General features: G+C 39.7%; 456 protein-coding genes, 3 tRNA genes, 5 pseudogenes, 2 riboswitches and 1 other annotated feature (1 of these 467 only partly in view). Of the genes and pseudogenes, 383 read left to right on the forward strand and 81 right to left on the reverse strand.

Annotated features, from left to right (window positions below; genetic code table 11):
• Positions 1 to 103: 103 nt before the first annotated feature.
• Positions 104 to 1,306: a coiled-coil domain-containing protein gene (locus AA980_RS01575; RefSeq protein ID WP_024031100.1), complete on the forward strand. Its 1,203-nt coding sequence runs from the start codon at positions 104 to 106 to the stop codon at positions 1,304 to 1,306.
• A gap of 36 nt (positions 1,307 to 1,342) precedes the next feature.
• On the opposite strand, the gene AA980_RS01580 is transcribed toward AA980_RS01575, so the two are convergent.
• From AA980_RS01580 to AA980_RS01590, 3 genes are read right to left on the reverse strand one after another with little or no spacing between them, the layout of a single operon-like run.
• Positions 1,343 to 1,906 (reverse strand): hypothetical protein, encoded by a 564-nt coding sequence (locus AA980_RS01580; protein ID WP_024031101.1) that lies wholly within the window; start codon positions 1,904 to 1,906, stop codon positions 1,343 to 1,345.
• A gap of 36 nt (positions 1,907 to 1,942) precedes the next feature.
• Complete coding sequence (locus AA980_RS01585) at positions 1,943 to 2,392, reverse strand: DUF6114 domain-containing protein (RefSeq protein ID WP_328586724.1); 450 nt, start codon at positions 2,390 to 2,392, stop codon at positions 1,943 to 1,945.
• 40 nt (positions 2,393 to 2,432) lie between these two features.
• A complete protein-coding gene (locus AA980_RS01590; protein ID WP_024031103.1) occupies positions 2,433 to 3,023 on the reverse strand; it encodes a DUF6230 family protein in 591 nt (196 codons plus the stop codon).
• Positions 3,024 to 3,305: 282 nt separating this feature from the next.
• Here AA980_RS01590 and AA980_RS01595 point away from each other — a divergent pair, with 282 nt between their 5' ends.
• The 3 genes and pseudogenes from AA980_RS01595 to AA980_RS27650 form a co-directional block, all read left to right on the forward strand.
• On the forward strand, positions 3,306 to 4,496 hold the full coding sequence (locus tag AA980_RS01595) for a response regulator transcription factor (RefSeq protein ID WP_407937447.1): 1,191 nt from the start codon (positions 3,306 to 3,308) through the stop codon (positions 4,494 to 4,496).
• 169 nt (positions 4,497 to 4,665) lie between these two features.
• A complete protein-coding gene (locus tag AA980_RS01600) occupies positions 4,666 to 4,761 on the forward strand; it encodes a YjcZ family sporulation protein (protein WP_034725290.1) in 96 nt (31 codons plus the stop codon).
• A gap of 99 nt (positions 4,762 to 4,860) precedes the next feature.
• Positions 4,861 to 4,944: pseudogene (locus AA980_RS27650) on the forward strand (YjcZ family sporulation protein); the annotation flags it as partial.
• A 39-nt stretch (positions 4,945 to 4,983) separates the two neighbouring features.
• Here AA980_RS27650 and AA980_RS01605 read toward each other — a convergent pair.
• The 3 genes from AA980_RS01605 to AA980_RS01615 form a co-directional block, all read right to left on the reverse strand.
• Positions 4,984 to 5,385, reverse strand: a complete 402-nt coding sequence (locus AA980_RS01605; protein WP_024031106.1) for a YkvA family protein — start codon at positions 5,383 to 5,385, stop codon at positions 4,984 to 4,986.
• A gap of 107 nt (positions 5,386 to 5,492) precedes the next feature.
• The gene (locus tag AA980_RS01610; RefSeq protein WP_024031107.1) at positions 5,493 to 7,232 is read right to left on the reverse strand and encodes an AAA family ATPase; all 1,740 of its coding nucleotides are present in this window, start codon (positions 7,230 to 7,232) and stop codon (positions 5,493 to 5,495) included.
• 146 nt (positions 7,233 to 7,378) lie between these two features.
• Complete coding sequence (locus AA980_RS01615; protein ID WP_024031108.1) at positions 7,379 to 7,639, reverse strand: hypothetical protein; 261 nt, start codon at positions 7,637 to 7,639, stop codon at positions 7,379 to 7,381.
• Between the two features lie 170 nt (positions 7,640 to 7,809).
• Between AA980_RS01615 and AA980_RS01620 the strand changes: the two genes are divergently transcribed.
• The 4 genes from AA980_RS01620 (at position 7,810) to AA980_RS01635 (ending at position 12,199) form a co-directional block, all read left to right on the forward strand.
• Positions 7,810 to 9,390 (forward strand): peptide chain release factor 3, encoded by a 1,581-nt coding sequence (locus tag AA980_RS01620; RefSeq protein ID WP_024031109.1) that lies wholly within the window; start codon positions 7,810 to 7,812, stop codon positions 9,388 to 9,390.
• 175 nt (positions 9,391 to 9,565) lie between these two features.
• Complete coding sequence (locus AA980_RS01625) at positions 9,566 to 10,033, forward strand: hypothetical protein (protein ID WP_024031110.1); 468 nt, start codon at positions 9,566 to 9,568, stop codon at positions 10,031 to 10,033.
• A 304-nt stretch (positions 10,034 to 10,337) separates the two neighbouring features.
• Positions 10,338 to 11,084: an RNA polymerase sigma factor SigI gene (sigI, locus tag AA980_RS01630; RefSeq protein ID WP_024030520.1), complete on the forward strand. Its 747-nt coding sequence runs from the start codon at positions 10,338 to 10,340 to the stop codon at positions 11,082 to 11,084.
• Positions 11,081 to 12,199 (forward strand): anti-sigma factor domain-containing protein, encoded by a 1,119-nt coding sequence (locus AA980_RS01635; RefSeq protein WP_024030519.1) that lies wholly within the window; start codon positions 11,081 to 11,083, stop codon positions 12,197 to 12,199. Before sigI ends, AA980_RS01635 begins: the two co-directional genes overlap by 4 nt.
• A 41-nt stretch (positions 12,200 to 12,240) precedes the next feature.
• On the opposite strand, the gene AA980_RS01640 is transcribed toward AA980_RS01635, so the two are convergent.
• The gene (locus AA980_RS01640) at positions 12,241 to 12,444 is read right to left on the reverse strand and encodes an alpha/beta-type small acid-soluble spore protein (protein WP_024030518.1); all 204 of its coding nucleotides are present in this window, start codon (positions 12,442 to 12,444) and stop codon (positions 12,241 to 12,243) included.
• Between the two features lie 259 nt (positions 12,445 to 12,703).
• The gene (locus AA980_RS01645) at positions 12,704 to 13,057 is read right to left on the reverse strand and encodes a DUF3905 domain-containing protein (RefSeq protein ID WP_024031166.1); all 354 of its coding nucleotides are present in this window, start codon (positions 13,055 to 13,057) and stop codon (positions 12,704 to 12,706) included.
• A gap of 133 nt (positions 13,058 to 13,190) precedes the next feature.
• Between AA980_RS01645 and AA980_RS27445 the strand changes: the two genes are divergently transcribed.
• Positions 13,191 to 13,352: a hypothetical protein gene (locus AA980_RS27445; RefSeq protein WP_024031165.1), complete on the forward strand. Its 162-nt coding sequence runs from the start codon at positions 13,191 to 13,193 to the stop codon at positions 13,350 to 13,352.
• A gap of 22 nt (positions 13,353 to 13,374) precedes the next feature.
• On the opposite strand, the gene AA980_RS01650 is transcribed toward AA980_RS27445, so the two are convergent.
• A complete protein-coding gene (locus AA980_RS01650) occupies positions 13,375 to 15,123 on the reverse strand; it encodes a B12-binding domain-containing radical SAM protein (RefSeq protein WP_024031164.1) in 1,749 nt (582 codons plus the stop codon).
• Between the two features lie 385 nt (positions 15,124 to 15,508).
• On the opposite strand from AA980_RS01650, the gene AA980_RS01655 reads away from it, so the two are divergent.
• From AA980_RS01655 to AA980_RS27660, 4 genes are all read left to right on the forward strand, one after another.
• Positions 15,509 to 16,522: a 2-oxoacid:acceptor oxidoreductase family protein gene (locus AA980_RS01655; protein WP_024027613.1), complete on the forward strand. Its 1,014-nt coding sequence runs from the start codon at positions 15,509 to 15,511 to the stop codon at positions 16,520 to 16,522.
• Entirely contained in the window at positions 16,522 to 18,816 is a 2,295-nt protein-coding gene (locus AA980_RS01660; RefSeq protein ID WP_024027614.1) for a thiamine pyrophosphate-dependent enzyme, read from the forward strand. The genes AA980_RS01655 and AA980_RS01660 overlap by 1 nt, the downstream gene beginning before the upstream one ends.
• A gap of 165 nt (positions 18,817 to 18,981) precedes the next feature.
• Positions 18,982 to 19,596 (forward strand): PAS domain-containing protein, encoded by a 615-nt coding sequence (locus tag AA980_RS27655; protein WP_024027615.1) that lies wholly within the window; start codon positions 18,982 to 18,984, stop codon positions 19,594 to 19,596.
• A 76-nt stretch (positions 19,597 to 19,672) separates the two neighbouring features.
• The gene (locus tag AA980_RS27660) at positions 19,673 to 20,110 is read left to right on the forward strand and encodes an ATP-binding protein (protein WP_235815125.1); all 438 of its coding nucleotides are present in this window, start codon (positions 19,673 to 19,675) and stop codon (positions 20,108 to 20,110) included.
• A gap of 36 nt (positions 20,111 to 20,146) precedes the next feature.
• Here AA980_RS27660 and mtnK read toward each other — a convergent pair whose 3' ends face one another.
• Positions 20,147 to 21,331, reverse strand: a complete 1,185-nt coding sequence (gene mtnK / locus AA980_RS01670) for an S-methyl-5-thioribose kinase (RefSeq protein ID WP_024027617.1) — start codon at positions 21,329 to 21,331, stop codon at positions 20,147 to 20,149.
• A gap of 105 nt (positions 21,332 to 21,436) precedes the next feature.
• Positions 21,437 to 21,592, reverse strand: a riboswitch (SAM riboswitch).
• Between the two features lie 239 nt (positions 21,593 to 21,831).
• Between mtnK and AA980_RS01680 the strand changes: the two genes are divergently transcribed.
• The 10 genes from AA980_RS01680 to AA980_RS26025 all read left to right on the forward strand — a co-directional run bounded on the left by AA980_RS01680 (position 21,832) and on the right by AA980_RS26025 (position 30,984).
• Positions 21,832 to 23,010 (forward strand): pyridoxal phosphate-dependent aminotransferase, encoded by a 1,179-nt coding sequence (locus tag AA980_RS01680; protein ID WP_024027619.1) that lies wholly within the window; start codon positions 21,832 to 21,834, stop codon positions 23,008 to 23,010.
• A gap of 77 nt (positions 23,011 to 23,087) precedes the next feature.
• A riboswitch (SAM riboswitch) is annotated at positions 23,088 to 23,195 on the forward strand.
• 77 nt (positions 23,196 to 23,272) lie between these two features.
• A complete protein-coding gene (gene mtnW, locus AA980_RS01685; protein ID WP_024027620.1) occupies positions 23,273 to 24,484 on the forward strand; it encodes a 2,3-diketo-5-methylthiopentyl-1-phosphate enolase in 1,212 nt (403 codons plus the stop codon).
• Complete coding sequence (locus AA980_RS01690) at positions 24,485 to 25,159, forward strand: 2-hydroxy-3-keto-5-methylthiopentenyl-1-phosphate phosphatase (protein ID WP_024027621.1); 675 nt, start codon at positions 24,485 to 24,487, stop codon at positions 25,157 to 25,159. It abuts the gene before it with no gap.
• A complete protein-coding gene (locus tag AA980_RS01695; RefSeq protein ID WP_024027622.1) occupies positions 25,153 to 25,782 on the forward strand; it encodes a methylthioribulose 1-phosphate dehydratase in 630 nt (209 codons plus the stop codon). The genes AA980_RS01690 and AA980_RS01695 overlap by 7 nt, the downstream gene beginning before the upstream one ends.
• Before the next feature lie 23 nt (positions 25,783 to 25,805).
• Positions 25,806 to 26,339, forward strand: coding sequence for a 1,2-dihydroxy-3-keto-5-methylthiopentene dioxygenase (locus AA980_RS01700; RefSeq protein ID WP_024027623.1), 534 nt, complete (start codon positions 25,806 to 25,808; stop codon positions 26,337 to 26,339).
• A 238-nt stretch (positions 26,340 to 26,577) separates the two neighbouring features.
• Positions 26,578 to 26,820, forward strand: coding sequence for an aspartyl-phosphate phosphatase Spo0E family protein (locus AA980_RS01705; RefSeq protein ID WP_024027624.1), 243 nt, complete (start codon positions 26,578 to 26,580; stop codon positions 26,818 to 26,820).
• A gap of 700 nt (positions 26,821 to 27,520) precedes the next feature.
• On the forward strand, positions 27,521 to 28,345 hold the full coding sequence (locus tag AA980_RS01710) for an electron transfer flavoprotein subunit beta/FixA family protein (protein WP_024030706.1): 825 nt from the start codon (positions 27,521 to 27,523) through the stop codon (positions 28,343 to 28,345).
• Between the two features lie 35 nt (positions 28,346 to 28,380).
• Positions 28,381 to 29,412: an electron transfer flavoprotein subunit alpha/FixB family protein gene (locus tag AA980_RS01715; protein WP_024030707.1), complete on the forward strand. Its 1,032-nt coding sequence runs from the start codon at positions 28,381 to 28,383 to the stop codon at positions 29,410 to 29,412.
• Positions 29,405 to 30,700 carry an FAD-dependent oxidoreductase gene (locus tag AA980_RS01720; RefSeq protein ID WP_024030708.1) on the forward strand — a complete coding sequence of 432 codons (1,296 nt, stop codon included), beginning with the start codon at positions 29,405 to 29,407 and terminating at the stop codon, positions 30,698 to 30,700. The genes AA980_RS01715 and AA980_RS01720 overlap by 8 nt, the downstream gene beginning before the upstream one ends.
• On the forward strand, positions 30,700 to 30,984 hold the full coding sequence (locus tag AA980_RS26025) for a ferredoxin family protein (RefSeq protein WP_040204690.1): 285 nt from the start codon (positions 30,700 to 30,702) through the stop codon (positions 30,982 to 30,984). Before AA980_RS01720 ends, AA980_RS26025 begins: the two co-directional genes overlap by 1 nt.
• A 129-nt stretch (positions 30,985 to 31,113) precedes the next feature.
• Here AA980_RS26025 and AA980_RS01730 read toward each other — a convergent pair whose 3' ends face one another.
• Complete coding sequence (locus AA980_RS01730) at positions 31,114 to 31,461, reverse strand: hypothetical protein (protein ID WP_024030710.1); 348 nt, start codon at positions 31,459 to 31,461, stop codon at positions 31,114 to 31,116.
• A 215-nt stretch (positions 31,462 to 31,676) separates the two neighbouring features.
• Here AA980_RS01730 and AA980_RS01735 point away from each other — a divergent pair, with 215 nt between their 5' ends.
• On the forward strand, positions 31,677 to 32,207 hold the full coding sequence (locus AA980_RS01735; protein ID WP_407937448.1) for a hemerythrin domain-containing protein: 531 nt from the start codon (positions 31,677 to 31,679) through the stop codon (positions 32,205 to 32,207).
• A gap of 24 nt (positions 32,208 to 32,231) precedes the next feature.
• Here AA980_RS01735 and AA980_RS01740 read toward each other — a convergent pair whose 3' ends face one another.
• A complete protein-coding gene (locus tag AA980_RS01740) occupies positions 32,232 to 33,470 on the reverse strand; it encodes an MFS transporter (protein WP_024030712.1) in 1,239 nt (412 codons plus the stop codon).
• 268 nt (positions 33,471 to 33,738) lie between these two features.
• Between AA980_RS01740 and AA980_RS01745 the strand changes: the two genes are divergently transcribed.
• Positions 33,739 to 34,179, forward strand: coding sequence for a MarR family winged helix-turn-helix transcriptional regulator (locus tag AA980_RS01745; protein ID WP_024030713.1), 441 nt, complete (start codon positions 33,739 to 33,741; stop codon positions 34,177 to 34,179).
• Positions 34,180 to 34,283: 104 nt separating this feature from the next.
• Entirely contained in the window at positions 34,284 to 35,978 is a 1,695-nt protein-coding gene (locus AA980_RS01750; protein ID WP_024030714.1) for a M3 family oligoendopeptidase, read from the forward strand.
• Positions 35,979 to 36,209: 231 nt separating this feature from the next.
• Here AA980_RS01750 and AA980_RS01755 read toward each other — a convergent pair whose 3' ends face one another.
• The gene (locus AA980_RS01755) at positions 36,210 to 38,369 is read right to left on the reverse strand and encodes an ATP-dependent Clp protease ATP-binding subunit (RefSeq protein WP_024031180.1); all 2,160 of its coding nucleotides are present in this window, start codon (positions 38,367 to 38,369) and stop codon (positions 36,210 to 36,212) included.
• Positions 38,370 to 38,734: 365 nt separating this feature from the next.
• On the opposite strand from AA980_RS01755, the gene AA980_RS01760 reads away from it, so the two are divergent.
• Positions 38,735 to 39,784 carry a YkvI family membrane protein gene (locus AA980_RS01760; RefSeq protein WP_024029031.1) on the forward strand — a complete coding sequence of 350 codons (1,050 nt, stop codon included), beginning with the start codon at positions 38,735 to 38,737 and terminating at the stop codon, positions 39,782 to 39,784.
• 32 nt (positions 39,785 to 39,816) lie between these two features.
• Here AA980_RS01760 and AA980_RS01765 read toward each other — a convergent pair whose 3' ends face one another.
• Entirely contained in the window at positions 39,817 to 40,428 is a 612-nt protein-coding gene (locus AA980_RS01765; protein ID WP_024029032.1) for a CPBP family intramembrane glutamic endopeptidase, read from the reverse strand.
• 164 nt (positions 40,429 to 40,592) lie between these two features.
• Here AA980_RS01765 and AA980_RS27665 point away from each other — a divergent pair, with 164 nt between their 5' ends.
• Complete coding sequence (locus tag AA980_RS27665; protein WP_024029033.1) at positions 40,593 to 40,712, forward strand: DUF6254 family protein; 120 nt, start codon at positions 40,593 to 40,595, stop codon at positions 40,710 to 40,712.
• A 39-nt stretch (positions 40,713 to 40,751) separates the two neighbouring features.
• On the opposite strand, the gene AA980_RS01770 is transcribed toward AA980_RS27665, so the two are convergent.
• Positions 40,752 to 40,940, reverse strand: a complete 189-nt coding sequence (locus AA980_RS01770; protein WP_024029034.1) for a YkvS family protein — start codon at positions 40,938 to 40,940, stop codon at positions 40,752 to 40,754.
• A gap of 234 nt (positions 40,941 to 41,174) precedes the next feature.
• Between AA980_RS01770 and AA980_RS01775 the strand changes: the two genes are divergently transcribed.
• The 10 genes from AA980_RS01775 (at position 41,175) to AA980_RS01820 (ending at position 50,999) form a co-directional block, all read left to right on the forward strand.
• Positions 41,175 to 41,366, forward strand: a complete 192-nt coding sequence (locus AA980_RS01775; RefSeq protein WP_024029035.1) for a hypothetical protein — start codon at positions 41,175 to 41,177, stop codon at positions 41,364 to 41,366.
• Between the two features lie 138 nt (positions 41,367 to 41,504).
• A complete protein-coding gene (locus tag AA980_RS01780) occupies positions 41,505 to 42,455 on the forward strand; it encodes an AAA family ATPase (protein WP_024029036.1) in 951 nt (316 codons plus the stop codon).
• A complete protein-coding gene (locus AA980_RS01785; RefSeq protein WP_024029037.1) occupies positions 42,452 to 43,651 on the forward strand; it encodes a DUF58 domain-containing protein in 1,200 nt (399 codons plus the stop codon). Before AA980_RS01780 ends, AA980_RS01785 begins: the two co-directional genes overlap by 4 nt.
• Positions 43,648 to 44,874: a hypothetical protein gene (locus tag AA980_RS01790; protein WP_055725961.1), complete on the forward strand. Its 1,227-nt coding sequence runs from the start codon at positions 43,648 to 43,650 to the stop codon at positions 44,872 to 44,874. The genes AA980_RS01785 and AA980_RS01790 overlap by 4 nt, the downstream gene beginning before the upstream one ends.
• Positions 44,875 to 45,014: 140 nt before the next feature.
• Positions 45,015 to 46,688 carry a glycerol-3-phosphate dehydrogenase/oxidase gene (locus AA980_RS01795; RefSeq protein ID WP_024029039.1) on the forward strand — a complete coding sequence of 558 codons (1,674 nt, stop codon included), beginning with the start codon at positions 45,015 to 45,017 and terminating at the stop codon, positions 46,686 to 46,688.
• A gap of 265 nt (positions 46,689 to 46,953) precedes the next feature.
• Positions 46,954 to 47,220, forward strand: coding sequence for a phosphocarrier protein HPr (locus AA980_RS01800; RefSeq protein ID WP_024029040.1), 267 nt, complete (start codon positions 46,954 to 46,956; stop codon positions 47,218 to 47,220).
• The gene (gene ptsP, locus AA980_RS01805) at positions 47,220 to 48,935 is read left to right on the forward strand and encodes a phosphoenolpyruvate--protein phosphotransferase (RefSeq protein WP_024029041.1); all 1,716 of its coding nucleotides are present in this window, start codon (positions 47,220 to 47,222) and stop codon (positions 48,933 to 48,935) included. The genes AA980_RS01800 and ptsP overlap by 1 nt, the downstream gene beginning before the upstream one ends.
• A gap of 298 nt (positions 48,936 to 49,233) precedes the next feature.
• Positions 49,234 to 49,707 (forward strand): hypothetical protein, encoded by a 474-nt coding sequence (locus tag AA980_RS01810; RefSeq protein WP_024029042.1) that lies wholly within the window; start codon positions 49,234 to 49,236, stop codon positions 49,705 to 49,707.
• Between the two features lie 162 nt (positions 49,708 to 49,869).
• On the forward strand, positions 49,870 to 50,748 hold the full coding sequence (locus AA980_RS01815; RefSeq protein ID WP_024029043.1) for an NAD(P)-dependent oxidoreductase: 879 nt from the start codon (positions 49,870 to 49,872) through the stop codon (positions 50,746 to 50,748).
• Between the two features lie 71 nt (positions 50,749 to 50,819).
• Positions 50,820 to 50,999: a hypothetical protein gene (locus tag AA980_RS01820; protein ID WP_024029044.1), complete on the forward strand. Its 180-nt coding sequence runs from the start codon at positions 50,820 to 50,822 to the stop codon at positions 50,997 to 50,999.
• A gap of 16 nt (positions 51,000 to 51,015) precedes the next feature.
• On the opposite strand, the gene AA980_RS01825 is transcribed toward AA980_RS01820, so the two are convergent.
• Positions 51,016 to 52,185 (reverse strand): aminotransferase A, encoded by a 1,170-nt coding sequence (locus AA980_RS01825; RefSeq protein WP_024029045.1) that lies wholly within the window; start codon positions 52,183 to 52,185, stop codon positions 51,016 to 51,018.
• Between the two features lie 206 nt (positions 52,186 to 52,391).
• Between AA980_RS01825 and AA980_RS01830 the strand changes: the two genes are divergently transcribed.
• Complete coding sequence (locus tag AA980_RS01830; RefSeq protein ID WP_024029046.1) at positions 52,392 to 52,904, forward strand: RDD family protein; 513 nt, start codon at positions 52,392 to 52,394, stop codon at positions 52,902 to 52,904.
• Positions 52,905 to 52,948: 44 nt separating this feature from the next.
• On the opposite strand, the gene AA980_RS01835 is transcribed toward AA980_RS01830, so the two are convergent.
• Complete coding sequence (locus AA980_RS01835) at positions 52,949 to 53,428, reverse strand: YkyB family protein (protein ID WP_024029047.1); 480 nt, start codon at positions 53,426 to 53,428, stop codon at positions 52,949 to 52,951.
• A 303-nt stretch (positions 53,429 to 53,731) separates the two neighbouring features.
• On the opposite strand from AA980_RS01835, the gene AA980_RS01840 reads away from it, so the two are divergent.
• Positions 53,732 to 55,852 carry a sensor domain-containing protein gene (locus tag AA980_RS01840; protein ID WP_024029048.1) on the forward strand — a complete coding sequence of 707 codons (2,121 nt, stop codon included), beginning with the start codon at positions 53,732 to 53,734 and terminating at the stop codon, positions 55,850 to 55,852.
• A 41-nt stretch (positions 55,853 to 55,893) separates the two neighbouring features.
• Here the strand turns inward: AA980_RS01840 and AA980_RS01845 are convergent, their stop codons facing one another.
• The gene (locus AA980_RS01845) at positions 55,894 to 56,763 is read right to left on the reverse strand and encodes a metallophosphoesterase (RefSeq protein ID WP_024029049.1); all 870 of its coding nucleotides are present in this window, start codon (positions 56,761 to 56,763) and stop codon (positions 55,894 to 55,896) included.
• Between the two features lie 281 nt (positions 56,764 to 57,044).
• Between AA980_RS01845 and AA980_RS01850 the strand changes: the two genes are divergently transcribed.
• From AA980_RS01850 to AA980_RS01895, 10 genes are all read left to right on the forward strand, one after another.
• Positions 57,045 to 58,256, forward strand: coding sequence for an EAL domain-containing protein (locus AA980_RS01850; RefSeq protein ID WP_024029050.1), 1,212 nt, complete (start codon positions 57,045 to 57,047; stop codon positions 58,254 to 58,256).
• A 260-nt stretch (positions 58,257 to 58,516) separates the two neighbouring features.
• Positions 58,517 to 58,753 (forward strand): YkuJ family protein, encoded by a 237-nt coding sequence (locus AA980_RS01855; protein WP_024029051.1) that lies wholly within the window; start codon positions 58,517 to 58,519, stop codon positions 58,751 to 58,753.
• A 115-nt stretch (positions 58,754 to 58,868) separates the two neighbouring features.
• On the forward strand, positions 58,869 to 59,312 hold the full coding sequence (gene cbpB / locus AA980_RS01860) for a cyclic-di-AMP-binding protein CbpB (protein ID WP_047771208.1): 444 nt from the start codon (positions 58,869 to 58,871) through the stop codon (positions 59,310 to 59,312).
• Positions 59,313 to 59,389: 77 nt separating this feature from the next.
• Positions 59,390 to 60,277 carry a LysR family transcriptional regulator gene (locus AA980_RS01865; RefSeq protein ID WP_024029053.1) on the forward strand — a complete coding sequence of 296 codons (888 nt, stop codon included), beginning with the start codon at positions 59,390 to 59,392 and terminating at the stop codon, positions 60,275 to 60,277.
• A 73-nt stretch (positions 60,278 to 60,350) separates the two neighbouring features.
• The gene (dapD, locus tag AA980_RS01870) at positions 60,351 to 61,061 is read left to right on the forward strand and encodes a 2,3,4,5-tetrahydropyridine-2,6-dicarboxylate N-acetyltransferase (RefSeq protein ID WP_024029054.1); all 711 of its coding nucleotides are present in this window, start codon (positions 60,351 to 60,353) and stop codon (positions 61,059 to 61,061) included.
• 255 nt (positions 61,062 to 61,316) lie between these two features.
• Positions 61,317 to 62,441 carry an N-acetyldiaminopimelate deacetylase gene (locus tag AA980_RS01875; protein ID WP_024031125.1) on the forward strand — a complete coding sequence of 375 codons (1,125 nt, stop codon included), beginning with the start codon at positions 61,317 to 61,319 and terminating at the stop codon, positions 62,439 to 62,441.
• Positions 62,442 to 62,604: 163 nt separating this feature from the next.
• Positions 62,605 to 63,153, forward strand: coding sequence for a peroxiredoxin (locus tag AA980_RS01880; RefSeq protein ID WP_024031124.1), 549 nt, complete (start codon positions 62,605 to 62,607; stop codon positions 63,151 to 63,153).
• A 64-nt stretch (positions 63,154 to 63,217) separates the two neighbouring features.
• The gene (locus AA980_RS01885; protein ID WP_024031123.1) at positions 63,218 to 63,673 is read left to right on the forward strand and encodes a TlpA family protein disulfide reductase; all 456 of its coding nucleotides are present in this window, start codon (positions 63,218 to 63,220) and stop codon (positions 63,671 to 63,673) included.
• Positions 63,674 to 63,829: 156 nt separating this feature from the next.
• On the forward strand, positions 63,830 to 64,738 hold the full coding sequence (locus AA980_RS01890; RefSeq protein WP_024031122.1) for a DUF4349 domain-containing protein: 909 nt from the start codon (positions 63,830 to 63,832) through the stop codon (positions 64,736 to 64,738).
• Positions 64,739 to 64,825: 87 nt separating this feature from the next.
• Complete coding sequence (locus AA980_RS01895; protein WP_024031121.1) at positions 64,826 to 65,485, forward strand: potassium channel family protein; 660 nt, start codon at positions 64,826 to 64,828, stop codon at positions 65,483 to 65,485.
• A gap of 36 nt (positions 65,486 to 65,521) precedes the next feature.
• Here AA980_RS01895 and rnjA read toward each other — a convergent pair whose 3' ends face one another.
• Both rnjA and AA980_RS01905 read right to left on the reverse strand, forming a co-directional pair.
• Positions 65,522 to 67,189: a ribonuclease J1 gene (gene rnjA, locus AA980_RS01900; protein ID WP_024031120.1), complete on the reverse strand. Its 1,668-nt coding sequence runs from the start codon at positions 67,187 to 67,189 to the stop codon at positions 65,522 to 65,524.
• Between the two features lie 6 nt (positions 67,190 to 67,195).
• The gene (locus AA980_RS01905; RefSeq protein WP_024031119.1) at positions 67,196 to 67,405 is read right to left on the reverse strand and encodes a DNA-dependent RNA polymerase subunit epsilon; all 210 of its coding nucleotides are present in this window, start codon (positions 67,403 to 67,405) and stop codon (positions 67,196 to 67,198) included.
• A 506-nt stretch (positions 67,406 to 67,911) separates the two neighbouring features.
• Here AA980_RS01905 and AA980_RS01910 point away from each other — a divergent pair.
• On the forward strand, positions 67,912 to 68,682 hold the full coding sequence (locus AA980_RS01910; protein ID WP_024031118.1) for a Cof-type HAD-IIB family hydrolase: 771 nt from the start codon (positions 67,912 to 67,914) through the stop codon (positions 68,680 to 68,682).
• Between the two features lie 31 nt (positions 68,683 to 68,713).
• Here AA980_RS01910 and def (AA980_RS01915) read toward each other — a convergent pair whose 3' ends face one another.
• The gene (gene def, locus AA980_RS01915) at positions 68,714 to 69,268 is read right to left on the reverse strand and encodes a peptide deformylase (protein ID WP_024031117.1); all 555 of its coding nucleotides are present in this window, start codon (positions 69,266 to 69,268) and stop codon (positions 68,714 to 68,716) included.
• A gap of 175 nt (positions 69,269 to 69,443) precedes the next feature.
• On the opposite strand from def (AA980_RS01915), the gene AA980_RS01920 reads away from it, so the two are divergent.
• From AA980_RS01920 to AA980_RS01945, 6 genes are all read left to right on the forward strand, one after another.
• Positions 69,444 to 70,106, forward strand: coding sequence for a YkyA family protein (locus AA980_RS01920; RefSeq protein ID WP_024031116.1), 663 nt, complete (start codon positions 69,444 to 69,446; stop codon positions 70,104 to 70,106).
• Between the two features lie 435 nt (positions 70,107 to 70,541).
• Positions 70,542 to 71,657 carry a pyruvate dehydrogenase (acetyl-transferring) E1 component subunit alpha gene (gene pdhA / locus AA980_RS01925; protein ID WP_024031115.1) on the forward strand — a complete coding sequence of 372 codons (1,116 nt, stop codon included), beginning with the start codon at positions 70,542 to 70,544 and terminating at the stop codon, positions 71,655 to 71,657.
• 3 nt (positions 71,658 to 71,660) lie between these two features.
• A complete protein-coding gene (locus AA980_RS01930; protein ID WP_024031114.1) occupies positions 71,661 to 72,638 on the forward strand; it encodes an alpha-ketoacid dehydrogenase subunit beta in 978 nt (325 codons plus the stop codon).
• 117 nt (positions 72,639 to 72,755) lie between these two features.
• Positions 72,756 to 74,078: a dihydrolipoamide acetyltransferase family protein gene (locus AA980_RS01935; protein ID WP_024031113.1), complete on the forward strand. Its 1,323-nt coding sequence runs from the start codon at positions 72,756 to 72,758 to the stop codon at positions 74,076 to 74,078.
• 4 nt (positions 74,079 to 74,082) lie between these two features.
• On the forward strand, positions 74,083 to 75,498 hold the full coding sequence (gene lpdA, locus AA980_RS01940; protein ID WP_024031112.1) for a dihydrolipoyl dehydrogenase: 1,416 nt from the start codon (positions 74,083 to 74,085) through the stop codon (positions 75,496 to 75,498).
• A 365-nt stretch (positions 75,499 to 75,863) separates the two neighbouring features.
• Entirely contained in the window at positions 75,864 to 76,106 is a 243-nt protein-coding gene (locus AA980_RS01945) for a hypothetical protein (protein WP_024031211.1), read from the forward strand.
• A gap of 22 nt (positions 76,107 to 76,128) precedes the next feature.
• Here the strand turns inward: AA980_RS01945 and AA980_RS01950 are convergent, their stop codons facing one another.
• Positions 76,129 to 76,563, reverse strand: coding sequence for a DUF1885 family protein (locus tag AA980_RS01950; RefSeq protein WP_024031212.1), 435 nt, complete (start codon positions 76,561 to 76,563; stop codon positions 76,129 to 76,131).
• A 161-nt stretch (positions 76,564 to 76,724) separates the two neighbouring features.
• Between AA980_RS01950 and AA980_RS01955 the strand changes: the two genes are divergently transcribed.
• Together AA980_RS01955 and AA980_RS26030 are read left to right on the forward strand one after the other, a co-directional pair.
• Positions 76,725 to 77,024 carry a DUF3055 domain-containing protein gene (locus AA980_RS01955; RefSeq protein WP_024031213.1) on the forward strand — a complete coding sequence of 100 codons (300 nt, stop codon included), beginning with the start codon at positions 76,725 to 76,727 and terminating at the stop codon, positions 77,022 to 77,024.
• A gap of 164 nt (positions 77,025 to 77,188) precedes the next feature.
• Positions 77,189 to 77,311: a GapA-binding peptide SR1P gene (locus AA980_RS26030; RefSeq protein ID WP_082195592.1), complete on the forward strand. Its 123-nt coding sequence runs from the start codon at positions 77,189 to 77,191 to the stop codon at positions 77,309 to 77,311.
• Between the two features lie 249 nt (positions 77,312 to 77,560).
• Here the strand turns inward: AA980_RS26030 and AA980_RS01960 are convergent, their stop codons facing one another.
• On the reverse strand, positions 77,561 to 79,033 hold the full coding sequence (locus AA980_RS01960) for an aminotransferase class I/II-fold pyridoxal phosphate-dependent enzyme (RefSeq protein ID WP_024031198.1): 1,473 nt from the start codon (positions 79,031 to 79,033) through the stop codon (positions 77,561 to 77,563).
• Positions 79,034 to 79,420: 387 nt separating this feature from the next.
• Here AA980_RS01960 and AA980_RS01965 point away from each other — a divergent pair, with 387 nt between their 5' ends.
• Positions 79,421 to 80,380 carry an NAD(P)H-dependent flavin oxidoreductase gene (locus tag AA980_RS01965; protein WP_024030973.1) on the forward strand — a complete coding sequence of 320 codons (960 nt, stop codon included), beginning with the start codon at positions 79,421 to 79,423 and terminating at the stop codon, positions 80,378 to 80,380.
• A gap of 41 nt (positions 80,381 to 80,421) precedes the next feature.
• The gene (locus AA980_RS01970; protein ID WP_024030972.1) at positions 80,422 to 80,694 is read left to right on the forward strand and encodes a UPF0223 family protein; all 273 of its coding nucleotides are present in this window, start codon (positions 80,422 to 80,424) and stop codon (positions 80,692 to 80,694) included.
• Between the two features lie 38 nt (positions 80,695 to 80,732).
• Here the strand turns inward: AA980_RS01970 and AA980_RS01975 are convergent, their stop codons facing one another.
• Positions 80,733 to 81,365 (reverse strand): YktB family protein, encoded by a 633-nt coding sequence (locus tag AA980_RS01975; protein ID WP_024030971.1) that lies wholly within the window; start codon positions 81,363 to 81,365, stop codon positions 80,733 to 80,735.
• Between the two features lie 184 nt (positions 81,366 to 81,549).
• On the opposite strand from AA980_RS01975, the gene AA980_RS01980 reads away from it, so the two are divergent.
• Positions 81,550 to 81,744: a hypothetical protein gene (locus AA980_RS01980; RefSeq protein ID WP_024030970.1), complete on the forward strand. Its 195-nt coding sequence runs from the start codon at positions 81,550 to 81,552 to the stop codon at positions 81,742 to 81,744.
• A 246-nt stretch (positions 81,745 to 81,990) separates the two neighbouring features.
• Positions 81,991 to 82,788, forward strand: a complete 798-nt coding sequence (locus AA980_RS01985) for an inositol monophosphatase family protein (protein ID WP_024030969.1) — start codon at positions 81,991 to 81,993, stop codon at positions 82,786 to 82,788.
• A gap of 26 nt (positions 82,789 to 82,814) precedes the next feature.
• Here AA980_RS01985 and AA980_RS01990 read toward each other — a convergent pair whose 3' ends face one another.
• Positions 82,815 to 83,000, reverse strand: a complete 186-nt coding sequence (locus tag AA980_RS01990) for a DUF5325 family protein (protein WP_024030968.1) — start codon at positions 82,998 to 83,000, stop codon at positions 82,815 to 82,817.
• Between the two features lie 146 nt (positions 83,001 to 83,146).
• Here AA980_RS01990 and typA point away from each other — a divergent pair, with 146 nt between their 5' ends.
• Genes typA through AA980_RS02005 form a run of 3 tightly spaced genes read left to right on the forward strand, consistent with a single transcriptional unit; the run spans position 83,147 to position 85,619 of the window.
• Positions 83,147 to 84,985 (forward strand): translational GTPase TypA, encoded by a 1,839-nt coding sequence (gene typA, locus AA980_RS01995; protein ID WP_024030967.1) that lies wholly within the window; start codon positions 83,147 to 83,149, stop codon positions 84,983 to 84,985.
• Positions 84,986 to 85,008: 23 nt separating this feature from the next.
• Positions 85,009 to 85,314, forward strand: coding sequence for a YlaH-like family protein (locus AA980_RS02000; RefSeq protein ID WP_024030966.1), 306 nt, complete (start codon positions 85,009 to 85,011; stop codon positions 85,312 to 85,314).
• A 14-nt stretch (positions 85,315 to 85,328) separates the two neighbouring features.
• Positions 85,329 to 85,619, forward strand: a complete 291-nt coding sequence (locus AA980_RS02005; RefSeq protein WP_024030965.1) for a hypothetical protein — start codon at positions 85,329 to 85,331, stop codon at positions 85,617 to 85,619.
• A gap of 51 nt (positions 85,620 to 85,670) precedes the next feature.
• On the opposite strand, the gene AA980_RS02010 is transcribed toward AA980_RS02005, so the two are convergent.
• Complete coding sequence (locus tag AA980_RS02010; RefSeq protein WP_024030964.1) at positions 85,671 to 85,871, reverse strand: YlaI family protein; 201 nt, start codon at positions 85,869 to 85,871, stop codon at positions 85,671 to 85,673.
• A gap of 166 nt (positions 85,872 to 86,037) precedes the next feature.
• Between AA980_RS02010 and AA980_RS02015 the strand changes: the two genes are divergently transcribed.
• Positions 86,038 to 86,493: a pyridoxamine 5'-phosphate oxidase family protein gene (locus AA980_RS02015; RefSeq protein ID WP_024030963.1), complete on the forward strand. Its 456-nt coding sequence runs from the start codon at positions 86,038 to 86,040 to the stop codon at positions 86,491 to 86,493.
• Between the two features lie 122 nt (positions 86,494 to 86,615).
• Here the strand turns inward: AA980_RS02015 and AA980_RS02020 are convergent, their stop codons facing one another.
• A complete protein-coding gene (locus AA980_RS02020) occupies positions 86,616 to 87,206 on the reverse strand; it encodes a YhcN/YlaJ family sporulation lipoprotein (RefSeq protein WP_024029146.1) in 591 nt (196 codons plus the stop codon).
• Positions 87,207 to 87,415: 209 nt separating this feature from the next.
• On the opposite strand from AA980_RS02020, the gene AA980_RS02025 reads away from it, so the two are divergent.
• Entirely contained in the window at positions 87,416 to 88,744 is a 1,329-nt protein-coding gene (locus AA980_RS02025; RefSeq protein WP_024029147.1) for a PhoH family protein, read from the forward strand.
• Between the two features lie 27 nt (positions 88,745 to 88,771).
• Here AA980_RS02025 and AA980_RS02030 read toward each other — a convergent pair whose 3' ends face one another.
• Positions 88,772 to 89,269 carry a molybdopterin-binding protein gene (locus tag AA980_RS02030; protein ID WP_024029148.1) on the reverse strand — a complete coding sequence of 166 codons (498 nt, stop codon included), beginning with the start codon at positions 89,267 to 89,269 and terminating at the stop codon, positions 88,772 to 88,774.
• 170 nt (positions 89,270 to 89,439) lie between these two features.
• Here AA980_RS02030 and AA980_RS02035 point away from each other — a divergent pair, with 170 nt between their 5' ends.
• Complete coding sequence (locus AA980_RS02035; RefSeq protein WP_024029149.1) at positions 89,440 to 89,721, forward strand: YlaN family protein; 282 nt, start codon at positions 89,440 to 89,442, stop codon at positions 89,719 to 89,721.
• A 176-nt stretch (positions 89,722 to 89,897) separates the two neighbouring features.
• Entirely contained in the window at positions 89,898 to 91,106 is a 1,209-nt protein-coding gene (locus AA980_RS02040; RefSeq protein ID WP_024029150.1) for an FtsW/RodA/SpoVE family cell cycle protein, read from the forward strand.
• Between the two features lie 57 nt (positions 91,107 to 91,163).
• Here the strand turns inward: AA980_RS02040 and AA980_RS02045 are convergent, their stop codons facing one another.
• Positions 91,164 to 92,072 (reverse strand): COX15/CtaA family protein, encoded by a 909-nt coding sequence (locus tag AA980_RS02045; RefSeq protein ID WP_024029151.1) that lies wholly within the window; start codon positions 92,070 to 92,072, stop codon positions 91,164 to 91,166.
• Positions 92,073 to 92,615: 543 nt separating this feature from the next.
• On the opposite strand from AA980_RS02045, the gene cyoE reads away from it, so the two are divergent.
• From cyoE to AA980_RS02080, 7 genes are all read left to right on the forward strand, one after another.
• Positions 92,616 to 93,554 carry a heme o synthase gene (gene cyoE / locus AA980_RS02050; RefSeq protein ID WP_024029152.1) on the forward strand — a complete coding sequence of 313 codons (939 nt, stop codon included), beginning with the start codon at positions 92,616 to 92,618 and terminating at the stop codon, positions 93,552 to 93,554.
• Positions 93,555 to 93,662: 108 nt separating this feature from the next.
• Positions 93,663 to 94,733 (forward strand): cytochrome c oxidase subunit II, encoded by a 1,071-nt coding sequence (coxB, locus tag AA980_RS02055; RefSeq protein WP_047771214.1) that lies wholly within the window; start codon positions 93,663 to 93,665, stop codon positions 94,731 to 94,733.
• Positions 94,734 to 94,764: 31 nt separating this feature from the next.
• Positions 94,765 to 96,633: a cytochrome c oxidase subunit I gene (gene ctaD / locus AA980_RS02060; protein WP_024029154.1), complete on the forward strand. Its 1,869-nt coding sequence runs from the start codon at positions 94,765 to 94,767 to the stop codon at positions 96,631 to 96,633.
• Entirely contained in the window at positions 96,633 to 97,262 is a 630-nt protein-coding gene (locus AA980_RS02065) for a cytochrome c oxidase subunit 3 (RefSeq protein ID WP_024029155.1), read from the forward strand. The genes ctaD and AA980_RS02065 overlap by 1 nt, the downstream gene beginning before the upstream one ends.
• A gap of 4 nt (positions 97,263 to 97,266) precedes the next feature.
• Positions 97,267 to 97,602 (forward strand): cytochrome c oxidase subunit IVB, encoded by a 336-nt coding sequence (gene ctaF / locus AA980_RS02070; protein WP_024029156.1) that lies wholly within the window; start codon positions 97,267 to 97,269, stop codon positions 97,600 to 97,602.
• A 131-nt stretch (positions 97,603 to 97,733) separates the two neighbouring features.
• Positions 97,734 to 98,642: a cytochrome c oxidase assembly factor CtaG gene (gene ctaG, locus AA980_RS02075; protein ID WP_024029157.1), complete on the forward strand. Its 909-nt coding sequence runs from the start codon at positions 97,734 to 97,736 to the stop codon at positions 98,640 to 98,642.
• A 108-nt stretch (positions 98,643 to 98,750) separates the two neighbouring features.
• Entirely contained in the window at positions 98,751 to 99,215 is a 465-nt protein-coding gene (locus AA980_RS02080) for a DUF420 domain-containing protein (protein ID WP_024029158.1), read from the forward strand.
• A 40-nt stretch (positions 99,216 to 99,255) separates the two neighbouring features.
• On the opposite strand, the gene AA980_RS02085 is transcribed toward AA980_RS02080, so the two are convergent.
• On the reverse strand, positions 99,256 to 99,615 hold the full coding sequence (locus AA980_RS02085; protein ID WP_024029159.1) for a YugN family protein: 360 nt from the start codon (positions 99,613 to 99,615) through the stop codon (positions 99,256 to 99,258).
• Positions 99,616 to 99,802: 187 nt separating this feature from the next.
• Between AA980_RS02085 and AA980_RS02090 the strand changes: the two genes are divergently transcribed.
• Both AA980_RS02090 and AA980_RS02095 read left to right on the forward strand, forming a co-directional pair.
• A complete protein-coding gene (locus AA980_RS02090; RefSeq protein ID WP_024029160.1) occupies positions 99,803 to 100,237 on the forward strand; it encodes a CBS domain-containing protein in 435 nt (144 codons plus the stop codon).
• Positions 100,238 to 100,599: 362 nt separating this feature from the next.
• Positions 100,600 to 101,550, forward strand: coding sequence for a CAP domain-containing protein (locus AA980_RS02095; RefSeq protein WP_162837335.1), 951 nt, complete (start codon positions 100,600 to 100,602; stop codon positions 101,548 to 101,550).
• A 17-nt stretch (positions 101,551 to 101,567) separates the two neighbouring features.
• Here AA980_RS02095 and AA980_RS02100 read toward each other — a convergent pair whose 3' ends face one another.
• On the reverse strand, positions 101,568 to 101,927 hold the full coding sequence (locus tag AA980_RS02100) for a hypothetical protein (protein WP_024029162.1): 360 nt from the start codon (positions 101,925 to 101,927) through the stop codon (positions 101,568 to 101,570).
• A gap of 20 nt (positions 101,928 to 101,947) precedes the next feature.
• Positions 101,948 to 102,430 carry a PaaI family thioesterase gene (locus AA980_RS02105; protein ID WP_024029163.1) on the reverse strand — a complete coding sequence of 161 codons (483 nt, stop codon included), beginning with the start codon at positions 102,428 to 102,430 and terminating at the stop codon, positions 101,948 to 101,950.
• A gap of 149 nt (positions 102,431 to 102,579) precedes the next feature.
• On the opposite strand from AA980_RS02105, the gene AA980_RS02110 reads away from it, so the two are divergent.
• The 7 genes from AA980_RS02110 (at position 102,580) to coaD (ending at position 106,323) form a co-directional block, all read left to right on the forward strand.
• Positions 102,580 to 102,996: a YlbD family protein gene (locus tag AA980_RS02110; protein ID WP_024029164.1), complete on the forward strand. Its 417-nt coding sequence runs from the start codon at positions 102,580 to 102,582 to the stop codon at positions 102,994 to 102,996.
• Positions 102,997 to 103,015: 19 nt separating this feature from the next.
• The gene (locus AA980_RS02115; RefSeq protein ID WP_024029165.1) at positions 103,016 to 103,255 is read left to right on the forward strand and encodes a YlbE-like family protein; all 240 of its coding nucleotides are present in this window, start codon (positions 103,016 to 103,018) and stop codon (positions 103,253 to 103,255) included.
• Between the two features lie 294 nt (positions 103,256 to 103,549).
• Complete coding sequence (locus AA980_RS02120; protein ID WP_024029166.1) at positions 103,550 to 103,996, forward strand: hypothetical protein; 447 nt, start codon at positions 103,550 to 103,552, stop codon at positions 103,994 to 103,996.
• A gap of 59 nt (positions 103,997 to 104,055) precedes the next feature.
• A complete protein-coding gene (locus AA980_RS02125; protein ID WP_024029167.1) occupies positions 104,056 to 104,499 on the forward strand; it encodes a YlbF family regulator in 444 nt (147 codons plus the stop codon).
• Positions 104,500 to 104,601: 102 nt separating this feature from the next.
• Positions 104,602 to 104,877, forward strand: coding sequence for a YlbG family protein (locus tag AA980_RS02130; RefSeq protein ID WP_024029168.1), 276 nt, complete (start codon positions 104,602 to 104,604; stop codon positions 104,875 to 104,877).
• Positions 104,878 to 105,264: 387 nt separating this feature from the next.
• Positions 105,265 to 105,825, forward strand: coding sequence for a 16S rRNA (guanine(966)-N(2))-methyltransferase RsmD (gene rsmD, locus AA980_RS02135; RefSeq protein ID WP_034724340.1), 561 nt, complete (start codon positions 105,265 to 105,267; stop codon positions 105,823 to 105,825).
• Positions 105,826 to 105,837: 12 nt separating this feature from the next.
• A complete protein-coding gene (coaD, locus tag AA980_RS02140; RefSeq protein WP_024029170.1) occupies positions 105,838 to 106,323 on the forward strand; it encodes a pantetheine-phosphate adenylyltransferase in 486 nt (161 codons plus the stop codon).
• A gap of 29 nt (positions 106,324 to 106,352) precedes the next feature.
• Here coaD and ylbJ read toward each other — a convergent pair whose 3' ends face one another.
• Positions 106,353 to 107,567, reverse strand: a complete 1,215-nt coding sequence (gene ylbJ / locus AA980_RS02145) for a sporulation integral membrane protein YlbJ (protein ID WP_024029171.1) — start codon at positions 107,565 to 107,567, stop codon at positions 106,353 to 106,355.
• Positions 107,568 to 107,813: 246 nt separating this feature from the next.
• Here ylbJ and AA980_RS02150 point away from each other — a divergent pair, with 246 nt between their 5' ends.
• Positions 107,814 to 108,593, forward strand: coding sequence for a patatin-like phospholipase family protein (locus AA980_RS02150; RefSeq protein ID WP_024029172.1), 780 nt, complete (start codon positions 107,814 to 107,816; stop codon positions 108,591 to 108,593).
• A 7-nt stretch (positions 108,594 to 108,600) separates the two neighbouring features.
• The gene (locus AA980_RS02155; protein ID WP_024029173.1) at positions 108,601 to 109,620 is read left to right on the forward strand and encodes a SepM family pheromone-processing serine protease; all 1,020 of its coding nucleotides are present in this window, start codon (positions 108,601 to 108,603) and stop codon (positions 109,618 to 109,620) included.
• Positions 109,621 to 109,641: 21 nt separating this feature from the next.
• On the opposite strand, the gene AA980_RS02160 is transcribed toward AA980_RS02155, so the two are convergent.
• Positions 109,642 to 110,865, reverse strand: coding sequence for a nucleotidyltransferase (locus AA980_RS02160; RefSeq protein ID WP_024029174.1), 1,224 nt, complete (start codon positions 110,863 to 110,865; stop codon positions 109,642 to 109,644).
• A 236-nt stretch (positions 110,866 to 111,101) separates the two neighbouring features.
• Here AA980_RS02160 and AA980_RS02165 point away from each other — a divergent pair, with 236 nt between their 5' ends.
• The 4 genes from AA980_RS02165 (at position 111,102) to AA980_RS02180 (ending at position 113,481) form a co-directional block, all read left to right on the forward strand.
• Positions 111,102 to 111,623, forward strand: a complete 522-nt coding sequence (locus tag AA980_RS02165) for a YceD family protein (RefSeq protein ID WP_024029175.1) — start codon at positions 111,102 to 111,104, stop codon at positions 111,621 to 111,623.
• Positions 111,624 to 111,713: 90 nt separating this feature from the next.
• A complete protein-coding gene (gene rpmF, locus AA980_RS02170) occupies positions 111,714 to 111,887 on the forward strand; it encodes a 50S ribosomal protein L32 (protein WP_024029176.1) in 174 nt (57 codons plus the stop codon).
• 112 nt (positions 111,888 to 111,999) lie between these two features.
• On the forward strand, positions 112,000 to 112,764 hold the full coding sequence (locus AA980_RS02175; RefSeq protein ID WP_034724343.1) for an enoyl-CoA hydratase/isomerase family protein: 765 nt from the start codon (positions 112,000 to 112,002) through the stop codon (positions 112,762 to 112,764).
• Between the two features lie 87 nt (positions 112,765 to 112,851).
• Positions 112,852 to 113,481 carry an RsfA family transcriptional regulator gene (locus AA980_RS02180; RefSeq protein ID WP_024029178.1) on the forward strand — a complete coding sequence of 210 codons (630 nt, stop codon included), beginning with the start codon at positions 112,852 to 112,854 and terminating at the stop codon, positions 113,479 to 113,481.
• Positions 113,482 to 113,527: 46 nt separating this feature from the next.
• On the opposite strand, the gene AA980_RS02185 is transcribed toward AA980_RS02180, so the two are convergent.
• A complete protein-coding gene (locus tag AA980_RS02185; RefSeq protein ID WP_024029179.1) occupies positions 113,528 to 114,001 on the reverse strand; it encodes an N-acetyltransferase in 474 nt (157 codons plus the stop codon).
• A gap of 232 nt (positions 114,002 to 114,233) precedes the next feature.
• Here AA980_RS02185 and AA980_RS02190 point away from each other — a divergent pair, with 232 nt between their 5' ends.
• The 48 genes from AA980_RS02190 to pyrE all read left to right on the forward strand — a co-directional run bounded on the left by AA980_RS02190 (position 114,234) and on the right by pyrE (position 165,778).
• Positions 114,234 to 115,571 (forward strand): acetyl-CoA carboxylase biotin carboxylase subunit, encoded by a 1,338-nt coding sequence (locus AA980_RS02190; RefSeq protein WP_024029180.1) that lies wholly within the window; start codon positions 114,234 to 114,236, stop codon positions 115,569 to 115,571.
• A 14-nt stretch (positions 115,572 to 115,585) separates the two neighbouring features.
• Positions 115,586 to 115,798 carry a biotin/lipoyl-containing protein gene (locus AA980_RS02195; protein ID WP_024029181.1) on the forward strand — a complete coding sequence of 71 codons (213 nt, stop codon included), beginning with the start codon at positions 115,586 to 115,588 and terminating at the stop codon, positions 115,796 to 115,798.
• Positions 115,799 to 115,820: 22 nt separating this feature from the next.
• Entirely contained in the window at positions 115,821 to 117,362 is a 1,542-nt protein-coding gene (locus AA980_RS02200) for an acyl-CoA carboxylase subunit beta (RefSeq protein WP_024029182.1), read from the forward strand.
• Between the two features lie 115 nt (positions 117,363 to 117,477).
• Positions 117,478 to 118,380 carry a 2-dehydropantoate 2-reductase gene (locus tag AA980_RS02205; protein ID WP_024029183.1) on the forward strand — a complete coding sequence of 301 codons (903 nt, stop codon included), beginning with the start codon at positions 117,478 to 117,480 and terminating at the stop codon, positions 118,378 to 118,380.
• On the forward strand, positions 118,377 to 118,772 hold the full coding sequence (locus AA980_RS02210; RefSeq protein WP_024029184.1) for a DUF3397 domain-containing protein: 396 nt from the start codon (positions 118,377 to 118,379) through the stop codon (positions 118,770 to 118,772). Before AA980_RS02205 ends, AA980_RS02210 begins: the two co-directional genes overlap by 4 nt.
• Positions 118,773 to 118,852: 80 nt before the next feature.
• The gene (gene bshC, locus AA980_RS02215) at positions 118,853 to 120,487 is read left to right on the forward strand and encodes a bacillithiol biosynthesis cysteine-adding enzyme BshC (protein ID WP_024029185.1); all 1,635 of its coding nucleotides are present in this window, start codon (positions 118,853 to 118,855) and stop codon (positions 120,485 to 120,487) included.
• A gap of 134 nt (positions 120,488 to 120,621) precedes the next feature.
• Positions 120,622 to 121,053 carry a division/cell wall cluster transcriptional repressor MraZ gene (gene mraZ / locus AA980_RS02220; protein ID WP_024029186.1) on the forward strand — a complete coding sequence of 144 codons (432 nt, stop codon included), beginning with the start codon at positions 120,622 to 120,624 and terminating at the stop codon, positions 121,051 to 121,053.
• Between the two features lie 64 nt (positions 121,054 to 121,117).
• Positions 121,118 to 122,053: a 16S rRNA (cytosine(1402)-N(4))-methyltransferase RsmH gene (gene rsmH / locus AA980_RS02225; protein WP_024029187.1), complete on the forward strand. Its 936-nt coding sequence runs from the start codon at positions 121,118 to 121,120 to the stop codon at positions 122,051 to 122,053.
• Positions 122,054 to 122,072: 19 nt separating this feature from the next.
• Positions 122,073 to 122,432 carry a cell division protein FtsL gene (gene ftsL, locus AA980_RS02230; RefSeq protein ID WP_024029188.1) on the forward strand — a complete coding sequence of 120 codons (360 nt, stop codon included), beginning with the start codon at positions 122,073 to 122,075 and terminating at the stop codon, positions 122,430 to 122,432.
• The gene (locus tag AA980_RS02235) at positions 122,429 to 124,672 is read left to right on the forward strand and encodes a penicillin-binding protein (RefSeq protein ID WP_024029189.1); all 2,244 of its coding nucleotides are present in this window, start codon (positions 122,429 to 122,431) and stop codon (positions 124,670 to 124,672) included. Before ftsL ends, AA980_RS02235 begins: the two co-directional genes overlap by 4 nt.
• Positions 124,673 to 125,536: 864 nt before the next feature.
• The gene (locus tag AA980_RS02240; RefSeq protein WP_024029190.1) at positions 125,537 to 127,456 is read left to right on the forward strand and encodes a stage V sporulation protein D; all 1,920 of its coding nucleotides are present in this window, start codon (positions 125,537 to 125,539) and stop codon (positions 127,454 to 127,456) included.
• 192 nt (positions 127,457 to 127,648) lie between these two features.
• Entirely contained in the window at positions 127,649 to 129,109 is a 1,461-nt protein-coding gene (locus AA980_RS02245; protein WP_024029191.1) for a UDP-N-acetylmuramoyl-L-alanyl-D-glutamate--2,6-diaminopimelate ligase, read from the forward strand.
• A gap of 2 nt (positions 129,110 to 129,111) precedes the next feature.
• Entirely contained in the window at positions 129,112 to 129,561 is a 450-nt protein-coding gene (locus AA980_RS02250; protein WP_024029192.1) for a hypothetical protein, read from the forward strand.
• 1 nt (position 129,562) lies between these two features.
• Complete coding sequence (gene mraY, locus AA980_RS02255; protein WP_024029193.1) at positions 129,563 to 130,540, forward strand: phospho-N-acetylmuramoyl-pentapeptide-transferase; 978 nt, start codon at positions 129,563 to 129,565, stop codon at positions 130,538 to 130,540.
• The gene (gene murD / locus AA980_RS02260) at positions 130,541 to 131,893 is read left to right on the forward strand and encodes a UDP-N-acetylmuramoyl-L-alanine--D-glutamate ligase (protein ID WP_024029194.1); all 1,353 of its coding nucleotides are present in this window, start codon (positions 130,541 to 130,543) and stop codon (positions 131,891 to 131,893) included. It begins immediately after the preceding gene.
• Between the two features lie 95 nt (positions 131,894 to 131,988).
• Positions 131,989 to 133,089: a stage V sporulation protein E gene (gene spoVE, locus AA980_RS02265; RefSeq protein WP_024029195.1), complete on the forward strand. Its 1,101-nt coding sequence runs from the start codon at positions 131,989 to 131,991 to the stop codon at positions 133,087 to 133,089.
• A 144-nt stretch (positions 133,090 to 133,233) separates the two neighbouring features.
• Entirely contained in the window at positions 133,234 to 134,337 is a 1,104-nt protein-coding gene (gene murG / locus AA980_RS02270; RefSeq protein ID WP_024029196.1) for an undecaprenyldiphospho-muramoylpentapeptide beta-N-acetylglucosaminyltransferase, read from the forward strand.
• Between the two features lie 61 nt (positions 134,338 to 134,398).
• Complete coding sequence (murB, locus tag AA980_RS02275) at positions 134,399 to 135,307, forward strand: UDP-N-acetylmuramate dehydrogenase (protein WP_024029197.1); 909 nt, start codon at positions 134,399 to 134,401, stop codon at positions 135,305 to 135,307.
• A 342-nt stretch (positions 135,308 to 135,649) separates the two neighbouring features.
• Positions 135,650 to 136,441, forward strand: coding sequence for a cell division protein FtsQ/DivIB (locus AA980_RS02280; protein WP_024030071.1), 792 nt, complete (start codon positions 135,650 to 135,652; stop codon positions 136,439 to 136,441).
• On the forward strand, positions 136,416 to 137,126 hold the full coding sequence (locus tag AA980_RS02285) for a DUF881 domain-containing protein (RefSeq protein WP_024030070.1): 711 nt from the start codon (positions 136,416 to 136,418) through the stop codon (positions 137,124 to 137,126). The genes AA980_RS02280 and AA980_RS02285 overlap by 26 nt, the downstream gene beginning before the upstream one ends.
• A 42-nt stretch (positions 137,127 to 137,168) precedes the next feature.
• Positions 137,169 to 137,900, forward strand: a complete 732-nt coding sequence (locus tag AA980_RS02290) for a DUF881 domain-containing protein (protein WP_024030069.1) — start codon at positions 137,169 to 137,171, stop codon at positions 137,898 to 137,900.
• The gene (locus AA980_RS02295) at positions 137,900 to 138,262 is read left to right on the forward strand and encodes a small basic family protein (RefSeq protein WP_024030068.1); all 363 of its coding nucleotides are present in this window, start codon (positions 137,900 to 137,902) and stop codon (positions 138,260 to 138,262) included. Before AA980_RS02290 ends, AA980_RS02295 begins: the two co-directional genes overlap by 1 nt.
• Before the next feature lie 123 nt (positions 138,263 to 138,385).
• Positions 138,386 to 139,681: a cell division protein FtsA gene (gene ftsA, locus AA980_RS02300; RefSeq protein ID WP_024030067.1), complete on the forward strand. Its 1,296-nt coding sequence runs from the start codon at positions 138,386 to 138,388 to the stop codon at positions 139,679 to 139,681.
• 40 nt (positions 139,682 to 139,721) lie between these two features.
• Positions 139,722 to 140,855, forward strand: coding sequence for a cell division protein FtsZ (gene ftsZ / locus AA980_RS02305; protein ID WP_024030066.1), 1,134 nt, complete (start codon positions 139,722 to 139,724; stop codon positions 140,853 to 140,855).
• 177 nt (positions 140,856 to 141,032) lie between these two features.
• Positions 141,033 to 141,959, forward strand: a complete 927-nt coding sequence (gene spoIIGA / locus AA980_RS02310) for a sigma-E processing peptidase SpoIIGA (protein WP_024030065.1) — start codon at positions 141,033 to 141,035, stop codon at positions 141,957 to 141,959.
• A gap of 45 nt (positions 141,960 to 142,004) precedes the next feature.
• Positions 142,005 to 142,724, forward strand: coding sequence for an RNA polymerase sporulation sigma factor SigE (sigE, locus tag AA980_RS02315; protein WP_024030064.1), 720 nt, complete (start codon positions 142,005 to 142,007; stop codon positions 142,722 to 142,724).
• A gap of 160 nt (positions 142,725 to 142,884) precedes the next feature.
• A complete protein-coding gene (gene sigG / locus AA980_RS02320; protein ID WP_024030063.1) occupies positions 142,885 to 143,664 on the forward strand; it encodes an RNA polymerase sporulation sigma factor SigG in 780 nt (259 codons plus the stop codon).
• Between the two features lie 827 nt (positions 143,665 to 144,491).
• On the forward strand, positions 144,492 to 144,761 hold the full coding sequence (locus tag AA980_RS02325; protein WP_024026908.1) for a YlmC/YmxH family sporulation protein: 270 nt from the start codon (positions 144,492 to 144,494) through the stop codon (positions 144,759 to 144,761).
• A 70-nt stretch (positions 144,762 to 144,831) separates the two neighbouring features.
• Positions 144,832 to 145,662 (forward strand): peptidoglycan editing factor PgeF, encoded by an 831-nt coding sequence (pgeF, locus tag AA980_RS02330; RefSeq protein WP_047771225.1) that lies wholly within the window; start codon positions 144,832 to 144,834, stop codon positions 145,660 to 145,662.
• Entirely contained in the window at positions 145,659 to 146,336 is a 678-nt protein-coding gene (locus AA980_RS02335; RefSeq protein WP_024026910.1) for a YggS family pyridoxal phosphate-dependent enzyme, read from the forward strand. The genes pgeF and AA980_RS02335 overlap by 4 nt, the downstream gene beginning before the upstream one ends.
• An 11-nt stretch (positions 146,337 to 146,347) precedes the next feature.
• Positions 146,348 to 146,818 carry a cell division protein SepF gene (locus AA980_RS02340; protein WP_024026911.1) on the forward strand — a complete coding sequence of 157 codons (471 nt, stop codon included), beginning with the start codon at positions 146,348 to 146,350 and terminating at the stop codon, positions 146,816 to 146,818.
• Positions 146,819 to 146,823: 5 nt separating this feature from the next.
• The gene (locus AA980_RS02345) at positions 146,824 to 147,096 is read left to right on the forward strand and encodes a YggT family protein (RefSeq protein ID WP_024026912.1); all 273 of its coding nucleotides are present in this window, start codon (positions 146,824 to 146,826) and stop codon (positions 147,094 to 147,096) included.
• 21 nt (positions 147,097 to 147,117) lie between these two features.
• The gene (locus AA980_RS02350) at positions 147,118 to 147,891 is read left to right on the forward strand and encodes a YlmH family RNA-binding protein (protein ID WP_024026913.1); all 774 of its coding nucleotides are present in this window, start codon (positions 147,118 to 147,120) and stop codon (positions 147,889 to 147,891) included.
• Positions 147,892 to 147,975: 84 nt separating this feature from the next.
• Positions 147,976 to 148,491, forward strand: a complete 516-nt coding sequence (locus AA980_RS02355) for a DivIVA domain-containing protein (protein ID WP_024026914.1) — start codon at positions 147,976 to 147,978, stop codon at positions 148,489 to 148,491.
• 49 nt (positions 148,492 to 148,540) lie between these two features.
• Positions 148,541 to 148,784, forward strand: a binding site (T-box leader).
• Between the two features lie 73 nt (positions 148,785 to 148,857).
• Positions 148,858 to 151,629: an isoleucine--tRNA ligase gene (gene ileS, locus AA980_RS02360; protein WP_024026915.1), complete on the forward strand. Its 2,772-nt coding sequence runs from the start codon at positions 148,858 to 148,860 to the stop codon at positions 151,627 to 151,629.
• A 239-nt stretch (positions 151,630 to 151,868) separates the two neighbouring features.
• Positions 151,869 to 152,153, forward strand: coding sequence for a hypothetical protein (locus AA980_RS02365; protein WP_024030990.1), 285 nt, complete (start codon positions 151,869 to 151,871; stop codon positions 152,151 to 152,153).
• 196 nt (positions 152,154 to 152,349) lie between these two features.
• A complete protein-coding gene (gene lspA, locus AA980_RS02370; RefSeq protein WP_034725227.1) occupies positions 152,350 to 152,862 on the forward strand; it encodes a signal peptidase II in 513 nt (170 codons plus the stop codon).
• Positions 152,834 to 153,745 carry an RluA family pseudouridine synthase gene (locus tag AA980_RS02375; RefSeq protein ID WP_024030988.1) on the forward strand — a complete coding sequence of 304 codons (912 nt, stop codon included), beginning with the start codon at positions 152,834 to 152,836 and terminating at the stop codon, positions 153,743 to 153,745. The genes lspA and AA980_RS02375 overlap by 29 nt, the downstream gene beginning before the upstream one ends.
• A gap of 363 nt (positions 153,746 to 154,108) precedes the next feature.
• Entirely contained in the window at positions 154,109 to 154,648 is a 540-nt protein-coding gene (gene pyrR / locus AA980_RS02380; protein WP_034724803.1) for a bifunctional pyr operon transcriptional regulator/uracil phosphoribosyltransferase PyrR, read from the forward strand.
• A 154-nt stretch (positions 154,649 to 154,802) separates the two neighbouring features.
• Positions 154,803 to 156,113 carry a solute carrier family 23 protein gene (locus tag AA980_RS02385; protein ID WP_024030174.1) on the forward strand — a complete coding sequence of 437 codons (1,311 nt, stop codon included), beginning with the start codon at positions 154,803 to 154,805 and terminating at the stop codon, positions 156,111 to 156,113.
• A gap of 150 nt (positions 156,114 to 156,263) precedes the next feature.
• Positions 156,264 to 157,208 (forward strand): aspartate carbamoyltransferase catalytic subunit, encoded by a 945-nt coding sequence (locus AA980_RS02390; RefSeq protein ID WP_024030175.1) that lies wholly within the window; start codon positions 156,264 to 156,266, stop codon positions 157,206 to 157,208.
• On the forward strand, positions 157,168 to 158,445 hold the full coding sequence (locus AA980_RS02395; RefSeq protein WP_024030176.1) for a dihydroorotase: 1,278 nt from the start codon (positions 157,168 to 157,170) through the stop codon (positions 158,443 to 158,445). The genes AA980_RS02390 and AA980_RS02395 overlap by 41 nt, the downstream gene beginning before the upstream one ends.
• A gap of 4 nt (positions 158,446 to 158,449) precedes the next feature.
• Positions 158,450 to 159,556: a carbamoyl phosphate synthase small subunit gene (locus AA980_RS02400; RefSeq protein ID WP_024030177.1), complete on the forward strand. Its 1,107-nt coding sequence runs from the start codon at positions 158,450 to 158,452 to the stop codon at positions 159,554 to 159,556.
• Positions 159,535 to 162,741, forward strand: a complete 3,207-nt coding sequence (gene carB / locus AA980_RS02405; RefSeq protein ID WP_024030178.1) for a carbamoyl-phosphate synthase large subunit — start codon at positions 159,535 to 159,537, stop codon at positions 162,739 to 162,741. Before AA980_RS02400 ends, carB begins: the two co-directional genes overlap by 22 nt.
• Positions 162,741 to 163,511 (forward strand): dihydroorotate dehydrogenase electron transfer subunit, encoded by a 771-nt coding sequence (locus AA980_RS02410; RefSeq protein WP_328586717.1) that lies wholly within the window; start codon positions 162,741 to 162,743, stop codon positions 163,509 to 163,511. The genes carB and AA980_RS02410 overlap by 1 nt, the downstream gene beginning before the upstream one ends.
• Positions 163,508 to 164,449 carry a dihydroorotate dehydrogenase gene (locus AA980_RS02415; protein WP_024030180.1) on the forward strand — a complete coding sequence of 314 codons (942 nt, stop codon included), beginning with the start codon at positions 163,508 to 163,510 and terminating at the stop codon, positions 164,447 to 164,449. The genes AA980_RS02410 and AA980_RS02415 overlap by 4 nt, the downstream gene beginning before the upstream one ends.
• Positions 164,421 to 165,137, forward strand: coding sequence for an orotidine-5'-phosphate decarboxylase (gene pyrF / locus AA980_RS02420; RefSeq protein WP_024030181.1), 717 nt, complete (start codon positions 164,421 to 164,423; stop codon positions 165,135 to 165,137). The genes AA980_RS02415 and pyrF overlap by 29 nt, the downstream gene beginning before the upstream one ends.
• The gene (gene pyrE / locus AA980_RS02425; protein ID WP_024030182.1) at positions 165,134 to 165,778 is read left to right on the forward strand and encodes an orotate phosphoribosyltransferase; all 645 of its coding nucleotides are present in this window, start codon (positions 165,134 to 165,136) and stop codon (positions 165,776 to 165,778) included. Before pyrF ends, pyrE begins: the two co-directional genes overlap by 4 nt.
• Before the next feature lie 67 nt (positions 165,779 to 165,845).
• On the opposite strand, the gene AA980_RS02430 is transcribed toward pyrE, so the two are convergent.
• Complete coding sequence (locus tag AA980_RS02430) at positions 165,846 to 167,555, reverse strand: Rqc2 family fibronectin-binding protein (RefSeq protein ID WP_024030183.1); 1,710 nt, start codon at positions 167,553 to 167,555, stop codon at positions 165,846 to 165,848.
• Positions 167,556 to 167,726: 171 nt separating this feature from the next.
• Here AA980_RS02430 and AA980_RS02435 point away from each other — a divergent pair, with 171 nt between their 5' ends.
• The 17 genes from AA980_RS02435 to spoVM all read left to right on the forward strand — a co-directional run bounded on the left by AA980_RS02435 (position 167,727) and on the right by spoVM (position 185,517).
• On the forward strand, positions 167,727 to 170,405 hold the full coding sequence (locus AA980_RS02435) for a calcium-translocating P-type ATPase, SERCA-type (RefSeq protein WP_024030184.1): 2,679 nt from the start codon (positions 167,727 to 167,729) through the stop codon (positions 170,403 to 170,405).
• 103 nt (positions 170,406 to 170,508) lie between these two features.
• Positions 170,509 to 171,384, forward strand: a complete 876-nt coding sequence (locus tag AA980_RS02440; protein ID WP_024030185.1) for a YicC/YloC family endoribonuclease — start codon at positions 170,509 to 170,511, stop codon at positions 171,382 to 171,384.
• Positions 171,385 to 171,444: 60 nt separating this feature from the next.
• Complete coding sequence (gene remA, locus AA980_RS02445; protein WP_024030186.1) at positions 171,445 to 171,708, forward strand: extracellular matrix/biofilm regulator RemA; 264 nt, start codon at positions 171,445 to 171,447, stop codon at positions 171,706 to 171,708.
• A gap of 11 nt (positions 171,709 to 171,719) precedes the next feature.
• The gene (gmk, locus tag AA980_RS02450) at positions 171,720 to 172,334 is read left to right on the forward strand and encodes a guanylate kinase (protein ID WP_024030187.1); all 615 of its coding nucleotides are present in this window, start codon (positions 171,720 to 171,722) and stop codon (positions 172,332 to 172,334) included.
• A 1-nt stretch (position 172,335) separates the two neighbouring features.
• Positions 172,336 to 172,554, forward strand: coding sequence for a DNA-directed RNA polymerase subunit omega (gene rpoZ / locus AA980_RS02455; protein ID WP_024030188.1), 219 nt, complete (start codon positions 172,336 to 172,338; stop codon positions 172,552 to 172,554).
• A 177-nt stretch (positions 172,555 to 172,731) separates the two neighbouring features.
• On the forward strand, positions 172,732 to 173,955 hold the full coding sequence (coaBC, locus tag AA980_RS02460) for a bifunctional phosphopantothenoylcysteine decarboxylase/phosphopantothenate--cysteine ligase CoaBC (RefSeq protein WP_024030189.1): 1,224 nt from the start codon (positions 172,732 to 172,734) through the stop codon (positions 173,953 to 173,955).
• Positions 173,942 to 176,353 (forward strand): primosomal protein N', encoded by a 2,412-nt coding sequence (gene priA / locus AA980_RS02465; protein ID WP_024030190.1) that lies wholly within the window; start codon positions 173,942 to 173,944, stop codon positions 176,351 to 176,353. Before coaBC ends, priA begins: the two co-directional genes overlap by 14 nt.
• 70 nt (positions 176,354 to 176,423) lie before the next feature.
• Complete coding sequence (gene def / locus AA980_RS02470) at positions 176,424 to 176,909, forward strand: peptide deformylase (protein WP_024030191.1); 486 nt, start codon at positions 176,424 to 176,426, stop codon at positions 176,907 to 176,909.
• A complete protein-coding gene (gene fmt, locus AA980_RS02475) occupies positions 176,906 to 177,850 on the forward strand; it encodes a methionyl-tRNA formyltransferase (protein ID WP_024030192.1) in 945 nt (314 codons plus the stop codon). Before def (AA980_RS02470) ends, fmt begins: the two co-directional genes overlap by 4 nt.
• Before the next feature lies 1 nt (position 177,851).
• On the forward strand, positions 177,852 to 179,201 hold the full coding sequence (gene rsmB / locus AA980_RS02480) for a 16S rRNA (cytosine(967)-C(5))-methyltransferase RsmB (RefSeq protein WP_024030193.1): 1,350 nt from the start codon (positions 177,852 to 177,854) through the stop codon (positions 179,199 to 179,201).
• Between the two features lie 3 nt (positions 179,202 to 179,204).
• A complete protein-coding gene (gene rlmN, locus AA980_RS02485) occupies positions 179,205 to 180,296 on the forward strand; it encodes a 23S rRNA (adenine(2503)-C(2))-methyltransferase RlmN (protein ID WP_024030194.1) in 1,092 nt (363 codons plus the stop codon).
• Between the two features lie 6 nt (positions 180,297 to 180,302).
• Positions 180,303 to 181,052: a Stp1/IreP family PP2C-type Ser/Thr phosphatase gene (locus AA980_RS02490; protein WP_024030195.1), complete on the forward strand. Its 750-nt coding sequence runs from the start codon at positions 180,303 to 180,305 to the stop codon at positions 181,050 to 181,052.
• Positions 181,053 to 181,058: 6 nt separating this feature from the next.
• Positions 181,059 to 183,032 carry a Stk1 family PASTA domain-containing Ser/Thr kinase gene (gene pknB / locus AA980_RS02495; protein WP_024030196.1) on the forward strand — a complete coding sequence of 658 codons (1,974 nt, stop codon included), beginning with the start codon at positions 181,059 to 181,061 and terminating at the stop codon, positions 183,030 to 183,032.
• Positions 183,033 to 183,115: 83 nt separating this feature from the next.
• Entirely contained in the window at positions 183,116 to 183,997 is an 882-nt protein-coding gene (rsgA, locus tag AA980_RS02500) for a ribosome small subunit-dependent GTPase A (RefSeq protein ID WP_024030197.1), read from the forward strand.
• A 2-nt stretch (positions 183,998 to 183,999) separates the two neighbouring features.
• Positions 184,000 to 184,644 (forward strand): ribulose-phosphate 3-epimerase, encoded by a 645-nt coding sequence (gene rpe / locus AA980_RS02505; RefSeq protein ID WP_024030198.1) that lies wholly within the window; start codon positions 184,000 to 184,002, stop codon positions 184,642 to 184,644.
• Between the two features lie 49 nt (positions 184,645 to 184,693).
• Complete coding sequence (locus AA980_RS02510) at positions 184,694 to 185,341, forward strand: thiamine diphosphokinase (protein ID WP_024030199.1); 648 nt, start codon at positions 184,694 to 184,696, stop codon at positions 185,339 to 185,341.
• A 92-nt stretch (positions 185,342 to 185,433) separates the two neighbouring features.
• A complete protein-coding gene (gene spoVM / locus AA980_RS02515; RefSeq protein WP_024030200.1) occupies positions 185,434 to 185,517 on the forward strand; it encodes a stage V sporulation protein SpoVM in 84 nt (27 codons plus the stop codon).
• A gap of 134 nt (positions 185,518 to 185,651) precedes the next feature.
• Here the strand turns inward: spoVM and rpmB are convergent, their stop codons facing one another.
• Positions 185,652 to 185,840, reverse strand: a complete 189-nt coding sequence (gene rpmB, locus AA980_RS02520) for a 50S ribosomal protein L28 (RefSeq protein WP_024030201.1) — start codon at positions 185,838 to 185,840, stop codon at positions 185,652 to 185,654.
• 349 nt (positions 185,841 to 186,189) lie between these two features.
• Here rpmB and AA980_RS02525 point away from each other — a divergent pair, with 349 nt between their 5' ends.
• The 95 genes from AA980_RS02525 (at position 186,190) to AA980_RS02995 (ending at position 292,666) form a co-directional block, all read left to right on the forward strand.
• Complete coding sequence (locus tag AA980_RS02525) at positions 186,190 to 186,552, forward strand: Asp23/Gls24 family envelope stress response protein (protein WP_024030202.1); 363 nt, start codon at positions 186,190 to 186,192, stop codon at positions 186,550 to 186,552.
• Between the two features lie 15 nt (positions 186,553 to 186,567).
• A complete protein-coding gene (locus AA980_RS02530; RefSeq protein ID WP_024030203.1) occupies positions 186,568 to 188,250 on the forward strand; it encodes a DAK2 domain-containing protein in 1,683 nt (560 codons plus the stop codon).
• A gap of 108 nt (positions 188,251 to 188,358) precedes the next feature.
• A complete protein-coding gene (gene recG, locus AA980_RS02535; protein WP_024030204.1) occupies positions 188,359 to 190,407 on the forward strand; it encodes an ATP-dependent DNA helicase RecG in 2,049 nt (682 codons plus the stop codon).
• Between the two features lie 105 nt (positions 190,408 to 190,512).
• A complete protein-coding gene (gene fapR / locus AA980_RS02540) occupies positions 190,513 to 191,079 on the forward strand; it encodes a transcription factor FapR (RefSeq protein ID WP_024030205.1) in 567 nt (188 codons plus the stop codon).
• 13 nt (positions 191,080 to 191,092) lie between these two features.
• Complete coding sequence (gene plsX / locus AA980_RS02545) at positions 191,093 to 192,088, forward strand: phosphate acyltransferase PlsX (protein ID WP_024030206.1); 996 nt, start codon at positions 191,093 to 191,095, stop codon at positions 192,086 to 192,088.
• A 19-nt stretch (positions 192,089 to 192,107) separates the two neighbouring features.
• Positions 192,108 to 193,055 carry an ACP S-malonyltransferase gene (gene fabD, locus AA980_RS02550; protein ID WP_024030207.1) on the forward strand — a complete coding sequence of 316 codons (948 nt, stop codon included), beginning with the start codon at positions 192,108 to 192,110 and terminating at the stop codon, positions 193,053 to 193,055.
• Positions 193,052 to 193,795 (forward strand): 3-oxoacyl-[acyl-carrier-protein] reductase, encoded by a 744-nt coding sequence (fabG, locus tag AA980_RS02555; protein ID WP_024030208.1) that lies wholly within the window; start codon positions 193,052 to 193,054, stop codon positions 193,793 to 193,795. Before fabD ends, fabG begins: the two co-directional genes overlap by 4 nt.
• A 69-nt stretch (positions 193,796 to 193,864) precedes the next feature.
• Entirely contained in the window at positions 193,865 to 194,098 is a 234-nt protein-coding gene (gene acpP / locus AA980_RS02560) for an acyl carrier protein (RefSeq protein WP_024030209.1), read from the forward strand.
• Between the two features lie 162 nt (positions 194,099 to 194,260).
• Positions 194,261 to 195,001 carry a ribonuclease III gene (gene rnc / locus AA980_RS02565; RefSeq protein WP_024030210.1) on the forward strand — a complete coding sequence of 247 codons (741 nt, stop codon included), beginning with the start codon at positions 194,261 to 194,263 and terminating at the stop codon, positions 194,999 to 195,001.
• Between the two features lie 54 nt (positions 195,002 to 195,055).
• Positions 195,056 to 198,622 carry a chromosome segregation protein SMC gene (smc, locus tag AA980_RS02570; RefSeq protein ID WP_024030211.1) on the forward strand — a complete coding sequence of 1,189 codons (3,567 nt, stop codon included), beginning with the start codon at positions 195,056 to 195,058 and terminating at the stop codon, positions 198,620 to 198,622.
• A gap of 17 nt (positions 198,623 to 198,639) precedes the next feature.
• Positions 198,640 to 199,626, forward strand: coding sequence for a signal recognition particle-docking protein FtsY (gene ftsY, locus AA980_RS02575; protein WP_024030212.1), 987 nt, complete (start codon positions 198,640 to 198,642; stop codon positions 199,624 to 199,626).
• Between the two features lie 213 nt (positions 199,627 to 199,839).
• On the forward strand, positions 199,840 to 202,209 hold the full coding sequence (locus AA980_RS02580; protein ID WP_024030213.1) for a hypothetical protein: 2,370 nt from the start codon (positions 199,840 to 199,842) through the stop codon (positions 202,207 to 202,209).
• Positions 202,206 to 203,141 (forward strand): ABC transporter ATP-binding protein, encoded by a 936-nt coding sequence (locus tag AA980_RS02585; RefSeq protein WP_047771232.1) that lies wholly within the window; start codon positions 202,206 to 202,208, stop codon positions 203,139 to 203,141. The genes AA980_RS02580 and AA980_RS02585 overlap by 4 nt, the downstream gene beginning before the upstream one ends.
• Positions 203,138 to 203,986, forward strand: coding sequence for an ABC transporter permease (locus AA980_RS02590; protein ID WP_024030215.1), 849 nt, complete (start codon positions 203,138 to 203,140; stop codon positions 203,984 to 203,986). The genes AA980_RS02585 and AA980_RS02590 overlap by 4 nt, the downstream gene beginning before the upstream one ends.
• Positions 203,987 to 203,996: 10 nt before the next feature.
• Positions 203,997 to 205,547, forward strand: coding sequence for a hypothetical protein (locus AA980_RS02595; RefSeq protein ID WP_024030216.1), 1,551 nt, complete (start codon positions 203,997 to 203,999; stop codon positions 205,545 to 205,547).
• Between the two features lie 5 nt (positions 205,548 to 205,552).
• The gene (locus tag AA980_RS02600) at positions 205,553 to 206,560 is read left to right on the forward strand and encodes an AAA family ATPase (protein WP_024030217.1); all 1,008 of its coding nucleotides are present in this window, start codon (positions 205,553 to 205,555) and stop codon (positions 206,558 to 206,560) included.
• On the forward strand, positions 206,557 to 207,426 hold the full coding sequence (locus AA980_RS02605) for a DUF58 domain-containing protein (protein WP_024030218.1): 870 nt from the start codon (positions 206,557 to 206,559) through the stop codon (positions 207,424 to 207,426). Before AA980_RS02600 ends, AA980_RS02605 begins: the two co-directional genes overlap by 4 nt.
• 15 nt (positions 207,427 to 207,441) lie before the next feature.
• Entirely contained in the window at positions 207,442 to 209,217 is a 1,776-nt protein-coding gene (locus AA980_RS02610) for a vWA domain-containing protein (RefSeq protein WP_024030219.1), read from the forward strand.
• Positions 209,208 to 212,003 (forward strand): VWA domain-containing protein, encoded by a 2,796-nt coding sequence (locus tag AA980_RS02615; RefSeq protein WP_024030220.1) that lies wholly within the window; start codon positions 209,208 to 209,210, stop codon positions 212,001 to 212,003. The genes AA980_RS02610 and AA980_RS02615 overlap by 10 nt, the downstream gene beginning before the upstream one ends.
• A gap of 143 nt (positions 212,004 to 212,146) precedes the next feature.
• Entirely contained in the window at positions 212,147 to 212,479 is a 333-nt protein-coding gene (locus AA980_RS02620; protein WP_024030221.1) for a putative DNA-binding protein, read from the forward strand.
• 12 nt (positions 212,480 to 212,491) lie between these two features.
• A complete protein-coding gene (gene ffh / locus AA980_RS02625; RefSeq protein WP_024030222.1) occupies positions 212,492 to 213,844 on the forward strand; it encodes a signal recognition particle protein in 1,353 nt (450 codons plus the stop codon).
• Between the two features lie 266 nt (positions 213,845 to 214,110).
• Positions 214,111 to 214,383 carry a 30S ribosomal protein S16 gene (gene rpsP / locus AA980_RS02630; RefSeq protein WP_024030223.1) on the forward strand — a complete coding sequence of 91 codons (273 nt, stop codon included), beginning with the start codon at positions 214,111 to 214,113 and terminating at the stop codon, positions 214,381 to 214,383.
• A gap of 12 nt (positions 214,384 to 214,395) precedes the next feature.
• Entirely contained in the window at positions 214,396 to 214,626 is a 231-nt protein-coding gene (locus AA980_RS02635; protein ID WP_024030224.1) for a KH domain-containing protein, read from the forward strand.
• A 77-nt stretch (positions 214,627 to 214,703) separates the two neighbouring features.
• A complete protein-coding gene (locus tag AA980_RS02640) occupies positions 214,704 to 215,090 on the forward strand; it encodes a YlqD family protein (RefSeq protein ID WP_024030225.1) in 387 nt (128 codons plus the stop codon).
• Positions 215,091 to 215,103: 13 nt separating this feature from the next.
• The gene (rimM, locus tag AA980_RS02645) at positions 215,104 to 215,622 is read left to right on the forward strand and encodes a ribosome maturation factor RimM (RefSeq protein ID WP_024030226.1); all 519 of its coding nucleotides are present in this window, start codon (positions 215,104 to 215,106) and stop codon (positions 215,620 to 215,622) included.
• Positions 215,619 to 216,362 (forward strand): tRNA (guanosine(37)-N1)-methyltransferase TrmD, encoded by a 744-nt coding sequence (trmD, locus tag AA980_RS02650; RefSeq protein WP_034724802.1) that lies wholly within the window; start codon positions 215,619 to 215,621, stop codon positions 216,360 to 216,362. Before rimM ends, trmD begins: the two co-directional genes overlap by 4 nt.
• 143 nt (positions 216,363 to 216,505) lie before the next feature.
• Complete coding sequence (rplS, locus tag AA980_RS02655; RefSeq protein ID WP_024030228.1) at positions 216,506 to 216,850, forward strand: 50S ribosomal protein L19; 345 nt, start codon at positions 216,506 to 216,508, stop codon at positions 216,848 to 216,850.
• A gap of 225 nt (positions 216,851 to 217,075) precedes the next feature.
• Positions 217,076 to 217,633, forward strand: a complete 558-nt coding sequence (gene lepB / locus AA980_RS02660) for a signal peptidase I (RefSeq protein ID WP_024030229.1) — start codon at positions 217,076 to 217,078, stop codon at positions 217,631 to 217,633.
• A 147-nt stretch (positions 217,634 to 217,780) separates the two neighbouring features.
• On the forward strand, positions 217,781 to 218,641 hold the full coding sequence (ylqF, locus tag AA980_RS02665) for a ribosome biogenesis GTPase YlqF (RefSeq protein WP_024030230.1): 861 nt from the start codon (positions 217,781 to 217,783) through the stop codon (positions 218,639 to 218,641).
• A gap of 179 nt (positions 218,642 to 218,820) precedes the next feature.
• Positions 218,821 to 219,483 (forward strand): L-serine ammonia-lyase, iron-sulfur-dependent subunit beta, encoded by a 663-nt coding sequence (sdaAB, locus tag AA980_RS02670; protein WP_024030231.1) that lies wholly within the window; start codon positions 218,821 to 218,823, stop codon positions 219,481 to 219,483.
• A 26-nt stretch (positions 219,484 to 219,509) separates the two neighbouring features.
• Positions 219,510 to 220,415: an L-serine ammonia-lyase, iron-sulfur-dependent, subunit alpha gene (gene sdaAA, locus AA980_RS02675; protein ID WP_024030232.1), complete on the forward strand. Its 906-nt coding sequence runs from the start codon at positions 219,510 to 219,512 to the stop codon at positions 220,413 to 220,415.
• 97 nt (positions 220,416 to 220,512) lie between these two features.
• The gene (locus tag AA980_RS02680) at positions 220,513 to 221,286 is read left to right on the forward strand and encodes a ribonuclease HII (protein ID WP_024030233.1); all 774 of its coding nucleotides are present in this window, start codon (positions 220,513 to 220,515) and stop codon (positions 221,284 to 221,286) included.
• 92 nt (positions 221,287 to 221,378) lie between these two features.
• The gene (gene sucC, locus AA980_RS02685) at positions 221,379 to 222,539 is read left to right on the forward strand and encodes an ADP-forming succinate--CoA ligase subunit beta (RefSeq protein ID WP_024030234.1); all 1,161 of its coding nucleotides are present in this window, start codon (positions 221,379 to 221,381) and stop codon (positions 222,537 to 222,539) included.
• A gap of 23 nt (positions 222,540 to 222,562) precedes the next feature.
• Complete coding sequence (gene sucD / locus AA980_RS02690) at positions 222,563 to 223,465, forward strand: succinate--CoA ligase subunit alpha (protein WP_024030235.1); 903 nt, start codon at positions 222,563 to 222,565, stop codon at positions 223,463 to 223,465.
• 341 nt (positions 223,466 to 223,806) lie between these two features.
• Positions 223,807 to 224,694, forward strand: coding sequence for a DNA-processing protein DprA (gene dprA, locus AA980_RS02695; RefSeq protein WP_024026823.1), 888 nt, complete (start codon positions 223,807 to 223,809; stop codon positions 224,692 to 224,694).
• 338 nt (positions 224,695 to 225,032) lie between these two features.
• The gene (topA, locus tag AA980_RS02700) at positions 225,033 to 227,111 is read left to right on the forward strand and encodes a type I DNA topoisomerase (protein ID WP_024026822.1); all 2,079 of its coding nucleotides are present in this window, start codon (positions 225,033 to 225,035) and stop codon (positions 227,109 to 227,111) included.
• Positions 227,112 to 227,285: 174 nt separating this feature from the next.
• The gene (trmFO, locus tag AA980_RS02705) at positions 227,286 to 228,587 is read left to right on the forward strand and encodes an FADH(2)-oxidizing methylenetetrahydrofolate--tRNA-(uracil(54)-C(5))-methyltransferase TrmFO (protein ID WP_024026821.1); all 1,302 of its coding nucleotides are present in this window, start codon (positions 227,286 to 227,288) and stop codon (positions 228,585 to 228,587) included.
• Positions 228,588 to 228,923: 336 nt separating this feature from the next.
• Complete coding sequence (gene hslV / locus AA980_RS02710) at positions 228,924 to 229,466, forward strand: ATP-dependent protease subunit HslV (RefSeq protein WP_024026820.1); 543 nt, start codon at positions 228,924 to 228,926, stop codon at positions 229,464 to 229,466.
• Positions 229,467 to 229,486: 20 nt separating this feature from the next.
• The gene (gene hslU / locus AA980_RS02715; RefSeq protein ID WP_024026819.1) at positions 229,487 to 230,890 is read left to right on the forward strand and encodes an HslU--HslV peptidase ATPase subunit; all 1,404 of its coding nucleotides are present in this window, start codon (positions 229,487 to 229,489) and stop codon (positions 230,888 to 230,890) included.
• A 114-nt stretch (positions 230,891 to 231,004) separates the two neighbouring features.
• Positions 231,005 to 231,784 carry a GTP-sensing pleiotropic transcriptional regulator CodY gene (gene codY, locus AA980_RS02720; RefSeq protein ID WP_024026818.1) on the forward strand — a complete coding sequence of 260 codons (780 nt, stop codon included), beginning with the start codon at positions 231,005 to 231,007 and terminating at the stop codon, positions 231,782 to 231,784.
• A gap of 194 nt (positions 231,785 to 231,978) precedes the next feature.
• Complete coding sequence (gene rpsB / locus AA980_RS02725) at positions 231,979 to 232,677, forward strand: 30S ribosomal protein S2 (protein WP_024026817.1); 699 nt, start codon at positions 231,979 to 231,981, stop codon at positions 232,675 to 232,677.
• A gap of 247 nt (positions 232,678 to 232,924) precedes the next feature.
• Entirely contained in the window at positions 232,925 to 233,809 is an 885-nt protein-coding gene (gene tsf / locus AA980_RS02730; RefSeq protein WP_024026816.1) for a translation elongation factor Ts, read from the forward strand.
• A 166-nt stretch (positions 233,810 to 233,975) separates the two neighbouring features.
• Complete coding sequence (gene pyrH / locus AA980_RS02735) at positions 233,976 to 234,701, forward strand: UMP kinase (protein WP_024026815.1); 726 nt, start codon at positions 233,976 to 233,978, stop codon at positions 234,699 to 234,701.
• The gene (frr, locus tag AA980_RS02740) at positions 234,701 to 235,258 is read left to right on the forward strand and encodes a ribosome recycling factor (RefSeq protein WP_024026814.1); all 558 of its coding nucleotides are present in this window, start codon (positions 234,701 to 234,703) and stop codon (positions 235,256 to 235,258) included. Before pyrH ends, frr begins: the two co-directional genes overlap by 1 nt.
• Positions 235,259 to 235,540: 282 nt before the next feature.
• On the forward strand, positions 235,541 to 236,317 hold the full coding sequence (locus AA980_RS02745; RefSeq protein ID WP_024026813.1) for an isoprenyl transferase: 777 nt from the start codon (positions 235,541 to 235,543) through the stop codon (positions 236,315 to 236,317).
• 26 nt (positions 236,318 to 236,343) lie between these two features.
• Positions 236,344 to 237,126 (forward strand): phosphatidate cytidylyltransferase, encoded by a 783-nt coding sequence (locus tag AA980_RS02750; RefSeq protein WP_024026812.1) that lies wholly within the window; start codon positions 236,344 to 236,346, stop codon positions 237,124 to 237,126.
• A gap of 37 nt (positions 237,127 to 237,163) precedes the next feature.
• Positions 237,164 to 238,306, forward strand: a complete 1,143-nt coding sequence (dxr, locus tag AA980_RS02755) for a 1-deoxy-D-xylulose-5-phosphate reductoisomerase (protein WP_024026811.1) — start codon at positions 237,164 to 237,166, stop codon at positions 238,304 to 238,306.
• Between the two features lie 17 nt (positions 238,307 to 238,323).
• Positions 238,324 to 239,583, forward strand: coding sequence for an RIP metalloprotease RseP (gene rseP / locus AA980_RS02760; RefSeq protein ID WP_024026810.1), 1,260 nt, complete (start codon positions 238,324 to 238,326; stop codon positions 239,581 to 239,583).
• A 152-nt stretch (positions 239,584 to 239,735) separates the two neighbouring features.
• On the forward strand, positions 239,736 to 244,076 hold the full coding sequence (locus tag AA980_RS02765; RefSeq protein ID WP_034723170.1) for a PolC-type DNA polymerase III: 4,341 nt from the start codon (positions 239,736 to 239,738) through the stop codon (positions 244,074 to 244,076).
• A gap of 231 nt (positions 244,077 to 244,307) precedes the next feature.
• Complete coding sequence (gene rimP, locus AA980_RS02770; protein ID WP_024026808.1) at positions 244,308 to 244,778, forward strand: ribosome maturation factor RimP; 471 nt, start codon at positions 244,308 to 244,310, stop codon at positions 244,776 to 244,778.
• Between the two features lie 35 nt (positions 244,779 to 244,813).
• The gene (gene nusA / locus AA980_RS02775) at positions 244,814 to 245,935 is read left to right on the forward strand and encodes a transcription termination factor NusA (RefSeq protein WP_024026807.1); all 1,122 of its coding nucleotides are present in this window, start codon (positions 244,814 to 244,816) and stop codon (positions 245,933 to 245,935) included.
• Positions 245,936 to 245,951: 16 nt separating this feature from the next.
• Positions 245,952 to 246,224: an RNase P modulator RnpM gene (gene rnpM, locus AA980_RS02780; RefSeq protein ID WP_024026806.1), complete on the forward strand. Its 273-nt coding sequence runs from the start codon at positions 245,952 to 245,954 to the stop codon at positions 246,222 to 246,224.
• Between the two features lie 8 nt (positions 246,225 to 246,232).
• Positions 246,233 to 246,535 carry a YlxQ family RNA-binding protein gene (locus AA980_RS02785; protein ID WP_024026805.1) on the forward strand — a complete coding sequence of 101 codons (303 nt, stop codon included), beginning with the start codon at positions 246,233 to 246,235 and terminating at the stop codon, positions 246,533 to 246,535.
• Between the two features lie 19 nt (positions 246,536 to 246,554).
• Positions 246,555 to 248,933 (forward strand): translation initiation factor IF-2, encoded by a 2,379-nt coding sequence (infB, locus tag AA980_RS02790; protein WP_024026804.1) that lies wholly within the window; start codon positions 246,555 to 246,557, stop codon positions 248,931 to 248,933.
• On the forward strand, positions 248,930 to 249,211 hold the full coding sequence (locus tag AA980_RS02795; protein ID WP_024026803.1) for a DUF503 domain-containing protein: 282 nt from the start codon (positions 248,930 to 248,932) through the stop codon (positions 249,209 to 249,211). The genes infB and AA980_RS02795 overlap by 4 nt, the downstream gene beginning before the upstream one ends.
• A 17-nt stretch (positions 249,212 to 249,228) precedes the next feature.
• Positions 249,229 to 249,603, forward strand: a complete 375-nt coding sequence (gene rbfA, locus AA980_RS02800; RefSeq protein ID WP_024026802.1) for a 30S ribosome-binding factor RbfA — start codon at positions 249,229 to 249,231, stop codon at positions 249,601 to 249,603.
• A gap of 71 nt (positions 249,604 to 249,674) precedes the next feature.
• Positions 249,675 to 250,595, forward strand: coding sequence for a tRNA pseudouridine(55) synthase TruB (gene truB / locus AA980_RS02805; RefSeq protein ID WP_024026801.1), 921 nt, complete (start codon positions 249,675 to 249,677; stop codon positions 250,593 to 250,595).
• A 32-nt stretch (positions 250,596 to 250,627) separates the two neighbouring features.
• Positions 250,628 to 251,578 (forward strand): bifunctional riboflavin kinase/FAD synthetase, encoded by a 951-nt coding sequence (gene ribF, locus AA980_RS02810; protein WP_024026800.1) that lies wholly within the window; start codon positions 250,628 to 250,630, stop codon positions 251,576 to 251,578.
• Positions 251,579 to 251,748: 170 nt separating this feature from the next.
• Positions 251,749 to 252,018: a 30S ribosomal protein S15 gene (gene rpsO / locus AA980_RS02815; protein WP_024026799.1), complete on the forward strand. Its 270-nt coding sequence runs from the start codon at positions 251,749 to 251,751 to the stop codon at positions 252,016 to 252,018.
• A gap of 346 nt (positions 252,019 to 252,364) precedes the next feature.
• Entirely contained in the window at positions 252,365 to 254,482 is a 2,118-nt protein-coding gene (gene pnp, locus AA980_RS02820; RefSeq protein WP_024026798.1) for a polyribonucleotide nucleotidyltransferase, read from the forward strand.
• Between the two features lie 112 nt (positions 254,483 to 254,594).
• Positions 254,595 to 255,542, forward strand: a complete 948-nt coding sequence (locus tag AA980_RS02825; RefSeq protein WP_024026797.1) for a polysaccharide deacetylase family protein — start codon at positions 254,595 to 254,597, stop codon at positions 255,540 to 255,542.
• Positions 255,543 to 255,644: 102 nt separating this feature from the next.
• Positions 255,645 to 256,883 (forward strand): M16 family metallopeptidase, encoded by a 1,239-nt coding sequence (locus AA980_RS02830; RefSeq protein WP_024026796.1) that lies wholly within the window; start codon positions 255,645 to 255,647, stop codon positions 256,881 to 256,883.
• A 99-nt stretch (positions 256,884 to 256,982) separates the two neighbouring features.
• Positions 256,983 to 257,225: a YlmC/YmxH family sporulation protein gene (locus tag AA980_RS02835; protein ID WP_024026795.1), complete on the forward strand. Its 243-nt coding sequence runs from the start codon at positions 256,983 to 256,985 to the stop codon at positions 257,223 to 257,225.
• A gap of 187 nt (positions 257,226 to 257,412) precedes the next feature.
• On the forward strand, positions 257,413 to 258,315 hold the full coding sequence (dpaA, locus tag AA980_RS02840; RefSeq protein ID WP_024026794.1) for a dipicolinic acid synthetase subunit A: 903 nt from the start codon (positions 257,413 to 257,415) through the stop codon (positions 258,313 to 258,315).
• The gene (dpaB, locus tag AA980_RS02845; protein ID WP_024026793.1) at positions 258,312 to 258,911 is read left to right on the forward strand and encodes a dipicolinate synthase subunit B; all 600 of its coding nucleotides are present in this window, start codon (positions 258,312 to 258,314) and stop codon (positions 258,909 to 258,911) included. Before dpaA ends, dpaB begins: the two co-directional genes overlap by 4 nt.
• Positions 258,912 to 259,109: 198 nt before the next feature.
• Positions 259,110 to 260,159, forward strand: coding sequence for an aspartate-semialdehyde dehydrogenase (gene asd, locus AA980_RS02850; RefSeq protein WP_024026792.1), 1,050 nt, complete (start codon positions 259,110 to 259,112; stop codon positions 260,157 to 260,159).
• Between the two features lie 35 nt (positions 260,160 to 260,194).
• Complete coding sequence (dapG, locus tag AA980_RS02855; protein WP_024026791.1) at positions 260,195 to 261,439, forward strand: aspartate kinase; 1,245 nt, start codon at positions 260,195 to 260,197, stop codon at positions 261,437 to 261,439.
• A 92-nt stretch (positions 261,440 to 261,531) separates the two neighbouring features.
• A complete protein-coding gene (dapA, locus tag AA980_RS02860) occupies positions 261,532 to 262,404 on the forward strand; it encodes a 4-hydroxy-tetrahydrodipicolinate synthase (protein ID WP_024026790.1) in 873 nt (290 codons plus the stop codon).
• Positions 262,405 to 262,706: 302 nt separating this feature from the next.
• A complete protein-coding gene (locus AA980_RS02865) occupies positions 262,707 to 264,374 on the forward strand; it encodes a ribonuclease J (protein ID WP_024030616.1) in 1,668 nt (555 codons plus the stop codon).
• A 188-nt stretch (positions 264,375 to 264,562) separates the two neighbouring features.
• On the forward strand, positions 264,563 to 265,234 hold the full coding sequence (locus AA980_RS02870) for a ClpP family protease (RefSeq protein WP_235815188.1): 672 nt from the start codon (positions 264,563 to 264,565) through the stop codon (positions 265,232 to 265,234).
• On the forward strand, positions 265,231 to 265,464 hold the full coding sequence (locus AA980_RS02875; protein ID WP_024030618.1) for a YlzJ-like family protein: 234 nt from the start codon (positions 265,231 to 265,233) through the stop codon (positions 265,462 to 265,464). Before AA980_RS02870 ends, AA980_RS02875 begins: the two co-directional genes overlap by 4 nt.
• A 112-nt stretch (positions 265,465 to 265,576) precedes the next feature.
• Positions 265,577 to 267,925 (forward strand): DNA translocase FtsK, encoded by a 2,349-nt coding sequence (locus tag AA980_RS02880; protein WP_024030619.1) that lies wholly within the window; start codon positions 265,577 to 265,579, stop codon positions 267,923 to 267,925.
• A 324-nt stretch (positions 267,926 to 268,249) separates the two neighbouring features.
• Positions 268,250 to 268,975, forward strand: a complete 726-nt coding sequence (locus AA980_RS02885) for a GntR family transcriptional regulator (protein ID WP_024030620.1) — start codon at positions 268,250 to 268,252, stop codon at positions 268,973 to 268,975.
• 85 nt (positions 268,976 to 269,060) lie between these two features.
• The gene (locus tag AA980_RS02890; RefSeq protein WP_024030621.1) at positions 269,061 to 270,143 is read left to right on the forward strand and encodes a BMP family lipoprotein; all 1,083 of its coding nucleotides are present in this window, start codon (positions 269,061 to 269,063) and stop codon (positions 270,141 to 270,143) included.
• A 206-nt stretch (positions 270,144 to 270,349) separates the two neighbouring features.
• Entirely contained in the window at positions 270,350 to 271,885 is a 1,536-nt protein-coding gene (locus AA980_RS02895) for an ABC transporter ATP-binding protein (protein ID WP_024030622.1), read from the forward strand.
• Positions 271,878 to 272,921, forward strand: a complete 1,044-nt coding sequence (locus AA980_RS02900) for an ABC transporter permease (RefSeq protein WP_024030623.1) — start codon at positions 271,878 to 271,880, stop codon at positions 272,919 to 272,921. The genes AA980_RS02895 and AA980_RS02900 overlap by 8 nt, the downstream gene beginning before the upstream one ends.
• A 76-nt stretch (positions 272,922 to 272,997) precedes the next feature.
• Positions 272,998 to 273,948 carry an ABC transporter permease gene (locus tag AA980_RS02905; RefSeq protein ID WP_034724966.1) on the forward strand — a complete coding sequence of 317 codons (951 nt, stop codon included), beginning with the start codon at positions 272,998 to 273,000 and terminating at the stop codon, positions 273,946 to 273,948.
• A 178-nt stretch (positions 273,949 to 274,126) separates the two neighbouring features.
• Positions 274,127 to 275,407, forward strand: a complete 1,281-nt coding sequence (yfmF, locus tag AA980_RS02910; RefSeq protein ID WP_024030625.1) for an EF-P 5-aminopentanol modification-associated protein YfmF — start codon at positions 274,127 to 274,129, stop codon at positions 275,405 to 275,407.
• Positions 275,407 to 276,696 carry an EF-P 5-aminopentanol modification-associated protein YfmH gene (yfmH, locus tag AA980_RS02915; protein ID WP_024030626.1) on the forward strand — a complete coding sequence of 430 codons (1,290 nt, stop codon included), beginning with the start codon at positions 275,407 to 275,409 and terminating at the stop codon, positions 276,694 to 276,696. Before yfmF ends, yfmH begins: the two co-directional genes overlap by 1 nt.
• 244 nt (positions 276,697 to 276,940) lie before the next feature.
• Complete coding sequence (gene ymfI, locus AA980_RS02920) at positions 276,941 to 277,663, forward strand: elongation factor P 5-aminopentanone reductase (protein WP_034723956.1); 723 nt, start codon at positions 276,941 to 276,943, stop codon at positions 277,661 to 277,663.
• Positions 277,664 to 277,742: 79 nt separating this feature from the next.
• Positions 277,743 to 277,988 (forward strand): DUF3243 domain-containing protein, encoded by a 246-nt coding sequence (locus AA980_RS02925; RefSeq protein WP_024028269.1) that lies wholly within the window; start codon positions 277,743 to 277,745, stop codon positions 277,986 to 277,988.
• Positions 277,989 to 278,171: 183 nt separating this feature from the next.
• Positions 278,172 to 278,963, forward strand: coding sequence for a DUF3388 domain-containing protein (locus tag AA980_RS02930; RefSeq protein WP_034723958.1), 792 nt, complete (start codon positions 278,172 to 278,174; stop codon positions 278,961 to 278,963).
• A gap of 21 nt (positions 278,964 to 278,984) precedes the next feature.
• Positions 278,985 to 279,905, forward strand: a complete 921-nt coding sequence (locus AA980_RS02935; protein WP_024028271.1) for a helix-turn-helix domain-containing protein — start codon at positions 278,985 to 278,987, stop codon at positions 279,903 to 279,905.
• A 51-nt stretch (positions 279,906 to 279,956) separates the two neighbouring features.
• Positions 279,957 to 280,541 carry a CDP-diacylglycerol--glycerol-3-phosphate 3-phosphatidyltransferase gene (gene pgsA / locus AA980_RS02940; protein WP_024028272.1) on the forward strand — a complete coding sequence of 195 codons (585 nt, stop codon included), beginning with the start codon at positions 279,957 to 279,959 and terminating at the stop codon, positions 280,539 to 280,541.
• A gap of 22 nt (positions 280,542 to 280,563) precedes the next feature.
• Positions 280,564 to 281,817, forward strand: a complete 1,254-nt coding sequence (locus AA980_RS02945) for a competence/damage-inducible protein A (protein ID WP_024028273.1) — start codon at positions 280,564 to 280,566, stop codon at positions 281,815 to 281,817.
• A gap of 262 nt (positions 281,818 to 282,079) precedes the next feature.
• Positions 282,080 to 283,120 carry a recombinase RecA gene (recA, locus tag AA980_RS02950; RefSeq protein ID WP_024028274.1) on the forward strand — a complete coding sequence of 347 codons (1,041 nt, stop codon included), beginning with the start codon at positions 282,080 to 282,082 and terminating at the stop codon, positions 283,118 to 283,120.
• Positions 283,121 to 283,439: 319 nt separating this feature from the next.
• Positions 283,440 to 285,002, forward strand: coding sequence for a ribonuclease Y (gene rny / locus AA980_RS02955; RefSeq protein ID WP_024028275.1), 1,563 nt, complete (start codon positions 283,440 to 283,442; stop codon positions 285,000 to 285,002).
• Positions 285,003 to 285,111: 109 nt separating this feature from the next.
• The gene (locus AA980_RS02960) at positions 285,112 to 285,909 is read left to right on the forward strand and encodes a TIGR00282 family metallophosphoesterase (RefSeq protein ID WP_024028276.1); all 798 of its coding nucleotides are present in this window, start codon (positions 285,112 to 285,114) and stop codon (positions 285,907 to 285,909) included.
• Between the two features lie 157 nt (positions 285,910 to 286,066).
• Positions 286,067 to 286,327, forward strand: coding sequence for a stage V sporulation protein SpoVS (spoVS, locus tag AA980_RS02965; protein ID WP_003211281.1), 261 nt, complete (start codon positions 286,067 to 286,069; stop codon positions 286,325 to 286,327).
• A 446-nt stretch (positions 286,328 to 286,773) separates the two neighbouring features.
• On the forward strand, positions 286,774 to 288,510 hold the full coding sequence (locus tag AA980_RS02970; RefSeq protein WP_024028277.1) for a 2-oxoacid:acceptor oxidoreductase subunit alpha: 1,737 nt from the start codon (positions 286,774 to 286,776) through the stop codon (positions 288,508 to 288,510).
• Positions 288,511 to 289,377 (forward strand): 2-oxoacid:ferredoxin oxidoreductase subunit beta, encoded by an 867-nt coding sequence (locus AA980_RS02975; protein WP_024028278.1) that lies wholly within the window; start codon positions 288,511 to 288,513, stop codon positions 289,375 to 289,377.
• Between the two features lie 189 nt (positions 289,378 to 289,566).
• Positions 289,567 to 291,111, forward strand: coding sequence for a tRNA (N6-isopentenyl adenosine(37)-C2)-methylthiotransferase MiaB (gene miaB / locus AA980_RS02980; RefSeq protein WP_024028279.1), 1,545 nt, complete (start codon positions 289,567 to 289,569; stop codon positions 291,109 to 291,111).
• A 1-nt stretch (position 291,112) separates the two neighbouring features.
• A complete protein-coding gene (locus tag AA980_RS02985; RefSeq protein ID WP_024028280.1) occupies positions 291,113 to 291,568 on the forward strand; it encodes a RicAFT regulatory complex protein RicA family protein in 456 nt (151 codons plus the stop codon).
• 255 nt (positions 291,569 to 291,823) lie between these two features.
• A complete protein-coding gene (locus AA980_RS02990) occupies positions 291,824 to 292,369 on the forward strand; it encodes an outer spore coat protein CotE (RefSeq protein ID WP_024028281.1) in 546 nt (181 codons plus the stop codon).
• Positions 292,370 to 292,465: 96 nt separating this feature from the next.
• Positions 292,466 to 292,666, forward strand: a complete 201-nt coding sequence (locus tag AA980_RS02995) for a hypothetical protein (RefSeq protein ID WP_024028282.1) — start codon at positions 292,466 to 292,468, stop codon at positions 292,664 to 292,666.
• 12 nt (positions 292,667 to 292,678) lie between these two features.
• On the opposite strand, the gene AA980_RS03000 is transcribed toward AA980_RS02995, so the two are convergent.
• Complete coding sequence (locus AA980_RS03000) at positions 292,679 to 293,233, reverse strand: GNAT family N-acetyltransferase (protein WP_024028283.1); 555 nt, start codon at positions 293,231 to 293,233, stop codon at positions 292,679 to 292,681.
• Between the two features lie 183 nt (positions 293,234 to 293,416).
• Here AA980_RS03000 and AA980_RS03005 point away from each other — a divergent pair, with 183 nt between their 5' ends.
• From AA980_RS03005 to AA980_RS03130, 25 genes are all read left to right on the forward strand, one after another.
• Complete coding sequence (locus AA980_RS03005; RefSeq protein ID WP_024028284.1) at positions 293,417 to 294,160, forward strand: prolipoprotein diacylglyceryl transferase; 744 nt, start codon at positions 293,417 to 293,419, stop codon at positions 294,158 to 294,160.
• Complete coding sequence (locus AA980_RS03010) at positions 294,153 to 295,574, forward strand: radical SAM protein (protein ID WP_024028285.1); 1,422 nt, start codon at positions 294,153 to 294,155, stop codon at positions 295,572 to 295,574. Before AA980_RS03005 ends, AA980_RS03010 begins: the two co-directional genes overlap by 8 nt.
• Positions 295,575 to 295,760: 186 nt before the next feature.
• A complete protein-coding gene (locus AA980_RS03015; protein WP_024028286.1) occupies positions 295,761 to 296,051 on the forward strand; it encodes a hypothetical protein in 291 nt (96 codons plus the stop codon).
• 16 nt (positions 296,052 to 296,067) lie between these two features.
• Positions 296,068 to 296,532 (forward strand): flavin reductase family protein, encoded by a 465-nt coding sequence (locus AA980_RS03020; protein WP_193392245.1) that lies wholly within the window; start codon positions 296,068 to 296,070, stop codon positions 296,530 to 296,532.
• A 461-nt stretch (positions 296,533 to 296,993) separates the two neighbouring features.
• Positions 296,994 to 298,190, forward strand: a complete 1,197-nt coding sequence (locus AA980_RS03030) for an MFS transporter (RefSeq protein ID WP_024028289.1) — start codon at positions 296,994 to 296,996, stop codon at positions 298,188 to 298,190.
• A gap of 241 nt (positions 298,191 to 298,431) precedes the next feature.
• A complete protein-coding gene (locus AA980_RS03035) occupies positions 298,432 to 299,277 on the forward strand; it encodes an alpha/beta fold hydrolase (protein WP_024028290.1) in 846 nt (281 codons plus the stop codon).
• Between the two features lie 157 nt (positions 299,278 to 299,434).
• Positions 299,435 to 300,088 carry a GntR family transcriptional regulator gene (locus AA980_RS03040; RefSeq protein ID WP_024028291.1) on the forward strand — a complete coding sequence of 218 codons (654 nt, stop codon included), beginning with the start codon at positions 299,435 to 299,437 and terminating at the stop codon, positions 300,086 to 300,088.
• A 54-nt stretch (positions 300,089 to 300,142) separates the two neighbouring features.
• Positions 300,143 to 301,336, forward strand: a complete 1,194-nt coding sequence (locus AA980_RS03045) for an acyl-CoA dehydrogenase family protein (protein WP_024028292.1) — start codon at positions 300,143 to 300,145, stop codon at positions 301,334 to 301,336.
• A gap of 67 nt (positions 301,337 to 301,403) precedes the next feature.
• Entirely contained in the window at positions 301,404 to 302,357 is a 954-nt protein-coding gene (locus AA980_RS03050; RefSeq protein WP_024028293.1) for a VOC family protein, read from the forward strand.
• A gap of 59 nt (positions 302,358 to 302,416) precedes the next feature.
• A complete protein-coding gene (locus AA980_RS03055; RefSeq protein ID WP_024028294.1) occupies positions 302,417 to 302,896 on the forward strand; it encodes a flavin reductase family protein in 480 nt (159 codons plus the stop codon).
• Positions 302,897 to 302,985: 89 nt separating this feature from the next.
• The gene (locus AA980_RS03060; RefSeq protein ID WP_024028295.1) at positions 302,986 to 303,975 is read left to right on the forward strand and encodes a fumarylacetoacetate hydrolase family protein; all 990 of its coding nucleotides are present in this window, start codon (positions 302,986 to 302,988) and stop codon (positions 303,973 to 303,975) included.
• A 41-nt stretch (positions 303,976 to 304,016) separates the two neighbouring features.
• Positions 304,017 to 305,873 (forward strand): XylR N-terminal domain-containing protein, encoded by a 1,857-nt coding sequence (locus AA980_RS03065; protein ID WP_160310238.1) that lies wholly within the window; start codon positions 304,017 to 304,019, stop codon positions 305,871 to 305,873.
• A 206-nt stretch (positions 305,874 to 306,079) separates the two neighbouring features.
• A complete protein-coding gene (locus AA980_RS03070) occupies positions 306,080 to 306,919 on the forward strand; it encodes an alpha/beta fold hydrolase (RefSeq protein ID WP_024028297.1) in 840 nt (279 codons plus the stop codon).
• Between the two features lie 11 nt (positions 306,920 to 306,930).
• Positions 306,931 to 307,884 (forward strand): VOC family protein, encoded by a 954-nt coding sequence (locus AA980_RS03075; RefSeq protein WP_024028298.1) that lies wholly within the window; start codon positions 306,931 to 306,933, stop codon positions 307,882 to 307,884.
• 64 nt (positions 307,885 to 307,948) lie between these two features.
• Positions 307,949 to 309,454, forward strand: a complete 1,506-nt coding sequence (gene tcuA, locus AA980_RS03080; protein WP_024028299.1) for an FAD-dependent tricarballylate dehydrogenase TcuA — start codon at positions 307,949 to 307,951, stop codon at positions 309,452 to 309,454.
• A 14-nt stretch (positions 309,455 to 309,468) separates the two neighbouring features.
• Complete coding sequence (locus AA980_RS03085; RefSeq protein ID WP_024028300.1) at positions 309,469 to 310,638, forward strand: acyl-CoA dehydrogenase family protein; 1,170 nt, start codon at positions 309,469 to 309,471, stop codon at positions 310,636 to 310,638.
• Positions 310,639 to 310,700: 62 nt separating this feature from the next.
• Positions 310,701 to 311,561 carry an FAD synthetase family protein gene (locus tag AA980_RS03090; RefSeq protein ID WP_024028301.1) on the forward strand — a complete coding sequence of 287 codons (861 nt, stop codon included), beginning with the start codon at positions 310,701 to 310,703 and terminating at the stop codon, positions 311,559 to 311,561.
• Positions 311,562 to 311,619: 58 nt separating this feature from the next.
• On the forward strand, positions 311,620 to 312,507 hold the full coding sequence (locus AA980_RS03095) for an isocitrate lyase/PEP mutase family protein (RefSeq protein WP_024028302.1): 888 nt from the start codon (positions 311,620 to 311,622) through the stop codon (positions 312,505 to 312,507).
• Positions 312,508 to 312,531: 24 nt separating this feature from the next.
• Positions 312,532 to 313,953, forward strand: a complete 1,422-nt coding sequence (locus tag AA980_RS03100) for an FAD-binding protein (RefSeq protein ID WP_024028303.1) — start codon at positions 312,532 to 312,534, stop codon at positions 313,951 to 313,953.
• Positions 313,954 to 313,981: 28 nt separating this feature from the next.
• Positions 313,982 to 314,719: an SDR family NAD(P)-dependent oxidoreductase gene (locus AA980_RS03105; RefSeq protein WP_235815145.1), complete on the forward strand. Its 738-nt coding sequence runs from the start codon at positions 313,982 to 313,984 to the stop codon at positions 314,717 to 314,719.
• A gap of 23 nt (positions 314,720 to 314,742) precedes the next feature.
• Positions 314,743 to 315,180 (forward strand): GlcG/HbpS family heme-binding protein, encoded by a 438-nt coding sequence (locus AA980_RS03110; protein ID WP_024028305.1) that lies wholly within the window; start codon positions 314,743 to 314,745, stop codon positions 315,178 to 315,180.
• Between the two features lie 14 nt (positions 315,181 to 315,194).
• On the forward strand, positions 315,195 to 316,568 hold the full coding sequence (locus AA980_RS03115) for an FAD-dependent oxidoreductase (protein ID WP_024028306.1): 1,374 nt from the start codon (positions 315,195 to 315,197) through the stop codon (positions 316,566 to 316,568).
• Between the two features lie 35 nt (positions 316,569 to 316,603).
• Positions 316,604 to 317,449 (forward strand): aspartate/glutamate racemase family protein, encoded by an 846-nt coding sequence (locus AA980_RS03120; RefSeq protein WP_024028307.1) that lies wholly within the window; start codon positions 316,604 to 316,606, stop codon positions 317,447 to 317,449.
• 129 nt (positions 317,450 to 317,578) lie between these two features.
• Complete coding sequence (locus AA980_RS03125; RefSeq protein WP_160310239.1) at positions 317,579 to 318,301, forward strand: electron transfer flavoprotein subunit beta/FixA family protein; 723 nt, start codon at positions 317,579 to 317,581, stop codon at positions 318,299 to 318,301.
• Between the two features lie 11 nt (positions 318,302 to 318,312).
• A complete protein-coding gene (locus AA980_RS03130; RefSeq protein ID WP_024028309.1) occupies positions 318,313 to 319,293 on the forward strand; it encodes an electron transfer flavoprotein subunit alpha/FixB family protein in 981 nt (326 codons plus the stop codon).
• Positions 319,294 to 319,423: 130 nt separating this feature from the next.
• Here the strand turns inward: AA980_RS03130 and hpaB are convergent, their stop codons facing one another.
• A complete protein-coding gene (gene hpaB, locus AA980_RS03135) occupies positions 319,424 to 320,884 on the reverse strand; it encodes a 4-hydroxyphenylacetate 3-monooxygenase, oxygenase component (RefSeq protein WP_047771242.1) in 1,461 nt (486 codons plus the stop codon).
• A gap of 330 nt (positions 320,885 to 321,214) precedes the next feature.
• Here hpaB and AA980_RS03140 point away from each other — a divergent pair, with 330 nt between their 5' ends.
• Together AA980_RS03140 and AA980_RS03145 are read left to right on the forward strand one after the other, a co-directional pair.
• On the forward strand, positions 321,215 to 321,637 hold the full coding sequence (locus AA980_RS03140; protein ID WP_024028310.1) for a MaoC family dehydratase: 423 nt from the start codon (positions 321,215 to 321,217) through the stop codon (positions 321,635 to 321,637).
• Positions 321,638 to 321,659: 22 nt separating this feature from the next.
• The gene (locus tag AA980_RS03145) at positions 321,660 to 322,448 is read left to right on the forward strand and encodes an enoyl-CoA hydratase/isomerase family protein (RefSeq protein WP_024028311.1); all 789 of its coding nucleotides are present in this window, start codon (positions 321,660 to 321,662) and stop codon (positions 322,446 to 322,448) included.
• A gap of 44 nt (positions 322,449 to 322,492) precedes the next feature.
• Here AA980_RS03145 and AA980_RS03150 read toward each other — a convergent pair whose 3' ends face one another.
• Positions 322,493 to 324,229 (reverse strand): sigma-54-dependent Fis family transcriptional regulator, encoded by a 1,737-nt coding sequence (locus AA980_RS03150; protein WP_024028312.1) that lies wholly within the window; start codon positions 324,227 to 324,229, stop codon positions 322,493 to 322,495.
• A 203-nt stretch (positions 324,230 to 324,432) separates the two neighbouring features.
• On the opposite strand from AA980_RS03150, the gene AA980_RS03155 reads away from it, so the two are divergent.
• From AA980_RS03155 to AA980_RS03185, 7 genes are all read left to right on the forward strand, one after another.
• On the forward strand, positions 324,433 to 325,593 hold the full coding sequence (locus AA980_RS03155; protein ID WP_024028313.1) for an acyl-CoA dehydrogenase family protein: 1,161 nt from the start codon (positions 324,433 to 324,435) through the stop codon (positions 325,591 to 325,593).
• Positions 325,594 to 325,608: 15 nt separating this feature from the next.
• The gene (locus AA980_RS03160; RefSeq protein WP_024028314.1) at positions 325,609 to 326,805 is read left to right on the forward strand and encodes a CaiB/BaiF CoA transferase family protein; all 1,197 of its coding nucleotides are present in this window, start codon (positions 325,609 to 325,611) and stop codon (positions 326,803 to 326,805) included.
• Between the two features lie 14 nt (positions 326,806 to 326,819).
• Positions 326,820 to 327,590 carry a 3-hydroxyacyl-CoA dehydrogenase gene (locus AA980_RS03165; RefSeq protein ID WP_024028315.1) on the forward strand — a complete coding sequence of 257 codons (771 nt, stop codon included), beginning with the start codon at positions 326,820 to 326,822 and terminating at the stop codon, positions 327,588 to 327,590.
• Between the two features lie 65 nt (positions 327,591 to 327,655).
• Positions 327,656 to 328,837: a lipid-transfer protein gene (locus tag AA980_RS03170; RefSeq protein WP_024028316.1), complete on the forward strand. Its 1,182-nt coding sequence runs from the start codon at positions 327,656 to 327,658 to the stop codon at positions 328,835 to 328,837.
• Between the two features lie 136 nt (positions 328,838 to 328,973).
• Positions 328,974 to 329,753: an enoyl-CoA hydratase/isomerase family protein gene (locus AA980_RS03175; protein WP_024028317.1), complete on the forward strand. Its 780-nt coding sequence runs from the start codon at positions 328,974 to 328,976 to the stop codon at positions 329,751 to 329,753.
• 70 nt (positions 329,754 to 329,823) lie between these two features.
• Positions 329,824 to 331,404 (forward strand): class I adenylate-forming enzyme family protein, encoded by a 1,581-nt coding sequence (locus AA980_RS03180; RefSeq protein ID WP_024028318.1) that lies wholly within the window; start codon positions 329,824 to 329,826, stop codon positions 331,402 to 331,404.
• 137 nt (positions 331,405 to 331,541) lie between these two features.
• Complete coding sequence (locus tag AA980_RS03185; RefSeq protein ID WP_024028319.1) at positions 331,542 to 332,546, forward strand: quinone oxidoreductase family protein; 1,005 nt, start codon at positions 331,542 to 331,544, stop codon at positions 332,544 to 332,546.
• 154 nt (positions 332,547 to 332,700) lie between these two features.
• On the opposite strand, the gene AA980_RS03190 is transcribed toward AA980_RS03185, so the two are convergent.
• From AA980_RS03190 to AA980_RS26045, 4 genes are all read right to left on the reverse strand, one after another.
• On the reverse strand, positions 332,701 to 333,687 hold the full coding sequence (locus tag AA980_RS03190) for an NADPH:quinone reductase (protein ID WP_024028320.1): 987 nt from the start codon (positions 333,685 to 333,687) through the stop codon (positions 332,701 to 332,703).
• Between the two features lie 147 nt (positions 333,688 to 333,834).
• Complete coding sequence (locus AA980_RS03195; RefSeq protein WP_024028321.1) at positions 333,835 to 334,038, reverse strand: spore germination protein GerPB; 204 nt, start codon at positions 334,036 to 334,038, stop codon at positions 333,835 to 333,837.
• Positions 334,039 to 334,679: 641 nt separating this feature from the next.
• The gene (locus AA980_RS26040) at positions 334,680 to 334,826 is read right to left on the reverse strand and encodes a YjcZ family sporulation protein (protein ID WP_024028322.1); all 147 of its coding nucleotides are present in this window, start codon (positions 334,824 to 334,826) and stop codon (positions 334,680 to 334,682) included.
• Positions 334,827 to 334,864: 38 nt separating this feature from the next.
• On the reverse strand, positions 334,865 to 334,978 hold the full coding sequence (locus AA980_RS26045) for a YjcZ family sporulation protein (protein WP_024028323.1): 114 nt from the start codon (positions 334,976 to 334,978) through the stop codon (positions 334,865 to 334,867).
• A gap of 150 nt (positions 334,979 to 335,128) precedes the next feature.
• Between AA980_RS26045 and AA980_RS28210 the strand changes: the two are divergent.
• From AA980_RS28210 to AA980_RS03225, 8 genes and pseudogenes are all read left to right on the forward strand, one after another.
• Positions 335,129 to 335,261, forward strand: a pseudogene (locus AA980_RS28210) (hypothetical protein); the annotation flags it as partial.
• Between the two features lie 160 nt (positions 335,262 to 335,421).
• Complete coding sequence (locus AA980_RS03200; protein ID WP_024028324.1) at positions 335,422 to 336,084, forward strand: DJ-1/PfpI family protein; 663 nt, start codon at positions 335,422 to 335,424, stop codon at positions 336,082 to 336,084.
• A 225-nt stretch (positions 336,085 to 336,309) separates the two neighbouring features.
• On the forward strand, positions 336,310 to 337,788 hold the full coding sequence (locus AA980_RS03205; RefSeq protein WP_024028325.1) for a PAS domain-containing sensor histidine kinase: 1,479 nt from the start codon (positions 336,310 to 336,312) through the stop codon (positions 337,786 to 337,788).
• A 324-nt stretch (positions 337,789 to 338,112) separates the two neighbouring features.
• Entirely contained in the window at positions 338,113 to 339,537 is a 1,425-nt protein-coding gene (locus tag AA980_RS03210) for a PAS domain-containing sensor histidine kinase (protein WP_024028326.1), read from the forward strand.
• Entirely contained in the window at positions 339,537 to 340,187 is a 651-nt protein-coding gene (locus AA980_RS03215) for a response regulator transcription factor (protein ID WP_024028327.1), read from the forward strand. Before AA980_RS03210 ends, AA980_RS03215 begins: the two co-directional genes overlap by 1 nt.
• A gap of 278 nt (positions 340,188 to 340,465) precedes the next feature.
• Positions 340,466 to 340,609: a YrzI family small protein gene (locus AA980_RS26050; protein WP_024028328.1), complete on the forward strand. Its 144-nt coding sequence runs from the start codon at positions 340,466 to 340,468 to the stop codon at positions 340,607 to 340,609.
• 318 nt (positions 340,610 to 340,927) lie between these two features.
• Complete coding sequence (locus AA980_RS03220; protein WP_024028329.1) at positions 340,928 to 341,644, forward strand: ABC transporter ATP-binding protein; 717 nt, start codon at positions 340,928 to 340,930, stop codon at positions 341,642 to 341,644.
• Positions 341,616 to 344,102 carry an FtsX-like permease family protein gene (locus AA980_RS03225; RefSeq protein WP_024028330.1) on the forward strand — a complete coding sequence of 829 codons (2,487 nt, stop codon included), beginning with the start codon at positions 341,616 to 341,618 and terminating at the stop codon, positions 344,100 to 344,102. The genes AA980_RS03220 and AA980_RS03225 overlap by 29 nt, the downstream gene beginning before the upstream one ends.
• Before the next feature lie 149 nt (positions 344,103 to 344,251).
• On the opposite strand, the gene AA980_RS26055 is transcribed toward AA980_RS03225, so the two are convergent.
• Complete coding sequence (locus AA980_RS26055) at positions 344,252 to 344,335, reverse strand: YjcZ family sporulation protein (protein ID WP_235815147.1); 84 nt, start codon at positions 344,333 to 344,335, stop codon at positions 344,252 to 344,254.
• A 57-nt stretch (positions 344,336 to 344,392) separates the two neighbouring features.
• Entirely contained in the window at positions 344,393 to 344,590 is a 198-nt protein-coding gene (locus AA980_RS03230) for a hypothetical protein (RefSeq protein ID WP_024028331.1), read from the reverse strand.
• A gap of 358 nt (positions 344,591 to 344,948) precedes the next feature.
• On the opposite strand from AA980_RS03230, the gene AA980_RS03235 reads away from it, so the two are divergent.
• Complete coding sequence (locus AA980_RS03235; RefSeq protein ID WP_024028332.1) at positions 344,949 to 345,335, forward strand: VOC family protein; 387 nt, start codon at positions 344,949 to 344,951, stop codon at positions 345,333 to 345,335.
• A gap of 87 nt (positions 345,336 to 345,422) precedes the next feature.
• Here the strand turns inward: AA980_RS03235 and AA980_RS03240 are convergent.
• Positions 345,423 to 346,708 (reverse strand): annotated as a pseudogene (locus AA980_RS03240) (DHA2 family efflux MFS transporter permease subunit); the annotation flags it as partial.
• A gap of 273 nt (positions 346,709 to 346,981) precedes the next feature.
• On the opposite strand from AA980_RS03240, the gene AA980_RS03245 reads away from it, so the two are divergent.
• From AA980_RS03245 to AA980_RS03255, 3 genes are all read left to right on the forward strand, one after another.
• A complete protein-coding gene (locus tag AA980_RS03245; protein ID WP_024028335.1) occupies positions 346,982 to 347,374 on the forward strand; it encodes a YidH family protein in 393 nt (130 codons plus the stop codon).
• 150 nt (positions 347,375 to 347,524) lie between these two features.
• Positions 347,525 to 347,788 carry a metal-sensitive transcriptional regulator gene (locus AA980_RS03250; RefSeq protein WP_024028336.1) on the forward strand — a complete coding sequence of 88 codons (264 nt, stop codon included), beginning with the start codon at positions 347,525 to 347,527 and terminating at the stop codon, positions 347,786 to 347,788.
• 138 nt (positions 347,789 to 347,926) lie between these two features.
• Positions 347,927 to 348,781 (forward strand): peroxiredoxin family protein, encoded by an 855-nt coding sequence (locus tag AA980_RS03255; RefSeq protein ID WP_024028337.1) that lies wholly within the window; start codon positions 347,927 to 347,929, stop codon positions 348,779 to 348,781.
• Between the two features lie 730 nt (positions 348,782 to 349,511).
• On the opposite strand, the gene AA980_RS03260 is transcribed toward AA980_RS03255, so the two are convergent.
• From AA980_RS03260 to spoIIP, 4 genes are all read right to left on the reverse strand, one after another.
• Positions 349,512 to 349,585: transfer RNA gene (locus AA980_RS03260), tRNA-Arg, on the reverse strand.
• Between the two features lie 130 nt (positions 349,586 to 349,715).
• On the reverse strand, positions 349,716 to 350,456 hold the full coding sequence (locus tag AA980_RS03265; protein ID WP_024028338.1) for a YwaF family protein: 741 nt from the start codon (positions 350,454 to 350,456) through the stop codon (positions 349,716 to 349,718).
• Positions 350,457 to 350,771: 315 nt separating this feature from the next.
• On the reverse strand, positions 350,772 to 350,927 hold the full coding sequence (locus AA980_RS27670) for a hypothetical protein (protein WP_156351181.1): 156 nt from the start codon (positions 350,925 to 350,927) through the stop codon (positions 350,772 to 350,774).
• Positions 350,920 to 352,074 carry a stage II sporulation protein P gene (spoIIP, locus tag AA980_RS03270; protein WP_024028339.1) on the reverse strand — a complete coding sequence of 385 codons (1,155 nt, stop codon included), beginning with the start codon at positions 352,072 to 352,074 and terminating at the stop codon, positions 350,920 to 350,922. The genes AA980_RS27670 and spoIIP overlap by 8 nt, the downstream gene beginning before the upstream one ends.
• Before the next feature lie 158 nt (positions 352,075 to 352,232).
• Here spoIIP and mutS point away from each other — a divergent pair, with 158 nt between their 5' ends.
• The 3 genes from mutS to AA980_RS03285 all read left to right on the forward strand — a co-directional run bounded on the left by mutS (position 352,233) and on the right by AA980_RS03285 (position 357,436).
• Positions 352,233 to 354,821 (forward strand): DNA mismatch repair protein MutS, encoded by a 2,589-nt coding sequence (mutS, locus tag AA980_RS03275; RefSeq protein WP_024028340.1) that lies wholly within the window; start codon positions 352,233 to 352,235, stop codon positions 354,819 to 354,821.
• Between the two features lie 13 nt (positions 354,822 to 354,834).
• The gene (mutL, locus tag AA980_RS03280; RefSeq protein WP_047771245.1) at positions 354,835 to 356,844 is read left to right on the forward strand and encodes a DNA mismatch repair endonuclease MutL; all 2,010 of its coding nucleotides are present in this window, start codon (positions 354,835 to 354,837) and stop codon (positions 356,842 to 356,844) included.
• Between the two features lie 145 nt (positions 356,845 to 356,989).
• Complete coding sequence (locus AA980_RS03285) at positions 356,990 to 357,436, forward strand: hypothetical protein (RefSeq protein ID WP_024028342.1); 447 nt, start codon at positions 356,990 to 356,992, stop codon at positions 357,434 to 357,436.
• A 68-nt stretch (positions 357,437 to 357,504) separates the two neighbouring features.
• Here AA980_RS03285 and mreBH read toward each other — a convergent pair whose 3' ends face one another.
• Positions 357,505 to 358,512 carry a rod-share determining protein MreBH gene (mreBH, locus tag AA980_RS03290; protein ID WP_024028343.1) on the reverse strand — a complete coding sequence of 336 codons (1,008 nt, stop codon included), beginning with the start codon at positions 358,510 to 358,512 and terminating at the stop codon, positions 357,505 to 357,507.
• Positions 358,513 to 358,794: 282 nt separating this feature from the next.
• Between mreBH and miaA the strand changes: the two genes are divergently transcribed.
• The 3 genes from miaA (at position 358,795) to spoVK (ending at position 361,176) form a co-directional block, all read left to right on the forward strand.
• On the forward strand, positions 358,795 to 359,751 hold the full coding sequence (gene miaA, locus AA980_RS03295) for a tRNA (adenosine(37)-N6)-dimethylallyltransferase MiaA (RefSeq protein WP_024028344.1): 957 nt from the start codon (positions 358,795 to 358,797) through the stop codon (positions 359,749 to 359,751).
• Between the two features lie 26 nt (positions 359,752 to 359,777).
• A complete protein-coding gene (gene hfq, locus AA980_RS03300) occupies positions 359,778 to 360,008 on the forward strand; it encodes an RNA chaperone Hfq (protein ID WP_024028345.1) in 231 nt (76 codons plus the stop codon).
• A 220-nt stretch (positions 360,009 to 360,228) separates the two neighbouring features.
• Complete coding sequence (spoVK, locus tag AA980_RS03305; RefSeq protein ID WP_024028346.1) at positions 360,229 to 361,176, forward strand: stage V sporulation protein K; 948 nt, start codon at positions 360,229 to 360,231, stop codon at positions 361,174 to 361,176.
• A gap of 44 nt (positions 361,177 to 361,220) precedes the next feature.
• Here spoVK and AA980_RS03310 read toward each other — a convergent pair whose 3' ends face one another.
• Complete coding sequence (locus tag AA980_RS03310; protein ID WP_024028347.1) at positions 361,221 to 361,826, reverse strand: trimeric intracellular cation channel family protein; 606 nt, start codon at positions 361,824 to 361,826, stop codon at positions 361,221 to 361,223.
• A 210-nt stretch (positions 361,827 to 362,036) separates the two neighbouring features.
• On the opposite strand from AA980_RS03310, the gene hflX reads away from it, so the two are divergent.
• From hflX to glnA, 4 genes are all read left to right on the forward strand, one after another.
• Positions 362,037 to 363,296 (forward strand): GTPase HflX, encoded by a 1,260-nt coding sequence (gene hflX / locus AA980_RS03315; protein ID WP_024028348.1) that lies wholly within the window; start codon positions 362,037 to 362,039, stop codon positions 363,294 to 363,296.
• Between the two features lie 14 nt (positions 363,297 to 363,310).
• Positions 363,311 to 364,582, forward strand: a complete 1,272-nt coding sequence (locus AA980_RS03320) for a methionine gamma-lyase family protein (RefSeq protein WP_024028349.1) — start codon at positions 363,311 to 363,313, stop codon at positions 364,580 to 364,582.
• Positions 364,583 to 364,755: 173 nt separating this feature from the next.
• Complete coding sequence (locus tag AA980_RS03325; RefSeq protein ID WP_193392248.1) at positions 364,756 to 365,130, forward strand: MerR family transcriptional regulator; 375 nt, start codon at positions 364,756 to 364,758, stop codon at positions 365,128 to 365,130.
• Positions 365,131 to 365,164: 34 nt separating this feature from the next.
• The gene (glnA, locus tag AA980_RS03330) at positions 365,165 to 366,499 is read left to right on the forward strand and encodes a type I glutamate--ammonia ligase (protein WP_024028351.1); all 1,335 of its coding nucleotides are present in this window, start codon (positions 365,165 to 365,167) and stop codon (positions 366,497 to 366,499) included.
• A gap of 213 nt (positions 366,500 to 366,712) precedes the next feature.
• Here the strand turns inward: glnA and AA980_RS03335 are convergent, their stop codons facing one another.
• Both AA980_RS03335 and lexA read right to left on the reverse strand, forming a co-directional pair.
• Positions 366,713 to 366,997 carry a DUF4257 domain-containing protein gene (locus tag AA980_RS03335; RefSeq protein WP_024029524.1) on the reverse strand — a complete coding sequence of 95 codons (285 nt, stop codon included), beginning with the start codon at positions 366,995 to 366,997 and terminating at the stop codon, positions 366,713 to 366,715.
• 190 nt (positions 366,998 to 367,187) lie between these two features.
• Positions 367,188 to 367,811, reverse strand: a complete 624-nt coding sequence (lexA, locus tag AA980_RS03340) for a transcriptional repressor LexA (RefSeq protein WP_024029523.1) — start codon at positions 367,809 to 367,811, stop codon at positions 367,188 to 367,190.
• A 159-nt stretch (positions 367,812 to 367,970) separates the two neighbouring features.
• Here lexA and yneA point away from each other — a divergent pair, with 159 nt between their 5' ends.
• The 8 genes from yneA to AA980_RS03380 all read left to right on the forward strand — a co-directional run bounded on the left by yneA (position 367,971) and on the right by AA980_RS03380 (position 376,152).
• Positions 367,971 to 368,297, forward strand: coding sequence for a cell division suppressor protein YneA (gene yneA / locus AA980_RS03345; protein WP_024029522.1), 327 nt, complete (start codon positions 367,971 to 367,973; stop codon positions 368,295 to 368,297).
• A gap of 13 nt (positions 368,298 to 368,310) precedes the next feature.
• Positions 368,311 to 368,958 carry a YneB family resolvase-like protein gene (locus tag AA980_RS03350; RefSeq protein ID WP_024029521.1) on the forward strand — a complete coding sequence of 216 codons (648 nt, stop codon included), beginning with the start codon at positions 368,311 to 368,313 and terminating at the stop codon, positions 368,956 to 368,958.
• Between the two features lie 81 nt (positions 368,959 to 369,039).
• Complete coding sequence (locus AA980_RS03355) at positions 369,040 to 369,270, forward strand: DUF896 domain-containing protein (RefSeq protein ID WP_024029520.1); 231 nt, start codon at positions 369,040 to 369,042, stop codon at positions 369,268 to 369,270.
• 180 nt (positions 369,271 to 369,450) lie between these two features.
• On the forward strand, positions 369,451 to 371,457 hold the full coding sequence (gene tkt / locus AA980_RS03360; protein ID WP_024029519.1) for a transketolase: 2,007 nt from the start codon (positions 369,451 to 369,453) through the stop codon (positions 371,455 to 371,457).
• Positions 371,458 to 371,675: 218 nt separating this feature from the next.
• On the forward strand, positions 371,676 to 372,119 hold the full coding sequence (gene sirA / locus AA980_RS03365) for a sporulation inhibitor of replication protein SirA (RefSeq protein ID WP_024029518.1): 444 nt from the start codon (positions 371,676 to 371,678) through the stop codon (positions 372,117 to 372,119).
• Positions 372,120 to 372,192: 73 nt separating this feature from the next.
• Positions 372,193 to 372,417: a YneF family protein gene (locus AA980_RS03370; RefSeq protein ID WP_024029517.1), complete on the forward strand. Its 225-nt coding sequence runs from the start codon at positions 372,193 to 372,195 to the stop codon at positions 372,415 to 372,417.
• Between the two features lie 185 nt (positions 372,418 to 372,602).
• A complete protein-coding gene (locus AA980_RS03375; RefSeq protein WP_024029516.1) occupies positions 372,603 to 374,354 on the forward strand; it encodes an ABC transporter transmembrane domain-containing protein in 1,752 nt (583 codons plus the stop codon).
• 1 nt (position 374,355) lies between these two features.
• Complete coding sequence (locus AA980_RS03380) at positions 374,356 to 376,152, forward strand: ABC transporter ATP-binding protein (RefSeq protein WP_024029515.1); 1,797 nt, start codon at positions 374,356 to 374,358, stop codon at positions 376,150 to 376,152.
• Positions 376,153 to 376,414: 262 nt separating this feature from the next.
• On the opposite strand, the gene AA980_RS03385 is transcribed toward AA980_RS03380, so the two are convergent.
• Positions 376,415 to 376,591: an aspartyl-phosphate phosphatase Spo0E family protein gene (locus tag AA980_RS03385; RefSeq protein ID WP_024029855.1), complete on the reverse strand. Its 177-nt coding sequence runs from the start codon at positions 376,589 to 376,591 to the stop codon at positions 376,415 to 376,417.
• Between the two features lie 273 nt (positions 376,592 to 376,864).
• Here AA980_RS03385 and AA980_RS03390 point away from each other — a divergent pair, with 273 nt between their 5' ends.
• The gene (locus tag AA980_RS03390; RefSeq protein WP_024029856.1) at positions 376,865 to 377,578 is read left to right on the forward strand and encodes a cytochrome c biogenesis CcdA family protein; all 714 of its coding nucleotides are present in this window, start codon (positions 376,865 to 376,867) and stop codon (positions 377,576 to 377,578) included.
• 178 nt (positions 377,579 to 377,756) lie between these two features.
• Entirely contained in the window at positions 377,757 to 378,236 is a 480-nt protein-coding gene (locus AA980_RS03395; protein WP_024029857.1) for a CcdC family protein, read from the forward strand.
• A gap of 79 nt (positions 378,237 to 378,315) precedes the next feature.
• On the opposite strand, the gene AA980_RS03400 is transcribed toward AA980_RS03395, so the two are convergent.
• Positions 378,316 to 378,744 (reverse strand): DUF2621 domain-containing protein, encoded by a 429-nt coding sequence (locus tag AA980_RS03400; protein WP_024029858.1) that lies wholly within the window; start codon positions 378,742 to 378,744, stop codon positions 378,316 to 378,318.
• Positions 378,745 to 379,054: 310 nt separating this feature from the next.
• Here AA980_RS03400 and AA980_RS26765 point away from each other — a divergent pair.
• From AA980_RS26765 to AA980_RS03410, 3 genes are all read left to right on the forward strand, one after another.
• Positions 379,055 to 379,151: transfer RNA gene (locus AA980_RS26765), tRNA-Sec, on the forward strand.
• A 145-nt stretch (positions 379,152 to 379,296) separates the two neighbouring features.
• Entirely contained in the window at positions 379,297 to 380,268 is a 972-nt protein-coding gene (locus AA980_RS03405) for a tyrosine-type recombinase/integrase (protein ID WP_024029859.1), read from the forward strand.
• Positions 380,269 to 380,388: 120 nt separating this feature from the next.
• Entirely contained in the window at positions 380,389 to 380,757 is a 369-nt protein-coding gene (locus AA980_RS03410; RefSeq protein ID WP_024029860.1) for a hypothetical protein, read from the forward strand.
• A gap of 230 nt (positions 380,758 to 380,987) precedes the next feature.
• On the opposite strand, the gene AA980_RS27110 is transcribed toward AA980_RS03410, so the two are convergent.
• Positions 380,988 to 381,152: a hypothetical protein gene (locus tag AA980_RS27110; RefSeq protein WP_156351206.1), complete on the reverse strand. Its 165-nt coding sequence runs from the start codon at positions 381,150 to 381,152 to the stop codon at positions 380,988 to 380,990.
• Between the two features lie 141 nt (positions 381,153 to 381,293).
• On the opposite strand from AA980_RS27110, the gene AA980_RS03415 reads away from it, so the two are divergent.
• The 4 genes from AA980_RS03415 to AA980_RS03430 all read left to right on the forward strand — a co-directional run bounded on the left by AA980_RS03415 (position 381,294) and on the right by AA980_RS03430 (position 384,152).
• A complete protein-coding gene (locus tag AA980_RS03415) occupies positions 381,294 to 381,941 on the forward strand; it encodes a helix-turn-helix domain-containing protein (protein WP_024029861.1) in 648 nt (215 codons plus the stop codon).
• A gap of 24 nt (positions 381,942 to 381,965) precedes the next feature.
• Positions 381,966 to 382,184: a hypothetical protein gene (locus tag AA980_RS03420; protein ID WP_024029862.1), complete on the forward strand. Its 219-nt coding sequence runs from the start codon at positions 381,966 to 381,968 to the stop codon at positions 382,182 to 382,184.
• A gap of 122 nt (positions 382,185 to 382,306) precedes the next feature.
• Complete coding sequence (locus AA980_RS03425) at positions 382,307 to 382,912, forward strand: GIY-YIG nuclease family protein (RefSeq protein ID WP_024029863.1); 606 nt, start codon at positions 382,307 to 382,309, stop codon at positions 382,910 to 382,912.
• Between the two features lie 295 nt (positions 382,913 to 383,207).
• Positions 383,208 to 384,152, forward strand: coding sequence for a hypothetical protein (locus tag AA980_RS03430; RefSeq protein WP_024029864.1), 945 nt, complete (start codon positions 383,208 to 383,210; stop codon positions 384,150 to 384,152).
• Positions 384,153 to 384,277: 125 nt separating this feature from the next.
• Here AA980_RS03430 and AA980_RS03435 read toward each other — a convergent pair whose 3' ends face one another.
• Both AA980_RS03435 and AA980_RS03440 read right to left on the reverse strand, forming a co-directional pair.
• Complete coding sequence (locus AA980_RS03435; RefSeq protein ID WP_024029865.1) at positions 384,278 to 384,898, reverse strand: hypothetical protein; 621 nt, start codon at positions 384,896 to 384,898, stop codon at positions 384,278 to 384,280.
• 112 nt (positions 384,899 to 385,010) lie between these two features.
• Positions 385,011 to 385,223 (reverse strand): hypothetical protein, encoded by a 213-nt coding sequence (locus AA980_RS03440; RefSeq protein WP_024029866.1) that lies wholly within the window; start codon positions 385,221 to 385,223, stop codon positions 385,011 to 385,013.
• 697 nt (positions 385,224 to 385,920) lie between these two features.
• Here AA980_RS03440 and AA980_RS03445 point away from each other — a divergent pair.
• From AA980_RS03445 to AA980_RS03470, 6 genes and pseudogenes are all read left to right on the forward strand, one after another.
• Complete coding sequence (locus AA980_RS03445) at positions 385,921 to 386,685, forward strand: hypothetical protein (RefSeq protein ID WP_024029867.1); 765 nt, start codon at positions 385,921 to 385,923, stop codon at positions 386,683 to 386,685.
• A gap of 45 nt (positions 386,686 to 386,730) precedes the next feature.
• Positions 386,731 to 388,872, forward strand: a complete 2,142-nt coding sequence (locus AA980_RS03450) for a DUF5906 domain-containing protein (RefSeq protein ID WP_024029868.1) — start codon at positions 386,731 to 386,733, stop codon at positions 388,870 to 388,872.
• Between the two features lie 306 nt (positions 388,873 to 389,178).
• Entirely contained in the window at positions 389,179 to 389,544 is a 366-nt protein-coding gene (locus tag AA980_RS03455; protein ID WP_024029869.1) for a hypothetical protein, read from the forward strand.
• Positions 389,545 to 389,978: 434 nt separating this feature from the next.
• Positions 389,979 to 390,320: a nucleoside triphosphate pyrophosphohydrolase family protein gene (locus AA980_RS03460; RefSeq protein WP_024029870.1), complete on the forward strand. Its 342-nt coding sequence runs from the start codon at positions 389,979 to 389,981 to the stop codon at positions 390,318 to 390,320.
• 225 nt (positions 390,321 to 390,545) lie between these two features.
• Positions 390,546 to 391,099: pseudogene (locus tag AA980_RS03465) on the forward strand (recombinase family protein).
• A gap of 61 nt (positions 391,100 to 391,160) precedes the next feature.
• Complete coding sequence (locus AA980_RS03470) at positions 391,161 to 392,486, forward strand: DNA cytosine methyltransferase (RefSeq protein ID WP_024029873.1); 1,326 nt, start codon at positions 391,161 to 391,163, stop codon at positions 392,484 to 392,486.
• 47 nt (positions 392,487 to 392,533) lie between these two features.
• On the opposite strand, the gene AA980_RS03475 is transcribed toward AA980_RS03470, so the two are convergent.
• Positions 392,534 to 393,553 carry a helix-turn-helix domain-containing protein gene (locus AA980_RS03475; protein WP_024029874.1) on the reverse strand — a complete coding sequence of 340 codons (1,020 nt, stop codon included), beginning with the start codon at positions 393,551 to 393,553 and terminating at the stop codon, positions 392,534 to 392,536.
• Between the two features lie 472 nt (positions 393,554 to 394,025).
• On the opposite strand from AA980_RS03475, the gene AA980_RS03485 reads away from it, so the two are divergent.
• From AA980_RS03485 to AA980_RS26770, 3 genes are all read left to right on the forward strand, one after another.
• Positions 394,026 to 394,340, forward strand: coding sequence for a hypothetical protein (locus tag AA980_RS03485; RefSeq protein WP_024029875.1), 315 nt, complete (start codon positions 394,026 to 394,028; stop codon positions 394,338 to 394,340).
• A gap of 4 nt (positions 394,341 to 394,344) precedes the next feature.
• Positions 394,345 to 395,217, forward strand: coding sequence for a RipA family octameric membrane protein (locus tag AA980_RS25620; RefSeq protein ID WP_024029876.1), 873 nt, complete (start codon positions 394,345 to 394,347; stop codon positions 395,215 to 395,217).
• 189 nt (positions 395,218 to 395,406) lie between these two features.
• Positions 395,407 to 395,503 (forward strand) — tRNA-Sec (locus AA980_RS26770).
• A gap of 174 nt (positions 395,504 to 395,677) precedes the next feature.
• On the opposite strand, the gene AA980_RS03495 is transcribed toward AA980_RS26770, so the two are convergent.
• From AA980_RS03495 to AA980_RS03515, 7 genes are all read right to left on the reverse strand, one after another.
• Entirely contained in the window at positions 395,678 to 396,577 is a 900-nt protein-coding gene (locus tag AA980_RS03495; RefSeq protein WP_235815176.1) for a tyrosine-type recombinase/integrase, read from the reverse strand.
• A gap of 132 nt (positions 396,578 to 396,709) precedes the next feature.
• Complete coding sequence (locus tag AA980_RS26065; RefSeq protein ID WP_407937450.1) at positions 396,710 to 396,829, reverse strand: YjcZ family sporulation protein; 120 nt, start codon at positions 396,827 to 396,829, stop codon at positions 396,710 to 396,712.
• A gap of 55 nt (positions 396,830 to 396,884) precedes the next feature.
• The gene (locus AA980_RS26070; protein WP_082195599.1) at positions 396,885 to 397,007 is read right to left on the reverse strand and encodes a YjcZ family sporulation protein; all 123 of its coding nucleotides are present in this window, start codon (positions 397,005 to 397,007) and stop codon (positions 396,885 to 396,887) included.
• Between the two features lie 283 nt (positions 397,008 to 397,290).
• Positions 397,291 to 397,725 (reverse strand): DnaB-like helicase C-terminal domain-containing protein, encoded by a 435-nt coding sequence (locus AA980_RS27675; RefSeq protein WP_330217794.1) that lies wholly within the window; start codon positions 397,723 to 397,725, stop codon positions 397,291 to 397,293.
• A gap of 22 nt (positions 397,726 to 397,747) precedes the next feature.
• Positions 397,748 to 398,167, reverse strand: coding sequence for a DnaB-like helicase N-terminal domain-containing protein (locus AA980_RS27680; RefSeq protein WP_235815121.1), 420 nt, complete (start codon positions 398,165 to 398,167; stop codon positions 397,748 to 397,750).
• On the reverse strand, positions 398,088 to 398,426 hold the full coding sequence (locus tag AA980_RS25625) for a replicative helicase loader/inhibitor (RefSeq protein ID WP_024027418.1): 339 nt from the start codon (positions 398,424 to 398,426) through the stop codon (positions 398,088 to 398,090). The genes AA980_RS27680 and AA980_RS25625 overlap by 80 nt, the downstream gene beginning before the upstream one ends.
• Entirely contained in the window at positions 398,423 to 399,337 is a 915-nt protein-coding gene (locus tag AA980_RS03515; protein WP_024027417.1) for a hypothetical protein, read from the reverse strand. Before AA980_RS03515 ends, AA980_RS25625 begins: the two co-directional genes overlap by 4 nt.
• Positions 399,338 to 399,671: 334 nt before the next feature.
• Between AA980_RS03515 and AA980_RS03520 the strand changes: the two genes are divergently transcribed.
• Positions 399,672 to 400,745, forward strand: a complete 1,074-nt coding sequence (locus AA980_RS03520) for a cytochrome-c peroxidase (RefSeq protein ID WP_024027416.1) — start codon at positions 399,672 to 399,674, stop codon at positions 400,743 to 400,745.
• A 115-nt stretch (positions 400,746 to 400,860) separates the two neighbouring features.
• Here the strand turns inward: AA980_RS03520 and AA980_RS03525 are convergent, their stop codons facing one another.
• Positions 400,861 to 401,493, reverse strand: a complete 633-nt coding sequence (locus tag AA980_RS03525) for a LysE family transporter (protein ID WP_024027415.1) — start codon at positions 401,491 to 401,493, stop codon at positions 400,861 to 400,863.
• A gap of 374 nt (positions 401,494 to 401,867) precedes the next feature.
• Between AA980_RS03525 and AA980_RS03530 the strand changes: the two genes are divergently transcribed.
• The 4 genes from AA980_RS03530 (at position 401,868) to AA980_RS03545 (ending at position 406,955) form a co-directional block, all read left to right on the forward strand.
• Entirely contained in the window at positions 401,868 to 403,232 is a 1,365-nt protein-coding gene (locus tag AA980_RS03530) for an amino acid permease (protein ID WP_024027414.1), read from the forward strand.
• Between the two features lie 124 nt (positions 403,233 to 403,356).
• Positions 403,357 to 403,950, forward strand: a complete 594-nt coding sequence (locus tag AA980_RS03535; protein ID WP_024027413.1) for a YdeI/OmpD-associated family protein — start codon at positions 403,357 to 403,359, stop codon at positions 403,948 to 403,950.
• A gap of 353 nt (positions 403,951 to 404,303) precedes the next feature.
• Positions 404,304 to 406,295, forward strand: coding sequence for an oxidoreductase (locus AA980_RS03540; protein ID WP_024027412.1), 1,992 nt, complete (start codon positions 404,304 to 404,306; stop codon positions 406,293 to 406,295).
• Between the two features lie 108 nt (positions 406,296 to 406,403).
• On the forward strand, positions 406,404 to 406,955 hold the full coding sequence (locus AA980_RS03545) for a YybS family protein (protein ID WP_024027411.1): 552 nt from the start codon (positions 406,404 to 406,406) through the stop codon (positions 406,953 to 406,955).
• Between the two features lie 164 nt (positions 406,956 to 407,119).
• Here the strand turns inward: AA980_RS03545 and AA980_RS03550 are convergent, their stop codons facing one another.
• Both AA980_RS03550 and AA980_RS03555 read right to left on the reverse strand, forming a co-directional pair.
• Complete coding sequence (locus AA980_RS03550) at positions 407,120 to 407,635, reverse strand: hypothetical protein (protein ID WP_024027410.1); 516 nt, start codon at positions 407,633 to 407,635, stop codon at positions 407,120 to 407,122.
• Between the two features lie 27 nt (positions 407,636 to 407,662).
• On the reverse strand, positions 407,663 to 408,169 hold the full coding sequence (locus tag AA980_RS03555; RefSeq protein ID WP_024027409.1) for a hypothetical protein: 507 nt from the start codon (positions 408,167 to 408,169) through the stop codon (positions 407,663 to 407,665).
• A gap of 243 nt (positions 408,170 to 408,412) precedes the next feature.
• Between AA980_RS03555 and AA980_RS03560 the strand changes: the two genes are divergently transcribed.
• The 6 genes from AA980_RS03560 to AA980_RS26080 all read left to right on the forward strand — a co-directional run bounded on the left by AA980_RS03560 (position 408,413) and on the right by AA980_RS26080 (position 413,690).
• Positions 408,413 to 409,597, forward strand: coding sequence for a branched-chain amino acid ABC transporter substrate-binding protein (locus tag AA980_RS03560; protein ID WP_024027408.1), 1,185 nt, complete (start codon positions 408,413 to 408,415; stop codon positions 409,595 to 409,597).
• An 86-nt stretch (positions 409,598 to 409,683) separates the two neighbouring features.
• Positions 409,684 to 410,670, forward strand: a complete 987-nt coding sequence (locus AA980_RS03565; RefSeq protein ID WP_024027407.1) for a branched-chain amino acid ABC transporter permease — start codon at positions 409,684 to 409,686, stop codon at positions 410,668 to 410,670.
• Positions 410,671 to 410,679: 9 nt separating this feature from the next.
• Positions 410,680 to 411,984, forward strand: a complete 1,305-nt coding sequence (locus AA980_RS03570) for a branched-chain amino acid ABC transporter permease (RefSeq protein ID WP_024027406.1) — start codon at positions 410,680 to 410,682, stop codon at positions 411,982 to 411,984.
• 4 nt (positions 411,985 to 411,988) lie between these two features.
• Complete coding sequence (locus AA980_RS03575; protein ID WP_024027405.1) at positions 411,989 to 412,765, forward strand: ABC transporter ATP-binding protein; 777 nt, start codon at positions 411,989 to 411,991, stop codon at positions 412,763 to 412,765.
• Between the two features lie 13 nt (positions 412,766 to 412,778).
• Positions 412,779 to 413,480 (forward strand): ABC transporter ATP-binding protein, encoded by a 702-nt coding sequence (locus tag AA980_RS03580; protein ID WP_024027404.1) that lies wholly within the window; start codon positions 412,779 to 412,781, stop codon positions 413,478 to 413,480.
• A gap of 99 nt (positions 413,481 to 413,579) precedes the next feature.
• Positions 413,580 to 413,690 (forward strand): YjcZ family sporulation protein, encoded by a 111-nt coding sequence (locus AA980_RS26080; RefSeq protein ID WP_082195600.1) that lies wholly within the window; start codon positions 413,580 to 413,582, stop codon positions 413,688 to 413,690.
• Positions 413,691 to 413,879: 189 nt separating this feature from the next.
• Here AA980_RS26080 and AA980_RS03585 read toward each other — a convergent pair whose 3' ends face one another.
• The gene (locus AA980_RS03585; RefSeq protein WP_024027403.1) at positions 413,880 to 414,218 is read right to left on the reverse strand and encodes a hypothetical protein; all 339 of its coding nucleotides are present in this window, start codon (positions 414,216 to 414,218) and stop codon (positions 413,880 to 413,882) included.
• A gap of 270 nt (positions 414,219 to 414,488) precedes the next feature.
• Between AA980_RS03585 and AA980_RS03590 the strand changes: the two genes are divergently transcribed.
• From AA980_RS03590 to AA980_RS03610, 5 genes are all read left to right on the forward strand, one after another.
• Complete coding sequence (locus AA980_RS03590) at positions 414,489 to 414,884, forward strand: PepSY domain-containing protein (protein ID WP_024027402.1); 396 nt, start codon at positions 414,489 to 414,491, stop codon at positions 414,882 to 414,884.
• 70 nt (positions 414,885 to 414,954) lie between these two features.
• Positions 414,955 to 415,413: a hypothetical protein gene (locus AA980_RS03595; protein ID WP_024027401.1), complete on the forward strand. Its 459-nt coding sequence runs from the start codon at positions 414,955 to 414,957 to the stop codon at positions 415,411 to 415,413.
• Between the two features lie 78 nt (positions 415,414 to 415,491).
• Positions 415,492 to 415,869 carry a fluoride efflux transporter CrcB gene (gene crcB / locus AA980_RS03600; protein ID WP_024027400.1) on the forward strand — a complete coding sequence of 126 codons (378 nt, stop codon included), beginning with the start codon at positions 415,492 to 415,494 and terminating at the stop codon, positions 415,867 to 415,869.
• A 5-nt stretch (positions 415,870 to 415,874) separates the two neighbouring features.
• On the forward strand, positions 415,875 to 416,234 hold the full coding sequence (gene crcB / locus AA980_RS03605; RefSeq protein WP_024027399.1) for a fluoride efflux transporter CrcB: 360 nt from the start codon (positions 415,875 to 415,877) through the stop codon (positions 416,232 to 416,234).
• A gap of 281 nt (positions 416,235 to 416,515) precedes the next feature.
• Entirely contained in the window at positions 416,516 to 416,815 is a 300-nt protein-coding gene (locus tag AA980_RS03610) for a hypothetical protein (RefSeq protein ID WP_024030001.1), read from the forward strand.
• Positions 416,816 to 416,929: 114 nt separating this feature from the next.
• On the opposite strand, the gene AA980_RS03615 is transcribed toward AA980_RS03610, so the two are convergent.
• Positions 416,930 to 417,787 carry an MBL fold metallo-hydrolase gene (locus tag AA980_RS03615; protein ID WP_024030002.1) on the reverse strand — a complete coding sequence of 286 codons (858 nt, stop codon included), beginning with the start codon at positions 417,785 to 417,787 and terminating at the stop codon, positions 416,930 to 416,932.
• Between the two features lie 96 nt (positions 417,788 to 417,883).
• On the opposite strand from AA980_RS03615, the gene AA980_RS03620 reads away from it, so the two are divergent.
• Positions 417,884 to 419,500 (forward strand): ABC1 kinase family protein, encoded by a 1,617-nt coding sequence (locus AA980_RS03620; protein WP_024030003.1) that lies wholly within the window; start codon positions 417,884 to 417,886, stop codon positions 419,498 to 419,500.
• Between the two features lie 133 nt (positions 419,501 to 419,633).
• Here the strand turns inward: AA980_RS03620 and AA980_RS03625 are convergent, their stop codons facing one another.
• A complete protein-coding gene (locus AA980_RS03625; protein WP_024030004.1) occupies positions 419,634 to 420,764 on the reverse strand; it encodes a polysaccharide deacetylase family protein in 1,131 nt (376 codons plus the stop codon).
• A 312-nt stretch (positions 420,765 to 421,076) separates the two neighbouring features.
• Here AA980_RS03625 and aspA point away from each other — a divergent pair, with 312 nt between their 5' ends.
• Positions 421,077 to 422,501, forward strand: coding sequence for an aspartate ammonia-lyase (gene aspA, locus AA980_RS03630; RefSeq protein WP_024030005.1), 1,425 nt, complete (start codon positions 421,077 to 421,079; stop codon positions 422,499 to 422,501).
• Positions 422,502 to 422,567: 66 nt separating this feature from the next.
• Here the strand turns inward: aspA and AA980_RS03635 are convergent, their stop codons facing one another.
• Positions 422,568 to 422,873 (reverse strand): hypothetical protein, encoded by a 306-nt coding sequence (locus tag AA980_RS03635; RefSeq protein WP_024030006.1) that lies wholly within the window; start codon positions 422,871 to 422,873, stop codon positions 422,568 to 422,570.
• A gap of 282 nt (positions 422,874 to 423,155) precedes the next feature.
• Between AA980_RS03635 and AA980_RS03640 the strand changes: the two genes are divergently transcribed.
• The 15 genes from AA980_RS03640 (at position 423,156) to AA980_RS03710 (ending at position 441,329) form a co-directional block, all read left to right on the forward strand.
• Positions 423,156 to 424,148 carry a VanW family protein gene (locus AA980_RS03640; RefSeq protein WP_034724742.1) on the forward strand — a complete coding sequence of 331 codons (993 nt, stop codon included), beginning with the start codon at positions 423,156 to 423,158 and terminating at the stop codon, positions 424,146 to 424,148.
• 505 nt (positions 424,149 to 424,653) lie between these two features.
• On the forward strand, positions 424,654 to 424,827 hold the full coding sequence (locus AA980_RS27450) for a hypothetical protein (RefSeq protein ID WP_162837336.1): 174 nt from the start codon (positions 424,654 to 424,656) through the stop codon (positions 424,825 to 424,827).
• 116 nt (positions 424,828 to 424,943) lie between these two features.
• A complete protein-coding gene (locus tag AA980_RS03650; RefSeq protein ID WP_024030009.1) occupies positions 424,944 to 425,291 on the forward strand; it encodes a PadR family transcriptional regulator in 348 nt (115 codons plus the stop codon).
• Positions 425,272 to 425,910, forward strand: coding sequence for an HAAS signaling domain-containing protein (locus AA980_RS03655; protein ID WP_024030010.1), 639 nt, complete (start codon positions 425,272 to 425,274; stop codon positions 425,908 to 425,910). The genes AA980_RS03650 and AA980_RS03655 overlap by 20 nt, the downstream gene beginning before the upstream one ends.
• Positions 425,911 to 425,978: 68 nt before the next feature.
• Positions 425,979 to 427,439: a DUF4153 domain-containing protein gene (locus AA980_RS03660; RefSeq protein ID WP_024030011.1), complete on the forward strand. Its 1,461-nt coding sequence runs from the start codon at positions 425,979 to 425,981 to the stop codon at positions 427,437 to 427,439.
• Between the two features lie 211 nt (positions 427,440 to 427,650).
• On the forward strand, positions 427,651 to 428,526 hold the full coding sequence (locus AA980_RS03665; RefSeq protein ID WP_024030012.1) for an ABC transporter permease subunit: 876 nt from the start codon (positions 427,651 to 427,653) through the stop codon (positions 428,524 to 428,526).
• Positions 428,523 to 429,524 (forward strand): peptide ABC transporter permease, encoded by a 1,002-nt coding sequence (locus AA980_RS03670; RefSeq protein WP_024030013.1) that lies wholly within the window; start codon positions 428,523 to 428,525, stop codon positions 429,522 to 429,524. The genes AA980_RS03665 and AA980_RS03670 overlap by 4 nt, the downstream gene beginning before the upstream one ends.
• A 155-nt stretch (positions 429,525 to 429,679) precedes the next feature.
• Positions 429,680 to 430,555 carry an ABC transporter permease subunit gene (locus AA980_RS03675; protein WP_024030014.1) on the forward strand — a complete coding sequence of 292 codons (876 nt, stop codon included), beginning with the start codon at positions 429,680 to 429,682 and terminating at the stop codon, positions 430,553 to 430,555.
• The gene (locus tag AA980_RS03680) at positions 430,552 to 431,553 is read left to right on the forward strand and encodes an ABC transporter permease subunit (RefSeq protein ID WP_024030015.1); all 1,002 of its coding nucleotides are present in this window, start codon (positions 430,552 to 430,554) and stop codon (positions 431,551 to 431,553) included. The genes AA980_RS03675 and AA980_RS03680 overlap by 4 nt, the downstream gene beginning before the upstream one ends.
• A 327-nt stretch (positions 431,554 to 431,880) precedes the next feature.
• On the forward strand, positions 431,881 to 433,629 hold the full coding sequence (locus AA980_RS03685; RefSeq protein ID WP_024030016.1) for a SulP family inorganic anion transporter: 1,749 nt from the start codon (positions 431,881 to 431,883) through the stop codon (positions 433,627 to 433,629).
• Between the two features lie 152 nt (positions 433,630 to 433,781).
• Positions 433,782 to 434,135 carry an ArsR/SmtB family transcription factor gene (locus AA980_RS03690; protein WP_024030017.1) on the forward strand — a complete coding sequence of 118 codons (354 nt, stop codon included), beginning with the start codon at positions 433,782 to 433,784 and terminating at the stop codon, positions 434,133 to 434,135.
• 157 nt (positions 434,136 to 434,292) lie between these two features.
• A complete protein-coding gene (locus AA980_RS03695; RefSeq protein ID WP_024030018.1) occupies positions 434,293 to 436,104 on the forward strand; it encodes a TIGR04190 family B12-binding domain/radical SAM domain protein in 1,812 nt (603 codons plus the stop codon).
• 361 nt (positions 436,105 to 436,465) lie between these two features.
• Positions 436,466 to 436,666: a cold-shock protein gene (locus AA980_RS03700; RefSeq protein ID WP_007083969.1), complete on the forward strand. Its 201-nt coding sequence runs from the start codon at positions 436,466 to 436,468 to the stop codon at positions 436,664 to 436,666.
• A gap of 383 nt (positions 436,667 to 437,049) precedes the next feature.
• A complete protein-coding gene (locus AA980_RS03705; protein WP_024030019.1) occupies positions 437,050 to 438,195 on the forward strand; it encodes an exonuclease SbcCD subunit D in 1,146 nt (381 codons plus the stop codon).
• Positions 438,192 to 441,329 (forward strand): AAA family ATPase, encoded by a 3,138-nt coding sequence (locus AA980_RS03710; protein WP_024030020.1) that lies wholly within the window; start codon positions 438,192 to 438,194, stop codon positions 441,327 to 441,329. Before AA980_RS03705 ends, AA980_RS03710 begins: the two co-directional genes overlap by 4 nt.
• Positions 441,330 to 441,837: 508 nt before the next feature.
• On the opposite strand, the gene AA980_RS03715 is transcribed toward AA980_RS03710, so the two are convergent.
• Positions 441,838 to 442,878: a serine hydrolase domain-containing protein gene (locus tag AA980_RS03715; RefSeq protein WP_024030021.1), complete on the reverse strand. Its 1,041-nt coding sequence runs from the start codon at positions 442,876 to 442,878 to the stop codon at positions 441,838 to 441,840.
• A 77-nt stretch (positions 442,879 to 442,955) separates the two neighbouring features.
• Positions 442,956 to 444,611 (reverse strand): FAD-binding dehydrogenase, encoded by a 1,656-nt coding sequence (locus AA980_RS03720; protein WP_024030022.1) that lies wholly within the window; start codon positions 444,609 to 444,611, stop codon positions 442,956 to 442,958.
• A gap of 278 nt (positions 444,612 to 444,889) precedes the next feature.
• On the opposite strand from AA980_RS03720, the gene AA980_RS03725 reads away from it, so the two are divergent.
• The 3 genes from AA980_RS03725 (at position 444,890) to AA980_RS03735 (ending at position 447,117) form a co-directional block, all read left to right on the forward strand.
• Positions 444,890 to 445,183 carry a PadR family transcriptional regulator gene (locus tag AA980_RS03725; protein ID WP_047771323.1) on the forward strand — a complete coding sequence of 98 codons (294 nt, stop codon included), beginning with the start codon at positions 444,890 to 444,892 and terminating at the stop codon, positions 445,181 to 445,183.
• Positions 445,180 to 446,376 carry a DUF2812 domain-containing protein gene (locus tag AA980_RS03730; protein WP_024030024.1) on the forward strand — a complete coding sequence of 399 codons (1,197 nt, stop codon included), beginning with the start codon at positions 445,180 to 445,182 and terminating at the stop codon, positions 446,374 to 446,376. The genes AA980_RS03725 and AA980_RS03730 overlap by 4 nt, the downstream gene beginning before the upstream one ends.
• 192 nt (positions 446,377 to 446,568) lie before the next feature.
• Positions 446,569 to 447,117 carry a hypothetical protein gene (locus AA980_RS03735; protein WP_024030025.1) on the forward strand — a complete coding sequence of 183 codons (549 nt, stop codon included), beginning with the start codon at positions 446,569 to 446,571 and terminating at the stop codon, positions 447,115 to 447,117.
• Positions 447,118 to 447,289: 172 nt separating this feature from the next.
• Here the strand turns inward: AA980_RS03735 and AA980_RS03740 are convergent, their stop codons facing one another.
• Positions 447,290 to 447,652, reverse strand: a complete 363-nt coding sequence (locus AA980_RS03740; protein WP_024030026.1) for a VOC family protein — start codon at positions 447,650 to 447,652, stop codon at positions 447,290 to 447,292.
• Between the two features lie 42 nt (positions 447,653 to 447,694).
• On the opposite strand from AA980_RS03740, the pseudogene AA980_RS26085 reads away from it, so the two are divergent.
• The 3 genes and pseudogenes from AA980_RS26085 to AA980_RS03750 form a co-directional block, all read left to right on the forward strand.
• Positions 447,695 to 447,877, forward strand: a pseudogene (locus tag AA980_RS26085) (DapH/DapD/GlmU-related protein); the annotation flags it as partial.
• A gap of 109 nt (positions 447,878 to 447,986) precedes the next feature.
• The gene (locus AA980_RS03745) at positions 447,987 to 448,505 is read left to right on the forward strand and encodes a hypothetical protein (RefSeq protein ID WP_024030027.1); all 519 of its coding nucleotides are present in this window, start codon (positions 447,987 to 447,989) and stop codon (positions 448,503 to 448,505) included.
• Positions 448,506 to 448,618: 113 nt separating this feature from the next.
• Positions 448,619 to 448,807, forward strand: a complete 189-nt coding sequence (locus AA980_RS03750) for a uracil-DNA glycosylase family protein (RefSeq protein ID WP_024030028.1) — start codon at positions 448,619 to 448,621, stop codon at positions 448,805 to 448,807.
• Positions 448,808 to 448,987: 180 nt separating this feature from the next.
• Here the strand turns inward: AA980_RS03750 and AA980_RS03755 are convergent, their stop codons facing one another.
• Positions 448,988 to 449,227 (reverse strand): hypothetical protein, encoded by a 240-nt coding sequence (locus tag AA980_RS03755; RefSeq protein ID WP_024030029.1) that lies wholly within the window; start codon positions 449,225 to 449,227, stop codon positions 448,988 to 448,990.
• Between the two features lie 144 nt (positions 449,228 to 449,371).
• Between AA980_RS03755 and AA980_RS03760 the strand changes: the two genes are divergently transcribed.
• The 3 genes from AA980_RS03760 (at position 449,372) to AA980_RS03770 (ending at position 451,102) form a co-directional block, all read left to right on the forward strand.
• Positions 449,372 to 450,037 (forward strand): HAD family hydrolase, encoded by a 666-nt coding sequence (locus AA980_RS03760; protein WP_024030030.1) that lies wholly within the window; start codon positions 449,372 to 449,374, stop codon positions 450,035 to 450,037.
• Between the two features lie 157 nt (positions 450,038 to 450,194).
• Positions 450,195 to 450,659, forward strand: coding sequence for a GNAT family N-acetyltransferase (locus AA980_RS03765; protein WP_024030031.1), 465 nt, complete (start codon positions 450,195 to 450,197; stop codon positions 450,657 to 450,659).
• Positions 450,656 to 451,102: a hypothetical protein gene (locus tag AA980_RS03770; protein ID WP_024030032.1), complete on the forward strand. Its 447-nt coding sequence runs from the start codon at positions 450,656 to 450,658 to the stop codon at positions 451,100 to 451,102. Before AA980_RS03765 ends, AA980_RS03770 begins: the two co-directional genes overlap by 4 nt.
• A gap of 39 nt (positions 451,103 to 451,141) precedes the next feature.
• Here the strand turns inward: AA980_RS03770 and AA980_RS03775 are convergent, their stop codons facing one another.
• The gene (locus AA980_RS03775; protein WP_024030033.1) at positions 451,142 to 451,624 is read right to left on the reverse strand and encodes a GNAT family N-acetyltransferase; all 483 of its coding nucleotides are present in this window, start codon (positions 451,622 to 451,624) and stop codon (positions 451,142 to 451,144) included.
• A 118-nt stretch (positions 451,625 to 451,742) separates the two neighbouring features.
• On the opposite strand from AA980_RS03775, the gene AA980_RS03780 reads away from it, so the two are divergent.
• A complete protein-coding gene (locus tag AA980_RS03780) occupies positions 451,743 to 452,726 on the forward strand; it encodes a hypothetical protein (protein WP_024030034.1) in 984 nt (327 codons plus the stop codon).
• Positions 452,727 to 452,835: 109 nt separating this feature from the next.
• Positions 452,836 to 454,719 (forward strand): selenocysteine-specific translation elongation factor, encoded by a 1,884-nt coding sequence (selB, locus tag AA980_RS03785; protein ID WP_024030035.1) that lies wholly within the window; start codon positions 452,836 to 452,838, stop codon positions 454,717 to 454,719.
• 42 nt (positions 454,720 to 454,761) lie between these two features.
• Here selB and AA980_RS03790 read toward each other — a convergent pair whose 3' ends face one another.
• Entirely contained in the window at positions 454,762 to 456,279 is a 1,518-nt protein-coding gene (locus AA980_RS03790) for a TerD family protein (RefSeq protein WP_024030036.1), read from the reverse strand.
• 276 nt (positions 456,280 to 456,555) lie between these two features.
• Here AA980_RS03790 and AA980_RS03795 point away from each other — a divergent pair, with 276 nt between their 5' ends.
• The 5 genes in view from AA980_RS03795 to AA980_RS03815 are tightly spaced (at most 28 nt apart) and all read left to right on the forward strand, a layout consistent with a single transcriptional unit that may run on beyond the window.
• Complete coding sequence (locus AA980_RS03795) at positions 456,556 to 457,380, forward strand: M55 family metallopeptidase (protein WP_024030037.1); 825 nt, start codon at positions 456,556 to 456,558, stop codon at positions 457,378 to 457,380.
• A 13-nt stretch (positions 457,381 to 457,393) separates the two neighbouring features.
• On the forward strand, positions 457,394 to 458,326 hold the full coding sequence (locus tag AA980_RS03800; RefSeq protein ID WP_024030038.1) for an ABC transporter permease: 933 nt from the start codon (positions 457,394 to 457,396) through the stop codon (positions 458,324 to 458,326).
• Positions 458,326 to 459,279: an ABC transporter permease gene (locus tag AA980_RS03805; protein ID WP_024030039.1), complete on the forward strand. Its 954-nt coding sequence runs from the start codon at positions 458,326 to 458,328 to the stop codon at positions 459,277 to 459,279. Before AA980_RS03800 ends, AA980_RS03805 begins: the two co-directional genes overlap by 1 nt.
• A gap of 4 nt (positions 459,280 to 459,283) precedes the next feature.
• Complete coding sequence (locus AA980_RS03810; RefSeq protein WP_024030040.1) at positions 459,284 to 460,282, forward strand: ABC transporter ATP-binding protein; 999 nt, start codon at positions 459,284 to 459,286, stop codon at positions 460,280 to 460,282.
• Positions 460,283 to 460,310: 28 nt separating this feature from the next.
• Positions 460,311 to 461,373, forward strand: the 5' portion of a protein-coding gene (locus AA980_RS03815) for a peptide ABC transporter substrate-binding protein (RefSeq protein WP_024030041.1). It continues 578 nt past the right edge of the window; the window shows 1,063 of its 1,641 coding nt (coding positions 1-1,063); its start codon is at positions 460,311 to 460,313; the stop codon falls past the right edge of the window.

A 461,373-nucleotide genomic window follows, 5' to 3' on the forward strand; every position in this document is an offset into this window, starting at 1 on the left:
ATATTTTTACTTTTAGAAATTACATCCATTTTTCACTAGTCTTCAATGCGTGTTTTCTATAACAATAGATAAATTTGATATTGATGAAAGCAGGGGAGCTAAAATGAAGAGGAAGCTTACCGCACTTAGTTCGACTATTATCTTAGGAATAAGCAGTGCATTTTCATTTCCTGCTATAAAGGCAGAGGCTACAAGCATCAAAAGCGTTCAGGAGCAGCGATTAGGTATTCAATCAGAGATTTCAATAGCGAATCAGGAAATTTCTCAGGTCCAGAATGAATTAGCTAAAATAATAGAACAGATTAATAGAGTTGAACAGGCTATTAACGATAATAATAACATGATTGTTCAGACTGAAGAAAAAGTGAAAGCTTCTCAGGAAGAAGTGGCAGGGCTCCAGCAAGAAGTGACTAAGATTAAAGAAAGAATTGATAAACGAAATGAAATACTAAAAAAACGAGCATTGGCAATCCAAGAAAGGGGCGGAAATGTTAGCTATATCGATGTTCTCATTGGAGCTTCGAGCTTTAGTGATTTTGTAGATAGACTCGGAGCTGTAGCAGCAATGGTAGAAGCGGATCAAGATTTAGTGAAGCAGCATCAAGAAGATCAGCAAACAGTCGAACAGAAACAAACTAGAGTTGAAAAAAAGCTGGAAAATTTAAATGAACTGAAGACGGAGCTTGAAGGAATGCAGTCTCAGATTTTAGAACAAAAACAACAAAATGAGGCATTAAAAGAAGAGCTTATGTCGAAAGAACAGGAGAAAATTTCTAATAAGACTGATTTACAACAGCAAGATAGTACACTGGCATTAAAGGAAGCAGAGCTTATAACAGAGGCTCATATTTCTGATGGCTCGAATATAGCTGATCTGAATGTTTCGACACCAACTACAGCAAATGAAGCTATAAACATTGTAATCCATGCTGGAGATAGGTATATTGGAAACTCCGTTTATGTATTTGGCGGAGGTAGAAATGCCTACGATGTTGCCAATGGCAGATTTGACTGCTCCGGATTTGTTGCCTGGGCCTTCGCGCAGGCAGGCATAAAAGTCGGAGCACATACGGATATCTTGAAAAATACTGGAACGAGAGTAACAATGAACGAAGCACGCCCAGGTGACCTAGTATTCTTTGATACTTATAAAATTGACGGTCATGTGGGAATTTATCTCGGGGGCGGAAAATTCATTGGGTCACAAAGTTCAACTGGAATTGCCATTGCAGATATGACGTCACGGTACTACTCAGAACATTTTAACGGACGTGTTATGAGAATTATTAACGATAAAGAAAACTAGTAAAAAGAAGCGATGCTTCATTGGCATCGCTTCTTTTTATTGTTGAAGATTGCTATTAATTAACTTTTCTAGGACTGCTTTCATATAAAGTAATTCTTCCTCACTTTTCGGTTCCATTTCGACCTTACCACCCTCATTAAGAATTAAATTGAATTGAGGGAGACTTAAGTTATCAGCTGTTACTCGGTGGGTCAATAGTTTAACATTTTTAAGACCGATATTGCCAGCAGAGGGTAAATAATGTTCGCTAAATTCAGCATTGGTTACGTGTAAGCTTAAGTTATTAAAAAGTGCAGAATCCTTATGGGTTATTTCAATCGTAATTAGGCCCTTTGGAGTTTCGACTAATTTCTTAATAATTAAGTCCTTAGCTGAAAGATTATCAAACATTAACTCCAGCATCGGCCGATCTTTTTGTTCTGCCGTATCACCTGTAATCATAACAGGATTTTTCATCGTACCTTCCATTTGTTTAGCCTCAATAATAAATCCAATGATTGTCGGATTACTAGCAAAACTATCCTTGGTAAGAAAAAACACCCCGCTAAATGTAAGAACCAATACAATAATTAACTTAAAAGTATTATTTCTGTGTATCAATACAATCACCATTTCTATGAATGCTATAGGTACTGATTATTCCGGTAAAGCTTCCTTCCCTGAAGCAATTTCTTTTTCAGCAATAATATCGCTATTTGACTGTTTCATTGAATCAGGAGCAGCAAGCTCTGGTTTCCAGGCAATTAGCATTGAACCTCCAACAATTCCAAGAAGTGTGCCGATCAGGAAACCGCCTAATGCTCCCATAATCGATAAAACAGATGAGAAAATTCCTAGAACACCAAACAGGGTAGAAAGCTTAGGCATGATATATCCTAGGACGCCCATTATTAATGTAAGACCTCCTAATAGGAAACCAACAACAATGATGCTTCCGGGGGCAGCTGCAATTTCATAAAGTTGTGCAGGAACAATTAAAATGATTAATCCTGATAAAATAGACAAGGTCGCCCCCCAAAAAGGGCGCCTTGCTCTCCAATTCTTAAACCTTTTACGTTTTGAATCATTAGAGCTCATTTTTATCATCCTTACTTGTTAGTCTTCTGATGTTTAGATTATTTTAGTGTTATTGTTTTTCAAAAGAAACTTTCATGCCATTCAGAGATACTGTTTTTTGGAAAAGGTACACTGTTTCAAGTACACCCTTCTTGATGGTAATGGTATTTGCTGTTTGCGTAAAATGTTCGGCTGCTGCCCCGGCAAGTATCTTAGGGTCGCTAAGGTCTCTATCCCCAACATATTTCTCTGCCATGGTTAGTTCATTAAACGTAGCATCACCTGTTACTAGTGTTGCTTTCTGTTGTAGTCCAGTAATTGTAACTGGTTTTTCAGCAGTAATAACAGCATTAATTCCTAGAAATGGTATAGGTTTAGAAATTTTCAAATTTTTTATTGTTGCACTATCAATTTCGTTAACAGCAACAGGATTGTTTTGTGTCATGGCACTATCAGCAAGGCTGCCATATAGTTTAAATCCTGTACCTGTCATTTCATCGAAGCTGACAGTAAACCCGCCAACTAATGGTATAGCTGCGGCCATGCCGGTTAGTCCAAAGGTACCTAGAAGTGCGCCTAAAAATAAAAACCCTCCTACTAATGCAATGATGAGTTTCTTCTTGACTGTTTGCCCTCCGATAATAATTGTTTCAGCTGTCATACACTCTTTCCTCCCTTTTTGTTTTAAAAAAGTGAAAGCGCTTAAATAATGATTAATCGCTTACACTATTCGTCACAATTTTATGACAAATTAATAAATTTAGAAATCCCTACATTTGTAGGAAGTTTTTCCTATATTTGAACAAGGAACGACAAGTTACTACCAAATACCAAAAAGATTGATAAAAAGGAGGAATTTTGACCGGTTTAGCTGAATTATCTATAGAAATAAACGAATTGATTAATACGATAAACAACAGCTTAGATTCTTCCTTGAAGGAGGGTGAAGAAATTGTCGAAGTCATTAAATCACCATTTGGATCACCTTTTAAATGATGCTGTTAAAATGTTATCTGCTTATCAAGAGGACCTATTACAAGAATGGGGATTCATGCTCCAATCTCTTAAAAATACGAATAAAAAATCAGTGGTAGTTTTTGAATTTATAAGCGAATTTCTAGAAAGGTTTTTACGGTCAGTAAATGAAGGTACTATTGATATTTATCGGATGCTGCATGAACTTCAGGAGGATTGGTTTGCCTATTTCCAAAGACATCCGGAACCGGAGGCGCTTATCTTTCATATAAATCTATTGGAAAATGCTGCACATAAGGTTCTGAAATCGAGAATTGCCTATTCCTCGAAATTACATCCTTCCGTCCACTACTTATTTTCGAAAATTAGTGAAGTCCTGCTTTTTCAATCGGAGAAAGAGAATCATAGTATTTGGAAGGATGCTGTTATCTTATTTAATGAGTGGATTATTCGCTCGCAGAATTTTCAGGAGTCTATAGAAAATATTTGCTATGGGTTTGGCTATTTTCTTCCCTTTGATCGATGTGCCCTTTTTAAGTTTACCAATAAGGAAAGTGTGGGGGTTGGCTTATTCGGACATCACTTAAACAATGAAGAGGTCCAAGCGATAGCCGAAAAAATCGCCAATATCCCAGTGCTCAATCAAAGTCTCGTGAAGTTAAAATCACAGGGACACGAGATGAAAAATTTCCAGCCTATTTACATTCCTTCGGCGGCGCATGACCTTCCAGAAAAGTATGTAGAAAAGTTTGAACTTTCTTCCTTAGTTATTGTTCCGATTTATGTTCCAGAGGAAGGGAAAATAATAGGCGGGGTTGTTTTGGACCAAGGTCCGGGAAAGCACTTTACTGTCGACACAAGTCTTTTTCCTGCATTGATGAAGTTTGGTCAAAGTTCCGGGGAATTATTGTCGAAGTTTATTGAAGCAGACATTAAAAAGAACAACCTGCCCAAAAAGGATTCCATCTCCTTATCCCCAAGGGAAACAGAAATTATTAAGCTGCTTGCGGACGGTGCTTCAACAGCTGAGGCAGCATTAAAGCTGTATTTAAGCGAATTTACGGTTAGAGATTACATATCAAATATTATGAAAAGACTGAACGCGCATAACAGGACAGAAGTTGCGGTTAAAGCCATTCGAATGGGAATAATCGATTGAAAAATAGAGAGCAGATAAAAATGCGGCTGATTTTTTAGGCTGTATTTTTTTATTTGTATAGATTGGGCTTGGTGTTTTTTTGTAAACTTCCCAACATGGATATGTGTCTATCGCACATTTTTATCTAGGTGAATAGGATATAAAGAAATCAATAAAGGAGGTAATGTAAATGTCTGGTGTAGCAGCTGGCTATGGCGGCGGATTTGCCCTACTAGTCGTTTTGTTTATTTTATTAATTATTATCGGGGCAGCTTGGGTTTGGTGAGCCCAATATAGATATAAGGAGGTAATAAATATGTATGGATATGGTGGCTTTGGCGGATGTGGGTACGGCGGTGGCTACGGTTATGGAGGCTGTGGATACGGCGGCTTTGGTGGAGGCTTTGCTTTAATCGTAGTGCTGTTTATTCTTCTAATTATAGTAGGTGCAGCCTGCTTTAGATTTTAATCCATGAACCCGCTTGAAAGCTCAAGCGGGTTTTCCATATTAAAAATTCCGGGATTTTTTCCATTCACTAAATAAGTCAATTTCCGTTGATATCTTTTTAAGAGTATATCCAATCATGGCTGCGTCATCAATGAAACCAAAACCGATGATAAAGTCAGGGATTAAATCAAGTGGTGAAACGAAATACAGAAGGGCAACTATGACGGTAATAATGGTCTTGGTGGAGACATTTCGATATTCACCTTTTGAATATGCTTTTACTAGATCAATAAATAATTGCAGTTTATTCCAAGCTTCCCCTAAGTTTCCCTTTTTTCGCTGTGCTTTTTTCCGAGCTTTATTTAGCAGCTGTTGCGTTTTTTGCTGATTGCCAAGATAAACCTTCGCTTCATCATCATATTTACACTGCTCTTTTTCAAAGATAATATTTTTCCTAAACAAACTGCTCACTTCCTTTTTTTTAGTTTGCCACGAAGTCGTAAATCCATTAGATTTTTGAATAATTTATACGAAAAATCCAGATGCTGATTGAGCACCTGGATTTCATATTACACAAGGACAAGATCATCGACAGTCAGATTGGATTTTTCCGAGACAATTTCTTCGATTTCAGATCCTTCTAATGTTTCTTTCTTTAATAAAGCCTTGACTAATTGTTGATACTGAGATTGATGGCTTTTTATTAGAACTTCTGCTTTCTCAATCCCTTTTGCAAAGAGTTCTTGCATTTTCGTCTCTTGATCTTGTTTATTAAAAGTTAACGTAAAACCATCTTGAAGCATTCCGGTATCCACCATTTGCTCAATAATGTGCTTTGCCTGCTGTACATCGCCGCTAACACCAATACTGTGTTCACCGAGAAACATTCTTTCCGCTACACCACCGGCAAGCACCATAGCTACCCGGTCTAATAGGTCACTGGTAGTTGACAAATGGAGTTCTTTTGGGATTGGAGCTACATAACCGAGTGCTTCGCCCCGTGGGATAATGGTTGCCTTTCGAACCGAACCAGGCTTGGTTAGCGATGCGACAATCGCATGACCGGCTTCATGAATAGCCACCCTGTGCTTTGTGTCATAATCCTGCAAGGAACGGGAAGTGCTTCCAAGGATTGTTCGATCAAGGGCATAATCAAGGTCATGCTTTTGAATCATGTCCTGACCGCATTGAACGGCACGCCTACTTGCTGTTTCAAACAAGGAACGAAGCTCGGCACCTGAGAATCCTGATGTGCTTTCAGCGAGCTCATCTAATGAAGTATAGACTTCTTTGGCGAGTGACTTTCCTTTTGAATGAATCTCAATGATTTCTCTTCTTCCTTTCGTATCAGGAAGTGGTACAAGGAAGGAGAAGTCGATTCTTCCTGGACGGAGGAAGGCTTCATCAAGCATGTCTTTTCTATTTGTTGCGGCGATAAATAAAATTCCATCATTGGAATGACCGCCATCAAGCTGAACAAGTAGTTCAGTCAGGGTTTTTTCTGCTTCCTCGCCGCCATGTGCCTTTCGTTTTCCAGCTAAGGCATCGACTTCATCTATGAAAATAACCGCTGGGCCATGCTTTCTTGCTGATTGGAATAATGAACGGACACGACTTGCACCAACACCTACAAATAGTTCATTAAATGCGGATCCGCTCGCAGAGAAAAAGGCAGCATTTAATTCCCGTGCGATTGCCTGTGCCAACAAAGTTTTACCTGTTCCAGGAGGTCCGAATAACAGAATTCCTTTTGGCGGTTTAATACCTAATTTTGCCGCACGTTCTGGTTCTTTTAAGGTAGAGAGTGTCTGCAGGATTTCTTCTTTCATTTCTTCCCCGAGTCCGCCCACATCCTTTAAGCTGATGGAAGGCAGCGGGCGCGGCTTGGCAATGCTGTTTTTCATCGAATTAGGAAGCCCGAATCCGCCTTTCTTTTTTTGGAGGACAAATCCAGCAGCAAGGAGCAACAGAATCACTCCTCCCATAATCCATTTACCGTAACGGCTGCTGGTGGAATAGGAATAGTTGATATTATATTTTTCTACCAATTTGTCAACCATTTGACTGTTTGGTGGAACATGAGAAATGAATTCTGATTTTCCTGCTTTCAGATAAATACTGCCATCAGCTTCTTCCGTAAGTTTAACTGGGTTCCCATTTTGCTCTTGAATGGTTTTTTCGACAGAAGAAAAAGGGATAACGATCTGATTATTCATAGTTTGGATCATCCAAATGGTACCGGCAATAACAAATAGTATCGCTGTAAAAAGCGGAATAAACTTAGAAACTACTTTTTTACTTTGATTCATTCTGTTCATCTCCTTAAATAAGGTCATAATCTATTATACTGACATTTCCAGAAAAATGGCTGTGGGAATCAGTGGAAGTAAGTAAAACGAAGGTACATGTAAAAAGACACACCAGCCTTTCCAATGGCAGGTGCGCCGTTGGAAATTTATGATAATAATCGAAGGTGCGGGATGATTGGCATTAAGACACTTTGTGCCAGAACACCAAAACTTACTCCGACACTTGATGCTTTACTCCATTTGAAAACATGAATTTTTTCGTCACGATCTTCATACAAAAATAATAGCTGTTCTCCTTCTTCGGCAATCCCAATTTTATTAAAAGTAACGTTATTTTGTTTAAGGACTATTTCGAACGCTTTATGCAATAATGCAAGTGTGGGTTGATCAAAATTCTTAATTTCCATATATCCTCCTAGGGAATGCGTATTGTATATTTTCATTATATTATTTTAACATAGGGGATAAAAGAATAAATTGTTGTTAATCAATTGAACTATTGCAATGTTATTGTTTGCTCTGATATGATTGAAGGTATGGTAAAAATTTATTCGTTGTCAAAAGAGAGGAAGACATGATGGGTAAGAATTTTAAAGAAGAAGTATTATCACGTCGTACATTTGCAATAATTTCCCATCCGGATGCCGGGAAAACCACGCTGACGGAAAAATTATTATTATTTGGCGGAGCAATTCGCGATGCTGGTACGGTAAAAGCAAAAAAAACAGGAAAATTTGCTACGAGTGACTGGATGGAAATTGAAAAACAACGGGGAATCTCTGTAACTTCAAGTGTGATGCAGTTTGATTATGATGGATTCCGAGTTAATATTTTGGATACTCCTGGACATCAGGATTTCAGTGAAGATACGTACAGAACCTTAATGGCTGTAGATAGTGCGGTAATGATAATTGATTCGGCTAAAGGAATTGAGGAACAAACACTCAAACTTTTTAAAGTGTGCCGGATGCGGGGTATACCGATTTTTACGTTTATTAATAAGCTGGACCGACAAGGAAAATCACCGCTTGAGCTTTTAGCTGAATTAGAAGAAGTTTTGGGGATCGAATCGTATCCAATGAACTGGCCGATTGGGATGGGGAAAGAATTTCTTGGCATCTATGATCGTTTTAATAAGCGTGTGGAACAATTTCGTGTAAGCGACGAAGATCGCTTTATACCAATATCAAATGAGGGCGAAATCCCAGATGGGCATCCGTTAACATCCTCTGGGCTTTATGAGCAAACGTTGGATGAAATTTTGCTCCTAAATGAAGCGGGGAACGAGTTTTCTGTTGAAAAAGTGGCAGCGGGTTCCTTGACTCCTGTTTTCTTTGGAAGTGCATTAACAAACTTCGGAGTTCAGACATTTCTTGAGTCTTATCTGAAATTTGCACCGGCACCAATAGCACGCAATTCTTCGATTGGAGAAATTGATCCATTAGGTGATCAATTTTCAGGTTTTGTCTTTAAAATTCAGGCAAATATGAACCCGGCACACCGTGACCGGATTGCCTTTGTACGGATATGTTCGGGGAAATTTGAACGAGGAATGACAGTTAATGTTCCGCGGTTGGCCAAACAAATAAAGCTTTCACAATCGACCTCATTTATGGCTGAAGAAAGGAATACAGTGGATGAGGCCGTCAGTGGAGACATAATTGGACTTTATGATACGGGCACCTATCAAATAGGTGATACACTGACAACAGGAAAAGATAATTTCCAATTTGAAAAATTGCCGCAGTTTACTCCGGAATTATATGTCAGGGTATCCGCGAAAAACGTTATGAAACAAAAATCCTTTTATAAAGGAATTCAGCAGCTTGTTCAAGAAGGAGCAATCCAGCTTTACAAAACGATAAAAACTGATGATTATTTATTGGGTGCCGTTGGGCAGCTGCAATTTGAAGTATTTGAGCATCGAATGAGAAATGAGTATAATTCAGAGGTATTAATGGAGCGGATGGGCTCTAAGATCGCACGTTGGATTGAAGGAGATACAATTGACGAGAATCTTTCTAGTTCCCGAAGCCTGCTCGTAAAGGATCGTTATGGTCATTATGTGTTTTTGTTTGAGAACGACTTTGCCCTTAGATGGTTCCAAGAAAAAAATCCAAACGTTAAACTGTATAATCCAATGGATCAGCACCAATGATATAAATTTTAATATTATTTAAAGCAGCGGGAATGAATCCCGCTGCTTTTTTATGCAAAGTAGGTTGGGAAAATAATTGGTGAAGCTTTCGTTAATTTGGTAAAAAACTGGATAAACTATAGCGAGAGACTTTAGCTATAGTTAAAAAATTGCCAAATAGAAACGGGACAGTACTATGAAAAAGATGAGCAGATTGGAAGCAGTACTATGGAATATTGCCTTTCCTGGTTTCAGTCAGTTGTTAACAGGGCATTATCTCAAAGGTGTATTGTTAGTAGTCTTAGAGTTCCTTATGAATGTTAATAGCAATTTTAACCAAGCAATCATGTATAGTTTCCTAGGCGAAATAGAAAAGGCTGAAGCTGTTTTAAACTATCAGTGGCTCATGTTTTATCCATGTGTTTATCTTTTTTCCTTGTGGGATGGTTATCGAATGGCGATGCCAAAAGAAGAAAAATACTCCTTTTTGCCGTTTGTTTTTGGTGCATATTTTGTCACAGTCGGTTTAATGGTATCTCCGAAAGTTACCATTTTCCAGACTCACCCTGGTCCAGTATTTTTGCCAATGATGTTTTTAATTCCTGGGTTACTAATTGGTTTTGTAATCAAATATTCATTGTCTCGGAAAATTCAAAATGAATAATTCCCAAAATGCTTCAATCTAGGTTATTGGATTGAAGTTTTTTTTGTTGTCCAGCTCCAGCGCCTAGCCCCTCGAGGTCACAAGCCAATCCGGCCAAAAGGTTAAAAAGCAACCTTTCGTCCGGCTCGTCTTGTGCTTGTCGGGGCTGAGCAAGGCGCTTCCGCTTTTCTTGTTGGGAAAATATTTTTTCTTAACCCCCACAAATTGTTTTAGTGTAAACGTAACTATGTAGTGAAAAAGTAACACCCTCTTAAAGTCCAAAATATCAATCATATGGTATAATGGGTCGAACAGAGGTGAGAAAATGCTGAGTTTATTGTTTATGGCTAAGCGGAAAAAAAGAACTTTAGAAGAAACGGTTCTGTTAATTCAAGAAGGGAACCGCAATTTACTTGATGAAATAATCGAGGCATATAAACCTTTTATCGCAAAAACTGTGTCATCTGTATGCAAACGGTACATTTATGAAACTGATGATGAATTTAGCATTGGTCTCATCGCATTTAATGAAGCGATTGAAAAATATTCTCCAGAGCGTGGAAGTTCGTTGTTGAGCTTTGCTGAAGTCATTATTAAAAGAAGAGTGATCGACTATATCCGTAAACAGACTAAAAATCAACATATTAGTATTGATTTGACCAATGCGTCGTCGGAAGAAGAATCAGCGGGGACGGTCATCGTAAATGAACTATCACTTGATGATTATCAGAAAAAAAAGGACGAACAATTAAGAAAAGATGAAATTTATCACTTTCAGGCATTATTAACAACCTTTGATTTATCGTTTAGCGACTTAATTGAGAATTCGCCTAAGCATGCTGACGCAAGGAAAAATGCCATTATATCTGCAAAGATGTTAGTTGAAGACGAAGAGTTGAAAAGGTTATTATTCGAGAAAAAACGACTTCCCATTAAGCAATTAGAAAAAATGGTAAGTGTAAGTCGAAAGACAATTGAACGGAACCGAAAATATATTATTGCAATTGCGCTTATTTTATCGGGTGATTATGTATATATGAAGGATTATATAAAGGGTGTGCTAGACACGTGAAAAAGGGAATAATAATGGAAATTGATGATGCTTTTCTAACGCTTTTGACCCCCGAAGGTGAATTTTTGCGTGCAAACAAACAAGACCACTTCTATGCAATCGGTGAAGAAATTCACTTTTTTCCGATTGAAAGCGTAAATCCTTATCGACCAAACCGTTTTTTTACTATTTTTAAGCGTAAAACCGTTTGGGCTGTTATGGCTGCTCTAATGATTTTTCTTGGCTCTTATATTCCGATGTATCAAAATAATAAAGCCTATGCCTATATGTCGATTGATGTAAACCCAAGTATAGAGCTGGGTGTAAATAAAAAAATGCAGGTGGTCGAGTTAATTGGGTATAATCAATCCGGTAAGATGATCATTTCACAATTAATTAATTGGAAAAATAAGGACGTATCTGAATTAACCGCGACTATTTTAACAGAAATGAAAAATGCAGGATTTATAAACGATAACAAACAAGTGATTATTTCTACTGTCAGGACCAAACAACCAGACGAAAATGTAGAAAAAGAGTTGCAAAAAAATATGGATAAGATTAAAGCAGCGGTAAACAATCAGCATTTAGAACTGACAGTTGTAACTGCTACAGAAAAAGACTTAGATAAAGCACATGAACTAGGAATTACTGCAGGAAGGTATCAAGAAAGCAAAATAATTGAGTCAGCTAATAACGGGAAAAACAAAAAGAAGGAGATACAGAAATCTATTGAAACAAAGCAGGAAAATAATGCTGTTTCATCCGAGCCTAGTAAAACAGTTCCACCAGGGCAATTAAAAAAACAGGTAGAACCTGATAACGGCGTCCATCAAAACGAAAAAAATAAATCGCCTAGAGAACCCCATCAATGGGGCGGAAAGTCAATGCCCCCAGGGCAGTTGAAGAAAATGGAAGAAGAGCCATTGAAACAAAACAATGGCCAGCAAAAAAAACAATATTACCAAAAGGAAAAATCTAACGAGAATCAAAAATCCAAAAATTATGGAAAAGATAACGGGAATCACTACGGAAAAAATAAAGAAAATACTAACGGCAGGAACAACGGAAAAAATAACGGTAAACATAATGAAAAACATAACGAAAAACATAATGAAAAACATAAAAATAAGTAAAAGTCCGGCTAAATACCGGACTTTTTTCCATGTATATTTAATTATTGTTTGTTAAATTGTCCAGACATTTGGGCTTGAGCTTGCTGTACGAGTCTTTTGGTAATTTCCCCGCCTACAGATCCGTTCGCTCTAGAAACTGTATCTGAACCTAAGTGGACACCAAATTCTTGGGCAATTTCGTATTTTACTTGATCTAAATATTGTTCAATTCCTGGTACTAGTAGTTTGTTGCTGCTATTAGCCATTATGTTCCACTCCTAATAATTATTACAACGGTTTTTTAACCGCTGTATAAATATTATTTAGTTGCAAACCGTTTTTCATAAGTGGTAATGTTTTTCGGAATTGGATACTGTCTAGCTCCAGCGCCCTAGCGGCTAGTGTCCTTCGCGCTCCGCCCTACGATAAGTCAACATCGATTCACTCTGCTCACCGTGTTTCCTTTATCTCGGTTGGAGTGCTCCAGGCCATACGCCGCTGACCAGGGCGCTTGCACTTTTCTTATCAATCTGTCCCTTTTCCTGCATCTTTTGTTGGGTGCATAAAGGGGGATGCTTGTGGTTTCCGCTTGCTTTCAAGCAGCTCCCGGTTTTCGGTTGTGTTCCAGCCAATATCATTAGTAGGATGAACCCAATCATCGCCGGCCATAATCTCTGGGGCAGTATCCACAGACCAGTTTTCTAAAGGGGAATTGTCAGAGGCATATAAACTGTCTCCGATAGTCACTCCATATTTATTGACAAATGGGTCCTTCATTTTGATGTCGGTACCCTTAAAGCTTGGAGCATTCATTTGATGTGGCATTGTTTCCTCAATAGTTACCTGCTCAATAGACCCATGCTTTGATTTTTTAGTCATGCTGCTCACACCTCTTTTTTCTTTATTTTCTACGTCAAGGGTAATTTTATTTATGAAAAATAAGGAAAGGAATGATTGCAGGCAATATGATGAAAACTATCTATGTACGATTACATTTTAGGAGGATTACTTTATGGCGAAGAGGAAAGCTGAATTTGATGCAGTAGAAAAATATACGAAAACACCTCACAAAAATATTCAGGAAAGTGAATTCTCAGCAGAATTTACCGATAATAACAATGCCATTAGGTTTGCAAACCGCAATTCAAAATTAGGAAAAAAAGGAAGAGGTTAAAAAATAAGCCGGAATTTCCGGCTTATTTCAATTCATTAAATGGAAAAATAAGTGTCCGATCGTTTATCGGGTCAAAATAGGCTAATAAATAGGCAGGCTGCTGATCAATTTCTCCAGTTGCTAAATACTTTGTTAAATCAAAGGAAAGTTCTTCAAGCATTGTATGCTTATATAATTCCTTTTCATCGAGTTTAAGCTCAAAGAATTCTTGCCCGAGAAGTTGTCGATTCTCAAGGATTTGTTTATAAAGCTGTGAGCGCTGACCTTTATCGAGTGTTGGGCCCCACCAAGGCTTTCTCGGTTTGTATTTATGATTTTTTAAATAATCATACTTCATGAGTCCGTTAATGACTTCAAGATTTCCTGCCGATTTCTGTTCAAGGAAAGAATTTAAGCGCAGGAATAAGTCCTCAAGCTGATGACCGATTCTTGACCAGCCCTGCATGTCCCAATAAGAACCAAATTCTTGAAAGAAATCAAATGGGGAAGGAAAAATACTCGTTACCAAGTATTCAACGGCAGTATCCATTCTATGATCATTCCAATATTTTTCTAACACGTCTTCTACTTGTTTAATTCTAACAATATCATCGAAAGATAGAACATTATTAGACAGGATTTCATATGGTGAATGATCCATAAAGACATATTGATGCTGCTCAGCTCGGAGTCGTAGACCTGTTCCTCGGAGCATTTTCAGAAACCCCAATTGCAATTCTTCAGGCCGCATTTCAAACACATCATTGAAAGTTTTACGAAATGATGAATAATCTTCTTCTGGAAGACCAGCAATCAAATCAAGATGCTGATCAATTTTTCTTCCTTCTTTTACCATTGTGACAGTTCTAGTCAACTTTGAAAAATTTTGCTTGCGCATTACGAGCTCATTTGTATAATCATTGGTTGACTGAACACCTATTTCAAAGCGGAAGAGCCCTCTTGGCGCCTCTTGATTAAGAAATTCAATTACCTCTGGACGCATGATATCAGCGGTAATTTCAAATTGAAATACGGTGCCGGGAAGATGTTCATCAATAAGAAAGCGGAACATTTCCATTGCATAGCTTCGGCTAATATTAAATGTCCTGTCCACAAACTTAATTGTCTTGGCTCCATTGGCCATCAAATAGCGAATATCTTCCTTAATATTTTCTCGATCAAAATAACGAACTCCGACTTCTATCGATGAGAGGCAGAATTGACAGCTAAACGGACAGCCTCGGCTTGTTTCGATATATGTGACACGTTTCCCAAGACTCCCTATGTCCTCAGGAAAGCGGTATGGTGACGGAAGTTCTTTAAGATCGAGCTTATTCATTTGTAACGTTTTCTTGATTTGACCTTTTTCCCGATAAGCAATCCCAGGAACCTTCTGATAATTTTTGTCCGTTTCTATTTCGGTGAGCAGTTGTTTAAACGTTTGTTCACCCTCGCCGATACCAATAAAATCAATATAAGGGTGATTTTCCATCCACTCAGTCGTATCATATGTTACTTCAGGGCCTCCTAAGACAATTAAGATAGAAGGATTGATTTTTTTAAGCATATTTACGACTTTAAGGGTTTCTTCGATATTCCAGATATAGCAGCTAAATCCAATCACGGTTGGATTCGCTTGATATAGGTCGGAAACGATGTTCATAATTGGATCCTTAATAGTGTACTCTTTTATTTGTATGTCAAAATCCGGAGCGGCGTAAGCTTTTAAATAACGAATTGCCAGGTTTGTATGGATATATTTGGCGTTCAAGGTAGAACAGATGACATTCATAAAAAAACTCCTTTTTAAAAATAAACAATGAATAATTATAACTTATTTTAGTCTAAAAAGATAGAAGCCGAATAGTGTCTAAAAGGATTGTCATATAGGATCTATTATTAAATAAAAAGCCAAGACCTGCCACTGCGCTTCGATAGTGGCGGGTCTTTTTGTTCTGTTATACTACAAGAAATGTTCTGTTATATAATTGAATGTGTGCTATAAATCCATCTAAATTGGCGTTTTTAGTGTCCGGAAATAATGTGTTATAGAATTTCTTTCGTAATGTATAACATTTGTCACAGCGTAAACAGATGTATAGTCCTACAATTGCTATGGGGAAGTTAATTTTTTTGTTTTCGCATGAACTCTTGAACGAAAAAGTGGGAGGGACACTATGTCTATATTACCGAAAAAAAATGAATTGGGATTCTTTGAAATCCGCTTAGAATCTATCGGAGGGCTGGGAGCAAACCTAGCTGGAAAAATGTTGGCTGAAGCCGGTGTTTTTAGCCTTGGTTTAAAGGGGTCAAACTTTTCATCCTATGGATCCGAGAAAAAAGGATCACCTGTAAAAAGCTTCGTCCGTTTTTGTGACCCAGATGTGGAAATTAGGGATCATAGCCCAATTGAACAGCCGCATATTGTTGGTGTTTTTCATGAAGCGCTTTATAAGACAGTAAATGTTGTCAGCGGCCTTAATGCTGATGGGATTGTTTTGGTGAATACAGCAAGAGATTTTGATGATGTTAGACATGATTTACAGTTAGAATATGGCACTCTTGCGATTGTCGATGCCTTAACGATTGCTGTAGAAGAAAAAACAAAAGTAAATACCGCTATGCTTGGTGCTTTATATCGTATCTGTGATTTCTTAGATCCGGAATCAATGAGAGATGTGATTCGTAAGACCTTTACAAAGAAATATCCACACTTGGTTGAACCGAATATTCGGACCTTTGATCGCGGTTATAATGAGGTTCAATTTAAAACATATGACGTGCCAGAAAGTGCTGAAGGGAAAAAATTCACCAGGGCACTTCCACAGCTTGGCTATATGACTCAAGAAATTGGCGGGGTTATTGTTTCCCAGGCGAATAGTATTTTTAAAGATTTAGGTGGTTCTCGCCAAGGATTCCTGCCAGAGTTTCAACAAGATAAATGTATTCATTGTGCAGCATGTGATAATGTTTGTCCGGATTTTTGTTTTGTTTGGGAAGACGGAGAAGATAAGCGCGGCCGAAAACAAATGTTCCTCCAAGGAATTGATTACCAATTTTGCAAAGGCTGCCTCAAATGTGTAGAAGCATGTCCTACCGATGCACTTGGCAATCTTCGTGAACTGATCGGTTATGCAGATGAACATCGCGTGAAGCAAAACTTTCCTTATGTGTCAGGAGGCAGTTACTAATGGCAATGTTAGAAGATAAATTAACAACTCAAGGTATCGCTGAACAAGTATCTACCTTTGAGTCAGGAAATGAAATGGCTGCAATGGCAGCTGCACAAATCAATTATCATATTATGGGCTATTTCCCAATTACTCCATCTACAGAAGTAGCACAATTTTTAGATCAAATGAAAACCCGCGGTGAACACGATATTAAACTGATCCCGGCAGACGGCGAACATGGTTCAGCAGGTATTTGTTATGGTGCCGCTGCGACAGGGGCACGGGTGATTAATGCCACAAGTGCAAATGGGTTCTTATATATGATAGAACAGATGCCAGTACAATCGGGAACTCGTTTTCCTATGGTCATGAACCTTGTAACTCGTTCAGTTAGCGGACCGCTTGATATTAGGGGTGATCACTCCGACCTTTATTATGCCTTGAATACAGGATGGGTTATTTTAACAGCAAAGACGCCGCAAGCCGTTTACGATTTGAACGTCATGGCATTGAAAATTGCCGAGCATTCTAAAGTAAGACTGCCAGTTATTGTGGCCTATGATGGTTTCTTTACCTCTCACCAAAAGAGGCGGGTGGAATACTTTAATGATCGAAGAGTGGTACAGCAATTTGTTGGCGAGTGCCCAACTGATTACAATTTTATCAGAGATCCGCAAAAACCAGTCACGATTGGCGCCCATATGAGTGGCGATGATTTCATCAACAATCATTTCCAACAGTCGGAAGCAATCTATAATGCCGGTGAGGTATTTAGAGAAGTTGCTGCCGAATACGCCAAGCTTTCCGGCCGTGAATATCCTGTTCTTGATTTATATAAAATGGAAGATGCTGATGTCGCTTTATTCTTATTAAACTCTGCCGCCGAATCGGCCAAGGATGTTGTTGATCAGCTTCGTGCAAAAGGGATTAAAGCAGGCGTTATTAGTCCGAATATCATCCGTCCATTCCCGGCGAAGGAAATCCGCGAGGCCCTAAAAAATGTGAAAGCATTATTAGTGGGTGAACGTGCTGATTCATACGGTGCTAATGGTCCAAACTTAACCCATGAAGTGAAGTCAGCTCTTCAAGATGATAAAGGAAATCAAACCATTGTCTTAAGTCGTGTCTTTGGACTAGGCGGTAAGGATTTTTATGCAACTGATGCGCAAGCTTTCTTTGATATGGTCATTGACGCTATGAATAAAGGAAGAGCTGAAAAGCCGTTTGATTACTATGGCCATGTTCCTGGTGATCCGGAGAAAATTCTGAAGCCAGTCATTTTACCACAACATGGGGAAGCATTCAAAACTGGCTTAATTGATGTGAAAATGGATGAAGAAACGAATAAATTAAAGGTGAAAATACCACCGCTCCGTGCGCTTACAGGGAAACCGAAACGAATTGCCTCAGGTCACGGCGCATGTCCTGGGTGTGGAATATTCGCTGGCCTGGAATTATTCTTTAAAGGCATCGAAGGCGATGTCGTTACCTTATTCCAAACAGGCTGTGCCTATGTTACAACAACTGGCTATCCAAACACTTCACATAAGCAGACAATGATTCACAATTTGTTCCAAAATGGTGCTGCCACATTATCCGGTACGCTTGAAGCCTTTATGGAACTAAAGCGACGCGGTGAAATCGAGGTAGATGACGATGCTACATTTGTAATGATTACTGGTGATGGCGGAATGGATATCGGAATGGGTTCGGCAATTGGTACGGCACTTCGCGGACATAAATTAATTATGCTAGAATATGATAACGAAGGCTATATGAATACTGGTTCACAAATGTCCTATTCGACGCCACTTGGGCATATGACCAGTACTTCTGGTGTTGGAAGAACACAGCGCGGTAAAGCCTTCCACCATAAGGATACAGCGCAAATCATGGCTGCTACCAATATACCGTATGTATTTACTGGTTCAGAAGCCTTCCCGCAAGACTTGGTGAAAAAGGGTGCAAAAGCACAGTGGTATGCACAAAATGTAGGACCTGTGTACGGGAAACTCTTAATCGCGTGTCCTTTAAACTGGAAATCGGACGACCGATTCGGTACAACAATTGTTGAAGCTGCAGTAAATTCCTGCTTCTTCCCACTTTATGAAGTAGAACAAGGGGAAACAACGATTACTTACAATCCAGAGGATAAGAAAAAACGGATTCCACTTTCTAATTGGTTAAAATATATGGGTAAAACAAAACATCTATTAAAAGATGAAAACAAACCTATTTTAGAAGAGTTTGAAGCAGAAGTAGAAAAAAGATGGCAGCGTTTAAAAGCGAAGCATGAAAACCCTATGTTGTAGGTAATGAAAAAACGCAAAGCACACAAGTGCTTTGCGTTTTTTTTACGATAATGGTCATTAAAAATTTGCTTAACATGCGAAAAGGATTTTTCTTGTTGGATGTAGAATATATGACTTATAATACTATTTATTGGACGATTATTTATGTTCGCGGGGTGGCTATAAGTGGAGAAGCAGATTAAACAGGAAAACACTTTACCTCTTAAAATTAGTGAAATGCTGAAGATGGAAACTGATTTGCAGAAGAGCGAACAAAGGTACAGACGGATTTTTGAAGATTCCATCGATGGCCTTATTTTATGGGATAATCAGCATCATATCGTTGATATTAATTTGGCTGGTGAAAAAATGCTTAGCCTCCCAAAGGAAAGATTAATCGGACTGCGGTTATACGACTTATATACCCATCATGAAAGCAATATACAGGAAATAATCAAACATTTTGAACAGGTTCTCAATGATGGGCATAGTACCTCTATAATCATGGTAGAAAAAGAAGATGAAAAAAAAAGGTACTTTGAATATTCCTCAAAAGCGGAAATCGTTGAGGGATTGAATTTTACCGTTTTTAAGGATATATCGGAAAAGATAGAAATGCAGGAGCATCTGCGAAAATCAGATACCTTGAATGTAATTGGCGAATTAGCGGCAGGAATTGCCCATGAAATTCGCAATCCGATGACAGCGTTAAAAGGTTTCATCCAATTACTTGAAGGCAGTATCATGAAAGAGCATTCGATGTATTATCAGGTTATTACCTCGGAGCTTTCAGCGAATTGATTCGATTATCAATGAATTTCTGATTCTTGCTAAACCGCAGGCAACTAGGTATGAAGAGAAGGAAATAACTCAAATCATGAAGGAGACTGTCGACTTGCTCACTGCACAAGCGGTCCTTCACAATGTTCAATTTGTTACGAACTATAATGAACAGCTTCCACCTATTTTTTGCGAACCAAATCAGTTGAAAAAAGTCTTTATTAATTTAATTAAAAATGCCATTGAGGTAATGCCAGAAGGCGGGAATATTACCATTACTATTAAGAAACTAGCGGATCGAATGAGTATCTCGATTGAGGATGAAGGATGCGGAATACCGAAAGAAATCATAAATAAGCTTGGTGAACCATTTTATACAACTAAGGACTCAGGTACTGGCCTTGGATTAATGGTAAGCTTTCGGATTATTGCAGAACATAAAGGAACCATTATCGTTGAAAGTGAAGAAGGGAAAGGGACGATTTTTCGGATCACCCTTCCAATAAACGATAACAATGTTGCGATACCAAAGTAGTAAAGCAATCCGAATAACATCGGATTGCTTTTTCGATTAAAGGACTCCTTTAACCGTACCAATGAAAGCTCCAAGATTCTTGATTTCTTTCCTCTGTTTGATTAGGATTCCTCCAAGTTCCAACGTTTTACGTTTGGCTGCTAATCTAGTTTTCTCCTCTTCAATGCTATCTAAATCGGCAACATGGGCAAGCCCAATTGTTCTTCTGATTAACTCACAGCCAGTAAAACCAAGAGCATCCTCGAAAAACTTAGCTAAAATGTAGTTTAAGAATGTGGAGGTTTGCGCTAGATTTTCCTTATTTTCAGTATTCCAAAGGTGCTTGTATTGTTCTTCAAATACATTCCACACTGTTTCAAGATGATTAATAAAGAGAACATGGTTTTGCTCGTTCACGATGACTTGGAAAAGGAGATTCGCAAATACCTGGCCAATATCAAATCCAGCGGGGCCATAAAACGCGAATTCAGGGTCAATAACTTTTGTTTCCGAATCATTGGCAAAAATACTTCCAGTATGCAAATCTCCATGAAGGAGAACTTCTGCTTCTGTTAAAAAGCTTTTTTTCAATACGTTCACATGAAATTTCAGTTCATCATCTTTCCAAAGGGCTTCGACTGTAGTACGTAAGCCAGCCTCGAATTCGTTGGTCTCTGCATCAAAGAATGGATCGTTGAAAATTAAATCTTCGGTGATTTTGCAAAGCTCTGGATTGATAAACTTTTGAACCTGTTCTTTTTTTATAGACGGACCTAATCCATAATCCGATGTAAAAAATAGTGTTTTCGACAGATATTCACCCAGATGTTGGGATAGAAGCGGGTAGGTTTCGCCTTTTATGAAGCCCTTTCTCGCAATTAAAAGATGGGAGAGGTCTTCCATGACGGTCACAGCCAGCACATCATTCGTATAGTAAACCTCTGGAACATACTTTGGAGCAATAGAACCAAAAGTTAACAGGGCATCTGCTTCAATCTTTGCCCTTTTAAGTGTCAATGGCCAGCTTTCACCCACAACTTTGGCATATGGAAGAGCTTGTTTGATGATTACACCTTTTCTGTTCTTATCGTCGACAATATGAAAAACTAAATTAAGATTCCCATCACCAATCTCCTTACAGGAAAGCTCAGGGTTATCAGAAAAAAGGTTTAATGCTAATGCCAACTCAGTGGCAGAAGTTTCGGTTAATGGCTGATAAGTTGTTTGCTTTAATAGACTCATTTCTAAATTTCCTCCTATTTAGTGGAGGCTTATTCGTGCTTATTTCGGCACTAAAAAAGCCTCTTTCTCATCTGAAAGAGGCTAGAAGACGGTTATTCTTCGCACCTCTTATCTCTCAGAAAGACAAACCTTCTGTTGGAATTAGCACCGTGCCTGTTAGGGGATTATCCCCGGCGCGAATAGGCGCCCCATTTCATAATGGTTTTCCGGTCGGTTGCTGGGCTTCAAAGGGCCAATCCCTCAGCCAGCTCATGATAAGAGTAAATAAAGTTTTCAGTTTTTTCAATCTGATAAAAACTATAACAAGTTTAAGTAATGGGTGTCAATATTTTTTATTTTATCGCCAAGCCAATCCATCCGAAAGGTAACGATAAGAAAACTTTAATTTTATGAATCTTCACCGCTTTTGAAATTTTCCCTTTACAAGCTAATCTAAAAGTTATAACATTTGTCACTAGAAATTCAACAATTATTTGAAAATAAAAAAGCAGGTGAGATCGATGAAGCAGTTTCCGCCATCGGAACTTTTGAATAGTCTACCAAAACAATTTTTTGCCGGTCTTGTTAAAAAAGTTGGCGAATATATAGCCGCGGGCCATGATGTAATTAACTTAGGACAAGGCAATCCAGATCAACCGACACCACCGCATATTGTCGCAAAGCTTCAGGAAGCAGCGGCCAATCCGCTCAACCATAAATATTCGCCTTTTCAAGGATTTAGTTACTTAAAACAAGCGGCAGCAGATTTTTATCAAAGAGAATATGGTGTGACCATTGATCCCGACAAAGAGGTGGCAATATTATTTGGCGGTAAAGCGGGTCTGGTTGAGATTCCTCAGTGTTTATTAAACTCTGGCGATACCATCCTCGTTCCCGACCCTGGTTATCCTGATTATTGGTCGGGTGTTGCCCTTGCAAAGGCGGAAATGGTTACCATGCCATTACGAGAAGAAAATGGTTTCTTACCGGATTATCAAGAACTAGATTCAACTGTTTTATCAAAAGCAAAATTAATGTTTCTCAATTACCCGAATAATCCTACCGGTGCGACCGCGAGTGAGGAGTTCTTTGTAGAAACTATCAATTTGGCCCGTGAAAATGATATTTGCATCGTTCATGATTTTGCTTATGGTGCGATTGGCTTTGACGGCGTTAAACCAATTAGTTTTTTACAAGCAGACGGTGCGAAAGAAGTGGGAATTGAAATCTACACGCTATCGAAAACCTATAATATGGCGGGTTGGCGAGTTGGATTTGCAGTGGGCAATGAGAGTGTCATTTCCGCGATTGAACTTTTGCAGGACCATCTATATGTCAGTTTATTTGGCGCGGTACAAGAGGCGGCTGCCGTTGCATTGACGGGTCCTCAGGATTGTGTGAACGAACTAAATGAACTGTACGAACGAAGGCGCAACGTTTTAATTACTGGCCTTCATTCGCTTGGTTGGAATGTCACCGCCCCAAAAGGCTCATTTTTTGCCTGGCTTAAGGTTCCGGAAGGATATTCATCTGAGGAATTTTCAACCATTCTTCTTGAAAAAGCACATATCATGGTAGCACCGGGGATAGGCTTTGGAGAATTTGGCGAGGGCTATGTCCGTGTTGGTTTATTATCATCAGAGGACCGGTTAGCGGAAGCAGTCAGAAGAATAAGTCGTTTAGAAATTTTCGAAAAATAGATTGACATTTTATCTTTTTCTTGGGATAATCCAAAATAAGTTAAGCAACGTTAAAAAGTAAATAATTACGAATCGTTTTCTTATCAAGAGCAGGCGGAGGGAAAAGCCCGATGAAGCCCGGCAACCGACTTAACCAAAGTTAAGCACGGTGCTAAATCTTGCAGCGACAAGCTGAAAGATGAGAAGATGTTAGTTTGTCATGCTAACCTCTTCTTTTTTGAAGAGGTTTTTTTATGTTTTATCGAAAGGAAGTTTGAAAAAAATGTCTGAATTAATTGCAACCTATCTCTTACATGATGAAAAAAATCCAGAAAAAAAAGCCGAGGAAATTGCACTTGGTTTAACGGTTGGTTCCTGGACCAATTTGCCTGAGTTAGAGCAAAATCAGCTCCGCAAGCATAAAGGCAGAGTTGTTTCGATTGAGGGATTACCTTCTAACTATGTTGATCAATCCCTTATTCGGATTGCCTATCCAACGATTAATTTTTCCAACGATCTTCCTGCTATCTTAACAACTGTCTTCGGAAAGCTTTCTTTGGATGGAAAAATCAAACTGCTGGATTTGCAATTTGATGACGGATTAAAGAGTTTTTTCCCGGGTCCAAGGTTTGGTATCAAAGGCATTCGTGAAAAAATAAAAGTGTTTGACCGCCCGCTATTAATGAGCATTTTTAAAGGTGTGCTAGGAAAAGACATTACCTTCTTGGCGCGTCAGCTCCAACAGCAAGCACTTGGGGGAGTTGACTTAGTAAAGGATGATGAAATCCTTTTTGAAAATGAGCTGACGCCATTTGAAAAAAGAATTACTGCCGGGAAACAAGCGCTGCGAGAAGTACAAGAACAAACTGGACATCGCACTCTATACGCAGTGAACCTAACCGGCAGAACAACACAGTTAAGGGAAAAAGCAAGAAAGGCTGCAGAACATGGTGCCGACCTCCTACTATTTAATGTGTTTGCCTACGGTCTCGATGTTCTGCAAGAATTAAGAGAGGACGATGAAATTGCTTTACCGCTGATGGCACATCCTGCAGTAAGCGGTGCATTCACTTCCGCTCGCGAATATGGATTGGCACACTCCTTGCTCCTTGGCAAGCTCCTCCGTTATGCAGGAGCAGATTTATCATTGTTCCCATCGCCGTATGGAACAGTAGCCCTAGAGCAAGAATCGGCACTTTCGATTGCGAGTGAGTTGACGAAGGAAGACGTATTTAAAAAGTCATTTCCTGTTCCTTCAGCTGGCATTCATCCGGGATTAGTACCATTGTTAATCCGTGATTTCGGAATCGATTCTGTGATTAACGCAGGTGGAGGAGTTCATGGCCATCCAGACGGGGCTCGCGGCGGCGGCATAGCATTCCGGCAGGCTATTGAGACCAATCTCCAAGGAAAACTCCTAGTTGAGGGAGCTGAACAGTACGTTGAGCTAAAAAAGGCGCTCCAGCTCTGGGGAAATGCTGAGGTGACTGCCTAAATGACAAATCCGGTAATTTATTGTGATTTTGATGGAACCGTAACCGAAAGTGATAACATCATTGCCATAATGAGAAAATTTGCCCCTCCAGAATGGGTGGCGATTAAAGATCAAATCCTTTCCCGCCAGATGTCGATTAATGAGGGCGTAGGAAAATTATTTTCGCTTTTACCAAGTACCTTGAAGGAAGAAATTACTGCGTTTGTGATTGAAAATGCCAGGATTCGTCCAGGATTCAAAGAGTTTGTTGAATTTGCACAGCAGGAAGGGATCCCTTTAAATATTGTCAGCGGCGGTATCGACTTTTTTCTTCAGCCGATTTTAGCAGATTATTCACCGTTTGCTGGGATTTACTGTAATGAATCTGATTTTTCGGGAGAGACAATTAAGATTCTTTGGCCTAATGAATGCGATTCATTGTGTAAAAATGATTGCGGCTGCTGCAAGCCAAGTATCATTCGAAAACTAAATCATAGTGAAGACAGCTTCAAAATCGTCATTGGCGATTCAGTAACCGATCTTGAGGCCGCTAAACATGCTGATTTTGTGCTGGCCCGTGATTTACTGTTGGAAAAATGCGGGGAATGGGGGATTAACCATCAAGGGTTTACTACTTTCTTTGATTGTATCAATGAAATCAAAAAAAGAATTGGGGTAGGTGAGCTGACATGCTAGAGGAAAGATGGACTGAATTAGCTGATGTAAAGGATGAGCTGGCAAAGCGGGACTGGTTTATGGGAACAAGCGGCAACCTTGCGATTAAAGTAAGTGATCATCCACTTAGATTTTTGGTGACGGCAAGTGGCAAGGACAAACGCAAGCGTACAGCCGAGGATTTCCTCCTTGTGGACGAATTCGGTCATGCCGTTGAAGAAACGCATTTAAAGCCATCTGCTGAAACACTTCTTCATGTTGAGATTTACCGCAAGACGAATGCCTGCTGCAGTCTCCATGTCCATACGATTGATAATAACGTCATTTCGGAAGTGTATGGAGACAATGGTGAAGTTACCTTTAAAGGGCAAGAGCTGATTAAGGCTTTTGATAAGTGGGAAGAAGAGGCTGTCCTCAAAATCCCAATCATTCGCAACTATGCCCATATTCCGACACTTGCGCATGCCTTTTCTGAACATGTTTCTGGAGATACTGGAGCCGTTTTAATTAGAAACCATGGCATTACAGTGTGGGGAAGAAATGCTTTCGAGGCGAAAAAAATCCTTGAAGCATCAGAATTTTTATTCCGCTACCAATTACGTTTGCTAGAGCATAAACCATATCAATTATTTAAGGTTGTATAATTAAAAAGGGAGAGTTGATAAACATGGCATATATTACATTTCATAGCAATGAAGACCAAATCCACGGACAAGAGGAGGTAGCAAGCTTCCTAGAATCACAGGAAGTTATTTATGAAAATTGGGATATTAGCAAACTTCCGGCATCGCTCGTTGAAAAGTATCTTTTGAGTGAGGAGGAAAAGGAAGAAATTCTTAGTACCTTTGCGGAAGAAATTGCTGATGTTTCCGCTAGAAGAGGCTATAAAGCTCAAGATGTCATCTCATTATCTGATAATACACCCAATCTAGACGTCTTGCTTACCAACTTTAAAAATGAACATCATCACACTGATGATGAAGTCCGCTTTATTGTGAGCGGGCACGGTGTATTTGTTATCCAGGGGAAAGATGGCGAGTTTTTCGAAGTCCATCTTAATCCGGGAGATTTGATTTCAGTTCCCGAAAATACTAGACATTACTTCACACTTGAAGAAGACAGGAAAGTGGTCGCCGTTAGAATTTTTGTCACGACTGAAGGCTGGGTGCCGATTTACGAAAAGGAAGAAATATCTAAATAAGAAAAAACTGGCTGCAGCTTCCGCGGCCAGTTTTTTAGTTATCAATAAATAATCCGTATGAAATTTGTCGTAAATACAAGAAAAAACAAAAGGAATTTGTCGAAAAACGAAAGAAATAGAATGTTTTGTCTACTTTTGCGAAAGTGTTTACTTTTAGATAAATTCTTGGCATAATTTTTCAAGTAGTCTACTTTTCTTAATGGTGAATAGTAAGAGTGTAATGAGTAGGGGGATCACATTGTATACGTATAGTAACAGTCAATCTGAAATGATTGAAGAGATAAAAGTCAAAAGAGAATTAATGATTAATAGCGCAACTACATTTGGCTATACGAGTGAAGAAACGATAAAATACAGCCAAGAACTAGACGAATTAATAAATGAGTACCAAAGGTTTATGGGACAAGCTTCAAAACCCAATGAAGAAGTCAAAATTGCCTTTAAACAGATGATGATGGTGTGGCCTAAGCTATTAGTCTAATAATAATGAAAATGGTTTAACAATTGTAAATGTCCCTGTTAAAGCGGCGATAATGAAGGCCTTATATTCTACTAATGCCGGAATAATATTATACTGTTAGAAAGGCCTTCCGGCACCTTTTGAAAACAAAATATTCACTTTCAAACTCCTCAGAGGCGACGCAAACGCCAACTTCTTTTCCCGCAGCTAATCATTAATTCCTACAATAATTGACATACTGTGATTTTTATCATTGTTTATATCTCAATATTTCTTATAGTTATATTAGTACTATTTTCCTTGATTTTAACATTGCGATAAACATTAGATTTATTCACTTCAACGAATCATTGCATTAACTTCATTTATTTAATTTAACCACTACATAGAAACGGCACAGAGTTTATTAAGTTGATTTAAGTTTTCCTAGATTTATTTACAAGAAAAGCTGTGGTAAAGAACATTGTTGATTTTAAGCACAATGTTGATTGGAGTGGAAGGCGCGAGACTCCTGCGGGAGCAGCGGGACAGGTGAGACCCCGCAGGCGNCCTGGAACGGAACATTCTCTTTAACTTAGCCAAAAGAAAAAAAGAAAACAACATTGTTTGGTACTATGCTTGTGTTGCGATTCATATATCGTTACTAAAAGCATTTTTTATAACCAAAGGAAGCAAACGCTTTCAACAATCTAGAGATTAAATGGAGGAGGGAAAATCCTACATGCACATTGTCGTATGTGTCAAACAAGTACCCGATACAAAAATCATTAAAATTAATCCAAAAACTAACACACTCGACCGCCGAAGTGCGCCAGCTATCTTGAACCCTTACGATGCCCATGCTGTTCAAGAGGCCGTAAAAATCAAGGAAAAGACAGACGGTACGATTTCGGTTTTGTCGATGGGGCCGCCGCAAGCAACAGCTGTTATTAAAAAGAGCATTGAAATAGGTGCAGATAGAGGTTATTTAATTTCTGACCGTGCTTTTGCTGGCGCAGATACACTTGCAACGAGTTATGCCCTATCTAAAGCACTCGAGAGAATTAGTAAAGACCTTCCCGTGGACATGGTTATTTGCGGGAAACATGCCATTGATGGGGATACCGGACAGGTTGGACCAGGTATCGCAAGAAGAATGGATATTCCCCCGGTTACCAATGTAATCGAAGTTTCGGAAGTCAATCAGCAGGAAAAAACCGTTTTAATAAAGCGGAAATTAACGAGCGGCTATGAATTAATTCAGTCTGAACTGCCTTGTTTATTAACTGTTGAAAAAGAAATTAATGATATCGAATATTCACCAATGCCAAACATGATTAAAGCAGCAAGATATGAGCCGGTAATCTGGGCAGTAAGTGATCTTGAAAATGTAGAACGCACACAGCTCGGACTAAAAGGTTCACCAACTATCGTTGGTAAAATGTTCACACCTCCACGGCCAGAAGGCGGCATACGGCTTGAGGGTTCTTCTGATGAGCAGGTTAGCCAGCTTATGGAAGTCCTGATGGAGAAAAAGGACCTGTTAACAATCCAGTCATCTAAATAATAAAGATTAATCTTGTCTCGCAGGGAGGGGTTTACATGAATCTAGACGATTTTCGTGGAGTCTGGATATTCATCGAACAAAACGATGGGAAAATCGAAGGTGTTTCCCTAGAATTGCTTGGAGCTGGCAGGAAGCTGGCTGATAAATTACAAGTTCCGCTATCGGGATTCTTATTAGGCAGTGAAATTAAATCATTAGCCAATCAAGTGATTGCTTATGGTGCTGATCAAGTTTACATGGTTGACCATCCAGTATTAAAGAATTATCGGACAGAGTCCTATATGAAAGGCGTAATGCTCCTGGCGGAAAAATACAAACCAGAAATTATCCTTTACGGGGCGACACCAAACGGGAAAGACCTAGCAAGTGCCGTCGCTACAGATTTAAATACTGGTTTAACAGCAGATACAACGATGTTGGACGTGGATGTAGACAATAGATTACTAGAGGCCAGCCGCCCAGCCTTTGGCGGTAATATTATGGCAACCATTCTTTGTAAGAAGCATCGTCCGCAAATGGCCACTGTCAGACCAAAGGTCATGAAGGCATTAGAACCGGATACTTCAAGACTAGGCAAAATTATTGAAGAGAGCATATCATTGCAAGAAGAAGATATGCGCACAAAAGTGCTCCGAATTGTGAATGATGTAACAAAAAAAGCCAATTTGGCTGATGCCCATGTGATTGTCTGTGGGGGTAAGGGAATGGGAGATTTGCAAAACTTCCAGCTAATTCATGAATTGGCAGATACGATTGGAGCAAGTGTCGGCGGTACACGTGACGTTGTCGAAGCTGGCTGGCTGCCGCATGAGCAGCAAGTTGGTCAAACCGGGGAAACGGTAACACCAAAAATCTATTTTGCGATTGGAATATCAGGTGCAATTCAGCATGTCGTCGGAATGAAAAACTCAGAGTTTATCATCGCCATCAATAAAGATCCGAACGCACCTATCTTTGATGTCGCCACATATGGAATAGTGGGAGACGCAATGGAAATCGTCCCAAAACTAATCGAGCAGTTTAAGCAGCTAAGGACCGAAAAAGGCGGTGAAATAAGCTATGCCTGAAAAATTTGATGTTATTGTGGTCGGGGCAGGACCAGCGGGTACATCTTGCGCCTTAACTTGTGCGAAGAGCGGCCTGAACGTATTGCTTATTGAAAGAGGGGAATACCCTGGGGCTAAAAACGTAATGGGCGGGGTATTATACCGTAAGCAAATGGAAGAGTTGGTCCCTGAGTTTTGGAAGGAAGCTCCACTTGAGAGACCCGTCATTGAACAGCGTTTCTGGATGATGGATAAAGAATCTGTCGTACAATTTGGCTACAAAGGTCTGGAATGGGCCACGGAGCCATATAATAACTTTACCGTATTACGGGCGCAGTTTGACCAATGGTTTGCGAAAAAGGCAGTCGATGCTGGAGCCCTTTTGATCAACGAAACGGTTGTCACGGAATGTATTGTGGAAAACGGAAAGGTAGTGGGTGTCCGTACAGACCGCCCGGACGGAGAGGTGTTTGCCGATGTTGTGGTCCTTGCCGACGGAGTTAACTCGCTCCTCTCGAAACAATTAGGCTTCCATAAAGAATTCCGTCCAGATGAAGTAGCCTTAACGGTAATGGAAGTTATTAATCTGCCAAAAGAAAAAATTAATGACCGCTTTAACGTAGAAGATAACCAAGGCTGTACGATTGAGATTTTTGGTGATTCAACAAAAGGAAATCTTGGTACCGCCTTCCTATATACGAATAAAGAAAGCTTGAATATCGGGGTGGGAACAACCCTTTCAAGTATGATCAAAGCGAAATTGAAGCCATATGAGCTCCTAGATTACTTGAAAAATCATCCTATGGTTAAACCATTGATTGCGGGTGGAGAATCAGCTGAATATCTTGCCCACTTGATACCAGAAGGCGGTTACCGTTCGGTCCCGAAGGTGGCTGGCAATGGCGTTATTATAATTGGCGATGCGGCCCAGCTTGTTAATGCCATCCATCGTGAAGGTTCGAACATGGCGATGCATTCAGGCCTTTTAGCTGCAGAATCAATCCTTGAGGCTAAACATCGGGAAGACTTTAGTGAATCAAGTTTAAATATCTATCGTGAGAAGCTTTTTGATAGCTTTATTATTAAAGACTTAGAGAAGTATAAAGATGCGGCCCATACGTTTGAAAAGTATCCACAATACTTTAACGATTATGTGCCGATGATGAATAAAGCAATGAGTAAATTCTTTACCGTTGATGGAACGCCAAAACGCGAAAAGCAAAAACAAATCATGAAGAGTGTAACAGCAGAAAAAGGAACGCTTCGAGTGTTGCAAGATTTATATCGTGCTTGGAAGGCGGTGAAATAATGTCAACGAAGAATATCGAGGAAAAACAATATCTGCTTAGGTTTAAGTGTGATACCAAGTCCCATTTGACCGTGCTTGACCATGATGTTTGCATGACACAATGTCCCGATAAAATTTGTACAGTATTTTGCCCGGCTGAGGTTTATAAGTGGGAAGGAACCCGGATGCAGGTAGGCTACGAAGGCTGCCACGAATGCGGCAGCTGCCGCATCGGGTGCCCATACCAAAACATCAAGTGGGAATATCCAAAAGGCGGACATGGAATTGTCTTCCGGTTAGCTTAACTTAAAAAAATGCTGCTTGCCATACGCGAGCAGCATTTTTTTATAATAGAATAATATTCACTATATGTAGGTTTTTTCACAAGAGAGGATAAAAAGAAGGTGGAGCAGAAGGTAAGTATTTTTTGGAGTTTAGCTTATTTTCTCTAATAGGGCTGCCGTGGTAAGTTCATCTTTTATGCTTGATGCTGTCAATGAAGAAGCAAGTGCGATAGCATGATCGATTAATTTCATCGGTGCGGAACAATAAAATGGCTTTTGCCAATTAAAATCGCCTTCACTGTTAGCGGGATAAACACTCACTTTCCAATGATAATAAATTTTGGACTGCGGGAGTTGTACCCCTTCTACAGCAATGAGCCAATGGGTAGAAGGTGAACTTGGATTGTACGTATCGGATTCTTTTAATGTTATTAAATCATTTGCACCAATTGCTATTAATTCCTTTGGATAAAAGTCATGGTAATTTGGGGTTTTCATGTTTTTGCCCTCCCTTAAATGGTTTATCTATATTATATGAAACTTTTAAACATTTTTGAGTGATAAATGTTAAAAGTTTTCAAAAAATTAAACGCTTTCATAAAAAAGACATATTTGAAGCAAGCTTTTAACAATTAACGATGAATGTGACCTATGTCACTTCATTAAATGATGGTTCCTTTTATACTTGAGGCATTAAATGAGGTATGAGGTGAATGATAATGAGTGGCTGCATGAGTGGTTTTGGGGGCATGCCCCAAGCTGAATTATGTGAAGGGCTAAAACAATTAAAAAGTGAACATCCTCCATTATTAGGACAATTGGAAGAATTATATGGCTTAACACAACAAATTGATCAAGAAATCGATGTAGAAAATAATTTTAACGAATTAATTGTGAAGGTAAAGGCATTTAAGGCGGCTCTTGACCCGCATTCAGAAAGAGAAGAGGGTGTTCTTTTCCCGATGATGGGTGTCTATATCGGCACAACTTCTGGACCGATTGCGGTGATGGAATATGAACATGATCAAGCGAAAGCAAATATTGGTGCTTTTTTATCAGCAGCGGAGGTTGGCCAAGGGTATACTGATGAAAAAAAGAAATTAGCTGAATTAATTCAAAATGCCTACTTTATCTTAACCGAGCATTTCTCTAAAGAGGAAAATGTGTTATTCCCAATGGCAGAAAGAATGCTTACAGATGAAGAAAAGGCGGAATTATTCCGTAAAATCCAAGAAATAAAATAAGGATGGACCCCCCGGGGGCCATCCTTATTTTATTTGATTCCACTCCCAAACCTTGTGATCAGAAGGAAGAAGGAAGGCGATTAGACCGAGCAGCGGCAGCACCCCGAGCCAGGTGATCATCGACTGTAAACCAATCCAGTCGGCAATATACCCGAGACCGACTGAGCCAATTGCTCCCATGCCAAACGCAAGCCCGACAGTCAAACCGGACATTGTTCCAATTTTCCCTGGCACTAATTCCTGGGCATACACAACCGTAACAGAAAAACTGGTCATTAAAATAAACCCGGAAAGAATAAGGAAGATAAAGGCTATCGTTGGCGGGACATAAGGAATTAGTATCGAAAAAGGAACGGTCGCCAACATCGAAAAGGAAATGATGTTTTTCTTACCAAATCGATCTGCCAGTGGACCTCCGAAAAATGTCCCGATGGCCCCGGATACCAAAAATGCGAACAAAAAGACCTGAGATTCTTTAATCGAAAGTGCATATTCTTTAATCGCATAAAAAGTGTAAAAGTTGGTAATTCCCGAAGTGTACCAAGTTCTTGCAAAAATTAATAATAAAATCAGGGCTAATGTATTTTTTACCTCTTTAGACAAACCAATCTTCTTTTCAACTCCAACTTTCTTTTTCTTTGATAAGTTTGGAGAAGTTATTAATCTCTGATTATACCAATTGGCGATATAAATTAATAAAATCACGGCGAGGGCGGCGATAATCGTAAACCAGGATGCGCCAATTTGGCCAAGAGGAACCAATATCAGGGCAGTAATCACTGGGGCTAACGCCTGGCCTGTATTCCCCCCAACTTGGTAAATAGATTGAGCGAGTCCTCTTCGCTTCCCGGCAGCCATATAAGCCACCCTTGAGCCTTCAGGGTGAAAGACAGCGGAACCAAGGCCAATAAATAGAACTGACAAGACAATCATCCCAAAGCTTGAAGCAAAGCCTAATACAAGAATTCCGACTAAGGTAAACGAAAGACCGACCGGAAGTGCATAGGGCATTGGCTTTTTGTCAGTAAAGAATCCGACCATTGGCTGCATGACAGATGAGACCATATTTAACGAGAAAGCAATAATGCCGAGCTGGGTGAAGCTTAGACCCATTGACTTAGCTAAAATAGGAAACATCGCCGGCACAACAGCCTGAATAGCATCATTCAATAAATGGCACAGACCAATAATAAAAAGAATTTTATATATGGTCGATTCGGAGGTCTGGGGTTTATTCGCAGACAATATTGCTTGTTGACTCATGGTATCCCTTCTTTATTATAGTATCTAAATATTTCTTTCCTATTTTACTACTTAATGGCTAGAATAAGAAATATTTGTTTCTAATTTCGAAATATTTAAATTATAACGGATTGAAATTTATATCATCTAGGCAGTATGTTATTGAAATATTCCTTTTATTTCAAGATAAATTGACAAGAGTAGATATTTTTTTTATAATAATTTTGAAATCGAGATAATTTAGCGTAATCTAGATTATGATTATTTAAACCTAAAGGATGAGAATTGTATGGAAAATGATTCAATTACTAAATCATTAAAGTTGTTTATTGTCCTTTCAAGAGCTTTTAAAGCGATTAATGAACACGTGAATAAGATTATTCAGGCTAATGGGTTAAATCCAACTGAATTTGCTGTTTTAGAACTGCTTTATCATAAAGGCGATCAGCCGATGCAGCAAATTGGCGGGAAGATACTGCTTGCGAGCGGAAGCATTACTTACGTGGTCGATAAGCTCGAACAAAAAGGATTGCTGAAAAGAGTCGCCTGTCCAAGCGACCGAAGGGTAACCTACGCGCAAATTACAGACGAGGGGAAAAAGTTTATTCAGGATATTTTTCCGGAGCATGCAGCTCAAATCGATAGGTTAATGTCGAGCCTCACAGATTCTGAAAAAACTGAAGCGATTGACCTATTGAAAAAACTAGGTCTGCCTGCGGGGAAATTTTAATACGGCCATTGGTCGTATTTTTTTTATTGTAAAGAATAGTAGTGGTTAGTGTATAATAAAAGGGGTTGGAATATTAAAAAAATTTTAACATAGGAGAGAGATAAATGACCTTTGAAAATTATACATATGAACGTCCTAATCTTAATGACATAACAACTAAGTTTAACGCCGCAATTGAAGAATTCAAAAATGCTGCTTCCGTTGAGGAACAAAGTAAGGCAATGAATTTAATAAATGAGCTTAGGAATGACCTTGGCACGATGTTTAACCTTTGTTATACCCGTCATTCGATTGATACGAATGACGAGTTTTATAAAGCAGAACAAGATTACATGGATGAACTTCAACCAGAGGTCGAAGGGTTAGTGACCAACTATTATCAAGCCCTGGTTAATTCACAATTCCGCAATGAGTTAGAAGAAAAGTGGGGCAAACAGCTTTTCGCACTAGCTGAAGGACAGCTTAAGACGTTTAAACCGGAAATCGTTCCCTTATTACAAAAGGAAAATCGGTTATCAACAGAATATACGAAGTTGGTTGCATCGGCAAAAATTGATTTTGAAGGCGAAGAACGGACACTTGCCCAAATCGACCCGTTTATCGAATCAACAGATAGAGAAATACGCAAGCTGGCAAGTGAGGCAAAATTTGGTTTCTTCGCTGAGCATGAAGCAGAATTTGACCGAATTTATGATGAACTTGTTAAAGTAAGAACTGAAATAGCTACAAATCTAGGGTTTAAAAATTTTGTTGAACTTGGTTATTACCGAATGATGCGAACCGATTACAATGCTGAAATGGTTGCTAATTTCCGCCAGCAGGTGAAGGATTTTATTGTACCCATTGCGACAAAGCTTAAAGAGCGTCAGCGTGAACGATTAGGCCTTGACCAATTAAACTATTATGATGAAGGCTTCGTTTTTCAGACTGGAAATGCGACTCCAAAGGGAAGTCCGGAATGGATTATTGAAAACGGACAAAAAATGTATGAAGACTTATCAAAGGAAACGGGAGACTTTTTCCGGTTTATGCAGGAAAATAACCTTATGGACCTCGTTGCCAAGAAAGGGAAAGCAGGCGGCGGATATTGTACGTATATTGAAAATTATAAAGCGCCGTTTATCTTTTCCAATTTCAATGGAACATCAGGGGATATCGATGTCTTGACCCATGAAGCAGGCCATGCCTTCCAGGTTTATTCCAGCCGTCAGTTTGAAATTCCGGAATATTACTGGCCAACCTACGAAGCATGTGAAATCCATTCCATGAGTATGGAGTTTTTTACGTGGCCGTGGATGGAGCTTTTCTTCCAAGAGGATACAGATAAATATAAGTTTTCACACTTAAGTGACGCGCTTCTTTTCTTGCCATATGGGGTTTCAGTTGATGAATTCCAGCATTGGGTATATGAAAATCCAACAGCTTCTCCGCAAGAGCGCAAGCTTCAATGGCGAGAAATCGAGAAAAAATATATGCCGCATAAAGATTATGATGGCAATGAATATTTAGAAAAGGGCGGCTTCTGGCAGCGCCAAGGGCATATATATAATTCGCCGTTTTATTATATTGATTACACACTCGCTCAAATTTGCGCCTTCCAATTCTGGAAACGTTCAAGAGAGAACCAAGAAGAAGCTTGGGCAGATTACGTCAAGCTGTGTAAGCTTGGCGGCAGCATGTCGTTCATCAAACTTGCCGAAGCGGCAAATTTAATTTCACCATTTGAAGATGGCTGTGTCGAATCAGTTGTCGGTGAAATTGAGAATTGGCTAAATTCTGTTGATGATAAAAAGCTTTAAGAAAAGCGGAAGCGCCCTGTTCAGCGGCGTATGGCCTGGAGCGCTCCAACTGAGATAAAGGAAACACGAAGAGCGAAAGCGATTCGATGTTGACTTATCGTAGGGCGGAGAGCGAAGGACAGTAGCCGCTAGGGCGCTGGAGCTGGACAATTCTTGAAGTCGAAAAGATATAAATTCTTATATAATAAAAAATAAAAGCGAAGCCGCTTCTTTAGCGGCTTCGCTTTGTTATCACTTAACAGTTGCTGCAATGTCTGAAACAACTTTTATTTCCCCGTCTTCTACGACTGCGGCTAACTTTGTTACTTCCGGCTGGTCTAAGATAAAGTCAGCAATTCTGTCTTCAAGCTGTTCTTGAATCACTCTGCGAAGGGGGCGTGCGCCAAAAGCAGGGTGGTAACCAAGCTCAGCTAGTTTTTCTTTTGCATCCGCTGTGATTGTTAATTCAATGTTTTGTTCTGCCAATGTTTCCTTCAAATCTGCAAACATTAAATCGACAATATATAAAATATGTTCTTTAGCGAGTGCGTTAAATTCGATAATACTGTCAAAACGATTTAAAAATTCTGGCTTAAAGAAGCTGCCGAGCGAATCGAGAATATTTGCTTCCTCAACTGCTTCACTTATGCCAAAGCCAACATGAACTGGTTTGTGGGCAATACCGGCATTGCTGGTCATAATGATGACCGTATCCTTAAAGCTTACAATTCTTCCCTGGCTATCCGTGAGACGGCCGTCTTCGAGAATTTGCAGGAACATATGCTGGACGTCAGGATGCGCCTTTTCAATTTCGTCTAGTAAAATAATGCTATAGGGGTTCCGACGAACTTTTTCAGTAAGTTGACCTGCCTCATCATGACCTATATAGCCGGGAGGCGAACCAATTAATTTAGCGACACTGTGTTTTTCCATGTATTCACTCATATCAAGGCGAATCATCGAATCCTTTGTCCCAAATAATTCTTCCGCAAGTGTTTTCGATAACTCGGTTTTTCCGACACCTGTCGGACCGACAAATAAGAATGAGCCGATTGGACGGTTCTTCGCTTTTAAGCCGGCACGGCTGCGGCGGATTGCTTTTGCCGTTTTTTGAACAGCTTTTTCTTGGCCGATGACCTTTTTGTTTAGGTTTTCTTCTAAATGTTTCATTCTATCTTGTTCTTCTTGCTGTAATTTGCCAACCGGTATTCCGGTTTTTTGTTCAATGATTTCTTGAATATGGCTAACCGTTACAATTGGTCTCTCTGAACTTGGAAGATGATTTAAAGCTTTTTCGAGTTTTGCTTCTTCATCACGAAGCTTTGCTGCCTTTTCATATTCTTCATTTTTTAGGACTTCTTCCTTAGCAGCAGCAATTTCCTTTAGGCGTGCTTCAATCTGTTCATTAGTTTTGTTATCAGCAGTAAGATTCAATTTTGAACCGGCTTCATCAAGTAAGTCAATCGCTTTGTCCGGCAGGAAGCGGTCTTGAATATAGCGCTGCGACAGGTTTACACAAGCCCGGATTGCTTCATCTGTATAAATGACATCATGATAATCCTCGTATTTCTTCTGAATACCTTCTAAGATTTCAATCGCTGCCTCGGCAGTCGGTTCTTGGACATGTACTGGCTGGAAGCGGCGTTCTAGAGCGGCATCCTTTTCGATGTGCCGGTATTCCTTTAAGGTTGTGGCACCGACTAACTGCAATTCACCACGGGCCAGGGCAGGCTTTAATATATTTCCGGCATCCATGGAACCTTCTGCGGAACCTGCTCCAACTAGCAGATGAATTTCATCAATGAACAAAATCACATTCTTGCGCTCCTGAACCTCCGTGATTAATTGTTTCATGCGTTCCTCAAATTGCCCGCGAATGCCGGTATTGGCAACAAGTGAAGCAACATCTAATAAATAAACTTCTTTATTTCGCAGTTTGCCAGGGACATCTCCTTCAGCAATTTTTTGGGCAAGCGCTTCGGCAATGGCTGTTTTCCCAACACCTGGTTCACCGATTAGTACTGGATTATTTTTGTTGCGTCGATTTAGGATTTCAATGACACGATTGACTTCCTCGTCACGTCCAATTACCGGATCAATTAAGCCTGTATTTGCTAGTTGGGTTAAGTTCCGGCCGAATTGATCAATAAAGCCGCCATGTGTGGTTTTACGTTCATTTTGCGGAGCAAAATGATTATTCATGTTTTGATCCGCAGAAGAGTTTTTATTCATGAAGAAATCTTCAAGTGGGAATCCTTGGAATGGGTTTATTTTCATTCCAAAGCCTGCACCTAATGCTTGCTTTTCTTTTGTATAACAGTTATGGCAAAGTTTCATATCATTCCGCTGCCCGTTCACATTCACAGTTAATTGAACTTGAGCTTGATTTTGATTGCATCGTTGACAAAGCATCATAAAATAACCTCCTAGTTGTTGTGGTTTGACTTTGACTATATTTGACCTTATGTCCATAGTATACTCTGACCTTTTTTGACTTTCAAGGATTTTGTTTGAAGTAATAGTTGGAAATACGAAAAGCGCAAGCGCCCTGGTCAGCGGCGTATGGCCTGGAGCGCTCCAACCGAGATAAAGGAAACACGGTGAGCTTCGCTGCCCGATGTTGACTTATCGTAGGGCGGAGAGCGAAGGACATTAGCCGCTAGGGCGCTGGAGCTAGACACTTCTCAAAGTCAAAAGTTTATACTTCTTATCTTAAGAAAAAAGCTCGTCTTTGTTTGTCCTCTTATTCATATATTTGATGATAAGGGGGAGATGATGTGAAAAGGAATTGGAATCAAGCCTTTCAAATTGCAGCAGTTTATGTAGGAACTGTTGTTGGAGCAGGATTCGCCACAGGAAAAGAAATCGTTGAATTTTTTTCTCGATTTGGTTTCTTTGGCTTTATTAGTATATTAATGAGTGGTTATCTCTTTGTCATGATTGGGTCGAAGATGATGAGGATGGCCGCCCAAATCGAGGCAAAATCGTATCAAGAATTTAATGAGTACCTGTTTGGAAAATGGGCAGGCAGTGTCATTAATTTATTTATGCTTTTGATGCTTCTCGGGGTTAGCGCAGTGATGCTCGCCGGTGCGGGTGCGGTTTTTGAGGAACAGTTAGGACTGCCAAGAAATATCGGCGTTTTTTTAACGATATTTCTTTCCTACCTTGTGATGCTTGTCGGAACAAAAGGTCTGTTTGCTGTTAATACATTTGTTGTTCCATTGATGATTACCTTCAGCTTAATTTTAATGTGTTTATCCGTGCAAATGCCGAACTTTTTAGAACAGTTTTTGTATATTCCCCATGCTGCGGATGGCTGGAAGAGTGTGATTGCTCCTTTTTCTTATGCAGCATTGAATCTGGGCTTAGCTCAGGCAGTACTAGTCCCGGTTGCCACAGAGGTTAAGGATGACTGGACAATTAAATGGGGGGGAATCTTGGGCGGACTGGCATTAACATTGATTTTAATCGGGAGTCATTTTACGCTAATTATGCTTCCAAATTTAGAATTGTATGATATTCCAATGGCAATTATTATGAAAAATCTAGCCCCATTTTTTTATTGGATTTTTGTCCTTGTTATTTATGGGGAGATTTTTACTTCTGTGATCGGAAATGTCTTTGGACTTGATCGGCAGCTGAAGCAGTTCATACCGGTTTCGACAATGGTGTCGGTTACTGCTATCTTTGCCGTCTCTTACCTGATAAGCCTAGTGAATTATAGTACGCTCCTTTCCTATCTATATCCATTGTTCGGCTATATTTGTATGTCGTTTTTTATTTTATTGTGGATGAAACCATTTTCACCAAGTAAGCGAAAGTAAGAAAGCAGTTGAAGAATTATCAGCTGCTCTCCTTATTTTAACGGTAGGATGATAAAAATCATTAGATCAAAGATGATGTGTGAAACAATGACGAGCGGCATACTCTTTTTCCAATAATAAAGTAAACCCCAGAAAAAACCAGAAATTAAGGCAGCAAAGACTAGTATAAATGAGCCTGAATAAATATGAACTGAGGCGAATAACAACGCGGCTATTCCAATGCTGACAATCGGTTTAAAGTTAGCTAATAGACTTTTTTGGATAAAGCCCCGCCAAAAAATTTCTTCTCCAGGCGCAGCAACCAAAACTAGTGCAATATACTGCCAAAACAGTTTTGGTGCATACCAGCGATACAGTTTTTTTATGTCTTTTTCAAACGGAAGATGAAGATGTTGAATGGTTTGAAATCCCAGCCAAAAGACAAAATATAACAAGAGTCCGCTGATAGCCCCCAGGAAAATATATTGGAAAAAGGGGGCCTCATCATCAACATCACCTTGAAACATCGCGTACGCTATTAGCACAAGCAATGATCCAGAAAAGATATACCAAAAGATTGCTTTATCGTGAAAGGAAAAAAATACCAGTCCGTGTGCAATAATCAATCCGGCGATAAAACGGATGTTTAGGAATTGTTTTTTCATTTTCGTGAACCCCTTTAATAATCAATACAGTATACTTTAACAAAAAACTATCATTAGTTTCAACTCACAACCGATTCATGGAAATGATTACAAAACATTTTACCCCATTAAATTGATTAGATTATCAAAAGAAGAAAAGAATAATTGAGAAAGGAGTGAAAGATATGAGTAAATCGCAGAGTCAGCAAGAACGGGAATGGACTGTCAGGAAACAGGATCAAAATCCCCATGGTAAGGTAAAATCTTTAAAGCAGATTGCGAAAGAAACGGGTCAAGGAAAGTAAACTAGAAAAGGCAGCAGGGCTGCCTTTTCTAGCATACTATTAATAAGCGCTTTCTTTTACGACCTTATAGTTTTTGTGGTTGACGACTGTACGCTGATCCAATTCTAAATCGCGGTAATTATCCATAAATGTTAGGTCGACTATGACAGAATTTTCATTTACCTTTTCTACAACTCCTTGCAAGCCGTCGCGGAATTCGATGATATTACCTACTTCTGCTTTTTTCATTTAGTCTCTCTCCCTACTATAAAATCCATTTAAATAACAGTTTGCACTACTTTCTTGAATTCGTAAAGCCTTTTATTTTACAATTTTGTTAATTTCTCATGAATAATTGATTATATGTTACGAAATCTAGAAAAAGAATAGAAAACGCTTACAAAAGTAGAGTGTGAGAATATCAAAGTTGACTTAGAGAAAGGTCTATACGGTAAAATAAAGATGGTAAAGGTGGTGCAGAAATTGAAGGAAGAAATAACAGAAATTTTGGATCGGCTTATGACAGGGGAGCTTTCAGAGTATTATGTCAAAAATGAAGATTTTATGGAATTTCGCGAGGTTCTCGTAAAGAGAAACGATTTTAAGCATTTTCGCGGCATTGGTCAGCGGGGCGGAGATGTTTTGTATCAATACCTGAAAGAACCTAGAAGCTAATAGTAGTTGAAGAGGAGATCTCATAAATTTGGATTCTCCTCTTTTTTCTTAGATTCGTTAAAAGTTTGGAAAAGTATAAAAATTTGCTAAAATATAAAAGGACCTATACATACAAATAGAGATTAAGGGGATGAATGAATGGGATTTACAGAGAAAATCGGCCAATTAAAGCAGGAGATAGGCAAGGTAATCGTCGGTAAGGATTTAGAAGTGGAATTAATGGCCATTTCCGTCTTATTTAATGGACATATATTATTAGAAAGTGTTCCTGGAACAGGAAAAACAATGCTTGCAAAAAGCTTTGCAGCCGCAATCGGCGGGGAGTTTTCGAGGATTCAGTTTACCCCGGATGTGCTCCCTAGTGATGTAACCGGGATTCAGTTTTTTAACCCTAAGGTGCAGGAATTTGTGCTCAGGCCGGGGCCGATCATGGCAAATATCGTTCTAGCGGATGAAATTAACCGGGCAACACCTAGAACCCAGTCAAGTTTATTGGAGGTAATGGAAGAAAGGCAAGTAACCGTCGATGGAATTACCGTACCGTTGGAAGAGCCCTTTATGGTGATTGCTACACAAAATCCCGTGGAATCCCAGCAAGGGACCTTTTCACTGCCTATTGCCCAAATGGACCGATTTTTTATCAAAATGAAAGTCGGTTATCCTGATTACGAGGATGAAAAGAAAATCATGCAAATTCATCGCGGCGATAAAAAAATAGAGGCTATTGCCCAAATATTTTCCATTCAAGAAATAGAACAATTAAAGGCTGCAATAAACGGCACGCAAATTTCAGCAGATATCGAAGACTACCTCTTAACCATAGTAAGAAAGACCCGCGAGCACAATAGCATCGAACTAGGTGTCAGCCCGAGAGGAACATTGGCGCTTATGAAAGCAGCGCAAGGAAAAGCCTTTTTGAATGGACGGACATATGTTACGCCAGATGATGTGAAAACAGTAGCCCCATTTGTGCTGGGACATAGAATTTTTCTATCGATTGAAGGATCACTGACGAAAACAGCAGAAACCATTATCGAAGAAATTCTTGATTCAATACCTGTCCCGGTAGAATCAGGTGCAAATGGATGAGTTGGAAAAAATATTCGCTAGAAGATCGGAAAATTCCGGGTATTAGCGGCTTTGCCATCATCCTTATTATTGTAAGTCTATATATTCAATCAAAATTAGTGCTGTTTCTTGCTGTTTTTTTTCTTATTGTCATATTCTGTAATCAACTTTATTTAAAAAGGACTGGCGAAAAGCTATATTTTGAAAATCTGAATGTAAAAAATTACTTTTTTATTGGCGATAAGGGCGAATGGTTCTTAACGTTTCGGAATGAAGGGTTTCCGATTTTAAAAGCTGAGTTGAGGATTTATTTTGATTTTTTTGTGTCGCCAGATGAAGACCTACAGGAAACAAGTCTTTCTTCCATGTATGAGATGTCGATTCCCTTTTCGTTATTCACCAATCAAGCAAAACAGATAAAAATTCCTTTTACAGCGAAACAGCGGGGCATTGCCAAAATTCGCTCCATCGAGTTTCGCGTTCCCAGCCTGTTAGGTTTTGGGGAAACCGTCTTAGAATCCAAATATTTCGTGAAACAACAAGCAGTGGTCTATCCGCTGCCCATCCCTGTAAAAGGATTAAAGGAACAAATCTCTGTCCTTCAAGGGATTCATATTGTCCCGATTTCTGTTTATGAGGAATTGCTTGGTCCTGTTGGAACAAGAGACTATGTTCCCTCCGACAGCTTCAATCGAATTCATTGGAAAGCCAGTGCCAGAAAACAGGAGCTCCAAACAAAAGTGTATGAAAGAATCTCGGAAAAGGGCTGGAATATTGCGCTTAATGTTTCTGATGGACATTCGATTACAGGGAAGCTTGAAAAATTACTTAGCAGCATCACGGAATTTGCCTACTATGCTTTCCATAAGCAAATTCCCTACTCGCTTTGCATTAACGTTCGTACGGCTGGGAGCACTCCATTTCTTTATCTTCCAATCGGAGAAGGGAAAGAGCATTTACAAAAGGTATTAGAGACACTCGCTTCGGTTAGTACGCAAAATACAAGTCTGCCGTATGATTATATGCTCTCCTTTTATAACAGTCATTTAACCGCCCAGCCCTATTTTATCCATGCCGGGATTAAGACAGACGACACCAAGAGAATGCTGCTAGGGATATCGAAAAAAGGGGCAAAATTATTTGAATTGAAAATTGAACAGGAGTTTGGCTTATTAAGTGAACTGGCCATACACCAGGAAAGAAGGATGCTGCTATGATGAACCGTGTGGCGGCTGTTACCTATCAATTTATTTTAGAACTAATTTTAGGGATGCTTTGTCTATTTTTCGTCTATATCAATAAAAACGAGTTTCCACCTCTCCTTTTATTAGCAGTTTTGTGTATCAGCAGTATCATTCCTTTTTCACTGCTCCTTGCAAAATTTCACAATAACGGGAAATGGCTGTATCTTGTAACTATATTACCAGTAATGTTATTAATCGGGTTTCAAACCGGGCTGCCACTTTTTTGCGGATTAGGACTAGGCTTGCTTGTTTATTGGCGGGGTATTTCCTTGTTTAATGATGTTTCAGAACGTCCTGAAGCCCTCTTGCTGCTGCTTTCATTCATAATTGGTTTGGTTGCGATCATTTATTCAGCCATGAGCAAGTATCCTTTCCAAAGTGAAATCGTCATATTGCTTTTAACACAGCTAGTAATAGTTCTTCTTGGCGGGTTTTTAAGAAAATGGAATTCGATTCAAACAGATAAAGCCAAGTTTGCCGTTTACTTTTTAAAAGTGATTGCAGCGGTTATGGCGATTGGTGTAATACCGACTGTTTTACTAAAATACATTCAAATGATTTTATTTGCCGTTTTACATTTCTTTGTCATCCTTTTATCGACAGTGTCGGAACCTCTATTTGGGTTTCTGGAATATCTGTTACGTTTAAACGGGAATGAGGGACGAAAAGCAAATATAAAAACCGGCACCGGCTTGCCTGATGAGTACCAACCGCCAGCGTACGAAAAGACAGAAACTACTTTGTATATTCTATTAATCGTGGTGGCAGTTGCATTTATCATCTTTCTGTATAAAAAGAAATTCACAAAGCATGATTTTTCTGTCGCTAATTCAGCAGTTGTTTCTGTTTCAGAAGGTGCGTATGGATCAACTAAATCAAACCTTTTCCGACGCAGGATGAAGCCGCCGGAGGATATCATCAGGCGAGAAATATTTGAATTAGAAAAATATGCCGGCAAATTAAAATTAGGTCGGCTTCCGTTCGAAACGCTAGAAGAATGGTGGCAGCGCATTGGTTTATCAGGATCGTCTGAAGCAACCGCCATCTATGAAAAGGTCCGGTACGGCGAAGGAACATCATCAATTGAGGAACAAACCATGATGAAAACAGAAATTGTCCAGGTAAAACAGCAATTAAGAGAAATATATAAAACAATGAAGGAAAAATCGAAATTTAAAGGCAGCGGCGGTATTTAAATAATATTCATTCATTTAATAAAAGCAGAAACCACAAAGACATGATTGGAATTCAGGTGTTTTGTGGTCTTTTTTTTATTTCCGATTCATTAATCTACGCATATTAAATATAAGGGCTTCATAATCGGGAGGAAATCACCTTGAATTTTTCAAATTTAAACCGAAAAGAAATTGTTAATAAATTGAAATGTGAAACATATGACGTACTGGTGATTGGCGGTGGGATTACCGGGGGTGGCATTGCCCTGGATGCCCAGTCTAGAGGAATGAGCACTGCACTTGTTGAGATGCAGGATTTTGCCGCCGGAACGTCTAGCAGATCAACGAAACTTGTCCATGGCGGGCTTCGTTATTTAAAACAAATGGAAGTGAAAATGGTTGCGGAGGTCGGGAAGGAAAGAGCAATTGTCTACGAAAACGGTCCGCATGTGACCACACCAGAATGGATGCTGCTTCCATTGCACAAGGGAGGGGCCTTCGGTAAATTCAGTACTTCAATTGGTTTACTCGTTTATGATTTCCTAGCCGGAGTAAAAAAAACCGAACGGCGGACGATGTTATCGATTGAAGAAACTTTGGCGAAAGAACCGCTTGTAAAAAGGGCTGGCTTAAAGGGCGGAGGCTATTATGTTGAATATCGAACAGATGACGCGAGGCTGACGATTGAAGTGATCAAGGCTGCGGTTGAAAAAGGAACAACTGCTAGTAATTATACAAAAGTATTGGAGCTCATCTACGAAAATACAAAAGTGGCTGGTGTTCTTATCGAAGATCAGTTGACCGGTGAAAGATATGAAATACATGCGAAAAAGGTAGTCAACGCTGCAGGGCCCTGGGTTGATTCAATTCGAGAACTAGATCAATCAAAGCAAGGGAAAACAATTCAATTATCTAAAGGTGTTCATCTTGTCATTGACCAGTCCCGTTTTCCCTTAAAACAAGCGATTTATTTTGATACACCAGACGGCAGAATGGTCTTTGCAATCCCTAGAGATGGAAAGGCATACGTAGGAACAACTGACACATTTTATAATGAAGATGCACTAAATCCAAGGATGACGATAAGTGACCGAAGCTATATAATCAATGCCATCAATTACATGTTCCCTGAAGTGAAAATCAGCGAAAAAGATATAGAATCAGGCTGGGCTGGGGTGCGTCCGCTTATTTATGTGGAAGGGAAAAAGGCATCTGAAATTTCACGGAAGGATGAAATTTGGGAGTCCAAATCGGGGTTAATAACAATAGCAGGCGGCAAATTAACCGGTTATCGAAAAATGGCTGAAACGATCGTAAATTTAGTAGCTGCCAAACTTCAGGCAGAGGAAGCAAGAAGCTTCTCACCATGCCAAACCAAGCATTTGCCGATTTCAGGCGGCAATGTTGGTGGATCAGCAAATTTCCATGCTTTTGTTGCCGAACAAATTAATAAAGGTACAGCTGCAGGATTAAATAAAGCAGAGGCTAAACGGTTAGCTGCCATCTATGGCTCAAATGTTGAGATTGTTTACGACCTCGTTAAGCAAAATAAAGATGCTGCTGCTAAATCCAAGTTACCGCTCGATTTATTTGCACAGTTAATTTATGGAATCGAGCACGAGATGATTGCAACTCCAATTGACTTCTTCAATCGAAGAACTGGTGATATTTTGTTTCATATTCATTTAGTTAAAAAGTGGAAGAACCAAGTGATTGCATACATGGCGGAAAGACTGGATTGGGCCGAACAAGAAAAGAAAAGATATATTATATCTTTAGAAGAAGCCATTCTCGCTACAATTATTCCTGTGGATGAAAAAAATGAATATTTTTGACGGTTTTGTGAACATTTGCGAATCATGAGTATTTCAGTTGTTTGAAAATCATGAAAATGCTATTCTAGCATTTGTATATAAGATAAACATAATCATAGGGTGAAAAAACAATACATGATTGGTTTCCTTTTGGTAAAAATACGAAATGGATTCCCCTTTTATTTCTTTACCCTACTATTGATTTAGTTGACTAAATGAGAAGAAATGTTTATTTTTAATGGAGAAAGTAAAATTTTTAGATAAATATTAAAGGAGTTTGATTAACATGGCAGAAAAGCAATTTAAAGTAATCGCAGATACCGGAATTCATGCAAGACCAGCAACTTTATTGGTACAAACAGCAAGTAAATTTGATTCAGAAATTACCTTAGAATATAAAGGGAAAAAAGTGAATTTAAAATCAATTATGGGTGTTATGTCACTTGGGATTGGCCAGGGAGCAGACATTAAGATTGCTGCTGAAGGCAGCGATGCTGAACATGCACTAAGCAGCCTTGAAGAAACATTGAAAAAAGAAAGTTTGGCTGAATAATGACTTTTTTATCTGGAATAGCCGCTTCAAATGGGATTGCGATTGCGAAAGCATACCGTTTAGTTGAACCGGATCTCTCTTTTGAACAAACAAAAATTGATGATGCTGCCCAAGAGGTTGATCGTTTCCGTCAAGCAATGAACAAATCCAAAGCGGAACTAGAAGTCATTCGTGACCGGGCTAAGATCGACCTTGGAGAGGACAAGGCTGCCATTTTTGAAGCACATCTACTTGTACTTAGTGATCCGGAATTAAACACACCGATTGAAGATAAGATAACTTCTGATCATGTGAATGCAGAATCAGCCCTAAAAGAAACGGCTGACATGTTTGTAATGATGTTTGAACAAATGGATAATGAATATATGAAAGAACGAGCAGCTGATATCCGTGATGTGACAAAGCGGGTTCTTTCTCATTTATTAGGAGTTCAAGTAGTGAATCCAAGTATGATTGCCGAAGAAGTGATAATTGTGGCGGAAGATTTAACCCCTTCTGATACAGCACAATTGAACCGGCAATTTGTTAAAGGTTTCACGACGAACATCGGCGGACGGACATCCCATTCAGCGATTATGGCACGTTCATTGGAAATTCCTGCTGTTGTTGGTACGAAAACAGCAACAGAAGCCATTAACAATGGAGATTTAGTGATTGTCGATGGGCTGAAGGGTGAAGTTCATATTAATCCAACACCTGAACTAGTAAATCAATATCGAAAAATTCACGATGAATATGAAGTTCAGAAAGCGGAATGGGCAAAGTTAGTCAATGAACCATCTGTATCTTCTGATAACCACCATGTTGAATTGGTTGCCAATATCGGTACTCCCAATGACTTAAAAGGAGTTGTCGCTAACGGCGGGGAAGGTGTCGGACTTTATAGGACCGAATTCCTTTACATGGGACGCGATCAGCTTCCAACCGAGGATGAACAGTTTGAAGCTTACAAAGCAGTCCTTGAAGGAATGGCAGGCAAACCAGTTGTTGTTCGGACCTTGGATATTGGCGGCGATAAAGAGCTGCCCTACCTGGAATTGCCAAAGGAAATGAATCCTTTTCTTGGCTTCCGCGCTATTCGCTTGTGTTTAGAAGAGCAAGGGATATTCCGTACCCAGCTTCGCGCTTTATTACGGGCAAGCACCTATGGAAATCTCAAAATCATGTTCCCGATGATTGCAACGCTGGATGAATTCCGAGCTGCTAAAGCGATTCTTGAGGAAGAAAAGCAAAAGCTTCTTTCTGAAGGGCAAAAGGTTGCCGATTCAATTGAACTTGGAATCATGGTGGAAATTCCATCAACCGCTGTTTTAGCTGACCAATTTGCAAAAGAGGTTGACTTCTTTAGCATCGGAACAAATGATTTAATTCAATATACGATGGCAGCAGACCGGATGAATCAGCGTGTCTCTTATCTATATCAGCCATATAGCCCATCTATTTTACGCTTAGTAAAAATGGTCATTGACGCATCACATGCAGAAGGAAAATGGACAGGTATGTGCGGCGAAATGGCCGGTGATGAAACTGCGATTCCGATTCTTCTTGGCCTTGGCCTTGATGAGTTTTCTATGAGTGCCACTTCGATTCTAAAGGCCCGCTCCTTAATTAGGAACTTGAAAAAGTCTGACATGGAGAAACTCGCACAAGAGGTCCTAAATATGCAGACAACTTCACAGGTTATCGAAGCAGTTAATTTTGCAACGAAAAAATAAATTATTAAAAGGATCAACAATGTCAAAAATGTTGGTCCTTTTTTTATGCCTTTTCCAAGTGTTTCCTTTCATTATCTTGTATAATTAAGGTAAGGACCAATAAGGAGGAAAAAGAAACTATGGATTTGAAATTAACTGGTAAAATTGCACTTGTTGTTGCTTCTAGCCGCGGGTTAATGTTTGCTATGTCTGGATGATTAAAACCATTTAACTATCTATATTTTTCCTTAATTAACCTTTCTTTACGTTTATCACCAATGTATTTTGGCCATGGTAAAAATATAAGGGAGTGTTATAAATGCGAAGTAATATTCGAGTCGTAAAGGTTTTAGTTTTAGGTATTTTTTGTTTCTTCTTTCTGAGCGGATGTGGAATGCTATTTTCCAATGAGTTGATTGTAAATCGATATGCAGATGCCCTGCTCACAAAAAATAATGAGCTCCAATTCCGCTTTCGTATTAACAATGAGATCCTTGATGGGGATCAATTATATAAAGTGAAAGTAAGCATCCACGATGAAAGGCTTGCTGCGGCAATTGGTAAACGGGAAATTGTCTATGGCGAGGACCAAGTATTGGACGGTGAATATTTAGAAGTTAAAGGAAAACGCGAGAAATATATTTTTATGGACCCAATTCCATTAAAGAAAGATTTACATATTGATGAGCTCAGAAACATGATTGAGCAGGACCAGGCCGTTTCTATCGAAGTGTTTAATAATGAAGAGGTATTTGGCCGTGTCTTCTTAACAAACTTTTCTTCCGAACTATAAAAGCGGTTTATTTTTGATTATTTTGGGTACCATTAATATGTGCATAAATTTGGAGATGGAGCACGAAAGCCGGGACGACTGGGACGTTCCGGCTTTTTTTATTCCTAAAAAAAAATGATAGTGCTAAAATAAAAGAAAATACCTATGAGGGGATAGATTCATTTGTTTACTCCAAAAAATACGGTTATTGGTTTTATTGGAATCGGTGTGATGGGGAAAAGTATGGCGGGGCATTTGCTAAATGCCGGCTATCCTTTAGTTGTTTATTCACGAACAAAAGAAAAAGTGGCAGAATTGTTGGAGAAAGGGGCCGAGTGGGTCGAAACGCCAAAGGAAGTGGCGGAAAAGGCTTCCGTTATTTTTACAATGGTCGGTTACCCGAAGGATGTAGAAGAAATCTATTTAGGTGAAAATGGGTTAATTCAAAATGCGAGAGAGGGGGATTATTTAATTGATATGACAACCTCTGCACCATCACTCGCTGTGAAAATCTACGAACAGGCGAAAAAGAGTGGGATTCAGGTAATTGATGCACCAGTTTCTGGCGGGGATGTGGGGGCAAGGGAAGCAAAGCTCTCCATTATGGTTGGCGGCGAAGAAGCTGCTTTTGCGGCAGTTCATCCTCTACTTGAGCTGCTAGGAACGAATATCGTTTACCAAGGAGAGCCGGGAGCAGGGCAGCATACGAAAATGTCTAATCAAATCGCGATTGCTTCCAATATGATTGGTGTCTGTGAAGCCATCATTTATGCCGAAAAAGCTGGTCTTAATCCGGAAAATGTCTTGAAAAGTATTACAACGGGGGCCGCCGGAAGCTGGTCATTAAACAATCTCGCCCCAAGGATGCTCCAGGGGAATTTTGAACCGGGCTTCTACATAAAGCATTTTATTAAAGATATGAAAATTGCCTTAGACGAGGCTGAACAAATGGATATGGAGGTACCTGGGTTAGCATTGGCGAAGTCGCTTTATGATCAATTAGTAGAACGAGGGGAAGAAAACAGCGGCACCCAGGCCCTTTATAAATATTGGAATTACTAAATTGGCAATGAATAATTTCCACCTGCCTTCAAGAAACTATGATGGAAGCTTGAAGATAGGAGGAGTTTTAAATGGCAAAACGGACAAAGAAGAATGATGCTAAACAAAAGAATAAAAAGGGCTTTGATTCTGCTGTTTTAAATGAAGAGTTTGCCCATGAAATGGGTTCGGCCGCTGCCAATCAAATTCATAAGGACAAGGCTAAAAAGGAAAAGGCATCAAAGAATAATGGGAAATATAAGGGACAATAAAGATAACCCTCACTTTTTAAGTGAGGGTTATCTTTTTCTCATTGCTCAAAAACTGCTCCATTCGATCTAGGCCTTGCTTTAAAGTTTCCATGGAACAGGCAAAGGATAACCGGAAATAGCCTTCGCCATAATCGGAAAATGCACTGCCTGGAACAACCGCTACCTTTGCTTTCTGAACGAGGGTAAGGGCGAAGTCGAAGCTGTTTAACGGGACACTGGAGGGGATTTTGACAAAGAAATAAAACGCCCCATCTGGTTTGACGACTGCAAGTCCCATTGAAATTAACCGTTGATAAACATATTCTCGTCTGGCCAGATATTCCTTTTTCATGGTAATAGCGTCATCCATTCCTGCAGTTAGAGCCTCATACGCTGCCTTTTGGGCAATGGAATTGGCACAGGATACATTGTATTGGTGAACCTTTAAAATGTGCTTAGCAATGTTTTCGGGAGCAAATAAAAAACCAATTCTCCAGCCCGTCATGGAATGGGACTTGGATAACCCGTTAATTACAATCGTTTTTTCTTTTAAAAAGCTGGCGATTGATTTATGAGGCTTGTCAAAGGTAAGCTCACTATAGATTTCGTCTGCTAAGATAAAAATATCTTTATCCCTAAAAAACGCGGCCATTTCTCTCAGTTCTACTTCTGAAAGGCTTACTCCGGTCGGATTCGATGGGTATGGAAGGACAATACACCGGGTTTTTTCTGTGATATATGGTTTTATTAACTCTAAAGTAAAGCGAAAATGATTTGCGCGAATATCAACATGTACGGGGATGGCGCCCATCATCCGGATAATCGGTTCATATCCGGGATAAATCGGTCCGGGCAGGATGACTTCTGCCCCCTCTGTTAAAATCGTACGAAAGGCAATATCAATTGCTTCGCTTGCCCCCATGGTCACAATCACTTCTGATTCAGGTTTATAGTGTAAATCATATTTTTTTTCAACAAAATCACATGCTGCCTTTCTTAATTCAATTGTACCGGCATTATGGGTATAGGAAGTAAAATCCTCCTTTATTGCCTCGATACCCGCCAATTTTACATGCTCTGGGGTAGGGAAATCAGGCTGCCCAATTGTAAATGAAATCAAGTCCTCCATATGGGAAACTAGATTAAAAAACTTCCGAATTCCAGAAATTTCGATGTTTTTTACGCGCTGATTAATCAAATGTTCCAATATTGTTCATCCTTCCGTATCAGGAATAATCTAGATTTAGAATATATTGATTATAGACTATTTTCCACTCAAGGTTCTACATTTCTAGTAAAGGCTTAACAGAAATTATTGGATCATTTATTAAAATATTTTAAAAAAAGAATAAATGAACTGCTTCTAATGATATACTTAAATTGAAATTTTCAATTTTATTTTGGAGGAATTAAATGGAACCCTATTCTTTAGAAAAACAGCCAGTAAAGCAAGTAAAGTTCGCTGGATTTTGGATTCGTTTTGCCGCCTATTTGCTAGACTCAATCATTATCTCAATCCCTCTAACAATCATTATGATTGTGATTATGGTTTTTGGGTTCGGCACAATGGATGTATTTGCAGATCCGGCAGCCTTGGAAAACGAGGTTATTACAGACCAGCAAGCAATCTCGTTACTGTTTTTGTCCCTGCTGATGATACTAATAGGTTTGATTGGCAGCACTGCTTATTATGCGGGCATGCACGCATCAAAATGGCAGGCAACTGTTGGGAAAAAACTGTTGAAGCTGAAAGTAACGGACCTGCAAGGGAACCGAATTTCTTTTTGGCGCGCATTTGGACGGTTACTGGCAATGAGTTTTTTATCGGGAATATTTTATATTGGCTATATCATGGCAGCTTTTACCGAAAAGAAACAATCATTACATGATCTAATTGCCGGAACAGTCGTTGTTGAAGATAATTAATAAACAAAAAAGCCAGATCAGCATCCTGGCTTTTTTTGCATTTATTAAGTATATCTTTCGCCTAATTTTTTAAAAATCGGTTTTTGGTATGTCCGCTGGTTTTTTCGTGGATTGGAAGGCGGCTGATCAAAATCTGAGATACCAGTATAGGTTTGTAATAATGCTTTTGCTGTATTTAGTGAAAGAGTTGCTTTTGGGTTTCTAACATGTCCATCCAATTTACCAAGATGTGGGAGATCGTGGAAGTCCGTTTTAGTTGGAGGAATATGAAAGGTATATTTTCCACATTCAACGAGTACATCAGATTGCTGTTGACTATTTCTTGGATTTTCAGAAAAATGAAGACCTACCTTTTTAGCTTTACCTTCTTCGATTAACTTTTTTAATGATTCTTGTTTTAATTTGTATAAAAATTTGGGGTTCGGTGCTGTTTTCGCATGGCGATTCACAATGAAAACTGCTTGAGCGAGGTTTTCGATGGTTAGGTTTACACTTTTAAGGGGGTATTTCTGATCGGCTTTCAAAATATGTTCTCCTTTCTATCTTTTACAACAAGTACATTATACCTTTATTTCAGGAAAATAGAAATACAACAAAGGATTTTATTGTCTGAAAAGACTTGCAGATTTTTTGGGATTGAAAATAATCAATGTAGTATTAGGTTACTAAATTCATTCCATCCAATGAAAGGATAAAAAACTTTAGTGAAATAATCACTATTTTCAATAAATTACTTTCTTTCAATTAATTTCATTGTAAAATAGAAATACAAGAATGTAAAAACATTATTGTGAAAACAGGGAACTTTTTCTTTTGAGGATGATAATATGGAATATTTAAATAGATTATTAGCTAATGAATTAGAATTAGAAAATACAAGTAACCTCATTCAGAAAATCATGTTTGATATTATTTTTCAACATGTTCAAGACATGGTTTTTGTTATGAAGGTGGAAAATGGACCGAAATTTCGGTATTTGTTTGTCAATGAATCAGGGATGAAGAAAGCAAAACTTTCAATTGAAGCTCTTGGAAAGACCCTTCAAGAAGTTCTTCCTGTGGAAAATGCTAAATCTTTACAACAGAACTATGAGAAATTATTAAGAAAAAAAGAAATAGTCATGTTTGAAGATAAATTCTTCTTTGAGGGCGGGAGAAAAATTTATGGGGAAACTATTTTAACCCCTGTATATAACGATGAAAAATCAATTAGTTACATCGTTGCCGTAACGAGGGATATTACCAAATGGTCTATTGAAAAAAATAAAATCATTGAAAGCGAGCAAAAATATCGTTCCATTGTAAATAACAACTTAGACGCGATTTTTATGATAAGCCCAGAAGGTAAAATTCTTGAAGCTAATCCTGCAGCAGCACTAATGACGGGATATTCGGAAAAACAAATGACCAATAGAAACATATATGATTTGATCATAGGCAAAGATTTAGAGAAATTTAAAACGTTATTAGAAAAGACTTGTTCAGGATATGCTCTTGAGTCACTGGATTGCAAAATAATGCATCGCAAAGGAAATCAGCTGATCGTCCAGATAAAGACGGTTCCCATCGTGGTCCATGAACAAATAAACGGGCTTTATGTCATGTTAAAGGATTTGTCAGACCAGGCTAAAAATATGGAAATGATTAGATTTATGGCTTTTCATGACCAGCTAACGGGATTACTTAATAGAAAAGCACTGCATGAACATTTGAATGAACATATCTTTTCGCCGTCCTACAAAACAAACGAGTTTGCATTAATCACCATCGATTTGGATCGGTTTAAATTTTTAAATGATACACTTGGTCATTTAGCAGGCGACCAAATATTAAGAAGGGTTTCGGAACGATTATTGCGGTTTCAAAATGAACATTGTTTTGTTTATCGCGTTGGTGGGGACGAGTTCAATATTTTACTTTTGAATAGCGGAAGCAAGAAGGCCAATATATTTGTACGAAAGGTGTTTTCGGCCTTTTCACAATCCTTTTATTTAAATTCCCAAGAATATTTTATTTCGCCAAGTATCGGGATCAGTATGTATCCAAACGATGGCAAAGATGCTGAAATGCTAATTAAGAATGCGGACGAGGCACTTTATCGTGTGAAGGAAAGAGGGAAGGCGCATTATCAATTTTATCGGACAGAAATGAATTCTTCTGTCTTTACTAATGTAGTTACCCTAGAGACACATTTACGAAAGGCAATTGATAAAGCTGAACTTAGCTTATATTATCAGCCTCAAGTAAACACGGAAACTGGAGAGGTGAAAAACTTTGAAGCCCTCCTTCGCTGGAAGGACAGGGAGTTCGGTCACATATCACCAAGTATTTTCATTCCATTGGCTGAAGATACAGGACTGATTATTTCAATTGGGTATTGGGTTATCGAAAATGCATGCAGGCAAATAAAATCCTGGAATGACAACGGTTACGATGATATCCATGTGGCTATTAACATTTCACCAAAGCAATTCCAGCACCCAAACCTTGTTCAGTTTATCCAGTCAATGATTAAAAAATATGATATTCAAGCCTCGTCTTTAGGAATTGAAATTACAGAAGGTGCCATGAATGATACCAAGGAAACGATTCCTATTCTAAAGAAAGTGAAAGAACTGGGTATTTCTATTTCTGTAGACGATTTTGGGACGGGGTACTCATCCTTAAATTATATTAAGCAGTTTCCGATTGACGTCTTAAAAATTGATCAGTCCTTTATTAGGGATATCCTGTTGGATGAAAAGGATGCAGCGATTACATCCACGATCATCCACTTAGGAAAAAGTCTCGGGCTTGAAGTAGTTGCCGAAGGAGTCGAGAATCAAAAACAAGTAGAGTTCCTTTCGAATGCGGAGTGTTATAAAATTCAAGGCTTTTATTATTCAAAACCGCTTCCCGGTGATGAAATTGAGAAACGATTTTTAGTGAATAATAAGCTAAAGCAATAATCACAAAGCAAAAATCCTTATCAACTGTGATAAGGATTTTTTTAACCAGAATTTAAGGTGAAGATGGTTAATTCCGGTACTGCCATAAAGCGAAACGGAAGCCGGGTTGTGCCAATTCCTCTGTTTACATAGAGGGTTAACGGGTCGTCATCTCCAATTGTATAAAGCCCTTCAGGATAATTTCTTGCAAATGGCGGCTTGACAAGCGCTCCAATAAAGGGAATCTTTACCTGTCCGCCGTGACTATGTCCACTAATTTGCCAGTGGATTGGATAATTAGCGGCATCATCAGCAAGATCAGGGGCATGTGATAATAAAATGGTAAATCGATGATCAGGCACATTTTTCAGAGCCAAAGGCAAATCAGGTTTCCCTAACATCGCATCATCAATTCCAAGCAGATAGATGCTGCCGCCGTCTTTTCGTTTTATTGCTGTCGATTCATTGAGAAGAACGGTGAAATTCGTGCTTTCCATAATATTTCGGTAAATTTCGGAACCATAGCCACCGTGGTCATGGTTGCCAAAAATGCAGAATTTCCCGAATGGGGCGTGTAACTGTTCCAACATAGGTACTAGTTGATTCATTTCCCTATATTTGTTCGGCTCGTCCATTAAATCACCGGTAAATAAAATAATATCAGGCTGAAGTTTATTGATTTTATTAATTAACTTTTTAAATTGGGTAAGATTGTAATGAAACCCCAGATGGGTATCGCTAAATTGAACTATTTTCATTCCATCAAAGCTTTTAGGGATTAATGGATGTTTGATTTGCTGCTTCTTAATATCGAGTAGTGTAGGCTCAATTCGATTGGCATAAAAGTAGCCTCCCGAGCTCAACCCGAAAACAGTAAGAATGGATCCAAATGCTCGTTTCAGGAACCTTCTCCTCGTCAGTTTATCTGCCATTTTTTCCCCCAGCCTTATCTTTTTTCTATCTATAAAATAAATGAGTCCATAAGTATTTTCGTTAAAAACAGCCTATATTGCAAGAGAAAAGTTCATTAATAGTTTATTATTCGAAAAAAGAAAAAATGCTAAAAAACCAGCCCATAATATAAGGGCTCAGCCTTCAATTATGTGTGGATGTGATTGTATCCTTCAAGCTATAATGGTATCCTTTAGGAAAAGAACGAGAAGCTTGAGTGAAGCGTATCCTATAATGAGAAAAAATTTTTGGAGGTACTTGGATGGATGCATTGGAAATCCTATCGGATCTTGAAAATTGTTTTCCGTATTTTCAACCGATTTTTAGTGCCGATGAACAACGTGTAATTGCCTATGAGGTACTGGGAAGGTATCAATCGAAGGGCGATATTATAAGCTTAGGTCCCTTTTTTCAGGATGACCAAATTCCTGATGAATACAAATTTGAAGTGGATTTGCTGTTAGTAAATATGGCTCTAGAAAAAGCACTTGAGCTGAATGAGGACGTTAATATTTTTTTAAATCGTAATGCAGAGCTATTAATGTATCGGAACGGCGAACCATTTTTACAGGAGCTTTTAGCATTTGAAGCAAGAGGATTAAGTTTAAAGCGGATTGTTCTTGAAATATCCGACCGGAACTACCACGGTGATTTGGATCAATTCGATCATCTGCTGCAATATTACCGGACATATGGTATAAAGATTGCCATAGCCGGTATTGATAATGAAAGTCTTTATTTTGAACGAATCGGGCAGCTCGAACCGGATATTTTGAAAATTAATCTTCAGGCATTGAAATCCACGGCAACGGCGGTAAATTTTAATGATGTTTTATTTTCTTTGTCACTTTTGGCAAGGAAAATCGGGGCGGCGCTTTTGTTTGAAAATATTGAAATGAGTTATCAGCTTCAGTTTGCATGGAAAAACGGCGGCCGCTATTATCAGGGGTATTATTTACATCCTCCTTCTAGCGAGTTCGTTGAACGGGATCTGTTAAGACAGCGCTTAAAAGAAAAATTTCATGACTTTATTTCCTATGAAAAGAGAAAATTAGAAGCTGTTTTTACTACAACAGAATATTTTCATGCTAAGGTTCAGGAATTGGTTTTCAAAAATAAAAAAGGCGGCTACGAAGAATTATTTCAGGTGTTAATAAGGGAAATGGACCAAATTGCTTTCCGCATGTATGTTTGCGACGGGGATGGATTTCAAAAGTCAGCCAATATCTTTAAGGGTCAGAACGGCTGGATAACACAATCTGAATATCTGAATAAAAATTGGAGCTGGCGTCCTTATTTTTTGGAAAATATCATCAAAATGCGTCACGAACAAAAGGGAATCCTTTCTGATTTGTATTGTGATATTGAAACGGGAGAGACAATCCGAACTTTTTCATTTCCAATGAACGGTAATGAATATTTATTTATCGATTTAAGCTATCAGTATTTATTCGAACACGACCAATTACTTTAAGTATGCACCAGCATAGAAAGATTCACTATATTATTGCAGGTCTCATGCCGATGGGACCTTTTTTATATACAAAATAGAAAAAAATAGCTAATTTTTTCATTTTTACTTGGACAAATGGGGAGCGTTATTTTATTCTTTTAATATTGGCATAAAAAATTCTAATGAAAAATTTAAAAAAAGAATCACATTAGGATAGAAATATGACAAATGAGAAACATAAATGTAGATAGTTTGTTTGTGTTTAAAAGGAGGATAAACCTATGTCACAGCTTCAAGGCATATTAACAAGATTAAAAAACCTGCAGGAACAATCAAATAGTGGTGAGCCAGCCCAACGCTATTTCGAGGTAAATGGAGAAAGAAAGTGTCAAGTAACATTTCATCCGAAAACCGAAACATTTGAATTAGAAATATACAACGAGAAGGAAAAACCTAAAAAATATCAATTTGATAATATTGATATGATTACCATCGAAATTTTTGATTTGATTCAATAGGGACCTTATGGGTTCCTTTCTTTTTACCTAAAGAGGTGTGAAAAGTTAACCCAGACTCCCGAAAACTATGATAGAATATGTCTGAAGGAAAACAAATATTAGGGAGTTTTCGGCGATGATCAGTCTTCCCAGTGGAGAGTTTTTGGAATTAACGATAAAAGAATTAATGATATCATCAGAGCGGGTTGCACATGTGCAAATTGGAAACAATCTTGAGCATGCCTTATTGGTGCTGACGAAAAGTGGATATACAGCTATACCTGTCTTAGATCCAGATTACAAGCTCCATGGGTTAATTAGTACACCCATTATTATGGATTCTATACTAGGTCTTGAGAGAATTGAATTTGAACAACTTGAAAACAAACGTGTTGAAGAGGTCATGAAAAGCTCGATTCCACGTATTAAAATTTCAGCGTCAATTATTACCTGCCTTGAATTACTTGTTAGCCATCCGTTTCTTTGTGTTGAAACAGAAGATGGATTTTTTGCAGGAATTTTGCCGAGGAGCACAGTATTAAATCAAGTAAATAAAATTGTTAAAAGGTTTAAAAAATAGAAAATAACTTTAGCTCCCGAAAAGGGAGCTGTATTTTTTAATAAGAAAAGAAACGGTTTTTTTGAAGGAGGTTTCTCTTGTCCTCATTATCAGAATTTCAATTATTATCCGTTTTAGCCCAGGAAATGAATATGCGCAAAGCCTCGGAACGGCTATTTGTCTCACAGCCAGCCCTGTCACAGCGTTTACAGACGATTGAAAAAGACTGGGGTACAAAGCTATTTATCCGCTCGCAAAAAGGTCTGGCACTAACTCCTGCAGGTGAACATGTAATTGATTTTGTAAACGACGTGATCAAAAAACAGGAGAAGGTTCGTGAAACCATTTATTCTCTGCAATCCGGGGTGTCAGGCACCTTAAAAATCGCGGTAGCTTCAATTGTCGGCCAGAATTGGCTTCCACAGGTTCTCAAGCAGTTTATTGATAAGTATCCGCAGGCGAAAATTTCTCTGGTGACGGGGTGGAGCAGCGAAATCCTTAAATGCTTATACGATGACCAGGTCCATATCGGAATTATTCGTGGAACCCCTGACTGGAAAGGCGTAAAGGTACATCTCTTTAACGACCCGCTTTATTTAGTCGATAGGGAAATCACTAAGCCTGAAGAGGTTTTAAATACCGACCGCCCGTTTATTCAATTTAAAAGTGATTCGAATTATTACCAGGAGATTCAAGATTGGTGGATGCGGAACTTTAAAACATCACCGAAGAGAACGGTTGTTGTCGATCAAATTGAGACGTGTAAACAGATGGCCTTTAATGGAATAGGCTACGCTATTTTACCCGCGATAACGTTAACCAAAACGGAACGGGATATTTTTAAAATACCGCTTGTTGATGAGAATAACGAACCGCTAAAACGTGACACATGGCTGCTTGGTTATGAATCTGCCTTTCAATTAAAGCAAGTTCAGGCATTTGTGGAATTAATCAAAGAATATATCGCTGAATCTTCTGAAGAGTAAGGTTGATTTTTCTTGTTTTCAGTTCTTTTGTTTGTTAAAGTATTTTCTAGTACATATTTAGGGGGTTTATCATATGAAAATGATGGATGCAAATGAAATTATATCTTTTATTCAAAATAGTAAAAAGTCAACGCCGGTTAAGGTTTATGTTAAAGGTGAATTAGCAGGAATTGACTTCGGAAGCAATGCAAAAACGTTTATTAATGGAAATACAGGTGTTGTTTTTGGTGAATGGTCTGAAATCAATGCTGTCTTAGAAGCAAATAACGAAAAAGTGGAAGATTTTGTAGTGGAAAACGACCGCCGTAATTCAGCGATTCCATTATTAGATACTAAACATACTAATGCCCGGATTGAGCCAGGTGTGATTATTCGTGATCAAGTTGAAATTGGCGACAATGCCGTCATTATGATGGGCGCTGTGATCAATATTGGCGCTGTGATCGGTGAGAAAACAATGATTGATATGGGCGCTGTCCTTGGCGGCAGAGCAACAGTCGGTAAGAACTGCCATATCGGTGCAGGAACCGTTTTAGCAGGCGTAATTGAACCGCCATCTGCACAGCCGGTAATCATTGAAGATGACGTGCTAATTGGTGCCAACGCAGTTGTTCTTGAAGGAGTAAGGGTAGGAACCGGTTCTGTTGTTGCTGCTGGGGCGGTTGTAACAAAAGACGTAGAGCCATTTACAGTCGTTGCGGGAACTCCTGCTAAAAAAATCAAAGATATTGACGAAAAGACAAAGTCAAAAACAGAAATCATGCAAGAACTTAGACAATTATAAGCAGTAAGCAAAAGCGTGGATCATTTCCACGCTTCTTTTATAGAAAAAGCCGTGTTAAAGAACATTGTTGATTTTGAGCACAATGTTGATTGTAGTGGAAGGCGCGAGACTCCTGCGGGAGCAGCGGGACAGGTGAGACCCCGCAGGCGCGCAATTCGCCGAGGAGGCTCACCGCCCGCCCCGCGGAAAGCGAAGCGCCTGGAACGGAGATCAACATTCACTTTTAACATAACCTATAAATAAGGAGGAGTATAGATGAACCCTTTGGTCAAAATTCGCCGTGACCTCCATCAAATTCCCGAAATCGGCTTTCAAGAATTTAAGACACAAGCCTACATATTTTCTTACCTAGAGTCATTAACTCAAGAGCGGATTACAATTAAAAAATGGAAGACAGGCTTGCTGGTTAAGGTTCATGGTTTAAATCCAAGAAAAACAATTGGGTATAGGACAGATATAGATGGTCTCCCCATTAGTGAACAAACAGGCTTGCCTTTTTCGTCTATACATGAGGCAAGGATGCATGCCTGCGGGCATGATTTTCACATGAGCATTGCTCTCGGGGTCTTAACCTATTTTGTAGATAATCCTATTATCGACGATATAATCTTTGTTTTCCAGCCTGCTGAAGAAGGGCCAGGCGGTGCAGAAGCCATGCTGAAATCGTCTGAAATGCGGGAATGGATGCCCGATATGATTTTCGCTCTTCATATTGCCCCGGAATATCCTGTAGGAACTATTGCTGTGAAAGAAGGCTTATTATTTGCCAACACCTCTGAATTGTTCATTGATTTAAAAGGCAAGGGAGGGCACGCAGCTTACCCGCACCAAACGAACGATATGGTGATTGCTGCCTGCACGCTCGTTAATCAGCTCCAAACGATTATTTCTAGGAATGTCGATCCATTAGATAGTGCGGTAATTACCATCGGGAAAATTACCGGGGGTACAGTCCAAAATATTATCGCAGAGAAAGCAAGACTGGAAGGAACAATTCGGACATTATCACCAGAATCAATGGGTAAGGTCAAGCACCGGATTGAAGCATTAGTGAAAGGAATCGAGACTGGCTATGAATGTAATGCGGTCATCGACTACGGTTCAATGTACCACCAAGTATATAATACAAAGTCAATTACAAAAGACTTTATAAATTATATACAGCAGGAGTTAGATGTAAAGGTAATAGAATGCAGGGAAGCGATGACGGGAGAAGATTTTGGATATATGCTCAAGGAAATTCCAGGACTGATGTTTTGGCTTGGTGTCGAATCACCCTTCGGACTTCATCATGCTAAATTATCTCCAAATGAAGCCGCAATTGACGTTGCTGTAAATGTAATGACCAGCTATATTTCCTTTAAAGGGAATGAAGAGTAAGGAAGCTATTTTATTTGGTTCCTCTGGTTAATTATGCTAAAATGAGAGAGAATTAACGGAAGATTGTTACATATTGTCGTTTATTCTTATGTGAAATAGGTAAAACTTATGTAGGGGCAAATGAGAATGGCTATTTAAATTAATTATCATGGAGGGATTTGTAATGCCAGAACGTATGGTGGGTAAACAAGCACCACGATTTGAAATGGATGCCGTTATGCCAAACAAAGAATTCAAAAAAGTTAGTCTTGAAGAAAACATGAAAAATGACAAATGGACAGTATTGTTCTTCTATCCGATGGACTTTACATTTGTATGTCCAACTGAAATTACTGCGATGTCTGACCGTTTTGAAGAATTTGACGATTTAGATGCAGTTGTAATTGGTGCGTCAACTGATACGATCCACACACATCTTGCTTGGATTAAAACGGACCGGAAAGAAAACGGACTTGGTGATTTAAACTACCCATTAGCAGCTGACACGAACCATGTTGTCGCACGCGATTACGGTGTGCTGATTGAAGAAGAAGGTGTTGCACTGCGCGGCCTATTCATCATCAGCCCAGAAGGTGAAATGATGTATTCTGTTGTTAACCACAATAATATTGGCCGTGACGTTGATGAAACATTACGTGTGCTTCAAGCATTACAAACTGGCGGTCTTTGCCCTGCAAACTGGAAGCCTGGACAAGCAACATTAAACGTGTAATATCAACAAAGTGATAGACCTAACCTTTTTAGCGTTAGGTCTTTTTTAAAGAGGGGGTTTTAGAATGAAATTACGTGAACCAATGCCGGAGTTAACCGGTGCAACGGAATGGCTGAACGGCGAAGTGACAAGAGAGGAGTTAATCGGCGACAAACCAACCCTAATTCATTTTTGGTCGATTAGCTGTCATTTATGTAAAGAGGCGATGCCGCAGGTCAATCAATTCCGTGATGATTTCAAAGATAAATTAAATGTTGTTGCCGTTCATATGCCGCGTTCTGAAAACGATTTGAACATGGAAGAAATTAAGCAATCAGCTGCTGAACACGGAATTAGTCAGCCGATTTTTGTCGATAGCGATCATAAATTAACGGAAGCCTTTGAAAATCAATACGTTCCTGCCTATTATGTGTTTGATCGTGAAGGCAAGCTCCGCCATTTCCAAGCTGGCGGAAGCGGGATGAAAATGCTTGAGAAACGGGTTAATCGAGTTCTAGATGAGATAGAAAAAACAGAATAATCCTTAATAAAGAATCGACTGCTCGTTGCTGCCCACGGGCAGTTTTTTTTTTGATGGTGCGTTGTTTTACTGTAACCTTGTATCCGTTTAATCGTCGGTATTAGTAAAGATAAGTAACAGAACGGCCTACTAAGAGAGAAAAAGGGGTGTCGTGAGTTGAAAAAACTTAAAAAATGGGTACCAATTTATTTTTTTGCCTTGTTAGTTTTTTTGGCAGGGTGCAGTGCGAGTAGTGAAGATAAAAGCGGAACGATGAATGATGGGGCAATGGATTCAGCCAAGTCCAGTTCAAACGAGTATGACTCTATTTCAGCAGGGGATAAAGCCGCCGAAAATAAGGCAACAACGAATTATGAAAAAATAACAGTATCGAATAAGATGGTGATCTATCAAGCAGATTTAGCTCTAAGGGTGAAGAAGTTTAATCAAACTTTGCAAAGTTTGGAGGAAAAGGCGCTAAAATATGGCGGTTATATTGCTGAATCGAATGTCACAAAAGAAGGAAAAGATCAGGTTAGCGGCAGTATAAAAATTAGAATTCCACAAAAGCATTTCCAGGGCTTTTTGCACGAAGCAGAAGGGCAGGCTGCAGAGGTTCTTCAAAGGACCATTACAGGTCAAGATGTAACCGAGGAATATGTTGACCTTGAATCACGATTAAAGTCAAAGCGAGTCGTCGAGGAACGGCTCCTGACGTTTATGAAAGGTGCAGCTAAAACTGAGGATTTATTAAAAATTTCCGCAGATTTGGCAGCTGTTCAAGAAGAGATTGAAACAATTGAAGGTAAAATGAAGTTTTTAGAGAATCAAACATCGCTTTCGACGGTCAATATTACCCTTTACGAAAATAAAGTTGTGGTCCCGAATATCGATAAAGATAAACTAAATACATGGGAAAAAACGAAAAAACAATTTATGAAAAGTACGAACATTTTATTGGCAGGACTTTCTGGCTTAGTCGTTTTTCTTCTCGGCAATCTGCCGATTTTATTAACATTGACCATTATTGGCTTCCTTAGCTTCCTTTTTTACAAAATAAGAAAAAACAAAAATAGACGGGAGTAACTGATGGTATCTCACTATATAAAAAATCGACAAAGGATGCTAAAATGATACCATATTAGATATTTTGTGTTCTTGGGGGAGTTATTTGTGAAAAAAAGTTTTGCAGTCATTGGGCTTGGCCGATTTGGCGGGAGTATCTGCCGGACGCTGACCGATGAAGGAATGGAAGTTCTGGGAATAGATGTTGATGAAGAGCGAGTCAATGAATTTTCGATGATAGCTTCCCATGCTGTTGTAGGTGATACAACGGACGAAAATGTCTTAAAAAGTCTTGGGATTCGAAATTTTGACCATGTGATTGTTGCAATTGGTGACGATATTCAATCAAGTATCCTAACTACACTTATTCTCAAAGAATTAGGGGTGGGACGTGTTACTGCAAAGGCCCAAAATGATTATCATGAAAAAGTGCTTCGAAAAATTGGTGCGGACCATGTTGTCCACCCTGAACGAGATATGGGTAAACGAATTGCTCATAACATGGCATCAGGTAATGTTGTTGACTATTTAGAACTATCTGATGAACATAGTATCGTAGAAATAGTTGCAAACGGAAAACTTAGCGGTCATACCATTATGGGTATGGATATTCGTAAGAAATATGGATTAAATATTGTTGCGATTAAAAGGGGAGAAGAAATCATTGTTTCCCCGCAAGCAAAAGAAACGATTTACGTCAATGATGTATTAATAGTAATCGGAAACGATAACGATATTGCCCGATTCGAAAGAAAAGTTTTAGAATAAGAAAAGCGGAAGCGCCTTGCGCTTCCGCTTTATTTTTTACACTTCCATAATGATTGGTAAAATCATCGGTCTGCGTTTTGTTTTTTCGTACAGGAATGGTGCTAATGTATCGGTAATTTCATTTTTAATTTCAGACCATTGACTTGTCTTACGCTCCATCACCTTATTTAAGTGTTTTGTAATTAGGTTTTGAGCGTCATTGATTAAGTCGCCTGATTCCCTCATATAAACAAATCCGCGAGAAATAAGGTCTGGACCTGAAGCAATTTTAAATTCCTTCATATTGATACTGACAACAACAACGACTAAGCCCTCTTCTGAAAGAATTCTCCGGTCACGCAAGACAATATTTCCAATGTCACCTACACCGCTTCCATCGATATATACAGAACCGGATGGGATCTTTCCAGCCACTTGTGCCGTATCGTCTGAAAGTGCTAACACTTCACCATTATCCATAATAAAGCAATTTTCTTTTTCAACACCACAATCAACCGCAAGTTTAGCATGCATAATTTGCATTCGGTATTCACCGTGAATTGGCATAAAGAATTTCGGTTTAATTAATCGGAGCATTAGTTTTTGTTCTTCTTGCCCGCCATGCCCGGAAGTATGGATATTACTTAACTTTCCGTGAATGACTTCTGCACCAGCACGATACAATAAATTAATCGTTCTGCTGACACTTATTGTGTTCCCAGGAATTGGTGATGATGAAAATACAACCGTATCTCCAGGGATAATTTGAATTTGTCTATGTGTTCCGTTGGCAATTCTTGAAAGTGCCGCCATCGTTTCACCCTGGCTCCCCGTACAAAGAATAGTCACTTTATCGGCAGGCAGGCGATTAATTTGATTTGCTTCAATAAACGTTTCTTTTGGTGCGGTTATATACCCTAAGTCAAGTCCTATATTAATGGCAGCTTCCATACTTCGGCCAAAAACGGCTACTTTTCTTCCATTGTCAACTGCTGCCTCAACGACCTGCTGTAATCTGTGAATATTTGAAGCGAAAGTCGCAAAGATGATTCGTCCATCTACTTTACGGAAGATATCGTGAATACTTTCTCCAACCCGGCGTTCTGACATTGTGAAGTCAGGAATCTCACTATTTGTGCTATCAGAAAGTAAACACAATACTCCTTCTTTACCGATCTCTGCCATTTTTGTGATATTTGCTGGTTCACCTACAGGGGTAAAATCAAATTTAAAATCACCTGTATGGACGATTTGACCCGGAGGAGTTTTCACAACAATTCCATATGAATCCGGAATGCTGTGGGTTGTTCGGAAAAACGTAACCGATGTTTTGCGGAATTTAATCACATCATCTTCTTTAATTTCAATCAATTTGGCATTACGTAATAATCCATGTTCTTCTAGTTTATTTTTAATTAATCCTAGGGCAAGCTTTCCGCCATAAATGGGAATATTGACTTCACGTAATAAATAGGGAATACCGCCAATGTGATCTTCATGTCCGTGGGTCACAAACAACCCTTTAATTTTGTCTTCATTTTTTACAAGATAGGTATAATCGGGTATTACATAATCAATACCTAAAAGTTCATCTTCCGGAAACTTTATACCGGCATCGATTAAAATTATTTCATCCTGGAACTGAACTGCATATGTGTTCTTGCCGATTTCACCTAAACCGCCAAGCGCAAAAACTGCAGTTTGATCATTTTTTACAAATTTCATAAATTATCAATTCTCCAATACTTTATAATCTGCATTTTGTTTTTCATATTCTAAATATGCTCCTTTAACTTCTTGTACAAATTCAACATTAAAGCCGCGATCGGCAATTTTTGAGCGGACATCTCGTACCGATTCCCCTTCAATAAATAGAGATTTGGTGTTCTCTCTAACTGGAACTTCTTTAATGTTTTTTTGAAAATACACTTTAAATATCATGACAATTTCGCTCCTAACTTTGGTCATAACTTTTTCTATTATATAAAACATTTTCATCTTTTTCATTTATTTTCTACAAAAGTCTTGGACTTCATATGAAAAGTATGTAAAAAGTGTATCTGTTTTACAATTTAAATAACGAAGGAGCCCTTCTAATTTTTGAAGGGCCCTTAAAAAATTAGGCAATGGATTTCTTTCGCAGTAAATCGTTCCACTGTTTTAAGAGCTTCTTCCTCAGCTTCTTTAACATAGTGGATCATCTCCTTACTTCTTATTTTATACAATCCTTGTCCAATGTAAAGCAAGCAATAGCAGATATTTGAATTATTTTAAAAAAGACCGTTCTTTTTACTATTATTATATGGTGAATTAGCTGATTATTTCATGGATAATCATGGAATAACGATGACAATTATTAAAATTGACATTTATAATTCGAAGGGTTAGTCTTTTTGAAGAGAATTCGAAAGGGCAGCATTGGTTTGCGGAAAGGGAATTGATAAAGAATGAAAAAAATAGTTTTTTTTGATATAGACGGCACCTTGCTGGATCATGAAAAGAGTCTTCCAGCAAGCACGAAAAAAGCAATTGAATTATTGAAGGAGAATGGCACCTTTATCGCCATTGCCACTGGCAGAGCCCCATTTATGTTTGAAGGCTTGCGCGAAGAACTTGGAATTGACTCCTATGTAAGCTTTAATGGTCAATTTGTTGTCTTTGAAAATGAAGTGGTTTACGAAAATCCTTTAAATGAAGTTGAACTAAAAAGGCTGCATCAGCGCGCTGAAACAAGTAAACATCCAATTGTTTTTATGAACGAGAAAACAATGAAGGCGAATGTACGGCACCACTCTTTCATCGAACAAAGTTTAGGAAGCCTTAATTTTTCACATCCAGAGAAAGACTCTTCTTTCTATGTAAATCGAAATATTTATCAGTCCTTACTCTTCTGTGAAGAAGGGGAAGAAGAAAAATATCTTGCTGACTTCCCGGAATTTAATTATATTAGGTGGCATTCTTATTCTGTTGATGTGCTGCCAAAAGGCGGCTCGAAAGCGGAAGGTATCAAAAAAATGATTGAACGTTTAGGTTTTGATTTAAAGGATGTTTATGCCTTTGGGGATGGTTTAAATGATTTAGAAATGTTGAAGGCTGTTGGGACAGGTGTTTCAATGGGAAATGGTGTTCCGGAGGCTAAGAAGCTTGCTGATTTTGTCACAACTGATGTAGATAACGACGGCATTTGGAATGGCTTAAAGGAATTACAACTCATATAAAGAAACACCGGCCAAATGGCCGGTGTTTTCTTTACCTCTCAATCGGTATTGCCCCTTCTACTTGTTTAAAAGGGTTTTGTTTGTCAATATAATCATAAAACATGATACCGTTTAAATGATCAATTTCATGTTGAAAGCAGATAGCAGGCAATCCTTTTAAGCGAAGCTTAATTTCTTTGCCCTCAAGGTTAACTCCCTTGACCGTAATTCTAGCGTGTCTTTGAACGTAACCTGGAATCGGTTCATCAACCGAAAGGCAGCCCTCACCGGATTGTAAATAGGACTTTTCAACAGAATGGCTGATGATTCTAGGGTTAAATAAAGCATAGCTATAAAGTTCTTCTTTATCATCTGTAAGATGTACGGCAATCATCCGTTTGGAAACATTAATTTGTGGTGCTGCAAGACCGATTCCTGGACGCAATCCATATTTGGCAGAGATTTCGCTGTTTTGGCTATTGATTACGTATTCTAAAAGGCTTGATAGTATTTGTTTATCCACATCTGATGGCGGCATAGCGACTTCTGCAGCCACTTTTCTAAGTGTGGGATGGCCATCTCTAATGATATCCTCCATCGTTATCATAAACCTTCACTCCTGTGTTCAAAAAAGTTATTAGCAACCATTAGTCTATCAAACAATGGATTAAATGTTAATAATGAAATAATGATTACTTCCATATTTTGCTCGTTTTTGCCTAGAGGATATTGTCAAATAAACCAAGTATCGATATAGTTGGTATTAGTTAGGGGGTTGCGAATTGTCTTATAAGAAAAAAGGCCGCTATTTAATTTTTATGCTAGCTATTTGTTTAATTTTATCAGGTTGTGTTAATAAAAAGACACCAGTTGAAAAGATGTATAATGTTTTAGAGAAGGTTGTTTCCAAAGAAGAGGTATTTGAAGAACAGCAAGATCCGCTTGTAAAATTGGAAAAGGAAGAAAAAGAAAAATATGACCAGATTATCGGGCTTGGCATGAAAGAGTATGACCAGATAATCAAGCTATCCGACGAAGCAATTGCTTTGACTGATAAAAGAAAAGAACATATGGACAAAGAAACAGAGAGCCTAAAGAAATCTGAGCAGGAATTTAGGAAAGTTGCTGACATTAAGGATGAACTAGATAATGCAGAACTTAAGAAATTGATAAATGAATTAAATGAAATCATGACGCAAAGATATCGAGCGCATGAAGAGTTGTACAAGGAATATTCAGAATCCTTAAAAAGCGATAAAGATTTATACGAGATGTTTAAGAATAAAAACCTAGCCCGCGAAGACCTTGAGGCACAAGTTTCAAAACTAAATGAGACGTATAAAAAGGTTCTTGAGGCTAATGAAAATTTTAATAAGCTTACTGAACAATACAATGATAAGAAATTGTTATTTTATAAGAAAGCAGGACTAAAATTGAATAAATAATGATCGCATTATAGAAATCGGCTGAAAACAGCCGATTTTTACTATATTATAACAATTGTCCAAATTGTGAAATCATATATAACAGAATGAGGAGTAAAGTGATACAGTTTGGAAAATGATATTTTATATTATTAATATGCTCGCGTTGGTAAATTATGATGCACAGTGATTGACGAGTAAAAATGAATGGTGTACACTCATAAATGAGTTAAAAAGTTGTATCAATTATGTTACATAAAAAAGTAATACAGAATATGATATTAATAGAATGATGCGAATCATAGCCTTTTAATATCAGACGATTTTCCGAAAAAACAGTAAAAAAAATAATTGGATGCTTTCAACATGCTTTTATTCAACTGCTTTTAGGGTAATCTAACAAGGTATATATATTTTTAAAATTATGCTCTGAATAGAAAGGAAGAGGTGACTAAAATGGCTTCTAAAACTCAAAACGCCCAGCTTGATGCGAAAAAAGTACTCCAGGCTGTAGAAGATCAATTTCAAACACTTCAAATTCTTAATGAAGAAGGCGAAGTTGTAAACGAGTCGGCAATGCCTGACCTAACAGATGAGCAACTGCAGGAATTAATGCGCCGTATGGTGTATACAAGAATTCTTGATCAGCGCTCTATTTCATTAAATCGTCAAGGAAGATTAGGTTTCTATGCTCCGACTGCAGGACAAGAAGCGTCTCAATTAGCATCACAGTTTGCTCTTGAAAAAGAAGATTTCATTTTACCGGGCTACCGCGATGTACCACAAATTATTTGGCATGGATTGCCTTTATACCAAGCGTTTTTATGGTCAAGAGGACATTTTCAAGGTGGACAGATTCCTGAAGGAGTCAATATTGCTATTCCGCAAATCATTATTGGCGCCCAGTATGTTCAAACTGCTGGTGTAGCGCTTGGAATGAAGAAACGTGGAGCAAAAGCAGTTGCGATTACTTATACAGGAGACGGTGGAACTTCTCAAGGGGATTTCTACGAAGGAATTAACTTTGCAGGTGCATTTAAAGCTCCAGCTATCTTTATTGTGCAAAACAACCGTTTTGCGATTTCAACTCCTGTTGACAAACAATCTGCTGCTAAGACACTTGCGCAAAAGGCAATAGCAGCTGGTATCCCCGGTATCCAAGTGGATGGTATGGATCCATTAGCAGTTTATGCGGCGACTCACGATGCCCGCGTACGTGCCATTAATGGTGAGGGACCAACACTGATTGAAACATTAACTTACCGTTATGGCCCGCATACAATGGCTGGTGATGACCCGACCCGTTATCGTACAGCTGACCTTGACAATGAGTGGGAAAAGAAAGATCCGCTCGTTCGTTTCCGTAAATTCCTTGAAAACAAAGGGATTTGGAGCGAGGAAAAAGAAAACGAAGTAATCGAACAAGCAAAAGAAGATATTAAAGAAGCGCTTAAAAAAGCTGATGCAGCACCAAAACAAAAAGTTACTGATCTTATTTCCATCATGCATGAAGAAATGCCTTATAACTTAAAAGAACAATATGAAATTTATAAAGAAAAGGAGTCGAAGTAAGCCATGGCTCAAATGACAATGATTCAAGCAATTACTGATGCAATGCGGACGGAATTACGTAATGATCCGAATGTATTGGTTTTCGGTGAAGACGTAGGCGTAAACGGCGGTGTATTCCGTGCGACAGAAGGATTGCAAAAAGAATTTGGCGAAGATCGTGTATTTGACACACCACTTGCTGAATCAGGTATCGGCGGTTTAGCGGTCGGTCTTAGTTTGCAAGGCTTCCGTCCAGTACCGGAAATTCAATTCTTCGGCTTTGTTTTTGAAGTAATTGACTCAATTTCTGGTCAGGCATCTCGTCTCCGCTATCGTACAGGCGGAAAATATAATGCTCCGGTTACTTTCCGTTCGCCTTTTGGCGGCGGCGTCCATACTCCAGATATGCACGCTGACAGCTTAGAAGGTCTTATGGCGCAAACACCTGGAGTAAAAGTTGTGATTCCATCAACACCATATGATGCAAAAGGACTTCTCATTTCATCGATCCGTGATAATGATCCGGTCATTTTCCTTGAGCATATGAAGTTATACCGTTCTTTCCGCCAGGAAGTTCCTGAAGAGGAATATACGATTCCACTTGGAAAAGCGGATGTGAAACGAGAAGGAACAGATGTATCAATCATTACTTATGGTGCAATGGTTCACGAATCATTAAAGGCTGCTGAAGAGCTAGAAAAAGAAGGATTTTCTGCTGAAGTTATTGACTTACGTACAGTAAGCCCGATTGATATTGAAACGATTATTGCCTCTGTTGAAAAAACTGGACGTGCTATCGTTGTTCAAGAGGCTCAAAAACAGGCTGGGATTGCTGCAAATGTAGTTGCTGAAATTAACGATCGAGCAATTTTAAGCTTGGAGGCTCCTGTATTACGAGTAACAGCCCCTGATACTGTATTTGCGTTCCCGCAAGCTGAGTCTGTCTGGCTCCCTAATTATAAAGATGTGATCGAAACGGCTAAAAAGGTATTAACATTCTAAAAAAGCGCGCTGCTCGGTAGTTAGCAGGGTAATAGATATCGGGGAAAGGCAGTTCTTTTCCCGTTTTCATCCTAGTAAAATTGGGTAAAATACATGAATAATAGGAGATGAATCCCAGTGCCATTTCAATTTAAAATGCCTGACATCGGTGAAGGTATTCACGAAGGGGAAATCGTCAAATGGTTCATCAAACCAGGTGACAAGGTCCAAGAAGACGATGTTCTTTGTGAAATCCAAAATGATAAAGCAGTCGTTGAAATTCCTTCCCCAGTAGAAGGAACTGTTGTCGATATATTAGTTGGTGAAGGAACTGTTGCAACAGTTGGTCAAACCCTTGTAACATTTGATGCACCAGGATATGAGAATTTACAATTTAAAGGCGATCATGGTGATGACGAGCCTAAACAAGAAGAAAAGGCAGCTGCTCCTGAAGCAACGCCAGAAGCAGCACCACAAGCAGCGCCTGCAGCTGCTGCTGTACAACCACAAGCTGATGTAGATCCTAATCGCCGAATTATTGCTATGCCGTCTGTTCGGAAATATGCACGCGAAAAAGGGGTAGAAATAAGCTTAGTTGCCGGTACAGGTAAAAACGGCCGTATTATGAAAACAGACATTGATACATTCGTAAATGGCGGTGCCCAAACAGCTGCACCACAAGCTAATACAGCAGTTGAAGCTCCTGAAGCTGTAAACAACAAGGCAGAAGCGAAGGCAGCTCCAATTCCGCAGGGTGAATATCCGGAAACACGTGAGAAAATGAGCGGCATCCGTAAAGCAATTGCCAAAGCAATGGTTAACTCGAAACACACTGCTCCACATGTAACACTCATGGATGAAGTCGATGTAACAAAACTAGTTACTCATCGCAAGAAATTCAAAGAAGTAGCGGCAGCAAAAGGCATTAAGCTAACCTTCTTACCGTATATTGTAAAAGCATTAACAAGTGCGCTGCGTGAATTCCCAGCATTAAACACCTCACTTGACGATGCAACAAGTGAAATTATTCATAAGCATTACTACAACATTGGAATTGCAGCGGATACAGAAAAAGGTTTGTTAGTACCAGTTGTTAAAGATGCAGATCGTAAGTCTGTTTTCTCAATTTCCAATGAAATTAATGAATTAGCAGGTAAAGCACGTGAAGGAAAACTTGCTCCAAACGAAATGAAAGGTGCATCATGCACAATTTCAAATATAGGTTCAGCTGGCGGACAATGGTTTACCCCTGTTATTAACCACCCTGAAGTTGCTATTTTGGGTGTAGGGAGAATTGCTGAAAAACCGATTGTTAGAGACGGTGAAATTGTTGCGGCTCCAGTTTTAGCTCTTTCACTAAGCTTCGACCATCGTATGATTGACGGGGCGACGGCACAGAACGCATTAAATCACATCAAACGATTATTAAACGATCCAGAACTTTTGTTAATGGAGGCGTAAAAAAATGGTAGTTGGAGATTTTCCTATTGAAACGGATACAATAGTCATCGGTGCAGGTCCGGGAGGGTATGTGGCAGCGATACGGGCTGCGCAGCTCGGACAAAAAGTAACAATTGTAGAAAAGGAATATGTAGGCGGCGTTTGTTTAAATGTTGGCTGCATTCCTTCTAAGGCGTTAATTGCAGCCGGCCATCGCTACGAAACAGCGGTTCATTCTGAGGCATTCGGGATTACGGCTGAAAATGTAAAGGTTGACTTTTCCAAGGTTCAAGAATTTAAAGCCGGAATTGTGAAGAAATTAACGGGCGGCGTGGAAGGTCTTTTAAAAGGAAATAAAGTAGATATTGTACGCGGTGAAGCATATTTTGTTGATGCTAATACACTAAGAGTGATGGATGAAAATTCAGCGCAGACGTATACCTTTAAAAATGCGATCATTGCAACAGGATCTCGCCCGATTGAACTTCCAGCCTTTAAATATTCAAAACGTGTGCTTAATTCTACCGGTGCACTTGACTTAGCGGATATTCCCCAAAAAATCGTCGTAATCGGCGGCGGGGTAATCGGAATTGAGCTTGGTGGTGCCTATGCAAACTTTGGTTCTCAAGTAACCATCGTAGAGGGCGCAGATGAAATTTTAGGTCTTGGCGTTTTTGATAAGCAAATGGCTGCCCTTGTTAAGCGAAGCATGAAGAAAAAGGGTGCAGAATTCTATACGAAAGCATTGGCTAAGGGTGTCGAAGAAACTGAAAACGGTGTGATTGTAACATTCGAATCAAAAGGCGAAGAGAAGAAAATCGAAGCTGATTACGTATTTGTAATGGTTGGTCGCCGTCCTAACACTGATGAAATGGGACTTGAACAAGTTGGTGTGAAATTGAGTGACCGCGGCTTGATTGAAATTGACAAGCAATGCCGTACAAATATTAGTAATATTTATGCCATTGGTGATGTTGTTCAAGGTCCTCAATTAGCGCATAAAGCGTCATATGAAGCAAAAATTGCTGCCGAAGCGATTGCCGGACATTCATCTGTTATTGACTACTTAGGTATTCCAGCAGTTGTCTTCTCTGAACCTGAACTAGCTTCAGTTGGGTATACTGAAACACAAGCGAAAGAAGAAGGGATCACAGTGAATGCTGCTAAATTCCCATTTGCAGCAAATGGCCGTGCATTATCACTAGACAGCGGTGATGGATTCTTAAAATTAATCACGCGTAAAGAAGACGGTCTTGTGATAGGAGCGCAGATTGCTGGTGCGAGTGCATCCGATATGATTGCAGAATTAGGTCTAGCAATTGAAGCGGGTATGACAGCTGAAGATCTTGCGATGACGATCCATGCCCATCCAACACTAGGTGAAATTACAATGGAAGCAGCCGAAGTAGCCCTTGGCAGCCCAATCCATATTATGAAATAGGCTGTGTTAAACCGTATATTTTTGATTTTGACTACAATGTTGATTGAAGTGGAAGGAGCGAGACTCCTGCGGGAGCAGCGGGACAGGTGAGACCCCGCAGGCGCTTTAGCGCCGAGGAGGCTCACCGCCCGCCCCGCGGAAAGCGAAGCGCCTGGAACGGAAATCAACATTCACTTTTTTAACGCAGCCATGAAATAAAGAAAAAAAGTCCTTTTCGAAAAAACGGAAAGGACTTTTTTTATAAAAAGCGAATTGTATAAACTGAAGGATATAAAAACTAACCTAACTGACTAGTTTAATGCATATACTTACAACACGAAATCTCTTTGTTTTTTAAGAACAATGTATTTTGAGTGGTGATAAATATGAGGATTTATATTGTCATAATAGTCCAATTTATTATTTGGAGCGGATATACCTTAATTGAATGGCTCTCAAGTCACGATCAACTCATTTATAAAGTCATCATGTTTTTTGTGTTTTTTTATTTAGCATTTTTAATAGGAAACCACGCGACAAAATCAGTGGGGAAAACACTCTTTATCACGACACTAAGCCTTGTTATTTATACGTCGATTCACTATACCTTAGCATTCCTTGTCCATTAAAAAAAGCTCCCTAAAGGAGCCATTACTTTCTTGGATTGTAATACATGATACGTTCGTTAAAAAGGTGAAGTTCCCCTTGCAGCTTTTTGGAAAGGAATTTACAGAATTCATTTGCCTTCCCTTTGTCACCAAAGGTGGATTGTTCAGGCAGCGTGACCTGTATGTATGTTTGCTCGCTCAGAGTACCATCCTCACTTCTAATCGTTTCTGTATCAACACCTATTAATATCGAATTGTAGCGCTCGTGCTCAGAATGTAAGTAAAACCATTTTCCTTTTCCATCTTCGGTTTCTTTTATTTCATATGGAAACGCGGTTTCTCCGTATTGCCAATTCAATTGGTTTCCTGTTTTTGTGGTTATGTTTTTATAATAATGAAATAAATCCTTTACCTCTTCAATTGCTACTGTTTGTTTTGCGGATGAAGGCACAAGTTTAATAAAAGCGTTTTCAGCCATCATCATTTCCCCCCTATTACTTATAATATATGCCCTTCTATTCTAGCATTGAATAAAAAGTGATGACAACTCTTATAGAAATTAATTGCCAAGTTTCTTGTTATTAGGATAAAAATCAATTATAATAATATTCAAAATATTATAAGAACAGGAGGAGAATTATGGAGCTTTTTGACAAACTTTATGATGAGCATGAAAACACTAAAGTAAGGTTTATTGGATTTACCACTGAAGATACCCGTTATGACTTTGGTATTATTTATACTAATATGTTTTTCGGCAAACCGCTTGTAATCTGTATGCAAACTGGGCGTTCAACTCTCCTCGATCCAAAAGAAATTGAAGACTTAGACTACCTTCAAACAGTATTCCGTATCCCTGATAAACAACAGGCAGCCGATTTAGCTGAGTTTTTCCGCGAAACACTACCGTCCATTCCTTTCGTCACTCAATATGAATAAAAGTACCAAAAGGTCCAGAAAGGGACCTTTTTTTAATGGATTTTTTTAAATGTGACATACAAATTAGGCTTGAAATTTCCAATGTGATATATTATTATTGCATTAAAGGTATTTAAACGCTTTCAAAATTATGGTCATTCAATTATGAAAAGGGGATTGAACAGATGGGCACACTTGTATGCCAAACATGTAACTCTACTATTGATCATTTTGAAGATGAAAAAGTAACAGTTCTTTACTCGAAATGTAACTGTTGCGACGACCATCACTCTGCCGAAGAAATATAAAAAAGCTAAAAATAAATAAAAACAGGATTCCGCAGCCCGGAATCCTGTATTTTTTATTTAGGCTTTGTTAGAAAAGAATGTTGATTTCCGTTCCGGGGGCTTCGCTTTCCGCGGGGCGGGCGGTGAGCCTCCTCGGCGCTAAAGCGCCTGCGGGGTCTCACCTGTCCCTCCCGCAGGAGTCTCGCCCCCTCCACTCCAATCAACATTGTGATCAAAATCAACAATATTCTTTAAAACAGCCTTTAGCCTTTATTTTATAGCTTTATACTCTTTAATGACATGGATTGTTTTGATTTCATCGTCTTCGGGTCCTTGGACAGGTAAGCCGGCTTCAAGGTTTTTACGAATATAATGAAGATTTTCCTGTGTAATAATCTCACCGGGAATAAAAATTGGAATTCCAGGCGGGTAAACCATAATAAATTCAGCAATGATTCTGCCTTCAGATTCTTCAAAAGGAATAACTTCTGTCTCAGCATAAAAAGCATCTCTTGGAGTTAGGGCAAGAACAGGAATTTCTGGAAGGAGAACCTCCACCGGTTCAAACTTTCCAGGACGATGTTTACATTCGTCGGCCAATTCCTTTAAGGCATTTACTAAAAGGTCTGCCTCAACTTCTGTGTCCCCAATTGTGATAATACAAAGGATGTTGTATAAGTCTGATAATTCCACTTCGATATTATGTCTTTCTCGCAGCCACTTTTCTACATCATACCCAGTTAAGCCTAATTCCTTGACAGAAATAATTAGTTTAGTCGGGTCATAATCAAAGGTTGCTTTAGAACCTAAAATTTCTTCGCCAATACAATTGAGATGATCAATCTCATTAATTCTTTTGCGGATAGACTGGGCAACTTGAATCGTCCTATCAATTAACTTTTTGCCTTTTGTTGCGAGCTGCTTACGGGCAACATCAAGAGAAGCAAGCAATAAATAGGAGGTCGACGTTGTAGTCAGCATGCTTAAAATCGATTGGACATGCTTCGCTGAAACAAGCCCTTCTTTTACATTTAGAATGGAGCTTTGTGTCATGGAACCGCCAAGTTTATGGACACTTGTTGCTGCCATATCTGCCCCGGCCTGCATTGCTGAAAGCGGGAGCTCGTCATGAAAATGGATATGAACTCCGTGAGCTTCATCGACAAGGACGGGAACATTATATGAATGGGCGATTTCGACAATTTTCTTTAAATCAGCAGATATACCAAAATAAGTAGGATTAATAACTAATACACCTTTAGCATCAGGGTGCTGCTGAAGTGCTCTTTCCACAGATTCAGTAGTAATCCCATGGGAAATTCCTAAATCTATATCGATTTCCGGATGAATGAATACCGGGATCGATCCGGAAAAGACAATCGCAGACATAACCGATTTATGAACATTTCTTGGCACAATGATTTTCTCACCTGGTCCACAAACGGCCATCACCATGGCAATAATGGCACCGCTTGTCCCTTGTACAGAAAAGAATGTGCGGTCGGCGCCAAAAGCTTCAGCAGCTAAATCTTGCGCCTGTTTAATGATTCCCTTCGGCTGGTGAAGATCATCAAGGGGTCCGATATTAATTAAGTCGATAGATAGGGCATTATCGCCAATAAATTCACGGAATTCAGGGTCAATTCCAGCTCCCTTTTTGTGCCCGGGGATATGGAATTGAATCGGATTTCTCTTTGCATGGGCTAATAAGCCGCTAAATAACGGTGTTTGATATTGTGACAAAGATAATTGCACCTCTTTATAAAAAAATACTCTATTTTAATTTAAGGCTGTGTTAAAATACATTGTTGATTTTGAGCACAATGTTGATTGGAGTGGAAGGCGCGAGACTCCTGCGGGAGCAGCGGGACAGACCACGCAGGCGCGCAATTCGCCGAGGAGGCTCACCGCCCGCCCCGCGAACCGCTCGCGCCTGGAACGGAAATCAACATTCACTTTTAACAGAGCCTAATTTAAAAAAATAAAACAAATGGAATTATAGCATTATTCCTTTGGATTGCATAGTGTTAATGGGAAAATATCAGCAGTTTGTAATCTTGATGTTAGTTTCTCAATAATAAAGGAAAAATAACCTTTTAAGCAGAATATACAAATAGAGGAGGGATAGCATTGAATTGGGAAACACGAGTTACTGAACTTCTTAATATCCAATATCCAATTATTCAAGGAGGCCTAGCATACCTCGCCTATTCTGACTTGGCAGCAGCTGTCTCAAACGCGGGTGGTCTTGGTCAAATTACAGCCATGTCATTAGCACATCCGGATGAGCTAAGAGAAGAAATACATAAAGTAAAAAAACTGACAAACAAACCTTTTGGAGTCAATTTTGCTATTGGACAGCATGGCCGGCCGTTTGCAGACTTTCTACAGGTTGCAATTGAAGAAAATGTTCCGGTTGTCTCGATGACTGGAGGGAATCCAGCTCCGATTTTTGAGCAGTTAAAAGGAACAAGGATCAAAACACTTGTCCTTGTTGCGGCACGAAGACAGGCTGTCAAGGCAGAAGAGCTCGGTGCCGATGCGGTAATGGTTGTCGGGCAAGAGGGAGGCGGCCATCTCGGCAGGGATGATATTGGTACAATGGTATTGATTCCACAAGTCGTTGATGCCGTTTCCATTCCTGTGATTGCATCTGGAGGTATTGGAGATGGCAGGGGACTAATGGCAGCACTTAGTTTGGGTGCTGAAGGGATTGAAATGGGGACGAGATTTATTGCAACAAAAGAATGTGTTCATGCAAATGAACGATATAAAAAGAGGTTAGTGGAAGGAACGGAAACAGACACTGTAGTCATAAAGAGGACTTTGGGAACACCAGCCAGGGCACTCGCGAACAGCTGGACAGAAAAAATCCTGGAGATAGAGAAGAATAAGGGGGATTACGAACAATTAAAAGATTTTATTAGCGGTATGGCGAACAAACGATATATATATGATGGTTCTACCAGTGAAGGCTTTGCCTGGGCCGGACAGGTGATGGGATTAATTAAAGATGTACCTTCTGTTGCGGAATTGTTTGAACGAATGGTAAAAGAGGCAGAACAAATCCGTGCAAAATGGGGAAAATAACGATATCATACTCTTTAGGTAAAATGTAAGAAGGTGAACTAATGGAATACCAATACCCAATCGATTATAACTGGTCTACCGACGAAATTGTCGATGTGATTAAATTCTTTGAAGTGATTGAGAAGGCATATGAAAAAGGAATTGACCGTGAGGAAGTCATGAACGTGTATCGTCGTTTTAAAGAAATTGTGCCTAGTAAAGCGGAAGAAAAGACTTTATGCGGTGAATTTGAAGAAATAAGCGGCTATTCGTCTTACCGGACCGTCAAAAAAGCAAAAGAAGCTTCAGCTGGAGACAGAATTAAAATGAAATAAACAAAAGCTCCCGAACAAATTTGTTCAGGAGCTTTTGTTTATTTACTGTTTTGCGCTAGTTTATATAGTGGTGCCACATTTTTAAAAACAAAATCAATTTGTTGCAATAATCCTTCAGCCCCTAATTGGATGGCCTCTTCCTTATCGATTGTATAGCCGCATAATAATTCTGCTTTTTTAACATTTTGCAAGCGTTCAAAATAGGCACGTAAATTATCCTTAGAAAGTTGTCCATGTGCAATCGTTTCCGGCTTTGTATGATCTAGAGACCAAACAAAATCCTTGGGAATTTCTTTATGTATTTTGGCTGCCTTTTTTATAAATCTCGCTCCGATTTCGGCTTTTAGCGGTGCTTCGTATATCACAGCAAACCAAATAAATAAATGGGTGTTCCACAAGCCGATTTGAAAATGAGGCATCATTTTATACCCGCGGGGATTACCCGCGAAGGCGACCCATGTGTCCTTTGGAGGATTTATCGTTCGCCGCGCATGCTTGGCCACGTGGACAAATAATTCTTCACCTGTAATAGCTGATAATGTTGGAGCAAAATATTGTCCTAGTCCTTCTAATTTTGGCCGAATTATCTCTTTAAGAGCCTCCATTCTTGGCTCTAAACCATCTATTAAAAACACGTCAAAATCTTCAGTAGTAAATCCAGTAAAATTCATTGTAAAACCTCCAACAAACCATCTTTCTTGGAATGATTGTAGCATATTGCCGAGTATACAAGAAGTATGTTGCTTATCTAGGTTAAAGCACATATTTGTTCCAACATTCTAAAATGCCTCATATTATACAGTAAAAAATTATCTGAAAAATTAGTTACATTAACAAGGAAGGGGAGGAATAAAGATGAAACAATTGATGAATACATCACTAAAAAAAGTTGGAGAAAAAGAAAGAACAGCTATATTAAGATTGGAAATGGACTATGAATTAGCTGTATTATTTGAGGCAATTGAGGAAAAGAATGAAAAAAAGATGAAGGAATGTAAGCAAAAGTTAGAAAAAATCCGCCAAGAATTATTACGATTAAAAGCACTTTGACTGCTCTCTTGATTTTTATTAGCTAAGGGGAAACAAAATAGAATGAAACAAAAAGGAATAATTCAAAGACTTATCTAAGGACGAACTCCAAAAGAATGAGGGGAGTTCGTTTATTATTGTGTAACAAGGCTAAAAGTTGATGTGTGCGGTTAATTTGTTTAAGCTATAGGTACATCAAATTATTGGCCATGCTTCATACTACATACATTGGAATTGAATTTTAAATATGTTGGCTGGAGGAGAAAAATGAATTGGGAAGACATTTATGCTCATGCACAGGAATGGGTAAAAGAAGCCGGAAATAGAATCCGTTCATCCTTTGATCAGACGCTAAATATTCAAACAAAATCAAACCCTAATGATCTTGTAACGAATATTGACAAAGAAATTGAACAATTTTTTATAAAAAAAGTTAGGGGAGTTTATCCAAATCATAAAATATTGGGTGAAGAAGGGTTTGGTGACGACCTAAAGAGCCTTGAAGGAATTGTCTGGCTGATTGATCCTATTGATGGGACAATGAATTTTATTCACCAACAAAGGAACTTTGCGATATCCCTAGCGGTATATGAAAATGGAATCGGTAAAATTGGTCTCATTTATGATGTCGTCCATGATGAATTGTACCATGCAATCCGAGGAAATGGTGCCTATTTAAATGAAAAATCTATCCCGGTACTTAAGAGTACAACAGTGAAGGAATCCATCATTGCCCTAAATGCAACATGGGTTATGGAGAATCACCGTATAGATCACAATTTAATGATTCCACTTGTAAAGGACGCTAGAGGCACAAGGTCATACGGGACAGCAGCGCTAGAGATGGTGTTTGTTGCCACTGGAAGGGTGGACGCTTATTTATCGATGCGATTATCACCATGGGATTTTGCAGCAGGGGCTGTCATTATTGAAGAACTAGGTGGAGTGGTAACAAATTTACGGGGAGAAAAGCTGGATTTTCTTTCCCAAGATTCCTTATTTGCCGCAAACTCCGGCTTACATCATTCGATTTTAAAAGAATATTTAAAAGATGGAAAGTGGTAAAGAAAAGAAGCCCATTAGGCTTCTTTTTAAATTTCCCCATTCTTGCGCATTTTTCTTTTTGTCTTAAATCCCATTCCCATAACAATGACAACTGCCAAGATTGAGACAATCGCCCCGAAGATGCTCTTTGCACTTATGGCAATGCCTATCCCAATAATACTTGCTGCAGCTAAAATCGCATAAATGAGTAATGGCCATTTCACTTGATTCATTTATAAATCCCCTTAAATTTTTCATTTATTTTTATAATACATTAAAATGCTTAGTGGTTTCCACTTTAAGTATGGTATAATATTTTAGTTGTATTTGGGAAACTAAAAATAGCGTTAATTTTTATAAAATAGGTAGGAGTGGAATTTTGAAACTAAGAGAAGATGTACGAAATATAGCGATTATCGCCCACGTTGACCACGGAAAAACGACTTTGGTGGACCAATTGTTAAAACAATCTGGAACGTTTCGTTCGAATGAGCACGTGGAAGAACGTGCGATGGACTCTGGTGATATAGAAAGAGAACGAGGCATCACCATCCTTGCGAAGAATACCGCAATTCAATATAAAGATACAAGAATCAATATTTTGGATACACCAGGACATGCAGACTTTGGCGGAGAAGTAGAACGAATCATGAAAATGGTTGATGGTGTTTTACTTGTAGTCGATGCTTATGAAGGCTGTATGCCGCAAACACGTTTTGTGCTTAAGAAGGCATTGGAGCAAAAAATCACCCCGATTGTCGTAGTAAATAAAATTGACCGTGATTTCGCCCGACCTGCTGAAGTAGTAGATGAAGTCATAGATTTGTTTATTGAACTTGATGCCACGGAAGAACAGCTTGAATTTCCGGTAATCTACGCATCAGGAATAAACGGTACAGCAAGTACAGATCCTGAAAAGCAAGATGAAAACATGCAGTGTCTATATGATGCAATCGTTGAATATATTCCTGCCCCTATTGATAATCACGATGAACCATTGCAATTTCAAGTAGCTCTTCTTGATTATAACGATTATGTTGGCAGAATCGGGATTGGACGCGTTTTCCGCGGAACGATGCATGTTGGTCAACAAGTCGCATTAATGAAATTGGATGGAAGTGTAAAACAATTCCGCGTCACCAAGATCTTTGGTTTCTTTGGTCTAAAGCGGCAGGAAGTGCAAGAAGCGAAAGCAGGCGACTTAATTGCTGTTTCTGGTATGGAAGATATCAATGTCGGCGAGACAGTATGCCCTACAGAACATCAAGAAGCATTACCAGTTTTACGAATCGACGAACCGACATTACAAATGACATTTGTCGTAAACAATAGTCCGTTTGCCGGCAGAGAAGGAAAATATTTAACTTCTAGAAAGATTGAAGAAAGATTGCGTTCCCAATTGCAAACAGATGTAAGCTTACGTGTCGATAACACTGATTCACCGGATGCTTGGATCGTTTCCGGCCGGGGTGAACTTCATTTATCGATTTTAATTGAAAACATGCGCCGTGAGGGCTATGAGCTTCAAGTTTCAAAACCTGAAGTTATTGTAAAGAATATCGATGGCGTTCGCTGTGAACCGATTGAAAGAGTACAAATAGATGTTCCTGAAGAGCACACTGGTTCCGTAATGGAGTCAATCGGTGCCCGTAAAGGTGAAATGCTTGATATGATTAATAATGGATCTGGTCAAGTCCGCTTAATCTTTAATGTGCCAGCACGCGGTCTAATTGGTTATACAACCGAGTTTTTAACGATGACACGCGGTTATGGTATTATTAATCACACTTTTGATAGCTATCAGCCAATGCTGCCAGGACAGGTCGGTGGAAGACACCAAGGTGTACTTGTATCAATGGAATCTGGAAAAGCGTCCACGTATGGTATAATGCAGGTAGAAGACCGCGGAACGATTTTCGTTGAACCGGGTACGGAAATTTACGAGGGAATGATTGTTGGCGAAAACACTCGTGAAAATGACATCACTGTTAATATTACCAAAATGAAGCAAGCAACGAATGTTCGGTCAGCCAACAAAGACCAAACATCGGTAATTAAAAAGCCGCGCATTATGACATTAGAAGAGTCATTGGAGTATTTAAATGAGGACGAATATTGTGAGGTTACACCGGTATCCATTCGTCTGCGTAAGAAAATTCTTGATAAAAATGAGCGTGAAAAAGCAGCTAAAAAGAAAAAGTATGCTGAACTGAGTTAAGTACAAAGGAGTGCACAAAGGATATGGAAGGATTTTCCCCTAGTCTTAGATTTTTCATTGAACTAACAGATGTAAAAACGGCTGTATGGTTACAGTATTTTTATATTGTAATCCTCGCGGCAATTGTATATAAGTTAGGCTTTGCAAAAAAGCTGCCTCTTTTGAAAAACATTGTGATTTATTTCTGCCTCTTAATTGGGTGCTTAGTGATGCTGATTTTTTCTTATGCACTGCCAATTGCAGAAGGACTTGCGGGTGCTGCGATTTTATTAATTATTTATAAAATTCGCTTACACCAAACAAAAAAGCAGCAGACAGAAGCGAAATAATGGGGGATGCCTAAATGAAATCCTTACAAGATGCACTTTATAATTGGCTAACGATAAAGGTTGTTTGTGATGCTCGTCCTGAAGATACAGCAGCAAAAGAAACACTTGAATATTTTGATGAGATGTTAACTACGGAGCACCACGTTTCCAATATCGAAACGACTACAGATGAAATGATGTATTATCTTTCATACCAGCATGGCGAAGAAATGAAAAAAGCACGCTATCCGCGTGAGTTAATTGAAATTATGCTCGACCAAATTAATAATGAGCCTGAAAAGTATGAGAACTATCCAACAGAATGATAAGAAAAACCCGCTTGCAATTCCAGTAAGGATATTGCAAGCGGGTTTTCTTTACCAATCATCTTTTTCGGACTTTGTACGATATAACTTGAAATTGCCTGTATCGATGCGTGCATTTGTTCTTTTGGTTATTCTTGAGCTGCATTCATTGCACATATATGTATGGATTGGACGATTGCGCAGGCGTTTGGCTTCTAACGATTCATCTTCTATCGCTTCGATTTTATCGCAGATCACACACTTTACTCTCATTAAGGCACCTCTTTTAATTCTTTCTAAATCAGAATATTTATAGTATAACATGGCAGCGCATTACCAAGTAAATCAATTGCGTTTATATTGATGAAAAAATGGGATAGTAGTAATATGAGAATATCTGTTTAAACAGAATGAAGCAATAAATAAAGGGGTTGTAAAGATGGCAAATCAAGTGGAGCCTAAGCTCATCAGTCCATTATATGAAGGGCTGCAAAAAGAACGCTTCGTAACTTTAGCAACAATTGACCATGAAACAGGAGGGCCAAACGTCAGTGCAATTTCCTGGATTTTAGCGAAGGATGACAGTACCATCTATTTTGCTGTTGATAATCGTTCCAGAATACTGGGAAATATCAACAAAAATGATAAAGTAGTTATCAATTTAATTGCTAATGAATCTACATATTCAATTCAAGGGGATGCCCGGGTTAAAGAAGAAAGACTGCAAGATGTACCGCTAAAGCTTGCCTTGGTTGAAGTTTCAATTACAGAAGTACGGGACGTTATGTTTTACGGTTCGAAAATTATCACAGAAGTTCAGTATGATAAGACCTACGATAAAAATGCGGCTGAAAAGTTAGATAGACAAGTTATGGATGCAATGAAAAAAGCTTAGGATTCCTAAGCTTTTTTCAGCCGATAGGAAAGTATAACTTTCCTATCAGGCATAAGTGCAACTACGCCTCTGTCTTCGCCTAACGGCTCGCCAATCGGCGAGTTTTCTAATGCCCACACAAATTATTTATGATTATTAGATTGGTCTTTCTGTTCCTTTTTTAATTTATCTTCTTCATTTGCTGGGAGCTTTTTGTCTGGTTTTTCAGTTGCCTTTTTCGGGCTTGGGGTAATTAAATCGCCTGGTATTTCTGGCATTAATCGGCCTGCAACATCTGCAAGCTCCTCCATAATGCCTCGTACCGGCTTGCCTTTTTTAATATCTGTTTGGATTTCTTTTAAACGCGCTGTTGTGTCTGCATCAGCTACGACAACAGCGTTAGCGCCATGTGGATCTTTTTTCAAGCTTTCTGCTACAGAATACTTTATCGTCCCAACCTGTGAGCGGTCAAGCTTAGCATTTACGTCGATACCGACAATCGCATATCTCCCTAATACTACGGCAGTTGCATCATTCACACCGGGAATGCTTGTTGCAAGCTGAACCAGGTGCTTGGATATTTGTTGACCCGACTTGCGGTCAACACTTTCAATATAACTGTTTTTTACGTTCACTAATGAATGGTTTTCACTTTTGGCCATTTCCTTATGTTTATCGGTATTACATCCACCTAAAAGCAAACATAGTGCAGCTATCGCAAAGAATTTCTTCATTTAAGACCCTCCAAGATGCATTATTAAAAGGTTAAATAATTTCTAATGCTAGAATTTAACCATCCTTGAGTGCTTACTTACATTTATTGTGCGGAATTCCTTCTATCTTTATTCTGATTCACATATATTTTACCAAAGTCCAATAAGCGCAAAGAGGTTGTTGAAACTTTTTTACAATCTTGACATCCAGTGAAGCGGGAGGCGTCGCTTTGAGTAAAATATACGTGTTAGATACAAATGTCTTACTGCAGGACCCGTATTCCCTTTTTTCCTTTGAAGATAATGAAGTGGTTATTCCAGCAGTAGTTCTTGAAGAAGTGGACTCAAAGAAAAGATATATGGATGAAATCGGGAGAAATGCACGGCACGTATCGAGATTAATTGATGGTCTTAGAGCTTCAGGGAAGCTTCATGAAAAAATCCCTCTTGAGAACGGAGGGACAATTAAAATTGAATTAAATCATCGGGCCTTTCATGAGCTTCAAGATATTTTTGTTGAGAAAACAAACGACAATCGCATACTTGCGGTTGCTAAAAATTTATACTTAGAAGAACAAGCGAAAGAAAATGGCAAGCCTGTAATTATAGTAAGTAAGGATGCTCTAGTTCGAGTAAAAGCAGATGCCATTGGATTAACGGCTGAAGATTTTTTAAATGACCGGGTGGTTGAAATAGACCATATATATACAGGCTTTTTCGAAGTACTCTTGCCGATTGAATTATTAGGTCGTTTCTATGAAAAAGGGGAGTTATTCCTTTCTGAGTTTGCAAATCATCCGTTTTATCCTAATCAATTTCTTCTCATGAAAGATGCTCTTGGCAGTTCTACATCTGCTATTGGAATGGTGGACAAAACAAGTAAGAAGGTAAAAAAATTGACCTTAAATCAAGAGCATGTTTGGGGAATCCATTCAAGGAATGTGCAGCAGACGATGGCGATTGAATTATTGCTGCGGAAGGATATCCCGCTCGTTACCTTAACAGGCAAAGCCGGGACAGGAAAAACATTGCTTGCGCTTGCTTCCGGATTAATGCAAACTGAGGATTTCAAAGAATATAAAAAGCTATTAGTCGCTAGACCGATTGTACCTGTTGGTAAAGACTTGGGGTTCCTGCCAGGTGAAAAACAAGAGAAACTTAGACCGTGGATGCAGCCGATTTATGACAACTTGGAATATCTCTTTAATACAAAAAAGCCAGGCGAACTGGATGCAATTTTAGCCGGCATGGGTTCGATAGAGGTGGAGGCGTTAACGTATATTCGCGGCAGAAGTTTACCTAAACAATTTATTATCATTGATGAAGCACAAAACTTAACGAAGCATGAAGTAAAAACAATCTTAACTCGGGTGGGGGAGGGAAGTAAGATTGTGCTGATGGGAGACCCGGAACAGATTGATCATCCATATCTCGACGCCTATAATAATGGCCTTACTTTTGTCGTTGAAAGGTTCAAGGACCAAGACATTTCAGGCCATGTTAAGCTATTAAAAGGAGAACGCTCAGGCTTGGCGAGGCTCGCAGCGGATTTACTATGAGAAAGACGGGTGCCAAGGGCACCCGTCTTATTTTACGGTAAAAGCTCTTACATTTTTAATTGGATCCTGCTGATTAGAGCCATCACCGAAGTAGACATGAACCGGTCCATCAGCATTTAACGGTTTACCGGTATCTGAGAACGCCAAAATTAAATCAAAGGCACGTTCAAGAAGTACTTCGTAATCACCATCGGTACTATGAATGACCAATGTTTGTGCTTCATCGGCAGGCTCAGAATTTACCAAGAAAGGCTTGAAAGGAATTCCGAAAGTCCCAGTTAATACTTTTTCCTTTTCAAATTTCTTTTCTGTTTTTAACGTCGGAGGATAAATGGCTCCCTCCATAATTTCGCGGTCCCAATGTTTTGAAACAGACTTCGTATAATCTTCCAATGAATTTGCGTTCACTTTGTTTGTTGAAAAATAAGTAGTCAAATCAATGCGGCGGTCATCAAAAATCCAGACGCTTGGTTCAAGTGTAATCGTATACTTTACTTTACCGGATATGATAATAATATCATTCATCTTCCATTCCTCCTAAAGGCTAACAAGAATAAGTATAACTTTTTTTAGTGTGAATGTCATAAAAGTAACTCCTGTATGGCAATATCCTTCATTGTTCTTGCAATTTTCGCTTGTAAACGGTAAAATTTATAGATAAGTTGAATTATCGCTCTGAAATGGGGGGATTACTGTTGGCGTCTGAAATGATCGTGAATCATCAGGAAAAAGCCTATGCCTTGTTGCAGGCTGACGCAGAAAAGATATTAAAGCTTATCAAAGTGCAAATGGACAATCTTACGATGCCTCAATGCCCTCTTTATGAAGAGGTGTTGGATACACAAATGTTTGGGTTGTCGAGAGAAATAGACTTTGCTGTCCGATTAGGCTTAATAGATAGTAAGGATGGAAAAGCGATTTTAGATCAATTAGAGAGTGAATTATCTGCGCTTCACGATGCATCCTTAAGAAAATAGTAGAACAGGAACTCAAACAATATCGATGAATTGTTTGAGTTTTTTATTATCCTATATAAATTTCAGAATATTCTTTATTAAAATTTGATAACAAAAATACTTTCCTCAAGTCATATCAGTCGTTTTCTATTATAATAGAGTAGAGTTTATCAATTTTGAAAATGAGGACAACGTAAATGATTAAAAAAATAGTGAAGTCATATGATTATACCTTAATCATAGCTATTATCCTTTTGTGTGCTTTTGGTTTAGTTATGATCTACAGTGCCAGCATGGCATGGACTGTTCAATATTATAAAAAGCCAAGTGATTTCTATTATCAAAGGCAAAAATTGTTTTTATTAGCTTCTTCATTTGTCTTTATTTTTTGTGCAATTGTTCCATATAAAATGATGCAATTTACAAAATGGTTTCTCGCACCAATGGTTTGTTTATCTATTTTTGGTCTTTTAGGCTTGGATCTTTTTGGACATGTTGCCGGCGGTGCACAAAGCTGGTATCAAATTGGTCCGTTTAAAATCCAGCCGGCTGAGTTTGTAAAGCTTATTGTCATCATCTATTTGGCCGCTGTTTACGCAAAAAAGCAGGCGTATATTAATCAATTTAATAAAGGGGTCCTGCCGCCATTAGTATTTCTGTTTATCGTTTGCGGGCTAATTATCTTGCAGCCTGATTACGGTACTGCCTTTATTATCGCTGTGATTGCCGTCACTATTATTTTTGCATCCGGGATGAATTTTAAAAGTATTTCGAAATTAATTATCATGGCTCTTATTGTCCTCCTGCCAATTGTTTTTGTTGCTAAAGATAAAATACTTTCTGAGAAGCGTGTAAACCGATTTGCTGTATTAGATAATCCTTTTGCTCCGGAGCTCGTAAATGATGCAGGCTTTCATTTAGCCAACTCCTACATCGCTATCGGTTCAGGTGGTGTCAATGGGCTTGGTTTAGGAAAAAGCATCCAAAAGCTCGGTTATTTACCTGAAGCACATACAGATTTCATTATGGCAATCATTGCCGAAGAATTAGGTATATGGGGAGTAAGCTTCGTTATTATTCTTTTGGCTTATATCGTCTTAAGAGGAATTTATATTGGCTTACAATGTAAGGATCCTTTTGGGAGCCTGCTAGCGATAGGGATATCTAGTATGCTTGGTATTCAGTCCTTTATTAATTTGGGGGGGATTTCAGGAGTAATTCCGCTTACAGGTGTACCGCTGCCATTTATCAGCTACGGCGGTTCCTCATTGTTAATGCTTGCTGCCGCGGCCGGAATTCTCGTGAATGTGTCGATGTTTACGAAATATGAAAAAACATATAAAAATAAACAGGTGCAAGTAGACAAAAAGAAACAGCAGCGTGACGGTAAAGTTTTCTATCTTTAATGTTTAGCGAAATCAAATGATAAAAAATTAGCTGCCGGGTATAACCCGGCAGCTTTTTTAGTAATGATTTCTTTTGGACCTTGAATATAACAAGAGAAAATAACTTAATACCCCAAACAAGCAGGTAATAAAGAAGGCGTGTAATAGTGCGATGTACAGATTCAATCTGCTGAAAATAATAAAAGCACCGGCAATAACCTGTAATGAAACGAGAATGAAAGAGATGATCCATCCCCAATATAAAACCTTTTGCTCTTTGTATTGGCGAATAGTTAATACTAATATGTAGGCTATCCAGATAAAGATTAAACCGGCTGCAGCTCGATGTCCCATTTGCACCCATTCATACATGTTGGCAGGTAATGAGGGGGCGTCATTTAAGCATAATGGCCAATCACGGCAAATGAGGCTTGCCTTTGTATGCCGGACCAATGCCCCAGTGTAAATAACCAAGTAACTATAAATAGAAACACCGATAATATGAAAGCCCATTCTCTTATCAATATAAAGTTTATCTGCATCAAACTTCTTATCGATTTCAAATATAAGCAATGTCAACAAGAATACTGCTGCAAATGAAATCAGCGAGATACCAAAATGCAGGGCAAGGACAAAACCTGATTGTCCCCATTTTACTGCTGCCGCTCCAATTAAGCCTTGTAAAAGTAAAAAGAAAAAGGAGAGAAAAGAAAGAAATTTAGTTTCTCTAATATGACCAATCGCCTTCCATGACCAAATCGAAAGGATGAGAACCAAGACTCCAACTACTCCTGAAACTAGTCTGTGTGCAAGCTCAATGATTAACTCAGGGGATATTTCTAATGGAAGAAATTTACCGTTGCATAAAGGCCAAGATCTCCCGCAGCCCATGCCAGAACCAGTTTTTGTAACTAATGCACCGCCAAGTAAAACTAATATCATTCCTATGGTGGTCGCAACCGCCAGCCACTTCAGAGAACGTCGCAAAAAATTCACCTCTTAAAATAGTTCAATGATTTGTCAAAAAAAAAGCTTGACAGTATAATGGAGTAAAAAAGTAGAAAGATAAAAAGTACCTAATTCATCATAACGAATTAGCTAGGAAAAGAACAGAAATTCAGCTTAAATTTTGAAAGGTAAATTTAAGACGATGAGAGATTACTCGATAACTTTTATTTTCTACTATTATTATAGTGGAAAACGTTGAAACTTCCACCATAGTCTGTTAGAAGTATTTATAGTAGGATTAATATCTGTAACATTGCTTAATTTTCCAAATTTACAGGTCTAAAATCCGATAATAAAAGATAAGATATCTCCAAACACAATTTAGTCAAAAATTATTCAAAAAAAGTTCACAAAAACATCAGAAAGTGTGATTTAATATACAGAGAAAGTGTTTTGTAAATCACTGCATTTTTTAAACAGATAATTTTGTCTCCCCTTTTATTCAAACAGGAGGGCAAAATAGTAAGTTTTGATAACCCTCAATGGTGAATATATGTTAATAAGGATTAGGAGGAGAAATAAATGTCCAACTCTAAGGCTTATGGAGAAGCAGCCATAGATAATGGTGCTGGGAGCCTGAATTCTACTATAGAAAAAACCTCTGTATGGAAAGACTTTACGGCCTTAATCAAAATTGGAATTGTCAATTCAAATCTCATTACCACCTTTACTGGATTATGGCTTGCACTTCATTTTACTGGTCAGAGCTTCCTAAATAATTTAGATATCGTGTTTTTTACGGTTGCAGGCTCCTCCCTTATCATTGCAGGATCGTGTGCAATTAATAATTATGTTGATCGTGATATTGATCATTTAATGGAAAGAACGAAGGAAAGACCTACGGTTACTGGGAAAGTGCTTCCTGCGAAAGTTCTCCTATTAGGTATTATCCTGATTGGACTGGGAACACTGTTTTTATTCTTTACAACGATGACTGCAACAGTAATTGGACTGCTTGGAGTTTTTAGTTATGTTTTCTTGTACACGTTATGGTCTAAGCGGCAATTGGTTTCTAATACAATTATTGGAAGTATCTCAGGTGCTGTGCCGCCGCTAATAGGCTGGGCTGCAGTAGATGCAAACCTTGATATCATGGCATGGGCATTGTTTGTCCTCATGTTTGTTTGGCAGCCACCGCATTTTTACGCTCTGGCGATGAGGAGAGTAAAAGAATATAGAGCAGCTGGAGTTCCAATGCTGCCTGTAGTGAAGGGTTTTAAAACAACTAAAATCCACATTGTAGTCTGGGTTGCGGCACTGTTGCCAATCCCATTTTTTCTAACCAAATTAGGAATCCCATTTCTAATTCTCGCTACCGTGTTAAATATTGGCTGGCTGGTATTAGGGATTTATGGATATAAGATCAAAGATGACATTAAGTGGGCAAAACTAATGTTTGTATACTCTTTGCAATATTTAACTATTATTTTTGTAGCGATGGTCATTGTTACATTAATTTAGTTTTGTTTCACGATTCTTTTCCGAACCGGAAAAGAATGATCTACATACTTCTTTGATCTACCAGAAAAAATTATCAATTTAAAAGTGAAAGAGGGGTTTGATTTAGCTATGAAAAGGCTTGCAAAATGGCGCCTATTACCGTTATTTGCGATTTTAGCGCTTGTGCTTTCCGGATGCCGCGGTGAAAACTTTGTTTCGGCGTTAAGGCCTGCCGGTGAAGTTGCAGATATGCAATTTGGGTTAATGAAGCTAAGTACGTATGTTATGATTGGGGTTATCCTTGTCGTAATGATTATTTTTGTGATCATCTTTTTCCGCTTTAGACGAAGAGATGATAAAGATGAAACGATTCCAAAACAGGTGGAAGGAAGTCACACATTAGAAATTATCTGGACTGCTATTCCGATTCTCTTACTCTTAATCCTGGCTGTCCCAACTGTTTCTGCTACATTTAGACTTGCAGATGTTTCACCAATGGATAAGAAAAATTCAGATGCTCTTGTTATTAATGTTCGTTCCCATTTATATTGGTGGGATTTTGAATATCCAGATCAAAAGCTTGTAACGAGCCAGGAACTGGTAGTTCCAACGAATGAAAGAGTTTATTTTAACCTTAAATCATTAGATGTAAAACATTCATTCTGGATTCCTGCCGCTGGCGGTAAATTAGATACCAATACGGATAATATCAATAAATTTTGGTTAGAGTTTGATGACAAGCGTTCAAATGAAGCTGGAAACCTTTTCTATGGGAAATGTGCTGAGCTTTGCGGTCCGTCCCATGCGTTAATGGACTTTAAAGTAAAAGCAATCAGCCGTGATAAGTTCGATGCGTGGGTTACGGCGATGCAGGATATTAAAGAGCCGCAAAAAGCACAGAGTGATTTAGCTGTTCAAGGTCAAGATATCTTTAATAAAAGCTGTATCGGCTGTCATGCTGTGACGCCTGAAAACAAAATGCCTGAAACTGCCCGCATGGCGCCTAACTTAACCAACTTTGGTGACCGCGCACGGATCGCTGGTATTTTAGATCATAATAAAGAGAAATTGAAACAGTGGATTAGTAATCCTGAAACCTATAAACCAGGTAATGAGATGACAGGGAAATATGGTGAATTATCTGATCAAGAGCTCGATGCAGTAGCAGAGTATTTAATGGGCTTAAAGGTTCAGGAATAATAGGGGAATTGGTTGAAAGGGAGGTAAAATTGTGAGTACCATTGCACAAAAAAAAGGATTCGGCGGAACAATATGGGACTTTTTAACAACAGTTGACCATAAAAAAATTGCCATCCTATATCTTATTGCAGGCGGATTTTTCTTCGTTGTCGGCGGACTTGAGGCTGTATTCATCCGTGTTCAACTTGCAGTGCCAAATAATGATTTTGTAAGTGCTGGAGCATTTAACCAAATTATCACTATGCACGGAACAACGATGATTTTCTTGGCAGCCATGCCGCTTTTATTTGCTTTTATGAATGCGGTCATGCCGCTGCAGATTGGCGCTCGTGACGTAGCGTTTCCGTTTGTAAATGCACTCGGATTTTGGTTGTTCTTTTTCGGTGGAATATTCCTTAACCTTTCATGGTTTCTAGGCGGAGCACCAGACGCTGGCTGGACATCTTATGCTTCACTAGCGATTCATTCTAAAGGTCATGGTGTTGACTTCTATGTCCTTGGTTTGCAGATTGCCGGACTTGGAACGCTGATTGGTGGAATAAACTTCCTGGTTACGATTATTAATATGCGCGCACCTGGTATGACTTATATGAGGATGCCGTTATTTACTTGGTCTACCTTTGTTGCCTCGGCGATGATTTTATTTGCTTTCCCGCCATTAACTGTCGGCTTGACATTAATGATGTTCGACCGTTTATTCGGCGCTAATTTCTTCGAAGTGGCAATGGGTGGTAATACTGTAATTTGGGAACATCTTTTCTGGATCTTCGGTCACCCTGAAGTTTACATTTTGATACTGCCAGCTTTCGGTATTTTCTCGGAAATTTTCGCTATCTTCTCCAGAAAACGACTATTTGGTTATTCATCCATGGTGTTTGCAACCGTGTTAATTGGTTTCTTAGGATTCATGGTATGGGCTCACCATATGTTCACAACTGGTTTAGGACCTGTAGCAAATGCTATTTTTGCCGTTGCTACAATGGCGATTGGTGTACCAACCGGTATTAAAATATTTAACTGGCTGTTTACAATGTGGGGCGGTAGTGTGAAGTTCACAACACCAATGTACTATGCCTTTGGGTTTATCCCATCTTTTGTCTGTGGTGGGGTAACAGGGATAATGGTTGCAACTGCAGCTGCCGACTACCAGTATCATGATACGTATTTTGTCGTTGCACACTTTCACTACGTTATTGTTGGTGGTGTTGTGCTGGCGATTCTTGCAGCTACCCATCTTTGGTGGCCGAAAATGTTTGGTACAATGTTAAATGAGACATTAGGAAAGATTACCTTCTGGTTTTTCTTTATTGGTTTCCATTTAACATTCTTTATCCAGCATTTCTTAGGTCTTTGGGGAATGCCGCGCCGTGTATTTACTTACCTTCCAGGACAGGGGTTTGACTTTTCAAATTTAATCAGTTCGGTTGGCGCAGCATTCATGTCCATTGGTGTCTTAGTACTTCTATATAACATAATTATGACTTCTGTTAAAAATGTTAAAGTTGGAAATGACCCGTGGGGCGATGGAAGAACACTTGAATGGTCAATTCCATCACCACCGCCATTCTACAACTTCAAGCAGCTGCCGCTCGTTCGTGGTTTAGATGCTTTCTGGTTAGAAAAAATGGCAGGTAAAAAAGGCATGACACCTGCGGAACCGCTTGGTGATATTCATATGCCAAATGCTTCATTCATTCCGTTTATGATTTCACTTGGATTATTTATTGCTGCCTTTGGAGCGATGTATCATAAAAATCACGCATGGGGACTCCCAGTCATCATCTTGGGCTTACTCGTAACCTTTGGATCAATGTTCTTACGTTCCGTTAAAGATGACCACGGATTCCATATCCACAAGGAAGACTTAGTAGAAGATAACGAAAAGGGGGCTAAGGCATAATGCAAGCTGAAGAAAAAATGACGTATGAAAAATGGCCTGCTGCGCCGGAGAAATCAACCCTTGAGGCAAAAAATAAATTTTTAGGATTTTGGTTATTCTTAGGGGGAGAGACAACGCTGTTTGCGTCTCTCTTCGCGACCTACCTTGCATTAAAGGATAAGGTACCAAGCGCCGATGCGGCTTTAGCAAAGGATTTATTTGATTTACCATTAACATTTGTCGCAACAATGCTTCTTTTAACGAGTTCATTAACAAGTGTTTATGCAATGTACCATATGAAAAACTTTGCGTTTAAAAAGATGATGGTTTGGCTCGGGCTTACAGTATTACTAGGTCTTGGTTTCCTTGGGACTGAGGTTTATGAGTTTAGCCACTATGTACACACATATAAACATACCTTTACAAGCAGTGCATTTGGATCTGCCTTCTATACATTAGTAGGTTTCCACGGTGCACACGTTGCCTTTGGTTTATGCTGGATTTTATCGTTGATGATCCGCAACTCAAAACGCGGCTTAAGTCTTTACAATGCACCAAAGTTTTATGTTGCTAGTCTTTACTGGCACTTTATCGACGTGGTATGGGTGTTTATCTTTACAGTAGTTTATTTAATGGGAATGGTGGGATAAACTGATGACGAATCAACAATTAAATTCAGGTAACCCAAGTGTTGACATTGAATATCGCCGCCGCAAGAGTGCGGAGGAAATGAGATATCAAGTAGTTTCGTTTTCGTTAATGATTTTCTTAACCTTAATTGCGTTTGCGTCAGTGGCAATTAAAGGGTTTACCTCATGGTTTACGGTGCCGTTTATCTTGCTTTTAGCGGCCGTACAGGTTGTATTTCAATTGTTTTATTTCATGCATATGAGCCATAAAGGTCATGAAGCTCCACAATTGTTTCTGTTTTCTGGAGTGTTTGTTGCTATACTTACGGTATTGACATTTGTAACCATCGTTTGGTGGTAAGTTAAAAAGGAAAATCGGCGTTATGCCGATTTTCTTTTTTAAGAAGGTAAATACCATATCTTTTGCTTACTGTTTCTTTGATGGGAAAAATAAAGACAGGATTCTTTTACTATATTTCGAGGTGATATTTGGTGCTTACATTAAATATTTTTGGTTTTAAAGCCCTTTGGAGCCCGTACTTTTTATTATTTATACTAGCAGTAATAGCTGGATATTTTCTCATTACCATTAAATTAAGAACAAAATTTCAGGGAAGTGAGCCGTTAACTGTAAAACAAGCATCTTTGTTTTTAACTTCGATGGTTATTCTTTATGCTGTTAAAGGCTCTCCGCTGGATTTAATGGGTCATTTAATGTTTTGGGTCCATGGGATAACCATGGTTGTTCTAGTATTATTGCTGCCACCATTGTTCATTGGCGGAATTCCGGCATGGCTTTGGAGAAGCATATTAGAAATTAAAGTTGTTAAATCTATATTCAAATTATTTACAAAACCTGTTATTGCTGTTCTTATATTTAATGGTTTGTTTTCTTTCTACCATATACCGCTAATTTTTGACCATGTCATGCAGAATCGCTTTTACCATGGAGGCTATTCGGTCCTTTTATTTGTGGCAGCAATTTGTATGTGGTGGTCATTAATCAGTCCGCTGCCGGAATATAAGCCATTAAGCGGGATTAAAAAAGTAGCATATTTATTTTCAAACAGTATGTTAATCACACCTGCTTGTGCACTGATTATTTTTTCGGATTCTTCCTTATATGCAACCTATCATGACCCGGAAGTTTGGGGCAAGGTTATGAGCTTATGTGTTGGACCTTCGACATTTTCAGGTTTGAACCTTAGTGGTCCGGAATTGTTTAGCTCTATGTCCGTGGTTGACGACCAACGACTTGGCGGTGTCGTGATGAAGATTATTCAGGAAATTATTTATGCTGTTGTTTTGGCACAAGTATTTTTTGAATGGTATCGTAAAGATCAAGAAGAATCAGAGAGCGATATGAATAAACAAATTTTAAATCCAACCCTTGTTGAATAAACTCCCATTCATTTGGGAGCTTTTTTTGTTGTCGGACAAGTTTTATTTGAATTGGATACGGAACTGCACTAAAATGAGGATAGAACTTATAAAAGAGAGGAATTATAAATGGATTCTTTACCGATTTTACCAACAATCAGTACCTCATTCATTGTTTTAAGTGCTATTACGGTAGCTATTGGCTGGTGGCAAATAAAACAACGAAAAATTGAAGCCCACAAAAAGACGATGTTTTTTGCAGCTGTTTTTGCACTTATCTTTTTTATTATTTATGCATCAAGGACTATTTTTATCGGGAATACCTCCTTTGGTGGTCCGGATGATATCAAAATCTATTACACCATCTTTTTAGTTTTTCATATTACGTTAGCTACGATTGGAGCGGTATTCGGGATTGTTTCGTTACTGACAGGATATAAAAATAAACTGTCTATCCACCGCAAGCTTGGCCCTATAACGAGTTTCATTTGGTTCTTTACAGCAATTACAGGGGTTGCTGTTTACCTATTGTTATATGTGTTCTACAAAGGCGGAGAGACCACGTCGATGATAAAGGCGATTCTTGGACTATAATTGAAAAAGGCGCATGAATATTCATGCGTCTTTTCTTTGTTTATTGAGCAAATTTGCTAACTTCTTCTTTCACTGTCTCAAGAATCTTTTTGCATGAATTCACAAGAGAAGGCGGGAAGTTTTCACCTTCACCATATTCGACGCCATGTGGATAATAATGCTTTCCAAGTAATGGTGTCATTAATTGAATCGTTGCCTTGAAAGTATCAACGTCCCCTTCAACCGCATAGCCTTGAACCCGAAGGTAAAATACACCTTCTTTTAATTCAAACTTGCGATCATATGTAACACGTTCGTAGTCCCATTGACCTGCACGTACTAAACCGTGATTATCCATTACCTCATCTAATCGGTTTAAATCTGCTTTTAACTTTTCGATACCCGTATTCTCGAATTTCATCAAAAATCCCTCCTAAAACGATTACCATTACCCCTATGTTACCCATTTTCGGTATTACAGCAAGTATAATTCATTTTAATAATAGTTGAAAATGTTACAACTTGCAATGGATACATACAGCGAATAAAACAATCTTGCTTGGAAAACCTATTATTTGATAATGCAATATGTAAAAAGGGGCGATACTATGGGAAAAATTCGTGATATTATGACCGATGAGATTGAGTGCTGTACATTATTAGATAATATGTTTGAAGTCGCACTTAAAATGAAGGAATTAAATGTAGGAGCCATACCAATTGTAGATCAAGATAAACTAGTTGGGATGATAACAGACCGGGATATTGTAATAAGAGGTGTTGCAGAAAAACACCCAGGTTCATCAAAAGTAGAAGCAATCATGAGTAGTGACCTGATAACTGTTACTCCCGATACATCCAGTAAAGAAGCGGCAAAGTTAATGGCAGAGCATCAAATCCGGAGATTACCTGTTGTTGAAGACGGGAAATTAATTGGAATTGTTTCACTTGGTGATTTTGCCATTAATGAATTAACCGATGACCAGGCAAAGGATGCACTTTCGGAAATATCCGAACAAAATTATAATGGTGTTCAACATTGAAAAAATAATTTCAAAAATTTGCAGTTTATAATTAGACAGGTACAAACTGTACCTGTTTTATTTTGGTTGTTAGGAAAAACATCCTAATAGGCATAAGTGCAGCTCCGTCTAAAGGAACAGCCTAACAGATTGGCAATCGACGAGTTTTCTTGCTAATGACTATTACTAATCAGGATATAGATGATATAATTAATGAATAATCAATAATATGATTGAAAAAGTAATAGAGAGGGTGAAGACCCCTGCGAACTCTAAGTCGAATTTTGATACTTTCAGTAATTTTTTTAACAATTGGTTTTTATGTTAACATAAATGAAAAAAGTGAAAATAATGTATTAATCAAGGAAGATCATACTTCAGAAATGAATCCAACCTTACCTGTGACCGACAATAAGACAAACAAGAAAACTGTTTCTGAAAAACCAAAAGAAGGATTAGCATTATTAATCGGAGAAGACGTCAATGCCTTAGAAAAACAACTCGGAGCACCTGCACGTGTTGATGAATCTATGTATGGTTATCAATGGTATATTTATAATCAGGACTACAGCCGCTATGTACAGGTTGGTGTTGAAAATAATCAGGTTGTGACGATTTATGCTATTGGAGAAAGCTTAGATGTTGCTCCATTTGAGATCGGACAGCCGGTGGAGGAAATTTTCAATACCCAATATATTGATACAAATATTAATCTTGAACTAAACGGTAATTCCTATCGTTTTGAACTGAATGATAACGATTTAAATCTTCGGCCAATGGTTCAATTAGGTGATATTTATGTCCAGCTCTATATCGATAAGTTTACGGGGAACCTTTCGAGTGTGCGTTTTTTGAATGCACAAACGCTGATTAAGCAAAGGCCATATGAGCTTGTTTACAGCGGTGAATTAATCGAGCCTCTTGCTCCAAGTGAGGATACGTGGAAGATCATTGAATATGGTACGGCACAAGAGATATTTGATATTACCAATGTTTTACGAATGAGGCATAAGCTAAAGCCGCTGATATGGGACGAGATTACGGCTGAAGTCGCATTTGGACATAGCAAGGATATGTATGAAAACAATGATTTTTCTCATACCTCCAAGAAATTTGGCGATCTCGCTACTCGACTAAAGACAGCGCAAGTTGAATTCGAGGCTGCTGGTGAAAATATTGCAGCCAAATATACAGATGGGCCTGCAGTGGTGGAAGGCTGGCTAAATAGTAAAGCTCACCGGGAATCATTATTAAATAAGGATTATTCGCATCTTGGAGTAGGGGTATATCAAAAGTTTTATACACAAAACTTTATTCAAAAGAATGAGCCATAAAAAAGGTGACAATCCTGTCACCTTTTTTCAATCTCATAATGACTAAAAAAAAATTTATTTCCTACCCAGCAACCATAAACAATAATTACTTCCCCGACAGTAAAAGACTCAATTTTAATATCTTTTAAAATTGGTGTTTTCTTTTGGGCGATGACTATTTTTGTGTCTGTTTGGAGGTTAAGCGTTTGTACAAATATGTAACGATGGTAATAAAAGCGTTGCTTCTCCTCAACAATACTTTTAATTTCCCCGGTTAAAACCGCTTCTTCCTTCACATTACTTAGAGCAAGCCATTTCTCATCCTGTTCTTTCATTTCTTTTCTAGTCAACCAAAAAAAGTATAAACAAATGATTGGGATAACAATGGCGGTAACCATTATTGATCAAACCCCTCAATTTATTTTTTTATGATAAAAAAAGTCGCTGTTGCATAGGCGATTTTTTTCCCATCACTACGAAAAGCTTCCCCTGATATAACAAATGTTTTACTACCTTTATGAATGATTTCAGCTCGACAGCGGAGTGATTCGCCAATTCCCGGTGCGATGTAATGGATATTTAGTTGATTCGTTACAGCCCCAAAGCCCTCTGGAAGCAGGAAATTTACTAAGCTTCCCATCGTAGTATCCAGAACCGTCGCAGTAATGCCGCCATGCACAATATTTAGGTTATTATTAATAATCGGATTAATTGGAATTGTTATTTCACAGGATTCTTTGTCCATCGTTCTTTCCATCTGGAGGATTCCATCAATAAAAGTGGTCCGGTTGCGATTAATTTTTTTTTGGACTGCTTCTAAAAGGCACGAGAGGACATCTAAATCTGTCTCTGACCCATTTTCGATACATGATTCTAATAATTGACGTAATTCGTCTTTCATTCCCTATACCTCTTTCATTTCTTTTTCTTTTGCTATCTTACCATTCAATTAGATAATTATAAATATTTTCACATCAATTTGAGTTTTCACCTTTCTTCATTTCCTACATATTGTATTATTGGCGATGAATATGGGCAGAGGTGAGAAATATGACGCAAAAAAAATTGCACCCATCCGTGCTAAAATTCAAAGAATTTGTAAAGAATAATCCGAAGGTCATCTTAGAGGTTCGGAAAGGGAAGGCGACCTGGCAAGAATTATATGAAGATTGGTATCTATTAGGTGAAGAAGATAAACGCTGGGAATCAATTGGAACAGAAACAGGAACAGAAACTGAATCAGAACCTGAAACCAAGACCGAGGGCAAGGGCGATTGGATGTCCAATATCATGGGAATGGTCAAGAAAATGGATCCAAATCAAATGCAAAATCATATTAATAATTTAAGTCAGGCGTTAGGAGCCATTCAGGGGGTTATCGCACAATTTCAAGGGGGGAACCCAACGGCGGGTGCCGTAAAGCCGCCAGAGGGGCCAAAAAATCCTTTTGTATTTAGGAAAGATTAATGGAGGGGAATCGTAAACGATGCGAAGAGAAGTACTAGAGTATATCGGACGACAGAATGACCTAAAGCAATTTGTGCGTGAACAGCCTCACTGGTATCGGAAGCTGTCAAGAAATCCATATGATATACAGTCTCTTGAAGTTGCCTCCTTACATTATTATAAAAAAACAATTCCTGATCGAGTTGAGAAATTCTCAAGCGGCGTCCAAATGGCAAATATGATGTATCAAATGTTTCAGGTAATGAAGACTCAAAATTAACAAAGGCCACATTCACAATAAATGTGGCCTTTTTTTATTTTTGGCTGTGTTAAAGTGCATTGTTAATTTTTAGCACAATGGTGATTGGAGCGGAAGGCGCGAGACTCCTGCGGGAGCAGTGGGACAGGTGAGACCCCGCAGGCGTTTACGCCGAGGAGGCTCACCGCCCACCCCGCGGAAAGCGAAGCCGCCTGGAGCGAAATCAACATTCACTTTTAACACAGCCTTATTTTTTGTAAAAAGACTAAAAAATAAAAAGGAGGCGAACAATACAGGAAAGAAGGAGTGATTGGATTGAATAGGGTAATTCCTAAAGCTCTAATATTACTGTTAATGGGTCTCACGATGGGATGTCAAAAGGATTTGCCAAAGCCTGAAACGAAACCCAAAATCGTGATAATGAAACAGACAAATAGAAAGCAGTACGAGATTTTGCCTGTTTATAATCAAAATACTAATGAAATACCTTCTTTAATCGTGAATCATGAAACAAGGGGAAGTCAAGTAATGATCGAGTGCATCGTTACCGGAATTAGCTTCCGTGAAACAGACCGTTCTAAGGATAAGGTTGGTAAAATGGTTGTTTGGATTGATGGAAAAAGAGCATCTGAAGCCACCGCGGCAGCCTTTATTATTAAAGGACTATCACCAGGAAGTCACAAATTAAAGATAGAAGTGGTTAAATTAAATAATGAACCATACGGATTAACAAAGGAATTTATGGTAAATATCCCTAAATAAAAGGTAATTTTCGCTTTCTCCAAGTATTAATGTTAAAATGACATTGGAGGTGGGCGTACATGCTTGCTACGTTAGAGAGAATTGAACTATTGGAAGATGCCGAGAACTTAGCTAGGATGGTCCTAGAATCCGATATAGCAGAACAATACCAAATTTGTTTATATAAAATGCAACATAACAAGGAAACACAGCGGAAGATAAACCAATTTGTCAAGTTAAAGGAACTTTATGAAGAGGTTCAGCGCTTTGGAAAATATCATCCTGATTATAAACGGGTCATGATGCAAATTCGTGAATATAAACGGGAAATGGATTTAGATCCCCTTGTTGCAGAGTTTAAGTTAGCTGAAAATGATTTGCAAGGCCTCTTAGATGAAATCAGCATGTTGGTTGGCGGCGCAGTCTCCAGCCATATAAAGGTGCCAACAGGCAACCCATTTTTCGATACGAAGTCCAGTCACGGCAGTGGCTGCGGCGGCGGAGGAAGCTGCGGCTGCGGATGAAGAAGCAAAGAAGCGGTGCAGCAAAAAAGTTTGAATTGATAAAGTTTGTTTTAATATGCTAAACTTATGTAAAATGATGGTTATGCTGAAGGGGAAAAAAGTATGTTTGTTCAAAGGCAAGGATTAGTTGTTTGGCTTTATTCATTAAAACAAGCTAAAATGCTAAGGCGCTTCGGAAATGTCCATTACGTGTCAAAAAAGCTGAAATACGTGGTTTTATATTGTAATCAAGAAGATCTAGAGGGAATTATGGAAAAGTTAAATTCCTTTTCATTTGTAAAAAATGTAGAACCCTCCTATAAACCATTCTTAAGAATGGAGTATGAGAATTCAGCACCAGATAAAGCGAAAGAATATGATTATAAAATGGGTATTTAAAAGGTGGGGTGCAATGCCTCACCTTTTTCCTGTTGTGTAAGATAAAAAAAAAACCCTGCAGAATATCTGCAGGGTCCTTCTATATCCTCATAAAGGATAGAAGGCAAAGGGAGAGGAGAAACCGGAGGAAGAACTTATGGGGAAACGTAAGTCTTCTCCGCGGTTGGCAACAACATCCTCGAATTGATGTTGTTAATAACATTATTTCCACAACCAAAAAGCTTATACGTACTTTTCATAAATTTTCCCGCCTACTTGTAATTATTTGTCGGATTATTGATAATGCATCATTCTTATCGATTTTTTACAACTGATTTGTGTACTTTTTGTAAATTATGATAGGATGGATAAAGAAATTGGATTTTAAAAAAATGTGGTGATATTTTTGTGAGAGTGGTATCAGGAATTTGTAAAGGAAGACCCCTTAAGGCGGTACCTGGAAATTCAACCAGGCCTACTACGGATAAAGTTAAGGAAGCATTATTTAATATGATTGGACCTTATTTTGACGGGGGGATTGGCTTAGATTTATTTGCCGGCAGCGGGGGATTAGGTCTGGAGGCATTAAGCCGCGGATTAGAGAAGGTTATTTTTGTTGATCGTGATACAAAGGCTATTCAAGTGATCCATGAAAATATCCAAGCTTGTAGATTTGAAAAACAAACAGAGGTCTATCGTAATGACGCAGACAGAGCTTTGAAGGCGCTAATTAAACGGGAAATGAGCTTTGATTACATATTTTTGGACCCTCCCTATAAATTACAGCAGCTGGTCAGTTTGATGGAGAAAATCGATAACCATGATTTAGTAAAACCTAACGGAATTATTGTTTGTGAGCATAGTTTTGACGTCGAATTACCTAAAATGGCCGGTCGGTTTACGCAAATGAAACACGAAAGGTATGGAGTTATTGCTGTGACGATTTATATGCGAAACAATGGAGAATAAGGGGGAGACATTTTGTCAAGCATTGCTGTTTGTCCAGGGAGTTTTGATCCAATAACCTATGGCCATGTAGATATTATTCGCAGAGGGGCCAAGGTTTTCGATAAGGTATATGTTGTTGTTCTGAATAATTCAGCAAAAAATCCGCTGTTTACGGTTGAGGAAAGAATTAGTTTAATTAAAGAGGTGACTAAGGATATTCCAAATGTAATAGTGGATGAATTTTCAGGCCTGCTAGTCGATTATGCAAAAAGTGTCAAGGCTAATGCCATTCTTCGCGGCTTACGGGCAGTTTCAGACTTTGAGTACGAAATGCAAATTACTTCGATGAACAGGGTACTTAATGAGGACCTTGAAACCTTTTTCATCATGACTAATAACCAGTATTCCTTTTTGAGCTCCAGTATTGTGAAAGAGGTTGCGAAGTACAATGGGAACATATCGACACTCGTCCCACCGATTGTTGAAAAGGAATTACAAAAAAAATTTGAGCAGAAATAAATATAAAAGAGCTAGCAATATCCAATTGCTTAGCTCTTTTTTAATCGATGAAACAAAATAAACACATAGACTAACAAGGAAAAGATGGTAATAAGGGGACCTAACTCTAACATTTTATGGTAGAAATGATTTACCCATGACCCTTCCTCAAAAAAACTAACTGGAATGGCATTGGAGGGCTGCTCATTGCTGCTAAAGCGCAAATATATTGGTTTCCAAAGGATAAGAGCAAACAAGCTGGCAAAAATACCATGCATGATTCTCGCGATAAAAAAGGGCTGAAACCTGATATCTGTTTGTGCAAGGATGCTGGCAACCTGGGCTTGGACACTAAAACCGCTGAAGGCTAAGATGAAACTTGTAATCATTGCCTGTTGCAGAAGCGTCGCAGCTTCTACACGACTTGTCAGGTCGCTCCCTAAGGTAATTTCAAATAATCCCGAAATAAATGGGATGCTTAACATTTCTGGAAACGATAAAAAGGAGAGACCCATTTCAACAGTTTTTCCGAGTGCGGCAGTTATATGTAAGTGATAAAGAAGTTTATTCACCACTGAGAAAAGAATAATGAATCCGCCGACCATTAATAAGGTTTGGATCGATGAATTGACAGCATCCCCTAGAAGTTTACCGATAGGCCGATTGTCTTTTAATCTAGTCTGATGCAGTGCGGAAATAGCGGCTCTAATTTTAGATTTTTTTCTTCTTTCCCTCGTTTCGTCAGGTGATTCATTCCCATAAAAACGCATGATGATGCCAACGCATATATTTCCTAAATAATGGGCTAATCCGAGGAGAAGACCTAATCGGGGATTATGGAAGAACCCAACTGAAACAGCTCCGAAGATAAATAACGGATTTGAAGAATTTGTGAAAGAAACGAGCCTTTCAGCCTCAATTTGTGTTAATTGTCCCTCCTCGCGTAATCTCGCTGTAAATTTGGCGCCGGCAGGGAACCCTGAGGCCATCCCCATTGCCCATACAAAACCGCCCACACCAGGTACTTTAAAAAGCGGTCTCATTAAGGGTTCCAGCAATACGCCAATGAACCTAACAACCCCAAAGCCAATTAACATTTCAGATACAATAAAAAAAGGTAGAAGCGAAGGGAATACGATTTCCCACCACATATCGAGACCGCGGATAGAGGCTTTTAATGACTCTTGCGGGAAAGAAATAAGTGAAACTGCCAAAATAGTGACGGATGTGGATAAAAGAATAGTTTTTAGTTTTGACCGAAACAATGAAGGGACCTCCTTCTAAGGGGGATAGACTAGTTCAAACTGTGCAAATCAAATAGCTGAATGGTAAAATAGGAAATATTCTTTTATGAACTTTGGAAAAACGCTGACTAGTTGCAGCATTTTGGCGCTTACGCTTTTTGTTCTTGTCCCATATAACACAAATATACTCATAGAAGATTATTTTAGACCATAAGATTGAATGAGATTGCAGAGAATCTATGGATGAATAAATTGGAGGTAGCGAATATGGAGCACCCTAGAATAGGTTTAGCACTTGGTTCGGGCGGTGCACGAGGGTTTGCTCATTTAGGAGTCATTATCGCCTTGAAAGATGCGGGAATTCCGATTCATCTAATTGCCGGCAGTAGCATGGGGGCACTTGTTGCCAGTTTTTACGGGGCAGGCATCGACTTGGACCGGCTATATAAAATTTCAACAGCCTTTAAAAGGAAATACTTTTTGGATTTTACCGTTCCAAAAATGGGCTTTATTTCAGGAAAGAAAGTGAAGGAATTTATTAAGGTTTTTACTCATGGAAAAAATATTGAGGACTTATCGATTCCAATTGGCATTGTCGCAACCGATTTATTAACAGGAGAAAAGGTTGTTTTCAAAGAGGGACCTGTCGCTGAAGCTGTAAGAGCAAGCATCTCTATCCCGGGGATATTTGTACCGGAAAAATATAATGGAAGGCTTTTGGTGGACGGCGGTGTTGCTGACCGTGTTCCTATCTCTGTTGCGAAAGAAATGGGTGCAGATATTGTGATTGCCGTAGATGTTTCAATGGTGAAACGTAATGCTGAAATTACCTCGATATATGATGTCATTATGCAGAGTATTGACATTATGCAAACGGAAATAGTCAACAGCAAGGAGACCACAGCCGACGTGATGGTCCGCCCTCCTGTCGATATGTATAGTTCGCGGTCCTTCACAAATATTGAGGAAATTATCAACCTTGGTCAGGAAGAAACTAAAAAATATCTTAAGCAAATAGAAACCGTCATTGAACAGTGGAAGGGGTAAACTAGCAATGCGCAAAAAAATATACTTAGGATCCTTCGTTTTACTTGTCATCATCTTAATAGGCGGGATGTATTATTCATTGCCCTATTATGTATCAAAACCAGGAATGGCGAAGGAGCTTGGGCCGATTATAACGGTGGAAAATGGCTATAAGGATGAAGGAAACTTTATGCTTACAACAGTAAGAATGGGAAGGGCTAATATTTACTCCTATTTAGAAGCAAAGATGGGGAAATATGAAGAACTTTATCCATTGGATATGGTGTTAAATAAAGAAGAAACGGAGGAAGAGTACAATGTAAGACAGCTTCATCTAATGGCCGCTTCGAAGCTGAATGCGATAGAAGTAGCCTACCGGAAAGCTGGAATGCCTATAAACTATAATTATAAAGGGATTTATGTCATGCAGGTGATTTCCGATATGCCTGCATCAGGGAAGCTTCAAGCAGGGGATCGGATTTTCAAAGTGGATGGGCATCAATTCCAGTCCTCAGAAGAATTCATTAACTATGTTGGCAAAAAACAAGCCGGAGATAAGATTGAATTAACTTTTTCTCGAAATAAGACAACAAAAAATGTTACCTTGAGTCTTCAGCAGTTTAAAGAGGACCCTAAAAGGGTTGGAATTGGAATTTCATTAGTAGATGATAAGGACATTGTTGTCGATCCAAAGGTTACGGTTAAGACAGATACAATAGGCGGACCGTCTGCGGGGCTGATGTTTTCATTGGAAATTTATAACCAATTAACGAAAGTTGATTTGACAAGGGGCTATCAAATTGCCGGAACAGGCACGATTGATGTTGACGGCACTGTAGGACCGATTGGCGGGATTGAACAAAAAATAGTCGCAGCTGACAAGGCAGGAGCAGAGTTCTTTTTAGCTCCGAATGAAAAAGGGGCAAAAAATTCTAACTACCGTGCTGCCGTGAAGACCGCCCGTGATATTAAGACAAAAATGAAGATTATTCCAATAGATACTTTCGATGAAGCAGTTCAATACTTAGAAAAGCTCCAAGAGAAGTAAAAAAAGATGGTGCCAGTCGCATCATCTTTTTTTCTCGATAAATATTGGCGGTTGCTTGTATTCCTGCCTGATCATATCACTTTTATACTGATTCGGGATCCCTAGAGAATAAACACGTGCTGCTTTTACATCGAATAAAATTTCTTTTTCCTTAAAGGACGATAGTTTTGAAACGAGGGGAAGGCAGAAATCCTTTTTTCTCATATTCAAGTATGCTTTTCCTATTGTTGTCATTCCTAATAGTCTTAAATAGGAGGCTTTTTCGATATTTCCAGCCATTTCTGCCTTTTTTGTATTTGTCAAAATATGAACGCATAATCTTTGAAGCCTTGTCCATGTGTAACGTTTCGTTTTTATTTTTTGCATAAATTCTTGAAAGTTATTGGATACTAGTGCTGCGGCTAGTAATCTGTGCTCAAGTCCTTCCTCCACTTCGTAAATTTCTCTCAGTTCATCAGGATTGCTATGAATGAGCCGGAATTGAAGGAAGCTCCAATAATTTTCCCATTGGTGAAACACATGATAGTCGTGTAAATATTGTTGTAACAATTGTTTGGTTGGCTCAGGTACATATTGGTCAATTTTCGATTTACCATCTTCATTTGAAAAAATGGCTTTGCGAATACTCGTAGCGCTTGCTATCGTTTCCGAAGAAAAATCTTCATCGTGATAGTCAGCGTTTTTGCGAGCGACCGTCAGTGGTCTGATTGGGCTTTTTTGCTGGTTGATTGCCTTTATGTATTGAAAGCCCAGGATATTATTTGGTTTCGCTAAATCCAAATATCGTTCCGATTCTGGTAATTGCCGAAATGAAAGTGATACGGCTTTAGGGTAACTGACACCTGTATCCATAAAACGTTTAATATGTTGATCAAACCGTGTGTGCTGTTCTTCTAAAAAATCGATTGTTTGATGAAAGGCGGAAAGATCTCCGCTTTCACTTCCAAAGCATAATGATTCGCAGCCAGCTGCATCTAGAATGGATACGGCCCCATTGGCAAAGGTTTCTGCCTTTTGTACAGCAAATCGGTAGGGAAGTTCAAAAACAATATCTACACCATTTAATAGCGCCATCCTCGTGCGATACCATTTGGAAACAAGTGCAGGTTCCCCGCGCTGCAAAAAATTCCCACTCATGACTGCAATCACAACATCGGCATTTGCTGCCTCCTTCGAAGCCTCCAAATGGTAGGCGTGTCCGTTATGAAAGGGATTATATTCGACAATTAAGCCAACAGCTCTCATTCTTTATCTCCTTATGTAAAAATTATTATCATTATAGCAAAATTTTAAAGAAACCAATCAATTTTTATGATAAGATGTTGTAGATGTTTGCAAAAAGTGGTTCTGGATAAACTAGTATAGGATAACGTTTGTTCAAATTGCCTTTTAAAAAATCACCTGACGAGGTGTAAAGAAAAAACATTGACAAAAATTTTAACGAAGGCTATAATTACTTTTGTTGCCTTGGGGTGATTCAATTGAAATGGACATTAAGTCAATTACAAAAATATCGAAACAAGGATTTTTTGATTGATGAAACGATTCGGGTAGATGAGATTATTGAAATCGATCCATCCATTCGGGAAGTCTCAGCGATTCACATTACGGGTCGTGGAGATATTGATTCAACGAAAGTGACATTCCATTTAAAAATCGAAGGTCATTTAATTCTTCCTTGTTCTCGTACTTTAGTGGATGTTAAACATCCAATTAATGTCGAAACAACTGAAACGTTCCTCTTACAAGGATCAGTTTATGAAACTGAAGAGGAAGCGCATCAAGTAAAAGGGGACGTGATTGATGTAATGCCAATCATCCGCGAAATTCTTTTACTTGAGGTTCCGATGCAAGTGTTTTGCGAAGACGTCGATTCTGAAGGGGCTGCACCGCAATCCGGGAAGGATTGGGAAGTTGTTCATGAAGAAGATCAAGTGAAAAAGGTTGATCCGAGACTAGCAGGCCTTGCTAAGTTTTTTGACGAAAACAATTCTTCTTCGTAAATCTAATCGGCAAAAACTAAGAAGCAAAGTGAAGAACCAGTAACCCTGGCCTTCATTCCTTTCTTAATACTCTTTAAGGAGGTGGGAAGAATGGCTGTACCTTTTAGAAGAACTTCTAAAACTGCAAAGAGAAAACGTCGTACTCATTTTAAATTAAACGTACCTGGTATGGTAAGCTGCCCAAACTGTGGTGAAATGAAACTTGCTCACCGCGTATGTAAAGCTTGCGGAACATACAAAGGAAAAGACGTTGTAAACGACTAATTTCTGTTAGGATAGAAAGCACAAGGAGCTCATAATAGCCCTTGTGCTTTTGTCGTTTCCGTACATATTATTGGCATCTAAACTTTGACATTATTTTCGTGTGAAAGGATGAATGAAATTGTCATATACCATTGAAAAACGGGAGAAGGGTTATCTGTTATTTACAATTACACGAAGTGAAAAAAGAAATGCTATTAATTATGAAGTGATGAACGGTTTAGAAGAGGCTATTAATGAGGCTTCTGAAGCTGATAGTAAGGCGCTGATTATTACTGGTGAAGGAGACCGGGCCTTCTGTTCGGGAGGAGATTTATCCGTATTTCATCTCCTTCACACAAAGGAGGAGGCCTACCCTATGCTTTCAAAAATGGCTGACATTCTTTATTCGCTCCTTACTTTACCAATACCGACAATATCGCTCATGAATGGGTCCACAGTTGGGGGCGGTTGTGAACTTGCTGCAGCCTGCGATTTTCGTCTTGCACGAAATGGAATTAAAGCGGGCTTTGTCCAAGGGAAGCAGGCGATAACCACTGGCTGGGGCGGCGGGACAATTCTTGCAGAAAAGCTACCGGCAGCAAACGCCATGAAAATGCTAATGGATGCCGAACTGCATACAGCAGAAGAATTAAAAGCATACGGATTTATCGATGCTCTCTTCGAAAAAGATGCGCTAATGGCATGTGAAGCATATCTTGAAAAAATCCTAGCCAAGGATTTAAGAGTACTGGAGTCTTATAAAAGAATATGGATTAGAAAGTGGGAAGAAACGAAACTGCGTGAAAGAATAGAGGAAGAGGTAAGAAATTGTGCATCGCTATGGGAAAGTGATGCCCATCATGATTATGTTAAAAGTTTTATAATGAAAAAACGGTGAATAAAGATTAAAAAGACAACTCTTGTTTGAGTCTATCTTTTCTAGTAGATGCATATGTATTATAAAAACACTAGGAGGGATGAACTGATGTCACCAACCCGACAAGATGCATGGTCCCAGGACGAAGATTTGCTGCTTGCTGAAGTGGTGCTCCGCTATATCCGCGAAGGCGGTACACAACTGCAAGCTTTTGAGGAAGTAGGCAAACGGCTATCAAGAACCTCGGCGGCCTGTGGATTCCGTTGGAACTCATATGTTAGAAAGCAATATAAATCTGGAATTGAGCTTGCAAAAAAGCAGCGTAAAGAGATGAAGAAGCAAGCAATCCCAGTGGAAGCGGAGCCTATTCACGAAGAGGATCAAGTGGAAACGATATCATCGCCGCCTGGATGTGAGCAGGGCAGTACCATTACTTTCCCCGCAGTTCTTTATTTTTTAGAAGAACTTCAAAAGCGAGCCGAAAACTCATCTAGTTTTGAAGAGGATAGGAAGAAATCTTCGGAAAAAATCAAAGAGTTGGAGAAGAAAGTTTTTTATTTGGCAGCGGAAAATGAAAGACTGGCGAAAAATTTAAAGGCAATCGAAGAGGATTACCGCTCTTTAATCGAAATTATGGAGCGAGCACGGAAGATGGTGGTCCTCCATGATGAGGACAGACAGCAAAAGGTAAAATTCCAAATGGACAAAAACGGTAATCTTGAAAGAGTAGAAAAATAGAAAAAAGCGGATACTTCCTTTGTCCGCTTTTTTCTTTTTTCCGATATTATGAATGCTGTGCTTCGACACCTTCTGGATACCAGACAAGTGGATTTTCTCCACGGTCACGCTCCATGTCATATTCTACATTAGTGAAATTCATCTTTTCCCAAAAATCGCTTGACTTCACTCTTGGATTAGTTTTAATTGGAAGGCCAAAGCTTTTCGCAAACTCAACAAGCTGTTTGCCATACCCCTTACCTTGATAATCTGGTAACACTTCAAGCTTCCATAATTCTAAATAGTTTTGCGGTGGATAGAAATAGCGGTCAAATTTAGCGTTAATTTGATATAAACTCATGCGTGCTACTAGTTTGTCCCCGAAATAAACTCCGTAAAACGGTGATTCACTATCATTATCCACCATATTTGCTTCAAGATCTTCAAGCATAGATAACTCTTGAATTCCATATTCTTTAAATTTTTTAAACTCTTCCAGTGTTTTGAAATTTACTTTTAGTCTTTCCACTTTTACTCCCATAGCCATCCTCCTAAAATAAAAGCTCATGTTTTGTCTATATGCAAATGATTTTGAATTACATGAAGTGCAAAGTTTTTGCATTATTCTAAACGAATTAAGATCATTATATAACAAAAACAAAAAAAATTCTTCCTATAAACTCTGACAGCGTTTTCAAAATTTGCAGGAAATTCGGGGAATGATGTAGAAACATATAAATGGTGGGTCAAAAGGGTATGAAAGGGGAAAAAATGTGCAAAAAATTTTAATTGCCAATCGAGGAGAAATTGCGCTGCGGATTATTAAAACTTGTCAGGAGATGGGAATTGAAACAATTGCAATTTATTCCGAAGCTGATAAGGAAATGCCGTTTGTGAAAGCGGCTTCTAAAGCGGTTTGTGTCGGGGAACCGCCTGTCGATAAATCCTATTTGCAGGCAGAAAAAATTTTAGAAATCGCAAGAAGCGAAAATGCGGATGCCGTCCATCCAGGATATGGATTTTTATCTGAAAATGCCGCATTCGCAAAACAAACGATTGCGGATGGAATTATATTTATCGGACCAAATCCTGAAACCATCGAATTAATGGGTGATAAAATCGTTTCGCGCCAGACAATGGAGCAGGCGGGAGTCCCAGTAGTGCCTGGAAGCGGCTCTGGGTTAAAGACGATTGAAGAAGCTTCGAGTCTTGCAGAATCAATCGGATATCCTGTCATGCTGAAGGCAAGCGGCGGCGGCGGCGGTATTGGAATGGTGCTTTGTGAAAATGAGCAAGCGCTCGTTAAGTCCTATGAATCGACAAAGGCGAGAGCAAAGACCTACTTCGGATCAGATGAAGTTTTTATTGAGAAATATATTGCAGATGCTAGACATGTTGAAGTTCAGGTATTTGGAGACAATCATGGAAATATCGTTCACCTATTTGAGAGGGATTGTTCGATTCAAAGAAGACATCAAAAAGTTGTCGAAGAATCACCATCGCCATTTCTTTCGGACACTGTAAGACAAAAAATGTTCGAAACGGCTGTAAGGGCAGCACGTGCCGTTAATTACACAAATGCAGGAACAATAGAATTCATTGTCGATGAGGAAGAAAATTTTTATTTTTTAGAAATGAATACACGACTGCAGGTGGAGCATCCCGTAACGGAAATGGTTACGAATCTTGATTTAGTCAAATGGCAAATTCTTGTGGCTAGAGGTGAAAAATTACCTTTACTGCAATCAGAGATTGTCTCGTCGGGAAATGCGATTGAGTTTCGTCTTTATGCCGAAGACCCTGTCCGCTTTTTACCATCACCAGGAAAAATCACTATGCTTAACTGGAATCAAAGAGGCGAAGTAAGGATTGATTCGGGATACGAGGAGGGGGGAACGGTAACCCCGTTCTATGACCCGATGATTGCCAAATGTATCGTTCATGCTCAAACACGAAAAGAAGCATTGGCAGCTGCAGAAAGTTTCTTTAAAGGGGTGCAAATTGAAGGAATAAAAACAAATGCACCACTTTTTTTAAAGATACTAGCCAATGAAGACTTCCAAAACGGATTGTATACCACAAGCTTTTTAACAAAAAAATTAGTGAAATAAGAGGAGAGAGAAACATGAAAGAAATCACAGCATCTATGGCAGGAACTGTTTTGAATATATTTACAGCAAACGGTAATCAAGTAAGTGTCGGTCAAGAAGTGTTAATGCTTGAATCAATGAAAATGGAAATTCCAATTGAGAGCACGACAGAAGGCATTGTTCTAGATGTAAAGGTTACGATCGGTGATTTCGTCAATGAAGGTGACGTTCTAATCGTCTTAGAATAGCATTTATTGAGGGGGAGTATTAATGGCAGCTACAAACACATTAAACGAGCAATTAAATGAAAACAGGAAAAAAATTGAGGCTGGCGGTCATCCAAAATATCACGTGAAAGCCAAGGAACAAAAAAAACTCTTTGTTCGTGACCGGCTTGCCTTATTGTTTGATGAAGGTAAATACGAAGAGGACGGTAAGTTTGCCAATTTTACTGCGGGTGACCTGCCGGCGGATGGCGTCGTAACCGCCATTGGTAAAATTAATGGCCAGACAGTCTGTGTCATGGCGAATGATTCGACAATCAAGGCAGGGTCTTGGGGAGCTCGGACAGTTGAAAAGATTATCCGTATTCAGGAAACAGCAGAAAAATTGCAGGTTCCCTTATTCTATTTAGTCGATTCAGCCGGAGCAAGAATCACTGACCAATTAGAGATGTTCCCAAACCGCCGCGGTGCAGGGAAAATATTTCATAACCAAGTAAAGCTTTCAGGGATGATTCCGCAGGTTTGTATTTTATTTGGCCCCTCCGCAGCTGGAGGCGCATACATTCCAGCGTTTTGCGATATCGTCATCATGGTTGACAAAAATGCCTCGATGTACCTTGGCTCACCGAGGATGGCTGAAAAGGTAATCGGTGAAAAGGTTACGTTAGAGGAAATGGGCGGGGCCAGGATGCATTGTTCTGTAAGCGGTTGCGGTGATGTGCTTGCCTTCAGCGAGGAAGAAGCGATTGAGTCAGCAAAACAGTATATTAGCTTTTTTCCCGCCAGCTTTAAAGAAAGAACAAAATTAACGGCTGGCGTGGCAGCGAAAGAAGGACGCGAACTAGAAGCAATCATTCCAGAAAACCAAAACGCTCCATTTGATATGTATGAATGTATCGATAGGCTGGTTGATAGTGCTAGTTTTTATGAAGTGAAAAAATTGTTTGCACCGGAATTAATTACCGGGCTGGCTAGAATCAATGGACGGGCTGTTGGGATTATTGCTAATCAGCCAAAAGTCAAAGGCGGCGTTTTATTCGTTGATTCTGCTGATAAGGCAGCAAAATTCATTCAGCTCTGCGACGCTTTTCACATTCCATTATTATTCCTTGCGGATGTACCTGGCTTTATGATTGGAACAAAGGTTGAGCGTGCCGGAATTATTCGTCATGGGGCAAAATTAATTGCGGCCATGAGCTCGGCAACCGTACCGAAAATATCAGTAGTTGTTAGAAAGGCTTATGGGGCGGGTCTATATGCGATGGCAGGTCCGGCGTTTGAACCTGATTGCTGTATTGCGCTGCCAACTGCACAAATTGCAGTAATGGGCCCTGAAGCGGCTGTTAATGCAGTCTATTCAAATAAGATTAATGAAATTGAAGATCCGAAAGAAAGAATCGCCTTTGTTCAAGCGAAGCAAAAAGAGTATAAAGAACATATCGATATTTATAAGCTAGCATCTGACCTTATTGTTGATGAAATTGTTGCACCAGCTGAATTGAGAGATGTGCTTATTCAGCGCTTTGCTTACTATGAAACGAAAGAATTAACCTTTAGTGTTCGGAAACACCCAGTTTATCCGGTATAGATCAAAAATCCCTTATCGTTTTATGACGATATGGGATTTTTTCATTAATCTCGTTTACAAGAAATCGCTATTATCTGATAAAATAGGAGGAAAGACGACTAAATGAGGGATTAAGGTGAAGGTTGGAATAATTGGCGCCGGGTCAATTGGATTATTATTTGCTGCCTATATTAGCAGAGTATTCGAGGTAACGATTTACACAAGAACAGCGGAGCAGGCCGCTGAGATAAATAGACGTGGAATCATACTGCAAAAAGGATCAGAACAAACGATATCGATCGTTAGCGCCTTACCAATTACAGAGTGGAAGGGAACAGAAGCTTTAACGATTATTGCGGTGAAACAATACCAGCTTCAATCAATAATTGAAAAAATAAATCATTTATCCATCATGCCTGAAAATCTATTATTTCTACAGAATGGGATGGGTCATTTAAAGCTTCTTACAAATATTCAGGCAAAGAATATCTTTGTCGGGTCAGTCGAACATGGAGCATTAAAAGATAATTCCTATCGAGTAAACCATAACGGTGTAGGGAAAACTAACGTTGCCGTTTTCAATGGAGATGGCTTATTGTTGCAGCAATTCTCTACACGTCTTTCAGAGGAATTTCCGATTGAATTCCAAGAAGACTACTACGAGATGCTTGAAAATAAATTAATTGTCAATGCAGTCATTAATCCCTTGACTGCTATCCTCCAGGTGGAAAATGGGGAATTAGTAAACAACCCCTTTTATTTCAACGTATTAAAAAATCTTTTTAGAGAAATCTCTTTCATTTTGAATCTGGAAAAACAGGAAGAGCATCTCCAGCAAATTATTTCTATTTGTAAAAATACAGCTGAAAATCGGTCTTCGATGTTAAAAGATATAGAAGCAAACAGACCGACGGAAATAGACGCTATTTTGGGATTTTTATTGGAAAAAGCTGCCAGGCAGGAAAAGAGAGCTCCTCAACTAGAAACCCTTTATTATTTGATTAAAGGAAAAGAAGCAGAGAGGGGGCGGCTTTCGTGACTGCCATTTTCTCCTCTATATTAACTGTGGTTTTTACTCTGCCGTTTATCGGTTCTATTTTGGTATATTTACTGATAAAGTTAATGACCAAAAACAAACGAAAATCTATCCATAAAGCGTTAGACTATACAACCATTTTATATATCATTGCTGTTCACTTTTTAATTATCACGATATCGGGAAAATCGTTATCATGGTTAATAATATTATTTATGATTTTAATTGCGACGGTGTTTGTTGTCGTTCATTGGAAGGTGAAGCAGGAAATAATTATAATAAAAGTTGCTAAGGGTTTTTGGCGTTTTAATTTTATTATTTTTTTTCTTGCCTACATAACCTTAACCCTTTATGGTTTAATCTATCGCGCCTTAACCTTTACCTTTGTATCTTAAGCATAAATTTTTTTTAAAATGGCGGGTAGTGGTATACTCGTAAAAGAATGAATTTGGATGATCAGAAAGGAAGTACATGAATGGAGATTTTTAATCTCTCTTTACCAGCAACTAATCGGTTTGCTTCGAGTTATTTGGAACAATCTGCTGATATCCAGCCTTTTTTTCATTATCGCTTTAATGATCGAAACGAAGATATGAAAAGAATAGCTGAATTAGCTGGCAGATCATTTCCTCGCATGGAGGTTGCAGCCCATATTGAGGCTTTTATGAAGCGTTTTCCATCTTCAGAAGCTGTTGAGAGGTCTATTGAAAAATTAAAACAAAGTAATAGCGTCGTTGTGATAGGAGGTCAGCAGGCTGGAATCCTAACTGGACCGCTTTACTCGATACATAAAATTATTTCGATAATTAAATTAGCAAAACAAAAAGAAAGTCAGCTTGGGATTCCTGTTATTCCTGTTTTTTGGATAGCAGGAGAAGATCATGATTTCCAAGAAGTGAATCATCTGTTTGTGCCAATTGATCAAAAGACAGACAAATGGACTTATCCGGAAAGAGTTATCCAAAAGAAAATGGTATCGGATATTCATTTAAATAAAGATATCTGTTATTCATGGGTGAAAAACTTAATTGAAAACTTTGGAGAGACGGAACACACAAACGATTTATTAGCATTTGCCGAAGCAGAGCTTGTAAAATCGTCAACCTTCGTCGATTTTTTTGCGAATATAATTATGGAATTGTTTAAGGATTATGGGCTTTTAATCGTTGATTCTGGAAACAGGGAATTCCGCCAGCTTCAAAAGGAATTCTTAATTGCACAAATTGCTCACCATGATTCCATCACATCCTCGTTATTAGAACAGCAAAAGCAAATAGGGGAAAAGGGATTTCCCATTACAATTGAAGCAAACGAGCAAGCTGCAAATCTGTTCTACTATGACGAAAAAAGAAACGAGCGGATTTTACTTGAATATGATCGCGAAATTGATTGTTTTGTGGGTAAAAGTGGTGCTATTTCCTTTTCGAAGGAAGAATTACTGGGGCTGGTCGCTGAAAATCCTGCAAATTTAAGCAATAATGTGGTGACGAGGCCGCTCATGCAAGAATGGCTATTTCCAACCATCGCCTTTATTGCCGGTCCTGGTGAGATTTCATATTGGGCGGAGCTGAAACTTGTTTTTGAACATTTTAAGATTAGTATGCCGCCAATAGTTCCGCGTTTAAATATTACCTTCTTAGACCGTTCTGTTGAAACAGATATCTCGGAGTTACATTTGAATTTAGCGGATGTATTAATCAGAGGGACGGAAAGTGAAAGAGCAAAATTTCTAGAAACAATTAAAGACAAAGAGTTAGAAGAATTATTTTCAAGGACAAAAGATCAGTTAATAAAGCAGTATCAGCTGATTGAAGCCAAAACAGTGGAACTGGATCAAGCGCTGTTGCCATTGTTAAAGAAGAATGAAAATTATCTGCTGAAGGAAATCAGTTTCATGGAAACTAAGCTTGAAGGCGCCGTTAAACTGAAACACGAAACACAATTAAAGAAATATGCTCGGGTCGATCTCGCATTAAGACCAGATGGTTCTCCGCAAGAAAGGGTTTGGAATATTTTTTACTATTTAAATCAATATGGCCTTAACTTTGTTAACGACATAATGGCACTTTCTTTTGAATTTGATGGAAGCCATAAGGTAATTGCCATTTAGAAAAACTTCACTATATAAGTGGAGTTTTTTTTTTTTTTTTTTTAAAAAAAAAGGCCNGGGCGAATAGTTTAAAAATAGGTGGTGGAAAGTGGGGGAATGTGGTACATTTTTAATAGAAAGTGGGGGTAATGGGTATGTTCATGGGTGAATACCATCACAGCATTGATAATAAAGGCAGACTTATCGTGCCCTCCAAATTCCGTGATGAACTTGGCGAGATGTTTATTATTACGCGTGGATTGGATCAATGTTTATTTGGTTACCCAGTTTCAGAGTGGGGGCTTATCGAAGAAAAGTTAAAAGGCCTTCCGCTGACGAAAAAAGATGCCCGAGCTTTTACCAGATTCTTCTTTTCAGGAGCAACAGAGAGTGAACTTGATAAGCAAGGAAGAATTAATATCCCAGCACCACTATTGCAATATGCAAAGTTGGATAAAGAATGTGTCATTTTGGGTGTGTCCAATCGAATTGAAATTTGGAGTAAACAGATTTGGGAAGACTATTTTACACAGTCTGAAGAATCTTTTGCGGAAATTGCAGAAAATATGATTGGCTTTGATATATAATGGGAAAGTTATATTAATATATTTTCTCATTATGATCGTTCGATTGGAAAAGGAAGGTACGTAAATGTTTGAACATACAACTGTGTTATTAAAGGAAGCTGTTGACGGATTAAATATTAAGTCAGATGGTATTTACGTTGATTGTACGTTGGGAGGAGCCGGACATAGTGCTCTCATCCTTTCAAAGCTTGGTACGGACGGAAAATTGTTTGCATTTGATCAGGACGAAACAGCTATAGCCCATGCTAAAGAGAGATTATCCGAATACGGAGATCGTTTAATTATTATTAAAAGTAATTTCTTATATTTGCAAAAAGAACTTGCGAATCGCGGGATTGAAAAAGTAGATGGTGTTCTTTATGACTTAGGCGTGTCCTCACCGCAATTGGATACACCGGAAAGAGGCTTTAGCTACCACCATGATGCCCCTCTCGATATGAGAATGGACAATGAAGCTGAGACTTCGGCTTATGATGTCATTAATCACTGGTCATATGAGGATTTAGTCCGAATCTTTTTTCGCTATGGCGAGGAGAAATTCTCGAAGCAAATTGCCCGAAAAATAGAATCAGCCCGAGAGAAAAAGCCTATTCAAACAACTGCTGAATTAGTTGAAATTATTAAAGATGCAATCCCTGCGCCTGCGAGGAGAAAGGGCGGACATCCCGCCAAACGAATTTTTCAAGCGGTCAGAATTGCAGTCAATGATGAATTAGCTGTGTTTGAACAATCATTAAATCAAGCGATAGAATTGCTAAACCCAGAAGGTCGCATAAGTGTAATCACATTTCACTCGTTAGAGGATCGAATTTGTAAGGCTGCCTTTAAGAAAGCGAGCGAAACCCCTAATTTACTAAAGGGTTTACCAATCATTCCGGATGAATATAAACCCGTTTTAAAGCTAATATCACGAAAACCAATCGTTCCATCGGAAGAAGAATTAGAGGAAAATAATCGTGCTCGGTCAGCTAAATTACGAGTTGCGGAAAAAAACAGATAAAATATCCGGAGGGGAAAGAATGAGTAATCTTGCCAGGAATTTAGAACGACAACAGCAAGTCGAACACAAAGTTGAAAAACAGAGTCAATTAAAGATTAAAAAATCCTGGCTCACTCCAGGAGAAAAAATTATCGGTATTGCATTTGCCGGCTTGGTTTGTTTTGGTTCTGTCCATCTCATTTCAAATCAAGCAAATATTTACAAAATTAACACCGAAATACAAACAATCGAAGCACAGGTAAATGAACAGCAGAAGGTAAACAGTGATTTGCAGGTTCAGGTGCGCGAAATGAGCACTTATGAACGGATCCGCGATAAGGCTAAAAAAATGGGACTAGAGCTAAATAATGATAATGTTAAGGTCGTGCACGAGAAATGAACAAGAAACAGCCATATATGAATGCAGGAGCAGCGATATTGTTTGTAATATTCGGCCTGCTCTTTTTTGTATTATTGTACAGATTCTACTCGATTCAAATCACTGGAGAAGTAGGCGGCCAACCGCTTACTGCTAAAGCACAGCAGAAATACAGCAAAGAAGGAATGATTCAAGCTGCCAGGGGGGACATCCTTGACAGAAATGGTGAGGTTGTCGCTGAGGATGCGGCTGCTTATACCCTTGTTGCCATTCTCGATAAGAAAATGACGACGAACTCCAAAAAACCAAAACATGTGAAAGATCCAAACAAGACAGCGAAACAACTCTCACAAATCATTGACATGGATGAATCGGAGATTTATAGAGTTTTATCAGAAGGGATTAAAAAAAAGAGATTTCAGGTTGAGTTTGGAAAAGCGGGGAAAGATATCAGTCATCAAACAAAGAAAAAAATTGAAGCCTTAGGGATTCCCGGGATTACGTTTATCCGTGATTCAAAACGTTTCTATCCAAATGGAATTTTTGCTTCCCATTTAGTGGGGTATAAAGAAAGTATAGTGCAGGAAGATGGTACCAATAAAATAGTAAGTATGGGAATCGAAAAACAGTTGGATGATGAACTGACAGGGAAAAATGGCAAAATCAATTATGAGAGTGATTTGTGGGGCTATTTACTTCCTGATGGAGAAGAAAAGATTACTCCTGCCCAAAATGGAAATGATATTTATTTAACCCTCGATAAGAAGATTCAAACCTTTTTGGAAGATGCCATGGATCAAGCGGTAAAGCAATATAAACCGAAAAAAATAATTGCGATTGTGGCGGATCCAAAAACAGGACAAATATTAGCAATGGGGCAGCGGCCGACGTTTCATCCGAAGACAAAAGAAGGTATTGATAAAAGCTGGCATAATGAAGCGATTGAAACCTCGTACGAACCAGGGTCGACGATGAAAATCTTTACCCTTGCCGCCGCCATCCAGGAAAATAAGTTTGATCCAAATGAAACATATCAATCCGGTGCCTATCGGGTGACACCAAAAGACCAACCGATTCATGACCATAATGTTTCAGGGTGGGGACCAATTACCTATCTCGAAGGAGTACAGCGTTCTTCCAATGTCGCATTTGCCAAAATTGCGAAAGAGAAGTTAGGGTTTGATAAATTTAGAGAGTATTTATCCAAATTCGGCTTTGATAAACCGACAGGAATTGAACTTCCAGGAGAGACATCAGGAAAAATTCAATACACGTATCCGATTGAAAAAATCACCACTGCCTATGGACAGGGAACCGCCATTACGGCGATTCAGCAAATCCAAGCTGCAACAGCTATTGCGAATGATGGAAAGATGTTAAAGCCGCATGTAGTCGAAAAAATTGTTAATCATGATACTGGCAAAACAATTAAGGAAATAACACCTGAAGTCGTTTCGACACCTATTTCTGCCGCAACAGCCAGCAAGGTGAGGGATATTCTTGAAACGGTTGTGACTTCACCTAAAGGTACAGGCGGCCGTTACAAAATTGATGGTTACAGTGTAGCAGGGAAAACGGGAACTGCTAATATTCCGGGACCAGGTGGAAGATACTTACAAGGTCCGAATAGTTATATGTTTTCCTTTTTAGGTATGGCCCCGAAGGATAACCCTAAGTTAATTGTTTATGTAGCGGTTCAAGAACCGCAGCTGAAAGGGGAGGAAACGGGTCAAGGTGCGATTCCCGTTTCAGCGATTTTTAATCCCGTTATGCAAAATAGCCTGCATTATTTAAATATCCAGCCATCCACGGTAACAAAGGCTACCGTTAAAAAATTACCAAATCTAATGGGACAGTCAGTGGAGGAAGCGGTCAAAAGTCTTAATGCAGACGGCTATGACACTGTGGTCCTTGGCAGTGGAACAAAAATAACCGGGCAGCTCCCAGAGGCAGGAACAGCAATTTTAGAGGGTGAAAAGGTCATCATTCAAACCGATGGTGATTTGACAGCACCAGATATGTCAGGATGGTCACTCCGAGATGTGATGAAAATAGCTAATCTCGCCGGACTTAAGCTCAATTCCAAGGGGAAAGGCTATGTTGTCCAGCAAAATCTAAAACCAAAAGCAGTATTGCGCGACGGGGATATCCTGATTGTGGATTTAAAAACTCCTGAAGAACAGTGGGAGGAAGCCAAAAAAGGAAATAAAGAGGAAAAAGGAAAGACAGAGGAAAACTCGGAAGATAAAGTCCAAGATTAACCATCCAAGGAGGGTGTCCCAAAAGTATGACTTTTAGGGGCACCCCCTTTTTTGTTCATCGTTCTTGAGTTATTAGGAATTTGTGTCTATTGATGAATTATTCTCAGAAGACCACCTCCTACGCCTTATTATAAATAGATTTTTCTTTTCTTTTGGCTGTTTGGATAAAAAATGTTGTTATAAACCACATTCCCCTCTAAAAAAGTCACTTATATGGTGTAAAATTACACGAATTAGCTAGTTTACTTGATTTATCAGCGATTTGTGGAAGTTTATTAGCGGATCTAACCACATTATCAGCGAATTTTCAATTTTATCAGCGAATTTCTACTTTTATCAGCGAATCAAAAAAACAACAATATTTTAGAAAAGAGCCTATCTATGAGAAAAAGTTCGTCCATTTTATTTTGAGGATAATGGCCGCCCATCTGGATTCTCCTCTTCTTTTTATACAACACACTTAGCAAGGTTAGAAAATGTGTGTTGAAATACTTTAGGTTGATTTGCCTCCCTGTTGATTGGAGCGCAGGGCACTCGACTCCTGCGGGAGTTAGAGGTCACTGGAGACCCGCAGGCGCCAAAGCGCCGAGGAGGCTCCAGGACCTCCCCGCGGAAAGCGAGTGCCAGGAGCGGAAATCAACAGGCCCCATTGCAGGGACAATCAATAAAATTGATATTTAGATCCTGACAAAATAAAAAATTGCCAAGAAAAATACCCTTTCTCGACATGCAAAGATCCCGCTTAATAAAGCGGGATCTTTGTGTGTTTTTGACCCAGAGGCTCCGTTCTAATTAAAAAAGTACAAGCATATAAATGAACGATAATGTTTTATGAATGCTGGAAAAAGGAGGATTATTCATTATATGCGTGTATCTAATGTTACTGTCCGTAAACGGCTAATGATTGCACTATTCATTGGTATTTTAACCTTCTTGGTTATTGATGTCCGGCTCGGCTATGTGCAATTTGTCCTTGGTGATATGTTGACGGACCGGGCCAAGGGTTCTTGGAGCCGGAATATCCCTTTTGAACCTGAGCGCGGCGAAATTGTTGACCGTAACGGTGTAGCATTGGCAACGAATGTTAGTGCTCCAACAGTTTATGTTATTCCAAGACAGATTAAAGACCCAGCAACAACTGCAGAGAAGCTTGCCGCTGTGTTAAATATGCCAAAAGACAAAGCCTACCGAGAAATAACGAAAAAAGCATCGTCAGTCCGGATAAAGGAAGGCAGAAAAATTTCTCATGAAAGAGCAAAAGAAATCAGAGCACTTGGTCTTGAAGGGGTCTATATTGGGGAAGATTCCAAGCGGCATTATCCAATGGGCAGTTATCTTTCCCATGTTCTTGGGTTTGCAGGTGTCGACAACCAAGGGTTAATGGGACTCGAAAAGTATTATGATAAAGAGTTAAGTGGTGAACGCGGGGCCGTTAAATTTTATGCTAATGCTAAAGGTGAGAGAATGAATGATATGGCTGATGACTATGAACATCCAATTAACGGTCTTAAGTTAAAACTGACGATTGATTCCAAAATTCAGACCGTTATTGAAAGAGAACTGGACATAGCGGCAGCAAAATATAATCCAGATGGAATTGTTGCAATCGCAATGAATCCAAACAACGGTGAAATATTGGGGATGTCAAGTAGACCGACATTTGATCCAGCAAATTTCCGAAATGTTCCCCAAGAGGTTTATAATCGAAACCTGCCTGTCTGGTCAACATATGAGCCTGGGTCAACTTTCAAAATCATTACCCTTGCGGCCGCACTTAATGAAGGGAAAGTGGACCTAGAAAAGGAGCATTTCCATGACTCTGGTTCCGTTCAGATAGCCGGAGCAAGGCTAAAATGCTGGAAAAGGGGCGGTCACGGCGATCAAACCTTTTTGGAGGTAGTCCAAAACTCTTGTAACCCGGGGTTTGTCGAATTAGGTGAGCGCTTAGGAAAAGACAAGCTATTTAAATATATCAAGGATTTTGGATTCGGACAAAAGACAGGAATTGATTTGCAAGGGGAAGGAACGGGGATTTTATTTAATTTGAACCGGGTTGGTCCTGTTGAACAGGCAACCACAGCGTTTGGACAAGGTGTATCAGTCACGCCGATTCAGCAAGTATCGGCAGTCGCTGCAGCCATTAATGGCGGAATATTATACAAACCGTTTATTGCCAAAGAATTAATCGACCCGCTGACAAAAGAGGTTGTCATGCGAAACTCCCCTGTTGAAAAAAGAAGAGTTATTTCAGAGGCAACGTCCAAAGAAATTAGACATGCCCTTGAAAGTGTTGTTGCCCAAGGGACAGGTGGAAGGGCGTTTGTTGACGGTTATCGTGTGGGTGGAAAAACAGGAACAGCACAAAAAGCGCAAGGCGGAAGATATTTAGAAAATAACTTCATTGTTTCTTTTATTGGTTTTGCCCCTGCTGATGATCCGCAAATTGTTGTCTATGTGGCCGTTGATAATCCAAAAGGAGTTACTGCCTTCGGGGGTACGATTAGCGCACCAATCGTTGGTAATATTATGAAAGATAGTCTAACTGCGATGGGTGTAGAACCGCGCAAAGAGCAAATTGAAAAAAAAATAAAATGGCCGGATACACCATTAATAAAGCTGCCTGATTTCGAGGGGTTATCCAGAGACGAGCTCCAAGAACAAATTATTAATCTAAGAATTGATGCCAGCGGCGAAGGGGATATAGTAGTGAGGCAATCGCCTGAAGCAGGTACCAAAGTAAAAGAAGGCTCTAAAATTTGGCTTTATTTCGGAAAAGGCGATTAACGTGAATTGGATGGAATATCATCGAAAGGGCGGCTGGAATCTTTTCCGCCGCCGATTTTTTTATTTATCCTTCATAACTAAATAGCAAAATAAAAAGATTTAATGTAAAATAAGATGGAACTTTTGCTAGGAGTTCTTTTAGGTAATGATTAGAAAGAATGTATGTAAGGTCATGAGAGGATTTGAGTTGAAATGAAGCTGCAAGAGCTGCTAAAGTCTTTGCATCCTATCGTCCCTTTTAAGGGGGAGAACCCGGTTATTACATCGATTGAAAATGATAATCGCAAGGTGCAAAAAGGGAGCTTATTTATTTGTATTAAAGGTTACACAGTGGATGGGCATGATTTTGCGGAATCGGCTGTTGAAAAAGGGGCTGCCGCGATCCTTGCAGAGCGCCCGTTATCATTAGAAGTACCTGTTGTCGTTGTTAAGGATACAACAAGAGCTATGGCAGTGCTCGCAGATACCTTTTACGAGCAGCCTACGAAAAAACTGCAGTTAATCGGCATCACCGGTACAAACGGAAAAACGACTACCAGTCATTTAATTGAAAAAATATTTGCTGATGCAGGAAAAAAAACTGGCCTGATTGGCACAATGTATACGAAAATTGCTGACAAGACATTAGAGACAAAAAACACAACACCAGAAAGTCTGACACTTCAAAAGACGTTTCGGCAAATGGTGGAGGCCGGAGTTGGTTTAGCAGTCATGGAGGTCTCCTCGCATGCTCTTGACCAAGGCAGAGTCCATAGATGTGATTATGATGTAGCTGTATTTACCAACCTTACGCAGGATCATCTTGATTACCATAAAACAATGGCAGAATATCAGCGGGCCAAGAGCCTATTATTTGCCCAGCTAGGCAATTCCTTTGAAAATGAAAAACCAAAATTTGCTGTCATAAATGCTGATGACCCTGCTTCAGAGATGTTATCTAGATCAACAGCAGCAAATGTAATTACATATGGGATTGATGAAGAGGCGGATATTCAAGCAAAAAATATTCACATGACTCCTAAGGGGACTCGTTTTGAACTTTGGATTGAAGATGACAGCTATCCAATCAACATACAGTTTCTTGGTAAATTCAGTGTTTATAATGTTTTAGCAAGTATTGCTGCCGCATTAGTATCCGGAATTGGGATCAATGAAATAATCCATTCAATTGAAAGTGTGGAAGGGGTAGCTGGAAGGTTTGAGCTTGTCAACGCTGGTCAAGAATATACGGTAATTGTTGATTATGCCCATACACCAGACAGCCTGGAAAATGTGTTAAACACCATTCAGCATTTTGCGAAGAAAAGGATTTTCGTTGTCGTAGGCTGCGGCGGTGACAGAGATAAAACAAAACGGCCTTTGATGGCTCAGATTGCTTGTCGGCTTGCAACAGATCCAATTTTCACTTCCGATAACCCAAGAAGTGAAGAACAAATAGCAATCTTAAAGGATATGGAGGCTGGGGTAGAAGGTGAAGTCTACCAAGTCATTCCGGACCGTAAAGAGGCAATCGAAATGGCTATTAGTCAGGCATCAGCGGGGGACGTTATTTTAATTGCCGGAAAAGGACATGAAACCTATCAAATAATCGGTAATGTTGTTCATGACTTTGATGATCGGCGGGTGGCAAGGGAAGCAATCGAGGTGAGATAGGGATGTATTTAGCTAGTAAAGACATGGCAGACTTGTTCAATGATCAACGAGGAATTAACGACGACTTTTCGTTTTATACCGTTACAGATAAAGCAAGTTTTTCGCAGCCTATGGGATTGTTTGTCCGATTAAACGAAGATTCAGGGGAACTTTTGGAAGCCATTGCTAATGGAGCTATCGCTGCCGTATGGGATGCTGAAGAAATGCTGCCGCAATATACACCAAACTATTTTCCGGTTTTTTTCACCAATGATTCAGCGGAAGCAATAAAAGAGATAATAAAATTATATAATGAAAAATTAGATGGAGAAACGAATAGTAAAATGGAGATAACTAACTTTAAATTTTCAAATAAAAAACTTCTTAATAAAAATAAACAATCATATGATATAGCTGTGATATTAGAAAAACTAACAAATAAAATGGCACTAAATAAGGATGGGAGGGGATAAAATGAAGGAGCAAGTTATTTTTTTCACAATTATTATGAGCTTTCTCATATCGGTCTTACTTTCTCCAATTTTTATTCCCTTCTTAAGAAGGTTGAAATTTGGACAAAGCATTCGGGAAGAAGGTCCTAAATCACATCAAAAAAAATCAGGAACCCCAACAATGGGCGGGGTAATGATTTTATTCTCAATCATTATTACGACACTTGTCATGATTGGGAAATACTCAGACCAAACAAAAGTTAACGTGTTTTTACTGCTATTTGTTACTTTTGGTTTCGGGTTACTTGGGTTCTTGGATGATTTTATCAAGGTGGTCTTAAAACGAAATTTAGGGCTAACATCAAAGCAAAAGTTTTTAGGTCAAATTATTATTTCCGTAATATTTTATCTAATCTTAAAACATACGGGACAATCAACCGAGATCAAAATTCCGTTCAGTGATTTCTCATTTGATCTTGGCTGGTCCTATGTACTTTTCATCATTTTCTGGCTAGTTGGATTCTCAAATGCAGTCAACTTAACGGATGGTCTTGACGGCTTGGTGTCAGGCACCGCAGCCATCGCATTCGGTGCATTTGCCGTTCTCGCTTGGAATAAAGGCGATCTTGAAATTGCCATTTTTTCAGTTGCTGTGGTGGGGGCAGTCTTAGGATTCTTAGTATTTAACGCACATCCTGCAAAGGTGTTCATGGGGGATACAGGGTCACTTGCACTTGGCGGTGCAATCGCAGGTATTGCGATATTAACAAAACTTGAACTGCTGCTCATCATAATTGGCGGGGTATTTGTTATTGAAACGTTATCGGTTATCCTCCAGGTCGCATCCTTTAAGACGACAGGGAAACGGATTTTCCGAATGAGCCCTTTGCATCATCATTACGAATTAGTCGGCTGGTCGGAATGGAGAGTTGTCGTAACCTTTTGGAGCGTAGGATTAATATTGGCAGTACTAGGAATCTATATTGAGGTGTGGTTGTAAGTGAAGCAGATTGATGTATATCGACATAAGAAAATCCTTGTTCTTGGGCTGGCAAAAAGCGGGGTAACCGCTGCAGCTCTTTTACATAAGCTAGGGGCATTTGTTACCGTTAATGATAAAAAACCTCTTTCGGAAAATCCCGAGGCACAGGGGTTATTAGAACAAGGGATTAAAGTGATTTGTGGAGATCATCCAATAGAGCTATTGGATGAGGGGTTTGAGCTGATTGTAAAAAATCCCGGCATCCCATATAATAATCCAATGATTGCCGGGGCGATTGAAAAGGGAATTCCTGTTATTACGGAAGTAGAGCTAGCTTATCAAATATCAGATGCACCTTTCATCGCAATTACAGGGACAAATGGAAAAACAACAACGACAACCCTCATTTTTGAAATGTTGAACCAAGGCAACAAACAGCCATTAATTGCCGGAAATATTGGTACAGTGGCTTCAGGTGTAGCACAAAAGGCAACGAAGGAAAATACGATTGTGATTGAATTATCGTCGTTTCAGCTGATGGGAATTGACACCTTTAAACCTAGAATAGCTATTATCACAAACCTTTATGATGCCCATTTGGATTACCATGGAACTAGAGAAGAATACATGAAAGCAAAGTCGAATATTACGAAAAAGCAAACCGAACTGGAATATCTAATCATTAATGCAGATCAGGAAGAAACACTTGAAATTGCCCGCAATTCCAGAGCTAAAATCATTCCTTTTTCTACAAAGAAACATCTATCTGAAGGTGCCTTCATTAGCAATGGCTGGATTTGTTTTAATGATGAGAAGGTAATGGAGATTGAAAAAATTGCTTTGCCGGGAGTTCATAATCTCGAAAATATTTTATCCGCTATGGTAGCTGCCAAGCTTTCCGGTGTGGAAAATAGTGCGATTCAGGAAGTGCTGCAAACCTTTACGGGTGTAAAACACCGTTTGCAATATGTTACAGAAGTGAATGGCAGAAAATTTTATAACGACTCAAAGGCCACGAATAGTTTAGCAGCCATCAATGCCCTTGCAGCTTTTGATGCACCAATTATTCTACTAGCTGGCGGCCTTGACCGCGGCAATGAATTTGATGAACTGCTTCCTTATTTAAAAAATGTTAAAGCGCTGGTTACATTTGGGCAGACGGCTCCAAAGATCGAGAGGGTTGGAAGCGAGGCTGGAATAAAAACAATCAAGCGTGTCGATAATGTTGACAAGGCAGTGCCCGAGGCTTATCGTCACTCTGAACCAGGGGACATCATATTATTATCGCCAGCTTGTGCAAGTTGGGATCAATATAAAACTTTTGAAGTCAGGGGAGACATTTTTATTGAAGCGGTGCATAAGCTTAAGTAAGGGCTTGTCCACACGAAAAGCGAAAGCGCCTTAAATAGGCTCTTACTTTGTCACCTATCGTGTTCAGCCCAAAACTCGCAGTTGAGGTGGATAGTGTGCCGACAAAGAGAACTACTCCTGATTTTATTTTAATGATTGTAACCTTCACGCTGCTGGCGATAGGGCTAATCATGGTTTACAGCGCAAGTGCGATTTGGGCTGAATATAAATTTCATGATTCCTTTTTCTTTGCAAAAAGGCAGATTCTCTTTGCCGGGGTCGGTATTGCTGCCATGTTTTTTATTATGAATATCAACTACTGGACATGGAGAACCTGGTCGAAAACAATCATTATTGTTTGTTTTGTGTTGTTAATCCTCGTCTTAATTCCTGGAATTGGAAATGAAAGAAACGGATCTAGAAGCTGGATCGGGGTTGGGGCTTTTTCAATTCAGCCTTCAGAATTTATGAAGCTAGCGATGATTGCCTTTTTGGCAAAATTCCTATCTGAACGGCAAAAGCTGATAACCTCGTTTAAAAAAGGGCTTGTCCCTTCTTTAGGGCTTGCATTTATTGCCTTTGCCATGATTATGCTCCAACCGGATTTAGGCACTGGAACGGTCATGATGGGTACATGTGTGGTAATGATTTTCATCGCAGGAGCACGGATCAGTCACTTTGCTTTCTTAGGGCTTTTGGGTGTTGCGGGATTTATAGGCTTAATTGCTTCCGCACCCTATCGAATAAAGCGGATTACCTCATTTTTAGATCCTTGGTCAGACCCACTCGTGAGTGGATTTCAAATCATTCAATCGCTTTACGCCATCGGCCCTGGTGGATTATTTGGACTGGGCCTTGGTCAAAGCAGACAAAAGTTTTTTTATCTGCCAGAACCACAAACAGATTTTATCTTCGCGATTCTTTCTGAAGAATTAGGATTTATTGGTGGTTCGTTCATTTTACTCTTATTTGCGCTATTATTATGGCGCGGTATCCGGATTGCTCTTGGTGCTCCAGATTTGTATGGAAGCTTTCTTGCGGTTGGGATTATCGCCATGGTGGCCATTCAGGTTATGATTAATATCGGTGTCGTAACAGGGCTTATGCCGGTAACCGGCATAACACTGCCATTTTTAAGCTATGGGGGCTCATCATTGACCTTAATGCTTATGGCTATCGGTGTTCTCCTTAACATTAGCCGGTATTCAAGATATTAAAAATGTTACCCTGTTAACCGGCAGGGTTCTTTTTCGTATTACGTTACATTTATATAACAATCTTTTTTCATTTGCTTTCTTTAATCTGTTTTTATAGTAAGATAAGTATGCACTCAGGTGTTAAATAGTTAATGAGGTGGAAGAATGAAAATAGTCGTGAGCGGCGGCGGGACTGGCGGGCATATTTATCCGGCACTCGCACTAATTAGGGAAATTCAAAAAGAGAATAAAGATGCAGAATTTCTATACATAGGTACAATTAATGGCTTAGAAGGTAAACTCGTTCCTAGGGAAAATATAGCTTTTAAATCGATTCATATTACTGGATTCAAGAGAAAGCTGTCCTTTGAAAATGTAAAAACGATTTTCCGATTTCTGAAAGGTGTAACAGATAGCAAAAAAATATTAAAAGAGTTTAAGCCTGACATTGTCATAGGAACCGGCGGATATGTGTGCGGACCTGTAGTATATGCGGCAGCGAAACTGCGAATTCCAACGATTATTCATGAACAAAATAGTGTACCCGGCCTGACGAATAAATTCTTAAGCCGTTATGTGAATAAAATTGCAATTTGCTTTGAAGAGGCCAAAAGTTATTTTCCGGGAGATAAGGTGGTTTTTACCGGAAATCCCCGAGCTTCTGAGGTAATTGGCAAGGATGGGATAAAAGGCCGGCTATCAGCAGGACTTAGTACCACAATGCCCGCTGTCCTAATCTTTGGAGGCAGCCGCGGCGCGAGACCAATCAATGAAGCGGTAGTAAAGGCGTTATCGGAATTGGCAGAAAAGCCTTATCAAGTTCTCTATATTACTGGCGATGTTCATTATGAAGCGGTCCAAAAGGAAACAGAGTTAATTGGAAGTCCGAAAAATGTTGTGATAAAACCGTTTATTCATAATATGCCGGAGGTTCTTGCAGGTATTGATTTAGTTGTTTCAAGAGCAGGTGCAACGACACTTGCCGAAATAACCTCACTTGGCATTCCAAGCATTCTTGTCCCTAGTCCGTATGTTACTAATAATCATCAAGAGAAGAACGCACGATCCTTAAGTGACCAGGGTGCAGCAGAATTGCTTTTAGAAAAAGATTTAACTAGTAAAAGTCTGGTGAACTCCATTGATCAAATTCTTTTAAATAATGAAACTTTAACGGATATGAAAGGTCATGCTAAAAAAATGGGCGTTCCAGATTCAGCAGAAAGGCTTTACTCCTTAATGAGACAGCTTGTTAAAGGAAAACTTAAGTAGCCCAAATCGATTTTCAGCATAAACTAATGTTAAGTGTATATAGGAAAGTTAGGTGTTAAATATGGACGGAATTGTAACGGAATTACAGGCTTTAAATATTGGGAAGGTGAAGAAAAATGAATCGCTTGCCCAACATACTACAATAAAAATTGGCGGTCCGGCCGACCTGCTTATTGAACCTTCGTCAGTAGAAAACTTAAATCAGGTAATGGGTGTGATTAGAAAACATCGCTTAAAGTGGCGGGCAATTGGGCGAGGGTCCAATCTTTTAGTCTCTGATAAAGGGATTGAAGGGGCAGTGATTAAGCTCGGTTCAGGTTTAGACCATCTTGAAATTAACGACACCGAAATTACAGTCGGCGGCGGTCATTCGCTAGTAAGCTTATCTACATTAATTAGCAAAAAAGGGCTGTCAGGGCTTGAGTTTGCCAGCGGTATCCCAGGGTCTGTCGGCGGGGCTGTTTATATGAATGCCGGTGCTCATGGCTCAGATATTAGCAATATTCTAACTAAGGCACGGATTCTTTTTGATGATGGGACGATGGAATGGCTTTCGTCTGAAGAAATGGAGTTTTCTTATCGAACCTCTGTCCTCCAGAAAAAACGTCCAGGAATTGTAGTCGAAGCTGTTTTTCAGCTTGCACAAGGTGATCGACCAGCAATTGTTTCACAAATGCTAAAGAACAAGGATTATCGAAAAGAAACACAGCCGTGGAATTTCCCTTGCGCCGGCAGTATTTTTCGAAATCCTCTTCCTAATTACGCCGGTAAATTAATCGAGGTCGCCGGATTAAAGGGCTTCAGTATTGGTGGCGCAAAGATTTCAGAAATGCATGGAAACTTTATTGTCAATGCCGGGAACGCTACTGCTGGAGATGTGCTTGCCTTAATTGAGCACGTAAAGGATACCATTTACAGTTTATATGAAATAAAAATGGAGACTGAGGTAGAAATAATCGGTAGGAAATAAGAAAAGCGCAAGCGCCTTGCTCAGCTCCGAAAAGCACAAGACGAGCCGGCCGAAAGGTTGTTTTTTAACCTTTTGGACGGATTGGCTTGTGACCTCGAGGGGCTAGGCGCTGGAGCTAGACAGCTATCAAATAAACTTACTTTTCTTGTAAGAAATACCTTACCAATGACAAAAATTGTGTTATAATAACTGATAATATAATAGGTGGAAAGCCTGAAGATAGTGAATGACGGCATGATTTCTCGTGCCGTTGTTTCTCTTTTCATGGTAACCGCATCGAAAATTTAGGACAAGCCGATGTTGTAATTTAGGGCAGCCGCTTTTTATGTGGAGGAATCATGGATGGAAAAAGGTAAAATTGTTGCTCTTGAGGATCGTATTCCTAAGCTTAAGGAACAAAGAAGGCGGAAAGCAAACAGACGTCTTGTGCTCTTGCTAATTATGTTTTTTACATTGATTGTCGTCATTGCCTATACTCAGTCCCCTTTTAGTCATGTTAAAACAATTGCCATACAAGGGAATGAAGTTTATTCCCAGGCAGAAATAATCAAGAAGAGCGGACTTTCGAAAAATACGAATATTTGGAAAGTTAGAAAAATCGCTGTTGCTTCCAAATTACAGCAATTATCTGAAATAAAAAAAGCAGATGTAAACATTCAATGGCCAAACACGGTTCAAATCCAAGTAAAAGAGTATAAAAGAATGGCCTATCTTAAACAAGATACAAACTACTATCCAGTCATGGAAAATGGAAAAATCTTAAAAGAAAGACAAATGGAAAAAATTCCTATTAATTCTCCGATTCTTTTAGATTTCAAAGAAGGGCCCGCCCTTAACGAAATGATGAAAGAGCTAAAAAATCTTCCAAGTGAAATTTTAAACTCCATTTCCGAAATTTATTATTCTCCGAAAAAAACCGATCAGTATCATATTTCCTTATTTATGAACGATGGCTTTGAGGTAAGTGCGACATTAAGAAGTTTTTCGGAAAAGATGATCCATTATCCCTCTATCATCAGCCAATTGGATCCTAACAAAAAGGGACTTATCGATATGGAAGTAGGTTCATATTTTAAGGCTTTTGAACCGGAAGTGGAGGAAAAAGAAGTTGAAAAAGATCAAGGTGAAGGGTAAACATTTTATCTTGTCCCTTGTCTGTCTTATACTAGGGTTTATGATAGCCTTCTCCTATCATCTGACCAAAATTGAGAGCCAAAATGAAAACCTTGATAGGTCAGGCAAACAATATGAAAAGACCCTTGTCTTAAGAAATCAATTGATTGCCCAAGAAGAGACGAATCGTAAACTCCAAAAAGAGTTGCATCAAAAGCAAGACAAGGTACTTAAAAATGAAAAAGACTTAGCAAAGGAAGCACAAGTTTTTCTTAACCAGGCAGAAGATACTGAAAAATATCGGATGTTTCTTGGCAAAGTAAAGGTGAAAGGGAAAGGAGTAAAAATTACTCTTTCCGATGGTGCCTATGATCCAAAAGAAGTGAATATTAATAATTATCTTGTACATGAACACCACGTTTTCAAAGTGGTAAACGAGCTTTATATTTCTGGTGCAGCAGCGGTTGCCATAAATGGCCAAAGGCTGACGAGCCATTCATATATAGTATGTAATGGGCCAGTCATTACAGTTGATGGTGTTCAATACCCTGCTCCGTTTGTCATTACTGCAATCGGAGATCCAGATGTTCTTGCCGCGTCTATAAACCTGACGGGAGGAATAAAGGATCAGTTAGTTAATGATAACCTTGTTTTTACACTAGAAAAAATAAATGAAATGACCTTGAATCCAATTTTAGGAAGTTGATTAAAGTCCACTTTAAGATTAATTTAAAGGTTAGGTAAAAAAATGGACAAGCCCAAAATGAATGTTAGTTTAACCTTGGTTGCTGCAGTTGTCGGTTTTATGATTGCGATTCAATTCCAAACAGTGAAGAAACCGAATGAGCGGGATACACGCGATATTTGGCAGCTACGCGCGGCTTTACTGAAAGAAAAGGAACTTGAGTCCAATTTATTGGGAGAGATTCGTTCTAATGAAGAGAAATTATCAGCCTATGAATCTAAAAGAAAACAAAGTAAGGAACAGGCATTACGGGATACTTTGCAGGAATTAAAATTGGAAGCAGGACAAACCGAAATTTCTGGACCTGGGATTACCCTGCAGATTGAACCTGTAATAGAGGATATTCAGCTGGGGTCTCCGGATACAAAAATCGTTTCACCCGAACTCCTAAAAAGGCTGCTGAACGAATTGAATATGTACGAAGCAAAGTATCTGGCGATTGATGGTCAAAGAATTATTAATACTACTGTAATTAGGGATATTAATAGAGAAACTAAAATAGACGGGCATACAATTAAGAATTTGCCGTTAGAAATTAAAGTTGGCGTTGATACGATGAATGCTGCTGAAAAGTTGTCTAATCGGATGAAGGTATCAAAGGCCAGGGATGAATTTTTTACTGAAAGCTTGAGACTTAACGTTTCTGATGCAGATCCAGCCGTGAGTATTCCTTCTTACAATAACCCAATTCGTATTAAATACATGGAGCCGATTAAAGAAGGGGGCGGTTCCTAATGTGGCTTCCGTTTGTTGGACTAATTATTGGAATCATACTCGGGTTATTAACAGAAATCCGAATTCCTGAAGAATATTCCAATTATTTATCAATTGCAGTCTTAGCAGCCCTTGATACGCTTTTCGGGGGAATCAGGGCATACCTGCAGAATATTTATGATGAAAAGGTTTTTGTTTCTGGATTCTTTTTTAATATAATACTAGCTGCAAGTTTAGCTTTTCTCGGTGTCCATCTTGGTGTAGACTTGTATTTAGCGGCAGTTTTTGCGTTTGGAGTCAGGTTGTTCCAAAATATTGCTGTCATTAGAAGAATATTATTGACAAAATGGTCACCAAACAAAGAAAAAGTAGAAAAAAATTGATATTTTTTAAAGGGAAATATGTAGTTGTGACGAATAATTTTATATGATATTACTATGAAAACATTTTATTGAACAGAATAAATTGTTGTTCAACCTATGGAAATTAAAAGGAGGTGCCAAAGAATGAACAGCAATGAAATTTATGTTAGCCTTGACATCGGTACATCCAGTGTAAAAGTAATCATTGGTGAAATGGTCAATGACTCGGGTAAAGACTCGTTGAATATAATTGGTGTTGGCAATGTGAAATCTGAAGGCTTACGAAAAGGGTCGATCGTCGACATGGACGATACCGTTCATTCTATTAAGCGGGCGATTGAGCAGGCGGAAAGAATGATTGGAATGGAGATTAGGGAAGTAGTGGTCGGAATTTCCGGGCACAACGTCATGCTCCAGCAATGTCATGGTATTGTAGCTGTTTCCAGTCAAAATCGGGAAATTACCAATGAAGATGTAATTCGGGTTATAGAAGCCGCCCATGTTGGCTCTATTCCACCAGAAAGAGAAAACATTGGTGTTATTCGAAAACAATTTATCTTAGATGGCAAGGATGAAATTAATGATCCAAGAGGTATGATTGGTGTTCGTTTGGAAATGGAAGGTGCACTTATTACCGGCTCTAAATCGATAATCATTAATACATTGCGTTGTGTTGAAAGAGCTGGACTTGAAATTTTAGATATTATCTTGCAGCCATTGGCAGCAGGTGATTATGCTTTATCCAAAGATGAAAAAAATCTCGGTGTGGCCTTGATTGACATCGGCGGCGGGTCTACTTCAATTGCTCTATTTGAGGAAGGATTTTTGAAATCGACAAGTGTGATTCCTGTAGGCGGCGATTTGCTTACAAATGACCTTTCAAAGGTTCTGCACACGTCTACCGAAGATGCTGAGAAAGTCAAAATAAAATATGGACATGCCTTCTTTGATAATGCTTCAGAAGATGAATTCTTCAGCGTTCCTATTATTGGAAGCGATCAGCATCAGCAATTTAATCAGCTCTATGTTTCTGAAATTATTGAAGCAAGAATGGAAGAAGTCTTTGAATTGATAGCGCATGAATTGAAACGTTTAGGCGTGACAGATTTACCAGGTGGATTTGTTTTAACAGGCGGTACAGCAAAGATGCAGGGAATATTGGAGCTTGCACAGGATATCTTTCAAACTCCAGTCCGCATTGCCTCGCCTGACTACATTGGTGTAAGAGAACCTCAATATACAACAGCGGTAGGCTTAATTAAATATGCTTACAAGAATACTAGATTACCTGGAGGAACCAATGGTGGTTCTTCAGCGGTGTCAGAGCCTGCCGAAAAAAGAATGCCAAAGCAACAGCAGCCTAAAGTAAAAGTAGAAAAACATCCGGAAGATAAGATGTCATCAAAAGTAAAAAAATTCCTTGGTTACTTTTTCGAATAATTTCAGCGAAAAGGAAATCGACGAATTAGGAGGATTTGTCATGTTAGAATTTGATACAAATTTAGATTCTCTTGCAACAATAAAAGTAATCGGTGTTGGCGGCGGCGGAAATAACGCAGTAAACCGAATGATTGAACATGGCGTTCAAGGTGTGGAATTTATCGCTGTTAATACGGATGCGCAAGCCTTGAATCTTTCAAAAGCAGAAGTAAAAATGCAGATTGGTTCGAAACTGACTCGCGGTCTTGGAGCTGGAGCTAATCCTGAGGTTGGAAAGAAAGCGGCAGAAGAAAGCAAAGAGCAAATTGAAGAAGCGCTTAGAGGCGCTGACATGGTGTTCGTTACGGCAGGTATGGGCGGCGGAACTGGTACGGGTGCAGCGCCAGTTATCGCTCAAATTGCCCGTAACCTCGGTGCTTTAACAGTGGGAGTTGTTACTCGCCCGTTCACATTTGAAGGCAAAAAACGGTCGAATCAAGCATCTGGCGGTATAGGAGCTATGAAAGAAGCCGTTGATACGCTAATTGTTATTCCGAATGACCGCCTCCTTGAAATTGTTGATAAAAGTACGCCAATGCTAGAGGCGTTCCGGGAAGCGGATAATGTCCTTCGCCAAGGGGTTTCAGGTATATCCGATTTAATTGCTGTTCCAGGACTTATTAACCTGGACTTTGCCGATGTGAAAACAATCATGTCTAACAAAGGCTCTGCCTTAATGGGAATTGGCGTTTCCTCCGGCGAAAATCGTGCTGCTGAGGCAGCGAAGAAAGCGATTAGCTCACCATTATTAGAAACCTCCATTGATGGAGCACAGGGTGTGTTAATGAATATCACAGGCGGTACAAATTTAAGCCTATATGAAGTTCAGGAAGCTGCTGATATTGTTGCAAGCGCATCTGATCAAGAAGTGAATATGATTTTCGGATCCGTTATCAATGAAAATCTTAAAGATGAAATCGTTGTAACCGTTATTGCAACAGGATTTAATGAAGAAGTTTCACAGCCGAAGGTAACCCGACCTTCTTTTGGTCAAGCAAAACCGGCTGCTGGAACTGTCAAGCGAGAGCAAAAACGCGAAGAAGCTCCGCAAGAACCAGTCCGAAACACAAATGTTTCACAAGAGGAGACGTTGGATATTCCAACCTTCCTGCGCAATCGAAATCGCAGAAGATAATTTCAATATTAATTAAGGCATGGCCCCAAGGGGCTATGCCTTTTTTCTTTACCATTATTTTGACAAAATCCGTTGTGAATAGTGAAAATTTCTGATTTTTTGTTTACAGAAAGTGACACACTTCAGCCGCATAAGTACGTTATACTTTTTCGTAAACAGAAGTAAGGAGGAAGCTGCTTGGTTGTTTATTTAGATATTATCTGGGCTCTTAATTTATTGTTTGACAGCCTACTCCTTTATTTAACAGCCATATTTCTAAAGAGAAACATTCGATTATGGAGAATACTCGCTGGGGGATTTGCCGGTTCATTGATTATTTTATTATCGTTTACACCATTAAATCTCTATACAAGCCATCCGATTTCAAAACTTTTTTGTTCAATTATGATGGTATTGATCGCCTTTGGATATAAGCGGCTGACCTTCTTTATGAAAGCATTAATGACGTTTTATGCTGCCACCTTTTTAATTGGCGGCGCCATCATGGGTGCTCATTACTTTATTCAATATGATTATGAGTGGACGTCAAAGGTTTTGAAAGGATTTGGCGATCCCATTAGCTGGCTTTTTGTCCTGATTGGTTTCCCGGTCGCCTGGCACTTCTCCAGAAAACATGGAGAGAGTCTTGAGATGACCAAAATTCAATTCGAACAAATTGTTAAGGTGAGGTTGAATATTGAGGGAGAAAGCTTAGTTTTTAAAGGCTTAGTAGATAGCGGCAATCAACTATATGATCCTTTGTCTAAGCTGCCGGTCATGTTTGTTTCTATCAAAAAGCAATTGGATACCATCCCTGAAACAATAAAAAGATTGGCTGCCGACCCAGAACCACTGATAACGGGAAGTGAGGAATTTCCTGACGAATGGCAAAATAGGCTCAGAGTCGTCCCATGCCGTGTGATAGGACAAGAGCATCAACTGATTATTGCCGTTAAACCCGATATTATTTTAATTGAACATAGCGGTTCACAGTATTTATGTGAAAAAGGTCTTGTATCCTTTACGATAAAGGAACTTTCTGCTGATGATGCGTTTCAATGTATTGTTCATCCGAAAATGTTAACAGGGATGAAGCAGCATGATGAGGCAGTGAAAGTAAGTTAATAATACTATACTCAGTAAAAACATAATTTAGAAGGAGGAACTTAGATGAATAAATGGAGATTTCGCATATCCTACTACTGGTACAAAATACTAATAAAATTGGGCTTAAAAACGGATGAAGTTTATTATATTGGCGGAAGCGAAGCCTTGCCGCCTCCTTTGAGTAAAGACGAGGAAGAGTTGTTATTAAAAAAACTTCCTGGCGGTGATAAGGCAGCGAGATCCATCTTAATAGAACGGAACCTAAGGCTGGTTGTTTATATTGCCAGAAAGTTTGAGAATACGGGGATTAATATTGAGGATTTAATCAGTATTGGCACGATTGGTTTAATCAAAGCGGTTAATACCTTTAACCCTGAGAAAAAAATAAAACTTGCTACATACGCATCAAGATGTATCGAAAATGAGATTCTTATGTACTTACGGCGAAACAATAAAATCAGGTCAGAAGTATCCTTTGATGAACCGCTCAATATTGACTGGGATGGCAATGAGCTGCTACTATCCGATGTCTTAGGAACGGATGATGATATTATTACAAAGGACCTGGAAGCAAATGTTGATAGGAAGCTTTTAACAAAGGCATTGCATCAGCTTACCGATCGTGAGAAGCAAATTATGGAGCTCCGGTTCGGCTTAACAAATGGGGAAGAAAAGACACAGAAGGATGTCGCAGACATGCTGGGGATATCGCAATCTTATATTTCACGATTAGAAAAAAGAATTATTAAACGATTACGAAAGGAATTTAATAAGATGGTGTAAAAAAGAAATTTTTTTCCATCAAAAAAACCTAGAATTCAAGTGCTAAAATTGCATTTTTCGACAAATATGCACCTGTCCGCTGACTTGGATAGGTGCATATTTTTCCTTCTCAAGGAAATACTGTTTTTTGAACAGCAGCTCCTGTGAGGAGGGAAAAGGATTGACTCGAAATAAAGTCGAAATTTGCGGTGTGGACACATCAAAACTTCCTGTTTTAAAAAACGAAGAAATGAGAATACTCTTCAAGCAAATGCAAGAGGGCGATATATCTGCCCGGGAAAAGCTCGTCAATGGCAACTTACGCCTCGTATTAAGTGTTATTCAGCGCTTTAACAACCGCGGGGAATTTGTTGATGATCTATTTCAGGTTGGCTGTATTGGACTGATGAAATCGATTGATAACTTTGATTTAGGTCAAAACGTAAAGTTTTCCACCTACGCTGTACCGATGATTATTGGAGAAATTCGCAGATACTTACGTGATAATAACCCTATTCGCGTTTCCCGTTCTTTGAGGGATATCGCTTATAAGGCCCTTCAGGTCAGGGAGCGATTAATGAGCGAAACCTCACGTGAACCGACTGCCGAAGAAATTGCCAAGGTCTTAGAAGTGCCGCATGAGGAAATTGTTTTCGCACTTGATGCCATCCAGGACCCGGTGTCTTTGTTTGAGCCAATATATAATGATGGCGGCGACCCAATTTATGTATTGGACCAGTTAAGTGATGAGAAAAATAAAGATATCCATTGGATTGAAGAAATAGCCCTAAAAGAAGGTATGCGGAGATTAAATGAGCGCGAAAAATTAATTCTGCGGAAACGGTTTTTCCAAGGAAAAACACAGATGGAAGTGGCTGATGAAATTGGCATTTCCCAGGCTCAGGTTTCACGATTAGAAAAAGCAGCGATTAGACAAATGAATAAAAATATTCAAAGTTAAAGCTGTCCAAACCGGACAGCTTTATTTTTCAATAAATCACATTTAAAATTTACATATTAATTTATAAAATCTTATTAGAATACAGTTTTTTCAAAAGGTCTGTTGATTTCCGCTCCAGGCGGCTTCGCTTTCCGCGGGCGTGCCGGGGAGCCTCCTCGGCGCTGAAGCGCCTGCGGGGTCTCCCCTGCCCCGTACTCCCGCAGGAGTCTTCGCCGCCTTCCGCTCCAATCAACAGTGCGGTATTAATAAAGACTTTCCATTCCAATAAATTATAAAAATAAGTGATGATATCAATGTTTAAGCTAAAAGAACCTATCCAAAGTTAATATGAATTTGTGTATATTGATAAAATAGTTCCAGACGACCACCTTCTCCGCCTTGTTGACAAAATCTAGATTATTTACTTTTAGAAAAAGTTAGTCCATTTTATAGTGAAGTTAATGGCCGCCCATCTGTTCCCTTTCTCCTTTTATGCAACACACTTAGCCAGGTTGGAAAAAGTGTGTGTTGCAAATCTTTAGTTTGATTTTACACCCCCTGTTGATTGGAGCGGAGGGCACTCGACTCCTGCGGGATAGAGAGGTCACTGGAGACCCCGCAGGCGCCGAGGAGGCTCCAGGACCTCCCCGCGGAAAGCGAGTGCCAGGAGCGGAAATCAACAGGGCCAATTGCAGGGACAATCAATAAAATAGGTATTTAGAAAATTGCCGATAAAAATACCATTTCTCGAAATAAAGCTGTCCAAACCGGACAGCTTTATTTTCTTTTACTAATTTGCCAAGTGCTGTCATATATTTTTTATAGTAATGTAATTGGGAGTGGTGGATATGGTGAAGATTTCCGAATTCCAGATAAAAGATGTGGTCAATGTATCGGATGGCAAACGGCTTGGTAATATTGGTGATATAGAAATTAATCTAACGACTGGTAAAATCGAGGCTGTTGTAATCTCCGGCAGTGGAAGAGTATTAGGTTTTTTTGGAAAGGATGAAGATATCGTTATTCCCTGGAAAAATATAATTAAAATTGGTCAGGATGTTATCTTGGTTAGGTACCGGGGAAGTGTCGAGAAAATTTCCGAAGAGGCTGAGGTTTGACAAAATACCTTTTACGGTGACCATTCTCTCTTTTCATGGTAAACTAAAGAAAAATATAAGAGGTATTGACATGGAGCCCTTTGTTTTAAAAAATCAATCCTATTTAACCATTGAAAGCTGGATCAAGCATTTCCCTGGATTGGCTGCCGGTATAACAACTAAATGCGGCGGGTGGAGTAAGGGGAGTTTTGAAACCCTAAATCTCGGCTTTCATGTCGGCGATGACAAAAGCAGGGTGTGCTCAAATCGAGAAAAAGTTGCTGAGCTACTGGAATTCCCGTTAAATTGCTGGGTGGGGGCCGAACAAACCCATGATATTGCCGTTCAAAAGATAACTAAAGCAGACCGCGGTAAAGGATCCAATTCCTATGAACATTCATTTAAAGGCACTGATGGTTTTTATACGAATGAAGAGGGCATCCTGCTAACGCTATGTTTTGCCGACTGTGTCCCTCTTTTTTTTATTGCGCCTGAAAAAAAGATGATTGGGGCGGCACATGCCGGCTGGAAAGGGACAGTTGGAAAGATTGCGAATGAAATGATCCAAGCGTGGGGCAGGGAAGGGATTAAGCCTGAAGAGATACTTGTCGCTATTGGACCGTCTATTTGTGAAAAATGTTACCTTGTTGATGAACGGATTATTAACTTAGTTGAAAATACACTAGAAGATAAAGAAAGATTACCATATAATTTAATTGAAGAAGGTCAATATTCATTAGATTTGCGAGAATTAAACAGACAAATACTCTTGGAAGCTAAGATACCGGAGCGAAATATCCTTTCAACTGGATTTTGTTCCAGCTGCAACCAGGAGGAATTTTTCTCGCATCGCCGTGATCAAGGCGGTACTGGGAGAATGTTGAGTTTTATCGGCTGGAAGGAGACTGCGGATCGTTTATGAGAGTAGCAGTAAAGCTTGAACAAATTAAACAACAAATAAATGAAGCGTGTCTTAAAGTGAATCGAAACCCGGACGATGTGAAATTGATTGCAGTCACTAAATATGTAAGCATTGAACGGGCTTCTGAAGCGTTCGAAGCAGGGATCACAAATCTTGGTGAAAACCGTGATGACGGTCTGCTTGCAAAGTGGACGGTATTAAGGGACAAGCCTGATTGGCATTTTATTGGCTCCCTCCAGACCCGTAAGGTGAAAAATATTATTGACAAGGTTGAATATATCCATTCGCTGGATAGGCTTGCACTTGCCGAAGAAATAAATAAACGTGCAGTCCATAAAATTAAATGTCTCGTGCAGGTTAATGTTTCGCAGGAAGAATCCAAGCATGGACTATCAGTTGAAGAGACAATTGGATTTATTGAATCGCTTCGAGCTTTTGATAATATACGTGTTGAAGGATTAATGACTATGGCTCCGCTCACGAAGGATGAACAAATTGTTCGTGACTGCTTTCGCAAATTAAGGGAACTTCGTGCTCAAGTACAAGACCGAAATTTAGATTTTGCTCCCTGTACGGAACTGTCGATGGGAATGTCGGGCGATTTTCAAATTGCAATTGAAGAAGGGGCAACAATGGTAAGAATAGGTACAGCACTTGTCGGTGAAGATGGTTAGGAGTGAAAAAAATGACGATTAAATCGAAACTAAAAACATTTTTCTTTTTAGATGATGAATATGATGATAATAATGATGACAATGTAGAAGCTAGTGAACCAGTCAAACAAAGACAGCAGCCTGTTAAAAACAAAAATGTTATTAGCCTGCAAAGTGTCCCAAAGTCATCAAATTCTACAAATTCTACAAATTTATCAATTGGTTCAAAGGTCATATTAGTGGAACCGCGTTCGTATTCAGAGTCAACGGATATTGCTGACCATTTAAAAAATCGCCGCGCTGTTGTCATAAACCTGCAGCGGATAGATAATGAACAGGGCCGGCAAATTATTGACTTTATCAGCGGTGTGGTTTATGCAATCGGCGGAGACATCCAAAAGATCGGCTTAAGTATTTTTTTATGTACGCCTGATAATGTAGAGGTATCAGGGAATATTTCGGACTTAATTTCTGACCATGAAACACAAAATACGAGGTGGTAAGATAAATGGAATGGGTGTTTAGTCTATTACAACAAGTAATAAGAATTTATTCGTATGCCTTGATTGTGTACATCTTAATGTCATGGTTCCCGAATGCAAGGGAATCCTCGATTGGCCAATTTTTAACGAGAATTTGCGAACCATATTTAGAACCATTTCGAAAAATCATTCCACCAATTGGGATGATGGATATTTCGCCAATTGTTGCAATCCTTGTTCTTAATCTTGCCATTGGTGGGTTATCCAGTGTGTATGGTTGGCTGCTTCAGGTAATTTGAATATAGGTTGTGTGTTAATCAATGAACATTTATCAGCATTTCCGGCCAGAAGAACGGGAATTTATTGACCAAGTAGTTCAGTGGAAGAGTTATGTCGAGATCCACTATACGCCAAAGCTTACTGATTTTCTTGACCCTAGGGAGCAGCAAATACTCAAAATGCTCATTGGCGAAAATGGAAATGTGAACTATCAGCTTTTTGGCGGCAGCCATAATTTAGAACGAAAAAGAGCCTTCCTCTACCCTGACTATTTGACTGCAAACTGTGATGATTTTCAAATTAGCCTTTTCGAAATTCACTATCCATCGAAGTTCGTTACGATTGAACATCGTCAGGTTTTGGGAACGCTGATGTCTTTAGGGCTCAAGCGGGGGAAATTTGGCGACATCCTTATGAAAGATGAGAGGATACAATTTTTCGTGGCAAAGGAAGTTAATGAGTATATTAAAAGCAATCTTGAATCAATTGGCAGGGCTGGTGTCAAGTTAGTTGAAATAAGCAGCGATGAGGCAATATCAGCAAAAGAATTATGGCAAGAAACTGATTTAACGGTATCTTCTTTACGGCTGGATACTGTTATTTCTGGAATCTATCATCTATCCCGGCAAAAATCACAAACCCTTTTTCAACAGGGGCTTGTGAAAGTAAACTGGACACTAACCGAAAACCCGTCGTTTTCGTGTGAGATCGGCGACATGATTTCGGTTCGCGGTCACGGTAGAGCAAAAATAATCGGGATTGAGGGAAAAACAAAAAAAGAAAAATGGCGAATTATCGTTGGAAAGCAAAAATAATTCAATTTTAGTGCAGGAATTTTGAAAAAAGTGTCGAATATTTTTTTATACATATAAAAGTATAGTTCGTATGGAGGTGGCATCATGCCGTTAACGCCGTTAGATATTCATAATAAAGAGTTTAATAAAGGTTTTCGCGGGTACGATGAAGATGAAGTGAATGAATTTCTTGACCAGGTCATAAAGGATTATGAATTAGTCCTCAGAGAGAAAAAAGAAACGGAAGAACGCTTGAATGAAATGAAAGAGCGTCTTGGCCATTTTGTGAATATTGAAGAAACGCTCAACAAATCAATTATTATTGCCCAAGAAGCTGGCGAAGATGTTAAGCGTAATGCCCAAAAGGAAGCAAAGCTGATTATTAAGGAAGCTGAGAAAAACGCGGACCGGATTGTCAACGAGTCCTTATCTAAAGCGAGGAAAATAGCTCTTGAAATTGAGGACCTAAAGAAGCAGTCAAAAGTATTCCGGACTCGGTTTAAAATGCTTATCGAAGCACAACTGGATATGCTGAGCACTGATGATTGGGATCATTTATTAGAGTATGAAGTGGATGCAACAGAGTTAAAAATTCATCAAGAAGAAGATTCCTTAGCTTGACGAATCAGCATTAATTCGCATATAATTTTTGAATAAGTTAAATACGACAGACATGACGTTGACAGGGACAGTACAATTTTTCTAAAACTTTCTTAAGCGAGCCGGGGATGGTGAAAGCCTGGTAAAGCAGAAAAATTGGAAGATCACCCTCGAGTTCCGGACCGAATTCCTTAACGGATAGTAGGCTCAGGCGTATTATTCACGTTACGAATGGTTAAGAGGATAGTACTGTTTTTCGTGCCGTACTATTTATCAGGGTGGTACCGCGGGAATTAAACCTTCTCGTCCCTATTTAGGGATGAGAGGGTTTTTTATTGTTCTAAATGGCTATTCTGTTAGATGATAGAATTACAGGAGGAAGAAAAAATGGAATACAAAGATACGTTATTAATGCCGAAAACTGAATTTCCAATGCGAGGCAATTTGCCGCAAAGAGAACCTGAGGTTCAGGCGAAATGGGAAGAAATGAATATTTATCAAAAGGTGCAAGAGCGGACGAAAGGACGTCCGATGTTTGTCCTTCATGATGGACCTCCATACGCAAACGGAGATATCCATATGGGCCATGCACTTAACAAAATTTTAAAAGATATGATTGTCCGCTATAAATCAATGAGCGGCTTCCATGCTCCATACGTTCCTGGCTGGGATACTCACGGGCTGCCAATTGAACAAGCTCTAACCAATAAAGGTGTTAAACGGAAAGAAATGACGGTGGCTGAATTCCGGGAGCTTTGTACGAAGTATGCCCTCGAGCAAATTGATAATCAGCGCTCACAATTTAAACGTCTCGGAGTTCGTGGTGATTGGGAGAATCCTTACATTACCTTGAAGCCTGAATACGAGGCACAACAAATTAAAGTGTTTGGTGAAATGGCGAAAAAGGGCTATATTTACAAAGGCAAAAAGCCGGTTTATTGGTCCCCTTCAAGTGAATCTGCACTTGCAGAGGCAGAAATTGAATACCAAGATAAGCGCTCAGCATCCATCTATGTTGGCTTTAAGGTGAAAGACGGGAAAGGTGTCCTTGATACTGATACCCAAATTGTAATTTGGACAACAACACCTTGGACAATTCCGGCAAACTTAGGGATTTCTGTTCATCCTGACTTAACCTATGTGGTCGTTACGGCAAATGGCAACAAATTCTTAGTGGCTGAAGCCCTTCTTGAAGCAGTAACGAACGAAATTGGCTGGGAAGATGTTACAGTTGTCCAAAAGGTCAAAGGTGCGGAATTAGAACAGATTGTCGCGGCACATCCGTTATATGATCGTGATTCTTTAGTTATGTTAGGTGAACACGTTACGACAGACGCTGGTACAGGCTGTGTTCATACTGCTCCGGGTCACGGGGAGGATGACTTCTATGTTGGTCAAAAATACGGCCTGGAAGTACTTTGCCCAGTCGACGACAAAGGAGTAATGACCAGCGAGGCACCAGGCTTCGAAGGATTATTCTACGATAAGGCAAACAAACCGATTGTGCAAGCCTTAGAAGAGGCAGATGCATTGTTAAAGCTTTCGTTTATTACGCACTCTTATCCGCACGATTGGAGAACGAAGAAACCGGTTATTTTCCGTGCGACAGCACAATGGTTCGCATCAATTAAGGATTTCCGAAATGAATTATTGGAAGCTGTAAAAGAAACGAAATGGGTACCGGCCTGGGGTGAAACACGGTTATTCAATATGGTTCGCGACCGTGGCGACTGGTGTATTTCTCGTCAACGGGTATGGGGTGTTCCAATCCCTGTTTTCTATGATGAAAATGGCAAAGAAATTATTACCGATGAAACAATCGAACATGTGTCAAATTTATTCCGTGAATTTGGATCAAACATTTGGTTTGAACGTGAAGCCAAGGATTTACTTCCTGAAGGATTTACCCATCCTGGAAGTCCTAACGGAACATTTACAAAAGAAACAGATATCATGGATGTTTGGTTTGATTCCGGTTCCTCCCATCAAGCTGTTCTGCTTGAAAGAGAAGATTTAGTTCGTCCTGCGGACCTTTATCTTGAAGGTTCTGACCAATATCGCGGCTGGTTTAATTCGTCTTTATCCACTGCTGTTGCCGTAACAGGTGAAGCGCCGTATAAAGGAGTATTAAGCCACGGCTTTGCCCTTGATGGTGAAGGCAGAAAAATGAGTAAATCGATTGGAAATGTCGTTGTACCGGCGAAGGTTATGAACCAATTAGGCGCTGATATTTTACGTCTTTGGGTAGCGTCCGTTGATTATCAAGCGGATGTTCGTGTTTCTGATGCCATCCTGAAACAGGTTGCCGAAGTATATCGTAAGATTCGTAATACCTTCCGTTTCTTACTTGGAAACTTAGCTGACTTTGATCCGGCAGTGAATAGGGTTGCTTATGAAGATTTACGTGAAGTTGATCAATTTATGCTCGTTAAATTAAATAAGTTGATTAAAAATGTTCGTAATGCTTATGAAAACTATGAGTTTGCAGGTATTTATCACGCGGTCAATAATTTCTGTACACTTGACCTAAGTGCTTTTTATCTTGATTTTGCCAAAGACGTTTTATACATTGAAGCGGTTAACCATCACGAGCGCCGTGCGATTCAAACCGTTTTATATGAATCATTACTAGCGTTAACAAAATTAGTTTCACCGATTCTTTCTCATACAGCTGATGAAGTATGGAAATTCATTCCTTCTGTTACTGAAGAAAGTGTCCAATTAACCGACCTTCCAGAATATCAGGAGTTAGCGGGTGCAAAAGCACTTGAAGAAAAATGGACTGCATTCATGAACCTTCGTGATGATGTCTTAAAAGCACTCGAAGAAGCTCGAAATGGAAAAGTAATTGGAAAATCGTTAACAGCAAAAGTTTCCCTATATGTTAATGAGAAAACGAAGGCACTTTTAGATTCAATTGAAGAAAACTTGAAACAACTGTTTATCGTCTCAGGCTTTGAAGTGGCTGGAACATACAATGAGGCTCCTGAAAACGCGCTAAAATTAGAGACTTCAGCTATTGTTGTGACCAAAGCAGAAGGTGAAACATGTGAACGCTGCTGGATTGTTTCAACAGAGATTGGGCAAGATTCAGAGCATTCAACACTTTGCCCTCGTTGTGCCGAAGTTGTAAAAGAAAATTATTCACACTTAGCATAAAGAAAACTCGCCGATTGGCGAGCCCGTTAGGGCGAAGACAGAGGCGTAGTTGCACTTATGCCTGATAGGAAAGTTATACTTTCCTATCGGCTAAGAAGAAGTCCCAAGCTATTTGCTTGGGGCTTTTTCATTAATTATCCTCTTTCGTTAATTGTTGTTGTTGATGTCAAATGTTTTCCCGTGTCAGTAATTCTTGACCGGATATAATAAGACAAATGATTAACGGAGGTAATAGCACTATGAATGCCATGCAGGAAGAGCTGTTTTTGGAACTCCGTATAACCCAATTAGAAATCGAAAATTCATTAAAAAACAAACAAAAGCCCGATTGGCTGACATCGATTTTGAAAGAAGAACTTGCCGACATTGATGCAGCTTTAAAAAAATTTGAACAAGGAAATTTTGGACAATGTGAAATTTCTGGAGAGTTTTTGCCAGATGATTTATTAAAAATAATCCCCACTTTAAAAACAATAAAGGATTCCGATGATTTAGAAATATATTACAAAAAGTCGCTCCACTAGTCTTTTTTATCATGTTTCATTGTCGTTTCGCGAAAAAGTATGCTAAAATGCTTAAGAAGTAAGAAAAGTGGAAGCGCCTTGTTCAGTGGCGACAAGCGTAAGACGTGCCGGCGAGAAGGCTGCTTTTTAGCCTTTTTGACGGATTGGCTTATGACCCGAGCCCCTAGGCGCTGGAACTAGACATAAGTATTGGCTGATGTGGAGGTATTTCTTAGTGTTTTATTACTACTTAATCGCTCTTTTTGTTATTTTATTAGATCAGGGTACGAAATGGTTAATTGTTCACAACATGCATCAAGGAGAAAGCATTACGATTATTGATAATGTTTTGTACATTACTTCTCATCGCAATCAAGGAGCTGCATGGGGAATCCTACAAGGTCAAATGTGGCTTTTTTATGTTATTACAATCGTTGTTATTGCCGCAATCATGTATTATATCTATAAAGCAGCGAAGGGCAAACGGCTCCTAGGGGTATCTCTTGCTTTTATGCTAGGCGGTGCAATCGGAAATTTCATAGACCGTGTGATTCACAAAGAAGTCGTCGACTTTATCCACACCTATATTTTTGGCTATAATTTTCCGGTCTTTAATATTGCGGATTCAGCTTTAGTGATTGGTGTAATTATGTTGATGATACAAATGCTGCGGGATGAAAGAGAATCAAAGGAGAAATTAAATGGAGACAATGGAACACATCATTCTTGAGGAGCAAAAGGGAGACCGTATTGATAAGGTACTCTCGGGGCTTGATGAAGAATGGTCACGAACACAGGTTCAGCAATGGATTAAAGATGGGCATATCCTTGTTAATGGACAAATGGTAAAAACCAATTATAAATGCAGTGTAAATGATCAAATTGAAATTACAATTCCGGAGCCAGAAGAGTTGGATGTGATTCCGGAAGAATTGAATTTGGAAATTTATTATGAAGACAAAGATGTCTTGGTTGTCAATAAACCAAGGGGGATGGTCGTTCATCCCGCTCCTGGACATATGACAGGGACACTTGTTAACGGTTTAATGGCCCATTGTAAGGATTTATCTGGTATCAATGGGGTATTAAGACCCGGGATTGTTCATCGCATTGACAAGGACACAACAGGTCTGTTAATGGTCGCTAAAAACGACATGGCTCATGAAAGCTTAGTCAATCAATTAGTTGAAAAAACCGTTACGCGAAAATATAAAGCAATCGTCCACGGTGTCATTCCACATGACTTTGGAACAATTGATGCCCCGCTTGGCAGAGATACAAAAGACCGTCAAAGTATGACGGTCGTTGATAACGGAAAACATGCGGTTACCCATTTTCAGGTGTTGGAACGCTTTAAGGACTTTACCTTCGTCGAGTGCCAATTGGAAACAGGAAGAACGCATCAAATCCGTGTTCATATGAAATACATCGGCTACCCGCTCGCTGGCGATCCAAAGTATGGGCCGAAAAAAACCTTGGATATTGACGGACAGGCATTGCATGCAGGTGTGCTTGGATTTATTCACCCAAGATCTGGTGAATATTTAGAATTCGAAGCACCGCTTCCTGATGATATCGAACGTTTGCTTGAGCAATTGCGAAAAAGTAATTGACGGAAGTCAAAAATTACAGTAAGATAACGATAGTTGAATATGCCTTTAATTCGGTCCCGTGAGGCTGAGAAGGAAACGGTTAAAGATTGTAGGCGGACTATGCCTATATCTTAAAATTAACATGTCCGCCTCTCGCCAAAACCGGTGAGAGGTTTTTTATTTTTGGCTGTGTTAAAACACATTGTTGATTTTGAGCACAATGTTGATTGGAGTGGAAGGCGCGAGACTCCTGCGGGAGCAGCGGGACAGGTGAGACCCCGCAGGCGCTATANGGCTCACCGCCCGCGGAAAGCGAAGCGCCTGGAATGGAAATCAACATTCACTTTTAACAGAGCCTTATTTTTAAAAAGAAGGTGTTGCGGATTGCAAAAAGCAATTGTCCTTGATGAGCAGGCTATCGGCAGGGCATTAACCCGAATTGCCCATCAAATTATCGAGAAAAATAAAGGGATAGAAGAGTGTGTTCTTGTTGGAATACGGACAAGAGGAATTTATCTGGCCGACCGCCTTGCAGCAAAAATTGCTGATATTGAGGGGAAATCGGTTCCTGTTGGTGAATTAGATATTACTCTTTATCGGGATGATTTAACGAAGAAAACTGAGAATCAGGAACCACTTGTTAAAGGTTCTGATATTCCGGTTGAAATCAGCAACAAAAAAGTCATTCTTGTTGACGATGTATTGTATACAGGCAGGACGGTGAGAGCCGGACTTGATGCCCTTATGGATCTTGGGCGCCCGGCAGGAATCCAGCTTGCAGTTTTAGTGGACCGCGGTCATCGTGAACTGCCAATTCGTGCTGATTATGTAGGGAAAAATATCCCAACATCAAGTGACGAAAAAATCGTGGTTGAGCTGGCAGAAGTTGATAAGGTGGATCAAGTAAGTATTTTTGAAAAATAAATAGCAGCCCTTTTAAATGCAGTCCCGTGAGGCTGACAAAGGGGAAAAAGCCGTTCATTTTATTTAGGTGCGGCAATTTCTAACCCTCTTTGTGCCTTCATGGTCAAAGAGGGTTTTTTTATTAAAAAAAATAATGAATTCGGGGGAAATTAGAATGACTAACAAACCAATTTTAGACGTAAACGAGATTCCAAAACCGGGTCAATGGCTGACATTAAGCATTCAGCACTTGTTCTCCATGTTTGGGGCAACCATCCTTGTTCCATACCTTGTCGGCCTAAGCCCCGCGATTGCATTAATCTCCAGCGGACTTGGCACCTTGGCATTTTTATTAATAACAAAAGGGAAAGTCCCGGCCTATCTAGGATCGTCATTTGCCTATATTATTCCAATTAAACTACTCAACGAAGCAGGGGGACCAAGTGCGGCAATGGTTGGAACCTTCCTTGCTGGTCTTGTATATGGGATTATTGCACTGATCATCTGTAAGGCGGGTTACCGCTGGATCATGAAATTATTGCCTCCGATTGTAGTTGGGCCGGTTATCATTGTTATTGGCTTGTCCGTAGCCCCAACAGCACTTAGTATGGCGATGAATAACCCTGCAGGAAAGTACAGCATTCTTCATTTCTCTGCAGCTCTTGTTACACTTGCGGCAACTATTATCTTCTCGATTTTTGCAAAAAAAATATTAAGCATTATCCCAATATTAGCAGGAATTATCGTTGGTTATCTTTACTCGTTAATGGTGGGAATCGTTGATTTTGGACCGGTAATGAAAGCTGGTTGGTTGGAAATGCCGGAATTTATCATCCCATTTGTCAGCTATAAGGTGAAATTTACATGGGATATTTTCTGGTTAATGGTACCTGTCGCAGTGGTAACCATTTCGGAACATATCGGCCACCAGTTAATCCTTAGTAAGGTAGTAGGACGTGATTATATTAAGGAACCAGGCTTGCATCGTTCCATCCTTGGAGACGGAACAGCAACGATTATTTCAGCATTTGTCGGCGGTCCACCAAAAACAACTTACGGTGAAAATATCGGCGTCTTGGCAATTACCCGTGTCTACAGTGTATACGTGCTGGCAGGTGCAGCAGTTTTAGCGGTTATCTTCGGTTTCATTGGAAAAATAACAGCGTTAATTGGGACGATTCCGACACCGGTTATGGGTGGTGTCTCCATCCTATTGTTTGGAATTATCGCTTCTTCAGGATTACGAATGTTAGTCGATAGTAAAATTGATTTTGATGATAAACGTAACCTCGTCATTTCATCAGTTATTCTTGTCATCGGACTTGGCGGAGCTATTCTCAAGCTGCCATTTAAAGATATCCAAATTCAAGGGATGGCCTTAGCAGCAATCTTAGGTGTCGTGTTAAATCTAATTCTTCCTGGCCGGCAGCCGGTGACTGAAAACATCTTGGAAGAGGAAACGAAAGAAAAACAGAAAACAGCATAATAAAGAAACCTTTTAACTAAGTCCAGAGAGGCTTACAAGGGTGTTAGACCTGAACCAGTCTGTTAAGAATGGTTTAGGTTTGGATCAATGCACCCTGATAGCAAGATATTAGGGTGCATTTTTTAATGCTAAGGAAGGAGTGGGAGAGGGATGTTACATCATTTACTTACTACGAACGAATTAAAGGTGGAGGAAATTTATCAACTACTTGAAGATGCGAGAAGGTTTTCGAAAGGAATGACCTGGAGGACGGAACAGCAAATGTTTACGGCAAACCTATTTTTTGAAAACAGCACAAGAACAAAATGCAGTTTCGAAGTAGCGGAAAGAAGATTAGGGTTAGGGGTTATTCCGTTTGAAGTGGAAACCTCAAGTGTCCAAAAAGGGGAAACGCTCTACGATACTGTCAAAACATTGGAAGCGATTGGTGTCAATGCAATCGTCATTCGCCATGGGCAGGATCGATATTTTGATGAACTAGTTGGAAAAGTTAATATCCCAATTCTTAATGGCGGGGATGGCTGTGGTCATCATCCAACACAGTCGCTCCTTGATCTATTAACAATCCAGCAGGAGTTCGGCCGGTTTGAGGGCTTGAAAATTGCGATTATTGGCGATATCAGCCACAGCAGGGTAGCACGGTCAAATGCTGATGCTTTAACAAGACTCGGAGCAGAGGTCATTTTTTCTGGGCCGGAAGAATGGTTTGATAACCACAGTTTGCAATCAGCAAAATATAGACCAATTGATGAAGCAATCAGGGAAGCCGATGTAGTTATGCTGCTAAGGGTTCAGCATGAACGTCATCAAAGGAAGGGAAGCTTTACCGCTTCCGAGTATCATAACCAATTTGGCCTCACATTAGAAAGGGAAGGGCAAATGAAGCCAAACAGCATTATTATGCATCCAGCTCCGGTAAACCGGAATGTGGAAATTGCTGATAGCTTGGTAGAATGCAAACGGTCAAGAATCTTTAAGCAAATGGAAAACGGTGTTTATGTCAGAATGGCTGCCTTAAAACGGTCAATTGAAAGCTTAATGGGAGGAAATCAATATGAAGCTGCTTATTCAGAACGCAAATTACATAGCATTTAATGGAGAAAAAGATCAGACAAATATTTTAATAGAAAACGGGATTATTACGGAAATAGAAAAGAAGATTGAGGCAGATGTGGAAAGAAAAGTGGATGCAACGGGAATGTTGGTTTCACCGGGATTTATCGACTTGCATGTCCACCTGCGCGAGCCTGGTGGAGAAAAGAAAGAGACAATTGCATCCGGAACTCTAGCTGCAGCAAGGGGAGGATTTACAACAGTTGCTGCCATGCCGAATACGAGACCGGTGCCTGACACCATAAACAATATGGAGGACTTGCAAAAGAGGATTCGGGAGACAGCTCATGTGAGGGTTTTACCGTATGCATCAATTACGACGAGACAGCTTGGCAAGGAATTGACAGACTTTGAGGCACTCAAAGAAGCGGGTGCTTTCGCTTTTACCGATGATGGAGTTGGGATTCAGTCGGCGGATAAGATGCTAGCAGCAATGCGTAAGGCAGCAAAGGCAAATATGGCAATTGTTGCCCATTGTGAAGAAAATTTGCTGATTAATAAAGGTTGTGTCCATGAGGGTTCTTTCTCAGAAAAGCATGGATTAAATGGAATCCCATCTGTATGTGAATCGGTCCAGATTGCCAGAGATGTGCTGCTTGCTGAGGCAGCAGGCTGTCATTACCATGTATGCCATGTCAGTACGAAGGAGTCTGTCCGGATAATAAGGGATGCCAAGCGTGCAGGAATTCATGTCACTGCGGAAGTCACCCCGCACCATTTATTACTAACGCAGGATGATATTCCAGGACTTGACGCCAACTTTAAGATGAATCCTCCGCTTAGGGATGCAACTGATCGTGCTGCCTTAATTGAAGGCCTGCTTGATGGCACAATTGATTTCATCGCCACCGATCATGCACCACACACACTTGAAGAAAAAAGTGAAGGAATGGAATTGGCACCGTTTGGCATTGTCGGTTTAGAGACAGCCTTCCCGCTCCTGTATACACATTTAGTGTTAAAAAATATTATTTCGCTTGAAGAGTTAATTGGCTTTTTAACGCTGAAGCCTGCCAAAAGTTTTGCCCTGCCGTATGGAAAATTGGAAGTGGGGGCTCGCGCTGATTTCGTTCTGTTGAATCTGAATAAAGAGCGAGAAATTGATCCATCCGGATTTCTATCTAAAGGGAAAAACACCCCATTTGCTGGCTGGAAATGTAAGGGCTGGCCGGAAATGACGATTGCTGACGGGCAGATAGTTTGGGAAAAGGGAGTGTAATAGCATGAAAGCACAGCTTATTTTAGAGGATGGAACGATTTTTATCGGTGACGGCTTTGGCGGTCATATGGATACAATGGGTGAAATCGTATTTAATACAGGGATGACAGGCTATCAGGAGATTCTTTCCGACCCTTCCTATTGCGGGCAAATTGTCATGCTCACCTATCCTTTAATCGGAAATTACGGAGTAAACCGCGATGATTTTGAATCGATTAATCCTGCTGTGAAAGGATTGATTGTCAAGGAAGTGACTGATTACCCTTCGAACTGGCGTAGTGAATTCACTATCGATGAATATTTTAAAATGAAAAAAATCCCCGGTATTTCTGGGATTGATACGAGAAAATTAACAAGGATTATCCGTGAACATGGAACTTTAAAAGGAGCCATTTGCAGCATTGAGCGGGATCCGCTAGAAGTAGTAAGCAGATTACGGCAAACAAGACTTCCGATTGATCAAGTGAGAACAGTATCCACAAAAAATTCATACCCAAGCCCTGGGCGCGGGAAAAGAATTGTCCTGGTTGACTTTGGCATGAAGCATGGAATTTTACGAGAATTAAATAAACGTGGATGCGATGTCGTTGTTGTTCCATATCATACAACGGCAGATGAAATCTTCCAATTGCTTCCTGACGGGATACTGCTCTCAAATGGACCGGGAGATCCCAAAGATGTCCCGGAAGGTATCCATATGATTAAACAAGTACTGGGGACCATTCCGATATTTGGAATATGCCTTGGTCATCAATTATTTGCCCTTGCCTGCGGTGCGAACACAGTGAAAATGAAATTCGGCCACCGAGGTTCGAACCATCCTGTCAAGGATCTGGCTACAGGTAAAATTGCAATTACTTCACAAAATCATGGATACACGGTGGAAACAGAGTCATTGCATCAAACACGATTAGCGATTACACATGTCGCACTAAATGATGGGACGATAGAAGGCTTACAACATTTAGATTTCCCTGCCTTTACAGTTCAATATCATCCCGAGGCTTCCCCGGGACCAGAAGATGCAAACAGCTTATTTGAACAGTTTCTTGCCATGATTGATGCTGAAAAACAGGAGGGAATAGTACGATGCCAAAACGTAAAGATATAAACTCCATTTTAGTTATCGGTTCAGGACCAATTGTTATCGGCCAGGCGGCGGAATTTGACTATGCCGGCACCCAGGCATGCATCGCCCTGAAAGAAGAAGGGTATCGGGTCATTCTGGTAAACTCGAATCCGGCGACGATTATGACCGATACGGAAATCGCCGATGCCGTTTATATTGAACCGCTCACAGTCGAATTTGTCAGCCGAATCATCCGCAAGGAACGTCCAGATGCACTTTTAGCAACATTGGGTGGTCAAACAGGCCTTAATCTTGCTGTGGAGCTGGCAAATTCAGGCGTACTACAAGAGTGTGAAGTCGAAATAGTAGGCACAAAGCTTTCCGCGATTAAACAAGCAGAAGACAGAGACTTATTCCGCAGCTTAATGAATGAGCTAGGGGAGCCAATTCCGGATAGCGAAATTATCCACGAGTTTAAAGAAGCTGCAGCTTTTGTTGAAAAGATTGGTTTCCCAGTCATTGTCCGTCCGGCCTTTACCCTTGGGGGAACTGGCGGAGGGATTTGTCACAATCTGGGAGAATTAGAAGGAATCGTTTCATCCGGATTAAAGAACAGCCCTGTTCATCAATGCCTGCTTGAAAAAAGTATCGCAGGCTATAAGGAAATCGAATACGAGGTCATGCGTGATGCCAATGATAATGCGATAGTGGTTTGCAACATGGAAAACATCGACCCGGTTGGCGTTCATACAGGTGACTCGATAGTTGTCGCACCAAGCCAAACCTTGAGTGACCGAGAATATCAGCTGTTAAGAAATGTTTCACTTAAAATCATTCGTGCACTTGGAATTGAAGGAGGCTGTAACGTCCAGCTCGCTTTAGATCCGGTCAGCTTTAACTATTATATAATCGAAGTAAACCCACGGGTAAGCCGTTCATCTGCCCTTGCATCGAAAGCAACAGGCTACCCAATTGCCAAGCTTGCTGCCAAAATTGCTGTTGGCTTAACACTTGATGAGATGATTAATCCGGTTACAGGAAAAACCTATGCCTGTTTCGAACCGGCACTCGACTATATTGTGACGAAAATTCCCCGCTGGCCATTTGATAAATTTGAATCGGGAAACCGTTATCTTGGAACGCAAATGAAGGCAACGGGAGAAGTTATGGCCATTGGCCGGACGTTTGAGGAATCGCTGTTAAAAGCCATTCGATCTCTTGATGCCGGTGTCTGTCATTTCGAATTGACTGGGGCAGAGGAAATTGATGATGAGCTCCTCGAAAAACGGATTCATAAAGCAGGGGATGAGCGGCTCTTTTATATTGCCGAAAGCTTGAAGCGAGGAATATCAATTGAAACTATTCATCAATGGAGCAAAATCGATCTATTTTTCTTGAAGAAAATGGCAGGGATCATTGAACATGAAGCCGAGCTAGCAGCCCGCCCATTTGACAGGGAACTTCTTTATGAAGTGAAGCAAAAGGGATTTTCTGATAAAAAAATTGCTGAGCTTTGGGAAAGGAGTGAGCAGGAAATATTCGCTTTTCGCAAGGATGTTGGCATTCTCCCGGTTTATAAAATGGTCGATACGTGTGCTGCTGAATTCGTGAGTGAAACACCGTATTACTATGGCACCTATGAGGAGGAGAACGAATCGCTTGTGACAGATAGAAAAAGTGTGATTGTTCTGGGCTCTGGTCCAATCCGCATCGGCCAAGGGATTGAGTTTGATTATGCGACCGTCCATTCGGTGAAGGCCATTAAAGAAGCCGGCTATGAGGCGATTATTATTAACAACAATCCGGAAACCGTCTCAACTGATTTCAGTATTTCCGATAAACTTTACTTTGAGCCGCTGACGCTTGAGGATGTAATGCCTATCGTCGAAATGGAACAACCAATTGGCGTGGTCGTTCAGTTTGGCGGGCAGACGGCAATCAATCTTGCTGCCGAGCTTGCAGAAAATGGGGTTAACATTTTGGGTACAAGTTTAGAGGCTTTGGACGGTGCGGAAGACAGGGATAAATTTGAACAAGCGCTCGAAAGGTTACATATTCCGCAGCCGCTGGGCAAAACGGCCTTGTCGGTGGAAGAAGCCATTGTAATTGCCGAAGAAATCGGTTATCCGGTATTAGTCCGTCCCTCATACGTCCTTGGCGGCCGGGCAATGGAGATTGTCTATCAAAAGCAAGAGTTACTTTATTATATGGAAAATGCAGTTAAAATCAATCCGGAACACCCTGTCTTGATTGACCGTTATTTAACAGGGAAAGAAGTCGAAGTAGATGCCGTTTGTGACGGTGAACATGTTTTAATTCCAGGAATTATGGAACATATAGAACGGGCCGGCGTACACTCCGGCGATTCAATCGCTGTCTATCCGCCGCAGACACTCTCAGAATCAGTTAAACAAACACTCGTTGAATATACAGAAAAATTAGCTTTAGGACTAAATATTGTCGGGCTGTTAAACATTCAGTATGTGGTATCAGAAAACCAAGTACTTGTCCTGGAAGTAAATCCGAGGTCAAGTCGAACTGTTCCGTTTTTAAGCAAAATTACGAATGTCCCGATGGCAAAAATTGCGACAAAAGCGATTTTAGGCGTTTCCTTGACAGACCAAGGTTATCCAGCAGGTCTAATTCCTGAAAAAAATGGTGTGTTTGTCAAGGTTCCGGTTTTTTCATTTGCTAAGTTAAAAAGCGTTGACATTACACTCGGACCGGAAATGAAATCAACCGGCGAGGTAATGGGTAAGGATTTGACACTTGAAAAAGCACTATATAAAGGTTTGATTGCTTCGGGGATGAATATTCAGAGGTTTGGCACTGTGTTATTTACAGTGGCTGACAAAGATAAAGAAGAAGCCTTAAAGCTTGCCTTGAGGTTTGCGGCAAATGGATACCGCCTAATGGCAACAAGCGGGACTGCTGGGGTGCTCGAGTCTGCTGGTTTGAAGGTAAAGGTTGTTGGGAAAATCGGCTCGGATGGTCAGACACTACTGGATGTGATTCAAAGTGGTGAAGCGCAATTCATTATTAACACCTTAACAAAAGGAAAACAGCCGGAGAGGGACGGATTTAGAATTCGCCGTGGCGCTGTTGAAAATGGAGTTCCATGTTTAACTTCATTAGACACTGCAGATGCAATCTTAAAAGTAATCGAGTCGATGAATTTTTCCGCAGAAGCAATGGGTGTTGAAAATAAGGAGGAAGTCCTCAAATGATCCAAAAAGAATTTTGCCCAATCATCAGTCAAACGGAAATCGCCGAGGACATTTTTGAACTGACAGTGAAAGCATGCTTGGTAAGTCAAATCAAACAGCCAGGGCAGTTTGTTCATATTAAGGCTGCCAATGCCCTGGATCCGCTTTTGCGAAGACCAATCAGCATTTCGTCATTTGATCAAGAGAACGAACAGTTTACGATGATTTACCGCAAGGAAGGCAGGGGGACGTCGCTGCTTGCGAAAATGGAACCGGGGATGGAGCTTGATATCCTGGGTCCGTTAGGAAACGGCTTTCCCATTGAGGAAGTAAGCAGTGAAGAGACAGCGTTGCTTGTTGGCGGCGGGATTGGTGTGCCGCCACTATTTGAACTATCAAAGCAGCTAGTGGCCAAAGGGGTAAATGTTATTCACGTTCTTGGATTTCAAACGGAATCAGCCGTTTTTTATGAACAGGAATTTTTGAAAAATGGTGAAACATACGTGACAACGGTTGATGGCACGTATGGAATACAAGGTTTTGTAACGGATGTAATGGGAAATTTACGATTCGAATGTATTTATGCTTGCGGACCAACTTCAATGTTAAAAGCGCTTGAACAGCATTATTCTGATAAAAAGCTATTTTTATCATTAGAGGAGCGAATGGGCTGCGGAATTGGGGCTTGCTTTGCTTGTGTTTGTAGATTGGCAGATGACCCATCGGGGGTTTCCTATAAAAAGGTTTGCAGTGATGGGCCAGTATTTCGTGCCGGGGAGGTATTGATATGAACCGTTTACATGTTGAATTACCTGGTTTAAAGCTGAAAAATCCTATTATGCCAGCCTCAGGTTGTTTCGGATTTGGCAGGGAATACAGCCAGTTTTATGATTTAAGTAAACTTGGTGCCATCATGATTAAAGCGACAACAGTTGAACCGAGATTTGGCAATCCAACTCCAAGAGTTGCCGAAACGGATGCAGGAATGCTCAACGCCATCGGTCTACAAAATCCCGGACTTAAAAAAGTAATCTCAGAGGAATTGCCATGGTTATCCCAGTATGATGTTCCAATCATTGCAAATGTTGCGGGTTCCCTTGAAGAGGACTATGTCTCGGTTGCAAGGGAAATATCGAAGGCAGGGAATGTTCATGCATTGGAATTAAATATTTCCTGTCCTAACGTAAAAACCGGGGGGATTGCGTTTGGAACAATCCCCGAGGTTGCCAAGCAATTGACACGGAAGGTAAAAGAGGTCTCTCGGGTCCCGGTTTATGTGAAGCTATCGCCGAATGTCACTAATATTGTCGAAATGGCAAAGGCAGTGGAAGATGGCGGTGCTGATGGTTTAACAATGATTAACACTCTAGTCGGGATGAGGCTTGATTTAAAAACTGGGAAACCGATTTTAGCCAACATAACTGGCGGACTATCCGGTCCGGCGATTAAACCGGTGGCGATTCGGATGATTTATGAGGTAAGTCAAGCTGTCTCGATTCCGATTATCGGAATGGGCGGTGTTCAGTCCGCCGAGGATGTCATCGAGTATTTTTATGCAGGGGCAAGTGCTGTCGCAGTAGGAACCGCAAATTTCGTTGATCCATTAGTTTGTCCAACCATCATTGAAGAACTGCCGGTGCTTTTAAAAAAATTAGGGTTCGAACACATCAGTGAATGCAGGGGAAGGAGCTGGAATCAGCATGGACAACTCGCTTATCATCGCGCTTGATTTTGCTAACAAAAGCGAAGCAGAACGGTTTTTGGCACCGTTTGAAGAAAGACGGCTTTTTCTAAAGGTTGGCATGGAGCTATTTTACAAGGAGGGTCCTGCGATTGTTCATCTATTAAAAGAAAAGGGGCATCAAATTTTTCTTGATTTAAAGCTTCATGATATTCCGAACACGGTGAGAAGTGCGATGAAGGGGCTGGCACGAATGGAATGTGATCTCGTCAATGTCCATGCCGCTGGAGGAAGAGAAATGATGCAATCGGCTTTAGAAGGACTAGAAGCAGGTACGGCAACCGGTCGAGAACGTCCAAATTGCATCGCTGTAACCCAATTAACCAGCACCTCACAGGAGCAGATGAATTGTGAGCAGCTGATTCCCGTTACATTGGATGAATCCGTGCTCCATTATGCTTCGCTGGCAAAGAATGCTGGATTAGATGGAGTAGTCTGCTCAGCACGGGAATCTGAATCGATTCATTCGCAAGCAGGAAGCTCATTCTTAACCGTTTGCCCGGGAATCAGAATGGAATCTGATCAAGTTGGTGACCAAAAACGCGTCGCTACTCCTGAATTTGCAAGGCGGTCGGGAGTAAGTGCAATTGTTGTGGGACGTTCGATTACACGGTCAGCTGATCCGGTGAGAAGCTATGAACAATGGATGAATGCCTGGAGGGGAGTACATAAATGAAACAGATAATTGCTGAAAAACTATTAGAAATCAATGCTGTAGCATTACGGCCGCAAGCTCCGTTTACCTGGACATCAGGACTAAATTCACCGATTTATTGTGATAACCGCTTAACTCTCTCGTATCCTGAGGTTAGAAGGGAGATTGCAAACGGATTAAGAGATCTCATTCTCGAAAACCTTCCGGATGCAGAAGTTATCGCAGGTACTGCCACAGCTGGAATTCCGCATGCGGCATGGGTCAGCGAGCTTTTGAACTTGCCGATGTGTTACGTTCGCTCCAAGGCGAAGGGGCATGGCAAGGGCAATCAAATTGAGGGCAGTGTGGCAGCTGGGCAAAAGGTCGTTGTTGTTGAAGATTTAATTTCAACTGGCGGCAGTGTGATTACAGCTGTGCAGGCATTAAGAGAAGCAGGCTGTGACGTGCTTGGAGTTGTCTCAATTTTTACTTATGGGCTTGAAAAGGGAAGGCAGTCACTTCTCGAGGAAGAAATTAAGAGTCTCTCACTAACAGATTTTCCAACATTAATAGAAGTAGCCATTTCAAAAGGCTATGTCAGCGCAGAGGATCAGGATAGCCTGCTGTTATGGAGGAAGGACCCAGCTAATTGGAGGCAAAAAGAAGACATAACAAATAAATAAAAAAGCGGCGAAATTGATTGGTAAGATAGAGGATGCCCTGGAACCTCGGGACATCCTCTAATATTATTCATTTCTTCAATTTCAACACTAATTCTTCATCCGGAGTCACATAGACCGTCTGCTGGTTGTCGTAAATCACAAAACCCGGCTTAGCACCGCTTGGCTTTTTGACATGGCGGACTTTTGTGAAATCAACAGGCACGGAGCTTGAATTCCGTGCTTTGCTGTAATAAGCGGCCAAAATGGCTGCCTCCCGAATGGTTTCATCGGAGGGTTCTTTGCTGCGAATCACAACATGCGATCCCGGTATGTCCTTCGTATGCAGCCAAATTTCATCCCGTGCCGCCAATTTATTGGTCAAATAATCATTTTGCTTATTATTTTTCCCGACGATGATATCCGTGCCATCAGAGGATATAAAAAGATCCAAGACAGGCTTAACGTTCTGCACTTTCTTCCCGTTTCGTTTCCGTCGTTCGCGGATATAGCCGCCTTCAACAAGCTCTTCACGTATTTCCTGAATATCCTTCGGTGAAGCAGCCTGAACCTGTTGCTGTAAATTATCAAAGTAAGCTACTTCAGCAAGCGCGAGTTCGATTTGCTCCTCGACAACAGAAACGGCATTTTTTGCTTTTTGGTATTTGGAGAAATACTTTTGCGCATTTTCAGATGGCGTCTTCCTCGGGTCGAGCGGGATCACAATGGTGCCACCCAATTCATCATAATAATCGAGAACTTCGATTTCCTTCATACCTTTTTTGGCCGCGTAAAGATTGGCGGTTAACAGTTCGCCAAAGCGCTGATATTGCTCAGCCCGTTCTGCTTCTTTTAACGTGTTCTCAAGCTTAGAGATCTTCTTTTCATTTTTTTCTTTTTCATTACTAATAAAGCGCTCTACATCATTCCCTTGCTGCTTTACGCGGTCGCGTTCTGCTTTGCCAAAATAATAGCGGTCAAGCATTTCACTTAAGGTTGGAAAACTTTTCGACTCTCCCTTTAAATGCTCAAGTGGAAAAAGATAGAACGATTCCTTTCCATTTGCCGATATAATCGATGGAGAAAGCTCACCTGCAGCAATTTTTCCAATTAAGCGGACAAACGTCTCAGGCACGGTCGTTCGATTAGCCAGACCACTTTGAAAAATCACTTCCTTAGCAAATAACGGGGACGTACCTGCAAAATGCTCAACCAGCTGGCGGTCAAGTTTGCCGCCTAGGAAATCCACTGACTTCAATACATCCTCAACACCCGCCTCAAACGGATTTAATTTGTTTTGTTCAGGAGGGTATTTGTAAGGCTGTCCTGGCAATATCGCCCGGTGGCTGTTCACGGCAAAAGAGACATGCTTAATGCTGTCAAGAATAACATTCCGCGTTTTATCGACCAAAACAATATTGCTGTGCCGTCCCATAATTTCGACAATTAATTGTTTATAGCTAATATCACCGATTTCATTTCGGCCCTTAATTTCAAAAATAATCATCCGGTCATTATTAACTTGATATAAATCCTCTAATATATATCCCTCAATATGCTTTCTAAGCAGCATACAGAACATTGGCGGTTCACTCGGATTATCATACGGTTCGTTAGTGAACTGAACCCGTGCATAGCTTGGGTGTGCAGATAAAAGCAGCTTTTGATTCACACCGTTTGCCCGAATGGTAAGAATCACTTCATTTTTATATGGCTGTTGAACCTTGTTAATCCGCCCGCCCTTTAGGGAACGAACAAGTTCATCGACCATTGCTTTTGTAAATAAACCATCAAATGACATCGAAAACATCCTTTTCTAAACATATGATTACATTATAACCTACTTAACTTAAATCTGTCTTAATTTACCCAGCAATGGCAACTTAATATAGCATTTTTTGGGACGACCCTGAATAAGCTTTCTTTAGAGCTAGTACTTATAGGTATTTAAAGGGGGAAGTGAGATGGTCGGATGAAATTCCATGAAATGAAGATAGAACAAGTAGAAAAGGCCTTAGAAACCGACTTTTCTTCTGGATTATCACAGGAAGAAGTGAAGAAGCGGATAAATGAGCACGGACTAAATGAATTGGACGAAGGAGAAAAGCAATCGGCTTTACTCTTATTTTTTAGTCAATTTAAGGATTTTATGGTGTTAGTCCTCCTAGCAGCAACCTTGATTTCCGGCTTGCTCGGCGAATATATTGATGCCATCGCCATTATTGCCATCGTCATTATTAATGGGTGCCTTGGTTTTTATCAAGAACGGAGAGCAGAGAAATCACTCCAGGCATTGAAGGAATTATCCGCACCGCATGTATCTGTATTGCGGGATGGGAAATGGCTGAAGATTCCATCAAAGGAAATCGTCATCGGGGATATTTTGAAGTTTACCAGCGGCGACAGGATTGGCGCTGATGTCCGTGTCGTTGAATCTAAAAGCTTAGAAATTGAAGAATCGGCGCTTACAGGCGAGTCTGTTCCCGTTTCAAAACATATCGATTGCTTAACAAATCCTAACCCGGGAATTGGCGATATGGAGAATATCGCCTTTATGGGAACGATGATTACAAGAGGAAGCGGTGTCGGGGTTGTCATCGCAACAGGAATGAAAACCGCAATGGGACAAATTGCTGATTTACTGCAAAATGCAGAGTCACAGGATACACCATTGCAGCGGCGCTTAGAACAGCTGGGGAAAATATTAATCACAGTCGCCTTGCTTTTAACCGTACTTGTTGTAGTGGTCGGTGTTTTACGTGGACACGAAATATATGAGATGTTTTTAGCAGGTGTTTCGCTTGCAGTTGCAGCGATACCTGAAGGGCTGCCGGCGATTGTGACCGTGGCATTATCTCTCGGTGTTCAAAAGATGATTAAGAAAAATGCCATCGTCAGGAAACTTCCGGCCGTCGAAACACTTGGCTGTGCATCAGTGATTTGTTCTGACAAAACTGGGACGATGACGCAAAATAAAATGACTGTTACCCACCTATGGAGCGGAGGACAAACATGGACAGTCGACGGAGTCGGCTACCAACCGCAAGGTAATTTTTATCGAAATAAAGAAAAGGTAAACCCAAAAGACGAAAAAACCTTGCAGCAAATGCTGTTATTCGGGATGCTTTGCAATCATTCGGATTTGATCATGAAGGATGAGGATTTCATTCTTGACGGGGACCCAACGGAGGGTGCACTGCTTGTAAGTGCGATGAAAGCTGGTTTTGATCGAAAAACATTATTGAATGAGTTTACAATCATTAATGAATTCCCATTTGACTCTGCCAGAAAAATGATGAGTATTCACGTGAAAGACAAACAGGGCCGGCATTTCATTGTTACAAAGGGAGCACCAGATGTCATTTTAGGGATTAGTGAATCGATTCTATGGGATGAACGCACGCATTTTTTAAATAAGCAAACAAAAATAAAGGTTCAGGATGCAATTGATGGTCTTGCAGCAAGGGCACTGCGAACGATTGCGGTTGCCTTTAAGCCAATCCCTGCTAATACGATCATCTTAAGTGAACATGAAGCAGAGAAAAAATTAACCCTAATTGGTGTCCAGGGAATGATTGATCCGCCGCGACCTGAAGTAAAAGATGCTGTCAAAGAATGTAAGGATGCAGGAATTAAAACCGTGATGATTACCGGTGACCATGTCATCACTGCCAAGGCGATTGCCGCCCAGCTCGGGATTTTAACTAGCAAAAGCAAGGTGCTTGATGGGAAGGCTTTGACTAATATGCAGGTTGAAGAGCTTGAAGATGTAGTTGAAGATGTGGCTGTGTTTGCAAGGGTTTCACCGGAGCATAAGCTAAAAATTGTTAAAGCATTACAAAATCGCGGACATATTGTTGCGATGACGGGTGATGGTGTCAATGATGCTCCAGCGATTAAGGCGGCAGATATCGGGGTGGCGATGGGAATTACCGGAACAGATGTTGCCAAAGAAGCATCGTCGCTCATCTTGTTGGATGATAATTTTGCAACGATTAAGGCGGCAATAACAGAAGGCAGAAATATCTATGAAAATATACGAAAATTTGTCCGCTACTTACTAGCATCAAATGTTGGTGAAATATTGGTGATGTTGTTTGCGATGTTATTAGCACTTCCGCTGCCCCTTGTCCCCATTCAAATCCTTTGGGTAAACCTGGTAACAGACGGACTGCCGGCCATGGCCCTCGGGCTTGATCGCCCAGAAGAAGACGTGATGAAACGGAGGCCAAGAAGCCCGAATGAAGGTGTATTTTCTCGTGGACTGGGATGGAAGGTTGTCTCCAGAGGATTCCTAATTGGTATCGTGACTTTATTAGCATTTATGATTGTTTATCATAACGATCCGAGCCAGCTGGCTTATGCACAAACCGTTGCCTTTGCCACCCTTGTTATGGCCCAGCTTATTCATGTGTTTGATTGCCGCAGTGAAAAGTCGGTGTTGTCAAGAAACCCTTTCGGTAATCAATATCTTGTTTGGGCAGTCCTGTCTTCCCTTGCATTGATGTTTGTCGTGATTTATTATTCACCGCTGCAGCCGGTTTTCCATACCTTGCCTATCGCTGCAAAAGACTGGTTGTTAATCGTTGGGCTCTCCTCTATTCCAACTTTTTTACTAGCAGGATCATTTTTGTTAAGAAAAACAAAATAAAGTATGTTATAATCCAAAAGGTAATAGAGATGAGCTCTATTGCCTTTTGTGATTTTAAAAAAAATAATCCCGATCAATTTTTCACAGATTGGATGTGCCCGTGATGGTTTTTAGTATGACAGGCTTTGGCAGAGGAAAGGCAGAATCGGATTCCTTCTCAGTGAATGTGGAAGTTAAAACAGTCAACCACCGATTTTGTGAGATGAATATCCGCTTGCCAAGACAGCTATTAAAAATAGAAGATAAAATAAAAAAGAGATTAAACCAGCATATTCGGCGCGGCAGGGTTGAGGTCTATGTTAGTGTTGAAGGGGAAGGCGTCGTTACCCGAACAGTCCATGTAGATTGGAAGTTGGTTGAAGAGTACTACCAATTCATCAAGCAGGCGCATGAAAAATTCGGCATTGAAGGAACAATCACACTCCAGGATTTACTTAATCGAACAGATCTTTTACATATAGAAGAAAGTGAAGCTGGCAATGAAGAACTTGAGAATTTAGTATTAACCGCAACAGAAGAAGCGGTTACCTTATTAAAGGAAATGCGCAGGGCCGAAGGGGAAGAATTGAAGAAGGATTTGCTGGCAATGCTTTCGCAATTAGAAGGAAATGTATTTGAACTTCAAAAGTTTGCGCCGTTCGTTGTGCAATCATTCAAAGACCGTCTTACAAAAAGAATGCAGGAATTTACCAATGGGCAAATTGATGAAACGCGGATTTTAACGGAAGTGGCAGTTTTTGCAGACAAGGCTGATATAAATGAAGAAATTACAAGGTTAAAAAGCCACATTCAACAATTTATGCAAACAATAAATGAACCGGAACCCATTGGCAGGAAGCTGGATTTTCTTGTCCAGGAAATGAATCGAGAAGCAAACACTATTGGTTCAAAAGCAAATGATTCCAACATTGCGAAAAGGGTAGTCGAAATAAAAAGCTTACTAGAGAAGTTGAAGGAACAAGTACAGAATATCGAATAGGCCTTGTTTAGAAACTGATTTAGACGGTCAAAATATATTATTGATGATTGGATTGAGACCATGTCGATTAAATTGATTAATATTGGATTTGGAAATATCGTTTCTGCCAATCGAATTATTTCCATTGTCAGCCCTGAATCTGCCCCAATAAAAAGAATTATTCAAGATGCCCGTGACCGGGGATCACTGATTGACGCTACATACGGAAGACGGACACGGGCAGTGATTGTCATGGATAGCGACCATGTTATCCTCTCCGCTGTCCAGCCTGAAACGGTTGCCCATCGTTTAACAGACCGTGATGATACTATTGATGAAGGGTAGGATTTTTTAACATGCAGGAAAAAGGATTGCTGATTGTACTTTCTGGGCCATCCGGTGTTGGGAAAGGAACGGTTCGAAAAGAGATTTTTTCCCATCCAGATACAGCGTTTGAATACTCCATTTCGATGACAACCCGCTCGCCGCGCGAAGGGGAAATCGATGGTGTTGATTATTTTTTTAAGTCAAGAGCAGAGTTTGAAGAATTAATCGAACAAGGCAAGCTGTTAGAATACGCCGAGTTTGTCGGAAACTATTATGGAACCCCAGTTGATTATGTGCGCGAAACCTTGGATTCCGGAAGAGATGTTTTTTTAGAAATCGAAGTAAAGGGTGCCCGCCAAGTTCGGGAAAAGTTTCCTGAAGGGTTATTTATCTTTCTGATGCCGCCAAGTCTTTCCGAATTGAAAAATCGGATTGTAACAAGAGGAACGGAAACAGATGATATTATTCACAATCGGATGCTATCTGCCCGTGAAGAAATTGAAATGATGGAATTATATGATTATGTTGTTGAAAATGATCAAGTTGATCTCGCCTGTGAACGTGTAAAAGCCATCGTAACGGCTGAACATTGCCGCAGGGTGCGAGTAGAACATCGTTATAAAAAATTGTTGGAGGTTGAATAAAATGTTGTATCCTTCTATTGATTCCTTGCTTGAAAAAATTGATTCTAAATATTCACTTGTCTCTGTTGCGGCGAAGCGTGCCCGTGTGATGTCGCAAATTAGAGATGAAAGACTGCCAAAATATGTTTCCTATAAGTATGTAGGGAAAGCATTAGAGGAAATATACAGCGGTGAACTGACATACCGGATTTCCAAAAAAGCAGAAACAACTGCTGAGTAAGCGAAACAGCGTGTTCTTATAATGGATGGAAGAAGGCCTGACGTAGAGTGTCAGCCTTTTTTATTTCTTTTAAAATTTTTGTCGAATTAGAGCAGGTAAAAGATGAAATATTGCCTGATTTAAACGATAATAAAAAGATAGACGTCGTGAATGGTAAAACTATGGGGGGATTTAATCATGATTAAGGATAAGAACATATTATTATGTGTGACAGGCGGAATAGCTGTATATAAAGCAGCTGCCCTGACAAGTAAGCTTGCTCAAGCTGGGGCACATGTTAGAGTTATATTGAGCGAATCTGCAGCGAAATTTGTATCCCCGTTAACCTTTCAAGCCTTATCCCGCAATGAAGTGTATACCGATACCTTTGATGAGAAAAATCCTCAGGTCATCGCCCATATTGACCTTGCTGATTGGGCGGATTTAATTCTCGTGGCACCGGCAACCGCCAATACAATTGCTAAATTAGCGGGTGGCATTGCTGATAATATGATTACGACTACGCTGCTTGCGGCTGTTGCACCTGTTTGGATTGCCCCTGCAATGAATGTTCATATGTACGACCATCCAGCGGTAAAAAAGAACCTCTCGTTATTAGCTGAATATGGCTATCAATTCATCGAGCCAAGTGAAGGCTGGCTTGCCTGCGGTTACGTTGGTAAAGGACGCTTAGAGGAACCGGAGAAAATAGTAGCGTTAATTCAAAATTACTTCGGAAATAATCAAGCAAATCAACTAAACGGGAAAAAGGTGTTAATAACCGCAGGTCCGACGCGGGAGAAAATTGACCCGGTCCGCTTCATTTCCAACCATTCCAGCGGAAAAATGGGATATGCTTTAGCAGCAGAGGCGAAAAGGCAGGGTGCCGATGTGGTCTTAGTTTCCGGCCCCGTTCAAATACCGGCTCCATCCGGTGTTGAGATTGTTAAGGTCGAGAGTGCAGAAGAAATGTATAATGCCGTATTAACCCGATTTGATAGTGCAGATTTCGTGATAAAAACAGCGGCTGTCGCAGATTATCGCCCAAAAATCACCCATGATTATAAGGTGAAAAAACAGGCAGGGGACACGACGATAGAGTTCGAACGAACGAAAGATATCTTGTTTGAGCTTGGGCAGCGAAAGACGAAACAAATACTTGTTGGCTTTGCGGCAGAAACAAATAACGTGGAAGAATATGCAAGGAAAAAGTTACTTGCGAAAAATGCCGATATGATTGTCGCTAACAATGTGAAGGCTTCCGGGGCAGGGTTTGGCACGGATACGAACATTGTGACACTGTTTAAGCGGAATGGGACGATGACGGAATTACCGCTAATGTCTAAAACAGCTGTAGCAGAAAAAATAATTGAAGAAATTACTGCTCTTCTGAAGGAAATGAATAAAGATGGAAATCGCTAGTGTGATTGTGGATGTACCGGCAAAACAAACGGATAGGGCCTTCGATTATTTAATTCCTGACAAATGGAGAGATACCATTCAACCTGGCATGAGGGTAGTTGTTCCATTTGGTCCAAGAAATATTCAAGGATTTGTCATTGAGCTGAAAAAAGAATCTGAGGTTAAGCAGTTAAGAGAAATCATTGAGCCGATGGATCTTGAACCGATTTTAAATCATGAATTACTGGCGCTTGGAAACTGGCTGACGGAAAATACACTCTGTTTTAAAATATTTGCCTATCAGGTAATGCTGCCGGCAGCCTTAAAAGCGAAATATGAAAAATTGGTTAAACTGGCTCCGGGAGTAGAAATAAGTGCACTCCCGTTATCATTGCATTCATATTTCGTAAAGAATGGAAAACTGGATTGGCAGGATGCTTTGAAGAATGGAATTGTTTCCTTATTACAAAAGGAAACTGCAAAAGGTCATCTTGAAGTCCAATATATCGTGAAGGAAAAAGTCAGGAAAAAACAACGGAAATATATCCGACCACTCGTTTCCCAAGCAGTCTTAACAGAAGAAATGGGGAAATTACCAGTAAATGCAGAAAAGCAGAAACAAGTAATAAGCTTTTTTATCGAACGTTTTGCTCCAATTGAAATGAGACTGCTAGTAGCTGAGCTGAATATCACAGCTTCGACTGTTAAAGCTTTAGTTGGTAAAAGGATTCTAGGTGAGGAAGAAGTAGAGGTATATCGCGACCCGTATGAGCATCGAAGTTTCGAAAGAACGAAACCAATGCCCTTAACTAAGGACCAGCAAACTGCAATTGAACCTATATTAAATGCAGTGGAGCAAAATCTGCATGAGGTATTTTTACTCTATGGGGTAACTGGGAGCGGCAAGACGGAAATCTACCTGCAATCGATTCAAGAAGTTATTGAAAAAGGACAGGAAGCAATTGTGCTTGTACCGGAAATTGCCCTCACCCCTCAGATGGTGAATCGTTTTAAAGGCAGATTCGGTGACTTAGTCGCTGTATTACACAGCGGGTTGTCGGCCGGGGAGAAATATGATGAGTGGCGCAAGATTCAACGGAAGGAAGTAAAGGTCGTCGTTGGAGCCAGGTCAGCTATTTTTGCTCCATTTGAAAACCTTGGCATCATTATTATCGATGAAGAGCACGAAACGAGTTATAAGCAGGAAGAAATGCCGCGGTACCATGCGCGGGATGTGGCGATTGAAAGGGCGAAAACCTATAGCTGCCCTGTTGTCCTTGGAAGTGCAACACCTTCACTTGAGTCTTTTGCCAGAGCACAAAAAAAGGTATATCATCTTTTAACACTGCCAACACGGATGAATAACCAGACTCTTCCGCCAGTCGAAATCATTGACATGCGCGAGGAACTTCGCGAAGGCAACCGATCAATGTTTTCTCGAAAGCTGTTTGACATGCTCAAGGATCGAATTGAGAAAAAGCAACAAACTGTCTTGTTTTTAAATAAGCGCGGCCACTCCTCATTTGTGATGTGCCGCGACTGTGGTTATGTCATGAATTGTCCGAATTGCGACATCTCGCTTACTTATCACCGCGTTAATGAGCAGATGAAATGTCATTATTGCGGCTATGAAAGTTTTGTCCCTAAGGCATGTCCAGAGTGTTCAAGTGAACATATCCGCTATTTTGGAACGGGTACACAAAAGGTAGAGGATGAACTGGGGAAAATCCTTCCTGAGGCAAGGGTCATCCGGATGGATGTTGATACAACGGGACGTAAAGGTTCACATGAACGATTATTAAAGGATTTCCAGGACGGAAAAGCAGATATTCTACTAGGAACGCAAATGATTGCCAAAGGGCTTGACTTCCCCAACATTACTCTTGTCGGGGTGCTTTCTGCCGATACGATGCTGCATTTACCGGATTTCCGTTCATCAGAAAAAACCTTTCAACTGTTAACGCAAGTCAGCGGGCGGGCAGGACGCCATCAATTGCCTGGTGAGGTCATTATTCAAACCTATACGCCTGAACACTACAGTGTCGAGCTTGCTGGAACACAAGATTATGATCTCTTTTATCAGCAGGAAATGTTGAACCGAAAAATGCATCATTATCCACCGTTTTATTTTCTATCACTTATTACCATCAGTCATGAACAGTTGTTGGCTGTTGTTTCAGCAACAGAGAAAATCGTCAACTATGTCCAGTCGCGGTTATCACCAGAAGCAGTCGTGTTAGGACCTGCAGCATCGCCTATACCTAGGATTAATAATAGATATCGCTATCAATGTCTGATAAAATACAAACGGGAACCGAACTTGACAACTACTTTAAGAACAATTCTCGATCAATACCAAAAGGATACTAAAAGCGGGCTGCAAGTTTCAATCGACGTAAACCCGTTTATCTTAATGTAAAATCGGTGAAAATAAAGATAACATAATAATAAAATACATCTTAAAAACCAGATAATATGGAGGAACAGCTTTGTCAATACGAAAAATTGTCATGCATCCTGCCGAGATTCTTGAGCAGATATGCAGACCTGTAGAAAAATTTGATAAAAAACTTGCAAAAATACTTGATGATATGTATGACACAATGATAGAAAATGATGGGGTCGGCCTTGCAGCACCGCAAATCGGACTAAACTTGCGTGCTGCAATTGTTGATATCGATGATGAATTTGGAACAATTGAAATGATTAACCCGCGAATTGTGAAAACAGCTGGCGAACAAACAGGACCAGAGGGTTGCTTAAGCTTTCCTGACCTTTTTGGCGAAGTAACAAGGCCTGACTTTGTAAAGATTGAAGCCTTTGATCGAAAAGGCAGGAGCTACTCACTTGAAGCAGAAGGTTTCCTTGCTAGGGCGATTCAACATGAAATTGATCATCTTGACGGAATATTATTCACGACCAAGGTAATTCGATACCTCAAGGAAGATGAGTTAAAAGGAGTAGAGACTGAATGACGAAAATTGTATTTATGGGGACCCCCGATTTTTCTGTGCCGGTCTTGCAGCAAATCATTAACGATGGATATGAGGTCATTGGCGTTGTCACTCAGCCAGACCGTCCAGTAGGCAGAAAAAAGCTGTTAACACCCCCACCGGTCAAGGTAGAGGCCTTAAAACAAGGGATCCCCGTCTACCAGCCAGAAAAAATCCGTCAAGAAGAGGAACTTGCGAAAATCCTGTCCTTAAACCCAGATTTAATTGTTACAGCAGCCTTTGGGCAAATTCTGCCGAAGAAGCTGTTAGAGGCGCCTAAACATGGCTGCATAAATGTCCATGCCTCACTGCTGCCGGAACTTCGAGGTGGAGCTCCGATCCATTACGCGATTATTCAAGGTAAAAAGAAAACTGGTGTTACCATCATGTACATGGTTGAGAAATTAGATGCCGGTGATATTATAACAAGTGTTGAGGTGCCAATTTCAGAAGAAGACAATGTTGGTACACTTCATGAGAAGTTAAGTGCGGCAGGGGCAAAATTGCTATCTGAAACTTTAAAGCCCCTAATTGAAGGGCAACTCACGCCAAAGCCGCAAAACAATGCGGAAGCAACATTTGCTGCCAACATTAAGCGGGAACAGGAAAAGATTGACTGGACAAAAACGGGTGAAGAAATCTATAACCATATTCGCGGGATGAATCCTTGGCCGGTTGCCTTTACATTGATGGATGGTCAAGTCTTAAAAATATGGCGAGCTGAAAAGGTAACAGGTTTAATGAAACAAGAGCCTGGAACGATCTTGAAAATTGAGTCAGATGGCTTGACGGTTAGTACGGGAAATGAAACCGCCATTAAAATTATTGAACTTCAGCCATCAGGGAAAACAAAAATGATGAGTGAACAATTTTTACGCGGTGCAGGTTCAAAAATATTAATAGGCAGCAAGCTAGGAGATTAACATGACTTCAACGAAAAAAAATGTCCGGGCAATTGCCATGGACCTGTTAGTGACGATCGAGAAAAACCAATCTTACAGTAATTTGCTTCTTAACAGCACAATTGAAAAAAACGAATTATCGCCTGTAGATATCGGATTACTGACAGAATTGACTTATGGGACATTGCAAAGACGAATGGCGCTGGACTTCTTTTTAAAGCCGTTTGTCAAAGACAATAAGAAATTAGCAAATTGGATTCATCATTTACTAAGACTAACGCTTTATCAAATGGTTTATCTCGACCGAATTCCCGACAGAGCAGCTATCTATGAAGCGGTTGAAATTGCAAAGGAACGCGGGCATAAAGGGATTGCCAGTCTGGTAAATGGGGTCCTCCGGAGTATACAAAGAGAAGGACTTCCATCTTTGGAGGCGGTAACGGATCCGAACGAAAGACTTGCACTTGAGACCAGTCATCCAGAATGGCTGGTTACTAGATGGGTTAACCAATTTGGCTATGATAAAACGAAAGAAATGTGTGAGATAAACTTAACGGCGCCAATGCAAACTGCAAGAGTAAATCTCACAAAGATTTCCCGTGATGAATGTATCGCCATTTTGGAAGAAGACGGTTTTCAAATTGAAAAGAGCCCGGTCATTCCTGAGGCAATCAGGTCGTTAAAGGGAAATTTAGCTTCAACCATTGCTTTTAACTATGGGATGTTCACGATTCAAGATGAAAGTTCAATGCTTGCTGCCTATGCATTGGGTGCAAGGCAGGATGAATTTATCCTCGATGCCTGTGCTGCCCCTGGCGGTAAAAGCACGCATATTGCTGAAAAAATGAACAATACCGGCGAAGTGATATCGGTTGATCTTCATCAGCACAAGGTAAGATTAATTAATGACAATGCCAAACGTTTAGGATTAGGAAACATAAAAACAAGTGTCTCTGATTCTAGACATTTACAGGAAAAGTTTAAGCTTGAATCCTTCGATCGCATTCTTCTCGATGCTCCTTGCTCGGGGCTTGGCGTAATGAGGAGAAAGCCTGATATGAAATATACGAAAACAGAAAAGGATTTAGAGCGCTTAAGCACTATTCAGCAAGATCTCATAGCATCAGTTACCCCATTATTGAAAAAAGGCGGCATTCTCGTCTATAGTACATGTACAGTAGATAAACAAGAAAATCAAGATACGGTTGCAACATTTTTGCAGAATAATCCGGAATTCGAAGCAGATCTATCCTTTAAAGATAGGATGCCAGAAGCGATTCAGCCATTTATTACTGGCTTTGACCTGCAAATATTCCCGCAGGATTTTGGCTCGGATGGCTTCTATATAGCAGTTTTAAGAAAGAGGGTGTAACAGTTGGAACAATTAAATACAACTGAGACGAAGACAACATTGGACATGAATAAGAAATCGATTTACTCTTTACAGCTTGACGAATTAAAGGCCTGGCTGTCAGAAAACGGTGAAAAACCATTTCGGGCTGAGCAAATTTTTGATTGGCTCTATAAAAAGCGAATTACCACCTTTGAAGATATGAGTAATGTCGCAAAAGGCTTGCGTGATAAACTGTCAGAAAATTTTCAGCTGACAACACTTAACACTGCAATTCAGCAAACATCTGCTGATGGAACGATAAAGTTTCTCTTTGAACTGCATGACGGGTATTCAATCGAAACTGTGCTTATGCGCCACGATTACGGGAACTCTGTTTGTGTAACGACTCAGGTTGGCTGCCGGATTGGCTGTACTTTTTGCGCCTCCACGCTTGGCGGTCTTAAAAGACATTTGGAAGCAGGCGAAATTGTCGCTCAAGTAGTCAAGGTACAACAAACACTTGATGAAACAAATGAACGGGTTGATTCGGTTGTTATCATGGGGATTGGTGAGCCCTTCGATAACTACGATAATATGCTTTCATTTTTAAAAATCATTAACCATGAAAAAGCGCTTAATATTGGGGCGCGCCATATTACGGTGTCGACAAGCGGAATCGTTCCAAAAATTTATAAGTTTGCCGATGAAAAAACGCAAATAAATTTTGCAATTTCACTGCATGCACCGAATACGGAATTACGTTCAAGATTAATGCCGATTAACAAAGCATATAAACTTGATGACTTAATGAAAGCAGTACGGTATTATATCGATAAGACAGGTCGCAGGATAAGCTTTGAATATGGTCTTTTTGGCGGTGTGAACGACTCGGTCGAGCATGCGGAAGAATTGGCTGGCCTATTAAAAGGACTCAAGTGCCATGTGAATCTAATTCCCGTAAACTATGTGCCTGAAAGAGATTATGTCCGGACCCCAAAAGAAAAGATTTTTGCCTTTGAAAAAACATTGAAAAATCTAGGAATTAATGTAACCATTCGCCGGGAGCAGGGGTCAGATATTGATGCAGCATGTGGTCAGCTTCGTGCAAAGGAGCGAAAAGAGGAGACGAGGTGACAAAAAGTGAAGGCTGTATATAGAACGGATCGAGGCAGGATCCGACAGAATAATGAGGACAGTGTTGGAACTTTTGTTAACCGGGACGGACATCGCCTAGCCATCGTAGCTGATGGTATGGGCGGTCACCGCGCCGGGGATGTTGCAAGCAATATGACTTTGACACATTTACAGGAAATGTGGGAGGAATCAGAAGGTATACAAACAGCGGATCAGGCAGAAGCATGGCTGAAAACGCATATTCTCCATGTAAATAAATTATTATTTGAACATGCTAATAATAACCCGGAATGTGAAGGGATGGGTACGACTATTGAAGCGGTGATTGCTACCCAGCTCTTTTCAACACTTGCTCATATTGGCGACAGCCGCTGTTATATCTTAAATGATACGGGATTTCAGCAATTAACCGAAGACCATACTCTCGTAAATGAATTAGTTCGTACTGGTCAAATTTCAAAAGAGGATGCAGAGCATCATCCTCGGAAAAATGTTATTTTGCGCGCATTAGGGACAGAACCGGATGTAAAAATCGATATTAAAACGATTATGTTTGAGGAAGGCGATTTTCTTCTTTTATGTTCCGATGGATTATCGAATAAGGTAAATGAATCGTTCATGGCTGCAATCCTGCAAAACGAAGATTCGCTTGAACAAAAAGCTTCAACACTAATTGACATGGCAAATGAAAATGGTGGAGAAGATAACATCACCCTAATCATATTAGAGTTTAACGATGAAATTGAAAGAGGGTGAAGCTAAATGCTAATTGGGAAAAGAATAAGCGGCCGCTATAAAATATTGGAAATGATTGGCGGAGGCGGTATGGCCAATGTATATTTGGCTCATGATATGATTCTTGACCGCGATGTTGCAGTAAAGATGCTTCGTCTCGATTTTGCTAATGATGAAGAATTTATCCGCAGGTTTCACAGAGAAGCACAATCGGCGACAAGCCTTGCCCATCCAAATATCGTTAATATTTTTGATGTTGGTGAGGAAAATGATCTTTATTATATTGTGATGGAATTTGTCGATGGAAAAACACTAAAACAATACATACAACAAAATTCTCCTATAAAAATGGAAGATGCAATTGAGATTATGAGTCAGCTTACTTCAGCGATTACTCATGCTCATCAAAACCATATTATCCATCGTGATATTAAGCCGCATAATATTTTGGTAGATCATAATGGCAACGTAAAAGTCACCGATTTCGGAATTGCTATGGCGCTAAGTGCAACGAGCATAACCCAAACGAATTCTGTACTTGGTTCTGTTCATTATTTATCACCGGAACAAGCTCGTGGCGGTATGGCAAACAGGAAGTCTGATATTTATTCGCTGGGGATTGTGATGTTTGAGTTATTAACAGGCAGGCTTCCGTTTTCCGGGGAATCAGCCGTATCAATAGCACTTAAGCATCTACAATCAGAGACACCTTCTGTTAGAAGATGGAATCCAAATATTCCGCAAAGTGTTGAAAACATTGTATTAAAGGCTACTGCAAAAGATCCATTCCATCGTTATAACAGTGTTGATGAGATGGAGGAAGATTTAAGAACAGCTCTCGATCCGGAAAGAATGAATGAATCAAAGTTTGTCACTCCGATTGATAATGAGGCGACAAAGGCCATCCCGGTAATTACTAATGACCAGCTTAAAAACCTTGATGAAACTTTAGTCCACAGCAGCGGGAAACCGGTGAAACCAAGCAAAGAATCAAAAAAAAATGAAAAAAAAGATAAGAAACGAAAAAAATGGCCGTTAATATTAATATCTACCTTCCTGGCACTTGTCATTCTAGGATTATTAGCTTTTACAATTTTACCAGGAATGTTGTCTCCAAAGGACATCAAAATTCCAGATGTCAGTGGTATGAATTTAGATGATGCTATTTCCAAGCTTAAACTTAAAGGACTAGAGGTTGGAGATAAGATTGAAATCACTGACAATGTAGTCAAAAAAGGGAACGTTATCAAGACAAATCCTGAAATTGGGTCGACGGTTAAGGAAAATTCGAAAATTACCCTCTACGTAAGTTCCGGAAAAGAAAAATATGAACTGTCAAATTATCTGGGGCGCAGCTATGAGGATGTCTTCAGCTTATTAAAAACTAAAAACTTTAAAGATATTAAAAAAATTGAGAAAAACGATGAAAGTGATCCAGGAACGATTATTAGTCAAAACTATCCTGAGGGTAAAAAAGTGGTTCCTGAAGAGACGATTTTAGAGTTTGAGGTTAGTAAAGGTCCAGTAAAAATTACCTTAAAGGACTTAACACAATACAATGTAAATGGTGCTCAGGATTACGCCTTATTAGTTGGGCTGACATTAGACGCCTCTCAAGAAAAATATGATGACAATATCCCGGCAGGCATGGTTATTTCGCAATCACCCGAGAAGGGAACAACAATGACAAAAGGTGACAAGGTTACCGTAATCATTTCAAAAGGGAAAGAAGAAAAACCGCCAAAAGAGTTAATTATAGAACTGTCAATACCTTTTGAACCAGCTGTGCCAGGGGAGCCAGGACAGAAACAATTAGTTACCATTTTCATTCAAGATGCGTATCACAGTATAACAGATACGGCAGAGTCCTTTTATATTACCGAAGATATAAAGAAACCAATAAAATTATATATTCCATTTAACGGGAAAGCAAAATATCAGGTCATTCGTGATGACAAGGTTTTATTCGATGAAAATAAAAGCTATTCAGATACGGAGTAATTTTTACTGTTGAAGGAAATTATTGAACGAAATATTACAGGGGAAATAAACATTTGGAAAGATAAAATGCAAGGAGTGTGGCTATGCCTGAAGGGAAAATTGTCAAAGCATTAAGCGGTTTTTATTATGTGCTTCATAACGAGGAACTGACCCAATGCCGCGGAAGAGGTGTGTTTCGCAAGAACAAAATTACCCCGCTTGTAGGTGATGAAGTGGTTTTTCAAGCTGAAAATGACCTTGAAGGTTACATTCTCGAAGTGAAAGAGCGGAAGAATGAATTGGTCCGTCCGCCGATTGCAAATGTGGATCAGGCAATTCTTGTTTTTTCTGCTGTAGAACCAGATTTCAGCACCGTTTTATTGGATCGGTTTCTTGTATTGGTTGAATTTAATCATATAGAACCATTAATCTGTATTACGAAAATGGACCTGGCAACGACAGCTCAAAAGCAAAAGATAGCCGAATTTGCTGATCAATATCAAAAAGCCGGTTATGAAGTAATCCTTACATCTTCAGAAACAGCAGCAGGGATAGAACAATTAAATCCCCATGTGGAAAATAAAATATCGGTATTTGCTGGACAGTCGGGTGTGGGGAAGTCCTCATTGCTGAATGTCCTTAGGCCGGGACTTGAATTAAAAACCAATGATATATCCGCACATCTTGGCCGTGGAAAGCACACGACCAGGCATGTTGAGCTGATTAAAATTGGAAATGGACTTATCGCAGACACACCAGGCTTTAGTTCGTTAGAATTTACTAACATTGAAGCGGAAGATTTGACCTCCTGCTTTCCTGAATTACAAAAGGCGAGTGAGTCTTGTAAATTTAGGGGCTGTTTACATGTGACTGAGCCAAAATGTGCCGTTAAGTCAGCAGTTGAGACAGGTGAAATTCCCGATTATCGTTATAAACATTATTTGGATTTCCTCCAGGAAATCAAAGATAGAAAGCCGAGGTATTAAACATGGTGAAAATAGCACCTTCGATTCTTTCAGCCGATTTTTCAAAATTGGGGGAAGAAATTGTAGCTGTTGAAAAAGGGGGAGCTGACTATATCCATATCGATGTTATGGATGGTCACTTTGTACCAAATATTACAATTGGACCGCTTATTGTAGAGGCAATTCGTCCGCTAACAAAGCTGCCGCTAGACGTCCACTTGATGATCGAGAACCCTGATCAATATATCGAAGCGTTTGTCAAGGCAGGTGCTGATTATATTACAGTACATGTGGAAGCATGCCGTCATTTGCACCGGACAATCCAAACTATTAGAGCTTTTGGTATTAAAGCAGGTGTGGTCCTTAACCCGGCTACTCCCGTAGAAACCATCCAACATATCATTGGTGACATTGATATGGTGTTGTTAATGTCAGTAAATCCAGGATTTGGCGGTCAAAAATTCATTCCTGAGGTCCTTCCGAAAATCAGGAAAGTCAAAGAACTGGCAGCTGAAAAAGGGGCGTCGATTGAAATTGAAATTGATGGCGGTGTAAACCCAGAAACAGCTAAACAATGTATGGAGGCCGGTGCAAATGTACTCGTTGCAGGCTCGGCAATTTATAATCAACCCGATTATGCGAAAGCAATTTCGTTAATTAGAGGGTAGAGCCGGCTGACAAAGCTGGCTTTTTCTGTATTGAAAAGGAGTATGTCATATGATAATAAATATACTTGCCGGAGGTCCTGAAGAACTTCTGCCAGAGTTGACCGACTATGCAGAGGAAAACACTGTTTGGGTTGGTGTTGACCGCGGTGTATTTCATCTTTTAAATAGAGAGATAATGCCTGAAATTGCGTTTGGTGATTTCGATTCGGTTTCACCGGAGGAATTAGAATTCATTGAAAAGCACGTATCAAATATGCAGCGATACAAGCCAGAAAAGAATGAAACCGATATGGAGCTTGCCCTCAATTGGGCATTGGCGCAGGAACCGACAATGATTCGCATGTTCGGGGCGACAGGGGGCAGGCTTGATCATTTATTTGCAAATATGCATCTGCTGCTAAATCCACTCAAAGAAAAAAATCCAGCAACTGTTTATTTAATTGATCGTCATAACATCGCTTTTTTGAAAGGACCAGGCAGTTATACAATTGAAAAAATGAAAACAAAAAAATATATATCCTTTGTTCCTTTAACACTTGATGTGAGTGGCATTACGCTTGAAGGCTTTAAATTTCCTTTGAAGAATCGTCATATTTCACTTGGCTCTACACTATGTATTAGTAATGAACTTATTAGTGATTATGGTACTTTTTCATTTTCCGAAGGCATATTAATAGTGATAAGAAGTCATGATTAATAGGTACTGATTTCGTTCGTTAGAATAAAATGTAGAGCGTACGAAAAAAGTTGAATTAAATAAGCTGGGGAAGATTTGTGAGGAGGGACAGTATGAAATTTTATACAATTAAACTGCCGAAGTTTTTAGGTGGAATTGTCCGAGCGATGATTGGAGCGTTTAAGAAAAACGAATAGAGCGATAAATCTTATGGCACCCATTCATTAGTGGGTGCTTTTTATTATACTTTATTTGGGGGACACTATAAGAAAGAGCATCCTATTGAAGGATGCTCACGTCTTCTTATTATCCGGCTCTTGCGCTTTTCTTATTATACGCGTTCTACTTTACCGGATTTTAACGCTCTTGCAGAAACCCAAACACGCTTAGGCTTTCCATCAACAAGAATACGTACTTTTTGTAGGTTAGCACCCCATGTACGCTTGTTAGCGTTCATAGCGTGAGAACGGTTGTTACCAGTTGTTGTTTTCTTTCCAGTGACTACACATTTACGTGGCATAATGATTTCCCTCCTTAACTACCAAAAGCTTTATACAGCAATCTTTAGTTGCTTCATCTGGATATAGAAAAATGGCCGTGCCAAATTTTCTAGTCTTGAGATACCTTAATAATTTATCATACAACTTATTTGAATGCAATAGTTGTATCAAAACCTTTCAAGAAAAATACCTTGACATTAGAAAAAGCGGACTCCCCCTTTTAGTGAAGTACACTAGTCACGGGGAGCTGGAGCTTGACAATTCACAAAGTTAACATATAGTATTCATGCAGGTATGACTTTCAATATTGGATTGACTATAGTAAAATGACTGTAGTCAAGGAGCAATTATCCAAAGGGGGAACGATTCATGTCCATTGAATTAAAAACAAAGTACGGACAAATTGATATTTCAAACGAAGTAATCGCTACCATTGCTGGCGGTGCGGCTATCGAATGCTACGGAATCGTCGGTATGGCCTCTAAAAATCAAATTAAAGATGGAATTACGGAAATACTGCGAAGAGAAAATTTCACTCGAGGCGTGATTGTACGCCAAGAAAATGAGGCATTACATATTGATATGTACATTATTGTCAGCTATGGAACGAAAATTTCCGAAATTGCCCACAACGTGCAATCAAAGGTTAAATACACCCTTGATAAAACTGTTGGACTTGCCGTTGACTCGGTAAATATTTACGTTCAGGGAGTTCGTGTGACGAACCCGTAGTGAGGAGGAAAGTTTGTGTCAATTACAGCATTAGATGGAAAACGTTTTGCCGAGATGATCATACAAGGTGCCAATCATTTGGCTGCAAATGCAAAAATGGTCGATGCATTAAACGTTTTTCCTGTGCCCGACGGTGATACTGGAACAAATATGAATTTATCTATGACCTCCGGCGCAAAGGAAGTAAAGAATAATGTTCAGGAACATATTGGAAAAGTAGGGGTGGCCCTTTCCAAAGGGTTACTGATGGGGGCGCGCGGCAATTCAGGTGTCATTCTTTCCCAATTATTTCGTGGATTTTCTAAGGCAGTTGAAACAAAAGCGAAAATTTCCGCGAAGGATTTTGCGCAAGCCTTAGAAGCAGGAGTTGAAACAGCATACAAAGCTGTCATGAAGCCTGTCGAAGGAACAATTTTAACAGTAGCGAAGGATTCAGCTAAAAAGGGTGTTCAAGCAGCCCAAAATTCTACTGATATTATTGACATTATGGAAGAAGTAGTAAGAGAAGCAAAGGCATCCCTGAAGCGCACACCAGACCTGCTGCCTGTTTTAAAAGAAGTCGGCGTTGTTGACAGCGGCGGTCAAGGGCTTGTGTTCGTTTATGAGGGATTTCTTGCTGTTCTAAAAGGTGAAGAACTGCCAGAATCATCCGATTTACTTCCATCCATGTCTGAATTGGTTAGTGCAGAACACCATAAAAGTGTCCAAGGTCATATTAATACAGAAGATATCGAGTTTGGCTATTGCACGGAATTTATGGTGAGGTTTGAACAGCAAAAGACAGCCAAACATCCATTTGATGAAGGTGTATTCCGCAATGATCTTAGCAGATTAGGTGATTCTTTATTGGTTATCGCGGACGAAGATGTTGTCAAAGTCCATATTCATTCCGAGCAGCCAGGTGAGGTATTAACTTACGGTCAGCGTTACGGTAACTTAATTAATATGAAAATCGAAAACATGCGCCAGCAGCACTCCAATATTGTTGGTGAGTCCCATCAGGCTTTAGTTTCTGAACGCCCTGAATCTTCTAAAGAAATTCAAGAATACGGAATTGTTACGGTTTCAATGGGTGCAGGAATTGCTGATTTATTTAAAAGTATTGGAGCGCAAGCAGTAATTGAAGGCGGGCAAACAATGAATCCGAGTACGGAGGATATTGTCAAAGCCATAAAACACGTAAATGCCAAAAAGGTGTTTATTTTACCAAATAACAAAAATATCATTATGGCAGCAGAACAGGCTGCCGATGTTGCCGAAGAAGAAATTTATGTAATACCGTCTAAAACGGTGCCACAAGGACTTTCTGCGCTGCTTGCGTTTAATCCTTCAGCAGACGTGGCAGCAAATGAAGCAGCAATGAAGGATGCCTTGAAGCACGTTAAGACCGGTCAAATCACTTTTGCTGTCCGTGACACACAAATCGATGGCTTAGAAATCGAAAAAGATGATTTCATGGGTATTGCCGAAGGGAAAATTATTGTAAAAAACAGAGATAAAGGAAAAGTGGCGGAAGATCTGTTAACAAAGATGCTCGATGAGGACTCGGAAATTTTAACCATCATCTATGGTGAAGGCGTGACCGAGGAAGAAGTAAATAATCTAGCACGATTTGTTGAAGAACACTATGAAGACGTGGAAATCGAAATCCATAACGGCCAGCAGCCATTGTATTCATTTATCTTTTCAATTGAATAAGGAACGGCTAAAATAGAAGGGAGACTAAAAGGGTCAGTCCCTTCTTTTTTGTTTATAAATATCTTAATATAACGTTTTATTGGTAATTTCGCTAAGGGAGAGAGAAATGTGTTCGATAATCTTAACCAATCAGTAACGGCTCTGAGGGGAATTGGGGAAGAAACAGCAGAAGCTCTTGCGGAAATGAAAATCTATACAATCCATGATTTATTAGAATATTTCCCTTACCGGTATGAGGATTATTCGCTTAAGGATTTAACGGAGGTACAGCATGATGAGAAAGTGACCGTCGAAGGGAAGGTTCACAGTGAGCCTTCTCTTGCTTTCTATGGAAAAAAGAAATCAAAGCTGACTATCCGAGTTTTCGTCGGGTCATACCTAATAAAAGTAGTTTTCTTCAACCAGCCCTATTTAAAAAATAAAATCATCATGAATGAAACGATAACGGTAACAGGAAAATGGGATGCACATCGGCAAACCATTACCGCAAATGAAATGCAGGCAGGTCCCAACGCTAAAGAAAAAGGCTTTGAACCTGTTTACTCGTTACGAGGTAAAATAACCACAAAAGGAATGCGGAAATTTATTAACATTGCCTTTAATCAATATGGACAGTTCATCGAAGAGACCCTTCCCGAAACATTTTTAACAAAATATCGGCTCTTGAACAGGCAGGAGGCTAGTAGGAAGATGCATTTTCCTGACACTCCAGAGGATGTGAAGCAGGCGCGGCGGCGTTTTGTCTATGAGGAATTTTTGTTGTTTCAATTAAAGATGCAGGCGTTAAGGAAATTTGAACGGGAGCACTCCCCAGGAATCACCCAAAACTATGATTTGACCAAAGTGAAGGAATTTATCAATAGTCTGCCCTTCCCATTAACAAATGCGCAAAAACGGGTCGTTAATGAAGTGTTAGCGGAACAAAAATCTCCATTCCGAATGAATCGCCTTTTACAAGGAGATGTTGGTTCCGGGAAAACTGTGGTAGCGGCGATTGGTTTATTTTCCAGTATAACTGCAGGCTTTCAAGGGGCTTTAATGGTACCAACAGAAATCCTGGCTGAGCAGCATGCAGAATCACTGAAAATCCTCCTTGAACCTTTTGGGGTCAAGTGCAAACTCTTAACAAGTTCCGTAAAAGGAAAACGGAGGCGCAAGATCCTTGAAGAATTAGCAGAAGGTAATGTTGATATATTGATTGGTACCCATGCCTTGATTCAGGATGAGGTAATTTTTAAAAGACTCGGTTTTGTCATTACTGATGAACAGCACAGGTTCGGTGTTGAACAGCGGAGAGTATTGCGAGAAAAGGGAGAAAATCCTGATGTACTGTTTATGACCGCGACACCAATCCCCCGGACGCTGGCGATTACGGTATTTGGCGAAATGGATGTATCGGTCATTGACGAGATGCCTGCCGGAAGAAAGTCTATCGAGACCTATTGGGCGAAGCCGGAAATGCTTGAGCGCGTCCTTGCCTTTGTCGAAAAAGAATTAGTAAAAGGTCATCAAGCCTATGTTATTTGCCCGCTCATTGAAGAATCGGACAAGCTAGATGTGCAAAATGCCATTGATGTCCACACAACTTTAACGCATTATTTCCAAAATCGTTATAAGATTGGTCTGATGCATGGTCGCTTAGGTGCGGATGAAAAGGATTCGGTCATGAAGCAGTTTAGCGCAAATGAAGTGCAGGTGCTCGTCTCAACAACCGTAGTGGAGGTTGGGGTGAATGTCCCGAATGCGACGATGATGGTCATTTATGATGCGGAGAGATTTGGTTTGTCACAGCTGCACCAGCTGCGCGGACGTGTCGGCCGCGGCAGTGACCAATCCTATTGCATCTTGCTTGCTAGTCCCAAGTCTGAAGTTGGTCAGGAACGTATGAGAATCATGACTGAAACGAATGATGGCTTTGTATTAAGTGAAAAGGATTTAGAGTTACGCGGACCGGGAGACTTTTTTGGAAAAAAACAAAGCGGTGTTCCAGAATTTAAGGTTGCAGACATGGTTCATGATTACCGCGCCTTAGAAACGGCAAGAAATGATGCAGCGATGCTCATCAAGTCGGAAACCTTCTGGACATCACCTGATTATAAGAACTTAAGAGCACAGTTAGAGGAATCTGGCGTTTTAGAAGGAGAGAAACTTGATTAAAGTACAAAAAGTAGAGAGTAGGATGGATTTTTCCCTTGCAATCTACTTTTTTAAATTTTATACTACTCTTAGTACCTAGTCATAATATCTCGGACGGTGTGGATCATGAAAAGAAGCAAAAAAGAACGGCAGCAATTATTAACTTCAACTATTAAAGAGAATCCTTTTATTACAGATGATGAATTAGCTGAAAAGTTTCAAGTGAGTGTGCAGACGATTCGGTTAGACAGATTAGAACTATCGATTCCGGAACTCCGTGAACGGATAAAAACGGTGGCTGAGAAACGATTCGAAGACGAAGTCCGCTCCTTGCCATTGGAAGAAATTATTGGGGAAATCATTGACATTGAATTAGATCAAAGTGCTATTTCCATATTTGATGTAAAAGAAGAGCATGTCTTTATGCGAAATAATATTGCCCGCGGCCATCATGTTTTTGCCCAGGCAAATTCCCTTGCCGTTGCGGTTATTAATGATGAATTGGCTTTAACAGCCAAAGCAAATATCCAATTTAAGCGGTTGGTGAAATTGAATGAGCGGGTAATTGCTAAAGCTCGGGTGACGAAAATTGATGAGAACGTAGATCGAACATTCGTCGAAGTGACAAGCTTTGTGAATAATGAGCTTGTTTTTACCGGAGACTTTGAAATGTACCGTTCGAAAAATCGTTAAAGGATGAGGCAAAATGAAACTAGCAATCGATGCAATGGGCGGCGACAATGCCCCTAAAGAAATCGTCTTAGGGGCAATGAAGGCTGTTCAAGCATTTTCTGATATACATATCACCCTTGTCGGGGATGAAAACAAAATTAAAGAAACATTATCGGCACACGATCGGATTTCTGTTTTACATACAACTGATGTCATTCTTGGAACAGATGAACCGGTAAAAGCAGTTCGCCGCAAGAAAAATGCCTCTATGGTGCTTGCTGCCCAGCAGGTAGCTGATGGATTGGCAGATGCCTGTATTTCTGCGGGCAATACAGGGGCATTAGTTGCCGCAGGGCTTTTCGTTGTTGGCAGAATTGATGGGATACACCGACCTGCTTTAGCGCCAACATTGCCGACTATTGGCGGCGAAGGCTTCCTGCTCCTCGATGTCGGCGCAAATGCTGATGCCAAGCCTGAGCATTTGCTGCAAAATGCGATAATGGGATCCATCTACAGTGAAAAAGTAAGAGGTATATCTAAACCACGTGTCGGTCTTTTGAATATTGGCACAGAAGAAAAAAAAGGAAACGAACTGACAAAACAAACATTTGAACTTTTGAAAAATGCAAATTTGAATTTCGTCGGCAATGTGGAGGCACGTGATTTGCTGGATGGTGTTGCGGATGTGGTCGTTACCGATGGATTTACAGGCAACATGGTGTTGAAGACGATTGAGGGAACTGCACTTTCAATGTTTAAGATGTTGAAAACAGCTTTAATGAGCAGTTTTAAGAGTAAAATGGCTGCCGCTGTGCTGAAACCAAATCTTAAGACCTTAAAAAATACCATGGATTATTCTGAATATGGCGGCGCAGCTCTTTTTGGCTTAAAGGCTCCAGTTATTAAGGCTCACGGCTCGTCAAACGGACAATCCATATATAGTGCCATCAGACAAACAAGGGAAATGGTTAGCAATGATGTCGGTGGATTAATTAAACAAACAATTGAAACTGATAATTCGGAAAAATAGTCGAAAAAGGAGTGTTGAAATGAGTAAAATAGCATTTGTGTTTCCAGGACAAGGGTCACAAGCAGTTGGAATGGGGCAAGAGTTGGCAGAAAAGCACTCTGAGGTTATGGAATATTTTCTTAAAGCCGATAAAAAGTTAGAAACAAAGCTGAGTACCCTTATCTTTGAAGGTCCAAAAGAGGAATTGACTTTGACAGTCAACACCCAGCCGGCACTTTTAACAACCAGTATCGCAATTTTGGATTTCTTCCGCAAATCCGGGGTTAGGGCTGATTATGTTGCTGGTCACAGTTTAGGGGAATATACGGCACTTGTTGCTGCGGGCGCCATTTCCTTTGAAGAGGGAGTATATGCCGTCAGAAAACGCGGAGAATTTATGGAAATTGCTGTCCCTAACGGTGAAGGCTCGATGGCAGCTGTTTTAGGACTTGACCGTGAAGCTTTATCTGCGGTAACAACTGAAGTAACTGAATCCGGTTTCCCTGTGGCATTAGCTAATTTAAATTGTCCAGGTCAGATTGTCATTTCAGGATCGAAGAAAGGCGTCGAACTTGCTGGAAGAAAGGCGAAAGAAGCGGGGGCAAAAAGGGTACTGCCATTAGAGGTAAGCGGCCCATTCCATTCGCCATTAATGAAACCAGCTGCTGAACAGCTTCGTGAAGTATTGGATGCTACAGAAATGCAGGATGCTCAAATTCCGGTTATTGCAAATGTGACTGCAGAGCCAATCTTTTCCGCCGCTGAAATAAAAGATAAATTAATTGAACAGCTTTATTCCCCAGTGTTATGGGAAGATTCTGTCCAGAAAATGATTGCCTTAGGTGTCGACACATTTATTGAAATTGGACCTGGAAAAGTTCTTTCCGGCTTAATCAAGAAAATTGATAAAACAGTTAAAACGTATTCCGTATCGGACGAGGAAAGTGCTCTAGCAGTTGTGGATGCGCTAAAGGAGGAAAAATTATGATTTTAGCTGGAAAAGCAGCCTTGGTTACTGGTGCTTCAAGAGGCATCGGCAGGGAAATTGCCTTGGAACTGGCCAGACAAGGAGCCAATGTGGCCGTTAACTTTGCCGGCAGCGAAGCAAAGGCTAATGAAGTAGTCGACGAAATCAAAGCCATTGGCAGAGAAGCATTTGCGATAAAATGTGATGTGTCAAATGTTGAAGAAGTGACCGAGATGGTTAAAAAAACGATTGATGGTTTCGGTAAACTAGACATTCTTGTTAATAACGCCGGGATTACAAAGGATAATTTATTAATGAGGATGAAAGAAGAAGAATGGGATGATGTGATTAACATTAATCTTAAAGGCGTCTTCTTAGTCACTAAAGCAGTTACAAGACAAATGATGAAGCAGCGGGTTGGCCGGATTATTAATATTGCTTCCATCGTCGGGGTAAGTGGAAATCCTGGTCAAGCGAACTATGTGGCCGCAAAAGCAGGTGTCATTGGTTTAACCAAAACGACAGCAAAAGAGCTTGCTACCCGGAAAATTACCGTTAATGCAATCGCACCAGGCTTCATCACCACTGATATGACCGATAAATTATCCGAAGAAGTAAAAGCAGAAATGTTAAAACAGATTCCTTTAGCAAGATTAGGAGAGCCTAAAGATATCGCTAAACTTACAACATTTATCGCATCAGATGATTCATCATATATTACAGGACAAACATTCCATGTAGATGGCGGAATGGTAATGTAATTTTAACAAAAACATAGTGTATTATTTGGGTGAAATACTCTATAATAGCTTGAGGGGAGGTGAGCAAGCATGGCAGATGTATTAGAACGTGTTACAAAAATCATCGTTGACCGTTTAGGTGTAGACGAGTCTCAAGTTAAGCTTGAAGCTTCGTTTAAAGATGATCTTGGCGCTGATTCCCTTGATGTAGTTGAACTAGTAATGGAATTAGAAGATGAGTTCGATATGGAGATTTCTGACGAGGATGCTGAAAAAATCGGCACAGTTGGTGATGCTGTTAATTACATAAATAGCACGAAATAATCGTTGGATTTATCCATAAAGCTCCGTTTTCAAACGGAGCTTTATTCTGTAAGATAGAACTTGGCGGAGTAACCTATCTGCCAAGTTTCTTTGCGTTTTAATGAAAACTTTTTTAAACTAAAGAGTAGTGGTATGTAAATAATATGCAAGGTGGAGACTTAAATGCGCAATAATGGCAAGGAAAAAGCTTTGAACAATAGCGCAAAAGAAAATCAATTTCAGGATTTTCAAAACAAAATCGGAATTAAAATGGGTAACGAGAAATTATTAAAGCAAGCTTTTACTCATTCATCCTATGTGAATGAGCATCGAAGAAAGCCTTTCGAAGATAATGAAAGACTTGAGTTTTTAGGAGATGCCGTACTGGAGCTTACTGTTTCGCAATTCCTCTTCAAAAAATATGCAACGATGACCGAAGGAGAATTGACCAAGCTTCGAGCTGCAATTGTATGTGAGCCGTCACTTGTTTCATTTGCTAATGAATTAAACTTTGGAAGCTTAATTTTGCTTGGCAAAGGAGAAGAGATGACTGGGGGAAGAGAGCGTCCGGCATTGCTTGCAGACGTATTTGAGGCATTTATCGGGGCGCTATATTTAGACCAAGGAATTGAAGCAGTCATTTCATTTCTTGAGATTACCGTCTTTCCTAAAATCAACGCTGGTGCTTTTTCTCATGTGATGGATTTTAAAAGTCAATTACAGGAACTGATTCAAAGAGATGCAGCGGGTTCGATTGAATATCGTGTTCTACAGGAAAAGGGACCTGCCCATAGTAAAGAGTTTGTTTCCAAGGTATCATTAAATGGTAAAGAATTAGGCGTTGGGACTGGAAAATCGAAAAAAGAAGCGGAACAGCATGCCGCACAAATGGCGCTTGATGTATTAAAAACAAAAACAACCTAGAATAAACGAAGTGTTTGCAGGAGAAATCCCTGAAAAGCATAGGGAGGATAAAAGATGTTTTTAAAACGGTTGGACATTATTGGTTTTAAATCTTTTGCTGACCGCATTAGTGTTGATTTTGTTCGTGGAGTAACAGCTGTAGTAGGTCCGAATGGCAGCGGCAAAAGCAATATCACCGACGCAATCCGCTGGGTTTTGGGGGAACAGTCGGCTAAATCGCTAAGAGGCAGTAAAATGGAAGATATCATTTTTTCGGGCAGTGATACAAGAAAGGCACTTAATATTGCTGAAGTGACGCTCACATTGGACAATCAAGACCAGGGATTAGCGATTGATTACAATGAGGTAAGTGTGACACGGAGGGTGTCGCGCTCCGGTGATAGTGAGTTTTCTATCAATAAACAGCCATGCAGGCTAAAGGATATTATTGATTTATTTATGGATTCCGGGCTTGGCAGGGAAGCATTTTCGATTATCAGCCAAGGGAAGGTAGAAGAAATATTAAATAGTAAAGCAGAGGACCGCAGAACGATTTTTGAAGAAGCGGCAGGGGTGCTAAAATATAAAAATCGCAAGAAAAAAGCGGAGCTAAAATTATTTGAAACGCAGGACAATTTAAACCGAGTCAATGATATTTTACATGAGCTTGAAAGCCAAGTTGAGCCTTTGAAAATTCAAGCGTCAATGGCCAAAGATTTTTTAGAGAAAAAAGAGGCGCTTGAAAAAATTGAGGTTGCTCTAACCGTATATGAAGTGGAAGACCTCCATAAGAAATGGGAAAATTTATCGAATCAACTAGAAGAGCATCAGGAAGAGGAACTGAAGCTGTCCACACTTCTTCAAGTGAAAGAAGCAAAAATAGTTGAAACACGAGACCAAATAGCGGCGATAGATGAGTCGATTACTGACTTGCAAAATGTTCTTCTTTTTGCAAGTGAAGAACTTGAAAAGCTAGAAGGCCGAAAAGAGGTTTTAAAGGAAAGAAAGAAAAATGCAGCCCAAAATAAAGAGCAGCTAAAAACGAATATTTCCGATCTAACCGAGCGAATCAGTAAGCTAAAGAAAACTCAGGAAATGCATGCCGAGTCAGTTAAAGATCTTGGTGGACAAGTTAAAGTATTACAAGCAAGCCTAAAAGAAAAACAAGAAAAATTACTATTATTTTCTGAAAATATCGATGAAAAAATCGAAAGCTTAAAAAGTGAATACATTGAACTGTTAAATGAACAAGCTGGCGCAAAAAATGAAGTTAAATACATTGAACAACAGCTTGAGCAGCAGGAGAGGAAAAATGCTCGACTTGATGCAGAAAATGAAAAATACCTTCAGGAACGACAACTTGCACAATCTAAAAAGGTCGAAATTCAATCGGGATTAGAAGCAAGTCAAGAAAAATTAGCGAACCAGGTTGTTACCTTTCGCGAACAGCAGCGGAAGCTTGAAACGGTAAAAGATAATTATCAAAAACAAGAAAAGACGTTATATCAAGCCTACCAGCTCCTACAGCAGGCTAAATCGCGAAAAGAAATGCTTGAAGAGTTGGAAGAAGATTATTCTGGTTTTTTCCAAGGTGTTAAAGAAGTTCTAAAAGCACGTGGAAATAAACTGAAGGGAATTGAAGGGGCAGTTGCAGAGCTTGTAACGGTTCCTAAAAAGTACGAAGCCGCTCTTGAAACGGCCTTTGGGGGCGCCCTGCAGCATATTGTCGTTGATAATGAACAAAATGCACGTTCAGCCATCCAATTCTTAAAGCAGAATTCATTTGGCCGGGCTACTTTTTTACCGCTTAATGTCATGAAAGGAAGACCATTATCGCCGGCACAGCTTTCTTCTATTCAAAATCATCCAGCGTTAATTGGACCGGCTGTAAGTCTTGTGAAATTTGAGCAGAAGTATGTCGAGGTTATCAATAACCTTCTAGGCAATGTCGTGATAACGAGTGATCTAAAGGGTGCCAATGAATTGGCGAAGATCCTTCAATACCGCGTTCGTTTGGTAACACTTGATGGTGATATCGTCAATCCCGGCGGTTCGATGACAGGCGGTGCTGTAAAACAAAAAACCTCTTCTTTATTATCACGAAAAGGAGAGCTTGAGGATTTAAAAGCTAAGCTTGTCATAATGGAGGAGAAAACAGCTGGCCTAGAGCAGATTGTTAAAAGCTTGAAAGAGGAAGTTCAAATTGCGGAAGCACGTCTTGAAGAAATACGCAAGAATGGTGAAGAGCTGAGGTTAAACGAACAAGCAATTAAAGGAGACCTTCGTGAAGCGGAACTTGGAGAAAAGAATATCAATGACCGATTAGCAATTTATGATTTAGAAAAAGGGCAATTGATTGATGAACAAGCAGCACTTTTGAAAAGAAAATTGGAATTAAGAGAAGCACTAGAGACCTATACGGGAACTATTGCACAACTTGATGGTCAGATCATAAAACTGACGGAACAAAAGACAAATGACCTGACATCAAAAGAAACATTGACATCTGAAATAAATGACCTTAAAGTCGAATTTGCTTCCAAAAATGAGCAATTTCTTCATACAAAAGAGCGCTTTACCCTCATTAAAAATGATTTAGATGAAAGTGAACAAAAACTGGCTGATTATAGCGAAGATCTTAACCTCTTAACATCGGAAATGACGAATAGCTCATCAGGCGAAGAACAGCTAGAAGCGGCAGCAATAACGAAACAGCAGGACAAAGAAGCGACCTTACAGTTAATTACAGCAAGAAGACAAGAACGATTACAGCTTCAGGGAGCACTTGAAGATACAGAATTGGAGGCAAAAGAATTAAAGAGACTCCATAAAGGAATGATTGTCGGTTTAAAGGACGAGGAAGTGAAAATCAACCGCTTGGATGTGGAGTTAGAAAATCGCCTTGCTCATTTACGGGAAGAATACCTGTTATCGTTTGAAGGGGCAAAAGAGCAATATCCATTAACCATTCCTCCTGAAGAGGCGAAGAGAAAAGTCAAGCTTATTAAGCTAGCCATTGATGAACTCGGGTCTGTCAATCTTGGTGCAATTGAAGAATATGATCGCGTCTCTGAACGCTATCAGTTCCTAAATGAACAAAAGACGGACCTTCAAGAAGCAAAAGACACCCTGCACCAAGTCATTGAAGAAATGGATACAGAAATGAAAAAACGCTTTGAACAGACCTTTACAGGGATTCGCGGGTATTTCGAACCGACATTCCGGGCCCTCTTCGGCGGTGGAAAAGCAGATCTTGTGCTTACCGTACCAGAAGACTTATTAAATACAGGTGTGGAAATTGTTGCTCAGCCGCCTGGGAAAAAGCTCCAGAATCTAGGCTTGTTATCGGGTGGAGAACGAGCCTTAACAGCTATTGCGCTATTATTTTCGATTTTAAAGGTCCGTCCTGTGCCCTTCTGTATTCTTGATGAGGTGGAAGCAGCCCTGGATGAAGCCAATGTTCAACGCTTCAGTCAATATTTAAAGCGCTATAGCGAGGAAACACAGTTTATCGTGATTACCCACCGTAAAGGGACGATGGAGGAAGCAGATGTACTTTATGGGGTAACCATGAAGGAGTCCGGTGTTTCAAAGCTTGTGTCTGTACGTCTTGAGGATACTAAGGAACTTGTAGAAACATAATTTAAGGAAGTGAAAAAATGAGCTTTTTCAAAAAGTTAAAGGAAAAAATTACGAAATCGACGGATTCCGTAACAGAAAAGTTTAAAGAAGGTTTGACGAAAACAAGGGATAGCTTCTCTGGAAAGGTCAATGACCTTGTGGCCAGATATCGGAAAGTCGATGAAGACTTCTTTGAAGAATTAGAGGAAATCTTAATTCAGGCTGATGTCGGCTTTGGCACGGTTATGCAGCTGATCGATGAGCTTAAGATAGAGGTCAAACGCCGCAAGATTCAAGACCCGAAGGAAGTTCAAAGTGTTATTTCCGAGAAGCTTGTTGATATTTATAATGCTGGGGAGGAACAATCCTCACAATTAAATATCCAGAAGGACGGGCTGACAGTAATATTATTTGTCGGGGTTAATGGTGTTGGAAAAACAACGACGATTGGCAAACTTAGTTATAAGTTTAAGAGTGAAGGGAAAAAAGTATTGCTGGCTGCGGGTGATACCTTCCGTGCCGGAGCGATTGAACAGCTTGAAGTATGGGGTGAAAGAGTTGGCGTCGAGGTGATTAAACAGGCTGAAGGCTCTGACCCGGCAGCAGTTATGTACGATGCTATCTCTGCGGCCAAATCCCGCCAAGCAGATATTTTACTCTGTGACACAGCCGGCCGCTTGCAGAATAAAGTGAATTTAATGAAAGAACTTGAAAAGATAAAGCGTGTAATTGAGAGAGAAATTCCTGGTGCACCACATGAAGTCATTCTTGTTCTAGATGCGACAACCGGGCAAAATGCGCTTATTCAAGCGAAAACCTTTAAGGAAGTAACCAATGTTACGGGGATTGTCCTTTCGAAATTGGACGGAACAGCGAAAGGCGGCATCGTGCTAGCGATTCGCAACGAATTAAAAATTCCCGTAAAATTCGTCGGTCTAGGTGAAAAAATGGATGATCTTCAAGAATTTGATGCAGAAAAATATGTTTACGGCTTATTTGCTGATCAGGTTGAAGAAACAGAATAAATTGAAAAGCATGGATGAAAACAGCAGCTAAAAACTGCTGTTTTTTTATTATATTCCAATTTTAATTGCATTTTTTGGATAAAGGTGTAAAAATACACTAAAAGACATTTTTGTGGATGAGATGGAAATAATTAAAAACTTTTATAAAATTGTAGTGTGGTAGAGAGAATTTTTCGTCAATTTAATAGACAGGCTTTTAGAGGGGGAATTTTTTTGCTAAAGAAAAAGCTATTATTTATTTTATTGTTATGTCTTTTTTTTGTGAATCAAGGAGTTGAGCCAACAAAGGCTGAAAGTAATTTTATCAGAATAGCAGTAAAGGAAGGCTTTGATGGAAAGATAAAAAGCGGGCGCGGCTTTCCTATTCAAGTGACAGTTGAAAACAGCGGTGCTGATTTTAGCGGCGATATCCTTTTCAACTTTGCCACTTCCTATAATTCAAGCGGAGCAAAGGCAATTTCAATCGATGTACCAAAGGGGAGTAAAAAAACCTATTCCCTTTCAATCCCAGCCTATTCAGAAGACTATTCCAATAATGGTCAGATAAAACAATCGATATTCTTATATAAAGGCAGCTGGAAGGATAATCACGAACAAGACTTTATTGGCGATAAAATGTTAAAACCTAAATATATTGACCAAGACAAAAGGACAATTGGCTTCCTTAGCGAGGATTCCGATCGTCTGAAAGAATTGAAGGTTATGGCCTTAGCTAATCAAATCGAACCAATCGTGCTCACTGAGGACATGGTTCCTGAAGATGAAATCGGTTTAGATTCACTGGATTACATATTGATAGATGAGTTTGCTATTTCAAAGTTTAAGAAACCGCAACAGCAAGCAATCCTGAACTGGATTCAAAACGGCGGAAAATTAATTGCTGGGGCGGCTCCAAATGCAGCCAGTTCCTATGGAAGCCTATACCAAGTTCTGCCGATGAAACCTGATAAAGAGGTGGCTGCCGAAACGAAGTTCTTCCAGTTAACCCCGGCATTACTTGCATTTCAACACATCCCAGTCTTTGTTGGACAAGTGGAGGTGGGAGCTGAAATTACTGTAAGAAGCGGTGATTTACCGATGGTCGTTCATAAAGGCTACGGCGCAGGGGAAATTTGGCAAACGGCATTTTCGCTCGGTGATGAACCGCTTTCTTCCTGGAAGGAATATGGACAATGGTTTGCAGCGAGCCCGATGCTTAGCAGTACGTCTAAGTCTCAATTACAAAATGGCGGTCAAAACCCATTTGACATGTTATTTAATGAATTCGCAGAGATAAATGAATATTTCTCTTCCACTCAGTTTTCTGTGGGACAGATTAGTTTGTTTCTGTTCATGTATCTCCTGCTGCTCGCTCCGTTTCTCTATTTCTTGTTAAAAAGGCTGGATAAACGCGAGCATGCCTGGTGGATTATTATCGGTGCAGCTGTCCTATCATCCGTTGGCATCTTTGCCATCGGGGCAAAGGACCGGATTGCAAAACCGCAAATGAATCAAACGGGAATTTATAAAGCAGAAAATGACCAGTTAACAGGTCTTGAGGCTGTTACCCTCCTATCTAACACTAGCGGTGATTATCAGGTAGGCTTCTCGAAAGGGAGCTTCTATGGTGTACCCGGCCCATCGAATATGGCTGTAAGTGATGGGAAACGTTATGCTGTTCTCGAGAATGGCCGGAAATCCAGCAGTGTTACATTTCCGAATGTGGAATTTTGGGCAACTAGAACTTATTTTGGGCACGCCTCTAAGCAAAATGCCGGTCAATTTGATATCAAGCTATCTTATGAAAATAAAAAGTTAACTGGAACAATCGTCAACCAATTTCCATACGATTTTGAAGAACTATACATTTGGTCTGGAAGTCAAAAAATTAACCTTGGGTCGCTGAAGCGGGGAGAAAGTTTAACGGTAAACGAAACATTTCAGCAGGATTATCTGGCTGGACCATACAGTCAGGGGAATTCCTTCCAGGTTCCAAACTCACAGCAGGAAGTGGATAAATTTAAAAAGAAAAGAATGGAATATGTTGCGATTGAAAATTTGTACAACAATTCCCAATCGGAAAATCAACCAATTCTATATGGCTACACAAAGGACTCAGTTATTGAAGCAGATATTAAAGGAAAAAACGAGTCTATAAAAGGATTAAGCTTAATTTATCAAACATTAGCATTAGACACGAAGTTTTCAGGTTCATTTACAATCAAGGATGACATGCTAAGGACCCATCTTAATATAATCCATGGCGGATTCTTTAATGATAGCTCGGAAAATCGCCGTGAAATGGATCTTGATGATGGTGAATATGATTATGTCTTAGAACTCCCGAACCAATTGTCAAAAATGAAACGTGAGTTCAAAGATTTAGAGATTACGTGGCAAGGTACAAATATCACCTGCTCACTGCTAAATCATTCAAACGGCACATTCTTGCCGTTAACTAATTCTCCTGCGGTCATCAAGGAACATCTTGATGAGTTTATATCAAAAGATGGAGTTATCACCATAAAATTAATAAAAACAGGACAAGGTGACCCTCATGTTAGGATGCCTGCGCTTTCAATAAAGGGGGAAATCAGCCAATGATTGAAATCATCGATTTAACCAAAAAATACGGAAAGTTTACCGCCCTTGATTCATTAAATCTAACAATTGAAAAGGGTACTGTTTTTGGCTTTGTTGGACAAAATGGTGCCGGCAAATCTACTACGTTTTCGATTTTAGCGACCTTGTTATCTCCTACTTCGGGAACGGCGTATATTAATGGCCATAATATTTCAAAGGAACCAAAAACGGTCCGCAGCCAGATAGGCTATATGCCCGATTTCTTTGGCGTCTATGACCAGTTAAAGGCTGTCGAATATTTGGATTTCTATGGAGCGAGCTATGGGATCAGCCAGAGTGAGCGAAGCAAATTGATTCCCCAGCTTCTTGAATTAGTAAATTTAACGCAAAAACAAGATTCATATGTCGATGTGCTGTCAAGGGGGATGAAGCAGCGGCTCTGCCTTGCACGGTCATTGATACATGATCCGGAAGTACTGATTCTCGATGAGCCTGCTTCCGGTCTTGACCCGAGAGCACGGGTGGAAATGAGAGAAATCTTAAAAGAACTAAAGAATATGGGGAAAACCATTTTGATCTCTTCGCATATTCTTCCTGAACTGGCAGAAATGTGTGATTCCATCGGGATTATTGATCAGGGTCGATTAGTAGCGGAAGGGTCAGTTAATGAAATCCAGCAGCGTCTTAGGGGGGAAAAGCTAATCATTGCCAAGCTGTACCGAGAATTAGACAGAGCGGTAAATTTTTTCGAGGACCAGCCGCTGGTGAGTCAATTGGCGAAACGGGATGATGGGGAATCGCTTCAGTTCATGTTTAAAGGAAGTGTGGAAGAACAGGTACAAATGTTAAAAAATGCTCTATTACATGATATCCCGATTGTCAGCTTTTCGGAAATCGAAACGAATCTGGAAGATGTCTTCATGGAAATAACGAAAGGAGTGGAACTTTCATGAGAAATCTTCTACTTAATCCCGTATTAAATAAGGAATTTAAGCTAAGGTTCCGCTCATTTAAAGGTTTTCTCGGACTAGCTTTTTATTTACTGGCACTTTCCATCTTGATTATTGGCTTTATTTATTTAGATACCCGGAACTCACCGATGGGGCTGTTCCGACCAGATCAAAGCAGAAGTATGTTTATGATGCTGTCGTTTATTCAAATGGGGTTAATTCTGTTTATTACCCCGGGGTTAACGGCAGGTGTTATTAGCGGTGAACGGGAAAAGCAAACATTAAATATTTTATTAACAACGAATCAGAGCTCAACGAGCATTATTTTAGGCAAACTGATTTCGTCTGTTTCATTTTTATTATTGATGATAGTGGCGAGTATGCCTATTTACAGCATTGTCTTTCTGTTTGGCGGAATTTCTCCCGGACAGGTAGTAACCATTCTAGGGTATTACATCTTTACCATCTTTGCATTCGGAAGTATTGGCATCTTCTTCTCGACACTTATCCGAAGAACCATCATTGCGATGATCAGTACCTACGGGGTAACCCTTTTTCTAACAGCGGGTACAGCTTTTCTATATGCCATATCAATGTCGGTCAATCAAATGGGGATGGCCACTAATAATCCCGTTCCCTATTTCTTTGCCATGCTCAACCCAATGATGAATCTCCTCGGTTTTCTTGAACCGGATGCATTTAGAGAATTATCCAGCCAATCTGGGGTGGGAATCGATTTCCCATTATGGGCAGCCTATTTGATTTCTTATACGATTATTTTTCTCGTTATGCTGATGATCAGTATCCGGAAGTTGCGTCCAAATATGAAAGTAAGGTCGAAAGAATAGGATGAGGAAAATGGAGGATAAAAGCCAGTTTTATCAGTTGCTGAAGCCTGTTCTCAGGCAGCTCCTAATCAAAAGGACGGCAGTGGAAATCCACTATTGGCTGCTAGCTGCCTCAGTCTTCTCAGTGCTGCTCCTATTGGCGGCGCGGGTTTTGGTCATTCCTTTCTACCATGAAGTGCTTTGGAGTGGCTGCTTCCTCCTTCTACCGGTATTTGTTTTTCGGATTTGGCGGAATCAGCCGGGGTGGAGGGAAGCGGCACAGCTATTTAACGCTTATATTCCTGAAGACCGCGTCATAACAGCCCTATCGTTTTTAGATGAAGAGGGGATGCTTCAGAAATTGCAACTTGCTGAAGCAATCACCTTGATGAAAAAGGAACAGCACCGTGTTTTGGCACGGAAAAAAGGCTATTTTTCACCAAAGTGGCTCTTGATAGCTGCGGTTTTCTTTTGTCTCACAGCACTCCTCAATTTTTTGCACAATCAAAATCTGCAATTAGCGGCAAAAAAAGAAACGGAAATGGCGATCATGAAGAAGGTCGAAAAAAAGCTGGAAGAAAAGGCGAAAAAGGAACAAAACAAGGAAGTGAAAAAAGCGCTGGAAAAAGCTCAGGAATTAATGATAAAAACCTCCAACCCTAAAGAAGCATTATCAGCGTTAGCTAAACAAAAAAAAGAGCTGGAACTAAAAGCCTTAAAGGAACAGGAAAAACAAGAAAACTTCCAAGCATGGCTGCAGGAATTGAAAAATAGTGATTTAAATAAATTGGCGGCTGCTCTGGAAACGAAGGATAGTAAAAACATCCAAAAAGAACTGGAACAGTTAAATAAAAAATATAGTTCATTAACCGAAAGTCAAAAGAGGGCACTCAGCAGGATGAGTGGTTCAGATAAAAAGCTTTCGGAAAAAGAAGTAGCAGAACTCACGAAGAAGATTTCCGAAGCACTAAACTCAGAAAATAAACTGACGGAACTTGCTGAAGCAAAAGCTGCACTTGGTGAGGCGGCTAATAGCCTGCAAAGCGAAATGCTAGCTAACGGAATTCAGTCCGAACAACTTGCCGTTAATCCATCCAGCCAGTCTGAGGGAGGAAAGTCGAACAGTCAAAACAGCAAAAATGGCAATCCTTCAAGCGCTTCAAATGGAAGCGGCCAAGGACAGCAGCCCTCAGGAAAAGAATCACAAGGCAATGGTTCACAAGGGAATGGAAATGGCTCTGGAAACGGAAATGGGACAGGTGCTGGCAAGGGCTCGGGAACAGGAGCGGGAGGAGCCGGTGCCGGGCTGGGGCCGGGTTCCCGTCAACTGCTTACTATTCCAGAGAAATTAGCTGGTAAAAACAATCTTGAAACAGATTCCGGAAAGATTGGAAAGGGCAGGCCGACAGAACAATATGAAGGCAATGGACCGATCTTAAAAGGACAGCTTCGTTCCTACCAAGAAGTATATGGGAATTATGCAGATGTCTATCGAAAAAGTACCGACCGGGTAAAACTCCCTGCTGATTTAGAAGAAATCGTCAAAAACTATTTTTTATTGCTTGATCCCAATAAGGAGTGACTCAATTGACACAATTAAAAGAGAAAGAAACTCAATTTATCACGGCAGCGGAACAGCTTAAGACGGTAAAGCAAGAGCTAATGAATTTTATCGTTGGCCAAGAGGAAGTGATTGACCAGGTACTATGGAGCATTTTCTCTGGAGGACATGTGTTATTGGAGGGGCTGCCGGGGCTTGGAAAAACAATGCTTGTCCGGTCGATTGCGTCATGCCTGGATTTATCGTTTAATCGAATCCAATTCACACCTGATTTAATGCCATCTGATATTACTGGAACGATGATTCTGCAGCCGGGAACCGACGGCCGGCAGGAGTTTGCCTTTCATGAAGGGCCATTGTTTGGCCATATTATTTTAGCTGATGAAATAAACCGGGCCACTCCCAAGACACAAAGCTCTCTATTAGAGGCAATGGCCGAGCAAACGGTAACTGTTATGGGCAGCACAAAACAGCTTTCCAAGCCCTTCTTTGTGCTGGCAACGCAGAACCCGATAGATATGGAAGGCACATACCCGCTCCCTGAGGCACAAATGGACCGGTTTATTTGTAAAATTCATGTCGGCTATCCGACCAAAGCAGAACTAAAAGAGATTGCCTTAAGAACGACAGGCCTAAAAGTTCCTCAATTAAATAAAATATTAGGATCATCAGAAGTCTTAGCCTTACAGCAGCTCTCGAAGGAAATTTTAGTCTCAGATGATTTATTAAATGCGGCCGTATCGATAATTGATGCTACCCATCCGGCTTCAGCGGAAGCACCGGAAAGAATCAAACAATATGTTCAATTTGGGAGCGGCCCCCGCGGATTACAAAGTCTTATCCACATGGCAAAAACGAGAGCACTATTTGCCGGCAGATACCATATTTCAATCGGCGATTTAAAGAGGACGGCCATCCCGGTCTTAAGGCACCGGCTTTTATTGAATTTTGAAGGAGAGGCAAACGGTGTGACCCCGGATGACCTGATTGCTGATGTATTGGAGCAGGCTGGAAAGGATGTTAGTCAGCGATGACAGCCCAAATGCATTCCATGCTTTCACGACTGCAAAAACGGAGATTAATGGCGAAAACCCGGAGGCGCGGCGCTCATAAAGGGGGGAGGACGGCGAATAAATTTGGTGCTTCCCTGGAATTTTCAGATTTTCGTCTTTATCAGCCCGGCGATGATGTCCGCCAGATAGACTGGAATATTTACGGCCGGACGCAGAGGCATTATATTAAACGGTTTTTAGATGAACAAGAATTAGCAGTTACCGTTTTTTTGGACGCTTCGAGTTCGATGCAGGCAATTGTTTCAAAATGGAAAAGAGCAAAGGAGCTCGCTGCCGCCTTTAGTTATATTACTCTTAGCGGTGAAGATCGCTTGTCGTTCATTCCTGTTTCGTCGGTGTCATACGCAAAGGTAAGTAGGAAAGGGTCTGTATATGGTAAAACTGTATTTTTTGAAATCCTCCAGTTACCAGAACAGCAAGCAGCAGGAACATTTACGGACAACCTTCAAAAAAACAGCTTGAAGAATAATCAGCTGGTGATTCTTATCACGGACGGTCTTGAGCCGCTTGCTTCATTTGAAGCGCTTTTTCGATTAATTGCTGCCGCTAAACAGGAGGTTAAACTAATCCAACTATTGAGCAGGGAGGAACTCGACCCAATTTATTCGGGCGATGTAAAATTAATTGATAGTGAGTCAAATGAAAGTGTGAATGTTACGATGAGTGATTCGATTCTCGTAAACTATCGAAAGCAAGTAACAGAGCATAATCGCAGTCTTGAAGCATTATGCCGCCGATTTGGGTTCAGTTATTTATTAACGGCAGATGATGCTGACCTTAATGATTTTTTGTTTCATGAGTGTTGCGCAAAAAGAATCCTTTATTAACCAGAGGTGATGAAGATGTACTTTGCTAACAGATTGTTTTTTATACTTGTCATTTTTATCGCCTTTGTTGTGTTATTATATTTTTTCCGCAAACAATACAACGCGGTCATCAACCCAGCTAATCTCCTTTGGCAGCAGGCTATGAATGAGTGGAATGCCTCGCCTTGGATTCAAAAATTACAGCAAAATCTCTTGTTTTGGCTGCAAATCGCTGCTCTTACATTATTAATGTTGGCATTGGCAAAACCGATATGGTTCTCAGAAGGGATTAAGGGGAATCAAATCATTTGGATTGTAGATACATCGGCAACAATGTCAGCGATGAAGGCGGACAAGCCGCTCATTGAACAATCTAAACAACAAATGAAGCAAATGGCCGAGCGCTTAACTGGTCAGGAAGTAACCATGATTATTGCCGGTGCAAAGCCGAAAATCCTATTGAGCCGGGAAACCGATGCAGCCGTGATTCAACGGGAGATTGCGGGGCTTACTGTTACATACGAACATGAAAATATCGAAAAGGCTGTAAAGCTTGCAGAATCACTAGTACACAATAAAGATACGGTGATTCATTTGTTTTCTGATTCTGTGAAAAAGGCAGACATGAAAGCAGATCTTACTAATATCCCCTATGAGATTCACAATGCTGCCGGCATACAAGATAACGTCGCCATCCTTTCCTTTGGGGTTGCGGCTAAAGAAAAACGAATTTCCGGACTGGCCGTTTTGGAAAACCAAGGGAAGAAGCAGGTAACATATCCCTTTGTCATTACCAGTGAGGATTCGGTTGTTTTTCAACATGAAGTAACAATTCCAGCCGGTCGACAAGTGGTGATAAATATTCCCGATTTGCCGGAGCACCGCTTTTATCAAGCGTCGATAAAAGCTGGGGATCATTATACGGCTGATAATGAATTAACAGCTGTTTACTCAGACTTGAATCCGACCATCCATGCACTTGGCGAAGTGAATCCCTTTTTTATTAAAGGGCTGGAAACCTTGGGCATCAAAGCAGTCCAGCTTGATGCAAAAAACTCTCTAGCATTAAAGGAAAGTGGAATCATTCTTGCTGAAGGCCTTCCTGTTAATGAATTGCCGAAAATGCCGGTTATTTACATTAACAAATCCAAAAATCAGGATGAACTCATAGAAGTAAAGGAACCAATCGAGAGCATGGGTTCGCCGCTTACAGAATATGTTGATCTCGGCAAAACCTACATAAAATACGCGTCAAACCCGATAAAGGGAAATTGGGAAAACATTGTAACTAGCGGCGAACACCCGCTGATTCAAACGGGAACAATCAATGGACAGCCGGCTATCCTGATGAATTTTTCGCTTGAGAATACCGATTGGCCGCTGCACCCGGGGTTTCCAATTTTCCTCTATAATAGCTATCAGTGGCTGTCAAAGCAAACAGGCTTTCTTGGTTATTTTCAGCCTGGCGAGGAAAAATGGCTTCAGCTTGATAGTAAAAAGTCCGTTTTGGAAATCTATAATTCTACTGGAAAGAGCTTATCAACGCTCCAGTTAAATACGGAGAATTTTAAAGCTCCCTATAAACCAGGAATCTATCAAGCCGTAGCTGATGAACATGTGTATTATTTCTCAGTTCTGCTTGATGATCGCGAAAAAAAACCGGAGACAGCCCCGTCGTTTAGATTAAATCAATCAACGGCAAATGATACTGAACTGGCCTTGAAGCCAAATGAATCATTATGGTTTTGGCTGACGCTCATCGTACTGGCACTGCTTATGGTGGAATGGGAGGTTTATCGAAAATGGCTATAGAGCTTAAATATCCCATCCTTCTGCTATTAATAATACCGGCTTCTTTTCTGGTTTATCGATATTTTAAACAAATAAGTGCTTCAATCAGTCCTGAAAAAGTGGTGATTGGCTGTCTAAGAGCGGTTCTATTTTTCTTGATTATTTTTGCGCTGACGATTCCGCAAATTTTGCTGCCAATTAAAGAGGAAATGATTATTTTTCTTACAGATCGCTCCGCAAGTTTTGAAGATGCGGAAACCGGGGTAATCGAGTGGATTGATGAAAGCACCCAATCAAAGAAAGCAAATCAATCATTTGCGATAGCGTCGTTTGCTGATGGTGTGATTGTCGAACAATCGCTGTCAAATAAAAAAACAGTGTTAGATCAATTTAACGGGAAAGTGAAAAATGGTGAAACAAATCTAGAAGAGGGAATTGGCTTCGCTGCTTCACTGCTGAAAACAGGGCAAAGCGGCAGGATTGTCCTTTTATCCGATGGAAATGAAACGGTCGGTACTAGTAAAGAGGCTGCGAAACTATTAAAAAATCAGAGGCTTGAGTTAGATTATGTCCGATTCAAGCAAAAGTTTCGTGAGGATATGGCCATCACAAGGCTGGATGTTCCACCCACTTTATATGAGGGAGAAAAAGCAAATATTGCGGTTTCGATTGCAAGTAATGTCGAAAAAACAGCTGATCTAAGAATCTCCTTAAACAACAAAGATATTCTCCATGAGAAGGTTACTGTAAAAGAGGGGCAAAATGAGTTTACCTTTTCAGATAATGCCGCTGAGCCGGGAATGTCGATTTATAAGGCTGAGATTGCCGCGGAAAAGGATACCTTTAGCGAAAATAATACCCTCTATGCGGTCACAAATGTCAAGGGAACACCAAGAGTACTCGTAGTTCAAGGAAATCAAGACGACCCATTAGCAGAAATTTTACAAGCCTCTGGGTTAATCACCGATAAGCTTATTCCCGAGAGGCTTCCAACAACCTTGGCAGGATTTTTGCAATACCAATCGATCATTTTTAATAATGTTCCTGGAACGAAGGTCAGCGAACAGCAAATGAATTTGATTGAAAAAGCAGTCAAAGAATTTGGCACCGGCTTTGTGATGCTCGGTGGAGAGGACAGCTTTGGTCTCGGCGGTTACTTTAAAACACCAATAGAGAAATTGTTACCTGTCGACATGGACATTAAAGGAAAAAAAGAGATGCCCTCACTTGGATTGGTAATTGTTATTGACCGGTCTGGAAGTATGAGCGGCAATAAACTGACATTAGCGAAGGAAGCGGCAGCACGATCGGTAGAGTTATTGCGGGAAAAAGATACGCTTGGCTTTATTGCCTTTGATGACCGCCCATGGGTGATTGTTGAAACCGCACCGCTTGAAAACAAGAAAAAGGTTATTGAAAAAATCCGCTCTGTTTCTGTTGGCGGCGGAACGAATATTTACCCCTCACTTGAAAAGGCTTATCAAGAGCTAAATGATTTAAAGCTGCAAAGAAAACACATTATTTTGTTAACGGACGGACAGTCAGCCGCTGGCGGTGATTATCAAACGCTTATTTCAGAGGGGAAAAAAAATAAAATAACGTTGTCAACGGTTGCCTTAGGCTCGGATGCCGATCGAAACCTGTTAGAAGACCTTGCCGGTCAGGGGAGTGGACGATTTTACGATGTTACCGATGCGTCTGTTATTCCGAGCATTCTTTCAAGGGAAACGGTTATGACCACAAGAACCTATATTGAAGACCATCCTTTTTATCCTGTTGTGCAGCCCTATCCAGAATGGACAGCCATTTTTGAACAGGGAATTCCAAAAATGAATGCCTATATTGCGGTAACCGCGAAAGATAGGGCGCAGGTGCCGCTTATTAGTGAAAAAAAGGATCCGGTTCTTGCAGAATGGCATTATGGTTTAGGAACCACCTTAGCGTTTACGTCTGATATGACGGGAAAATGGTCTGGTGACTGGGCTAAATGGGCTAACTGGCCGCAATTTTTGAATACTCTGGTAGTAAAGTCGCTGCCACAATATGACAGCGAGCCGTTCCGTTTTACAATTGAAAAGGAAAATGACAATACGGTGGTCCAATTAAAAGCAGCAGATGGGCAATTTAGTCCATTAGATGTATCTGTTGTTTCACAAAATGGTACGGTCATCGACACAAATTCTAAGCCGACAGCTCCAGGTGAATTTGAAGTGAGTTTTCCAAATAAGCCCGGTATGTATTTTTTGCGTGTGAAACAAACGAGCGAGGAAGGGCAGGATAAATTGTTTCAAACAGGCTTTTCGGTTCCCTATTCGGATGAATATTTGTTAAAAGCAACCAATACTGCTTTATTAAAAGAGCTCGCGGAGCTTACAGGCGGAAAAGAATTGCAGGCGGCAAAGGAAGCGTTTCGACCGTTACAACAAAAGCCAAAACGCAAAGAACCAATTAGTGAACAGCTTTTATTAGCTGCTTTCCTCCTGCTTGTGTTCGAGATTCTAATAAGGAGACTAGGCTTTCAGCCATTTCTATCCTTACTGCACCTGCGGAAGAAACCCTCGAAAAAAGGTGAACAGGAAGGTGCAGCAGTATTAAAGCAGCTTTCAAGGGCGAAGGCAAAGGTGAAGTCAAGGGTTGAAAGTAAACGAGAGGTAACAGAATCTAAGCAAGAAAAAACGAAGGAAAAGCGGCGGGAACCTTCGCTGCCAACAGTTGCGAAAAAGCGGAATCCCGTACCGGAAGTGTCCACTGAAGAAAAGGAAGAACGCATGAAACGTTTGCTTGAAGCAAAGAACAGAAAGAAGTAATATATATAGGGATAGTGCGGTAGTGTCTTTTCTATTAGTCCCTCTATGTAAAGATATTTTCTTGACAGAAATAGTATGACTGTGTAAACTACTCTTGTAAAGGCTTTTCACTTAACATTGGTATTGGAGGGAACCCATGCATGATGCTTGAAAAGACAACACGAATGAACTATCTTTATGATTTTTACTATTCGTTGTTAACACCAAAGCAGCAAAGCTATATGTCTCTCTATTATTTAGATGATTACTCCCTTGGGGAAATTGCTGAAGAATATGATGTAAGCCGTCAGGCCGTGTATGATAATATTAAACGGACGGAAGCAATGCTTGAGGAGTACGAGGAAAAGCTGCGATTATTCCAGAAATTTCAAGAGCGCGTAAAACTAATCAAGCACGTAAAAGAATTGCTTAATGAGGAGAACCCTTCAAAGCAGGCAATGTTAGAAACTGTTGCCGAGCTTGAGAAATTAGATTAGGAGGCGGCATGAATGGCATTTGAAGGATTAGCCGACCGACTGCAAAATACTATCCAAAAAATCCGTGGAAAAGGGAAGGTCTCGGAAGCGGATGTTAAAGAAATGATGCGCGAAGTCCGCCTTGCGCTGCTTGAAGCTGACGTAAATTTCAAAGTTGTCAAAGACTTTGTGAAAAAAGTCAGCGAACGTGCCGTAGGGGTGGAAGTACTAAAAAGCTTATCTCCAGGTCAGCAAATCATTAAAATTGTTAATGAGGAATTGACCGCGTTAATGGGGGGCGAGCAAAGCAAGATAGCAGCATCAAACCGTCCGCCAACGGTCATCATGATGGTCGGGCTGCAGGGTGCTGGTAAAACGACAACAACTGGTAAGCTTTCGCTCTTGCTTCGAAAGAAGTACAATCGCAAGCCATTGCTAGTTGCCGCGGATATTTACCGTCCGGCTGCAATTAAGCAGCTGCAGACTCTCGGCAAACAATTAGATATGCCGGTTTTTTCTCTCGGCGATCAAGTGAGCCCGGTTGAAATTGCCAAACAGGCAATTGAGAAGGCGAAAGAGGAGCATCATGATTATGTCTTGATTGATACGGCTGGCCGTCTGCATGTCGATGAAGCATTAATGGGCGAGCTGAAGGACATTAAAGAATTAACCAAGCCGGATGAAATCTTCCTTGTTGTTGATGCCATGACGGGGCAGGATGCTGTCAATGTAGCTCAAAGCTTTAATGAACAGCTTGGTTTAACCGGAGTTGTCTTGACAAAGCTAGACGGTGATACTCGAGGCGGAGCCGCACTCTCAATTCGCGCTGTAACCCAAACGCCGATTAAATTTGTCGGTCTTGGCGAGAAAATGGACGCATTGGAACCGTTCCATCCAGAACGAATGGCTTCAAGAATTCTCGGCATGGGCGATGTGCTGACCCTGATTGAAAAGGCACAGGCGAATGTCGATGAACAAAAGGCGAAAGAGTTAGAGCAGAAAATGCGGACAGCGTCATTTACGCTGGAGGATTTTTTGGAACAGCTCGGCCAGGTCCGCAATCTTGGTCCGCTTGATGAATTATTAAAAATGATGCCTGGTGCAAACAAAATCAAAGGTTTGAATAATATGCAAATCGATGAGAAGCAAATTGCCCATGTAGAAGCAATCATCAGGTCGATGACCAAGGCAGAGAAAAATAATCCGGAAATCCTGAACTCCAAACGGAAAAACAGGATTGCCAAAGGCAGCGGCCGTACTGTCACTGAAGTGAATCGTTTGCTCAAACAGTTTGAAGATATGAAAAAAATGATGAAGCAAATGACAGGCATGCAGCAAAAAGGCAAGAAAAAAGGCGGGTTTAAATTTCCATTTAAACCGTTTTAAATCGAAAAGCGGAAGCGCCTTGGTCAGGGGCGACAAGCATAAGACAGGCGCTGACAGAAGGCGTTCTTTTGCCTTCCGAAGCGATTGGCTTATGACTCGAGCCCCTAGGCGCTGGAGCTAGACAGTCATCTAATTTCAAAAAATTACTCGTTTTATTTTGCGGAATTATTGGAAATAATGACTGTAAAGAAAAAACACTTTACAAATGATTTAAGAATTGATATTATACTATCTTGTGTGAAACTATTCGGAGGTGCTTATTTAAAATGGCAGTTAAAATTCGTTTAAAACGTATGGGAGCTAAAAAAACTCCTTTCTATCGTATCGTAGTAGCAGATTCTCGTTCTCCTCGTGACGGACGTTACATTGAAATCGTTGGAACTTACAACCCTGTAACGCAACCGGCTAAAGTAGAAATCAACGAAGAATTAGTTCTTAAATGGTTAAAAGACGGTGCAAAACCATCTGATACTGTTCGGAACCTGTTCTCAAACCAAGGCATCATGGAAAAATTCCATAATGCAAAATTAAGCAAGTAATCGCAGGCGATTATGAAGGACCTAATCGAAACGATTGTTAAGCCTCTTGTTGATTTTCCGGAAGATGTGCATGTGCTTGTCACGGAAGACGATTCGCGAATTACCTATCTGCTTTCTGTTAACAAGACAGACATGGGAAAAGTGATTGGCAAGCAGGGGCGTGTTGCAAAGGCCATTAGAACTGTTGTATATGCAGCGGGATCATCACAACAAAAGAAAATTTTTCTAGAAATTGGTGAATAGCTTTTTGCATCTAGATAAAAGGGAGGAATAAAAATCCTCCCTTTTTTGCTATAAAAAATGCAAAAGGGGGCCTTATTATGCAAATAATCCAAGCAGTTATCGTTAAGCAACTATTAACAGAAAATAGTAAACAACAGCTTTTCAATGGTTATCATTCCAAGAAGCTGCAGCTCCAGAAAGAGTGCGATCAGCTTCAATTCGAATTAAAACGGTTAGAAAAGTCCAAAAGCCTTTCACCGGGAACATTAAAAAAACAATTTGAAAAAGAAATTCAAATGCGCAAAGAAAAAATAAAGCTTCTTGAGTTTCAAGCGGAACAATTACATATCCTACCCTTAGGCAGTGAAATAAAGGAAAAAGAAGTTCAGGCCCTTGTAGAATTAAACGTCGGTGACAATTGGGATGAACGGTTTGGCCAATCTGAAATTATCGTAAGCGACGGTGTAATAGTAGAAATTCGCTAGAGGTGTGAAAAATATGGAAAAATGGTTCAACGTTGGGAAAATCGTCAATACACAGGGGATAAAAGGTGAAGTACGAGTCATTTCAAAAACTGACTTCCCTGAGAAACGCTATAAAGCCGGGAATGTTTTATATTTGTTTATGCCAAATTCAAATACCCCATTTGAACTAACAGTCAAAAGCCACAGGACACATAAAAATTTTGAATTACTTACATTTGAAGGTTTTAATAATATCAATGAAGTTGAAAAATTCAGGGACGGAATTTTGAAAGTGCCGGAATCACAACTTAGCACATTAGCAAAAGATGAATTTTATTACCACGAAATTATCGGCTGCCTTGTTTCCACAACTGAAGGAGAGGAAATCGGAAAAATAGCTGAAATTCTCTCCCCTGGTGCCAATGATGTTTGGGTGGTTAAAGGAAAAGGCGGTAAGGAAGTCCTAATCCCGTATATCCATGATGTAGTTAAGAAAGTGGATGTACAAGAAAAAATCGTTATCATTGAGCCAATGGAAGGATTACTTTCATGATGCAGATTGATATTCTGACCTTATTTCCAGAAATGTTTTCCGGCGTGCTGGGACAATCAATTTTGCAGAAAGCGGCCGAGAAATCAGCGGTCAACTATAATGTCGTAAATTTCCGTGAATATGCCGATAACAAACATTCAACGGTTGATGACTATCCATATGGCGGCGGGGCAGGCATGGTATTAAAACCGCAGCCAATCTTTGATGCGGTTGCAGCTCTGAAGGAAAAGGCCAAAAGCAGCAAACCAAGGGTGATTTTGCTTTGCCCGCAAGGCGAACGCTATGAGCAGCGAAAAGCGGAGGAGCTGGCAAATGAAGAGCATTTACTATTTATTTGCGGCCATTATGAGGGTTATGATGAACGAATCCGTGAGCATGTGGTAACGGATGAAATCTCGATTGGTGATTATGTCCTGACTGGCGGCGAGCTTGGAGCAATGGTCGTGATCGACAGTGTGGTCCGTCTTTTACCGGAAGTATTAGGAAATCAGGAATCACATCAGAAGGATTCGTTTAGTACGGGGCTCTTAGAGCACCCACATTACACTAGACCCGCAGATTTTCGCGGCATGAAGGTGCCTGATACATTGTTGTCAGGAAATCATAAATTAATTGAAGAATGGCGGAATAAAGAGGCATTACGCCGTACACTTTTAAGACGCCCGGATTTATTGGATAAAATAGAACTCACAGCAAAACAAGAAAAATGGTTAGAAGAAGTAAAAAAAGATTGCGAGTAATATTGCGAGCCTGCAATAAATATGGTATGATACTACTTGTGACTTGGGCTGATATATTTCAGTGATAGTCTTATAACGATGTTCCGCTGCAGGGTATAAGGGAATTTATGTGCATGAGCATCTGTTGGAAGGAGTTGAAAACGATGCAAAAATTGATTGAAGAAATCACAAAAGAACAACTTCGCACTGATCTTCCAGCGTTCCGTCCTGGTGACACTGTACGTGTACACGTTAAAGTTGTCGAGGGAACTCGTGAGCGTATTCAGTTATTTGAAGGTGTTGTGATTAAGCGTCGTGGTGGTGGAATTAGCGAAACTTTTACAGTTCGTAAAATTTCTTACGGAGTAGGCGTTGAGCGTACTTTCCCTGTTCATACACCAAAAATTGCGAAGCTTGAAGTAATTCGCCGCGGTAAAGTTCGCCGTGCTAAGCTTTACTACTTGCGTAAACTTCGCGGTAAAAAAGCAAGAATTAAAGAGATCCGCTAATATGAAAAGGAAAGAGCTTGCTTTAGGAGCAGGCTCTTTTTTTTAATACATATCTTCTTCTTTGATAGAAAGAATAATCATATTGGACTCCCCGAATTGTTACTGTTTTTTAAACAAATTATTAAAGTTTGATTAAAAAGATAATCCCATCGTGTTAAATTTGTTTAAGTTATGTAAAATAGGCTGTATAAAACATTTTTTTTAATAGTGATTGGTGGGGATTGTATGACAAAAAAGAAAAATGAACTTTGGGAATGGACAAAGGCCCTGTTGATTGCTGTAGCCTTGGCAGCGGTTATCCGCTACTTTCTTTTTGCTCCAATTGTAGTTGATGGCCTATCGATGATGCCGACATTGAAAGACCAAGACCGAATGATTGTTAATAAGTTCAGTTATGAAATTGGAGAGCCGAAGCGGTTTGATATCATCGTTTTTCATGCCCCGGAGAAAAAGGATTATATAAAACGTGTAATTGGACTGCCAGGCGATACAATCGAGTATAAAGATGATACGTTATATGTTAACGGAAAAGCGTATAAAGAGCCGTATTTGGATGAATATAAAAAACAAGTAGAGGACGGTCCGTTAACCGATCCGTTTACTTTGCAAGAAAAAATCGGCCGGCAAACAGTTCCGAAAGGGCAATTGTTTGTCATGGGAGATAATCGCCGCTGGAGTAAAGATTCCAGACACATCGGAACGATTCCAATGAGTAAGGTAATCGGGAAAACTAATGTTGTCTATTGGCCGATTAAAGATGCACATTTTGTTACAGTGAAATAGAACTTACTATCCAGCTTCAGCGCCTAGCCCCTCTATGGTCTACAGCCAATCCGTCATGAAGGTTAAAAAGCAACCTTCCTGCCGGCTTGTCTTATGCTATGCCTAAGGCTGGTCAAGGCGCTTACGCTTTTAGAGGAGGTGGCAGCTTTGACGATCCAATGGTTTCCTGGCCATATGGCCAAGGCTCGCAGAGAGGTCACGGAAAAGTTAAAACTGGTTGACATTATTTTTGAATTGGTTGATGCAAGAATCCCGTATTCCTCGCGAAACCCGATGATTGATGAAATTATCCAGCATAAACCAAGATTAGTCTTGTTAAATAAAGCGGATATGGCAGATAAAGACGTGACAAGGGAATGGATTGCCCACTTTGCGGATAAAGGGATAAAAGCCCTGGCAATAAATTCTCAGGCTGGAGAAGGAATGAAAACGATTGTCCAAGCCTCACATGAAATTCTTAAAGAAAAATTTGATCGAATGAGAGCAAAAGGCGTTAACCCAAGGGCGATTCGTGCGATGATTGTTGGCATTCCTAATGCAGGGAAATCGACGCTTATCAATCGTCTCGCCAAAAAAAATATCGCCAAGACAGGCAATACCCCGGGGGTAACGAAATCACAGCAATGGATTAAAGTTGGCAAGGAAATGGAATTGCTCGATACTCCGGGGATTTTATGGCCAAAGTTTGAAGACCAAGAGGTTGGGATGAAATTGGCTATAACTGGAGCGATTAAAGATACATTATTAAACCTTCAGGACCTGACCGTATACTCGCTTAGATTTTTAGAACATGCCTATCCAGAGCGTTTAAAAGAACGTTACAATCTGGAAAGTCTGTCTGAAAACGTTGTTGAAATGTTTGATCATATCGGTGTACTTCGGGGCTGTTTGATGGCTGGCGGCATCGTCGATTATGATAAGGTATCGGAATTGGTGATCAGAGAGATTAGGTCGGAGAAATTTGGACGGCTTACGTTTGAACGGCCAGCCGATCTAATGAAGGAATAATGAAATTGCATGAAGCTCTCCTGAATGGGGGGCTTATTTTTTAGCCGATGGGAAAGAAAAACGTTATTTCTTTCATTTTTTTACTTTTACCAGCATTTATCTCTGGTTACATTGGAACTATTCTCGTAAAATAAAAATAACGACTATGATTGATGACAAGATAAAAGGAGCGTACTTAAATGAAATACCGATCAGCTTTTGATATTATCGGTCCGGTCATGATTGGACCGTCAAGCTCTCATACAGCAGGTGCAGCTCGCATTGGCAGGGTCGCTAGGACATTGTTTGGCAAACTTCCTAAAAAGGCAATTATCTCATTATACGGTTCATTTGCAAAAACCTATAAGGGACACGGAACAGACTTTGCGATTGTTGCGGGGCTTCTAGATCTGGATACTTTTGATGAAAGAATGCCTAAATCATTGGTAATAGCAAAGGACCTTGGTTTAGAGGTTGTGTTTCAGACTGAAGAAGCAGTAACCGATCATCCAAATACTGTTAAAATCAATCTATATGGCGGGGACGAAGAACTTGAGCTGGTCGGGATTTCAATTGGCGGCGGAACCATTGAAATTACCGAATTAAACTCCTTCCCGTTAAAGTTGTCCGGTGAACATCCCGCAATCTTGGTTGTGCACCAAGACCGATTTGGAATTATTTCAGCAGTAACTAGTGTATTATCAAAATATGAAATTAACATCGGCCATATGGAGGTTTCAAGGTTGGATAAAGGGGAAATGGCCTTAATGGTCATTGAAGTCGACCAAAAAATTGAAAATATGGTGATTGAGGAATTAAGTAATCTTGCAAATGTAACGAAAATTATTCGGATGGCGGAATAGATTAATCAACATCAGGGGGGATGATCATGTTTCGAAATGTAGCGGAGCTTGTTCAACTTGCAGAAACGAATCAAGTAAAAATAGCGGAAATCATGATCCGTCAAGAGATAGAAGTATCGGGTCTAACAAGAGAAGAAATAATCGCGAAAATGGATAAGAATTTAACGGTAATGGAACAGGCGGTGGAAAGAGGCCTTAGGGGCGTCCATTCCCATACAGGCCTTACCGGCGGTGACGCTGTGCTTATTCAGAACTATATTAAAAGCGGAAAGGCCCTTGGGGGTGAGGTTCTATTAGATGCGGTCAGTAAAGCGGTAGCGACCAATGAAGTGAATGCTGCTATGGGCGTAATCTGTGCCACACCAACTGCAGGTTCGGCAGGCGTAGTGCCGGGGACTTTATTTGCTGTAAAGGAAAAATTGCAGCCGACCCGTGAGGAAATGATTGAATTTTTGTTTACAGCAGCAGCCTTCGGTTTCGTGGTTGCAAATAACGCCTCTATTTCTGGTGCTGCAGGGGGCTGCCAAGCGGAAGTTGGCTCTGCAAGCGGTATGGCGGCTGCGGCAATTGTAGAATTGGCTGGCGGCACTGCACAACAGGCTGCAGAGGCGATGGCTATCACTTTAAAGAATATGCTTGGATTAGTTTGTGACCCAGTAGCAGGGTTAGTGGAAGTCCCTTGTGTAAAACGGAATGCTATGGGTGCATCCAATGCCATTACGGCAGCGGATATGGCACTTGCCGGTGTCACAAGCAGAATTCCTTGTGATGAAGTCATTCATGCGATGTTCTTGATTGGCCAATCGATGCCTTCTTCGTTAAGGGAAACTGCTGAGGGCGGACTGGCGGCGACACCGACAGGCAGAAGATTAGAACAAGAAATATTTGGAAACGGCAACACCGTTAAACTCAAAAATCTAATTATAACCTAAACTTAAAATAGTACACGAATTCATATTGATTTTCGTGTGCTTTTTTGTATATTGTAAAATCACTCATGACAATGTATCATTACAACGGGTGAAAAAAATGAAGGTACAAACAATTGCAGAAGTAGCACGACAATTAGCAAATATTAAGGATGAGCAAGATCCGTTTTTGATACAAATTCTTCAAGATGAGCGCAAGGGTGTTCAACAGATAATACAGAAATGGCGCAAGCAGATTGCGGAGGAACAGCGGTTAAAAGAAAAATTCCTTGAGATGAATACCTATGAAACTAAATGGCGTTCTAATGGCTTTGAATTGATTGCAGGTGTCGATGAAGTTGGCAGAGGTCCGCTTGCAGGTCCGGTTGCGGCAGCGGCTGTCATTTTGCCTGCTGACTTTTTCTTGGCTGGAATTGATGATTCTAAAAAACTATCTGAAAAGAAACGCCTGGAATACGATGCCATTATTCGCAGAGAAGCACTGGCATTTAGTGTTTCGATGATTGATGCAAACGAAATTGATGAGATTAATATTTATGAGGCCGCAAAAAAAGCAATGAAAGCAGCAATCGCATCGTTACAGCCAAAACCGGATTTTTTGCTGATTGATGCAATGAAGCTAGAAATTCCCTACGCATCAGAATCGATTATTAAAGGGGATGCCAAAAGTATTTCGATCGCAGCTGCTTCAATTATTGCAAAAGTGGCTAGAGACAAGCTGATGAAGGAAATCTCGCTGGAATACCCAAGATATCACTTTCAGCAAAATATGGGGTATGGGACAAAGGAACATTTAAACGCGATTCAGCAGTATGGGATAACTCCTTATCATCGAAAAAGCTTCGCACCAATCAAGGATATTATTAAAATATAATTTTTTTGCATATTGGTGGACAAGGTATCTGTCATTATATAAAATGAAAACGGAGTCAATTTTTAGAAGAGTAAGATTTAGGAGGATGGGAAATGAATATCCATGAGTATCAAGGGAAAGAAATCCTCAAGCAATTCGGGGTAGCGGTTCCAAACGGAAAAGTGGCATTCACGGTTGAAGAGGCAGTGGAAGCGGCGAAAGAATTAGGCACTAAAGTGTGTGTCGTAAAAGCGCAAATTCACGCAGGCGGACGGGGGAAAGCCGGTGGTGTTAAGGTTGCGAAAAACCTTGATGAGGTTCGTACATATGCAAATGAAATCCTTGGAAAAACCTTGGTAACACACCAAACGGGTCCTGAGGGTAAAGAAGTAAAGCGTCTCCTCATTGAAGAAGGCTGTGACATCAAAAAAGAGTATTATGTTGGTTTAGTATTAGACCGCGCCACTTCACGTGTTGTGTTAATGGCTTCTGAAGAAGGCGGTACTGAAATTGAAGAGGTTGCTGAAAAGACTCCGGAGAAAATCTTTAAAGAAGAAATCGACCCAGTGATTGGCTTACAGCCATTCCAGGCACGCCGAATCGCCTTTAATATCAATATTCCAAAAGAGTTAGTCAATCAAGCGGTAAAGTTCATGACAGCTTTATACAATGCCTACATTGAAAAGGACTGCTCGATTGCCGAAATTAATCCACTTGTCGTTACAGGTGATGGCAAAGTAATCGCATTAGATGCCAAATTAAACTTTGACTCCAATGCGTTATATCGTCAAAAAGATGTACTAGCTTATCGTGACCTTGAAGAAGAGGATGCCAAAGAAATCGAAGCATCTAAATATGATTTAAGCTATATTTCCTTAGATGGAAATATCGGCTGTATGGTTAATGGAGCCGGTCTTGCGATGGCAACAATGGACATCGTTAAGCATTACGGCGGCGACCCCGCTAACTTCCTTGATGTTGGGGGCGGTGCTACAGCTGAAAAGGTTACAGAAGCATTCAAAATTATCCTTTCTGATCCAAACGTAAAAGGTATTTTCGTTAATATCTTTGGCGGAATCATGAAGTGTGATGTTATCGCAGAAGGTGTAGTAGAAGCGGCGTCGCAGGTTGGTCTAAGTGTTCCACTTGTTGTTCGTTTAGAGGGAACAAATGTTGACTTAGGTAAGAAAATCCTTTCTGAGTCAAGCATAGACATTATTGCTGCTGAATCCATGGCAGACGGCGCACAAAAAATCGTTGCATTAGTGAAATAGGATCATAAGAAAGGGGAATTAACGTGAGCGTTTTTATTAATAAAGATACAAAAGTTATTGTTCAAGGGATAACTGGATCTACAGCCCTTTTTCATACAAAACAAATGCTTGAATACGGTACACAAATTGTTGGCGGTACTACTCCAGGTAAGGGCGGCATGGAAGTTGAAGGTGTGCCTGTATTCAATACAGTGAAAGAAGCAGTTGAAGCTACCGGCGCAACAGCATCCGTCATTTATGTTCCAGCTCCGTTTGCAGCAGATGCCATTATCGAAGCGGTTGATGCAGAATTGGATTTAGCAATTTGTATTACCGAACATATCCCAGTTTTAGATATGGTGAAAGTAAAGCGTTATATGGAAGGCAAGAAGACTCGTTTAGTTGGTCCAAACTGCCCAGGTGTCATCACTCCTGATGAATGTAAAATTGGTATCATGCCTGGATATATCCACACTAAAGGCCATGTCGGTGTTGTTTCCCGCTCTGGAACCTTAACATACGAAGCGGTTCATCAATTAACACAAGCTGGTCTTGGACAAACAACAGCTGTTGGTATTGGCGGCGATCCTGTTAACGGGACAAACTTTATCGACGTGCTAAAAGCTTTTAATGAAGACTCTGAAACATATGCCGTTATCATGATTGGTGAAATTGGCGGAACGGCTGAAGAAGAAGCGGCAGAATGGGTAAAAGCAAACATGACAAAACCTGTTGTCGGCTTTATTGGCGGACGAACTGCGCCTCCAGGAAAGCGCATGGGCCATGCCGGCGCGATTATTTCTGGCGGTAAAGGAACTGCAGACGAAAAGATCCGCGTCATGAACGCATGCGGCATTAAAGTAGCTGATACCCCATCAGTAATGGGTGAAACCTTAATCGAAGTATTAAAAGAACAAGGTTTATACGAAAAATGTAAAACACACTGAAAAGCGGAAGGCGCCTGCTTATCGGCGGTAAGCATAAGACGAGCCGGCGGGAAGGTTGCTCTTTAACCTTCTCGACGGATTGGCTTATGACTCGAGCCGATGGCGCCTGGAGCCAGACACACTAATATTTTACATCAAGTTAATACAGATAGTCCCTCATAATTGAGGGGCTATTTCTGCATGTATAATAAATATTGGCTGTGTTAAAGAACATTGTTGATTTTGAGCACAATGTTGATTGGAGTGGAAGGCGCGAGACTCCTNCCCCGCGCGAAGCGCCTGGAATGGAAATCAACATTCTCTTTTAACACAGCCTAACTATTAAGGAGGAATCGTTTAAGATGGATGACTTTAAAGAAAAACTGATTCATTTGCTTCATTACCCAAATATCTCCTGGAATACTGTTTTTCAAATGTTAAAAAATGACCCGACACTTCAGTCCTTGTACCGGCACCAAACCCAAACGCCGCAGCAGATTTCCTTGTTTTCACCGACTAACCGCGAAAGCTCCTTTGCCAAATCTTCCATTATATCTCTTCATCCTGAAATAATTCACGAACAAATTCGCCAATATGAGACCAATGATATTACGGTCATTACGATTATCGATAAGGAATACCCTCGATATTTAAAAGAAATCTATCAGCCGCCCTGGGCTTTGTTTGTGAAGGGAGATCTATCTTTACTTGAGAGAGAACCAAAACTTGCCGTGGTAGGTTCACGGCAGGCGACACCATATGGAAAAAATGCTATTAGGTTAATCTTCCCCGAATTAATTGACAATGGTGTGCTCATTGTCAGCGGTTTAGCAAAAGGGATTGATGCGCTAGCGCATGAATACGCAATAAAAAATGGCGGGAAAACAATCGCAGTTATTGCTGGGGGTTTATATCATATTTACCCAAAAGAAAATATGGGACTCGCATTAGAAATGATGAAAACACAACTTGTCGTCTCGGAATATCCACCAGACACCAAACCGCTCAGATGGCATTTCCCAGCACGGAATCGTATCATTAGCGGTCTATCCAATGGGACGTTTATTATAGAAGCAAAACGAAAAAGCGGATCACTGATAACGGCAAATTATGCGGTTAACGAGGGACGAGATGTGTTTTCGCTGCCTGGGAGCATATTTAATCCTTATTCCATTGGAGCTAACGAATTGATTCAACATGGGGCTAAACTAGTGACCAGTGCAAAAGATATTCTAGAAGAAATCAGGTAAACGGAAAATTAACTAGTAATCTTTAAAATAAATTAGCAAATTTAGCAGGTTTTTTCTGAATATGTGGAGAAATTAGCTTAAAAAGGTTGCAATAATTTCTAATATGTTATACATTTTCCAACAGATGTTCGAAAAATAGAATATATAAAAAATGATTAAATAAACTTGTAATTAACATATATTTTGAAATTTTGGGATAGGCAGTTTTGTAAAGTATTTTCTCCGCTCCAAGTTGTTATACTGGGATTTAGGAAAACTTATCAATTCGTAAGCATCTTAGAAACGGGATTCGCCGGATTCAAGGCGCTTTAACACTTTCCCTCTTAAGGAGGATTTAAATGGCAGATTTTCTTGTAATCGTCGAATCGCCAGCAAAAGCGAAAACGATTGAACGATATTTAGGAAATAAATATAAAGTTAAGGCATCAATGGGGCATGTTCGCGATTTGCCGCGGAGCCAAATGGGTGTCGATGTCGAAAATAACTTTGAACCAAAATATATAACCATTCGTGGTAAGGGTCCAGTACTAAAGGAATTAAAAACAGCAGCTAAGAAGGCCAAGAAAATATATCTTGCAGCTGACCCGGATCGTGAGGGGGAAGCAATTGCCTGGCATTTAGCACATAGTTTAGATGTTGATATTACATCTGACTGCCGGGTAGTTTTCAATGAAATTACTAAAGATGCGATAAAAGAATCCTTTAAGCATCCCCGCCCGATTAATATGGATCTAGTTGATGCCCAGCAGGCGCGCAGGATTCTCGACCGTCTAGTTGGCTATAATATCAGCCCCTTACTTTGGAAAAAGGTGAAAAAAGGGCTGAGTGCAGGAAGGGTTCAATCTGTAGCGGTGCGTCTGATTATCGACAGAGAAAAAGAAATAAAAGCTTTTACTCCAGAGGAGTATTGGACGATTGAAGGCGAATTTTTAAAAGGGAATGATCAATTTAATGCAGTTTTTCATTCTTTAGCCGGCCAAGAAAAAGCTGAGCTTAAATCCGAGCAGGATGTTCAGGCGATTCTTAAGGAACTGGATGACAACAAGTTCAAGGTCATCTCAGTGACAAAAAAAGAACGAAGAAGAAACCCCGCTCCGCCATTTATTACTTCTTCCTTGCAGCAGGAAGCAGCAAGAAAGCTTAACTTCCGTGCTAAGAAAACGATGATGCTTGCTCAGCAGCTTTACGAAGGAATTGAATTAGGAAAAGAAGGAACAGTCGGTCTCATTACCTATATGAGAACAGATTCGACCCGCATTTCTGAAATTGCGCAAGCAGAGGCAGCTGAATATATACAAGCAGAATATGGTGAAAATTATTTAAAAAATGATCAAAGGAAAGAAAAAAAACAAGTAAAAACTCAAGATGCCCATGAGGCGATTCGACCAACGAGCACGTTAAGAGACCCGAATAGTTTGAAGGCATTTCTTTCTAGAGATCAATTTCGTTTATACAAATTAATTTGGGAGCGTTTCTTGGCGAGTCAAATGGCCCAAGCAATCATGGATACGATGAGTGTGGACTTGCAGAATGGAAATGTACAATTCCGAGCTACCGGGTCTAAAATCAAGTTTCCTGGTTTTATGAAGCTTTATGTTGAGGGCACAGATGACCAAGTAGATGGCCCAGATAAAATGCTTCCGGATCTCAAAGAAGGAGATGAAGTGTTTCAAAAGGATATTGATCCTAAGCAGCACTTCACGCAGCCGCCACCGCGGTATACGGAAGCACGACTTGTAAAGGCGCTCGAAGAATTGGGGATTGGCCGCCCGTCGACATATGCGCCAACATTGGATACAATTCAGAAGCGGGGCTATGTTGCCCTAGATAATAAACGGTTTGTACCTACTGAACTAGGGGAAATCATTCATGAAGTGATGGTAGAATTTTTCCCGGAAATCATAAATGTGGAATTTACAGCGAGAATGGAAAAGGGATTAGACCACGTTGAAGATGGAAAAATGACCTGGATAAAAGTCATAGATGCATTTTACCAGGAGTTCGAGACAAATTTAAAAATAGCAGAAAAGGAAATGGAAAAAATAGAAATAAAAGATGAACCGGCCGGTGAGGATTGTGAAAACTGTGGCAGTCCAATGGTGTTTAAAATGGGCCGCTACGGAAAATTCATGGCTTGCAGCAATTTCCCTGATTGCCGCAATACAAAACCGATCGTCAAGGAAATTGGTGTTACCTGTCCTACATGTAAGGAAGGACAAATTATCGAACGTAAAAGTAAGAAAAAAAGGCTATTCTATGGCTGCACCAGATATCCGGAATGTGAGTTTATCTCATGGGATAAACCATTACCTCGCCCCTGTCCAAAATGTGAAGGGCTGCTAGTTGAAAAGAAATTAAAAAAAGGTGTTCAGGTCCAATGTTCGAATTGTGATTACAAGGAAGAGCAGCAAAGCTAAGAGTGGGAAAGTTCCACTCTTTTTTATTTTTGTAAGTATTTAAAACTTTTTTCTTTTTCATCCGTATAGTACAATGCTAGATGGACTTAAATGTGGGAAAGATATATAAATAGTACTATTCTATTCAAAATATTACTTAACCAATGTTTATGGAAGAATTTCAGGAGGTATAACATGAAAGAAATAAACGTAGTTGGTGCCGGATTGGCGGGAAGTGAGGCGGCATGGCAAATTGCCAAACGCGGCATTAAGGTACGCCTTTATGAGATGCGTCCAGTAAAGCAGACACCAGCGCACCATACAGATAAATTTGCAGAATTGGTTTGCAGTAATTCACTCAGGGCCAATACATTGACAAATGCCGTTGGCGTCTTAAAAGAAGAAATGAGAAAGCTTGATTCCGTGATTATAGCTGCGGCTGACGAGTGTTCCGTTCCTGCAGGCGGTGCATTGGCAGTTGACCGTCATGAATTCGCTGCAAAAGTTACCGAACTGGTCAAAAACCATGAGAACGTTACCGTCGTTAACGAGGAAGTAGTCGAAATTCCTGAAGGTCCTACTGTGATTGCAACAGGACCACTAACAAGTCCGCACCTCTCGGAACAGTTGAAAAGCTTAACGGGCGAGGAATACCTTTATTTTTATGATGCTGCAGCACCGATTCTGGAAAAAGAAAGTATCAACATGGATAAGGTTTATTTGAAATCCCGCTATGATAAGGGCGATGCAGCCTATTTAAACTGTCCAATGACGGAAGAGGAGTTTAATCGTTTTTATGAAGCCCTTACTCAAGCAGAGACAGTGCCATTAAAGGAATTTGAAAAGGAAATCTTTTTCGAAGGCTGTATGCCAATTGAGGTAATGGCAGCAAGAGGGCGAAAGACGATGTTATTTGGACCATTAAAACCGGTTGGTTTAGAGGATCCGAAAACCGGAAAAAGGCCATTTGCAGTTATACAGCTCCGTCAAGATGATGCAGCTGGAACTCTATTTAATATTGTCGGATTTCAGACACATTTAAAGTGGGGTGCACAAAAAGAAGTTATTCAGTTAATCCCCGGTCTTGAAAATGCAGAAATTATTCGCTATGGTGTTATGCACCGCAATACCTTTATTAATTCACCAAAGGTACTGGAAGCAACTTATCAATTCAAAAACCGTGAAGATTTATTCTTCGCTGGTCAAATGACCGGTGTTGAGGGATATGTCGAATCGGCGGCTAGCGGATTAATTGCGGGCATCAATGCCTCCCGATTGGTTCAAGGGATGGACCCTGTTATCTTTCCCGCTGAAACCGCTATTGGCAGCATGGCGCGTTATATCACCACGGCCAATCCTGGTAATTTCCAGCCGATGAACGCAAATTTCGGATTATTCCCAGAATTGCCAGAAAGAATTAAAGGGAAACAGGAAAGAAACTTAAAGCATGCAAACCGTGCCTTGGAAACAATTCAGAACTTTGTGAAATTTTTGTAAAGTTTGTTGCAAGGGCTATCGAAGTATGTTACGATTTAGTAGCCCTTGCAAAGAAAATATTATGATAAATGTGAATGTTTTTTTAACTTTATTTATAGTGTATTTACAAACGGAGAGTAATTACGCAGAATATAAAATTGAACATTCCCAACATGCTATCAGTATTTTCCTACTTTCCTTGGATGAACCACGAATATTAGGTGAAAAACGTATAGTGTAAATCATCTGAGGGTATAAATGAATACAGTTTCCATAACAAATGTCCTAGAATTATTCTTTTGTTACATATCAGATCAAGACGCAAAAGGAAAATACTCCAAAAGGAGGGCTAGCTAAATGGGCCAATTTCATGCAACAACTATATTTGCAATCCATCATAATGGGGAATGCTCCATGTCTGGTGATGGTCAAGTTACATTTGGCAATGCTGTAGTGATGAAGCACACAGCAAAAAAGGTTAGAAAGATATTTAATGGTAAGGTACTGGCAGGATTTGCCGGTTCTGTTGCTGATGCGTTCACCCTCTTTGAACTTTTTGAAGGAAAATTAGAGGAGTATAATGGCAATCTTCAAAGAGCAGCGGTTGAGCTTGCGAAGGAGTGGAGAAACGATAAAATCCTAAGAAAGTTGGAAGCAATGTTAATAGTCATGAATAAGGACTATTTGCTGCTTGTATCCGGCACTGGTGAAGTTATCGAACCTGACGATGGAATTCTCGCAATTGGCTCAGGGGGAAATTATGCATTAGCTGCAGGTCGCTCGCTGAAAAAATATTCAGGAGAACATTTATCTGCGAAAGAAATAGCGAAAGCTTCTTTAGAAATAGCTGCTGAAATTTGTGTATACACGAACCACAATATCATCGTGGAAGAGCTATAACGGGAAGGAGATTAATATCTATGGGAAGTACAACAAATTTAACCCCCCGCCAAATTGTAGAAAAGCTTGACCAGTATATTATTGGACAGAAGGATGCGAAGAAGGCGGTTGCGGTAGCATTAAGGAACCGATATCGGAGAGGCTTATTGAATGATAAGCTTAGGGAAGAAATAATTCCAAAGAATATTTTGATGATTGGACCAACCGGTGTTGGAAAAACAGAAATTGCTAGAAGGATTGCCAAGCTTGTCGGTGCCCCGTTTATTAAGGTAGAAGCCACTAAATTCACAGAAGTTGGTTATGTTGGCCGTGATGTTGAATCAATGGTTAGAGATCTTGCGGAAACATCTGTTCGTTTAGTAAAAGAGGATCGAATGCAGAGTGTAAAAGAACGTGCTGAGGCAAATGCCAACGGCAGGCTTGTAGATTTACTCGTTCCTACAGCAAAAAAAGCAGCCAACTATAAAAATCCGCTGGAGATGCTGTTTGGGGGAGGAAATTCCACTTCAGAGCAAGAGACACATCAGGAAGATTACTCGGTTCAGGAAAAACGGAAGATTGTCAAAGAGAAATTGGCTCTAGGTGAATTAGAGGATGAAATTGTAACGGTAGAAGTCGAGGAGCAAGCTCCATCAATGTTTGATATGCTCCAGGGCTCAGGAATTGAGCAAATGGGCATGAATATGCAGGATGCGCTTAGCAGTTTTATGCCAAAAAAACGCAAAAAGAGAAAATTAACTGTTCGTGAAGCAAGAAAGGTTTTAACTAGTGAAGAAGCTGCAAAGCTCATTGATATGGATGAAGTAACCTCGGAAGCCATTTATCGTGCTGAACAGACAGGAATCATTTTTATTGATGAAATTGATAAAATTGCCAGTAAAAATTCTGGCGGCTCCTCTGCCGATGTATCAAGAGAAGGTGTTCAAAGGGATATTCTTCCAGTTGTTGAAGGTTCAACAGTCGTTACAAAATATGGTTCAATTAAAACGGATCATATTCTATTTATCGCAGCAGGGGCATTTCATATGGCAAAACCGTCTGATTTAATTCCTGAACTTCAAGGGCGTTTTCCAATTCGCGTGGAATTAACGAAGCTGACTGTTGATGATTTCTTTAGAATCTTGATTGAACCGGATAATGCCTTAATTAAGCAATACCAAGCATTATTGGAAACAGAAGGTATACAAATTGAATTTTCTGACGATGCTATTCGTAGAATCGCTGAAGTAGCATTCGAAGTGAATCAAAATACAGATAATATTGGTGCAAGACGTCTTCATACGATATTAGAGAAGCTTTTAGAAGACTTGTCTTTTGAAGCTCCTGATATTTCATTGGCGAAAGTCGCAATTACACCACAGTATGTAGATGATAAGCTTGGTGCTATTTCTAAAAATAAAGATTTAAGCCAATTCATCCTTTAGGAACAGGACTCCATCACCTGATTATATGGTAGGAAGTTCGAAGCATATATAGCTATTACATCAAAAAACAATAAATTTAATAATGGTTTTAGTCAATTAGGAGGAAGAAACACGATGGATTTACTTTCAAAAACGAGAAAAATTAATGTATTATTGCAAAAAGCCGCTGGAAAACCTGTTAACTTTAAGGAAATGTCAGAGACCTTAAGTGAGACGATTGAAGCGAATGTTTACATTGTCAGCCGCCGCGGGAAACTTTTAGGCTTTTCTATTTATCAGCAAATTGAAAATGAGCGAATGAAAAAGATGTTCGAGGACCGTCAATTTCCTGAAGAGTATACAAACGGGTTATTTAGTATTCAAGAAACTTCATCAAATCTTGATGTTGAAAGTCAATATACTGCTTTTCCTGTGGAGAACAGAGAGCTTTTCCGTGAGGGTTGGACAACAATTGTTCCGATTATTGGCGGCGGAGAGCGTCTTGGCACGTTAATCCTTGCAAGGCTGCATGAAAAATTCCAAGACGATGATCTAATTCTTGGTGAATACGGTGCAACGGTTGTAGGTATGGAAATTTTACGAGAAAAAGCAGAGGAAATTGAAGAAGAAGCTAGAAGCAAAGCGGTAGTTCAAATGGCAATCAGTTCATTGTCTTACAGTGAACTTGAAGCGATTGAGCATATTTTTGAAGAACTTAATGGCAGTGAAGGCTTATTGGTTGCTTCAAAAATCGCAGACCGCGTAGGCATTACCCGTTCAGTCATTGTTAATGCGTTAAGAAAGCTTGAGAGCGCAGGGGTAATTGAATCTCGTTCTCTTGGTATGAAAGGAACATATATTAAAGTCTTAAACGATAAGTTTCTAGTAGAACTTGATAAATTACGCTCTAACTAACAAAATAAAAAAATCCTCAGGCATGCCTGGGGATTTTTTTATAAGATCAACTTGATTGTTTATAGTACATGTGCTATAGTATTTCATGGTGTTAATACACACGCTCTTTGATTTAAGCAGATGGTGCTGTTCATGACAGTTTCTGTTTAAAAATGAGAGGAGCGGAGGAAAACAAACCATTAGGAGGAAATAACATGTCAGTCATTTCAATGAAGCAATTGCTTGAAGCTGGTGTACACTTCGGACACCAAACACGCCGTTGGAACCCTAAGATGAAGAAATATATCTTCACAGAGCGTAACGGTATCTACATCATCGACCTTCAAAAAACAGTTAAAAAGGTTGAAGAAGCTTACAACTGGGTGAAGGAACTTGCTGGTAACGGCGGAACTGTTCTATTTGTTGGTACAAAGAAACAGGCTCAAGATTCTGTTAAAGAAGAAGCAGGCCGTTCTGGTATGTACTATGTTAACCAACGCTGGTTAGGTGGTACATTAACTAACTTTGAAACAATCCAAAAGCGTATTGCCCGCTTAAAAGATATCGAAAGAATGTCTGAAGACGGCACTTTCGAAGTATTACCGAAAAAAGAAGTTGTTCAATTAAAGAAACAACAAGAACGCCTTGAAAAATTCTTAGGCGGGATCAAAGATATGAAACAGCTTCCTGATGCACTTTTCATCATCGACCCACGTAAAGAGCGTATCGCGGTTGCAGAAGCAAAGAAATTAAACATTCCTATCGTAGGTATTGTTGATACAAACTGTGATCCAGATGAAATCGATGTAGTGATTCCAGCGAATGACGATGCGATTCGTGCGGTTAAGCTTTTAACAGGTAAAATGGCAGATGCCATCCTTGAAGCAAAACAAGGCGAAGAAGTTCAAGCATAAGCAAGTCAATTCCAAGTAGTGATTTCAGGGAAAGGTGATAAGAGGGAGACCCTTTATCACCTTTTTTTAAAGAAAACTTGCCGATTGGCGAGCCGTGAGGCGAAGACAGAGGCTTAGTTGCACTTATGCCGATATGAAGGTTCTATGCTCTTTCTGCAATTTATTTTCCTATCGGCGAAAGAATAGTTTATCTTAATGTTCATTGGCAAAGATATGAATACATAGAAATTAAAGGAGGAAAAAAATTATGGCAGTTACTGCGCAAATGGTAAAAGAACTTCGTGAAAAAACGGGTGCGGGTATGATGGATTGTAAAAAGGCACTTACAGAAACAAATGGTGACATGGAAAAAGCAATTGATTTCTTACGCGAAAAAGGAATCGCTAAAGCTGCTAATAAAGCAGACCGTATTGCGGCTGAAGGATTAACTTCCATTTTAACCGAAGGTAACGATGCAGTTATTCTTGAAGTAAACTCTGAAACGGACTTTGTTGCGAAAAACGAAGGTTTCCAAGCACTAGTGAAAGAACTAGCTCAACATCTTATTAAAAACAAACCAGCAACAGTTGAAGAAGCTACATCACAAACAATGGAAAACGGTACAGTTGTTGCCGACCATATTAACGCTGCAATTGCCAAAATTGGCGAAAAACTTTCACTTCGTCGTTTTGCAGTCCTGTCAAAAACTGATAATGATGCATTTGGCGCTTACCTTCATATGGGTGGACGCATCAGTGTGCTAACAGTTCTTGAAGGGACTACAGATGCAGATGCTGCTAAAGATATTTCAATGCACATCGCTGCGCTAAGACCAAAATATGTATCTCGTGATCAAGTATCACAAGAAGAAGTTGAGCGCGAGCGTCAAGTGTTAACTACTCAAGCTCTTAACGAAGGCAAGCCTGAAAATATCGTTGCTAAAATGGTAGAAGGCCGTCTTGGAAAATATTTTGAAGATGTATGTGTTCTAGACCAAACTTTCGTTAAAAACCCTGATCAAAAAGTGCGTCAATTTGTTGAATCTAAAGGTGCAACTTTACGCGAATTTGTACGTTACGAAGTAGGGGAAGGCATCGAGAAGCGCGAAGACAACTTTGCTGAAGAAGTTATGAACCAAGTAAACAAACAATAGTCAAATATTCTCTAGCTTTAAAAAGAAATAATAAGGGAATGTTACTGTAATAGGTTTTTGAATAGGGGACACGGTGTGTTCCCTATTTTTAAGATAAATTTTAGTATCGAGCTCCAGCGCCTGACCAAGGCGCTTGCGCTTTAAAAATATACATATGGAGGTTTATATGGGCGGTCCTAAGTACAAACGCGTGGTTTTAAAATTGAGCGGGGAAGCACTTGCAGGTGAATCGAGCTTTGGAATTAAACCTTCTGTCATCAAATCGATTGCGATTCAAGTAAAGGAACTAGCAGAGCTCGGAGTTGAAGTTGCAGTCGTTGTTGGCGGCGGCAACATTTGGCGCGGGAAAATCGGCAGTGAAATGGGTATGGATAGGGCAACTGCCGATTATATGGGCATGCTTGCAACGGTCATGAATTCTTTAGCACTTCAGGATAGCTTGGAGCATTTAGGAATTGAATCCCGGGTGCAAACATCGATTGAAATGCGCCAGGTTGCGGAGCCTTACATCAGACGTCGTGCCATTAGACATCTAGAAAAAAAGCGAGTTGTCATTTTTGCGGCCGGTACAGGTAATCCATATTTTTCTACAGATACAACGGCTGCTTTAAGAGCAGCAGAAATTGATGCGGAAGTCATTTTAATGGCGAAAAACAATGTGGATGGGGTCTATTCTGCCGACCCGCGGGTTGATGAAAATGCTACGAAATACGAAGATCTATCATTCCTGGATGTTCTTAAGGAAGGCTTAGCGGTCATGGATTCAACTGCTTCTTCCTTATGTATGGATAATGATATCCCGCTTATTGTTTTCTCAATTATGGAACACGGAAATATTAAAAAAGCCGTAATGGGTGAAAAAATTGGAACTATCGTTAGGGGGAAAAAATAATGCCAAAACAAGTCATCTCTACTACAAAGGATCGAATGACAAAAGCGATTCAGGCTTATTCACGCGTGCTTGCCAGCATCCGTGCCGGGAGAGCAAGTGCTTCATTGCTTGACAGAATTATGGTTGATTATTATGGTGCACCCACACCTGTTAACCAAATGGCGGGGATTTCAACACCGGAAGCTAGACTGCTTGTTATTCAGCCATATGATAAATCCATCCTTGGTGATATTGAAAAAGCAATTCTTAAGTCTGATTTAGGATTAAATCCTTCTAATGACGGGATGGTCATTCGCCTCGCGATTCCGCAATTGACAGAAGAGCGCCGCAAGGAACTAGTGAAATTAGTTAAAAAAGAATCTGAAGAAGCTAAAGTTGCTGTCCGCAACATTCGCCGTGATGCCAATGATGATTTAAAGAAGTTGGAGAAAAATGGCGACATTACTGAAGATGCTCTTCGCGGCTATTCTGATGATATTCAAAAGCTAACAGACGAAAATATTACGAAAATTGATCAAATCACCAAAGATAAAGAAAAAGAAATTTTAGAAGTGTAAATTGCTTCCGGATTTCCGGAATTCTAGTAAGAACCCTCTTCTTAGGGGGTTTTTTTCACTATTTTCACCCTTTTTCAATTTGTATATATTGTAATGGACTTCTCTGATTTACTATTCTTCATTTCTTTAAATTTACATAAGTTATTTAGTAGAGATATCTTCTAGCTTTTTTGGTATGATAAGAGCATGCTACCCTGACATTCCTTTACATTACATCAGACTGGGGTTGCTGGAAATGATTTATTATCGGAGGAATTGATTAACTAATTGAGGAGCAATGTTATGTTTAAAAAATTTTGGCTTAGGAAGAACCCAAAAGATTCTTCTACACTCCAAGATAAAATAGAAGAAATAAAAAAAATGCCTGTACCTAATCATGTGGCGATTATTATGGATGGCAATGGACGGTGGGCAAAGAAACGGGCGCTGCCGCGAATTGCCGGTCATCATGAAGGCATGAAGGTGGTCCGGAAAACAACGATGCTGGCAAATAAGCTTGGAATCAAAACGCTGACATTATATGCTTTTTCGACTGAAAACTGGAAGCGTCCAAAAAATGAAGTGGAATATATCATGAGGCTGCCAGAAGAATTTTTAGGTACATTTCTTCCTGAATTAGTTGAGAATAATGTTCAAGTTAAAATGATGGGTTATAAAAATCAGCTTCCCGTACATACCATGCATGCAATTGAAAAAGCTATAGAAGAAACAAAACATAATAATGGACTTGTCTTAAACTTTGCCTTGAATTATGGAAGCCGGTCGGAAATTCTCGATGCCGTTAAGCAAGTCTTAAATGATTGCAATAATGGTATACTGAAGGAAACAGAACTAGACGAAAAAGCCTTTTCATCTTACATGATGACGGCTAATTTTGCTGATCCAGACCTATTAATCCGGACTAGCGGTGAAATACGTTTGAGCAACTTTATGCTCTGGCAATTGGCTTACTCCGAACTTTGGTTTACAGATGTTTTGTGGCCTGATTTTAGTGAGGAACATTTGCTGGAAGCAATAGAAACCTTCCAAAATCGCCAGCGCAGGTTTGGCGGTTTATAGAACTAAAAAAGGTGTTGAACTATTAGATGAAGCAAAGAATCATAACAGGAGTCGTTGCCGCGGCATTATTTTTGCCGATTGTTTATTATAGTGGAATTCCTCTTGTACTTTTAACGTATTTTTTAGCGACTATTGGCTTGTATGAGTTATATAAAATGAAAAACCTAAACCTCTTTTCCGGTCACGGATTATTATCAGTCTTGTTTCTTTGGGCCCTCCTTTTCCCTGAGAAATATATGCACGTCCTAGATACTTTCTATTATTCAAAAACCGAGCTGTGCATAGTGTTTATACTCTTATTATTAGCTTATACCGTGATCACAAAGAATCGTTTTACATTTGAAGACGTTTCATTCACTATCCTTTCCGCACTTTATGTGGGCATTGGCTTTTACTTTTTCTTTGAAACAAGGGTAGATGGCGGGCTTGTCTATATTTTATATTCCTTATTTATGATTTGGGCGACAGATTCAGGGGCTTACTTTATCGGGAAAGCATTGGGAAAGAGAAAGCTTTGGCCGGAAATCAGTCCTAACAAAACGGTTGAAGGATCAATCGGCGGTGTCGTATGTGCTGTCGTTGTAGCCGTTTTATTTGTATTATTCACTGATATTAAAGGCTCGATAATCGGGATAACAGTGATACTTTCTGTGTTTGGACAAATTGGGGATTTAGTCGAATCAGCATTTAAACGTCACTTTAACGTAAAAGATTCAGGTAAAATATTGCCTGGCCATGGTGGAATCCTCGATCGCTTTGACAGTTTATTATTTGTCTGGCCATTATTGCACTTATTCCACCTTTGGTAAAACGTGAATGTGCTTTACTTTTTAGGAGATGAAATTTGTGAAAATTATTAGTTTAATGGGAGCAACAGGGTCGATTGGCACCCAGACATTAGATGTAATTCGGGAGCATCCAACAGAATTTAAATTAGCTGCCATTTCCGTAGGTAAAAATATTGACATGGCGCGAAAAATTATTGGAGAATTTCAGCCCGAGCTAATTTCTGTACAAGATTATCATGACTGTAATACATTAAAAGCAGAATTCCCACATATAAAGTTTACATATGGTAATGAAGGACTAATCGAAATTGCGGTTTATGAAAAAGCGGACATTCTTGTTAATGCCGTTCTTGGCAGTGTTGGCTTACATCCTACTTTACAGGCAATTGAATGTGGAAAAACAATTGCAATTGCAAATAAAGAAACACTTGTTACGGCAGGCCATTTAGTTATGGATGCCGCTAAAAGGAATAATGTTTCGCTGCTCCCTGTTGATAGTGAGCATTCCGCTATTTTCCAGGCATTACAAGGAGAAAAAGAGAAAAATATTGAAAGATTAATTCTAACTGCTTCAGGGGGCAGCTTTCGAGATCGCTCCCGAAAAGAAATAGAAAATGTAACAGTCCAAGAAGCTTTAAACCATCCCAATTGGTCAATGGGTGCGAAAATCACAATAGATTCCGCAACTATGATGAACAAAGGATTGGAAGTAATTGAGGCACACTGGCTGTTTCAAATACCTTATGAAAAAATTGATGTACTGCTTCATAAAGAGAGTATCATTCATTCAATGGTTGAATTCCATGACAGCAGTATTATTGCTCAATTAGGAACACCTGATATGAGAGTGCCAATTCAATATGCACTTACTTACCCGGATCGACTACCTCGTTTATCCGCTAATCGATTGGATTTGGCGCAGATTGGCAAACTGCATTTTCAAGAAATGGATATTGAGAGGTTCCGCTGCCTCCATTTTGCATATATCGCTGGTAATGAAGGTGGAACGCTGCCAACTGTTTTGAATGCTGCTAACGAAGCGGCAGTCGCAGCGTTTTTGGAAGGGAAGATACGTTTCTTACAGATTGAAGATTTGATTGAGAAGGCATTAAGCAATCATCAAACCATAGCGCATCCAAGTTTAGCTGTAATCCAAGAGGTAGATAAGGAAACGAGAAAATTTGTACATTCACTTCTATAAAAAAGGTGGTTTTATATTTGAGTACAGTTATAGCCTTTATTGTCATTTTTGGCGCACTCGTCTTCTTTCATGAACTAGGTCATTTCATTTTCGCAAAACGGGCAGGGATCCTCTGCCGCGAATTTGCAATTGGTATGGGTCCGAAAGTGTTCACACATAAAAAAGGAGAAACAACCTATACGATTCGATTATTGCCAATTGGCGGATTTGTCCGTATGGCAGGCGAAGATCCAGAAATGGTGGAAATTAAGCCGGGATACCGGATTGGTCTTTTGTTTGACAAGGAAGAAAAAGTAGACAAAATTATCCTTAATAATAAAGAAAAGTTTCCTAATTGCCGGATCGTTGAAGTGGAGCATGCGGATATTGAACGGGAATTAGTCATTAAGGGTTTTCCGGAAGATGAAAATGAAAGCTTACGAACATTTTCCATTCATCCACAGGCGGTTATTGTTGAAAATGGGATAGAATCACAAATTGCCCCAATTGACCGGCAATTTGGTTCAAAGACATTATGGCAAAGATTCTTAGCGATTTTTGCTGGTCCAATGATGAACTTTGTACTTGCCTTCGTCCTATTTATAATCATCGCTTTACTGCAGGGAGTGTCTTCAAATGAACCGAAATTGGGTGAGATCACCCCTGATGGTGCCGCGAAAACTGCCGGCCTTAAACAAGGGGATGTCGTCCAGAGTATTAATGGCTCAGAAATTTCAAGCTGGGAAGATGTCGTCCATTTGATCCGAAAAAATCCAAATAAAAAACTTGATTTCACAGTCATTCGTGATAGTAAAGAAATGGAGATTCCCGTCACACCGCTCGAAAAGACAGTTGAAGGCAAGAAAATGGGAATCATCGGTGTTTACGGCCCCGTTGAAAAATCTCCCGTGCAAGCAGTTAAATCCGGGTTCACTGAAACCTATAACTGGACAAAGCTAATTTTTGTCATGGTTGGAAAGTTAGTTACCGGTCAATTTTCTATTGATGCGCTATCAGGTCCTGTTGGTATATACAATTCAACTGCTGAGGTAGCCAAATCAGGAATTTATTATTTAATGAAGTGGGCAGGGATTTTAAGCATTAACCTTGGGATCATGAACCTCTTACCAATTCCCGCGCTCGACGGCGGCAGATTGATGTTCTTTGCTGTTGAAGCTGTAAGAGGGAAACCAATTGACCGTCAAAAGGAAGGGATGGTTCACTTTATTGGATTCGCCCTCCTTATGCTGCTGATGCTTGTTGTTACCTGGAATGATATTCAAAGATTTTTCTTGTAAAAAGGAAAGGGGCCGTGAAAACGGTCCCTTACTTTATTTACTCATGAAAGAAGAAATATGGATGAAGTTTTTTGTCGAATAAACCCGAATCATCATGTATCATATGATATAATAATGATTTGACATAGAGAAAATAAGTGATCTTTTAATAGATGGGAGAGAGACGCTTGAGCGATCTAACCTTAGGGAATAAAGAGCGATTTCAACTCTTGCTCCAACAGCTGCAATTGGTTGAGGATGCGATTGTAGTCCATTTCAACAACGCGCAAATAGAAAGACTTTTAGTTGAAAAGAAAGCAAGGAAATGGCATTTTCAATTTTTATTTGAAAAAATCCTTCCCTACAATGTATATCTTCGGTTTATGACTCAGTTAGAGAGAACATTTTCGAATATCGCAACAATTTCATATAGTATTCAAGTATCTGATCAAACAATGTCACCAGAACTAATTCATGAATATTGGAGTTATTGTATTCAGCAAATTGATGGTATTGCTCCACCGCTATTAAAGCTGCTAAATGAACAACACCCCGATGTGAATGGGAATAAGCTTACTGTCACTGTCCGAAATGATACCGAGGGTCAAGCAATAAAGCGGAAATATGGCGGGACCATCACTAATATTTACCAATCTTTCGGATTTCCTAATTTATCGATTGAGACGGAAATAAATAACGAAGAAAAAAATGAAGAATATCAGCAATTCTTACTTGCCAAGCAAAAGGAAGACCAAGAACGAGGCCTTCAAGCATTGGCTGAATTACAAAAGAAAGAGGCTGAAAAGGATCAGTCATCTGGAGATGTTCCTAAAGGCCCGCTTACGATTGGTCTCACTATTAAGGATAATAGTGAATTCCGCAGTCTCATAGATATTGTTGATGAAGAAAGAAGAATAGCGGTTGAAGGCTATATCTTTGATGCCGAGATTCGCGAGCTCCGGAGCGGGCGGTCACTGCTTACCTTCAAAATTACCGACTATACCAGCTCGATTATGGTGAAAATGTTTTCGAGAGATAAAGAGGATGCAGCCCTTTTTCAGCTTGTTAAAAAGGGGATGTGGGTTAAGGTTCGGGGGAGCATTCAGAACGATACCTTCGTTCGTGACCTTGTGATGATTGGAAATGACATAAATGAAATTAAACCTGCTCAGCGGAAGGATACTGCACCGGATGGTGAAAAACGTGTGGAACTCCATCTGCATACACCAATGAGTCAAATGGATGCTGTGACACCTGTAAGTACACTTATTGCCCAAGCAAAAAAATGGGGCCATAAAGCGATTGCCGTGACAGACCACGCCGGTGCCCAATCATTTCCAGAGGCATACAATGCCGGAAAGAAAAACGATATTAAAATTCTTTATGGGGTGGAAGTGAATTTGGTCGATGATGGCGTACCAATCGCTTATAATGACGCAAACCGTTTACTAGCAGAAGATACATTTGTAGTTTTTGACGTTGAAACAACAGGTCTTTCTGCTGTATATGATACGATTATCGAACTTGCAGCCGTTAAGGTGAAGGATGGGGACATCATTGATCGGTTTGAGTCATTTGCTAACCCGCACCACCGTTTATCGGCAACGACCATAAACCTTACCGGGATTACAGATGATATGGTGCAAACTGCCCCGGAAGTGGAAGAAGTCCTCAGGAGATTTTATGAATGGGCGGGGGATGCAATCCTTGTTGCTCATAACGCCTCTTTCGATATGGGCTTCTTAAATGTTGGCTATAAAAAAATTGGATTAGAAAAGGCCGCTAACCCGGTTATTGATACACTAGAGCTGGGCCGGTTTCTTTATCCTGAAATGAAAAACCATCGCTTAAACACACTGACTAAGAAGTTTGATATTGACCTAACCCAACATCACCGAGCAATTTATGATGCTGAGGCAACAGGGTACTTACTGTTAAAAATGCTTAAAGACGCACTTGAAAAAGGAATCCAATACCATGATGAGTTTAACAATAACATGGGAAAAGGGAATGCCTATCAACGTGCCCGACCATTTCATTGCACACTTATAGCGCAAACTGAGGCTGGATTAAAGAACTTATTTAAACTAGTTTCGATTTCTCATATACAGTATTTTTACAGAGTGCCGAGAATTCCGAGATCTGTTCTTCAAAAATACAGAGAAGGCATCCTTGTAGGCTCCGGCTGCAGCAAGGGCGAAGTTTTTGAAGGAATGATGCAAAAATCTCCAGAAGAAGTTGAAGCAGCAGCACGATTTTATGATTATATCGAGGTCATGCCGAAGGAAGTTAATGCTCCGTTGATTGAAATGGAATTGGTCCGCGATGAAAAGGCAATGGAAGATATTATTACTAAGATTGTAAACCTAGGCGATAAATTAGGCATTCCTGTCGCCGCATCGGGAAATGTCCATTATTTAAATGAAAATGATAAAATTTATCGGAAAATATTAATTAACTCGCAAGGCGGCGCCAACCCGCTGAACCGCCATAAGCTTCCTGATGTCCACTTTAGGACAACTAATGAGATGCTTGATGCCTTTTCGTTTTTGGGCAAGGAAAAGGCAAAGGAAATTGTCGTCATTAACACAAATAAAATCGCCGACATGATTGATGACATTAAACCAATTAAAGACGATTTATATACACCAAGAATTGAAGGTGCCGATGAAGAAATGCGTGAAATGAGTTACGCAATGGCACGAAAAATTTATGGTGAAACACTTCCGGAAATTGTCGAGGCACGCCTGGAAAAAGAACTGAAAAGTATCATTGGACATGGGTTTGCCGTTATTTATTTGATTTCACACAAACTTGTAAAAAAATCCTTGGATGATGGTTACCTTGTAGGTTCAAGGGGATCTGTCGGTTCCTCCCTTGTTGCCACCATGACAGAAATAACGGAAGTTAATCCATTGCCGCCGCATTATGTTTGCCCTGAATGTAAGCACTCAGAGTTCTTTAATGATGGGTCTGTTGGATCTGGATTTGATTTGCCAGATAAAAACTGCCCCGAATGCGGCTCCAAATACACGAAAGACGGGCATGATATTCCCTTTGAAACATTCCTTGGTTTTAAAGGGGATAAGGTCCCGGATATCGATTTAAATTTCTCGGGTGAGTATCAGCCGCGTGCCCATAACTATACAAAGGTCCTGTTTGGTGAGGATAATGTGTTCCGTGCCGGTACAATTGGAACGGTGGCCGATAAAACAGCTTATGGATATGTAAAGGCCTACCAACAGGATAATAATCTTCAAATACGCGGTGCAGAAGTGGACCGGCTTGCGTCCGGCTGTACAGGGGTGAAAAGAACGACGGGGCAGCATCCTGGCGGCATCATTGTTATTCCTGATTATATGGATGTTTATGATTTTTCACCGATTCAATTTCCGGCAGATGATCGAACATCTGAATGGAAGACAACACATTTTGATTTCCATTCCATCCATGATAACGTGTTAAAGCTTGATATTCTCGGTCACGACGACCCGACGGTTATTAGGATGCTTCAGGATTTAAGTGGAATGGATCCGAAAACAATTCCAACGGATGATCCTGAAGTGATGAAAATCTTCAGCGGTACTGAATCCTTAGGTGTGACAGAACAGCAAATCATGTGTAAAACTGGTACTCTTGGGATCCCTGAGTTTGGAACACGATTCGTAAGACAAATGCTTGAGGATACTAAACCAACAACATTTTCAGAACTCGTTCAAATCTCAGGACTTTCACATGGTACAGATGTATGGCTGGGAAATGCCCAAGAATTAATTCATAATCAAATATGTAACTTGAGCGAAGTAATCGGCTGTCGGGACGACATTATGGTGTACCTTATTTATCAAGGACTAGAGCCTTCGTTTGCCTTTAAAATTATGGAATCAGTCCGTAAAGGAAAAGGCTTAAGTGATGAAATGGAAGCGGAAATGAGGAAAAATGAAGTTCCGGAATGGTATATTGATTCTTGTAAAAAGATTAAGTATATGTTCCCTAAGGCGCATGCGGCTGCCTATGTGTTAATGGCAGTACGAATTGCCTATTTTAAAGTCCATCTGCCGCTACTTTATTACGCTGCATATTTTACAGTCCGCGCCGAGGATTTTGACATCGAAGCGATGTCACGCGGTTCAGAAGCGATTCGCGCAAAAATAGAAGAAATTAACGCAAAGGGATTAGAAACGTCAAATAAAGAGAAAAACTTACTAACAGTTTTAGAATTGGCACTTGAGATGACTGAAAGAGGGTTTACCTTCCAAAATTACGACTTATACAAATCAGCTGCATCAGAATTTATCATTGAAGGAAATTCGTTAATCCCACCCTTTAATTCTATTCCGGGGCTTGGAACCAATGCTGCCTTTAACATTGTAAAGGCAAGGGGAGATGGAGAATTTTTATCAAAAGAAGACCTGCAGCAGAGAGGGAAGGTATCCAAGACCATTCTTGAATATTTGGACAAACAAGGATGCCTTAAATCCCTGCCAGAACAAAACCAGCTTTCCCTTTTCTAAAACACTCTCCATCAACCGCCCTTGAACAAGGCGCTCTGCTTTGGTTATGGTTTGCATAAAAATGTTGGTTATGGTATAGTCTAATTGGAAATACTAAGAAATACTCTCGTGTCTAAGAGTGGGGAAACCCACTCTTTCGTCTTGTTTACTAATGTTTTTATAGTATTACTTGATAAAACTTTCCGTGAACTACATACAATATGGGGTGAATTATCGGATAAGGAGGTAGTCATGAGCAAAGTAACGGAAGTTGTAGAAGAGCTTGCTGCACCAATTTTTCAAGAGCTTGGTTTGGAATTAGTGGATGTTGAGTATGTAAAAGAAGGAAAAAGCTGGTTTCTTCGCGTATATATTGATAAAGAAAACGGTGTTGACATTGAGGATTGCGGAGTAGTCAGTGAGCGGCTCAGCGAAATACTTGATGAAATCGATCCAATTCCTCATAATTATTTTCTTGAAGTGTCCTCACCTGGAGCAGAGCGCCCATTAAAAAAAGATAAAGATTTTCAAATGGCAATTGGCAAAAATGTGTTTATCAAAACCTATGAGCCAATTGATGGTGAAAAAGGCTTCGAAGGGACATTGTTGGAATTTAATGGTCAAGTATTGAAAATTGAGGTCAAAATCAAGACCCGTAAGAAGTCTATAGAAATTCCATATGAAAAAGTGGCAAATGCTCGACTAGCAGTTATTTTTTCTTAAAGAAAAATTGAATAGGATTAGGGGGATACAAGCAAATGAGCAGCGAATTATTAGATGCTCTTACAATACTGGAAAGAGAAAAAGGTATTTCCAGAGCGATTTTAATTGAAGCGATTGAGGCAGCACTTGTATCGGCATATCGCCGTAATTTCAATCAAGCTCAGAATGTTCGAATCGATATTAATTTACAAACAGGATCGATGCGAGTTTTTGCGCGAAAAGAGGTTGTCGATCAGGTTTTTGATCCACGTCTGGAAATCTCTTTAGAGGATGCAAGACAAATTAATCCAAACTACCAGGTTGAAGATGTTGTTGAAATAGAGGTTACTCCAAAGGATTTCGGCAGAATCGCAGCCCAAACTGCTAAACAGGTAGTTACACAGCGAGTTAGAGAAGCTGAACGAGGAATCATTTATTCAGAATTTATCGATCGTGAAGAAGATATAATGACCGGTATTGTTCAACGGCTGGATTCTAAATTTATTTATGTCAGCCTTGGTAAAATCGAGGCATTACTTCCTGTAAATGAACAAATGCCAAATGAACGATATAAGCCCCACGACCGAATCAAGGTGTTTTTAACAAAAGTTGAAAAAACAACCAAAGGTCCGCAAATATTCGTTTCTCGGACACATCCAGGACTTCTGAAACGTTTATTTGAAATTGAGGTCCCAGAGATTTATGACGGAACAGTGGAAATTAAATCAGTTGCCCGTGAAGCCGGGGATCGCTCGAAGATTTCTGTACACTCGGACAATCAAGAAGTTGATCCGGTTGGTTCATGTGTGGGACCTAAGGGTACAAGGGTTCAAGCAGTTGTAAATGAATTAAAGGGTGAAAAAATCGATATCGTTAAGTGGTCTGATGATCCAGTTGTCTTTGTCGCTAATTCACTAAGTCCATCGAAGGTTTTAGATGTTATGGTGAGTGAAAACGAAAAAGCAACGACGGTTGTAGTGCCGGATTATCAGCTTTCCCTAGCAATTGGTAAACGGGGGCAAAATGCCCGGCTTGCCGCAAAATTAACAGGCTGGAAAATTGATATCAAATCAGAAACAGAAGCGCGTGAAATGGGAATTTACCCGCGTGAAGAACCAATCAGGCTTTTTGATGATCAGGTTGATACTGATTTCGATTTCGAAGAAGATATAGATTAAGGTTGAGGTGAGACGTGTGAACTCTAGAAAAAAAGTTCCAATGCGCAAATGTGTGGCTACCGGTGAAATGAAACCGAAAAAAGAACTCGTTCGCATCGTTCGCTCTAAAGAAGGAGACGTATCCATCGATTTGACTGGAAAAAAATCCGGTAGAGGTGCATACCTTTCAAAGGACAAAGAAGCTGTCTTACTAGCCAAGAAAAAAAACACCTTGTCTAATCATTTAGAGGTTTCAATTAATGATTCTATCTATGAAGAACTACTTGAGTTAATAGAGAAGGAGAACTGACCATCCACATGAATCAAAAACAATGGATGTCATTACTTGGCTTGGCCAATCGAGCGCGTAAAATCACAACGGGTGAGGAATTAACCGTCAAAGAAATCAGAAGCGGCAAAGCAAAGCTCGTATTATTATCCGCAGATGCATCTGCGAATACGACAAAAAAAATTACTGATAAATGTAATTCCTATGAAGTTCCATTTAAAATGGTTGAGGACCGTCATCTTCTTGGTCAAGCAATTGGCAAGGAAGCCCGCGTTGTTGTAGCTGTTATGGATGATGGATTTGCAAAAAAATTGATAACGTTGCTCGATTAAATCTAGCGGGGGTGAAAATATGAGTAAAATCCGTGTTTATGAATACGCAAAAAAACACAATATTTCAAGTAAAGATATCATTACAAAATTAAAAGAAATGAATATAGAGGTTTCCAATCATATGGCAACAATAGAAGATGCAGACATCAAGAAACTTGATGCCGCCTACAATAAAAAGGCAACCAATGCAACGCAGCAAAAGTCTGTAAATAATACACAGCAAAAGTCTGTAAATAATACACAGCAAAAGCCGGTAAATAATACGCAGCAAAAGCAGGAAAGCGGACAGCAAAAACGCTCAAGCAATCGTCCTGCCCAGCAGCAAAATCGTCAAAATCAAAGACCGGCCCAAACGGGACAAAAGTCGCAAGTGCAGTCAAAATCACCTAAAGCATTTGAGGAAGCTGCAGACAAAAATTCTGCTCCTAGCAAGGTGAAGGTGGCCTCTCCTCAAAAAACGGCAGAAGGTAAAAAGCAAAACCAAGAAAACCAATCAAAAGAAAATAAAGTCTTCAATTCAGGCAAAGCAAAGAGCAAACCTTATAATAACCATAACAACCAAAATCGTAATAATCATAATAATAAAAAGAAAAACCATACACCAGTTCAGCAAGCAGCTCCGCAAAAGAAAAAAGAGAGAGAACTTCCAGCTAAAATTACCTTTAGTGAATCGCTAACGGTGGCAGAGCTAGCGAAAAAAATCTACCGTGAACCATCAGAAATCATCAAAAAGCTCTTCTTGCTAGGTGTAATGGCTACAATTAACCAGGTGTTAGATAAAGATGCAATTGAGTTAATCGCCGGCGAATACGGGGTCGAGGTCGAGGAAGAAATTAAAATCGATACAACCGACCTAGAAGTGTATTTTACGGATGATAGTGCGGAAAACTTAGTAGAAAGACCTTCTGTTGTTACCATTATGGGGCATGTTGACCACGGTAAAACAACATTGCTTGATTCGATTCGTAACACAAAGGTAACTGAAGGAGAAGCTGGTGGAATAACCCAGCATATCGGTGCCTATCAAGTAGTTGAAAATGGTAAGAAAATCACCTTCCTTGATACACCAGGACACGCTGCTTTCACAACCATGCGTCAACGCGGTGCTAAAATTACCGATATTACCATTCTTGTTGTAGCTGCAGATGACGGTGTAATGCCGCAAACTGTAGAAGCCATTAACCATGCAAAAGCAGCTGAGGTTCCAATTATTGTTGCTGTAAATAAAATGGATAAAGAGGCCGCAAATGCTGATCGTGTTATGCAGGAACTTACAGAACATGGTTTAGTTTCTGAAGCATGGGGAGGAGATACAATCTTTGTCCCAATTTCTGCAAAAAACGGCGATGGAATTGATAATCTTTTAGAAATGATTCTTCTTGTCAGTGAAGTAGAAGAATATAAAGCAAATCCAAATAGAAAAGCTGTTGGAACAGTTATTGAAGCCCAGTTGGATAAGGGCCGCGGTTCAGTTGCTACTTTGCTCGTACAAAACGGTACACTAAAAATTGGTGATCCGATTGTTGTTGGTCATACACATGGCCGTGTTCGTGCGATGGTGAATGATAAAGGCCGCCGAGTTAAAGAAGCAGGCCCATCAACGCCAGTTGAAATTACTGGATTAAGTGATGTGCCGCAGGCTGGAGACCGCTTCGTTGTGTTTGATGACGAAAAGACAGCTCGACAAGTTGGGGAAGCGCGCTCCCAGCAGGCATTGGCTGCCCATCGCGGGGAAAAATCGATTGTAAGCTTAGAAACGCTGTTTGATCAATTGAAGCAAGGTGAAATGAAGGACTTAAACATCATCCTTAAAGCAGATGTTCAAGGTTCTGCAGAAGCCGTAGCTGCTTCATTACAAAAAATCGACGTTCAAGGTGTCAACATCAAAATTATCCACAGTGGTGCAGGTGCGATTAATGAGTCGGATATTAGTCTTGCGGCGGCTTCAAATGCCATCGTTATCGGATTTAATGTTCGCCCAGATGCCAACGCGAAACGTGCTGCAGATGCTGAGAAAGTGGATGTACGTCTGCACAGGATCATTTATAAAGTTATCGAAGAGATTGAAGCGGCGATGAAAGGAATGCTTGACCCTGAATTCCAAGAAAAAATCATCGGTCAAGCTGAGGTTCGCCAGACATTTAAAGTATCGAAGGTTGGTACGATTGCTGGCTCGTATGTGACGGATGGTAAAATTACCCGTGACAGCGGCATTCGTCTAATTCGTAACGGAGTTGTCATCTTTGAAGGACAAATCGATGCCTTAAAACGATTCAAAGACGATGCAAAAGAAGTCGCACAAGGCTATGAATGTGGTATCACCATTAAAAACTTTAATGATGTTAAAGAAGGAGACATCATTGAAGCATACGTAATGGAAGAAATTGAACGTAAATGATCATCGGCGCTGCCGTTTGTGAATGTATCATTTACGATGCCCATTCGTTAAAAGAGAAACGAGCCGTTTTGCAGCGAATCCTTACACGATTGAAGCAGAAGTTTAACGTATCCGTGTCTGAAGTTGACTATCAAGATGTATGGCAGCGGACAAAGATTGCCATCGCAGCAGTCACTTCCTCAAGAGTCTCGACAGAGCAGGAGCTGCAAAATGCGTTAAAATTTATCGACTCGTTTCCGGAAATAGAAAGAACGATCACCGAGATGGATTGGCTTTAAGTTAAGAGGTGAATATGATGAGCCACAGAGCAAATCGTGTTGGAGAACAAATGAAAAAAGAACTAGGTGACATCATCAGTCGCAAAATCAAAGATCCGCGGATTGGATTTGTGACGGTTACCGATGTTGAAGTAACTGGAGATTTACAACAAGCAAAGGTTTATATTTCTGTATTAGGTGATGAAGAGCAACGGGAAAATACTTTAAAAGGTCTGGCCAAGGCAAAAGGTTTTATCCGGACAGAAATTGGTCAGCGTATTCGCCTTCGTAAAACACCTGAAATCATCTTTGAATGGGATGAATCAATCGATTATGGTAATCGGATTGAGACGCTGCTCCATCAACTGCATACAGATGATGATAAACCAATGGGTACGAATGAAGAAGAGTAACATTTTAAAGGGAATGGATAGACAAAGGTCTATCCATTTTTTTCGATAATATTTAGATAGGAGAGTTAATCTTGGAAGGAATTTTACCATTATTTAAGCCTGCTGGGTTAACATCGCATGATTGTGTCTTTAAGTTAAGGAAGATATTAAAAACAAAAAAAGTAGGTCATACAGGTACACTTGATCCTGATGTAACCGGAGTTCTTCCTATTTGTATTGGGAAGGCAACAAAAGTGGCGGAATACATAACGGATGCGGGCAAAGCTTATGTAGGAGAAGTGACGGTTGGCTTTTCGACAACTACAGAAGATGCTTCAGGTGAAGAAGTTGAAAGAAAGGCTGTTGACCGGATTTTTTCCAGAAAAGAAATCCTAGAGGTGCTGCAATCGCTCACAGGAGATATTGAACAAACCCCACCAATGTTTTCGGCAGTGAAAGTTGGGGGAGTAAGACTCTATGAATATGCTCGAAAAGGAATCGAAGTGGAACGCCCTACAAGGAAAGTAACCATTTATTCAATCGAGTTGCTCGATGACAGGGAACAATTTCAAGGGGAGGTCCTAACATTTCGCTTCAGGGTAAATTGCAGTAAAGGAACTTATATTCGTACATTAGCGGTCATGATTGGTGAGCTTCTTGGTTTTCCCGCTCATATGTCATATTTGCAACGAGTTCAATCTGCTCACTTTTCTTTGGAGGACTGCTTGACATTTGAAGAAATAGAAAAACATATGGAATCTGGTACGATCTCTAGCGTGCTCCAACCATTAGAAGCAGCACTTTCTCATTTGCCGAAATTACTGATTAATGATAAAGTAGCAGAGAAAGTGAAAAATGGTGCACTATTGCCAATACCAGAACAGTTTAACACTAGTAACGGACCTATTATTGCAGAAACTAAAGATGGCCTGGCATTGGCGATATATGCAAAACATCCCAACAAGCTAGGTTTGCTTAAACCAGTTAAGGTATTAAGAAACGAGATAGAATAAAAGGTTACCGCAAAAGAAAAGGTGAGTTTCATTTGGAAATAATAAGACTAAGTTTTCCAACTAACATAAGTAACGAATTTCCGCCACTAGTAATGGCACTTGGCTATTTTGATGGAGTTCATCGCGGTCATAGGCAGGTAATCCTTGAAGCCAAACGGCTAGCGGAAAAAGCGGGATTTCACAGTGCTGTCATGACATTTGACCCTCATCCATCGGTTGTGTTAGGAAAAGGCCGGAAACATGTACAGTATATAACTCCATTAGAGGAAAAGATTAACATAATCAATAGCTTAGGTATTGATTATCTATTTATTGTCCATTTCACCGGAGAATTTGCCAATCTGCTTCCGCAGGAGTTTATTGATCAATTTATCATTGCCCTTAATGTTCACCATGTTGTCGCCGGATTTGATTTTACATATGGACGAATGGGTAAAGGAACAATGGAAACTTTGCCATTCCATTCAAGAAATCAATTTTCTCACACAGTAGTAGCAAAATTTGCGCACGATAACGAAAAGGTTAGTTCAACGAGAATTCGCAATCTCTTAAATGAAGGAAAAACAGCGGAGCTTCCACCGCTTCTTGGTAAGTTTTATACGACGGCAGGCACGGTCATTCATGGAGATAAACGGGGCCGGACAATTGGTTTTCCAACGGCAAACATTGGCTTAAATGAGGCATATATTGTTCCGCCTACCGGTGTTTATGCGGTAAGAATGAAAGTAGATAATGAATGGCATGTGGGTGTTTGTAATGTTGGATACAAACCAACATTTAATAAGGAAGCGGTAAAGCTATCAGTTGAAATACATCTGTTTGACTTTAATCGCGAGATTTATGGATATGAAGTTGTTATTGAATGGCATTTATTTTTACGGAAAGAACAAAAATTTTCAGGGATTGAAGAACTGGTAACTCAAATAGAAAAAGATAAACAAAATGCGTTAGATTACTTTGACCGAAATCGACAACCGTTCTAATTTTGCTAAGGTAATGAAGTATTTCTTACAAGATAATGAGGTTTTTACTTGCTTTTTGACGTAAAACAATGTATTCTTAACTACGTATTAAAAACAACCTTTGCTTGGCAAGTCGAGTCACCGACGCTTGCTCGGTAACTGGGGATAGAAAAACTAGGAGGTGAATCCGGATGGCAATCACTCAAGAACGTAAAAATGAACTTATCAATGAGTACAAAACTCATGAGAGCGACACTGGATCTGCAGAAGTTCAAATCGCTGTCCTTACTGAATCAATTAACAATTTGAACGAGCACTTACGTACACACAAGAAAGATCACCACTCACGCCGCGGCCTTTTGAAAATGGTTGGTAAACGTCGTAATCTGTTGACTTTCCTACGTAATAAAGACGTTCAACGTTACCGTGTGTTAATTAATAAGCTTGGTCTACGTCGTTAGTCTACAGAAGCGGGAGTTTTCCCGCTTTTTTATTAGGTTAAAAAGAATTGCGGAAGCGCCTTGTTCGGCCCCGACAAGCAAATGTTTTCTCCCATATGAAGTCCGTACCTTGACTTCATATGGGAGAGGTTATTTGCCCTCGAGGGGCTTGACACTTCCGCTAAACAGAAAATTTTTATACATATTTTAAGTCAGAGCAATTATGTGCATACTAGTAGTAATTTGAATTTATACAATAAGCTTTCATGCTTTTTTAATATAAGCTATCTTTAGTAAGATGAGTACAGCGGAATAGTCATATTTCGCATCATCCTCCTAAGTGATTTAGATGGAGAGGGGTAAAATTATGGAACAAATGAAACATGAATATTCGATGAATTGGGCGGGGCGCAAGTTAACCGTCGAAATCGGTCAATTGGCAAAGCAGGCAAACGGTGCAGTATTGGTTCGCTATGGTGATACGGCCGTATTAAGTACCGCAACAGCTTCTAAAGAACCTAAAAACTTGGATTTCTTCCCATTAACAGTTAACTATGAAGAACGGTTGTATGCTGTTGGTAAGATTCCTGGAGGGTTTATTAAACGAGAAGGTCGCCCAAGTGAAAAGGCTATTCTTGCCAGCCGCCTTATCGATCGTCCTATCCGCCCGCTTTTTGCAGATGGATTTCGTAATGATGTTCAAGTAATAAGCATTGTGATGAGTGTGGATCAGGATTGTTCGACTGAAATGGCTGCAATGTTCGGGTCATCATTGGCACTAAGTACTTCAGATATTCCGTTTGAGGGACCAATTGCTGGTGTTATTGTCGGACGTATTAATGGGGAATTTGTTGTTAACCCAACAGTTGAACAGGCAGAACAGAGTGACATTCACTTAACAGTTGCTGGTACAAAAGATGCAATTAATATGGTTGAAGCAGGGGCTTTAGAGGTTCCCGAGGAAATCATGCTTGAAGCAATTATGTTTGGTCACAATGAAATTAAACAACTAATTGAATTCCAAGAAAAAATTGTTGCCGAAGTTGGCAAAGAAAAAAGACAGATTACATTGTATGAATTAGATGCAGAGCTCGAAGCTGAAGTAAGAGGTATGTGTGAATCAGAAATGATCAGTGCTATTCAGGTTCAAGAAAAGCATGCTCGTGAGGATGCCATTAAAGAAGTTAAAAACCAAGTTTTGGCTAAGTATGAAGAACAAGAAGCAACAGCTGAAGATTTGAAACAAGTCAAACAAATTTTGGACAAGATGGTTAAAGGTGAAGTCCGCCGCTTAATTACGGTTGAAAAAATCCGTCCAGATGGACGTAAAATTGATGAAATCCGACCATTATCGTCGCAAGTAAGTATATTACCTCGTACCCACGGGTCAGGGTTATTTACGCGTGGACAAACACAGGCTTTAAGTATTTGTACACTTGGAGCAATGGGTGATGTACAGATTCTTGATGGTTTAGGAATTGAAGAAGAGAAACGCTTCATGCATCATTACAACTTCCCTCAATTCAGTGTAGGGGAAACAGGTCCAATCCGCGGACCGGGCCGCCGTGAAATTGGCCATGGTGCCTTGGGTGAACGTGCCCTTGAACCGATTATTCCATCTGAAAAGGATTTTCCATATACGATCCGCCTTGTTTCTGAGGTTCTAGAATCCAATGGTTCCACTTCTCAGGCAAGTATTTGTGCAAGTACATTGGCGATGATGGATGCAGGTGTGCCAATTAAAGCACCTGTCGCTGGTATTGCCATGGGTCTTGTGAAATCTGGCGAGCACTATACGGTATTATCTGATATTCAAGGGATGGAAGACCATCTAGGAGACATGGATTTTAAAGTTGCCGGAACTGCTAAAGGTGTTACAGCACTGCAAATGGATATTAAAATCGAAGGTCTTTCCCGCGATATTTTAGAAGAGGCCCTGCAGCAAGCTAAACTGGGAAGAATGCATATTTTGGATTCAATGCTTGCTACAATTACGGAACCAAGATCAGAGCTTTCTCAGTTCGCACCGAAAATCTTAACGATGACAATCAACCCTGATAAAATCCGTGATGTCATTGGACCGAGCGGAAAACAAATCAATAAGATTATCGAAGAAACCGGCGTTAAGATTGATATCGAGCAAGATGGTACTGTTTTTATTGCCTCGACTAACCAAGAGATGAATCAAAAAGCGAAGAAAATCATTGAAGATATTGTTCGTGAAGTTCAAGTCGGAGAAATGTATCTCGGCAAGGTAAAGCGTATTGAAAAATTTGGTGCCTTTGTTGAAATTTTTGCCGGAAAAGACGGACTCGTCCATATTTCGGAACTTGCGGAAGAGCGGGTAGGAAAAGTGGAAGATGTTGTTAAAATTGGCGATCAATTCTTAGTTAAAGTAACTGAAATTGATAAACAAGGCCGTGTAAACCTATCACGGAAAGCAGTTTTGAAGGAACAGCGCGAAAAGGCTGAAGAAAAGCAGTAAGTCAGGGCACACACCCTGACTTTTTTTCATATTAAAGCGTCCTCAAGCGCTGCGGTTTTCTGTTCTACCTTGTCCCTTCCATACATAAAGTGTATGGAAGGGGGAAAGGCAGATGAAAAAGGCTTGGATTCTTTTAGTAATAGGTTTGGCTGCATGGATATTAGTTAACAATCCAATTGTGAACAAGTATGTTGCTTCAATAAAGCAATCAGAAGTCCCGACAATAAAGCAGTCAGATTCTCTATATCAAAGTATCGTTAAACATGCTTCTACATACGAAATACCACCTTCTGATGCGAAAATCGATAGGGTTTGGAAGGCCATTCCCGGATATAACGGACTCAAAGTGGATCTTACAGCTTCTTATAAAAATATGAAGAGTAAAGGCATTTTTGACGAAAAGAAACTGGTATTTACCCAAACAAAACCACAGGTGCATCTGCAAGATTTGCCACCTTCCCCAATTTATAAAGGGCATCCTGAAAAACCTATGGTATCCTTCATTATTAATGTTGCTTGGGGAAATGAATATTTATCGGAAATGCTTGCAACCCTAAAGAGGCATCATGTAAGCGCTAGTTTTTTTCTAGAGGGGAATTGGGTTAAACAAAATCCAGAGCTAGCAAAAATGATTGTCAGTGCTGGACATGAGGTAGGAAATCATTCTTATTCACATCCGGATATGAAGCGGTTGACAGCACCATTGGCTCGGGAGCAAATAACGAAAACGAATGAAATCATTGAAGCAGCGACTGGTGTGAAATGTGTTTGGTTCGCTCCGCCAAGCGGCAGCTATCGGGATGAGACGATTAAAGTAGCTGATGAACTAAATATGTTAACTGTAATGTGGACAGTGGATACAGTGGACTGGAAAAAGCCATCTCCCGAAGTCCTGATTAATCGCGTGATGTCAAAAATTGATAACGGGTCAATGGTGCTGATGCATCCCACAGAATCAACAGCAAATTCACTCGATAAATTAATTACATTAATCGAGCAAAGGAATTTAAAGATTGGTACGGTCTCAGAATTAATGAACGAGGAAAGAATACAAAAATAAATTTAAGCAAGAAAACTCTTAAAATTGGAGAAAATAACTTCTAGAAAGTATAATAAATAATTGGAGTAGTAGCATCTGCTGTGTATAGACAGGAGGAAGTCGATGATTAATAAATATACTTGCCAAAATGGAGTAAGAATTGTATTAGAAAATATTCCTACCGTACGTTCCGTTGCCATTGGTGTATGGATTGGAACTGGTTCTAGAGATGAGAATCCACAAAACAATGGGATTTCCCATTTCCTAGAGCATATGTTTTTTAAAGGAACGACCACGCGTTCTGCAAAGGACATTGCTGAATCCTTTGATAGCATTGGCGGTCAAGTGAATGCCTTTACCTCAAAGGAATATACATGCTATTATGCCAAGGTTCTTGATACACATTCTCAATTTGCCTTAGATGTGTTAGCAGATATGTTTTTTAATTCCACTTTTGTTGAGGAGGAATTAAAAAAGGAGAAAAACGTTGTTTTAGAAGAAATAAAAATGTATGAAGATACACCGGATGATATCGTCCATGATTTACTAAGCAGAGCCGTATATGAAAATCATCCGCTTGGATATCCAATTCTTGGGACGGAAGAAACACTTAACACATTTACTGGTGGCACACTAAGAGAATATATCCATGAAAGATACACACCTGAAAATGTGGTTATTTCCATCGCAGGTAATGTATCTGATGCATTTATTCAGGAAGTTGAAAAATATTTTGGGAGCTATCAGGGCGGCTCAAAGGAAAACGTTGAAAATGTTCCCGTTTTTCATTCCAATCGAATTTCAAGAAAAAAGGAAACGGAGCAAGCTCATTTATGTATTGGCTTTGAGGGTCTAAAGGTTGGACATGAGGACATCTATAGTTTAATTACGCTTAATAATATTTTGGGCGGCAGTATGAGCTCGAGACTATTCCAAGAGGTACGTGAACAAAGGGGCTTAGCTTACTCCGTGTTCTCTTACCATTCTGCCTATCAGGATAGTGGGATTGTCACTGTCTATGGCGGAACTGGTGCGAAACAGCTAGATGTTTTATTCGATACAATTCAAGAAACACTTGAGAAATTAAAGCAAAATGGGATTACCGAAAAAGAATTAAATAATAGTAAAGAACAGCTTAAAGGCAGCTTGATGTTAAGTTTAGAAAGCACAAATAGCCGAATGAGCCGTAATGGCAAAAACGAACTTTTATTACGACGCCACCGTTCCCTCGATGAAATTATCGAGCAGATTGATGTCGTTACGAAGAAAAGTGTAGACGACATGGCAAGAGCCGTCTTTACAGACAAATATTCAGTGACTTTGATCAGTCCAGATGGTGAATTTCCAAATAAATTATCGTAAATAAGAAAACAGTTCGCATTCCGAACTGTTTTTTCTTTAGTCTAAATTTGGACTTCCTTCTATAAACTAGTAGAAAGGGATGTAGAGGGAGGCTTTTGGATGAGGCTCAGTGAATTAAGCGGTAAAGAAATAGTCGATGTAAAAAGAGCCGAGCGATTGGGGGTGCTAGGATCGACTGACTTAGAAATTAATGAAGGAACTGGTCAAATACAAGCGCTGCTAATTCCTTCATTAAAGTGGTTTGGCTTTCGAAAGCAAGGCGAGGAAATCAGAGTACCATGGCATCATATAAAGAAAATAGGTGCTGATATGATCATCATAGATGTACCAGAAGAAGATTAACTATATGAATTAAAAAAGGCGCAAGCAAAACATCATTTGCTTGGGCTTTTTTAATTTTACCCATGGTGGAAAACTCACCGATTGAAGCGTCCTTACATAAGATGGTGGAGTGATAAGAAGAAAAGCAGGAGCTAAACAATTAAAAGAATTCCTAGTTGGATTTTTAAAAAAGAAGGTGAATGTTTTCATGCTGACAGGGATGCAAATAGCCGTGATTGGCGGGGATGCCAGACAGCTGGAAATTATCCGCAAGTTAACCGAATTAGATGCGAGAATATCGCTGATTGGTTTTGAACAGCTTGACCACGCCTTCACCGGTGCAGTCAAGGAAAAGTTGGATGAAGTAAATTTTTTAAATATGGATGCTCTTATTTTACCTGTGCCAGGTACAGATTTGGAAGGCCAGGTAGAAACAATTTTTTCAAATGAAAAGGTAATTATTACAGGCGATATGCTGGAGAAAACGCCTGAACATTGTACGATTTATTCAGGGATTAGTAATTCATATTTAAATGGAATTACAAAAATGAGCAAACGGCCTTTAATCCAATTATTCGAGCGGGATGATGTTGCCATCTATAATTCTATTCCAACTGTAGAAGGAACGATTATGATGGCCATACAGCATACCGATTTCACGATCCACGGCTCAAATATTGCCGTACTAGGCTTAGGAAGAGTGGGGATGAGTGTGGCCCGAACCTTTGCAGCACTAGGGGCAAAGGTAAAGGTAGGGGCTAGGAAAAGTGAACATTTGGCAAGAATCACGGAAATGGGGCTCACTCCCTTCCATTTAAATGATTTAGTGAATGAAATAAAGGATACCGATATTTTAATTAATACGGCTCCGCATTTAATTGTTACGGCAACAGTCATTTCCAAACTGCCTGCCCACTCACTTATTATTGACCTGGCTTCCAAACCAGGCGGTACTGATTTTAGATATGCGGAAAAAAGGGGAATAAAGGCCTTGCTTGCCCCTGGTCTCCCTGGAATTGTGGCTCCAAAAACAGCCGGTCAAATCCTGGCAAATGTTTTATCCCAACTGCTTCAAGATGATTTAAGTAGGCGAAAGGGGAAAGTAAAATGAGTTTAAAGGGTAAAAGGATTGGCTTTGGCCTAACTGGCTCACACTGTACGTATGATGCTGTATTTCCGGAAATTGAAAAATTAGTTCAGGCCGGCGCAGAGGTAATGCCAGTTGTAACTTTTACAGTTAAAAATACAGAAACCCGTTTTGGTAAAGGGGAAGATTGGATTGAGAGGATTGAGGATTTAACAGGACATAAGGTGATTGATTCCATAGTCAAGGCAGAGCCTTTAGGACCGAAAATCCCGCTTGATTGTATGGTAATTGCTCCTTTAACAGGTGTTTCAATGAGTAAATTTGCTAATGCGATGAACGACAGTCCCGTCTTAATGGCTGCCAAAGCTACTCTTAGAAATTTAAAGCCAGTCGTGCTTGGAATTTCAACGAATGATGCACTTGGTTTAAATGGTGTAAATTTAATGAGGTTAATGGCAACGAAATATATCTATTTTATTCCTTATGGTCAGGATGATCCGGTGAAAAAACCAAATTCAATGGTTGCGAGGATGACGCTGTTATCTGAAACTGTGGAAGCAGCAATTGAAGGCCGACAGATTCAGCCCGTACTAGTCGAAAGGTATAAAGACAGTGACTAATTCTCCCTATTCTTTCAAAATGAATAAGGTGTTTCATGCTGTTCCGCCCATTTTCATTAAAAAAGGTTATTTCTGAAAAGGAATATGTTAAAATAAATTAACTATTCATCAGTGGGGGGATAACTCCCGCTGGTGACATATTCAATAATAAAAATGACCAGAAATTATACACGTGGAAGATTGAAGGGAGAACATGTCATGAGTAAGCAAGATGGTTATCATGTTGCGGTTGTTGGAGCAACAGGAGCAGTAGGACAACAAATGATACAAACACTAATTAATGAAAATTTCCCAATAAAAGAACTTACTCTTTTATCCTCAGCCCGGTCGGCAGGGAAAAGAGTGAATGTTAATGGTCAGGAATATACGATTCGAGAAGCGAAGCCTGAGAGCTTTGAAGGAGTCGAAATTGCGTTATTCAGTGCCGGTGGAAGTGTATCAAAGGAACTTGCTCATGAAGCGGTAAAACGTGGTGCCATCGTCGTGGACAACACTAGCGCATTTAGAATGGATGAGGATAAACCATTGGTTGTTCCGGAGGTAAACGAAGCGGACTTGCTTCACCATAATGGAATTATTGCTAACCCAAACTGCTCAACGATTCAAATGGTTGTAGCCTTAGAACCTGTTCGTCAGAAATATGGGTTAAAAAAGGTTATTGTATCAACTTATCAGGCGGTTTCAGGTGCCGGGGCTGCAGCAGTAGAAGAATTAATGGAACAGACAAAGTCTATTCTTAATAAAGAAACATTTGAACCAAAGCTTTTACCGGTGAAATCTGATAACAATCATTACCAAATTGCATTTAATGCAATTCCACAAATTGATAAGTTCGAAGAAAACGGTTATACATTTGAAGAAATGAAAATGATAAATGAAACAAAGAAAATTATGAACATGCCGGAATTACAGGTTTCGGCAACGTGTGTCCGTCTTCCAATTGCAGTTGGGCATTCAGAATCTGTTTATTTCGAAATTGAAGCAGAAGACGTAAGTGCGAATGATATCAAAGCATTATTACTGGATGCTCCAGGAATTATTTTACAGGATGATCCGGAAAATCAAGTATATCCAATGCCGGCAAATTGCGTTGGAAAAAACGATGTCTTTGTGGGACGGATTAGGAAAGACATCGATGAAGACCGCGGGTTCCATATGTGGGTAGTTTCCGACAACCTACTTAAAGGAGCAGCATGGAATTCAGTTCAAATTGCCGAAAGTTTGGTTAAATTAGGTTTGGTTAAATAAAGATACAACCAACAAAGGTAGGTTTTGGTGTCACCATGAAAATTATTGTCCAAAAATTTGGCGGTACATCTGTCAAAGATGAGAAGAGCAGGAAACATGCAGAAGGTCATATTAAAAAGGCATTATCAGACGGTTATAAAGTTGTTGTGGTTGTTTCCGCAATGGGGAGAAAGGGAGACCCTTATGCAACCGATACCTTATTATCATTAATCGGCGGGAATTCAAGTAAAATCTCAAAACGAGAACATGATTTGTTATTGTCTTGCGGCGAGGTTATTTCTAGTGTCGTTTTTTCGAATATGCTAGTGGAGAGCGGTATAAAGGCAGTGGCTTTAACGGGAGCTCAAGCAGGTTTTAGGACCAATAACGACCATACAAATGCAAAAATCAACGAAATGAAATGTGACAGGCTTCTAAGGGAATTAGAGAATAATGACGTAGTTATTGTTGCCGGTTTTCAAGGTGCGGCAAAAAATGGTGACATTACGACGATTGGCCGCGGCGGCAGTGATACCTCAGCCGCAGCCCTAGGTGCGGCCCTTAACGCCGAGTGGATTGATATTTATACCGATGTCGAAGGAATCATGACTGCAGATCCGCGCATTGCTGAAAATGCCCGTCCGCTTCCTGTTGTCACTTATACAGAAGTTTGCAATATGGCCTATCAGGGTGCAAAGGTCATTCACCCAAGGGCAGTAGAAATTGCGATGCAGGCAAAAGTGCCGATTCGCATTCGCTCCACTTATTCCGATGCCCTTGGCACATTAGTAACAACATTAAATAGGAATAATCGCGGCAGTGATATCAGGGAACGAGTTGTAACAGGGATTGCTCATGTTTCAAATGTCACCCAAATAAAGGTTTTTGCGAAAAAAGATCAATACTATTTGCAGTCTGAAGTGTTTAAGGCGATGGCTAATGAAAAAATCAGTGTAGATTTTATCAATATTTCACCAAACGGTGTTATTTATACAGTCACGGAAGAAATGACGGACAGTGCTATCCAAGTCTTAAATGAATTGGGGCATGACCCCGTTATTGAACGCCATTGTGCGAAGGTTTCTGTTGTAGGAGCAGGGATTGCAGGTGTGCCAGGAGTAACCTCGAAAATCGTTACCGCCCTTTCCGACAAAGGAATTCGTATTTTACAATCGGCGGACAGCCATACAACTATCTGGGTGCTGGTAAAGCAGGATGACCTAGTTAAATCCGTCAATGCCCTGCATGATGCGTTTCAATTAGAAGAGGAAGTATTTGAATACAATTTTACAGATCTCTAATGGTTATACAAAAAGTGACCATTCGCGAAAAGAAATAAAGAGATACATTGGCTGATGGGGCTGACCATCTGTATCGAAAGGAGTAGGAAAAAATGGTTCATTTCGGGCGAGTATCTACGGCAATGGTTACCCCTTTTGATAGAAAAGGGCATATTGACTTTGCAAAGACCACTCAATTAGTAAATTATTTAATTGAAAATGGAACAGATTCTTTAGTAGTTGCCGGGACTACCGGAGAATCCCCAACATTATCGAAGGAAGAAAAGCTGGCATTATTTGATCATATTGTAAAAGTTGTTAATAAGAGAATTCCAGTGATTGCTGGTACGGGAAGCAATAATACTTATGCCTCGATTGAATTGACTAAAAAAGCAGAGCAGCTTGGTGTGGATGCGATTATGGCAGTCGCTCCCTATTATAATAAGCCAAATCAAGAGGGGTTATTTCAGCATTTCAAAGCAGTCGCTGAAGCTACTACACTTCCGCTAATGGTTTATAATATTCCGGGAAGGGCGGCAGTAAATATCCTTCCAGAGACTGTAATTCGTCTTTCAAAGATAGCAAATATTGTTGCTGTAAAGGAAGCAAGCGGGGATTTAAATGCAATGACGCATATAATTGCTAATACGGATGACGATTTTGTTTTATATAGTGGTGATGATGGCTTAACAATTCCCGTTCTGTCAATTGGCGGAGTGGGAATAGTCTCAGTTGCTTCACATGTCATTGGAAATGAGATGCAGGAAATGATTAAAGCATTTTTTGATGGCGAGAACCGCAAGGCAGCTCAATTACATCAACATTTGCTTCCGATTATGCAGGGATTATTTGCTGCTCCAAGTCCTGCTCCTGTTAAGACTGCGCTGCAGGTAGCGGGAATGGATGTTGGCTCAGTAAGACTGCCGCTTGTGGGCTTAACCGAACAAGAGCGAGCAGCCTTAATTTCGATATTAAATAAGAAATAAAAAGTAAGAGCCAGCCAAAAAGGTTGGCTCTTACTTTTTTCCTGCTGGTTAATATAGCTAATTAAGTTGTAAAGGTTTTCTGAAATCAAGTATAATAATCATAACTGATTTCGGTCGGGTACAGAAAAGCGGAAGCGCCTTGTTCAGGGGCGACAAGCACAAGACGAGCCGGCCGAAAGGTTGTTTTTTAACCTTTTGGTCGGATTGGCTTGTGACCTCGAGCCCCTAGGCGCTGGAGCTAGACAATTTTCAAAGTTCAAAGTTCAATTCATATTGAACAACAGCATAGGAGGATATAGAAATTGATACAGAAAAAAAATAATTCCATTAAGGTCATTTCACTTGGTGGTATAGGAGAAATCGGAAAGAATATGTACCTTGTAGAAGTGGATAAGGACATATTTATCATTGATGCGGGCTTAATGTTCCCCGAGGAAGAAATGCTTGGCATCGATATGGTTATTCCTGATATTACTTATTTAAAAGACAATAAGGAACGGATAAAGGCTATTTTTTTATCACACGGACATGAAGACCATATTGGTGCGCTTTCCTTTGTTTTAAGCCATGTTGATGTGCCTGTCTATGGGACGAAATTAACACTTGCGCTAGCAAGTGCAAAGCTAAAGGAGCAGAACTTTAATAGGAAGGCAAATTTCATTGAAGTGGATTCCGATTCGATTGTAGAATTTGATTCTGTAAATGTAAGCTTTTTTCGAACAAATCATAGTATTCCTGATTCAGTGGGAATTTGCATCCACACTTCTGAAGGAATAATCGTTTATACTGGCGACTTTAAATTTGATCAGGCGGCAACCAAGCTTTATAAACCGGAAATTGGAAAAATGGCAGCCATCGGTGACCAAGGGGTTTTATGTTTATTGTCTGATAGTACCGAAGCTGAAAAACCGGGCTATACAGCATCTGAAGCGATTGTAGAACGAGAAATGTCGAATGCTTTTTATAATGCACCTGGCAGGATCATTGCAGCTTGTTTTGCATCAGATATCAACCGAGTCCAGCATATTTTTAATGCGGCTAGGGAGAATGGACGGAAAGTTGCCGTTGTTGGGAAGCGTCTTGAACGAATTTACCATATTGCCTTTGATTTGGGATACTTAGAAGTTCCGGAAGATTTAATAATCTCGATTAGTGAGCTAAAGGAATATCAGGAACGTGAAATTGTCATTTTAATGACTGGCAGCCAAGGTGAGCCAATTGAGGCGTTGCAGAAAATGGCTAAGCAAACACATAAACTTTTAAATATCCAAACGGGGGATACCGTTTTAATCGCTGCTTCGCCACTTAGGGGAAGCGAGGTATTTCTATTCAAAACAATTGATCTGCTGTTTAGGGCAGGAGCTAATGTGATTTCTGGTAAGCGAACGATTCATGTATCGAGCCATGGCAGCCAGGAAGAGTTAAAGTTTATGATTAATTTAATGAAACCGAAATTTTTCATTCCTGTACATGGAGAATATCGGATGTTAATGGCCCATAGAAAAGTGGCCATCGACTGTGGACTGACAGACGAACAGATTTTTATCCCTGACCGAGGTGATGTCTTGGAATGGAAGGAAGGAACAATGTCTATTACTGGAAAAGTTCCCTCCGGTAATGTCCTCATCGATGGGATTGGTGTAGGTGATGTTGGGAACATCGTATTACGGGACCGTAGACTTTTATCTCAAGACGGTATTCTCATCGTGGTTGTAACCTTAACAAAGCAAGATAAGAAAATTGCTGCAGGCCCTGAAATCATTTCAAGAGGATTTGTCTATGTTCGCGAATCGGAAAAATTGATGGAGGATTCGACAAAATTAGTCCGGGATATTGTCGAGAAAGTTACTGCAAAAGGTTCATTTGAATGGGCAAGCTTAAAGCAAGAAATAAGAGATGACTTATACCGATACTTATATGAAAAAACAAAAAGAAGACCAATGATCCTTCCGATTATTATGGAAGTGTAAAGATAAGGTACTGGGGCGCTGCTTCAGTACCTTTTAATCTTTCAAGCATGAAATCATATCATAGGTAAATACTAAAATATATCATGCTTGAAGGGAGTATTAGGATGAATAAAGATATTCAAAAAAATGATACTGATAACCAAGAAGGCGGAGAGCCGCAGAAAGAAGAAAAGGCTCCTTCTGCCTTAATGGAAAAAATTCAGCAGCTTGGGCAAACAAATGTGCCACAACTTTCACAGGATTCAAAAATTCATTGTTTAACGATTATTGGGCAAATTGAAGGACATTTAGCCCTGCCGCCGCAAAATAAAACAACAAAATATGAACATATAATTCCTCAGCTTGTAGCGATTGAACAAAACCCCAAGATTGAAGGAGTTTTGATTATTTTGAATACCGTTGGCGGCGATGTGGAAGCGGGTCTAGCGATTTCCGAAATGCTTGCGACACTTTCAAAACCGACTGTTTCAATTGTATTAGGCGGCGGGCATTCAATTGGTGTACCAATTGCTGTATCCTGTGACTATTCATATATTGCTGAAACGGCTACCATGACCATTCATCCGATTCGTTTAACAGGTCTTGTGATTGGCGTCCCGGCAACATTTGAATATTTGGATAAAATGCAGGAGCGGGTAGTCAATTTTGTTACGAAGCATTCAAAAATAACCGAAGAGACGTTTAAAGATTTAATGTTTGCAAAAGGGAATTTAACAAGGGATATCGGCACGAATGTTATTGGTGTGGATGCCGTGAAATATGGATTAATAGATGATGTCGGCGGTCTTGGACAGGCAATGAAGAAGTTAAATGAAATGATTGATTTGCAAAAAGGAAAGAATGAGGGGCTGATTCAGTGATTTTATATACGATGATGCCGAATGAGCTAATATTTCCATATGAAGCTGACATGATGAATAAACAACAGATGATTACCTTTCAGGGGATACCGCTATTGGTAGATGCTGCTGACCAGCAAAATGTTCAGGTTGTCCGCATTCTAAGCAGCGACCCCCAGCATTTTTTGGACGAACGGATTTGCCCTGGGGCAAAAATTTCCGTGAACCAGGAAGGATTGTCCGCATTGTAGTAATAGAGTATGGTATAATCGGGATATGTAAACAGGAGCAGCCAAATCGGCTGCTCTCCTTTTTCTTCAAATAAAAAATGGCGACCATAAATAATACATACAAGGTGATTAGATGGCTAAGAAAAAGAGAAGACAATCAAAAAAAAGAGATATCCATTTAAAACGGACCGTCCAATATGAACTATCCGCACTTGCAATATTAGCGTTAGCAATTATTTCAATCGCAAAGCTGGGGGCAGTTGGCAATGCGACGGTTCTCTTTTTTCGTTTCTGGATGGGTGAATGGTACATGCTGGGATTAATCGGGCTGGTGATATTAAGTGTGTATTTAATGTGGAAACGGGAAATTCCCTTTTTTTTTCATATTAAGCTAGTTGGCAGCTATTTCTTTGTTTCGGCCATTTTGCTGCTTAGTCATGTAACCCTCTTTCATAATTTGACGAACAATGGGAAGTTTATGAACCCTAGTGTAATCGCAAATACATGGGAATTATTTCGGATGGAAATAAAAGGAGAAGCAAGCACGCAAGATTTAGGCGGTGGAATTCTCGGAGCAATATTATATGCGCTATTTCATTACTTGTTTGCAGAAACAGGCACGAAAATTATTGCCTTTATCTTTATCATTATTGGTATTATTCTACTTACCGGAAAATCGTTTGGAGACTTTATAGGAAAAGTTATCCTTACCCTGATAGATTTTTCAAAAAATCAATGGCAAGCCTTTAAAACGGATATGTCTGATTGGAAACAAAAACAACAGGAACGTAAAACGGAGTTGAAAGTTCAGAAACAACAAGCAAAAGAAAAACGCCAAGATGCCAGCGTACCTGAGATAAAAGGAAGGCTGCAGCCTAAGCAGGAAGAAATCAAAATTCCTGAGCCGATTATTTCTAGTTTTGCTGATAGGGCCTACTTAGAAGAGGCACCAAAGGATAAAGGTCCAAAAGAGCTTGAGAATGAAAGGAATGGCGCCCCAGAAGAAAAAGCAGATGATGATGCACCACCAATCACGTTTACGGAAGTGGAAAATGTCGCTTACGAATTGCCGCCGCTTAGACTGTTAAAGTTACCGAAGAAAACAGACCAAAGTGGGGAATATGAGCTTATCCATGCCAATGCCGCAAAACTGGAACGGACATTTCAAAGCTTTGGGGTGAAGGCACGTGTTACCCAAGTGCATTTAGGTCCGGCTGTTACAAAATATGAGGTCCATCCAGATGTAGGTGTGAAGGTAAGCAAAATTGTCAGCCTAAGTGATGACCTGGCATTAGCCCTTGCTGCCAAAGATATTCGAATTGAAGCTCCTATCCCGGGAAAATCAGCCATTGGCATTGAAGTTCCAAATTCAGAGGTGGCGATGGTTTCCCTAAGGGAGGTTCTAGAAGCTACCCAAAATGACAAACCTGATGCAAAACTTCTAATCGGTCTTGGCAGGGATATAACCGGTGAAGCGGTTCTCGCTGAATTAAATAAGATGCCCCATTTACTCGTAGCGGGGGCAACAGGGAGCGGGAAAAGTGTCTGCATTAATGGGATCATTTCCAGTATATTAATGAGGGCAAAACCACATGAAGTGAAATTAATGATGATTGATCCGAAGATGGTTGAACTAAATGTTTACAACGGAATCCCCCATTTGTTAGCGCCAGTTGTTACCGATGCTAAGAAAGCGTCACAAGCATTAAAAAAGGTAGTCAACGAAATGGAAAGACGTTATGAATTGTTTTCCCATACCGGAACACGTAATATTGAAGGCTATAATGATCATGTAAGAAGGCATAATCTTGAAGAAAATGACAAGCAGCCGTTATTACCGTATATTGTCGTCATTGTTGATGAATTGGCCGACTTAATGATGGTCGCTTCATCAGATGTGGAAGACTCAATTACCCGTCTTGCACAAATGGCTCGTGCAGCAGGCATTCACTTAATCATTGCTACTCAAAGACCATCTGTTGATGTCATTACGGGAGTGATAAAAGCAAATATTCCATCAAGGATTGCTTTCGCGGTTTCGAGCGCTACCGATTCAAGAACAATATTGGATATGGGGGGAGCCGAAAAGCTGCTTGGCAGAGGAGATATGTTATTCTTGCCAGTAGGTGCATCAAAACCAGTACGTGTCCAAGGAGCTTTCCTTTCAGACGAGGAGGTTGAAAATACAGTCGAATTTGTTATTTCTCAACAAAAGGCACAATATCAAGAAGAGATGATACCTGATGATATACCCGAGGTAACAGGTGCTGTCGATGATGATCTATATGATGAGGCCGTTGAGCTAATCGTAGAAATGCAAACCGCATCCGTTTCCATGCTCCAGCGCCGCTTCCGAATCGGTTATACACGAGCCGCACGGCTAATAGATGAAATGGAAGCACGTGGTGTAGTTGGTCCATATGAAGGAAGCAAACCGCGCGCAGTGTTACAAACAAAACCAAAAGAAGAACAGTCGTCATAAATAAAAAAAGAGCCGTTTGGCTCTTTTTTTATACTAATTTTCAGAAAACTTGATACTATAGTATTAGGAGGTGAATGACCAAAAACAAGAAAAATACCTACTTTTATCCTAAAATATCATTTTCGTTCATTTTAAATATTATATTATAGCAGATTTTTATACAAAAATATCAGTAACTTTATGACATTTCGTTAATTCAGACTTTTTCCGACGAAATTTTTAATTTCTATTTATTTATCTCGAAAAAAATGTTACTATAAATCTCGATTAGTAGGAATGATATCAGATGTCTGATGTCTTAGGAAAAGGCCTGGAGGAAACAGCATGTCTATTAAGTCAGATAACCGGCATTTATACTTACAAGTGATCGATCGGTTAAAGCAAGATATTGAACACGGAGTATACAAAGAAAAAGAAAAATTACCTTCTGAATTCGATCTTGCTAAACAGCTTGGTGTAAGCAGGGCAACTCTTCGGGAAGCGTTACGTATTCTTGAAGAAGAAAACGTTATCATTAGACGCCATGGTGTCGGAACGTTTGTTAATGCGAAGCCGCTGTTTACTTCCGGTATTGAGCAGCTTAATAGTGTCACTGACATGATTAAACAAGTTGGTATGAAACCTGGCACTATTTTCTTAAGTTCATCAACGCTTAGTCCTACCGATGAGGATATTCGTCGTTTCACATGTTCTGCTGGTGAGGAAATTTTCGTGATGGAGAGGGTTAGAACCGCAAATGGGGAACCAGTCGTCTATTGTGTCGATAAGGTGCCTGAAAGAATTTTGCCTAAAACATTTTCCTATGAGGAAGAATCCATCTTCCATATTTTGGACGAGGGGGCAAACCGAAGAATTACATACGCGGTTGCCCAAATCGAGCCAATTGGCTATCATGAAAGAATTTCCCCGATCTTAGAATGTGATCCTGAAACAGCATTGTTAGTATTAAAACAAATGCATTTCAACGAATTAGATGAACCAATCCTGTATTCGGTAAACTATTTTAAAGCGGACAAATTTAGTTTTCATGTATTAAGGAAGCGAACATAAATTTTTTTCCTTTTTGAAAACGCAATCAGTCTTGCTCTATTAAATTCCTACAATATCAAACATAATTCATAGGGGGTACAATACCTTGAAAAAGCGTAAAATTGGAATGGCGCTATCACTTGTTCTTGCTGCTGGAACACTTTTAGGTGCTTGTGGAAAAAGTGATAACAAAGACACTGATACTTCTAAAGGTGGAGACAAAGAAAAAGCTTTTTCTGTAGCTATGGTTACTGACGTTGGTGGTGTTGATGACAAGTCATTTAACCAATCTGCTTGGGAAGGTCTACAAAAGTTTGGTGCAGACAACGGTTTGAAAAAAGGTCAAGGCGGATTTGATTACCTTCAATCTACTTCCGATGCTGATTACACAACAAACTTGAATTCTCTTGCTCGTAAAGGCTTTGATTTAGTATATGGTATCGGCTTCTTAATGCATGACGCGGTTGATGGAATCGCAAAACAACAACCAAAAACAAACTTTGCAATCATCGATGATGAAGTAAAACAACCAAACGTTGCCAGTGTTCTTTTCAAAGAGCAAGAAGCAGCTTTCCTTGCTGGTGTAGCTGCAGCTCTTACAACAAAAACGAACCATATCGGATTCATTGGCGGTATGGAAATCCCAGTTATTGAACGTTTTGAAGCTGGTTTCCTAGCAGGCGTTCAAGCTGCAAAACCAGAAGTAAAAGTTGATGTTAAATATTCAGGCGCATTTGACAAAGCTGAGCTTGGTCAAACAATCGCTTCTACAATGTACGCTTCAGGTGCTGATGTCGTCTTCCACGCTGCCGGTGCAACTGGAAACGGTTTATTCAAAGAAGCTGGTGACTTAAAGAAAAAAGATTCAGCACGTGAAATTTGGGCAATTGGTGTAGACCGTGACCAAAACGACATGGGTCCTGATGTAGTTCTAACATCTGCGATTAAACGTGTTGACGTTGCAGTTGTTGACATCGCTAATAAAGCAAAAGATGGGAAATTCCCAGGCGGCGAAACAGCAATCTATGGTTTACAAGAAGATGGTGTTGGTTTAGCTCCTATTAATGCTAAAGCAGCAAATAAAGATGCTATTGATAAAGCAGTAAAAGAATGGGTTGAAAAGATTAAATCAGGTAATGTTAAAGTTCCTGGAACTCGTGATGAATTAAAAACATTTAGCGCAAAATAATACAACTGTGGAATAAGCGGGATGTTACCTGCCTGCTTATTCCTACTTAATGAAATCTTAACTGAAGTGTAGAACCCTACATTCTGCATTTCATTTAAGATTTTAGTGGGGAGAAATTCCCTGTTTTTTTAAAATTCGGAAAGGTCTGACCTCTTACTACTATTGGTCGAAATTTCCTTTTATCTTATCGCAGGGAGTGAGAAAAGATGGAATTTGTAATTGAAATGCTCAACATTCGTAAGGAATTTGGCAATTTCGTCGCGAATGATAACATTACCCTTCAACTGAAAAAGGGAGAAATTCATGCTTTACTCGGAGAAAATGGTGCAGGAAAATCTACATTAATGAATGTTCTGTTCGGTTTATATCAGCCAGAACAAGGTGAGATTCGTGTAAAGGGAAATCCGGTGCACATTTCCAACCCGAATATTGCCAACGAGCTTGGAATCGGAATGGTTCACCAGCATTTTATGCTTGTTGATAAGTTCACAGTTACAGAGAACATTATTCTCGGTAAAGAAATTACCAGTGGCGGGCGAATCAACCTTAAACAGGCTGAGAAAGAAGTCCGCGACATTTCTGAACGTTATGGATTGGCTGTTGACCCCCAAGCGAAAATTTCCGATATTACTGTTGGAATGCAGCAACGGGTAGAAATATTAAAAACACTTTATCGTGGGGCTGAGATTTTAATATTCGACGAACCAACAGCTGTACTAACACCGCAAGAAATAAAAGAACTTATTCAAATAATGAAAACACTTATTAAAGAGGGTAAATCAATTATCCTTATTACTCATAAATTGAAAGAAATTATGGAAGTTGCCGACCGTTGTACAGTCATTCGAAAAGGAAAAGGAATTGGGACGGTTAATGTTAGTGAAACAAATCCTAATGAATTAGCCAGCCTAATGGTCGGTCGTGAAGTTGATTTTAAAACAGAAAAATCACCAGCAGATCCAAAACAAGATGTTTTGGATATTAAAGATTTAGTAGTAAAGGATTCTCGTGGAGTGACGGTTGTCAACGGGTTGAATTTATCCGTTCGTGCCGGTGAAATTGTTGGTATTGCCGGTATTGATGGTAATGGGCAATCTGAATTTATTGAAGCGATTACCGGTCTTAGAAAAGCCGAAAAAGGCAGCGTCATGTTGAATGGAAAAGAGCTGTTTGGACTTTCTTCAAGAAAAATCACAGAATCGGGAATTGGTCATATTCCTCAAGATCGCCATAAGCATGGATTGGTATTGAATTACCCAATCGGCGAGAACATGGTTTTACAAACTTATTATAAACGGCCATTTTCGAAAAACGGGATCTTGAACTTTAAGGAAATTTACAATAAAGCAAGAACTTTAATTAAAGAGTTTGACGTTCGGACACCAAGTGAATATGTTCTAGCACGGGCTCTTTCTGGCGGGAATCAACAAAAAGCAATCATTGGCCGCGAAGTGGATAGAAACCCGGATTTATTAATTGCTGCACAACCGACACGTGGTCTGGATGTGGGTGCGATTGAGTTTATTCATAAACGGTTAATTGAACAGCGTGACAATGGAAAAGCTGTTTTACTAGTGTCATTCGAGTTGGATGAAATTATAAATGTCAGCGATCGGATTGCTGTCATTTATGAAGGTCAAATTGTTGCCGTTGTCGATCCAAAAGAAACGACAGAGCAAGAGCTCGGATTGCTGATGGCAGGCTCGAATCGAAAAGAAGCGGGGGAAGGAACACATGTCTAAACGCTTAGTAAATATTTTAACACCTATTTTTGCCGTAATATTAGGGATCATATTTGGAACAATCATCATGCTTGTAAGTGGATACAATCCAATCGAGGCATTTATTGCATTAGGGCAAGGGGCTTTTGGAGATGTGTATCAAATTGGTGAGGTCGTTAGACAGGTAACACCATATATTTTAGCGGGTCTTGCCGTTGCCTTTGCCTTTCGGGTTGGTTTATTTAATATTGGGGTTGAAGGTCAATTTATCGTGGGCTGGCTTGCGGCTGTTTGGGTTGGAGTAACCTTCGACCTTCCTGCAATCATTCATTTACCACTTGCCATTTTAGCCGCAATGATAGCCGGTGGTCTTTGGGCCTTCGTTCCAGGTTTGTTAAAGGCTCGTTTCCGCGTCCATGAGGTTATTGTTACGATCATGATGAACTATATTGCCTTGCACACTGTTAACTACATTGTTAATACGAAAATGAACCAGGGTTCATCAAAAACCGCGAAGATTCATGAAACTGCGTCATTACGTTCTGAGTGGCTGTCAGACTTTACTACTGGGTCTTCCATCCACTGGGGTATTATCATTGCCATTATTTGTTGTTTTATCATGTGGTTCCTATTAGAGAAAACTACAAGGGGCTATGAATTACGTGCCGTTGGTTTCAATCAGGATGCTGCTCATTATGCAGGTATGAATGTAAATAAAAATATTATTCTTTCCATGGTTATTTCCGGATGTTTTGCTGGAATTGCTGGTGCGATGGAAGGGTTAGGAACTTTCGGTTATATGGCTGTTCAAGGCGGGTTTACTGGTGTCGGATTTAACGGAATCGCCGTAGCGTTATTAGGCGGCAATACGGCACTTGGGGTATTCTTCGCAGCTTTATTATTTGGTATTTTAAAAATTGGTGCCTTATCGATGCCGCTTGCAGGGGTGCCGAAAGAATTAGTTGATATCATTATTGCCTTGATTGTATTCTTCGTGGCATCAAGCTACATCATAAGGATTGTTCTTGAACGATTCAGCAAAAAGGAGGTGAAGTAAGATGAGTGGATTATTATTTTCTCTATCAAACACTGTTCTTGCCACCGCTTCTAATGGTCATAGCGGCTTAAGCTTAATGCAAATATTAATGATTGTTGTTCCGTCAACATTATTATGGGCAGCCCCATTAGTCTTCACTTCATTAGGAGGAGTTTTCTCCGAGCGTTCTGGGGTTGTAAATATCGGTCTAGAAGGTTTAATGGTTATTGGCGCATTCTCATCAATAGTCTTTAACTTAACATTTTCAGATACCTTTGGAAGTGCGACACCTTGGATTGCTTTATTGGTTGCGATGGCTGCCGGTGCGATTTTCTCGATTCTGCATGCGGTCGCAGCGATTACCTTCCGTGCTGACCATACGGTTTCCGGGGTAGCGATTAACTTGCTTGCAGTTGGTTTAACCATGTTCCTAGTCAAGTTAATTTATGATAAAGGTGAAACAGATATTATTAAGCATAGTTTTGGTAAAGTCGATATTCCAATTCTGAAAAAGATACCATACATTGGAGAAATATTTTTCCAAAACACGTATTGGACTTCATTTGTAGCGATTATTGTCGCTGTTATTGCCTGGTTCTTTATTTATAAAACTCCATTCGGCTTACGTCTTCGCTCTGTTGGTGAACATCCAATGGCGGCTGATACGATGGGGATTAATGTAACAAAAATGCGTTATTATGGCGTTATTATCTCTGGAGCACTTGGTGGTATTGGCGGTGGCGTCTATGCCCAATCTATTTCTCAAAACTTTAACCATGCCACCATCAGCGGTCAAGGTTTCATGGCGTTGGCCGCAATGATTTTCGGTAAATGGCATCCGCTTGGTGCGATGGGTGCTGCGTTATTCTTTGGTTTTGCCCAAAGTATTAGTATTATTGGATCAAGCTTACCTTTCTTAAGCAACATTCCAAACGTCTATTTGTTTATTGCACCATATGTATTGACGATATTAGCACTAACTGGCTTTATCGGCCGTGCAGAAGCACCAAAAGCAGATGGTGTGCATTACATCAAAGGAAGCAGATAATGTTAAACTTGGAACCCTCGATAAATCGAGGGTTCTTCTGCGCTATAAAAGGGTAAATACTTGTATTGAACAAGCTTGGCAAATTATAGTAGAAGTATATGTTTTATTTCTGAGGAAAAACTATAAAAATGTTTACATATTGTTAAGTATGACCTTTATTAGATAAGGAGGAACGTAAATGGACGCTGTAAAGGAAAAGATCACAGAGTTGCAGGGGTTTAAACTCCATGTAATTGAAACGGAAAAATACAAAACGAATACATTTTTTTGGAAAATGAAAGCACCTTTGACAAAAGAAGACGTAACGAAAAGGGCTCTCCTTCCACAAGTGCTCCAGAGCAGTTCAGCCAAATATACTTCAACACCGGCACTTCGGTCCTACCTCGATGAATTATATGGTGCGACACTTTTTGTTGATTTAGCTAAAAAAGGTGAATACCATATCATGAGTTTCACATTAGAAATTGCTAATGAGAAATTTTTAAGCGATTCAACTCCTTTATTAAAAAAGGGCTTTGAATTGCTGGCAGAAATTTTGACCAATCCAAACATTTCGGGAAATGGTTTTGATCAAGAAACAATCGAAAAAGAAAAGCGAACACTTAAAGCGAGAATTCACTCTGTTTTTGATGATAAAATGCGCTATTCCAATGTCCGTCTTTTAGAAGAAATGTGTAAGAATGAACCTTATGCCCTGCAGGTGAATGGAGAAGCAGCAGATGTCGATGAAATTACGCCGGAGAATTTATACGATTATTATAAAAGAGCGTTTCTAGAGGATGAAATGGATCTTTATGTAATTGGGGATGTAAACGAGGAAGAAGTAAAAAAACTAGCGGGAGAGCTGCTGCAGTTTGAAGACCGGACACCAAAAAAAGTGGAAACACATGGAATTAACAAACGGGCGGAAGTAAACGAGATTAAAGAAGAACAGGACGTAAAACAAGGTAAATTAAATATCGGGTATCGAACAAACATTGTTTATGGTGACCCTGATTATTTTGATCTTCAGGTTTTCAATGGCATTTTCGGCGGCTTTTCACATTCTAAGCTATTCATCAATGTCCGTGAAAAAGCCAGCCTTGCCTATTATGCTGCCAGTCGTTTAGAAAGCCATAAAGGGTTAATGATGGTGATGTCAGGGATTGATTTAAAGAACTATGACCAGGCAGTTCGCATCATTCATGAACAAATGGAAGCAATGCGAAACGGGGATTTCACTGACCAGGAAATTGCCCAGACAAAAGCTGTCATTCAAAATCAAATGCTCGAAACACTTGATACATCAAGAGGACTGCAGGAAATTCTTTATCATAATATCATAGCAAAAACCGATATCAATCTTAAAGCGTGGCTGACTGAGATGCAGAAAACAACGAAAGAAGCCATTATGGCTGTTGCCAAAAAGATTGATCTTGATACAATCTATTTCCTAACAGGAACGGAGGCGGGAGATTGATGGAGAAAATCACTTTTGACCAGGTTCAGGAAGAACTATATCATGAAAAAATGGCGAACGGGCTCAATGTTTATATTTTACCAAAGAAAGGCTTCAATAAAACGTATGCCACCTTTACCACCAAGTATGGCTCAGTTGATAATACTTTCGTTCCCTTAGGAAAAGAGGAGTATGTCAAGGTCCCTGATGGGATTGCTCATTTCCTTGAGCATAAGCTTTTTGAAAAGGAAGATGGCGATGTGTTTCAGCAGTTTAGCCGTCAAGGAGCATCCGCAAACGCATTTACATCGTTTACAAGGACTGCTTATTTGTTTTCAAGCACGTCCGATGTTGAAAAAAACTTAGAAACATTGATTGATTTTGTCCAAGAGCCTTATTTTTCCGAAAAAACAGTGGAAAAAGAAAAAGGAATTATCGGGCAGGAAATTACAATGTATGATGATAATCCTGATTGGCGCTTATACTTTGGCCTGATTCAAAATCTATATCAACATCATCCTGTAAAAATCGATATTGCCGGCACCATCGAATCTATATCGCATATTACAAAAGATTGGCTGTACGAGTGTTACAATACCTTCTACCATCCGAGCAATATGCTATTGTTTATTGTCGGGCCAGTTGACCCAGAACTTTACATGAATCAAGTGAGGGAAAACCAAGCAAAAAAAGAATATAAGGATATGCCTGAAATCAAGCGTCAATTTGCAGACGAGCCGCAAGGTGCGGCAGAAAAAAAACAAGTGCTGCAAATGAATGTGCAAACACCGAAATGTTTGGTTGGCATCAAAGCACTCCATGTAGACCAAACAGGCAATGAAATGTTAAAAAACGAGCTAACAATGAATGTATTTCTTGATTTATTATTTGGGAAAAGTTCAGAACACTATAACCAGCTCTATAACGAAGGTTTGATTGATGAAACATTTGCCTATGACTATACGCAGGAACAAGGCTTTGGTTTCGCCATGATAGGCGGAGACACGAGCGAACCTGATCAACTGGCAGAAAAACTAAAAAAAATGCTCATGGAGGCCACGAACAGCAATACTTTTTCTGCAGAGCAGTTAGAAAGAGCAAAGAGGAAAAAGATTGGCGCATTTTTGCGAGCCATTAATTCACCTGAATATATTGCGAATCAATTTACCCGTTATGCATTTAATGAGATGAACTTATTCGATGTTGTGCCAACACTTGAAAAGATTACCCTTGATGAAGTACAAACTTTAGCTACAGAAGTTATTTCCGAGGAGCGCTTTTCCGTATGTCAGGTAATTCCAAAAAAGTAACAAAGTGAGGAAGCGCCGTTTATTCGGCGCTTTTCCTCAGTTTTATTTATTTATTTTGTCTTTGTTAAAGCACAATGTTGATTGGAGTGGAAGGTGCGAGACTCCTGCGGGAGCAGCGGGACAGGTGAGACCCCGCAGGCGCCGCCGAGGAGGCTCACCGCCCGCCCCGCGGAAAGCGAAGCACCTGGAACGGAAATCAACATTCCTTTTGACACAGCTTTATTTTAGAGAGAGAGTGGTTTTTATGAAAAAATTCGCGCTAATCACGGGAGCAAGCGGCGGAATCGGTCAAGCGGTTGCTTGTAACTTGGCAGCAAAAGGTTATCATTTATATTTACATTATCATAAAAATGAACAAGCAATTAAAGACTTACTGGACAAGCTACAGCCCTATGGCGGAGAGTATATTCCCATCCATGCCGATTTAGGAGACGTAAATGGATATAAGACAGTATGTTCGCAAATTTTTTCCTTGGATGCGATTATTCACTGTGGAGGAAACAGCCATTATGGACTATTAATGGATCTAAGGCAAGAAGAAGCAGAAGCTTTACTGAATGTTCATGTATTAAGTCCGCTAATGATGACAAAGGAGCTGCTTCCGAAATTATTAAATAAGGGAACAGGAAATATTATTGTGATTACCTCTGTTTGGGGTCAAACAGGGGCTGCATGTGAGGTGGCCTATTCGGCAGCAAAAGGTGCACAGATTGCGTTTGTAAAGGCCTTGAGTAAAGAAGTAGCTTTAAACGGCATTCGGGTTAACGCAATCGCTCCTGGTGCAATTGATACAAAGATGATGGAGGGATTTACAACGGAAGAGCTCGAACGGATTTCTTTTGAGATCCCAATGGGCAGGCTTGGGCAGCCTGAAGAAATAGCGAGAAGTGTTTACTTCTTGCTATCAGACGAGGCTTCCTATATTACGGGGCAGGTCCTTGCGATTAATGGCGGCTGGTACACATGATAATCGTAAATATTTCATGAATAGTTTAAGCCGGTTATTCGCAAAATAACGATGTACTATTTTAAAAGGAGGTATGATGATGTCTGTCTTAGATAATTGGAAGCAGTGGCAAGAATTTCTTGGTGATCGTCTTGAACACGCACAAACTGAAGGTATGAGTGAAGGTGCAATTAATAATCTTGCTTTTCAAATTGGGGATTATTTAGCAAATCAAGTGGATCCGAAAAATGAGCAGGAAAGAATTCTTTCCGACATGTGGTCAGTTGCTGACAAGACGGAACAACAGGCAATTGCGAATATTATGGTTAAACTTGTTAGAGAATAATCGGAAAGAGAGGGGGGCATCTCCTCTCTTTTTTGTATGGAAAATGGACTTGCGTATGGCAGCCTGGAGCTCCATATAAGTTTTATATGTTTTTCCTTTCATCTTTATACAAAATCATTTATTATTAGGTTTAGATGAGGAATTGTGAAAAAATTGTCGAAACTTCTTTTTAGGAGGTTTTTAATTTTGAAAAAAGAATGGTATTTAGAATATGAAATCCAAAAGAACCGTCCAGGCCTATTGGGAGACATTTCTTCTTTGCTGGGTATGCTTTCAATTAATATTGTCACCATCAATGGTGTTGATGAAGGAAGAAGAGGTCTGCTTATTTTAGCAAAAGATGATGATCAAATTAAACGACTTGAGTCAATTTTACATACAATGGACACAATAAAATTAATCAAACTAAGAGAACCGAAGCTCCGTGACATACTAGCGGTCAGACACGGACGCTATATTCAAAGGGACGCCGATGATAAAAAAACTTTCCGTTTTGTAAGGGATGAACTTGGATTATTAGTAGACTTTATGGCAGAATTATTTAAGCAGGATGGACATAAGCTAATTGGTATTCGCGGAATGCCCCGAGTTGGCAAAACAGAATCACTTGTAGCTGCAAGTGTTTGTGCAAATAAACGCTGGTTGTTTGTATCATCCACGCTTTTGAAACAAACGATTCGCAATCAACTAATTGAAGATGAGTACAATGAAAATAACCTGTTCATTCTTGATGGGATTGTCTCGACAAGGCGTGCAAACGAGCGTCACTGGCAGCTTGTCCGTGAAATTATGCGATTGCCGGCTGTTAAGGTAGTGGAGCATCCTGATATTTTCGTACAAAACTCGGAATATACCTTGGAAGATTTTGATTACATTATCGAACTAAGGAATGACTCTGAAGAAGAGATTACATACGATATTGTTGACCAGCATAATATGTTCTCCGGATCTGATTTTGGAGATTTTGATTTTTAATAAATTGGAAGGTGTTAACAGGTGACTGAATTAGGGAATCGACTAAAAGAAGCCCGAATTGCGAAAGGCTTAAGTTTGGATGACTTACAATCCATGACAAAGATTCAAAAACGTTATTTAATTGGTATTGAAGAGGGGAATTATTCAAGCATGCCCGGGAATTTTTATGTGCGTGCCTTTATCAAGCAGTATTCCGAGGCACTGAGCCTCAATCCTGATGAAATTTTTGAAACGTATAAAAGTGAAATTCCGGCATCTTTAAATGATGAATTGCCGCAGCAATTATCAAGAGTGAAAACACAAAAAACGATGACAGATGGAAATTCAAAAATCTTTGATATTCTTCCGAAGATCTTAATCGGTGTGTTTGTTATTGGTATATTAACTACTGTCTATTATTTTTTTTCTCACTATTCCGGCACAGATTCAAAGAGCTCGACGAATAAAAAGAATGATCCCGTTACACTTACTACGAACGAAAAGCTAGAAAAAGGGAATGAAAAAGATAATAATAAGGAAAAACAAAGTGAAAAAGACAGCGGAAAAGACAAGGATACGACAAAACCGGAAGAAGAGAAGCCGCCTGTAGTAGAAGCACCTAAACAAGAAGTATCGGTCGTACAAAGCAGCGGCAAGAATTCAACCTATGATTTAAAAAATGCAGACAAATTTGTTGTCAAATTGGTGTCAAAAGGCCAAACTTGGGTTAGTATTAAAAATGGGAAAGGGAAATCCTTTTTTCAAGGAACACTAAAAACGCTTGAAACAGGCGGACCCGAGAGCCAAGCCGTAGATTTATCGGCAGAAAGCAGTGCCGTTATTAGAGTTGGAAACGCGGCTGATACTGAAATCTATGTAAATGACCAATTGCTTGAGTATGCAGTTGCACCGACTAAAGATGTTCAGAACATTACGATTCAATATGTTCCGAAGAGCGAATAGTCATCTATTGATGGCTATTTTTCGCTTTCAATAAACTTGTGGAGGAAAATTATGAATATTCCAAACAAAATAACTGTATCAAGAATTCTTTTAATCCCCTTATTCTTGATCATTATGCTAGCCCCTTTTGATTGGGGACAAATGAATTTTCTTGGCGCGAATCTTCCAGTAACCCATTTTGTGGGGGCATTGATTTTTATTATCGCTTCATCAACCGACTGGATTGATGGTCATTACGCGCGAAAGTATAATCTTGTGACCAATATGGGGAAATTTCTCGACCCGCTTGCGGACAAACTGCTAGTATCGGCAGCACTTATTGTCCTAGTGGAACTTAATGACGTTTATGCCCCTTCTTGGATCGTCATCATTATTATCAGCAGGGAATTTGCTGTAACCGGTCTGCGCTTGCTTCTTGCCGGTGAGGGTGAAGTGGTGGCCGCTAATATGCTGGGGAAAATTAAGACATGGACTCAGATAATCGCGATATCGTCCATTTTGTTACATAATTTTATTTTTGTGCTAATTCCTTTTCGCTTTGACATTGTGTCATTGTGGGTAGCATTATTTTTTACAGTATGGTCTGGCTGGGATTATTTTGCGAAAAATAGTCATATCCTAAAAAACTCGAAGTAGGCTTTGATGAGGAGAGATGAATGTGAACGCTGAGATTATCGCCGTTGGATCGGAATTGTTACTCGGCCAAATTGTTAATACGAATGCAAGGTTCTTGTCTCAGCACTTAGCGGGGCTAGGAATTGATGTTTATTATCATACAGTCGTAGGGGATAATCCTGATCGATTAAAAGCTGCGATTGCACATGCAGAAGCGCGCTCCGAAATCATTATTTTTACTGGCGGACTCGGACCTACAAAGGATGATTTGACAAAGGAAACGATTGCACGCCACCTTGGAAAAGAACTCGTCATGGACGAAACAGCATTAGCTTCGATTGAGCTTTATTTCAAGCGGACAAACCGTGTCATGACGGAAAATAACCGAAAGCAAGCTCTTGTTCTAGAAGGTTCTCAGATTCTTGCGAATGATCATGGGATGGCACCTGGTATGGTGTTAGAAACGGGGGGGCATATTTATATGCTCCTGCCTGGCCCGCCAAAAGAAATGGAACCAATGTTTCTTCAGTATGGAGGTCCTGCGCTTTCCTCTAAATCTGGTTCCAATGAGAAGATTGTCTCAAGAGTGCTGCGGTTTTTCGGTATTGGGGAAGCGGCACTGGAAACGGAAGTCATGGATATCATTGAAGCGCAAAGCAATCCTACAATTGCTCCGCTCGCAGGTGATGGCGAGGTAACCTTAAGGCTGACTGCAAAACATCCTGATGAAAATATTGCGCACACTATGCTTGATGATGTGGAAAAAAAGATCAATCAGCGTGTGGGAGAATTCCTTTATGGCTATGACAACATTTCGCTATTGCAAGAGCTGACGAAGGCGTTAAAGAAAAGAAATTTAACCGTTACAGCTGCCGAGAGTTTAACAGGCGGGCTGTTCCAGCAGGAGTTAACCGCGATTTCAGGCGCGAGTTCGGTGTTTAAGGGCGGAGTCGTTTGCTATTCAAATGAGGTTAAGCAGCATATTTTGCAGGTGAATCAAGAAACGCTAGAAAAGCATGGCGCCGTGAGTGAGCAATGCGCGAGAGAGCTTGCGGAAAATGCGGCAAGGATTTTGGCTGCGGATGTTGGAATTAGCTTTACTGGCGTAGCCGGTCCTGACGAACTAGAAGGTAAGCCAGTCGGCACTGTTTATATTGGAATTGCCGTTAAGAAAAGCCCGACAATTGTTGAAAAGATTACCCTTAGTGGGACAAGAGATGCGATCCGTAATCGAGCCGTAAAATTCGGCTGCTATTTTTTATTAAAGAACTTGAAAGAATCACAGAATGCGAAATAAGCATTCTGTGATTTTTTTACCTCTTTTAATTTTCAGACTAATCGAGAAAAGGAGCTTATCAGACATAAAGCCACAAGATAATGTATTTATGGAGGGTAAATTTGTCTAATATTCCAGTATTAATTGTTTGAAATGGTGTCGAATAAATGTTCGTGTTTTTACTCGACAAATAGCTTAAAAGGGGTTATATTATTAATAGGTTTTAATTTGCTAGATTGCAGTTATTAAAATAAAATTTTTATTATAAAGGGAGGAACTATTTGTGAGTGACCGTAAGGCCGCCTTAGAAATGGCGTTAAAACAAATAGAAAAACAATTTGGAAAAGGTTCCGTCATGAAGATGGGAGAGAAAACAGATACGAAGATTTCAACATCTCCCAGCGGCTCCTTAGCCCTTGATGCAGCACTAGGGGTTGGCGGGTACCCCCGTGGCAGAATAATCGAAATATATGGTCCAGAAAGCTCGGGTAAAACAACAGTTGCTTTGCATGCAATTGCTGAAGTACAAGCAAATGGTGGACAAGCAGCGTTTATCGACGCCGAGCATGCCCTCGATCCAACATATGCGCAAAAGTTGGGTGTTAACATTGATGAGTTATTGTTATCGCAGCCTGATACCGGTGAACAAGCTCTTGAAATCGCAGAGGCACTTGTCCGAAGCGGTGCAATTGATATTATTGTAGTCGACTCAGTAGCCGCATTGGTTCCAAAAGCGGAGATTGAAGGGGAAATGGGAGATTCACACGTTGGTTTACAAGCACGCTTGATGTCTCAAGCACTTCGTAAACTATCCGGATCCATTAACAAATCGAAGACAATTGCAGTCTTTATTAACCAAATTCGCGAAAAAATTGGAATTATGTTTGGGAACCCCGAGACCACTCCTGGCGGGCGCGCGCTCAAATTCTATTCGACAGTTCGTTTAGAGGTACGCCGTGCGGAATCACTGAAACAAGGAACAGATATAGTAGGGAACAAAACCAAAATTAAAGTAGTGAAAAACAAGGTTGCACCTCCATTCCGTACAGCTGAAGTAGATATTATGTATGGTGAAGGAATTTCTAAAGAAGGCGAGATCATTGATTTAGGCTCTGAATTAGATATCGTTCAAAAGAGTGGTTCTTGGTATTCCTATAATGATGAAAGACTTGGCCAGGGGCGTGAAAACGCAAAGTTATTCTTGAAAGAAAACCCTACTCTCCGTCAAGAAATTCATCAAAAAATCCGTGATCATTACGGTTTAGACAGTGAAAAGGTTGTTACTGAAACAGATGATGACGATCAATTTGAGCTAATTGATTAATCAACTTAAGCAAAGCCCGAAAATTGGGTTTTGCTTTTTTGATAAAGTGAATACTCATACATTTTAATTGGTAATTATTCGAAAAAATCTAATCGAACCAATGAATTAATAAGGTGATTCCTAAATATTTGAAAAAGCCAATGGGACTAAGCCTTGACAATGAATATTCCCACCTTTACAATTAACATGTATATTTTACATTTTTGGAAATATTACAATTCGAAAAAGCCTTGGTGCTTGCTGTATGTTGAGTCTAAACAATGTACATGCCGACACTTAAAAAATGTAACACAAGTTCATAGCAAGAGGAGGTGTAACGATGGACACAATTACCCTTATCATCTCCATTTTGCTTGGCCTATTCGTCGGTGCCGTTGTTGGCTATTTTATTCGTAAATCCATTGCTGAAGCAAAGATAGCAGGAGCAAAGAATGCTGCAGAGCAGATTCTAGAAGATGCGAAACGTGATGCTGATGCATTAAAAAAGGAAGCCCTGTTAGAGGCAAAGGATGAAATTCACAAGCTTCGATCAGAAGCTGAACGTGAGGTTCGAGAACGAAGAAATGAACTGCAAAAACAAGAAAACCGTTTACTGCAAAGAGAAGAGAATTTAGATCGAAAAGAAGAAACGCTTAATAAGCGTGAAAATCTTTTAGAAAAGAAGGATGATTCTCTAAACCAAAGACAACAGCATATTGAAGAGATGGAAAGCAAAGTGGACGAGTTGGTAAGAAGACAACAAACTGAACTCGAACGAATCTCGAGCCTAACGCGCGAGGAAGCGAAAACAATCATTATTGACAAGATGGAGCAGGAACTTACTCATGACACTGCGATAATGATTAAGGAAAGCGAAAATCGTGCGAAAGAGGAAGCCGACAAGAAAGCGAAGGAAATTCTTTCGCTGGCAATCCAGCGTTGCGCTGCTGACCATGTAGCGGAAACGACTGTTTCTGTCGTCAACCTTCCAAATGACGAAATGAAGGGCCGGATCATTGGCCGTGAAGGACGTAACATTCGTACACTTGAAACATTAACGGGAATTGATTTGATTATTGATGATACTCCTGAAGCTGTTATTCTATCAGGTTTTGACCCTATTCGTCGCGAAACGGCTCGCTTAGCACTTGAGAAATTAGTACAAGATGGACGTATTCACCCTGCGCGAATTGAGGAAATGGTAGAAAAATCTAGACGGGAAGTGGATGAGTATATCCGTGAAGTGGGTGAACAAACCACCTTTGAAGTGGGTGTACATGGACTTCATCCAGATCTGATTAAAATTCTTGGCCGCTTGAAATTCCGTACGAGCTACGGACAAAACGTCTTAAAGCATTCAATGGAAGTAGCACAGCTTTCGGGCTTGCTTGCCGCGGAACTTGGTCAAGACGAAACGTTAGCTCGTCGCGCAGGCTTACTTCATGATATTGGGAAAGCAATTGACCATGAAGTGGAAGGAAGCCATGTAGAAATTGGGGTTGAACTTGCAACGAAATACAAGGAACACCCTGTGGTAATCAATAGTATCGCCTCCCATCATGGAGACACAGAACCAACATCGATTATCGCCGTTCTTGTCGCTGCAGCAGATGCCTTATCAGCTGCAAGACCAGGTGCACGAAGCGAGACTCTTGAGAACTATATTCGCCGGCTTGAGAAGCTGGAAGAGATTTCTGAATCCTATGAAGGCGTTGAGAAATCCTTTGCAATTCAAGCTGGGCGTGAAGTGCGTATTATTGTAAGACCAGATACGGTAGATGATCTTGCCGCACATCGATTAGCACGCGATATCCGTAAGCGGATCGAAGAAGAGCTTGATTATCCTGGACATATTAAAGTAACAGTCATCCGCGAGACACGGGCTGTTGAATACGCGAAATAAAGCGGTGCGAAAGCACCGCTTTATTTATTGGTCTCTGATTCCGGTTAAAGAGCGGGGATTTGTGATACAATTTAAACAAATAAATATTTTTTTGACGAAAGGAAATCAAATGAATCTACTTTTTATCGGCGATGTCGTCGGCTCACCAGGCCGTGACATGGTGAAGGAATATCTGCCAAAATTAAAAGAGAAATACCGGCCGCATTTTACAATTATTAATGGGGAAAACGCAGCTGGAGGCAAAGGGATTACGGAGAAAATTTACCGTGAATTTTTAGGGTATGGAGCACAGGCTGTAACCCTTGGAAACCATGCCTGGGATAATCGCGAGATTTTTGAATTTATCAATTCGGCGAAAAATATGGTCAGACCGGCGAATTTTCCAGAAGGAACTCCTGGTAAAGGATTGGCATTTTTTAAAGTAAATGAGCTGGAAGTGGCGGTCATTAATCTGCAAGGGCGAACATTTATGGCACCATTGGATTGCCCGTTTAGAAAGGCCGATGAATTAGTTGAAATAGCTAAAGAAAGAACACCATTCATTTTTGTCGATTTTCATGCGGAAGTGACGAGCGAAAAGCAGGCGATGGGCTGGTATCTTGATGGCAGAGTATCTGCTGTTGTCGGGACACACACACATGTACAAACAGCCGATAGCCGGGTCTTGCCTGGGGGAACAGGTTATTTAACCGATGTAGGGATGACGGGGCCTTACGATGGCATTCTTGGCGTTGAAAGAGAGGCAGTAATGACCAAGTTTCTTACAAGCCTTCCTGTACGCTTTGAGGTCGCAAAATCAGGCCGTAATCAGCTAAGTGCAGTTTATATCGAACTTGATAGAAAAAGTGGACAGTGTAAGAAAATGGAGCGCATTTTAATCAACGACGATCATCCATTATATAGTTAAGCGAAACCTTCCAATGGAAGGTTTCTTTTGCTTTTTTTTGTCCAAGCCGGAATATGTCATTTGACAACTGAATATAGTAGCAGTGGAATGTTATAACCTGATTTGTGTTCATGAAACTGCTCATGCGGGATCGGGATTTTCTAAGGGGGAGCTAGGAATGGAAATATTAAAAGTTTCAGCAAAATCTAATCCTAATTCTGTAGCTGGTGCACTTGCCGGAGTTCTGCGTGAAAGAGGTGCAGCAGAAATACAGGCAATTGGTGCGGGTGCATTGAATCAAGCCGTAAAGGCAGTAGCAATTGCACGAGGATTTGTAGCACCTAGCGGAGTTGATTTAATCTGTATCCCTGCGTTTACCGATATTTTAATTGATGGGGAGGAACGCACAGCCATTAAGCTTATCGTTGAGCCGCGGTGAAAGAGATAGACTATTGATAAGTTATTTAAACTGATTCTAAATCTCCTGCTTGTAGTGTGTTTACAAGCGGGTTTTTTCTCGTTATTTAATTATAAATATACTATTCTGATATATAACGAAAAATTGCAAAAAAGGAAAATTCATTGCCGGCAAATAAGGTGAAATAGCATCAGACCGCATGTTCAAACCCCTAAGGAGCCTTACTTTTTCGAATTGAAAAATAGCAGATTTCAAATAATAAAAAAATATTCATATTTTAGACAATATTTCGCTCCAAAGGGTTGCAATTTTAAGTGCATAGGTCTAGAATTGTAAGCGTTTAGTACATATCTGAGGAGTTGCTTTTAGTCTTTAAAGCGTAAAAAATAGCGATGTACTCGGAAAAGTGCTACACTATAAGAAGATTCAAACTACTTATTTTTTACATATCCAAAGGGGTGTAAGTCATGATCAATCAACTTTCGTGGAAAGTTGGCGGACAACAAGGGGAAGGTATTGAAAGTACGGGGGAAATCTTTGCAATCGCACTGAATCGAATGGGATATTACTTGTATGGTTATCGGCACTTTTCGTCACGAATTAAAGGTGGTCATACAAACAATAAGATCAGAGTAAGTACAACAGAGATTCGTTCGATTTCTGATGATCTTGATATTCTAGTTGCGTTTGATCAAGAAACCATCGATGTAAATTACCAAGAGCTTCATAGCAAAGGAGTAATCCTAGCAGATTCCAAATTTAATCCAAAAAAACCAGAAGATACTTTGGCATCGTTGTATGCGGTTCCATTCACAGAAATTGCCACTCAACTAGGAACTTCTTTAATGAAGAACATGGTAGCAATCGGGGCAACTTCTGCAGTGTTAGACTTAGATATACAGGTATTTGAAGTAGTAGTCCGCGAGATTTTCGGCAAAAAGGGCGACAAAGTTGTTGCGAAAAATATGGAAGCCATCCAAGCTGGCTTTGATTACATGAAAGAGCAAATGGAGGCAAATGTGCCAACAATGGTTCTTGAAAAAGCCGATGGCAAACACCGTATGTATATGATTGGTAATGATGCAATCGCTTTAGGTGCGCTTGCAGCTGGCTGCCGTTTCATGGCTGCATATCCAATCACACCAGCTTCTGATATTATGGAGTATTTAATTAAGAAGTTACCTGCATTAGGCGGGACTGTTATCCAAACTGAAGATGAAATTGCAGCATGTACCATGACAATTGGCGCTAGCTATGGCGGTGTTCGTGCGATTACAGCTTCTTCAGGCCCTGGCTTATCATTAAAAATGGAAGCAATTGGCTTGGCTGGTATTACGGAAACACCGCTTGTTATCGTTGATACACAGCGTGGTGGTCCTTCAACAGGATTACCTACAAAACAAGAACAGTCAGATTTAATGGCGATGATTTATGGCACACATGGAGAAATTCCGAAGATTGTTATGGCTCCAAGTACTGTTCAAGAAGCATTCTATGATACGGCTGAAGCATTCAACCTAGCTGAAGAATATCAATGTCCAGTTATTGTATTGTCCGACCTTCAATTATCTCTAGGAAAACAAACAGTAGAGCCGCTTGATGTTTCTAAAGTGGAAATTAGACGCGGTAAGCTCGTAACAGATGAGCTTCCAGAGATTGAAAATAAAGGATATTTCAAACGTTATGAAGTAACAGAAGATGGTGTTTCACCACGGACGATCCCAGGGATGAAAAATGGTATTCACCATGTTACAGGTGTTGAGCACGCTGAAACGGGTAAACCATCTGAATCGGCAGCAAATCGGATTGCTCAAATGGATAAACGTTTCCGTAAAGTTGAGAGTATCCGTTTTAATACACCTGTTTATAAGAATGCACCACACGAAGAAGCTGATTTGTTAATCGTTGGTTTTAACTCGACTCGCGGGGCGATTGAAGAAGCAATGATTCGCTTAGAAAAAGACGGCTTGAAAGTAAATCATGCACAAATTCGCTTAATTCATCCATTCCCAACCGACGAGGTGCTTCCACTTGTTCGTTCTGCGAAAAAAGTAATTGTCGTGGAAAACAATGCAACCGGTCAGTTGGCAAATATTATGAAAATGAATGTTGGACATGCTGAAAAAATCACTAAATACCTTAAATATGATGGAAATCCATTTCTACCACACGAAGTTCATTCAAAATGTAAGGAGTTGTTCTAAATGGCCACTTTTAAAGACTTTCGTAACGATGTGAAACCGAACTGGTGCCCAGGCTGTGGCGACTTCTCCGTACAAGCGGCAATGCAGCGTGCGGCAGCAAATGTTGGTTTAGAACCACAAAATTTAGCAGTAGTTTCCGGAATTGGCTGTTCAGGCCGTATCTCTGGTTATATTAATTCATATGGCTTCCATGGCATTCATGGCCGCTCACTTCCAATCGCTCAAGGGGTTAAAATGGCCAACCGTGATTTGACAGTTATTGCTTCAGGCGGTGACGGTGACGGTTATGCAATTGGGATGGGGCATACGATTCATGCGATTCGTCGTAATATTGACATTACTTACGTTGTCATGGATAACCAAATTTACGGGTTAACAAAGGGTCAAACATCTCCTCGTTCCGCGGTAGGATTTAAAACAAAGTCTACGCCAATGGGATCAATCGAACAATCGATTTCCCCAATGGAAATGGCTTTAACAGTTGGAGCAACCTTTGTTGCACAAAGTTTCTCGACCGACTTAAAAGACCTAACAGCATTAATTGAAGCGGGTATCAACCACAAAGGTTTCGCTTTAATCAATGTGTTCAGTCCATGTGTAACCTATAATAAGGTCAACACTTATGATTGGTTTAAGGAAAATCTAACGAAGCTTAGTGATGTGGAAGGATATGACGCATCAAACCGTGAAATGGCGATGCAGACATTAATGAAGCATAACGGCTTAGTTACTGGACTTATTTACCAAAACAATGAGCGTCCTTCTTATCAAGAATTATTGACTGGATACTCCGAAGAACCGTTAGTAGATTCAAACTTAAACCTTGATCAAGCGCACTTTGATAAATTAGTTGCTGAATTTATGTAATCATTAAAAGCTAATCATCCCGGGGAATCGCTTCCCCGGGATTTTCTATTGTTTTCACCCGCTGAAACCTTTATACTATAATAATGTGTGGATAACGCACTTTTTTACTTTTTATAAAAAAGGTAAAAAATTACATTAGTTATTTTAATAGACGTCTACTTTATTTCGGTTGAAAGGAGTTTTATCTCAATGAATGAAAAACAACGTTTAGATAGTAACCTAGTTGATGCTGCCAATTCTTCGGACAAAAAATCCGCCAAGGATTACAGCAAATACTTTGAGCAGGTAATAACTGCACCTTCTTTAAAAGAAGCGAAAAAACGTGGTAAAGAAGAAGTAAAATATCATAATGATTTTGCGATTCCTGAAGAATTCCGTGGTATGGGTGAGGGTCGAAAGTTTTATATTCGCACCTATGGCTGCCAAATGAACGAACATGATACGGAAGTGATGGCGGGGATCTTTTTAGCTCTAGGCTATGAGCCGACAGACAGTACGGAGGATGCGAATGTTATTCTCTTAAATACTTGTGCGATTCGTGAAAATGCCGAAAACAAAGTTTTTGGTGAGCTTGGCCACTTAAAGTCATTAAAACTGGAAAAGCCTGATTTACTTATAGGTGTTTGCGGCTGTATGTCTCAAGAAGAATCTGTTGTCAACAAGATTTTAAAAACGTATCAGCAGGTAGATATGATTTTCGGTACCCACAATATACACCGCTTACCAAACATTTTGAATGAGGCATACATGTCAAAAGAAATGGTTGTTGAAGTATGGTCAAAGGAAGGCGATGTCATTGAAAACCTTCCAAAAGTCCGCCGTGGTAAGATTAAAGCCTGGGTTAATATCATGTACGGCTGTGATAAATTCTGTACGTACTGTATCGTCCCATTCACGCGTGGGAAGGAACGAAGCCGTCGTCCCGAAGAAATTATCCATGAAGTACGTCAATTAGCAGCACAAGGCTACCAGGAAGTCACGCTCCTTGGTCAAAATGTCAATGCGTATGGTAAAGACCTAGAAGGCGCTAACTACGGTCTTGGTGAGCTAATGGATGATTTACGTAAAATCGATATTCCGCGGATTCGATTCACAACAAGCCACCCACGCGACTTTGATGACCGTTTGATTGAGGTTCTTGCCAAAGGCGGAAACCTTATGGATCATATCCATTTACCAGTTCAATCAGGGTCAACTGATGTGCTAAAAATTATGGCTCGTAAATATACAAGAGAACAATATTTAGAGCTTGTGAGAAAAATTAAAGCAGCGATTCCGAATGTTGCCTTAACAACAGATATTATCGTTGGCTATCCAAACGAAACGGATGAACAGTTTGAAGAAACGATGTCACTCTATCGTGAGGTTGGTTATGAATTAGCGTATACCTTCATTTACTCGCCGCGGGAAGGTACTCCAGCTGCAAAAATGGAGGATAATGTCCCAATGGAAGTAAAGAAAGCACGCTTGCAGCGTTTAAACGCGCTTGTAAATGAACTTTCTTTAGAGGCTATGAAAAAGCATGAAGGTCAAATCGTTGACGTTCTTGTTGAAGGGGAAAGCAAGAACAACCCTGAAGTCCTTGCTGGGTATACAAGTAGAAACAAGCTGGTAAACTTTGCTGCTCCAAAGTCAGCAATTGGCAAAATTGTCAAAGTGAAAATTACCCAAGCAAAAACATGGTCATTAAACGGAGAAATGGTCGAAGAATTACAACCGGCAGAGGTGAAATAAAGTGGCGAAGTATACAAAAGACGATATCGTCGCTCGTGCTGCGGATTTAGCACGGATGATTGCAGAAACTGAGGAAGTAGACTTCTTCAAAAGGGCTGAAGCTCATATCCATGATAATCAAAAGGTCAAGACGTTAATTGCAGATATTAAAGGATTGCAAAAACAAGCAGTAAATCTGCAGCACTACGGAAAACCGGAAGCATTAAAAAAGGTAGAAGACAAAATCGCTACCATTGAGCAAGAGTTAGATGAAATCCCTGTTGTTCAGGATTTCAAGCAATCTCAATTAGAAGTAAATGAATTGCTGCAGCTGATTGCTTCAACCATATCTAATACGGTTACCGATGAAATTATTGTTTCAACGGGTGGAGACGTATTAATGGGTGAAACGGGTTCTAGCATGAAGAATGGCGGCGGTGCTTGCGAAGGCCACGACGATTGCGATCACGAACATTAAAACCTTGAGCCAGGCTTTTAACGAAGCCTGGTTTTTCTTTTTATACAATAATCCTTTCTAAGCAAACCCCTAAAGAATACTTCCAATCATGGTTCCCTCCGTTTTAAGTACAGGCATACAAGGCACACACCATTAAATCCCGCATAAAATGAACTATGACTAAACATTTAACCAGTATTCACAAAAATATATTTCACACTAGTCTACAAATTAGCATAGGATGAAATGAAACTGAATGAGGAGGGTTCGCGCGAAATGGGAGAATATAGAGAGATATTAGCAAAGGCGGTAGTAGCGAAGGGACAGAAATTCACCCAGTCCAATCATACGATAAGCCCGGCACATAGTCCAACAAGTATTCTTGGCTGTTGGATCATCAACCATAAATATAACGCGAAAAAAGTCGGCAAGACTGTAGAGATACATGGCTCGTATGACATCAACGTTTGGTACTCATTTAATGATAATACCAAAACAGAAGTGGTAACTGAACGTGTTCAATATACAGATGTCATTAAGTTAAAGTATCGTGATCCAGATTGTATCGATGACAATGAAATTGTTGCACGCGTTCTGCAGCAGCCAAATTGTTGCGAAGCAGTCATCTCCCCAAATGGCAATCGAATTATCGTCCATGTCGAAAGAGAATTTCTTGTTGAAGTAATCGGTGAGACAAAGATTTGCGTTCGCGTCAATCCTGAAGGACTCAAAGACGATGACGATGAGTGGGGAATGGATGTAGACGACGAAGAATTCGAAGAGCTAAATCCCGATTTCTTAGTCGGCTCAGAAGAGGAATAACATGAACTAGGAGGTTTTTACTTCCTAGTTTTTTTCTTATATTCAGCGAATTTTTTTACTGAAAACAAGCACCTTAACTTTAGGAGGTGTTTAACATTGGAACCAAGACAGCCTGGAAGTAGAAAGATGCCTGATTTTGATAAATTAAATGATCGAATGATTGCAGAAAGTTCGACTTCCCCCATGTTAGTCATTAAAACGAATCTTGATCCAAAGGATGCTGTAGAAAATAACCCGTACTATCATGAAGAGGAACGGAAAGATCCAAAAGAGTTTAAAGCGTTTTTTGAAGAGTAAAAAGCCAGGATATCATTCTTCCTGGCTTTGTTCCCATTCAGGCCGCAATAAAGACAGCACATGGGTATCATGAAATTGTTCATTTTGATGGATATAACCGCGTAGTAAACCTTCGTTAGTGAACCCGAGCTTCAAAAGCAAGTTGTTGGAAGCTTGATTTTCCGGGTAAACCACGGCCCCGATTCGATACAATTCCAATTGCTGAAAGCTAAAGCGGAGCACTTCTTTTATTGCCTCTGACGTATACCCCCTCCTCCAAAAAGAAGGATGGAGTTCATAGCCAATCTCGGCACGTTTATTTTTTAGCTGCAAGCCATTCAGACCAATCGTCCCGATGATTTTTTGGTTTTCTTTTAGCTTGATTCCCCAGCGTATTCCTCGCTTTTCAAGGAAGTTCTTGTGAAACATGTCAATTAATCTGGATGCTTCAACATGTAAAGTGAATCGATCGGTGCCATAAAACCGCGTCACCTCTTCTAAAGAGAAAATCTCGTAAAGGCTATTAGCATGTAGATCTGTTAATTCAATTAATTTTAGTCTTTTTGTTTCTAAAACAGGAAAATTCACGGTATCAGCTCACTTTTAATCATAATGTTAGTTAATACCTTAATTTTCCTCATAGAATGGGGTCTAAGTCAATAGTAAATATTTATTTCAATGGAAGGTAAAAAAAGTAACTAAATAAAAGTTTTCTTCTTAATATTCTGATAATATAGAAGCATAGCTCGATTTTAGAAAGGAGAGACAAAGGTGAATTTCCCTTTCTATATATTTGGAATCCATCCGCATCTGTTATTAGAAGCACTAGCTTACTTTATCGGCTTCCGAGTGTATTTATTTACGAGAAATAAGGAACGAATCCCGATGGATAAAGCACTTTGGGTGGTAGTTGGGGCCACATTAGGCGCTGCCTTAGGTTCGAAGTTTCTTTATTGGTTTGAAGACCCCGAAAAGACACTAGAAAATTGGAATAATCTTATTTATCTTATCGAGGGAAAAACGATTGTCGGCGGGTTATTAGGCGGCTTAATTGGTGTAGAAACAGCCAAAAAATTAATTGGCTGGAAACGTTCGACTGGTGATGATTTTGTTCTGCCCTTAGCAGTGGGGATGATGATTGGGAGAATCGGCTGCTTTTTAACAGGGTTGGATGATCATACATACGGCGTGGCAACCACTTGGTTCACAGGTGTTGACTTTGGCGATGGAATTAACCGGCATCCCACCCAGTTATATGAAATCTTCTTCTTGCTTGTTCTCATTTTTGTCCTCTATCAAATAAAAAGAAAACAAGTTGGATGGGAAGGGCTATTATTCCAGTTATTCATGCTAAGTTATTTATCGTTTCGTTTGCTGATTGATTTTATAAAGCCAACGCCGCACCCTTACTGGATACTTAATAATATTCAGCTTGCAAGCTTGCTAGGAATCACGTATTACCTCTGGCTGATTAATAAAAAACAAACAGAAAGAAGGAGAGAAGTCCATGCCTAACCGTCCTTATTTATTTTATGAATTAACGAACAGTATTTGTTCAACCTGCCTGCGTAAAGTCGAAGCAAAGGTCATTATCGAAAATGAAAAAGTCTATTTGGTGAAAAATTGTATGCAGCACGGGCGGGAAAAAGTGTTGATTTCAACTGATGTTGCCTACTATAAGTGGTGCCGTGAATTTATTAAGCCCTCGGAAATGCCATATCGCTGGAATACACCAATTAAATACGGCTGCCCGTATGATTGCGGACTATGCCCCGACCATGAACAGCATAGCTGCTTGACGCTTTTAGAAATAACCGAGAGATGCAATTTGAAATGCCCGATTTGCTATGCAGAATCCTCCCCGCAAAAAGGAAGCTTCCGCAGCCTGGAAAAAATTGAATTTATGCTCGATAATATTATAAAAAATGAACGGTATGCAGATATCGTTCAAATCAGCGGCGGGGAGCCAACGATTCATCCGCAGTTTTTTGACATTCTTGATCTGGCAAAATCGAGGCCAATCCGGCATATAATGGTGAATACGAATGGACTTCGAATCGCCAATGATAAGGAATTTGTAAAACGGCTTGCCTATTACTCTCCGGGCTTTGAAATTTATTTGCAATTCGATAGCTTTGAAAAGGAAGCCCTTGAAGAATTAAGAGGTGTAGATTTACGAGACATCCGCCAGAGAGCGATCGATAATTTAAATGAGTATAATATTTCCACTACCCTCGTGGTGACACTGAAAAAAGGATTAAACGATCATGAAGTTGGAAAGATCATTCAGTATGGTCTGCAGCAGAAATGTGTGCGAGGGGTAACCTTCCAGCCCATCCAAGCAGCCGGGAGATTGGAAGACTACGATCCATCGACGAATCGTTTAACGCTTAGTGAAGTCCGGCAGATGATTATCGACCAATCGAATGTATTTGGACCAAAGGATATCATCCCTGTTCCCTGCCACCCAGATTGCCTAGCGATGGGATACGCCTTAAAACAAGATGGTGAAGTCACAGCGTTAACTGGTTTAATTGATCCGAAAATACTTTTAGAAGGGGAACGGAATACGATTGTATTTGAGCAGGATGACAATATTAAAAATATGATCTTCAAACTGTTTTCGCTCAATCACTCACCAGATTCGTCGGCCTTATCATTGCAGGATTTATTATGCTGTCTGCCGAAAATTTCGATGCCTGGCCAAATTGGTTATGACAATGTATTCCGTGTAATTATCATGCAATTTTTAGACGCCTACAATTTCGACATCCGCTCTGTGAAGAAATCATGTGTTCATATTGCCCATCCAGATGGCCGCATCATTCCATTTGATACCTACAATTTATTTTATCGCGATGAGAAAGAGCAAGAGTTGAAGAAAATTCAGGCAGAGCTTGAGGGGCGAACTTTTGTTAGTGCGGATTAGGCGATTATTATGACCGTGAGCCCGAAAAAATAGGAAAGACGGTCACAATAAAAGTTTATTGTGCCCGCGAATCCGAAAAAAGAGGCGAGACGGTCACAAAAAAAGATAATTGTGCCCACGAACTCTAAAAAAGAGGCAAGGCGGTCACAAAAAAGTTCTATTCTACAGGAATAGGGGTGTTTTGGAGTGAGTCAAAATCCAGGGAATAAAAAAGATGGGTCATTAAAAGACTTTTGGCTTGGTCTTGGAATCTCTCTTGGAATTTACTTATTAGGTATATTAATATTATTTATGAATGCATCTATCTTTTTTGGCTATTTGTGTATTGCAATCATTGGTTTAATTCTGTTTCCAATCATAAGTTTCGCAACGAAAAGGAACCGGTTAGGGCAAGGGGCATTAATTGGTCTTGGTTTAAATGTTTTGTTATTTACCGCCTGCTTTGGAATCTTAATCACCAATTTTTTTGGTGGATGAAAAGGAGTGGAGTATGTTGGATGATCGTCAATTTCGAGAGGCGATGGGCAAATTTGCGACAGGGGTAACAGTAGTGGCAACAGAGGTTGACGGAAATATTCATGGGATGACCGCCAATGCCTTTATGTCCGTTTCACTCAACCCGAAACTTGTCGTGGTCTCGATTGCAGAAAAGGCACAAATGCTGGAAAAAATAAAACAGAGCGGGACATTCTCCGTTAATATCCTTGCTGCTGACCAGCAGGAGGTGTCAATGATTTTTGCCGGACAATTGAAAAATCATCAAGAAGTAGTGTTCGAACATCTAAACGGAGTTCCAGTGCTGTCGAATGCCTCGGCGCAAATTTCTTGTGAAGTTTCGGCTGCACATGTTGAAGGGGACCACACGTTGTTTATTGGCAAGGTTACGGACATTCGGATTGAAGATGCCGAACCACTTATTTATTATAGTGGAAAATATCGACGGTTGGCAGAGGATTAATGGAAGAATCAAGACAGTTAGATAGTTTTTTATGGTTTTCTATTGGTGATTTTACAAAAGCTATCCATTTTTTAAAACTAGCAGTAAAATTTTACTTGATTTTGAATTATAGAAGAATGCGCTGGAAGATACAGCGCATTTTTTTGCGTTTTCGTGAAATAATGAATTTTATTTTAAAAATAAAAAATATTTAGAATATATTGACAAGTAAAAAGCGGGTATGTAGAATTACAGTTAGTTAAGAAAGGCGCCTTTTTTTTCGAAAATGGATTCAAAATTGTAAAAATCTATAATATTAAAATTTTAGTAGGGTTTCAACTGGAATTTTAGTCTATTGTTTTTGATGGCCAACAAAAGCGATAGACGCGGTCAAAATTTTGATTTTTTATGAAAGCGGATTCATTTGTTATTTACAACTTTCACCGTTTTGATTCAATTATTAATAAAGGGAGGTTTATTCATTGGCAGTAAAAACAATCAGCAGAAATTTCCTTAAGTTTTTGGTTGTCATTCTTGCATTCCAGGATGTAGCTGCGGGGGTAGCCGGATCAATAATGGCTGATATTATTGAGGCATTTCCACAATATGACCCGACAATCGTTATGTTAGTTGCGACCTTTCCTGGATTAATTCAAATTTTTCCTGCACTCTTTTACGGCAAACTTACCAAAATTTTCAAGAAGAGGACACTTTTGTTTATCGGCTTAAGCCTATTTATTATCGGTGGAATACTCCCAACATTTATTGATAGTTTACCATTGATTATTGTAATGAGAGGTATTTTAGGGCTTGGTGTTGGGATCACTATGCCATTATCGGTAGATGTGATTACCGATTTCTTCGATGGCAGAGAAAGGGATTTCTTAATCGGCTTTGGAACTTCAACTATCGCATGTATTGGAGCGATATTCTTTCAATTAGTTGGTGGAATTTTAGCAGATTCTTTTGGCTGGCACTATGGTTTCTTAACCTATCTATTCCCAATCTGGATACTAGCCCTTACAATCCTTTATCTTCCAGAGCCTGAAAAGAAGCAGCAGACTAAAACAGAAGGATCGGCACCTAGTCAAAAGGTTAAATTACCGAAAGCTATCTATTGGGTTTGCTTAGGACAGGTATTATATTCCGGTTTGATTTTTGGCTATGTCACGAATATTTCCGTTGTCATTCAAGCCGATAAATTGGGTAATGCAACCGAGGCTGGTCTGGCCATCTCAGTTTTTACTTTTGGAACACTGCTTGCGGGGTTTTTATTTGGAAAAATAAAACACAAACTGCCAAACTATTACTTACCCGCAGCTGTTTTAGTAACGGGACTAGGTATGGCCGTCTGTTATTTTTCCCATAATTTAACGATGATTTTTGTTGGAAGTCTTGTAGGAGGCTTTGCAATGGGAATCGGTCTCCCAGGTGTTTTTACTAAAGTATCAGAGCTTTCCCCTGTTGGAGCATCGGCCGTGGGATTAGTCGTTGTAGGTCAAGGCCTCGGTGGAATCTTGGGTCCTTTTGGATTTCAGCTTATTCAAACCTTATTTAAACAGGACATTGGTAGATTCCCATTAGCTGTAAGTGCGCTTGGATTAATAGTGTTGGCATTGGTTTGGGCGATGTCAGTGCGGGTTCCAAAAAGGGATTTGGAAGTTACAGTAGGTCAATAAATTTGTAAAATAGAGCTAAAATGATGAAATGAATTTTTGTCATTTTAGCTTCTTTAATTTAAAAATATTTAGAATTCATTGACAAAGTAGAATATTCGGATGTAAAATTATAGTCAAGTAAAGAAAGCGCTTTATTTTGGTTGTTTACCACTATTTTCATATTATTAACACCTAACTAAAATTTTAGTTAGGGTGACCTAGGAGTTTTTATATTATTTTTGAAAAGTGGGGTTAGAAAAGAATGGCGGAAATTTTATCTAGAAAAGCCCAAACAGGAGACTATCAAACATTTTTCCATGAAGGCGGTGTGCCATCCGCGGAAACGATTATTTTTCTACATGGCAGCGGCCCTGGAGTAAGTGCAAAGTCAAATTGGCAGCACATATTACCACATTTCAAAGAGAATTTTCATGTAGTGGCTCCAGACATATTCGGATTTGCCAACACTGACCATCCTGAAACCTACCCGAAAAATGGGGCAGAGTGGATGAATGAAAGGACCAAACAGGTTCTAGCATTAATGGACAAATTAGGGGTTGAAAAAGCACATTTAGTCGGTAACTCCCTTGGAGGTGTCATTGCCCTACACCTTCTAATGTATGCTCCAGAGCGGTTTGACCGTGTTGTATTAATGGGGGCAGGCGGAGGCTTGACAGAACCAACTCCAGAACTTGCAAAATTAGCAAACTTCCATAAGGATCCAAATCCTATTGCATTTAAAAATCTATTAAGCTGGTTTTTATTTGATCAAAGTGTTCTGGAAGATGAGCTTGAGACAATTGTTTCAGAGCGATTGGAGTTATTTTTGAAGCCAGAGGTCCGCAGATCCTATGAAGAAAATTTTTCGAAATCACAGTTAACCGATATGCTTGTTCCACCATCCGCACTAAAACAAATGGATCATTCTATTTTACTAATTCATGGCCATGGAGATCGATTTGTACCGCTTCAAAGCAGTCTATATGTAATGGATTATTTGCCAAATGCCCAGCTTCATATTTTTAAGCGTTGTGGACATTGGGCACAAGTAGAGCAAAAAGAAAGATTTATCAAACTAACAACGGATTTTTTCAACGGTGAACTATAGAAAGACTATGAAAATGAAGCATTAACGTTCTTGCTAAATACACCGTTGATTCCCTAAAAAATATGGCAGAAGATTATCGATTTGGTTGGCTTTAACCAACGGACTGCCATAATATAGGAATAAAACAAGAATACTAGAGAATCGAAGGTGTATGAACATGAAAATAGATAAGGCTTATCGTTATATTAAAAGACAAATTATTGAGGGCAATTGGGAACCGGAAGCAGCTATCAATGTGAATGAACTATCTGAAATATTAAATATTAGCAGAACGCCAATCCACAAGGCATTATCGAAGCTTGAGCAAGAAGGGTTTCTTACCATTATTCCGCAAGTTGGGGTATATGTTAAAAGACCAGATCCAAATGAAGTTATCGAGCGCTTATTGGTTTGTGCGAATCTTGATGCATTGATGACGGAGCAAGCAGCCTTACATTTGACTGATGAAGACTTTCATAATATGGAAGCAACCTTAAAGAAAATGGATAATCCAAAGCTGTCAGTCGATGATTATTCCAGCCTCAATATTGATTTTCACCGGACTATTTATCGAGCTTCCAAGTTAACCTACACGTTTAATTTAGCAAATCAGCTTTGGGATTACTTGAATTTTGTTGGGAATCCAGATGACATATTCACCATTGAACGGAGAAAACAATCTCAAACAGAGCACTGGGTTATATATTATAGTCTGAAAGAAAAAGACAGTAAGATGGCAAAAAGACTAATGGAAAAGCATATGCGCCGGGTGTCTCAATTAGTAGGGGAAAAATATCAGAACATAGAAATAAAACAGCGAGTGTTTAACTAATCATGGCCATGCAGAAGAAGAAGGAAAAAATCCAATTTGCTGGAGGTAATTTTTATGGAACAGGGTGTGCTGGAAACGAAAAGAGAATTGGTGGATAAGGCCCGGTCTCTAATCCCGAAATTACGGGAATATAGTGAAGAAATAGAAAAAACGAATACATTACCTAAGACCATTATTGAGGATCTGCAAAAAGAAGGTACATTAAAAGTTTTACGCCCCTATCTTTTTGGCGGTTATCAGACAAATATGCGCACCTATACAGAGGTTGTAACCGAAATTGCCCGTGGCAATGGGTCTGCAGGCTGGTTTGTCGCACTTAGTAATATTAGAGATTATATGATTTCGTACACTTTTGGTGAGAAAGCATTAAATGAAATTTACAAACCGGGAGAAAATGTCGTTTTAGCTGGGAACTTTAAACCTATTAAGTGTGATATCAAGAAAGTTGACGGCGGATATTATATTGAGGATGCACAGTGGCCGTTTGTTTCAGGAAGCCCGCATGCTGATTGGTGTTACTTTGGTTTTCCAATTGAAGATGATAACGGCGGCATAGAAATGGCGATTATGGTAATTCCACGTGACGAATTAGAAGTTCTTGACGACTGGTATGTAATGGGGTTAAAGGGTTCAGGCAGTAATAGCTGCAAAATTAATAATGTCTTTGTCCCTGATCACCATGTATCTTTGGACCGCTTGGCAAGCAAAGGCCACTATTTAATTGAGCCGTTAAAAGATGTTGCATTGTATCGTTCTTCCTTTGTACCGTCGCTTACATTGTCAATTGTTGCACCTGCATTAGGACTCGCTCAGGCGGCAATGGATTTATATATGGAAAGACTCCCAAAGGCAGGTATCGGAAATACTTTCTATAGAAAACAAAGCGAAGCAGCTGTAACACACCACCAGGTAGCACAAGCACAACTTAAAATTGACTCCGCAGAGCTTCATCTATATCGAGCTGTCGACAAAATCGACGCATATGCTGAACGAGGTGAGGTAATGGATACGGCCGAAATTATTAAAGTGAAAGCTGATTTTGGTTATGTTAATCAATTATGTAAAGAAGCAATTGATCTCTTAGTAGCTGGCGTCGGCTCGATGTTCACCTATGATACAAACTCACTTCAAAGAGTCTATCGAGATTTCCTAACGATGCATTTACACGGTTTCATCACACCTTCAAGTTTGATAGAAACGTACGGAAGAGTCCTTTGTGGGCAGGAACCGAATACTTATTTTGTTTAATTGTTTAAAATTAACTAAGTTTGTCGATAGTTCTCAAATTATTCAAAAATAAAGGGAGGCAATTTGGATGAGTTTACCTGAAATCGCAAAGTTAGGGCATGTTGCTTTAGTTACGACAGATCTTGAAAGGTCACTTTGGTTTTTTAAAGAAGTGATTGGTTTAGAGGAAACAGAAGTAGTAGATGGCACTCATTATTTACGCGCTTGGGGAGATTTCGAACACCATACCCTTTCCGTAAAAGCTGGCGAAAAACCACATCTTGATCATATCGCCTGGCGGGCAAAACACCCTGAAGATGTTGAAGGTTTTGCTAAACTCCTTCAAGAAGCAGGTACTGATGTAACCTGGGTTGAAGCTGGAGAGGAAGCAGGGCAAGGAAGAGCGATTCGTTTTCAATTACCTAGTGAGCATCGCTTTGAAATTTATTATGATATGGACAAAACATTAGCTGATCCTTCTAGACGTTCTGTATTAAAAAATCAGACCTATAGATCCTGGGCACGCGGTGCTTCACCAAGAAGAATTGATCATGTCAACCTTCTAACATCATTGAAAGCAAATGTCATTTCAGATTATCTTCAAGAAAAATTAGGTTTTAAAATGCGTGAATATGTAAAAGCACCTGATGAATCTTTAGTCGGCGCCTGGTTAAGTGTTACACCTCTAGTACATGATATCGCCGTCAGCCATGACCCATTCGCGCCAACTACACATCAAATTCACCACATATCTTACTGGTTGGATAATGCCCAAGACCTTCTTAGAGCTGCAGATATTTTAAAAGAACATGGAATTTTCTTCAAAGGACCTGGTAAACACGGTATTTCTCAAGCAATGTATATTTATGCGATTGATCCAGGAAGCGGACTGCGCGTGGAATTATTCACAAATGGATATTTAATCTTTGAACCTGATTGGGAACCAATTGAGTGGACCGTAGATGAAATGGATATCGGTTTCACTTTCTGGGGCGATCAAATGGATACGCTTCCAGAGAACAATCCAACAATTGAGGCATAATAGATTTAAAAGAATAGTAGAATTTTGACATATTATAAAAACAGAAAGGGGAACAAAAAATGGATGATCGTCAATTTCGCACAGCGATGGGGAAATTTGCAACAGGTGTAACCGTTATTGTTACAGATGTGGAAGGTGATTTGCATGGAATGACAGCTAATGCCTTCATGTCTGTTTCACTTAGTCCAAAGCTAGTTGTCATTTCTATTGGTGAAAATGCTCGTATTCTTGAAAAAATTAAACAAAGTAACACATTTTCAGTAAATATACTTGCTTCAGATCAACAAGAACTATCGATGATTTTTGCGGGACAGATAAAAGAACCTCGTGAAGTGGCATTTGATCGTCTTGATGGAAAGCCAGTTTTGGCTGGTGCTGTCGCACAAATTGCCTGTGAGGTTTCAGCGGAACATGTAGAAGGCGACCATACACTTTTTATCGGCAAAGTTACCGATATTCACCTAGAAGATGCAGAACCACTGATTTTTTACAGTGGACGGTACCGAGCACTTGCGGAAGAAAAGGCAGTTACTATGTAAGTAATATCATTTGTAACTTAATAATAGCTAAAGACTCCTTTTCTTACGGTTAGGAGTCTTTAGTGTAAAAAAAATCTGGAGGTGCCAAAATGGGAATCAAAGTTGTTAGATTTGAAAAAGAAAACCAAGAACAATGGGGTGTTCTATCGGGAGAGGAATTACTTATTCTTGAAAATACATATGCGAGTTTAGCTGAATTTTTGGAAAAAGGAATAGATGAAGCAAAATCGATTCAAGCAAAGGTAAATGTTGAAACCATTCCGTTTAATGAAGTGACTATATTAAGTCCGGTAACAAAGCCGGCAAGAATTATTTGTCAGGGGGTTAACTATTCCACGCATCGGTCCGAGACAGGAATGGAAGCATCCAGACCTCCATATAACATGATATTTAGCAAAGCTGATAGTTCACTATCTGGGGCATACAGTGAAATCAAGAGACCTCCCCATGTAAAATTACTGGATTATGAATTAGAACTCGGACTTGTGATTGGAGCAAATATTTCGGAAGCTGTAGAAGTATCTAATGAAAATCTTCATCAATATATTGCCGGTTTAGTAATTGTGAATGATGTTTCTGCACGGGATGTTCAACTTCCTCAAGGTCAATGGTTAAAGGGAAAGAGCTACCGGACTTTTTGTCCAACAGGTCCTTATCTTTACCTGCTCGATAAGGAAGAACTGCCATTCATACATGACCTAGAGCTTAATCTATGGGTGAATGATGAACTAAGGCAATCTGCCAACTCTAGCCAGCTGCTTTATAAACCAGCCGAGACGTTATCGGAGCTTTCAGAAGTGATGGATTTATCTCCTGGGGATTTGATTGTAACGGGAACTGGCGGCGGAGTGGCATTAAACCTTACTCGCGAAGTAAATGAGCTAATGGCAAACCTATCCATACCCTATCAACAGAAACTAGATCTACTGGTAGAGAATCAATTAAGAAGTGGAAAATATTTAAAGGATGGCGATACCATTCGCTGCGAAATTAAAAGTGCAGATGGTGTAATAGATTTGGGAGAACAAATGAACAAAATAGTCATGAATAAAGAAAAAAGTCTGATTGATTCCAAATAGACCCTATATTTACACTGGAAATTTAAGGAATGGGTGAGATTATGAATAGTAATCTAGCAAATATATTGGAAACAGGCAGCCCAGATAATGGCAATAAAAAAATTCTAACGACTACTAGTGCTTTTGGAATTTTGCGAAAAGGAATCATCGAAAATTTAGGAACAAAGCGAGCAAAAGGATTTCTCCTCCGCTACGGTTGGAGCTTAGGTGTTACTGATGCGGATGAAGCGATGAAAACTATTTCCTCTATAGAAGATCTCCTAAATCAGGCATCCATCCTTCATTTAAGGTCAGGTCAAATTAAAGACATAAAGTCCGAAAGAATTATTGAAATGAGTGATTCAGAAACGATTAAATCGATTCTTGGAAAAGGAAAGTGGATTGACTCATTTGAAGCAACTGAGCACCTTAAACATCATGGTACATCTGACATTCCGGTTTGCCATACGTTGACAGGTTATGCAAGCGGTTATATGACAACAGTTTGCAAGAGGAGCGTCATTGTAAAGGAAATTAGCTGCATTGCTAAAGGGGACGCTGAATGTTGTTTCGAGGCAAGGCTTCAGGAGGATTGGGGAAGTTCAATTAACAGTGAGTTAGCATTTTATCAAGAAACCAACATCATTGAAGAATTAGAGTATACCTACGAGCAAATATTAGAGCAGCGAAATTATATCGAAAAGGTTTCAAAATTTCATAAGAAATTAACGGAAAGTGTATCGAATGGGAGCAATTTGCAGGATATTGCTGATACCACCTTTAAATTATTTAGAATTCCAATATCGATAGAGGACTTGAGTTTTCAAAAAATAGTTTTCTCAGGAATGGACGAAGAAGAGTATTTTCGGCTTAATCATGAATTGAAACAGAGCCTAATTCGAAAAAACAGGAGAAATAACAACATCCTGCCACTATTTAATGAGACCACTAAATTGAGAACAGAAAATCAAGAACGTCTTATTACACCAATCATTGTTCAAAGAAAGGTAATTGGCTATTGCACCTTCCTTTATAAAAAGAATACAGTGAAAAACATGGAGAATAATATTATGTTTATCGAGCGGTTTGCCAATGCCGCTTCCTTATACCTTTTGAATGAAAAAACCAGCTTTGAGGCATTAGAAAAAATGAAAGGGTATTTTTTAGAGCAAATTATTAAAGGACAATATTCTTCTAAAGAGGAAATCATCAACCGCGGTCGGTATATGGGATTTGAACTGGAAAAACCATTTTATATTGCTGCAATTAACTTTCAAGAGAGAGGAAAGGTAGCCAAAAATCAGATTGATCACTATGATCAGGTACTAGAAACCATCGCAAAATATCTTGATATCCAAGGAGATAAAGTGTTAATTGGCCTGTATGAGGGTCAAATTATTATGCTGATTCCTGAAATGAATAATCTCCTTCCGAAAATGGGAAAAATTTTAAAACATGTAGAAACTACTTATCCTTCCTACCGATATAAAATCGGCATCAGTGATAAATCGGAAGAAATTGAGTGTATAGTAGATTACCTAGAAGAATCTTTAATAGCATTGAGGATGGCGACTGAAAAGAAAATAATCAGTTTTAAGGATTTAGGAATTGTTGGGGTCCTAATTAATTCAAAAAATGTCAGCGGTATCAAAAAAATTGCCAAACAAGAATTAGGACCGCTCTATCAGCAGAAAGACGCAAAACAAAAAGAGTTAATCAAAACACTATATGTTTTTTTGGCGAATGGTGGAAAACTCCAGCAAACCATGGATGACCTTTCTTTGTCTATGAGTGGACTTATGTATCGGATTAATAAAATTGAAACGTTAATCAATAAAAATCTGCGGGATTCTTCACAAAGTTATCAGCTTTTACTCATACTTGATTCATTGCTGGCTTTGGGAGAGCTGGTGATATAGAAAAAAAGCAGTCCTAGCCTTAGGATTGTTTTTTCTTTGTTCTGGGGCAAAACCAATAAAAATTACCGAAAAAGTAGTGGGAATTGAATAGTTTTATCTCTAGAAACAAAATATTGAATTTTCTAAAATTAAAACAAGTTAAAGTTTTATTAGAAAGTAAATGGAATTGCTTTCGATTTTCGGGAATAAGGAGGAACAAATCTAGGATGGCAAATATTACGCAAAAATTAATGAAAACGAATAACTTTGAAACGTATTTAAATCGAACTGGTGAAGGAAATTCTGAAGTCATTTTATTTTTACATGGTTCTGGACCTGGTGTGTTCGCATGGGCCAATTGGCGTTATGCCTTGGCTGCCTGCAGTGAGGAATATGATTGTCTTGCACCTGATCTGCTCGGCTTTGGTAATAGCAGTCACCCTAATCCACTTCCAAAGAACAGACAGGGATGGATGGATCATTGGGTCAATCAGTTGATTGAACTGCTTGATGAACTGGGGATTCAAAAAGCCCATGTTGTTGGAAATTCGTTAGGCTGTTCCGTTGCACTTGAACTGCTCCTGGAACATCCAGAACGCTTTGGGAAAGTGGTTCTAATGGGACCTGGGGGAACACCAAATACGAAACTTAGTACGGAGCTTGCTCGAGCCAAAGGATTTTATGATAATCCATCCGAAAAGAAAATGCGTCAAATAATGAGCTGGTTTGTCTACGATGCCGAAAAGCTAGCGCCTGAAATAGACGCACTTGCAGAAACTCGTTATGAGACAGCCATGCGTCCGGAAATCAATCTTTCCAATGAATCTATTTTTGCAACCACTCCTGTACCAGTACCTGTAACCGCCCTAAAGCGAATCCAGCACCCAGTGTTACTCGTACATGGCCGTGATGATATGGTTTGCTCTGTTGAGTCCAGCTACTACCTCTTGTCCTACCTGCCAAATGTTCAGCTGCATGTTTATGGACAAACCGGTCATTGGACGCAAATTGAGCAGCAGGAAAGCTTTAATCATTTAATTCAAAGTTATTTTTCAAGTAAACTCTAGGAGGTAAAAAAATGTCGTTGCCAGAGATTGCAAAACTTGGACACGTAGCACTTGTCACACCAGATCTTGAAAAATCACTATGGTTCTTCAGGGATGTAATAGGATTGGAAGTAACAGAAGAAGTAAATGGAACCTATTATCTACGGGCATGGGGAGACTTTGAACATCACACCCTTTCGTTAACGGCAGGAGACCGCGGCTATGTTGATCATATTGCATGGAGAACCAAGCGTCCTGAAGATGTCGAAGGTTTTGCTAAACTGCTCAAAAAAGCAGGGACAGAAGTCAAATGGATTGAAGCAGGTGAAGAAACAGGGCATGGAAGGGCGATCCGTTTTAAATTGCCAAGCCTGCATTCTTTTGAAATCTATTACGATGTGGAAAAACCGAAAGCAGATGAAAAAAGACGGTCGGTTTTGAAAAATCAAACCTACAAAGCATGGGCACGCGGCTGCTCCCCAAGGAGATTTGACCATGTAAATATTGCCACTTCTATGGATGTTGGGGAAATACTTGATTACTTAGGAAAGCAATTAGGCTTTAAACTGCGTGAGTATGTGAAGTATCAAAATGAAAAAATTGTTGCCGGCTGGATGAGTGTGACTCCTCTAGTTCATGATATTGCAGTCATTACACGTCCACAGGCAAAAACACCAAACCAGCTCCACCATATTTCTTACTGGTTAGACAATGCTCAAGATATTCTAAGAGCTGCAGATATATTGAAAGAAAACGGAATCCATTTTATCGGACCGGGAAAGCATGGCGTTTCCCAAGCATTTTATCTTTATGTGATCGATCCGGGAAGCGGCTGCCGTGTTGAATTGTTCAGCGGATCCTACTTAATCTTAGAACCAGACTGGGAGCCTGTTGAATGGACCGAGGAAGATCACTCGATCGGCAACACCTATTGGGGCGATTCTGTGATGGATAAGGAAATGAATAAACCAACCATTGAAGCTTAAAATAATGTGCTGACTCAACACCACCAAATTGAGTCAGCTTATTTAAAAAGAAAGGAAGAGGTCTGTGACTGACATTAGAAAGTATGAAACAGACATTGTGGTCGTTGGAGCAGGAAATGCTGCGATGTGTGCTGCTATTTCCGCACGTGAAAATGGCGCATCAGTCATGGTATTAGAAAAGGCACCAGAAGCAGAAAAAGGTGGAAACAGCACTTACACACATGGTTCAATCCGGTTTGCCTATGACGGCAATAATGATTTAAAACAAATCATGCCTGACCTAACAGCGGAAGATTTTGCAATCACAGACTTCGGATCCTACACGGAAGAGGAATTCTTTCATGATATGTGCCGTATGACAGAATACCGTACCGATCCAGAGCTCGCGTCACTCCTAACCGGTAATAGTTTTGAAACGATGAAATGGCTTGTGTCCCATAAGGTGAGATTTGTGCCTATTTATGGGCGCCAAGCCTTTAAAGTGGATGGTAAATTCAAATTTTGGGGCGGAATGATTGCCGAATCGGTCGGTGGCGGTCCAGGTTTAGTCGACTCACTGCATGAGGAAGCAGCAAGACTAGGTGTGCACGTATTATTCGATGCCATGGCAACCGAACTGATTCATGATGACGATGGGGTTCATGGAGTTATTTTTAAACATAATAGAAAGACGACAGAAGTCCGTGCCAAAGCAGTGATCTTAGCTTCTGGGGGCTTTCATGCCAATCCAGAAATGCGGACCCGTTATTTAGGTCCGAAATGGGATTTAGCTCATGCTAGAGGCAGCCGTTATAACACGGGTGAGGGGATTCAAATGGCATTAAATATTGGTGCGATTGCCTGTGGAAACTGGTCAGGATGCCACTCGGTAGGCGGAGACCGTTACCTGCCGGAATTCACAGAAGGCTTTCAAAGGCTAAGCTATCCATTTGGCATTATCGTAAACTCAGAGGGCAAACGGTTTGTTGATGAAGGAGCAGACTTTCGAAACTATACGTATGCAAAATACGGCAAGCTGATTCTTGAACAGCCTGGCCAATTTGCCTGGCAGATATTCGATCAAAAGGTGTCCGGTCTATTACGGGAAGAATATCGAGGCAAACAGGTAACTAAAGTGAAGGCAAAAACATTGAAAGAATTGGCAGAGAAACTTGAAGGTGTTGATAATGAAGAATTTTTACGGACGGTAAAGGAATACAATGAGGCTGTCACTAAAAATATCCCCTTCAACCCGAATGAAAAAGATGGACGGTGTACAGAAGGATTAGCGGTCAAGAAATCTAACTGGGCCAATACCTTGGATGAAGGCCCATTCGAAGCATATGCCGTTACATGTGGGATTACTTTTACCTTTGGAGGCTTAAAAACGAATACAAAGGCTGAAGTACAAGACGTGCTGTATCAGCCCATTCCAGGATTGTACGCTGCAGGAGAACTCGTTGGCGGATTATTCTATTTTAACTATCCTGGAGGTGCCGGCTTAATGGCAGGCTCTGTTTTTGGAAAAATTGCTGGTGAAAATGCTTCACGATATAGCCATCAAGTAAAAGAAAAAAAGGAGATTCTATAAAAGGGGTGCTAAAAATGGTAAGCAATATATTGGATGAAAACAAAGCCGAGTTGAGCTTGTTATTAAAAGGGGCCGAAAAGGTTGGGAAAATTGCAGAATCGGAAGCGCTAGAAGCAGATCAAAACAAAACAGTTTCAAAAAATGTCATTGATGCGATGAAAGAGGCTCGATTATCCAAGTTGTTACTGCCGAAAAAATACGGAGAGCCTCAAGTAAATTTAAGAGAGTATTCCCAGATTATCCGCACCGTTGGAAAATATAATACCTCTGCTGCTTGGTTAACCTTTCTTTATTCCATTCATAATAGTTTGGTAGCTTTTATGACGAAAGAGGGAGCAGAAGAAGTGATGAATCAGGGCGGATTAATCGCAGATATTTTTGCTCCAATCGGAAAAGTAGAAAAAGATGGTGATGGTTTTCGAATCACTGGTAAGTATAGTTTTGTAAGCGGTATTTTATATAGTGACTGGGTGTCCCTTGCAGTGAAATTGAAGTTGGATAGTGAGGAGCCTGAACTATGCATGCTGACATTACCAATATCAGTTGTACAAATAGTCGAGAATTGGGATACCTTAGGACTTAGAGGTACGGGAAGCAATCAGGTAATTGTTGATAATGTTTATGTGCCCAAACATCACCTCATACGGCTTACGCATGCGGATCGTACTGGCAGACCACCACAGGGTTATGATAAAGACTATCCACTATATGATGTTCCATTTTTCTCTTCCTTTTGTGTTGGTTTCCCAATGGTAGCGCTGGGTGGTGCGGAGCGTTTACTTCAGGAATTTAAGAACCGAACAGAAAATCGGGTACGTATGGGAGGGAATTCCGCGAAAGATTCCCGGCATCAAGGCGTATTGGCTGAATTAACGATTAAATATTACGAATCAGAAGGTCTTTTAGATAAATATATTACTTTATTGGAAAACTATGAAATGGGAAAAGAAGATAAACGTGGTGAATTCGCTGCGATAAGATCAAAAATTACGAAGAACGTAACTGACATTGCTGTGAAAGTGTTATTGACACTTGGCGGATTCTCAATGTTTAAAGGAGATCCGATTGAAATGTTCGTACGCGATCTTTTAGCAGTGTGTACACATCGATCCAATCTTTACGAAGACTCGGTTGAAGCATTTGGAAAAACACAATTTGGCTTTGATGTATCGATTAATGGGTAATAGAATCCGGCAGGAAAATAATATTACGATTGAAGCATAAATGGATTAAAGGAGGCAGCTGTATGGAAACGATTTATTTGAATCCCGGAAATCTGCCATACTGGCAGCACAAGGCAAAACAGAGTGTCATGGCGCTTGGATTTTTCGATGGCATTCATAAAGGACACATTGAAGTAATTCAGACAGCTCTTCAGATAGCCAAAGAAAAAAATTTACCCTTAACTGTTATGAGTTTCTTTCCACATCCAAAAACAGTGTTATCGAATGGAAAAACAAAGGTAGATTATTTGATGCCGCTTTCAGATAAAGAGAAACTTTTTTGCGAATTTGGTGTCGATACCTTTTATATAGTTGAATTCGATCGGAAATTCTCGTCGTTGTCACCAGAAATGTTTGCCGCTAAATACCTAATCAATTTCGGTGTAGTCCATGCAGTTGCAGGTTTTGATTATACTTATGGCTTTCGCGGCGCGGGGAATATGGAAAGATTGAAAAGTGATTCAGGAGGAATCCTCGAAGTAACGAAAGTTAATAAAGTTGAATGCTGCGGGGAGAAAATTAGTTCAACCTGCATCCGTGAAAAATTGTCAAATGGGCATGTTGAAGATTTACCTGCCTTTTTAGGCCGACCCTATAGGATTAGCTGCACATGGGATGGCGGCGCTTTAAAGGTTAAGCCTTACAATACATTACCTGCTCCCGGGAGATATGCTGTTACGTTAGATGAAGGATATCAATCACAGGAAATGGAAGTGATTGTTACGGGAGAAAAAGAACTGATTCCGCTTCCAATTATTTCGGATAAAGTCACAAAAAGTGATGCAGATGTGTTTATTACTTGGAACCAACGGATCTTAGAAGATGTGAAAGATTCAATCAATGAAAATAAGTGGATCCACTCTTCAAAATTCAGTTTCGTTTAGAGCGGTTGAAAATAATAGAATGACAAATCAATTTTTTTATAAAAGGGGACTGTAAGTGGTGTATACGACAAATGAGTTCCAAAAGCTAATTAGAGAATCAGGTTCCTTTATCTTGCCTGGGGCTTATGATGCTATGACTGCTAGATTAATAGAAGAAATTGGCTTTAATGCGATTTACGCCACGGGCGCTGGAATATCTAATGCCCAATTAGGATGGGCCGATGTTGGCCTGACTTCCTTAAAAGAAGTGGTAGATATCGTTGCACGAATGGCAGATGTCACGACGATTCCGATTGTAGTGGATGGTGATACAGGATTTGGCAATGCCATAAATGTAATGCGCACCGTCCGCGAATTTGAACGGGCTGGAGTGGCAGCGATTCAAATGGAAGACCAAGTTTCACCAAAGAAATGTGGTCATTTTAATGGAAAAGATGTGGTTTCCAAAGGTGAAATGGTGGGAAAAATCAAAGCTGCAGTGGACACGAGACATGACGAAAATCTAGCCATCATCGCTCGCACAGATGCCTTAGCTGTTAATGGTATGGAAGATGCTTTAGACCGAGCACATGCCTATAAAGAGGCTGGAGCCGATATTATTTTTGTGGAAGCACCTACAACTATTGAACAATTGAAGCAAATTACTAGTTCTTTAAAAGGGATTCCCCAAGTTATTAACCTTGTAGAAGGCGGCAAAACCCCGCTCATTTCTTTAAACGAAGCTGAAGAAATCGGTTTTAAAATCATGCTTTGTGCGAATACCGTTCTTCGTTCAGCAATCAAAGGAATCACTGATTCATTAAAAATTTTAAAAGCAGAGGGTTCACAAGAAAATGTCTACAATTTGATCTGTACGTGGGAAGAAAGACAATCACTCTTTAAGCTCAATCAGATCACTGCATGGGAGGAAAAGTACTCAGAAAATAAAACACTGCCAAATAGGTAAATAACTTTAGAGGAGGATACTGATATGGGTAGAGAAGTAGATTATGACATTGTTGTAATTGGCTGCGGGGTAGCTGGAACCTCAGCTGCACTATCTGCGGCGGAATCAGCCAAAAAAGCAAATAAAAGCGTTAAAATCGCTATCTTAGAACGGGCTGATTATGACCATAGAGGCGGAAATTCAAGATGGACCGCCTCCTATATGCGGATGAAAAATCTCGATGAGGTTGCTGACAATTTTGTAGAAGACATGCTGGCTTTCTCAGACTACTATTCTGATCGAGAGTACATAGAAACTCTCGCCAAGGACGCTGGCAGCACCTTAAGGTGGGTAGAGGAAAAAGGAGTTGAATTCGACTACCTGCCAACGATGTTTTTAACGGCATCACGGCCGCGTTTACTGCCAGTAGGCGGGGGGCGTGCGATTGTTGATACTTTATCCCGCCGTGCAAGCGGACTTGGTGTAGAGATAATTTACGAAGCTACTGCATGGAAATTGTTGCTTGACGAAGAAGGGGCAGTTAATGGGCTTAATGTGCGTGTTAAAGGTGGAACATCACTTCAATTAAAGGTAGGAGCTGTTGTTCTAGCTGCCGGCGGCTTCCAAGGAAACCAGGAAATGATGGCACAATATATTGGCAGAGATGCCCATAAAATCCGGACCGTTGCGGAGGGCGGCTTATACAACAAGGGTGAAGCGATTCGGATGGCAATGGAGATTGGTGCCAAAACGGCTGGCCAGTTTGATTCCTTCCATGCCGAGCCGGTTGATCCAAGAAGTAAACGGGAAGAGGCTGCTGTTATGACATTCCCTTATTTTATTTTGGTCGATCAAAATGGCAGTCGCTTCGTGGATGAGGGGAAAACGACGATTGACGAGCAATATGAAGAGGTTGCCCGTAAGATTTTCTACGATCTTCCTGGTCATGTAGCCTATATGATCGGCGATCAAAAAATGTATGAAATACCAAATTATGAACGGGCAGTGGAGACAGATAAACCTGCTATTGTTGCAGATACGCTTGAAGAACTGGCAGAAAAGATTGGCGTTCCAGCAGAGCGGCTGACTGCGACTGTTAATAAGTACAATGCTGCTGTTCAGCCTGGAGAATTCAAGTGGGATAAAAAGGACGGTAAACAGGCTGTTGGTATTACGCCGCCGAAATCAAACTGGGCGATTCCAATTGACAAGGCTCCGTATATTGCCTATCCAATTGTCTGCTCTAATGTATTCACAAATGGCGGATTAGCTACTGATACAAACGGGCGGGTCCTGTCACAAGACGATGATGCTATCCCGGGATTATATGCAATAGGGGAAACAGCTGGTCTCTATTACGGAAAATATCCCGGCGGAACTTCTGTACTTAGAGGGTTGGTATTTGGTCGTCGTGCCGGCACACATGCCGTATCATATGTAACGGATTCAGCGAAGCTTGAGGTTTAAACGGCAATCATAGTTTTCAAGGAAAGGGGTGGTCTATTTGGAATTAAAAGATAAGGTAGCCTTTGTTACGGGGGGCGGTAGAGGAATTGGCAGGGAAACCTGTATTCTATTGGCAAAGCAAGGAGCTAAAGTCGCTGTTTTTTCTAATAAACAAACGGAAAGTGAAGAAACAGCCAGCTATATTTCCACAGAACTTGGCGGGGAAGCCATCTCCCTCGTGGGAGATGTTCGCAAAGAAGACGATGTAAATAAGGCTGTCCAAGAAACACAAGAAGAATTGGGTTCGATCGATATCTTAATTAATAATGCCGGTGTGATGCTTCTGAAACCGTTTCATGAAACAACAGTGGAAGAGTGGGATTTTGTTCAAGAGGTAAATATTCGCGGGGTGTATTTATGTGCCCGGGCAGTAGTCCCGCAAATGAAAGAAAAAAGAGATGGAGTGATTATCAATCTTTCATCCATCTGGGGAACAAAAGGCGGCCCTGACAGAAGTGCTTATATTGCTTCAAAATATGCAGTAATTGGATTTTCAAAAGCCTTAGGTGAAGAATTGAAGCCCGACAAAATTCGAGTAAATGCCGTTTGCCCAGGTCCAGTAGATACGAAAATGATGGAAGAGCTTGCACCGGATGTGGATAAAGAAAATTGGCTGCAACCAATTGATCTTGCGAATGTAATTGTTGATTTATGTCTGCCGAAGATGAAAGCCGTCACGGGCACAGCGATTGAAGCATTTGGAAATGGACGACCAGTGAATCTATAACAAAATGAAAAGAGGATATAAAAATGGAAAAGTTAAAAGCAGCAATTGAATCTAAAAATATTAGTCTTTCATTAGCGCAAAAAATGTTGGAAGCAGCCTTGGTAAAGGGAGAAGAACTAGGAATGCCATTCAGCATTGCCATTGTCGACCGGGTGGGCAATATTAAAGCATTTGCTGCAATGGATGGTGCACCCGTGCTAAGTTTAGAGATTGCTCAAAACAAAGCATTTTCAGCAGCTACGTATAATAGAGCGACACATGAATGGTACGACAGACTCAAAGATGATCCGCCATTATTACATGGTATTGTCCACACACCTAGATTAGTCATTTTTGGCGGTGGTTACCCAATTAAAATCGATAACGAACTCATTGGCGGTGTAGGAGTAAGTGGTGGACACTATACTCATGATATGCAGGTATGCGAAGCGGCCTTAGAAGTGCTAAAGACATTAGAGTAAGAGGTGGAATACTGATGGAAACCTATGATTTAGTAATTTTAGGCGGCGGATTAGCAGGGATGTGTGCGTCAGTTGAGGCTGGTGAGTTAGGTGCACATGTTCTCCTGCTTGAGAAACAGGATGAACTTGGCGGCAGCACGGTGCTTAGTTCAGGATATATGGCCTTTGCTGGAACGGATATGCAGGAAGCGGCTGGGATTATTGATTCCACTGAGTCCCTTTTGGATGACATGATTGAAGTCGGCGGAGGCGTGAATGATCTTTCATTGGTCAATACCTATGGATGTTATCAGCTTGGGACCTATTCATGGCTTGTGGAACATGGCATTGAATTCCGTGCACTGGAGGCAGTAAGCGGCCACAGTGTTCCAAGGGGGCACATCATTGATCCACACCAAGCCATTCAGTCACTATATCGAAGGGTGAAGAATTTTCCAAACGTATCTATTCGTTTTTGTGCACCGGCCAAACGTTTATTGAAGAACAATGAAGGAAGAATCAATCGGATTGTATATGATTTTAATGGTGTGGAGCAGACAGTTCTAGCCTCAAAAGGAGTAATTCTAGCTTCTGGCGGTTTTGCAAAAAATGAGGATCTGCTGCAGCAATTTGCCCCCCAGTTGAAAGGAGCACTTCGGATTGCCGGTGGTGGCAATCATGGGGACGGTTTAATGATGGCTTGGGAGCATGGTGCCTGGATGCAAGACCTGCCATACCTGAATGGTACATACGGTTTCCATCCAACGGCAACAGGCGCGGTTAAATCACAGGGGCTTGCTTTTTACAAGGGTGGAATTATCGTGAATCAACTTGGAAAACGTTTTGTCAACGAATCGATTTCCTATAAGTTTTTGGGTAAAGCGGCATTCGAGCAGCCGGAGCAAATCAGCTATCAAGTTTGGGATCAAACGGTAATGGACAAGAGTGTGTTTGACGACCCGCTTTATGATTTTGAATTACTGCGCCGCCGCCGCCTTCTATATGTGGTTGATACATTAGAAGAATTGGCAGATTGCATAGATGTTCCTCTGGAAGTTCTAGAAGATACCATTTCAAGATACAACCAAGGGATTCAAAACGGAGAGGAACAAGACTTTGGCCGGAGGACATTAACACATAATTATGGTAAGCCGACTCCGATTGAAAAAGCACCTTTTTATGCATTTGAATCGACAGTTGCCATGCTGGCAACCTACGCCGGTATCGCTGTAAGTGCTGCGGGGCAGGTTATCAATCCTTATGGCGAGACAATCCCTGGTTTGTATGCGGCTGGTGAAATAACCGGTGGATTCCATGGTGCCGGATATATGACTGGCAGCTCGCTGGGGAAAGCTGCTGTCTTTGGGCGGATTGCCGTTCAATCTGCTTTAGTCGAGGTAATTATTTAACTGACCTAGTAAATTACTAAAAGGAGGCACATGAGATGAAAATCTGGCATCAAAGTCTTACCACGATTGATCGAGTGCCGCAATATCGTGATGCCATTATGAACCATGTAAACAGGATTGCCCGTCCTGACGTTGAGGTAGTATTACACGGAATGTCAGAAGAGACATATCCAACACATTATCCCGGCATTTTTATTACTCATGCCTATTTGCAAAACCTGCACCGCGAACAGTTTGTCCGGGCTGCTCTTACGGCTGAAGCGGCAGGCTATGATGCGATGTTCATCGCAACAATTCCCGATGTAGGTCTCTTAGAGGCACGAACTCTGGTGGATATTCCTATAGTAGGGTATGGGCAGGCCTCTTTCCATATGGCTTCTATGCTGGGTGACTGTATTGGCGTTGTTAATTTCTTGGCACCACTTGCAGACGAACTCCGACAAAATGCGGCTCGTTATGGCCTTGGCGGCAAACTTGGACCTATTGTTCAAACGGAAGCCGGGTTTGATGCAGTATTAGCCGGATTTAATAATCCAGAGCCTGTCATTGCCTCATTCAATAAGGCTGCTGAAAAGGCAATCTCCGAAGGGGCTGATGTAATTGTACCTGGAGAAGGCCCGATGAACGTCTTCCTCGCTACACATGGAGTTTCAAGAATTGGGGATGTGCCGATTGTCGATTCCTTTGGGGCGGGAATTAAAATGTGCGAGTCGCTGGCAGATTTGCGGAGAGTGTCCGGGGTGTATATGACCAGACGCGGCTATTTCAATGCAAAACCACCAGCTGAGGCAGTTGCGAGACTAAGAGAAATGTATGGACTTGAGCCGAATCCAGATCCCAAAAATGATCGAGGGCTGTCTGCCAGAATTCTGGAAAAATAATTCTTAGATTCGAAACTTTTTAGATTAAGATAAACATAGGACCGAGGTGAACCAGAAATGCATATTGTTGTTTGTCTAAAACATGTTCTTGACCCGGAAATCACGCCACGTAATTTTGAGATAAATCCCGTGACATATCGACCTAATGTCAGCGATTCCGATATGGTGCTGGATTCCTTCGCTGAAAATGCGCTTGAACTCGCCATTCAACTGCGGGATAAAACACCGGGTGCTACGGTAACAGCTCTTTGTCTGGGAAATGAGGACTCAGAGGAAATACTGCGCCGGGCTCTTGCGTTTACAGCCAATGCTGCTGTTCGAGTGTGGGAAGAAGAATGGGAAGATCTCGATGGTCAGGCAGTTGGTCATATCCTGGCTCGAACTATCAAGAAACTTGGCGGAGCTGAGCTAGTTTTGACCGGATATCAAGCAAGTGATATCGAGGAGGGCTTAGTTGGTCCTATAATGGCAGAAGAGCTTGAGATCCCCTGTGTAACTCTTGTCTCTGAGCTTGAATTAGATGGGGATCGTGTAAAGGCTTCATGTGAGGCGGAAGGCGGGTATAGCGTGGTAAGCGTTCCTTCCCCGGCTGTCTGTACTATTATCAGCGCTGAGTCAAATGTCCCGCGACTACTGAAGGTCAAGGATATTAGACTTGCTAGAAGTAAGCCGATTACAGTTTTAGAAAGTGAAGATCTTGATTTAGATAGTGAACGAAGTCAACCAGGAGCCAGACTGGTTAAAGCCTATGTGCAGAATACAGAAGTGAACTGTGAGGTATTGCCTGGCAATGATGGTGATGAACTTGCAGGCAAGCTGGCTGATAAACTCGTTGCACTGAAGATTTTATAGGGGGTGCCGACATGGCCAATATTCTTGTTTTTGCACATCAACAGGGTGATTTCTTAACACCGGGCGGCAAGGAGGCACTTGCATTTGGCTCCCGCGTTGCTAGTTCCATAGGTGGAGAGGTCCGTGCTGTCTTATTAGGTACCACTTCTGAACAAAGTGCCAAAGAGGCCATTGCTTGTGGAGCGAGCATTGCATATAATGTGCAAAATCCGCTACTCGCTGAATACAATGTAGAATTATACGTAAATTGTCTTTACGATGTATTCCAACAAACGAATGCCGATATGATGGTTGTTTCGTTTGATAGGATGGGGAAGGATTTGGTTGGCCGCCTGGCCGCACGCCTACACGTATCGGCCATTACGGAGGTAGTCGATTTCAAAACTAATGACGAAAAACTGACATGGATTCGCCCGATTTATGGTGAGAAAGCCTTTGGTGAATACGAAACAACCCGTCTTAAAGCGGTAGTGGGCATTCGCCAAAAGAGTCAGGATATAACTGAATTTACTGAGAATCACATCGGGGAAATCATTCCTTTTGAATATACTGTTTCAAAAGAGGAAATCGTGACGAAGCTCGTTGTGAAAATCCAGGCCGCCCTGTCAGATATCCGGCTTGAGGATGCCCGGATTATTGTTTCCGGCGGCCGCGGCCTTGGCGGTCCTGAGGGATTTAGTGAACTGCAAACCCTTGCCAATTTGCTTGGAGGTACTGTGGGTGCATCCCGTGCTGCCTGTGACGCCGGATGGGTTCCCTCTAACCTGCAGGTAGGGCAAACTGGTGCCGTTGTCGCTCCTGACCTATATATTGCCGTTGGTATCTCCGGGGCAAGTCAGCATCTGGCAGGCATTACAAGTGCAAAGACTGTTGTGGCAATTAACACTGATGCAGAGGCTCCAATTTTTAAGCGTGCTAACATTGGCTTAGTTGCTGATTACATGACAGTGATCCCAGCTCTAACGGAAAAACTGAAAAAAGTGCTTGTTTAAAAATACTATCCAAAGTACATTGTCAAAATGCAAGATGAAGAAACCCTAGAGATAATGGGTTTCTTTGTTTATTGCAACTTTATCAAAATTACAATATGTTTAGTGGGATTACAAAAGAAGAGAGCCCCGATTAACACTCTTCCTTATCGATCCCCCTTATATTCAAGAAATCGACTATCCGCTCTACATACTGATCTTTTGGGTAACTTTTGTAGAATTGGCTTGACAGTCGGATTGGATCTCCAAAGAAGTATCTTTCATATTGGGTTTGTCTTGTGCCAAATGAACTCATCGTTAAATCCCATGCTAAGCGAAATAGTTTTACACGGTCTAGTGCGTTGGCGTTGGCTCCCTGAAGATACTGGTCCAAATCCGTTCTTAAATCCGAATCAAAGTCTTTTTCAGTCGGTAAGGATACCAAGCCGCTCGCCCCAATAATTTGAATAATTTCACTGAATCTCGGATAAATTTTCGGAAAAATATTACTAGCTGCCTGAAGCGGGATTAAATAAGGTCTTATGTTGCCAAACTCATCTAATTTTGCTTCTGCTTCGGATTTAGCTAAAAGGGCCTTCATCGTTTCAAGACCAATGATGATTTCCGAAAGCTTTTCCTGGACATGCTGAAATTCACTAATATTAATCGTCTCGACAAGAAGCTCAGCAACACCTAAAAGAAATTCTGTTTTTACAATTTGTCTGGTTATTACTTGGTGGAATGCGAAGGAATAAAAAGGACTTTGGAGTATGAACTGATTAGCCACTTCAATATTTTTGTAAAAAAACACACATTCCCATGGAACTAACACATTGTCAAAGACAAGGATCGTATCCATTTCTTCAAACCGTGAACTTAATGGATAATTAAAAAAAGATTCCCCGCCGACAAAAGATTCCCGGCAAATAAATTTTAATCCTGCCGTATCTGTCGGAATTGAAAAAGCGTAAGCCTCATCTTCACTAAAAACTCCCCCTGCTGAATACACGAGCACTTCATCGGTTAAACCTCCTTGTGTTGCCAGCAAACGGGCACCTTTAATAATGATGCCTTTTTCATTTTGACCAATCACTTTGGCGGCAATCGGTTCCTTCGATGATTCAAAATGGTATTGTGAACGGTTCACCTGCGGTGTGATAAAGGTATGAGTAAATGAAAGGTCCTTTTTTTTAGCCCTTTCATATAAGGATTGGATATTTTCTGGGAAACAATTTTCTTTCCCCGCAAGGAAGGCTGTGGAAGAGGCAAATGCCATGACAGTCGTATTCATATAATCGGGACTTCTTCCCATCATCCCATTTGTATGTTTTGCCCAAATTTCAAACATTGTCCTTCTTTTCTTCAAATCCCTTTTGGTTTTTGGCTGCAGGTAGGACATTCCGATTGTTTCTCCTGTATCTGGCGCTTGGTATGTCAACTTGGACTTTAAGTTTGGTTTGCTCTGCAAATCATAAAGCGATGCTTTGCTATGGATAAGTCCTTTGAAGGCAGGATGCTCAGATAGTTTATCCCCAATCTTTTCTCCGTCTAACCAAATATCAGTATTAAGCTGATTGATCCGGTCGATGAATTCTTTTCCGTTGATGGTTCCCATATGACCACTCCTTAAATGCCATGGGTCATTTCTTAGAATAATTAGCTAGTTTTATTTTATTGGAAAAGGTACCAATTTGTTCTTTATTTTGGCGTCTAAAAATAAATAGGGCGATAGTGAATTACGTTTATAAAACTAAACACTTTACACTATTTGTAAAGTGTTGTTTACGGTATTAATTTCAAAATAAACGTTAAATACAAATTAATCGCAAAATATATGATTGGCATAGTTCTTGCAAGTCTTATAGAAAGATTGGAATTTTTATCTGGAGGTGTGAATCTATATAAATCTTATTAATGGCTTTCGGTAGCTAAGTGGGGTGAAAAAATGAAATTTGATGAAATACCTGTTGGTAAGATATTTGAGACATCGTCTTATAAGGTAAGTAAAGAAGAGATTGTTACTTTTGCCACACAATTCGATCCGCAGTACATGCATATTGATGAGGAGAAAGCAAAACAAAGCAGGTTTAAGGGAATTATTGCTTCAGGGTTACATACCCTCTCTATTTCTTTTAAATTATGGGCCGAATCAGAGGTATTTGGGGATGATGTAATTGCCGGAACAGCTATGAATAACCTTAAATTTACTAAACCAGTGTATCCCGGCGATACCCTTCATGTTGTCGTTGAGATTATAAAAAAAGAGGAAAGAAAAAGAACTGGTGAAATTACCTGGTTACTTTCATCCTATAACCAAAATGGTACTCAAGTATTTAGTGCAGAAATGTCTGCTTTGATATCGAAATAAAAGATGAAGGGGTCTATTACTAGTGGGTTATAAACATATTGTTCATGAAAGAAACGGGCAAACTGCTTGGATTTATTTGAATCGGCCAGAAAATATGAATTCTTTATCAAAAGCTTTGATGGAAGAAATACTCCATGTACTGGAAGAAATTGAACAGGATGAATCAGTCCGTGTACTTGTGTTATGCGGGAAGGGTAAAGCGTTTTGTGCAGGTGCAGATTTAAAGGAACTACTGGGGGATTTGGAGAAAGACCCGGATGGGCAAGATGGATTGCTTGATTTGGCGGGAAAACTTTTTGAAAGGCTTAATCGCTTTTCTAAACCATTAATTGCAGCTTTAAATGGGATTACCTTGGCTGGAGGGCTAGAACTTGCGATGACAGCGGACATTATTATTGCCTCTGAAATAGCTAAAATAGGAGACGCTCATTCAAACTTTGGAGTTCTTCCGGGTGCAGGCGGGGCAGTAAGGCTTCCCCGCAAAGTCGGAATAAACCGTGCAAAGTATCTGTTATTCACAGGTGATTTTATTTCTGCAAAAGAAATGAAAGATTTTGGGCTAGTAAATGAAGTAGTAGCACCTGAAAACCTAGAGGGATTCGTCCAAGAAATAGCAGATAAAATCTCAACGAAGAGTCCACTCGTTTTAAAAGAAATGAAAAGGCTTGTTGAGGATGGGCTAGAACAGCCATTAGAAATTGCATTAAGACAGGAATTATTAGCACTTAAGAATCACACTCAGTCCCATGACTTTCGTGAAGGTATATCCGCATTCACGGAAAAGAGAACCCCGAATTTTAAAGGATATTAACTAAAAAGTATAGCGGAGTGAGGTTAACCTATTACAGGCTAGTCTCACTCTTTTTCAATTATGGAATATTCCAAGTTATATTTTTTCATTTTATTATATAGCCATGGCCTGCTTATCCCAAGTAATTGACTTGCCTTTGTTTTATTTCCCTTTGCCTCTTTTAAGGCGGAGATGATCATGTCCCTTTCGGTCGAAAGGATTTTATCTTTATATGTAGAAGTTGATTGATGAACGAAATCATTTTTCTCATTGTTTTGGTTGAAAGTGGGAATATCTTCAGCATCTATATAATCACCTGTTTTAAGGTTTGCTGCCCGCTCAAGAACATTTTGTAATTCTCTTACATTTCCCGGCCATGCGTGTTTCATTAGTTTGGTTAAAGCTGAATGTGTGACTCCTCTAATGTAAAATCCACTGTCGCTCAAACGTTGGATAACCGCCTGGATGATATCTGGCAGATCATCCATTCTCTCTCTTAAAGGGGGAATATCTAATCGTATGATATTTAATCGATAGTATAAATCCTCTCTGAACTTTCCTTCTGCAACTAGTTTTTCGAGATTTTGGTTCGTGGCAGCAATGATTTTTGTATTTAGATGAATAGTTCTCGGGCTGCCGATTGGCTGAAATTCTTTTTCCTGCAGCACTCGTAAGATTTTCGTCTGAAGAGTAATAGGCATATCCCCAATCTCATCTAAAAAGATCGTCCCGTTTTGTGCCAATTCAAATTTACCCTTCATTCCTCCTTTTTTTGCACCTGTAAAGGCACCGTCCTCATAGCCAAAAAGTTCAGATTCAAGTAGTTCAGGGGGAATTGCAGCACAATTAACCTGAACAAAAGTCCCTTTTTGACTTGAGGTCGCATGGATTCCTTGTGCAAATAACTCTTTTCCTGTACCGCTTTCACCAATAATCAAAACCGTAGACATACTTTTAGAGGCTAGAGTTGCTTCATGCTTAACTTTCCTGATCCTCTCTGATTCTCCAGCAATATCAAATAATGTGTATTTCGTACCCTTCATTTCGTTGATTTCATTTTGATAATAAGATAGTTTTTTCTCAAGTTTTTTCACTTTCGTTAAGGCTTCATGTAAATGGGTTAGCCCCCGATAGGTTACTTTACAAATCGCACTAATAACTTCGCCATTTTCCCTAATAGGCAAAATCGATAGGAGTGATTGTTGCCCATCAATAATATGCGGGGTATTGTGAATGCTGATGCCGGTTTTAATAACCATTTCAATATTAAGTTCAGGAAACAATTCAGTTGTAGATTTATTTAGAGCTTCTTTCCTTGTTAAGCCAAATAAATCTGTGAAGCCTTTATTCACCATCGTAATCTCTGCCTTCTGATTCACAAGAATAATAGCGTCATAAGCGAATTCAAGTACGGAAGATAATTGACTATAAACAGTGCTATAGGATGACAGTAATTGTTTTGTTGACATGACACCAACTGGAATCATATCCTCATTAACCACTGGTGCATGCCCAACATTATATTTTAGCAATAATTTTCTTGTTTCTTCTACATGGTCAGTTGGATTAAGAAAGATCGGATTAGCATTATAAATTTTGTCAATAGTCATATCTAATGACGGCTGGGTAGTTAAGATTTGAAAAATTTTATTCTTTGTAATGATTCCAATCAATTTATTGGAGTCATCCACCACGGGGAGAATGTTTGAGTAAGTTTTTGTAAACATTGGACGAACTTCTTTTAATGTTTGCTCTTTGGTGCAGCAAATAAAATTTGTTGTCATGAGATCGGAAATAAGCATATCCTATCACCCCCTATTCATGCCCATTATAACAAATGAATCTGAGGGTGTTAACAGAAGATTGTAAAAATAATTAACAATTTACAATATTACGTCAATATAAGTTTACACTTTTATACTATAAATAGCTTTAAATACGGATGGAAATCTTGGCATGAAAGTTGCAGATAAATAGATAGAAGGGAATAAAGGGAGGAAAAAAGGTGAAACAGTCAATAGCCATTGAAGAAGAGATTACATTGTTTAAAAAATCAATTGAAGGCTTCGCTAAAAAAGAGATTGAGCCCTATTACAGCAAATGGGAAGAAGAAGGAATATTCCCAAGAGAGTTATGGAGAAAGCTTGGGGATGCCGGTTTGCTTTGTGTGGATATTCCTGAACAATATGGTGGATTAGGGGCACCGTTACACTTTGCGGCCAGTATTATCGATGAATTTAGTAGACTTTGCTACGGTTCTGTTTTTACAAATTTAGCCGTTCATTCAAATATTGTTGCCCATTATATTTTAAACGCAGGGACGGAGGAACAGAAAGCCCATTATTTACCTAAAATGGCGTCTGGAGAATATGTTGGCGCAATTGCAATGACTGAACCAAGTACCGGGAGTGATTTACAGGGAATAAAAACATCGGCGATAAAAGATACAGTTACGGGTGATTACGTAATCAACGGGTCAAAAACCTTTATTTCGAATGGCCAGAACTTTGATTTTGTTATTGTTGTAGCTAAAACGACACAAGCAGTCCCTGCTTCAAAAGGGACGACTCTCTTTATTGTTGATGCGGATACAACCGGGTTAATCAAAGGGAAAAAGTTAAAGAAAATAGGGCTGCACTCTGCGGATACATCCGAATTATTTTTTGATGGTGTTACTGTCTCACCAAGGCAAATATTAGGTGAACTTGATTGTGGATTTATCGCATTGATGCAGGAGTTGCCACGAGAAAGAACCACACTTGCTGTTTCAGCTTGCGGGGCCATGGAAGGTGCCTTAGAGATTACAGTTCAATATCTTCATGAAAGAGAAGCCTTTGGAAAACCGCTCAGTCAATTACAGGTTATCCGTCATAAAATTGCCGAAATGACAACAGAGGCGAAAGTAAATCGAGCCTATGTAAACCAATGTTTAAACGCCCTTGAGAAAAAAAATCTATCCACTGCTGACGCAAGTATTGCAAAATTGTCCGCTACCGAAGCACAAGGCAGAGTAGTGGATGGCTGCCTACAATTATTTGGCGGTTATGGTTATATGAAAGAGTATCCAATATCAAGGGCCTATGCAGATGCAAGGGTGCAACGAATATATGGCGGAACCTCTGAAATTATGAAAGAAATTATCGGTAAAGATGTTTTGGGAAAATAGGTTTGGAGGTTAAGTATGGGCATATTATCAGGTTTGAAAGTTCTTGATTTCTCGACCCTATTGCCAGGTCCTTTTGCTACGATGATGCTAGCAGATATGGGTGCTGATGTGTTAAAAGTCGAATCACCTTATCGAGTGGATTTAACGAAGATGATCGAACCGATGGATGGTGACGTATCGGCGGCATTTGGACATCTTAACCGTTCAAAGCGTTCTTTAGCATTGGATTTAAAGCTGGAGGAAGCGAGAGAAGTCATATACAAATTGGTTCACGACTATGACATCGTCGTTGAGCAGTTTCGGCCGGGTGTTATGGATAAATTGGGTATTGGCTATGAAACTCTAAAAAAGATCAATCCTAAAGTGATTTTTTGTTCGATTACAGGTTATGGACAAACAGGACCGCTTCGGGATAAGGCCGGACATGATATTAATTATTTGTCTTTAGCGGGAGCTGCAAGTTATTCATCAAGAAAAAATCAAACCCCTGTTCCAGCTGGAATCCAGGTTGCGGATCTTGCAGGAGGATCAATGCCTGCAATCATTGGCATATTAGCGGCTGTTTATCACCGTGAACAAACCAGTGAAGGGCAACACATCGATATTAGTATAACCGATTCAGTTTTTGCCTTAAATGCGCTATATGGCTCCGGATATTTAGCAGGAGGGGTTGAGCCGGAGGCAGAATCCCTCCTGCTTAATGGCGGATCGTTTTATGACTATTATGAGACGAAGAATCATCGTTATTTTTCCGTCGGCAGTTTGGAGCCGCAATTTCAAGCAAGACTTTGTGAATTAATAGGGGACAGCAAGTTAAAAGATTTAAGCGGCAGTCACCGTAATGAGGATCAGCAAGCTTTTAAAAAGAAACTTACGGAGGCTTTTAAGCAAAAGACATTTGAAGAGTGGCTAACGATACTTGGGGACAGTTTTGATGGTTGTGTTGAACCCGTTCTAACATTCTCTGAATCAGTTCAGCATCCACAAATAAAGGCGAGGAATTTAGTTGTATCCGTACCAAAGTCAGAGGGCGGTACACAAAAGCAAATCGCCTTTCCCATTAAATTTTCAACACAGCCTGTGGAGTACCGTTTTTCGGGCACACAAACAGGAACCCATTCAGAAGATATTTTGAAAGAGGCAGGCTTTAATCAGGAAACGATTGATGGATTATCTAATAAAGGGATTTTTGGAAGGCAAGTAAAAAGCTAAGGAGATGTTGGAATATGAATATAAAAGATAAGGTCGCTGTTGTAACAGGTGGAGCATCAGGATTAGGATTAGCAACAGTAACTAGATTAGTAGAGAAAGGTGCTAAGGTTGTTATCTTTGATTTAAATGAAGTTAAAGCCAGGGAAGCAGTTGAACAACTGGGGGATCGGGTTCAATATACGATAGTGAATGTAACAGATGATGAGTCAGTCCAAAAAGGAATCAAACAAGCAATCGATGTATTTGGGGCGATTCATATTTGTGTAAACTGTGCTGGCGTTGGTACACCAGGGAAAACCATTGGCAAAAAGGGTCCATTACCACTTGAAGATTTTAATAAGGTTATAGGTATTAACTTAATTGGAACGTTTAATGTATTAAGATTAGCAGCAAATGAAATGAAAAATAACGAACCTGTTACTGACTCAGGTGAGAGAGGCGTCATCATTAACACTGCTTCTGTCGCTGCATTTGATGGACAAATGGGGCAGGCGGCATATGGAGCAAGTAAAGCAGGGGTAGCAGGGATGACATTACCTGTCTCCCGCGACCTTTCGGAATTTGGTATTCGTGTAAACACAATTGCACCAGGCTTATTCATTACACCCATGGCGGCCACTTTGTCTGAAAAGGTAATTCAGAAATTATCTGAAAGCGTGGAATTTCCGAAGCGATTAGGGCGTCCTTCCGAATTTGCCGAGCTGACAACCTTTATTATGGAGCATGAATATTTAAATGGAGAGGTCATTCGTTTAGATGGTGGAATTCGTATGTCCCCAAGATAATACTAATCTGTTTTAAATCGGATAAACCTAGTAACTTTAAGAATATCAAACTGGAGGGATTCTATATGACGAATCAAGTAAATGTTGCTGGGGTAAACATGGTGAAATTCGAAAAGCCAGGCAGGAATGAACCTTATGAAATTATGGCATCAAAAGCTATCAAAGGGGCACTAAATGATGCGGGTATTGATTTATCAGAGGTCCAGCAGGCGTATGCTAGCTATGTTTATGGAGATAGCACATGTGGTCAAACAGCTTTATATCAAGTGGGGATGACGGGTATTCCAATTATTAATGTAAATAATAATTGTTCTTCAGGCTCAACGGCTCTTTATTTGGCTCGACAAGCAGTAGAGTCTGGGGCAGCTGACTGTGTTCTTGCATTTGGATTTGAAGAAATGCAGCCAGGGGCTTTAGGTGAACATTGGACAGATAGGACATCACCATTTCAATGGGTTTATAATCGTTTTAGCCAATTAAATAGCGAATTACCTGAAGGTCCGGTTGCATTAAAAGTCTTTGGGGCAACTGCCTTGGAGTATCTTGAAAAATACAATGTAAGCCCTGAAATTTATGGCAAAGTAGCTGTAAAGACAAGAAAACATGCTGTAAACAATCCTTATTCTTTATTTACGGAAGAGATCCAATTGGAAGATGTTATGAATTCACACGTTATATATCCCGGTCTCACAAGATTAATGGCATGTCCCCCTACATGCGGTGCAGCAGCTGTGGTTGTCTGTAGTGATTCTTTTGCGAAGAATCATAATATCCATCAAGCAGTAAAAATAGTCGCCCAATCCATGACTACTGATTTACCTAATAGTATTAATGAGGATAACCTCCATTTGGTTGGCTATGGAATGACCGCTCGTGCTGCCAAAGAGGTTTATCAAAAGGCAGGCATTGGTCCAGAGGATGTAAATGTCATTGAGCTGCATGATTGCTTTACTCCAAATGAAGTGATCACCTATGAAGGATTAGGGCTTTGCGGGGAAGGGGAAGCAGAAAAACTCATAAAGGATGGAGATAATACTTATGGAGGAAAATGTGTTGTCAATCCATCCGGGGGGCTAATGTCTAAAGGTCATCCACTTGGGGCGACCGGTTTAGCGCAATGTACGGAACTAGTTTGGCATTTGCGAGGAGATGCTGGTAATCGGCAAGTAGAAGGAGCTAGGATTGCCCTGCAACATAATTTGGGACTTGGCGGTGCTTGTGTCGTTACTTTATATCAAAAAGGGTGAACGTAGTTTAAATTCTTATCTAATTTGCAATGTACTTTGTAAATTTATACCCTTCGTTAAATCTGTTTAAGACATAAAGCCGCGGTTATTAAAAGATAGGAACTTTTAATGGATTTGTGTATAGGGAGGAAGGATTATGTCAGCAGTTAATACGGTACTTAATGATGGCGTTTATGAAATAGAACTTAATCGTCCTAATCTGCTTAATGCACTAAATTTAGAGTTACTTTCGGGTTTAGTAGAAGCAGTTAGAGAGGCAAAGAGTAATTCAGCTATTCGCTCAGTTTTATTATATGGAAGCGGAAAAGGATTCTGTTCAGGTGGAGATTTGAAGGATTTTGGAATTGACAGTTCAAATCCAGTAGAAGTAAAAGAATTCTTGCAAAAGGGTCACGAAGCAATTACGGGCCTCTATAATATGGAAAAACCCGTGGTGGCGTCTGTGCATGGTCCAGCAGTTGGTGCAGGGTGTAATTTAAGTTTTGCCTGTGATTTAATCGTTGCAGATGAAACCGCTGTCTTTTCAGAAATATTTGCAAAGGTGGGAGCCATTCCGGATTTGGGGGGATTATATTTCCTTCCACAAAAAATTGGGATGCATAAAGCAGCCGAGCTCATTTTTACAGGAAAAAAGATTAATAGTATTACAGCCTTGGAAAATGGGCTAATCAATGAGGTTGTACCAGAGGGACAGGCTATAGAGAGGGGGAGGGATCTTGCACTTTTATTAGCTAATGGACCAACCAAGGCTATTGGAATTGCAAAGCGTATAATGCACCAATCCACACATTTGTCATTAGAAGATGTACTAGAACTGGAGGCATATGGGCAATCGGTTATTTTTCAAACAAAGGATTTTTCAGAGGGAAGAAAGGCATTTCAAGAAAAAAGGGAACCTAAATTTCTTGGGTATTAGGGCTAAAGTATAGTTGAAGTAATAGAAGGTTTGAAAATTATTGAATGGCCAATATTAGAGGGGGATTAATATGAAGGTGAATTTTGGTAGATTGATGCTTCAACAGGCTAAACATTGGCAAGATCGTATTGCCCTAGTCAATATTGAAAGAAATCGCAGTTTTACTTTTAAAGAGCTACATCTTCTCACTAATAGAATTTGCAATATGATGAAAAACCAATTTGGATTAACTGCAGGGGATGTCTTTGCCTGTTTATTAGAAAACGACAACAACAGTTTATTTACCCATTGGATGTGGAAAGGCGAAGCAAGTGCGGTCTGGTTGAATTATCGAGACTCATTCGAAGAACATATGTATCAAATAGACTACTTGAGTCCAAAGGTTATCTTTGTAGAAAGAGTGTTACTCAGCAAAAGCGAATACTATGAAGCCCTTAGAGCCCGGGGGATTGAGATTATCGTTATGGATCAACCGGCAAGCGAGCAGAACGGTGTACATTATTTCTGGGATTTAATAAGGGGCGAAAGTGACGCTGAGACCAATGTAGAGTATGAACTGGACGAACATATAGTTCTTTATCGTTTTACTGGTGGAACGACGGGTAGAGGAAAATGTGCTATGTATACACTGAAAAATATGATGGCTGCCGTTTCCCAATCGATCTCTCATCCCGAAAATCTCTTTGACAATCATATGAAACTCCTCCATGTAGCACCTTTAAGTCATGGAACAGCGTTATTCGTATTACCGGTCTACTTTAAGGGAGGAACCAATTACACTATTAATTTGCCAAATCCAGAGCATTTATGTGAAGCAATCCAGGATCATCAACTAACCTCTGCATTTGTAGTTCCAACATTATTATATAGACTTCTAGATCTTGGGCTAGAGAAAAAGTATAATCTCACCAGTTTGAATAAGGTATTCTATGGAGCAGCACCAATGAGTCCTGCAAAATTAGAAAGTCTGCAAAATAAATTGGGCAATATTTTTATTCAAGTATACGGCTCAACCGAGGCCTGGCCTCTAGTAATGGTTTTAGGTAAAAAAGACCATGTTATCGAAACAGAACAGGATCGTAAAAGAATTTCATCCACTGGAAGACCGTTATGTGGTGTAGAAATGGGGATCTTTGATGAAGAGGGAAATGAGGTTCCTGTTGGCGGGATTGGTGAGATTTGGATCAGAAGCGAGTCGGTAATAAAAGGTTACTATAAAGCGCCTGAAGAAACAGACGCTGGTTTTTCAAATGGATTTTGGAAATCTGGAGATATGGGCTTTGTAGATGCGGATGGGTATTTTTATATAGTTGACCGAAAGAAGGATATGATCATAACCGGTGGTTTTAATGTCTATGCCATTGAAGTTGAAAATGCCCTCAATGCTAACCCAGCAGTACAGCAAAGTGCCGTTGTTGGTATCCCTCACGAGGAATGGGGAGAAGCTGTTCATGCCGAAGTAGTAATTAACGAGGGTATGAAAATTACAAAAGAAGAGTTGATTGAATTTACTTTACAAAAGATAGGGAAATACAAGGCTCCAAAATCCGTCAGATTCGTTGATGAGCTTCCAACGACTGCCGTTGGAAAGATTTTACGTAGATCCGTAAGGGAGCGATATTGGCAGGGGCAAACAAGAAAGGTACATTAAGTTCCCCACCTGGAACTGAATAGGAATTGGAGATTGAAGTAGTTCCAGTTATATTATTCGATCATAATAATCCAATTAGTAAGGCAGTCTAAATCTGTATATCTTTATAATGGTATGAAATAAAAGGGGGTTCCTTCATGAAAGCAATTATATTGAAAGAAAAAGGAGGCCCTGAAAAACTTCGCTATGAAGAAGTTGAATCGCCGGCACCTAAAGCAGGCGAGGTTCTAGTGAAATTGAAATATGCTGCATTGAACCGCAGGGATGTGTTTATCACATACGGCAAATATCCCGGTGTGAAACTTCCTTCTATTTTAGGATCAGATGGAGCTGGAGTTATTGCTGCCATCGGAGAAAACGTCGATAACTTTAAGATCGGAAGCGAGGTTGTCATTAATCCTGGATTAAGCTGGGGTGAAGATGATCGAATTTCAAATTCTGATTTTAATGTTCTAGGCATGCCGACAGATGGAACGTATGCCGAATATGTTGTTGCACCCTCAGAAAACATCTTTCCGAAGCCGGAATATTTAACATGGGAAGAAGCTGCAGCACTACCACTTGCAGGATTAACAGCATATCGTGCACTTATTTCAAAAGGTGAAGTGCAAAAAGGTGAAACAGTCGTGATCCCAGGAATAGGAGGCGGAGTTGCCCTTTATTTGCTGCAAATGGCCGTTGCAAAAGGAGCAAACGTTTTTGTCACATCAAGCAGCGATGAGAAAATTGAAAGAGCAAAACAGCTTGGAGCATTAGGGGGATTCAACTATCGCTCCGAAAATTGGGTAAAACAAATGCGAAAAACGATTGGGGCTGCCGATTTGATTGTTGATGGTGTTGGCGGATCAGGGTTTAATGATCTTATTTACTTAGCTGCTCAAGGTGGACGTATCGTAACGTTCGGGGCAACAAACGGTCCTGTCTCTGAATTTATTCTTCCGAGAATTTTCTTTAAAGATATGGATATTAGGGGAACTGCATTGGGGAGCCCCCGAGAATTCACTCAAATGCTGAAGTTTGTTAACGAACATCGGCTTCATCCGGTCATTGATCGCTCATTCTCATTGGAACAAACAGTGGAAGCGCAGCTTTACATGAATAATGGAAACAATTTCGGAAAAATTACGTTAGAGATTGATTAAGTGGGGTTGGGTGCAAAGGGAGTGGACTAAATTTCGAAGACGTCCACTCCTTCACGCAAGAGCAAAGAAAGCTCTCTGTTAATCGGTTCGGATAGATTTGATTTTAATGGATATGACAATAGACTACCGACCTGATAGTAGGTAGCCTTTATCATTACTTTTTTCCGATTTCCAATACCATTTTACCTTTTGCATTGCTGCTTAAAATCTGGATATGTGCATTGGCTGCTTCTTCAAGCGGCAGGATTGTTCCTACGAATGGCTGAAGTCCACCGTTCTTCAGTGCTGCTTCAACTGCAATCAGACTTTCATTAAATTCATCTAAAGGTGCATTCCAAACGGCCATTCCAAGGACATCGGCTTCTTTGGCCATTGTCAAGCGGGGATTGAAATCCAATGATCCACGGTTGCCTATTACGACCACCCGGCCGAACTTGTTGATCAGCTTTAGGTCCTCTTCTAGATTGACATTGGCCAGCATTTCAATGACAACATCAACGCCAGCACCGTTTGTAATGGAAGGGATTGCTTCTAAATAACCAGACTGATTGTGGTTAAGGACGGCGTCAGCACCAGATTTTCTTACGATATCCATGCTTTCTTCTGTGCCGGCAGTTCCGATTACTTTCGCACCTGCATATTTAGCCAGTTGTACAGCTAAGGTACCTACACCGCCGGAAGCCCCATGGACCAATACTGTTTCTCCCGGTTTTAAATGTGCCCGGTGAAAAAGGGCACGATAGGCAGCAGTGACAGGAATGCCAAGTGCTGCTCCCTGCTCAAAGCTTACTGATTCGGGCAATTTATGTACGGCTTCCACATCACAAACCACTTTTTCCGCATATGTTCCTGTTTTTCTTTTTGCCATTGTGGATGCGACAAATACCCGATCGCCTGCCTCGAGCCTAGTGACACCCGGACCAACTTCATCCACTACACCAGCACCATCAAATCCAGAGATATAGGGCATGTCCGGTGAGAAAAAGGCATAACCTCCTGCGCGTATATAAGCTTCTGCTGGATTGACGCCGGCATGATAAAGCCTTACCCGCACTTCGTTTTCTGCCGGTGCCGGTTCGTTAACTTCTACTAGTTTTAACACTTCAGGTTCCCCAAAGGACGACATTTGAATAGCTTTCATTCGGCTTCCCCCTGTTTAAAGTAAAATCACAACTTCTTTATGATAGACTATCTCCTTGTGCAAAAAAACCTTTTTGGGAAAAATTAAGACCGATATATCTGTTTATAGAAATAAAGCCCCCGTTCCAAATAAAAAGTGGCAAATTTTTTAATTTCGACGTACTGGTCCTGCTAGTGGGACAGCAAAAGCTGATAGAGGATGTAATGTAGTTCCGATTGTAGTATATCCAGCAACATGAGTGATACGTTGAGCTATACCAGCTCCACTACCAATTTGTAAAACTCCAGCATTGGCGATTATGCCAATTTTCAAAAAACGTATATCAAATGTTTGTTTAATATGTTTATCCATTTCATTCACCTCATATTAATATATGATCAAAAGTTAGGTTCATTCCTGATAATATTAATAATGCCAAAAAGAAACTAGAAATTAACTTATATTGCGAGGTGAAAAGGGTTGGTTAGCTTATGGTAACAACTGGTACTATTTAGACTGAAATGGAGTAATGAAAACTGGTTGGATAAATCACGGAAACAAGTTTTATTACCTTAAAACACCGGTGATATGTAAATAGGTTGGGAACGCGTTTCTGGTCTGTGGTCAATGGTATGAAGCTGAAGAGTCATGGGATTGACCATGCCATGGTTCCCGTTATTCTTTTGAAGGTGATGTGATTGATGGTCTCGGTTTTCATGGATTAAATAAATTGATGCCAACACTAGGATTAATTTGAAAAACCGGAGAGAATCTATGATACAGGCATTAGGAAGCAGCACCAATAAAGGGCTAAAAAGAATAATATTTAGATATTTAAAAATAGGGCTTAGTTAAATTGATTAAGTACATGGCCTCCTGCATACACTATGATTAGTCTTAGCCGGACCGCTATATCCCTAAAGATACTTTATGTGGAAAAAATGCACAAAGACATGAAAAAGCCCTCTTAAAACCAGGAGGGCTTTTTCAAACAAAACAATCAGAGACCTAATTTAATAAAAAACTGTTGCTCCAATAATGATTAATAAGATGAACAATACAACGATTAAGGCGAAACCTCCGCCGTAACCATAGCCAGCACCGTAACCATAACCGTAACCTCCGAAGCCGCATCCACAGCCACCCCAGCCGAATCCCATAGATAATCCTCCATTCAAGATATTATTTTAGTTACTCATTAATACCAACCACCATAGCCGCCTCCCAAAAAGGAAGCTCCTATAATGATAAGTAGGATGAACAATACAACAACCAATGCAAATCCATTACCGTATCCTGCTCCATCACCCATGTGTAAACCCTCCTCCCATGTTACTCTTAACAAATTATGTGAAAAGAAAAAAGTTGGTAGGGCACCTGTCCCAAAAGAAATTGCCATGCGTATTTTTTTTGAAGACGTAATATAAAGGATAACATTACAAATATTTAATGATAAAAACAAAGAGGGGTAACAGAAATTGACGGACTCTATTTTCTTGGCTTGGGTATGGCAGCACCGTAGGGGATCGGCACTACTTTTTGGGATTGGGGAAGACGCGGTGTATCTTTATAAATGCATGACAAAGAAAGACTAAAAATCTCAATTCGCCATCTGCTGTTTTTTGCCTAGGCAATTTTGCGGGAAACTGAAAGATTATTGCGTGAGGTTACGTATTTTTTGCGGTTTTTAAAGACTACTTGAATTCTATGATAGGAACGTATCATTTAATATGTATTAGTGTGGGGAGGATTATTATGAAAAAACAATGGAATGTAGGTATATTGCTTTTTGAGGATGTAGATGTTCTAGATTATGCTGGACCGTTTGAAGTATTTTCTCTTACCGTATTTGAAGATGACAAAGTTTCTAAAATGTTAACAAAAGGCTTAACTATTGAGGAAAAACCATTTATTGTTAAAACGATTTCTCAAAATGGGGGAATCATATCATCTCATAATGGCCTTAAGGTCCAACCTGATTATGGCTTTCAGAGCAAAGATTTTAAAATAGATATTTTAATTGTTTCTGGCGGGCCGTTATATTCCATCCATAAATGTGTTGAAAATAAAGAGTTAATCAAGTGGATTTCGGATTTCTACGTGTCAGGCGGCATCGTTGCGTCTGTTTGCTCAGGTGCAGTCATTTTGGCCGAGGCAGGGGTTCTATCTGGAAAGAAAGCAACCACCCACTTTCTAGCTTTGGATTACTTGAAGTCGAAATATCCAGATATTACGGTTGTATCAAAGGTGCGTTATGTCGATCAGGGAAATATTCTTACCTCTGCAGGTGTATCTGCTGGTATCGACATGTCACTGTATCTTGTTGGAAAACTATTGGGGGAAACGGCGGCTGAAAGGACGGCGGCTACTGAAGAATACCCATATGACTGGAAATTAAAGGCGGATATTGAAATTTAACTGTACCAACAAGCTGGAGGGGGTGACGAATTGCATCTCCTCCTTTATATATACTTGTAGTGGTTTAGTTTAAAACTGACCAGCCATTCGAGGGAAAAGACTCTTTTTCATATCCGACCGTTGAAACGAAAATGTACGAAATTGAACGAACATTAATGTATTCAATTCTTAGTTCATCGTGTAAAATGGTAGATATAGGAAGGATTATCCAAAGGCGGTGAAAGTTTGGAAAATAAAACCTATATGAACTGGGAATTTGAAACGATTGCAAAGCATACACTTGATATCCTTTTGATTGTTGACCACAATCAAATCGTACAGTTCGCTACACCTTCTGTCGAAACAATTTTAGGCTATGGTCCAGAAGAATTTGTTGGGAGCAATGCATTTGACCCCCTTTCCCCGGAAGATCGGGACCGGTTGATGGCATCACATGAAGAAGCGATCATGACTGGGAAACCAAGGATGGACGAATACCGCGTGTTTCATAAAAACGGTGAATTAAAATATTTTGAATCGCGGGTCATGCCGGTTCAAAACCATCCCGACAATCTTGTCGTAGTGTCGATAAGGGATGTTACATTGAGAAAAAAAATGGAATCAGAGCTTGAGCGCAGAAAGAACCGATATCAAGAACTGCAAAATTCCTTGAAAAACTTCTCACAGGACTTATCTGGAGTTATGAAGGTGTCGGAGCTGAAAAGCAGACTGATACATGAGCTTAACACTGTAATCCCGGATTCTGCACCGCAATTGGTAAAACATAATCGGGAATCAGAAGTGCTGGAAGGGGAGTATCCTGTAAGTCTGGCAATTGTTTTGACAAATTTAACGGTGGGAAAACTAAGCTCTGAAAACGAGAAGTTTTATATTTTAATAGGTGACCGGAAGGAATTGGCTTATATTCTAACGATGAAATCCTCTTCCATCAAAGAATCAATGGATTTGATTTGGCTGGAGACCTTGGTTCATTACACCGTTATGGTTTTTGAAAGCTTAAATGTGATTGAGAGTCTGATGAGTCAATTGGAGACTGCCATGCAAAAAAGTGAGAAACCACAGTGGATGTTAAGACTGTTGTTTAACTTATCCGAAAAACAAAGAATGAAATTATCTGGTGATTTACACGATACCGTCCTGCAGGAACAATTGGCTCTATATCGAAACCTGGAATCGATTTTAAAGGAATACCAATTTGATAGTGAGGTAGACCGGCATCTTAAGGAAATTGTGCAAGGACTGTTGGACACGATTCATCAAATTAGAATGACCTGCAATGAGCTTCGGCCGCCGCTTTTAAGGGAAGCGGGCCTTATTAGTGCCTTAGAAAATTTATTTGATTATACTCAGGTATCATCAACCTTTAAAATTATTTTTTCAGTTGAGAATACGGAAAACCTTGTGATTAATGAAGAAGAAACTATTGGAATTTACCGTATTATTCAAGAGCTCCTTAATAATGCCGCTAAACACTCCCAAGCTAGTAATTTGCATTTTCATCTAATCAGAACGGATGAATGTATTCATCTTCACTATTTGGATGACGGCGTCGGCTTTGCTGCTGAAAAATTGACTCCGTCCTTTAAAAGTATGGGGCTCTCTGGTATGAGAGAACGGATCCAAAGCCTTAATGGAACTATAGATTTTGCCTCACAGCCTGGAAAGGGCCTAAGTGTGAAGATGCAGATACCGCTTAGTGTTTAATTAAAATGAAATTTAAGTATCTTCCTTGCCATAATTATAGGAAAAGCCGATGATCCAAGTTGGAAAAGGATAATCGGCTTTTTTTTCTTTTGGGTCCTTCATCTTTATGGAAGCTACCAAAAACTTTGCGGTCTGATTCGATTGATTTGCGGTTTGAAGTTAGCCTTTTGGCAGTATCCTAAAAATAGACCAAGTGGAAGAGGGAAAAAAACAAAAATCCAACCCACTGCACGTAAAGAGTGCCAAACACGCAAGAATTTTGCGGTTCGCATAAAGAAGTTTCAGTTAAACTATGAATACGAGGAGAAAATAGGTGGTGCTTTTATGGAAAACAACCAGCAATTTTTTCAAACCATTCTCAATCATACAAGTGACGTACTCATGATTGTGGATCGAAATCGTCACATTATATATATTACCTCAAATGTTTATGAGACTCTGGGGTATAGACCTGAAGAGCTGAACAATCGAGACGGGTTTGACCTTCTCCATCCTGAGGATAAGGAAAGTATGCTGCAACGGCATCATAATCTGCTGACCTCAAAACAAAGTAATACTTCGGAATATCGCATGATTAGGAAGAATGGGGAAGTGCGTTATGGCGAGTGTAAAACCACGCCGCTGCCAGATACAGAAAATTACCTTCAAGTGGTATCGATTAGAGATATTACGGAACGAAAGCGGATGGAACTGGAGCTCGAATACCATAAGAATCGACATGAAGTTTTACAAAATAGCCTGAAGAATTTTTCGAATGATCTTTCTTTCGTGATGAAACATGCTGACCTGGAGGAAAGACTAATCAAGGAACTCGTAACTATTTTACCAAACTCAAATCCTACAATAATGAAAAATTCCCCAAAAAATACACATTTAACAATAGGAAAAATGGAGACGTTCGCTGACAAGGCAATAATTAAAATAGGCGAACGGCAGCAGAGCCCATACATCCTGTCGATGAATGCAAGCGCCATTCGGGAAAAGATGGAATCGATTTGGCTGGAAACCTTGGCCTATTATTCGATGATGGTTTTTGAAAATTTAAATATGATAGAGAATCTTATCCAGCAGCTAGAAACAGCAACCCGTAGTAAGGAAACGCCGCAATGGGTGCTGCGGTTGATGTTTAATCTGCAAGAACAGCAGAGATTGACGTTATCGAGTGATTTGCATGATACAGTTTTGCAGGATCAGATTGATTTATATCGCAGACTGGAATCCCTTTTAACCCGTTATGAAATAGAGAAGAAAGTCAAAACCAAGCTTGTTGGGATTGAACAGGGTTTGTTGGATATCATTCATGATATTCGCGTGACCTGCAATAACTTACGCCCCCCGCTGCTAAGAGAGTTAGGACTGAAAAGATCGTTGGAAAATTTGTTCGAGCATATTCAGGTTTGCTCTACTTATAAAATTATTTTTACGGCAGTAGATCTCTCAATGCTGCCGCTAAGCGAAGAACAAACAATCGGGATCTACCGGATTGTGCAGGAACTCCTTAATTATGCAGAGGAACACTCTCGGGCGAATGAAATAAAATTTGATCTCTACTATGAGGATTTTCAATTGAAGATAGTGTACAGTGATGACGGAGTTGGGGATAGTTTTTCTTCAAATCATTTTAGATTAACAAATATAGAACAAAGAGCGCAAAGTCTTGGAGGGAAGATGGAGATCAGCTTGAGGCCGGGATGTGGGTTATTAGCTGCCTTGCAGCTTCCTATTAACTTAGAGAGGAGTTTAGTATAATGGTAAATATTTTAATTGTTGATGACCATTTATCGATTATCGAAGGTACCAAAATGCTGTTGGAACAAGAACCGGATTTCAATATTACAGTTGAAAACAGTTCATTGAATGCGATGAATTTAATCAAGCTGCACCATTATGATGTATTGTTGTTTGATTTGTATATGCCACATCTAAATGGGCTTGAGTTGGCAAAGCAGGCGCTAGCTTATAATCCGGATTTGACTGTTTTGATTTATACAGGCTTCGATATCAAGCCACATTTTAATTTGCTCGTTGAAGCCGGTGTTTCCGGATTTCTGTCAAAAACCTCATCGCGTGATGAATTAGTTGCAGGAATCAGGAGTGCCTTACGGAAACAGGTAGTTCTGCCGCTATCATTGGTAAGAGAATTAAGAAGACCAGGGATCATTTCCGACCAGTCCAATGCCAATGAAAAAGTGGTCTTAACCAGCAATGAGGAACAAATCTTGACAGAACTATCTAAGGGGAAAAGCACAAGGGAAATCGCCTCGAATTTAGCGATGAGCCAGAGGTCATTAGAGTATAACTTGACGGCCCTTTACCAAAAGTTTGGCGTCCGAACAAGAGTGGATACCATTGCCAAGGCCAAGAAGCTTGGGTTAATCCCAGAGGAAGAATTGAAATAATCCCATTCTCATTTGGTTTACCTGTATTGGAAAAAATAAATACAAAGCAGTGGTTTTCTTAACAAAAATCCCACTGCCTTTTGCGTGTAATAGGGGTTCCAGCGGGAGCCCCTTTGTGTGTGTTAAAATTAAAAATCTAAAACTGCGGTGCCACACGGAAAATATGCGGTGGTCTTCAAAAAGAGTGCGGTTAGGGAAGCGGCAGAATTGAGTATTATGTGAATATAGAAAACAACAAATCATCGGATTGACTAATCCCATTAAGGAGGAAAATGACAATGACATTGAATCTATTATTCTTTACCCTTAGCATTAAAAAGCGAATAATCGCTCCGGAAAAAGCCCTGACCCAAGAAAAGGTTGAAAAACTGTATGAAGAACATAAAGATCGTCTAATCTCTACTCACTATATGATGCATTAACCTACTGCCAGCTGTTAATCCTGGCAGTTTTTTTTCTATCCGAGAGTGACATACCGTTATCCGAGAGTAAAACCCGCCATCCGAGAGTAATGACCTGTTATCCGAGAGTAACAGCGTTTTTAGCCGAGAGAAACCAAACCTTATCCGAGCGTAACCGCTCTCTATCACCAATATAATTGCGGAACACCGCAAAATCCTGCGGCGGCACCTTAAAAAGACTGCGGTGACCTCCCAAAAGAGTGCGGTTTGGCAACAGCCATTCTTTACTACAATGAAAATATAAAAAACCATATGAAATTAAATGGAGGGTGGAAAAATATGATTTCAGTTTCAAATGTTTCAAAAGTATATGCGTTGGCGTCGGGTGATTTCATCGCACTAAAGGAAACCGCTATGCAAGTCCGTAAAGGGGAATTTGTGGCCATTATGGGACCTAGCGGATCTGGAAAAAGCACATTGCTTCAGTTACTTGGGGGACTCGATCAGCCTACTACAGGAAATATCGTCGTGGATGGAATTGACCTAACCAAATTGAATGAAAAAGAACGGACCTTATTCCGTCGGAAAAAGGTGGGCTTTGTTTTTCAAAATTATCAGCTCCTACCGATGATGACGGTCGGAGAAAATATTGCTCTTTCCCTTACTGCCAACAACACTCCAAAAAATGAGATAAACACGATTGTGCAAAAATTGCTGTCAGAAGTAAATCTGCAAGATAAAGAATCAGCTTTCCCTTCCCAGCTAAGCGGCGGCCAACAGCAAAGAGTAGCCATTGCACGGGCGTTAGCGATGAAGCCAAGTTTAATTTTGGCAGATGAACCTACCGGCAATCTTGACCAAAAAAATAGTGAAGATATCTTAAAGCTTTTATCAAGGCTTAACAAAGAGGAAAAGATTACGGTCGTTATGGTGACACATGATCAACAAGCAGCACAAGTGGCGGATCGAATCATTGTAGTAAGAGATGGAATGATTGTGGAAGAAGGTCATAAAGGAGGTTACCGCAATGAAAAAGTGGCAAATCGCATGGCGTAATTTAATGCGGCGGAAGATGCGGACTTTTTTATCAATGATGTCTATTGTGATAGGAGTAGCTTCTACATTTGGAGTGATTGCAGCTGTTAATACGGCAGAAAAAGCCTTTCCTATTTTCTTAAAGGAGGCAATTGCTAAAGCAGATTTTAATATTGCTGGGACGGAAGCCTATTTTTCAGAAGATAATTATAAGCAAATGTCTTCGAGAAAGGATTATGAATCTGTTGCGATGTTAAAGCAAAATACCAAGTTGGTTACCAAAGAAAAAGATATCTCTTCAATCCAGAAACGAGTTGTGATTACCGGCTATAGCCAGCTTGAAACCACCGTTACTGGGTTCAAAGTAATGGAAGGTGATTTAAAAGCCAAAGGGGCCGTCATTACGGATCGAACGGCAAAGGTTTGGGGATCGAAGATTGGGGATACGGTTTCCTTTAATACAGACAAAGGTGTCAAAACGATTAAGATAACGGCCATTGTTAGGTACACAAAAGATTTAATGGGCCCTTCCAGCTGGAATATGGCGAAATATCACCATTGGGCGGTAGCAGTTCCACTCCCAACAGTCCAAAATTGGTTTGATTTAAATGGAAAAATCCAAGCGATCCAGGTAAAAGCAATAAGTCACAATCAGCTTGATGCAGTAGAGAATGAGTTGGATCACTTTGTGAAAAGCAATAAAGGTGTTTATATGCAGCCTATGATTATTAACTTTGATACAGCGTTTAAAGATCTTAATACTTTCTTCTTAGCCCTATATATTGCTGGTTTTCTCGGAATCGCACTGAGTGCCTTCATCATTTTTAATTCGCTCTATGTAAGTATTAAAGAAAGAAAAAGTGAATTTGCCGTGTTAAAGACGATTGGCTATACACCTGGACAATTACAGGGAATGGTCCTGACCGAGGTATTATTAGTTGCCATAATCGGAACAATCTTGGGCCTTACAGTCGGATATGGTCTTGCCCATGGTTTGAAACTACTCATCTTCATGGTATATGGCGTACAAAGTAACAGTTCTATGGTATTAGCAACTGGTTTGATAGTATCAATCCTTGCCGGTCTGCTCGTACCGATTCTTTCCTCCTGGTACCCGATTCAAAAGGTTGGTAAGACTAGCGTTATTGAAGTATTAAAAGACAACAAAGCTATACAAAGCAGACATTCTAAGTGGTTAGGAATTGTCGGTGTCCTGTTTATTCTATCAAGCTTTTTTATCAAGCATTTGATTTTAGTCCTGCCGCTTTTGATTGGCATCACTTTAGTATTTCCTTATCTTTTTAAACTGTTTAGTTTTATTCTGAAAGCTTTCTATCGTCTTATATTCAACTTTTCCGGAGACGTCGCGATCCGTAATTTAAATCGAAATATTGGTAGAGCTTCCATGACTTCCGTGATTCTCTCCCTTGGGATTGCCATGATTGTGTTAATGAGTACCCTAAATTCTGCCCTCTTACAGTCGTATGAGAAAATGATAAACCAATCTTACGGCGGAAATCTCGACGTCATGTTTCACCATATTGAGAAAGAGGATCTCGACATTATTAAACATATAGACGGCGTAAAAGATGCAGCAACGTATTCGCTGCAGGGAATCGTATGGAATTTAGATGGCGAGAAACGAATGCTCCCCGTATATGGAGTTGGAGCGGAATGGATTGACCGGTTCCCGTTGTTTTCCGTATCAAATGGTTCACAAAGTGCATTAATAAAGAGCTTAAAAAACGATGAAATTATCCTTGATCAAACCTCTTTTGCAACATGGGGAGGAAAAATTGGCGAAAGCATTACGTTAGATACCATTCATGGTGAAAAAACCTTTAAAGTTGTCGCAATGGTGAACACAATGAAAAATAGTGGTTATGGGGCGTTTATGAGTGAGAAGAACTTCAAGGAAAACTTCGGTGTTAACTATGAAAGAAATACGTTGGTCATCAAGGAAGCACAAATGAGCCCACTGCAATTAAGGGAGAATATTTACTCCAAATTCGGTGGTAGAATTGAGGAAATGTGGGGTCCGGAGGATTGGGTTTCCATGATTGGCGGTACCATCACAGCATCCTTTAGTATGGTGAACGCACTTGTCATCCTTGGTATTATTGTCTCTGGTATCGGGATTGCGAATACCTTGCTGATCAATATTATGGAACGGGTCCGGGAAATTGCAATGATGCGGGCTGTTGGTGTTACGCATCGTCAGATTATCGGGATGATTTTATTGGAGGGTTTTGGAATAGGGCTTGCTGCAACCGTCATCGGGATCATGTTTGGTATTCTGTTAATCTATTTGACGTCTACGTTTATGCAAGTAAACTCCTTAACCTTTGAATTCGGCGTCTCCTGGATGATTATCGCAATAATAGCTTTGTTCGGGCTTGCTGTCAGCATCATTTCCAGCATTGCTCCAGCAACTAAAGCGGCAAAAATCAAGTTAAGTGATGCGCTTCGATATGAGTAGAATCCTGTTGGTGCTGTTCTTACCTATGTTAATGCTGACTGCATGTTGGGGGAGCGAATGAATCCTTTCGAAGTTGTTTGCTTCAGAAAAAAGAGGGATTCTAAAAATTTTTTAGTATCCCTCTAATTGTCATAATCACTTAAGAGTTATTAGTATCCTCCACCCATGAAGGATGCTCCAACAATGACTAACAGAATAAATAGAACAACGATCAGGGCAAAACTTGTACCCATACCACCGCTTTCGTAACCCATAAATAACACCTCCATTTTTAGATAGTCATTAAAAAGCTACCAGCGATGAAAAGGATGTCTGTGTTCAACTACAACTCTTTCCCTAATAGGTTTATAAATGACCCTTGGGACATCAAATACATCAAGTCGATTTACATGAACTACTGGTTGGATAATTGGTATTTCACGACGAATAGATTCATTATGAAATACGTATTTAGGAGGACGAGTGATTGGTCTAGAGCGGTTAAACATCATATAACACCTCCTTCCGAGTTTATATATTATTAAATGTTGCGAAGACTCATACTGAAACGGACAAGCATCATGTGTTTTTATAAAAAGACAACATTTTTTTGAAATATTATGCCGCAATACCAGTGAAAAATGAATGAGAAGGAGACTGATGATGAAAGTATCTCGTGTTGCTTATTTTGCAGCTGATTTATAACACGTATCTTTGGCTAATTCTGAAAAATGGAATAACATCCAACTAATGGTGTTCTTTCGTGTTATAACGAGGGCTGAAAAAAGTCTTCAACTCTTTAAAAGGTATTATTAGAATTTCAAAGAATTAATATATAGATTGTATATTTAAGGAGGTAGGTTGTTAGTGAATACACCAATAAAAACACCAATAAAAAACCGTATTGGTGGTGTGTTTATTCCAGTTCGTGACATTGAGAAAGCGAAAAAATGGTATAGTAAAATACTTGGTTTGGAAGGTGGAGAAATATATTTTGGTCATATATATACGGCTCCAATGGATGGTACAGCAGGCTTAATTTTAGATACGATGCCAAAGTGGCGAGATGAAAATGGTAACATTTCAACTTATCAAGTACCATCAATACAATTTGTAACGGATGATATCCATGCCTCTTATCAATTTATGAAAGAAAATAATGTTGAATTATTGACAGAGATTGAGGACGATTTTTATTTTGTTTTTAGAGACCTAGATGGTAACGTATTGATGATTTGTAAGGAAGTATCTTAACGAATATTTGCTAGCTAACCGGTAAATGTAGTGGTGATAAATGGGTATTAATGTGTATTGATATTTACTCGGAAAGAACCGACCAGTCATTAAACTTTCAGCTTTTGTTTTTGTTACAGAATTCATGATCGTAATAAGAATAGCTGTACCAATCGAACCGGACACTTGTTGAGCTGTATTGTTAATAGCTGTACCGTGCCGATTTAAGCGAGTTGGCAATTGATTAAGACCATTTGTCATAATTGGTATCATCACCATTGCCATACCAAGCATACGCAAAGTGTAAACAAGGATAATATATGTGTGACTAGAGTCGATTTGTAGGTTTGCCAACATGTAAGTTGAAACTGCTGTAATAGTAAGCCCTAATACTCCAAGAATTCTTGGTCCATATTTATCGAATAGTTTACCGGTAATTGGAGACATAATCCCTTTTACAATCGCACCCGGAAACATCATTAAACCTGAGGCAAGTGGTGAAATGCCTCTAACATTCTGCACATACGCTGAAGTTAAAATCATCCCTGAGAACATCGCAACAGCATTGACAATCGCAATAACAGAGGCAAGGGCAAACATAGGATGCTTATAGACACGTAAATCTAATAAAGGTTCCTCCATTTTTAATTGCCGAACAATGAATACAACCAAAGAAATAGCACCAACAATCAGAGTGGTTAAAACAACTTTGTCTGTCCAGCCGTCAGAACTTACAGAACTGAAACCATAAAGCAACCCACCAAAACCGATTGTAGATAATACAACTGATAGGTAATCAATGGTTGCATTTTTGTTTTGTTCCATGACATTCTCGGATTTCCAAATGGCCAATACTAAACTAATAATAGCTAACGGTAAAATCATTTCGAAAAGTAACCGCCAGTCATAATATTCAACAATATAACCTGATAATGTTGGCCCAATTGCTGGCGCTGTAATCATAACTAAACCGAAAATACCCATTACGGTACCACGTTTTTCACGAGGAAAACTTACTAACATAATGTTCATTAATAATGGTCCCATTACGGAAGAACCGGCTGCTTGGACCATCCGCCCAGTAAGTAATACACCAAAGTTTGGGGCAAAAGCTGCTAATGCAGTACCTAAAGTGAAGATCGCCATTGAAGTGATAAATAGGCTACGGTTCGAAAAGCGTGTCATTAAAAAGGCTGATGCCGGAATTAATACACCGCTGACAAGCATATAGCCTGTCGCTAGCCACTGAATCGTTGAATAATCTTTAATTCCTAAATCAACCACGGCAAAGCTACATTTAATAGAGAGTTATTCAAAAACGAAACAAATGCTCCGACAAAAAGAATAGCAAGCATAATATACGGTGGTTTTCTTTCTTGTGATGTTGAATTCATCTATTTGTTTTCTCCTTTGTAAAAAGTTTATTTGATCCTTTTGGCCGTTTGCATATTTGTGCTGAAAAGATTTGTCGTCAATATATCTAAATGTGACCGAAGCTTAGATAGGAAATAAACAGCGTCCATGATTATGTTGTACTTCTCTAAGTAGCAATTGGGAATACGCGCTAGTAGCTATTTTTTTCTTTATAAATAAACGCGTTTATGAATTGAAAAATTTTTCTTGGATAAGAATTTTTGTTAGGCTTATAAAAAGGAGATTAGTTATATATGAAAGCTTTAAAAATAAGCAAAGAAAAACAAGAGGACAATGTAAAATATGCACAACAGCATTTTGCAAATGAAAGAACGTATCTGGCGTGGATTCGGACGGCTATATCAATTATAGGTGTGGGATTTTTAACAACCTCTTTACATTACACTATTAAAATTAGTTCCAATCGAGCGATTAATACTCTAGCAATATTTCTAGGAATCTATGCATGTGTTGTTGGCTTTTTAATTGCTCTTATGTCAACAATTCATTATACAAGAAAAAGAAGGGAAATTCAGGATGGGATTTTTATCCCGTCAAACTACTCGATAATATTTGTTTCTATTTTATTTTCAATTCTAGTTTTTTTGATTTTTATGTATCTTTCTTTTTTATTATTTAAGTCATAAAGTGGGGAAAGGGTCTTATCTAAAAAAACATAATCAGCCGCTTCCATTTGCTATTGAATTTTTAGCAATGTAATTTGTTTGGCATCATACCCTTTAGGGTATAATATTAAAGCATGTCAATGTTATTCCTTTTTCAAGGGAGGTTAATTTATGGATTATAATGATCAAATAAAAAATAGAATTAAACGGATCGAGGGACAACTAAGAGGTATTTTAAGAATGATGGAAGAAAACAAGGACTGCAAAGAGGTCATTACTCAGCTATCTGCCTCGAGAACTGCCATTGATCGGACCATTGGCGTTATTGTTAGCACAAACTTGGTAGAATGCGTTCAAAATGCAGATAATCAGGCAGAAAAAAGCATGGAAGGTATCGTAAGGGAGGCAGTTGAACTTTTGGTAAAAAGCCGATAGAAGAGGTTACGCCTCTTTTATTTTTGAAGACATTAATACCCTAATGGAATGGGGTTGACATGGAAGAGGTTAAGAGATTAGTAAGAAAGAAGGGGGGAGCTGGTAATAGAGGTTATACAAATTGGTTCTTTCACCATTATGATGAAATGGATTGTTCTTAGTATTGCCATTGTGATCGGATTTATTTTTCTGAAACTATGGCTGCTCCGTTCACAAAAAAGAGAATCTGGGAAACAATTATTTGATTTAGCATTAAACAGTGTTTTTTTGGGCTTTCTGATATGGAAAGGCAGTTTGCTGTTACTGGAGCCGAAATTAATTATTGAAAGTCCAATGTCATTATTATATTTTACTGGTGGAAAGAACGGATTCATTTTAGGAATGTTCGGTGCATTCATTTATTTCTTTGTTAAAGCTAGAAAATTAAGGATAACAAACTTTATTATTCTGCAATCCGTGATTGTTTTTGGTATTGCTGTCATGGGTGGGTATTTTTTAGTCAATCACTTCTTGAGTCATGATAAGCCGAAGGTCAATACAGCCGGCACAAAGACAGTAGAAATTGGTCTCCAAGAAGGAAATAAAGCACCTGATTTTCAATTAAAGACGTTAAACGGTACTGATGTTAAACTGTCTGATTTGCAAGGAAAAAAGATCATTTTAAATTTCTGGGCAACCTGGTGTCCGCCCTGTAAAGCAGAAATACCGCACATGCAGGATTTTTATGAATCAATGGACAAAACCAAAGTGGAAATACTCGCCATCAATCTAACCACCCTAGAGAAAAATCCGGGAAAGGTAAAGGGATTTGTGAAAGATAAAAAAGTAACTTTTCCTGTTTTACTCGACCAAGATGGGGATATAGGCGACCAATATCAAGCTATTACAATTCCAACAAGTTATCTGATTGATTCCCAAGGGATTGTTCGCAAGAAAATAGTCGGGCCAATGGATAAAGGTATGATGAACCAATTAATAGAAAAAGTTGATTGAAAAATATTGTTCGGCAATTGGAAATATTTCCAAGGGTTAAGCGAAGGCTTTGACAGGATAAATCTTTTTCTTTATTCTATACCCGCAGGGGCATTTTGATCCTTCTAAAGATGCAGATTCTATAAAAAAGACAATGGAGGTACACTAAAATGGTCAAAGTAACACACGCTGCAATTGCAGCCATTACCAGCGAAATTCAAGATGTCATTGATGAGGGGAAACAACCGCTAATTCGCTTTTCAATGGGCATTGGCTGAGGGGGCCCGCAGCTTCGTCTGACTCTGGAAGAGTCGGCTTTAGAAAATGATGAAATCACTGAGCAGGATGGAATCGGCTTTATAGTTAATGAAAGAGATCAGGTTTATTTTCACAATGCAAAGATTGACTATATAAAGACACTATTTGGAGGCGGACAGTTTACCGTGCTTCGAGTTTAAGATTTATAACTACTAGTAGGGGTATAACTAAAATGAAATAATGAAGTTACTTCGAAAACATTGAAAGCTGCTTGGGAAAGTTTCCGGGCAGCTTTTTTTTAAAGCAGCGGATGCATGCAAGCAAGTGTCCAAAAAATAAAATTGCAAAGTAAGTGAGGTAAAAGCGAGTGAGGGGTTAAAGTAAGGATAGGTTAATTTGCAATTAAAAAATATTTTCGCACAAATTTTGCATCAACAAAAATAAAAAACCCCAAAAGCGCTTGTGTGACAATGCTTTTGGGGATTTTACTAGACGTCCCAAAGAGGATTCGAACCTCCGACCTACAGTTTAGGAAACTGTTGCTCTATCCTGCTGAGCTATTGGGACAAGTAAAGTCTTATGTATTCTGTTTTAGACACACAATAAGATAATCGCGTCCTTATTTCAATTAAACACTTAAATAGGAACGTTATTTATTATAATCAGTTTATCAAAAAAGGTCAATAAAAAGTTCCTGTTATTGAAACGGCAGGTCTCTTGATACCTCGTTTTTGAATGCCCCTTTTTCACGAAAAATAATCCAAACGATTAAACTTAATGAAATTAACAATCCCTCCATAGATAAGATATACCAAGGGTAAGGGCCCAGAACATCTAATAAACTGGCGCTGTCAGGTTTATGGCTTAAGAACATATAATTGCCGTCAACCAGCTTATTAATAACCATAATAATCGGCATCAAAACATTTAAAAAGATAAATAATTTTACTACTGACCAGATTGTCGGCCGGTAGCCCTTTGCCCAGGTAAAATAGAGCGGCACCCAAATGATCATTAAATGAGTATAAAAGAAGTGGAAGAATCGAAAATGCGGAAAGTCATAATTTAATAGTGGTGTGATTAATGCCTGAGATGCGCCAAGTAATGCTGTAAATAATAAGATCTCGTAAATGATTTTTTTTCTTGTTAACAATAAGAAGACTGTTAAAATCAAGCTGATGCTGCACAACTCTAATGGAATGGCGTAGCTGACATGCCAGCTGCCATTTAAAATCAGCCATAAGTGATAGGCAGTCTCAAATATAATTAACGAAATAGCGACACCGATTTCAATGCTTCTCCATTTCTCAGCACTCAACTTATCTCTAAATAAAAATATTGCTAACGAGCCTAGGATTAAGATGGTTATGATAACAAAGTGACTTGTTGAAAACATCTGAAAATCATAATTTTTATAACTTCCGCTAAACCACTCCATAATTTCACCACCCTTATAATTATTTTATCATGTTATGGTGAGAGGAGTTGGAATTTTTAGAAAGGTTCTTTTCTAAAAGTTTGTTGCTCTTTTTGATTCGCTATTATAACCCTTCAAATCGCTAATAAATGCCCTGAAATCGCTAATAAAACTACAGATTCGCTAATAAATCTATATAATCCGCTAATAAGGTGTAAAATTACACTTCACTTTAGCTTTTTAAGGGTAAAAAAAGTTAAAAACCACAATTTTTACTAAAATATCCTTACGAAAACAACCTTTAGGAAAAATACTAGAAGATTGGCCCAGTAAATTCTAGTTATTTTTATATAAATAACCAATCGAAAAGACAAAGCCGGTAAGGAAAGTACAAATTGTTAAATTTGTTAGGCCGGTAAAGTAATAAGATAACATGCTGCTGAAAAAGGTAAATAGTAACCATTTAATTGAGGATGGCAACCATTTAACCATTCTTGTTCACCTCTTTTGCTTCTTTGGAATTCCAATAATATTCGGCGAGTATCTCTGAAAATACATCAACCGTTCGATCCAGTTCCTCTAAATTATTATCAATGCCGCCAATCTCCAGTAACATGGCTTTAGTAGATATATCTTGGTTATAAACACCGTTCCCGTCCTTAAACGTTTTAAGAAAAATTCCGCGGCTTATCCCGGGATATTTCTTTTCTAACTCTGAGTTTAGAGTTTTTACCAATTCTAGATTTTCTAAGTAGTTTTTGTTTTCCTTGCCCACTACAAAATAGAGTCTGGCGAAGCTCTCTCCATTTATCGTTTTAGTTGTAAGTTCTCTCCGTGCGGAATCACGATGAATATCGATAAAATAGTTAAGATCATTATTCTTAACTGCTGCTGCTTCAACAATTTCACGAGATGCCGTGTAGGCTTTTGAGGTTTTCCAGCCTTTATCGTGCAATTTCTGCGCCATATTTGTTTTATCATGGTCAACACCTATGCCTTGCCTCATAAGATTATCAGCTAAACGTTGTCCAAGATCCACGACATTGACTCTGTCATCATTGCTAGTTGCATCATTTGGGTTCTTTGCATCTTTTAGCAACGGTAGAAAGGACTCGTAACTATGAGTATGATAAATAAATACAGCTTTATGTTCAGGGTTGGTTATCGGTTTATTATCTGAAGCATTATTTCTTTGAGCTAATTTTTCCTCGGCAACTTTTCTTTCTTCAAGTAAGACCTCGACTGGGGGAGATGATTCATATGGAAGGGTGGTAAGATTCGTTCCTTCGCCAGCTACGACAATCTCTGTGTCAAAAAGCCTTAAACCAGGTAACTCATTTCCTAAAAACGTTCTAGCATCTGTTGGTTTAATCGTAACCGCTAATTGTAAGGCTAGCGCTGACATTTTTGATGCGGAAAGAATAGGTTCATCGATTTCGGGAGAGAAGTAATGGTTTTCGGATTTAAGAATATGAACAAGGATTTTTTCGGTGTTTAAAATACTAATTGTACTATGAATATTTTTCGATTGAACCTTAATGTCCATTAATACGACGATTGAAATAACTAGAAAAACGATCAGAACCATTACTACCGGAAAGTAGATATATTTTGGTAAGAAATATTTTTTCGACACCATCGCTCAACCTCCATAACACATTTATATGAGTTAAAGGGTTAATTATTTCAAATTTTTTAGAGACGAATCAGCTAAATCGACGAGTGCCTGACACCTTCATTTTGTGATATAATAGTTTGTCGAAGATACTCGAAATGATTATAATTCTGGAGGTCATTATGGCTGCTTATACGCCGATGATACAGCAATATTTAACCGTGAAGGCAGATTATCAAGATGCCTTTTTATTTTTTCGCTTAGGCGATTTTTATGAAATGTTTTTTGATGATGCGATAAAAGCGTCGCAGGAATTAGAGATAACCTTAACAAGCCGCGGAGGCGGTACCGATGAACGAATTCCAATGTGTGGAGTTCCATACCATGCGGCTGCAAACTATATTGAACAGCTTATTTCAAAGGGCTATAAAGTAGCGGTTTGTGAACAGACGGAAGATCCGAAACAGACAAAAGGAATGGTCAAACGGGAGGTTGTTCAGTTAATCACTCCGGGAACGGTGATGGATGGCAAAGGTTTAGCCGACAAAGAGAACAACTATATTGCCTCGATTACAGCGTTTGATGACCAAACCTATGGATTTGCTTATAACGATATTTCAACAGGTGAGAGCAGCGTAACCTTGCTTTCAAGCAATTTTGATGAGGTGTTGAATGAACTTTCGGTTTTAAGTGCTAAAGAAGTAGTAGTTGCAAGCAATTTTGACGGAGAGCTACAAAAGAAGATGCGCGAACGCGATGTGCTCGCGATTTCGTTCGAAGATAATAGTTCGCTAGAGATGAATTATGCCCATCTGCTAGAGGAGTTAAATCAAGACAAATTGAAACAAACAACTGCAAGGCTGTTTAACTACTTATATCGCTCGCAAAAGAGAAGCCTTGACCATCTTCAGCCTGTTACAACCTATCAAATTCATCAATATATGAAAATAGATTATTTTTCAAAGCGTAATCTTGAATTAACCGAGACGATTCGCTCAAAAGGAAAAAAGGGCTCGTTATTATGGCTTCTTGATGAAACGATGACCGCGATGGGCGGAAGAATGTTAAAAACGTGGATTGACCGGCCGCTGATTAATCAAGCTGGTATTGAACAGCGTCAAGCGATCGTCGAAGTCCTCATGAATTTTTACTTTGAACGCCAGGAGCTTCGCGAAAAATTAAAAGAGGTATACGATTTAGAACGTTTAGCAGGACGTGTTGCCTTTGGAAACGTGAATGCGCGTGATTTAGTCCAGTTAAAACGCTCGTTAATGCAGGTGCCATTTTTAAAACAAATTTTGCAGGGGATGCAGAATGAACAGGTGGAAAAAATCGCTGGACTTCTTGATCCGTGTGAAGTGGTCACCGATTTATTGGAGCAGGCGATAGTTGAAAATCCGCCGCTTTCCTTAAAAGAAGGCAATATCATCCGTGACGGGTACAATGCCCAGCTCGATCAGTATCGAGATGCCAGCCGAAACGGGAAAACCTGGATAGCCAGCCTCGAACGGGAGGAGCGGGAGAAAACTGGGATTAAATCGTTGAAGGTAGGCTATAACCGCGTTTTTGGCTATTATATTGAAATCACCCGCGCTAACCTGCATCTTTTAAAAGAAGGGCAGTATGAACGGAAGCAAACTCTATCGAATGCCGAACGGTTTATTACCCCGGATTTAAAAGAAAAAGAAGCGTTAATTTTACAAGCAGAGGAAAAATGTGGCGAGCTTGAATATGAGTTGTTTGCCGAAATCCGCGAAATTGTGAAGGAGCAAATCCCGCGTCTACAGGCGCTGGCGAAAACGGTCAGCGAGCTCGATGTCCTGCAATGCTTTGCCCAGGTCAGTGAAGAACGGCACTATGTGAAGCCGCAATTTTCTTCTGAGCGTCGTGTAGCTGTTAAGGATGGCCGCCATCCAGTGGTCGAGAAGGTATTGAACGCCCAGGAATATGTACCAAACGATTGTCATATGGACAGCGACCGGGAAGTCCTGTTGATAACAGGCCCGAATATGTCGGGTAAAAGTACGTACATGCGCCAAATTGCCTTGACAGCTATTTTGGCGCAAATCGGCTGTTATGTTCCGGCGTCTGAAGCCGTGCTGCCGATTTTTGATCAGGTGTTTACACGTATTGGTGCGGCCGACGATTTGATCTCTGGACAAAGTACCTTTATGGTTGAAATGCTCGAAGCGAAAAATGCGATCACAAATGCGACCCAAAACAGTTTGATTTTGTTCGACGAAATCGGCCGCGGAACCTCAACTTACGATGGGATGGCTTTAGCGCAGGCCATCATTGAATATATTCATAAGCGGATTGGGGCGAAAACTTTATTTTCAACCCATTATCATGAGCTGACCGTTTTAGATGAAGATCTTTCGAAGCTAAAAAACATTCATGTCAGCGCGATTGAACATAACGGCAAGGTTGTCTTTCTTCATAAAATTAAGGAAGGGCCGGCCGATAAGAGCTACGGTATTCACGTTGCACAGCTTGCCGAGCTGCCGGCGGAATTAATCAGCCGGGCAAATGAAATTTTAACAGCCCTTGAACATTCCGACGATCAAGCTGCTGTTCCCGTGAAAGCGGCGGTAATCGAAGAAAAGCCTGCTCAATTATCATTTTTTGATGAGCCGAAGGAAACGAAGAAGCAAGAGCTGACTTCTAAGGAAAAACGAGTTTTAGAGAAAATTAAAGAAATAGAGTTGTTAGAGGTAACGCCACTACAGGCGATTAATATGTTGTACGAGCTTCAGAAAAAGTTAAAGTAGGGGTTGAAGGCGAATGAGAAGGATTATTCAATTAGATGACGCCCTATCGAACAAAATAGCGGCGGGAGAAGTAGTCGAACGCCCCGCCTCGGTTGTTAAAGAGCTGGTTGAAAATGCGATTGATGCCGGCAGTACCGTGATTGAAATTGAGGTGGAGGAAGCGGGACTCGCGAAAATTCGAATTACCGACAATGGGTACGGAATTGACGAAGAGGATGTACTAATCGCCTTTCAACGCCATGCCACATCCAAAATCAAAGACGAAAAGGACTTATTCCGGATTAGGACGCTCGGTTTTCGCGGAGAAGCCCTCCCAAGCGTTGCCTCCGTTTCCAGACTAGAGATGAAGACCTCTACGGGGGAAGGTGCCGGAAACCGGGTAGTCATCGAAGGCGGGAAAGTCGAAACCTTTGAAAAAGCTTCAAGCAGACGCGGAACCGACATCACGATTACCGATTTATTTTTCAATACTCCAGCCCGTTTAAAGTATATGAAGACAATCCACACTGAGCTTGGTAATATTACGGATGTGGTTAACCGGCTTGCTCTGTCCCATCCGGAGGTGGCATTCCGGCTCATTCATAATGAGCGGAAGCTGCTGCAAACGAATGGAAACGGCGATGTTCGTCAAGTGCTGGCATCGATTTACGGAATGGCCATCGCCAAGCAGCTTGTCCCGATAACCGGTACCTCGCTTGATTATAAAATTAGCGGATTTGCTTCGATGCCGGAGGTTACAAGGGCATCAAGAAATTATATCTCGACAATGATTAATGGTCGTTTTATCAAAAACTATCCATTAGCGAAGTCGATTCAGGAAGGGTACCATACATTGCTGCCGATCGGCAGGTTTCCGATTGTCCTCCTTAATATTGAAATGGACCCGATGCTAGTAGATGTCAATGTTCATCCATCAAAAATGGAAGTGCGCATAAGTAAAGAAGCGGAACTGAATGAACTGGTTACAACGATTATCAAAGAGGCGTTTAAATCGAGGGTGTTAATCCCGACAGCCTATACTCAGGTGAAAAAAGAAGCGCCAAAGACTGAACAAACTGCTTTACAGCTTGATGAGGGAACAAATGATGATCAAGAAATTCATAGAGAATGGTCTGGTGCGGAAACCGTTCAGGAATATGTGCAACCCGCGTCTGCGATGCAGCAAACCGTTCAGGAAACCGAATCGATGCCTGCAGTGCCACAAACCGTTCAGGAAACCGAATCGATGCCTGTAGTGCCACAAACCGTTCAGAAAACCCAAACGATCACTAAGAATCCGTTTGCTGACTTTCCTGGTCGAAGTGAAACAGCGGTTGTTGCAGAAACTGGGGAGTCTCCAGGTTCTATTTTCGATAAACCTAAATCTGCTCCTGAACACCAGGTCGATTTCAATGAGAATAAAATAATGGAGTCTCGTGATGATAATGACCAAATGGAGAGCCGGGTGCCCCGTCTCTATCCAATCGGGCAAATGCACGGAACCTATATTTTTGCGCAAAATGAGAATGGCTTATATATTATTGATCAGCATGCAGCACAGGAACGGTTAAAGTATGAGTACTTCCGCGAAAAGGTGGGGCAAGTTCAGTCTGAGCTACAGGATATGCTTGTGCCCTTAACCTTTGAGTATTCAACGGATGAGTATTTGAAAATAACGGAACACCAACATGAGCTCGAAAAGGTCGGCGTTTTTCTTGAGGAATTTGGTATGAATACTTTCATTGTTCGTTCTCATCCGCAATGGCTTCCAAAAGGAGAAGAAAAACAAATCATTGAGGACATGATTGAGCAGCTTTTAGCGATGAAAAAGGTCGATATTAAGAAATTGCGTGAGGAAGCAGCGATCATGATGAGCTGCAAAGCCTCGATTAAAGCGAACCGCCATTTGCGTAATGACGAAATCCAAGCATTGCTGGATGATTTACGTAAGGCATCTGATCCCTTTACCTGTCCACACGGGCGACCAATAATCGTTCATTACTCTGTTTATGAAATGGAGAAGATGTTTAAACGGGTGATGTAAGATTGAATAAAGAACGTTCCTAAGATGGTAAGAGGAACGTTCTTTTTTTGCCTAAATATAAGAATTGCAGTTTTAGGACGACAATATAATATTAATGTATAGACTTTAATAAGCTTTACATTTATGTATGGAGAGGGGTGGGCCTTTGGTTGTTTTTGGCCTGTTAACCACATTTTTACCAGTAGTTATTATCATATTTGTCATTGTTTATGCGGTGAAAAACAAAGAAATGGGGGATGAAGCGGTGATACGTCATCTTTATACGTATTTGGTTTTGTTTGCAACGCTTATGATGGTGATTGGAGGGGGAATTTCTATTTTTATGGCTGCTGCGGATCTCGTTAGTCCACCAAGCTATTATCAAAGCTACGAAGACTACAAGCAGATTCACCAAGAAGGTAAGGCGCCAGGTCAAAAAACATTATCAGAGCAAGAACTGCGGGCTAATTATGAACAGGCAGTAACAGACGAAAAGAACCGAAATAAGGAAGGTGCAAAAAATCAAATCATTAAAAGCCTAGGCTTTATTGTAATCCCACTGCCGATTTTCCTTTACTTCAATAAGATGAGAAAAAGAAAAAGTGATGAATAGAAGAATAGGCTGGAGGATTTATCCTTCAGCCTTTTTGGAGTATATTGAAGTCCCTTAGAAGGGTTGTCCTATTTCACGCCAGCCTGTAGTTTGCTAATATATTGAAGGGCCTTACCCGTGCCAACTGCCACAGATTCAAGTGGTTCGGGTGCAAGCTGAACAGGCACAAATATTTCCTCGCTTAGCCATTCTTCCATTCCATTCATTAACGATCCGCCCCCGGTTAGAATGACTCCTCGATCAACGATGTCGCCGCTGAGCTCAGCAGGGCAATCTTCAAGCGTGGCCCGGACCGCTTCCAATATATGCAGAAGTGGCTCTTTTAGCGCATTGCGAATTTCATAGGATGAAAGCTTAATTGTCTTCGGTAAACCGGTCACAAGGTCACGACCGCGGACATCCATGAAAAGCTCCTCGTGATCAACAAGCGCATAGCCAATCTCCATTTTGATATTTTCGGCAGTCCGTTCGCCGATTAATACGTTGTACTCCTTGCGCACATGCTGAATAATATCATCATCAAGACGATCGCCACCGATTTTGATGGAATGGCAAGCAACCACACCGCCGAAGGAAATAATGGCCACTTCAGTATTTCCACCGCCGATATCGACCACAACGTTCGCTACAGGTTCATCGACAGGAAGTCCTGCACCAATAGCGGCTGCAACCGGCTCTTCAATCAAGGAGATCTTTTTAGCTCCAGCATTTCTCACGGCATCTTGAATCGCCCGTTGCTCCACACTCGTAGAACCAGATGGGATGCAAACGACCACATTTGGCTTCCGAATTGAAAAGCCTGCTTTTTTAGAAGCCTTACGGAGCACAGTTTTTAGCATATCTGTTGTTACATCAAAATCCGCAATGACTCCATCTCGTAAGGGGCGGATAGCCACGATTTTTTCAGGTGTCTTGCCGATCATTTCTTTTGCTTCCGTTCCAACGGCGACCACATTTTTTGTAACTGTATCGATGACCACTACGGAGGGCTCATTAAGGACAATTCCTTTGTTTTTACTATAAACCAATATATTTGCAGTTCCTAAATCAATTCCAATATCAAAAGTAGAAAGCATTGATTTCACCTTATTCCTTTATTTTTTATACAAGATAGACTACGATTAAGCCTATCATGAATTTGGGGGTGGAAAGCGGATTGTAAATGAACCGTTATGCTTTTGTAAATTTACATGAAAAACTTTCCGCCTTTGGAAGTAAAGTGGATAAAAATAATCAACTTGAATCTAAGCATAGATAAGGATTATTTTGTATATACTGATATGATGTTCAACTGCTTTGCAAAATTATGATAACATGGAAGCATAGAAGCAATAAATGAGATAAGGCAGTGAGAAATAGTGGTAGAAAAACAAAAATTATTAGTAATTATTGGCCCGACAGCAGTGGGGAAAACAAAGCTTAGTATCGAAATGGCCAAACGGTATAACGGAGAAATTATCAGCGGAGATTCGATGCAAATATACCGGGGAATGGATATTGGGACGGCGAAAATAACCAAGGATGAAATGGAAGGAATTCCACACCATTTAATCGATATAAAAAATCCCTCGGAAAATTTTTCCGTTGCTGAATTTCAACTCCTTGTTCGGGCAAAAATAAGTGAGATTGCTCAAAAAGGGAAGCTTCCGATTATTGTCGGCGGGACAGGGCTGTATATTCAGTCAGTTATTTATGATTATCAATTCTCCGATGTTGCAGGGGATGAATCATTGCGCCAGCACCTTGAAGAAAAAGTAAAGGAAATCGGTAATGTTGCACTACACAAAGAATTAATGGAGGTTGATCCCGAAAGCGCATCACATATCCACCCCAACAATGTAAGAAGGGTCATACGCGCTCTGGAGATTTTTCAGCTCACTGGTAAAACAATGCAGGAATATCAAAGCAAACAGCAGCCAGAACTTCTTTACAATACGGCCCTGATCGGTTTAACGATGGAACGGGACAAGCTTTATGAACGGATTAATGACCGGGTTGATTTGATGGTTGCTGAAGGGCTTTTGGAAGAAGTGAAAAGCTTATATCAACAGGACTTGCGTGATTGTCAATCCATCCAAGCGATTGGCTACAAAGAAATTTATCACTATTTGGATGGATATGTTACATTAGAAGAAGCAATTGAAAATTTAAAACAAAATTCCCGGCGCTATGCCAAAAGGCAATTGACTTGGTTTCGCAATAAGATGGTGGTAAAATGGTTTGAAATGACGAATGTGAACAATTTCGCAAAAAAAATAATGGAAATTTCACATTATGTTGAAGGAAAGCTTCAAGTAAAATCGAATACATATTAGTAGAGATAAAAGAGGAGGATATACAAATGAAAACGACGATCAATATTCAAGACCAATTTTTAAATCAATGCCGTAAAGATAATATCCATGTTACAGTTTTCCTTCTGAACGGATTCCAATTAAGAGGACAAATTAAAGGCTTTGATAATTTTACCGTTCTGTTTGAATCGGAAGGGAAGCAGCAGCTAGTATACAAACACGCGATTTCAACCTTTGCACCACAAAGAAATGTTCAGCTTGAATTAGAGAACCAATAATCATTAGATAAATTGAGCCTGTCACCCGCGGGCTCTTTTTTATTTTTCAAAAAAATGAAGGGAAAATCTTTTTAATGAATTTTATAAGTTGTGAATACACATAGAATGAAGGAATATGCTTTTCTATGTGCGATAATTTCAATATTAATCGGATAAATTTTCTTAGCAGTGCTTAGAACCTACCTTGCGGAAACTGGTTGCAGATTGAGAGGTGAAAGCTTTGGATCAACCATTTCGAATGAAAAATAACGGCCAAATAAGGGTCGTGCTCAATTCCCAAAAAAGAAAAACAGTCACAAAGGAATTGCCTGATTTTCAAGTTGTTCCAAAGGAGATCCCCCCTGAACACACAGCTCTTAAGGAAATTGAAGAGGAGCTCGGGGCTTTGGTTGGCATGGAAGAAATGAAACGCATGATAAAGGAAATTTATGCATGGATCTATGTGAACAAGAAACGGGAGGACATGGGGCTAAAGGCGAGAAAACAAGCCTTGCATATGATGTTTAAAGGAAATCCCGGCACAGGAAAAACAACGGTAGCAAGATTAATAGGTAAACTTTTTCACAAAATGAACGTTCTGACGAAGGGCCACTTAATTGAGGCAGAGCGTGCAGATCTTGTTGGTGAATATATCGGCCATACAGCACAAAAGACGAGGGATTTGATTAAGAAAGCCCAGGGCGGGATTCTATTTATCGATGAAGCTTATTCGTTAGGCCGTGGCGGAGAAAAGGATTTTGGCAAGGAGGCAATCGATACACTTGTCAAGCATATGGAAGATAAGCAGCATGAATTTATCCTTATTCTAGCTGGATATTCCCAAGAAATGGATTACTTTCTTACCTTAAACCCCGGACTTCATTCGCGCTTTCCCTTAGTGGTTGATTTCCCAGATTATAACATTGATCAGTTGATGGATATTGCTGGAAGAATGTTGTTGGAGAGAGAGTATACCTTAAGTCATGAAGCTGAAAAAAAATTAAGGGATCATTTAATTTGGGTGAAGGCGGTGTTAAATCCAAATACTTTTTCAAACGGCAGATATGTCCGTAATGTCATTGAGAAATCCGTTCGCGCCCAAGCGATGCGGCTGCTAATGCTCAATAGCTATGACAGGCATGAATTGATGACGTTAAGAAGCAATGACCTTGTGTTTGATGAAGATTAGGTAATATGAAAATCGGCGGATCTAAATGCAATCCGCCGATTTTTTTAATGCGTTCCAAGTCCCCGTGTTGGCAGCTTCCAATCGAAGGTATAGGAAAGCACACGCAAACTGGTAACGAGTATAAAAAGTGTATATAACTCCCATGGATTCGTCGCTATTTTAAGCCCGATGATAACGCCGGCGAGAATCGCCCAAACCCCGTAAATTTCTGATCTTAGGACTATCGGTTTTCTTCCTGCTAATAAATCACGGATGATTCCGCCGCCGCTTCCCGTTAGCACGGCTGCAACAATGACAGCGCTAAGCGGATGGTTCATGTTCGCGGCATACATCGCGCCTTGGATAGCAAAGGCAGCTAAGCCGATTGCGTCGAACAAGTTCCCCCATTTTTGCCAGTGCTTTAACAGATTCTTTGGAAATAAAAACACGGCTGTAATCGATAATAATGCGATTTGAAAAAATAATCCCTGCTCCCAGATAGCCGAAACAGGCACACCAATTAGCAGGTTTCGGAAGGCTCCACCGCCAAAAGCGGTGACAATCCCTAAAATATAAACCCCAAAAATATCATATTCTTCTTCCATGGCCACGATTGCGCCACTGACAGCAAAGGCAATCGTGCCAATCATACTTAAAACTTCCCATGTCATCTTTTATCCGATTTCTCCTTGTTCCCCTTTTTTTATGAAAAACACTATGTTAATAGTAATATCCGTTTGATAACAAACATTAAAATTTTATCACGATGTAGAAAAATTACAACAATTATTTTTACAAGGTAATGATAAGGGAAAATTAGAGAATGCTTGCGTTTTTTGTTATGATGTTTGGTAGAGCTTTTTAGGGAAGGAAGGGTGCTTGTGGAACAAAAAGAAACGAAAGAGAAAGCCATCCTTGTTGGTTGTCAAACGAGCGGGGATGATGACTTACGTTTTCACTATTCGATGGAAGAGTTAGAGGCATTAACGGAAACGGCTCAAGGTGAGGTGTTGGTCTCTGTTGTTCAAAAACGGGAGCGCCGCCATCCGGCAACATATATCGGTAAAGGTAAAGTGGAAGAATTAAATACGCTGGTTGAGGAACTTGAAGCGGATATTGTCATCTTTAATGACGAACTTTCTCCAAGTCAAAAGAGAAATCTAGCTTCCGAGGTGAATGCCAGGATTATTGACCGAACACAACTCATTTTAGATATCTTTGCCCAAAGGGCCCGATCCAAAGAAGGTAAACTGCAAGTCGAGCTTGCACAGCTGCAATACATACTTCCGCGCCTGGCCGGCCAGGGGGTCGCCTTATCCCGTCTTGGTGCTGGGATTGGAACGAGAGGACCGGGGGAAACGAAATTAGAATCGGACCGCCGTCACATCCGCCGCAGAATCGATGATATTAAAACCCAGCTTTCGGTCATCGTTCAGCACCGGGATCGATACAGGGAAAGAAGAAAGAAAAATAAAGCCTTCCAGGTCGCGATTGTTGGCTACACGAATGCCGGAAAATCAACTCTGTTTAATCGACTATCCGAGGCGGATTCATATGAGGAAAATCAATTATTTGCAACGCTTGATCCAATGACGCGAAAATTGATTTTACCAAGCGGGTTTTTATCATTAATAACGGATACTGTTGGGTTTATTCAAGACCTGCCGACAACGTTAATTGCCGCTTTCCGCTCGACACTTGAGGAGGTCAAGGAGGCGGATCTGCTGCTTCATGTTGTCGATATGTCGAATCCGGATTATTTCCATCATGAAAAAACCGTTAACAAGCTTCTTGAAGACCTGGATATTAAAGAGATTCCACAGTTAACAGTGTATAATAAAAAGGATATCCAGCATCCGGATTTCGTCCCAACAGCAGGTACGCCTACAGCTTTTATCAGTGCATTTAATCAGGAGGACCGCCAAGCCTTAAAAGAGAAAATGGAGAAGCTTGTGATGGAAATGATGGACCCTTATGATGTACAGGTTCCGTCGACTGAAGGCAAGCTGCTTTCTCAATTAAAAAATGAAACGATTTTAAGAGAGCTGTCCTTTGATGAAGAGGCACAAGTATATCGCTGCAAAGGGTACACTCTTCAGGACCATCAAATAACTGGGCAATTACTGCAATTTAAAAAATAGATAGGAGCAACAAGATGTTTCAACAATTAAAAAATGGGGAAAAGCTTCGGCCGATTGTTAAAGAAGTCGAACAACAAATCGCTGAAGTACATAACGAAATAGATGAAAGAATCGAAACGAATCAATTCCGAGTTTTACAAAGTTTTCAGAACAAGCGGGTGAGTGATTCCCACTTTATCCCGTCAACAGGCTATGGATATGATGATATTGGCCGGGATACACTGGAATTAATCTATGCCGATGTCTTTGGCGGCGAAGCAGGCCTTGTCCGGCCGCAGATTATCTCCGGTACACATGCGATTTCAATTGCCTTATTTGGTGTTCTCCGTCCGGGTGATGAACTCCTATATATAACCGGAAAACCGTATGATACGTTGGAAGAAATCGTCGGTATCCGCGGAAATGGGGTTGGCTCATTAAAGGAATTCGGAATTTCCTATGATAGCGTGTCGCTGACTAGTGAAGGCGGTATTGATTGGGAGACCGTTGCTAAGAAAATCAAACCAAATACGAAAATGATTGGCATTCAGCGCTCTAAAGGCTATGCCACGAGGCCGTCATTCACCGTTGCGGAAATCGGCGAAATGATCAGGTTTGTGAAGGAAATCAAGCAGGATGTAGTCGTATTTGTTGATAACTGTTACGGCGAATTTGTTGAGGAATTGGAGCCTTGTCATGTCGGAGCGGATTTAATGGCAGGTTCCCTTATTAAAAACCCTGGCGGCGGAATTGTGAAGACAGGTGGATACATTGTTGGTAAGAAACAATGGGTCGAGGCTTGTTCCTACCGAATGACCTCACCGGGCATTGGGGCAGAGGCGGGCGCATCGCTTTATAGTCTGCAAGAAATGTATCAAGGGTTCTTTCTTGCGCCCCATGTTGTCGGACAAGCGTTAAAAGGCGCGGTATTTACAGCGGCGTTGTTGGAGAAATTAGGCATGAATTCATCGCCGAAATGGAATGCCGTGCGGACGGATTTAATTCAAGCCGTTCAGTTCGATGACCCTGAAAAAATGATTGCCTTTTGCCAGGCGATCCAATTTGCCTCGCCAATAAATTCCTACGTAACACCGCACGCAAGCTATATGCCGGGGTATGAGGATGATGTCATCATGGCGGCCGGCACCTTTATTCAAGGCGCAAGCATTGAACTCACAGCGGACGGTCCAATCCGACCGCCATATGTTGCCTATGTTCAAGGTGGTTTAACCTATGCACATGTAAAAATGGCAGTTTGTCTGGCGCTTGATCATTTGCTTGAAAAAGGTTTAGTTGAATTGAATTAGGGAAAAATACGTCAAGGACAGCTTCTGAGAAGTTGTCCTATTTCAATGATAAAAAAACCATGTTAGATTTCCTAACATGAGATTGACAACATACCTAACAGCAAATATAATAGCAATATGATTTATTAAGAAGGAGGAGAACGTTGGTGAGTGGAAAGGAAATTCGCCGTTCCATGCCCCTGTTTCCCATCGGAACTGTCATGCAGCTAACAGATTTAACAGCAAGACAAATCCGCTATTATGAAGAACACCAATTGATTTCTCCAGCAAGAACCGAGGGAAACCGGCGTCTATTTAGTTTAATTGATATTGATAGACTTTTAGAGATTAAAGATTTAATTGATCAAGGTGTCAACATGGCAGGCATTAAACAGCTGTTCTTGGTCAAGGAGCAATTATCAACCGTGACAGAGAAGCAAACAGAAAAAGCGAAGCCTGATTTAACAAATGAGCAGCTTAGAAAATTGCTGAAGAGCGAATTATTACATTCGGGTAGATTGAACCGTTCTTCATTACGGCAGGGCGATATATCACGCTTTTTTCACTAAAGAAAAGGCTGTAACTAACATTGGAGGTTTTATTGTGGCAAAGTATTCAAAAGAAGATATTAAGAGGTTAGCTTCAGAGGAAAATGTGAAATTTATTCGCCTGCAATTTACGGATATTCTTGGAACCATTAAAAACGTAGAAATTCCAATCAGCCAATTAGAAAAGGCGCTTGATAACAAAATGATGTTCGACGGATCTTCGATTGAGGGGTTTGTTCGAATTGAAGAGTCTGACATGTATTTATTTCCAGATTTAGACACATGGGTTGTGTTTCCATGGACAGCGGAAAAAGGAAAAGTCGCCCGCTTAATTTGCGATATTCACAATTCCGACCGCACTCCATTTGGCGGCGATCCACGGAATAACTTAAAACGTGTGTTAAAAGAAATGCAGGAGTTTGGCTTTACCGATTTTAATCTTGGACCTGAGCCAGAATTCTTCTTGTTCAAATTGGATGATAAAGGGCAGCCAACATTAGAATTAAACGATCATGGCGGATATTTCGATCTTGCACCGCATGATCTTGGTGAAAACTGCCGCCGTGATATTGTCCTTGAATTGGAGGAAATGGGCTTTGAAATCGAGGCTTCCCACCATGAGGTCGCACCAGGACAGCACGAAATTGACTTTAAATATGCAGATGCCTTAACAGCATGTGACCAAATCCAAACATTTAAGCTTGTTGTAAAAACAATCGCCCGTAAACATGGCCTACACGCGACGTTTATGCCAAAACCATTATTCGGTGTGAATGGATCCGGGATGCATATGAACCTCTCATTATTTAAAAATGGTGAGAATGCCTTTTTTGATCCGACTGGCGATCTTCAATTGAGTGATACAGCACGCCACTTCATTGCAGGTATTTTAAAACACGCTCCGAGCTTTACAGCGGTCACCAATCCTACTGTTAACTCGTATAAGCGTCTTGTACCTGGCTATGAGGCACCATGCTATGTCGCATGGTCCGCACAAAATCGTTCTCCATTAGTCCGTATTCCGGCATCACGCGGATTAAGTACACGTGTAGAAGTGCGAAGTGTCGACCCAGCAGCAAACCCATACCTTGCCATGGCGGTGCTTTTAAAAGCAGGATTAGAAGGAATTAAAAATAAACTAACTCCGCCAGCCCCTGTTGACCGTAATATTTATGTGATGAGCAAAGAGGAAAGAATCGAAGAGGGTATCAACGATCTTCCAGCAACATTGGCGCAGGCATTAGATATGTTAAAAGCCGATGAAGCCATTGTATCTGGTTTAGGCGAGCATATCTTCGAACACTTCGTAGAAGCAAAAGAAATTGAATGGGATATGTTCCGCACAGTAGTACACCAATGGGAACGCGATCAATATATGAGCATGTATTAAAAACAGGCTGTGTTAAAGAACATTATTGATTTTGAGTATAATGTTGATTGGAGTGGAAGGCGCGAGACTCCTGCGGGAGCAGCGGGACAGGTGAGACCCCGCAGGCGCTTNCCGCGGAAAGCGCCTGGAACGGAAATCAACATTCACTATTAACACAGCCTAAAAATAAACAAACCCTTAGCACAATGCTAAGGGTTAATTTTTTTCATGTCCTTATTTATCGCTGTCTTGTTTTAATAGTTTAAACCTATTTAGGACGGCATCACCACCTATTCCGGCAATGATTGAAAAAATGATTATCTCTACAAGTGAATTAGGAGCTGCATACAATACAAGGAGGAGAGCCGCAACTGCGCCTAGAAGCAATTCTTCTAGAAAACCGAGATAAATGAACCTTTTTGTTTTCCGTGGCATAATGATTTTGCCGTACTTTCGAACATGTCCAATAATCCCAACCGACCCACCAATCACAAACGAGAGAATAATGTCCGTTAACACCGTTCCTCACACTCCTTAAGCCGTTTATTTTTGGACCTAAGGTAAATCATGGTGTAGTTCAATTATATTAAAAATTAACAATATCAGCATGGGTAAATATACTGAATTTTCAATATACCGAACGGAGAAACAATATTTATAAAGTTTTTTCCCAATAAAAAAGAGCTGGCGCTTCGCCAGCTCTTTAGTATTAATGGATATGGCGATAAACCCCAATGACTTTTCCAAGGATGGAAACATTCCTTAAAATAATCGGGTCCATCGTAGAATTTTCTGGCTGCAGGCGGATATAATCCTTTTCTTTAAAAAATCTTTTACATGTAGCCTCATCTTCTTCGGTCATCGCAACAACTATATCACCGTTATTCGCTGTTTGCTGCTGTTTAACAATTACATAGTCACCGTCAAGGATTCCAGCCTCAATCATGCTCTCGCCCATGATTTCCAGCATAAAGACTTGTTCATCAGCAGGTGCCAAGCTTTCTGGCAGCGGGAAGTACTCTTCAACGTTTTCGATGGCTGTAATCGGCAAACCGGCGGTAACTTTCCCAACTACTGGAACGTTTACTACTTTGTTTCTTGGAATATGCGCTGCTTCATCCACTTCTAATATTTCGATTGCTCTTGGTTTCGTAGGATCCCGTCTAATGAGTCCTTTAGTCTCCAGCCTTGCTAAATGACCGTGAACAGTAGAGCTGGAAGCTAGTCCAACTGCTTCGCCAATTTCTCTTACGGAAGGAGGATAGCCTTTACTCTTCACTTCCGACTTGATGAAATCCAGAATATCCTGTTGACGCTTTGATATTTTTCCCATGATAAATTGCACCTCGCCTGGTTATTGTTGACTTTATTATAGCATGTTCGCCAATTTTATACAAACATAAGTTCGAATTAATTGTTGACAACAAACGAATGTTCGGATTATAATAAAATCAATGAAAAGGGAACATATATTCTTATAAGAGGTGTAATCATGAGAAAAATCTTGAACCAATATTCGTATGCCATTACTCTTATTATTTTAAGCTGTTCATTCGCTATCGTTCTATCGATTCAAAATCATACCAATGACAAGGAAAATTATCTCAAGGTTAAAATTTCTGAAGGGGATTCACTTTGGGAAATCTCGAAGCAATATTCCGAGCAGCACACTTTATCGAACGAAGAGTTCGTATCCTGGGTTATAAGTCATAATGAAAATATCGACGATCACATTTTTCCTGGGGAAGAAATCACCATTCCAGTAAATAAAATCACATCTTCATCTACAACAGAATTAGCCGGCGCTTTCGGAGACTAGAAAGGAATTATAAATGAAAGCAATTATATATTGTCGTGTAAGTACAAATAAAGAAACACAAGAATCATCCTTAAACCGTCAGGAAGAGGAACTAATCCAGCTTGCCAAACAATATCAATTTGAAGTTGAGGCAATCATTAAGGAAAAGGCAAGCGGCTATGACTTTGAAAGAGAAGGCATCCTTGAAGTATTAGATCGAATAAAGGATAAACAGGTCCAAGCCCTGTTAATTCAAGATGAAACAAGGCTTGGCAGGGGAAACGCTAAGATTGCGCTTTTGCATTGTATAATGAAAGAAGGAACAAAACTTTACTGTATTTCTCATAATGGCGAATTACAGCTTTCAGAGTCGGATTCGATGGTATTGAAAATTGTCAGCATGGTGGAGGAATATCAGCGGAAGCTGCATAATGTGAAAATTAAACGTGGAATGAAACGGGCTGTTCAGCAAGGATATAAGCCGGAAGAAAATTTAAAAAATCTCGGAAGCGCTTCTGGCAGAGAAAAAATCGAAGTTCCGATTGAAGAAATTATCCGCCTTAGAAAAAATGGCTTAACGTTTGCTGAAATTGCGGCAACCTTTAGAGGATTTGGTCATAACATTTCAAAAGCAACTGTACACAGGAGATACCAAGAATACCTTGCCTCTCAAGAAGAATAATGCTTATGCCTTGTCAGGAAGCCTCTTTTTTAGTAAAATCGTATGACATTACAGATTCTTTACCGAAAGGAAGGTTCTTGAATGCTATCGAAAGAAAAAATGGCTAGAATCAATGAACTGGCAAGAAAAGCAAAAGCGACTGGCTTGACGGAGACAGAAGCAAAAGAGCAATCTCAATTAAGAAGCGAGTATTTGGCAACATTCCGCTCAAGTATGCTTGATACATTAACAAATACAAAGTTCATCGATCCAGAAGGAAACGACGTAACACCAGAAAAAATAAAAATGAGGAAAAAAAATACACTTCATTAGCCTGCGAGGAATACACATTTGTATTCCTTTTCTACATATATCAGCAGCTTCTGTGTCAAAATATTAAACAAAATGACTTTTGCTCTGCATATTTCAGACCAATCAGTTGAATTATAGCCTGCATCAATATAATATTAATGATGTGTTTAGTAATCCTGTGATTAAGAAAGGATGTATTTCATGTTTAATACTATTGATGAATTATCAGTTACCTCCATTCGGACGCTTGCCATTGATGCAATTGAGAAAGCAAACTCAGGGCATCCTGGTATGCCGATGGGTGCTGCACCAATGACCTATACATTATGGACCCGCTTTATGAACCAAAACCCAAAGAATCCTCATTGGTTTAATCGTGATCGCTTTGTGTTATCAGCTGGTCATGGTTCTGCATTGTTATACAGCATGCTCCACTTATCCGGCTACAATCTTAGCATGGATGATTTAAAGCAATTCCGTCAATGGGGAAGTAAAACGCCTGGACATCCTGAGTACGGCCACACAGAAGGGGTAGAGGCAACAACAGGCCCGCTTGGCCAGGGGATTGCGATGGCAGTCGGTATGGCTATAGCAGAACGCCATGTAGCAAGCGTATATAATAAAGATAATTTTGAACTTGTGAACCATTTTACATATTCTATTTGTGGCGATGGCGACCTAATGGAAGGTGTATCTGCGGAAGCTGCATCACTTGCCGGACACTTGAAATTAGGACGGTTAGTTGTTCTCTATGATTCCAATGATATTTCCCTTGATGGTGACTTAGATAAATCCTTCTCTGAGAGTGTTAAAGGCCGCTTTGAGGCATATGGCTGGCAATATCTTCGCGTAGAAGACGGAAATAATCTTGAAGAAATCGCGAAAGCCATTGAAGAAGCTAGAAATGATCTCGACCGTCCGACAATGATTGAAGTAAGAACAGTAATCGGTTATGGTTCCCCGAACCGGGCTGGAACTTCAGGTGTACATGGAGCGCCACTTGGTGCAGATGAGTTAAAGCTGACAAAAGAAGCGTATAAATGGACATTCGAAGAAGATTTCCATGTACCACAGGAAGTTTACGACAATTTCCAAAAACTCATTGTTGAAAATGGCGAGAAGAAGGAAAGAGAATGGAATGACCTTTTCGCACAGTATAAAAAAGAGTTTCCTGAACTAGCTGCACAGCTGGAGCAAGCATTGAAAAATGAACTCCCTGAAGGCTGGGATAAAGATATTCCAGTTTACAGTGAAGGAAAAAGCCTTGCAAGCCGTGCCTCTTCTGGTGAAGTGTTAAATAGTATTGCGAAAAACCTGCCTACATTTATCGGTGGTTCTGCGGACCTTGCTGGTTCAAATAAAACAATGATTAAAGGTTCAAAAGACTTTATGCCTGGTTCTTATGAAGGCCGGAATTTCTGGTTTGGTGTCCGTGAATTTGCTATGGGTGCTGCGATGAATGGTATTGCCTTACATGGTGGAATGAAAGTATTCGGCGGAACGTTCTTTGTCTTCTCTGACTACGTTCGTCCTGCGATTCGTCTTGCTGCCTTAATGGGATTACCAGTAACGTACGTATTTACCCATGATAGTATTGCGGTTGGTGAAGATGGACCAACACACGAACCAATCGAACAGCTTGCTGCACTGCGCGCGATGCCTGGATTATCGATTATTCGTCCTGCAGATGGTAACGAAACTGCGGCTGCTTGGAAGCTTGCGGTAGAGTCAACGAACAAGCCAACAGCGCTCGTATTGACACGTCAAGATTTACCAACATTAAAAGGAACGGATGCAAATGCATATGAGGGAGTTTCAAAAGGTGCCTATGTCGTTTCTCCTTCAGAACGCAATACCCCTGATGCGTTGCTGTTGGCGACGGGTTCAGAGGTTAGCCTTGCCGTTGAAGCCCAAAAAGCACTGGCTGGTGAGGGTGTTCACGTTTCGGTAGTCAGCATGCCTTCATGGGACCGCTTCGAACAGCAATCTCAAGAATACAAAGATTCTGTGCTTCCGAAGAATGTGAAAAAACGTCTTGGAATTGAAGTCGGTGCATCATTCGGCTGGCACAAATACACCGGCGATGAAGGCGATGTCTTAGCAATTGACAAATTCGGCGCATCTGCACCGGGAGAAAAGATTATGGAAGAATACGGCTTTACCGTAAATAACGTCGTTGCACGTGTGAAGGCGTTATTGAATAAATAAGAATGTGTAATGCAAATGAGAACGGAAAAATTCCGTTCTCATTTTTTGTATTTTAAAAAAAATAAAGGAATCTTCAATAATTCTACCGAATTCATAGTACAACCGTTTAGATATGTTGTATTCGACAAAATTAGTGAAAGTTTTTGCCGCCGTAAGACAAATGTTTCGCTTGCTATTTTTTATAATAGAAAAAAGGGGAATCAACGAAGGGGAGAACTATGGTGAGAAAATATCAGCTTTATTTAATAGAAGATGAATTTGCTGCCCATTACTTCGGAAGAGAGCGATTGTTCTTTCAGCTTTTTATGGAACATCAAAATGCAGACGGTGAGCTAAAATTTATTACAAAAAAACAAATTTCTTATATAACTAAAAGGGTTGAGGCCTTGAAAATCCATCAGCTAATTCAAAAACAGCTAAGTAGAATAAAAGGATTTAGAGCTGAGCAAGGTGCATACTCGATAGAACTAAGCGGAAAACTAAGTACGGCCAAATTAGAAGTATTTCAAGAATTGATAACAGTCGAGGCTGGAGGCAGCTATGAAGCTGAAACGGCTTTTTTTGAAGTGCTGCGAAAATGCGAGTCTTCCTTCCTGGCTTTAGACCTCGATCACCAGCGCTATGGCTGGTTAAAGCCGATTAAAGAAAGAAAATTAATCTAATTGAAAGCAGATATTGTCTAATCCACAAATTTTTAGTACACTGTATGGTAGACAACATGAAGGAGGAAGTTTAATGGGTACAACAGGAATTGCGATTCTAGTTGGTGTACTAGCATTAGTTGCTGGTGTAGCGCTAGGATTTTTCATTGCTCGCAAATATATGATGAGCTACTTAAAGAAAAATCCGCCAATCAATGAACAAATGTTAAAAATGATGATGATGCAAATGGGTATGAAGCCTTCACAAAAGAAGATCAACCAAATGATGTCAGCAATGAACAAACAGCAATCTAAATAAACTAGACAAGCACTCACATATGAATGGGTGCTTTTTTGGTGCCTAAAAACCATGGTTTCGAAATCTTTATTATTTTAGAAATATTTGATAAAATAAAACCGCAACTGGTTGGATGAGGATGGAGGTAGTGATTTTAAAGAAAGAAATGAAACAGTTGGATTTTTAAGTGTTTTGGGGGAGGTTTCATGAAAGTTTTTTTAGAATTAGGCTGGTTTTTTAAGCAGGAGAAAAAAGCATACATATCAGGGGTTTTCCTTTTGCTGCTCGTGGCAATGCTTCAGTTAGTACCGCCAAAGGTGATTGGCATTATTGCTGACCATATTCATGAGGGGACGATTACAAAAGCGATGCTGGTAGAATGGGTTATCGTTCTTATTGGTGTCGCGATTGCCATGTATGTCCTAAGATATTATTGGAGAATTATGATCTTTGGTTCGTCGGTTAAACTGAGTAAAATATTAAGAAATCGCTTATATCAACATTTTACCAATATGTCACCAGCATTTTATCAGAAAAGCCGTGTGGGCGATCTGATGGCACATGCGACCAATGACCTGTCAGCCATCCAGCAAACTGCAGGGGCAGGGGTCTTGACACTCGTTGACTCCCTTTCAACGGGCGGGTTTGTTATCATTGCAATGGCCTTTACAATCAGCTGGAAATTGACGTTAATCTGCTTAATTCCGATGCCGTTTATGGCGATGCTGACGAGCTGGTTTGGATCGATGCTGCATAAAAGCTTTTACAAGGCCCAAGAAGCGTTCTCGTCATTAAATGATAAGACACAAGAAAGTATAACCGGGATAAAGGTCATCAAAACGTTTGGACAGGAACAGGAAGATATTGAAGATTTTCGGAAACAATCAGAAGACGTCGTTCAGAAAAATATTGTCGTCGCGAAAATCGACTCTCTCTATGACCCTACCATTTCCATCATCGTCGGGATTTCCTTTTTCTTATCGATCGCTTTTGGCGCCAAGTTTGTCCTTAATGGTGACTTATCGATTGGTGAATTAATCTCGTTTACAACCTATTTAGGATTATTAATATGGCCAATGCTAGCGTTTGGCTGGTTGTTTAACATCGTTGAACGAGGCCGCGCTTCCTACGACCGAGTTGCCGCTCTTCTTAGGGAAAAGGTCGAAATCACGGATCACGAAAAGGCGCTTGATACAGTGCCGTATGGAGATATTCAGTATCAAATCGCTGAATTTACTTACCCAGGCGATGCACAGCCGCTCTTGAAAGATATTTCCGTTTCCCTACATGCGGGAGAAACATTAGGAATTGTAGGTAAGACAGGTTCAGGCAAAACAACACTGTTAAAGCTGCTTATTCGTGAATTTGAAGGCTATCAAGGTGAAATCCGTTTTGGCGGGCAAAAACTTCAGGACTATAAGCTCGAAAAATTACGGGAAGCAATTGGCTATGTCCCACAAGACCATTTCTTATTTTCCGCTTCGGTTGCTGAAAACATTGCCTTTACAGATCCAACAGCAACAATCGAGGAGATCGAACGGGCAGCAAAACTAGCCAATATCCATGACGATATCCTCCAATTTACAGATGGGTATCAAACGATTGTCGGTGAGCGAGGAGTGTCGTTGTCAGGCGGGCAAAAGCAAAGAATTTCGATTGCACGTGCACTCCTAATGAATCCGGAAGTCCTCGTACTCGACGATTCCTTATCAGCAGTAGATGCGAAAACGGAGGAAGCCATCCTTTCATCCTTAAGGCAAAATCGCGAGGGGAAAACAACCATCATTACCTCGCACCGTTTAAGTGCAATCCAACATGCCAGTCTCATTATCGTCCTCGAGAATGGGCAGGTTATCGAAAGAGGCACACATGAGGACCTGATGGAATTGGACGGATGGTATAAGGAAATGTATTTACACCAGCAGCTAGAAGAACTTGTTGAGCATGGGGGGCATTAAGATGGAAGAGAAATTGCAGCTGTCAGAACGTGAACAAAGAAAGATATTGTTCCGTCTCCTTTCTTATACAAAAACACATAAGAAAATGATCAGCATTGCCTTCGTTCTGCTGCTCTTAACAACAATAGGAGATATCGTCCTGCCGTATTTAGTCAAAATCTTTATCGATAATTATTTGACACCAGGGAAGCTTGAATTTCAGCCATTATTGATTCTCGGCTCGATTTACATGGGGATTCAAATTGTAAAGGCTGTCTTGATGTTTTTTCAATTTGTGAAATTTCAGGAGATTGCTCTATACATTATCCAGCAGCTCCGGATCGATGTGTTTTCAAAAGTCCAGTCACTTGGTTTGAAATATTTTGATAAAACCCCTGCGGGAAGCATCGTTTCCCGGGTGACGAATGATACGGAAGCGATTAAAGATATGTTTGTCACCGTCATTGCCACCTTTATTCAAAGTGGCTTTCTGTTGACTGGTATTTTTATTGCAATGTTTATTTTGAATATAAAACTGGCACTGTTTTGCGTCATAATTATTCCAATCCTATTGTTTGTAATGAACTTATATCGAAAATTAAGCTCGCGGTTTTACCTTGATATGCGTGAGAGATTGAGCCAATTGAATGCTAAGCTAGCGGAGTCGCTTTCGGGAATGGCAATTATTCAAGTTTTTCGTCAGGAAAAACGCCTGCGTCATGAATTTGGCGACATTAACGAGCAGCACTACAAGGCAGGAATGAAAAATATTAAAATTGATGGTCTTTTGCTAAGACCGGCGATTGATTTGATTTATATTTTTGCCCTTATCATTGTCTTAAGCTATTTCGGGATTACATCCTTTCAACACAGTGTGGAAATTGGGGTCATCTACGCGTTTATCAATTATTTAGACCGTTTCTTTGAGCCGGTAAACCAGATGATGATGAGGCTTTCCTTATACCAGCAGGCAATCGTTGCCGGCTCCCGCGTGTTTCGATTGTTAGATGAAGAAGAGCTGGCTCCGGCTCAAAAGGACGAGAAGACGATTGCCATTCAACAAGGAAAGATTGAGTTCAAGGATTTAAGTTTTTCCTACGATGGCAAACGGGATGTTTTGAAAAATATATCCTTTACCGCTAATCCCGGTGAAACGGTAGCACTGGTCGGTCACACAGGCAGTGGAAAGAGCTCCATCATTAATCTAATGATGCGTTTTTACGAGTTTGAACGCGGGGAAATTTTGATTGACGGGGAATCGATTCGAAACTTTACTAAGCCTGAACTAAGAGAGAAGATGGGGCTAGTGCTGCAGGATCCATTTTTGTTCTACGGGACAGTAAAGGATAATATTCGCCTTCATAATGAAAGTTTGACAGATGAACAGGTGAAGGAAGCAGCAAAATTCGTTCAAGCACATACGTTTATCGACAGGCTTGAGGATGGCTTTGACCACAAGGTGGTCGAGCGGGGCGCAACTTTCTCAAGCGGACAGCGGCAGTTAATTGCCTTTGCCAGGACGATTGCCGCTAACCCGAAAATATTAGTGCTCGATGAGGCGACAGCCAATATTGATACGGAAACAGAAGAGGCCATCCAAACGGCGCTGGCAAAAATGCGCAAAGGGCGAACAACAATCGCAATTGCCCACCGTTTATCAACCATCCAAGACGCTGATTTAATCCTCGTATTGCATCAAGGGGAAATTGTTGAACGGGGAACGCATCAAGAGCTGCTCGCGCTTGGTGGGCTCTATCATAAAATGTTCCTACTGCAAAACGGAGCGGTCGAACGTTTCGAAGATGTAGTGAATGGATAAGAAAAGCGGAAGCGCCCGTTTAGCGGCGTATGGACTGGAGCGCTTCGACTGAGATAAAGGAAACACGGTGAACGTTAGTGAACCGATGTTGACTTATCGTAGGGAGAAGAGCGAAGTCCACTAGCCGCTGGGCGCTGGAGCTGGACAATTCTCAAATTTCAATGATATAAATTCTGATATAATTGAAAAGCCTGGCATTATGCCAGGCTTTTCATATCCTATTAATCTAGTTTGGAGCATAAACTTTCAATAAGTTTGCCGTTTAACAGGCGGAGGATGGAACTTTTTTGATATATTTTCGATTATATTCATTTAAAAGATGATCAAGTTCCTGGCTATAGCGAATTGCAACGGAGGAAGTCAAGCCGTTGGTTATAGCGACTTGAACTAATTCAGCTCGTTTTTGCTCGATTAATGCAACTAAATCCTGTTTGATCACGGCAGATGTCCTTTCCGGAGTAACTCCCGATTTTTGGTATATAAGAGAATAAAAGACTACCAAAATGGCGCTGTTTTACTAGTATAACCTATATTGTAAATTACTTCAAAGACATTTGTAGGAAAATATCCATTAAATATAATTGTCACTTTTAAATTGCATAAGGAATTTGAAATGTTCTCCTGGAGACACAAAATGTTCATGTTAATCATTATCTTTTGCTCAAAAGTTTTGTTAGAATGTAGAGGTATCGACTATAGTGGGAGTGTTAATATGTCTGATGTAAATATATTTCTAGCATTAGGGGCAGGATTTATGAGCTTTATCTCTCCATGCTGTCTACCCCTTTATCCAGCATTTCTATCGTACATAACCGGAATGTCTGTCGGCGAACTAAAAAGCGAAAATGCCATGCTACAAAAACGCAGTCTGTTCCATACACTGTTTTTTCTCTTAGGTTTTTCAGTCATCTTTATAGTGATTGGCTTCGGAACTTCCTTTTTTATCGGCCGTTTTTTCGTAGAATATAAAGATTTAATTCGTCAGCTTGGCGGAATTTTCATCGTATTCTTTGGACTCATCATTGTGGGAATTTTAAATCCGCAATTTATGATGAAAGAAAGGCGGTTTGAATTTAAGAACCGTCCATCAGGTTATCTTGGCTCTGTCCTTATTGGGATGGCCTTTGCAGCTGGCTGGACACCTTGTACGGGTCCAATCTTGACAATCGTAATCTCGCTTGCGGCTTCGAACCCGGGCTCAGGTGTATTATACATGACGGCCTATTCCTTAGGATTCGCGATTCCCTTTTTAATCTTATCGTTCTTTATCGGGCGCATGAAATGGATCCGGACATACAGCGGAGTTATTATGAAAGTGGGCGGCTACCTGATGATTATCATGGGGATTGTCCTGTTTTTTGACTGGATGACAAAAATCATTTCGATCTTCTCGGCAATATTTGGCGATTTTAATTCACCGCTTTAAATAAAGCGATAAAATCTTAACCATTTCGGATGCTCTAACACGGTCTTTCCTTTTTTTGTATTCGCTACCTCTGCTCATTCAATAGTGGGAACAGAAATACAATCAAAAATTTTTAACAACATCGATGATTTGAGCTATAATGAGTTAGAAAATAATTAGATAAGGGAAGAATGGACCAATGAACTACGTTGTTATTTCTTCAATCGGAGCAGTTTTGATGGGCACTTTTGCGATGTTTGTCCGCATGAAAGCTGCAAATAAACCCGCAAGTGTAAAAAAAATTATCTTGCCTCCTGTTTTTATGTCCAGTGGTGCACTTATGTATATCGTACCAGAATTTAGATTAAATTCGATGGAAATTATAGAGGCTGTAGTGGTGGGCATGCTTTTTTCAATCTTGCTTGTTAAAACCTCTAAATTTGAGATTCGTGACAAAGAAATTTATTTAAAACGGTCAAAAGCATTTATATTTATTTTAGTAGGTTTGTTAGTTGTCCGCCTTGTTGCAAAAACCATCTTAAGCAGTGAGATTGAATTTGGACAGCTTAGCGGCATGTTCTTCTTGCTTGCTTTCAGTATGATTGTTCCGTGGCGTGTGGCGATGTACCGGTCGTATATGAAGCTTTATAAAGAACTGCATGGGATTAAAATGATGTAACTTACGGACACTGATTCTTCTGAGTCAGTGTTTTTATTTTTGTGAAAAAAATTAAAAAACCGTCCGGATTTTGGACGGTTTAGAATAAATGCTCGTATGGCGCGACATCAATTCGATTTTCAAACAGCTTTTTACGCAGAAATTTATGATCCCTTTTAGGCGTTGCTTGGATATAGCCTCGAATCACAAGCTCTTCCGTAATTTGCGGAGCCTTTTCACTTAAGGCAAGCTCGCCAATTTTCCCCGCAATTTTATGCCGGGCAACATCACGGAACAATTCAGGAACAGGGCTGACCAAATCCTCAAGCAAAGCCTTCTCGGCGGCACCCCATAAGTGATGCGATTCCTTCACATAATGCTCTTCCCAATCCATCACCGACTTGCCGTCTTCTTTCGGCATTTTCTTCAAAAACTTTCGGAACATAAAAAATCCGCCAATGGCGAAAGAACCAACTAAAAAAACAACCCAAAATAAGATAAACCACAAAAACCAACCATGTAGCTGCATATTATTCACCTTCAAAATACTATTTTTCATCCTATTATAGTCTGATTTCAGGGAAAATGACAAGCAAACGTCACAATTTGAAACAAGAGCATCGATTAGCTAGAATCATATCCATTGATATTGGCTGGAATAATCAAGCAATAGGGGAGGGGAAAGGTTGTCGAAAAAGTGACAAAACCGCCAACTCTATTGATTAATACTATATTCCATTGTATTATGAGTACAAATGATAGGTAAGCGAGACTGGTTAGACCTTTGATGAAAAGGCTGTATAACAATAGTCTAACCACATTAATAATTTAACATTCCTGGGGCTGAATGGGGTACTGGTGTCCTCCACAGTCTTCAAAACTGCTTGAGACCTGCGTGCCAGGTCTGGTGGGTTCGATTCCCACGCAGTCCCGCCATGACAACACTTTCAACGTTTATGATAATATTTTTCCCCCACAGTCTAAACGGTGTAATTTGACTAGACTGTTGTAGACTGTTTAGTGAAACTGTGGAGGAGATTTACTCTTAGTCACCTATATAAATTCGTAGGGGGCTATTTTTATGCAAAAAACTGTTCGTAAGTATAAACGTGGAGAAAGTACCGGAAGAAATACTAAGAAGATTTTAGATGCTTTAACGCTAGATGAAATGTTTGATAAATTTATGACCTTTAAGAAAACGGAAGCATTAGCACCTAGAACTATTCGAGAGTATTATATACACTTTGATTATCTAAAAGAATTCCTTGGTAATGATCTGACCAATGAAATCGTAACATTAGAGGACTTTCGTGGTTATATTGGCTATATGCTTCATGATAAAGAATTATCACCGATGACAGTTAATATTAGAATTAGGACAATGAGGGCATTTATTCGATTCTGCTATACCGAGGGCTATATTGGAACACCTATCCATGAGAATTTCAAACCAGTTAAGGCTCCTGAAGATACATTGGAATCATTTACACCAATGGAAATAAAGAAGTTGCTTACTGTTATAGACGAGACAATGTACACAGGATTTCGTGATAAAGTGATTGTATTTGTATTACTTGATACAATGGTAAGAATTTCTGAATTAGTGGCAATGAAGCGTTGCAATGTTGATTTAAAAAATGGAGTTATTAAACTTGAAGCTATGGGTACGAAAACAAGAAAAGCAAGGGAAGTACCAATTTCAACTAAAACCTCCAAGTTACTAAAAGAGTATCTACAAGAGACTGAAGATTTTGGTGATGAACATTTATTTTTAACTTATGACGGACACCTAATGAATCATGCAACAGTTAGAATCAACCTAAGGGATTATGGTAGGAAAGCTGAAATCAATAACAAGCGTGTGTCACCTCACACATTCAGGCATACAGGTGCATTATTTTATATAATGAATGGTGGAGACCCATTTAGTTTACAAAAGATTTTAGGGCATAGTGATATGAGTATGACACGTAAATATATTCAAATGACTGATACTGATGTTAGAAGGCAGCATAATTCTTTTTCACCTATTAATAGCATATTTGGTAAATGAAAATAGAACAGACCGTTCCACTTAAGGGACGGTTTTCATTTGGACACAGAAACGTTAAAATTTTACATATATTTTAATGATATACTATCCTCGTATCTAGCATATGTTAGGGGGAAAAATATGTTTCAAACTATTAATGGTGTACAAATTAGGGAACACGATGAAACTAAAGCAATACCTAACCTTACAGAAAAACGCTTCGAGATTGAGTACCTGGACAATGTTTATTTAAACAAGGTAGTATGTATAGACATAATTAATATACCTGTTAAAGGACATCAGTGGAAATATGGTATTAAACGTTTAAAAGATTATGGTCGAATGTGGATGTATGTAATCAAACATAATGATTTTGCCGAAAATAGGAAAAAATATGGTGAAGTTTGCAATCTAATTCATGATAAAATAGGTGTGTATCTTCAAAAGGAATATGGATTAAATCCAGTAGGTAGCTTTATAATTGATAGTATGGATAAGGTTTATAAATAAAATAATAAGATCATATTTCCGTTCCGAGGGTTGGGACGGTTTTTTGTTTTGGTCAAATAAATTATCTGAATTGTTTATCTGATTGCATAGGGTACTGCATACCAAACCTTACATCACCCTTTGCACACGAAAAAGGAGAATTTAAAAAAGATTATCTTTAAAAAAGAATGAAAATAAATATAGAAAAATAAATTCTCAATTAGAATAAAAAAAAGGATGATTGAAGTTTATTAACCACCCTTTGGTAATTCACCTAATTCAATTAATTTTTCTGTCATAAAAGCAATCTGATTCGATACCGTCCTCTTGTTTTTTATTGCCTCAATCTTAATTATTTCTGCCAATTTATCCTCAATTGTAATAATTATTCTAGTTTTGCCTTCTTTTACAGCCATAATATTAAAACCTCCAGTGTACAGTTTGTGTTCCTTGTAATAAGTATACCAAAAATATTTAAAATTAATATAGAAAAAAGTGTACACTTTTGTATTTGTGTTATATAATTACTTGTGTAATTAAGAAACGAGGTGAACACCATGACTGTCCTTACATCCACTGAAATTATCTTCGAACACGGTAACAAGCATATGATGGAAAAACTTCGTGCCTTTGGGTATCAAGGGAAAGCTGTAATTAAGTACATCATCTCCAAGTTACGTAAATACCACGGTTCATTCTTCGAATCAAACTCTACCATTGCAGAGGCTGTCGGGTGTTCGGTTCGCACTGTCCAGAATACGGTCAAGAAGGCAGAGCAATTAAATATCTTTGTGGTATCACCTAGGAAAGAACTTGATGAGTTAACTGGGAAAATCCGTCAAACTACAAATCTTATTCAACTATTAGCTTATGCTCCTTTAAAAAAGGTCAAAACGGTTATAGTTGAGGCGGTAAGAGAGGTCAAAAATAAGGCTCAAATCGTTGAGGAGAAGGTTCAAAATACGATTACAAGAAAAGAAAAAAGGAGTTATAAACAAGCACAAAATGACAATCAAAAACCTGCTCAAAACAATTATCAAAATTGGGGTAAAAAAGCACCTATAAGACGAGAAATCCTACCTGATTGGTTTAAGGATTCAATAGAATATTGTGGAAATCAAACTGTACAAGATGAGCGAACTTTTGAAGAGAAAAAGCAAAACCTTGAGGCTATGTTTGCAAAGTTGGGGATCAAATGGAAATAGACATTATTTTAAACGGAGGCAAGAATGAAAAAATTAAAAATTTACAAAGACAAGGACGAATTTGTAATTGAAAGAGTGAACCAGTTCAACCATTCCACAAAACGCTTTTTTATTAGCGAGCAGGGGCTTATAGAGGGTTTGGAAGTTTATACTCTAAAAGATATAAGTCAATATGAAATACAAGCATCACATGAAGTATGGGCAATGGTTATTAATTCTTTGGTGAAGATGTGGAGTACATAAACGATTCACTAATTCATTTATATAGGTGGCTCGGTATTTCGTTTTCCTCTAAGCTATTTCCATTTTAGTAATCTTTTTTTGTCATTAATACCTCTGTAAAAATTTTATAGGAGATGTACAATATGGAAAATATACTTTTACCAAACTTAGCATTCAAACTTTATAAAAAGGAATTAGCACCAAAGAAGCCATCCGTTTATATGTTCCATAACGCTCAAACCGTTATCATATATGTGGGGATGGCAAACAACCTTAAACAAAGACTAAATGCTCATTTTAGTAAATCTCAAGGCTCTAACACGAAGGATTTTATGGATGAAGTTGCATTCATATCATACTATGACAACGAAGATGTAGAAATTATTAAATACCTTGAGAAGGTTTATATCCAGATCCATAACGACACAATTTATAACAAAATGTTAAACCCCAACAAAGATGGTATTAATCTTCAACCTATTCCTATTCAAAAGATGAGTCCCTTTGATAGGTTTCTAGATTCATTAACCTTGGAAGATGTTTTACACAAAAGACCACCAGTAATCTTTGAAAAATTTCTAGTGTTTATCAAAACTGACTATACCGTTTCATTTGACTACATGGTTGATGGTACTCAATTTAAAAGGCCTTTGAGAAAGGAGATAATGAATCGATTCAACTTATGTATAAAAGACAAATGGATTGATGGCAAAACTAAAAAGGTATATTGCAACGCTCTCAAAAGATGATCTGATTAAAATGAGGTCATCTTTTTTACCCCACGAAAAACTTTTTTATTAGTTAGCTAACAGGGTCTTACAAAGGGATTGGATTAATTCTCATATAGATTTGAGTCAATATGAAATACAAGCATATCTCCTGAATTATGGGCAATGGTTATTAACAGGATGTATATATGTAATAAAAAATAGTACATATTAAACATATTAGTTTTGTAATTGTCTATGTAATTTTAGCTATATTAGTAATATAATCATGGTATTATGATAAAATTTTACAAATAAAGCACATAGGAGTTATGCCATGAAACGAGAAGAAAAGCTAATATCATTTCCATACCATAAAAGGCAATTTATTTATATAGTCGATGGATACAAAGATTTAAAATCAAAAAAAGATGGGGATTTTCTTGAAAATTCTGCAGATGTTGTATTTGATTCGCTGAAAGAAACCTTTCATGATACATATAATCCTTGGAGAATAGTAGATAATGTTAAACGAAAAAAATGGGCGAAGTTACCACTTCCGGGTTATGTAAATCTTGTAACAAATGTAATTGAAAGTATCCAGGAAAAAACAAATAGGAAAGACTTCACAATAGATAAAGTTTGGGAAAATGAAGAGATTAAACCCATCATATTAGATGATAATACCAAATTAAGATTCCAAGTTGGTCATCCGTTGGGAAACATAGTTTATGTTGCACACCCAGTAGAGAAAGGAACTTATTTTCCACTTGCTAATTTTCATAGGCTTACATTTGAACATAAATGGGCGGAAGCTACGAACCTTTTACTTCACTTAGGAGCTACTGAAATTAAAGTTATACATAAAACGGGATGGAAAAAATACTTCGCTGCCAATATGAATGTTGATATCCCTTTAGATGGTGTACCTTTTAATTCTGGAGCTAATTACCAATCCAAAGAAAACTCAACTAGTGACATTATTGGTGAATTTCATCTTCCAGAAAATAATATTGTACCAGGGTTACCAGACGATTTAGTGTGGTTTCATCATGAAGAAACATGGAAGGAGATAGCTCGTGGTCGATTAAAGTTTAATTTAAAAAACTTTTCCATACAACTAGATTATAAAGAAGACTTTAATGTGAATGCTGATTTTAAAGCAAAAGCACTGGAATATGGTTTGGGGATAGGTGGGAATTTTGAAAAACATGAATCAACAAGTTGGGTATTACAAGGCAAGTTTAATTCTATCCCACCTAACAACACCTACTCAATTTGACCATTAAATAGGAACTTTTAAAAATCAGAATTTTTGCTGTCGTAAAAAAGGTACATCACTAGGATAAAGTGGTGTACCCTTTCTACTTTTATAAAGTCCCGGTATGAATTATACCTGGAATTAAATTAACTTAATTCATCAATCTTAACTGACGGAATCCTATCAAGTTTATGCTCTATAATCATACCAGCACTTCGTGAAGTAAGGTCTGAAAGTGTAGCATACATTTCATGATTAGCTTTATATTCAGCCAAGAAAGCATTTCGTGCTTGAACAAATACTTCTTGTGCCTTTATAGCTGCTTCATATAATTCCATTTCACGTTTAGCTAAAGGGTTATATACTGAAGCAAGAATGTCTAAGTCACTTTCTGGAATATCTAACTTCCACGCTTGCGAATTCCTTGACTTCATGAATAATGTTTTGATTTCTTTATCAAGAATTTCAATTTCAGCATCACATTCAATTTTTGCACGAAGGACTTTCCTGTCCATGCTTTTTTGATATTGTTCCTCCAATGTTGCCGACTGTTCCTGCAGATCAATTAACTCGTTTTTCTTTTCAACAATTTCATGTTGAATATTTTCAACACGGTCTATGTGATTGGCAAGTTTTTCAACTACTGCAGCCGCTGCTTTATTTTTCATTACTTTTGGAATCCTGGAAATATATAATTCCTTTAGGTTTGATTTTGGAATGTTCAATACTTCTTTATCTTCTTTAAATCCTGCGTGAATAATGCTCATTATGTTCTATCCCCTTGATAAGTAAATTTTTATTTAGGTAATCATCAAATGCTTTAAAGGGTGTGCCGAGAGCCTAACCTCGACAGGCTTAACACCCTCTAAAACACTTGAACTACTTTTTGTATCTCTTTTGCTGAAATTTTGCTTGTTTGATATATGCTTCCATCTCGTTCAATTGACTTTCAGCTCTGAAATCCTTTACAAGAACTTTTTTGACCAGTTCATGATTTTGATAATGATACAGAAATTTTTTCCCATCTTTAATAACTGTTCGAATCTCAATATTAGGTACACCTTCAAAAATCCTTGTTTCCTTTAACTTCATGTTGCTCACCCCTTTCGGTTAGATTTTTTATGACAAGCCTTTCACCTTGTCCTGCCTCTCTGTTTCCTAATTTAAAAAAATGAAAGTGGAATCCGCAGTGTTAAATGACCGTTATGATTTTCCCGGTTGCTACACATACCGGGAAATTGGAAATCTATGAAACTTAAAGGAGTTGTATTGGCTATCTCACGACGGTCACATAATAGAAAAACAAAATAAACCTTGGTGTGTTATTACCGAAACAGATCTCTGACAAAACAGAGCTGGGAATTTGATAAATAGCTTTAAACTAATTACAACGCATCCCAGCAAGCGTTTGATTGGATGCCGTACTAACTAGAGGACTCGCCCAAAATCCTTACATATATGTCCCGGAAAATTGCAAATTCTAACCGCCTCTTGTGGATAACTCAAAATTATTTTTCTTAAAAACTCTTCTATTTCGGAAGGGTTATTTTTTTGTGCAAAAAAGCAGCCATTAAAGATAGTTAAACAAGTACGGAACACCCTTTGAAAATATTTTTTTAAGATGAATTGTGAATTTTCAATTGCCCTAACGACACAACCCCCGAAAGCAGATGTTCAATTCGTTGTGAATTACAGTTTTTCATTACGATATTCCGGTTGAAGGAGGGATTTAATAAAAAGCAGATTGTTCCAGAAAATCCCTTTGTGAAAAAAAGAAGAGGTGAAAAGGGTGAGAAATGATTATCTGTACACAATCCAAGGGACAGGAACGAAAATCAACTATGGAATTGACAAAGCATTGGAGCAACAAACCGAGCAAATAGCTGGGAAACTTCAAACTACCAACTATAAACGAGAAAAACCTCTTAGTGTTTGGGCCGGAAAAGTGGATTTGGACTGGATTCTTAATAACAATGAGCAAGGGTCAATAGGCAGCCTAGCTAATAAGGAAACGGTACTTGAACAAATTCGTTTACAAGTGAAATGGTTTTTTAATAGCGGTGGCAATGCAAGTGGTAGCAATGAGGGGGTTACCGAGAATATGGCACTGGCTTACGAATTATGGATTAATCAAGGTTTAACCTTATCAGCAATTGGTAAACTGTTAAACACCTCGCAACAAACAGTTACTAAGTGGCTTGTTAAATTTTTTTCAATTGTCAATCTAAAACTGACGGTGGGATTACATTGTAAAAGTAAGCTACTTGATAGATTCATAGTTCCTGAGGTGCTTAGTTTACGTATGGCAGCACAACGCAAGCGAGCCTGGAAACGAGCCAATAAGGGCAACAAGGCAGTTCGGCAGTATGTCCAAATGGAGGGTTTGACGGTGGCTTTTAATGGTGGGAGATACGATACAGGGTTCATAGTAACTAAGGAATATATGAACCATGCTTTAAATTCATCGTTTACTTGGGAATGCCAGAGTGGGCAAGCCAACCTTCCATTGAATGCCACAAGGGAGAAACAACTGCCGATTCCAAGAGATTTTTAAGGAAATAGAAGATAAGGAAAATTACAGCTAGAGGAGGAAATTCTGATGGAATACGGAAAGGTTAGGGCATCTGTCGATTCTGTTCTACCAGGTGCAAAATTGATTCAATTGAAAGGATTTGCAAATGGGAATGAAAATTATAATGTTGCAAAGGAAACCATTACTAAGGGATATACAAAAGAGGATTTTCAAGGTTTATCAGATAAACAAGCAGACATTAGAGACATGGGGAAATATTGGATTGGTGCTGTTATTTCAATGGGATATATCGTGATAGATTCCGATAATGCGGCTGAAGGTGAGCGGATTTACAGACTGTTAAAAGGGGAGGATATTTCATTTCATGCTATTAGGACTCCTAAGGGGCATCAATTCATATTCAAATACACCGGAGAACCTTTTAATCAATCGGTTAAATGGTTTACCACACTAGGGGTCACAATCGATACTAGGAACGCACAAAAAGGGTATATCGTTTTTCCAACAGACAACACAGAAGGACGAGTTATTGAGCATGTTTCAAATAAGCCCTTGGACGAGCTGCCACATTATCTGATTCCTCGTAGGGTTGCAGATTCCATTCGGGATAACAACACCGGGTTTATTGATACATTTTCGTTAAACGATGGTTCAAGGGATGTCATGATGACTAAATGGCGAGGACGTTTTTGGGCTTGGAATATGAACGAAGAACAATATCGAGAGTCAATGTTGCTTATATGGAAATATTTTATCGATGATAAGGATTCCTTTCTAGAACAACAAATGGAAAAACACATCGAAAAAGGGATGGAATTTGTATACACCCCTGCGCTGAAAACATCCAACGAACTCCAAACAATTAATAGCGGTGATTGGTGGGTTATTTCTGATAAAGGGTCACAAAAATTCCTTCATTATGTAATGGCTGATTACATCGCGGAAAACTTTAATATCATACGTTACGGTGATGAGAGCGGTATTCTCTATTATTACGACAACAATGATGGATTCTATAAAATGGATCCTCATTGGAAGCTATTAAACTGGCAGATTCGGACATTAGATAAAACTTTAACTATCCAACAAGTGAAAGAGGTTGCTACCTCAATTTACGAATCAGCACCAGTAATTAAAGAATGGCATCGTACTCACATACCTTTGAAAAATGGTCTATGGGATATTGAGAAGCGTGAACTTGTTCCGTTTACTCATGATGTTTTCCTTGATTACAAGATTAATATTGATTGGAATGCTGATGCTTATTCTGGGTTTATAGATGAAACGCTTAATAAAATTTCGAACTTGGACGTTCCAACTCGTGCCAATCTTGAGGAATGTTTAGGCAGCATCATTTCACCCGATTTATTATCAAGATTTGTATGGTTCTTGTTTGGTCGGACTGCACACAATGGGAAATCATTCTTTTTATATCTAATTTCACAATTGCTGTCTGATAACTTTATTTCCACACTTTCACCGCACGATGTGGCAAAGAGCCAATTTAAGATATCAGAAATGTACGGTAAGAAAGTAAATCTTGTTGATGAGGTCGGAGATAGGGCAATTCCAGACTTCGACAAGATCAAGTTACTTATTACAGGTGGTTTGGCAACAATCGAGTTTAAGGGTAAAGGCGGTTTCACCGTTAAATTGGAAGTACCACAGGTTTGGGCATCCAACTTCTTTCCAAACATTAAGGAAGAAGGGGACCAGGTTAATAGACGTTTGGAAATCATTCCTTTTGATTTCAACTTCAAAAACGATCCGAACAAATTGGCTGATACCGTTGCCGAACGCAAAGCAAGTTCAGATCAATCAAAAGAATATTTACTGAAGTTAGCAATTGAAGGAATGTATCGTCTGATTGAAAACGATGGTAACCCTTCACCGAACGAAAAACGCAATCAGCAGAAGGAGGAGTTTAAGCAGAACAACGACAAATTAGGTGAATGGCTTGATACACGTAATATCATCGCTGCTGACGGTTGTTACAACGAGATTGATTACATGTCCGCAACGGAAATATACAAGCTTTACACTTCCTGGTGCTTTGAAAATGATGAGAGGTTTCCGTATGGCAAAACACGTTTCAAGAATGAGATGATGAAACGCTTCAACCTTACATGTATTAAAAAGCGATTGATTGATGTCAAAACAGGTAAAGAAGTTGGAAATCCTGTTGTCCGTTATGTAATTAAGGAATAATCTTGTTCCAAAATAGTTTATTTTGTTCCAGTTTTTAAACGGTTTGGAACAACTTTGGAACAGGAAAAAAGGCTTTATATCAAGGGTTTAAGCAATCTTGTTCCATTGTTCCAATAATTTTTAATATCTCTTTTAGTAGAAATAATTTTGTATATTACTACTCTACTATTATGGATATAAAATTCACTGGAACAATGGAACATTGGAACAAACGTTGCTATGACGGTGTTTATAGGCAGTACAGATTGGAACAAGGAAATAAATATTGGAACAAAGACAAAAAAAACTAAAGGCAGGTAAATTAACATGAAGAAACCAAATGAACATTTAAACCACATTGTTAGAAGTCTAAACCTATTCACTGATGGAATAGAAAAAGCATACCGTATCGAACACGATAATGCAGGATTTTACATTAAGCGAATATTTAATGATAAATATACCTTAACGATTCGTAGTGATTGGAGTTTTTACACCAGCATTAATATTATTTTATTCAGATATGGTACACATATCGATAGGGTACAGTTAAAAATTCGAGCAACTGATGCCTATAAAATTCACCATATAATCCAAGACCTCGAAAAACTGGTTGCAATGAACTGGGACGGCTCATATAGAGACCAAGTAAACGATTTAAAACATGGCGAACTTTGTTGGTACAACCAATAAGCAGCTATTTTCATTAAATTATATAACGTTGTTGTGTGAAGACTCTCAGATCAATTGGGAGTCTTCTTTTGCTGATAAAAGCCCCCCTAAAGTGGATTTTCATTTTAGTGACCCCAACCACGACCGCAGCCTGATAATAAGGCACAAAATGTTCCCTAAATGAAACTTTTTTCATCAGGTGTTAGTTAATCACTACTTCACTTCAATGGAGCGGACACGAATGTATAAAAACAAAGATTTGTAAAAGGACTAATGTGCGTTAATTCTTAAAACTCTCAAAATCCCTTTCCTTGTTTTTTTATGTTATTACAATTTTTAATATTAATTAGAAGCTGAATATGCAACGACTTTGTTTATAATAAATATATAAATTTTAAAGGGGAACATACAACATGAAAGAAATACAATCATTTTAAAAAAAATATCATTCAGAGATGGGGTGGGAAATAAATGACAAAAATTATGAAAGAAGTAAAGCTTCATTACTCAATAATTATATGTTGCTAACAACTGAAATAGCTGAAGTTGCAGAAGAACTAAGAAAAACTTTTAATATAACAAACCACTCTATCAAAAGTGGAATTGACGAGAACATTGCATTTAATTTGGCAAAAGAACAAGTTAAAACAGATATTGGCAAGGAGTTTGCAGATTGTTTAGCCTATATCTGTAAAATTGCTAACTTCTTTGAAATTAACTTAGAAGAAAGTTTTTACTTTAAGATGGAAGAGGTTAGAAATCGCAAAAATAAAGACGTGCGTCTAGAGCGAAAGTGAGAATGGGTATGAAAAATAAATTCTGTTTAGGGTTTTATGCTTTTTAAATATAATAAATCTCTTAAATGTATAATTTAAACGTGGATCATTTTTCTTTATACTTCTTTACGAGTAAATAATTTGATTGGTGACAAAACTAGATAGTATTGACACTTAATTTTATCTGCATTAAAATTATGGAGTTTAATAGGGTAAACATTGTCACATAAATAAGAGGGGAATGAGATGAAATTCGGATATGCTAGGGAATCAACCTTTGCTCAAGATTTGACAGTTCAAAATGAAGAATTAAAAAAAGAAGGTTGCGAAGTCATCTTTGAAGAGAAGGTTACAGGAACAAAAACCGGTAGATCCAATTTCGAGAAGTTACTCGAAAAATTACAAGAGGGTGACACATTAGTGGTTACAAAGCAAGACCGACTTGCACTTAACACAAAAAGGGTATTGAAATTATTGAGGGTCTTTTTAAAAAGGATGTAAAGGTTCATGTGCTAAATATAGGTTTATTGGAAAACACGACAATGGGAATGTTCTTCTTACAAACTCTTCTTGCAGTAGTTTAAATGGAAAAAAATCTAATAATCGAACGAACAAAAGAAGGAAAAGCACTTGCAATGCAAAGAGAAGATTTTAGAGAGGGTCGACCCAGGAAACATACAAAGGAACAAGTACAGCATGCCCTAAAGCTGCTTAAGACTCACACATACAAAGAAGTCGAAGAAATTACTGGTATTACGAAGAGAACACTTATACGAAGAAAGAATGAAAAAGTAAAATAAAGTTGGGTCTAAATATAATTATTAATTGGTGTTATAATAGTTTTTATAGAGGTGAAATTAATTGAACGCAATTAGTCTTTTTAGTTCAGCAGGAATTGGGGATTTAGGGTTACATACAAACGGGATTAACACTGTAGTTAACAGTGAAATTCTTCCTGATAGGATGGAACTGTTTTCGGCCAATTTCCCGCAGAGTAAGAATTTTTTGGGGGATATCTGGGAGACCAAGGAAGATATCATCAAGTATTATAAGGAGAATTACGATGAAGAGTTATTCCTTTTGTTAGCAACTCCCCCATGTCAAGGAATGTCACCTAACGGTGCAGGAAAACTATTAAGTGAATATAGAAAGGGATTAAGACCGAAATTGGATGAGAGAAATCGTCTAATTATTCCTACTTTGGATGTTATCACTGCTCTTAAACCTAAATGGGTTGTATTTGAAAATGTTCCTAAGATGAAAGATACTGTAATATTAGATGAAAATGATAGATTAGTTAATATAATTGAGTATATAAGAGAAAGACTAGGCACTGACTATGTAGGAGGTGCTGAAGTAGTAGATGTAGCAGATTATGGAGTTCCTCAAAATCGAAAAAGATTGATAACTATATTTACTCGTTCTGAAGTAGGAAAGGAATACTTTGATATAACGGGAAGCTTTATACCAGAGTCAACTCATTCTCAAAATGGAAAAAATGGAAAGAGGAAATGGTTAACGCTTAGAGAGGCAATATTTGGATTACCTGAATTAGAAGGAAGAAAAGGAAAAGAAAAGGACTCTTCTTTTCATGAATTGCATTTTGTAAATCTATTGGATGATAAAAAATACACTTGGGTTAAACATACTCCAGAAGGTGATACAGCATTTAACAATCAGTGCATAAACCCCCATTGTGGATTTGCAGGCAATAGAAAGCATGGTGCTACTATAGATAAGAAAGATGGTATTAACAAATATAATACTGATACTCCACTTTATTGTGAAAAATGTAACTCGCTTCTGCCACGTCCATATACAGAGGATAAGTCAGGAAATATAAGAATAATGAAGGGTTATACCAGTGCTTATAAAAGAATGTTTTGGGATGAACCCGCTAGTACATTAACCATGAACTTCCAATACGCATGTTCTGATAATAAGCTACATCCAGAGCAAAATAGGGTTTTGTCAATATACGAAGCGACTATAATACAGACTATTAATAATTATAATTACTCATTTAAAATTAATGGGAAACTTGTAAAGACGGGTTTAATTCGTGATTCTATTGGTGAAAGTGTTCCACCTAAGCTAATTGATATGGTTTGTTCCAATATTTTATCCATAGAACGAGTAGAACACAATCGTTTCAAAGATGCATATAAACAATTAGCATTACTATAGCAGGAGCTTTTCACTCCTGCTTTTTTACCTTTAAAAAGTTAATTTACTTACTTTATGTTATATCCAATCCATTTTCGATTAGACAATGTGGATATGTAGTCTTCATCTTCTATTACAGCAATCCAGTTTTCGCACATTTTTTTAACGCCGCCAGAATTCATAATAGAAACACTGGTCGTTCTTCCTCCGTTCTCTTTTGGTTGAACAATTTTACCCCAGTCATCTTCAGTTAAATCATTTCTATAAAAAACAGCACAGATCGTAGGAAGACCGTCTAAAAAATCCCAGTAAATTGAAATTAGGTTGTTTGTTTCTCGGTGATGGGCTTTCCAATCAAACCCAATCAGCTTATGAACTCTTTGTTCACCAATTAATGGTTTAGACATCACTTTTGCAGAAGGGGTAGAGCCGCAAGTCGCTTTTACTTCTAATCCCCCATACTTAAATGGACTAAACAAACTTTTTTCTTTTGGATATAACTTTCCATCTACAACATCTACAATTGAGTTAAAATAAGAAAGAGATTCTTCGGAATTAACAAGCAATAAGTCAGGATATCCGTCTTGATGAGGGTTTTTAAACAAGCCTTTATTCGAAACTAGTTCAAGGCTGCTGACGAAAAATTCTCCAATAAATCCACTTAAGTTTCGCATACCCAATGCTTCAAATACTTCAACACCAGACTCAGTAGTTATATCACTAAGCCTTTTAAGATTTGTATTTGTTGCTATGACAGCCTCTACAATCTGCTCCTTAGACAAAATAACCTCATCATGTAAGATTACATCAGCGTTGTTATTTACTACATAACTGTACATTTCACTTTTCCTCTTTTCATTTAGATGACTGTTTGATAGTTCCAATTCCTTAAATAAATCAGATAATTTTGTATCCAAAGTTTTTGCAACCCTAGACAACACGTTAAGAGTAGGACTTCGAAGTCCACGCTCTAAAAGGCTTATATACGTTCGGTCTAGCTCACAAAATTCTGCTAGTTTTTCTTGAGTTAAGCCTTTTGTAAGCCTATGCCTTTGTATTAAAGACCCTAATGCTTTTTCAGATGACAACTTACCCTCCTCCTTTAGTACTGTTATTATCTACCAATCGACCTCTATCCTCTACAGACTATTGTCTGCAAAAATGTATTTTTTATTAAAAATAACTTTGGTTTATTAGGGTTTATTAAAACCCATGTATAAGTTAAAGGGTAAATTCATGATTTAATGGTTAGAAAATATTGATTAAAAATGAGGGAAAGGTCACGAACTCTTGGGCGTATATTAGTCGTTTATATGTATAAAGGACTAGAAAACCTTTTATAATGAATGGGTATGTTGAATATATTTTTAAAAGCAATGTATTTAATAAAATGGATTAATGGATTGTTGATGAAATCTTTATATTTAAAGAAAAGCCTAACAAACTCTTAAAATACTAAGGTAACGTTTATTATCAATTAGATTTATAAACATCTATTGAGTTAACAAAGACGTTATACAATGGTAAAATGTGTATATATTCTTAAGGGGGTTGAATCGATTGAAAGAACTAGGTCAAGGCTTAAATGGGTGGTTAGACGCTAATGGTACTTTTCATGAATGTGAATATGGAAAACACAGTGAGTTTGCAGCTAAGATGAACGTTAAAGGGGCAGTACTTCAGGACAACAATTGGATAAACTTCAGTTCTAAGAAATTTGAACTAGGTGGTTCCGACCATTGTGTTGCCGGGATATATTCAGAACCAACTGAAGAACAAATTGAATGGTTAAAAAACAATATGGGTAAATTAGATAAACAACAGGTTGAAGATATTAAGGATGCGTTTAGCTTCTATAAGGTAATAGGGGATTAGTAGTATGAAAGAAATAAATTTAAAACAATATCAGAAGTCTTTTAAATTGAATGAAAACGATAGTACTAACAAGATAAATGGTACAAAGGTAAAAAACTCAAGTTCGAAAGAAGACAGAACTGGTAAATCAAATTCCAATGAACTTACAAAAGAAGCACTTAAACAGGCACTTGATATTAGAAAGTTTGAAATAGATATGTACTGGAAAAGGGCTACTTACTTTTGGACGATTATAGGTGTTATTTTTGCAGGTTATTTTCTTTTAATGAGTAAAGAAATATTAAATTCCCAACCAACTTTAATTTTTCTTTTAAATTGTATAGGATTTATTTTTTCATTGAGTTGGTACTTAGTTAATAGAGGTAGTAAGTTTTGGCAGAATAACTGGGAGAGACACGTTGACTTACTCGAGGATCAGGTAATGGGACCGCTGTATAAAACAGTAATACAAAACAGTAATTTAAAGATTCATCACTTTCATAAAGAGTATAATTATTCTGTATCTAAAATTAATCAAATATTAAGTTTGATAGTTACAATTATTTGGGCGCTAATGGGTATTTTTTACATTATTAATTATGGGTTTAACTTTTCAATAGCGAAGAAATTAACGTACATATTAAAACATAACTTTCACTACACCTTAAAACACGAAAATGGTTACCTTTTAATATTGATTGCTTTATGTACGATTATTGCTTCATATCTTTTGCACAGATATGGAAAATCAGATTCAGTTAACCAAGGAGTAGGAACATCTGAAAAATCGGATTCGGAAAACAAAGGTTTTAGGAAAACCAAGAAATCAAAATTCAAAATAAAAGCTTCAGGGGAATCTGAAATTAGACAAAGAGAAAATAAGGTGTGGAAATCTTAAGCATATTCTCATATAGTTCAAAAATGTTTTAAGCTGCTTTTTATGTATTTCAATATATTATAAGACTTGAAAATAGTGAATACTTCCTACATAATAGAGACTGTGATGATTAAGAGTAATACTGGCGAGAACTTTGCAAAAAGCCTTGCGAGGAATACGCTAGGAACGTTGATATAACAGCTTTCCAGAGGGGCTGAATGGGGTACTGGTGTCCTCCACAGTCTTCAAAACTGCTTGAGACCTGCGTGCCAGGTCTGGTGGGTTCGATTCCCACGCAGTCCCGCCAAAGTACCCTAAACAATTCAATTAATGTTTGCCAATCCCAATCATATCAAGGGTTTGGCGTTTTTTTATTTTTTGCTGTTTCCTAAAGAAAACGAGAGTTTTAGAATTTATTTTGCATTTTTTTTGCACCAAATAGATCTGCCATGGTTTCATCAACTATTCGAGTTTCTACCTGTTACAATTCGTCCATGATATGGGAATAAGTTTGTAACGTGGTGACAATATCATTATGACCAAGTCTACGGGATACATATTTTATATTAACCTTTTTAAAAAGAAAAGTTGATGCGTGGGTATGGTGGAGCCCATGACACGTTATTTCTGTAACTCCGACCACACGACAGAGCGCTTTTAAAGTTTTGTTAGCCGCATTATTTGAAACGAGTTTCATCTTATTGTTCACGAAAACTAAATTTTTCTTGTTTTTTAGACCAGTTTGTTTAATGACTTTATCTTGATCGTTGAGCAGATCTTTAAGAATATCACACATATCTTTATCAATTGTGATGGTTCGCATTGATGCGTAGTTTTTGGTATCACTAAAATCATTTTTATTTTTTAAATCCCAAGTTTTGTTGATTGTGATTGTTTGATTGGTAAAGTCGACGCAGTCCCAGGTCATTCCAAGGATTTCGGAAAAACGTGCTCCCGTGGAGATGCCGAATAATATGATATACCGGGAAATATACCGTGGCTTCAAATTCTTCTTTGTCTCAGCGACAAGCAGTTTCAATTCTCCATAATTCAAATGCTTTAAATCCTCTGCTTTTTCCTTCTTTTCTCCCTTTACTGTTACCTTATAAGTTGGACTTTTGGAAATTACTCCATCTTCTCGGGCAACTGATATGCAATGCTTTATATATAAATTCCGTTTTCGCAATGTTTCATTTGCGTATTTTGGAGCAAGTTCATTGATAAATTTTTGGTACATATCGCGCGTTAAGTCTTTCCAATCACTGATAATGACGGATAAAGATGGCGCTATTGTAGAGTAAATAATAAACTTAATAGTTTGGCCAAAAGAATAATATCCAGATATTTTAAATTTGGGCTTCGTTAAATTGATTATGTACATGGTTTCCTGCATACACTATGATTAACCTTAGCCTCACCGCTATATCCCTTGTCAGGAATAAAGCACAAAGACATGAAAAAGCCCTCTAAAAAATCAGTAGGGCTTTTTTATCGAATGAATCAGAGCCTAAATTTAATAAAAAATTGCTGCTCCGATGATGATTAATAAGATGAACAATACAACGATTAAGGCGAAACCTCCGCCGTAACCAAAACCTCCACCGTAACCTCCGCCGTAACCGTAACCACCGATTCCACAGCCGCCGAAACACATAGAAAATCCCCCCATTCAATATAATTTTAGTTACTCAATAATACCCACCGCCGTAGCCGCCATAGCCACCTCCCATAAAGGAAGCTCCTATAATGATAAGTAGGATGAACAATACAACAATCAATGCAAATCCACTGCCGTAAGCTCCATCACTCATGAAAAACCCCTCCTCCCCTGTTGCATATAACAAATTATGTTTAATGGAAAAAAGTTGGTAGGGCACCTGTCCTAAAAGAATGAGCCATGCTGTTATTTTTATAACGCCAAATTTTGCAACAAAAAAACCCATCTATTAGAGGAGCTAAAAAGGTAAATTATCATTTATTGCTTATTTATTTCTTCTTGCTCAAGATCCTTCACCAGCTGCGTAATGTCCTTGTCACCTTCCACGTGGTAAGACAAATCTTTCTTAATCTGCGTCCTAAACTCGTAAGCCCTCCCTACACTAAATAATCCCGAAAACGGCTATAGTTCTTTTCAAACGCCAGCTTAATCACCCCCACAGGACCGTTCCGATGCTTGGCAATATTCAGGTTAATCAGCTCGCACTTATCCGGGCTCACCTGATCAAACTCATCCCGGCTTATTAGCATGATTACATCGGCATCCTGCTCAATGCTTCCAGAATCCCGCAAATCTGACATTACCGGGCGTTTGTCCGTACGCTGCTCCACACCTCTGGACAATTGGGACAACAGGATAATCGGTACCTCATAATGTCTCGCAATCTGCTTTAACTCTCTTGTTATACAGCCAACCGCCAAATCCTGGCGTTCAAACCGCTTCGTTTGAGTAATGAGCTGTAAATAATCGATGACCACCAGGTGCCCGCCATTTGCGTGCTCCCGCTTCGTCTTCTGGATTGCTGAGCGAATGTCGGCAACTGTTTGCCGCGGCTCATTCTAATGTTGGCTCGTTTAGAAACTGGAACCCAGCCCTCTTGAGCATTCTTAGTTTATATTCGTTTAGTATAATGGTTTGATAGTGTTCATAGTTGTCTGCTTTGGGACAGCGGGTGATAATGTTATTCATATAACTAATACCGACATCTTCGCTGTTGCCTGTTAATTTTTCAGCCATTAAAATAATATCAATCGGCTTATTTTCATTTTGTAGTTCCTTCATCGCTTGAAACAGGAGCAGATTTCGTTGCTGCGAAAAATGGCATGGCTCTAAGGTGATTTCATGAATCAGTTCAGGAGCGAGAAAGACCGCACCTAATAGGATGCCTTCCGCTTCAAAAAGATTTTCTTGCTGCGTATTCGGCAAGCCAGTTTGGTATTGGTATTCGATTGGCATGGTTGCGTTCGCGTTCAATTCTCTCCCGTCCTTTCATCATCCATTCCTGCAGCTTTTCTGGAAAATCATTTTCTTCAAAAGGGAAGACTGCAATATCAGCAATCGCAGGTGGAAAAGGACTTTTTCGAATGTGGGTTTTCACCTTTGTCATTACCTGTTCATAATCCATTTCAGAACAGAATTGGAACCATTGCTGGACCGTCTCATCCATAAATATGCAGTTGGGATAAACCGATTCAATAAGTATTAAAAGTTTGACTACCTCTGCCTTGGTCATGGCGAATCCTCCTGTAAGCTAATTTTCCCTTCCTGAATCAGCCGCTCAACGCGATCAGTCATGGATTCTTTCTTTGTCTTTTTGGGCTGTTTACTGTTTTTCTCCGCTTCTAGTATTGTCAAAATGACCTTCTCGCAATACAATGCGCTGTTAATTTTTCCATTCGGATTCCTCCTGCGGTGCTCACGGAAAACTTCCTCTAATAAAGATTCTAGTTGCTCGATTTTCAATGGAAGCTCAGAGATTCTTTCAATCGCTAATTCATCTTTTCGATTCAAAAACACTCCATTATTTCGTAAGGTGATAAATCGGCTGGAAACCCGTTCGATTCGTATTTCCTTTTGCTTGGTATTGTTATCTGCGGGGATCCGGCATTTTTGATTATCGGTTTTTTCTTGGCGTTCATACGAGATGTTCTTCCAGTTTTCTGGATGAGGATGTTGATCATTATTTCTTACATTCTTAAATTCTTGATTTCTTTTATTTTGTTCCAGCTCTGTTTTGTTATCGTTCTCCGAGTGTTCCACATCCGTTTCGCGAAACGGAGGGCAAAAAAAATCACCAGTTCCGTCCAAACACTTAAAGTCATCGGAATTTACCACCGTAAAAAGGGTTCCCAAAGATGTTTCTTCAGCCAAAAGCAGCCCTTTTTTCACAAGTTTGTCGACTGCACGCTTTACTGTACTCTTAGCAATTGCTTTTTTTGCTCGTCCTTCTATGTACATCAAATCCTCGCCTAATTGGGAATAAGCTCTTACGTATTGACCTTTTTTTAACTTAATTCCATTCAAAACGATTCCATCAGCGTACGCTGCTTTCAATAAGATCCACACATAAAGCCGGAAAGCTGTTACGTTAAACCATAATTCATCATTCGTAAATTGCTTCGTCAATTTTACCCAGCCAGACATCTAACCATCTCCTAAAAATATTCTCACCTGTTATTTATAGAAAAATAGGAGAAAAGGACAAGTTCAAAAAATTTTTTTTGCAGGTTAGACAAATATTGAGTAGTTTCTAAGAATAAACTATACAAATATTTACAAAAAGCCCTTTTAGTTATGAACAATGCTTCACAATCGTGTTTTGAGTCGGCAAACAGAAGTGCCCTCAGTTGGATTAACGGTATTGTTCTACGAATATCACCTAACCCATTTACTTAAAATTTACATGAAATTCATTTTCTATTAATCTCCTATTATTAAAATAAAAGAGAATTTTTAAATAAATAATAGGGGACTGGAAATGAAAAGAATATTGAGTAAATACAAGTATATTTTGATTATTACAGGGATGGTAGCATGTATCATAATGGTCAGTGCTCTCAGTAATATTGGTTCCGCCGCATTTAAGAATATAGATAATAAGATTGGTTCTGACGCTTTGCCGAATGTAGATGACTACCTCCGGACAAAATTTGAAAAGCTGGGACTTGTTCCTGTTCCAGTAGAGAATCAGATGTCGGAGGAAAAGGTTGAGTTAGGAAAAATGCTTTTTTTTGATAAACGGCTGTCCGGAAATAATGAAGTAAGCTGTATTACATGTCATGCAGTAGACAAAGCCTTCACAGATGGGCGTGCGACTGCTGTTGGCGTAAAGGGGAGAGAAGGTCAACGGAATACCCCTACCGTTCTAAATTCTGCCTATTATGAAAAGCTTTTTTGGGATGGCAGAGCTACAAGTTTAGAGGAGCAGGCATTGGGTCCAATAACAAATCCAGTTGAAATGGACCAAGATTTAGATGAACTAGTGAAGGAATTGAAGGATGTACCGGAGTATAGGAGACTTTTTGCAAATGCTTTTCATGATGAAATTTCAACTAAACATATAGCAGATGCTTTAGCAAGCTTCGAGCGGACTCTTATTGTCAAAGATACGCCGTTTGACAACTATATACAAGGGGACAATAAAGCATTAACGACTCAAGAAAAATTAGGAATGGAAATCTTTGCTGGTAAAGGAAACTGCATGACATGTCATGCAGGAGCAAATTTTTCAGATAACGATTTTGATAATATAGGGATAAACAACAGAGATTTCGGACGTTTCTATGTAACCGATCAAGAAGAGGATAAGGGGGCATTTCGCTCCCCTCAACTTCGTGAACTTACCTATACTGCTCCGTACATGCATGATGGAAGCATGAAGACATTAGAAGAAGTAGTGAAACATTATAATGAAGGAAAGCACGTTGACCAATTTACTTCAGAGGATTTCAACCCTCTCAATCTTTCTGATAAGGAACAAGCAGCCCTAGTTGCTTTCCTTAAATCATTGAGTGGAAAACCAATAAAGATAGAAGAACCAAAGATCCCATAGAATTCACGATTTAACCTATAATAATCCCTTATGAAGAAGGTATGCGAAAACCATACGGTCTACATAAGGGATTTTTTTGGATTTGGTCATATTGTTTTGCATATTCTGGACATCTTTAACTCCAAAGTGCATAAATCCCTTGATATCCAAAATATATACCAAACACGATTAATGAAACTCCAGAAACAATAGAAATAGCGATTAAACTCTTAAGGCTTAGAAGTTTTCGAAACCCTGAAATGAGTGTTGCAACAAATATATCCCAAAAGATTAGACCAAGAAAGATCATACTACTGTACAACAAGAGCATTTCAGTACCGTTCGTTTGAATTGTTTTAGCTAAGATCGAGCCATAGATCCCTAACCAAAATAAAATCGATAAAGGGTTTGTAATCGATAGGATAAACCCTGTAAGAAAGCACGTAAATAAAGACTCCTTTTTTCTGCTGTAATTCAAGGTAATGTTATTTGAATTTTTAATACTCTCCATTCCTGAATAAATGAGAACAAATCCCCCAAATAGCCAGAGAAAGATTTGGATCATAGGAATATCTAGAAATTGAACCATGCCTAAATAAACCAAAGACATAAAAATTACATCTGCTATCAAGGCTCCAGTTCCAACACTCCACGAGTGCCAGAAGCCATTTTTAATCCCTTTATCCAAACGGGCAGAATTAACGGGTCCAATTGGAGCGGCTAATGTAAACCCTAAAATTAAGTAACTAAACAATATGCTTATGCTCAAAAAAGATCACTCCACGCCCATTGATTATCGAACTTGTACATTTTATGAGAAAAATTTAGACTCAAGTCCAAAAAATAAATTTTTCTTATAAAACTGGATGTATTCTCTAGCCCTTTTTAGATATAGAAATACGAAATTGCTCATTGAGCATTAGCGTTTTTCTGCTCTTTGGTTTTTTTTTCAAGGAATCCTAATACTATGAAAGTTAATAATAACTTAAGTGAATAATTATTTATCTGGGAAAACAAAGAACCCTTTTGCAGTATTGCAAAAATTTAAGATTTAATCCTTCCTTGGAACCCTAAAAGTGAAAGTATATAAGTAAATTGAAAAGTTTGTTTCTTAAAGGATTATTACATAAGGGGAGTTATTAAATGGAGTTTTTTATCCCAAGAGCTGGCGGTAAGAGTAAGGGGGAGGAGGGAGGAAATTTAAGTTGGTGGCAGTTGTCATTAATCGGGATTGGCTGTACGATTGGAACAGGTTTTTTTCTTGGGTTGACGATTGGTATAAAGGTAACCGGGTCCTCTATTGTCTTTTCATTTATTTTAGCTGCCTTAGGGACGTACGTTGTTTATAATTTATTAGCAAAGATGACTGCAGAGGATCCTCAAGATGGTTCGTTCTGCTACTATGCAAACAAAGCATACGGACGGTGGGCCGGATTTAGCTGCGGCTGGAATTATTGGTGCTCAAATATCTTGATTATGGGCAGCCAGCTGACCGCGCTTTCAATCCTATCAAGATTTTGGTTTCCGAATGTTCCACTTTGGCTCTTTGCGACGGGCTATGCGATTCTCTCCATTATTGTTGTAATAACAGGCAATAAAGGGTTTGATAAAGTGGAAAATGTATTAGCGATTATTAAAACAGCGGCTATAGTCATGTTTATTATTATCGCTGGTGCTGCTGTATTTGGCTGGATCCATGGTGATGTGGAACACCCTGGTTTTCCCCATTCAACAAAAGAACTATTTCCAGAAGGTTATAGAGGGTTTTGGGCTTCTTTAATCTATGCATTTTATGCATATGGAGGAATTGAAGTCATTGGCCTCATGGCGATGAGGCTAAAAAAGAAAGAGGATGCGCCTAAAGCTGGAATTATCATGTTGATTGTATTAGTCATTATTTATGTGATTTCAATCGGGCTTGCAGTCTATATGGCCGCTCATGGGGCGTTTACTGAAAAGGAAAGCCCTTTTGTCACAGCATTGGATAAATATCATTTTGCTTTTTTTCCGCATGTATTTAATGCGGCTATTATTTTGGCTGGATTTTCAACGATGACCGCTTCCTTGTTTGGGGTAACTACACTTCTTGTGACTTTAGCAGAAGGTGGTGATGCGCCATCCTTGTTTTCTAAAAAGCTTAAAAAGTTGAAAGAACTCCCAGTCCCATCTTTAGGACTGGCGACAATTGGATTAATTGCCTCCATTGTCACCGCATTACTGCTGCCGGGTAAGATATATGAATATATTACGACTGCAGCAGGGATTTTACTTCTCTTCAACTGGTCCTTTATTATCATTTCTGCGCTCCGTATTTTAGAAATTAAACTAGGGGGAAAAATGCTAGCTTTTTTAGGATTAGTTCTTATTCTTGCTGCGGTAAGCGGAACATTGATGGAAAAGAGTATTCGCACGGGTCTATTTGTAAGTTTATTAGTAGCCGCGATTATTGGATTAATTGCATTTATCATGCAAAAAACAGTCTGGAAGAAGGCAAGCCAAAAAGGATAGATGCAACGAAGGATACTAATGATGTATATTTAAGTTAAGCTATTAAAGTGACAGAAAGAATGCAGAAATTCAGATGTATATTCTTGACTGTCAGCTGATCGAAAAATTGGAGAGGTGTTTCTGGATGACAAATAGCAAAATGAATCCTAAGGTTGATGAATTTATAAGTAAGTCTAAAAAGTGGAAGGAAGCATATGAGCAGTTGAGAAATATCGTTCTTGAATGTGAGCTGATCGAAGAATTTAAGTGGATGCATCCTTGTTACATGTTTGAGAAAAAAAACGTCGTTTTAATTCACGGATTTAAAGAATATTGTGCACTTCTGTTTAACAAAGGTGCCTTATTAAAGGATACCCACGGGATTCTAATCCAACAAACGGAGAATGTACAGGCAGCACGCCAGATTCGGTTCACAAGTCTTCAAGAAATAGTTGAAATGGAAACCATCATAAAAGACTATATTTATGAAGCGATTGAAGTTGAAAAGGCCGGCCTGGAAGTGAATTTTAAGAAGACGACAGAATACATAATTCCTGAAGAATTACAAAATAAATTCTATGAAATTCCTGAATTGAAGACTGCTTTTGAAGCATTGACGCCGGGGCGGCAAAGAGCATACATTCTTTATTTTTCTTCGCCTAAACAATCCAAAACCCGAGAGTCAAGGATTGAAAAATATTTGGAGCAAATTCTCAATGGAAAGGGATTAAATGATTAGCATATTCGAATTACTGTGCACAAAAAGTGTGGCTTTTTTGCTATAAGAGGTCCACTTTTCTTGAGTAGGTGCACTAATAAAATATGGATTATTTTAGAGAGACGGAAATATACAAGCTTTTATACAGGTCTTGTATATTTCACGCTCTTTTTTTAAATATAGAAATTTTTATTTAAATTCGGACCGCCCCTCCCTACCTCTTTTTTCGTAAATTTTCCATACTATTGTCACTAAACTTTCAAATGAAGATACAAAAACTACTGTCAACTACCATTAAAATAAACATGAGATAAAATTTTTCAGCATTATTTGTGAAATTTTTCACAAATAAATATAAATAGGGAGGTTTATAAATGAATTACCCAAACATATTCAAACAAGGAAAAATAGGCAAGCTAACTTTGAAAAACAGAGTTGTCATGCCACCGATGGGAACGAATCTAGCTGGCCCTGAAGGAGAAGTCACTGATCAACTGATTGCGTATTATGAAGAAAGGGCAAAGGGCGGGACTGGGTTAATTATTGTTGAATTTACTTGTATCGATTATGAATACGGGAAAGGATTTATTAGGCAATTACGGCTTGACGATGATCGCTTCATCCCAGGAATACACGCGCTTGCTAATGCGGTACATAATTATGGGGCGAAGGTTTTTGTCCAAATTCATCATGCAGGCAGACAGTCAAACTCTTCGTTAATTAATGGTAAACAAATCGTTGCACCTAGTAACGTTGCCTGTGCTGCAGTAGGTGAAGAACCACGGGAATTAACAACAGCAGAAGTAAAAGAGCTAGTAAATAAATTTGTTCAGACCGCCATAAGATGTAAGCAGGCTGGCATTGATGGTGTTGAAGTTCACGGTGCCCATGGTTATTTAATTAACCAGTTCTTAAGCCCTGAGGCAAATTTACGTACTGATGAATACGGGGGAAACTTTGAAAATCGCATGAGATTTCTCGAGGAAATCATTATTGGTATTAAAGAAAATTGCGGTAAGGATTACCCTGTTACCGTTCGTCTCAGTGTGGATGAATTTATCGAAGGAGGAATAGATTTAGAGTTAGGTAAGGATATTTCTCGATACTTAGAAAAACTAGGAGTAGATGGACTGCATATTAGTTGTGGAACCTATGACTCTATGGACAAAGTAATTGAATCTCCGTTATTTGAACAAGGTTGGAGAGTCTACCTAGCAGAGGAGATAAAAAAAGAAGTAAATATTCCAGTAATCACGGTTGGATCAATTCGTGAACCGCAATTTGTAGAAAAGCTTTTATCTGAGGGAAGAGCAGATTTTGTGGCCATTGGAAGGGGATTAATCGCTGATCCTGAGTGGGTGAACAAAACAATGGAAGGACACGAGGCTGAAATTAGAAAATGTATTAACTGTCTCCATTGTATACATTCAGCGATGGGGAACTCCCACGTCCTGTGCTCCATCAATGCAAGAGCTGGCCGAGAACTAGAGTTTAAGGAACTGCAGCACCTTCCTTCTGGTGAAAACCGCCGTGTTGTGATTGTTGGAGGTGGTCCAGGTGGTATGGAAGCGGCACGAGTTCTATCATTAAAAGGATATGACGTAACTCTTTTTGAAAAGAATAATAAGCTTGGCGGTCAATTGCACCTTGTAACTGACCCAATCTATCGAAAGAAAATGACATGGCACATTGATTACCTCAGCAATGAAATGAAACGTTTAAATATTGATGTCCGTTTGAATACAGAGGCCACTGTTGAAGAGATCACAGCATTCAATCCTTATGCTGTTTTATTGGCAACAGGCGGAAGACCAATGCTTCCACAGGTGGAGGGCAATGATTTAGGTCATGTATATACTTATGAAGACGTAAAATTACAGGAAAAAGTATTTACTAATAGTAAAGTTACAGTTGTCGGCAGTGGTATGATCTGTCATGGAACGACTCGTCGCCTTGCAGAAGCCGGTAATGATGTCACATTTGTAGAGATTCCGACAAAAGCAAGCAAAAGAATTGGCGCTGAAACGAGGTTAAGACTTCTAGAGAAGCTTAAACAAGTAAATGTGGAGATTGTGACGGACCACAGATTGGAAAGAATCCTTCCGAACAGTATCATCGTGGAGGACCCACTTTCTGGGAAACACTCTGAAATTGAATCAGAGTCTATCATTGTTGCGATGGGTGTAGAGGCGTATAATCCATTAGAGGAAACATTAAGGGAACAGATGGAAAATGTGTTTGTATTGGGAGATGCAGTAGGGTATAGCTCCCTTGGTGAGGCTACCCGAGACGGCTTTGAAAAGGCATATTTCCTCGAATCCATTGTGACACACAACAGGGAAGAAGAGGGATCGCAAACAGTTTGATTAAGAAAAAAAGTAACAAACGATCATTTTAAACACTTATGTCTGACTTGGAAATAATCATCATATCCTGCTTGCCCCCTGCATTTCCTATTATAGGGGGTGTATTGGATGAAAGAACATTTAGAACACAATCAAACGTACAAAAATAGCCAAAGGATTGCGGTTGTTCATTATACGAATACAAGGAAATTAGTAATCGGCTCTGTTTTAGCGGCAATTGCAGCTGTTTTCCAGTCAGCAGGAGTTTTTGTTGGAATTGGCTATGCATTTAGTATCTTGGCTACCCTTCCGATTGTCCTCTCAGGGATGATTTCGTTAAGAATTGGCATGATGTCCTATGTCATTACGATTTTCCTATTAGCTATTTTACAGCCGAGTGAACTATTTGTTTTTCCGTTTACGACCGGATTATTGGGAATTACACTCGGAGCAGCATTTAAATTGTGGAACCATTGGATGATGATTTCGCTTGTTGGAGGGATTGGACTAACGGGGGGGATTATGATTTTGTTATACAGTCTTCAATTTCCCGTTCTGGGACCTACAGTCTCCCAAACCTTTGATTTCAAAATTGCAACCGGTATCCTTTTATTTTCATGCCTTTACAGTTCTATTTGGACGGGGTTGAGTAAAAAGGTTTATAAACTATTATTTCGATAAATGATTATACCAATTCTGGGCACGAGTTTCATGAAAAATTGTAGTTAAAATACTCATATAAAAACGAAAAAAACTCTGAGAATCAGAGTTTTTTTGACTTTATCAATAAACTTGGATGCCAATGGTTGCATCATGTTCCCCTAAAAGCCAGAAGGTATTTCTTGTTAGCCTATTGAAGGTAAAGTAATCGATTGGTTTACTTTTGTTTGAATGGACTGGAAGGTTTCCTTTCCAAAGAACGCATTCGCCTTTTTGGCTATTTCATTTAACATGGCGTCATTTTCCATTAACGCATCACGGATACGATTTATTAATTGTAGTCCGTTCGGTTCGGTGACGTGCTTGGCAACACGTTCAAGAAGGATTTTCGCATCAACGGAATATTTATGGGCGAAGCTGTGACACATGACAATATTTTTCCTGAGCGGCTCAGAATATTCACTGGTAAACGAGCGGCGGATACATCCCCTCATCCCTGCATATCCATATGAAATCTCGGAAGCCGCCCGGTAAAAAAGCACCATTCCATCTGCATGACTGGATTCCGGATGCACCCGCAGTTCAGTTATTAATGACATTAAACGTTGGACCACTATTTTTGCTTCCTCTGTTTTGTTCCACCATTCCATCAAACGATCTTGCTCATCTGCATTCATAATCATAGATTGTGAACTAGGCATATTGATTTCCTCCCTTAGTTAGCCCATCTAAAGCCGGGGGATTGCTTGGATATTCTGGATTCTTGTACGGATGATTTCCCATTCAGGTCCAAGAATCGCCTGACCAAGCCGGATTGCTTCGTTAATTATTTCAGCGATTTGCCCGTTTAACTCTTTGCTTAGTTCAATTAAATAAGAAGTATCAGGCTGTGCCCAGTTTTCAACTAATTCAAAATTAGGGCGGATTTGTTTTTCGCTAATCCGCAGTGTATCAAGGTCAAACACCAACATTTCCTTCGCAAGAGAAATAGATTCCCCCTGCCTGAGCCGCTTGATTGTTCCTCTCGCGGCATCGAAGCCGTAGCCAATGTCCGCTACGGTAGCGTGGTAGGGGTTAAGTCCTGGGGCTGTTCGGATAGAAGGAATAGATCGAAAACCCGTGGTAATCGAACAGACGACTTCTTTAGCAGCCATTCCTTTCTTTAAGACAGCATCAATGGCAGTAAAATAGGAATCTCGCTGTTCAGCGGTCCATTCGAAAAAAGTAGAATTCATTTATTTTTCCTCACCTCTGAACTATTTAATGTGATTTCCGGAAAGGTTGTTATTCCTCTGAATTACTATAATCATAAATATTCTAAGATATATTGTCCTCATGCCCAGTAATTGATCAATAGAAGGAACTGAACAAGTTTGGTGAATTTTCAAAATAATAATACAAATATATAGTCCTACTTCTTGGTTCAGAACAATATATATGTAAGGGGCTTGTTTAAAAGAAAAATAGGGAGGGGCAACATGAAATTTAAAAAATCTTTAGCATTATTGTTAACAGGAAGCTTGGCGGCAGGGATGATTTTGGCTGGCTGTGGGAGTTCCGGTGGCGATACAAAAGCTTCAAATGTTATTAAAATTGCTACTCAAACACCGCTTTCAGGTGGGAGTGCAACAATTGGGGAAGCGATCAAGTTAGGAGCGCAGCTTAAATTAGAAGAGGAAAAGGAAAAGTTTAAAGACCTAGGCTTTACCTTACAGCTTGTCCCTTATGATGATCAAGGCGATCCAAAAAAAGGCGTAGCCAATGCTCAATTAATTGGCGCAGATAAATCGATCATGGCTGTTGTCGGTCACTTTAACTCTGGCGTCGCAATTCCTTCTTCAGAAGTGTATGAAAAATACGCGATACCGATGGTTTCACCGGCAAACTCAGCGGTAGAAGTCACCACAAGGGGATTAAAGACCGTCAATCGGATTGTGGCCCGTGATGATTTTCAAGGTCCAGCAGGAGCGGAATTTGCCGTAAACACCTTAAAGGCAAAGAAGATTTTTATCGTTCAAGATAAAACAGCCTACGGTACCGGTCTTGCAGAAGCATTCAAGAAAGCTGCTGAAGAAAAAGGAGCCGAAATTCTTGGGTTTGAAGGAATTACCGTCGGAGAAAAAGATTTTAATGGCGTTCTTAACCAAGTGGTGTCGAAGAAACCTGATTTAGTCTTCTTCGGTGGAATCTATGCTGAAGGCGGATTATTAATAAAACAAGCACGTGAAAAAGGCGTTAATGTCCCGTTTTTAGGTGGTGATGGAATGGATGCATCTACACTAGTTGAAATTGCCGGAGATACGATTAAAAATACGTATATTACTTCTCTTGCAGGCGATTCAACAAAAATAGAAGAAGGCAAAAAATTTATCGAAACGTATAAGGCAAAATATAAGAAGGATACAGAGTCTTATTCGGTATATGGCTACGATACGATGGGTGTGGTCTTAAGGGGAATTGAAGATGCGATTAAAGCAAATAACAATAAAAAGCCAACCCGTGAACAGGTAAGAGATGCCGTCCGCGGAGTGAAAGATTACCAAGGAGTGTTGACAAAAGTCAGCTTTGACGATAACGGTGACAATGATTACGCTAAGGTATTTATTTATAGTTTTAAAGAAGCAAAATATCCAGCTGAATATGTGGACGAAGTTAGTAAATAAGAATGGCGAGAGTGGAAAGGGGTATGGCTCATTAAATGGGTGAGAGTACCCTTTTTTTCTATAGATTGTGGACAAGGAGGTAACTTATGCTGAACGAAATACTCCAAACGATTCCGCAGGTGGTGATAGACGGGCTTACTTTAGGTGCCGTGTATGCAGTTATTGCGTTAGGGTACACAATGGTTTATGGAATATTGGAATTAATTAACTTTGCTCATGGTGAAATCTTCATGTCAGGTGCTTTTATCGGCACCGCTATCTTGATTGTGTTAACGGGAATGGGATGGGTTTCAGCGGTGCCGGCTATTGTTATGCTGATTACAGTCCTCTTATTAACCGCTATCCTGACAGGCCTTTTAGGGATGGGGATTGAGAGAGTAGCTTACCGGCCCTTACGAAATGCCCCACGATTAATCCCACTCATCACCGCTATCGGTATTTCATTTTTATTACAAGATATTGTAAGATTCATTGCCGAATTACAAAAGGGGAACTATATCGTAACCGGGCCAAATCTATTTAAAGATCAACTTTCGATTAAAGCCTCATCAATAAGCTCCATTTTTAACGATGCATCTATTAAAACATCGTTTGTGATCGTGCTAGTGACGGCGGTCATTATGATGATTGGTCTAGATTTATTTATCAATCGAACAAAATGGGGCATGGCGATGCGGGCCGTTGCCCAAGATCGCGAGACTGCTTCCTTAATGACGGTAAATGTGAACAAGGTTATATCAATTACCTTTTTTATTGGCTCGGCGCTTGGCGGAGCGACAGGAGTCCTCTTTGCTGTTCAATATGGAACAATCGATCCTTATATTGGCTTTATCCTTGGATTGAAGGCGTTTACGGCGGCGGTTTTAGGCGGGATTGGAAATATTCGCGGGGCCATGCTTGGCGGTTTACTGCTGGGGTTATTGGAAATGTTTGCATCTGCAAATTTAACCCTTTTATCAGGCGGCGTTTTTGGCGCTGAATACAAAGATGTCTTTGCCTTTGCTATTTTGATTATTGTATTACTTTTTAAACCGGAGGGCTTATTAGGCAAACCGGTCACTGAGAAAGTGTAGGTGAGAAGAATGAAATCTCTATGGAAAAAATATAAACAAAATAAACTTGTGCAGGGTATCCTTCTCCTCATATACATTAGCATCACATCACTCAGTCTATTTATGGCACAAAAATCAGTTACGGCATTTCTTCTATTATTATCGTCACTTTTACTATTATATTTTACAAATTTTAAGAATCTCACAAAGTGGCTCATTGCGGGAATCGTGCTTGTGTTTTTACTTCCCTTCACCGCAAGCAATGGAGACGCGTATCAATCCTATATGGAAGTGGCGACACTTGTTGGAATCTACATTTCTATGGCTCTGGGGTTAAATATTGTAGTTGGGATGGCGGGTCTTTTGGATTTAGGATTTATCGCCTTCTTCGCAGTTGGTGCGTACACTTATGGGATTTTTGCTACAGTCCAAGCATCCAATTTTATGCCTTTTGGAACGTTTCCGCTTTCAGGTGAAAGCTTTTGGCTGTTTATTTTAATCGGCTGCTTTGTCGCTGCTTTATTTGGAATACTTCTTGGCATCCCTGTCCTCCGGGTGAAAGGCGATTATTTAGCGATCGTTACCTTAGGCTTTGGCGAGATCATAAGAATTATTTTTAATAATCTGGATCGTCCGGTTAATATTACCAATGGTGCCATGGGGATTCCCTCGGTTACTCCACCCCGATTGTTTGGTATTGATTTTCTTTATCCAAGCCAATTTTATTACATTGTCCTTGTAATCTTATTATTTACTATTTTTACGGTACGCCGTTTTGAGCATTCAAAAATCGGCCGTTCGTGGAAAGCAGTCAGGGAAAATGAAATAGCCGCCCAAGCGATGGGTGTACCATTAGTCCGGACAAAATTAATGGCATTTGCGATTGGTGCTTCCTTTTCAGGAATGATGGGTGTCGTTTTTGCTGCAAAACAAGCCTTTGTCGATCCGACCAGCTTTACGCTCTTAGAGTCGATTACGATTTTGGTAATGGTCATCTTGGGCGGCATGGGCAGTGTACCAGGTGTCATTCTCGGTGCTGCGGTGATGACCATTCTCAATCTTCAAGTGTTAACAGAAGTGACGAGTTGGTTGAATCAACTAAATTCGACAGGGGCCTTTTCCATCCCAGACGCGCTATCGCCTTCTAAAATGCAGCGGCTTATTTTCGGCCTGCTCCTAATCCTATTTGCTTTATATCGGCCGAAAGGACTCTTGCCCGCAAAAAACCATGTCTATAATGAAAAGGAATTACAAGAGGGAAGCGCGAAGGAAAATAAGGGGAAACAGGAAGTAATGCCTGATCATTCGCAAATCGAGAAAGCTCAGGAGGTTTAGTTGCATGTCTATTTTAGAAGTTCAAAATCTAACGAAGAAATTTGGCGGGATTACAGCAAACCAAGATGTATCGATGACAGTGGAAAAAAACTCAATAACAGCCGTTATTGGACCGAATGGGGCTGGGAAAACAACATATTTTAATATGATTACAGGGGTGTATCAGCCAACCTCAGGGACGATTTTGCTAAATAATGAAAAATTGAACGGTTTAAAACCCCATGAAGTTTCCAAAAAAGGAATCGCACGGACCTTCCAAAATATCCGCTTGTTTAGTGAAATGTCGGTACTTGAAAATGTGCTTGTTGGCATGCATACCCATATAAAAGCAGGTCTTATCGGTATTTTATTTAATCTTCCTGCCATTCGGAAGGAAGAGAAAGCTTCCGAAGTGAAGGCGTATCAATTATTAGAATATGTCGGACTAGCCCCGCTTTTAAATGAAAAAGCATGTAATTTAAGCTACGGGGCCCAGCGAAGGCTGGAAATTGCCAGAGCTCTTGCCGCAAAACCAACGGTCTTATTATTAGACGAGCCGGCGGCAGGTATGAATCCAAAAGAAACAAACGAGCTTACGCAGTTGATTAAGAAAATGAGGCAGGAGTACAATCTTACTATTATTTTAATTGAGCATGATATGAAGCTTGTGATGGAAATCTCTGAACATATTGTTGTATTGGATCACGGCGAAAAAATTGCGGAAGGAAAGCCCGAACACATTCGCAATAATCCAAAGGTGATTGAAGCATACCTAGGATCGGGTGCTGTTCAGGCAGGATAGGAGGGGTGGATTGATGCTGCAATTAAACAATGTTGCAACCTTTTATGGCGGAATCCAAGCGTTAAAGTCTATCGACGTGGCAGTGGATAAAGGGGAAATTGTTACGCTCATTGGCAGTAATGGAGCTGGGAAATCAACTACTTTAAAATCAATAAGCGGACTTGTGAAAGTAAAAACAGGGAATATTGTTTATAAGGGCCAAGAAATTTCCAACAAACCAGCACATGAGGTAACACTTTTGGGGATTTCACATGTTCCTGAAGGCAGAAGGATTTTTCCAAAGCTTACCGTCAAGGAAAACCTGCTCATTGGCGCATTTTCTGTGAAAAATAAACAGGTCATTCATGAGAGAATGGAAAAGGTGTTTCACTATTTTCCTAAACTAAAAAGCAGGCTTGAACAAAAGGGCGGTACGATGAGCGGCGGCGAGCAGCAAATGCTTGCGATTGGAAGGGCACTTATGATGAAGCCTGATTTATTAATGCTTGATGAGCCGTCGATGGGACTCGCGCCCATTATTGTTGAACAAATTTTTGAAATCATAAAGGAACTGAACCAAGAAGGAATAACCATCTTACTAGTGGAGCAGAATGCGTATCAAGCCTTGCAAATTGCCGATCGGGGCTATGTCATTCAAACGGGGGAAATTCGTCTGCATGGAAACGGCCATGATTTGATTAAAAATGAAGAAGTCCGCGATGCTTACTTAGCATAATGCCATTTTGCCATTTTTTCTACCCAAAAATATATCCGCACCCACACAAAGAAGATTTTTTTACATAAGATATTCAGAATCAACTAGGAGGTGGATTAAATGGATGGTGCAGTAGGAGGCTTTGGTGGAGGCTTTGCTTTAGTTGTAGTTTTATTCATTTTGCTTATAATCATCGGTGCAAGCTTTATCGGTGGTGCCGGTTTTTATTAAATGACCAAATCGTTTGTTTTAATTTAAGCCGAACAGGGATTGCATCTTGCAATCCCTGTTTTCTTTCAATTGATGGAAATGACTATTTTTCTGTATTCTCTTTGTATGGTATGCAAAAGTTGTCCAATGGTTAAAGGTAAATTGACTATAATCTCAAAATATCCATAAAGCGGTATGGCCATTCTTGTTTTATTCATCTGTTTGTATTATCCGGATCTTTCCAGCTGAATGATACTTAAAATAGTTGAAAACCTCCAGCTGATAACCGGTATCGCTAGGAATAGAAAAAGTGTGAACAAACTCACCTTCAGCATGGTCGCCATAGAAAATGATGCTGTCAAAGTATTGAATGGACGTTCCGAGGTTGTTCATTTTTATAATAGAATACTTGATCGGCCATGAGTGATTGTGTGTAATTTGCGACCCGGTAATGGTAATCGATTTATTTTCTATCGCAAACTTTGAACTGAAGAAAAAAGGAGTATCAATCCCAAGTCCCCAGTTTATATAACCCTGGTCTTTCCTCACCAGCTTTTTTACCCTCCAAAGCTGGAGCCTTTCGTTCGTTCTTCGGAAATATTGGCCCAAGGAACCAAAAAAACCTTTTATCCCATTAATCTCTCTCCCTCTTTAGATAATTGCCTTACTGTATTATTTGCATCAAGACAAGGAATGGCAACGGCATTACCCCAGCTTGTCAGCTTTTTATGGACAAATTCTCTTTACAAGTTCTTTTAAAAAAAGAATAAATTTTTCACTCCGGCGCAAGCTAATAAAAAAATAAAGGAGTGTGAGGATTTGAAGAAATTAATCATGTTACTAACTTTACTAATCCCAATCAGCTTTACTGCTCTTGGGCATGTCAACGCCAGTCAGTTATTAGAGGCAAAGGCGAATCGAATTACCGAAAAAGAAGCAGGAGAAATCGCTTTAAAAAAGGTAAAAGGTGAAATTATCGCAGTAAAATTAGAAGTAGACGATGGAAAAGAGCAATATGAAGTAAAGATTAAACAGGCAGGGGCTTTTTATGAAGTAGAAATTGACGCAAAGACTGGTCAGGTTTTAGAAGTTGAGAAAGAAGGTTCACATCGTGGTGATGATGACCGCCATGGGGACGATGACGGACATGATGATGATGACCGCCATGGCGAAGATGACGGCCATCATGGGGATGACGACCATTTAGATGATTAACAGTAATTCTCTTAAAGTTGCATGTCAAATTGATGTGCAACTTTCTAAATTGTGTTAAAGGAGAAATTGGATGGTAAAAAAATGTGGGTTTATCCTATTTTTTTTCATTAGCTATTTAACAGCCGTCGTACCTTCCTTTGCAGAGTTTGATAATAAAGAAAAGCAAGACTCAACAAAGAACCTGCAAGAATGGGAGGTAATAGATAAAGACGGGGTCTTGGATCCGTTTAAAATGCATCAAGAGAGTAGTGATTCTAGTGATTCGGATTTAGATTGCACAAAAAATATTCACTATACGGTAGCGCAAAAAAAACGTCTTGATCAAATTTATCATCGGATTTACATGGATTATATTGACCTGATCGAAACCTACGCCTGGGCCGGGGCAATGACTCAGGATCAAAAACTGATCCGCTATAAAATGTTAAGAAACTATATTCTTACTTTCCAGAAAAGAAATTACAAATGGTGCAGTGAATATGAAGAGGATGAGTGGGAAGAAGAGTGGTTTAATAGTGATAATGATTAAAAGTCATCGATAATGATAATTTTATACCATCTAAGCATTTCTTTGTTTTAAAAGAATATATTAGGTTAAAAAGAAGTGATGAAAATGGTATATGTTGCTGTTGGCATTGGAGGAGTGGTTGGTGCTATTGCAAGGTTTCTTCTAGATTCTTTGATTTCTCGTACGGTTCTTCCACCTTCCTCAGGAATCCTGATTGTTAATCTTTTGGGGTGTTTTATCATTGGTTTTTTCTTAGCATTAAAACACAGTCGTTTCTCTGCGATATTCAGGATTGGATTTGTAACAGGATTTATCGGTTCCTTCACTACCTTTTCCTCTTTTAGCTTGAAAGCGTTAGAGTTATTTATGAAATGGGGAATCCGGACAAGCCTTCTTTACATTACGCTTACAATTATTGGCGGATTTTGTTTTGTTCACCTCGGACAATCAGTTGCCTTGGTAGTAGAGGAAGGGTAACCAATATGGTTAAAACACTTCTGGTTATCGGGGCAGGAGGATTTCTTGGGGCCATCTTTCGCTATTATCTAAGTAATATTTTTTCCAAATGGACGATTTTTTCAATACCAACAGGTACATACATCATCAATGTTTCCGGATCGTTCGCGATTGGATTCATTTACGGTGCTAATTATTTTTCAGATAGTCAAATTAATTTCTTATCCATCGGTTTTCTCGGAGCGTTTACAACGTTCTCTACCTTTAATTATGAATTACTTCAATTAATTGAAGGGAAAAAGAATCGCCAATTTTTTGTATACGGTGCTATGATGTACGTCTCCAATTTACTGGCATGTTTTTGGGGATATTGGTGGGGGAAATAACAGAAAGAAAAGCAGGTTTCTTAGAAAGTCTAGGAAGCCTATTTAATTTATAGGCCCTGTTAAAAGGGAATGTTGATTTCCGTTCCAGGCGCTTCGCTTTCCGCGGGGCGGGCGGTGAGCCTCCTCGGCGAATCAAGCGCCNCACTCCAATCAGTGCTCAAAATCAACAATGTTCTTTAACACAGCCAATTTATAAAAAAAGTGACTATGTTTTAATTTTTCTTGCAGGAAACGCTTTCATATTTGTCGAAATATAGGACCATAGAATGGGGGGGTTGAAGATGAGTTTACAGATGGTTCATTCGATAACTATGATTGTTACGGATAAAAAACCTTGTCTCCTTTGCAGTAAAGACTTTGAATATGCTGCAATCGTTAGTGGTGAGGAAATAGAAGCACTGCGGTCAATACATGACGGAAAAGTGGTTACCGATCAAGTGGTTATTCTTAAAAAGAGTTTTGCCAATCATAATAAGCTACAAATTGTTGATGTAGAGATTACTGCTAAATGTCCTTATTGTCATTCTAACAATCGATTTAATCGGTTTGTAACTTTAGAAAATTCAAAGAACGAATCGTAAACTATGGTAGAAGTTCTAGAAAAAGATTGCAAATTGATGATTGCAATCTTTTTTTGATTGAAAAGAGGTGGAGGCCGCATAAACGAATTAGTAGCACAAATTACCGCGATCATGCTAGTGCAAATTTCCGTCTACATATTTCCCGTAATCTGGAATGGCAATCCACTCAAATTCATTTACCAGCTTTCTTAAGCCAGTTGTTAATGGTTCTCCTGATATCGGTAAGCCATGTCCCGTTACGGCAACGGCAGGATTAAGCGCTTCTAGTTTTTTTACTGATTCCCATGCTGTCTGCCAGTCTGTCGTAAGGTATCGCGGAGGACCGTTCATTTCTTGCTGCTGGGTCAAGACCTTATACAATGAGTCCTGTTTAACTGTTACAAAGGCATCGCCAACAATTAGTGCACTGTCTTCTTCTCTAAAAAAAGAAACGTGTCCAGGTGAGTGGCCTGGTGTATGAATCCATTTGTACCCGGGCATGTGAGGAATGCTTCCGTCGTGAGGAAGTTGATTTACATGATTTCCTAAATTGATTGGTTCATTAGGAAAGAGTGGCGACATTTTTGCGACCATTCCGCCTTCTACGGTTGAATCTGGTTCAGGGTAACTTTTTTCCCCTGTTAGAAACGGCAATTCCAATTCGTGAGCATAAACAGGGATTTGCCAATGTTCCACCAACTCGATAATTGCCCCAACATGATCAAAGTGGCCATGCGTCAGGATAATCGCTTTCGGGTGGCAATGAGTTCCAAAGCGTTCTTCCGTAACGGAGATAATTTCATCGGCTGATCCGGGCATACCAGCATCAACCAAAACAAATTCTTTCGTATCAGGGTTCCCGACTAAACAAATATTGACAATCTGAATCGTATGGCAGTATAGATCAGCGAGGACATTCATCCCTACACCACTCCCAATGGAAGTGGCGGGGATAAATCGATAATCACTTCCATAAGACATCTCCTTATCCATTGAAAAAACCCCCTTGTCATATTAATGTATGTATATGATTAGTTTTTTCATAATGTTTTCCATTTATTCATTAAGGATCCTACAGGGGGCTATGTGATGAGAAATAAGCGCAAGTGGTTACGAATGTGGAGAATATTGTCTTTTGCGTTTTCAGCTTTTATTCGAGTGTATTGGTATCGAATTTTAAAAAAATCACAATCGGAACGGGAAAAACTATGGGGTAAAATTGGTCAGGAATTTCGTCAAACTTTATTTGAGTTAGAGGGATTATTAATCAAAGTTGGGCAATTTTTAAGTATTCGGGCCGATTTGCTTCCAGCTAGTTTTATTAATCAAATTCAGGATTTAGTTGACCAAGTACCGGCCTCTCCTTGGGAAGAAATTAGCCTCGAATTGGAAAGGGAATGGGGAGGGCCAATTGAAGACATACTGGCTTCAATTGACGCAAAAGCAGTGGCTTCCGCTTCCATTGGAGAAGTTTACCGCGGCAAATTAAAGGACGGAACCACAGTAGCGGTAAAGGTGCAGCGTCCAGAAATCCGGTCAATTATCCAAACTGATTTTCGTTCATTGGCCATTATTATTTGGTTTGCGGATCACTTTGCACCTGTTCCTAAAGGGTTTATCAATTTTAAACTGTTGTACCAAGAGTTAAAAACGGTGATTGAACGAGAAGTAGATTTTATGAAAGAAATGGAAGCTGTTATCCATTTCCGGCAGCGGTTTCAGGCCTTTCCCAAGCTTCATATCCCCAAGGTGTATCCTGAACTTTGTACATCAAAGGTGATGGTATTGGAATGGGTTGATGCGGCTAGAATTACCGAGGTGGATTTTTTAGAGCGCTATTCGATTGACAGGGTAGAATTATCACAGCGGTTATTTCGATTATTCATTCCTCAATGGGTAGAAGCAGGGGTTTTTCATGCGGACCCACATGCAGGAAATGTCATGATAAAGTCGGATGGCACCCTTGTCCTGCTTGATTTTGGGATGGTGGGAGAAATTTCTAAGAAGGATGCTATGAATTTTCAAGATTTAATCCAATCAATATTTGCAAAAAATTATTCTATGGCCGTAAAAGTATTGATGGATTTGGGCTTTTTTCTTCCAGATGCAAACTCAAAAACGATAGAACCATTACTTAAAGAAGCCCTTTCAATTGATTTTAACCAGTTGAAAGAAATGGATCTTTTTCAAGTGAAAAGGGATGTTAACGAGATGATTAAATCGCTGCCAATCCAAGTGCCAACACGGTTTGTTTTCTTGGGACGTTCATTTGTTACCGTTGAGGGGATGCTCCATACCATTAACCCGAATCAAGAATTTTTGGAGATTGCAAAACCTGCGTTTATCGATTGGTTAAAACAAGGTAATCAAAATAAATGGAAGCTACTAGTGAAATGGGTCCAAGCTCAGCCTGTTTTTCAAATATTCCATTCTATTACTGATTTACTAAAAACTCCAAAAAGACTCCTTGAGCAAAAAGAAAGGCAGCATCAAAGTGAGTTTTATTTTTCAATTTTTGAAAATCAAAAAAAGCAGTCGTTTTTCTTGGGTGTCCTAGGAATGGCAGGCGGCTTTTTCGGACTCTATATGAATGATCCGCTAATATTACAAATCTCTGCAGGCATCGTTGGGATTTCAGTCATTTCCTATCTGATATGCAGTGCGAGGCAAAAAAAATGGCTTAAGAATTTTGAAAAGAAGCTTTAAGAAAATTACGATTCTATTGGTGACCGAAACGTCCCCAAAAAAGAAAAAGTGGTCACCAATATAAGTTCTATTGGTAATCGCCAAAATATTCACAGAAAAAAGGTGACTCTATCAGTCACCTTTTACAAAGTTCCTACCTAGGTTCAACCATAGCGGCGAATTGATTGATGGTTGTGGAGTTGGATATTCGCACTCGGCGCATGCGCATGAATTCATCGGTTTCGCCTTTTTCGATAAATTGCCCTGGCTTAGTTGTAGTTGCAAATTTGTAATACTTTTTCGTTTCCTCAACGACCTGATCATTGAAATGGCCAAATGGGTAGGCAATCGCAATTACAGGCTTACCAGTAATTTGCTCGATTTTTTCCTTTGCAGCATTCAATTCTTGTTCGTAATTCGTTATTTCTGGCAGATCTGCATGTGACATCGTGTGGGATTGGATTGAGAAAATCCCTGAATTCACCATTTCTTTTATATCCTCCGTTGACAGACGGGAGGGACTGCTGTCAATCGAGCCTGCGATAACATATTCAGTAGCTGTAGGCTGAAACTGATCATCTTTCAATTCTTGAAGAATTCGAAAGGCATTTAAGTTGTTTTTCATGCCGTCATCGAAAGTGACAAGTATCGGTTTATTTACTTTATTGACTTCATCCCAGCGTTCAAATGTAAGAAGAGTGTAATCCTTATCCTTTAAATAGCTCATTTGCGCTTCAAAATTAGCGGGGGTAACGAATAAATCCTTTAACCCCACCCCTTTATATTCATCAATCGCATGATACATTAGAATGGGTACACGCTGTTGAAACGTCAAAGTTGATTTTGCAAGCAGGATTTGAGATCCATCTTCAGTTACCTCGTATGCCTCAATCTGATACTCACCCCGAGATCCGGAAAATTCCTTTATATCAAATAAGAATGGAAAGTCATTTTCTTTTTGAGTAGCTGTGAACATCTTTATACCTTTTTTACCATCTGCAGTGCACCAAATATGGTAATTAATTTTGGAAACATCATTTTTTCTACCTACTGTTGAAAGGACAGCATGAGTAGAATCAAAAGCAATCGGACTAATCGCAATAGTTGCTTGGGGCTCAAATACGGGAATTTTTTTAATTTGTGGCGAAACCTTGCTCATTTTCATCGTTACTTTTGAATTTGCTGCAGGCATGTCTACTTTATGGGTGCTTGCATTTACTTCCTTCAAACTGCAGCCGGATAATAGTAATGTGAAAATAAGAGCAAAATATTGTAGTTTCTGCATTTTATCCATCCTTGAATTATAGTAATCTCGGACAATATCATACCATTTGCCGATGGGGAAGAAAAGATAATTTACGGTGCCTGACACCATATGTTTAATAATAATAGTTTGCATTTATTTCTTAACAGTAATGTGCTGTAATTTTTGCATCCTTTAGTAATAATTGCCAAAGGAAAAAGTGTCTTTTAGCTTAAGTTGATTGGTTTTTTGTATTATTATTGAAATAATAGTGCAAATGGGAGACAGGAATTGAATAAGCTGTTATGATTTCTGAGGGAAGTAAAATCGTTTCTATAATAGGAGTGTTGTCAGATGCTTATGGACGCAACAAGAATTGAACAAGATTTTTTAGGGGAAAAAGAGATACCAATTGATGCCTATTATGGTATACAGACCTTGAGGGCAGTTGAAAATTTTCCGATTACAGGTTATCGCATTAACGAAGAGTTAATCATGGCGCTGGCAATGGTTAAAAAAGCGGCTGCGATTGCAAATATGAATACGAAGCGGTTGTACAGCGGTCTTGGAAATGTTATGTGTCAAGCAGCCGAAGAAATTATCGAAGGAAAGTGGCATGATCAATTCATTGTTGACCCCATCCAAGGCGGAGCAGGGACATCGATGAATATGAATGCAAATGAAGTGATTGCGAACCGTGCCCTTGAATTGCTCGGACACGAAAAAGGCGCTTATATGCATTTAAGTCCAAATAGTCATGTTAATATGTCGCAATCGACAAATGATGTGTTTCCTACAGCCATACATATTGCCACATTAAAGCTCCTTGAAAAATTGCTTAAGACGATGAAAGATATGCATCAGGTTTTTAAAGCTAAGGCAAAGCAGTTTGAAAACGTTATCAAAATGGGGCGCACCCATCTTCAAGATGCGGTGCCAATTCGACTTGGCCAGGAATTTGAGGCTTACAGCCGCGTGCTGGAACGGGATATGAAACGGATTCAACACTCACAAGGTCATTTGTTCGAAGTCAATATGGGAGCCACAGCCGTTGGGACTGGATTAAATGCAGACCCCAAATATATTAAAGATGTCGTTGAACATCTTGCACAAATAAGTGGATTACCATTGGTCAATGCCGAGCATCTTGTTGATGCTACGCAAAACACGGATGCCTATACCGAAGTTTCTGCGGCATTGAAAGTTTGTATGATGAACATGTCGAAAATAGCTAATGACCTTAGGCTGATGGCTTCGGGTCCTCGTGCAGGGCTAGCTGAGATTACTCTGCCGGCTCGTCAGCCCGGTTCTTCGATTATGCCGGGTAAAGTGAACCCAGTCATGCCGGAACTTATTAATCAAATAGCCTTCCAGGTGATTGGAAACGATCATACCATTTGCCTCGCTTCTGAAGCAGGCCAGCTGGAATTAAACGTTATGGAGCCTGTATTAGTCTTTAACTTGCTTCAATCGATTAGTATTATGAATAACGGATTCCGCTCATTTACTGACCATTGTCTCTCCGGGATTGAAGCAAATGAAGCCCGGTTATTAGAATATGTAGAAAAAAGTGTTGGCATCATCACGGCCGTAAATCCGCATTTAGGTTACGAAGTGGCGGCACGGATTGCCAAAGAGGCAACTGTGACCGGAAAATCTGTTCGAGAACTTTGCTTGAAGTATGATGTATTATCTGCAGAAGAGCTAGACCTAATTTTAAATATCTATGAAATGACCAAACCGGGAATTGCCGGTGCCTCACTTTTGGAAAGAGATTAATCAAATAACGAAAAAAAAGAATTTATAGGGCATCCTAATCCAAGGTATGTCCTATAAATTCATTGCTTAAATGGATCGGTGAATTTGCGTATACATACTTCCTTCAGCAATATTTTCGAGAAAAAAATCTCCAATCAGTTTTAGGTATTCTTCATCGTCGAACATCCTTTTATTCTGTAATTCCATTTCTGCTAATCCTTCATAAGTAGAAAGCAGCGCATAGGTGTGGTCTTTACCGGAAACGGGTGCTAATATTTCGACCTTATGAGCATAATGTTCATTTCTGAATTTTTTAATCTCTTTTAAATTTTCTATTCCCTCTTTAAATTTCCCTTGCTTAATCACAAACGTCTGGTATACAAAAACAGACAATTTTCGACACCCCCAAAAAATGAAACAAACATACATATACTATGTACGAAATCAAACTTTTTATTCATTGTTAAGTATCGTTCATTTTCCAAAAAACTCTTTAGTAAACAAATTTAAAGTAATATAATAAATCTAAAATACTAGTTTGGAATTTTTTGCAGGAAAATGGAAATAAAAGTGGAATAGATTAGGTTATCAATGAAACTAAACTCCATGCGAAGACGTCTAAAAGAATAAAAGGAAAAATAAGGTTAACAGTAAAAGGGGACTAGTTTGGAGAAAATGGCAAAGTTTACTTGGGCAATTTCATTATTGTTGGTAGGTAGTTTAATAGGTTTAAGCGGCTGTTCTGATCAGACGACCAAAGAACAGCAAGTAAAAGCATCGGAATTGCACCCGAAGAAGGCAGAAAAGAAGGAGAGAGCGAAGAAAAAAGAGGAAGAGAAGCCGGTTATTGTTAATATTATCGATCCAAATACAAAGGATGTTATGAAAACTTTTACACCGAAGGACTTTGGGTATGGCATCGATGCTGAAAAGTATAAAGCCGAAATCGGCAAATGGGCAAAGGAACTTGCTAGGGGGACTAAAGAATCACCCGGATATGACAAGCGGATGATTCTTGATAAGCTCGATGCAAATGATCAGGTTGTAAAAGGGACTCCGCAAACGATACTTGACGAAGCCGAGTTAATCGAAAACGTATTTCAAGCCTCCGAAAAAGGCGGAAATGTAGAAATTCCACTTTATGTTACAGCAAGTGGATATAACCCTGAGGAGGCAGCCAGTTTGGGAGAGGTTATTGTTGCTTCCTTTACCACCTATTTTAATGGCAGTGTAGCCGGAAGAACTAAAAATATCGCCTTATCAGCAGAGGCCATTAATAATGTAATTCTCGGCAACCAGGACTCTTTCTCGTTTAATACAACAGTAGGACCCAGTGATGCAGAACACGGGTATCAACCCGCTCCGGAAGCCGTTGAGGGAAAATTAGTAGAGGGGATTGGAGGCGGAATTTGCCAGACCTCGTCTACCTTGTATAATGCGATTGATCAATTAGCAGTTGGTTATATTGAAAAACATAACCACTCGCTCCATGTAGGCTATGTTCCTACTGGAAGAGACGCAACGGTCTCCTATGGGGGCCCCGATTTTAGATTTAAAAACACAACTGGCGTACCGGTCCTCTTAAAGGCTATTGTCAAAAAAGGATCACTTACCGTCGAAGTAAGAACATCAAAAACATATCAGAGCGTAATTAAGAAGCGTGGATAAAATTAGGTAGATAAAAAAGGACATGTGTCATAATAAAATGATACAAGTCCTTTTTATTTTTATTGCATTTCCTCCCAATCCGTGTAATGGCCGCTGCCATGACAACTCGGACATTCGAACGAATTAAAGTAAGCAAATTCATTATAAGGGTACACGGTATAGCCCCGACCTTGACAATCAGGACATTTGCCTTGGTCTTTCATTGTCGAGATATGATTTTGATACCTTGTTTCTTTCCATTGATTAAATGAGTTGAGTAGTCCCATTTTCTTCACCTCATCGTTTTTTCTTAGTATGATAATAAAATGGAATTATTATACTTGTTTGGTTCTATTTCATTTCGGTCTATTAAGGGGATAAATAATTCTGCTTTTTCATTCAATTACTATTGGATAATAATATATTTTATGAAAAAATCGCTGATTTTGTGAGAATAATTAGAATTTTTTTAAGAGGATAATCTCTTAGAAACCCCCAAATACTAAGACAAAAAGAGGTGATATGGATGGGTAAATGGAATGCGCAATCTGCCCCAAATAATAATTTAGCACCGAAGACAATCAAGACTGGCGAATTAGTAGGGGAAGAGGCAAAACATGAGTTTTCTGAGGAATTATCTGACGGCGGCGAACGGGATCAATACATTGAGCGTCAGAAAGACAATTTAAAAATGAAATAGTATACCAACAGCAGTGGCGATTCCAAAATCGTCACTATTTTTTTCAAAAGACTTTACAAAATAATTATGACGGTGTAGAATTTCTATGTACCTAATATTTCTAGGTAGGTGAGAAGATGTTTAATCGTGAATTGGTAAAAGGAAGTACATCATTAATCCTGCTGCAATTATTAAATGAGCGGGATATGTATGGTTATGAATTAGTCAAAGAATTAGAGAAGCGCAGTGACAATGGCTTGAGCGTGAAAGAGGGTACATTGTATCCTGCACTCCATAAACTCGAAAAGCAAGAGTATATCGAATGTTACTGGCAGGAACAGGAGAAAGGTCCGGCGCGCAAATATTACCGGATTACCTTGGCAGGGAAAGAATTATTAGACGAAAAAACACGTGAATGGCGGGACTTTGTTCAAGTGATGAACAAGGTGATAGGGAGATCAAAGCATGGAACGGCCGAAGAATAGGTTTTTGGAAGAATTGGCAAACGGGCTTGGAAATCATCCCGATAAAGAATGTATCCTTCTTGAGTATGAGTCGCATATCGACGAAATTATCATTGAATCCTATGATTGTACGAACGAAGCGGAGGTTACAGACAGAATCTTCACAAGACTTGGAAGCCCGGAAGAAATTACCGCTATGTGGAAAGAAGAGCTGACTGCTACACCGAGCAACATGAAGTGGCTGTTTATTCTGCTTAATATCCTTCTTTTTGGAGGAGGCAGTTTATTAACACTCGCTCATAATCTTTATCAATGGGAGTGGCTGTCGGCCATTTGGAACAGGTTAACAGCGATTCCCACCCTAATTGCCTTTTTGTATTTATTCTTTTGGGCACTACTTGGGTACGAAATCGGCAAAGGGTTTGGGCACAGCGGGAGAAAGCTGCTAAGAAGGACATTTTTACTTGCGCTCATCCCGAATGTGGTGTTAATGATCCTAACCGTTTTTCAAATTATACCTCATTCGTGGTTCGCTCCGTTATTAACCAAAACGTTTATCATTGCTTGTATCATTTTTACGGGTATCCTATACCCAGTAACCTGGATTGGATACCGCTGGGGGCGGAAAGCTTCGATATAGGCAGTTTTTTTGCAAATATACCTAGTAATACTATATATATAGAAATTCTACAATAAAGAGGGATGTATATGGAAATGAAAATTGGGAAATCTGATTGGCTCTTTTTAGTTGGATGCCTGCTGCTGGGAATTTTAGCGGAGGAATCATTTTTTCGTGATAGAATTGGGATCTCGTATTTCGTATTTATTTTAGCATTCTACTCTGTATTTATGTGGCGATATCGGCGCTTTCCCTTTTCCCATCAGCGAATCGGGTACTTGGTTCTTTGCTGTATATGGCTGCTCTCGGCAAGCTATTTCTTAAATGAAAATCTGTTTTTTTACGCTCTTAATATTTTGGTGATTCCTGGCTTAGTTCTATTTCATCTTGTCTTAGTCACGAGTCCGAAAAACTTTAAATGGAACCAGTCATCATTTGTCAGCTATTTTTTTACCAGGCTTTTAGACGCTATTAAATATAATGCCGCATTTACTGGACTGTTTGGAAAAAGTTTAAAGCAAGGGGTGGCTGAGGATAAATTAATCATCTGGAAAAAGGTAATGATTGGTGTATTAATTTCCGTTCCCGTGTTGTTAATCGTCTTAAGATTGCTAATGTCAGCAGATACACAGTTTGAACGAATGATTGGCAATATCCCAGATTGGTTCCGTATTTTTGATGCGGAAGGGATTATCCGGTTTATCATAATCCTCTTCTGTACTGCAGTCTTCTTTGGCTTCATGCAGGTGCTGATTAAAAAGCAAATAAAGGTCATCAAGCAGCAAACAGATCAGCAAGTGATCCAGCTCGATGCTATTATCACAATAACCGTGTTAATTTTAATCAATGTTGTTTATGTATTATTTACACTTGTCCAGTTTAAGTATTTCTTCAGCGGAACCTTGCAAGGAGACTTTACTTATGCAGAATACGCGCGCAAAGGATTCTTTGAACTTTTATTTGTCACACTCATCAATTTGTCGATAACCGTTACTGTACTTACATTTGTAAATCGTACAACTGGCATCATGAAACGATTGACACAAGTCATGCTTACGGTTCTCGTTCTGGCAAGTTCGGTGATGTTAAGCTCTGCCTTTTTACGGTTAAGTTTGTATGAGGATGCGTATGGCTTTTCTTTCATCAGAGTGCTCGTCCATTCCTTTATGATTTTCCTAGCGGTCATCTTTACGTATACATTGGTGAAAATTTGGATTGAGAAGCTGTCATTACTGCATTTCTATTTCATTTCTTCATTACTATATTTTACAACGATCACAGTCATTGATTTGGATAAAATTGTGGTCAAAGAAAATATCAATCGTTATGAGGTCAGCGGGAAAATTGATGTTCACTACCTTAACCAATTGTCGTCAACTGGTGTACTTGGATTAATTGAATTGTATGAAAGGGATAGGAATATCCCAGAGTTACATACGATTTTGCTTGAGCGGCAGGAGGAAGCCCAATCAGAGAGCCATGCTTGGCAATCGTATAATCTAAAACGAGCGGAAGTAACGGATAAATTAAAGGATCTCCAACTAAATTAGGAAAGTAAAAGCATGCAGGTAATTTGCATGCTTTTTCCATTTTGTGAAACTAATTTCCTTGGTTTTCGTCTAATAAAATTGAGAATATTAGCAAAGGCAGATTACAAAGAGTGAGGGGGAAAAGTGATGGTGAAATTCCCTTTTTGATACAGATTACAATGAAAGTGGGGGAAGAGTGATAGTAAAATGACATTTTTTGTGGGGGTGTAAAATGAAACGGTTGTTAAGTGCACTTTTTAGATCAGCTTTGGTCCTATCCGGGTTTCTCTTTATTTTTAATCTTCCTTTAATATTGGGAATCGGAGTGGATTCGGTAGAAATTCATTTCGATCAGTTTTGGGAGGTTGTAAAGAACAACCTTCAATTTCTATTTCAAATAAAGGATGACATGTATTTAAGCTTATTTAAACAACTGGATATAACAGGAAGCTATCAGTATACAATGTCCATCCTGCTTATTAGCCTTACGGGCATCATTCTAATTGCGATGGTTACAATGGTTTTGATAATGATAGCGCCGGAAAAGATAAGAATTTACTTGAAAAATGGTGTCAATTTTTTCGAGGCTGTCCCTGATTTACTGATTATTTTTTTGTTTCAGTTCTTTGTTATTTCCCTTTATAAAGCTACGGGATTCAAGTTTTTACGGCTTTACGGAGTCTTTGGGGTGAAACCGTATTTTATTCCAATAATTACAGTTTCTTTCCTGCCGCTGTTCTTACTGTTACAATTTCTAATTCAAGTGATTACCGAGGAACAAAATCAGCTTTACGTTCTGTATGTGAAAGCCAAGGGAATAGGCCGATTAAGAACCTTACTCATACATATGATTCGAAATATTTTACCGTTAATCGTTTTACAATTAAGAACCGTTATTTGGGTATTGTTATCGAATATTTATTTGGTCGAACACATGTTTAATATTAACGGGTTTACGAAGCAGTTTGTGATTATTATTTATCAAGGCGGAGATTTTGCATCGCTTGTTGCCTGTCTATTGATGCTATCCCTCCCGCTGCTGGTAATTGAGGCGGCAGGATGGTTGGTTTCAAAACGGATTAAAGGGACGGAGGCGGTTAGTTTATGAGGCGTTATAAGAAGACAATCATCGGCTCTTCCTTGCTGCTCATTATATTATTGATGAGTTGTTTATACCCATTATACGGTCCGGCTGATTTTAATCAGAAAGTATTGATCCACGATGAAAATGGTCGAGTAATCGATAGGGCTCCGTTTCCTCCATCAGAAGAACATTGGCTTGGAACCACGCGTAATGGCGAGGATGTTCATTGGGTTTTGCTCTATGGTGTGAAATTTACGTTAATCGCCGCTTTTAGCGTTGCCGTTCTAAGAGTCATTTTTGGTGGGATTGTTGGGATAATTATTTCACTTTGGGCGCCATTTTTAAAAAGGTATTTTAAAGACTTTTTCCTAACGATGCGTTATATTCCGTCCATCTTAATTGCGATTATATTGATGATACCGATTAAGTTCCCTGATGATGTTGCCATATCCTCCATTGTTACCTATCAATTGATTATTTTAGTTTTTATTGGATTCCCATCAGTTACTGTTTTTGCAGCAGATATTACAGATGAATTATTGAAAACTTCATTTGTTCAAAGCTCCTATTTAATGGGGGCAGGGAATTTCCATATAATAAAACGGCAATTGCTGCCATATATGCGCTCCTACGGTATTTTATTTACCGTTCAGCAGATTTTAAGTACGCTGCAAATCATCATGCAGCTTAGTATTTTTGAACTTTTTCTTGGCGGGGCCAATCGGGCTGGGATTTTTGGATATGATGATCCCTATGGAAGGCCCAAGCTAGCATCCATGTCCTATGAATGGGCTGGGTTAATTGGGCAGAATTTTACCGAGTTTACCCAGATGCCTTGGATCGTTTTCGCTCCTTTATTGGGCTTTTTCGTGCTTATTTTAATTATCAATATGATAAAAAAAGAACTTGAGAATAATATTCTTGGGGTACAATTGATGAAAACGAAACGAAAAAGAAAGAAGGAAAAACCGCTTCCAGCTGCACAAACTCACACAGGGAAATTCGATTTTTTACATGATTGAAAATTTATCATAGCAATCAGGCATGCCGCTAAAATGGCAGGCCTTTTAGATTTTAAGAGAATAGGTTTGGGTTTTAAATTAGGAATATTGCAAAAATACTAATTAAATGGTAAAAAGAGAGAGGACTAATTTTTTTGTAAATCGTGGGGGATGAGATGAAACGTTTATTACGCTCGCTTATTAGAATAATTTTGATCCTTTTTGGTTTCCTATTTATTTTCACGTTACCATTGGTTTTTGGGAGCGCGGAGGATACAGTTCTAGTCGATTTTAGGAGCTTTTGGGACGGTCTTAAGTTTAATTTTCAATCGTTAATCCAAATGAATGATAGCAGCTACCTAGAGTTATTTAAGGAATTAGACATAACCAATAGTTATCAGTACACGATGACGATTCTTGGTGGGAGCCTTATCGTTATCATTTTCCTAGCCATAGTCATCTCTATTTTGATTATGCTAACACCGGAAAAAGTAAGCAATCGCTTAAAAAACGGCATTAATTTTTTTGAGGCCGTGCCAGATTTACTAGTGATTCTTTTGTTTATGTTATTTGTAATCACCCTATATAAAACAACGGGATTAAAGTTTTTACAGCTTTATGGGGTATTTGGTAATAAACCGTATTTTGTTCCAATCATGACAGTTTCGTTTCTCCCGCTGTTCTTATTGCTACAGTTCCTTGTAAAAGTCATAACTGAAGAACAAAATCAGCAATATGTACTTTACGCGAAAGCAAAAGGAATTGGTCGTTTAAGTATATTACTTGTACATATTATGAGAAACATTTTTCCACTTTTAATATTGCAGCTGCGAACAATTGTGTGGGTTTTATTATCGAATATTTATCTTGTTGAATACGTGTTTAACATTAATGGCTTTACACAGCAATTTCTAAAGCTCCTGTTTATGGGCGGAGATTTCGCGTCACTAGTAGCTTGTTTATTGATGTTAGCCATTCCGCTCCTGGTTATGGAAGCATTGGCATGGTTCATCTCTAAATTTATCAAAGGGAAAGAGGCAGTGAGTATATGAGAAAATATAGAAAGACAATCATTGGTTCATCCTTACTCCTTCTCCTGCTAGTAATGAGTATTTTATATCCTTATTACGGACCAAAGGATTTTAATCATCAGGTTTTAGTGAAAGATGATCAAGGCACAGTTATTGGCCGGGCACCGTTTCCTCCTTCGGAAAATCATTTACTGGGAACCAATCGAAATGGCGAGGATATACACTGGCTATTACTTTATGGAGCCCAATTTACGTTAATAACGGCTTTTGGAGTAGCTGTCTTAAGAGTGCTTCTAGGCGGGATTTTCGGAATCATTCTGTCCCTTTGGGCTCCCTTTTTAAAAAGTTATTTTAAGGACTTTTTTTTAACTTTTCGCTATATACCATCGATTCTTCTAGGGATTATTTTAATGCTCCCGATTGTCGGAAATTTTTCTGATGCGCCCGTATCTATGATTGTCACCTATCAAATTATGATTCTCGTTTTTATTGGCTTTCCATCGGTTACCCTATTCGCATCAGATGTAACGGATGAATTAATAAAAACGTCATTTGTGCAAAGCTCATTCTTAATGGGGGCAGGCAGACTTCATATTGTAAGGAAACATTTGCGTCCCTATATTGGCTCTTATGGTATTTTATTTACTGTTCAGCAGATTATTAGTACTCTCCATATTACGATGCAGCTTGGTCTATTTGGCATGTTTCTGGGGGGACGGAACAGGGCAGGGGTTTTTGGCTATGATTCTCCAGAAAAGCCGGCATCCTTATCCAATGAATGGGCAGGTTTAATTGGGCAGAATTTTAGCGAAATTATCCGGGCTCCATGGGCCATCTTGAGTCCAGTCATTGGGTACTTTGTTGTGATAGTGATCATCAATTTTATTAAGAAGGAATTGGAAGAGAACTTAGATGGTTTCCAGGTTGTCAAGAAGAAACAAAAGCAGAAAAAGGGTGCACGGGCTGAAGCCCGCTCCACTGCTAGACGCGGATTATTTGAATTTGTTCAGAAGCTTTAAGCCGAGCTCATTTTGATGCTCGGTTTTTTGTTTCAGATTGGCTTTTTATAACTGAATGTTGATTTCGCTTTGTTTGAAAATAAAAAAGACGTCTGTATAAACAGACGTCTTTGCGTATTGAGGCGAAAAACCACACTCCACATAGTGCGCTCCATTAAGGAATGTTTCTCGACTTACACAACTCAGCTCATCGCTTGGTTATTATAACACGATCTCAATATAAAATACAAGAGAATTATTATTGAAGAAAACACTTGCCTGTTATTCATTATTATCGTATATTCAAATAATCAGATATACAATAACAAAAAGATAAGAAGGGTGAATATGTTTACTGACAAAAGGTTCCATCACTATTCCTTAAATAGTTTGCCAAAGGATCTCCTTGCAGGGGTGATTGTTGGGGTCATCGCGATTCCTCTTGGAATGGCATTCGCGATTGCTTCAGGGGTGAAGCCAGAGTATGGAATCTATACGACCATTGTTGCCGGGATTCTCATCTCGTTATTTGGCGGCTCAAAGTATCAAATTGGCGGGCCAACCGGGGCATTCATTCCAATTTTGTTTGGGATTGTCATGACCTACGGCTATGAAAATTTACTTATTGCCGGTTTTATGGCGGGCATTATTCTAATGTTAATGGGGATTTTTAAACTAGGTTCCTTGATTAAATATATCCCTAGACCTGTCACAATCGGGTTTACCACCGGAATAGCTGTCACTATTTTTACCGGTCAGTTAGCTAGTTTCCTAGGGTTAGAGGGAATAAAGAAGCATGAGGAATTTATAAGGAATATTCAGGAGATTGTCATCCACCTGAACACAACCAGCATTTATAGTGTGTTAACAGCAGCCATTTGTTTAGTAACCGTGATCCTGACACCGAAAATTGCGCCAAAAGTTCCGGGGCCGCTTATTGGCCTCATTGTTTCAACCCTAGTTGCCACACTGTTTTTTCCAACTCAGGTAGCTACAATCGGAACAGCTTATGGTGCAATCCCAAGTACAATACCGCATATCCATATCCCGAACATTAATATGGAGATCATTATTAAACTAATTAAGCCTGCCTTCATAATTGCCATGCTCGGAGGTATTGAATCATTGCTTTCGGCAGTTGTGGCAGATGGGATGACGAATAGTAAGCATAACAGCAACAAGGAATTAGTCGGTCAGGGGATTGCCAACATGATTACACCCCTATTTGGCGGAATTCCTGCGACCGGTGCGATTGCCCGGACAGCAACTAACATTAAGAATGGAGCCGTCTCACCTTTTTCAGGAATCATCCATGGGGTCGTGGTGTTACTTGTCTTATTGTTTTTTGCCCCTTATGCTTCCTATATTCCATTAGCAAGCATGGCACCCATCCTCATGGTAGTTGCCTGGAACATGAGTGAGCGAAAAGTATTCGCTCATATTTTAAAAACAAAATCAACCGATTCACTTGTATTAGTCGTTACATTTCTCTTAACGGTTTTTGTCAACTTGACGATGGCCGTCGAAGTGGGTCTCATCATGTCTGCGATTCTGTTTGCCAAACGGATGAGTGATGTGATGGTTACAAAAAAGGCATTGCCCAACCCTGATACGAAACATGAAAAGGTGGAGACAGGCATGGTTACGGATACACATGACTGTCCACAAATCAGTATCTTTAATGTGGAAGGGCCGCTATTTTTTGGAGCGGCGCTAACATTTGAGGAAACCATTATGAAGACGATCAATTATCGGCCAAAAGTTCTATTGTTAAGAATGGGCCGAGTTCCGTTTATCGATACAACCGGAGAAGCGAATTTAGCGCGGATTATCCACCATTTTTCGAAAAATGGTATAGTATTGGTATCGGGTTTAAATCAACAACCGGAAAGAGTTTTACAAAAAACAGGCCTATACGAAGCGATTGGTAGTGAACATTTTTTTGAACACACCGGTGAGGCCATTCAATATGCACTATCGCAAATTAATAAAAATAAGTGCCTCGGCTGCAAACATTTTGCTTTCAGAGAATGCAAAAAATTCTCAGCTGTGGAGGCTGTAGAAGGAAGTAGGAAAAAGCTTACAGCTACTTTCTAGTTATTAGTATTGTCTAGCTCCAGCGCCTATCCCCCTCGAGGTCACAAGCCAATCCGGCCAAAAGATTAAAAAGCAACCTTTCGTCCGGCTCGTCTTGTGCTTGTCGGGGCTGACCAGGGCGCTTGTGCTTTTCTTAGAAAGGTGATGATGAATTGAATTTGGAAATGCAGCAATTTAAAGCAGATTTTTTTAAAGCATTAGCTCACCCATTAAGAATCCGAATTTTAGAGCTGTTGGCAGAAGGGGATAAGAATGTAAATGAAATTCAAACCCTTGTTGGCAGTGAGGGGTCGGCAGTTTCTCAGCAGCTTACGATTCTAAGAGCGAAGAATATTGTCACAGGAACGAAAGAAGGAAATAAAGTCATCTACACATTAAAGGACCCGATGATTATTGAATTGTTAGCCGTAGCAAGGCAAATTTTTAACAATCATCTCGTGGATACCATCACGATATTGGATAAGTTTAAAGACGATGATGAGTTGACGGCAGCCCCGAAGAATTAAATTCTTCGGTTTTTTCTATTTTTATCGTGAAAAAGTGTTTATTGTAATATTTTGGTAATTATCGTTAATTTGTAATATTTTGTCCGGCCATTCTCTAAAAATTAGATTACTATTAAGGTAATAGTACTAGATAGAAATATTAGGAAGGTGATTGAATATGTATGATTTGGTCTTGCTTCATCCGCCTACGGTATATGATTTCCGCAAAGAGATGCTGTTTACCGGCCCAATTAGCGATGTCGTTCCGTCTTCACCTGTATTTGAAATGTACCCAATTGGGTTAACAAGCATTGGAGACTATCTGGAACGCTTTGGGCTAAAAGTGAAGATCATCAATATCGCTAATCGTATGCTGTTAAATCCCAATTTTGACGTTGAAAAGAAAATCAGAAAAATCAAGACAAAGGCGTTTGGCATTGATCTTCACTGGCTTCCGCATGCCCATGGCAGCGTGGAATTAGCAAAAATCATCAAGAAGTATCACCCAAATACACCCGTTATGTTTGGCGGACTTTCCAGCACTTATTTTCATAAGGAATTAATTGAGTATCCTTGGATCAATTTTGTTGTCCGCGGCGATACAACTGAAAAGCTAATTCTAATGCTCTTGAATAAGCTTGAAAATAAATCTAATGACAGTTTTTTCGATATACCAAATTTAACTTGGAAACGCGGCGATTCCTGCCATTATAACGCGATGACCTATGTGCCTGACAGTCTGGATGAGTTTAATTTACCGGGCTACCGTTATATCATTCGCTCTGTCTTTAAGTATTTTAATCTATTAGACCCATTGCCTTACAAGGGGTGGCTCCAATACCCAAATACGGCCATCCTAACTTCAAAAGGCTGTACGTATAATTGTTTAATTTGCGGCGGCTCTAAAGATGCCTACGAGCTTAACTGTAATCGAAAAAAACTGGTGATGCGCTCGCCGAAGAAAATGCTGGAGGATATCGCGTTAATTCAACGCTTCACCCGGGCACCGATTTTCCTTTTAAATGATATTAGGCAGGGCGGCAAAGAGTATGTGGATGAATTCTTAACCGGTTTAGAAAAAATGGACTTGAAGAACGAAATTGTCTTTGAATTGTTTAATTATGCAGATGAAGAATTTTTTAAGCGCTTAAACAAGGCCATGCCTAAATATAGTATTGAGCTAACGCTTGAATCGGCCGATGAAGATATTCGTAAATATAATGGCAAGCTTCCATGTACAAATGTTAAAGTAATCGAAATGCTCCAATATGCCTTAAAACATGATTGTGCTAAGATTGATTTATTCTTTATGACGGGGATACCTAACCAAGATTATGATAGTGCAATGCGGAATGTTGATTTTTGTGAAATTATTCACAAAGAGTGTGGTGAAGATTTGCGTATTTCGTATTTTGTTGCGCCGCTTTCGCCATTTCTCGATCCCGGCAGTCCGGCATTTGAACACCCGGAAACATTTGGTTATAAAAAATTCTGCTTTAAGCTTGAAGATTTCCGGGCGGCAATGAAACAGCCATCATGGAAAAATATGCTCAGCTATGAAACGAAAAAAATGACCAGAGAGGACATTGTTAGAGCCACCTACGATTCCGCCCTAAAATTAAATGAATTTAAATACAAAAATAACATCGTAACGAAGGATGTTTATGATGAGGTGGCCGTTAAAATTGAAAAATCAGTCGAATTCCTTAAGCGGCTCGATGAACTGGCACTTCTGCCGCAAGATGAACAAAAGACGGAGATGGCAAAAATAAAAGATGAAATAGATCAAATCAACCGCCACAGTATTTGTGGGAAGAATGAACTGAAGTGGGAGGTTAAAAAGCTGTTTGCTGATTTTCCATCGTTAACCTATATCGGCTTAGAATTACTAGTGAAGGACATTATTAAGGGAATAAAGTGCCGGTTGGGAAAAATTGACCGGAATATCGTGGTAACTTCGATTTCCCAAAATGGAAAGGTGAAGGAATAAATATTAATTAACAGCGATTTATCGGTAAATTTTGAATTAATCGACAATTATTTTTCTGCAAAATTCGACATAGTATTTGAAAGGCTGCTCTCGCATCGTGATTAGGAGGTAATCCCCTCTCGAAATAGGGTGGAAATGTAGAATTCTGTAGGCTTTTGTCGTGTTTTCCTTCCTTGACAATTTGGCAAAAAATATGATAAATTTTAATCAGCCGTTGCACGAGATTAGATTTATATTTTACTAGCTTGTTCAAAGTTTTAACCGATTTTTGGATAAGGAAATGAAGGTAAAGCTATCACGTTGTAATTTGGTGAATTTACACATGGCTTACGTTTATAAGCCAATAGGAGGATTTTTTTACATGAAAAACGGTAAAGTAAAATGGTTTAACTCAGAAAAAGGTTTCGGATTCATCGAAGCTGAAGACGGAAACGATGTATTTGTACATTATTCTGCCATCCAAACAGAAGGTTTCAAAACTTTAGAAGAAGGTCAAGAAGTATCTTTCGAAGTAGTTGAAGGAGCTCGTGGACCACAAGCTGCTAACGTAACTAAAAAGTAATTATAAAAAAACTAATGACAACAGCCCGGACCTTTGTGCCGGGCTGTTTTTTGTTGTATAAAAACAAAATTCCATGGAATTTCCAAATCCTTTCATAATGGTATTTTGTTATAATAATAATAAGAAAAGCGCAAGCGCCCTGTTCAGCGGCGTATGGCCTCCTCGAAAAAGCTACCGCTTTTTCTTCGTGCGATGATTATGCTGTCGAAGCCTTCCTGGTGGAGCGCTCCAACTGAGAAAAAGGGAACACGAAGAGCGGAGCGAATTCGTGCTTGACTTATCGTAGGGCGGAGAGCGAAGGACACTAGCCGCTAGGGCGCTGGAGCTGGACAATTCTCAAAGTCGAAATTAATAATTTTATAAAAATAACTGGGGTGAAGTAGATGAAATTTATTCATACCGCTGATTGGCATTTAGGCAAATTAGTCCATGGTGTTTATATGACGGAGAATCAACGGGAAGCACTTGAGCAGTTTGTGGCAATCGTCGCTGAAGAGAAACCGGATGCAGTCGTCATTGCCGGTGATCTTTATGATCGTTCCGTACCGCCTACGGATGCCGTTGAGTTACTAGATGACATTCTTTTTAAAATCAATGTCGAGCTAAAAACACCAGTTGTCGCAATCGCCGGAAATCATGATAGTGCAGAAAGACTCTCGTTTGGCAGCTCGTGGTATAAACATAGTCAATTCTATTTATCTGGAAAAATAACCAACAGCTTTAAGCCGGTACAAATCAATGGCGTGAATTTCTATCTAGTGCCATATGCAGAGCCAGGCGTCGTCCGCCAGCTGCTTGAGGATGAATCGATTCACTCCCATCAGGATGCGATGAAGGCAATGATTGGCAAGATGGAAGAAACGATTAATCCGAATGAACCGAACGTTTTAGTTGGACATGCCTTTGTCTTAGGCGGTCAAACCTCCGATTCTGAACGAGTTTTATCCGTAGGAGGGTCGGGGTGTGTGGGTGCCGAATTGTTTGAACCGTTTTCCTATACCGCACTAGGCCACCTGCACAGTCCCGATGCTATTCATCATGATAGAGTGAAATATTCTGGTTCTCTCTTAAAATATTCTTTTTCCGAAGCCAAACAAAGAAAGTCGATTTCGATTATTGAAATGAATGAAAAAGGAGATTTTACCCATCGTTACCGATCGCTCACACCAAAGCATGATATGCGGGAGTTAGAAGGGCATTTGGCAGAATTACTTGATCCGCAATTTTATGAAAAAGAACGCCTAGAGGATTATTTAAAAATCACCTTGTTGGATGAAGGCGCATTAATTGATCCGATTAATAAATTGCGGCAAATATACCCGAATGTCCTCCATCTGGAACGAAAAATCGATCTTACCGATTTGAAAAAGAAACAATCCTTCAATGCCATTCGCAATGAAAAGAAGTCGGAAATTGAGTTGTTCGAACAATTTTACACAGAAATGACCACATCCGAATTTACGCTGGATAAAAAAGAAGCGATGGCTGCGGTGATTGAAAACGTGCTCAGAGAGGATGTGGTGAAATGAAACCGTTAAAACTGACGATGCAGGCATTTGGACCGTATGCAGGCAGTGAATCGATTGATTTCTCAGAGCTCGGCAACCGGACGATGTTTGTCATTTCCGGAAAAACCGGTGCCGGGAAAACAACGATATTTGATGCAATTAGTTATGCGATATATGGAAAAGCGAGTGGGGAGGATCGGGGCGGACCGGACCTCCGCAGCCAATTTGCCGCTGACGGCCTGTTAACAGAAGTATCCCTTGATTTTGCACTTCGTAACAAAGTGTATTCGATTACCAGGTCACCCCAGCAGCTGAAGAAGAAAGACAAGGGTGAAGGCTATACCCAGCTTGGAGCAAAGGCCGAATTATATAGCTGGGACGCGAATGGCGAGAAAAAACTGATCGCTTCTAAGATCAGTGATGTCGAAGAAAAAATTAAGGAAATCATGTTGATTGATGCCAACCAATTCCGGCAAATATTGATGATTCCACAGGGGGAATTCCGCAAGCTGTTGACCTCTGACAGCAAGGATAAAGAAGTCATCCTTCAGCGGCTGTTCCATACTCAGCTTTATAAAATGGTCGAAGAAAAGCTAAAGCTAGAAGCAACTGAACTGAAACGGTCTGTTGAGGACCAGGTGCAGGCACGAAATGAAGCGATTCGCCGTATTCAAGCAGTGACAAACAAAGAACTCCATGATTACCTTGAAGCGGGGAGCGTAAATGACACGATCATCATGCCGCTTTTAGTAGCAGAAATTTCAGGTATGGGCGAATTACTCGAACAACTGGACAGCCAATTAAAAGCCAAAGTTTATGAGCAGGACCGGTTAAAAGAGCAGCTAATTAAAGCAGAAGCGATTTTAAAACAACTGCAAACGAAAGAGGAATTGAAGGAGAAAAAAGTCCAGCTCGAATCTCAGAAAGATTTATTTGCAGAAAAAGAAAAGCAGGTTCAACGAGCGCAAAAAGCAGCTTTATTAGCGAAGCAGGAGGAGCTTTGCCATCGCTTAAAGCGCGAATCTGACCAGCTGGAGACAAATGTGAAGTCACTCCATGTAAAAATCGAAAGCTTGAACGGGCTTGCCAAACAGCATGAAGCGCAGCTGCGGGATGAGCTTGAACGGGAAGGCGAGCGGCAGGCAGCCCTAGCTGAGGCGAATCGGTTGGTCAATATGAAAGACGATGTCTATTCATATGCCGCATTGGTCAAAGAGACGGCATTAAAGGGCGCATTTTTAAAGACGGCTAAGGAAAAGCTGCAAGCCTTAGAAAGAAGTGTGGAACAAAATGATCAAATGGTTAAATCGCTTCTTCAGCAAAAGTCCGAGATTGAAAAGGGACAGCTAACCTATTTAGAAAATGAAAGGCAAGTTGAAAAACTTCAAGCGGAGCTAGACCGCTTGGAAAAATATGAAAAAGTCCACGGACGACTGCAAACGGCCGAGCAAAATCTTAAAGTAATATCAGGCCGCTATGAAAATACGGCTGCGAGATTTATGGATGCAAAGGCACTTGTTGAGGAGATTGAGCGAAAATGGCTCCATGGTCAGGCATCCTTGTTAGCTTCAAGACTTCATGACGGGGAGGCTTGCCCCGTATGCGGTTCCGAGCACCATCCAACGCCTGCTCTCCAGCATGATGGTAGCATGCCGAACGAAGAAGAGTTGAAGGCAGCAAAGGAGCAGCTTAACAAATGGGAAAAGGAAAAGGCTGCGGATGAGGCGAAGCTTTATCAAGGCCAATCAGCCGTACGAACGCAACAGGAAGCCGTTGCGGAAATGCTAATTGAAATTCGTACTTATCGCGCTGATTTTACGGAAACGGATTTAACCTATGTGAAATCAGAAGTTGTTACTGCGAAAAATTCTCTTATTCAATTGCAAACGAACCTGGCTAAACAGATTAGTCAGCTTGGCCAAGTAAAAATAGACTTAGAGAAACGAGAATCAGAAAAAGCTGCTTTACAAAGTGTGATTCAGCAATTAGCAGCAGAAGTGACAGATTTAACGGTGCAATACACCGAAAAGAAAACGAATTTGACGAGGATGATGAACGTCATTCCCGAGAATCTGCGGTCGGAAGCGGAATATGAAAAAGCACTAACCACTGCGAAAAAGCGCCATGAACAGCTTGTCAAACAGCTTGAAGCGGCACAGCAGCATTTACAAGCGGTCAAAGAAAAACTTTCAAATGAGACAGCAAGATTAGTAGACGCCGAAAAGCATCATGCCAGTAAACTTGAGGAGCTTGACACAGAACGTGAAATCTTTAAAAATAAGCTGGCCGAGCAGGGCTTTGAAACATATGGTCTCTATGCAGCTTCTAAACGGACAGAGGGCGAGATTCGCAGTCTTGAAGCTGATATCCGCAGCTATCGCGAAGAATTACGTTCGGTTTCAGACCGACTGGAGGAATTAACGGAACTGTTGGCGGATGTGAAAACCCCCGATGTCGAGGGATTAAAGCTCGAGCTAGGAAGTCTGTCTAGCAAAATCGAGGTTCTAACTCAGCAGCGCACGGATCTATTCGTTAAGAGACGGGACAATGAAGAAATTTATACCCGAGTGGAAAATTTGAATGAGCAGATGAAGGTTCTCGAAGAGCGGTACAAGTTAATTGGTCATCTGTACGAAATTGCAAAGGGGCAAAATAACTTCCGGATTACCTTTGAACGTTATGTCCTTGCTGCCTTCTTAGATGATATATTACGAGAAGCCAATGTCCGCTTACGAAAAATGACCTCAGGGCGTTTTCAATTGCTGCGAAAAACAGACCGTGCCAAAGGAAATGCCCAGAGCGGATTGGAATTGCTGGTGTTCGACCAATATACTGGTCAGGAACGCCATGTTAAAACGTTATCGGGTGGGGAGAGTTTCAAAGCTTCATTATCTCTTGCTTTGGGACTAGCAGATGTGGTGCAAAATTATGCCGGCGGCGTATCATTGGAAACGATGTTTATTGATGAGGGATTCGGCACGCTGGATCCTGAATCATTGGACCAGGCAATTGAAGCATTAATGGATATCCAAAGCAGCGGCCGTTTAGTAGGCATCATTTCGCACGTGCCGGAACTAAAAGAACGGATCGATGTGCGTCTCGAGGTCATTGCCGATCAGACCGGGAGCAGGACTGAATTTATGTTTTCGAATTAGGAATTTGGCAGAGTAAGAGTATGACCCCGAGATTATGTCTTTGGGACATACTCTTTAATTTTGGCTCTTTTCTGATGGATTGTTGCATTTTTATGATTCGCTGATAGTCGGGTTGGGTAGGTAAATATATCATAAAAATTAGTTACTTTAACTGCAAAAAAGGTTAAAATCCAAGAGATGCACACCTTTACAGCTATACAAACAAAGAAAAAGGACTGCTTTTTTCATTTTATTTGCGAAAAAGTGGCTATTATTTGCGAATCTACCGCTTTTATTTACGAATCGAAATTTTGCCACTATTTTGTAGGTGTATGAGCCTGAAAAATTTAGGGAAATTTGATGTAGCTTATTTTATCAGCGAATTTAGTGAACTTATTAGTTAATCTAGCAATATATCAGCGAATCCAGACCATTTATCAGCGAATAATGGATTTTTTCAGCGAATCGAAAAATACTACTTATTTGTTCTTAATAATAAAAAAATATTAATCATGTTCACATTAATCCTTTAATGTATTTCTAATTCTTCTTTTGATTTCTGCAAACTTTCTAATAAAGAAAATCCAATATTTTGATCGTCATTTATTCCTAATCTATAATTTGCTAAAACAATAACTGAGACTTTTTTTTCTTTATCAATTCCTAAAAATGAACTAAAGCAACCTGTTCCTCCGCCATGAAAAAAAACATTATTGTTTTTCTTTAATAGCCACCATCCAAGACCCATATCATACTTCTTTTTTCCATTTCCATGTTTTTTATGACAAAGAGACAAATATGGTTTATCTTCGCAAATATTTATTTTTGCATATTTAAGTAAATCATCAGCAGTTGAACTTATTGCACCAGCAGGGGATATAAGATTGTCTTTATTCCATTTCCAGTTTCCACAATCATTATTTTTTCTGTCATAACCATGTAAATTATTATTTAATGTTCCTAAATAGGTATCTCTTAATCCCAATTCATTTTGCAGAAAGTCATTCATTGTGTCCCAATATCCACTGCCCGATACAATTCCTAACCCATACCCAATAAGTGACAAACCAAAATTTGAATATTTCCATGAATAATCCATATCTTTTAATATATTTTTTTCCATAAGTATTTTCATATTGTTTAAATCCAAAATTAACGGATTATTCTTATTCAAATCACCACCGCCTTTTATCAAACCTAAAATTAGGTTGAAATATTCCCGCTTATTTAATGGCAGTCTTGCTGAATATCCAGAAGAGTGAGTAGCAAGGCGGAGCAATGGAGGATAATACTCGTCTTCCCTAAGTCCTTCAATATATTTTTGTATTGAATCGTTTAAAGACAATTTGTTTTCAAATACATATTTAGATAGCATAGATACGGTAAAAGTCTTTGTTATAGAGCCAATTTCATAATGATATTTTTCTGATGAATCAAGTTCGCCGTGTTCATTAAAAATTTTTATTACTGAATTATTGCCTGTTAAATAGCCAACAGTTAATTTTAAATGTTTTTTTCCTTTACAAGTCTTTTTAATTAATCTTAATGTTTTATCACTGATTTCAAACATAATTATTACTCTCCCTCTGATTCAATAGAGAACGTCTATTCAAAATTTAAGGACAGCCTATTCGCTTATTGACGTTGTTACCCTAATTCCTCCGCCAGCGCCCGCCCCGCCTGCCTACCAGTAAACATACAGCCTCCAACGAAAGTTCCTTCTAGTGAGCGATAGCCGTGAATCCCGCCCCCGCCAAACCCGGAAACTTCACCGGCAGCGTATAGACCGGGGACAGGATTTCCAGTAGAGTCTAAAACTCTGCCGGATAAATCGGTTTGCAGCCCGCCGAGCGTCTTACGACTAACGATATTCAACCGAACAGCAATTAATGGTCCCATCTTTGGGTCGAGAATCTTGTGTGGTGGCGCGACTCTTATTAGTTTGTCACCGAGATATTTTCGAGCACCGCGAATGGCAGTAATTTGCAGGTCCTTAGTGAATTTGTTGTCTATTTCTCGGTCCCGTGCAAGAATTTGGCGCTCAATCTCATCAAAATTGAGCAAGTTTTCATCAGTTAGCTCGTTCATTCCGGCAACAAGATCGGTCAATGTGTTTGCTATCACAAAATCCTCGCCTTTATCCATAAACGCCTTAACAGGTGCAGTCGGTCCCGGAAGGACACGAGAGAGTACTTGTTTAATACTTTTCCCTGTCAAATCAGGATTTTGCTCTGAACCGGATAAGGCAAACTCTTTCTCAATGATCTTCTGCGTCAAGATGAACCAAGAATAATCGTAGCCAGTCGCCTGAATGGCGGCAAGGGTCCCTAACGTGTCAAAACCGGGAAAGTTCGGTGCCGGGAAACGCTTTCCTTTTGCATCCAGCCAAATGGATGAAGGTCCAGGAAGAATCCGGATACCGTGCATCGGCCACACCGGTCCCCAGTTTTTAATGCCTTCTGTATAATGCCACATCCGATCGCGATTGACGATTCGGCCACCCGCCTCCTCGGTTATTGCCAACATTCGCCCGTCCACATGTTCTGGTACACCGGAAATCATATTTTTGGGAGCTGCCCCAAGCCGGGCAGGCCAGTTTTTTCTAATTAGTTCATGGTTGCCGCCGATGCCTCCGCTAGTTACCATCACGGCTTGGGAAACAAACTCAAAATCTCCAATCTTCTCGCGAGAACTTGCTTCTCCCCGTGCGACTGAACTTGGAACGAGAATATCACCACTGACCCCGATAACAGCGCCATTTTCGGTGATTAATTGATTGACACGGTGTCTCGGACGATAGTCAACAAGACCTTGTTCCATTGCCTTCCTGACTCGGTCCTCAAATGGTTTAACAATGCCGGGACCTGTTCCCCAGACGATGTGAAAGCGGGGTACGGAATTACCATGGCCATCAGCGAGATAGCCGCCACGCTCCGCCCAGCCAACCACAGGGAAAAAACGAACGCCCATATTATATAACCATTCGCGTTTTTCACCAGCAGCGAAATTAACATATGCTTGCGCCCACTTTTTACCCCAATAATCCTCATCATCTTCTCTGTCAAACCCCGCCGATCCTAACCAGTCCTGCCAGGCAAGCTCATGGGAATCCTTTATTCCCATTCTTCTTTGTTCGGGTGAATCGACTAGAAACAACCCTCCGAACGACCACCAGGCCTGTCCGCCAAGAGAGGCTTCAGGCTCCTGGTCTAAAAGGAGAACTTTTTTTCCCGCATCAGCGAGTTCAGCTGTCGCAACTAAGCCTGCAAGCCCAGCCCCAACCACAATCACATCAAATCTCAAATTCTATTCCTCCTTTTTGGTTGAGTAGGAATTTACAGAAAATCTAATATTCACAATTATAACACAATTTATTTTACTGTTATAACCATTGAGTAAATACTTGTCTGCAATATTTACTAACAAATATATTACAAATTTTAGTAAAGATTGCATTGAATAATATGTCGCGGTGTGATATAGTCACGATGAGACATATTTATCTGTGACATAATTTATTAAATGAGACTTGTGAGGTGAAATTTTTGGAGATTGAAAAGGTCTTGAAAAAGTATGTACCGATGACAGAAACGGCGTTTTACATACTCCTTTCCTTAACCGAGCCTCGCCATGGATACGGAATTGTTAAGCATGTTGAGGAAATCACTAACTCAAGAATTCAATTGGGGTCGGGTACGGTGTACGGTACATTAACAAAAATGCAGAAGGATGGGATTATCACTGTCTTCGCCGATGAGGAAAGAAAAACAGTTTATGAAGTAACTGAGATTGGAAAAAAATTAATCATCTCTGAAATTCATAGACTTAAAGAGCTGCATCATAATGCATTGAAATTCGAGGGGGATTTTCTATGATTAAAAAAGTATTGCGGCCTTTCTGGAGCTACGATGTTCAAAAAACGGAAAAATGGCTAATCGCTATGGCTGAACAAGGTTACTTTTTAGTTAAAATAAATCGTGTAACCCGTAGCTTTTTCTTTCAACAAGGCGAGCCAAAGAAGCTAACATACCGAATAGGGTTCGATAAAATGCAAGGGGAGTCACTTTCGAGAGGGTTATTAGCAGAGGGATGGACAAAAGTATTGCGGGCTGGGCACTGGTTTGTAACGTCTAATGAAAAGCCGATGGAGCAAATTAAGACTTCCTCCATTCGAGAAGGCATTATCAAACATAATCGAATTATCATGTATATTTTCGGCGGTATAGTCGGTTATTTTTCAATTGCGGCGATGCTTTTTCTGAGTATATTTGGAATGATTTTCTTTGCTTCAGATTCTCAGGTAGAAGTGGTAGAAAGCCCCTATTGGATTTTTACGTATTTGTATTTTGGTGCTGTAATTGCTATTTTGGTCCTTGCACTATATTCTGTGATAAAAATTCATACGACCAATAAAAATCTTATTAAAGAAAATTCTAGAGATGATCTTCACTTTGGGATGCAGCCTGAGGGAACCCTAAGCAAAGCGGAAGAAAAACAGTTAAAGTGTTCAGGAAAACTGATTGCGAAAAGAAAGCTTGGCTGGATGTATGCCCCAGATAAGCTTGAGCAGTGGCTCGAGGAAATGGAAGAACAAGGATATAATCTCTACCGTGTCAGCAAAACGGGAACGGTCTTTCATTTTTTTATTGGTCGTCCACGGAAAGTATGTTACTGTGCGGATTATCAAAACATTGCGGATGAAAGCTACTTCGATATACACAGAGAAGCTGGCTGGAAAAGTGTTTTCAAGTCCTTTGGGTCATTACAAAAATGGTCCATCTGGGTCCGTGAATATTCAGAGGGTAAAGAACGGCCGCAAATCTACAGCGACAAATCCAATCAATTAAAGCATGCAAGAAAGATTGCAATTGCCTATTCATGTCTCTTTCTTCCGTTAATTATTGCCCATCTATTAAATCTAGGCATAGGATTTGATTTGTTCATTCATAACACAGTGGATAAAATGCGGATTTTAACTTTGATTATCATGGTAATTGTTATCCTTTCATTTGGATCCTTCACGATCAGAACATGGCTTTATTACTTCCGCTTAAAAAAAACGATATGACTACGAATTGTGACACAAGGTAGGGCTTGCCCTGGTGTCCTGCAATATTTAAAATAAGATTAAAAACGGATATATATTTTCTTGGAAAATATGATTTTAGCAGTAATCCTATTTCGGGAAGGTCCCATTTTATGGATTGGATTTTAGGAGTCAGCTTTGCTAGGAGAAAAATGTATTGTGGCTTAAAGGGGTGTGAATTATATACAAGAGGTAATAGAAGTAATTATCATATCTGGTCTAATTGGGGTTGTGGTACGTTCTGTTATTTTTTGGCAATTAGAATTAACGGATAAGAATACAGTTCCTCTCGGCAAAAATAGTAATGCGGTTGTAAGTCTTCCGAGTATTTTGATATGGCTAGGGTTACCAATCACAATAATTTTCCTAATAGGACCATTTGGATATATTCTTTTCCCAAAGATTTTTGATAATGAACCAATAATTGAAAATTTATTATTATCTTCTCCAATGGTTCTATTAGGATTATTTTCAACAATGTCTGGAGTGTTCTGGAATATAAAGATAGATAAAGATTCTGACTATTTTATTTATAGAACGACTTTTGGTCGGACATACAAAATATACTATAATGAGATTTCGTACTTCAAAACATGGAAACATTTATTATTGTTTAAGTACAAGAGGAAATTCTTTTTTGTCAGTCCTGACGCAATAAATTATCATTTTTTTCTACAAATGCTTATTCGTAAAGATGTTAAAAAAATTTTTAGGCGTGTATAGTTTTGTACCTACCTTATTTGATGTATTGTATCTCAAGCAAAACCTAATGATTTGGGTTTTAGTTTTGGGGTAATGTTTCCAATATTTCAGACGAGTTGTTGAAAGAGGGGGAGGATAGTGAAATAGTAATAAAAAAGTAGGTTCAATAAATTGATTGAACCCACTTATTGATTTATTGTCTTAACAAGAACACATTACCGTCATCATCTTTAAACTGAACAAATGAACCCCATTGCATTTCTTTTGGTTCATCTAAAAATTCCACACCATTAGCTTTTAGCTTCTCATATGTAGTTTTAATATCGTCACACTGGAAAACGATGGATGCCTTCATAATTTCATAACCTTGCATCATTGCTTTAGGATAAATTACTAAACGAGATTCTGCCCCTTTTGGAGCTACTTCAAGCCAGTTTGCATTAGGTGTCATTTGATGTTCAGCAATAACTTCAAACCCTGCTTTTTCTGTCCAAAAAGTCTTAGCCTTTTGTTGGTCTTCAACGTACACAGCAACTGTTGCGATTTCCTTAATCATTCTAAAACCTCCAAGAGTTAGTCACTCCTATTATATCCAACAGTTGAGAGAAATTCAGGCGTTGAGTTTGGTGCACCCGTTCAAATTGGTGATAATGTTTGGATTGGCGGGAGAGCGATTATAAACCCTAGTATTAATATTGGTAATAATGTCGTCATTGCTTCATGGGCGGTTGTCACAAAGGATGTACCCGATAATGTGGTAGTTAGCGAAAATCGAGCATGAGTAATTAAACCTATTGAAGTATAGAAATAGGATTGAAACGTGTCTATTGTATATATCACCCCGTGATGCAGAATAATATGTTCATATATCGTTAGGGGTGATGTTTACTGTGAGAAAAGCAGCAAGCTTTATTGGAGGCTTATTCCTCGTCCTATGTTTTCATTCCTTGCAAGTCTTGGCTGATGATCCACCAAGGTTATCCTCAGACTGCAGAGAAAATATGAAAATTCGAGACGTTGAATATAATAAAGCACTGATGAATGATATCATTGCGGGTCTTGATTTGGATATTGATGATCAAAGCTACATTGAGGTAACGGATAAAGGGTTAGACGCTGCCAACATTATCTACGGCGGGAAAGAATTTGACGAATATTATCAATCATTACATCAACAATTTATAGTAGCCTCTCGCGGCAAGCCTACATTGTTTGTCAAACCAGCGGAAGCCTATTTACTGTATAAGCAGCCTGATAATACAAACGTTGCAGTCCATTTAAAGCTTGCTGATTTAAAATGGGAAGTCATTGAAAAGAAGAAGAAACAAGGCACCCCGATTAAATACCAGCTGCTGAAATGTGAAAAGGATTATATGAAGGAAAAGAAAGAGTATTACAATATGGACTAGTAATAATTCTTAAGTAGCCATGATTCGGTTAAGTATCCCAGTTTATTGAGAAATCAATAAGGTTAGACTATGAATAAGAGCCGGAGCTAATTCTGTGCTTAGGAAATGTTTCAGTGCAATCCTTTTTCAAAAACTCTGAGGCGGAAGTGAAGGCACTGCGAGGCGCAATCCATCAAGTGCAAGGGTACCCAACAGCGGTAGGCTACCATCCACTAGCTGTCAGGCGCCGGCCTAATCTGTGGTCAATATTTTTGGAGGATTGGAAGTTAGTTGCCGAACAGTATCATAATAAATTAACATAGAAAACATAGCCCAATGCGATACTTGCCAGATGAAAGTATCGTATTTTTTTTATTTGCTGATTGTTTTAAAAAAGAATTTCCTGGCAAATAGATTGTGTTTTTTCTATTATTTATTAGTTCAGCCAATTGTTCGATTTGTAGTTATTTAATAATTCGCTTGTTCATTTTTTATGTCTGTTTTTAATGGTTTATTTTTTTACTTGCCTTGTTTTTAAAAATTAAAAAAAATACCAGTGCCACAATTAATGGAACACCATATGTAACACATATTGTTATCAAATGTGCTGAAAAAGGGGCTGACCATTCAGGATGTTTAATAAAATTCTGATAATCGATATAAATTTTAATTAACATTATCGCTACCATTAAAACTAAAAGAGCAAAGAGTGAATTCGATGCAAATTTAAACTTATTCGCCACTTTGATTCCCCCATTATGATTTAAATATTGTAATTAATTTTTATTTTATCATATAATTTTACCATTAATTTAAAACCCTTCTAAATTTCTCCTCCCTCTCCTTTTTAGATTTTTAAAAGCGGTGTAAAAGGTGGTAAATGCACAATGATAAAGGCAGTACTATTTGATTTAGATGGAACTTTATTAAATCGGGATGCTTCCGTCGAAAGATTTATTGATAACCAATATGAGCGCTTTAAAAATTTGCTCGGACATATTCCTAAAGAATTATATACCTCAAAATTTATTGAATTAGATTCTCGTGGTTACGTCTGGAAAGATAAGGTGTATCAGCAATTAATCGCTGAATTAAACATTAAGGGAATTACATGGGAAAGTCTGCTTCAAGATTATTTGATAGAATTTAAGAATCATTGTGTATCCTTTCCAAATTTAATCAGAATGCTAGAAGCATTAAAGTCCAAATCAATCCTCTTAGGGATCATCACAAATGGAAGGGGACAGTTTCAATTTGACAATATTGTCGCCTTGGGCATTGAAAAATATTTTGAAGCCATACTTATTTCCGAATGGGAGGGTATGAAAAAGCCTAACCCCGAAATATTTGAAAAAGAAATAAAGCAACTCAATGTATTAGCAAATGAAAGTGTTTATGTTGGCGATCATCCGGAAAACGACATAAAAGCAGCCAGAAAAGTTGGAATGAAAACAATTTGGAAAAAAGAAATATTCTGGAATGAAGTTGAAGCTGATTTTAGTATTGAAGATTTAGATGAGATTCCTATCCTTATTGAAAAGATGGATAGGTAAAGGTAAATATTACCAAGAATTTTGCAGTTAGAAACTGTTTGGATGGCCATATTGAAAAGTTTAATGAAAGCTTAGATCGTTTATTTAATTCAAACTTCTCAGAAAAGAATAAATAAGGTAGGCTAAAGGAAGGGTAAAAACAGAAGGGGATTGTCGTATGATAAAAAAGTTGTATCTACATAATTTAAATCTAGTCAAGGAATTGTTTGAACTGCAAAGGGCCTCCTATCTAGTAGAGGCTAAGTTAATTAATTTTTTTGAAATTCCGCCTCTAAAAGAGTCTATGGAGGAACTGATGCAGAGTGGGGAAACCTTCTTTGGATATTTTGACGGGGATGAATTGGCTGGTGCTATTTCTTATACGATCGCTGGGTCAGAGCTGACGATCTGCCGGATGGTCGTCCATCCTAACCATTTTCGGAAAGGAATTGCCCAAAGTCTATTGACGGAAGTGGAGAAAAATAATCAAAATTTGTCGGAGTTAAAAGTTTCAACTGGTAAAGAGAATTCCCCTGCTAAAAATTTATATCTGAAAAATGGCTACAAATTAGTTCGTGATCTGGAGGTTGTACCGGGGTTATTTATTAGTAATTTTGTAAAAAGAAGGGTTGAAGAAAGATGATAGCTACATTTTCGCATAAGCAATCGGCTGCAAATTGTTTTAATTCTGTATGGGATCTACTGGAACTTAATGAAAGGACAAAAGAAGAGGAAGAGACAATGGTTCATCTTGCCCATTCATCTTTTTGGCATTGGACGCAAGTGGAGGACCACACTCCTAAAAATCTATCAATCGGTTATTGGCAGTTATCAAGAGTGTATGCAGCCGTGGGACTGGGTGAGAGGTCTCATTACTATGCTAAACGATGTCTTTCAGTTAGCTTAGATAACAAGATTGAGCCGTTTTATATAGGCTATGCATATGAGGCATTAAGCCGCGCTGATGCTTTATTAGGTCGAACTGATTTGTCGAAAGAGGAAGCTAAACTAGCACTAGAATATGCGCAAAAAGTAAAAGATGAAAGCTCAAAAGATTTGCTGATAAAAGATTTGCAGTCAATTTAAAATCAGGAGTAGGTGGATAAATCCCACTACTCCTGTTAATTAAACTAGCAAATTTGTATCGAACTCCTGTATCGACTTCCTATTTTCGTCATATCTTTCGCTGAACTTTCCACCTGTAAATTTAGAAATCGTACTTCTCCAAAAAGCCTGGGCAGGATAGTTCTTTTCAACTTGGGTGACAAACCACTTACCCGGAAATAAATTGAATAGTTCGCAGGCAGCCATTTTTCCATAGCCTTTACCGGCATATTTTCGGACAATAAAGAATTCAAGTATCGCGTTCGGTTCGATGTCTGTGGCACTTTCAACAATGGCAAAACCAATCAGCTCGTTTTCCTTTTTAATGAAAAAGGGGTGCAGGTTAGGGTTGCTCCAGCAGTCTGTTAAATCAAACGGCTTGTAAGACCCATCTGATTTCAAAGCAATGGCTGGTATGTACTGGCTAAATTCATAAATATAAAATTGGATAAGGTTATGGAGGATATTTTCTTCTTCTTTTAATACTTTCACAAGTTTTATCATCTTATTCTCCAATCTACTAAAATAGTATTTACTAAAATTCTGTCAGTTTCCTTTATTTTATCATTTTTGGAAGTAATTGAAAATATAGAAATTAAAACAATATTGAGAGGGATCCAAATTGGATGAGTCAAAATTTTATGCCTTGTGTTTACAGGGGAATGTAACGGCTGCGTATAAGTATCTTCACTCCCAATCGAATAAAAGTAAAAAACATCAACAGTTAGCATCTAAGTATTACCAACGCTTTTTTGGTGGAAAGCCGATCTACCGGTTTAAATCGAATGATCCATGGATTAGAAAGGTGATTTTGGCATATTATCAATACTTTACTTCTGTATTAACGGGAAAGAATGTCGACGAAGCGGAACCCCAGCTAGTTAAGTCGTTGGGAGTATTAAGTTCAGATGGGAATTTAACTGATAATCTTGATGAAATTGAAGGGAAACTTGAAGAAATTTTTGAGAAAAAGGGCTATCGCTTCTTGGGCGGCGTGACCTCTCCATTCAGAGGACCTTATATTTGGAAGACGATGGATAAAAAGGAATTTAAGGTGGAAATACCTCACCAAACACAGGATGTTACGGTTTATTTCTTGAGGGATTTCATCATGCAAAGTTGGATTCATTTTGCGACATTCGGCGAAAAATTTGCCGGAGGCTGGGCGAAAGAGGATGGATTTTATTATGTAGATGAACGGCCTAAGAAAAAAAGCGTAAATATCGAAAGCAGCGAGTTTCAAGTGAGTTATTTAAAACATGAAGCGCAGCATCTAAGTGATTATGCACGATTCCCTAATCTACCCGCAAAAGATTTGGAATACCGAGCAAAATTGGTGGAACTAATTTACGAGCCGAAATCGTTTAGATTACTAAAAAAATTTTTATATGAAGCAAAAAATGACCCGAAATTCCCGCATCCATACTCATCCTTTGTGCTAATGACTAGATTGTCTAAATTAGCTTTTGAAAAAGAAGTGATTCCAAGCCTCGATAAATGGAAGTCAGTGGATACTGTAAGGATTCGAGAATGGGCAAGGACTTTATATGACGAGCATACAGAGGCGCTTGAAACAAGTCACAAAATTATTGATGGAATCATTTAGGGGACATTTAAGATAAGCGATCTTCGCAGATTGTCTAAAAATGTTCTCTTGAACTAATGGGCTATTAGGGCTACAGTAGAATGGTAGAACGATTAAGAAGGTGACAATCTTGGAAAAACGATATTTTACGATTGGCATGGCGGGACATATTGACCATGGGAAAACCTCTTTAACAAAAGCACTCACAAATGTTGATACAGACCGTTTAAAAGAGGAAAAAGAGCGGCAAATCTCGATTGAACTCGGATTTGCGCCATTATATGAAGATGATGAAATCCAAATTTCCGTCATTGATGTTCCAGGACATGAACGCTTTATCAGGCAAATGATTGCCGGAGTGGCCGGAATTGACCTCGTTGTGCTTGTCGTCGCCGCAGATGAAGGTGTGATGCCGCAGACTAGGGAACATCTTGATATTTTAAAATTCTTAGGTGTGAAAAATGGTTTAGTGGCGATTTCGAAAATTGACAGGGTTGACGAGGAGTTTATTGAGCTTGTCAAAGATGATATTTTTGAAGAACTAACCGGAACCGTCTTTGAGGATGCTCCATTTGTGCTTGTCGATAGTCTATCAAATAAAGGAATCAATGAAATAAAAGAATTAATTATTCAAACTTTAAAAGACCAAGAAATGCGGGATGTTAAAGGGGCATTTCGGCTGCCAATCGACCAAGTGTTTACAGTGAAAGGCCAGGGAACGGTTGTCAGGGGAACTGTATATGAAGGTTCCGTTGAAGAAGGGCAGCCATTAAAAATCATGCCTAAAGGTCTTGAGGTAAGAGCGCGGCAGATTCAGGTTCATCATAAACCTGCGGAGAAAGCGTATGCCGGCCAGCGGACAGCGATCAACCTTTCTAATGTTTCTAAGGAAGACTTGGAACGCGGCGCTGTCCTCGTTTCATCTGAGCATTTTATTGTTACAAAAACGTTAGATGTAGCCATACGGATGGTTGAGGACCTTGAACATTTAGTGAAGCAAAGGATGCCGATCAAGCTCCATATCGGAACAGCAGAGGTGATGGGCAGGATTGTTTTCTTTGACCGCAACGAAATTAAGGAAGAAAACGGCGAGGTTCTTTGTCAGCTCCGGCTTGAGGAGGAAATTCTCACGAAACGCGGCGACCGCTTTATTTTACGGAGGCCAAGCCCGCAAGAGACGATTGGCGGCGGCTGGGTAATCGACCCACGAGGAAATAAATATCGCTTCGGAAACGATACAATAGAGGAACTTGAAAAGAAAAAAGCAGGCACACCGAAAGAACGAATCACGGCAGCTTTAATCGAAGCAAAGAGCCTGCCGCTCAATGAATTGATTAAGCGGACAGCATTGGATGAAGCAACCTTAATGGAACATTTAGCTGATGCTGAATTTGTTTTATACAATGGTAAAGAACGTACGCTTCAATTGCTAATCGAGTCTTTGGAAGAGGATATCTTTGATCGTTTACAGGACTACCATCTTGCTCATTCCATGAAACCGGGTGTCAATAAAGCTGAGCTATTGCAAACGATGCAAAAAAGATTTCCAAAATCTCTGCTTGATTATGTGGTTGAAAACGGAATCGCGAATGGTATATTTAAGCGAAAAGAACAATTTGTGTCCTTGGCAGGATTTGTTCCTAATGTACCGAAAAGCTGGGCCAAGCGGACCGAAAACATGCTTGAGGAATTGAAGAGTGACGGATTAATGGTTCGCTATTTAAAGGATTATTTTTCTGGAGCGGGCATTCCCGAGACTTTAGAGTTTGATCTAAAGAGATTCCTAGAAGACCAAGAGCTACTCGTCCAGTTAGATGATCAGTTTGCTTATCACGGGGAAGTGTTTAACGGAGCTGTCGATAAACTCCGGAGCCAAACAGGAACAGAGTTCGAAGTTGGAGATGCGAAGGATGTACTTGGATTATCGCGAAAATACATGATTCCCTTTTTAGAGAAATTGGATGCCAAAGGATTTACGAAACGAGTAGAGAACAAACGAGTTTGGAAATTGTAAAAAAAGCCTCGCTCCTATAATAACGGAGTGAAGGCTTTTTTCTTATGATAGAAACTCACCAGGGTTCAGTCCAAGTTCGTGGCAAATGTCTGCTACCATTTGCTTTTCATTGTTGTCAAAGTTTCCATCGGCATAGCCGATTGCAATGCAATAGCGGGCAACCAGCCGGGCAATCTCTGGCTTTGTTCTAATCTTTCCAAGGGCACGAAATGCTTCGGCACGTCCCATCATCCGGTCATTCTCAATCCTCGCGACGAACAGATTAAACTTTTGAATGACTTTATTGGTATCAAAAACGCGTAACTCCTCACTTTGATGTACAAATTCCATCATTTTTTGCCGTTCGGAAGCGTCTAAGTAACCATCCGCCATTGCCACTAGGGCACAGCCCGCAACGACTGCCTCGAGAACGTCCTGGCTTTTGTATCGATTGAACACATCTTGTGCCTTCCGTTTTTGATTGTTTGCCCATTCCGCATAATCGGTTTGCGAAGGTGACCACGTGCTTCCGCAGCTGTTACAGGTAAACTTAAGCTGGTTTTGCCCGATAAAACCGCCAAGCAGCCCGACAGGTCCGAGAATTAATCCGCCAATGGCCGCTTTGCCAAGGCCGAATCCTTTTTTCCCCGTTCTTACGTTCGAGGAATGACAGCGCGGGCAAATTATGTCGTCGCCGCTATAGGTGTTACGTGAGCCTGTAGTGGTTGGATATGCCGACTGCCCGGGATACCCATAAGCCGGCTGCTGATATGAATTTTGAACAGGCTGGTTTTGCTGGTAAGGGCTTTGGTTGTTTTGATTTTGCTGATAGGGATTATAGCTATTTTGATTTTGCTGATATGGGTTAAGATTGTTTTGCTGCTGCTGATAAGAATGATTAGGTTGCTGGTACGGGTTACTTGGTTGATAGGCATTAGTATTCCTTTGACTCTGCTGGTAATTTGGCTGCTGGAATGGCGGCGCTGCCGGTGTGTTCACTGGCGGGTCGTCTACTGTAACGCCAAAGTTGCGGCAAAGTGCGGCTAACCCGCCTTGAAAGCCACTGGCAATCGCATTAAATTTCCATTCTCCGTTATGACGGTAAACTTCCGCAGCAACAATTGCTGTTTCAACTGTAAAATCTCTTCCCAGGTTAAATCTTAATAATTCTTCATTGGTTACATCGTTAAAAATACGCACGTAGGAATCAGCGACTTGTCCGAAATTTTGCCGTTTCACCTGTGCATCGTGAATCGTAATGGTAAAGGCAATCCGATGGATGTGAGCTGGGACTTTGTCTAAATCAATTCTAATCTGTTCATCATCCCGGACGCCCGAACCAATCCGATTGTCGCCGCTATAAATAATCGAGCCATTTCCACCTGAAGGATTATTATAGAAGACAAAATCCTGGTCGCTTTGTACCATTCCAGTTTGGCCTAATAAAAAGGCCGAAGCGTCCAAATCAAAATTAGAACCTAAATGACTAACATTCCAGCCCAGCCCGACACCAACATTTTTCAGGCCAGGGTGAGATTTTGTTAAATCAACTTTTTGCCCCTTGCTAAGCGAAACACCCACAAATTTCCACTCCTTATCGAATATTGTTCATATGTACATTATAATTCTAATTTTTGAAAAAGAGAAAAACTTCTTACCGAATGACATTCGGAGAGTCCAATTTCATACTATAAATATACGGGAATGAAGGCGAGAAGTTTCAAAAAATTACCTAAAAATAAAACGTAGGACCATTATCCCGCTTAACATAGAATTTTAGAAATAGTTTGAATAAAACGAAATGTTATTTTATAATAGTAAGATAAATTGAAATAAATAGGAGAAAGGAAATTGTCTATGAAACTATATATTTCTGTTGACATGGAAGGAATAACGGGTCTGGTTGATCATACCCACGTTGATTCCAATAAACTTAATTATGAACGAAGCAGGATCATCATGACAGATGAGGCTAATCATGTAATCACTGCCGCTTTTGATGAAGGCTGTGAGGAAGTCGTTGTGAATGATAGCCACTCGAAAATGAACAACCTGTTAATTGAAAGGCTTCACGCGGATACACAGCTAATCACTGGTGATGTAAAACCATTTTCAATGGTTCAAGGGTTAGATGGATCTTATGCGGGTGCTATGTTTGTTGGTTACCATGCCCGTGCATCCTTACCGGGGGTTATGTCCCATTCGATGATTTATGGTGTCCGCAATATGTACATAAATGATGTTGCCGTTGGTGAGTTAGGATTTAATGCTTTTGTCGCGGGTTATTATGATGTCCCTGTGTTTATGGTCGCCGGGGATGATCGGGCGGCAAGCGAGGCGGAACAGCTCATTCCAAATATTACGACGGCGATTGTGAAAGAAACCATCTCGCGGTCTGCGGCAAAATCATTAACTCCAGTAAAAGCCGGACAGCTCCTCCGCGAAAAAACGGCCCTTGCGATAAAAAATAACGGAAAAGTGAAACCGCTTACTCCTCCAGACCGTCCATTATTAGGAATAGAGTTTGCCAATTACGGACAAGCGGAGTGGGCAAATTTAATGCCGGGAACAGAGATGATCCCTGGAACAACAACGGTCCGTTTTCAAGCAAAAAACATTTTGGAAGCGTACCAGGCCATGCTCGTAATGACTGAATTAGCGATGAGAACAACATTCTGTTAGGAAGTGGTCACGCATGAAAGCTTACTTTTTTAAACGAATAATTGCCATGATCATCACCTTATGGCTCATCATTACCGGGACATTTTTCTTAATGCATTCGGTACCGGGCTCACCTTTTAATGAGGAGAGGACGACAAATGAGGCGATCCAAAAAAATCTTGAATCCTATTATCAGCTCGATAAACCATTAATCGTTCAATACGGAAATTATTTAAAGGCATTGGTCAAGTTGGATCTCGGACCTTCGATTAAAAAATCATCCCAGACAGTTAATGACATGCTGGGAAGAGGATTTCCGGTTTCGTTTGAACTAGGGATGTATACGCTGATTGTTGCGCTTATTTCGGGGCTTATTCTAGGTGTGGTCGCCGCACTAAGACATAACGGAATCATTGATTATCTGGCGATGAGTATTGCCGTCCTCGGGATTTCGATTCCGAACTTTGTTATGGCAACCGTGTTAATTCAACAGTTGGCTGTTAATCTGCCGATCTTCCCAGTAGCAACCTGGTCCAGCCCCAAACATATGGTATTGCCGATCTTGGCATTGGCGACAGGACCAATGGCAATTATTGCCCGCTTAACGCGAACAAGTATGCTTGAGGTTTTAACCCAAGACTACATAAAGACGGCAAAAGCGAAAGGACTATCACCGGTCAAAATTGTCTTTAAGCATGCGCTTCGAAATGCTCTTTTACCGGTCGTAACGGTACTTGGTTCATTAGCTGCAAGTATCTTAACCGGGACATTTGTAATTGAAAAAATATTTGCTATCCCTGGGATGGGAAAATATTTTGTGGATAGCATTAATAATCGTGATTATCCAGTCATCATGGGAACAACCGTCTTTTATAGTGCGATTTTGATCTTTATGCTTTTATTAGTTGATATTGCATACGGAGTATTAGACCCTCGGATTAAGCTCCATAAAAAGGAGGCGAAATAATGGAACTGCGTAAACAGGAAGCACAAAATATTTCGCCAGATGTCCCAAATGAATGGTTCGTTCCAAAGGTTCGAAACAAAGAAGAAGCTGAAGCTGTCGTCAGGCCTAGTCTTTCGTACTGGCAGGATTCGTGGCACAGGCTTTTAAAAAACAAATTGGCAATGGCAGGTCTCATCTTCTTAATCCTTTTGGCGTTATTGGCTATTTTCGGTCCGATCTTTTCAACTCATTCGGTTGAGACACAAAAACTAGCAGAGCAAAATTTACCGCCATCAAGCAAGTATTGGTTTGGAACAGATGATCTCGGTCGCGATGTATTTATCCGCACCTGTTATGGAGCCCGTATCTCTTTATTTGTCGGCTTAATGGCTGCGCTGATTGATTTTATTATTGGTGTGGTATATGGCGGACTTTCCGGCTATAAAGGCGGCCGGACTGATAACCTAATGATGAGGATTATTGAGATATTATATGGACTGCCCTATTTACTTGTCGTCATTCTCGTTATGGTTGTCATTGGCCCAGGGCTAACGACTATTATTCTAGCACTCTCGATTACGGGATGGGTCGGGATGGCGCGGATTGTCCGCGGACAGGTCCTGCAAATTAAAAACTATGAATTTGTGCTCGCATCGAAAACATTTGGGACGAAAACAGCACGGATCATTCGGAAAAATCTGCTGCCAAACACGATGGGACCAATTATTGTCCAAATGACGCTGACGATTCCATCTGCTATTTTTGCTGAAGCGTTTTTGAGCTTCATTGGACTTGGTATTCAAGCTCCGCATGCCAGCTGGGGTGTAATGGCAAATGATGGCTTGTCTACGATTCTATCAGGATATTGGTGGCGATTGTTCTTCCCAACGATGTTTATATCATTAACAATGTTTGCATTTAATGTGTTGGGTGATGGGCTTCAGGACGCCTTAGATCCTAAGCTAAGGAGGTAACAGCATGGAAAAAGTTCTTCAAGTAAATGACCTTCACGTTTCCTTTTCAACTTACGGCGGTGAAGTGAAAGCTGTTCGTGGAGTCAGTTTTGACCTCCATAAAGGGGAAACATTAGCAATTGTCGGGGAATCCGGCTGTGGAAAAAGTGTCACCTCACAAAGCATTATGAGACTTATTCCAGAACCGCCGGGTAAAATTAGCGGCGGGGAAATTATTTTTAAAAATATCGATTTAATCAAATTGAAAGAACCGGAGCTGCAGAAAATTCGCGGCGCCAACATTTCGATGATCTTCCAGGACCCAATGACGGCACTCAATCCGACGATTACCATTGGCGAGCAAATTATGGAAGGAATTATCCAGCATGAGAAACTATCGAGGGCTCAGGCGAAAAGAGTAGCGGTTGAAATGCTGACGCTTGTTGGTATTCCGAACCCGGAATTACGGCTAAAGCAGTATCCCCATCAGTTTAGCGGCGGAATGCGCCAGCGGATTGTGATTGCGATGGCGCTAGTGTGCCGGCCAGATGTATTAATTGCCGATGAACCGACAACTGCTCTTGATGTCACGATTCAAGCGCAAATTTTAGAGCTGTTTCGTGATATTCAAAAGAAGACAGGGGTTTCGATTATCTTAATCACTCATGATTTGGGCGTGGTCGCGCAAGTGGCTGACAGGATTGCTGTCATGTATGCGGGCAGAATTGTTGAATTAGGAACAAGGCGGGAGATTTTTTATCAACCGCAACATCCATATACAAAGGGGCTGCTTCAGTCAGTTCCGCGCTTAGATGCGGAAAAGGCAGAGCTTGTTCCCATCCCAGGGACACCACCTGATTTATTTTCACCTCCTGTAGGATGTGCATTTGCGGCACGCTGTCCTTATGCAATGGAGGTTTGTGAGAGGGTTTATCCGATTGAAACGCATATAAGCCAGCAGCACCAGGTAGATTGTTGGCTGCAGGACGAACGGGCAAAGAAATTGGTTTCAAGCTTTAAATAACATAATAAATTGAACGAGGGGGAATACGATGAAAAAGTTTACTGTTCTGTTAGTCGCTTTAATGATGTTATTTGCTTTAGCCGCTTGTACAGCAAACAAAGATGCTGGAAGCGAAAAGAAGGACGATGGAAAAGGAAAGTCAGGCGAAAAGACAGAAAAGGTAGAAAAGGTTCTCAACTTAAATAATGGGCAAGAGCCAACATCGTTTGACCCGCCAATTGGCTTTGATGCTGTTTCGTGGAATTCGTTAAACAACCTTATGGAAGGTCTTACTCGTTTAGATGAAACACATCAGCCAAAAGAGGCAACAGCTGAAAAATGGGATGTCTCCGCTGATGGGAAAACCTATACATTCCATATTCGCGACAATGCAAAATGGTCCAATGGCGATGATGTAACGGCCGACGATTTTGTCTTTGCCTGGAAGCGTTTATTAGATCCGAATACAAGTTCACCGGCAGCCTTTTTAGCCTATTTTATTGAGGGCGGCGAGGCTTATAACAATGGTGAGGGAAGTGCCGATAATGTGAAAGTCAAAGCAGTTGATAAAAAGACCTTCGAAGTAACACTCATCAGCCCACAGGCTTATTTCTTAAGTGTTATTTCTAATCCTTGTTTCTTCCCAATTAATGAGAAAGTAGCCAAAGAAAATCCAAAATGGTTTGCCGAAGCTAACACATTCGTGGCAAATGGTCCATTTAAATTAGCGGAATGGAACCATGACAGTGATCTCACAATGGTTAAAAATGACAACTATTGGGATGTAAAAAATGTGAAATTGGATAAAGTTCATTGGGCAATGGTTGACGATAAAAATACGGAATATCAGATGTTTACTACAGGTGAGCTAGATACTTCCGATGTCCCGCCAGAGCTAGCTGAGAAGCTGTTTAAAGAAGGGGATGTAAAGGTAGAAGACCAAGCAGGTGAATATTTCTATCGTTTTAACGTTACGAAGGCACCGTTCCAAAATGAAAATATCCGTAAGGCATTTGCCTTGGCAGTTGACCAGAAGCAAATGGTTGAACTCGTTACGAAAAACCAAGAAAAGCCTGCCTACGGTTTTGTTTCCTATGGATTTAAAGATCCTG

Source organism: Neobacillus vireti, from assembly GCF_001026695.1.
In the GTDB taxonomy this organism is placed as follows: Bacteria; Bacillota; Bacilli; order Bacillales; family Cytobacillaceae; genus Neobacillus; species Neobacillus vireti.

Excerpts from the sequence above, each read along its gene's own strand:
- AA980_RS01575 (WP_024031100.1), top strand. The coding sequence starts at position 104 with ATGAAGAGGAAGCTTACCGCACTTAGTTCGACTATTATCTTAGGAATA.
- AA980_RS01585 (WP_328586724.1), bottom strand. The coding sequence starts at position 2,392 with ATGATAAAAATGAGCTCTAATGATTCAAAACGTAAAAGGTTTAAGAAT.
- AA980_RS01590 (WP_024031103.1), bottom strand. The coding sequence starts at position 3,023 with ATGACAGCTGAAACAATTATTATCGGAGGGCAAACAGTCAAGAAGAAA.
- AA980_RS01600 (WP_034725290.1), top strand. The coding sequence starts at position 4,666 with ATGTCTGGTGTAGCAGCTGGCTATGGCGGCGGATTTGCCCTACTAGTC.
- AA980_RS01610 (WP_024031107.1), bottom strand. The coding sequence starts at position 7,232 with ATGAATCAAAGTAAAAAAGTAGTTTCTAAGTTTATTCCGCTTTTTACA.
- AA980_RS01615 (WP_024031108.1), bottom strand. The coding sequence starts at position 7,639 with ATGGAAATTAAGAATTTTGATCAACCCACACTTGCATTATTGCATAAA.
- AA980_RS01620 (WP_024031109.1), top strand. The coding sequence starts at position 7,810 with ATGGGTAAGAATTTTAAAGAAGAAGTATTATCACGTCGTACATTTGCA.
- AA980_RS01625 (WP_024031110.1), top strand. The coding sequence starts at position 9,566 with ATGAAAAAGATGAGCAGATTGGAAGCAGTACTATGGAATATTGCCTTT.
- sigI (WP_024030520.1), top strand. The coding sequence starts at position 10,338 with ATGCTGAGTTTATTGTTTATGGCTAAGCGGAAAAAAAGAACTTTAGAA.
- AA980_RS01640 (WP_024030518.1), bottom strand. The coding sequence starts at position 12,444 with ATGGCTAATAGCAGCAACAAACTACTAGTACCAGGAATTGAACAATAT.
- AA980_RS01645 (WP_024031166.1), bottom strand. The coding sequence starts at position 13,057 with ATGACTAAAAAATCAAAGCATGGGTCTATTGAGCAGGTAACTATTGAG.
- AA980_RS27445 (WP_024031165.1), top strand. The coding sequence starts at position 13,191 with ATGGCGAAGAGGAAAGCTGAATTTGATGCAGTAGAAAAATATACGAAA.
- AA980_RS01650 (WP_024031164.1), bottom strand. The coding sequence starts at position 15,123 with ATGAATGTCATCTGTTCTACCTTGAACGCCAAATATATCCATACAAAC.
- AA980_RS01655 (WP_024027613.1), top strand. The coding sequence starts at position 15,509 with ATGTCTATATTACCGAAAAAAAATGAATTGGGATTCTTTGAAATCCGC.
- AA980_RS01660 (WP_024027614.1), top strand. The coding sequence starts at position 16,522 with ATGGCAATGTTAGAAGATAAATTAACAACTCAAGGTATCGCTGAACAA.
- AA980_RS27660 (WP_235815125.1), top strand. The coding sequence starts at position 19,673 with ATGAAGGAGACTGTCGACTTGCTCACTGCACAAGCGGTCCTTCACAAT.
- mtnK (WP_024027617.1), bottom strand. The coding sequence starts at position 21,331 with ATGAGTCTATTAAAGCAAACAACTTATCAGCCATTAACCGAAACTTCT.
- AA980_RS01680 (WP_024027619.1), top strand. The coding sequence starts at position 21,832 with ATGAAGCAGTTTCCGCCATCGGAACTTTTGAATAGTCTACCAAAACAA.
- mtnW (WP_024027620.1), top strand. The coding sequence starts at position 23,273 with ATGTCTGAATTAATTGCAACCTATCTCTTACATGATGAAAAAAATCCA.
- AA980_RS01690 (WP_024027621.1), top strand. The coding sequence starts at position 24,485 with ATGACAAATCCGGTAATTTATTGTGATTTTGATGGAACCGTAACCGAA.
- AA980_RS01695 (WP_024027622.1), top strand. The coding sequence starts at position 25,153 with ATGCTAGAGGAAAGATGGACTGAATTAGCTGATGTAAAGGATGAGCTG.
- AA980_RS01700 (WP_024027623.1), top strand. The coding sequence starts at position 25,806 with ATGGCATATATTACATTTCATAGCAATGAAGACCAAATCCACGGACAA.
- AA980_RS01710 (WP_024030706.1), top strand. The coding sequence starts at position 27,521 with ATGCACATTGTCGTATGTGTCAAACAAGTACCCGATACAAAAATCATT.
- AA980_RS01715 (WP_024030707.1), top strand. The coding sequence starts at position 28,381 with ATGAATCTAGACGATTTTCGTGGAGTCTGGATATTCATCGAACAAAAC.
- AA980_RS01720 (WP_024030708.1), top strand. The coding sequence starts at position 29,405 with ATGCCTGAAAAATTTGATGTTATTGTGGTCGGGGCAGGACCAGCGGGT.
- AA980_RS26025 (WP_040204690.1), top strand. The coding sequence starts at position 30,700 with ATGTCAACGAAGAATATCGAGGAAAAACAATATCTGCTTAGGTTTAAG.
- AA980_RS01730 (WP_024030710.1), bottom strand. The coding sequence starts at position 31,461 with ATGAAAACCCCAAATTACCATGACTTTTATCCAAAGGAATTAATAGCA.
- AA980_RS01735 (WP_407937448.1), top strand. The coding sequence starts at position 31,677 with ATGATAATGAGTGGCTGCATGAGTGGTTTTGGGGGCATGCCCCAAGCT.
- AA980_RS01740 (WP_024030712.1), bottom strand. The coding sequence starts at position 33,470 with ATGAGTCAACAAGCAATATTGTCTGCGAATAAACCCCAGACCTCCGAA.
- AA980_RS01745 (WP_024030713.1), top strand. The coding sequence starts at position 33,739 with ATGGAAAATGATTCAATTACTAAATCATTAAAGTTGTTTATTGTCCTT.
- AA980_RS01750 (WP_024030714.1), top strand. The coding sequence starts at position 34,284 with ATGACCTTTGAAAATTATACATATGAACGTCCTAATCTTAATGACATA.
- AA980_RS01755 (WP_024031180.1), bottom strand. The coding sequence starts at position 38,369 with ATGCTTTGTCAACGATGCAATCAAAATCAAGCTCAAGTTCAATTAACT.
- AA980_RS01765 (WP_024029032.1), bottom strand. The coding sequence starts at position 40,428 with ATGAAAAAACAATTCCTAAACATCCGTTTTATCGCCGGATTGATTATT.
- AA980_RS27665 (WP_024029033.1), top strand. The coding sequence starts at position 40,593 with ATGAGTAAATCGCAGAGTCAGCAAGAACGGGAATGGACTGTCAGGAAA.
- AA980_RS01770 (WP_024029034.1), bottom strand. The coding sequence starts at position 40,940 with ATGAAAAAAGCAGAAGTAGGTAATATCATCGAATTCCGCGACGGCTTG.
- AA980_RS01780 (WP_024029036.1), top strand. The coding sequence starts at position 41,505 with ATGGGATTTACAGAGAAAATCGGCCAATTAAAGCAGGAGATAGGCAAG.
- AA980_RS01785 (WP_024029037.1), top strand. The coding sequence starts at position 42,452 with ATGAGTTGGAAAAAATATTCGCTAGAAGATCGGAAAATTCCGGGTATT.
- AA980_RS01790 (WP_055725961.1), top strand. The coding sequence starts at position 43,648 with ATGATGAACCGTGTGGCGGCTGTTACCTATCAATTTATTTTAGAACTA.
- AA980_RS01800 (WP_024029040.1), top strand. The coding sequence starts at position 46,954 with ATGGCAGAAAAGCAATTTAAAGTAATCGCAGATACCGGAATTCATGCA.
- ptsP (WP_024029041.1), top strand. The coding sequence starts at position 47,220 with ATGACTTTTTTATCTGGAATAGCCGCTTCAAATGGGATTGCGATTGCG.
- AA980_RS01810 (WP_024029042.1), top strand. The coding sequence starts at position 49,234 with ATGCGAAGTAATATTCGAGTCGTAAAGGTTTTAGTTTTAGGTATTTTT.
- AA980_RS01820 (WP_024029044.1), top strand. The coding sequence starts at position 50,820 with ATGGCAAAACGGACAAAGAAGAATGATGCTAAACAAAAGAATAAAAAG.
- AA980_RS01830 (WP_024029046.1), top strand. The coding sequence starts at position 52,392 with ATGGAACCCTATTCTTTAGAAAAACAGCCAGTAAAGCAAGTAAAGTTC.
- AA980_RS01840 (WP_024029048.1), top strand. The coding sequence starts at position 53,732 with ATGGAATATTTAAATAGATTATTAGCTAATGAATTAGAATTAGAAAAT.
- AA980_RS01845 (WP_024029049.1), bottom strand. The coding sequence starts at position 56,763 with ATGGCAGATAAACTGACGAGGAGAAGGTTCCTGAAACGAGCATTTGGA.
- AA980_RS01850 (WP_024029050.1), top strand. The coding sequence starts at position 57,045 with ATGGATGCATTGGAAATCCTATCGGATCTTGAAAATTGTTTTCCGTAT.
- AA980_RS01855 (WP_024029051.1), top strand. The coding sequence starts at position 58,517 with ATGTCACAGCTTCAAGGCATATTAACAAGATTAAAAAACCTGCAGGAA.
- cbpB (WP_047771208.1), top strand. The coding sequence starts at position 58,869 with ATGATCAGTCTTCCCAGTGGAGAGTTTTTGGAATTAACGATAAAAGAA.
- dapD (WP_024029054.1), top strand. The coding sequence starts at position 60,351 with ATGAAAATGATGGATGCAAATGAAATTATATCTTTTATTCAAAATAGT.
- AA980_RS01875 (WP_024031125.1), top strand. The coding sequence starts at position 61,317 with ATGAACCCTTTGGTCAAAATTCGCCGTGACCTCCATCAAATTCCCGAA.
- AA980_RS01880 (WP_024031124.1), top strand. The coding sequence starts at position 62,605 with ATGCCAGAACGTATGGTGGGTAAACAAGCACCACGATTTGAAATGGAT.
- AA980_RS01885 (WP_024031123.1), top strand. The coding sequence starts at position 63,218 with ATGAAATTACGTGAACCAATGCCGGAGTTAACCGGTGCAACGGAATGG.
- rnjA (WP_024031120.1), bottom strand. The coding sequence starts at position 67,189 with ATGAAATTTGTAAAAAATGATCAAACTGCAGTTTTTGCGCTTGGCGGT.
- AA980_RS01905 (WP_024031119.1), bottom strand. The coding sequence starts at position 67,405 with ATGATATTTAAAGTGTATTTTCAAAAAAACATTAAAGAAGTTCCAGTT.
- AA980_RS01910 (WP_024031118.1), top strand. The coding sequence starts at position 67,912 with ATGAAAAAAATAGTTTTTTTTGATATAGACGGCACCTTGCTGGATCAT.
- def (WP_024031117.1), bottom strand. The coding sequence starts at position 69,268 with ATGATAACGATGGAGGATATCATTAGAGATGGCCATCCCACACTTAGA.
- pdhA (WP_024031115.1), top strand. The coding sequence starts at position 70,542 with ATGGCTTCTAAAACTCAAAACGCCCAGCTTGATGCGAAAAAAGTACTC.
- AA980_RS01930 (WP_024031114.1), top strand. The coding sequence starts at position 71,661 with ATGGCTCAAATGACAATGATTCAAGCAATTACTGATGCAATGCGGACG.
- lpdA (WP_024031112.1), top strand. The coding sequence starts at position 74,083 with ATGGTAGTTGGAGATTTTCCTATTGAAACGGATACAATAGTCATCGGT.
- AA980_RS01945 (WP_024031211.1), top strand. The coding sequence starts at position 75,864 with ATGAGGATTTATATTGTCATAATAGTCCAATTTATTATTTGGAGCGGA.
- AA980_RS01950 (WP_024031212.1), bottom strand. The coding sequence starts at position 76,563 with ATGGCTGAAAACGCTTTTATTAAACTTGTGCCTTCATCCGCAAAACAA.
- AA980_RS01955 (WP_024031213.1), top strand. The coding sequence starts at position 76,725 with ATGGAGCTTTTTGACAAACTTTATGATGAGCATGAAAACACTAAAGTA.
- AA980_RS26030 (WP_082195592.1), top strand. The coding sequence starts at position 77,189 with ATGGGCACACTTGTATGCCAAACATGTAACTCTACTATTGATCATTTT.
- AA980_RS01970 (WP_024030972.1), top strand. The coding sequence starts at position 80,422 with ATGGAATACCAATACCCAATCGATTATAACTGGTCTACCGACGAAATT.
- AA980_RS01975 (WP_024030971.1), bottom strand. The coding sequence starts at position 81,365 with ATGAATTTTACTGGATTTACTACTGAAGATTTTGACGTGTTTTTAATA.
- AA980_RS01980 (WP_024030970.1), top strand. The coding sequence starts at position 81,550 with ATGAAACAATTGATGAATACATCACTAAAAAAAGTTGGAGAAAAAGAA.
- AA980_RS01985 (WP_024030969.1), top strand. The coding sequence starts at position 81,991 with ATGAATTGGGAAGACATTTATGCTCATGCACAGGAATGGGTAAAAGAA.
- AA980_RS01990 (WP_024030968.1), bottom strand. The coding sequence starts at position 83,000 with ATGAATCAAGTGAAATGGCCATTACTCATTTATGCGATTTTAGCTGCA.
- AA980_RS02000 (WP_024030966.1), top strand. The coding sequence starts at position 85,009 with ATGGAAGGATTTTCCCCTAGTCTTAGATTTTTCATTGAACTAACAGAT.
- AA980_RS02005 (WP_024030965.1), top strand. The coding sequence starts at position 85,329 with ATGAAATCCTTACAAGATGCACTTTATAATTGGCTAACGATAAAGGTT.
- AA980_RS02010 (WP_024030964.1), bottom strand. The coding sequence starts at position 85,871 with ATGAGAGTAAAGTGTGTGATCTGCGATAAAATCGAAGCGATAGAAGAT.
- AA980_RS02015 (WP_024030963.1), top strand. The coding sequence starts at position 86,038 with ATGGCAAATCAAGTGGAGCCTAAGCTCATCAGTCCATTATATGAAGGG.
- AA980_RS02020 (WP_024029146.1), bottom strand. The coding sequence starts at position 87,206 with ATGAAGAAATTCTTTGCGATAGCTGCACTATGTTTGCTTTTAGGTGGA.
- AA980_RS02030 (WP_024029148.1), bottom strand. The coding sequence starts at position 89,269 with ATGAATGATATTATTATCATATCCGGTAAAGTAAAGTATACGATTACA.
- AA980_RS02040 (WP_024029150.1), top strand. The coding sequence starts at position 89,898 with ATGATTAAAAAAATAGTGAAGTCATATGATTATACCTTAATCATAGCT.
- cyoE (WP_024029152.1), top strand. The coding sequence starts at position 92,616 with ATGTCCAACTCTAAGGCTTATGGAGAAGCAGCCATAGATAATGGTGCT.
- coxB (WP_047771214.1), top strand. The coding sequence starts at position 93,663 with ATGAAAAGGCTTGCAAAATGGCGCCTATTACCGTTATTTGCGATTTTA.
- AA980_RS02065 (WP_024029155.1), top strand. The coding sequence starts at position 96,633 with ATGCAAGCTGAAGAAAAAATGACGTATGAAAAATGGCCTGCTGCGCCG.
- ctaF (WP_024029156.1), top strand. The coding sequence starts at position 97,267 with ATGACGAATCAACAATTAAATTCAGGTAACCCAAGTGTTGACATTGAA.
- AA980_RS02080 (WP_024029158.1), top strand. The coding sequence starts at position 98,751 with ATGGATTCTTTACCGATTTTACCAACAATCAGTACCTCATTCATTGTT.
- AA980_RS02085 (WP_024029159.1), bottom strand. The coding sequence starts at position 99,615 with ATGAAATTCGAGAATACGGGTATCGAAAAGTTAAAAGCAGATTTAAAC.
- AA980_RS02090 (WP_024029160.1), top strand. The coding sequence starts at position 99,803 with ATGGGAAAAATTCGTGATATTATGACCGATGAGATTGAGTGCTGTACA.
- AA980_RS02095 (WP_162837335.1), top strand. The coding sequence starts at position 100,600 with ATGAATCCAACCTTACCTGTGACCGACAATAAGACAAACAAGAAAACT.
- AA980_RS02100 (WP_024029162.1), bottom strand. The coding sequence starts at position 101,927 with ATGGTTACCGCCATTGTTATCCCAATCATTTGTTTATACTTTTTTTGG.
- AA980_RS02105 (WP_024029163.1), bottom strand. The coding sequence starts at position 102,430 with ATGAAAGACGAATTACGTCAATTATTAGAATCATGTATCGAAAATGGG.
- AA980_RS02110 (WP_024029164.1), top strand. The coding sequence starts at position 102,580 with ATGACGCAAAAAAAATTGCACCCATCCGTGCTAAAATTCAAAGAATTT.
- AA980_RS02115 (WP_024029165.1), top strand. The coding sequence starts at position 103,016 with ATGCGAAGAGAAGTACTAGAGTATATCGGACGACAGAATGACCTAAAG.
- AA980_RS02125 (WP_024029167.1), top strand. The coding sequence starts at position 104,056 with ATGCTTGCTACGTTAGAGAGAATTGAACTATTGGAAGATGCCGAGAAC.
- AA980_RS02130 (WP_024029168.1), top strand. The coding sequence starts at position 104,602 with ATGTTTGTTCAAAGGCAAGGATTAGTTGTTTGGCTTTATTCATTAAAA.
- AA980_RS02150 (WP_024029172.1), top strand. The coding sequence starts at position 107,814 with ATGGAGCACCCTAGAATAGGTTTAGCACTTGGTTCGGGCGGTGCACGA.
- AA980_RS02155 (WP_024029173.1), top strand. The coding sequence starts at position 108,601 with ATGCGCAAAAAAATATACTTAGGATCCTTCGTTTTACTTGTCATCATC.
- AA980_RS02160 (WP_024029174.1), bottom strand. The coding sequence starts at position 110,865 with ATGAGAGCTGTTGGCTTAATTGTCGAATATAATCCCTTTCATAACGGA.
- rpmF (WP_024029176.1), top strand. The coding sequence starts at position 111,714 with ATGGCTGTACCTTTTAGAAGAACTTCTAAAACTGCAAAGAGAAAACGT.
- AA980_RS02175 (WP_034724343.1), top strand. The coding sequence starts at position 112,000 with ATGAAATTGTCATATACCATTGAAAAACGGGAGAAGGGTTATCTGTTA.
- AA980_RS02180 (WP_024029178.1), top strand. The coding sequence starts at position 112,852 with ATGTCACCAACCCGACAAGATGCATGGTCCCAGGACGAAGATTTGCTG.
- AA980_RS02185 (WP_024029179.1), bottom strand. The coding sequence starts at position 114,001 with ATGGGAGTAAAAGTGGAAAGACTAAAAGTAAATTTCAAAACACTGGAA.
- AA980_RS02195 (WP_024029181.1), top strand. The coding sequence starts at position 115,586 with ATGAAAGAAATCACAGCATCTATGGCAGGAACTGTTTTGAATATATTT.
- AA980_RS02200 (WP_024029182.1), top strand. The coding sequence starts at position 115,821 with ATGGCAGCTACAAACACATTAAACGAGCAATTAAATGAAAACAGGAAA.
- bshC (WP_024029185.1), top strand. The coding sequence starts at position 118,853 with ATGGAGATTTTTAATCTCTCTTTACCAGCAACTAATCGGTTTGCTTCG.
- mraZ (WP_024029186.1), top strand. The coding sequence starts at position 120,622 with ATGTTCATGGGTGAATACCATCACAGCATTGATAATAAAGGCAGACTT.
- rsmH (WP_024029187.1), top strand. The coding sequence starts at position 121,118 with ATGTTTGAACATACAACTGTGTTATTAAAGGAAGCTGTTGACGGATTA.
- ftsL (WP_024029188.1), top strand. The coding sequence starts at position 122,073 with ATGAGTAATCTTGCCAGGAATTTAGAACGACAACAGCAAGTCGAACAC.
- AA980_RS02235 (WP_024029189.1), top strand. The coding sequence starts at position 122,429 with ATGAACAAGAAACAGCCATATATGAATGCAGGAGCAGCGATATTGTTT.
- AA980_RS02240 (WP_024029190.1), top strand. The coding sequence starts at position 125,537 with ATGCGTGTATCTAATGTTACTGTCCGTAAACGGCTAATGATTGCACTA.
- AA980_RS02245 (WP_024029191.1), top strand. The coding sequence starts at position 127,649 with ATGAAGCTGCAAGAGCTGCTAAAGTCTTTGCATCCTATCGTCCCTTTT.
- AA980_RS02250 (WP_024029192.1), top strand. The coding sequence starts at position 129,112 with ATGTATTTAGCTAGTAAAGACATGGCAGACTTGTTCAATGATCAACGA.
- mraY (WP_024029193.1), top strand. The coding sequence starts at position 129,563 with ATGAAGGAGCAAGTTATTTTTTTCACAATTATTATGAGCTTTCTCATA.
- murG (WP_024029196.1), top strand. The coding sequence starts at position 133,234 with ATGAAAATAGTCGTGAGCGGCGGCGGGACTGGCGGGCATATTTATCCG.
- murB (WP_024029197.1), top strand. The coding sequence starts at position 134,399 with ATGGACGGAATTGTAACGGAATTACAGGCTTTAAATATTGGGAAGGTG.
- AA980_RS02280 (WP_024030071.1), top strand. The coding sequence starts at position 135,650 with ATGGAAAAAGGTAAAATTGTTGCTCTTGAGGATCGTATTCCTAAGCTT.
- AA980_RS02290 (WP_024030069.1), top strand. The coding sequence starts at position 137,169 with ATGGACAAGCCCAAAATGAATGTTAGTTTAACCTTGGTTGCTGCAGTT.
- AA980_RS02295 (WP_024030068.1), top strand. The coding sequence starts at position 137,900 with ATGTGGCTTCCGTTTGTTGGACTAATTATTGGAATCATACTCGGGTTA.
- ftsA (WP_024030067.1), top strand. The coding sequence starts at position 138,386 with ATGAACAGCAATGAAATTTATGTTAGCCTTGACATCGGTACATCCAGT.
- ftsZ (WP_024030066.1), top strand. The coding sequence starts at position 139,722 with ATGTTAGAATTTGATACAAATTTAGATTCTCTTGCAACAATAAAAGTA.
- sigE (WP_024030064.1), top strand. The coding sequence starts at position 142,005 with ATGAATAAATGGAGATTTCGCATATCCTACTACTGGTACAAAATACTA.
- AA980_RS02325 (WP_024026908.1), top strand. The coding sequence starts at position 144,492 with ATGGTGAAGATTTCCGAATTCCAGATAAAAGATGTGGTCAATGTATCG.
- pgeF (WP_047771225.1), top strand. The coding sequence starts at position 144,832 with ATGGAGCCCTTTGTTTTAAAAAATCAATCCTATTTAACCATTGAAAGC.
- AA980_RS02335 (WP_024026910.1), top strand. The coding sequence starts at position 145,659 with ATGAGAGTAGCAGTAAAGCTTGAACAAATTAAACAACAAATAAATGAA.
- AA980_RS02340 (WP_024026911.1), top strand. The coding sequence starts at position 146,348 with ATGACGATTAAATCGAAACTAAAAACATTTTTCTTTTTAGATGATGAA.
- AA980_RS02345 (WP_024026912.1), top strand. The coding sequence starts at position 146,824 with ATGGAATGGGTGTTTAGTCTATTACAACAAGTAATAAGAATTTATTCG.
- AA980_RS02350 (WP_024026913.1), top strand. The coding sequence starts at position 147,118 with ATGAACATTTATCAGCATTTCCGGCCAGAAGAACGGGAATTTATTGAC.
- AA980_RS02355 (WP_024026914.1), top strand. The coding sequence starts at position 147,976 with ATGCCGTTAACGCCGTTAGATATTCATAATAAAGAGTTTAATAAAGGT.
- ileS (WP_024026915.1), top strand. The coding sequence starts at position 148,858 with ATGGAATACAAAGATACGTTATTAATGCCGAAAACTGAATTTCCAATG.
- AA980_RS02365 (WP_024030990.1), top strand. The coding sequence starts at position 151,869 with ATGAATGCCATGCAGGAAGAGCTGTTTTTGGAACTCCGTATAACCCAA.
- lspA (WP_034725227.1), top strand. The coding sequence starts at position 152,350 with ATGTGGAGGTATTTCTTAGTGTTTTATTACTACTTAATCGCTCTTTTT.
- AA980_RS02375 (WP_024030988.1), top strand. The coding sequence starts at position 152,834 with ATGGAGACAATGGAACACATCATTCTTGAGGAGCAAAAGGGAGACCGT.
- AA980_RS02385 (WP_024030174.1), top strand. The coding sequence starts at position 154,803 with ATGACTAACAAACCAATTTTAGACGTAAACGAGATTCCAAAACCGGGT.
- AA980_RS02390 (WP_024030175.1), top strand. The coding sequence starts at position 156,264 with ATGTTACATCATTTACTTACTACGAACGAATTAAAGGTGGAGGAAATT.
- AA980_RS02395 (WP_024030176.1), top strand. The coding sequence starts at position 157,168 with ATGAAGCTGCTTATTCAGAACGCAAATTACATAGCATTTAATGGAGAA.
- AA980_RS02400 (WP_024030177.1), top strand. The coding sequence starts at position 158,450 with ATGAAAGCACAGCTTATTTTAGAGGATGGAACGATTTTTATCGGTGAC.
- carB (WP_024030178.1), top strand. The coding sequence starts at position 159,535 with ATGCCAAAACGTAAAGATATAAACTCCATTTTAGTTATCGGTTCAGGA.
- AA980_RS02415 (WP_024030180.1), top strand. The coding sequence starts at position 163,508 with ATGAACCGTTTACATGTTGAATTACCTGGTTTAAAGCTGAAAAATCCT.
- pyrF (WP_024030181.1), top strand. The coding sequence starts at position 164,421 with ATGGACAACTCGCTTATCATCGCGCTTGATTTTGCTAACAAAAGCGAA.
- pyrE (WP_024030182.1), top strand. The coding sequence starts at position 165,134 with ATGAAACAGATAATTGCTGAAAAACTATTAGAAATCAATGCTGTAGCA.
- AA980_RS02430 (WP_024030183.1), bottom strand. The coding sequence starts at position 167,555 with ATGTCATTTGATGGTTTATTTACAAAAGCAATGGTCGATGAACTTGTT.
- AA980_RS02435 (WP_024030184.1), top strand. The coding sequence starts at position 167,727 with ATGAAATTCCATGAAATGAAGATAGAACAAGTAGAAAAGGCCTTAGAA.
- AA980_RS02440 (WP_024030185.1), top strand. The coding sequence starts at position 170,509 with ATGGTTTTTAGTATGACAGGCTTTGGCAGAGGAAAGGCAGAATCGGAT.
- remA (WP_024030186.1), top strand. The coding sequence starts at position 171,445 with ATGTCGATTAAATTGATTAATATTGGATTTGGAAATATCGTTTCTGCC.
- gmk (WP_024030187.1), top strand. The coding sequence starts at position 171,720 with ATGCAGGAAAAAGGATTGCTGATTGTACTTTCTGGGCCATCCGGTGTT.
- rpoZ (WP_024030188.1), top strand. The coding sequence starts at position 172,336 with ATGTTGTATCCTTCTATTGATTCCTTGCTTGAAAAAATTGATTCTAAA.
- coaBC (WP_024030189.1), top strand. The coding sequence starts at position 172,732 with ATGATTAAGGATAAGAACATATTATTATGTGTGACAGGCGGAATAGCT.
- priA (WP_024030190.1), top strand. The coding sequence starts at position 173,942 with ATGGAAATCGCTAGTGTGATTGTGGATGTACCGGCAAAACAAACGGAT.
- fmt (WP_024030192.1), top strand. The coding sequence starts at position 176,906 with ATGACGAAAATTGTATTTATGGGGACCCCCGATTTTTCTGTGCCGGTC.
- rsmB (WP_024030193.1), top strand. The coding sequence starts at position 177,852 with ATGACTTCAACGAAAAAAAATGTCCGGGCAATTGCCATGGACCTGTTA.
- pknB (WP_024030196.1), top strand. The coding sequence starts at position 181,059 with ATGCTAATTGGGAAAAGAATAAGCGGCCGCTATAAAATATTGGAAATG.
- rsgA (WP_024030197.1), top strand. The coding sequence starts at position 183,116 with ATGCCTGAAGGGAAAATTGTCAAAGCATTAAGCGGTTTTTATTATGTG.
- rpe (WP_024030198.1), top strand. The coding sequence starts at position 184,000 with ATGGTGAAAATAGCACCTTCGATTCTTTCAGCCGATTTTTCAAAATTG.
- AA980_RS02510 (WP_024030199.1), top strand. The coding sequence starts at position 184,694 with ATGATAATAAATATACTTGCCGGAGGTCCTGAAGAACTTCTGCCAGAG.
- spoVM (WP_024030200.1), top strand. The coding sequence starts at position 185,434 with ATGAAATTTTATACAATTAAACTGCCGAAGTTTTTAGGTGGAATTGTC.
- rpmB (WP_024030201.1), bottom strand. The coding sequence starts at position 185,840 with ATGCCACGTAAATGTGTAGTCACTGGAAAGAAAACAACAACTGGTAAC.
- AA980_RS02525 (WP_024030202.1), top strand. The coding sequence starts at position 186,190 with ATGTCCATTGAATTAAAAACAAAGTACGGACAAATTGATATTTCAAAC.
- fapR (WP_024030205.1), top strand. The coding sequence starts at position 190,513 with ATGAAAAGAAGCAAAAAAGAACGGCAGCAATTATTAACTTCAACTATT.
- plsX (WP_024030206.1), top strand. The coding sequence starts at position 191,093 with ATGAAACTAGCAATCGATGCAATGGGCGGCGACAATGCCCCTAAAGAA.
- fabD (WP_024030207.1), top strand. The coding sequence starts at position 192,108 with ATGAGTAAAATAGCATTTGTGTTTCCAGGACAAGGGTCACAAGCAGTT.
- fabG (WP_024030208.1), top strand. The coding sequence starts at position 193,052 with ATGATTTTAGCTGGAAAAGCAGCCTTGGTTACTGGTGCTTCAAGAGGC.
- acpP (WP_024030209.1), top strand. The coding sequence starts at position 193,865 with ATGGCAGATGTATTAGAACGTGTTACAAAAATCATCGTTGACCGTTTA.
- rnc (WP_024030210.1), top strand. The coding sequence starts at position 194,261 with ATGCGCAATAATGGCAAGGAAAAAGCTTTGAACAATAGCGCAAAAGAA.
- smc (WP_024030211.1), top strand. The coding sequence starts at position 195,056 with ATGTTTTTAAAACGGTTGGACATTATTGGTTTTAAATCTTTTGCTGAC.
- ftsY (WP_024030212.1), top strand. The coding sequence starts at position 198,640 with ATGAGCTTTTTCAAAAAGTTAAAGGAAAAAATTACGAAATCGACGGAT.
- AA980_RS02585 (WP_047771232.1), top strand. The coding sequence starts at position 202,206 with ATGATTGAAATCATCGATTTAACCAAAAAATACGGAAAGTTTACCGCC.
- AA980_RS02590 (WP_024030215.1), top strand. The coding sequence starts at position 203,138 with ATGAGAAATCTTCTACTTAATCCCGTATTAAATAAGGAATTTAAGCTA.
- AA980_RS02595 (WP_024030216.1), top strand. The coding sequence starts at position 203,997 with ATGGAGGATAAAAGCCAGTTTTATCAGTTGCTGAAGCCTGTTCTCAGG.
- AA980_RS02605 (WP_024030218.1), top strand. The coding sequence starts at position 206,557 with ATGACAGCCCAAATGCATTCCATGCTTTCACGACTGCAAAAACGGAGA.
- AA980_RS02610 (WP_024030219.1), top strand. The coding sequence starts at position 207,442 with ATGTACTTTGCTAACAGATTGTTTTTTATACTTGTCATTTTTATCGCC.
- AA980_RS02615 (WP_024030220.1), top strand. The coding sequence starts at position 209,208 with ATGGCTATAGAGCTTAAATATCCCATCCTTCTGCTATTAATAATACCG.
- AA980_RS02620 (WP_024030221.1), top strand. The coding sequence starts at position 212,147 with ATGCTTGAAAAGACAACACGAATGAACTATCTTTATGATTTTTACTAT.
- ffh (WP_024030222.1), top strand. The coding sequence starts at position 212,492 with ATGGCATTTGAAGGATTAGCCGACCGACTGCAAAATACTATCCAAAAA.
- rpsP (WP_024030223.1), top strand. The coding sequence starts at position 214,111 with ATGGCAGTTAAAATTCGTTTAAAACGTATGGGAGCTAAAAAAACTCCT.
- AA980_RS02635 (WP_024030224.1), top strand. The coding sequence starts at position 214,396 with ATGAAGGACCTAATCGAAACGATTGTTAAGCCTCTTGTTGATTTTCCG.
- AA980_RS02640 (WP_024030225.1), top strand. The coding sequence starts at position 214,704 with ATGCAAATAATCCAAGCAGTTATCGTTAAGCAACTATTAACAGAAAAT.
- rimM (WP_024030226.1), top strand. The coding sequence starts at position 215,104 with ATGGAAAAATGGTTCAACGTTGGGAAAATCGTCAATACACAGGGGATA.
- trmD (WP_034724802.1), top strand. The coding sequence starts at position 215,619 with ATGATGCAGATTGATATTCTGACCTTATTTCCAGAAATGTTTTCCGGC.
- rplS (WP_024030228.1), top strand. The coding sequence starts at position 216,506 with ATGCAAAAATTGATTGAAGAAATCACAAAAGAACAACTTCGCACTGAT.
- lepB (WP_024030229.1), top strand. The coding sequence starts at position 217,076 with ATGACAAAAAAGAAAAATGAACTTTGGGAATGGACAAAGGCCCTGTTG.
- sdaAB (WP_024030231.1), top strand. The coding sequence starts at position 218,821 with ATGAAATACCGATCAGCTTTTGATATTATCGGTCCGGTCATGATTGGA.
- sdaAA (WP_024030232.1), top strand. The coding sequence starts at position 219,510 with ATGTTTCGAAATGTAGCGGAGCTTGTTCAACTTGCAGAAACGAATCAA.
- AA980_RS02680 (WP_024030233.1), top strand. The coding sequence starts at position 220,513 with ATGAAGGTACAAACAATTGCAGAAGTAGCACGACAATTAGCAAATATT.
- sucC (WP_024030234.1), top strand. The coding sequence starts at position 221,379 with ATGAATATCCATGAGTATCAAGGGAAAGAAATCCTCAAGCAATTCGGG.
- dprA (WP_024026823.1), top strand. The coding sequence starts at position 223,807 with ATGGATGACTTTAAAGAAAAACTGATTCATTTGCTTCATTACCCAAAT.
- topA (WP_024026822.1), top strand. The coding sequence starts at position 225,033 with ATGGCAGATTTTCTTGTAATCGTCGAATCGCCAGCAAAAGCGAAAACG.
- trmFO (WP_024026821.1), top strand. The coding sequence starts at position 227,286 with ATGAAAGAAATAAACGTAGTTGGTGCCGGATTGGCGGGAAGTGAGGCG.
- hslV (WP_024026820.1), top strand. The coding sequence starts at position 228,924 with ATGGGCCAATTTCATGCAACAACTATATTTGCAATCCATCATAATGGG.
- hslU (WP_024026819.1), top strand. The coding sequence starts at position 229,487 with ATGGGAAGTACAACAAATTTAACCCCCCGCCAAATTGTAGAAAAGCTT.
- codY (WP_024026818.1), top strand. The coding sequence starts at position 231,005 with ATGGATTTACTTTCAAAAACGAGAAAAATTAATGTATTATTGCAAAAA.
- rpsB (WP_024026817.1), top strand. The coding sequence starts at position 231,979 with ATGTCAGTCATTTCAATGAAGCAATTGCTTGAAGCTGGTGTACACTTC.
- tsf (WP_024026816.1), top strand. The coding sequence starts at position 232,925 with ATGGCAGTTACTGCGCAAATGGTAAAAGAACTTCGTGAAAAAACGGGT.
- pyrH (WP_024026815.1), top strand. The coding sequence starts at position 233,976 with ATGGGCGGTCCTAAGTACAAACGCGTGGTTTTAAAATTGAGCGGGGAA.
- frr (WP_024026814.1), top strand. The coding sequence starts at position 234,701 with ATGCCAAAACAAGTCATCTCTACTACAAAGGATCGAATGACAAAAGCG.
- AA980_RS02745 (WP_024026813.1), top strand. The coding sequence starts at position 235,541 with ATGTTTAAAAAATTTTGGCTTAGGAAGAACCCAAAAGATTCTTCTACA.
- AA980_RS02750 (WP_024026812.1), top strand. The coding sequence starts at position 236,344 with ATGAAGCAAAGAATCATAACAGGAGTCGTTGCCGCGGCATTATTTTTG.
- AA980_RS02765 (WP_034723170.1), top strand. The coding sequence starts at position 239,736 with ATGGGAGAGAGACGCTTGAGCGATCTAACCTTAGGGAATAAAGAGCGA.
- rimP (WP_024026808.1), top strand. The coding sequence starts at position 244,308 with ATGAGCAAAGTAACGGAAGTTGTAGAAGAGCTTGCTGCACCAATTTTT.
- nusA (WP_024026807.1), top strand. The coding sequence starts at position 244,814 with ATGAGCAGCGAATTATTAGATGCTCTTACAATACTGGAAAGAGAAAAA.
- AA980_RS02785 (WP_024026805.1), top strand. The coding sequence starts at position 246,233 with ATGAATCAAAAACAATGGATGTCATTACTTGGCTTGGCCAATCGAGCG.
- infB (WP_024026804.1), top strand. The coding sequence starts at position 246,555 with ATGAGTAAAATCCGTGTTTATGAATACGCAAAAAAACACAATATTTCA.
- AA980_RS02795 (WP_024026803.1), top strand. The coding sequence starts at position 248,930 with ATGATCATCGGCGCTGCCGTTTGTGAATGTATCATTTACGATGCCCAT.
- rbfA (WP_024026802.1), top strand. The coding sequence starts at position 249,229 with ATGAGCCACAGAGCAAATCGTGTTGGAGAACAAATGAAAAAAGAACTA.
- rpsO (WP_024026799.1), top strand. The coding sequence starts at position 251,749 with ATGGCAATCACTCAAGAACGTAAAAATGAACTTATCAATGAGTACAAA.
- pnp (WP_024026798.1), top strand. The coding sequence starts at position 252,365 with ATGGAACAAATGAAACATGAATATTCGATGAATTGGGCGGGGCGCAAG.
- AA980_RS02825 (WP_024026797.1), top strand. The coding sequence starts at position 254,595 with ATGAAAAAGGCTTGGATTCTTTTAGTAATAGGTTTGGCTGCATGGATA.
- AA980_RS02830 (WP_024026796.1), top strand. The coding sequence starts at position 255,645 with ATGATTAATAAATATACTTGCCAAAATGGAGTAAGAATTGTATTAGAA.
- AA980_RS02835 (WP_024026795.1), top strand. The coding sequence starts at position 256,983 with ATGAGGCTCAGTGAATTAAGCGGTAAAGAAATAGTCGATGTAAAAAGA.
- dpaA (WP_024026794.1), top strand. The coding sequence starts at position 257,413 with ATGCTGACAGGGATGCAAATAGCCGTGATTGGCGGGGATGCCAGACAG.
- dpaB (WP_024026793.1), top strand. The coding sequence starts at position 258,312 with ATGAGTTTAAAGGGTAAAAGGATTGGCTTTGGCCTAACTGGCTCACAC.
- asd (WP_024026792.1), top strand. The coding sequence starts at position 259,110 with ATGAGTAAGCAAGATGGTTATCATGTTGCGGTTGTTGGAGCAACAGGA.
- dapG (WP_024026791.1), top strand. The coding sequence starts at position 260,195 with ATGAAAATTATTGTCCAAAAATTTGGCGGTACATCTGTCAAAGATGAG.
- dapA (WP_024026790.1), top strand. The coding sequence starts at position 261,532 with ATGGTTCATTTCGGGCGAGTATCTACGGCAATGGTTACCCCTTTTGAT.
- AA980_RS02870 (WP_235815188.1), top strand. The coding sequence starts at position 264,563 with ATGGAAAAAATTCAGCAGCTTGGGCAAACAAATGTGCCACAACTTTCA.
- AA980_RS02880 (WP_024030619.1), top strand. The coding sequence starts at position 265,577 with ATGGCTAAGAAAAAGAGAAGACAATCAAAAAAAAGAGATATCCATTTA.
- AA980_RS02885 (WP_024030620.1), top strand. The coding sequence starts at position 268,250 with ATGTCTATTAAGTCAGATAACCGGCATTTATACTTACAAGTGATCGAT.
- AA980_RS02895 (WP_024030622.1), top strand. The coding sequence starts at position 270,350 with ATGGAATTTGTAATTGAAATGCTCAACATTCGTAAGGAATTTGGCAAT.
- AA980_RS02900 (WP_024030623.1), top strand. The coding sequence starts at position 271,878 with ATGTCTAAACGCTTAGTAAATATTTTAACACCTATTTTTGCCGTAATA.
- AA980_RS02905 (WP_034724966.1), top strand. The coding sequence starts at position 272,998 with ATGCAAATATTAATGATTGTTGTTCCGTCAACATTATTATGGGCAGCC.
- yfmF (WP_024030625.1), top strand. The coding sequence starts at position 274,127 with ATGGACGCTGTAAAGGAAAAGATCACAGAGTTGCAGGGGTTTAAACTC.
- yfmH (WP_024030626.1), top strand. The coding sequence starts at position 275,407 with ATGGAGAAAATCACTTTTGACCAGGTTCAGGAAGAACTATATCATGAA.
- ymfI (WP_034723956.1), top strand. The coding sequence starts at position 276,941 with ATGAAAAAATTCGCGCTAATCACGGGAGCAAGCGGCGGAATCGGTCAA.
- AA980_RS02925 (WP_024028269.1), top strand. The coding sequence starts at position 277,743 with ATGTCTGTCTTAGATAATTGGAAGCAGTGGCAAGAATTTCTTGGTGAT.
- pgsA (WP_024028272.1), top strand. The coding sequence starts at position 279,957 with ATGAATATTCCAAACAAAATAACTGTATCAAGAATTCTTTTAATCCCC.
- rny (WP_024028275.1), top strand. The coding sequence starts at position 283,440 with ATGGACACAATTACCCTTATCATCTCCATTTTGCTTGGCCTATTCGTC.
- AA980_RS02960 (WP_024028276.1), top strand. The coding sequence starts at position 285,112 with ATGAATCTACTTTTTATCGGCGATGTCGTCGGCTCACCAGGCCGTGAC.
- spoVS (WP_003211281.1), top strand. The coding sequence starts at position 286,067 with ATGGAAATATTAAAAGTTTCAGCAAAATCTAATCCTAATTCTGTAGCT.
- AA980_RS02970 (WP_024028277.1), top strand. The coding sequence starts at position 286,774 with ATGATCAATCAACTTTCGTGGAAAGTTGGCGGACAACAAGGGGAAGGT.
- AA980_RS02975 (WP_024028278.1), top strand. The coding sequence starts at position 288,511 with ATGGCCACTTTTAAAGACTTTCGTAACGATGTGAAACCGAACTGGTGC.
- miaB (WP_024028279.1), top strand. The coding sequence starts at position 289,567 with ATGAATGAAAAACAACGTTTAGATAGTAACCTAGTTGATGCTGCCAAT.
- AA980_RS02990 (WP_024028281.1), top strand. The coding sequence starts at position 291,824 with ATGGGAGAATATAGAGAGATATTAGCAAAGGCGGTAGTAGCGAAGGGA.
- AA980_RS03010 (WP_024028285.1), top strand. The coding sequence starts at position 294,153 with ATGCCTAACCGTCCTTATTTATTTTATGAATTAACGAACAGTATTTGT.
- AA980_RS03035 (WP_024028290.1), top strand. The coding sequence starts at position 298,432 with ATGGCGGAAATTTTATCTAGAAAAGCCCAAACAGGAGACTATCAAACA.
- AA980_RS03040 (WP_024028291.1), top strand. The coding sequence starts at position 299,435 with ATGAAAATAGATAAGGCTTATCGTTATATTAAAAGACAAATTATTGAG.
- AA980_RS03045 (WP_024028292.1), top strand. The coding sequence starts at position 300,143 with ATGGAACAGGGTGTGCTGGAAACGAAAAGAGAATTGGTGGATAAGGCC.
- AA980_RS03050 (WP_024028293.1), top strand. The coding sequence starts at position 301,404 with ATGAGTTTACCTGAAATCGCAAAGTTAGGGCATGTTGCTTTAGTTACG.
- AA980_RS03055 (WP_024028294.1), top strand. The coding sequence starts at position 302,417 with ATGGATGATCGTCAATTTCGCACAGCGATGGGGAAATTTGCAACAGGT.
- AA980_RS03060 (WP_024028295.1), top strand. The coding sequence starts at position 302,986 with ATGGGAATCAAAGTTGTTAGATTTGAAAAAGAAAACCAAGAACAATGG.
- AA980_RS03065 (WP_160310238.1), top strand. The coding sequence starts at position 304,017 with ATGAATAGTAATCTAGCAAATATATTGGAAACAGGCAGCCCAGATAAT.
- AA980_RS03070 (WP_024028297.1), top strand. The coding sequence starts at position 306,080 with ATGGCAAATATTACGCAAAAATTAATGAAAACGAATAACTTTGAAACG.
- AA980_RS03075 (WP_024028298.1), top strand. The coding sequence starts at position 306,931 with ATGTCGTTGCCAGAGATTGCAAAACTTGGACACGTAGCACTTGTCACA.
- AA980_RS03085 (WP_024028300.1), top strand. The coding sequence starts at position 309,469 with ATGGTAAGCAATATATTGGATGAAAACAAAGCCGAGTTGAGCTTGTTA.
- AA980_RS03090 (WP_024028301.1), top strand. The coding sequence starts at position 310,701 with ATGGAAACGATTTATTTGAATCCCGGAAATCTGCCATACTGGCAGCAC.
- AA980_RS03100 (WP_024028303.1), top strand. The coding sequence starts at position 312,532 with ATGGGTAGAGAAGTAGATTATGACATTGTTGTAATTGGCTGCGGGGTA.
- AA980_RS03110 (WP_024028305.1), top strand. The coding sequence starts at position 314,743 with ATGGAAAAGTTAAAAGCAGCAATTGAATCTAAAAATATTAGTCTTTCA.
- AA980_RS03115 (WP_024028306.1), top strand. The coding sequence starts at position 315,195 with ATGGAAACCTATGATTTAGTAATTTTAGGCGGCGGATTAGCAGGGATG.
- AA980_RS03120 (WP_024028307.1), top strand. The coding sequence starts at position 316,604 with ATGAAAATCTGGCATCAAAGTCTTACCACGATTGATCGAGTGCCGCAA.
- AA980_RS03130 (WP_024028309.1), top strand. The coding sequence starts at position 318,313 with ATGGCCAATATTCTTGTTTTTGCACATCAACAGGGTGATTTCTTAACA.
- hpaB (WP_047771242.1), bottom strand. The coding sequence starts at position 320,884 with ATGGGAACCATCAACGGAAAAGAATTCATCGACCGGATCAATCAGCTT.
- AA980_RS03140 (WP_024028310.1), top strand. The coding sequence starts at position 321,215 with ATGAAATTTGATGAAATACCTGTTGGTAAGATATTTGAGACATCGTCT.
- AA980_RS03150 (WP_024028312.1), bottom strand. The coding sequence starts at position 324,229 with ATGCTTATTTCCGATCTCATGACAACAAATTTTATTTGCTGCACCAAA.
- AA980_RS03160 (WP_024028314.1), top strand. The coding sequence starts at position 325,609 with ATGGGCATATTATCAGGTTTGAAAGTTCTTGATTTCTCGACCCTATTG.
- AA980_RS03165 (WP_024028315.1), top strand. The coding sequence starts at position 326,820 with ATGAATATAAAAGATAAGGTCGCTGTTGTAACAGGTGGAGCATCAGGA.
- AA980_RS03170 (WP_024028316.1), top strand. The coding sequence starts at position 327,656 with ATGACGAATCAAGTAAATGTTGCTGGGGTAAACATGGTGAAATTCGAA.
- AA980_RS03175 (WP_024028317.1), top strand. The coding sequence starts at position 328,974 with ATGTCAGCAGTTAATACGGTACTTAATGATGGCGTTTATGAAATAGAA.
- AA980_RS03180 (WP_024028318.1), top strand. The coding sequence starts at position 329,824 with ATGAAGGTGAATTTTGGTAGATTGATGCTTCAACAGGCTAAACATTGG.
- AA980_RS03185 (WP_024028319.1), top strand. The coding sequence starts at position 331,542 with ATGAAAGCAATTATATTGAAAGAAAAAGGAGGCCCTGAAAAACTTCGC.
- AA980_RS03190 (WP_024028320.1), bottom strand. The coding sequence starts at position 333,687 with ATGAAAGCTATTCAAATGTCGTCCTTTGGGGAACCTGAAGTGTTAAAA.
- AA980_RS03195 (WP_024028321.1), bottom strand. The coding sequence starts at position 334,038 with ATGGATAAACATATTAAACAAACATTTGATATACGTTTTTTGAAAATT.
- AA980_RS26040 (WP_024028322.1), bottom strand. The coding sequence starts at position 334,826 with ATGGGATTCGGCTGGGGTGGCTGTGGATGCGGCTTCGGAGGTTACGGT.
- AA980_RS26045 (WP_024028323.1), bottom strand. The coding sequence starts at position 334,978 with ATGGGTGATGGAGCAGGATACGGTAATGGATTTGCATTGGTTGTTGTA.
- AA980_RS03200 (WP_024028324.1), top strand. The coding sequence starts at position 335,422 with ATGAAAAAACAATGGAATGTAGGTATATTGCTTTTTGAGGATGTAGAT.
- AA980_RS03210 (WP_024028326.1), top strand. The coding sequence starts at position 338,113 with ATGGAAAACAACCAGCAATTTTTTCAAACCATTCTCAATCATACAAGT.
- AA980_RS03215 (WP_024028327.1), top strand. The coding sequence starts at position 339,537 with ATGGTAAATATTTTAATTGTTGATGACCATTTATCGATTATCGAAGGT.
- AA980_RS26050 (WP_024028328.1), top strand. The coding sequence starts at position 340,466 with ATGACATTGAATCTATTATTCTTTACCCTTAGCATTAAAAAGCGAATA.
- AA980_RS03220 (WP_024028329.1), top strand. The coding sequence starts at position 340,928 with ATGATTTCAGTTTCAAATGTTTCAAAAGTATATGCGTTGGCGTCGGGT.
- AA980_RS03225 (WP_024028330.1), top strand. The coding sequence starts at position 341,616 with ATGAAAAAGTGGCAAATCGCATGGCGTAATTTAATGCGGCGGAAGATG.
- AA980_RS26055 (WP_235815147.1), bottom strand. The coding sequence starts at position 344,335 with ATGGGTACAAGTTTTGCCCTGATCGTTGTTCTATTTATTCTGTTAGTC.
- AA980_RS03230 (WP_024028331.1), bottom strand. The coding sequence starts at position 344,590 with ATGTTTAACCGCTCTAGACCAATCACTCGTCCTCCTAAATACGTATTT.
- AA980_RS03245 (WP_024028335.1), top strand. The coding sequence starts at position 346,982 with ATGAAAGCTTTAAAAATAAGCAAAGAAAAACAAGAGGACAATGTAAAA.
- AA980_RS03250 (WP_024028336.1), top strand. The coding sequence starts at position 347,525 with ATGGATTATAATGATCAAATAAAAAATAGAATTAAACGGATCGAGGGA.
- AA980_RS03255 (WP_024028337.1), top strand. The coding sequence starts at position 347,927 with ATGATGAAATGGATTGTTCTTAGTATTGCCATTGTGATCGGATTTATT.
- AA980_RS03265 (WP_024028338.1), bottom strand. The coding sequence starts at position 350,456 with ATGGAGTGGTTTAGCGGAAGTTATAAAAATTATGATTTTCAGATGTTT.
- AA980_RS27670 (WP_156351181.1), bottom strand. The coding sequence starts at position 350,927 with ATGGTTAAATGGTTGCCATCCTCAATTAAATGGTTACTATTTACCTTT.
- spoIIP (WP_024028339.1), bottom strand. The coding sequence starts at position 352,074 with ATGGTGTCGAAAAAATATTTCTTACCAAAATATATCTACTTTCCGGTA.
- mutS (WP_024028340.1), top strand. The coding sequence starts at position 352,233 with ATGGCTGCTTATACGCCGATGATACAGCAATATTTAACCGTGAAGGCA.
- mutL (WP_047771245.1), top strand. The coding sequence starts at position 354,835 with ATGAGAAGGATTATTCAATTAGATGACGCCCTATCGAACAAAATAGCG.
- mreBH (WP_024028343.1), bottom strand. The coding sequence starts at position 358,512 with ATGCTTTCTACTTTTGATATTGGAATTGATTTAGGAACTGCAAATATA.
- hfq (WP_024028345.1), top strand. The coding sequence starts at position 359,778 with ATGAAAACGACGATCAATATTCAAGACCAATTTTTAAATCAATGCCGT.
- AA980_RS03310 (WP_024028347.1), bottom strand. The coding sequence starts at position 361,826 with ATGACATGGGAAGTTTTAAGTATGATTGGCACGATTGCCTTTGCTGTC.
- AA980_RS03320 (WP_024028349.1), top strand. The coding sequence starts at position 363,311 with ATGTTTCAACAATTAAAAAATGGGGAAAAGCTTCGGCCGATTGTTAAA.
- AA980_RS03325 (WP_193392248.1), top strand. The coding sequence starts at position 364,756 with ATGCCCCTGTTTCCCATCGGAACTGTCATGCAGCTAACAGATTTAACA.
- lexA (WP_024029523.1), bottom strand. The coding sequence starts at position 367,811 with ATGGGAAAAATATCAAAGCGTCAACAGGATATTCTGGATTTCATCAAG.
- yneA (WP_024029522.1), top strand. The coding sequence starts at position 367,971 with ATGAGAAAAATCTTGAACCAATATTCGTATGCCATTACTCTTATTATT.
- AA980_RS03350 (WP_024029521.1), top strand. The coding sequence starts at position 368,311 with ATGAAAGCAATTATATATTGTCGTGTAAGTACAAATAAAGAAACACAA.
- AA980_RS03355 (WP_024029520.1), top strand. The coding sequence starts at position 369,040 with ATGCTATCGAAAGAAAAAATGGCTAGAATCAATGAACTGGCAAGAAAA.
- tkt (WP_024029519.1), top strand. The coding sequence starts at position 369,451 with ATGTTTAATACTATTGATGAATTATCAGTTACCTCCATTCGGACGCTT.
- sirA (WP_024029518.1), top strand. The coding sequence starts at position 371,676 with ATGGTGAGAAAATATCAGCTTTATTTAATAGAAGATGAATTTGCTGCC.
- AA980_RS03370 (WP_024029517.1), top strand. The coding sequence starts at position 372,193 with ATGGGTACAACAGGAATTGCGATTCTAGTTGGTGTACTAGCATTAGTT.
- AA980_RS03375 (WP_024029516.1), top strand. The coding sequence starts at position 372,603 with ATGAAAGTTTTTTTAGAATTAGGCTGGTTTTTTAAGCAGGAGAAAAAA.
- AA980_RS03380 (WP_024029515.1), top strand. The coding sequence starts at position 374,356 with ATGGAAGAGAAATTGCAGCTGTCAGAACGTGAACAAAGAAAGATATTG.
- AA980_RS03390 (WP_024029856.1), top strand. The coding sequence starts at position 376,865 with ATGTCTGATGTAAATATATTTCTAGCATTAGGGGCAGGATTTATGAGC.
- AA980_RS03395 (WP_024029857.1), top strand. The coding sequence starts at position 377,757 with ATGAACTACGTTGTTATTTCTTCAATCGGAGCAGTTTTGATGGGCACT.
- AA980_RS03400 (WP_024029858.1), bottom strand. The coding sequence starts at position 378,744 with ATGCAGCTACATGGTTGGTTTTTGTGGTTTATCTTATTTTGGGTTGTT.
- AA980_RS03405 (WP_024029859.1), top strand. The coding sequence starts at position 379,297 with ATGCAAAAAACTGTTCGTAAGTATAAACGTGGAGAAAGTACCGGAAGA.
- AA980_RS03410 (WP_024029860.1), top strand. The coding sequence starts at position 380,389 with ATGTTTCAAACTATTAATGGTGTACAAATTAGGGAACACGATGAAACT.
- AA980_RS27110 (WP_156351206.1), bottom strand. The coding sequence starts at position 381,152 with ATGGCTGTAAAAGAAGGCAAAACTAGAATAATTATTACAATTGAGGAT.
- AA980_RS03415 (WP_024029861.1), top strand. The coding sequence starts at position 381,294 with ATGACTGTCCTTACATCCACTGAAATTATCTTCGAACACGGTAACAAG.
- AA980_RS03420 (WP_024029862.1), top strand. The coding sequence starts at position 381,966 with ATGAAAAAATTAAAAATTTACAAAGACAAGGACGAATTTGTAATTGAA.
- AA980_RS03425 (WP_024029863.1), top strand. The coding sequence starts at position 382,307 with ATGGAAAATATACTTTTACCAAACTTAGCATTCAAACTTTATAAAAAG.
- AA980_RS03430 (WP_024029864.1), top strand. The coding sequence starts at position 383,208 with ATGAAACGAGAAGAAAAGCTAATATCATTTCCATACCATAAAAGGCAA.
- AA980_RS03435 (WP_024029865.1), bottom strand. The coding sequence starts at position 384,898 with ATGAGCATTATTCACGCAGGATTTAAAGAAGATAAAGAAGTATTGAAC.
- AA980_RS03440 (WP_024029866.1), bottom strand. The coding sequence starts at position 385,223 with ATGAAGTTAAAGGAAACAAGGATTTTTGAAGGTGTACCTAATATTGAG.
- AA980_RS03450 (WP_024029868.1), top strand. The coding sequence starts at position 386,731 with ATGGAATACGGAAAGGTTAGGGCATCTGTCGATTCTGTTCTACCAGGT.
- AA980_RS03455 (WP_024029869.1), top strand. The coding sequence starts at position 389,179 with ATGAAGAAACCAAATGAACATTTAAACCACATTGTTAGAAGTCTAAAC.
- AA980_RS03460 (WP_024029870.1), top strand. The coding sequence starts at position 389,979 with ATGGGGTGGGAAATAAATGACAAAAATTATGAAAGAAGTAAAGCTTCA.
- AA980_RS25620 (WP_024029876.1), top strand. The coding sequence starts at position 394,345 with ATGAAAGAAATAAATTTAAAACAATATCAGAAGTCTTTTAAATTGAAT.
- AA980_RS03495 (WP_235815176.1), bottom strand. The coding sequence starts at position 396,577 with ATGTACATAATCAATTTAACGAAGCCCAAATTTAAAATATCTGGATAT.
- AA980_RS26070 (WP_082195599.1), bottom strand. The coding sequence starts at position 397,007 with ATGAGTGATGGAGCTTACGGCAGTGGATTTGCATTGATTGTTGTATTG.
- AA980_RS25625 (WP_024027418.1), bottom strand. The coding sequence starts at position 398,426 with ATGACCAAGGCAGAGGTAGTCAAACTTTTAATACTTATTGAATCGGTT.
- AA980_RS03515 (WP_024027417.1), bottom strand. The coding sequence starts at position 399,337 with ATGTCTGGCTGGGTAAAATTGACGAAGCAATTTACGAATGATGAATTA.
- AA980_RS03520 (WP_024027416.1), top strand. The coding sequence starts at position 399,672 with ATGAAAAGAATATTGAGTAAATACAAGTATATTTTGATTATTACAGGG.
- AA980_RS03530 (WP_024027414.1), top strand. The coding sequence starts at position 401,868 with ATGGAGTTTTTTATCCCAAGAGCTGGCGGTAAGAGTAAGGGGGAGGAG.
- AA980_RS03535 (WP_024027413.1), top strand. The coding sequence starts at position 403,357 with ATGACAAATAGCAAAATGAATCCTAAGGTTGATGAATTTATAAGTAAG.
- AA980_RS03540 (WP_024027412.1), top strand. The coding sequence starts at position 404,304 with ATGAATTACCCAAACATATTCAAACAAGGAAAAATAGGCAAGCTAACT.
- AA980_RS03545 (WP_024027411.1), top strand. The coding sequence starts at position 406,404 with ATGAAAGAACATTTAGAACACAATCAAACGTACAAAAATAGCCAAAGG.
- AA980_RS03550 (WP_024027410.1), bottom strand. The coding sequence starts at position 407,635 with ATGCCTAGTTCACAATCTATGATTATGAATGCAGATGAGCAAGATCGT.
- AA980_RS03555 (WP_024027409.1), bottom strand. The coding sequence starts at position 408,169 with ATGAATTCTACTTTTTTCGAATGGACCGCTGAACAGCGAGATTCCTAT.
- AA980_RS03560 (WP_024027408.1), top strand. The coding sequence starts at position 408,413 with ATGAAATTTAAAAAATCTTTAGCATTATTGTTAACAGGAAGCTTGGCG.
- AA980_RS03565 (WP_024027407.1), top strand. The coding sequence starts at position 409,684 with ATGCTGAACGAAATACTCCAAACGATTCCGCAGGTGGTGATAGACGGG.
- AA980_RS03570 (WP_024027406.1), top strand. The coding sequence starts at position 410,680 with ATGAAATCTCTATGGAAAAAATATAAACAAAATAAACTTGTGCAGGGT.
- AA980_RS03575 (WP_024027405.1), top strand. The coding sequence starts at position 411,989 with ATGTCTATTTTAGAAGTTCAAAATCTAACGAAGAAATTTGGCGGGATT.
- AA980_RS03580 (WP_024027404.1), top strand. The coding sequence starts at position 412,779 with ATGCTGCAATTAAACAATGTTGCAACCTTTTATGGCGGAATCCAAGCG.
- AA980_RS26080 (WP_082195600.1), top strand. The coding sequence starts at position 413,580 with ATGGATGGTGCAGTAGGAGGCTTTGGTGGAGGCTTTGCTTTAGTTGTA.
- AA980_RS03595 (WP_024027401.1), top strand. The coding sequence starts at position 414,955 with ATGGTAAAAAAATGTGGGTTTATCCTATTTTTTTTCATTAGCTATTTA.
- crcB (WP_024027400.1), top strand. The coding sequence starts at position 415,492 with ATGAAAATGGTATATGTTGCTGTTGGCATTGGAGGAGTGGTTGGTGCT.
- crcB (WP_024027399.1), top strand. The coding sequence starts at position 415,875 with ATGGTTAAAACACTTCTGGTTATCGGGGCAGGAGGATTTCTTGGGGCC.
- AA980_RS03610 (WP_024030001.1), top strand. The coding sequence starts at position 416,516 with ATGAGTTTACAGATGGTTCATTCGATAACTATGATTGTTACGGATAAA.
- AA980_RS03615 (WP_024030002.1), bottom strand. The coding sequence starts at position 417,787 with ATGGATAAGGAGATGTCTTATGGAAGTGATTATCGATTTATCCCCGCC.
- AA980_RS03620 (WP_024030003.1), top strand. The coding sequence starts at position 417,884 with ATGAGAAATAAGCGCAAGTGGTTACGAATGTGGAGAATATTGTCTTTT.
- AA980_RS03625 (WP_024030004.1), bottom strand. The coding sequence starts at position 420,764 with ATGCAGAAACTACAATATTTTGCTCTTATTTTCACATTACTATTATCC.
- aspA (WP_024030005.1), top strand. The coding sequence starts at position 421,077 with ATGCTTATGGACGCAACAAGAATTGAACAAGATTTTTTAGGGGAAAAA.
- AA980_RS03640 (WP_034724742.1), top strand. The coding sequence starts at position 423,156 with ATGGCAAAGTTTACTTGGGCAATTTCATTATTGTTGGTAGGTAGTTTA.
- AA980_RS27450 (WP_162837336.1), top strand. The coding sequence starts at position 424,654 with ATGGGTAAATGGAATGCGCAATCTGCCCCAAATAATAATTTAGCACCG.
- AA980_RS03650 (WP_024030009.1), top strand. The coding sequence starts at position 424,944 with ATGTTTAATCGTGAATTGGTAAAAGGAAGTACATCATTAATCCTGCTG.
- AA980_RS03655 (WP_024030010.1), top strand. The coding sequence starts at position 425,272 with ATGGAACGGCCGAAGAATAGGTTTTTGGAAGAATTGGCAAACGGGCTT.
- AA980_RS03660 (WP_024030011.1), top strand. The coding sequence starts at position 425,979 with ATGGAAATGAAAATTGGGAAATCTGATTGGCTCTTTTTAGTTGGATGC.
- AA980_RS03665 (WP_024030012.1), top strand. The coding sequence starts at position 427,651 with ATGAAACGGTTGTTAAGTGCACTTTTTAGATCAGCTTTGGTCCTATCC.
- AA980_RS03670 (WP_024030013.1), top strand. The coding sequence starts at position 428,523 with ATGAGGCGTTATAAGAAGACAATCATCGGCTCTTCCTTGCTGCTCATT.
- AA980_RS03675 (WP_024030014.1), top strand. The coding sequence starts at position 429,680 with ATGAAACGTTTATTACGCTCGCTTATTAGAATAATTTTGATCCTTTTT.
- AA980_RS03680 (WP_024030015.1), top strand. The coding sequence starts at position 430,552 with ATGAGAAAATATAGAAAGACAATCATTGGTTCATCCTTACTCCTTCTC.
- AA980_RS03685 (WP_024030016.1), top strand. The coding sequence starts at position 431,881 with ATGTTTACTGACAAAAGGTTCCATCACTATTCCTTAAATAGTTTGCCA.
- AA980_RS03695 (WP_024030018.1), top strand. The coding sequence starts at position 434,293 with ATGTATGATTTGGTCTTGCTTCATCCGCCTACGGTATATGATTTCCGC.
- AA980_RS03700 (WP_007083969.1), top strand. The coding sequence starts at position 436,466 with ATGAAAAACGGTAAAGTAAAATGGTTTAACTCAGAAAAAGGTTTCGGA.
- AA980_RS03705 (WP_024030019.1), top strand. The coding sequence starts at position 437,050 with ATGAAATTTATTCATACCGCTGATTGGCATTTAGGCAAATTAGTCCAT.
- AA980_RS03710 (WP_024030020.1), top strand. The coding sequence starts at position 438,192 with ATGAAACCGTTAAAACTGACGATGCAGGCATTTGGACCGTATGCAGGC.
- AA980_RS03715 (WP_024030021.1), bottom strand. The coding sequence starts at position 442,878 with ATGTTTGAAATCAGTGATAAAACATTAAGATTAATTAAAAAGACTTGT.
- AA980_RS03725 (WP_047771323.1), top strand. The coding sequence starts at position 444,890 with ATGACAGAAACGGCGTTTTACATACTCCTTTCCTTAACCGAGCCTCGC.
- AA980_RS03730 (WP_024030024.1), top strand. The coding sequence starts at position 445,180 with ATGATTAAAAAAGTATTGCGGCCTTTCTGGAGCTACGATGTTCAAAAA.
- AA980_RS03740 (WP_024030026.1), bottom strand. The coding sequence starts at position 447,652 with ATGATTAAGGAAATCGCAACAGTTGCTGTGTACGTTGAAGACCAACAA.
- AA980_RS03760 (WP_024030030.1), top strand. The coding sequence starts at position 449,372 with ATGATAAAGGCAGTACTATTTGATTTAGATGGAACTTTATTAAATCGG.
- AA980_RS03765 (WP_024030031.1), top strand. The coding sequence starts at position 450,195 with ATGATAAAAAAGTTGTATCTACATAATTTAAATCTAGTCAAGGAATTG.
- AA980_RS03770 (WP_024030032.1), top strand. The coding sequence starts at position 450,656 with ATGATAGCTACATTTTCGCATAAGCAATCGGCTGCAAATTGTTTTAAT.
- AA980_RS03775 (WP_024030033.1), bottom strand. The coding sequence starts at position 451,624 with ATGATAAAACTTGTGAAAGTATTAAAAGAAGAAGAAAATATCCTCCAT.
- AA980_RS03795 (WP_024030037.1), top strand. The coding sequence starts at position 456,556 with ATGAAACTATATATTTCTGTTGACATGGAAGGAATAACGGGTCTGGTT.
- AA980_RS03800 (WP_024030038.1), top strand. The coding sequence starts at position 457,394 with ATGAAAGCTTACTTTTTTAAACGAATAATTGCCATGATCATCACCTTA.
- AA980_RS03805 (WP_024030039.1), top strand. The coding sequence starts at position 458,326 with ATGGAACTGCGTAAACAGGAAGCACAAAATATTTCGCCAGATGTCCCA.
- AA980_RS03810 (WP_024030040.1), top strand. The coding sequence starts at position 459,284 with ATGGAAAAAGTTCTTCAAGTAAATGACCTTCACGTTTCCTTTTCAACT.